The organism is Candidatus Borkfalkia ceftriaxoniphila, assembly GCF_004134775.1.
GTDB classification, from domain to species: domain Bacteria; phylum Bacillota; class Clostridia; order Christensenellales; family Borkfalkiaceae; genus Borkfalkia; species Borkfalkia ceftriaxoniphila.
Genome location: NZ_SDOZ01000002.1, coordinates 57,672 through 519,044, shown reverse-complemented (window position 1 = coordinate 519,044; position 461,373 = coordinate 57,672). Strand labels below are relative to the sequence as shown.

The 461,373-nt window shown below is 51.9% G+C and carries 406 protein-coding genes, 16 tRNA genes, 1 other RNA gene, 6 pseudogenes and 1 riboswitch (2 of these 430 running past the window's edge); of the genes and pseudogenes, 337 read left to right on the top strand and 92 right to left on the bottom strand.

Features of this window, described 5'->3' with window-relative positions; translation table 11 throughout:
• The 28 genes from rplB to ESZ91_RS02440 form a co-directional block, all read left to right on the top strand.
• Positions 1-350, top strand: the 3' end of a protein-coding gene (rplB, locus tag ESZ91_RS02575) for a 50S ribosomal protein L2 (protein WP_129223827.1). 478 nt of this gene lie to the left of the window's left edge; 350 of the gene's 828 nt are visible here — the last part of the coding sequence; its start codon lies off the left edge, out of view; it ends in the stop codon at positions 348-350.
• Between the two features lie 14 nt (positions 351-364).
• On the top strand, positions 365-643 hold the full coding sequence (rpsS, locus tag ESZ91_RS02570; RefSeq protein ID WP_129223825.1) for a 30S ribosomal protein S19: 279 nt from the start codon (positions 365-367) through the stop codon (positions 641-643).
• 14 nt (positions 644-657) lie between these two features.
• Positions 658-1,047: a 50S ribosomal protein L22 gene (rplV, locus tag ESZ91_RS02565; RefSeq protein WP_129223823.1), complete on the top strand. Its 390-nt coding sequence runs from the start codon at positions 658-660 to the stop codon at positions 1,045-1,047.
• A 12-nt stretch (positions 1,048-1,059) separates the two neighbouring features.
• Positions 1,060-1,722 (top strand): 30S ribosomal protein S3, encoded by a 663-nt coding sequence (gene rpsC / locus ESZ91_RS02560; RefSeq protein ID WP_129223821.1) that lies wholly within the window; start codon positions 1,060-1,062, stop codon positions 1,720-1,722.
• Positions 1,722-2,195: a 50S ribosomal protein L16 gene (gene rplP, locus ESZ91_RS02555; RefSeq protein WP_129223819.1), complete on the top strand. Its 474-nt coding sequence runs from the start codon at positions 1,722-1,724 to the stop codon at positions 2,193-2,195. The genes rpsC and rplP overlap by 1 nt, the downstream gene beginning before the upstream one ends.
• Positions 2,195-2,395 (top strand): 50S ribosomal protein L29, encoded by a 201-nt coding sequence (gene rpmC / locus ESZ91_RS02550; RefSeq protein ID WP_129223817.1) that lies wholly within the window; start codon positions 2,195-2,197, stop codon positions 2,393-2,395. The genes rplP and rpmC overlap by 1 nt, the downstream gene beginning before the upstream one ends.
• Before the next feature lie 14 nt (positions 2,396-2,409).
• Positions 2,410-2,664 (top strand): 30S ribosomal protein S17, encoded by a 255-nt coding sequence (gene rpsQ, locus ESZ91_RS02545; protein ID WP_129223815.1) that lies wholly within the window; start codon positions 2,410-2,412, stop codon positions 2,662-2,664.
• A 22-nt stretch (positions 2,665-2,686) separates the two neighbouring features.
• Positions 2,687-3,055 (top strand): 50S ribosomal protein L14, encoded by a 369-nt coding sequence (rplN, locus tag ESZ91_RS02540; protein WP_129223813.1) that lies wholly within the window; start codon positions 2,687-2,689, stop codon positions 3,053-3,055.
• Between the two features lie 10 nt (positions 3,056-3,065).
• Entirely contained in the window at positions 3,066-3,497 is a 432-nt protein-coding gene (rplX, locus tag ESZ91_RS02535; RefSeq protein ID WP_129223811.1) for a 50S ribosomal protein L24, read from the top strand.
• A 19-nt stretch (positions 3,498-3,516) separates the two neighbouring features.
• Positions 3,517-4,074 (top strand): 50S ribosomal protein L5, encoded by a 558-nt coding sequence (gene rplE / locus ESZ91_RS02530; protein WP_129223809.1) that lies wholly within the window; start codon positions 3,517-3,519, stop codon positions 4,072-4,074.
• Between the two features lie 13 nt (positions 4,075-4,087).
• Positions 4,088-4,273: a type Z 30S ribosomal protein S14 gene (locus ESZ91_RS02525; protein ID WP_129223807.1), complete on the top strand. Its 186-nt coding sequence runs from the start codon at positions 4,088-4,090 to the stop codon at positions 4,271-4,273.
• A gap of 11 nt (positions 4,274-4,284) precedes the next feature.
• A complete protein-coding gene (gene rpsH, locus ESZ91_RS02520; RefSeq protein ID WP_129223805.1) occupies positions 4,285-4,677 on the top strand; it encodes a 30S ribosomal protein S8 in 393 nt (130 codons plus the stop codon).
• 12 nt (positions 4,678-4,689) lie between these two features.
• A complete protein-coding gene (gene rplF, locus ESZ91_RS02515) occupies positions 4,690-5,229 on the top strand; it encodes a 50S ribosomal protein L6 (RefSeq protein ID WP_129223803.1) in 540 nt (179 codons plus the stop codon).
• Positions 5,230-5,242: 13 nt separating this feature from the next.
• The gene (gene rplR, locus ESZ91_RS02510; RefSeq protein WP_129223801.1) at positions 5,243-5,611 is read left to right on the top strand and encodes a 50S ribosomal protein L18; all 369 of its coding nucleotides are present in this window, start codon (positions 5,243-5,245) and stop codon (positions 5,609-5,611) included.
• A gap of 16 nt (positions 5,612-5,627) precedes the next feature.
• Positions 5,628-6,149: a 30S ribosomal protein S5 gene (gene rpsE, locus ESZ91_RS02505; protein WP_129223799.1), complete on the top strand. Its 522-nt coding sequence runs from the start codon at positions 5,628-5,630 to the stop codon at positions 6,147-6,149.
• A gap of 13 nt (positions 6,150-6,162) precedes the next feature.
• Positions 6,163-6,342: a 50S ribosomal protein L30 gene (gene rpmD, locus ESZ91_RS02500; RefSeq protein WP_129223797.1), complete on the top strand. Its 180-nt coding sequence runs from the start codon at positions 6,163-6,165 to the stop codon at positions 6,340-6,342.
• A 9-nt stretch (positions 6,343-6,351) separates the two neighbouring features.
• Positions 6,352-6,798: a 50S ribosomal protein L15 gene (gene rplO, locus ESZ91_RS02495; protein WP_129223795.1), complete on the top strand. Its 447-nt coding sequence runs from the start codon at positions 6,352-6,354 to the stop codon at positions 6,796-6,798.
• Positions 6,799-6,875: 77 nt separating this feature from the next.
• Positions 6,876-8,189 carry a preprotein translocase subunit SecY gene (gene secY, locus ESZ91_RS02490; protein WP_129223793.1) on the top strand — a complete coding sequence of 438 codons (1,314 nt, stop codon included), beginning with the start codon at positions 6,876-6,878 and terminating at the stop codon, positions 8,187-8,189.
• A 62-nt stretch (positions 8,190-8,251) separates the two neighbouring features.
• Complete coding sequence (locus ESZ91_RS02485) at positions 8,252-8,872, top strand: adenylate kinase (RefSeq protein WP_129223792.1); 621 nt, start codon at positions 8,252-8,254, stop codon at positions 8,870-8,872.
• A gap of 12 nt (positions 8,873-8,884) precedes the next feature.
• Entirely contained in the window at positions 8,885-9,628 is a 744-nt protein-coding gene (gene map, locus ESZ91_RS02480; protein WP_129223791.1) for a type I methionyl aminopeptidase, read from the top strand.
• A 22-nt stretch (positions 9,629-9,650) separates the two neighbouring features.
• Positions 9,651-9,935, top strand: coding sequence for a KOW domain-containing RNA-binding protein (locus tag ESZ91_RS02475; RefSeq protein ID WP_129223789.1), 285 nt, complete (start codon positions 9,651-9,653; stop codon positions 9,933-9,935).
• A gap of 13 nt (positions 9,936-9,948) precedes the next feature.
• A complete protein-coding gene (infA, locus tag ESZ91_RS02470) occupies positions 9,949-10,170 on the top strand; it encodes a translation initiation factor IF-1 (RefSeq protein ID WP_129223787.1) in 222 nt (73 codons plus the stop codon).
• A gap of 67 nt (positions 10,171-10,237) precedes the next feature.
• Complete coding sequence (rpmJ, locus tag ESZ91_RS02465; protein ID WP_129223785.1) at positions 10,238-10,354, top strand: 50S ribosomal protein L36; 117 nt, start codon at positions 10,238-10,240, stop codon at positions 10,352-10,354.
• A gap of 115 nt (positions 10,355-10,469) precedes the next feature.
• Entirely contained in the window at positions 10,470-10,838 is a 369-nt protein-coding gene (gene rpsM / locus ESZ91_RS02460; RefSeq protein ID WP_129223783.1) for a 30S ribosomal protein S13, read from the top strand.
• Positions 10,839-10,857: 19 nt separating this feature from the next.
• Complete coding sequence (gene rpsK / locus ESZ91_RS02455; protein WP_129223781.1) at positions 10,858-11,259, top strand: 30S ribosomal protein S11; 402 nt, start codon at positions 10,858-10,860, stop codon at positions 11,257-11,259.
• Positions 11,260-11,275: 16 nt separating this feature from the next.
• On the top strand, positions 11,276-11,938 hold the full coding sequence (gene rpsD, locus ESZ91_RS02450; RefSeq protein WP_129223779.1) for a 30S ribosomal protein S4: 663 nt from the start codon (positions 11,276-11,278) through the stop codon (positions 11,936-11,938).
• 36 nt (positions 11,939-11,974) lie between these two features.
• Positions 11,975-12,931, top strand: coding sequence for a DNA-directed RNA polymerase subunit alpha (locus ESZ91_RS02445; protein WP_129223777.1), 957 nt, complete (start codon positions 11,975-11,977; stop codon positions 12,929-12,931).
• A 3-nt stretch (positions 12,932-12,934) separates the two neighbouring features.
• Entirely contained in the window at positions 12,935-13,462 is a 528-nt protein-coding gene (locus tag ESZ91_RS02440; protein WP_129223775.1) for a bL17 family ribosomal protein, read from the top strand.
• Between the two features lie 57 nt (positions 13,463-13,519).
• Here the strand turns inward: ESZ91_RS02440 and ESZ91_RS02435 are convergent, their stop codons facing one another.
• On the bottom strand, positions 13,520-14,746 hold the full coding sequence (locus tag ESZ91_RS02435; RefSeq protein WP_129223773.1) for a hypothetical protein: 1,227 nt from the start codon (positions 14,744-14,746) through the stop codon (positions 13,520-13,522).
• Positions 14,747-14,761: 15 nt separating this feature from the next.
• Complete coding sequence (locus ESZ91_RS02430) at positions 14,762-16,024, bottom strand: Sapep family Mn(2+)-dependent dipeptidase (RefSeq protein ID WP_129223771.1); 1,263 nt, start codon at positions 16,022-16,024, stop codon at positions 14,762-14,764.
• Between the two features lie 175 nt (positions 16,025-16,199).
• Between ESZ91_RS02430 and ESZ91_RS02425 the strand changes: the two genes are divergently transcribed.
• The 6 genes from ESZ91_RS02425 to ESZ91_RS11550 all read left to right on the top strand — a co-directional run bounded on the left by ESZ91_RS02425 (position 16,200) and on the right by ESZ91_RS11550 (position 21,308).
• Positions 16,200-16,922, top strand: a complete 723-nt coding sequence (locus ESZ91_RS02425; RefSeq protein WP_129223768.1) for a JAB domain-containing protein — start codon at positions 16,200-16,202, stop codon at positions 16,920-16,922.
• On the top strand, positions 16,919-18,361 hold the full coding sequence (gltX, locus tag ESZ91_RS02420; RefSeq protein WP_129223766.1) for a glutamate--tRNA ligase: 1,443 nt from the start codon (positions 16,919-16,921) through the stop codon (positions 18,359-18,361). The genes ESZ91_RS02425 and gltX overlap by 4 nt, the downstream gene beginning before the upstream one ends.
• Position 18,362: 1 nt before the next feature.
• A complete protein-coding gene (locus ESZ91_RS02415) occupies positions 18,363-19,622 on the top strand; it encodes a sensor histidine kinase (protein WP_129223764.1) in 1,260 nt (419 codons plus the stop codon).
• Positions 19,612-20,259: a response regulator transcription factor gene (locus ESZ91_RS02410; RefSeq protein ID WP_129223762.1), complete on the top strand. Its 648-nt coding sequence runs from the start codon at positions 19,612-19,614 to the stop codon at positions 20,257-20,259. Before ESZ91_RS02415 ends, ESZ91_RS02410 begins: the two co-directional genes overlap by 11 nt.
• Before the next feature lie 16 nt (positions 20,260-20,275).
• Positions 20,276-20,965, top strand: coding sequence for a leucine-rich repeat protein (locus ESZ91_RS02405; RefSeq protein WP_129223760.1), 690 nt, complete (start codon positions 20,276-20,278; stop codon positions 20,963-20,965).
• Positions 20,966-21,170: 205 nt separating this feature from the next.
• Complete coding sequence (locus tag ESZ91_RS11550) at positions 21,171-21,308, top strand: hypothetical protein (RefSeq protein ID WP_154071820.1); 138 nt, start codon at positions 21,171-21,173, stop codon at positions 21,306-21,308.
• Between the two features lie 219 nt (positions 21,309-21,527).
• Here ESZ91_RS11550 and rpsR read toward each other — a convergent pair whose 3' ends face one another.
• From rpsR to ESZ91_RS02370, 7 genes are all read right to left on the bottom strand, one after another.
• Positions 21,528-21,773 carry a 30S ribosomal protein S18 gene (rpsR, locus tag ESZ91_RS02400; protein ID WP_129223758.1) on the bottom strand — a complete coding sequence of 82 codons (246 nt, stop codon included), beginning with the start codon at positions 21,771-21,773 and terminating at the stop codon, positions 21,528-21,530.
• A 17-nt stretch (positions 21,774-21,790) separates the two neighbouring features.
• A complete protein-coding gene (locus tag ESZ91_RS02395) occupies positions 21,791-22,204 on the bottom strand; it encodes a single-stranded DNA-binding protein (RefSeq protein ID WP_236082710.1) in 414 nt (137 codons plus the stop codon).
• Positions 22,205-22,216: 12 nt separating this feature from the next.
• Positions 22,217-22,498, bottom strand: a complete 282-nt coding sequence (gene rpsF / locus ESZ91_RS02390; protein ID WP_129223754.1) for a 30S ribosomal protein S6 — start codon at positions 22,496-22,498, stop codon at positions 22,217-22,219.
• Positions 22,499-22,659: 161 nt separating this feature from the next.
• Positions 22,660-25,371, bottom strand: a complete 2,712-nt coding sequence (locus ESZ91_RS02385) for a hypothetical protein (RefSeq protein WP_129223752.1) — start codon at positions 25,369-25,371, stop codon at positions 22,660-22,662.
• Between the two features lie 14 nt (positions 25,372-25,385).
• The gene (locus ESZ91_RS02380) at positions 25,386-25,721 is read right to left on the bottom strand and encodes a hypothetical protein (protein ID WP_129223750.1); all 336 of its coding nucleotides are present in this window, start codon (positions 25,719-25,721) and stop codon (positions 25,386-25,388) included.
• 55 nt (positions 25,722-25,776) lie between these two features.
• On the bottom strand, positions 25,777-27,039 hold the full coding sequence (locus ESZ91_RS02375; RefSeq protein ID WP_129223748.1) for a DNA recombination protein RmuC: 1,263 nt from the start codon (positions 27,037-27,039) through the stop codon (positions 25,777-25,779).
• A 2-nt stretch (positions 27,040-27,041) separates the two neighbouring features.
• A complete protein-coding gene (locus ESZ91_RS02370) occupies positions 27,042-28,391 on the bottom strand; it encodes a CCA tRNA nucleotidyltransferase (protein WP_161971014.1) in 1,350 nt (449 codons plus the stop codon).
• A 98-nt stretch (positions 28,392-28,489) separates the two neighbouring features.
• Here ESZ91_RS02370 and ESZ91_RS02365 point away from each other — a divergent pair, with 98 nt between their 5' ends.
• From ESZ91_RS02365 to ESZ91_RS02350, 4 genes are all read left to right on the top strand, one after another.
• Positions 28,490-29,362, top strand: a complete 873-nt coding sequence (locus ESZ91_RS02365; RefSeq protein WP_129223744.1) for a diacylglycerol/lipid kinase family protein — start codon at positions 28,490-28,492, stop codon at positions 29,360-29,362.
• Positions 29,363-29,384: 22 nt separating this feature from the next.
• On the top strand, positions 29,385-29,765 hold the full coding sequence (locus ESZ91_RS02360; RefSeq protein WP_129223742.1) for a hypothetical protein: 381 nt from the start codon (positions 29,385-29,387) through the stop codon (positions 29,763-29,765).
• A gap of 80 nt (positions 29,766-29,845) precedes the next feature.
• Positions 29,846-31,369, top strand: coding sequence for a DUF1538 domain-containing protein (locus tag ESZ91_RS02355; RefSeq protein WP_129223740.1), 1,524 nt, complete (start codon positions 29,846-29,848; stop codon positions 31,367-31,369).
• Entirely contained in the window at positions 31,366-32,208 is an 843-nt protein-coding gene (locus tag ESZ91_RS02350; protein ID WP_129223738.1) for a P-II family nitrogen regulator, read from the top strand. The genes ESZ91_RS02355 and ESZ91_RS02350 overlap by 4 nt, the downstream gene beginning before the upstream one ends.
• Positions 32,209-32,284: 76 nt before the next feature.
• On the opposite strand, the gene ESZ91_RS11870 is transcribed toward ESZ91_RS02350, so the two are convergent.
• The 8 genes from ESZ91_RS11870 to leuC all read right to left on the bottom strand — a co-directional run bounded on the left by ESZ91_RS11870 (position 32,285) and on the right by leuC (position 37,781).
• Complete coding sequence (locus ESZ91_RS11870; RefSeq protein ID WP_129223736.1) at positions 32,285-32,485, bottom strand: helix-turn-helix domain-containing protein; 201 nt, start codon at positions 32,483-32,485, stop codon at positions 32,285-32,287.
• A 189-nt stretch (positions 32,486-32,674) separates the two neighbouring features.
• Entirely contained in the window at positions 32,675-32,875 is a 201-nt protein-coding gene (locus tag ESZ91_RS02340; RefSeq protein WP_129223734.1) for a helix-turn-helix domain-containing protein, read from the bottom strand.
• Positions 32,876-33,133: 258 nt separating this feature from the next.
• The gene (locus ESZ91_RS02335) at positions 33,134-33,469 is read right to left on the bottom strand and encodes a cell division protein SepF (protein WP_129223732.1); all 336 of its coding nucleotides are present in this window, start codon (positions 33,467-33,469) and stop codon (positions 33,134-33,136) included.
• Positions 33,470-33,491: 22 nt separating this feature from the next.
• Positions 33,492-34,163: a YggS family pyridoxal phosphate-dependent enzyme gene (locus ESZ91_RS02330; protein ID WP_129223730.1), complete on the bottom strand. Its 672-nt coding sequence runs from the start codon at positions 34,161-34,163 to the stop codon at positions 33,492-33,494.
• Between the two features lie 67 nt (positions 34,164-34,230).
• Complete coding sequence (gene leuB / locus ESZ91_RS02325; RefSeq protein ID WP_129223728.1) at positions 34,231-35,313, bottom strand: 3-isopropylmalate dehydrogenase; 1,083 nt, start codon at positions 35,311-35,313, stop codon at positions 34,231-34,233.
• An 18-nt stretch (positions 35,314-35,331) separates the two neighbouring features.
• Positions 35,332-35,970 carry a hypothetical protein gene (locus ESZ91_RS02320; RefSeq protein ID WP_129223726.1) on the bottom strand — a complete coding sequence of 213 codons (639 nt, stop codon included), beginning with the start codon at positions 35,968-35,970 and terminating at the stop codon, positions 35,332-35,334.
• Positions 35,971-36,014: 44 nt separating this feature from the next.
• On the bottom strand, positions 36,015-36,500 hold the full coding sequence (leuD, locus tag ESZ91_RS02315) for a 3-isopropylmalate dehydratase small subunit (protein ID WP_129223724.1): 486 nt from the start codon (positions 36,498-36,500) through the stop codon (positions 36,015-36,017).
• An 18-nt stretch (positions 36,501-36,518) separates the two neighbouring features.
• Complete coding sequence (leuC, locus tag ESZ91_RS02310; protein ID WP_129223722.1) at positions 36,519-37,781, bottom strand: 3-isopropylmalate dehydratase large subunit; 1,263 nt, start codon at positions 37,779-37,781, stop codon at positions 36,519-36,521.
• Positions 37,782-37,916: 135 nt separating this feature from the next.
• On the opposite strand from leuC, the gene ESZ91_RS02305 reads away from it, so the two are divergent.
• The 3 genes from ESZ91_RS02305 (at position 37,917) to ESZ91_RS02295 (ending at position 43,268) form a co-directional block, all read left to right on the top strand.
• Entirely contained in the window at positions 37,917-38,789 is an 873-nt protein-coding gene (locus ESZ91_RS02305) for a LysR family transcriptional regulator (protein ID WP_129223720.1), read from the top strand.
• Between the two features lie 128 nt (positions 38,790-38,917).
• The gene (locus tag ESZ91_RS02300) at positions 38,918-40,120 is read left to right on the top strand and encodes a nucleotide sugar dehydrogenase (RefSeq protein WP_129223718.1); all 1,203 of its coding nucleotides are present in this window, start codon (positions 38,918-38,920) and stop codon (positions 40,118-40,120) included.
• Positions 40,107-43,268, top strand: coding sequence for a glycosyltransferase (locus ESZ91_RS02295; RefSeq protein ID WP_129223715.1), 3,162 nt, complete (start codon positions 40,107-40,109; stop codon positions 43,266-43,268). The genes ESZ91_RS02300 and ESZ91_RS02295 overlap by 14 nt, the downstream gene beginning before the upstream one ends.
• Before the next feature lie 32 nt (positions 43,269-43,300).
• On the opposite strand, the gene ESZ91_RS02290 is transcribed toward ESZ91_RS02295, so the two are convergent.
• The 5 genes from ESZ91_RS02290 to ilvB are packed head-to-tail and all read right to left on the bottom strand — an operon-like array spanning position 43,301 to position 50,518.
• Positions 43,301-45,052, bottom strand: coding sequence for a glycosyltransferase (locus tag ESZ91_RS02290; RefSeq protein WP_129223713.1), 1,752 nt, complete (start codon positions 45,050-45,052; stop codon positions 43,301-43,303).
• Between the two features lie 21 nt (positions 45,053-45,073).
• Positions 45,074-46,642 carry a citramalate synthase gene (gene cimA, locus ESZ91_RS02285; protein WP_129223711.1) on the bottom strand — a complete coding sequence of 523 codons (1,569 nt, stop codon included), beginning with the start codon at positions 46,640-46,642 and terminating at the stop codon, positions 45,074-45,076.
• 16 nt (positions 46,643-46,658) lie between these two features.
• Entirely contained in the window at positions 46,659-48,326 is a 1,668-nt protein-coding gene (gene ilvD / locus ESZ91_RS02280; protein ID WP_129223709.1) for a dihydroxy-acid dehydratase, read from the bottom strand.
• 16 nt (positions 48,327-48,342) lie between these two features.
• On the bottom strand, positions 48,343-48,858 hold the full coding sequence (gene ilvN / locus ESZ91_RS02275; RefSeq protein ID WP_129223708.1) for an acetolactate synthase small subunit: 516 nt from the start codon (positions 48,856-48,858) through the stop codon (positions 48,343-48,345).
• A gap of 4 nt (positions 48,859-48,862) precedes the next feature.
• Positions 48,863-50,518, bottom strand: coding sequence for a biosynthetic-type acetolactate synthase large subunit (gene ilvB / locus ESZ91_RS02270; RefSeq protein WP_161971013.1), 1,656 nt, complete (start codon positions 50,516-50,518; stop codon positions 48,863-48,865).
• A gap of 205 nt (positions 50,519-50,723) precedes the next feature.
• Between ilvB and ESZ91_RS02265 the strand changes: the two genes are divergently transcribed.
• The 5 genes from ESZ91_RS02265 to ESZ91_RS02245 all read left to right on the top strand — a co-directional run bounded on the left by ESZ91_RS02265 (position 50,724) and on the right by ESZ91_RS02245 (position 53,826).
• Positions 50,724-50,800 (top strand) — tRNA-Met (locus ESZ91_RS02265).
• A 12-nt stretch (positions 50,801-50,812) separates the two neighbouring features.
• Positions 50,813-50,890: transfer RNA gene (locus ESZ91_RS02260), tRNA-Met, on the top strand.
• A gap of 38 nt (positions 50,891-50,928) precedes the next feature.
• Positions 50,929-51,003, top strand: a tRNA-Glu gene (locus tag ESZ91_RS02255).
• Between the two features lie 265 nt (positions 51,004-51,268).
• Positions 51,269-51,922: an SGNH/GDSL hydrolase family protein gene (locus ESZ91_RS02250; protein WP_129223704.1), complete on the top strand. Its 654-nt coding sequence runs from the start codon at positions 51,269-51,271 to the stop codon at positions 51,920-51,922.
• A complete protein-coding gene (locus ESZ91_RS02245; protein ID WP_129223702.1) occupies positions 51,919-53,826 on the top strand; it encodes a type 1 glutamine amidotransferase family protein in 1,908 nt (635 codons plus the stop codon). The genes ESZ91_RS02250 and ESZ91_RS02245 overlap by 4 nt, the downstream gene beginning before the upstream one ends.
• Here ESZ91_RS02245 and ESZ91_RS02240 read toward each other — a convergent pair.
• Positions 53,823-54,740, bottom strand: a complete 918-nt coding sequence (locus ESZ91_RS02240) for an AraC family transcriptional regulator (RefSeq protein WP_161971012.1) — start codon at positions 54,738-54,740, stop codon at positions 53,823-53,825. The genes ESZ91_RS02245 and ESZ91_RS02240 overlap by 4 nt on opposite strands.
• A 112-nt stretch (positions 54,741-54,852) precedes the next feature.
• Between ESZ91_RS02240 and ESZ91_RS02235 the strand changes: the two genes are divergently transcribed.
• From ESZ91_RS02235 to ESZ91_RS02155, 17 genes are all read left to right on the top strand, one after another.
• A complete protein-coding gene (locus tag ESZ91_RS02235; RefSeq protein ID WP_129223698.1) occupies positions 54,853-55,695 on the top strand; it encodes a carbohydrate ABC transporter permease in 843 nt (280 codons plus the stop codon).
• Positions 55,692-57,107: a hypothetical protein gene (locus tag ESZ91_RS02230; RefSeq protein ID WP_129223696.1), complete on the top strand. Its 1,416-nt coding sequence runs from the start codon at positions 55,692-55,694 to the stop codon at positions 57,105-57,107. The genes ESZ91_RS02235 and ESZ91_RS02230 overlap by 4 nt, the downstream gene beginning before the upstream one ends.
• Before the next feature lie 9 nt (positions 57,108-57,116).
• Positions 57,117-58,433, top strand: coding sequence for a hypothetical protein (locus ESZ91_RS02225; protein ID WP_129223694.1), 1,317 nt, complete (start codon positions 57,117-57,119; stop codon positions 58,431-58,433).
• On the top strand, positions 58,430-59,848 hold the full coding sequence (locus ESZ91_RS02220) for an ABC transporter substrate-binding protein (RefSeq protein WP_129223692.1): 1,419 nt from the start codon (positions 58,430-58,432) through the stop codon (positions 59,846-59,848). The genes ESZ91_RS02225 and ESZ91_RS02220 overlap by 4 nt, the downstream gene beginning before the upstream one ends.
• 25 nt (positions 59,849-59,873) lie before the next feature.
• On the top strand, positions 59,874-60,872 hold the full coding sequence (locus ESZ91_RS02215) for a carbohydrate ABC transporter permease (RefSeq protein WP_129223690.1): 999 nt from the start codon (positions 59,874-59,876) through the stop codon (positions 60,870-60,872).
• A gap of 20 nt (positions 60,873-60,892) precedes the next feature.
• Positions 60,893-63,343 carry an Ig-like domain-containing protein gene (locus ESZ91_RS02210; protein WP_129223688.1) on the top strand — a complete coding sequence of 817 codons (2,451 nt, stop codon included), beginning with the start codon at positions 60,893-60,895 and terminating at the stop codon, positions 63,341-63,343.
• A gap of 28 nt (positions 63,344-63,371) precedes the next feature.
• Complete coding sequence (locus ESZ91_RS02205; protein ID WP_129223686.1) at positions 63,372-64,907, top strand: ADP-ribosylglycohydrolase family protein; 1,536 nt, start codon at positions 63,372-63,374, stop codon at positions 64,905-64,907.
• A 37-nt stretch (positions 64,908-64,944) separates the two neighbouring features.
• Complete coding sequence (locus tag ESZ91_RS02200; protein ID WP_129223684.1) at positions 64,945-66,405, top strand: hypothetical protein; 1,461 nt, start codon at positions 64,945-64,947, stop codon at positions 66,403-66,405.
• A 49-nt stretch (positions 66,406-66,454) separates the two neighbouring features.
• The gene (locus ESZ91_RS02195; RefSeq protein ID WP_161971011.1) at positions 66,455-67,882 is read left to right on the top strand and encodes a glycosyl hydrolase family 28 protein; all 1,428 of its coding nucleotides are present in this window, start codon (positions 66,455-66,457) and stop codon (positions 67,880-67,882) included.
• 2 nt (positions 67,883-67,884) lie between these two features.
• Entirely contained in the window at positions 67,885-68,778 is an 894-nt protein-coding gene (locus tag ESZ91_RS02190) for a hypothetical protein (protein ID WP_129223680.1), read from the top strand.
• A gap of 9 nt (positions 68,779-68,787) precedes the next feature.
• A complete protein-coding gene (locus ESZ91_RS02185; protein ID WP_129223678.1) occupies positions 68,788-70,791 on the top strand; it encodes a hypothetical protein in 2,004 nt (667 codons plus the stop codon).
• Positions 70,792-70,869: 78 nt separating this feature from the next.
• On the top strand, positions 70,870-71,892 hold the full coding sequence (locus ESZ91_RS02180; protein WP_129223676.1) for a LacI family DNA-binding transcriptional regulator: 1,023 nt from the start codon (positions 70,870-70,872) through the stop codon (positions 71,890-71,892).
• Complete coding sequence (gene rbsK / locus ESZ91_RS02175) at positions 71,889-72,785, top strand: ribokinase (RefSeq protein WP_129223674.1); 897 nt, start codon at positions 71,889-71,891, stop codon at positions 72,783-72,785. The genes ESZ91_RS02180 and rbsK overlap by 4 nt, the downstream gene beginning before the upstream one ends.
• 64 nt (positions 72,786-72,849) lie before the next feature.
• On the top strand, positions 72,850-73,791 hold the full coding sequence (locus ESZ91_RS02170; RefSeq protein ID WP_129223672.1) for an AEC family transporter: 942 nt from the start codon (positions 72,850-72,852) through the stop codon (positions 73,789-73,791).
• 276 nt (positions 73,792-74,067) lie between these two features.
• Entirely contained in the window at positions 74,068-74,343 is a 276-nt protein-coding gene (locus ESZ91_RS02165; protein ID WP_129223670.1) for an ArsR/SmtB family transcription factor, read from the top strand.
• 272 nt (positions 74,344-74,615) lie between these two features.
• Positions 74,616-75,584: a permease gene (locus ESZ91_RS02160; protein ID WP_129226229.1), complete on the top strand. Its 969-nt coding sequence runs from the start codon at positions 74,616-74,618 to the stop codon at positions 75,582-75,584.
• Between the two features lie 18 nt (positions 75,585-75,602).
• On the top strand, positions 75,603-75,842 hold the full coding sequence (locus tag ESZ91_RS02155) for a thioredoxin family protein (RefSeq protein WP_129223668.1): 240 nt from the start codon (positions 75,603-75,605) through the stop codon (positions 75,840-75,842).
• A gap of 457 nt (positions 75,843-76,299) precedes the next feature.
• On the opposite strand, the gene mgtE is transcribed toward ESZ91_RS02155, so the two are convergent.
• The gene (mgtE, locus tag ESZ91_RS02145; RefSeq protein ID WP_161971010.1) at positions 76,300-78,000 is read right to left on the bottom strand and encodes a magnesium transporter; all 1,701 of its coding nucleotides are present in this window, start codon (positions 77,998-78,000) and stop codon (positions 76,300-76,302) included.
• Positions 78,001-78,140: 140 nt separating this feature from the next.
• Between mgtE and ESZ91_RS02140 the strand changes: the two genes are divergently transcribed.
• The 6 genes from ESZ91_RS02140 to ESZ91_RS02115 all read left to right on the top strand — a co-directional run bounded on the left by ESZ91_RS02140 (position 78,141) and on the right by ESZ91_RS02115 (position 83,102).
• Positions 78,141-79,325 carry a pyridoxal phosphate-dependent aminotransferase gene (locus tag ESZ91_RS02140; protein WP_129223662.1) on the top strand — a complete coding sequence of 395 codons (1,185 nt, stop codon included), beginning with the start codon at positions 78,141-78,143 and terminating at the stop codon, positions 79,323-79,325.
• 10 nt (positions 79,326-79,335) lie between these two features.
• Complete coding sequence (locus tag ESZ91_RS02135) at positions 79,336-80,022, top strand: polysaccharide deacetylase family protein (protein WP_129223660.1); 687 nt, start codon at positions 79,336-79,338, stop codon at positions 80,020-80,022.
• Between the two features lie 9 nt (positions 80,023-80,031).
• On the top strand, positions 80,032-81,273 hold the full coding sequence (locus ESZ91_RS02130; RefSeq protein WP_129223658.1) for a Gfo/Idh/MocA family protein: 1,242 nt from the start codon (positions 80,032-80,034) through the stop codon (positions 81,271-81,273).
• 121 nt (positions 81,274-81,394) lie between these two features.
• On the top strand, positions 81,395-81,622 hold the full coding sequence (locus ESZ91_RS02125; RefSeq protein WP_129223656.1) for an AbrB/MazE/SpoVT family DNA-binding domain-containing protein: 228 nt from the start codon (positions 81,395-81,397) through the stop codon (positions 81,620-81,622).
• On the top strand, positions 81,619-82,470 hold the full coding sequence (locus ESZ91_RS02120) for an ABC transporter ATP-binding protein (protein WP_129223654.1): 852 nt from the start codon (positions 81,619-81,621) through the stop codon (positions 82,468-82,470). The genes ESZ91_RS02125 and ESZ91_RS02120 overlap by 4 nt, the downstream gene beginning before the upstream one ends.
• Entirely contained in the window at positions 82,455-83,102 is a 648-nt protein-coding gene (locus tag ESZ91_RS02115) for an ABC-2 transporter permease (protein ID WP_129223652.1), read from the top strand. The genes ESZ91_RS02120 and ESZ91_RS02115 overlap by 16 nt, the downstream gene beginning before the upstream one ends.
• A 34-nt stretch (positions 83,103-83,136) precedes the next feature.
• Here ESZ91_RS02115 and ESZ91_RS02110 read toward each other — a convergent pair whose 3' ends face one another.
• Positions 83,137-83,427 (bottom strand): hypothetical protein, encoded by a 291-nt coding sequence (locus tag ESZ91_RS02110; protein WP_129223650.1) that lies wholly within the window; start codon positions 83,425-83,427, stop codon positions 83,137-83,139.
• An 85-nt stretch (positions 83,428-83,512) separates the two neighbouring features.
• On the opposite strand from ESZ91_RS02110, the gene ESZ91_RS02105 reads away from it, so the two are divergent.
• From ESZ91_RS02105 to ESZ91_RS02070, 8 genes are all read left to right on the top strand, one after another.
• Positions 83,513-83,746 carry a helix-turn-helix domain-containing protein gene (locus ESZ91_RS02105; protein WP_161971009.1) on the top strand — a complete coding sequence of 78 codons (234 nt, stop codon included), beginning with the start codon at positions 83,513-83,515 and terminating at the stop codon, positions 83,744-83,746.
• A 161-nt stretch (positions 83,747-83,907) separates the two neighbouring features.
• Positions 83,908-84,156, top strand: coding sequence for a (2Fe-2S) ferredoxin domain-containing protein (locus ESZ91_RS02100; protein WP_129223646.1), 249 nt, complete (start codon positions 83,908-83,910; stop codon positions 84,154-84,156).
• A gap of 10 nt (positions 84,157-84,166) precedes the next feature.
• Positions 84,167-85,867, top strand: a complete 1,701-nt coding sequence (locus ESZ91_RS02095) for a [Fe-Fe] hydrogenase large subunit C-terminal domain-containing protein (RefSeq protein ID WP_129223644.1) — start codon at positions 84,167-84,169, stop codon at positions 85,865-85,867.
• Positions 85,867-87,027 (top strand): SpoIIE family protein phosphatase, encoded by a 1,161-nt coding sequence (locus ESZ91_RS02090; protein WP_129223642.1) that lies wholly within the window; start codon positions 85,867-85,869, stop codon positions 87,025-87,027. Before ESZ91_RS02095 ends, ESZ91_RS02090 begins: the two co-directional genes overlap by 1 nt.
• A gap of 12 nt (positions 87,028-87,039) precedes the next feature.
• Positions 87,040-88,479, top strand: a complete 1,440-nt coding sequence (locus tag ESZ91_RS02085; protein ID WP_129223639.1) for a monomeric [FeFe] hydrogenase — start codon at positions 87,040-87,042, stop codon at positions 88,477-88,479.
• Positions 88,480-88,529: 50 nt separating this feature from the next.
• The gene (locus ESZ91_RS02080; RefSeq protein WP_129223637.1) at positions 88,530-90,257 is read left to right on the top strand and encodes an ABC transporter ATP-binding protein; all 1,728 of its coding nucleotides are present in this window, start codon (positions 88,530-88,532) and stop codon (positions 90,255-90,257) included.
• A 99-nt stretch (positions 90,258-90,356) separates the two neighbouring features.
• The gene (locus ESZ91_RS02075; protein WP_129223635.1) at positions 90,357-91,841 is read left to right on the top strand and encodes a DUF1846 domain-containing protein; all 1,485 of its coding nucleotides are present in this window, start codon (positions 90,357-90,359) and stop codon (positions 91,839-91,841) included.
• Positions 91,842-91,918: 77 nt separating this feature from the next.
• Positions 91,919-92,446: a hypothetical protein gene (locus ESZ91_RS02070; protein ID WP_129223633.1), complete on the top strand. Its 528-nt coding sequence runs from the start codon at positions 91,919-91,921 to the stop codon at positions 92,444-92,446.
• Positions 92,447-92,489: 43 nt separating this feature from the next.
• On the opposite strand, the gene ESZ91_RS02065 is transcribed toward ESZ91_RS02070, so the two are convergent.
• Positions 92,490-93,347 carry a TrmH family RNA methyltransferase gene (locus tag ESZ91_RS02065; protein ID WP_161971008.1) on the bottom strand — a complete coding sequence of 286 codons (858 nt, stop codon included), beginning with the start codon at positions 93,345-93,347 and terminating at the stop codon, positions 92,490-92,492.
• A 117-nt stretch (positions 93,348-93,464) separates the two neighbouring features.
• Here ESZ91_RS02065 and ESZ91_RS02060 point away from each other — a divergent pair, with 117 nt between their 5' ends.
• The gene (locus ESZ91_RS02060; protein WP_161971007.1) at positions 93,465-94,679 is read left to right on the top strand and encodes an MFS transporter; all 1,215 of its coding nucleotides are present in this window, start codon (positions 93,465-93,467) and stop codon (positions 94,677-94,679) included.
• Here the strand turns inward: ESZ91_RS02060 and ESZ91_RS02055 are convergent.
• Positions 94,654-95,559, bottom strand: coding sequence for a TIGR01212 family radical SAM protein (locus ESZ91_RS02055; RefSeq protein ID WP_129223627.1), 906 nt, complete (start codon positions 95,557-95,559; stop codon positions 94,654-94,656). The genes ESZ91_RS02060 and ESZ91_RS02055 overlap by 26 nt on opposite strands.
• Positions 95,559-97,259, bottom strand: a complete 1,701-nt coding sequence (locus ESZ91_RS02050; protein WP_129223625.1) for an Rqc2 family fibronectin-binding protein — start codon at positions 97,257-97,259, stop codon at positions 95,559-95,561. The genes ESZ91_RS02055 and ESZ91_RS02050 overlap by 1 nt, the downstream gene beginning before the upstream one ends.
• A 183-nt stretch (positions 97,260-97,442) precedes the next feature.
• Here ESZ91_RS02050 and tig point away from each other — a divergent pair, with 183 nt between their 5' ends.
• From tig to gltA, 5 genes are all read left to right on the top strand, one after another.
• On the top strand, positions 97,443-98,915 hold the full coding sequence (gene tig / locus ESZ91_RS02045; RefSeq protein ID WP_161971006.1) for a trigger factor: 1,473 nt from the start codon (positions 97,443-97,445) through the stop codon (positions 98,913-98,915).
• A 58-nt stretch (positions 98,916-98,973) separates the two neighbouring features.
• A complete protein-coding gene (gene clpP / locus ESZ91_RS02040; protein ID WP_129226227.1) occupies positions 98,974-99,555 on the top strand; it encodes an ATP-dependent Clp endopeptidase proteolytic subunit ClpP in 582 nt (193 codons plus the stop codon).
• A 124-nt stretch (positions 99,556-99,679) separates the two neighbouring features.
• Positions 99,680-100,897 (top strand): ATP-dependent Clp protease ATP-binding subunit ClpX, encoded by a 1,218-nt coding sequence (gene clpX, locus ESZ91_RS02035; RefSeq protein ID WP_129223621.1) that lies wholly within the window; start codon positions 99,680-99,682, stop codon positions 100,895-100,897.
• A gap of 162 nt (positions 100,898-101,059) precedes the next feature.
• Complete coding sequence (locus ESZ91_RS02030; RefSeq protein WP_129223619.1) at positions 101,060-101,902, top strand: sulfide/dihydroorotate dehydrogenase-like FAD/NAD-binding protein; 843 nt, start codon at positions 101,060-101,062, stop codon at positions 101,900-101,902.
• Between the two features lies 1 nt (position 101,903).
• Complete coding sequence (gene gltA, locus ESZ91_RS02025) at positions 101,904-103,295, top strand: NADPH-dependent glutamate synthase (RefSeq protein WP_129223617.1); 1,392 nt, start codon at positions 101,904-101,906, stop codon at positions 103,293-103,295.
• 32 nt (positions 103,296-103,327) lie between these two features.
• Here the strand turns inward: gltA and ESZ91_RS02020 are convergent, their stop codons facing one another.
• A complete protein-coding gene (locus ESZ91_RS02020) occupies positions 103,328-103,549 on the bottom strand; it encodes a helix-turn-helix domain-containing protein (protein ID WP_129223615.1) in 222 nt (73 codons plus the stop codon).
• Between the two features lie 228 nt (positions 103,550-103,777).
• Between ESZ91_RS02020 and lon the strand changes: the two genes are divergently transcribed.
• The 19 genes from lon (at position 103,778) to ESZ91_RS01925 (ending at position 123,194) form a co-directional block, all read left to right on the top strand.
• Positions 103,778-106,099 carry an endopeptidase La gene (gene lon, locus ESZ91_RS02015; RefSeq protein ID WP_129223613.1) on the top strand — a complete coding sequence of 774 codons (2,322 nt, stop codon included), beginning with the start codon at positions 103,778-103,780 and terminating at the stop codon, positions 106,097-106,099.
• Positions 106,096-106,704 (top strand): ribosome biogenesis GTP-binding protein YihA/YsxC, encoded by a 609-nt coding sequence (yihA, locus tag ESZ91_RS02010; protein ID WP_129223611.1) that lies wholly within the window; start codon positions 106,096-106,098, stop codon positions 106,702-106,704. Before lon ends, yihA begins: the two co-directional genes overlap by 4 nt.
• A 6-nt stretch (positions 106,705-106,710) precedes the next feature.
• Entirely contained in the window at positions 106,711-107,832 is a 1,122-nt protein-coding gene (locus tag ESZ91_RS02005; protein WP_129223609.1) for an acyltransferase family protein, read from the top strand.
• Between the two features lie 69 nt (positions 107,833-107,901).
• Positions 107,902-108,708 carry a sugar transferase gene (locus ESZ91_RS02000; RefSeq protein ID WP_129223607.1) on the top strand — a complete coding sequence of 269 codons (807 nt, stop codon included), beginning with the start codon at positions 107,902-107,904 and terminating at the stop codon, positions 108,706-108,708.
• A gap of 114 nt (positions 108,709-108,822) precedes the next feature.
• Positions 108,823-109,965, top strand: coding sequence for a hypothetical protein (locus ESZ91_RS01995; RefSeq protein ID WP_129223605.1), 1,143 nt, complete (start codon positions 108,823-108,825; stop codon positions 109,963-109,965).
• Between the two features lie 15 nt (positions 109,966-109,980).
• A complete protein-coding gene (locus ESZ91_RS01990; RefSeq protein ID WP_129223603.1) occupies positions 109,981-111,303 on the top strand; it encodes a replication-associated recombination protein A in 1,323 nt (440 codons plus the stop codon).
• A gap of 79 nt (positions 111,304-111,382) precedes the next feature.
• Positions 111,383-111,628 carry a sporulation transcriptional regulator SpoIIID gene (locus ESZ91_RS01985; protein WP_236082707.1) on the top strand — a complete coding sequence of 82 codons (246 nt, stop codon included), beginning with the start codon at positions 111,383-111,385 and terminating at the stop codon, positions 111,626-111,628.
• Positions 111,629-111,811: 183 nt separating this feature from the next.
• Positions 111,812-114,745: an acyl-CoA dehydratase activase gene (locus ESZ91_RS01980; RefSeq protein WP_129223599.1), complete on the top strand. Its 2,934-nt coding sequence runs from the start codon at positions 111,812-111,814 to the stop codon at positions 114,743-114,745.
• On the top strand, positions 114,742-116,025 hold the full coding sequence (locus ESZ91_RS11805) for a 2-hydroxyacyl-CoA dehydratase (protein WP_201270838.1): 1,284 nt from the start codon (positions 114,742-114,744) through the stop codon (positions 116,023-116,025). Before ESZ91_RS01980 ends, ESZ91_RS11805 begins: the two co-directional genes overlap by 4 nt.
• 54 nt (positions 116,026-116,079) lie before the next feature.
• On the top strand, positions 116,080-116,772 hold the full coding sequence (locus ESZ91_RS01970; RefSeq protein WP_129223597.1) for an N-acetylmuramoyl-L-alanine amidase: 693 nt from the start codon (positions 116,080-116,082) through the stop codon (positions 116,770-116,772).
• A gap of 119 nt (positions 116,773-116,891) precedes the next feature.
• Complete coding sequence (locus tag ESZ91_RS01965; protein WP_201270837.1) at positions 116,892-117,299, top strand: Mini-ribonuclease 3; 408 nt, start codon at positions 116,892-116,894, stop codon at positions 117,297-117,299.
• Complete coding sequence (rlmB, locus tag ESZ91_RS01960; protein WP_129223595.1) at positions 117,283-118,008, top strand: 23S rRNA (guanosine(2251)-2'-O)-methyltransferase RlmB; 726 nt, start codon at positions 117,283-117,285, stop codon at positions 118,006-118,008. Before ESZ91_RS01965 ends, rlmB begins: the two co-directional genes overlap by 17 nt.
• A complete protein-coding gene (locus tag ESZ91_RS01955; RefSeq protein ID WP_129223593.1) occupies positions 117,990-118,553 on the top strand; it encodes a sigma-70 family RNA polymerase sigma factor in 564 nt (187 codons plus the stop codon). Before rlmB ends, ESZ91_RS01955 begins: the two co-directional genes overlap by 19 nt.
• 1 nt (position 118,554) lies before the next feature.
• The gene (gene dnaX, locus ESZ91_RS01950; RefSeq protein WP_129223591.1) at positions 118,555-120,195 is read left to right on the top strand and encodes a DNA polymerase III subunit gamma/tau; all 1,641 of its coding nucleotides are present in this window, start codon (positions 118,555-118,557) and stop codon (positions 120,193-120,195) included.
• Between the two features lie 24 nt (positions 120,196-120,219).
• Positions 120,220-120,558: a YbaB/EbfC family nucleoid-associated protein gene (locus ESZ91_RS01945; protein WP_129223589.1), complete on the top strand. Its 339-nt coding sequence runs from the start codon at positions 120,220-120,222 to the stop codon at positions 120,556-120,558.
• Positions 120,559-120,561: 3 nt separating this feature from the next.
• Positions 120,562-121,155 carry a recombination mediator RecR gene (gene recR / locus ESZ91_RS01940; RefSeq protein ID WP_129223587.1) on the top strand — a complete coding sequence of 198 codons (594 nt, stop codon included), beginning with the start codon at positions 120,562-120,564 and terminating at the stop codon, positions 121,153-121,155.
• A complete protein-coding gene (locus tag ESZ91_RS01935) occupies positions 121,152-121,694 on the top strand; it encodes a putative immunity protein (RefSeq protein ID WP_129223585.1) in 543 nt (180 codons plus the stop codon). The genes recR and ESZ91_RS01935 overlap by 4 nt, the downstream gene beginning before the upstream one ends.
• 56 nt (positions 121,695-121,750) lie before the next feature.
• Positions 121,751-122,725: an NAD(P)H-dependent glycerol-3-phosphate dehydrogenase gene (locus ESZ91_RS01930; protein WP_129226221.1), complete on the top strand. Its 975-nt coding sequence runs from the start codon at positions 121,751-121,753 to the stop codon at positions 122,723-122,725.
• A 1-nt stretch (position 122,726) separates the two neighbouring features.
• Entirely contained in the window at positions 122,727-123,194 is a 468-nt protein-coding gene (locus tag ESZ91_RS01925) for an LURP-one-related/scramblase family protein (protein ID WP_129223583.1), read from the top strand.
• 4 nt (positions 123,195-123,198) lie between these two features.
• Here the strand turns inward: ESZ91_RS01925 and ESZ91_RS01920 are convergent, their stop codons facing one another.
• The 3 genes from ESZ91_RS01920 to ESZ91_RS01910 all read right to left on the bottom strand — a co-directional run bounded on the left by ESZ91_RS01920 (position 123,199) and on the right by ESZ91_RS01910 (position 125,773).
• Entirely contained in the window at positions 123,199-123,384 is a 186-nt protein-coding gene (locus ESZ91_RS01920) for a thermostable hemolysin delta-VPH (RefSeq protein WP_129223581.1), read from the bottom strand.
• Positions 123,385-123,453: 69 nt separating this feature from the next.
• Positions 123,454-124,833: a glycine--tRNA ligase gene (locus tag ESZ91_RS01915; protein WP_129223579.1), complete on the bottom strand. Its 1,380-nt coding sequence runs from the start codon at positions 124,831-124,833 to the stop codon at positions 123,454-123,456.
• A gap of 76 nt (positions 124,834-124,909) precedes the next feature.
• Complete coding sequence (locus ESZ91_RS01910) at positions 124,910-125,773, bottom strand: phosphatase PAP2 family protein (protein ID WP_129223577.1); 864 nt, start codon at positions 125,771-125,773, stop codon at positions 124,910-124,912.
• 99 nt (positions 125,774-125,872) lie between these two features.
• Here ESZ91_RS01910 and ESZ91_RS01905 point away from each other — a divergent pair, with 99 nt between their 5' ends.
• The 6 genes from ESZ91_RS01905 (at position 125,873) to ESZ91_RS01880 (ending at position 131,992) form a co-directional block, all read left to right on the top strand.
• Positions 125,873-126,181 (top strand): hypothetical protein, encoded by a 309-nt coding sequence (locus tag ESZ91_RS01905; RefSeq protein ID WP_129223575.1) that lies wholly within the window; start codon positions 125,873-125,875, stop codon positions 126,179-126,181.
• 57 nt (positions 126,182-126,238) lie between these two features.
• Positions 126,239-126,322, top strand: a riboswitch (ZMP/ZTP riboswitch).
• A gap of 41 nt (positions 126,323-126,363) precedes the next feature.
• The gene (locus ESZ91_RS01900) at positions 126,364-126,738 is read left to right on the top strand and encodes a DUF3795 domain-containing protein (RefSeq protein WP_129223573.1); all 375 of its coding nucleotides are present in this window, start codon (positions 126,364-126,366) and stop codon (positions 126,736-126,738) included.
• 27 nt (positions 126,739-126,765) lie between these two features.
• Complete coding sequence (locus ESZ91_RS01895) at positions 126,766-128,415, top strand: formate--tetrahydrofolate ligase (RefSeq protein WP_129223571.1); 1,650 nt, start codon at positions 126,766-126,768, stop codon at positions 128,413-128,415.
• A gap of 154 nt (positions 128,416-128,569) precedes the next feature.
• Positions 128,570-130,198 carry a glutamine--tRNA ligase/YqeY domain fusion protein gene (locus ESZ91_RS01890; RefSeq protein WP_129223568.1) on the top strand — a complete coding sequence of 543 codons (1,629 nt, stop codon included), beginning with the start codon at positions 128,570-128,572 and terminating at the stop codon, positions 130,196-130,198.
• Between the two features lie 88 nt (positions 130,199-130,286).
• Positions 130,287-131,372 (top strand): hypothetical protein, encoded by a 1,086-nt coding sequence (locus ESZ91_RS01885; protein ID WP_129223566.1) that lies wholly within the window; start codon positions 130,287-130,289, stop codon positions 131,370-131,372.
• 29 nt (positions 131,373-131,401) lie between these two features.
• On the top strand, positions 131,402-131,992 hold the full coding sequence (locus ESZ91_RS01880; RefSeq protein ID WP_129223564.1) for a CvpA family protein: 591 nt from the start codon (positions 131,402-131,404) through the stop codon (positions 131,990-131,992).
• 48 nt (positions 131,993-132,040) lie between these two features.
• On the opposite strand, the gene ESZ91_RS01875 is transcribed toward ESZ91_RS01880, so the two are convergent.
• Complete coding sequence (locus ESZ91_RS01875) at positions 132,041-132,478, bottom strand: helix-turn-helix transcriptional regulator (RefSeq protein ID WP_161971005.1); 438 nt, start codon at positions 132,476-132,478, stop codon at positions 132,041-132,043.
• Between the two features lie 228 nt (positions 132,479-132,706).
• Here ESZ91_RS01875 and ESZ91_RS01870 point away from each other — a divergent pair, with 228 nt between their 5' ends.
• The 18 genes from ESZ91_RS01870 to ssrA all read left to right on the top strand — a co-directional run bounded on the left by ESZ91_RS01870 (position 132,707) and on the right by ssrA (position 150,079).
• The gene (locus ESZ91_RS01870; RefSeq protein WP_129223560.1) at positions 132,707-133,306 is read left to right on the top strand and encodes a rubrerythrin family protein; all 600 of its coding nucleotides are present in this window, start codon (positions 132,707-132,709) and stop codon (positions 133,304-133,306) included.
• An 11-nt stretch (positions 133,307-133,317) separates the two neighbouring features.
• The gene (locus tag ESZ91_RS01865; protein ID WP_129223558.1) at positions 133,318-133,581 is read left to right on the top strand and encodes a hypothetical protein; all 264 of its coding nucleotides are present in this window, start codon (positions 133,318-133,320) and stop codon (positions 133,579-133,581) included.
• Between the two features lie 236 nt (positions 133,582-133,817).
• Positions 133,818-134,345, top strand: coding sequence for an RNA polymerase sigma factor (locus tag ESZ91_RS01860; protein ID WP_129223556.1), 528 nt, complete (start codon positions 133,818-133,820; stop codon positions 134,343-134,345).
• A complete protein-coding gene (locus ESZ91_RS01855; protein WP_129223554.1) occupies positions 134,342-135,397 on the top strand; it encodes a hypothetical protein in 1,056 nt (351 codons plus the stop codon). Before ESZ91_RS01860 ends, ESZ91_RS01855 begins: the two co-directional genes overlap by 4 nt.
• 95 nt (positions 135,398-135,492) lie before the next feature.
• Positions 135,493-136,407 (top strand): hypothetical protein, encoded by a 915-nt coding sequence (locus ESZ91_RS01850; protein ID WP_129223552.1) that lies wholly within the window; start codon positions 135,493-135,495, stop codon positions 136,405-136,407.
• 371 nt (positions 136,408-136,778) lie between these two features.
• Positions 136,779-137,276 carry a tRNA (uridine(34)/cytosine(34)/5-carboxymethylaminomethyluridine(34)-2'-O)-methyltransferase TrmL gene (gene trmL / locus ESZ91_RS01845; protein ID WP_129223549.1) on the top strand — a complete coding sequence of 166 codons (498 nt, stop codon included), beginning with the start codon at positions 136,779-136,781 and terminating at the stop codon, positions 137,274-137,276.
• A gap of 32 nt (positions 137,277-137,308) precedes the next feature.
• Positions 137,309-139,030 carry a Na/Pi cotransporter family protein gene (locus ESZ91_RS01840; protein ID WP_129223547.1) on the top strand — a complete coding sequence of 574 codons (1,722 nt, stop codon included), beginning with the start codon at positions 137,309-137,311 and terminating at the stop codon, positions 139,028-139,030.
• 114 nt (positions 139,031-139,144) lie between these two features.
• Positions 139,145-140,461, top strand: a complete 1,317-nt coding sequence (locus ESZ91_RS01835; protein ID WP_129223545.1) for a phosphoglycerate kinase — start codon at positions 139,145-139,147, stop codon at positions 140,459-140,461.
• A 63-nt stretch (positions 140,462-140,524) separates the two neighbouring features.
• Complete coding sequence (locus ESZ91_RS01830; RefSeq protein ID WP_129223543.1) at positions 140,525-141,238, top strand: hypothetical protein; 714 nt, start codon at positions 140,525-140,527, stop codon at positions 141,236-141,238.
• On the top strand, positions 141,238-141,984 hold the full coding sequence (gene tpiA, locus ESZ91_RS01825) for a triose-phosphate isomerase (RefSeq protein ID WP_129223541.1): 747 nt from the start codon (positions 141,238-141,240) through the stop codon (positions 141,982-141,984). Before ESZ91_RS01830 ends, tpiA begins: the two co-directional genes overlap by 1 nt.
• A 129-nt stretch (positions 141,985-142,113) precedes the next feature.
• Complete coding sequence (gene gpmI, locus ESZ91_RS01820) at positions 142,114-143,649, top strand: 2,3-bisphosphoglycerate-independent phosphoglycerate mutase (RefSeq protein WP_129223538.1); 1,536 nt, start codon at positions 142,114-142,116, stop codon at positions 143,647-143,649.
• A gap of 1 nt (position 143,650) precedes the next feature.
• Positions 143,651-144,361, top strand: coding sequence for a transglutaminase-like domain-containing protein (locus tag ESZ91_RS01815; RefSeq protein ID WP_129223536.1), 711 nt, complete (start codon positions 143,651-143,653; stop codon positions 144,359-144,361).
• A gap of 127 nt (positions 144,362-144,488) precedes the next feature.
• Positions 144,489-144,815 (top strand): preprotein translocase subunit SecG, encoded by a 327-nt coding sequence (secG, locus tag ESZ91_RS01810; RefSeq protein ID WP_129223534.1) that lies wholly within the window; start codon positions 144,489-144,491, stop codon positions 144,813-144,815.
• A 72-nt stretch (positions 144,816-144,887) separates the two neighbouring features.
• Complete coding sequence (rnr, locus tag ESZ91_RS01805) at positions 144,888-146,963, top strand: ribonuclease R (protein WP_129223532.1); 2,076 nt, start codon at positions 144,888-144,890, stop codon at positions 146,961-146,963.
• A 24-nt stretch (positions 146,964-146,987) separates the two neighbouring features.
• The gene (gene smpB / locus ESZ91_RS01800; protein WP_129223530.1) at positions 146,988-147,440 is read left to right on the top strand and encodes an SsrA-binding protein SmpB; all 453 of its coding nucleotides are present in this window, start codon (positions 146,988-146,990) and stop codon (positions 147,438-147,440) included.
• 22 nt (positions 147,441-147,462) lie between these two features.
• On the top strand, positions 147,463-148,734 hold the full coding sequence (locus ESZ91_RS01795; protein ID WP_129223528.1) for an O-acetylhomoserine aminocarboxypropyltransferase/cysteine synthase family protein: 1,272 nt from the start codon (positions 147,463-147,465) through the stop codon (positions 148,732-148,734).
• A 20-nt stretch (positions 148,735-148,754) separates the two neighbouring features.
• Positions 148,755-149,660: a homoserine O-succinyltransferase gene (locus tag ESZ91_RS01790; protein WP_129223526.1), complete on the top strand. Its 906-nt coding sequence runs from the start codon at positions 148,755-148,757 to the stop codon at positions 149,658-149,660.
• 68 nt (positions 149,661-149,728) lie between these two features.
• Positions 149,729-150,079, top strand: a transfer-messenger RNA (tmRNA) gene (gene ssrA, locus ESZ91_RS01785).
• A gap of 337 nt (positions 150,080-150,416) precedes the next feature.
• Here the strand turns inward: ssrA and ESZ91_RS01780 are convergent.
• From ESZ91_RS01780 to ESZ91_RS11865, 5 genes are all read right to left on the bottom strand, one after another.
• Entirely contained in the window at positions 150,417-151,289 is an 873-nt protein-coding gene (locus ESZ91_RS01780) for a recombinase zinc beta ribbon domain-containing protein (RefSeq protein ID WP_129223524.1), read from the bottom strand.
• Complete coding sequence (locus ESZ91_RS01775) at positions 151,267-151,920, bottom strand: recombinase family protein (RefSeq protein WP_129223522.1); 654 nt, start codon at positions 151,918-151,920, stop codon at positions 151,267-151,269. The genes ESZ91_RS01780 and ESZ91_RS01775 overlap by 23 nt, the downstream gene beginning before the upstream one ends.
• Before the next feature lie 153 nt (positions 151,921-152,073).
• Positions 152,074-152,241 (bottom strand): hypothetical protein, encoded by a 168-nt coding sequence (locus ESZ91_RS11545; protein ID WP_154071819.1) that lies wholly within the window; start codon positions 152,239-152,241, stop codon positions 152,074-152,076.
• 612 nt (positions 152,242-152,853) lie between these two features.
• Positions 152,854-153,105 carry a hypothetical protein gene (locus ESZ91_RS01770; RefSeq protein WP_129223520.1) on the bottom strand — a complete coding sequence of 84 codons (252 nt, stop codon included), beginning with the start codon at positions 153,103-153,105 and terminating at the stop codon, positions 152,854-152,856.
• 40 nt (positions 153,106-153,145) lie between these two features.
• Positions 153,146-153,334, bottom strand: a complete 189-nt coding sequence (locus ESZ91_RS11865) for a helix-turn-helix domain-containing protein (RefSeq protein ID WP_129223518.1) — start codon at positions 153,332-153,334, stop codon at positions 153,146-153,148.
• A 177-nt stretch (positions 153,335-153,511) separates the two neighbouring features.
• Between ESZ91_RS11865 and ESZ91_RS01760 the strand changes: the two genes are divergently transcribed.
• The 4 genes from ESZ91_RS01760 to ESZ91_RS01745 all read left to right on the top strand — a co-directional run bounded on the left by ESZ91_RS01760 (position 153,512) and on the right by ESZ91_RS01745 (position 156,542).
• A complete protein-coding gene (locus ESZ91_RS01760) occupies positions 153,512-153,745 on the top strand; it encodes a helix-turn-helix domain-containing protein (RefSeq protein WP_129223516.1) in 234 nt (77 codons plus the stop codon).
• Between the two features lie 141 nt (positions 153,746-153,886).
• The gene (locus ESZ91_RS01755; protein ID WP_129223514.1) at positions 153,887-154,120 is read left to right on the top strand and encodes a helix-turn-helix domain-containing protein; all 234 of its coding nucleotides are present in this window, start codon (positions 153,887-153,889) and stop codon (positions 154,118-154,120) included.
• A gap of 334 nt (positions 154,121-154,454) precedes the next feature.
• Positions 154,455-154,697, top strand: coding sequence for a helix-turn-helix domain-containing protein (locus ESZ91_RS01750; RefSeq protein WP_129223512.1), 243 nt, complete (start codon positions 154,455-154,457; stop codon positions 154,695-154,697).
• Between the two features lie 162 nt (positions 154,698-154,859).
• The gene (locus ESZ91_RS01745; protein WP_129223509.1) at positions 154,860-156,542 is read left to right on the top strand and encodes a hypothetical protein; all 1,683 of its coding nucleotides are present in this window, start codon (positions 154,860-154,862) and stop codon (positions 156,540-156,542) included.
• Between the two features lie 46 nt (positions 156,543-156,588).
• On the opposite strand, the gene ESZ91_RS01740 is transcribed toward ESZ91_RS01745, so the two are convergent.
• Entirely contained in the window at positions 156,589-157,437 is an 849-nt protein-coding gene (locus ESZ91_RS01740; protein ID WP_129223507.1) for a helix-turn-helix domain-containing protein, read from the bottom strand.
• A gap of 274 nt (positions 157,438-157,711) precedes the next feature.
• On the opposite strand from ESZ91_RS01740, the gene ESZ91_RS01735 reads away from it, so the two are divergent.
• The 6 genes from ESZ91_RS01735 (at position 157,712) to ESZ91_RS01710 (ending at position 169,494) form a co-directional block, all read left to right on the top strand.
• On the top strand, positions 157,712-159,028 hold the full coding sequence (locus tag ESZ91_RS01735) for an ABC transporter substrate-binding protein (protein WP_161971004.1): 1,317 nt from the start codon (positions 157,712-157,714) through the stop codon (positions 159,026-159,028).
• Between the two features lie 195 nt (positions 159,029-159,223).
• Positions 159,224-160,081 carry a carbohydrate ABC transporter permease gene (locus tag ESZ91_RS01730; protein ID WP_161971003.1) on the top strand — a complete coding sequence of 286 codons (858 nt, stop codon included), beginning with the start codon at positions 159,224-159,226 and terminating at the stop codon, positions 160,079-160,081.
• 121 nt (positions 160,082-160,202) lie between these two features.
• The gene (locus ESZ91_RS01725; RefSeq protein WP_161971002.1) at positions 160,203-160,961 is read left to right on the top strand and encodes a carbohydrate ABC transporter permease; all 759 of its coding nucleotides are present in this window, start codon (positions 160,203-160,205) and stop codon (positions 160,959-160,961) included.
• Between the two features lie 18 nt (positions 160,962-160,979).
• Entirely contained in the window at positions 160,980-162,878 is a 1,899-nt protein-coding gene (locus ESZ91_RS01720) for an ADP-ribosylglycohydrolase family protein (RefSeq protein WP_129223499.1), read from the top strand.
• Between the two features lie 13 nt (positions 162,879-162,891).
• Positions 162,892-164,511, top strand: a complete 1,620-nt coding sequence (locus ESZ91_RS01715) for a hypothetical protein (protein ID WP_129223497.1) — start codon at positions 162,892-162,894, stop codon at positions 164,509-164,511.
• Between the two features lie 15 nt (positions 164,512-164,526).
• Positions 164,527-169,494, top strand: a complete 4,968-nt coding sequence (locus ESZ91_RS01710) for a family 16 glycoside hydrolase (RefSeq protein WP_129223495.1) — start codon at positions 164,527-164,529, stop codon at positions 169,492-169,494.
• 142 nt (positions 169,495-169,636) lie between these two features.
• Here ESZ91_RS01710 and ESZ91_RS01705 read toward each other — a convergent pair whose 3' ends face one another.
• The 4 genes from ESZ91_RS01705 to ESZ91_RS01690 all read right to left on the bottom strand — a co-directional run bounded on the left by ESZ91_RS01705 (position 169,637) and on the right by ESZ91_RS01690 (position 171,455).
• Positions 169,637-169,882 carry a helix-turn-helix domain-containing protein gene (locus tag ESZ91_RS01705; RefSeq protein WP_129223492.1) on the bottom strand — a complete coding sequence of 82 codons (246 nt, stop codon included), beginning with the start codon at positions 169,880-169,882 and terminating at the stop codon, positions 169,637-169,639.
• A 208-nt stretch (positions 169,883-170,090) separates the two neighbouring features.
• Entirely contained in the window at positions 170,091-170,282 is a 192-nt protein-coding gene (locus ESZ91_RS01700; RefSeq protein WP_129223490.1) for a zinc-ribbon domain-containing protein, read from the bottom strand.
• A gap of 140 nt (positions 170,283-170,422) precedes the next feature.
• Positions 170,423-170,740 carry an AzlD domain-containing protein gene (locus tag ESZ91_RS01695; RefSeq protein WP_161971001.1) on the bottom strand — a complete coding sequence of 106 codons (318 nt, stop codon included), beginning with the start codon at positions 170,738-170,740 and terminating at the stop codon, positions 170,423-170,425.
• A complete protein-coding gene (locus tag ESZ91_RS01690; protein WP_129223486.1) occupies positions 170,730-171,455 on the bottom strand; it encodes an AzlC family ABC transporter permease in 726 nt (241 codons plus the stop codon). The genes ESZ91_RS01695 and ESZ91_RS01690 overlap by 11 nt, the downstream gene beginning before the upstream one ends.
• A 149-nt stretch (positions 171,456-171,604) precedes the next feature.
• On the opposite strand from ESZ91_RS01690, the gene ESZ91_RS01685 reads away from it, so the two are divergent.
• The 37 genes from ESZ91_RS01685 to ESZ91_RS01505 all read left to right on the top strand — a co-directional run bounded on the left by ESZ91_RS01685 (position 171,605) and on the right by ESZ91_RS01505 (position 224,611).
• On the top strand, positions 171,605-172,516 hold the full coding sequence (locus tag ESZ91_RS01685; protein ID WP_129223484.1) for a helix-turn-helix transcriptional regulator: 912 nt from the start codon (positions 171,605-171,607) through the stop codon (positions 172,514-172,516).
• Positions 172,503-173,012: a GyrI-like domain-containing protein gene (locus tag ESZ91_RS01680; protein ID WP_129223482.1), complete on the top strand. Its 510-nt coding sequence runs from the start codon at positions 172,503-172,505 to the stop codon at positions 173,010-173,012. The genes ESZ91_RS01685 and ESZ91_RS01680 overlap by 14 nt, the downstream gene beginning before the upstream one ends.
• Positions 172,988-173,305 (top strand): TfoX/Sxy family protein, encoded by a 318-nt coding sequence (locus ESZ91_RS01675; protein ID WP_129223480.1) that lies wholly within the window; start codon positions 172,988-172,990, stop codon positions 173,303-173,305. The genes ESZ91_RS01680 and ESZ91_RS01675 overlap by 25 nt, the downstream gene beginning before the upstream one ends.
• Before the next feature lie 2 nt (positions 173,306-173,307).
• A complete protein-coding gene (locus ESZ91_RS01670; protein ID WP_129223478.1) occupies positions 173,308-173,934 on the top strand; it encodes a GyrI-like domain-containing protein in 627 nt (208 codons plus the stop codon).
• Positions 173,931-174,389 carry a VOC family protein gene (locus ESZ91_RS01665; protein ID WP_129223476.1) on the top strand — a complete coding sequence of 153 codons (459 nt, stop codon included), beginning with the start codon at positions 173,931-173,933 and terminating at the stop codon, positions 174,387-174,389. The genes ESZ91_RS01670 and ESZ91_RS01665 overlap by 4 nt, the downstream gene beginning before the upstream one ends.
• Positions 174,390-174,527: 138 nt before the next feature.
• A complete protein-coding gene (locus ESZ91_RS01660) occupies positions 174,528-175,574 on the top strand; it encodes a LacI family DNA-binding transcriptional regulator (RefSeq protein WP_129223474.1) in 1,047 nt (348 codons plus the stop codon).
• Positions 175,571-176,701 carry a serine hydrolase domain-containing protein gene (locus ESZ91_RS01655; RefSeq protein ID WP_129223472.1) on the top strand — a complete coding sequence of 377 codons (1,131 nt, stop codon included), beginning with the start codon at positions 175,571-175,573 and terminating at the stop codon, positions 176,699-176,701. The genes ESZ91_RS01660 and ESZ91_RS01655 overlap by 4 nt, the downstream gene beginning before the upstream one ends.
• A 368-nt stretch (positions 176,702-177,069) precedes the next feature.
• On the top strand, positions 177,070-179,643 hold the full coding sequence (locus tag ESZ91_RS01650) for a leucine-rich repeat domain-containing protein (RefSeq protein ID WP_129223470.1): 2,574 nt from the start codon (positions 177,070-177,072) through the stop codon (positions 179,641-179,643).
• 3 nt (positions 179,644-179,646) lie between these two features.
• The gene (locus tag ESZ91_RS01645; protein WP_129223468.1) at positions 179,647-181,464 is read left to right on the top strand and encodes a DUF4091 domain-containing protein; all 1,818 of its coding nucleotides are present in this window, start codon (positions 179,647-179,649) and stop codon (positions 181,462-181,464) included.
• A gap of 15 nt (positions 181,465-181,479) precedes the next feature.
• Positions 181,480-183,237, top strand: a complete 1,758-nt coding sequence (locus ESZ91_RS01640) for an extracellular solute-binding protein (protein ID WP_129223466.1) — start codon at positions 181,480-181,482, stop codon at positions 183,235-183,237.
• A 13-nt stretch (positions 183,238-183,250) separates the two neighbouring features.
• On the top strand, positions 183,251-185,407 hold the full coding sequence (locus ESZ91_RS01635) for a carbohydrate ABC transporter permease (protein WP_129223464.1): 2,157 nt from the start codon (positions 183,251-183,253) through the stop codon (positions 185,405-185,407).
• Position 185,408: 1 nt separating this feature from the next.
• Positions 185,409-186,263 (top strand): carbohydrate ABC transporter permease, encoded by an 855-nt coding sequence (locus ESZ91_RS01630; RefSeq protein WP_129223462.1) that lies wholly within the window; start codon positions 185,409-185,411, stop codon positions 186,261-186,263.
• A gap of 19 nt (positions 186,264-186,282) precedes the next feature.
• A complete protein-coding gene (locus ESZ91_RS01625; protein WP_129223460.1) occupies positions 186,283-187,437 on the top strand; it encodes an InlB B-repeat-containing protein in 1,155 nt (384 codons plus the stop codon).
• Between the two features lies 1 nt (position 187,438).
• Complete coding sequence (locus ESZ91_RS01620) at positions 187,439-188,683, top strand: SGNH/GDSL hydrolase family protein (protein ID WP_129223458.1); 1,245 nt, start codon at positions 187,439-187,441, stop codon at positions 188,681-188,683.
• Between the two features lie 18 nt (positions 188,684-188,701).
• Complete coding sequence (locus ESZ91_RS01615; protein WP_129223456.1) at positions 188,702-190,057, top strand: hypothetical protein; 1,356 nt, start codon at positions 188,702-188,704, stop codon at positions 190,055-190,057.
• Positions 190,058-190,072: 15 nt separating this feature from the next.
• Complete coding sequence (locus ESZ91_RS01610) at positions 190,073-191,572, top strand: ABC transporter substrate-binding protein (protein ID WP_129223454.1); 1,500 nt, start codon at positions 190,073-190,075, stop codon at positions 191,570-191,572.
• Positions 191,569-192,546 (top strand): carbohydrate ABC transporter permease, encoded by a 978-nt coding sequence (locus ESZ91_RS01605; protein ID WP_129223452.1) that lies wholly within the window; start codon positions 191,569-191,571, stop codon positions 192,544-192,546. The genes ESZ91_RS01610 and ESZ91_RS01605 overlap by 4 nt, the downstream gene beginning before the upstream one ends.
• Positions 192,543-193,451: a carbohydrate ABC transporter permease gene (locus ESZ91_RS01600; protein WP_129223450.1), complete on the top strand. Its 909-nt coding sequence runs from the start codon at positions 192,543-192,545 to the stop codon at positions 193,449-193,451. The genes ESZ91_RS01605 and ESZ91_RS01600 overlap by 4 nt, the downstream gene beginning before the upstream one ends.
• Positions 193,452-193,460: 9 nt before the next feature.
• Complete coding sequence (locus tag ESZ91_RS01595; protein WP_129223448.1) at positions 193,461-194,975, top strand: hypothetical protein; 1,515 nt, start codon at positions 193,461-193,463, stop codon at positions 194,973-194,975.
• Positions 194,976-194,991: 16 nt separating this feature from the next.
• Positions 194,992-197,391: a glucosidase family protein gene (locus ESZ91_RS01590; protein ID WP_129223446.1), complete on the top strand. Its 2,400-nt coding sequence runs from the start codon at positions 194,992-194,994 to the stop codon at positions 197,389-197,391.
• A 3-nt stretch (positions 197,392-197,394) separates the two neighbouring features.
• A complete protein-coding gene (locus tag ESZ91_RS01585) occupies positions 197,395-198,192 on the top strand; it encodes a ComEC/Rec2 family competence protein (RefSeq protein WP_129223444.1) in 798 nt (265 codons plus the stop codon).
• Positions 198,193-198,213: 21 nt separating this feature from the next.
• The gene (locus ESZ91_RS01580; RefSeq protein ID WP_129223442.1) at positions 198,214-199,272 is read left to right on the top strand and encodes a LacI family DNA-binding transcriptional regulator; all 1,059 of its coding nucleotides are present in this window, start codon (positions 198,214-198,216) and stop codon (positions 199,270-199,272) included.
• 86 nt (positions 199,273-199,358) lie between these two features.
• Complete coding sequence (locus ESZ91_RS01575; RefSeq protein ID WP_129223439.1) at positions 199,359-200,366, top strand: ketopantoate reductase family protein; 1,008 nt, start codon at positions 199,359-199,361, stop codon at positions 200,364-200,366.
• 225 nt (positions 200,367-200,591) lie between these two features.
• On the top strand, positions 200,592-207,023 hold the full coding sequence (locus ESZ91_RS01570; RefSeq protein WP_129223437.1) for a phosphodiester glycosidase family protein: 6,432 nt from the start codon (positions 200,592-200,594) through the stop codon (positions 207,021-207,023).
• Between the two features lie 2 nt (positions 207,024-207,025).
• Positions 207,026-207,619, top strand: a complete 594-nt coding sequence (locus ESZ91_RS01565) for a hypothetical protein (protein ID WP_129223435.1) — start codon at positions 207,026-207,028, stop codon at positions 207,617-207,619.
• 31 nt (positions 207,620-207,650) lie between these two features.
• Entirely contained in the window at positions 207,651-210,686 is a 3,036-nt protein-coding gene (locus tag ESZ91_RS01560) for an HAD-IA family hydrolase (protein ID WP_129223433.1), read from the top strand.
• Positions 210,686-212,281 carry a LicD family protein gene (locus ESZ91_RS01555; protein ID WP_129223430.1) on the top strand — a complete coding sequence of 532 codons (1,596 nt, stop codon included), beginning with the start codon at positions 210,686-210,688 and terminating at the stop codon, positions 212,279-212,281. Before ESZ91_RS01560 ends, ESZ91_RS01555 begins: the two co-directional genes overlap by 1 nt.
• Before the next feature lie 49 nt (positions 212,282-212,330).
• Positions 212,331-215,258, top strand: a complete 2,928-nt coding sequence (locus tag ESZ91_RS01550) for a glycosyltransferase (protein WP_129223428.1) — start codon at positions 212,331-212,333, stop codon at positions 215,256-215,258.
• Positions 215,259-215,269: 11 nt separating this feature from the next.
• The gene (locus ESZ91_RS01545) at positions 215,270-216,511 is read left to right on the top strand and encodes a tyrosine-protein phosphatase (protein ID WP_129223426.1); all 1,242 of its coding nucleotides are present in this window, start codon (positions 215,270-215,272) and stop codon (positions 216,509-216,511) included.
• Positions 216,512-216,659: 148 nt separating this feature from the next.
• On the top strand, positions 216,660-217,205 hold the full coding sequence (locus ESZ91_RS01540) for a stage V sporulation T C-terminal domain-containing protein (RefSeq protein ID WP_129223424.1): 546 nt from the start codon (positions 216,660-216,662) through the stop codon (positions 217,203-217,205).
• Positions 217,206-217,235: 30 nt separating this feature from the next.
• Entirely contained in the window at positions 217,236-218,777 is a 1,542-nt protein-coding gene (locus ESZ91_RS01535) for a putative polysaccharide biosynthesis protein (protein WP_129223422.1), read from the top strand.
• Positions 218,749-220,173 (top strand): nucleoside triphosphate pyrophosphohydrolase, encoded by a 1,425-nt coding sequence (mazG, locus tag ESZ91_RS01530; RefSeq protein WP_129223420.1) that lies wholly within the window; start codon positions 218,749-218,751, stop codon positions 220,171-220,173. The genes ESZ91_RS01535 and mazG overlap by 29 nt, the downstream gene beginning before the upstream one ends.
• Positions 220,154-221,095 carry a tRNA dihydrouridine synthase gene (locus ESZ91_RS01525; RefSeq protein WP_129223418.1) on the top strand — a complete coding sequence of 314 codons (942 nt, stop codon included), beginning with the start codon at positions 220,154-220,156 and terminating at the stop codon, positions 221,093-221,095. Before mazG ends, ESZ91_RS01525 begins: the two co-directional genes overlap by 20 nt.
• An 84-nt stretch (positions 221,096-221,179) precedes the next feature.
• Positions 221,180-222,124: a heparan-alpha-glucosaminide N-acetyltransferase domain-containing protein gene (locus ESZ91_RS01520; protein WP_161971000.1), complete on the top strand. Its 945-nt coding sequence runs from the start codon at positions 221,180-221,182 to the stop codon at positions 222,122-222,124.
• A 9-nt stretch (positions 222,125-222,133) separates the two neighbouring features.
• Positions 222,134-223,741, top strand: coding sequence for a class I adenylate-forming enzyme family protein (locus ESZ91_RS01515; RefSeq protein ID WP_129223414.1), 1,608 nt, complete (start codon positions 222,134-222,136; stop codon positions 223,739-223,741).
• Positions 223,742-223,861: 120 nt separating this feature from the next.
• Positions 223,862-224,233 (top strand): zinc-ribbon domain-containing protein, encoded by a 372-nt coding sequence (locus ESZ91_RS01510; protein ID WP_129223412.1) that lies wholly within the window; start codon positions 223,862-223,864, stop codon positions 224,231-224,233.
• 27 nt (positions 224,234-224,260) lie between these two features.
• Complete coding sequence (locus ESZ91_RS01505) at positions 224,261-224,611, top strand: zinc ribbon domain-containing protein (RefSeq protein ID WP_129223410.1); 351 nt, start codon at positions 224,261-224,263, stop codon at positions 224,609-224,611.
• A 38-nt stretch (positions 224,612-224,649) separates the two neighbouring features.
• Here ESZ91_RS01505 and ESZ91_RS01500 read toward each other — a convergent pair whose 3' ends face one another.
• Genes ESZ91_RS01500 through ESZ91_RS01490 form a run of 3 tightly spaced genes read right to left on the bottom strand, consistent with a single transcriptional unit; the run spans position 224,650 to position 227,182 of the window.
• Positions 224,650-225,192 (bottom strand): DUF2284 domain-containing protein, encoded by a 543-nt coding sequence (locus ESZ91_RS01500; RefSeq protein WP_129223408.1) that lies wholly within the window; start codon positions 225,190-225,192, stop codon positions 224,650-224,652.
• Between the two features lies 1 nt (position 225,193).
• On the bottom strand, positions 225,194-225,838 hold the full coding sequence (locus ESZ91_RS01495) for a potassium channel family protein (protein ID WP_129223405.1): 645 nt from the start codon (positions 225,836-225,838) through the stop codon (positions 225,194-225,196).
• Positions 225,839-225,856: 18 nt separating this feature from the next.
• The gene (locus tag ESZ91_RS01490; RefSeq protein ID WP_129223402.1) at positions 225,857-227,182 is read right to left on the bottom strand and encodes a TrkH family potassium uptake protein; all 1,326 of its coding nucleotides are present in this window, start codon (positions 227,180-227,182) and stop codon (positions 225,857-225,859) included.
• 136 nt (positions 227,183-227,318) lie between these two features.
• On the opposite strand from ESZ91_RS01490, the gene ESZ91_RS01485 reads away from it, so the two are divergent.
• The 11 genes from ESZ91_RS01485 (at position 227,319) to lysS (ending at position 243,563) form a co-directional block, all read left to right on the top strand.
• Complete coding sequence (locus ESZ91_RS01485; protein WP_129223400.1) at positions 227,319-227,993, top strand: carbon-nitrogen hydrolase family protein; 675 nt, start codon at positions 227,319-227,321, stop codon at positions 227,991-227,993.
• A 71-nt stretch (positions 227,994-228,064) separates the two neighbouring features.
• Positions 228,065-228,787, top strand: a complete 723-nt coding sequence (locus tag ESZ91_RS01480) for a CBS domain-containing protein (protein ID WP_161970999.1) — start codon at positions 228,065-228,067, stop codon at positions 228,785-228,787.
• Positions 228,788-229,131: 344 nt separating this feature from the next.
• A complete protein-coding gene (gene ileS / locus ESZ91_RS01475) occupies positions 229,132-232,254 on the top strand; it encodes an isoleucine--tRNA ligase (RefSeq protein ID WP_129223396.1) in 3,123 nt (1,040 codons plus the stop codon).
• An 85-nt stretch (positions 232,255-232,339) separates the two neighbouring features.
• Positions 232,340-234,244, top strand: coding sequence for an LTA synthase family protein (locus tag ESZ91_RS01470; protein ID WP_129223394.1), 1,905 nt, complete (start codon positions 232,340-232,342; stop codon positions 234,242-234,244).
• A gap of 451 nt (positions 234,245-234,695) precedes the next feature.
• Positions 234,696-235,553 (top strand): class I SAM-dependent methyltransferase, encoded by an 858-nt coding sequence (locus ESZ91_RS01465; protein WP_129223392.1) that lies wholly within the window; start codon positions 234,696-234,698, stop codon positions 235,551-235,553.
• A complete protein-coding gene (locus tag ESZ91_RS01460; protein ID WP_129223390.1) occupies positions 235,546-236,241 on the top strand; it encodes an RluA family pseudouridine synthase in 696 nt (231 codons plus the stop codon). Before ESZ91_RS01465 ends, ESZ91_RS01460 begins: the two co-directional genes overlap by 8 nt.
• 163 nt (positions 236,242-236,404) lie before the next feature.
• A complete protein-coding gene (locus tag ESZ91_RS01455) occupies positions 236,405-238,525 on the top strand; it encodes a hypothetical protein (RefSeq protein WP_129223388.1) in 2,121 nt (706 codons plus the stop codon).
• A gap of 85 nt (positions 238,526-238,610) precedes the next feature.
• Positions 238,611-238,844, top strand: coding sequence for a FeoA family protein (locus ESZ91_RS01450; RefSeq protein ID WP_129223386.1), 234 nt, complete (start codon positions 238,611-238,613; stop codon positions 238,842-238,844).
• Entirely contained in the window at positions 238,844-240,706 is a 1,863-nt protein-coding gene (locus tag ESZ91_RS01445) for a ferrous iron transporter B (RefSeq protein ID WP_129223384.1), read from the top strand. The genes ESZ91_RS01450 and ESZ91_RS01445 overlap by 1 nt, the downstream gene beginning before the upstream one ends.
• A complete protein-coding gene (locus ESZ91_RS01440; RefSeq protein WP_129223382.1) occupies positions 240,654-241,505 on the top strand; it encodes an RluA family pseudouridine synthase in 852 nt (283 codons plus the stop codon). Before ESZ91_RS01445 ends, ESZ91_RS01440 begins: the two co-directional genes overlap by 53 nt.
• 36 nt (positions 241,506-241,541) lie before the next feature.
• Positions 241,542-243,563, top strand: coding sequence for a lysine--tRNA ligase (gene lysS / locus ESZ91_RS01435; protein ID WP_129223380.1), 2,022 nt, complete (start codon positions 241,542-241,544; stop codon positions 243,561-243,563).
• Between the two features lie 41 nt (positions 243,564-243,604).
• Here lysS and ESZ91_RS01430 read toward each other — a convergent pair whose 3' ends face one another.
• Both ESZ91_RS01430 and ESZ91_RS01425 read right to left on the bottom strand, forming a co-directional pair.
• Positions 243,605-246,607 (bottom strand): UvrD-helicase domain-containing protein, encoded by a 3,003-nt coding sequence (locus tag ESZ91_RS01430; protein WP_129223378.1) that lies wholly within the window; start codon positions 246,605-246,607, stop codon positions 243,605-243,607.
• Between the two features lie 15 nt (positions 246,608-246,622).
• The gene (locus tag ESZ91_RS01425) at positions 246,623-247,099 is read right to left on the bottom strand and encodes a GNAT family N-acetyltransferase (RefSeq protein ID WP_201270834.1); all 477 of its coding nucleotides are present in this window, start codon (positions 247,097-247,099) and stop codon (positions 246,623-246,625) included.
• A 208-nt stretch (positions 247,100-247,307) separates the two neighbouring features.
• Here ESZ91_RS01425 and ESZ91_RS11910 point away from each other — a divergent pair.
• The 7 genes and pseudogenes from ESZ91_RS11910 to ESZ91_RS01390 form a co-directional block, all read left to right on the top strand.
• Positions 247,308-247,808: pseudogene (locus ESZ91_RS11910) on the top strand (collagen-like protein); the annotation flags it as partial.
• Positions 247,809-248,409: 601 nt separating this feature from the next.
• Positions 248,410-248,652, top strand: coding sequence for an acyl carrier protein (locus ESZ91_RS01415; RefSeq protein ID WP_161970998.1), 243 nt, complete (start codon positions 248,410-248,412; stop codon positions 248,650-248,652).
• The gene (locus ESZ91_RS01410; protein ID WP_129223369.1) at positions 248,649-250,091 is read left to right on the top strand and encodes a class I adenylate-forming enzyme family protein; all 1,443 of its coding nucleotides are present in this window, start codon (positions 248,649-248,651) and stop codon (positions 250,089-250,091) included. The genes ESZ91_RS01415 and ESZ91_RS01410 overlap by 4 nt, the downstream gene beginning before the upstream one ends.
• Before the next feature lie 2 nt (positions 250,092-250,093).
• Positions 250,094-250,960 carry a hypothetical protein gene (locus ESZ91_RS01405; protein WP_129223367.1) on the top strand — a complete coding sequence of 289 codons (867 nt, stop codon included), beginning with the start codon at positions 250,094-250,096 and terminating at the stop codon, positions 250,958-250,960.
• A gap of 130 nt (positions 250,961-251,090) precedes the next feature.
• Positions 251,091-251,912, top strand: a complete 822-nt coding sequence (gene ku / locus ESZ91_RS01400; RefSeq protein WP_129223365.1) for a non-homologous end joining protein Ku — start codon at positions 251,091-251,093, stop codon at positions 251,910-251,912.
• 84 nt (positions 251,913-251,996) lie between these two features.
• Positions 251,997-252,470 carry a hypothetical protein gene (locus ESZ91_RS01395; RefSeq protein WP_129223363.1) on the top strand — a complete coding sequence of 158 codons (474 nt, stop codon included), beginning with the start codon at positions 251,997-251,999 and terminating at the stop codon, positions 252,468-252,470.
• Between the two features lie 112 nt (positions 252,471-252,582).
• A complete protein-coding gene (locus ESZ91_RS01390) occupies positions 252,583-254,658 on the top strand; it encodes a glycoside hydrolase family 36 protein (RefSeq protein WP_129223361.1) in 2,076 nt (691 codons plus the stop codon).
• Between the two features lie 18 nt (positions 254,659-254,676).
• Here the strand turns inward: ESZ91_RS01390 and ESZ91_RS01385 are convergent, their stop codons facing one another.
• Positions 254,677-255,555, bottom strand: a complete 879-nt coding sequence (locus ESZ91_RS01385) for an AraC family transcriptional regulator (RefSeq protein WP_129223359.1) — start codon at positions 255,553-255,555, stop codon at positions 254,677-254,679.
• Positions 255,556-255,680: 125 nt separating this feature from the next.
• Here ESZ91_RS01385 and ESZ91_RS01380 point away from each other — a divergent pair, with 125 nt between their 5' ends.
• On the top strand, positions 255,681-257,159 hold the full coding sequence (locus tag ESZ91_RS01380) for an L-fucose/L-arabinose isomerase family protein (protein ID WP_129223357.1): 1,479 nt from the start codon (positions 255,681-255,683) through the stop codon (positions 257,157-257,159).
• A gap of 41 nt (positions 257,160-257,200) precedes the next feature.
• Here the strand turns inward: ESZ91_RS01380 and ESZ91_RS01375 are convergent, their stop codons facing one another.
• The 4 genes from ESZ91_RS01375 to ESZ91_RS01360 all read right to left on the bottom strand — a co-directional run bounded on the left by ESZ91_RS01375 (position 257,201) and on the right by ESZ91_RS01360 (position 259,216).
• Positions 257,201-257,794: a TetR/AcrR family transcriptional regulator gene (locus ESZ91_RS01375; RefSeq protein WP_129223355.1), complete on the bottom strand. Its 594-nt coding sequence runs from the start codon at positions 257,792-257,794 to the stop codon at positions 257,201-257,203.
• Positions 257,795-257,816: 22 nt separating this feature from the next.
• Positions 257,817-258,170 carry a dihydropteridine reductase gene (locus ESZ91_RS01370; protein WP_129223353.1) on the bottom strand — a complete coding sequence of 118 codons (354 nt, stop codon included), beginning with the start codon at positions 258,168-258,170 and terminating at the stop codon, positions 257,817-257,819.
• Between the two features lie 293 nt (positions 258,171-258,463).
• Positions 258,464-258,554, bottom strand: a tRNA-Ser gene (locus tag ESZ91_RS01365).
• Between the two features lie 158 nt (positions 258,555-258,712).
• Positions 258,713-259,216, bottom strand: coding sequence for a 4'-phosphopantetheinyl transferase family protein (locus ESZ91_RS01360; RefSeq protein ID WP_129223351.1), 504 nt, complete (start codon positions 259,214-259,216; stop codon positions 258,713-258,715).
• A gap of 47 nt (positions 259,217-259,263) precedes the next feature.
• Here ESZ91_RS01360 and ESZ91_RS01355 point away from each other — a divergent pair, with 47 nt between their 5' ends.
• Both ESZ91_RS01355 and ESZ91_RS01350 read left to right on the top strand, forming a co-directional pair.
• Positions 259,264-259,725, top strand: a complete 462-nt coding sequence (locus ESZ91_RS01355) for a C-GCAxxG-C-C family protein (protein WP_129223349.1) — start codon at positions 259,264-259,266, stop codon at positions 259,723-259,725.
• A 59-nt stretch (positions 259,726-259,784) separates the two neighbouring features.
• A complete protein-coding gene (locus ESZ91_RS01350; RefSeq protein WP_129223347.1) occupies positions 259,785-260,294 on the top strand; it encodes a ferritin-like domain-containing protein in 510 nt (169 codons plus the stop codon).
• 16 nt (positions 260,295-260,310) lie between these two features.
• On the opposite strand, the gene ESZ91_RS01345 is transcribed toward ESZ91_RS01350, so the two are convergent.
• On the bottom strand, positions 260,311-261,048 hold the full coding sequence (locus ESZ91_RS01345; protein ID WP_129223345.1) for a TIGR03915 family putative DNA repair protein: 738 nt from the start codon (positions 261,046-261,048) through the stop codon (positions 260,311-260,313).
• On the bottom strand, positions 261,045-262,301 hold the full coding sequence (locus ESZ91_RS01340) for a putative DNA modification/repair radical SAM protein (RefSeq protein WP_129223343.1): 1,257 nt from the start codon (positions 262,299-262,301) through the stop codon (positions 261,045-261,047). The genes ESZ91_RS01345 and ESZ91_RS01340 overlap by 4 nt, the downstream gene beginning before the upstream one ends.
• 182 nt (positions 262,302-262,483) lie before the next feature.
• On the opposite strand from ESZ91_RS01340, the gene ESZ91_RS01335 reads away from it, so the two are divergent.
• From ESZ91_RS01335 to ESZ91_RS01235, 21 genes are all read left to right on the top strand, one after another.
• The gene (locus ESZ91_RS01335) at positions 262,484-263,155 is read left to right on the top strand and encodes a response regulator transcription factor (RefSeq protein ID WP_129223341.1); all 672 of its coding nucleotides are present in this window, start codon (positions 262,484-262,486) and stop codon (positions 263,153-263,155) included.
• Positions 263,152-264,591, top strand: coding sequence for a sensor histidine kinase (locus ESZ91_RS01330; RefSeq protein WP_129223339.1), 1,440 nt, complete (start codon positions 263,152-263,154; stop codon positions 264,589-264,591). The genes ESZ91_RS01335 and ESZ91_RS01330 overlap by 4 nt, the downstream gene beginning before the upstream one ends.
• 76 nt (positions 264,592-264,667) lie before the next feature.
• Positions 264,668-265,255 (top strand): RdgB/HAM1 family non-canonical purine NTP pyrophosphatase, encoded by a 588-nt coding sequence (gene rdgB / locus ESZ91_RS01325; RefSeq protein WP_129223336.1) that lies wholly within the window; start codon positions 264,668-264,670, stop codon positions 265,253-265,255.
• Positions 265,252-265,731 carry a YfcE family phosphodiesterase gene (locus tag ESZ91_RS01320; protein ID WP_161970997.1) on the top strand — a complete coding sequence of 160 codons (480 nt, stop codon included), beginning with the start codon at positions 265,252-265,254 and terminating at the stop codon, positions 265,729-265,731. The genes rdgB and ESZ91_RS01320 overlap by 4 nt, the downstream gene beginning before the upstream one ends.
• Before the next feature lie 104 nt (positions 265,732-265,835).
• Positions 265,836-265,909 (top strand) — tRNA-Gly (locus tag ESZ91_RS01315).
• Positions 265,910-265,940: 31 nt separating this feature from the next.
• A tRNA-Arg gene (locus ESZ91_RS01310) sits at positions 265,941-266,017 on the top strand.
• A 9-nt stretch (positions 266,018-266,026) separates the two neighbouring features.
• A tRNA-His gene (locus ESZ91_RS01305) sits at positions 266,027-266,103 on the top strand.
• A gap of 11 nt (positions 266,104-266,114) precedes the next feature.
• A tRNA-Gln gene (locus ESZ91_RS01300) sits at positions 266,115-266,189 on the top strand.
• A 21-nt stretch (positions 266,190-266,210) separates the two neighbouring features.
• Positions 266,211-266,286 (top strand) — tRNA-Lys (locus ESZ91_RS01295).
• A 3-nt stretch (positions 266,287-266,289) separates the two neighbouring features.
• Positions 266,290-266,365: transfer RNA gene (locus ESZ91_RS01290), tRNA-Lys, on the top strand.
• Between the two features lie 352 nt (positions 266,366-266,717).
• Positions 266,718-268,676 (top strand): InlB B-repeat-containing protein, encoded by a 1,959-nt coding sequence (locus tag ESZ91_RS01285; protein WP_161970996.1) that lies wholly within the window; start codon positions 266,718-266,720, stop codon positions 268,674-268,676.
• Positions 268,673-270,670 carry a glycosyl hydrolase family 28 protein gene (locus ESZ91_RS01280; protein WP_129223330.1) on the top strand — a complete coding sequence of 666 codons (1,998 nt, stop codon included), beginning with the start codon at positions 268,673-268,675 and terminating at the stop codon, positions 270,668-270,670. Before ESZ91_RS01285 ends, ESZ91_RS01280 begins: the two co-directional genes overlap by 4 nt.
• Positions 270,671-270,779: 109 nt before the next feature.
• Complete coding sequence (locus ESZ91_RS01275) at positions 270,780-272,171, top strand: ABC transporter substrate-binding protein (protein WP_129223328.1); 1,392 nt, start codon at positions 270,780-270,782, stop codon at positions 272,169-272,171.
• A gap of 13 nt (positions 272,172-272,184) precedes the next feature.
• Positions 272,185-273,093, top strand: a complete 909-nt coding sequence (locus tag ESZ91_RS01270; RefSeq protein WP_129223326.1) for a carbohydrate ABC transporter permease — start codon at positions 272,185-272,187, stop codon at positions 273,091-273,093.
• Complete coding sequence (locus tag ESZ91_RS01265) at positions 273,086-273,967, top strand: carbohydrate ABC transporter permease (protein ID WP_129223324.1); 882 nt, start codon at positions 273,086-273,088, stop codon at positions 273,965-273,967. Before ESZ91_RS01270 ends, ESZ91_RS01265 begins: the two co-directional genes overlap by 8 nt.
• A 23-nt stretch (positions 273,968-273,990) precedes the next feature.
• Positions 273,991-275,490: an ADP-ribosylglycohydrolase family protein gene (locus ESZ91_RS01260; RefSeq protein WP_129223322.1), complete on the top strand. Its 1,500-nt coding sequence runs from the start codon at positions 273,991-273,993 to the stop codon at positions 275,488-275,490.
• Position 275,491: 1 nt separating this feature from the next.
• Positions 275,492-277,741 (top strand): glycoside hydrolase family 65 protein, encoded by a 2,250-nt coding sequence (locus tag ESZ91_RS01255; protein WP_129223320.1) that lies wholly within the window; start codon positions 275,492-275,494, stop codon positions 277,739-277,741.
• Entirely contained in the window at positions 277,738-278,745 is a 1,008-nt protein-coding gene (locus ESZ91_RS01250; protein WP_129223318.1) for a LacI family DNA-binding transcriptional regulator, read from the top strand. Before ESZ91_RS01255 ends, ESZ91_RS01250 begins: the two co-directional genes overlap by 4 nt.
• Before the next feature lie 27 nt (positions 278,746-278,772).
• On the top strand, positions 278,773-279,804 hold the full coding sequence (locus tag ESZ91_RS01245; RefSeq protein ID WP_129223316.1) for a uroporphyrinogen decarboxylase family protein: 1,032 nt from the start codon (positions 278,773-278,775) through the stop codon (positions 279,802-279,804).
• Positions 279,805-279,823: 19 nt separating this feature from the next.
• A complete protein-coding gene (locus ESZ91_RS01240; protein ID WP_129223314.1) occupies positions 279,824-280,945 on the top strand; it encodes a uroporphyrinogen decarboxylase family protein in 1,122 nt (373 codons plus the stop codon).
• Between the two features lie 22 nt (positions 280,946-280,967).
• On the top strand, positions 280,968-281,639 hold the full coding sequence (locus ESZ91_RS01235) for an SGNH/GDSL hydrolase family protein (RefSeq protein ID WP_129223312.1): 672 nt from the start codon (positions 280,968-280,970) through the stop codon (positions 281,637-281,639).
• Between the two features lie 49 nt (positions 281,640-281,688).
• Here ESZ91_RS01235 and ESZ91_RS01230 read toward each other — a convergent pair whose 3' ends face one another.
• Positions 281,689-281,877 (bottom strand): helix-turn-helix domain-containing protein, encoded by a 189-nt coding sequence (locus ESZ91_RS01230; RefSeq protein WP_129223310.1) that lies wholly within the window; start codon positions 281,875-281,877, stop codon positions 281,689-281,691.
• 90 nt (positions 281,878-281,967) lie between these two features.
• Between ESZ91_RS01230 and ESZ91_RS01225 the strand changes: the two genes are divergently transcribed.
• Complete coding sequence (locus tag ESZ91_RS01225) at positions 281,968-283,278, top strand: glycosyl hydrolase (RefSeq protein WP_161970995.1); 1,311 nt, start codon at positions 281,968-281,970, stop codon at positions 283,276-283,278.
• Positions 283,279-283,332: 54 nt separating this feature from the next.
• Here ESZ91_RS01225 and ESZ91_RS01220 read toward each other — a convergent pair whose 3' ends face one another.
• Positions 283,333-284,232, bottom strand: coding sequence for a LysR family transcriptional regulator (locus ESZ91_RS01220; RefSeq protein ID WP_161970994.1), 900 nt, complete (start codon positions 284,230-284,232; stop codon positions 283,333-283,335).
• Between the two features lie 128 nt (positions 284,233-284,360).
• Here ESZ91_RS01220 and ESZ91_RS01215 point away from each other — a divergent pair, with 128 nt between their 5' ends.
• From ESZ91_RS01215 to ESZ91_RS01200, 4 genes are all read left to right on the top strand, one after another.
• The gene (locus ESZ91_RS01215) at positions 284,361-285,536 is read left to right on the top strand and encodes an NAD(P)-dependent malic enzyme (protein WP_129223304.1); all 1,176 of its coding nucleotides are present in this window, start codon (positions 284,361-284,363) and stop codon (positions 285,534-285,536) included.
• Between the two features lie 81 nt (positions 285,537-285,617).
• Complete coding sequence (locus ESZ91_RS01210) at positions 285,618-286,799, top strand: DUF4886 domain-containing protein (protein ID WP_129223302.1); 1,182 nt, start codon at positions 285,618-285,620, stop codon at positions 286,797-286,799.
• A gap of 43 nt (positions 286,800-286,842) precedes the next feature.
• Complete coding sequence (locus tag ESZ91_RS01205) at positions 286,843-288,042, top strand: InlB B-repeat-containing protein (protein ID WP_129223300.1); 1,200 nt, start codon at positions 286,843-286,845, stop codon at positions 288,040-288,042.
• A gap of 10 nt (positions 288,043-288,052) precedes the next feature.
• A complete protein-coding gene (locus ESZ91_RS01200) occupies positions 288,053-290,509 on the top strand; it encodes an alpha/beta hydrolase family protein (RefSeq protein WP_129223298.1) in 2,457 nt (818 codons plus the stop codon).
• A 51-nt stretch (positions 290,510-290,560) separates the two neighbouring features.
• Here the strand turns inward: ESZ91_RS01200 and ESZ91_RS01195 are convergent, their stop codons facing one another.
• Complete coding sequence (locus tag ESZ91_RS01195) at positions 290,561-291,142, bottom strand: DUF1989 domain-containing protein (RefSeq protein ID WP_129223296.1); 582 nt, start codon at positions 291,140-291,142, stop codon at positions 290,561-290,563.
• Between the two features lie 348 nt (positions 291,143-291,490).
• Between ESZ91_RS01195 and ESZ91_RS01190 the strand changes: the two genes are divergently transcribed.
• Genes ESZ91_RS01190 through ESZ91_RS01160 form a run of 7 tightly spaced genes read left to right on the top strand, consistent with a single transcriptional unit; the run spans position 291,491 to position 302,548 of the window.
• Positions 291,491-294,835, top strand: coding sequence for a hypothetical protein (locus ESZ91_RS01190; RefSeq protein ID WP_129223294.1), 3,345 nt, complete (start codon positions 291,491-291,493; stop codon positions 294,833-294,835).
• Entirely contained in the window at positions 294,832-297,222 is a 2,391-nt protein-coding gene (locus ESZ91_RS01185; RefSeq protein WP_129223292.1) for a hypothetical protein, read from the top strand. The genes ESZ91_RS01190 and ESZ91_RS01185 overlap by 4 nt, the downstream gene beginning before the upstream one ends.
• A 60-nt stretch (positions 297,223-297,282) precedes the next feature.
• A complete protein-coding gene (locus tag ESZ91_RS01180; RefSeq protein ID WP_161970993.1) occupies positions 297,283-298,662 on the top strand; it encodes an ABC transporter substrate-binding protein in 1,380 nt (459 codons plus the stop codon).
• Between the two features lie 8 nt (positions 298,663-298,670).
• Positions 298,671-299,588 carry a carbohydrate ABC transporter permease gene (locus ESZ91_RS01175; protein WP_129223287.1) on the top strand — a complete coding sequence of 306 codons (918 nt, stop codon included), beginning with the start codon at positions 298,671-298,673 and terminating at the stop codon, positions 299,586-299,588.
• Between the two features lies 1 nt (position 299,589).
• A complete protein-coding gene (locus ESZ91_RS01170) occupies positions 299,590-300,447 on the top strand; it encodes a carbohydrate ABC transporter permease (RefSeq protein ID WP_129223285.1) in 858 nt (285 codons plus the stop codon).
• Positions 300,448-300,450: 3 nt separating this feature from the next.
• A complete protein-coding gene (locus tag ESZ91_RS01165) occupies positions 300,451-301,494 on the top strand; it encodes a LacI family DNA-binding transcriptional regulator (protein WP_129223283.1) in 1,044 nt (347 codons plus the stop codon).
• A gap of 1 nt (position 301,495) precedes the next feature.
• Positions 301,496-302,548 carry a uroporphyrinogen decarboxylase family protein gene (locus ESZ91_RS01160; RefSeq protein ID WP_129223281.1) on the top strand — a complete coding sequence of 351 codons (1,053 nt, stop codon included), beginning with the start codon at positions 301,496-301,498 and terminating at the stop codon, positions 302,546-302,548.
• Between the two features lie 31 nt (positions 302,549-302,579).
• Here ESZ91_RS01160 and ESZ91_RS01155 read toward each other — a convergent pair whose 3' ends face one another.
• Positions 302,580-303,350: an EFR1 family ferrodoxin gene (locus tag ESZ91_RS01155; protein ID WP_129223279.1), complete on the bottom strand. Its 771-nt coding sequence runs from the start codon at positions 303,348-303,350 to the stop codon at positions 302,580-302,582.
• Positions 303,351-303,528: 178 nt separating this feature from the next.
• On the opposite strand from ESZ91_RS01155, the gene ESZ91_RS01150 reads away from it, so the two are divergent.
• From ESZ91_RS01150 to ESZ91_RS01045, 22 genes are all read left to right on the top strand, one after another.
• Positions 303,529-304,557, top strand: coding sequence for a LacI family DNA-binding transcriptional regulator (locus tag ESZ91_RS01150; protein ID WP_161970992.1), 1,029 nt, complete (start codon positions 303,529-303,531; stop codon positions 304,555-304,557).
• A 111-nt stretch (positions 304,558-304,668) separates the two neighbouring features.
• A complete protein-coding gene (locus ESZ91_RS01145) occupies positions 304,669-306,048 on the top strand; it encodes an ABC transporter substrate-binding protein (protein ID WP_161970991.1) in 1,380 nt (459 codons plus the stop codon).
• Positions 306,049-306,053: 5 nt separating this feature from the next.
• Positions 306,054-306,980: a carbohydrate ABC transporter permease gene (locus ESZ91_RS01140; RefSeq protein WP_129223273.1), complete on the top strand. Its 927-nt coding sequence runs from the start codon at positions 306,054-306,056 to the stop codon at positions 306,978-306,980.
• A 1-nt stretch (position 306,981) separates the two neighbouring features.
• Complete coding sequence (locus ESZ91_RS01135; RefSeq protein WP_161970990.1) at positions 306,982-307,866, top strand: carbohydrate ABC transporter permease; 885 nt, start codon at positions 306,982-306,984, stop codon at positions 307,864-307,866.
• 13 nt (positions 307,867-307,879) lie between these two features.
• Positions 307,880-309,724 carry a hypothetical protein gene (locus ESZ91_RS01130; RefSeq protein ID WP_129223269.1) on the top strand — a complete coding sequence of 615 codons (1,845 nt, stop codon included), beginning with the start codon at positions 307,880-307,882 and terminating at the stop codon, positions 309,722-309,724.
• A 29-nt stretch (positions 309,725-309,753) separates the two neighbouring features.
• Positions 309,754-311,757 carry a hypothetical protein gene (locus tag ESZ91_RS01125; RefSeq protein WP_129223267.1) on the top strand — a complete coding sequence of 668 codons (2,004 nt, stop codon included), beginning with the start codon at positions 309,754-309,756 and terminating at the stop codon, positions 311,755-311,757.
• Between the two features lie 16 nt (positions 311,758-311,773).
• Positions 311,774-313,846 (top strand): hypothetical protein, encoded by a 2,073-nt coding sequence (locus ESZ91_RS01120; RefSeq protein ID WP_129223265.1) that lies wholly within the window; start codon positions 311,774-311,776, stop codon positions 313,844-313,846.
• 59 nt (positions 313,847-313,905) lie between these two features.
• Complete coding sequence (locus ESZ91_RS01115) at positions 313,906-315,951, top strand: Ig-like domain-containing protein (protein WP_129223263.1); 2,046 nt, start codon at positions 313,906-313,908, stop codon at positions 315,949-315,951.
• A 196-nt stretch (positions 315,952-316,147) separates the two neighbouring features.
• The gene (locus ESZ91_RS01110) at positions 316,148-317,566 is read left to right on the top strand and encodes an NAD(P)/FAD-dependent oxidoreductase (protein ID WP_129223261.1); all 1,419 of its coding nucleotides are present in this window, start codon (positions 316,148-316,150) and stop codon (positions 317,564-317,566) included.
• The gene (locus tag ESZ91_RS01105; RefSeq protein ID WP_129223259.1) at positions 317,563-318,804 is read left to right on the top strand and encodes an NAD(P)/FAD-dependent oxidoreductase; all 1,242 of its coding nucleotides are present in this window, start codon (positions 317,563-317,565) and stop codon (positions 318,802-318,804) included. The genes ESZ91_RS01110 and ESZ91_RS01105 overlap by 4 nt, the downstream gene beginning before the upstream one ends.
• 1 nt (position 318,805) lies before the next feature.
• Complete coding sequence (locus ESZ91_RS01100; RefSeq protein ID WP_129223257.1) at positions 318,806-319,165, top strand: DUF1667 domain-containing protein; 360 nt, start codon at positions 318,806-318,808, stop codon at positions 319,163-319,165.
• Positions 319,166-319,247: 82 nt separating this feature from the next.
• The gene (locus ESZ91_RS01095) at positions 319,248-320,771 is read left to right on the top strand and encodes a glycoside hydrolase family protein (RefSeq protein WP_129223255.1); all 1,524 of its coding nucleotides are present in this window, start codon (positions 319,248-319,250) and stop codon (positions 320,769-320,771) included.
• 44 nt (positions 320,772-320,815) lie between these two features.
• Positions 320,816-322,072, top strand: a complete 1,257-nt coding sequence (gene hisS / locus ESZ91_RS01090; RefSeq protein ID WP_129223253.1) for a histidine--tRNA ligase — start codon at positions 320,816-320,818, stop codon at positions 322,070-322,072.
• A 181-nt stretch (positions 322,073-322,253) separates the two neighbouring features.
• Positions 322,254-322,562 carry a hypothetical protein gene (locus ESZ91_RS01085; protein ID WP_129223251.1) on the top strand — a complete coding sequence of 103 codons (309 nt, stop codon included), beginning with the start codon at positions 322,254-322,256 and terminating at the stop codon, positions 322,560-322,562.
• On the top strand, positions 322,562-324,523 hold the full coding sequence (locus ESZ91_RS01080) for a V-type ATP synthase subunit I (RefSeq protein ID WP_129223249.1): 1,962 nt from the start codon (positions 322,562-322,564) through the stop codon (positions 324,521-324,523). The genes ESZ91_RS01085 and ESZ91_RS01080 overlap by 1 nt, the downstream gene beginning before the upstream one ends.
• A 21-nt stretch (positions 324,524-324,544) precedes the next feature.
• Complete coding sequence (locus tag ESZ91_RS01075) at positions 324,545-324,991, top strand: V-type ATP synthase subunit K (protein WP_129223247.1); 447 nt, start codon at positions 324,545-324,547, stop codon at positions 324,989-324,991.
• A gap of 9 nt (positions 324,992-325,000) precedes the next feature.
• Positions 325,001-325,594 carry a V-type ATP synthase subunit E gene (locus ESZ91_RS01070; RefSeq protein WP_129223245.1) on the top strand — a complete coding sequence of 198 codons (594 nt, stop codon included), beginning with the start codon at positions 325,001-325,003 and terminating at the stop codon, positions 325,592-325,594.
• Between the two features lie 3 nt (positions 325,595-325,597).
• Positions 325,598-326,578 (top strand): V0D/AC39 family V-type ATPase subunit, encoded by a 981-nt coding sequence (locus ESZ91_RS01065; protein WP_129223243.1) that lies wholly within the window; start codon positions 325,598-325,600, stop codon positions 326,576-326,578.
• Positions 326,568-326,903: a V-type ATP synthase subunit F gene (locus ESZ91_RS01060; RefSeq protein WP_161970989.1), complete on the top strand. Its 336-nt coding sequence runs from the start codon at positions 326,568-326,570 to the stop codon at positions 326,901-326,903. The genes ESZ91_RS01065 and ESZ91_RS01060 overlap by 11 nt, the downstream gene beginning before the upstream one ends.
• Positions 326,900-328,660, top strand: coding sequence for a V-type ATP synthase subunit A (locus tag ESZ91_RS01055; protein ID WP_129223239.1), 1,761 nt, complete (start codon positions 326,900-326,902; stop codon positions 328,658-328,660). Before ESZ91_RS01060 ends, ESZ91_RS01055 begins: the two co-directional genes overlap by 4 nt.
• Positions 328,653-330,023 carry a V-type ATP synthase subunit B gene (locus ESZ91_RS01050; protein WP_129223237.1) on the top strand — a complete coding sequence of 457 codons (1,371 nt, stop codon included), beginning with the start codon at positions 328,653-328,655 and terminating at the stop codon, positions 330,021-330,023. Before ESZ91_RS01055 ends, ESZ91_RS01050 begins: the two co-directional genes overlap by 8 nt.
• A gap of 4 nt (positions 330,024-330,027) precedes the next feature.
• Complete coding sequence (locus ESZ91_RS01045) at positions 330,028-330,672, top strand: V-type ATP synthase subunit D (protein ID WP_129223235.1); 645 nt, start codon at positions 330,028-330,030, stop codon at positions 330,670-330,672.
• A 265-nt stretch (positions 330,673-330,937) separates the two neighbouring features.
• Here the strand turns inward: ESZ91_RS01045 and ESZ91_RS01040 are convergent, their stop codons facing one another.
• Positions 330,938-331,933, bottom strand: coding sequence for a DDE-type integrase/transposase/recombinase (locus tag ESZ91_RS01040; RefSeq protein ID WP_201270833.1), 996 nt, complete (start codon positions 331,931-331,933; stop codon positions 330,938-330,940).
• A gap of 192 nt (positions 331,934-332,125) precedes the next feature.
• Here ESZ91_RS01040 and ESZ91_RS01035 point away from each other — a divergent pair, with 192 nt between their 5' ends.
• A complete protein-coding gene (locus tag ESZ91_RS01035; protein WP_129223233.1) occupies positions 332,126-332,821 on the top strand; it encodes a hypothetical protein in 696 nt (231 codons plus the stop codon).
• A gap of 320 nt (positions 332,822-333,141) precedes the next feature.
• Here ESZ91_RS01035 and ESZ91_RS01030 read toward each other — a convergent pair whose 3' ends face one another.
• The 20 genes from ESZ91_RS01030 to ESZ91_RS00940 all read right to left on the bottom strand — a co-directional run bounded on the left by ESZ91_RS01030 (position 333,142) and on the right by ESZ91_RS00940 (position 347,435).
• Positions 333,142-334,077, bottom strand: a complete 936-nt coding sequence (locus ESZ91_RS01030) for a rolling circle replication-associated protein (protein WP_129223231.1) — start codon at positions 334,075-334,077, stop codon at positions 333,142-333,144.
• A 62-nt stretch (positions 334,078-334,139) separates the two neighbouring features.
• Positions 334,140-334,421 carry a hypothetical protein gene (locus ESZ91_RS01025; RefSeq protein WP_129223229.1) on the bottom strand — a complete coding sequence of 94 codons (282 nt, stop codon included), beginning with the start codon at positions 334,419-334,421 and terminating at the stop codon, positions 334,140-334,142.
• Entirely contained in the window at positions 334,384-335,391 is a 1,008-nt protein-coding gene (locus ESZ91_RS01020) for a radical SAM protein (protein WP_201270832.1), read from the bottom strand. Before ESZ91_RS01020 ends, ESZ91_RS01025 begins: the two co-directional genes overlap by 38 nt.
• Before the next feature lie 7 nt (positions 335,392-335,398).
• The gene (locus tag ESZ91_RS01015; protein WP_129223227.1) at positions 335,399-337,672 is read right to left on the bottom strand and encodes a hypothetical protein; all 2,274 of its coding nucleotides are present in this window, start codon (positions 337,670-337,672) and stop codon (positions 335,399-335,401) included.
• Complete coding sequence (locus ESZ91_RS01010) at positions 337,653-337,847, bottom strand: hypothetical protein (RefSeq protein WP_129223225.1); 195 nt, start codon at positions 337,845-337,847, stop codon at positions 337,653-337,655. The genes ESZ91_RS01015 and ESZ91_RS01010 overlap by 20 nt, the downstream gene beginning before the upstream one ends.
• A 75-nt stretch (positions 337,848-337,922) precedes the next feature.
• Positions 337,923-338,246 (bottom strand): hypothetical protein, encoded by a 324-nt coding sequence (locus ESZ91_RS01005; RefSeq protein ID WP_129223223.1) that lies wholly within the window; start codon positions 338,244-338,246, stop codon positions 337,923-337,925.
• Between the two features lie 165 nt (positions 338,247-338,411).
• Positions 338,412-338,858: a hypothetical protein gene (locus ESZ91_RS01000; protein ID WP_129223221.1), complete on the bottom strand. Its 447-nt coding sequence runs from the start codon at positions 338,856-338,858 to the stop codon at positions 338,412-338,414.
• Positions 338,839-339,063: a hypothetical protein gene (locus ESZ91_RS00995; protein ID WP_129223219.1), complete on the bottom strand. Its 225-nt coding sequence runs from the start codon at positions 339,061-339,063 to the stop codon at positions 338,839-338,841. Before ESZ91_RS00995 ends, ESZ91_RS01000 begins: the two co-directional genes overlap by 20 nt.
• A 116-nt stretch (positions 339,064-339,179) precedes the next feature.
• A complete protein-coding gene (locus ESZ91_RS00990; protein WP_129223217.1) occupies positions 339,180-340,688 on the bottom strand; it encodes a hypothetical protein in 1,509 nt (502 codons plus the stop codon).
• Between the two features lie 10 nt (positions 340,689-340,698).
• Positions 340,699-341,280: a hypothetical protein gene (locus ESZ91_RS00985; protein WP_129223215.1), complete on the bottom strand. Its 582-nt coding sequence runs from the start codon at positions 341,278-341,280 to the stop codon at positions 340,699-340,701.
• A gap of 11 nt (positions 341,281-341,291) precedes the next feature.
• A complete protein-coding gene (locus ESZ91_RS00980; protein ID WP_129223213.1) occupies positions 341,292-342,401 on the bottom strand; it encodes a hypothetical protein in 1,110 nt (369 codons plus the stop codon).
• Between the two features lie 28 nt (positions 342,402-342,429).
• Positions 342,430-343,485 carry a hypothetical protein gene (locus ESZ91_RS00975; RefSeq protein WP_129223211.1) on the bottom strand — a complete coding sequence of 352 codons (1,056 nt, stop codon included), beginning with the start codon at positions 343,483-343,485 and terminating at the stop codon, positions 342,430-342,432.
• A gap of 17 nt (positions 343,486-343,502) precedes the next feature.
• The gene (locus ESZ91_RS00970) at positions 343,503-344,627 is read right to left on the bottom strand and encodes a hypothetical protein (protein ID WP_129223209.1); all 1,125 of its coding nucleotides are present in this window, start codon (positions 344,625-344,627) and stop codon (positions 343,503-343,505) included.
• Between the two features lie 17 nt (positions 344,628-344,644).
• Positions 344,645-345,124, bottom strand: coding sequence for a hypothetical protein (locus ESZ91_RS00965; protein WP_129223207.1), 480 nt, complete (start codon positions 345,122-345,124; stop codon positions 344,645-344,647).
• Positions 345,125-345,154: 30 nt separating this feature from the next.
• Positions 345,155-345,376, bottom strand: a complete 222-nt coding sequence (locus ESZ91_RS00960) for a DUF5348 domain-containing protein (RefSeq protein WP_129223205.1) — start codon at positions 345,374-345,376, stop codon at positions 345,155-345,157.
• A 3-nt stretch (positions 345,377-345,379) separates the two neighbouring features.
• On the bottom strand, positions 345,380-345,553 hold the full coding sequence (locus tag ESZ91_RS11540; RefSeq protein ID WP_154071818.1) for a hypothetical protein: 174 nt from the start codon (positions 345,551-345,553) through the stop codon (positions 345,380-345,382).
• A 5-nt stretch (positions 345,554-345,558) separates the two neighbouring features.
• Positions 345,559-345,834, bottom strand: coding sequence for a hypothetical protein (locus ESZ91_RS00955; protein WP_129223203.1), 276 nt, complete (start codon positions 345,832-345,834; stop codon positions 345,559-345,561).
• A 2-nt stretch (positions 345,835-345,836) separates the two neighbouring features.
• On the bottom strand, positions 345,837-346,049 hold the full coding sequence (locus ESZ91_RS00950; RefSeq protein WP_129223201.1) for a hypothetical protein: 213 nt from the start codon (positions 346,047-346,049) through the stop codon (positions 345,837-345,839).
• 5 nt (positions 346,050-346,054) lie between these two features.
• Positions 346,055-346,762: a hypothetical protein gene (locus ESZ91_RS00945; RefSeq protein WP_129223199.1), complete on the bottom strand. Its 708-nt coding sequence runs from the start codon at positions 346,760-346,762 to the stop codon at positions 346,055-346,057.
• Between the two features lie 73 nt (positions 346,763-346,835).
• Entirely contained in the window at positions 346,836-347,435 is a 600-nt protein-coding gene (locus ESZ91_RS00940) for a hypothetical protein (protein ID WP_129223197.1), read from the bottom strand.
• A 311-nt stretch (positions 347,436-347,746) separates the two neighbouring features.
• On the opposite strand from ESZ91_RS00940, the gene ESZ91_RS00935 reads away from it, so the two are divergent.
• The 8 genes from ESZ91_RS00935 to ESZ91_RS00900 all read left to right on the top strand — a co-directional run bounded on the left by ESZ91_RS00935 (position 347,747) and on the right by ESZ91_RS00900 (position 359,569).
• A complete protein-coding gene (locus ESZ91_RS00935; protein WP_129223195.1) occupies positions 347,747-348,700 on the top strand; it encodes a ribose-phosphate diphosphokinase in 954 nt (317 codons plus the stop codon).
• A gap of 58 nt (positions 348,701-348,758) precedes the next feature.
• Positions 348,759-349,325 carry an aminoacyl-tRNA hydrolase gene (gene pth, locus ESZ91_RS00930; protein WP_129223193.1) on the top strand — a complete coding sequence of 189 codons (567 nt, stop codon included), beginning with the start codon at positions 348,759-348,761 and terminating at the stop codon, positions 349,323-349,325.
• A 72-nt stretch (positions 349,326-349,397) separates the two neighbouring features.
• A complete protein-coding gene (gene mfd, locus ESZ91_RS00925) occupies positions 349,398-352,820 on the top strand; it encodes a transcription-repair coupling factor (RefSeq protein WP_129223191.1) in 3,423 nt (1,140 codons plus the stop codon).
• Positions 352,821-352,941: 121 nt separating this feature from the next.
• Positions 352,942-355,104 (top strand): peptidylprolyl isomerase, encoded by a 2,163-nt coding sequence (locus ESZ91_RS00920; protein WP_129223189.1) that lies wholly within the window; start codon positions 352,942-352,944, stop codon positions 355,102-355,104.
• An 82-nt stretch (positions 355,105-355,186) separates the two neighbouring features.
• Positions 355,187-355,261: transfer RNA gene (locus ESZ91_RS00915), tRNA-Gly, on the top strand.
• A gap of 158 nt (positions 355,262-355,419) precedes the next feature.
• The gene (locus ESZ91_RS00910) at positions 355,420-355,851 is read left to right on the top strand and encodes a MarR family winged helix-turn-helix transcriptional regulator (protein WP_161970988.1); all 432 of its coding nucleotides are present in this window, start codon (positions 355,420-355,422) and stop codon (positions 355,849-355,851) included.
• 87 nt (positions 355,852-355,938) lie between these two features.
• On the top strand, positions 355,939-357,684 hold the full coding sequence (locus ESZ91_RS00905; protein WP_129223185.1) for an ABC transporter ATP-binding protein: 1,746 nt from the start codon (positions 355,939-355,941) through the stop codon (positions 357,682-357,684).
• Positions 357,677-359,569 (top strand): ABC transporter ATP-binding protein, encoded by a 1,893-nt coding sequence (locus tag ESZ91_RS00900; protein WP_129223183.1) that lies wholly within the window; start codon positions 357,677-357,679, stop codon positions 359,567-359,569. The genes ESZ91_RS00905 and ESZ91_RS00900 overlap by 8 nt, the downstream gene beginning before the upstream one ends.
• 138 nt (positions 359,570-359,707) lie before the next feature.
• On the opposite strand, the gene ESZ91_RS00895 is transcribed toward ESZ91_RS00900, so the two are convergent.
• Entirely contained in the window at positions 359,708-360,274 is a 567-nt protein-coding gene (locus ESZ91_RS00895; RefSeq protein ID WP_129223181.1) for a 6-carboxytetrahydropterin synthase, read from the bottom strand.
• A gap of 258 nt (positions 360,275-360,532) precedes the next feature.
• Between ESZ91_RS00895 and ESZ91_RS11860 the strand changes: the two are divergent.
• A pseudogene (locus ESZ91_RS11860) lies at positions 360,533-360,781 on the top strand (hybrid sensor histidine kinase/response regulator); the annotation flags it as partial.
• Between the two features lie 132 nt (positions 360,782-360,913).
• Positions 360,914-361,564 carry a putative ABC transporter permease gene (locus ESZ91_RS00885; RefSeq protein ID WP_129223179.1) on the top strand — a complete coding sequence of 217 codons (651 nt, stop codon included), beginning with the start codon at positions 360,914-360,916 and terminating at the stop codon, positions 361,562-361,564.
• Positions 361,565-361,575: 11 nt separating this feature from the next.
• On the opposite strand, the gene aspS is transcribed toward ESZ91_RS00885, so the two are convergent.
• A complete protein-coding gene (aspS, locus tag ESZ91_RS00880) occupies positions 361,576-363,327 on the bottom strand; it encodes an aspartate--tRNA ligase (RefSeq protein WP_129223177.1) in 1,752 nt (583 codons plus the stop codon).
• 204 nt (positions 363,328-363,531) lie between these two features.
• On the opposite strand from aspS, the gene ESZ91_RS00875 reads away from it, so the two are divergent.
• The 20 genes from ESZ91_RS00875 to ESZ91_RS00780 all read left to right on the top strand — a co-directional run bounded on the left by ESZ91_RS00875 (position 363,532) and on the right by ESZ91_RS00780 (position 382,155).
• On the top strand, positions 363,532-364,353 hold the full coding sequence (locus ESZ91_RS00875) for a prephenate dehydrogenase (protein ID WP_129223175.1): 822 nt from the start codon (positions 363,532-363,534) through the stop codon (positions 364,351-364,353).
• 152 nt (positions 364,354-364,505) lie between these two features.
• Complete coding sequence (locus tag ESZ91_RS00870; protein WP_161970987.1) at positions 364,506-364,877, top strand: DUF1934 domain-containing protein; 372 nt, start codon at positions 364,506-364,508, stop codon at positions 364,875-364,877.
• Positions 364,878-365,002: 125 nt separating this feature from the next.
• On the top strand, positions 365,003-366,430 hold the full coding sequence (locus ESZ91_RS00865; protein ID WP_161970986.1) for a hypothetical protein: 1,428 nt from the start codon (positions 365,003-365,005) through the stop codon (positions 366,428-366,430).
• Between the two features lie 21 nt (positions 366,431-366,451).
• Positions 366,452-367,405 carry an ROK family protein gene (locus ESZ91_RS00860; protein WP_129223169.1) on the top strand — a complete coding sequence of 318 codons (954 nt, stop codon included), beginning with the start codon at positions 366,452-366,454 and terminating at the stop codon, positions 367,403-367,405.
• Between the two features lie 7 nt (positions 367,406-367,412).
• On the top strand, positions 367,413-368,189 hold the full coding sequence (locus ESZ91_RS00855) for a patatin-like phospholipase family protein (protein WP_161970985.1): 777 nt from the start codon (positions 367,413-367,415) through the stop codon (positions 368,187-368,189).
• Positions 368,190-368,192: 3 nt separating this feature from the next.
• The gene (locus ESZ91_RS00850) at positions 368,193-369,317 is read left to right on the top strand and encodes a ComEC/Rec2 family competence protein (RefSeq protein WP_129223165.1); all 1,125 of its coding nucleotides are present in this window, start codon (positions 368,193-368,195) and stop codon (positions 369,315-369,317) included.
• Positions 369,318-370,448 (top strand): chorismate synthase, encoded by a 1,131-nt coding sequence (aroC, locus tag ESZ91_RS00845; protein WP_129223163.1) that lies wholly within the window; start codon positions 369,318-369,320, stop codon positions 370,446-370,448.
• Positions 370,449-370,459: 11 nt separating this feature from the next.
• The gene (gene aroB / locus ESZ91_RS00840; protein WP_161970984.1) at positions 370,460-371,512 is read left to right on the top strand and encodes a 3-dehydroquinate synthase; all 1,053 of its coding nucleotides are present in this window, start codon (positions 370,460-370,462) and stop codon (positions 371,510-371,512) included.
• Positions 371,509-372,762 (top strand): 3-phosphoshikimate 1-carboxyvinyltransferase, encoded by a 1,254-nt coding sequence (aroA, locus tag ESZ91_RS00835; protein ID WP_129223159.1) that lies wholly within the window; start codon positions 371,509-371,511, stop codon positions 372,760-372,762. The genes aroB and aroA overlap by 4 nt, the downstream gene beginning before the upstream one ends.
• A gap of 11 nt (positions 372,763-372,773) precedes the next feature.
• Positions 372,774-373,574, top strand: coding sequence for a shikimate dehydrogenase family protein (locus ESZ91_RS00830; protein WP_161970983.1), 801 nt, complete (start codon positions 372,774-372,776; stop codon positions 373,572-373,574).
• On the top strand, positions 373,571-373,987 hold the full coding sequence (aroQ, locus tag ESZ91_RS00825; RefSeq protein ID WP_129223154.1) for a type II 3-dehydroquinate dehydratase: 417 nt from the start codon (positions 373,571-373,573) through the stop codon (positions 373,985-373,987). Before ESZ91_RS00830 ends, aroQ begins: the two co-directional genes overlap by 4 nt.
• Positions 373,984-374,502: a shikimate kinase gene (locus ESZ91_RS00820; RefSeq protein WP_161970982.1), complete on the top strand. Its 519-nt coding sequence runs from the start codon at positions 373,984-373,986 to the stop codon at positions 374,500-374,502. The genes aroQ and ESZ91_RS00820 overlap by 4 nt, the downstream gene beginning before the upstream one ends.
• Positions 374,499-375,212, top strand: coding sequence for an elongation factor P 5-aminopentanone reductase (gene ymfI / locus ESZ91_RS00815; protein WP_129223150.1), 714 nt, complete (start codon positions 374,499-374,501; stop codon positions 375,210-375,212). The genes ESZ91_RS00820 and ymfI overlap by 4 nt, the downstream gene beginning before the upstream one ends.
• A gap of 113 nt (positions 375,213-375,325) precedes the next feature.
• Positions 375,326-376,363, top strand: coding sequence for a deoxyguanosinetriphosphate triphosphohydrolase (locus ESZ91_RS00810; protein WP_129223148.1), 1,038 nt, complete (start codon positions 375,326-375,328; stop codon positions 376,361-376,363).
• Positions 376,363-378,138, top strand: coding sequence for a DNA primase (gene dnaG, locus ESZ91_RS00805; protein WP_129223146.1), 1,776 nt, complete (start codon positions 376,363-376,365; stop codon positions 378,136-378,138). The genes ESZ91_RS00810 and dnaG overlap by 1 nt, the downstream gene beginning before the upstream one ends.
• Positions 378,139-378,163: 25 nt before the next feature.
• Complete coding sequence (gene rpoD / locus ESZ91_RS00800; RefSeq protein WP_129223144.1) at positions 378,164-379,219, top strand: RNA polymerase sigma factor RpoD; 1,056 nt, start codon at positions 378,164-378,166, stop codon at positions 379,217-379,219.
• A 1-nt stretch (position 379,220) separates the two neighbouring features.
• A complete protein-coding gene (locus tag ESZ91_RS00795) occupies positions 379,221-379,889 on the top strand; it encodes a tRNA (adenine(22)-N(1))-methyltransferase (protein WP_129223142.1) in 669 nt (222 codons plus the stop codon).
• On the top strand, positions 379,867-380,652 hold the full coding sequence (locus ESZ91_RS00790) for a Nif3-like dinuclear metal center hexameric protein (protein WP_129223140.1): 786 nt from the start codon (positions 379,867-379,869) through the stop codon (positions 380,650-380,652). The genes ESZ91_RS00795 and ESZ91_RS00790 overlap by 23 nt, the downstream gene beginning before the upstream one ends.
• Before the next feature lie 16 nt (positions 380,653-380,668).
• The gene (locus tag ESZ91_RS00785; protein WP_129223138.1) at positions 380,669-381,370 is read left to right on the top strand and encodes a zinc ribbon domain-containing protein; all 702 of its coding nucleotides are present in this window, start codon (positions 380,669-380,671) and stop codon (positions 381,368-381,370) included.
• A gap of 83 nt (positions 381,371-381,453) precedes the next feature.
• Complete coding sequence (locus ESZ91_RS00780; RefSeq protein WP_129223136.1) at positions 381,454-382,155, top strand: DUF421 domain-containing protein; 702 nt, start codon at positions 381,454-381,456, stop codon at positions 382,153-382,155.
• Positions 382,156-382,262: 107 nt separating this feature from the next.
• Here ESZ91_RS00780 and ESZ91_RS00775 read toward each other — a convergent pair whose 3' ends face one another.
• From ESZ91_RS00775 to ESZ91_RS00745, 7 genes are all read right to left on the bottom strand, one after another.
• Entirely contained in the window at positions 382,263-382,946 is a 684-nt protein-coding gene (locus ESZ91_RS00775) for a leucine-rich repeat domain-containing protein (RefSeq protein WP_129223134.1), read from the bottom strand.
• On the bottom strand, positions 382,853-383,725 hold the full coding sequence (locus ESZ91_RS00770; protein ID WP_129223132.1) for an InlB B-repeat-containing protein: 873 nt from the start codon (positions 383,723-383,725) through the stop codon (positions 382,853-382,855). Before ESZ91_RS00770 ends, ESZ91_RS00775 begins: the two co-directional genes overlap by 94 nt.
• A 248-nt stretch (positions 383,726-383,973) precedes the next feature.
• Positions 383,974-384,058 (bottom strand) — tRNA-Tyr (locus tag ESZ91_RS00765).
• A gap of 7 nt (positions 384,059-384,065) precedes the next feature.
• Positions 384,066-384,141 (bottom strand) — tRNA-Thr (locus ESZ91_RS00760).
• Positions 384,142-384,148: 7 nt separating this feature from the next.
• Positions 384,149-384,224: transfer RNA gene (locus tag ESZ91_RS00755), tRNA-Phe, on the bottom strand.
• A gap of 57 nt (positions 384,225-384,281) precedes the next feature.
• Positions 384,282-384,358, bottom strand: a tRNA-Asp gene (locus ESZ91_RS00750).
• An 11-nt stretch (positions 384,359-384,369) separates the two neighbouring features.
• A tRNA-Ile gene (locus ESZ91_RS00745) sits at positions 384,370-384,446 on the bottom strand.
• Between the two features lie 201 nt (positions 384,447-384,647).
• Here ESZ91_RS00745 and ESZ91_RS00740 point away from each other — a divergent pair.
• The 4 genes from ESZ91_RS00740 (at position 384,648) to ESZ91_RS00725 (ending at position 386,723) form a co-directional block, all read left to right on the top strand.
• The gene (locus ESZ91_RS00740) at positions 384,648-384,956 is read left to right on the top strand and encodes an STAS domain-containing protein (RefSeq protein ID WP_129223130.1); all 309 of its coding nucleotides are present in this window, start codon (positions 384,648-384,650) and stop codon (positions 384,954-384,956) included.
• Between the two features lie 13 nt (positions 384,957-384,969).
• Entirely contained in the window at positions 384,970-385,422 is a 453-nt protein-coding gene (spoIIAB, locus tag ESZ91_RS00735) for an anti-sigma F factor (RefSeq protein ID WP_129223128.1), read from the top strand.
• Positions 385,412-386,137, top strand: coding sequence for a SigB/SigF/SigG family RNA polymerase sigma factor (locus ESZ91_RS00730; RefSeq protein WP_161970981.1), 726 nt, complete (start codon positions 385,412-385,414; stop codon positions 386,135-386,137). Before spoIIAB ends, ESZ91_RS00730 begins: the two co-directional genes overlap by 11 nt.
• A gap of 133 nt (positions 386,138-386,270) precedes the next feature.
• A complete protein-coding gene (locus ESZ91_RS00725) occupies positions 386,271-386,723 on the top strand; it encodes a SpoVA/SpoVAEb family sporulation membrane protein (protein WP_129223124.1) in 453 nt (150 codons plus the stop codon).
• Between the two features lie 46 nt (positions 386,724-386,769).
• On the opposite strand, the gene ESZ91_RS00720 is transcribed toward ESZ91_RS00725, so the two are convergent.
• On the bottom strand, positions 386,770-388,176 hold the full coding sequence (locus tag ESZ91_RS00720; RefSeq protein ID WP_129223122.1) for an amidophosphoribosyltransferase: 1,407 nt from the start codon (positions 388,174-388,176) through the stop codon (positions 386,770-386,772).
• A 130-nt stretch (positions 388,177-388,306) separates the two neighbouring features.
• Between ESZ91_RS00720 and spoVAD the strand changes: the two genes are divergently transcribed.
• The 27 genes from spoVAD to acpP all read left to right on the top strand — a co-directional run bounded on the left by spoVAD (position 388,307) and on the right by acpP (position 427,902).
• Positions 388,307-389,302, top strand: coding sequence for a stage V sporulation protein AD (gene spoVAD / locus ESZ91_RS00715; RefSeq protein WP_129223120.1), 996 nt, complete (start codon positions 388,307-388,309; stop codon positions 389,300-389,302).
• Between the two features lie 5 nt (positions 389,303-389,307).
• On the top strand, positions 389,308-389,688 hold the full coding sequence (locus ESZ91_RS00710; RefSeq protein WP_201270830.1) for a SpoVA/SpoVAEb family sporulation membrane protein: 381 nt from the start codon (positions 389,308-389,310) through the stop codon (positions 389,686-389,688).
• Positions 389,689-389,868: 180 nt separating this feature from the next.
• On the top strand, positions 389,869-390,933 hold the full coding sequence (locus ESZ91_RS00705) for a LacI family DNA-binding transcriptional regulator (protein ID WP_129223118.1): 1,065 nt from the start codon (positions 389,869-389,871) through the stop codon (positions 390,931-390,933).
• Entirely contained in the window at positions 390,930-393,386 is a 2,457-nt protein-coding gene (locus ESZ91_RS00700; RefSeq protein WP_129223116.1) for a glycoside hydrolase family 38 N-terminal domain-containing protein, read from the top strand. The genes ESZ91_RS00705 and ESZ91_RS00700 overlap by 4 nt, the downstream gene beginning before the upstream one ends.
• 113 nt (positions 393,387-393,499) lie before the next feature.
• A complete protein-coding gene (locus ESZ91_RS00695; protein WP_129223114.1) occupies positions 393,500-394,735 on the top strand; it encodes an SGNH/GDSL hydrolase family protein in 1,236 nt (411 codons plus the stop codon).
• A 7-nt stretch (positions 394,736-394,742) separates the two neighbouring features.
• The gene (locus tag ESZ91_RS00690) at positions 394,743-397,718 is read left to right on the top strand and encodes a glycosyl hydrolase (RefSeq protein ID WP_129223112.1); all 2,976 of its coding nucleotides are present in this window, start codon (positions 394,743-394,745) and stop codon (positions 397,716-397,718) included.
• A gap of 17 nt (positions 397,719-397,735) precedes the next feature.
• Positions 397,736-399,256 carry an ABC transporter substrate-binding protein gene (locus ESZ91_RS00685; protein ID WP_129223110.1) on the top strand — a complete coding sequence of 507 codons (1,521 nt, stop codon included), beginning with the start codon at positions 397,736-397,738 and terminating at the stop codon, positions 399,254-399,256.
• A gap of 17 nt (positions 399,257-399,273) precedes the next feature.
• A complete protein-coding gene (locus ESZ91_RS00680) occupies positions 399,274-400,158 on the top strand; it encodes a carbohydrate ABC transporter permease (protein WP_129223108.1) in 885 nt (294 codons plus the stop codon).
• Positions 400,158-401,045 (top strand): carbohydrate ABC transporter permease, encoded by an 888-nt coding sequence (locus ESZ91_RS00675; protein WP_129223106.1) that lies wholly within the window; start codon positions 400,158-400,160, stop codon positions 401,043-401,045. Before ESZ91_RS00680 ends, ESZ91_RS00675 begins: the two co-directional genes overlap by 1 nt.
• Positions 401,046-401,060: 15 nt before the next feature.
• The gene (locus ESZ91_RS00670; protein WP_129223104.1) at positions 401,061-402,089 is read left to right on the top strand and encodes a hypothetical protein; all 1,029 of its coding nucleotides are present in this window, start codon (positions 401,061-401,063) and stop codon (positions 402,087-402,089) included.
• A 54-nt stretch (positions 402,090-402,143) separates the two neighbouring features.
• A complete protein-coding gene (locus tag ESZ91_RS00665; RefSeq protein WP_129223102.1) occupies positions 402,144-403,091 on the top strand; it encodes a hypothetical protein in 948 nt (315 codons plus the stop codon).
• A gap of 17 nt (positions 403,092-403,108) precedes the next feature.
• Positions 403,109-406,477 (top strand): bacterial Ig-like domain-containing protein, encoded by a 3,369-nt coding sequence (locus ESZ91_RS00660; RefSeq protein WP_161970980.1) that lies wholly within the window; start codon positions 403,109-403,111, stop codon positions 406,475-406,477.
• Between the two features lie 57 nt (positions 406,478-406,534).
• Positions 406,535-410,017, top strand: coding sequence for a coiled-coil domain-containing protein (locus tag ESZ91_RS00655; protein WP_129223098.1), 3,483 nt, complete (start codon positions 406,535-406,537; stop codon positions 410,015-410,017).
• A 5-nt stretch (positions 410,018-410,022) separates the two neighbouring features.
• The gene (locus ESZ91_RS00650; RefSeq protein WP_161970979.1) at positions 410,023-411,246 is read left to right on the top strand and encodes an alpha/beta hydrolase family protein; all 1,224 of its coding nucleotides are present in this window, start codon (positions 410,023-410,025) and stop codon (positions 411,244-411,246) included.
• 21 nt (positions 411,247-411,267) lie between these two features.
• The gene (locus tag ESZ91_RS00645; protein WP_129223094.1) at positions 411,268-412,365 is read left to right on the top strand and encodes a uroporphyrinogen decarboxylase family protein; all 1,098 of its coding nucleotides are present in this window, start codon (positions 411,268-411,270) and stop codon (positions 412,363-412,365) included.
• 76 nt (positions 412,366-412,441) lie between these two features.
• Positions 412,442-413,122, top strand: a complete 681-nt coding sequence (yunB, locus tag ESZ91_RS00640; RefSeq protein WP_129223092.1) for a sporulation protein YunB — start codon at positions 412,442-412,444, stop codon at positions 413,120-413,122.
• A gap of 314 nt (positions 413,123-413,436) precedes the next feature.
• Positions 413,437-414,459: a phenylalanine--tRNA ligase subunit alpha gene (gene pheS / locus ESZ91_RS00635; protein WP_129223090.1), complete on the top strand. Its 1,023-nt coding sequence runs from the start codon at positions 413,437-413,439 to the stop codon at positions 414,457-414,459.
• Positions 414,460-414,473: 14 nt separating this feature from the next.
• Complete coding sequence (gene pheT / locus ESZ91_RS00630; RefSeq protein ID WP_129223088.1) at positions 414,474-416,861, top strand: phenylalanine--tRNA ligase subunit beta; 2,388 nt, start codon at positions 414,474-414,476, stop codon at positions 416,859-416,861.
• 80 nt (positions 416,862-416,941) lie between these two features.
• On the top strand, positions 416,942-419,197 hold the full coding sequence (locus tag ESZ91_RS00625) for a peptidase U32 family protein (RefSeq protein WP_129223086.1): 2,256 nt from the start codon (positions 416,942-416,944) through the stop codon (positions 419,195-419,197).
• A gap of 7 nt (positions 419,198-419,204) precedes the next feature.
• Entirely contained in the window at positions 419,205-421,577 is a 2,373-nt protein-coding gene (locus tag ESZ91_RS00620; RefSeq protein WP_129223084.1) for an endonuclease MutS2, read from the top strand.
• Positions 421,578-421,638: 61 nt separating this feature from the next.
• Positions 421,639-421,986: a polyketide cyclase gene (locus ESZ91_RS00615; RefSeq protein ID WP_129223082.1), complete on the top strand. Its 348-nt coding sequence runs from the start codon at positions 421,639-421,641 to the stop codon at positions 421,984-421,986.
• Between the two features lie 90 nt (positions 421,987-422,076).
• The gene (locus ESZ91_RS00610) at positions 422,077-422,796 is read left to right on the top strand and encodes a polysaccharide deacetylase family protein (protein ID WP_129223080.1); all 720 of its coding nucleotides are present in this window, start codon (positions 422,077-422,079) and stop codon (positions 422,794-422,796) included.
• 32 nt (positions 422,797-422,828) lie between these two features.
• Positions 422,829-424,073 carry a M16 family metallopeptidase gene (locus ESZ91_RS00605; protein ID WP_129223078.1) on the top strand — a complete coding sequence of 415 codons (1,245 nt, stop codon included), beginning with the start codon at positions 422,829-422,831 and terminating at the stop codon, positions 424,071-424,073.
• A gap of 66 nt (positions 424,074-424,139) precedes the next feature.
• Positions 424,140-424,646 (top strand): DNA-deoxyinosine glycosylase, encoded by a 507-nt coding sequence (locus tag ESZ91_RS00600; protein ID WP_129223076.1) that lies wholly within the window; start codon positions 424,140-424,142, stop codon positions 424,644-424,646.
• Positions 424,633-425,328, top strand: coding sequence for a DNA alkylation repair protein (locus ESZ91_RS00595; RefSeq protein WP_129223074.1), 696 nt, complete (start codon positions 424,633-424,635; stop codon positions 425,326-425,328). The genes ESZ91_RS00600 and ESZ91_RS00595 overlap by 14 nt, the downstream gene beginning before the upstream one ends.
• 115 nt (positions 425,329-425,443) lie before the next feature.
• Positions 425,444-427,612 (top strand): Tex family protein, encoded by a 2,169-nt coding sequence (locus ESZ91_RS00590; RefSeq protein WP_129223072.1) that lies wholly within the window; start codon positions 425,444-425,446, stop codon positions 427,610-427,612.
• Between the two features lie 65 nt (positions 427,613-427,677).
• Positions 427,678-427,902: an acyl carrier protein gene (gene acpP, locus ESZ91_RS00585; RefSeq protein ID WP_129223070.1), complete on the top strand. Its 225-nt coding sequence runs from the start codon at positions 427,678-427,680 to the stop codon at positions 427,900-427,902.
• 91 nt (positions 427,903-427,993) lie between these two features.
• Here the strand turns inward: acpP and ESZ91_RS00580 are convergent, their stop codons facing one another.
• Positions 427,994-428,731 (bottom strand): glycerophosphodiester phosphodiesterase family protein, encoded by a 738-nt coding sequence (locus ESZ91_RS00580; RefSeq protein WP_129223068.1) that lies wholly within the window; start codon positions 428,729-428,731, stop codon positions 427,994-427,996.
• Positions 428,732-428,856: 125 nt separating this feature from the next.
• On the opposite strand from ESZ91_RS00580, the gene lepA reads away from it, so the two are divergent.
• The 3 genes from lepA to hemW are packed head-to-tail and all read left to right on the top strand — an operon-like array spanning position 428,857 to position 432,126.
• Positions 428,857-430,662, top strand: coding sequence for a translation elongation factor 4 (gene lepA, locus ESZ91_RS00575; RefSeq protein ID WP_129223066.1), 1,806 nt, complete (start codon positions 428,857-428,859; stop codon positions 430,660-430,662).
• A 15-nt stretch (positions 430,663-430,677) separates the two neighbouring features.
• Positions 430,678-430,995, top strand: a complete 318-nt coding sequence (locus ESZ91_RS00570) for an MGMT family protein (RefSeq protein WP_129223064.1) — start codon at positions 430,678-430,680, stop codon at positions 430,993-430,995.
• Between the two features lie 12 nt (positions 430,996-431,007).
• Positions 431,008-432,126, top strand: a complete 1,119-nt coding sequence (gene hemW / locus ESZ91_RS00565) for a radical SAM family heme chaperone HemW (RefSeq protein ID WP_129223062.1) — start codon at positions 431,008-431,010, stop codon at positions 432,124-432,126.
• Between the two features lie 32 nt (positions 432,127-432,158).
• Here the strand turns inward: hemW and ESZ91_RS00560 are convergent, their stop codons facing one another.
• Positions 432,159-432,836: a hypothetical protein gene (locus ESZ91_RS00560; protein WP_129223060.1), complete on the bottom strand. Its 678-nt coding sequence runs from the start codon at positions 432,834-432,836 to the stop codon at positions 432,159-432,161.
• A 215-nt stretch (positions 432,837-433,051) separates the two neighbouring features.
• Between ESZ91_RS00560 and ESZ91_RS00555 the strand changes: the two genes are divergently transcribed.
• The 23 genes and pseudogenes from ESZ91_RS00555 to ESZ91_RS00455 form a co-directional block, all read left to right on the top strand.
• Positions 433,052-433,639 carry a hypothetical protein gene (locus tag ESZ91_RS00555; RefSeq protein ID WP_129223059.1) on the top strand — a complete coding sequence of 196 codons (588 nt, stop codon included), beginning with the start codon at positions 433,052-433,054 and terminating at the stop codon, positions 433,637-433,639.
• Between the two features lie 48 nt (positions 433,640-433,687).
• A complete protein-coding gene (gene guaB / locus ESZ91_RS00550; protein ID WP_129223057.1) occupies positions 433,688-435,145 on the top strand; it encodes an IMP dehydrogenase in 1,458 nt (485 codons plus the stop codon).
• Between the two features lie 73 nt (positions 435,146-435,218).
• Positions 435,219-436,751 carry a glutamine-hydrolyzing GMP synthase gene (guaA, locus tag ESZ91_RS00545; RefSeq protein ID WP_129223055.1) on the top strand — a complete coding sequence of 511 codons (1,533 nt, stop codon included), beginning with the start codon at positions 435,219-435,221 and terminating at the stop codon, positions 436,749-436,751.
• 2 nt (positions 436,752-436,753) lie between these two features.
• Entirely contained in the window at positions 436,754-437,164 is a 411-nt protein-coding gene (locus tag ESZ91_RS00540) for a pyridoxamine 5'-phosphate oxidase family protein (protein ID WP_201270829.1), read from the top strand.
• 176 nt (positions 437,165-437,340) lie between these two features.
• Positions 437,341-438,564: an argininosuccinate synthase gene (locus tag ESZ91_RS00535; protein WP_129223053.1), complete on the top strand. Its 1,224-nt coding sequence runs from the start codon at positions 437,341-437,343 to the stop codon at positions 438,562-438,564.
• 65 nt (positions 438,565-438,629) lie between these two features.
• Complete coding sequence (gene argC, locus ESZ91_RS00530) at positions 438,630-439,568, top strand: N-acetyl-gamma-glutamyl-phosphate reductase (protein ID WP_129223051.1); 939 nt, start codon at positions 438,630-438,632, stop codon at positions 439,566-439,568.
• Between the two features lie 27 nt (positions 439,569-439,595).
• Complete coding sequence (gene argJ / locus ESZ91_RS00525) at positions 439,596-440,810, top strand: bifunctional glutamate N-acetyltransferase/amino-acid acetyltransferase ArgJ (RefSeq protein WP_129223049.1); 1,215 nt, start codon at positions 439,596-439,598, stop codon at positions 440,808-440,810.
• A 12-nt stretch (positions 440,811-440,822) separates the two neighbouring features.
• Positions 440,823-441,692: an acetylglutamate kinase gene (gene argB / locus ESZ91_RS00520; RefSeq protein WP_129223047.1), complete on the top strand. Its 870-nt coding sequence runs from the start codon at positions 440,823-440,825 to the stop codon at positions 441,690-441,692.
• A gap of 119 nt (positions 441,693-441,811) precedes the next feature.
• Positions 441,812-442,978, top strand: coding sequence for an acetylornithine/succinylornithine family transaminase (locus ESZ91_RS00515; protein WP_129223045.1), 1,167 nt, complete (start codon positions 441,812-441,814; stop codon positions 442,976-442,978).
• The gene (argF, locus tag ESZ91_RS00510; protein ID WP_129223043.1) at positions 442,975-443,877 is read left to right on the top strand and encodes an ornithine carbamoyltransferase; all 903 of its coding nucleotides are present in this window, start codon (positions 442,975-442,977) and stop codon (positions 443,875-443,877) included. Before ESZ91_RS00515 ends, argF begins: the two co-directional genes overlap by 4 nt.
• 22 nt (positions 443,878-443,899) lie before the next feature.
• Entirely contained in the window at positions 443,900-444,979 is a 1,080-nt protein-coding gene (locus ESZ91_RS00505) for a carbamoyl phosphate synthase small subunit (protein ID WP_129223042.1), read from the top strand.
• Complete coding sequence (gene carB, locus ESZ91_RS00500) at positions 444,972-449,018, top strand: carbamoyl-phosphate synthase large subunit (protein ID WP_129223040.1); 4,047 nt, start codon at positions 444,972-444,974, stop codon at positions 449,016-449,018. The genes ESZ91_RS00505 and carB overlap by 8 nt, the downstream gene beginning before the upstream one ends.
• Positions 449,019-449,033: 15 nt before the next feature.
• Positions 449,034-449,636 carry a hypothetical protein gene (locus ESZ91_RS00495; RefSeq protein WP_129223038.1) on the top strand — a complete coding sequence of 201 codons (603 nt, stop codon included), beginning with the start codon at positions 449,034-449,036 and terminating at the stop codon, positions 449,634-449,636.
• On the top strand, positions 449,633-450,754 hold the full coding sequence (locus tag ESZ91_RS00490) for a cysteine desulfurase family protein (protein WP_129223036.1): 1,122 nt from the start codon (positions 449,633-449,635) through the stop codon (positions 450,752-450,754). Before ESZ91_RS00495 ends, ESZ91_RS00490 begins: the two co-directional genes overlap by 4 nt.
• Before the next feature lie 3 nt (positions 450,755-450,757).
• Positions 450,758-451,912, top strand: coding sequence for a tRNA uracil 4-sulfurtransferase ThiI (gene thiI, locus ESZ91_RS00485; RefSeq protein WP_129223034.1), 1,155 nt, complete (start codon positions 450,758-450,760; stop codon positions 451,910-451,912).
• A 186-nt stretch (positions 451,913-452,098) separates the two neighbouring features.
• Complete coding sequence (locus tag ESZ91_RS00480) at positions 452,099-453,289, top strand: coenzyme F420-0:L-glutamate ligase (RefSeq protein ID WP_129223032.1); 1,191 nt, start codon at positions 452,099-452,101, stop codon at positions 453,287-453,289.
• A gap of 9 nt (positions 453,290-453,298) precedes the next feature.
• Positions 453,299-453,497, top strand: a pseudogene (locus ESZ91_RS11855) (glutamine-hydrolyzing GMP synthase); the annotation flags it as partial.
• 107 nt (positions 453,498-453,604) lie between these two features.
• Positions 453,605-454,597: pseudogene (gene guaA / locus ESZ91_RS00475) on the top strand (glutamine-hydrolyzing GMP synthase); the annotation flags it as partial.
• Between the two features lie 58 nt (positions 454,598-454,655).
• Positions 454,656-455,171: pseudogene (locus ESZ91_RS11850) on the top strand (GrpB family protein); the annotation flags it as partial.
• Between the two features lie 60 nt (positions 455,172-455,231).
• Positions 455,232-455,693: pseudogene (locus ESZ91_RS11845) on the top strand (GNAT family N-acetyltransferase); the annotation flags it as partial.
• A gap of 200 nt (positions 455,694-455,893) precedes the next feature.
• Positions 455,894-458,278: a helicase domain-containing protein gene (locus ESZ91_RS00465; protein WP_161970978.1), complete on the top strand. Its 2,385-nt coding sequence runs from the start codon at positions 455,894-455,896 to the stop codon at positions 458,276-458,278.
• A 3-nt stretch (positions 458,279-458,281) separates the two neighbouring features.
• Positions 458,282-458,968, top strand: a complete 687-nt coding sequence (locus ESZ91_RS00460) for a YjjG family noncanonical pyrimidine nucleotidase (protein WP_129223024.1) — start codon at positions 458,282-458,284, stop codon at positions 458,966-458,968.
• A 136-nt stretch (positions 458,969-459,104) separates the two neighbouring features.
• A protein-coding gene (locus ESZ91_RS00455; RefSeq protein WP_129223022.1) for a DUF4011 domain-containing protein crosses the window boundary here: on the top strand, positions 459,105-461,373 show its beginning. The gene runs 3,407 nt beyond the window's last position; only the first 2,269 of its 5,676 coding nucleotides appear in the window; it begins with the start codon at positions 459,105-459,107; its stop codon lies beyond the right edge, outside the window.

Genomic DNA, 461,373 nt, shown 5'->3' with positions numbered 1-461,373 from the left:
TCTCCGCGCAGTTGATGGCGAAAGAGGGCGCCTACGCGACCTTGAAAATGCCCAGCGGCGAAATGAGATTGGTTTCCATCCGCTGCCGCGCGACCATCGGGCAGGTGGGCAACGTCGAGCACGAGATCGTGCGCGTCGGAAAAGCGGGCAAGACCAGACATATGGGCATCAAACCTACCGTGAGAGGCTCCGTCATGAACCCGAACGATCACCCGCACGGCGGCGGCGAGGGCAAAAGCCCCGTGGGACGTCCCGGCCCCGTTACGCCTTGGGGTAAACCCGCTCTCGGCTATAAGACGAGAAAGAAAAAGAATGTCAACGATAAGTTCATTCTGAAAAGGATCAATTAGGAGGAATATCGAAAATGAGCAGAAGCGTTAAGAAAGGCCCTTACGTTGAAAGCCGTCTTCTGGGTAGAATAGAAGCGCTCAACGCGGCGAACGAGAAAAAGGTTTTGAAAACATGGTCCAGGGCATCTACGATATTCCCGCAGATGGTAGGGCATACCATAGCCGTGCACGACGGCAAAAAGCACGTCCCCGTCTATATTACCGAAGACATGGTGGGCTGCAAACTCGGCGAGTTTGCCCCGACCAGAACCTTTAAGGGGCATGCCGGTGCGAAGACGACCGGTAAGAAGTAAGGAGGCACAACCAAATGGCAACCAATACACGTGAAAAGACCAAGAGAATCGCGGAAAACAAGGACAAACGTCCCTATGCGACCGCAAGACATATCCGTATGTCGCCTTACAAGGTAAGAAGAGCTCTCGCCTTGATCCGCGGCAAGAGCGTGAACGAGGCCGTGGCGCTTTTGGAGTACGCGACCGTCATTTCCGCCGAACCCGTGAAAAAAGTCGTGCTGTCCGCCGCGGCGAACGCCGAACACAATTTCGGCATGGACAGGGGCGATCTGATCGTGGCGGAGGCTTATGCCGACCAGGGGCCCACTTTAAAGAGAATGAACCCCGTTTCCAAGGGCAGGGCGCACGCCATACTCAAAAGAACCAGCCATATCACGGTTGTGCTTGACGTAAAGAGTAAGTAAGGAGAATTCGGAATGGGACAAAAAGTTAATCCGCACGGTTTGAGAGTCGGCGTCATCAAAGGTTGGGATACTTCATGGTATGCCGATAAGAAGGATTTCGGCAAATATCTCAAAGAAGATTACGAGATCCGTAAATTCATTAAAAACAAATATTACAGCGCTGCGATCAGCAAGATCCTCATCGAGAGGGCTGCCAACCGCATCGTCGTCACCGTTTTCACGGGCAGGCCCGGCGTTCTGATCGGAAAAGCCGGCTCCGAGATCGAAGTGATCAAAAAGGATCTTTCCAAGATCACGGACGGCAAAAATATCGTCATCAACGTGACCGAGGTCAGAAAACCCGATTCCGACGCGCAACTCGTCGCGGAAGGCGTCGCGCAGCAGTTGGAAAAGAGAATGTCTTTCAGAAGAGCGATGAAACAGGCCATCGGCCGCGCCATGCGTTCGGGCGTGAAGGGCGTTAAAATGATGGTCAGCGGCAGATTGGACGGCGCCGAGATCGCGCGTTGCGAGCAGTATCACGAAGGGTCCATTCCCTTGCAGACGCTGCGCGCCGACATCGATTACGGTTTTGCGGAAGCGCACACCACCTTCGGCGCCATCGGCGTCAAGGTCTGGATCTACAAGGGCGAAATCCTCAAAGCCGTGAAGGCGAACGAAGGAGGCGAGGCATAATGTTAATCCCGAAGAGAGTGAAAAGAAGAAGACAGCACCGCATCAAGGTGTGCGGTAAGGCCCACAAGGGCAATAAAGTCGCGTACGGCGAATTCGGGCTGGTCGCGGAAGAAGGTTCCAGGATCACTTCCCGTCAGATCGAAGCCGCGCGTATCGCAATGACCAGATTCATCAAGCGCGGCGGACAGGTATGGATCGATATCTTCCCGCACCAGCCGATCACGCGCCATCCCGCCGAGTCCCGTATGGGTTCCGGTAAAGGCGCCGTAGAATACTGGGTCGCCGTGGTGAAACCCGGCAGAGTGCTCTTCGAAATGGCGGGCGTTCCCGAGGACGTGGCGAGAGAAGCCATGCGCCTTGCGGGACATAAACTCCCCATTAAGACGAAATTTATGGTCAAGGGCCAAGTCAATCCCGTGACGGGGGAGATGCCCGAAGGCGAAGAAATTATTAAGGAAGGCGGTGAAGGTTAATGAAAGGAAAAGAACTTCACAACATGACGAACGAAGAACTCAGTTCCAAACTCGGCGAACTGAAAAGCGAACTTTTCAACCTTCGTTTCCGTCACGCATCGGGTCAACTTGACAATCCTATGACGATCGCATCCGTCAAAAAGGACATCGCGAGGGTGAATACCGTCATTCGCGAGAGAGAATTACAGTCGAAGGGTTAAAAAGGGTCGTAATCATGGAAAGAAATTTAAGAAAAGAAAGAGTCGGGCTCGTAGTGTCCGACAAGATGGATAAGACGGTCGTCGTTGCCATCGTCGATAAAAGAAAACATCCTCTCTATAAAAAGACCATTACCACCACGAAAAAGGTGAAAGCCCACGACGAAGCGAACGATTGCGGCGTCGGCGACAAGGTCAGGATCGTAGAGACGAGAAAACTCAGTAAAGACAAATGCTGGAGAGTTGCCGAAATCATCGAGAAGGCGAAGTAATAATATAAGGAGATAAAGCCAAATGATACAACCACAGACAAGGCTTAAAGCGGCAGACAATTCGGGTGCCAAAGAGCTGATGTGCATCAGGGTTTTGGGCGGATCGTTTCGAAAGAGCGGCAACATCGGCGACGTCGTCATCGCAAGCGTGAAAACGGCAGTTCCCGGCGGCGCCGTCAAAAAGGGCGAAGTCGTCAAAGCGGTCATCGTCAGAACCAGCAAAGGCATCAGAAGAGCGGACGGTACGTACATCAGATTCGATGACAACGCCGCCGTTATCATAGACAATCAGAAACAGCCGAGAGGGACCCGTATCTTCGGACCCATCGCGCGGGAATTGAGAGAGAAAGACTATATGAGAATCATCTCCCTCGCTCCCGAAGTGCTGTAAGGAGGACATCATGAACGTAAAATTAAACGATAACGTACTGGTGATCGCCGGCAAGGATAAGGGCAAGATCGGCAAGGTCGTTTCCACTTCTCCCAAAGCGGGCAGAGTTACGGTGCAGGGCGTGAACCTCCAGAAAAAGCATAAAAAGGCGAGAAAAGCCACGGAAGTGAGTTCCATTGTCGAGAGAGAGGGCGCCATCGACGTTTCCAACGTGATGGTCGTCTGCGATAAGTGCGGCAAGGCGACGCGCGTGAAGCACACCATGCTCGAAGTGGACGGAAAAATGAAAAAAGTCAGAGTGTGCAAGTGCGGCTCCGTGCTCGACAAGACGTATAAAAAGCAGGCGAAAGCAGCCGCCAAGACCGAGGAAGCTCCCAAGAAGAGAACCAGAAAGAGAACCGCCAAGAAAGAAGAGACGGTTTCCGAAGAGAACAAGGATTGAGGAGCGGAGGATAACGTAAATGGCAGAAAAAGTTTATAAGAACAGAGTCAAGGAGAACTACGAAAAAGAAGTAGTGCCTTATCTTGTCAAAAAGTTCAACTATAAAAATGTGAACGAAGTTCCCAAACTCGTGAAAATCGTCATCAATTCGGGCCTCGGCGACGTGAAAGACAACGCGAAGAGCGTTCAACTCGCGCATGACGAACTGAAAACCATCGCGGGACAGAAACCCGTGATCACCAAGGCGACAAAATCGGTTGCGAACTTCAAGGTCAGAGAGGGCATGAACATCGGTTTGAAAGTCACGCTCCGTTCCGACAGAATGTACGAGTTCTACGATAAATTCGTTTCCATCGCGCTCCCCAGAGTGAGAGATTTCCGCGGCGTGAATCCGAACTCCTTCGACGGCAGAGGCAACTATGCCTGCGGCGTCAAAGAGCAGCTCATCTTCCCCGAGATCTCCTACGATCAGGTAGAAAAGATCCGCGGGTTCGATATCTGCTTCGTGACGACCGCCAAGACGGACGAAGAGGCGAGAGAACTTCTCGGGGCAATGGGTATGCCCTTCAAGAAATAAGGAGAACGAGAACATGGCTAAAAAATCAATGATCAACAAACAGCAGAGAACGCCCAAATTCTCTTCGCGCGCATATACGAGATGCAGCATCTGCGGCCGTCCCCACGCGGTACTCCGCAAGTATGGGATCTGCCGTATATGTTTCCGCAATTTAGCGTACAAGGGTCAGATCCCCGGCGTTAAAAAGGCGAGCTGGTAAGGAGGCACATCATGACAGATCCGATTGCAGATATGCTCACAAGAATCAGAAACGCGCTCACCGCGAAACACGAAACGGTGGAAATGCCCGGCTCCAACATGAAGCGGGCGATCGCGGACATCCTTCTCAAAGAGGGATACGTGAAAGACGTAAAATACGTAGACGATAACCTTTCGGGGAAAATCGTCATCACTTTGAAATACAGCGAGGGCAACAAGTCGGTCATTTCGGGCCTTAAAAGGGTATCCAAACCCGGCCTGAGACATTATTCCGGCGCGGAAAAAATGCCCAAAGTGTTGGGAGGCTTAGGAACCGCTATCGTTTCCACTTCCAAGGGAATCATGACAGATAAGCAGGCGAAGGCTGCCAACGTGGGCGGCGAAGTGCTCTGCTTCATCTGGTAAGGAGGCAGGCTTATGTCGAGAGTAGGAAGAGCTCCCGTAGCGATTCCCGCGGGCGTCACGGTCGAAGTCAAGGATAACGTCCTCGCCGTCAAGGGCCCCAAGGGCGCGCTCACGCAGGAAATCGATCCCAAAATTACCGTCAGCATCGAGGCAGGTCACGCGACCGTTTCGAGAGCGGACGACAGCAAAGAACTGAGAGCGAAACACGGTTTGTACAGAGCGCTGTTGCAGAATATGGTCAACGGCGTGACGGCGGGCTACACCAAGGGGCTCGTCATCAACGGCGTCGGCTACAAAGTTGCCAAACAGGGCAATAAAGTCGTGCTCAACGTCGGGTATTCGCATCCCATCGAGTTTGCGGAAGTCGAGGGCATCAAACTGGATTGCCCTACCCAGACCGAGATCACCGTTTCGGGTATCGATAAGGTGAAAGTAGGTCAGATCGCCGCGAATATCAGGGCTATCAGAGAGCCCGAGCCTTACCACGGCTACGGAATCCGCTATAAGGACGAAGTGATCGAACGTAAGGAAGGAAAGACGGCGGGCAAGTAAAGGAGCGTAAAATATGATTTCTAAATTAGATAAAAACGCAGACAGACTGCAAAGACACGCGCGTGTCCGTAAAAAGGTGTTCGGTACTTCCGAACGTCCTCGGTTCAACGTATACAGAAGTCTGAATCACATTTACGTTCAGGTGATCGACGACGTAAAGGGCGTAACGCTGATCAGCGCGTCTACCATGGAAAAGGCTGTGAAAGAGCAGATCAAAGACATGAACAAGACGGACGCCGCCAAAGTCGTAGGCATGACCGCCGCAAAAAAGGCGTTGGAAGCGGGCGTTTCCGAAGTCGTTTTCGACAGGGGCGGATACATCTACACGGGACGCGTGAAGAGTGTTGCCGACGGCGCCAGAGAAGCCGGACTTAAATTCTGATTAGGAGTACAGTTAAATGGCAAGAGATAATAACAGACCTCAGAGAAGACAGGAAGAGAACGACGGGCTGATCAAAAAACTCATTCAAGTCAACCGCGTTACCAAAGTCGTAAAGGGCGGAAGAAATATGCGTTTCGCGGCGTTGGTCGTTGTCGGCGACGGCAAAGGCAAAGTCGGCGTGGGCTCGGGAAAAGCGAACGAAGTTCCCGAAGCCATCGAAAAGGCGACCGCGCAGGCGAAAAGAAACATGATCGCCGTTCCCATGGTCGCTGCGAGCATTCCTCACGAAGTGCTGGGCAAGTTCGGCAGGGGCGCCGTTTACATGATGCCTGCCGCCGAAGGTACCGGCGTGATCGCGGGCGGCCCCGTCCGCGCCGTCATGGAAGCCTGCGGGATCAAAGACATCCGTACGAAATCTCACGGCACGCAGAACCCCATCAACTGCGTCAAGGCTACCATCGCGGGCCTTGCGGATCTGAAAACGGTCGAGCAGATCGCCGCGCTCCGCGGCAAGACGCCCGAAGAGATCCTGGGTTAAGGAGGTATTTTTCATGGCACAAGTGAAAGTTACATTGGTAAAGAGCACCATCGGCAGCACCGAAAGCGTGAAAGGCACGATCGCGGCGCTGGGGCTCAAAAAAATACGTTCCTTTAAAATACACGAGAACACCCCCGCTTTTCAGGGACAGATCAAAAAAGTGGCGCATCTCGTGAAAGTCGAAGAAGTGTAAGGAGTCATTATGAGAATAGATACGATACAACCCGCAATCGGTTCCAATACCCCCGCAAAGAGATTGGGCAGAGGTATCGGATCCGGCTTGGGCAAGACGAGCGGCAAGGGACATAAAGGTCAGTGGGCGCGTTCGGGCGGCGGCGTAAGGCCCGGCTTCGAAGGCGGTCAGACCCCCATCCACAGAAGACTTCCCAAACGCGGCTTCAATAACCGGTTTAAAAAAGAATACGTGATCATCAACCTCGGCGCGCTCGCGTCGGTAGAGGCAGGCACCGTCGTCGATTACGAATACGTAATGGCGAACAAACTCGCCAAACAGGTGAAAGATAACTGCGGTCTCAAAGTTCTCGGTTCGGGCGAACTCGGCGCGGCGATCACCGTGAAAGCGGCTAAATTCTCCGCCTCCGCAAAGGAAGCGATCGAGAAGGCGGGCGGTAAGGCGGAAACCCTTTGATCTTCTGCGCCCCGCGGGCGCGGAAACGGTAGCCTTACCACGATTAAGGCTTTGATACCCAAATTAGGGAGGACAAGATGTTCGAAACTTTAAAAAACGCTTTTAAAGTAAAAGAAATCAGAAAAAAGATCTTCATCACCTTGCTGATTTTGCTCGTTTACCGAATCGGCTGCTACATTCCCGTTCCGGGACTGGACAGCGCTCTTTTTTCCGACGCGGTCACGAACAATAACTTTTTGAATCTTATGAACAGCGTCACGGGCGGCGCGCTTTCCAGCGGTACGCTCTTCGCGCTCGGCATCGGGCCGTACATCAACGCGTCCATTATCATGCAGTTGCTCTGCGTGGGTATCCCCGCGCTCGAACGGCTGTCCAAACAGGGCGAAGACGGCAAGAAAAAGATTTCCCAATATACCCGTTACCTCACGCTGCTTCTGGCTATCGTGCAGGCTATCGGCATCATCATCAACTTCGGCTCGCAGCAGAACGCGATCAAAAGCGAATACTTCTTCGATCAGCAATGGCTCGCCTACGTCTTTATGGTCATCGTCTACACGGCGGGCGCGTCGATCACGATGTGGCTGGGCGAGCGCATCACCGAATACGGCGTCGGCAACGGTATCTCCATGATCATCTTCATCGGTATCGTTTCTTCGGCAGGCACCGCGATCATCAATAAAGTTTCCAGTGCATTCGGCGCGACGTTCGATTTCGACCCCATTTTGCAGGTCATCATTTTCTGCGCCCTCACGGTCATCATCTTCACGCTCATCGTCACGGTAGATCTGGCGGAACGCCGTATCCCCGTGCAGTACGCGAAGCAGGTCAAGGGCCGTAAAATGTACGGCGGCCAGTCCACGGTCATCCCCATCAAGATCTCGGGAAGCGGCGTTATGCCCCTCATCTTCGCGTTCGCGATCATTTCCTTCCCCGACCTCATCATGGGCTTGTTCTGGCCCGACAGCGGCTCCTATAAGTGGTATCAGGCGAACATCAGCGGTTCGGGCGGCACGCTCAGTTGGCTGTACGTCATCATTCTTTGCCTGCTCATATTCGCGTTTTCCTTCTTCTATGCGCAGTTGCAATTCAATCCCGAAGACATTTCCAAGAGCATCCAGCAAAACGGCGGGTTCATCCCTGGCATCCGTCCCGGAAAACCGACTGCGGACTATCTGAAAAAGATATCCAACCGCATCACGTTATTCGGCGCGATCTTCCTTTCGCTGGTCGCTTTCGTACCCTCGTTCGTCGTCAGTTTCTTTGCGAGCCAGGACCTCGTAAACGTATTCTCAACGACAGGTATCCTCATCGTGGTATCCGTCGCGCTGGAATTCGACAAACAACTGCAATCGCAGTTGATGATGAAGAACTACAAAGGGTTCTTGAAGTAAAATATGACTTTCCGCACGCGGACAGCGCCGCGTGCGGGACTTAAATTCCATTCGGAGGCGGTATGAACATCATTCTTCTCGGCGCACCCGGCGCGGGAAAGGGCACACAGGCTACGAAAATTTCGGAAAAATACCGTTTGCCCCACATTTCCACGGGGGATATCTTCCGTGATAACATCAAAAGGCAGACGCCCGTAGGTCTTCTCGCGAAATCCTATACGGACAACGGTAAACTCGTCCCCGATGAGGTGACGTGCGAGATCGTAAAGGGCAGGCTGGAAGCGGACGACTGTAAAAACGGATATCTTCTGGACGGATTTCCCCGCAATCTCTTTCAGGCGGAAACGCTGGAAAGTTTCTCCAAAGCGGACGCAGTGCTGAATATCGACGTCGATCTGTCCCTTCTGATGGCGCGTCTGTGCGGCAGGCGCGTCTGCAAGGATTGCGGCGAAAGTTACCACGTGGATTTTCTCGGCGGCAAGACGGTTTGCGAACGCTGCGGCGGCGAACTGTATCAGAGAAAGGACGACAACGAGGAAACGGTGGGCAATCGTCTGAAAGTGTACAGCGAACAGACCGCGCCGCTCATCGCGTATTATTCCGAGCGGAACGTTCTTTTGAATATCGACGGCGTCGGCGCCATCGACGAAGTTTTCGCCAGAATCGTCGCCGCGCTGAAATAAGCGGTAACGGTCATGATTTTCGTCAAAACGGAACAAGAGATCGATCTGATGCGCGAACCCTGCCGCATCATGCGCGACGCGCTCGATTATCTGGGAAACCAACTGAAAGCGGGCATGACGACGGCGGATGTGAACGCGCTCGCGGACGACTATATCCGCTCGCGGGGCGCGATCCCTTCGTGCCTCGGGTACTGCGGCTATCCCGCGTCCGTCTGCGTTTCCGTCAACGAACAGGTCGTGCACGGCATTCCCGGGGAGCGGATCATCCGCGACGGGGATATCGTCAGTCTCGATTTCTGCGCGTATAAAAACGGATATCACGCCGACGCTGCGCGTACCTTTCTGGTCGGCGACGTCAGCGAGGAAAAGCGCCGTCTGGTCCGCGTGACCGAAGAGTGTTTTTTCAAGGCGGTCGAAAACCTGAAAGCGGGCACGCCGCTCTACGATATCGGCGCGGCGGTGCAAAAGCACGCCGAGTCCAACGGATATTCGGTGGTGCGCGCGCTCGTAGGACACGGGATCGGCAAAGAAATGCACGAAGATCCGGCCGTTCCCAATTTCGGGAAAGCGGGCACGGGCGTACGGTTAAAGGCGGGCACGGTGCTCTGCATCGAACCCATGATCAACATGGGCGGCTATCAGGTGGATTTTCTTTCCGACGGCTGGACGGTGGAAACGCGCGACAAACAGCCTTCGGCACACTACGAAAACACGGTAGTGATCCGGGAGGACGGCGTGGAGATTCTCACGTTATAGCCGGACAAACGGGAGAACGCACATGAAAGTAAAAGACCCTGTCATAGGCGGAGCGGCCGAGAGCCTTTCCGGCAGAGACAAGGGGAGACTGTATATCATCGTCGCGGCGGAAGGCGAAAGGCTTTCTTTGGCGGACGGGAAATACAGGAAACTATCCAACCCCAAACATAAAAACAGCAAGCACGTCAGGCTGATGCCGTTCTTTTTCCCCGAGATCGTAAAGAGAGCGGGCGAAGGCAAGGATGCGAACAGCGAGATCAGAGCCGCGCTCAAACGATTGAAAACGGGCGGCGAAAACAATATTTAGCGGAGGGAATATTATGTCCAAAGACGACGTAATCGAAGCCGAGGGCAAAATCGTGGAAGCACTTCCGAACGCAACGTTCAAAGTACAACTTTCCAACGGTCACATTATCACGGCGTATATTTCGGGAAAACTTCGTATGAACTACATCCGTATCATCGAAGGCGACACCGTAAAGCTGGAAATGAGCCCGTACGATCTGACCAAAGGCAGGATCACCTGGCGCAGTAAATCGTAAAAGCACCCGTTTGCGGGCCGTAAAAACAGCAAATTTCCAATTTTAAATAATCATCGGAGGAACGAAAATGAAAGTAAGACCGTCAGTGAAGCCTATGTGCGACAAATGCAAAGTTATCAAGAGAAACGGCAAAGTTATGGTTATTTGTTCCAAGAACAAGAGCCACAAACAAAGACAAGGCTAACACGAAAACAATCTCGGGTGCGGCAGGCGTCATTCCACGCCGTATGCGCGCGCCGGAATGAAATATATACGAAAAATTCGAAACATTACAAAATCAAACGGAGGTCAAACGACATATGGCACGTATTGCCGGTGTAGATTTACCCAGAGAGAAGCGGGTTGAAATCGGACTTACCTATATATACGGTATAGGTTTAACTACGTCGCATCAGATCCTCGAGGCTACGGGCATCAATCCCGACACGAGAGTGAAAGATCTTGATGAAAACGACGTCTCGAAACTGAGAGAATATATCGACCATAATTTAAGAGTGGAGGGCGAACTTCGCGGAGAAGTGAACCTGAATATCAAAAGACTGATGGAGATCGGCTGCTATCGCGGAATCCGCCACAGAAAGGGATTGCCCGTGAGAGGCCAGAGTTCCAAGAGAAACGCGAGAACGAGGAAAGGTCCCCGTCGTACCGTTGCGAAGAAGAAGAAATAATCGAAGGAGGACAACATAAATGGCAGCAGCTACGAAAAAAGCTACGGCAACCAGAAGGCGCAAAGAGCTTAAAAAAGTTGATAAAGGTCAAGTTCACATCCAGTCCTCGTTCAACAATACTTTGGTTACCATTACCGATATGAGCGGCAACGCGATCTCCTGGTCGAGCGCGGGTAGCCTCGGTTTCAAAGGTTCCAGAAAGGGTACCCCGTTTGCGGCGCAGCAGGCGAGCGAAACGGCGGCGAAAGCGGCAAAAGAACACGGCCTTCGCAGCGTCGAAGTTTTCGTGAAGGGCCCCGGCGCAGGCAGAGAATCCGCCATCCGCGCGCTGAGCGCATGCGATCTGGAAATCACCATGATCACCGACGTTTCTCCCATCCCTCACAACGGATGCAGACCTCCCAAACGCCGCAGAGTATAAAAAAGGAGAAAAATAAATGGCAACGTACAGAGAAGCGAAATGTAAACTTTGCAGAAGAGAAGGCGCCGCTCTTTACTTAAAGGGCGAGAGATGCTATTCTTCCAAATGTCCTTTTGTGCAGGCCACGGGCGACAAACTGCCCGGCAGTCATAAGAGAAGGAGTTCGTTTGCCCCCGGACAGCACGGTCAGGGCAGAAAGAAAGTCTCCGAATACGGCTTGCAACTTCGCGAAAAGCAGAAGACCAAGAGAATTTACGGCGTGCAGGAAGGACAGTTCAGACAATATTACGAGACCGCGGACCGCATGAAGGGCATTACCGGTGAAAACATGCTCTCCCTGTTGGAGCGCCGCCTCGACAACGTTATTTACAGAATGGGCATCGGCGCGAGCCGTGCGCAGGCAAGACAGTTGGTCAACCACGCTCATTTTTCGGTGAACGGCAGAACGGTGAATATCCCGTCTTATATCGTGAAAGCGGGCGACGTGATTGCCGTGAAAGAAAACAGAAAAAACACCAAATATTTCGAGCAAATCAAGACCATGAAAGTCGGCAATATGCCCAAATGGTTGGAATTTGACCCCGAAAAACTGGAAGGAAAGATTTTAGCGCTCCCCGTCAGGGAGGACATCGACAGCCAGATTGCCGAGCATATGATTGTCGAGCTGTATTCCAAGTAATCGGAATACCCTTAATTTTTAGGAGGTAAAATTCCCATGATCGAAATGGATATGCCCAAAATCGAGGTGGAGGAAAACGAAGAGAAGAGCTATGCGAAAATCGTCGTCGAACCCCTCGAAAAGGGTTTCGGTCTTACGATAGGCAACTGCCTGAGAAGGATACTCCTTTCGGCGCTGCCCGGTGCGGCAGTGCAAGGAATCCGGTTTTTCCCCGACGGGCTGGTCAAACACGAGTTTTCCGCCATCCCCGGCATCCGCGAAGACGTCACGGAAATCATTCTGAACTTAAAGACGCTCGCCATCAAAACGGCGGTAACGGAAAAAGATTATCTGAAAGTTCTGCACGTCTGCAAAGAGGGTCCCGCCGTCATTACGGGCGCGGACATCGAGCAGGACGCGGAAGTCGAGATCATCAATAAAGACCAATACATCTGTACGGTGGACGAGGGCGCAAAACTCGATATGGAAGTGACCGTCGGCAGAGGCAGAGGTTACAAGGGCGCAGGCTCCAACAAGAACCAGGTCATCGGTTATATTCCCGTAGATTCCATCTATACCCCCGTCAAAAAGGTAAACTATAACGTCGAGAGCACCCGCGTGGGGCAGAGTATCGACTACGATCGGTTGGTTATGGAAGTCTGGACGAACGGCGCGTTTTCCGCGAAGGAGATCGTTTCGCTCGCCGCCAAGATCATGCAGGACCACATCTGCCTGTTCGTCAATTTGAGCGATTCCATCAAGGGTATGGATATCCTCGTCAAGAACGAAGACGATAAGCAGCAGCAAGTCCTCGCGATGGCGATCGAAGATATGGACTTGTCCGTACGTTCGTACAACTGCCTGAAGAGAGCCAACATTCACACAGTAGAAGATTTAACCAGAAAGACCGAGGAAGAGATGCTGAAAGTCCGCAACCTCGGAAGGAAATCCTTGGACGAAGTCATTCTCAAACTGGAATCTTACGGTCTTTCATTAGAAAAAAAGGAGGATTAAGTTATGCCGGGAAAAATGGGCAGAACGACCGAGCAGAGAATGGCGATCTTGAGAAACCAAGCGTCCAACCTTCTCTGGTACGGTAAAATAGAAACGACGAAAGCGCGCGCGAAAGAGTTGCGTTCTTACGTTGAAAAGATCATCACCGACGCCATCAATACCTATGACGACGTGATCGAAACCAAACAGACCAAACTCGTCAAAGAGACGAAGGGCAAAAAGACCACGGAAAAAGAAGTGGAGATCACCGTAGTGAAGGACGGCCCGAAGAAACTCGCTGCGCGCCGCAAGATCATGAGCAAATTGTACGATTTGCAGGAGATTAAGGGCTTTAACGAGAGCAAGTCCGCGTACAAAGCGAGAACGGAAGAGATCGCGCATCCGCTCGTGGAAAAACTCTTCAACGAGATCGCTCCCAAATATGCGCAGCGCAACGACGAAAAGAATTGCGCGGGCGGTTATACCCGCATCATGACGCTCGGCGAACGCCGCGGCGATGCGGCCGAAGTCGCCATCATCGAACTCGTATAATTTTTTCGTATATACAAAAAAGCCGACCTTATAAAGGTCGGCTTTTTGTCTTTCTTTCTATTTTCTGTCGGTGCAGTAATCGTATATCACGCGCACGAACACGCTCTGCGAGCGATCGGGGTCGAGCGCGTTTTTATATTCCTCGAAAGGCGAGTTGAGGCTCTCCGCAAAATTTTTCTGCACGGCTTCGGGCAGGGCGAATATATTTTTTATGCGCCAGAGCGAACTTAAGTTTGCGATCGTCTGTTCGTCCTTTTTTTCAAAGGCGCCGAGCGCCTGCGAATATTCGCGGGCGAGCCATTCGGGCGCGTATTTTTTCAGCAAGGTTTCCGTTTCCGTATGCGGGAGGGGCAAACGGAAAAATCCTTCGTATCCACACGGTCCGTCGGAGAATTCTTCCGGTTCGTTGAGTTTTTCCGACAGGCGCACGATGCTGAGCAGCAGCGAATCTTCGTCGGACAGTGAAAACATGACGTTTTTTTCGTGCAGGAAATTGCCGCAGAGGGAGTAGAGGTCGGGGAATTCGGGATCGCTTCCCGAAGATACGAGTACGTCCCTGTCTTCTCTCGCCAGTTCCGCGAAAACTTTTCTGTGTCTTTCCACGCTTCCGAGAATATAGGGCACGGTGGATACGGGACGGACACAGCGCGCGTCCGCGCTTTGAAAGACGATGCGCGCCTCTCCCGAAGTACATTCCAGATCGTATTCGTACAGCCCGTCCGCGCGGCGGTACAGTTCACGGTCGAGAAATTGCACGACATCCGCAGGGCGGAGATCGGCGTGAAATTCCGCAACGCCGCAAAACCGCAGTTCGATGTCGCCCGCGCTCTTTTTGATCGTCAAAAGCACCTCGTCTTTGGCAAAAGAGGGCTGCGCCATGTCGTCGTCGTGATAGTCTTCGAACAGGGCGCGGTCTTTCAGCGCGGGAAAATCCCGATAGTTTTCGCCATCGAAAGGGAGAAGCCCCTCGGCCGCGATCGCCTCATCCAGCTTTTGTCGCATAGCTCGCTTTTCGGCAGCGATCGCTTCGAAAATCTCTTCGTCGATTTTGCAGCGTCGGATAAAGCCGTGCGGCGTATAAAAATAGCGCGCGATCTCGGGAGAAAAACTTTTGCGGATGAGCGATTTGTTTTCCTTCAAAATGTGCTTTACTTCTTTCCGCCAGTATTTTTTCATTTCCGCGTCCGAATTTCGCGCGGAAAAATTCTGAAACGCATCGTTCTCACCGATGAAATAAAAAACGGAAAGGGCTTGCAGCGCGTCACGGCGCATCCATTTTTGCATAGATTTCTCCATTGGCTATTTGGTCAGTTCTTCGACGGCGCGGCGATACAGGTTTAAAAGAAAGGTCACGTGCGGGATCGAGATATATTCGTCTTTCTGGTGAATGGTCACGGGTTCTCCGCACAACTGCGGGCCGAATCCCGCGCCGCATTCGAGCGCGCGCGCGTAGGTGCCTCCGCCGATGGCGATGGGTTCGGCGCGTTCGCCCGTCGCTTCGTTGTATACGCGCTGCAAAGTCTGAATCAGAAAACTGTCTTTGGGATTGAACAGCGCGCGCTGGTGGTGGATCTCTTCATAGCGCACGCCCGTCTTATCGAGAACGTCCAGAACCGCCTGCAAGGGCAGGGTGGAAGGGTATCGGATATCCGCGCATACGCTTAATATACCGTCGCCGTAGTTTGCAACGTCGGGCGACATGGTCAGCCGTCCCGTTTCGTCGGAAAAGTTTTTCAGCCCGAATTTGTCCTCGAACAGAATTTCGTGGGCGCGCCGCATATCTTCATTGGTGCGCGCGAAATAGGCGAAGAGCGGTTCCAGCGCGTTTTTCCCCTTTTCGGGCGTGGAACCGTGCGCGGATACGCCGCGGGATACGAGCAAGCCGTCCTCGACGCGCAAGGAATAGCGCTCCGCGCCCTCCGTTTTGTCGCATTGGGCGAACGCCTCGTCGCACACCATATTGACGCCTTTGCCGCCGTACAGGGCGGTAAAGGGTGCGTTTTCCACGGGAAAATAAAATTTAACGTGCAGAATGCCTTTTTCCGCATAGATGACGGGAAAATCGGCGTCGGGCGTAAACCCGACTTTGGGCATCTCGGCGCACTGTTTGTAGTGGTCGATACAGCCCCAGCCGCATTCTTCGTTGCAGCCCACAATGAGTTTGATCGTCTTTCGGGGCTGAAAGCCTTCGTCTTTGAGCGCTTTGAGCGCATACAGGCAGACGACGGCAGGGCCTTTGTCGTCCATTGCGCCGCGGCCGTACAGTTTGCCGTTTTCGATCTCGCCGCCGAACGGCGCGTGCGTCCAGCCGCTGCCTGCGGGCACTACGTCGAGGTGGGCGAGGATGGCGAAAGGTTCCCCTTCGCCGAAAAGTACTTCTCCCACGTAATTGTCGTAATTGCGCGTTTCAAAGCCCATCGCCGCCGCGCACGACAAAAAGGCTTGCAGGGCGCGGGCTGCGCCTTTGCCGAAGGGCATGCCCTCTTCGGCGGGCTGATTGGTGCTGTCTATGCGGATCAGTTCCTGTATGGTTTTTACGGTATCGTTCAGATATTTTTCCATATAACGTCCTTATCTGTTCGCGGCGGGGATTATTTGCGAATTTTTTTGATTTTGCCGCTAAAATAATTATACTCTTTTTTTAAAATATGGTAAAATGATATCGACGGAATTTTTAATGTTTTTCCATCATTTATGGGCGTAAACCCGAAAAAATATACGAGGAACGGGGGAAAAGATGCACGAAGGACACAGACAGCGCCTATACGACAAATTCAGCCGCGACACGAAAGCGCTGTCCGATCACGAGATCCTCGAACTCATGTTGTTTCCCTTGTTGCCGCGCGTCAATACCAATGCGATCGCGCACGATCTTTTAAGCGCTTTCGGCGATCTGAACGGCGTGCTCGGCGCAACCGAAAAACAACTTTGCACCGTGCGCGGCATCGGATCTTCCGCCGCGCGCAGTCTTGCCGTCATCGGCGAGGCGTTCCGCCGTCAAGGCGGCGTTGTGCGAAAAAAGCCGAAGATCATGGGGCTGCACGACGTGAAAGAGATCGTCCGCGAATTGTTCGAGGACTGCGACACGGAAAAAGTGGAAATGCTGCTGTTGAACGCTTCCCGCCGTCTGATGCTCGTCAAGACCGTCACCGACTATAAGATCGACAGCGTCGGCATACCGCCGATGGAAATAGCCGAAACGCTCGTATCCGTCAAGCCGCGCAGCGTGATCTTCGCGCACAATCACCCGAGCGGCAGCGCACAGCCTTCTTTGGAAGACGATCGGGCTACGGGCATGTTGTCGGCGCTGCTGAGTATGCACAACGTAAGTTTGTTCGATCATATCATCTACGCGAAAGGCGAAATTTTCAGTTATTTCATGCAGACCAATATGAAAGAAATCTACGAAGAGTTTAAATTTGAAAATTTGATCAAAAATAAGGACATCCGAAAATTATGAAAAAAGTCAGAACCAGATTCGCGCCCTCACCCACGGGCTATATGCACATCGGCAATTTGCGGACCGCGCTGTACGGCTACCTGTACGCGATGAAAGAGGGGGGCGATTTTATTCTCCGCCTCGAAGATACGGACAGCAAGCGCTACGTCGATGGCGCCGTGCAGATCATTTACGATACCTTGAAAGACGCGGGTATCCGCTATGCGGAAGGACCCGACGTGGGCGGGGATTTCGGTCCCTATATCCAGAGCGAGCGCGGCGCGATCTACCGCGCGTATGCGGAAAAACTCGTCGAACTCGGCGGCGCGTATTATTGTTTCTGCGATAAGGAGCGCATCGATTCTCTGAAAGACGAAAACGGGATCGGGCGATACGACAAGCATTGCCTGCATCTTTCCAAGGAAGAAATACGGGAAAAACTCGCCGCGGGCGTGCCTTACGTCATCCGCCAGAACATTCCCGAGAGCGGCACGGGCAGTTATACCGACCTCGTGTACGGCGAAGTTTCGGTGGATTTCAAGGACATCGAGGACGGCGTGCTTTTAAAGAGCGACGGCATGCCCACCTACAATTTCGCGAACGTGGTGGACGATCATCTCATGGGCATCACGCACGTCATCCGCGGCAGCGAGTATCTCTCTTCCACGCCCAAATATAATCTGATGTACGACGCGTTCGGCTGGGAGCGCCCCGCGTATATCCATCTGCCGCCTATCATGAAGAACAGCCACGAAAAACTTTCCAAGCGCAACGGCGACGCGAGTTATCAGGACCTCGTGGACAAGGGATACGTGAAAGAGGCGATCGTCAACTATATCGCGCTCTTGGGCTGGAGTCCCAAATCCAACGTGGAAAAGATGACGCTGCGCGAACTGGAAGAAAATTTTTCGCTCGCGGGCATCAATAAATCGCCCTCCATCTTCGACGAACCCAAACTCCGCTGGCTCTCGGGCGAATATATCAAGGCGATGACGGACGAAGAGTTTTTGTCCCTCTCAGAGCCTTTTTTGCAAAAGTCCAAGGCGTACGGCAAGTACGACAGTCTGAAACTCGCGCACATTTTAAAGACGCGGACCGAAGTGATGAGCGATATACCCTCCAAAATCGATTTTATCGAGGAATTCGGTCCTTTCGACAGCGCGCTGTATTTCAATAAAAAGATGAAATCCGACGAGAATATCGCGCGTGAAGTCTTGCCCGACGCGCTGGAAAAACTGTCCTCGCTGGAAACGTTCGAAAACGCGGCGATCTACGCGGCGCTGTGCGATCTTGCCGCTGCGCGCGGCATGAAAAACGGACAGGTGCTCTGGTGCGTGCGTGTGGCGCTCACGGGGCGGGAAAATACGCCCGGCGGCGCGAGCGAAATGGCGGAGATCCTGGGCAAAGAGCGCTCGCTCGAACGCATTTCAAAAGCGCTGGGTTTTCTGGGCGGAAAGTGAGATGACGTTAAAGGACCTGAAAACGGATAAGAGCGTCATCCGCATCTTGCAGTTCATCATTCTGATCTTGCTCGTCGTCACGTGCATCACGGTGGCGCTCGCGAACATGGACGGCGCGCTCTTTCTTCTGACGCTGCCGACCGCGGTCGTACTCGTCGTCGTGATGGCGATCCAGACATTGTTCGTGCGCGATTTCTACAAAAAAATCCCTTTTTATGTGCTCGACTCTATTCTGCTGGTGCTTTTGACGCTGTTCGCCACCTGGCGCAAACCGCCGCAGACCTCGACTTCGTACCTCTATCTCGTGTACGCGCTCGTTCTCTCCGAATATTACCTGTCCAGCCCCACGCTGCGCGACAATATCATCATGTTTGCCGTCAACATCGGCGTATATACCATCGAATACGCGGTAGTGGCGCTCGTCAGCAATACGCTGGAATCGGCGTTTGCCACTTCTTCGCAGTATTTTACCGACCTCATTATTCTCATACTGCACTTTATCATGTTCAGTTTCGCCATGACGGTGTACCGAAAGAACAAACTCATCGAAAAGAGCATGGAAGAACTGGAAGAGAGCAAAAACGAACTTTTGCGCGCCTACGATAAGTTGGAGGAAGCGACGCTCTTAGAAGAGCGCAACCGCATTTCCAAGGATATCCACGACACTGCGGGGCATTCGCTGACGACGGTGATCATGCAGACGGAAGCGGCAAAACTGATGTTGGACAAAAACCCCGAGGAGGCGAAAAAGCGCATCGTCGCCGCCAACGTGCAGGCGAAAAATTGTCTGGAAGAACTGCGCCTTTCCGTGCACCTTCTTTCGGGGCGGCGCGAAAACGTTTCTTTCAAGGAATATCTGGAAAGCATCGTGGGGGAAACGACCAACGGCACCGACGTGACCATCCGCAGCAAGATAGACGACGTTTCCATGACCGAGGACGCAGAGCGGTTTGTGGGGAATCTCCTTCGCGAGGGCATTTCCAACGGCCTCAGACACGGACGGAGCACGGCTTTCTTTTTCGAACTTAAAGACATGGGGAATTTTGTGGAAATTTTGCTCTCCGACAACGGCTGCGGCGCTGATCTGCATACCTTTAAAGAGGGGTTCGGGCTGTCCGCCATGCGCAATAAAGCGGAAAAACTGGGCGGCATGATCAATTTCGTGTCGGAAGCGGGCGAAGGGTTCGAGATCAACGTGAGCCTTCCGGGGGCGTTGAAGACGGGTGCGAAAGAGGAAAAGGAGAAAACCGATGAAAATTAAAGTGATGATCGTGGACGATCAGGTGATCTTGTCCGAAGGCATCAAGACGGTGCTTGCGACCGACGAAGAACTCGACGTCATCGCCGTGGCGTCGGACGGGGTAGAGGCGCTCGAAAAGATGGAAAAAGAAGTGCCAGACGTGGTGCTTCTGGATATCCGCATGCCCAACATGAACGGCGTCGTCACCACGGGCGAGATCAAAAAACGTTATCCCGGAGTAAAAGTGATCATGCTCACCACCTTTGACGACAGCGATTATATATTAAGTGCCATCGCGGGCGGCGCGAGCGGATACCTTCTGAAAGATATTTCGGCGGATTCGCTGATAAGCGCCGTAAAGAACGCCTACGCGGGCGATACCATTCTCCCCGCAAAGATAGCCAAGAAGATCACCGACGCGGCTAAAATGGTCACTTCCGACCGCGAAATACGCTTAAAGAAGGAATATAATCTCTCCGATAGGGAAGTGGAGATCGCCATCATGATCTACGAGGGGTTCAACAACCGTCAGATCGCCTCGGCACTGAATTTGTCCGAGGGTACGGCGCGCAATTATATCAGCGCCATTTACCTGAAAGTGGGCGGCGAGAACAGGAGCGACGCGATCGTCAAGATGAAAAAGACCCTGGGCGGCTGATCGGGGGGCGAAGAATATGGAAAAAAAGACGCAACTCGTGTGCGAAACGTGCGGCGCGAATTTAAAAATTTCCGAAGGCGGCGGCAGAGCGGTCTGCCCGTACTGCGGTAAGATCTACGATCTCGGACAAAAGACGGAAAAGGGCAAAGGCATTTACACGGTGCTCTCCTCTTTACAGCAACGCGTCGGCATCGTGGCGTCCAATTACGGCTTTGCCGAGGGGCGCGCCGCGTCCGATTCTTTCGAAAGCGACGGCGCGGAAGAAGAGCGCGCTTTGCTTGCGGGCGCAACGGTCAGGGACGGCGTTCTCGTGCGCTATCGCGCCCGCAATTCGGGCGAAGCCGCCCGCGTGCCCGACGAGGTGAAGATCGTCGCAAAGAAAGCCGCGTATAAAGATGCGCTCGTCGGCAGGGTGTCGTTTGCCCCCGAAGTGGCGACGATCGGCAAAAAAGCCTTTTCGTGCTGTCCGCAACTCGTGCGCGTGCGGCTTGAAGGCGTAAATACGCTCTGCTCTAAGGCATTCGCAAATTGTGCGGCGCTCAGAGAAGTCACGATCGCGCGGTTTATCCCGAAAGTTGGAAGGAAAGTCTTTGCGGGCTGTAAAAAGTTGACTCGCGTGATCCTGCCCCGCAGCATGGAGGGGCAGATTTCCCGCCTGTTCGGGCGTTTCGCCAAAATCCGCATAGAATTTGTTTACATAGACTGAAATATCGTGATGCATTTTTGTTTGTTTTGACGAAGAATGGGAGATAATGGATCTCCGCGAGAAGTTTTCGACAAAAAGGGACAAAACAAGAGTTTATCAAACATTAATAGACAGTGCCAAACGGAAATTTTGTTATATAATAAATGCATGGATGAAAACATTGACGTCCAAATCAACCGACAAAATTTCAAGGAGGTACATAACAATGAAATTGAATGAATTTGTCGATTACTTAAAGGTTTTGTTCGAAGACGAATTTGTTGCAAAAATCGAAAAGAATGAAACAGACTTGCTCCTTACATTTCTTGACGGAAAGCAGGTAAAGGTCAGCGTTTCCGAATAGGTCGCTGTAACGCACTGAACGGCGCCCCCCAGGCATTGCCTGCGGGGGCGTTTTGTTTTCTGCCGCCGCTTTGCATATGCTTTGCGGCGCATACGGGCACGATTCTGCACCGAAAACGGCGGATTTATCATTACGTGCGTTTCGATTCATGTGTGTGCCCGTTCACAGGACGTAAAAAGCCCCGTATCCGAAGATACGGGGCTTTCACTATTTGTGTTTTTACTCGCCTTTGAAGGGGAGAAGGGCTACGATGCGCGCTCTTTTGATGGCATTGGAGAGTTCTCTCTGATGCATGGCGCAGACGCCGCTCATTCTTCTGGGAAGGATCTTGCCGCCCTCGGTCACATATTTTTTCAGGCGGTTCACGTCCTTATAATCGATCACCTCGACCTTTTCCGCACAGAAAGCGCAAACTTTCCTGCGCGCAGGCTTTCTCATAGGCTTTTTTACGGTCTTCTCTTCCATAATAACTCCTTAATTCATTAAAACGGGATATCCGAATCGTCGTCGAACGCTTGCAGGGTGGGTTTTTTCTTGGGAGCGGGCGCGGAAAAATCCGAACCGCCGTCGGAATCCGCGTTTCTCGCAGATAAAAACTCCACTTCGTCCGCAACAACGTCAACCGCGGTGCGTTTCTGTCCCTGGCTGTCCTCGTAGTTGCGGATCTGAATACTGCCCGCAACCGCTACTTTGCTTCCCTTTTTGGTAAACTTCGCGATGTTTTCCGCCTGACCGCGCCATGCCGTCACGTTAAAAAAGTCGGTCTGTCTCTCCGCGTCGGCGGAAGAGAATCTGCGGTTGACCGCAATGGCGAAACGGCAAACGCTGATGCCGCTCGCGGTTTCCGAAAGTTCGGGGTCGCGCGTCAAATTACCAATTAAAAAAACTTTGTTCATGATTTTCTCCGATCAGTTCGCTTTCGTGATCATTCTTCTCAATACGCCGTCCGTAATGCCGCAGACTCTGTCCAGTTCTTTGATGGAAGAACCGTCAGCCTCGAACGTCATCAGAACGTAGAAAGCGTCGCTCTTGTAATCGATAGGGTAAGCCAGTTTCTTTACGCCCCACTTATCGGTGGAAAGAACCTTGCCGCCAAGGCTGGCGACGAGCCCTTCAAATTTGGCGATCAACGCTTCTCTCGCGTCTTCCGCGATCGAGGAGTCGATCAGATAGAGCATTTCGTATTTCATGTTTTCACCTCCCGGTCTTATTCGGCATATCTGAAAAAGATATGCAAGGTTTGCGCACTTTGTGCATTTAATATTATACTTCTTTTCGGCTTGTCCGTCAACTTTATTTGCCGTTTTTTCAAAAAAGAGCGCGGAAATTTCTTTCCGCGCTCATATTTTAATTACGGCAGCATTTTGAGGGCGTCCACGATTACGTTGATCGCGTCCCCGATGGTGAGTTCTCCCAGCGTCGTTTCTATATGCGTGGGCGAGATGATCGCGGGAATGCGCGTACCGAAAATGTCCGCGCCGCTTGCCGAATTCACTTTGATGAGTCCGTCCGCATTCAGATCTTTGAGTTTCGTGTTGTTCACGTTATAACTCACGTTGGCGACGAGCGATCCGATGTTGTTGACCGTGCAGATCATTTCCATTCCGTCTTTATCCGTGAGCAGGTATTTCCATACGCCGACGGCCTTGCCGTGGGTGTACAGAGTCTTATCCGCGTCATCGGCGGAAACCGTATATTTGCCCGTTTTGATATCGTACGTCGTTTCCACGCGCTTAAAGGCTGAATTGTCGTAATCGAAATAGTAGAGGTTGGCAAAGTCGTAGCCGCCGTCGTTTACAGCGAATTTGAACTTCGAATAGAGCACGGATGTTTTAAATTCCGCCTTGATCGAAAGTTCCGCGGGCACAAGTTGTATTTCCGCAAGTTCTTCCTGCGCGTCGAGGTAGTAGAGCACGGCGTGCGTGTACACACCGTTCTGCGTTTCAGCAAGCACGTATTTGCCGTTCGTATCGCGGTAATAGTAGTTTGTGTTTGCGGCGCCGACGGGCAGTTTCCAGCCTGTCGTTTCAGTCGCAAGTACGTATTCGCCGTCTTTATATGCGTACAGAGGAATATTTTCGTAGCCGCTGATATAGTTGGTTCCGTCGTAGCCGATCGGATAGCGCGCGTACACCGCGTCCGCGTCGTGTCTGGAAGGATCGTACGGCTGATATCTGCCGTCTTCCCATACGAACAGTTGATCGTTCGGATATTTTGAGAAATCTTCGTTTTCGCTCAGTTTATGGTATTCGTAAATGTCGTTTGCAAACAGGTCCTGCACGGCGAGGCTGCCGATAGAGGAGGCGAGCGTATTGATGGTGCAGTCTTTGAGCGCGTACAAAATGGTGTTGCTCTCTTCGATTTCGCCGAGCATATCTTCGAGCGTCAGCGCGTCGATCGCCTCGGAGAAACCGCCAAGCGTCACGTTTTTCAGCGCTTTCAAAATTTGCGGCGAATCTTCGGTCACGGCGATGACGTCGCCCAGTTTGAGCGAATTGATCTTATCCGCCTTGCCGAAATCGTCGATCGACCAGTCCTGTATCGCCTGCATGAGCGAATGGGAATTTTCATCGATCTCGACGATGTTGCCGATCTTGATGGTGTCGATGGAGTTCATGACTTCGGTAATGGTTTTGGGTTCGTTGACGGGTACGATCTGATTGTCCGCGCCCACCGTATAATCGATCCCTTTTTCGCCGTAGGCGAGGTACAGTAAAATGGAACTGCTCGAACCGTCGAGTTTGAGTACGGAGGCAAGTTGAATGTTCTGCATGGCGTCCTGCATGGATTCGGACATATAGCCGAGGGGGACGTCGGTGATTTCTTTTAAAATGTCGTTCGTAAGCGAAATGCCGAAGTATTCGCCCACTTTGTTGAGGGTGAGCGTATTGACGTCGAGCGCGCCCGAGAGCGCCGTGATGCCGTAATTGACGGGAAGGGAACCGATGCCGTCCGTCTTGACAAAGAGAAGATTGTTTCGAACGATCTCTTCGGTCGGCTCCGTGACCTCGTCGTAAACGTCCGTTTCCGCGAACAGGTGCACGTTTTCGAACTGCGTTAAAATTTCAAAGCCGCCGCTGCCCGAAACGGGATTGCCGCCCTCGTCCGTTTTGGTGGCGAGCACGTATCCGTCACCCTGTTCGGCGTACAGCAGGCGATAGGCGTAGGCGGAGGGAACGGCATACACAGTGCGGCTTCCGCCGTCTGTCAAAGTAAGTTTCGTATATTCGCCGTCGGGGCCGTTCTTGAAAAATAACTGATCGGTCAGGAACGTATACGTTTCGCCGTCGGCCGCATCGATGAGTTTGCTATCCCGTTCGAGTTTGGTATAGCGATAGGTTTCGCCCGAATCCCCCTGCACGACGTCGCGTGCGTAGATGAATTTGCCGTCCTTTTTGAGGTATCCGTTTTCGTCCGTGACAACGCCCGAAAGAGAATAGAGGGACGTGATTTTTTCTTCGGTAACCCGCTCGTATTTCGAACTCCTGGTATAATAGGTATAGTCGCCGAGGGCGATCGCCTTGTCGATGGTGTGCGTTTCGTTGTCGTTGACGGCGGTGTATACCCATACTTCCTTATCCTGCCCGCCGCCCGTGATGAGGGGCATATCGGGCAAGGCGAAATTCATCGTTTCCGAAAGGGAATCGAGCGTAGATGTGATGATGACGACGTCCATGAGGTTGGACGTAAGTTGATTGATCGGCGTCTTATAGAGCGCGTCCCGATCGAGCGTGACGATGCCGTTCTGATTGACGTTGTCGAGCACCTCGTCGATCTTGTCGCCGGCGGCAGGGGAAATCTGGGCGACTTTTTCCAAAGTGATGTCGCCGTTTGCCAAACTCTGTAATTCTTTGACCAGACCTTCGATGGTGTTTTGCGCGTATTCGTCCGAGAGCCAGTTGTCGGTTTCCTGCGGCAGCAGCCCGAGAAGCGAACCTACCTTGACGTTTTTATACACGTAAAACCCGCCACCGACCAGCCCGCCGAGTGTGAGCAATATGCCGATGAAAATTCCCAACAGACAGGATAAAAATTTACCCGGAATGACGTTTGCCTTGACCATATCTTTTCCTCCTTTTATTTTTGGCGGTAAACGGCGAAAACGCATTTTCCGTTTACCTCGTATTCGCCCGCTTGTTCTATTTCAAACGCTTCGCCGCAGCGGAAATCCATTTCGCCGCGCGCCCACTTAAAGTGCCCCTCGCCCTCGCGCACGAGCAGAACGTCGCGCGTTTTTGTAAAGAGTTTAAAGCGTCTGGGAGAGGACGCGTACACGATCCCGTCTCCCTGAAAAATATTCGCGCCCTGCACTTTTGTTTCCGAAAAGGGCGCGTTCGTTTCGTTCAGCGCAAAAAGCCGCTGTATGATCTGTTCTTCTTCCGCGGTCGCCGCGGTGATCTTGCGTATTTTCATATCTATATTATATTATAAAACGTCTGCGAATGCAATCTATTGCATAGAGTAAATTTCAGGTAACTTCGTTCTCGCCGCCGTCGGGCTCGTCGTCGCCGTCGCCTAACAGCAGATCTGCGCGCGACGGGGAGATCTCCGCCACGTTTTTCAGTTTTCTTTCTATGGTGCGCGTCTTTTTGGCGGCGCTCTCGATGGTGTCCTGCGCCTCTTGTAATTTTTTCTGCGTCTTTTCCAGTATTTTGACGAAGTTTCCGAATTCGTGCTTGAACGCGGACAGCAGTTCCCACAATTCGCCCGAACGCTTTTCGATGGCGGCGGTCTTGTAACCGATCTGTAAAGTGGTCAGAAGCGCGCCGAAGTTTGTGGGGCCGCACGCCATGATGCGGCGCGAGGCGAAATACTCGCTCAGCCCGGGTATTTTCAGCGTTTCGGCGTACAGCCCTTCCAGCGGCAGGAACATGATGGCGAAGTCCGCGGTGAGCGGCGGCAGAATATACTTTTTCGCGATAGTGTCCGCCTGCAATTTGAGGGCGCGTTCCAGATTTTTCAGCGCCTTGTCCGCCGCTTCCTTGTTCATGGCGTCGCCCGCGTCGATGAGCCTTTGATATTCCTCGACGGGGAATTTGCTGTCTACGGGCAGATACACCGTTTCGTCCTCGCGGGAAGGGAGGAGCACGGCGAATTCCACCACGGCGTTGTCGAGGGGATTGATGCGCACGTTGGCGCGGTATTGGTTGGGGGAAAGCATCTGTTCCAACAGCGCCGAAAGTTGCACTTCGCCCCAGGTGCCGCGCAGTTTTACGTTCGTGAATACTTTCTTGATATCCGAAACGCTGCCCGCCAGCTGCTGCACTTCCCCGATGCCCTTGTACACCGCTTCCAGCCGTTCGTTAATGAGCGAATAGGATTTGTTCAGGCGGTTTTCCAGCGTGGAGGAGAGTTTTTCGTCCACCGTCTGGCGTATCTGTTCCAGATTTTTGGCGTTCTGCTCGCTCATGTATTTGATCTCGCCCGCGAGCGTGCGCGAAATGTCGTTCAGGCGCTGTTCGGTCAGGCGGTTCAGTTCGTCCATTTTCGCCTGCATGCCCGCCAGTTGCGCGCTCTGGTTTTTCGCCGAATATTCGGCGAAGCCCTGCATATTCTGCGCGTTGTTTTCGGTGAGGTACCCGATCTTATCCAGTTTCTGTTCGAGTCTGTACGTGTCGTCCGAAGTGCCCCCGCGCGTCGGAAAAAGTTTTATTTTATTGTAAATGACGATCGCCACGATCAGCGTGAGCGCGCTCACCGCGACGGCGATCGCCGAAAATATTTCCGCCATGACTATATTTCTCCCGTTTCTTCCAGCCGTTTTACCTCTTGCAAGAGATAATTGCGCCGATTGAGCGCGGGATTTTTGGCGCACTGCAAAAGAAGCGCGTGCAAAATTCTGCCGATATTTCTGTCCTCGATTTCTCCGACGAGGTCTTTGCCGCAGATATTCAGTTCTTTCAGCGTAAACGGCGCGCGCGCCGCTTTCATTTTATCGTAAATTTCAGTCCAGCGCCGCACGGTGGGGCATACGTGCAGATCGTCCTTGCAACCCGAGTAATCCGCCTGTTTGACGAGCAAAATGCGCGGATAAAGCGCAAAATTTTCCACGATAAAGGCGCGTATCTTGCTCTCCTTGGTCTGATTATTGAGATCGTACATATGCGTGCGCGTCAATGCGACCGTATCTTCGATGACTTTGTTCGGCGCTTTCAGTCTGGTAAGAATTTCTTCCGCGATGCGCGCGCCCTCGATCTCGTGCCGGTGATAGTTGCCGAAATTCCGATAACAGTAGGGTTTTCCCACGTCGTGTAAAAGGGCGGCGAGCCGTATGCGCCGATCCGCATATTTCACGGTGCGAAGCGTATGTTCCAAAACGTCGTGGTCGTGGAAATCGGCGCGCTGGGGCATGCCGTCGCCGAGGGCGAGTTCGGGCAGGATATATCTGAGTACGTCCGTCGACTGCAAAACTTTCAGCCCGTTATATTGCGCGTAGGGTATGCCGTACTTTTCGTCGGCGTGCAGAATGAGCATGAGTTCGGAAAAGACGCGTTCCACGGAAATTTTGCCGATGAGCGCGGCGTTGAACTTTGCGCCGAACAGGGTCGGAAAGTCGGGCGTGAAACCCAGTTGCGCCGCCTGACGCGCCAGACGCATCAGTCTGAGGCCGTCTTCGGAAAATACTTCGTCCGCCTCTCTCGTGGTGGAAATGATTTTATCGCGGATATCGCGGATACCGCCCAGCGGATCGACGAATTCGCCGCGGGCGATCTCGTAATACACCGCGTTGCATTTAAAATCCCGCCGTTTCGCATCCGTTTCGATATCGTCAGTGAATACGACGTCGCAGGGCGCGTGCTCGCCGCGGCGGTACTTGTCCGAGCGGAAGGATGTGAATTCGATCTTCACTCCCTCTTTGGATACGTTCACGGTGCCCGTGTGCTTATATACGCTCTGCACCGTGAACCCGCATTTGCACGCCGCTTTTTCGAACGTTTCGGCGGAAACGGGCGCGGCGAGGTCCCAGTCTGCGGCGCATTTTAAGCCCGCGAGGCAGTCGCGCACGGCGCCGCCCGTCACGTACAGCGGGAACGGGCATCCCTGTGCCAGAATTTGGATTTGTTCGGGAATGAGTTCTTTCATAAAATCATTATAACATCTTTGCAAAAAAATTGCAAATCGGCGCGGTTTCATGTTATAATGAAAATATAAAACGTCATGGAACGAGGTACTTCGGAAAAATGCTGAATATCATTCTCAACCCCGTATCGAACGGCGGAAAAGTGCGCCGCGCTTTCCATAAGGTGCAGGAAAAATTGCTATCCCTCAAAACGGAATTCCGCGTATTCGAAACAGAGCGCGAAAAACAGGCGATCCATCTCGCGCACGAACTCACGAGCGAAGGGCCGTGCGACCTTCTCGCCATTGGCGGCGACGGCACTTTGAACGAAGTAATCAACGGGTTTTCCAATTTCGAAAACTGCCGTCTGGGGCTCATTCCCGCGGGTACGGGCAACGATTTTGCCGTGTGCGCGGGCATTCCGCTCGATCCGCTCAAAGCGCTCGACCTCGTTTTGAACGGCGAGGCGAAGTACACCGATTATATGCAACTGGACGGAGGCGTGCGCGGCATCAACATCATCGGCACGGGCATCGACGTGGAAATTTTGCAGCGTTGCCGCCGCTCGAAAATATTGCGCGGCAAACTGCAATATATTTTCAGCCTCGTCATTTCGCTCTTCAAATTTAAAAATTACAGCGTTCGCACCGAATGCAACGGGCAGGAGCACCGCTATCAGTCGCTCATTGCGTGCGTCGGCAACGGCACCACGCTGGGCGGCGGGATCCGTATGTGTCCCGCGGCGGAAATAGACGACGGGCTTTTGGATTTCGTTGTGGTGGACGACGTCAGGCGCCGCCAGATCCCCGGCGCGTTCCTCAAACTGATGAAGGGTAAGATCCTCGAACAGAAATTTACCCGTTTCGAGCGCTGCGAGCGCGCAATCGTGGTTCCCGAAAACAAATTTACCATGAACGTAGACGGGGAATTGTACGACGATCTCGAATTCAAAGTGGAGATCGTGAAAAATAAATTAAAAATGTTCCGCCCGTAAGCGGGACGGAAAAGGAGAGAATATGAATAAAAACCAAATTGCAGACGCTCTGAAAGAGGGCGGGTATCTCGATCACAACAACGCCTTTTTAGAGGGTTATCTCGGCGCGAAACCGAAATCGTTTTTCGGTATGTTCAAGGACGTAGGCTATTCGATCTCGAGGCAAATCGTCCTCTCTTACGCGGACGGCGCGCTCTGCATCGTAAAATTCAAGAAAAAGCAAATCGTTTCGGTCGCGAAATTTAAATTGGAGGACGTGATCGCCTATTCGACGCAAGAGGACGGTCCTTCGAAAATCATGAATATTTACGCCTCCGTCGAAGGGAAAAAGAATGATTACTATTTTAAAACCATGCAGGATATCGGCGCGATGGACCGCCTGATCGTCGCGGGGAGAAAGTAAACCATGGTTAAATCATTGACAGGAAATGCGTTTATGTGATATAATAAACCGTACCCATTTTATAAAAACGGAGAACCGCCATGACCAACGCGCTGAAAGACAAGATATTCGAATCGCTGACTTCCATTTTGCCCATCGCGCTCATCGTGATGGGGCTGAGCATCATTTTAACGCCGCTGGAAACGGGCACTTTCGTCCTGTTTATCGTCGGCGTGTTTTTGCTCATCGTGGGGCTGGGCAGTTTTATGCTCGGCGCGGATATGTCCATGCTGGTCATCGGCGAAAAGATCGGCTCGACCATCACCCATTCGCGCAAGATCTGGCTCATCGCGCTCATTTCCTTTGTCATCGGCATCATCGTCACGATCGCAGAGCCCGATCTGCAGATCCTCGCCAATCAGGTGTCCGCTGTCAATAACTATCTGTTCATCGTCACCGTAGCGGTGGGAGTGGGGCTGTTTCTGATGATCGCGATGCTGCGCATCGTCTTCCGCGTGCGGCTCAATATTCTGCTCATCGTCTTTTACACGCTCGCGTTTATTCTCTGTATCGCCTTCGTGCCTAAAGATTTCTGGGCGGTGTCGTTCGATTCGGGCGGCGTGACGACCGGCCCGATGACCGTGCCGTTCATCATGGCGCTCGGCGTGGGCGTCGCTTCCATCCGCGGCGATAAGCACGGGCAGGACGATTCCTTCGGTCTGGTCGCGCTTTCCAGTATCGGCCCCGTCATCGCCGTTCTGATTTTGGGGATCACCTTTCACGTTTCGGGATTGGAATACGATATGAACGCGCTGCACGTGGGCGCGGTTTCCGACACGCAGGGCGTTTTCATGCAATATATGCACGGGTTTGCCGACTACGCCAAAGAAGTGGGCATCGCGCTTTCGCCCATTCTCGCGTTTTTCGTGCTTTTTCAGATCGTATCGCGTTCCTTTCATAAAAAACAATTGTTCAAGATCGGTTTCGGGTTTATATATACCTTTGTCGGATTGGTGCTCTTTCTGACGGGCGCGAACGTCGGATTTATGCCCGTCGGCAGAGAGATCGGCGAGGCGCTCGCGGGGCTGTACGGCGGTTGGCTGCTCATTCCCGTCGGAATGCTCATCGGTTATTTCGTGGTGGCGGCGGAGCCCGCCGTGCACGTTCTCAATAAGCAGGTCGAGCGCATGAGCGCGGGCGGGATCACTTCCGCCGCAATGAAAAAGGGCTTATGTATCGGCGTTTCGATTTCTTTGGGGCTGGCGATGCTACGCATCATCACGGGAATCAATATCATGTGGATCCTGATCCCGGGCTACGTCATTGCGCTCGTTCTCACGTTCTTCACGCCCGCGCTGTTTACGGGTATCGCGTTCGACTCGGGCGGCGTGGCGAGCGGCGCGATGGTTTCATCCTTCGTGCTTCCCATGGCGATCGGCGCTTGCAACGTGTTGCAGGGAACGGGGGACATCATGACGCTCGCGTTCGGCTGCGTCGCGTTCGTCGCGCTCACGCCGCTGATCAGCATTCAGATCCTGGGCATTCACTATAAGCACAAGACGTACCGTATCAAGCGCAATTTCCTGCACGTGGAAGACAAGATTTTGGAATACGAGGTGGAATGATGGCGGAACAGGATATCACGATCGTAAAAAATGCGGAAACGCCGTTCGGGGCGGTCAAAGCGGTTTTGCAAAAGGGGACGGCGGTCAAGCGGATCCGCAAAAACGCGGAGCCCGTCCGCACGGAGCGGCCGAGCAGGCCAAAACTTCTGATCTCCGTATTGAATCCCGACGACGACGAGAAAATGGCGCAGATCCTCAACGAATATTCCGTATCGCTCAATTACGCGTTCGCGGGCACGGGTACGGCGCGCTCGAACGTACTCGATTATCTGGGTATCGATATTCTGGAGAAGTCGGTGATGTTTTCGCTCATTCCCGAATGCGACGAAGATCTCATTTTGGGACAGATCCAGAAAAAGATGGCGCTCTATCTGGTGGGGCGGGGCATATCCTTTACCTTGCCTTTATCGGGCATCTCCGAGATAGTGGCGAAAGGCATCGCCTCTTCGGAAAAGACAATAGACGGGAGTAAAATTATGAAAGACGAAAACAGGAAATACGATCTGATCGTCGTCGAAGTCGAGGCGGGCTACGTGGAAGAAGTGATGGAAGTAGCGCGCACGGCGGGCGCGGCGGGCGGCACCATCGTGCGCGCGCGTTCGGTGGGCAATTCCAAAGCGGAACAGTTTATCGGCATATCCCTGCAAAAGGAATCGGAAATACTACTGATTTTGTCCAATCGGGAAAGCAAGCAAGCCATCATGCAGGCGATCTCGGAAAAGGCGGGACTGAAAACGGATGCGGGCGGCATCATATTTTCTCTCCCCGTGGATAAGACGGTCGGCATCGGCGCTTCGGGCAGCGCGACCGACGCGCTGGAGGCGGACGATAAAAAATAAAAAAAATTTGTCCGCACTATATAAACAATCCGAATGTTGAAATTGTTGGAAAAAAAGCCGTTCCTATGGAACGGCTTTAATAATCTTTGAGACCTAAAAGGTAATCGGCGGATATATCGAAAGTTTTACAAACCCGAACGATAAAATCCGTGCTTAAATCGAGTTGCTCTCTTTCGTATCTGCTGATATTTCTTTGCGAAGTTTCGAACATTTTTGCAAATTCGCTTTGCGAAAGTCCTTTTTCGGTTCTTATAATTTTTAATCTATCACCATACATAACTATAATTTACCCCAAAATAGAGTAAATTACTTAACTTAGACTAAAATAGTCTATATAATGTATGCAACATAAGATATTCTTATGTACTCCCCATTTTCCAAAAGAGAAAGGAGCCGCCGATCAAGGCTGCTCCTTTCTTTATAAAAATAAGGTCAAACAAAAAAAGCCATTCCTTTCGGAACGGCTTTAATAATCTGTTCTGCCCAAAAGATAGTCGGCGGTCACGCCGAAATAATCGCAGACTTTCAAGATAAAATTTGTGCTCAGATCGATCTGTTCCCGTTCATAGCGGCTGATCGCCTGCTGATCGGTATTGAGAATCTTCGCCAACTGCTTTTGCGTTAAATTTTTATTTTCCCTCAATTCCCGCAATCTTTCGCCATACATACTTCTATTTTACGCAAAAATTGCGTAAAATACTTGACGAACGCAATAATTGTGTTATATAATGACGATATAACATATAGATTCGTTATATGTTCCTTAATTTCAGTTGGAAGGGGCGGCGCAAATTTTGCGCCGCCCCTTTCGCAAGGCATGGAAAAAGCACGGACCCTCAGCAAATAGGACCCGCGCTTTTCCGGTTAAAGTTTTATTATCCTGCATCAGTTTCCTCGTCGGAAACTGTGTAAATTGAATACCTGTTTATCGGGCGTTCACGCCGTCGGGGGTGAATATGTACATATCCTTTTCCAACTCCGCCATGCCGCCGCCTAGCGCGTAGATCGCGCCGCTTAAAATATCCGTCACCCGCAGTGCCGTCGCCTGGTTCAGTTCGTTCACGTACACGATGACCGTCAGTCTGTCTTTCATGCGGTCGATGATCTCTTCGATGTCCTCGAACGAACGGGGCTTTCTGATCTGCATGGGCCTGGCGCCGTCGCCTCCCTTGTCCTCGGGGCGGGGGAGCGGTTCCGTCCGTAGCGGCCGCTTGGGCGCGCCGTCTTCCTTTTCAGTTTTAAAAAAATCGAAAAGTCCCATAGTGTTTCCCGTTATACGGCCCTTATTTCAGATTATATGCGCGGGGCCCGAAAATATGCGTGCCCAGCCGCACCATGTTGCTGCCGCATTCCACGCACAGCCGATAATCGCCGCTCATGCCCATCGAGAGCACGCGCACGTTTTCGTCCCGTGCTTTTATTGTATCATAAATTTCGCGCATACACAAGCATAATGAACGCAAATATTTTTCATCTTCGCTGATCGGCAGCATCGCCATGAATCCGCAGATGCGCAGATTCGGATATTTTATCGCCCTTTCGTATGCTTCTTTTGCCGAATCGATGGAAAAACCGCTCTTGGAAAGTTCGTTTCCCAAATTGATCTCCAACAGGCAATTTGCCGTCCAGCCCGCTTTTTCGCTGCGCTTTTGCAATTCGTCCGCAAGTTCGAAACGGTCGAGCGAGTGTATAAGGTCGGTTTTTCCGATGAGATATTTTACTTTGTTCGTCTGCAAATGCCCGATGAAATGCCGCGCAGCGCCGTGCACGAGATCGTACTTTTCCGTAAATTCCTGCACGCGGTTCTCGCCGATATCGGTGACGCCCGCGGAGATCGCCTCGTTGATCTCTTCGGGCGTGCGCGTCTTTGTCGCCGCCACCAGCGTCACTTTTTCGCCGTAGGGGTTCCCCGTGGAAAGTTCGGACAAAATATTTTTTACGTTTTCGGAAATCATGAAAAAACCTCCAAAAAGACCCGTACCTGCAATTTCTTGGGGTACGGGTCTTATTATAATCCATTCGTTAAATTCTGTCAACGATAAGTTTGGTCATCTCGCTGCCTTTGACGAGCGTTTTGCCTTCGCTGAAAATATCCGCGGTGCGGTAGCCTTCGTCCAACACCTTGTTGACCGCCTGTTCGACGGCTTCCGCTTCCTTACCCAAATCGAAACTGTCGCGCAGCATCATCGCCGCCGAAAGAATGGTCGCGATGGGGTTGGCGAGGTCTTTGCCCGCAATGTCGGGCGCGCTGCCGTGAATGGGTTCGTACAGCCCGCGCTTGGTCGCGCCGAGCGAAGAAGAGGCGAGCATACCGATGCTGCCCGTGATCATCGCCGCTTCGTCGGAGAGGATATCGCCGAAAATGTTGGAAGTCACCACCACGTCGAACTGGGCGGGATTCTTGACCAACTGCATCGCCGCGTTGTCCACGAGCATATCCGTCACTTCCACGTCGGGATAATCTTTCGCCACGGTATGCACGATCTCGCGCCACAAACGGGAAGATTCCAGAACGTTCGCCTTGTCGATGGAAATGACCTTTTTCTTACGTTTCTGAGCGAGTTCGAAAGCGATCTTCGCGATGCGCGTGATCTCTTCCACGTTATATTTTTCCGTATCGTAGGCGTATTCGCCGCCCTCGCTTTGGCCTCTGCCGCGCTCGCCGAAATAGATGCCGCCCGTCAGTTCGCGCACGACCACCAAATCGATGCCCTTTGCCGCGATATCCGCGCGTAAGGGGCAGGCGCCCGCCAGCGCGGGGAAGAGTTTTGCGGGGCGCAGGTTGGAATACAATCCCAGCGCCGCGCGGATCTTCAAGAGCCCCGCCTCCGGGCGGAGATGCCCGGGAAGGTTATTGATGCGTGGATCGCCCACCGCGCCGCCTACCGCGCCGAGAAGGACGCTGTCGGATGCAAGACAGCGGTCGATCGTGTACTGCGGAAGGGGTTCGCCCGTCTCTTCGATGGCGCAAACGCCCATCAGAAGGTGTTCGAATTCAAATTCGTGTCCGTATTTTTCGCCGATCTTTTTTAAAACGGCGATCGCGCCGTCGGTGATTTCGGGGCCGATGCCGTCGCCCGCCAGAACTGCAATATGTTTTTTCATGTTAAAACCTCGGATATGTTATTTGTTTTGTGTTTTTTCAAAAAGAATGATCTCATTTTGATTGAGCCGCACAGTATTCCAGTCGAAATAGGGCTTGAAAGCGTCGTAAATGCGTTTATCCAGCACGATTTTCTTGCGGTACAGCGAAAGTACGTCGACGGGCGCAAAGTCCTGATAATCGATGCAATCTCCCAAAGCGTCGCTGAGTTGCTCTTCCTGTTCGTATAATTTTTCCGCTTCGCTGTCGGATACCTGGTCGATCAGGTCGTTTAATGCGGCTTCGAGTTCGGCGTACTGTTTCACGGGTTCGGCGCCGCAGGGATAATACTCCAAATAAGCGGTGGGAAACGGCGTTTTTTTGTCCGCCGGCATGGCTTGCATGATCATGACGGTAGGGTATCTGTCATCCTTGCCCGCCGTTGAAAATCTGAAAGCCTTTTTTCTTCCGCGCACGATACCGAGAACCGCAAACAAAACGACGACAGCCGTTATGACGGGAAAGGCAATGACGCTGTATAAGGGAAAGTCGGCGAAAGAAAAGTAGGCTATAAGACTATAGACAGAAAGCGCCAGACATACTATAAAAGCGGGAATACTCCTGACCGTATCTTTATATACGGCTTTGTCGCGCGGTTTGGTGCGCAGTTTGTTTATCATAATCTCTCCCCCTGACGGCGCGCGTACCGTGCGCGTCGCATGATTTATTTACTCTGAATGGATTTGATCAGGCCGCCTTTGTCGATGATGTTCTGAATAAAGTCGGGGAAAGGCTCCGCCTGAAAGGTCTTGCCCGTCGTCACGTTTTCGATGAGGCCCTTGGCAAGGTCGCAGGAAACCACGTCGCCCGCCTTGATGTTCGCCACCGCCTCGGGACATTCCAGAATGGGCAGCCCGATATTGATGGAATTGCGGTAGAAGATGCGCGCGAAAGAATTGGCGATGACCAGCGAAATGCCGCTCGCTTTGATGGCGATGGGCGCGTGCTCGCGCGAGGAGCCGCAGCCGAAATTGTCTTCCGCCACCATAATGTCGCCCTGTTTTACGTTTTTAACGAATTCTTTATCGATATCTTCCATGCAGTGCGAGGCGAGTTCCGCCTCGGAAGTGGTGTTTAAATAACGCGCGGGAATGATAACGTCCGTATCGACGTCGTTGCCATACTTGAAAACCGTGCCCTGTACTTTCATATTTTCAACCTCCGATGATTATTTCACTTGATCGGGCGTAGCAATTTTGCCCGCGATCGCGCTCGCCGCCGCAACGTAAGGGGAAGCGAGATAGACTTCGCTGTCCACGTGCCCCATGCGTCCCACGAAATTGCGGTTGGTCGTCGCCACGGCGCGTTCTCCCGCCGCCAGAATGCCCATGTGACCGCCCAGGCAGGGCCCGCAGGTAGGGGTGGAGACCACCGCGCCCGCGTCTACGAACACGTCGAACAGTCCCTCGTGCATCGCCTGTTTCCAGATAGTGTTGGTCGCGGGGATCACGATGCAGCGCACGCCCTTGGCGACGCGCTTGCCCTTCAGAATATCCGCCGCGATGCGCAAATCGGAAATATGGCCGTTCGTGCAACTGCCGATGACGACCTGGTCGATCTTCACGTCGCCCCATTCCTCGGGCGTACGGGTGTTTTCGGGCAGGTGCGGGAACGCAACGGTAGGTTTCAGCGCGGAGAGGTCTACTTCGATCGTGCGCTCGTATTCCGCGTCGGCGTCCGCCTCGAATACGCGGATCTCGCGCTTGAATCTGCCGTTTAGATATTCGCGCGTCGTATCGTCCACGGGGAAGATGCCGTTCTTCGCGCCCGCTTCGATCGCCATGTTGCAGATGGTGAAACGGTCGTCGATGGTCAAATATTGAATGCCGTCGCCGACGAATTCCATCGACTTATACAGCGCGCCGTCCACGCCGATGAGTCCGATGATATGCAGAATGATATCCTTGCCGCAAATATATTTCGCGGGTTTGTTTTTCAAAACGAATTTGATCGCGGAGGGGACTTTGAACCAGCACATATTGCTCATCATGCCCGCCGCCATATCGGTGGAACCCACGCCCGTGGAAAATGCGCCGAGCGCGCCGTACGTGCAGGTGTGGCTGTCCGCGCCGATGACGAGATCGCCCGCGCCCACCAGTCCTTTTTCGGGGAGAAGCGCGTGCTCGATGCCCATTTCGCCCACGTCGAAAAAGTTTTCTATGCCGTACTGATTGGCGAAATTGCGCACGGTCTTGACTTGTTCCGCCGCCTTGATGTCTTTATTGGGGGTAAAGTGGTCCATTACCATGCTCACGCGGTCGCGGCATTTCACGCAGGAAAAGCCCGCCTTGCCGAATTCTTTTACCGCAACGGGCGAGGTGATGTCGTTGCCGAGAACCATGTCCAGTTCCGCATTGATCAGTTGTCCCGCCTTCACGCTGTCAAGCCCTGCGTGATAGGCGAGAATTTTTTGTGACATTGTCATTCCCATGATCGATTACGCTCCTTTTGATCGTTTGTTTTTCTTGCTTTATTATAGCACATATGATATAATTTGTAAACGATTTATAAAATAGATAATTTTAATCGGTTTCATCGAAAAAACGAATGACACGGAGGAGAGAAGATGACGAGCGACGGATTGAAGACATTTATCATGCTTTCCAAACTGAAAAACTTTACGCGCACCGCGGAAAGAATGTTCGTGGCGCAGTCGACGGTCACCAACCGCATCTTCGAACTGGAAAAGGAGATCGGCAAAAAACTGTTCGTGCGGCGCGCGGGCGGCGTGGAACTGACCGAAGAGGGGAGCGTGTTTTTAAACTACGCCGTGCGCATGACGGAACTGGAAGAGTCGTTCATACAGGAAGTCAATTCTTCGGCGAAATACAAAAAAACGCTGAAGATCGGCGCCATCAACGCGGTATACGAGAGCGCGCTCTATCCGGTCATCAGCAATTTTATCCGCAAGCGCAAAGATATTTCCACCAAAGTGATGCTGGGGCATTCGCTGGACATGTTGCAGATGCTGCAGGATAAGATCATCGACGTCGCCTTTTCCTACGTGCCCTTAAAAAAGGCGGGCTTTGCCTGCGAGGAGTTTTATTCCGACCGTCTGGCGCTCTTCGCTTCGCCGCGCATCAACGAATATAAAAACGGCATCCGCAAGGCGGAACTTGCGAATCTCGACTATCTCTTATGCAATTTCGCCTACGGCGACGTGGGCGTATTTATTTTATCGCTGTTTCCGCCGCGGCACGCGTTCGGGTTCGAGATCGACAACAGCGGCAAACTGATCCACTATCTGACGGACGGGTTCGGGTATAGTTTTCTGCCCTGCCGCCTCGCCGAGAGCGAGTTGCAAGCGGGGCTTTTGGAAGAAGTCCGTCTCATCGATTTCGCTACCCCCGCCATTGTCACTTATTGTTCCTATTCGAAGACCAACGCCGCCGCCTGCGAGTTTTTGCAGACGATGAAAGAGGATTCTCAGCCAAATTGACGACAGAGTACGAAATCGGTTTTAAATTTTGTTGCAATGTGGTATAATTTTAAGGCTTTTCAGGAAATAACATACAATCATCATATTTGTTCAGTAAAATATACTTAATTACTTTGTAGGGAAAAAACATGAAAATAGCAATCGCAGGGATCGGATACGTAGGATTATCCAATGCGGTACTCTTGGCGCAGCGTCATGAGGTGACTGCCGTCGACGTATCGCAGGAACGCGTAGATGCGATCAACGCCAAAAGATCGCCTATCGCGGACAAAGACATCGAGGAATATCTCGTCCGAAAGCCCCTTCGTCTTACTGCGACGAAGGACGGCGCGATGGCATATCGCGCCGCGGAATTCGTCCTGATCGCCACGCCCACCAATTACGATCCTCAAACCAATTATTTCGATACTTCTTCGGTTGAAAGCGTGATCGGAGAAGTCCGCGCCGTCAATCGGGAGGCTGTCATCGTCGTGAAATCCACGGTGCCGGTGGGCTATACGAACGGGCTGAAAGAGCAGTTGTCCGATAAAAATATTCTTTTTTCTCCCGAATTTTTGCGCGAAGGCAGAGCATTGTACGATAATCTGTATCCGTCGCGTATCATCGTCGGAACAGACAAGCGCGACGCGCGCCTGACGCGGAAGGCAAAAGAATTTGCCGAACTTCTCCGCGGGAGCGCGCTGAAAGAGGACGTGCCCGTACTGATCATGAACAGTACCGAGGCAGAGGCGGTAAAACTTTTCGCCAATACCTATCTCGCGCTGCGCGTTTCTTATTTCAACGAACTGGACACGTACGCCGAACTGCACGGGCTGAACACGAAAGAGATCATCGACGGAGTGAGTTTAGATCCCCGTATCGGAACGCATTACAACAACCCTTCCTTCGGATACGGCGGCTATTGTCTGCCCAAAGATACCAAACAGTTGCTGGCGAATTACCGCGAAGTGCCCGAGAATCTGATCCGCGCGATCGTCGATTCTAACCGCACGCGGAAAGATTTCGTAGCGGAACGCATTTTGAAAAAGGCGGGATATCCCGAGAATCGAGACGCCGTCGTGGGAATATACCGCCTGACCATGAAGTCGAATTCCGACAATTACAGGCAAAGTTCGATCCAGGGCGTAATGAAACGGTTAAAAGCGAAAGGGATTCGCGTTATCGTCTACGAGCCGACCTATCGGGAAGACAATTTTTTCAACAGTCCCGTGATTTCCGATCTTGAACAGTTCAAACGCCTTGCCGACGTGATCGTTGCCAACCGTCTGGACGAGCCCCTTTCCGACGTAAAAGAAAAAGTTTATACCCGAGATTTATATGGAAGAGATTAAAACATATCAGGATTCAAAAAACATGAACGAAAGACGCCCCAAAGTATCGGTCATCATGCCGATGTACAATCAGGAAAAATATATTGCGGAATGTTTGACCAGCGTAATTCGTCAGTCGCTGAAAGATATCGAGATCATCGTTGTAAACGACGGCTCGACCGACTCTTCCTTAAAGATCGTACAAAAGATAAAGGGAGACGATCCGCGCGTCATTATAATCGATAAAAAGAATTCGGGATACGGACATTCTCTCAACGTCGGCGTTGACGCGGCAAAGGGGGAATATATCGGAATCGTTGAAACGGACGATTATATTCTTCCCGAAATGTATGAGACTCTTTACAGAGTCGCCCGCGCGAAAAATGCTGAAATCGTCAAAACGGATTTTTGTCGTTTTTCTTCCGAATCGGGGTTCGTTTCCCGTACAGAAGTCCGATTGTCGGAACAAAAAAAATATTATCATCGCGTAATCTGCCCGTTCAAAGAAAAAGAAGTGTTTCGTTTTCCGATGAATACGTGGAGCGGTATTTACCGCCGCGATTTTTTATTGAGAAATCAGATCCGTCATAACGAAACGCCGGGGGCGTCCTTTCAGGATAACGGCTTTTGGTTTCAGACCTTTTGCCTCGCAAAATCGGTTGTCTTTTTAGATTCGATTTTTTATATGAACCGTCGCGACAACCCCAATTCTTCGGTTTATGACAGCAATAAAGTTTACTGCGTCAGTGAAGAATATAAATACATTGACCGGTTTTTAAAAGGAAACTTATCGCTCCGCAAAGAAATAATCGGATATTATTGGCTGAAAAAGTTTCATAATTACGTATTTACGTTAAACCGCATCGCTTATATGTTTAAACTGGAATTTGCGGAATACATGCAGAAAGAATTTATAAGAGGAAAAGAAACAAAAGAAATCGATTTTAAAATATTCAATGATACGGAAAGAGAATGCGTGCGGTTATTGATGCGTGAACCGCGGGCTTTTTTGCAAAAATTGAATTATATTATCTCCGATCAACCGGGTATCAGCGTAGTTTTGGTAAAAACGAACCATATGTTCCTCGATACATTTAAAAGCATTGCAAACCAAAAGTACGGAAATTTACAGATTTTTTGTATAGGAGATGTATTTACCGCCGCAGAAAAAGAATATTTGCAAAAGGACGACCGCACCGTTATCATGGAATCAAAAGATTCAATGCCTGCATTGCTCAATCAGGTTTTGCAGCAAATAACGGGAAAATATTTGCATATCGTTCCTTCCGGCGCGATTTTGAACGCTTGCTTATATTCTTCGGCAATGGAATGTTTTGATTCAAACGATATAGATATTTATGTGTTCGGTGCAAACATACAACTTAGTTGCGGAAACGTTGCTTATGACGTATTCGATTATAATAAAAACTTTATCGGAGAGGGGATTGTTTTCAATCATCAGGATGCCGCAGTAATATACGGATGCGGAATTTCTTTGAACAATAAAATTTTATCTGTGCAGCAGATTTATGAAAACAAATTAGAATTTAAAGACTATCGTGATAACGGCGACAGCCTGTCGTTTGTGGTAGAGTATCTGTTGCGTTGTCGGAATATTTATTTCGAAAAAAATAATTGCCTGTGCCTGAATCCGCTAAACAGCCAAAATATTGATTTTTGTTCGAGATTGGAAGAATACAGATACTTGAATTCTTTGCATATTACCGGACAAGGCAAAATCGGGGTATTAAACGTAATCGCAGAGGATTTGGTTCAAATCATCCGTGAAAACGGTACAGAGGCTTTTGCGCGTCGGGAAGATATTATACGTTTATTGAATTTGAGCAATTATACGAGGGAAGATTTTTTTAACGGATATATCTATGATTTTCTCTTAAAATTTGCCTATGCTGATTCGGCGGAGATATCAGAGGACTGTGATCTCACGAAAGATTATAACTCGCAAAAATATCTGTATTACGGTTTGATTTCAGCCGGCGAGTGGCAACGTTTTTGGCTGCAGAAGAACGGGTTGGGAAATGATCGCTTCGATGACGATTTAAATTCTATTCGTAATTCCTGGTCCTATAAGGTCGGGCGTATAATTACTTATTTTCCCCGCAAAGCGCGAGGGCTTGTCCGCAAATTCAAAAAATACGTAAAGAATACAATAGCAAAAAAATCAGTAAAATATGATGCCAAAGGACTTTTGAAATTACAAAACGCTCAGCCGTTGGTAAGCGTAGTAATGCCGTTATATAATGTTTCGGCATTCTTAAAAGAGTGTTTGAACAGTTTGCTGCATCAAACATATCAAAATCTTGAAATTATTTGCGTGGACGACGGCTCTTCCGATAATACTTATGAAATCGTGGAGCATTATCAAAAAGAACATAAGAATATCTTCTTGTATCGTCAAAATCATTTATATGCAGGTGTGGCGAGAAACACGGGATTTGCCCATGCGAAAGGAAAGTATACAATTTTCCTCGATGCGGACGATGTTTTTGAACCTGATTTAATTCGATCTCTTTTAATTCGTTCAGAAGGGACGGGGGCGGATATTTCCGTCTGCGCGTGCCGCGGGTTTGACGATAAGACAAAAAAATATATCGATATGAATTGGAGCATTCATAAAGATTGTTTACCGTTACAAACCGTATTCAGCGGAAAAAAACTCGGCGACTATGTCTGTTGGGCATTTATGGGTTGGGCATGGGATAAATTATATCGTACTGATTTCATAAGAAAACACGCGCTGAAATTTCAGGACGTACGCAGCACCAACGATGCGTATTTTGTGTTTACATCCATTGCCTTAGCAAAAAGAATTACTTATGTGGATAAAATTTTAGTGAATCAAAGAAAAAACAACAGCGAGTCAATTTCTTCCTCGCGTGAAAAATCCTGGAATAATTGTCTTTTGGCAGCGGATAAAATATATGAAGATTGGAATGCGAAGGGAATATATCAAAGATATGAAAGATCGTTTTGTAATTGGTTCGTTCAATTCATCGGTTGGCATTATAAAACGTTGAATGAAGACTGTAAAGGTAAACTTGCGGGAGAACTTTTGAAATATGTTGAAAAATATCGCTTATTAAATCGAAATGAAAAATTTTACTATTTAGAGCAAGATTTCAAACAATTTATAGATATTATGGAATAAAGAAGAGCAAGGTCATTGACCTTGCTCTTTCTTTATATTTCAAATTTACGATTCCATTCTTCCAAGGAACAGGTTTCCGGATAATGTTTTTGATATTCTGCTTTTAATTTGCGATATTTAAAAAGTATTCGAAAATACATGCCGAAGATTTGGCGGCGGATTTTTCGGCGGCGTTTTGAATCAAATTCACAAATGTAGCCCTGCTCTCGGTTCGTGTCGTAATGTATAGATGTTTTTTTCAGAAAAAGAGGCCTTGCCCTCGTAGAATTTGCGTCTACGACAATGGGTTTTTTTCGAAATAAAAAAGAAGGCATAAAATTTTCGATCGTCAGGATAGCTTTTCTGAAAATATTCCGCTTCGGATTTTTGACCTTTACTTTTTCTAATCCTTCGGCAATATCGACATGGAATCTTTGTTCAAGTTCTGCTTTATCGTAAAATTGCGGTTGATAATTCATGATTTCCCGATTCAGTTTTTCCATGTCTTGCTCGATCAAGAATTGATAACCGCTGAAAAAATCCTGATACGCCTTTATGATCAGTTCGGCACAAAAGTAACGTTTGAGCGCTAACTGAATGAAAGAAGAGTAAAGGAATTTTAAACTTTGTTTAAAACTCCCGATCTTAAAGCGAAGTGTGGATAATATCAACTCATTGCGTTTGAGGTAATAATCCATAACAGGATTGTATTTTAAAGTAAAATCCTGATGCCAGATGGCAATCCCGCTCAATAATATCAAGTGTTCTATGGCGCGCATGCCGTACTCGATATCGTCTGCTTTTATAAACAGGGGGAGAGGCAGACTGTATTTTGCAACTGTCTGTACCGGCATACATGTATACCACCAGCCTGTATAATTCGGCTGCGGAGGGTCCTCATTCAGCAATAAACTTTCCGCTTGTGTCATATCGAGATGGGAATTGCGCGGCTTATAATTCAGCCCCGTAAAATATCCTCCGAATTCATGCTGCTCGGTAGGTCTGTCCAAATACATCATCGGACTGCCGATCGTAGCGTATTTGTACTCATCGGAAAGCGCCCGCAACAAATAAGCGGTGCGTTTGAGCGTTTCGAATTCGAAATGGATATCATCGTCCATCAGCAGAAAATGCGTGAACGAAGGATCTTTGCACACTTCGGTGATCCCGCGGGTGAACCCGCCCGAGCCGCCGAGATTCTTGTTGGGTACGACGGTATAATATTCGTTTTCGGGAAGTTCCAGCGTTTTCGCATTGTCGATGACAAAAACGTGCAGAATATTTCCCCATTCGGGTTCTGCGGCAATACCCGCCAAAAGGCGCTTTAAATTGTTTTTTACGAACGTTTCGCGCTTATAGGTGCAGATGACCAGCCCGATTTTTACGGGATTGTCGTTGTTTGTATCCGCAAGATAACTGCCGCCCGTAAGTTCCGCCTCGCTCTCCGCGGTCAGCGTAAAATATAGATAACCCTTATCGGGGAGTTCGGAAATATCCAGCCGCACCGTATAAGAATCGGTAAATTTCACCGTTTGCAGCGGCAGGGTATTCCCGGACTGCGTTCTGCAAAAAAATTCCGCGAGAAAACTTCCCGTTCCCTCGAAACGGACGTCCGCGTTTTGAATCCCGCAGTATTTTCTGTATTTCGCATAGGAAAACAGATTGAAATACGTTTCGAAAGACGCTGTTTCTCCCGCTTGAAAGCGAAGGCTTTTCCGCTCCGCGTCGTATGCCGCGCCGCCCTGATAAAAGAGTTTTTCTGTGCCTTCCAGTTCGCAGCCGAAGAGTAAATTAAATAATTTCATTCTAAATCCTTAAACATATTTTTACATTCTTTTCATCAAAGCGTAATCGATAGAGTCGGTGAGCGCGATCCAACTGGCCTCGATGATATCTTCGGAAACACCGACCGTCGTCCAACTGTCCGTGCTGTTGACCGTGGTTATGAGTACGCGGACTTTCGCCGCGGTGGCTTTGTCGGAATTGAGCACGCGCACCTTGTAATCGACGAGCGCCGTGCCTGCGATCTCAGGATAGAATTCCGTTAAAGCGGAGCGCAGGGCGAGGTCCATTGCGTGCACGGGGCCTTCGCCGTCGGAGGCGGCGATGCGCGTGACGCCGTTGACGCGGATCTTGACGACCGCGGTCGCGACTTTTCCCTCGATGGCGGGCTGTTCGTTGATGATTTTATAGTTGATCAATTCGAACGAAGGCGTATAATGTCCCAGAATGCGCGAAACGCGCAGGATAAAACTCGCTTCCGCCGCTTCGAACTGGTAGCCCTGCACGGCAAGATTTTTCAACTCTTCCGCAATGATTGCCATTTCTCTGCCGTTTTTATCCACTTTCGGGAAATAATTTTTGATTTTATCGTAGATTGCGCTCTTTCCCGAGATCTCCGAAAGCAAAAACCGCCGTTTGTTGCCGATGACAGCGGGATCGACGTGCTCGAACGAGTTAGCGCATTTTAAAACGCCGTCCGCGTGCATGCCCGCCTTGTGCGCGAAGGCGTTCATGCCGATATACGGTTCGTTCTGCGGCACGGCGATGTTCGCCGTTTCCGCAATGGTCATGGCGCATTCGTAGATCTTTTGCATATTTTCCGCGGGCAGGCACAAATACCCGCATTTGAGTTGTAAATTGCAGATGATGGTCGATAGGTTCGCGTTGCCGCAGCGTTCGCCGAATCCCAGAAAAGTACCCTGTATATGCCGCGCGCCCGCGCAGACTGCCGCCACCGAATCGGCTACCGCCAGCCCGCCGTCGTTATGGCAGTGGATGCCCACGACGAGCGAGGGGAACTTTTCCGCCACTACGCGCACGATCGTTTCCGCCTCGTCGGGGAACAGCCCGCCGTTGGTGTCGCACAGGCTCAGTATGCACGCGCCGCCCGCCGCCGCGCTTTCCAGTGCGGACAAAGCGTAGGCGGGGTCGGCTTTATAGCCGTCGAAAAAGTGTTCGGCGTCGAATATGACTTTTTTGCCGTGTTCCGTGAGGAAACGCACGCTTTCTTCTATCATGCAAAGATTCTCGTCGGGCGTCGCCTTGATGACTTCCGTGACGTGCAGAATGTGGCTCTTGCCGAAGATCGCAACATATTCTGTGTTCGCGGCGAGCAGGGATTTTAAATTGCTGTCCTCCTCGCAGGAAATGTTTTTGCGGCGGGTGGAGCCGAACGCCACCAATTTGGAGCGTTTGAGTTTCAACGCCTGCACCCGCTGAAAAAATTGCATTTCCGCGGGATTGGAATAGGGGTTTCCCGCCTCGATGAAATCGACGCCCAACTCGTCCAGCGTTTCGATGACTTTCAGTTTGTCTTCGACCGAAAAGGAAATGTTCGCGCTCTGCGCGCCGTCGCGCAGGGTGGAATCGAATATCTGTAGTTTCGTGTTCATCTGCCCTCCTTTATCTTCACTTTTTGAAGACTGCGCCGCGGCTCGCAGAGGACACCTGCGCGCGGTAGCGCTTTAAATACCCCGTCACGGGCTTTTCGAGAGGACGGAAGGCTGCGAGCCTGCGCTCGATCTCCTTTTCGTCCACGCGAAGGTCTAAACGGTTATTTTCGATATCGATATCGATGATGTCACCCTCTTCGACGACGCCGATGACGCCGCCCGCCGCCGCCTCGGGGCACACGTGCCCGATCGCCGCGCCGCGCGTCGCGCCGGAAAAGCGCCCGTCGGTGATGAGCGCGACGTCCGCGCCCAGTCCCGCGCCGACGATGGCGGAAGTGGGGGAGAGCATTTCGCGCATTCCGGGGCCGCCCATCGGGCCTTCGTAGCGGATGACCACCACGTCGCCCTTGACGATCTTGCCCGTAGAGATGGCTTCCATCGCCGCCTCTTCGCTGTCGAATACGCGCGCGGGGCCGCTGTGTCTGAGCATTTTTTTATCCACGGCGCTCTTTTTCACGACCGCGCCTTCACGGGCGAGATTGCCTTTCAGGATGGCTAAACCGCCCTTGGCGGAATAGGGGGTGTCCATGGGGCGTATGATATTTTTATCCAGAACTTCGGCATTCTTCACGCGCTCCGCCTGCGTCACGCCGCTCGCCGTCAGGGCGTCGCCTTCGAACAGCCCCGCGTCGATCAGTTGTTTGATTACCGCGGAAATGCCGCCCGCCTCGTTCAGATCTTCGATGTAATCTTTGCCCGCGGGCGCGAGTTTGCATATATTGGGCACTTTCGAGCCCATTTCGTTCATGATATCAAGGGAAAAATCTTCCTCGCTCATGCCCACTTCGTTGGCGAGCGCCAGAAGGTGCAGTACGCTGTTGGAGGAGGCGCCGATTGCCATATCCACCGCGAGCGCGTTCCTGACCGCCTTGGGAGTAATGATGTCGGAAGGGCGGATATTTTCCCTGACGAGGTGCATGACCGCCTCGCCCGTGCATTTCGCGAGCGCGAGACGCGCGCTGTAAACCATGGGGATCGTGCCGTTGCCGGGCAGGGAAATGCCCAGCGCTTCGGTCAGACAGTTGAGGCTGTTCGCGGTGAACATACCCGAGCACGAGCCGCAGGTGGGGCAGGCGGAACATTCGAACCTTCCGAGTTCGTCCTCGTCGATCCTGCCCGCGTTATAGGCGCCCACCGCCTCGAACATGGAGGAGAGGGAAAGCCGCTCGCCGTGCATTTTGCCCGCGAGCATGGGGCCGCCCGAAACGAATACGGCGGGAATATCCAGCCGCACCGCCGCCATGAGCATGCCGGGTATGATCTTGTCGCAGTTTCCCACGAACACCAGGCCGGAAAATGCGTGCGCGCGCGCGAGGATCTCCGCGCTGTCGGCGATGATTTCGCGGGAGGGGAGAGAATAGCGCATTCCCTCGTGCCCCATGGCGATGCCGTCGCACACGCCGATGGAGGGAACGACGACGGGCTTGCCGCCCGCGGCAATGACGCCCTCTTTCACGGCCTCGGCGATCCGGTCCAGGTGCATATGACCGGGAATGATCTCGCTCTGCGCCGAAATAATGCCGATAATGGGCTTTTTCATCTCGTTATCCGTCCAACCGAGCGCCTTGAACAAAGAGCGCTGAGAGGACATTGCCGTGCCTTCCGCAAAAATATTGTTTTTCATTTTATATACCTCTGATTCAGATTAAATCGTTATAGTCGTTCAGGTCTTTGATACACACGCCGCCGCGGCTCAATGCTGTCACGCCCGTGCGCGCCATTTCCATGATGCCGTAAGGCTCGATCACGCGGATAAAGCCGTCTATCTTGTTCGGCTCGCCCGTGATCTCCAGGATCATGCTCGCGGGGGACAGGTCGACGACTTTCGCCTTGTAAACTTCTTTGATCTCTATAATTTCCGAACGCTTTTCGGGACTCGCCTTCACTTTTACCAGGCAAAGTTCGCGGAATATACAGGATTTTTCGTCCGCATACGTAATTTTTTTGATATCGATGAGTTTGTCCAACTGCTTGACCATCTGCGTGAGCATGTATTCGTCGCCGTCCAGTTCGATGGTGATGCGCGAAAAGTTTTCGTCCTCCGTCGAGCAGGCGGATATGGAATGGATATTATAACCGCGGCGCGCGAACAATCCGCTCACCCGCGTGAGAACGCCGCTCTTGTTGGCGGCCAGCGCCATGATCGTATACGTCATTTTTTTACTCTCCCATCTCGGTGATGATGCTGTCGAAGGATTTTCCCGGGGCGATCATCGGCAATACTTTGTCGTCGATGCCGATCTTGCAGTCGATGAGCACGGGCCCGTTCTCCGCGAGCGCCGCCCTGAGGACAGGCTCTATATCTTTTTCCGCAGCGATCGTCATGCCCTTCGCGCCGAAGGCTTCCGCCAGTTTGCAGTAATCGGTTTTGCGGTTCAGAGTCGTCTGCGAATAGCGCTTGCCGTAAAAGAGCGTCTGCCACTGGCGCACCATGCCGAGCGTGTTGTTGTCCATCAATAAAATGATCAAAGGAAGGTTTTGCGAAACCGCGGTGCACAGTTCGTTCAGATTCATGTGAAAACTGCCGTCGCCCGTCACGAGAAACGTGCGTTTTCCCGAAGCGACGCAGGCGCCAATGGCGGCGCCCAACCCGTATCCCATCGTTCCGAGACCGCCGCTGGTCACGAACGTGCGCGGCTTTTCGAATCCGTAGAATTGCGCCGTCCACATCTGGTGCTGCCCGACGTCCGTCGCGACGGGCGTGTCGGGCGGCGTCAGTCTGCATGCCGTCTGCAATATCTTGCGGGCGAACAGGGGAGAAAGGTTGTCCTTTTCGTCGCGTTTTTTGACCTGTATCGCCTCGTTCAGCCAGTCTTTGCGTTCGGCTTGCGGCAAAAGGGGAAGGATCGTCTTTAATATTTCGTTCACGTCCGCCATTACGGAAATGTCGGTCTCCACGTTTTTGTCGATCTCCGCGGCGTCGATATCGAACTGCACGATCGTCTTTTGTTCGCGGAACTTTTTGCGGTCGCCCGCCACGCGGTCTGAAAAGCGCATGCCCAGCGCGATCACGGTGTCCGCACACAAAAACGCCTGCGCGGCCGCGTTGGTGCCGTGCATGCCGAGCATTCCCAAAAATTCGGGCGCCGAAGCGGGATACGCGCCCAGCCCCATCAGCGTGGAAACGACGGGCGCCTGCAATTTCTTGGCGAAAGCGCATATGTTTTCGCCCGCATTCGAGCCGATCGCGCCGCCACCGAGTATGATAAGAGGGCGTTTCGCGTTCGCAATCGCCTCCGCAGCCTGCCGCACGCTTTCGGGTTCCACCTTTTTGGGCTCATAACGTACGGGTTCGGCGGGCGTAAATTCGCACAGTTCCGTCTGCAAATTTTTGGGCACGTCGATGAGAACGGGGCCTTTTCTTCCCGAGTTTGAGATAAAGAACGCCTCTCGGATGGTCGGCGCGAGATCGCGCACGTCCTTGACGATATAGTTATGTTTGGTCACGGGCATGGTAATGCCCGCGATGTCCACTTCCTGAAAACTGTCGCGCCCCAGATTTGCGAGAGTGACGTTGCCCGTAATGGCGACGAGGGGGATGCTGTCCATGTACGCGGTGGCGATGCCCGTCACGAGATTGGTCGCGCCCGGACCCGAAGTTGCGAGGCACACGCCCACCTTTCCGCTGACGCGCGCGTAGCCGTCCGCGGCGTGCGAGGCGCCCTGTTCGTGCGCAGTCAGAACGTGGCGGATACTGCCGTCCCTATACAGAGCGTCGTAAATATCCAGAACGCAGCCTCCGGGATATCCGAAAATGGTGTCGACGTTCTGTTCCTTCAAACAGCGTATGATAATATCCGCTCCGCTCAATTTCATGACAAAAAACTCCCGTAATTGTTTGACTATCATTATATATACAAAAAATATTGTAATAAAAAACGGCGGAAGTGTCAAGTGTTTTGTTTTCCATGCGAAAAAGGGCGGCAAGTGAAAAAAATATTTTGAAAGTTCATCTAAAACAGTTGACAAAAGAGGGCGTATAAGATAAAATAAGAAAGCATCTTTTAAGAGATGGCAATATCGCGGGGTGGAGCAGTTCGGTAGCTCGTCGGGCTCATAACCCGAAGGTCGTAGGTTCGAATCCTGCCCCCGCAACCAATTTTTTGTTATGGCGGCGTAGCTTAGCCCGGTTATAGCGATCGGTTCATACCCGATAGGTCGTAGGTTCGAATCCCACCGCCGCTACCAAAGACAATTTTATTCCGCATTTCTTGCGGTTTTTATTCGGCCCCGTGGTCAAGCGGTTAAGACATCGCCCTTTCACGGCGGTAACACGAGTTCGATTCTCGTCGGGGTCACCAAACAAATATTTTCTCGGAAAGCCGCTCTTACAGAGCGGCTTTTTTTCATACATCAAAATATTTTAAATGAAGCACGTGGGACAGGGCCGTAATCGCGGCTACGATAGAGGACGAAACATAAATTTCATATCGCTTTTCAGGCGGACAAGGAATTCCTTGCCCGCCTTTTTTGGAATAATTGTACAACAAATTGAAGTGATTTAACTATAATTTTGTCAAATCGCATGATACTCTATATACAAACTCGTGAAGGAATCGATCAGTTATGAAAGAAAATTCTGTCTGTTCAAAAGGACAAGTGCCCGAAAACGAACATATTACGTTTTTGGGAAACGGAAAGCGTAAAGTACTGATTTTCGGCAATTCCATAACCCGCCACGGACGTGCGCCCGCTCTGGGTTGGTTTTCTGACTGCGGAATGGCGGCGTCGTGCGCGGAAAAAGATTATGTGCATCTGCTGTACGATGCAATGCACGATGTCCGTTTTTGCATCGTACAGGCAGCGGATTTCGAACGGGAGTTTTTGAGGGTACCGTCGTCTTTCGCCGAATTTCGCGCGGTAAAAGATTTTGGACCCGATCTCATCGTCGGCAGGTTGGGGGAAAACGTATCATCCGAACGCGTACAAAAAGGCAAATTTACACAAACTTATAAAAGACTGCTCGATTATTGCCGCCGCAAAGATACGAAATTGATTTTGACGACTTGTTTTTGGGAAAGTCCCGTGGTGGACGACGAGATCCGCGCATTGGCGAAGTCGGAAGGCTGTGCGTTGGCGGAATTGAACGATCTGGGCGCGCGCGACGAGATGAAGGCTTGCGGTCTGTTTTCGCATACGGGCGTCGCCGCGCATCCCGGCGACAGGGGAATGCGGGAGATCGCCGAACGAATTTTACGGGCCATGGAGAAATCGCAATGAGAAAGAGGATCAATACCCTGAACGCCTCGCTGCTTTTGAACGGCGTGAGTTACGGCGAACACGTCATGAATCCCGGAATGGTGGTCGAAGACGTCGAAAAACTTGTCCGCAACTGCTCGAATACCTTTATCGTGCGCTGTCAGCCCGACAGACCCATGACGGACGAAACGTACTGTGCGCTGGCGAAGTTCGCGAAAGAAAAAAATCTGTATTTCGGATTTTTATATGCCTACCAATTCCCGCCCAAAGGGAAAAGAAGCCATTTGAACGCGGCTTTGGTGCAAAAATTAGATGAACTCGCTGGCGATCTGTTCCTCGGAGAATTTTTTGGCGAGGCGGGCAGCGACAAAGCGGCGAAGGACAAGGGCTATTACGTAGAAGGCAGCGAAGTGATCGCCCTGCAAATGCCCCCGCAAGATTTTAACGATATGCTCGCGGCAAAAGAAAATTTTGTGCGGTTTATTCGAAGTATGACTGCATACGACGATGAGATCGGATTGAAAAAGACGTTTTTAGTAGAGGCGACCGCGCTTTCGCGCTACGAGATGGAGGGCGGAATACGCACTCCGATTCTGGAAGTGTTGCCGGGGAATCCCGAAAATCTGATCCCTTTTACGCGCGGCGCGGCGATCGGCTACGGCCGTGAAAACTGGGGCGGATTTATCGCCAACGAATGGTACGGAGGCTACCGTCACGAGGACGAACTCAAACGCGCACGGCTGGAACTGACCTATAAATATCTGTATTTGTCGGGCGCCAACCTTACGTTTTTGGAAAGCGGGAATCACGAGATCAAATCGTTCGGCTACGATCTGGACGAAAACAGCGATCTATGCCGCTCCTATCGCGCGGCGGCGGAAAACTTCGAAAATTTTATCGAAAACAATCCCCGTCCGCCCTGCGGTCCGCTTGCAAAAGTCGCCTTTCTTGCGGGAAATGCAGACGGATACACGGATTTTATGGGCGGCAGCAGTTGGTGCCAGTTCGGACGCGAAACGTGGGGCAACGGCGACGCCGAAAAGAGTTGGGATATTTTATCCGAAATATTCCGCTGCCGCGATTGGCACGATCCGTCGGCATTTGCCGTTGACGGGCTCGATCTGAATAATGCGCCCGCATACGGGACGTACGACGTCATTCCCGTGGAAAGTCCCTTGCGCGTTCTCGCGGGGTACGATTATCTGCTGTTTGCGGGCTGGAACACAATGACGGAAGAGTTATACGCAAAGTTGACGGAATACGTGCGCGGCGGCGGCGTATTGTTTGCTTGCGCGGCGCATCTGAATGAAAATCCCGTCCGCGGCGGCGCTGCGAGATATATTTGCGGCGGCGATTGGAGCGAACTGTTCGGCTGCAAGGCGGGCGAAACGTTGCGCATCAACAGCGGCGTAAAATTCGGGAAAGACAGTTTTGTGAAAAATCTTCGCTATCCCGGCACGAGCAATCTGTGGTGCGACGCGAATTACGCCGCGGGCTTTGCCGATTACGTCCGCGTGACGCTGTGCGGCGGTACGGCGCGCTGCGTCTTTTCCGACAGTTTTCAACCTCCCGCCGAGCCGCATATCCCCGTTGTCGTCGAGCACAGTCTCGGCAAAGGCACGTCGATCTTTCTGACCGCGCAAAACTATCCCGGCGCGCCCGCCGTGATGCCCTTGTACAGACAGATCGTGAAAGCGATTTTGGCGGCTTCGCATGCCGATGCGGATATCCGCGTGACGGGCAGCGACCGCGTCCGCTTCTCTCTCTTTTACGACGACGTCACAGGCGAAGAAAAACTGTATCTTCTGAACACCTCATATGCAGCCAAAAACGAAGTTACGCTGCATATTGCGGGCGGGAGACAGCAGTTTTGGCTATCGCCGTTGGAACTGAAAACGGTGGAGTTGAAAAAAAAACGCCGTTAAAATCGGGTCAGAATCGTCTGCCGATAGTTTCGCGGCGTCGTGCCGCGGTATTTGCTGAAAACGCGGATAAAATGCGAGCAATCAAAAAATCCGCATGCCTGCGCCACGTCGGTAACGGAAAGATTGGCGTTTTTTAAAAGTTCGCAAGCCTTTTTGATGCGTATTTCCGCCAGATACTCGGTGGGAGTGGTCTTGCAGATGGCTGTAAAGCGCCTTAAATAGGTGGAACGCGACATATTTGCCTTGCGCGCCAGATCGTCGATGGAAATTTTTTCGGAAAATTCTTTGCGCATATATTCGATGGTCTTGACGATCGACAGCGCGTCGGGCTGGGTGGTGTCCGGCAATTGCATGCGGTAATCTGTGTCGATCAGCCGCGACAGAGTGCAGATGAGCAGAATGGCGCGCATTTCGAAAATGAGGTTGCTCTCCTCGCTCTCCTCCTGCTGTAAATCATAGAGAATATTTTCCATTTCGGGACGGAGCCTTGCAAGTTGTTCCTCCGTTAAATGTAAAAAAATACTCTCGTCGTAGTTTTTGCGGATATACGGCTCGATTTCGAAGAGCGTATGATAGCCAGAGAACTTTTCCAACTCGTCCGAATATTTTTCCAACACATAGTGGGGTAAGAGCAGATGAAAAATGTTCAGATCGTTTTCCGACCAGTAACCGTGACGGTTTTTCGGCGGTATGGCGAACACGTCGCCGGGTTTTGCCAGACACAGATTGTCCTCGATATAGTGCACGCCGTTGCCCTCGACGACGATGTTGATCTCGTAAAAATTGTGCGAGTGCATGTTGATGGGATAATCATCTTTGTGATAGTACGCCTTGCGGATGCTGGTATTGTCGGGCAGACGCTCTTCCAGTCGGAAGGTTTCCGTAGTATGGTTCGGAAGTTTCTTCGGATACATGTTTAACCTCGCATTTGAAACGTTTATACAATATAATGGTTTATTGATGCTATAATCATACCACATTCTTATGATAAAATCAAGATGAAAATTCAAAGATGAAGGGAAGAAAATGAAAGAAAGCAAAGCTGTAAAAATATTTCTCTGGGTATCCTTTGCGATGTTCATGTTATACATTCTTTCGCTGACGATACCGCTGTATTACATGATCCTCAATTCATTCAAGACAAACGGGGATTACGTGGACAATCGGTGGGGGCTTCCCTCAGTGTTTACGCTGCAAAGTTTCGCGAAAGCGTTTACCATGCGCGCGGGAGAAACGACGCTTCCCATGATGCTATTGAATTCCGTGCTTTTGAGCGTGGGGGCGACGGTCATCAGCGTCACTTCCATATCGGTGACGGCGTATACGCTGGCGCGGTTCCGCTTTACGGGCAGAAATCTTCTCGTGGTCGTCGCCATCTCAGCGATGGCGTTTCCCTCGCTGGGCGGCGGAGCCGCTACCTACAAACTGATGGTCAATCTCGGTCTCGTGAACACTTGGGGCATCCTGCTCATGTTCGGCGGGCCGTTCGGGTTTTCTTTTCTGATCATGTACGCCTATTTCAAGGGCGTATCCAAAACGTACGCGGAGGCGGCGCGGCTGGACGGCGCGGGAGAATTCCTGATCTTTTTCAGGATCATCCTTCCGATGACGAAGGCGGCCCTGGGCGTGATCATCTTTATGGGCATCGTCGGGTCATGGAACGATTATTACACGCCGTACATGTATCTGCCCGAAATGAAAACGCTGGCGACGGGATTGCAGGCGTTTTCGATCACCGCCTCCACGACGGGCGCGTACACGCAGATGTTCGCCGCCATGATCATCGGGACGGCGCCCATGGTGATCTTATTTGTCTGTATGCACAAGACCATCATCAACAATACGGTAACAGGGGGATTGAAAGGATGAAAAAGATCGTTCGCGGGCTGTGTCTTTTATTGACGGTTTCGCTCGTGCTGCCCGTTGCGGCGTGCGGAAAATTTCAGGCGGATTCGAAGGACGTGCCCATATATCCCGATGCGGAGCCTTTCCGCTTTGTTGCGTATATGTCGCCGCCGCCCGCCAATTCGGGGTCGGGAGAATTTGCCACCAATCCCGATTATATGACGTTGGAGCATTATCGGAACATGGCGGACTGCGGATTCAACTATACGACGGGTATGTACGAGAATACGAAAGAACTGTACCTAAAAGGCATGGATCTCGCCGAACAGGTCGGCATGAAATACTACGTCCGCGATTACAGTTTCGCAGACGGCTGTATCGAAGGGATCATTGCCGCGGCGAATTCCGAGCAAGAGGCGCAGACGATGCTGGAAGCGCAGAAGGAAAGTATCAAGGCGCGTTTCGACGAGTATTCGCAGCATGAAAGTTTTGCCGGAGTCCTCGCCGTGGACGAACCCTCGACAAAGCGCTACGACGCGATCGCGGTGATGAACAAATGGTACCGCGAAAATTTTCCCGATACCGAATTTCAGGTCAATCTTCTGCCGACTTACGCTTCGGCATCGCAACTGTTCGGGACGAACGCCAGCGATAAAAAATACGGCGAAGATTACGTAAAATATTTCAACGAACATGTGGATCCCTCCGTCTTGAGTTACGACCATTACGCCCTTTCCAAAGAAGGCACGGTCAACAGACTCAGCGCGACGTATCTGCAAAATCTGGAATACTTTGCTAACGAGGCGGCGCGGACGGATAAAGACTTTTACGTTTTTCTGCTGACGCTGGGCCACTGGAATTACCGCACGATGGAATACTACCGCGACATCGCGTGGCAGGTGTATACGGCGATGGCATACGGCGCCGTGGGCGCACAGACGTTCACCTACTGGACGAATTTGAGCAACGGCGCGAGCGAGAAGATCACGGGCGCGCTCGTCGACAGGGACGGCACGAAACTTCCCGCCTGGTATGCCATGCAGGAAGTCACGAAAGAAGTGAACGCCTTTGAAAACGTCTATATGAATTTCGATTGGCAGGGGACTCTGCCCGTCGTCGCGGACAAATATGAGAGCAATCCCATGGTGGATATGATGCTAACGCCCCTGACAGAACACGACCGTATCGCGTCCGTTTCCACGACGGGCGACGCGATCATCGGCGCTTTCAAAGATAAAGAGGGGCGTGACGGATTTCTTCTTTCCAACATAACCGACCCTGCCGATAACACAAAGGCGGCCGTCACGGTTAAATTCAACGACGCGAAAAAAGTCGTCGTCTATAAAAAAGGGCGCACGCTCGTCTGTCCTCTCAGTAAAGGGAAAGCAACCTTCGAACTCGGCTCTGGAGAGGGCTGGTTCGTAATACCCGTATAAGGAGCAAACATGAACGAAGGTAAATTACTTTTTGTCGCGTATCTTTCGCCGCCGCCCGCCAAAGTCGGAAACGGGGAATTTGCCGACAATCCGAATTATATCGACGAAAAAAATTATCGCACCATGATCGACTGCGGTTTCGACCGCGCGATCGGACTCTTCGAAAATCAGGTGCCTCACTATATCGCGGGTATGCGCGCCGCCGAAAAAGTCGGCATGGATTATCTGGTGCGCGATCAGTTTCAAGACGGCTCGATCGAGGGGATCATCGACGATCTGCAAAGATCGGGCAAGTCTTGCGAACGGCTTTTGCGGGAAAAGGAGCGCGCGATCTGCGATCGTTTCGACGAATATGCGAAATATCCTGCATTTTCGGGCATTCTCGCATCCGACGAGCCGCCCGCTTCGAAATTCACTGCGATCCGCACCGTGCAGGATTGGTTTTGCGGGCGCTATCCCGGAAAAGAGTTTATCGTCAATCTTCTGCCCACGTACGCCAACGCGGAACAACTTTCGGGCGATGAGGGAATAGAAAATTTCGATTACGAAAAAGACTATGTGAATGCTTTTATCGATATTGTTGATCCGCAGATCCTCAGTTACGACCATTACGCGCTCATCTATGACAAAAAAAACGACGAGAACGTGATGCGTGCGGATTATCTGCGCAATCTGGAAATTTTTGCGGAATGTTCCAGAAGGACGGGTAAGCCTTTCTATAATTTCATGCTCACCATCGGGCACCTCTTTTATAGGACCGTCCGCGCATACGAGGATATCGCCTGGCAGGTCTATACCTCTCTCGCTTACGGATGCACGGGAATGCAGACGTTCACTTACTGGACGCTTCTGAGCAACGGCGAAGCGGAAAATATCACGAGCGCGCTCGTCCTCCGCGACGGCGGCAAGACGCAGGCATGGTATTCCATGCGGCAAGTGATTTCAGAAGTGCGCGCGTTCGAGAAGGAATTTTTGAAATATCGTTGGTGCGGCGCGATGGTTGCGGGAGGGCCCGATGCGAATTTCGGACAACTGCAGCATACGCTCTCCGCGCATCCCGCGATCGCGGGACTGAAAGCGGACGCCCCCTGCGTCGTCGGCATTTTCGAAAGAGAAGGAACGTACGCGCTGTTGATCGCGAACTTCACCGACCCGATCGAAAAGCGGAACGTGCGGGTTTCGGCAAAGATGAACGCCGACGGGACAACGGTGTATTACCGAGGAAAACGGCAAAAGTCTGCTTCGACGATTTCTTTGGAACTGGAAAGCGGCGCGGGCGCGTTCGTGCTGCTCGAATATTTGTCTGATAAGGAGAACGATCTATGAAAAAAATCTGGAAAATGCTCGTGCCGGTGCTCGCGCTGTGTATGTTCCTGCCTATGGCGGCGTGCAAAAAGGACGATGAAACGGCGGGTAAGACCGTCGTAAAAGTAGCCTTTTATGCGGCGGGTTTCGGCACCTCCTGGATGGAGGACGCCAAGGCGAGATACGAGGCGGAACATTCCGACGTGTATCTCAAATTGGAGGGGGATCCTTACATCGAAGAGACCGTAAAGCAACGCCTCGATACCAAAAACGCCAACCTTGCCGACGATCTTTGCGTGTTCGGCGGCGGGTATTACCGTTATATGGTCAGAAACGATTTGTTAAAAGATCTTACGTCTTTCTATGACGAAACCGTCGAGGGCGAGGACACGGTGGACGATCTTGTCAACCAACAACTCAAAAATTACTTTACCGTCAACGGGAAAGTATACGGAATACCCTGGCAGGACAACGCGATGAGTTTTGTGTATAACGCGAATATGTTCGATCAGTACGGCTGGGAAATTCCCGAAACGATGGATCAGTTTTTCAGACTGTGCGAAAAGATCCGCGACGATACGGACGGAAAAGTCAATCCGCTCACCTATTGCGGAGCGGCGAATCAGGGCTATTTCCCCGGGGTCATGGAAAACTGGCTGGCGCAGTACGAAGGCACGCAGGCGATGTACGATTTTCTGGACTGCGAAAACGCCGAAGTATATCAGGCGCAGGAGTCCGGAAGGACGAAAGTATATCAGACAGTTGCCAAGATCATTCACGGCACCGATTCCAAGGGCCGCCGCTATGTAGACGGCAAGTCGAGAGGTTATACCCACCTCGACGCGCAGGCGGAGATCTTGAAGGGGAATTCCGCCATGGTCGTTTCAGGTCCCTGGATGCAGATAGAAATGAGCGAATATCTCGTGGATTATCCGGGGTTCCGCATGGGGATCATGCCCACCCCGCATATCAATGGGGACGCAAGGGATAAAAACGGCAACGATTCCCGGTACGTGCGCACTTCCAGCACGGGCGTGATGGTCGTGCCCAAACTTGCCAAAAATGCGGACATTGCGCTGGATTTCATGAAATTTATGCTGACGCAGACAAGTCTGGAACGGTTTGTCGAAACGACGGACGGCCTGACGCGTCCCTTTACTCTGAAAAATCCCGAAAATTGCGATTTCGGCAGCAATTATTTTGCCAGTACCGTGTTCGATCTTCTCTCCGAAAAACCAGAACGTATGATCTATACGGTCAGCACGTCCGATATCTGGCTCGCGGGAGAATCGTCCATGTGGATGTGCAACGACGGCGCACCCGTCACGGCTCTGGCAAGTCTGACATACGAACAGGCGATGAGCGAAGCCGCCGAACTTGCCAAGGAAGATTATCGGGTAGTCAAGGACAAATGGAACAGTTGGCAGGTCGGCTGAAATACAAAAGCGACGGGGGCGGAAAATGGCTTTGAAAAATATTCTTGGCGGCGTAAAAAATAAGATCAAACAGCATTATGAAAAGAGCGGGCTCTTAGAGCATTCGAGCGTAAAGATCAAAAATCCCTGGAAGATCAAACTCTTTATTTTCTGTATGCTCGCGCTGCCCATCGCGCAGTTTCTCGTATTTACGGTCTATATCAACATCGACGGCATACTGATGACTTTCCAGAACGTAGATTTTTCCACCAACGAAGAAAAATTCGTGGGGTTTGGAAACTTCGCTAAGTTTTTCCGCAATTTCACGGCGGTCAACCGCGATAATTTTATAAAGTCTATTTGGAATTCGTTCGGCTACTGGCCCGTCACGTTTCTGATCGCCATTCCCTTGCAGTTGCTTTCGGCGTACATTCTGTATAAAAAAGTACCCGCGTCGGGATTTATCATCGTCATGATCTTTTTGCCGAACCTGATCCCGCCCGCGGTGCTTGCACAGTCGTTTTCCGAAATGCTCTCCATCCGCGAGGGCCCGCTCAACTCGATCCTGATGCACATTTTCGGCTATACGAGCGAAACGGTCCCCATCTGGCTCAGAGACGAAAAATTCGCCATGCCCATTCTGTATATGTACAGCGTCTGGGTCGGCATCGGTTACAACGCCGTTTTGATGTGGGGGGCCATGACGCGCGTGCCTGCGGAGATCGTCGAATCGGCGCATCTGGACGGCATCGGCTTTGTCGGGGAATTTTTCCATATCACACTGCCTATCATGTGGCCCACGCTGTCCATGATCTTGATGACGAGCGTCGGCATTCCGTTTTCCGTCTATATGCATTCCCTGCTCTTGACAAACGGGGGACAGGCGGGCACGGGTACGCTGGGGCTGATGGCGATCCAGACGCTGCGCTCGGGCGATATGTATTATTCCGCCACCATCAGCGTGATCTTGTCGATGGTATCCATTCCGCTCATGCTGCTGGCGAGAAAAGTGCTCAACCGCATCTACGAAGATGTGGAAGTATAACAAATTATTCGGAGGAAAAGATGAAAAAAAGAAGGATTATGCTGATCTTGGCGCTTTCGCTCGTATTCGCCCTGTCGGGCGCGGGCATCGTCTCCTTTGCGGCGGAAACGCCCGAGGACGGAGCGCTTTCCATGGCCACCGTTTTACAGACGAAAGAGGGATTCCGCGAAAACGGCACCGCGCAGGTACGCACGAAAAAAGCGCTCGCAGGTGAATATTCGGTCACATATAACGTTTCCGGCGTCACGCCCGGCAACGGCTGGATCGCGCAGCAGTATATCGGCATCGACGATGCGGGCAGTTTTCTGCAAATTAATCTATTCGTAGATTCCGCCGTCACGGTGAATAAGGTCGGCGGCGAATCGGCGGGCGCGCTCGTCATTTACGACGCCACAACCGATCAGCCGATGGCAAATCCACGTTCGCTGGAATTGGGCGGGGATTGGTTTACGGGCGCAAATTACATTTTTAAATACGAGATCACGAAAACGCGGCTGCATTTCTATTTTGGCCTCGCGTCCAAGATCGTAGAGGGGACGGACGCGCCCGTCAGCCGCGGCTATGTGCTTCTCGATGACAAAACGTACGGCGAATATACCGACGGGATCGCCTCTTTCGCGCCTTATGCGGCGGACAGGAGCGGTTTTTCGATGACTGTCAATTCGATTTCGGTCAAAGGCGAACAGGCAAACCTCGATATGACGTCTATGGAAAAAGACGCCGAACGCGAAAACGTGATAGCCAACCAAGACGCGGAACTTTTTCTCGCGGACAAATTCGAAAACCGCTCCTCTGCGCAGACGGATTTTGCAAAGGGCGGCACGTTCTCCAAAAAATGGGTGAGCGAATTGCCCGTATCCACGGACGGATTGCCGAACGACGCGGACGTGTTCACGAGTTCGTTTGAGATCGCGCTCACGACCTCCGCGGGAAATTATATCCCGAGCGGACTGCAATTCGGATTTGCGTTCGGTATGCCCGAAAAGACGGCTACTCCCGCAACGGAGGGCGTGACTGCGATTTGCGGGAAACTTCCCATGGCGGGTCTGGATCTTTCCGTAGGGAACGGCACGGACGCGATCGTCCATGAAACGACCATCGGCGACGCGAGCAAAATATTTTCCGCGAACGACGGCGGCATAGGCAGGCTGTACGTTTCCCTGATAGGGAAAAAGGACGGCTCGCTCAAAGTAACGTATAAAACGGATCACCCGAGCGACGCAGATGCGACGTTCGAATATACGGGCATCGGTTTCTACGGTTTTATAACCTTTTTCGTGACGGCGGACGATGTCGCCATCGCAGGCGAGAGCACGGGGGGAAGTATAGCGTTTCAAAACATTTTGCTGCCTTCGGCGCAGAAGGTAGACGCTGAAAGCGTTTCGCTTTCAGATGAGAGCGCTTCCGTCAGAATCGGCGAGAGCAAACAGCTCACCGCCACCGTGAAGCCCGACAATACCACGATCAAAACGCTTACATGGACTTCCTCGGACGAAACCGTCGCTACCGTCGACGAAAACGGACTTGTGACCGGGAAAAAGAGCGGCAGTACCGTCGTCACCGCGACGACGGAGAACGGCTTGAAAGCCTCTTGCAACATTCTCGTTCCCGTCGAGGCGGAAACGGTGACGCTCGACAAGACGAGCGCGGTGATAGGCGTCGGCGCGCAGTTGCAACTGAACGCGACCGTTTCCCCCGAGAATACGACCGATAAAAACGTCGTCTGGGCTTCTTCCGATCCGTCCGTCGCCACAGTGGACGAAAACGGTTTGGTGAAGGCGATCGCCAAGGGCGAGGCGAAGATCACTGCCTCCTCATCCAACGGCAAGAGTGCGGAGTGTGCCGTTACCGTGTCGGTACCCGTATCGGGCGTAACGCTGTCGGAGACGGAAAAAACGCTTGACGCGGGCGATTCCTTTCAGTTGACGGCGACGATCTTGCCTGCCGACGCGGGAAACAAGAGCGTTTCGTGGAGTTCGTCTGCGGATAACGTGGCGGAGGTGGACGAAAACGGCACCGTCACCGCCAAGGCGGCGGGCACCGCCGTGATCACCGTATTGACAGCCGATGGATATAAAGAGGCGACTTGCACCGTAACGGTCAAAGCGCCCGTCGTACCCGTCACGGGGATCTCTTTGAACAAAGACGCATTGACGCTGGACGTCGGCGGAACGGAAACGCTGAAAGCGAGCCTTTCTCCCGAAACGGCGACAAACAAGGGCGTCAAGTGGACATCTTCGGACGAATCGATTGTAAAAGTAAGCGACAAAGGCGTCGTCACCGCCGTCAAGGCGGGCACGGCCTCAATCACGGTAACCAGCGAGGACGGATCGTTCAGCGCGACTTGCGCGGTCACGGTGAATGGGACCGAAAAGGGCGGGTGCGGTTCCACAGTCGCGGGCGTTTCCACGATTTTCGGACTCGCCGCTGCGGGGATAGCCGTACTGTTATTCAGAAAAAAAGCAAAATAATCAGCATTTAACGGAGCAACGGACTGACATGATCATTCAATTCAACGATTACAAAGACAAGGTTTTGGGCTGCCTGTACGGCAAAAATATCGGCGGAACGCTGGGCGCGCCTTTCGAATGTTACCGCGGCGTGCACGACGTGAATTTTTACACGCAGGATACCTCCAAACCCATACCCAACGACGACGTGGACCTGCAACTCGTCTGGCTGCGTGCGGTGGAAATGGAGGGAAAAAAACTCGACGCGCAGGTGCTTGCCGAATACTGGAGCACATATATTTCGGCGAGCCTCGCCGAGTACGGCACGGGCAAAAATAATTTCCGCATGGGCATTCGGCCCCCTCTTTCGGGGCATTTGAGAAACCGCAACCGCGACAGCAACGGGGCGTGGATCCGTACGGAAATATGGGCATGTCTTGCGGCGGGTCATCCCGACGTGGCGGCGCGTTTCGCCCTGGAAGACGCCATGGTCGATCACAGCGGCGAGGGCGTGTATTCCGCGGTGTTTCTCGCGGCGATGCAGTCCGCGGCGTTCGTTGAATCGGATACCATGAAACTCATTGAGATCGGTTTATCCTATATTCCCGAAGATTGCGGCATCACGAAGGGCGTCCGCACCGTGATCGAATGTTACGGCAAGGGGATGGACTGGAAACAGGCGAGAAAGGTGCTATTCCGGACCGTACCCGGAAGTTTCGGCATGATGGGGGGCTATTTCGAAGGGCAGACGCCCGAAGAGGACGTCCCTGTCGGTGAAAACGGCTACGATGCGCCCAGCAACGTCGGAATCATTATTCTTGGGCTTTTGTACGGCGAGGGCGATTTCGCCCGCTCCATCTGTCTCGCCACCGATTGCGGTGAGGATACCGACTGCACGGCGGGCACGCTCGCGGCGCTTCTGGGAATCGTTTTGGGAAAGAAAAAGTTACCCGAAAAATGGGTCAAAGGCTGTTCCGATGAAATTTCGACCTGGTGTCTGCGCATCGACGCGGCGCTCAGGCTTCCCAAAACGGTCACGGAGTTCGCCGAACGCATCATCCGCCAGACGCCCGTCATGCTCAACGAGTACTGCGACGTGACGGCAAAGGGAGGCTTTACCATCGAGAGCGCCGCAAAACTGCACAGAAACGGCGACGTCGTCGCACCGTACTGGAATACTTTCGAAAAACTTCTCGGCGACGTTCCCCGCGCCACGCGCGATCGATTTACGCTGTACGACGTGGTCGTCGAGTACGATGAGAATTTCGTGTCGCTCAAAGAAGGAAAAGAAAAGACGCTGTCGCTGCGCTTTATCAATAAACTCTTCGACCCGCAGTACCTCACCGTGCGGTTTCTGGATTTTCCCGCCGAATTCGTCATGGAAGGCGGCACGGAACATTGCGTGGGGATCGAGCATCTGCACGGCAGTTTCAACGAGAGCCGCCTTGAGATCCGTTTCACGCCGCAGTCGTTGCTGCGCGGCCGTTACGATCTGGTCATGGAGATCAGGAGCGAGGGCCGCATGACGAGGAATTATGTTCCCATGACTTTTATTAACGGCAACTGTCTGGAAATCGCCAAATAAAATACATACTTCATCAAGAGCAAAAGGGGAGGATCACATGTCAAAAACATTCATGGGCAGGGCGCTGTTAGCCTTGCTCGCGGCGATCGCCGCATCGTTTTTTCTGGCTCCCGTCGGGGCGCGGGCGGATTCCGGCAAGTACGTCAACTATGTCTTACAGGACGCGATGTCTGAGTACAACGCGGGCAACTGGTCGCTTTATCAGGAAAAATATCTCACGCCGACCGATCCGCCCGCGTTCGCGGATCCGATCTCGTTTTCCGCGGGGTTAAATATCTCCAACGATTTTACGGTCAGAGGGGACGCGTACGAAGGGGCGCGCGCCGTATCCAACGTGCGCTTTAGTAAAGATCCCGCCCGCGCGGATCGGGAAAATTACACTCTGTTCGACACCTCTTTCGTCGTCTATCAGAACAACAAAGACAACCGCGCGAAGGACGTGGAGTTCGGCGCTTTACTGGGACTTCCCGAAAAGAACGCATCTAAAAACGAGTGCGTATACTTCATGCTCGACAGTTTTCGCTTTTTCCTCTACGACCACGGCGAAGCGGCGGAACCTGTCTACCTCACCGAAACGCGGGACAACGCGCTCGCCGGCTATATCGAATACGATTTTAAACTGGAAGTACGGCTCGTCGCAACTTCCGCGGGCGAACTGATCGTCTATCTCGGGTTTCCCGACGGCAAGGACGTGAATGTTGCGTATTGCAAGTACGAAGGGCTGGATTTTAGCGGTTATGTCGGTTATACGGCGACTTCGCACGTCGCGGAAAAGACGGGATTTTCCGTCAATTTCGACAGTATCAAGTTAAGCGGGGGCACTATTGCGGACTATAATTTTACCGTCCTTTCTGCGAGCGTCGATCCCGCGCCTCTGAAAACCGCGGTCGTTTCCGATAAACCCATTGCCTTAGCCGCGGATATCGTCACTTCTCCCAACCTGCCCGAATATCACCGCGCTGTGTTCCGCGTAATGAAGGGCGATGCAGAGATCAAAAACGGCAATCTCCTGTATGTGAACGGCGGCGACGAGATCGTCCTGCGCGCGTCCTCCTTTTACGATCCGGAAATTTATCAGGAGATCCCGTTTAAAGCGACCGAACTTGCCGTTTCTTCCGTCGCTTTCACAAATTCTTTCGAAGGGATGACCGTGTATACGCAGCCGTTCCGTCTGATCGCCGAAGTGAAATCCAATTCATATGTGCCCGAACACAATTCGGTGGTTTTCGAAGTCGTGAGCGGAAATGCGGAGATCTTTTGCGAAAAATATTTAAAGATCACGGGAGCGGGTACAGTCATTCTCCGCGCGACGTCCGCATATCTGGACGACGCGTTCGCGACGATCGCTTTTCAGGTGACCGATCCCGATCGAAACTACGTTCCCCGCGAAGGCGGGGAACCTTCCTGCCAAAGCAATCTTGCCGCGCCGTCCGCGGCGGCGGCCTTAACGGCGATTGCGGCGGCCGCGCTGCTCGTCTGCAAAAAGAAAAAAGCATAAATCGATCCCTCCGCTGCTTATGCGGAGGGATCGTTCGGGAGAAATTCAAATGGATCGAGAAATATCCGAATTGCATCGCGTCTTTATCGACGGCGAAAGTTGCGCCGTACATGCGTGCAGGGTGTCCGCTCTGCCCTTTAACGTGTGGTGGCAGGGACGTCAGCGTCCCCTGGAGCAGACGGAAGAAGCGTCGTTCGTCGCTTTTCCCTTTTCGGGAGATGCGGAAATGCGCGTTTGCGTCAAAAAACCTTTTCAAAATGCCGTCGTGCGGCCGCTATCCGCGAACGTCCGCGTGCGGAAGGAAAACGGCTGCGCGGTCTTTACGATCGCGAGAGCGGGGCAATACGTGCTCGAAACGGACGGAGAGCACAACGCCCTGCATATTTTCGCCGACCGCGCGGAAAATTTCGCGAAATACGGCGAACCGACGCTCGTATTCGGCGCGGGGGAGCACCGCGTCGGCAAGATCGAGTTAAAAAGTCACGACCGCGTATTTATGCACAGGGACGCGATCGTGCACGGAAGTTTTTACGCTAAAGGCGCAACGGATATCCGTATTTTCGGCAACGGCATCGTGGACGGCGGCTGGGAAACGCGCAAGAGTATGCACTGTTACGAAAATTACACGAACGGCTGCGCCAAGTTTTACGAATGTACGGATATTACGCTCGACGGCGTGGTCTTCCGCGATTCCGCCATCTGGGTCGTCAATCTGTTCGACTGCGAAGACGTGTCTTTAAAAAACATAAAACTCGTCGGGCATTATAAGTACAACACCGACGGCGTGGATATCGTAAATAGCCGACGCGTCATCATTTCCGACTGCTTTATCCGTTCTTTCGACGACGCGATCACCTTGAAAGGGATCTTGCAGTACAAGGACAAATGCGTGGAAGATATCCGCGTGGAAAACACAATTTGCTGGTGCGGCTGGGGGCGGACGCTGGAGATCGGATTGGAAACGGTCGCCCCCGCCTATCGGCGCATTTCCTTTACCGACTGCGATCTGATCCATAATTCCGCCGTTGCGCTGGATATCCAGGCGGGCGATTTTGCGGAAATTTCCGATGTGACGTTTGAAAATGTGCGCGTGGAATATCAGAGCGATTCCTTGCCCGAAGTGATCCACAATCCACCCGAAAAGCAATACGACGGGTTTGGAAAGCGCCATGTGCCTATGCTCTTTTGTGCGGAAAATTCGGAATACTTTATCAACGACGAAAATTATTTTTGGTATGACGATCTGCTTAAAAAAGAGAGAAAGGGCAGGGCGGGCAGCCTGAAAAACGTGAGCCTTATCGGCGTGCGAGCCGTAGGGGACGCGGGCGGCGATTTGCCCGCGCTGCGCGTTCAATTCAAGGCTCCCTTTACGGGCGAAGAAATTCTCGTATCCGATCTCGTTGTTTTCGGGAAAAAAGTCGGGAAAGAGGACTGCAATGTGGAGGGAACGCACGCGCATCTGCTGCGCTTTATCTAAGTATGGGCTTTTTATGGATCTCTTTGGCGGCGCTTGCCGTAGGCGGGCAGTTTTCGCTGTCCAAAGTTTATAAAAACAAACTTCCTTCCTCCAATTACGGCGATCTGTTTTACAATTTCGCCATGGGGCTGTTTTCCGCAATGCTCTTTGCCGTTGTCTGTCTGGGAAAGGTGGGATTTACCGCCTTTTCTTTTTGGCTCGCGGCGGGCGTGGCGCTCTGTTCCACGCTCTATACCCTGTGCGGGCTGAAAGCCGTCACGTACGGAAAACTTGCGGTCTTTACGGCGTTTCTGATGTTGGGCGGCATGATCTTTCCCACCGTGTACGGCGTATTGTTTTTAAAGGAACAGATGTCCGCCTTCAAAATCGCGGGCGTCGTCCTTCTGATCGCCTCCATGATTTTTTCCGCCACCGAAAAGACGGAGGAAAAAAAGAACACGGCTGTTTTTTACATATTGTGTCTGATCGCGTTCGTCAGCAACGGTTTTGTGAGTATATTTTCCAAAGCGCACCAGATCGGCGAGGGCGCCTTGAATACGTTTCAATTTTCTTTCTGGCAATCGGCGATCATCGCCGTCGTCGTCGGCGTCCTTCTCGCGGTGAACGTTCTTTGCAACCGAAAAAAAGAAGGATATTCTCTGCTTATCCGAAAGAGCGTAAGTGCCAAAAGTTTGGGATTGATCGCGCTTACGACCGTCATCATGCGCGCGGGAAGCGTGCTTTTGCTGCTCGCCGCCAAAACGGTGCCCGCGTCGTATCTGTATCCCGCTACGACGGGCATTTCCATATTCGTCGCGGCGATCATGGGCAGGCTGTTTTTCAAGGAAAAAATCTCGAAAATCAATTTCGTTTGCATCCTCGCGGATATCGTCGCCGTCGTCCTCATGGTATTTTAAGGAGAAACTATGGAAAAGTGGTTTTGGATCGAATTGATCGGTTTTGACAATCAAAAGAGCGATTTTGCAACGGGCGAATTTTTGTCCCGTCTTCCGCAAAAGCCCGACGGCGTTTCCCTGCTGATCTCTTCCGTCGATTTCGTCAATTTGCATGATGCGAAAACGTTTCGCGAAAGGGAACTTTCGCCTATGTGCTGTTCGTACGAGGCGCACCCCTGTAACGAGGAGCGCGCGCGGCAGAAGTGGACGGGGAAACAACTCAAAGGGCTCGTGCATACGCTGCGATCGTACGGCGTGCGCGTTTTTCTATCCTTTTTTAATTTGTTTTGTTATCCTGACGACGAGGGCAATGAAGTCGTCGAACCCTTTTGCGCGGCGCATCCCGAACTTTGGGAACATCGGCGCGACGGCAGTTTGAACCGCTCGCTGCATATGCTGAAACGCTTTCCCGACGGGCGGTACTATCAGGATTTTCTGGCAAAAAAATTGGTCGAAGTTTTATGCGATTACGGGTTCGACGGGGTCCAACTTGCCGACGGCATTTCCTCCGCGCGGCTCACCGTGCAGAACGGCGACTATTCCGACGATATGATCGGGCAATATTTGTACAAGGGCGATCTTCCCGAAAATATTTTGCGCGCGGGGGAAAAAGAGCGCGCAGATTTTATATTCCGCGAACGTCTGTCGGAATGGCTCGCGTTTCTTTCGGAGCGGTGGGGCGAATTTTATAATGTGATCCTGCGCGCGGTGAAAGGCGCGGGAAAAGCGGTCTTTTTCAACAGTTGCTGGACGCGCGAACCTTTCGAGGCGTACTACCGCTACGGGCTCGATTACCGCAAGATCGATCTGTCGCAGTCGGACGGATGTATGGTGGAAGAGGTTTCCGCGTGCATGTCCGTCTACGGCGAAGCCGATCAGGGCGGTTTTGCAAACTCTCTCGCCGATCGGGCGAAATGGCATTACGAATTTTGGGCGATGCAGCTTCTGCTGAAAAAATGTATGCCCGATCTGCCTCTTTTCGATCTATCGTCGCTCAAAGACACCAACGAACAATGGGACGTATTGCGCGACGCGCCGACCGAATATGCGCGGGCGGTCTACCGCAATTCTTCGCTGGCGATCTGGAATCGCGGCGCCTTTGTTCCCACGCTTTCGGGCGCTTTTTTTTGCCTTTCGGACGGCATCGGGCGTGAGGAATGGGATAAGATCTTTACGCTATGGAAGCGGGCGGAACTCGGCGAAGGCTTTGCGCCGCTCGGCTGTCTTTGCGTTTGCGAAACGGCGGCGTTGGAAAAAGAACTCGGATATTTTTTAAAGACGCGCAATTATCCCGCGCATAAGATGCTTTCGGAACTTCTCTTTTACGGCGCGCCGATAGCTGGCGCCGCGCAGCCGCGCGAAGCGCGGAGTTTCGGCGGACCTTTGCTTTTGCTGTATCCCGAATTTTATTCGGATACGGATAGAAATGCGCTGTTATTCCGTACGGACGCGCCCGTCTTTACGCTCGGTGGCGCGCTGATCGAAGGTCGGGAAGCCGATTTCATATACAGGCATCGAGGCGAACGGGGCGAAAGCGTATTTGCGGCGTACAATACGGGCCGTAAAAAACAAGGGACTCTCTTTGCGCCCGCAAAAAAAGCTGTATCCCCCGATTTTTCCGAAGAGCGTCAAGGCGCGCTCTGGACGAAAATGTTGTCGTTCGCCCGTTACGACGACAGATTTTTCAGGCGCGTCTGCCAAACGCTCGTCGCAGCCTGCAAACTCCCGTATGCCGCGAGCGAAAAGAGCCGCGTGACCGTTGCGATCGTGAAGACGGAGGAAGGGAATTACCGCGTCTATGCGGATAACCGCGCTTACTTTTACGCGCTGCCGCGCATAGAATGCCGCCGACAGATCGTTTCCGCGCGCTCCGTCACCAAGTACGGAGGCTTCCGTATCCCCGTTCGCGGCTCGCAAATGACCCTGCGCATTCCCAATCGCGGCATGGAGGTGGTGGAAACGGAATTTTCGTAAATGACCTTCTCTTTCCTTGACCGTTTGAAATCGTTATGATATAATATCTTTACTAAAACGTTTTAGTCAGGAGAAAAGATGGGAAAGAAAGTGACCATCCGTGAAGTGGCGGCGGAATGCGGGCTGTCCGTTTCGGCCGTTTCGCAGGTGCTCAACGGCAAAGAGATCGGCATTCCGCAAAAGACGAAAGAAAAGGTGCGGGCGGCGGCGGAAAAACTGCGCTATTGTCCCAACTCGGCGGCGCGAAGCCTCGTCACCAGCCGTTCGGATACCGTGGGCGTACTGGTGCCCGATATTTCCAACGCGTTTTTCGGGGAAGCGTTCAAAGAAATTCAGCGCAGAATGGGCGAAGAGGGGTTCGACGTGCTGCTGTGCAGCGGCGACGGCACGGCGAAACAGGACGAGCGCTTTTTGAGGCTGTTCGCCGCGCGCGGTGCGGACGGGCTGATCGTCGCACCCGCCGCGGAAACGCTGGAAGAAAAAAACGCCGAAAAGTTCGCCGCGTTGTTGGAGGAGATTAGGATCCCGTACGTCTATTTGGACCGCTATCCCGCACTACCGTGCGTGCGCGTGTCGGCGGATCATCGGGCGGGCGGATACGCGGCGGCGCGATGCCTGTTGAAAAACGGGCATACGAAGATCGGCTGTATCGCGGGGCCTGCGGCGCTCGTCGGCGCGCGGCTGCGGCTGGAAGGCTTTTGCGACGCGCTCGCGGAAGCGGGGATAAGACCGCTCGCGATAAACGCGCCATTTACGGCGGAAGGGGGCGAACGCGCGGCGAAAGCGCTGTTCGGCAGGGGCCTGACCGCGCTGTTCGCCTCCGATGATCTGCAAGCGTACGGCGCCATGCGCGCGGCTGCGGAAACGGGCGTCCGGATCCCAGACGACGTGTCGCTCGTCGGGTACGACGATCTGCAATTTTCCGCCCTCGCGAACCCGCCGCTGACCACGATATCCCAACCCGTAAAAGATATGGCAGCCGCGGCTGCGGAACTTTTGCTCCGACGGATGCGCGGGGAAGATGCCGAGAACCCGCCACTATTTGTGCCGCGCCTTATCGAGCGGCAAACGGTAAAAAATCTGAAAGAGGAGATCGAATGAAAAAAGTATTTATCGTCGGCAGTATCAATATGGATCTGGTCATCGCTTCCGACCGCCTGCCATTGATGGGCGAAACCATTCACGGGCGGGATTTCTTTACCAATCCCGGCGGCAAGGGCGCCAATCAGGCGGTCGCGGTGCAAAAATCGGGCGGCGACGCGCGCTTTTGCGCCTGCGTCGGCAACGACGATTTCGGGGATATCCTTATCGGAGGGCTCAAAGCCTGCGGCGTAGATACGCGCTTCGTTACGCGGGAGGACGCCCCCAGCGGCGTGGCGGTCATCACCGTCGTGGACGGCGACAACTGTATTGTGCTCGGCGCGGGCGCCAACGCGCATATGGATATTTCCAAGGCGGAGCAGTGCCTTCGCGAGGCGGAGGCAGGAGATATCTTGCTCGTGCAACTGGAAATCGACAGCGATGCGGTGCTGTTTGCCCTGCGGCGCGCCAAGGAGAAGGGCATGACGACCATTCTCAATCCCGCGCCCGCCAAGGGGTTCCGCGCGGAGTTTCTGCCGTACGTCGATTATCTCGTGCCCAACGAGACGGAAACGGCGGAACTGAGCGGCAGAGAAAATTTCGAAGAGGCCGTAGACGCGCTTTGCGGCAAGGTGAAAACGCTCATCGTCACGCTGGGCGGGCAGGGCTGCCTGTACTGTAAAAGCGGGGAACGGATACGGATCCCCTGTCCCAAAGTGCGCGCCGTGGATACCACCGCCGCGGGGGATACATTCTGCGGCGCGCTCGCCGCGCGGCTGAGCGCCGGGGAGGACGAACGCGCGGCTGTTTCGTACGCGCTCGCCGCCGCGTCGCTCGCGGTGACGAAACAGGGCGCGCAACAATCCATACCGTTCGAGCGGAAAGTGCGGGAATTTTTGGAAAAGCGTTTATAAAGCGTTGACAGCGCGCAAAGAAACGCTTAAAATATGCGATGAATAACCGACAAAGGCATTTTGAATGGATTTTTTATCGACGTTTCTCATCGTACTATTGGTCATTGCGCTGGCGGTGCCAGGGTTCGCGCTCAAAAAGGCGAAACTTCTGCCCGACGGCGCGTCCAACGCGCTGGCGGTGCTTTTATTGTATGTGGCGCAGCCTTTTCTGATGGTGTCCTCGCTTTTAAACAAGACGTTCACGACGTCGCTGCTGCCCGATTTTGCGGCGGTCGCCCTGTTCGCGGTAGTGTTGCAGCTGATGCTGTACTTTCTCTCCAAATTATTTTTCGTAAAAGTCAAAGAGGAGCCGACGCGCCGCATCTGCGTCGCGTCTTCTTATCTCGGCAACGTGGGGTTTATGGGGATCCCCGTCATGAAGGCGCTGTTTCCCTCCGACGATACCATTATTTTATATACGGTCATTTTCAATATCGTCTTTAACGCCATGACCTGGACGCTCGCCGTGTACGCCATCACGGGCGACAAGAGCAAAATAAAGCCTGTCAAAATTCTGCTGAACCCGCCCACGATTGCGACCGTTCTGGCTCTGCCGTTCTTTTTCTGCAACGTGTCCGTGCCCGACAACGTGCTCACGACCATCGGCTATCTCGGCGATATGACGCTGCCGCTTTCCATGGTCATTCTCGGCATACGCCTTGCGGATATCAAATTCACGCGCCTGTTCACGAGCGCTCCCGTGTACGGCGTCGCTCTCGTCAAACTCGTCGTAAGCCCTTTGGCGGCTCTCGGCGTCATGCTGCTCGTGCGCCTCTTGATTCCCGTCGAAACGACCGTGATCGTTGCGCTGTTCATCATTTTCGCCATGCCGTCCGCTTCGTCCGCGCTCAATTTTGCGGAAATGTACGGCGGCGACTGTGACACCGCGGCAAAAGCAACGCTTACGAACACGCTCCTGTGCGTGCTGACCATCCCGATACTTTCTCTTCTGATACCGTTGTTATAAAAAAAGAGTCTCGTTTGCCTTAATACCCATAATCCCCTCAATACTATGGGAAAAATCTCTCCTTTTGTAGGGGTGTTTCCGAAAATTTTTTACCCTACACTTATATTGGAAAGTTACCTCTCAAAAGTTTGACGTTATATGGAATTTTTTGAAAATTTATTTTGAAGCATCGGTATTCGATCCCGAATTTTGTCCGTAAAAATATTTATAATAATTAGTTGACAAAACGCTTTTTAATGCATATAATATAGATAGTTGTCTATGCGAGGTGAACATATGGAATATGTCGAAATACTGAAAGCATTGGGAGAAAGCACAAGACTTAAAATTTTCGAAATGTTGCAAAACGGGCAACTTTGCGCCTGTAAAATATTGGAGCAACTCCACATTACGCAGCCGACACTTTCTCATCATATGAAAATACTTTGCGATTGCGGGCTTGTAAAAGCAGAAAAAGATTGGAAATGGACATATTACTCTATCGATTGTGAAAAATTGCAAGGGTTGATTTTGTTTTTGAATCATACAAAGTGTATGCAAACGAAAAAATAGTGCGAGTAAAAATCGCATATATTTTTTGTTCATCAAATAGATAAATATCAATGTTATGGGAGGCTTATATGAAAGACAAAAAGGTTGATAAAACAGAAAACAATGCTTTGCAGCCGACCGAGAAAAAGTCTTGGTACAACAAGCATAAAGTCTTATTGATCTTTCTCGGAATCCTTGTTGCAATCGGTCTGGCTGTCGGTATTGCAGCCATTGTTGACGGAGTCAATGGCATTACTGTATTCGGTGATTTTATTACCAAACAGATATTAGGTATGCAATGGCTGAACACGCTGATCGGAAAGGCTTTTACGGGTATGTTCGGTGCGGAGTTTATGGCAACGCATTGGGGCAGTGCGATACAGTTCTTTATTTACGATACCATTAAGATAATTATTTTGCTTTGCTTACTTATCTTTCTTATATCGTATATTCAAAGTTATTTCCCGCCCGAAAGAACAAAGAAAATACTGGGAAAATTTCACGGTGTTGGAGCAAATATCGTGGGTGCTTTGCTCGGAACAGTGACGCCGTTTTGCAGTTGTTCGTCCATTCCCATTTTTATGGGCTTTACGAGAGCAGGACTATCCGGCGGCGTCACATTCAGTTTTTTGATTTCAAGTCCGCTTGTGGATTTGGGGGCTTTCATCTTATTGGCAAGCGTGTTTGGTTTTCCGATAGCGATTGCCTATGTCGTTGTCGGACTTGTGCTTGCTGTGGTGGGCGGAACGATCATTGAAACAACAGGTGTCGGTAAAAATGTTCGGGAATTTATTCTTGAAGGAGAAATAGCCGAAATTGAGGGCACCGAACTGACAAAAAAAGATAGATTGATTTATGCCAAAGACCAGATGCTCGGCACATTGAAAAAAGTATGGATATACATTTTAATCGGTGTCGGAATAGGGGCAACGATTCATAATTTCATACCTACCGAATGGATACAGGCGGTAGTCGGCGAAGATAAATGGTATAGTGTACTTGTAGCAAGCGTTGTCGGCGTACCGATGTATGCCGATATATTCGGAACCATCCCTGTGGCAGAGGCGCTTTTCGCAAAAGGAGTCGGAGTCGGAACCATCCTTGCGTTTATGATGAGCGTAACAGCGCTGTCTTTGCCGTCAATGATTATGTTGTCAAAGGCGGTAAAACCGAAATTGTTATTTTGGTTTATCTTGATTGTAGTGATAGGAATTATCGCTATCGGCTACATCTTTAATGCATTGAATTTCTTATTTATATAATTTAGGAGGATAACAAAAATGAAAATCGTAACACTTGGCAACTGCTGTAAAAAATCACAGAAGAATCACGAAAACGCTGTAATCGCCGCAAAAAACTGCGGCATTACAGAACCTGTTGAAAGCATTGGCGATATGTCTGAAATTATGAAGTACGGCGTAATGGCTACCCCCGGACTTGTAATGGATGGCAAAGTCGTGGCTGCCGGACGAATGCTTTCAGTGGAGCAAATTGAAAAACTTATCAAAGACAGGCAGTAATATGAGTTGTCCTAACGTAAATGAATGTATTTGCCCAAAGGTTAGTTGCCCGAATCACGGACAGTGCCGCAAATGCGTTATGAAACATAGAGTCACAGATAGTTTGCCATATTGCCTGTTTCCTGATAATGACGGGGATAAGTCAAATGAAAATCATTATAGAGTACTAAAAAAGAGATTTGAAGAAAATTAGCAGAAAAGGAGCGGGTATGGACGCGCAAGAGAAAAGCAAAGAATACTGTCGTTCGCTGTGAGAACTGTCATCAACGGATTATCGTGGAAATAGAGGGCGGAAAAACATCGGCAAGACCGTTACACAACGAAAAAACACCATAAGAAAAAAACAGGACTTGAATAAACTTCAAATCCTGTTTTTGTTTGACTCACTGAAAGGGTTTTGTTTAATTTTCTTTTTCCCTATGGGAACTGCGCTTTGCCGAGGCTCTTTTTAATTTGTTTACACGGTGCCGAGCCCGAACAGACCCAGCGTCACGCCGCAGAAAATGAGGAGGGACAAAACGTCCGTAAAGGTCGTGATAAAGGGATTTGCGAATACCGCGGGGTCGATCTTCAAAGTTTTTGCCAAGATGGGAATGCAGCAGCCCACGATCTTCGCCACGATGACGCCGAACATGATCGCCACGCCCACGGCGGCGGAGTAGAGCAGGGTATAGGGATAGCCGAAGATGAAACGGTCGATGAGTTGCAATTTTGCAAAGCACACAAAGCCGACGGAAACGGAAACGAGGAGCGATACGCGTATCTCTTTCCAGATGACGCTCAAGATATCGCGCGGCCGTATTTCGTCGAGCGCCATGCCGCGGATGACCGTGACGGACGCCTGGCTGCCCGCGTTGCCGCCCGTACCCATGATCATGGGCACGCACGCCACCAACAGGGTGGAAAGCATGGCTTCGTAGGTATTCAGGATAAGCCCCGTGAACGTGGCGCTGATCATTAAGATCAACAGCCAGGGAATGCGGTGCAGATAGATGCGGAATACGCCCGTTTCCAGATAGGGTTTGTCGGACGGCGTGACCGCGTTGATGAAGGATATATCTTCCGTCGCCTCTTCGGTAATGACGTCGAGCGCGTCGTCTACGGTGACGATGCCTACGAGCAGGTTTTCCTGATCGACGACGGGAATGGACAAAAGATCGTATTTGGAAAGCGTGTTCGCAACGTCTTCCTTGTCGGTCAGGGTATCCGCGTACACGAAATTGTCCTGCATGAAATCTTCCACGCGCTCGTTGTACGAATGCAGGAGCAGATCTTTCACCGTCACGATGCCCAAAAGTTTTTTCTGATTGTCGGTCACGTAGCAGGTATAGATGGTCTCCTTGTCGATCGCCTGCGCGCGGATCTTTTCAAAACACTGCTGCACGGTCATGTCCTGCCGAAGGGAAATGCACTCGGTGGTCATGATGCTGCCCGCGCTGTCCTTGGGATATTTTAAAATTTCGTTGATGGATTTTCTCGTTTCGCTGTCCGCCTGCATCAGAATGCGTTTGACGACGTTTGCGGGCATCTCCTCGATCAGATCTACGGTATCGTCGACGAACAGATCTTCTAAGATGAGTTTCAATTCGTGGTCGGAAAACGAGCGGATCAAAAGTTCCTGCTGTGTGCTGTTCATTTCCACGAACGTTTCCGCCGCCAGTTCTTTGGGCAGCAGACGGAAGATGAGCGGGAGTTTTTCTTCGTCGATCTCGGCAAAGATCTCCGCGATGTCCATCGGTTTGAGTTCGGATAAGAGCGGCTTGAGTTGTACGAATTTTTTATATTCCAAAAAATTCAAGATTTCTACGATCTTGTCGTTTCGCTGTTCGGGATCGGCTTTCAAAAGAACTTCCTGCACGACGTCGAGGGGCATGCTTTCCAAAAGTTCTTCGGGCTTTTCGTCGAGGATCTCTTCGGTGACTTCCTGCATTTCTATGTCGCTGAAATGTTCCAGCAGCATTTTCTGCGTTTCCTGCTTTAAAAGCACGAACACGTCCGCCGCGAGTTCTTTGTCCAGACAGTCGAAAAGTTTCGCAAGGTGATCCTCGTCCAGAGTTTCCAAAACTTTTGCAAGTTCTTCCTTTGTGGCATTGTCTATCAATGCCTGCAGATCCTCGTAGCGCTCGTCGTCGAGAAAGGAGAGTATTTTTTCTTTCAAGGCAGTCACCTCCCGTTTGATTGATTCTTTGTAAAGTATATGTTTTTTTTCGGGATTTGTCAAGCGCGCCCGCGATAAACTTGATAGGCGGCGCGTTTTGTGTTACAATACAGATAAAATAAAAGAAAACAAGGTGCAATATGAATCAGAGAATGTATCAGTTAGGCAGCAAGCGCTCCGTCATCCGCGAAATTTTCGAATTCGGGAAAACGCGCGCGCAGGAGATCGGCGCCGAAAACGTATATGATTTCAGTTTGGGCAATCCCAGCGTGGAGCCGCCCGCCTGCGTAAAGGATACGCTTTTAAAACTCATCGAAGAGCCGGACCAGACTGCGCTGCACGGCTATACCTCCGCGCAGGGCGATCTTTTTGTGCGCCGCGCGATCGCCTCCCATATCCGCGGGAATTACGATGAAAACGCGGACGAGAATTACATTTATATGACGGTCGGCGCGGCTGCGTCGCTGACGATCACGCTTTCCGCTCTGTGCGAGGAAGGGGACGAAGTGGTCACGTTCGCGCCGTATTTCACCGAATACAAGGTCTTTGCCGAAACGGCGGGCGCGCGCCTTGTGGCGGTAGAGAGCGATCCCGATACTTTCCAGATAGATTTTGAAAAACTGGAAGCGGTGCTCGGCAAAAACACCCGCGCCGTGCTCGTCAACTCGCCCAACAACCCGAGCGGTGTCGTGTATAACAGGGAAACGGTCGCGCGCCTTGCGGAAACGCTCGAAAAGGCGTCGGAAAAATTCGGGCATACGATCTACCTCGTTTCCGACGAGCCGTACCGCGAACTGGTGTACGGCGGCGTGGAAGTTCCCTATATCACGAAATTCTATACTCCCTCCATTGTATGCTATTCGTACTCCAAATCGCTCTCCCTTCCCGGCGAGCGCATCGGATATATTTATGTCAACCCGAAAACGGAGGGGGCGAAAGAATTATACCTCGCCGTCTGCGGCGCGGGCAGGGCGCTCGGTTACGTGTGCGCGCCCTCGCTTTTTCAAAAACTCGTCGCCCGCTGCGTCGGCAAAACGTCCGACGTGTCCGTCTATCGGAAAAACCGCGATACGCTCTTAAATCACCTTACGAAATGCGGCTTTTCCTGCGTGCGGCCCGACGGCGCGTTTTATCTGTTCATGAAAACGCCCGAACCCGACGCATCCGCCTTCTGCGAACGCGCGAAGAAATACGATCTGCTGCTCGTTCCCGGCGACGATTTCGGCTGTAAGGGCTACGTGCGCATCGCTTACTGCGTGTCGCCCGATATGATCGCGCGCGCTCTGCCCGCGTTCGAAAAACTTGCGAAAGAATATTCGCTGTAAGGGGGCAACCATGAAAATATTTACGCTCAGTTTCGACGACGGCGTGACGCAGGATCGGCGCTTTATCGGATTATTGAAAAAATACGGACTGACCTGCACGTTCAACGTCAATTCCGCGCTTCTGGGTACGGAGGGCGAAGTGATCACGGGTAAAAATCAGTCGCGCGTTCCGCACAACAAGGTAGAAGCGTGCGAAGTCGCGTCGCTGTACGACGGGTTCGAGGTCGCGGTGCACACGCGCACGCATCCCATGCTCACGGGGCTTTCCGACGCGGACATCCTCGAACAGGTCGTGGGCGATTCGGTCACGCTTTCCTCGCTCGCAGGGTATCCCGTGCTCGGCATGGCGTATCCGGGCGGGCATCCGAATTACGACCGTCTCGTCGTCGATCTGCTGCGCAAATATACCAAGATCCGCTATGCGCGCACCATAGTCGATACGTACGCGCTGGAGTTTCCTTCGGATTTTCTCTTGTGGAATCCCTCGGCGCATATCCTCGACGGCCGCGCGGACGGACTGATCGACGAATTCTGCGCGGCGCAGGGCGACAGTTTGTTATATCTGTGGGGGCATACCTACGAAATGGACGTTGACGACGGCTGGGAACGCGCCGAACGCGTGCTTTCCCGCCTCGCAAACATAAAAGACGCGGTCTGCATGACGAATATGCAGGTATGGGAATATGCCCATAAATAAGGAGTGAAAATGAAGAAAGTAAAGATCGGCGTTTTGGGCGGGTTCCGCGGCAAGACGATGATGAACTACGCGGTGAAATCCGACGACTGCGAGATCGCGGCTGTATGCGATTTCAGTCCCGAAGTACTCGCGCACCTCAAGGAATATTTTGCGGAGAACAACTATAAGACTTCGTTTTACAGCGATTTCGACGCGTTTTTGGAAAGCGGCGTCGAGGCGGTCGTGCTCGCCAATTACGCCAACGAACACGCGCCTTTCGCGATCAGATGTCTGAAACGCGGCTTGCACGTACTTAGCGAGGTTTTGCCCGTACAGACTTTAAAAGAGGCGGCGGAACTGTGCGACGCTGTGGAAGAGAGCGGCAAAGTGTACCATTATGCGGAAAATTACTGCTTTTCGCTGGCGGCGCGGGAGATGACAAAACTGTACGGCGAGGGCAAACTCGGCGAGTTTCAGTATGCGGAAGGGGAATATCTGCACAACTGCGAGGGCGGTTGGGGCGAACTGACGCACGGCAGCCGCCGCCATTGGCGCAACACCATGGACGCTTTCTATTACAGCACCCATTCTTTCGGTCCCATCCTGCACGCGACGCGCCTGCGCCCCGTGCGCGTGACGGGTTTTGAAGTTCCCTACAACGAAAAAACTTCGCGCATGGGCTGCGCGGCGACGCCGTTCGCCGTCGAAATGGTCACGCTGGAAAACGGCGGCATCGTCAAGAGTCTGCACGGCATCGCGCCCGCCCGCAATTCGGTCTGGTACTGTATGTACGGCAGCAAAGGCAAGATCGAAAGCGGCCGCGAGGGGCTGGGCAAGGGCACGGCGGAAGTTTCGATCAGTCTTGACGACGTGTGCGGCGAGGAATACAAGACGTACGTCCCCACCGACGAATTGACCGAACTTGCCGAAACGTACGGCCACGGCGGCAGCGATATGTTCACCATGCGCAATTTTATCCGCGCGATCAACAACCTTTCCAATGACGGGATCGGCGTGTACGAGGCGCTCGATATGCACTTTGTGGGGCATTTCGCGCACCTTTCCTCCATCCGCGGCGGCATTCCCGTGGAGATCCCCGATTTCCGCGACCGCGCCGTGCGCGATCAATTCCGCGCCGACGATACGAGCGTGATGAAAGCGGACAACGATTTTACGAAAAATCCCGTCAGCTGCTATCCCACGCCCGACTATCCCGAATCGCTGTACGCCGCACAGCGCGCCGAGATCGAACGCAAAAAGAAAGAGTCGTAAAGTTTCATTCACAAAAATATATGAAGGGAAATTGCCCGAACGCTTGACAATTTCCTTTTTTTATGATAGTATAGTAAGAAAAGTAGGAAAATTCTTACTATTCAAACGGAGGTCAAGGCAAATGACGGGACCTTTTCCCGAAGGAAAGTTTATGGCGACCATCAAGATCGGACCTAAAGGGCAGATCGTGATCCCCAAAGAGGCGCGGGATATGTTTTCGCTTAAAGAGGGGGATATGCTGCTGTTTTTGGCGGACAAGGGGCAGGGCATCGCCATGCAGCCCTTCGAATACGCCGAGACGTTCTGGCAGAACGTCTACAACCTGAAAAAAGACGGGGAGAAAAAATGAAAGCGCTCTGCGTGGAGAAATTATGCAAGGAATATCCCTCTTTCCGCTTGCATGACGTAAGTTTTTCGGTGGAAGAGGGGCGCATCGTCGGGCTGATCGGACGCAACGGCGCGGGCAAAAGCACCACGATGAAAGGGCTCTTGCGCTTTATCCGCACCGACGGAGGGCGCGTGCTCTTTTTCGGTAAGGATATCGCGCGGCATGAGCGCGAGATCAAGGAACAGATCGGCTACGTGGCGGGCGGTTTTTCCTATTATCCTCTGAAAAAACTGCGTTCGATCGGCAAATGCGCCGCCCGCTTTTATAAGGGCTGGAACGCCGATGCATACAAAAATTATCTCCGCGCGTTCGGGCTGGACGAGGACAAAAAGCCCTCCGAACTGTCCGACGGCATGAAAGTCAAATATTTCATCGCCCTCGCCCTGTCACACGGCGCGAAACTTTTGATCATGGACGAACCTACGAGCGGGCTGGATCCGCTTTCGCGCGAAGAATTTTGCGATCTGATCTTAAAAGTCGTCAAAGAAGAGGGCGTGTCCGTGCTGTTTTCCACGCATATCACTTCCGATCTGATGCGCGTGGCGGACGATATCGTGTATATTGCCGACGGCGAGGTGCTCGCCGCGGGGGCGATTGGGGAACTTTTGGCAAAATACGAAGTCGCTTGTTTTGCCGAAATGCCGAAGGAGCAAGTCGTCGGATTGAAAGAAGTCAAAAACGGATACGAAGGGCTGATCGCCGCGGGCGCGCCCTCTGACTGCGCGGCGCGCCGCCCCGCCGATCTCGACGCGCTGATGATCCATCTGGAAACCGCGCGCAAAAAGGAGAAAGAATGTCCGCACTCTTAAAAAAAGAATTTTCGCTCGCCCTGCACCCTGCATCCGCGCTGTTCGTGTTTTTTGCGGCGATGGTGTTTATTCCCAACTATCCTTATGAAGTCATGTTTTTCTTTTCGGGGCTTTCGGCGTTCTTCATCTGCCTGACGGGGCGCGAAAACAAAGATCTGCCTTTTTCCTGCGTTTTGCCCGTCGAAAAGCGCGACGTAGCCGCCGCGCGCGTGCTCTTCTGCATGATATTGCAATTGGCGCAAATCGTTTTGTGCGTGCCCTTCATCGCGATCAAGAGCGCGTGGATCAATATGCCGAATCTGGCGGGCATGGAGGCGAACGCCGCTTTTCTCGGGTTCGGGCTCATGATGCTCGGCGGTTTCAACCTGATCTTTTTCCCGCTCTATTTCAAAAACCCGAATAAAGTGGGTAAGCCGTTCGCGTTCGGTGCGGTGTTCATTTTCCTCGCCGTCGCCGCAGTCACCGTGTGCTGCCAGATCGCGCCTCTGTTCAAGGACGTGCTCGACACGCGCGACCCGTTGCATTTCGGCGCGAAAGCCGTCGTTTTCGCGATTGGCGCGGCGGTTTACGCCGCCGCTTCGTTCCTCTCCGTAAAACTCTCGCAAAGAAATTTTGAAAAGGCGGACTTATAATCATAGGGGGATATCGCTTGAAAAGGCGCGGAATTTATTCCGCGCCTTGTTCGTCGTCCTTTAAGATCATCGCGATACTCTCTATTTGTTTCGCCATATTCCGCAAAGTGCGCTCGATGGCTTCTTTCCGTTCCCGTTCGCGTATTTCTATCGGTTCCCAATGCTCGCAGACGATATTATATTTTTTCCGTTTGTCCCGCGCTTTCGCGAGAGGATTCGTGCAGTGCCCGCAAAACACCTTAGTAAAATAAGTGTTGCTTTTGGCGTAATGCTGTAAATAATATCGGCAGTTTTCGCAATTTTGTTCGGTTTTGTTATTTTTCATGATAAAAATCTCCTGTGTAACAATTATAACCGTAATTTTTACGGTTGTCAAGACTTTCACGTATATTTTACGGTATAATGATGCCATGGATATTTTTACAACAAAACTCAAAGATGCTCGAAAGTTAAGCGGGAAAACTCAAAAACAACTTGCGGAAGCAATCGGCACAACCGATGATAGTATTTATTCGTGGGAAAGGGGACGAAGTCAACCTTCAATCGAATATCTTCGGGCATTATGTCGAGTTCTTGAGGTAACGGCAGATTATTTAATCGGCTTAGAGGATGAGGACGACACGGGAACAAAAATCAATCAATGAAAGACGCGGCTGCCGCCGCGTCTTTCATTTTGCCATATTTCGGGCGGGGCGGAAGAAGGGAAAAGCATTGACAAAAGGGGCGGTTTCGGGATATAATAATGACGGTATCTATGCGGGCGCGTCCCGCTTTCAAAAGAAATAATCGAAAGGGGTTTTACGTTATGGTCGTGAAAGTATGCGTGGGCAGTTCCTGCCATTTGAGAGGGTCTTACGACGTGATCGAGGAATTCAAACGCCTCGTCAAAAAATACGGCGTGGAGGACGAAGTGGATCTGCAGGCGACTTTCTGCGTCGGGAACTGCATGAACGGCGTCAGCGTCATTTCCGACGGCGTTTTAGTGCATAATGCCAATAAGGACAACGCGGAGGAACTGTTTCTGACCGAAGTCGTGTCGCGCCTCAAAAAATAGGAGAAAAAGTATGTACGGGTATCTCGATTTCAAAAACGCGCGCTGCAAGGACTGCTACAAATGTCTGCGCGAATGCCCCGTCAAGGCGATCAAGGTCGTAGACCATCAGGCAAAAATCATAGAGAGCCGCTGTATCCTTTGCGGGCGCTGTACCGAAGTATGCCCGCAGAACGCCAAGAGCGTGCATACCGAACGCGCGGAGGTCGAAGCGCTCTTAAAAAAGGGCAAAGTCATCGCCAGCGTGGCGCCTTCCTTTGTTTCTTCCTTCAACTTACAGGAATTTTCGGTGATGAAACTCGCGCTCAAAAAGTTAGGCTTTTTCGACGCGGAAGAAACTTCCGTCGGCGCGCGCGAAGTCACGTATCAGTATAAAAAACTGCTCGAAGGCGGCAAATTCAAAAACTTTATCACTTCCTGCTGTCCTGCGGTCAACAGCATGATCGAATTGTACTATCCCGAGGCGCTTTGCTATCTCGCGCCCGTCGATTCGCCCATGGTCGCGCACGCGAAAATGCTCAAAAAGCGCTTTCCCGATGCGGACATCGTCTTTATAGGGCCGTGCATCGCCAAAAAGAAAGAGGCGAAACACAGCGGCGTGGTGGACGGCGTGCTTACGTTCGAAGATCTGAACGCTATGTTCGAAACCGCGGACATAGACCTTGCGACGCTCGCCCGTCTGCCCGAATTTTGCGGCGGCGGCGCCAACCGCGCCAAATTTTATCCCATCAGCCGCGGCGTCATCAAATCGTTCGAGCACTATATCGACGGCTACGAATTCGTGGCTGTGGACGGCGCGAAAAAATGCGCCGAAGTTCTGGAAAATATCGAGAGCCTTTCGGGTATGTTCATCGAAATGAATTCCTGCGAATCGGCGTGCGTCAACGGTCCGTGTTCGCTGGGGCTGAAAGCGGGCGCGATCAAAGCCAACGCGGATATCCGCCGATACGTGCAAAAAGATATTTCCGCGCGCGTTTCCGAAGAGTTCGTGCCCTCGGATCTCGACTTCACGCACGTGCATACGAGGCGGAAGAGCGAAGATTTTATTCCCACCCAGCGGGAAATTACCGAAATTCTCGAAAAAACGGGCAAATTCAAGCCCGAAGATATGCTCAACTGCGGCGCCTGCGGCTACGATACCTGTTACGAAAAGGCGTGGGCGGTCGCCAACGGCTACGCCAATATCGAAATGTGCGTGCCCTTCATGCGCGAACGCGCCGAGAGCATGTCCTACGAGATCATACAGACCAGCCCCAACGGCATCGTGCTTTTGGACAACGATCTCAACGTCGTGCAGATCAACGCCAAGGCGAAAGAACTTTTGGGCATCAGGGAATACGACGTCAAGGGGCAGGGCATATTTCATTATTTCAACCCCACCGATTTCGTGCTCGCGCAGAACGACAACAGGAATCTCTACAACAAAAAAGTCTATCTCGAAAAGACGGACGCCTACATCGAACTGACCATCATCGTTCTCAAAGATAAACAGGGCACGTACGCGGTAATGAAAGATATTACGGCGGAAACGAACGCCGCGAAACATCTCGACAAGGTGAAGATGGAAACGCTGACCACCACCGACGAGGTCATCAAAAAGCAGATGCGCGTGGCGCAGGAGATCGCGTCGCTCCTCGGCGAGACGACCGCCGAGACCAAGGTGGCGCTTTTAAAACTCAAAAAGACTTTACAGGAAAATACGGAGGAAAAGTAATGGCTCTGTGTCTGGAAACAGGGTACACTTCCCTCAATAAAACGAGCGAGGAACTGTGCGGCGACCGCGTGGAGTGCGCCGTCTGCGGCGACTACACCACGCTGGTTCTGGCGGACGGGCTGGGAAGCGGCGTCAAGGCGAATATCCTCTCCACGCTCACCTCCAAGATCCTGTGCACTATGGTCAGCAACGACGTGGAGATCGAGGACTGCGTGGAGACCATACTGCAATCTTTGCCCGTATGCAAGGTGCGCGGCGTCGCCTATTCCACGTTTTCGGTCATTCACGTCAACGGCAAAGGCGAGGGGGTGCTGTTCGAATTCGACAATCCGCAGGCGATCCTCATCCGCGGCGAAAAGTGTTCCGATTTGCCGCGCGAGGCGATGAACATTCTCGGCAAGACCGTCTATAAAAGCCCGCTCGCCCTTCAAAAGGACGACGTGATCGTGGTGATGAGCGACGGGGTGATCCACGCGGGCATCGGCATGACGCTCAATCTCGGCTGGCAGCGCCCCGAGGTCAAAGACTTTCTCGACAGAACGGTGAAAAAGGGCATGAGCGCGCGCGCCGTCGCCTGTCTTTTGGCGGGCGTGTGCAACGACTTGTATCTGGATAAGCCGGGCGACGATACGACGGTGGCTGCGGTGCGCATTCGCGAGGCGCTCAACGTGAATATCATGGTCGGCCCGCCCGTGGACAAGGAAAAAGACGATTTTTATATCGCCCGCTTTTTGTCGGGCGAAGGGAAAAAGGTGGTCTGCGGCGGCACGAGTTCGCAGATCGTGGCGCGCCATTTAAAGACGGAAGTGCGCGCGAGTTTCGATTTTCCCGACAAGGACGTTCCGCCCATCGGCTATATCGAGGGCATCGACCTCACCACCGAGGGCGTTCTCACTCTGCGCAGGCTCTTGGAACTTTCGGAAAAATACCTGTCGGTCAGCGATCTGACGCCCAAGAGGTATTCCAAAAAGGACGGCGCGTCGCTCTTGGCGAACGTGCTGTTCGAAGAGGCGACGAGCGTGCATTTTTTCGTGGGGCAGAGCATCAACGCGGCGCATCAGGGGCTGCCCATCGACATCACCATGAAGTTGAAATTGGTAGAGTCGCTCGCCGCAAACCTGAAAAAAATGGGAAAAACCGTGGCGGTCGATTATGATTGAGGAGTTAAGAATATGAGAATTTTCGATACGAGCGTACAAAAACTCAAATATCTGGTTTTAAAGGCGCTCATCAAAAACGAATACGAACATTGTTACGATAACGTCTACATAGATATCCCCAAAGAGATCTCTCCGGGACCCAAGGCGGAAATGCGCTGTTGTATCTATAAGGAGCGCGCCATCGTGCAGGAACGTATCAAACTGGCGCTCGGCGGCAATAAAAACAATCCCAACGTGGTGGAAGTCATCGACATCGCCTGCGACGAATGTCCCATCGGGGGCGTGTTCGTCACGCCGTCCTGCCGCGGCTGTATCGTACACCGCTGTAAGGAGGCTTGCCCGAAGGACGCCATTCAGATCATCGACAGAAAGGCGGTCATCGACAAGAGCAAGTGCATCGAATGCGGGAAATGCACGCAGGCGTGCCCGTACAGCGCCATCATCGCGCAAAAGCGGCCGTGCGTCACTTCCTGCAAGGTCAAGGCGATCAACGTGGACGAAAACAAAAAGGCGCGCATCGACAACGACAAGTGCATTTCCTGCGGCGCGTGCGTCTATCAATGCCCCTTCGGCGCCATCGTCGATAAATCCATGATCATGGAGTCCATCGACATTCTGAAAAAATCCGAAAACAACCGAAAATACAACGTGTACGCGGTCATCGCGCCCTCCATCGTCAGCCAGTTCAAATACGCCAAAATAGAGCAGGTCGTCACGGGCATCCGCAAACTCGGTTTCCACCAGGTGGTCGAAGCGGCGCTCGGCGCGGACATCACGCTGTACCACGAGGCGCGGGAATGGAAGGAAAAGGGCGTTCTGACGACCTCGTGCTGTCCGTCGTTCGTACTGTTCGTGGAGAAAAATTTCCCCGATCTGAAAAAATACGTATCGAGTTCGGTTTCGCCCATGGTGGAGACCGCCATGCTCATCAAGCGCACCGACCCGACGGGAAAAGTCATTTTTATCGGGCCTTGCGCCAGCAAAAAACTCGAATACAAACAGGAAAAGACCAAGGGCGCGATCGACAGCGTTCTGTCCTTTGAGGAGTTGCAGGCGTTTCTGGACGCGCGCGACATCGAAGTGGGCGCGCTCGAGGAGACCGCGCTGGACAACGCCTCTTTCTACGGCCGTATCTTCGCCAAGAGCGGCGGCATTGCGCAGGGCGTAGCCGACGTTGCGGCGGGCATGGGCGTCGAGGGCATCAAGCCCGTTGCCATGAACGGCATCGACGAATGCCGCGCGAATCTCCTGAAACTGAAAATGGGCCGCGCGGCGGAAAACTTTTTCGAGGGAATGGCGTGCGACGGCGGGTGCCTGAACGGCGCGCTCTGTCTCAATCACGGTCCGAAAAACGTGGTGGACGTCGATAAATACGGCGCGTCCGCCAAGGAAAAGGATATCGAAAATTCCGTCAAACTGTATAAACTGAGTTTGAAGGAAGAAGAAAACTGAAATCAGCAGGGGGACGCCGCAAGCGTCCCCTCGCTTTACGGTGGGAGTATATGATCTCTAAATTTTTCGCGTATTTCAAACCGCATAAAAAATTATTTATCATCGATCTTGTCAGTTCGTTCCTCATTGCGGTGTGCAATCTCTTTTATCCCTTTGTCACGCGCGTGATCATCAACGATTTCGTGCCGAACAAACTTTTAACGCTCATGCTCGTATGGGGCGGGGCGCTCCTTTTGGTGTACGCCGTCAAGGCAGCGCTCACTTTTATCGTCAATTACTGGGGGCACGTCCTCGGCGTGCGCATCCAGGCGGATATGCGCCGTAAACTTTTCCGCCACGTGGAAACGCTGCCTTTTTCCTTTTTCGACGAAAACAGGACGGGCACCATCATGTCGCGCATCGTCAACGACCTGTTCGAAGTGTCGGAACTGTGTCACCACGGCCCCGAGGATACGCTCATGTCGGTCATCAGCATCGTGGGAGCGATCGTCATGCTGGCGCTCATCAACGGCTGGCTGGCGCTCATCGTGGTTGTGTTCGTGCCGCTGATGGTGCTGTTCGCCGTCAAAATGCGGGGGCGCATGCTCGACGCCTTCGAAAAGAGCCGCGAAAAGATCGCGGAAGTCAACGCGAGCATCGAATCTTCCGTTTCGGGCATCCGCGTTTCCAAAGCGTACACCGCGAGCCGCAAAGAGGACGAAAAGTTCGATAAGAGTAACGAGGAGTTCAAAGCCGCCCGTACCGCCGCCTACAAGAACATGGGCATTTTCCAGAGCGGTATGAGCCTGTTCAACGATATTCTATACCTTGTCGCCATCGTGGGCGGCGGCGTGCTGTTCTATTTCGGCATCGTCGAAAACCCGGGCGATTACGCGGCTTTCATTCTCTACGTCACCATGCTCTTGACGCCCATCCGCACGCTCGTCAATCTGTTCGAGCAGATCACCGACGGGCTGGCGGGTTTCAAGCGCTTTCAAAACATTTTAGACAAAGAGCCCGAAAGCGAGCCCGAGCATCCCGTGGAAGTATCTCTTCTGCGCGGCGATATCTGTTTCGAACACGTGGATTTTGCCTATAAGGACAGCGAGAACCGCGAAAATCACGTGCTGGAAGATCTGTCTTTCACCATCGATGAAGGCAAAACGGTGGCGCTGGTCGGCTCTTCCGGCGGCGGCAAGACGACCATCTGCCATCTCATTCCCCGCTTTTACGAACTGGACGGCGGCAGAATCACCGTGGGCGGCATCGATATCCGCGACGTCAGGCGCGAAACGCTGCGAAAGAGCATCGGCATCGTCGCGCAGGACGTGTTCCTGTACGGCGGCACCATCCGCGACAACATCGCCTACGGCGATCTGGACGCGGGCGACGAGGATATCGTGCGCGCGGCGAAACTCGCCAATATCCACGAATTCATCGAAACGCTGCCCGACGGCTACGATACGCAGGTCGGGGAGCGCGGCGTCAAACTTTCGGGCGGGCAGAAACAGCGCGTTTCCATCGCACGCGCCTTTTTGAAGAATCCGCCGATTCTCATCCTCGACGAGGCGACGAGCGCGCTCGACAACGTGACGGAAATGCAGATACAGGATTCTCTGGAAAAACTTTCCGAAGGGAGAACGTGCATCGTGGTAGCGCACCGCCTTTCCACCGTGCAAAACGCCGACGAGATCATCGTCCTTTCCGAGGGGAAGATCCGAGAGCGCGGCACGCACGCGCAGCTTTTGGCGCAAGGCGGGGAGTACGCCGCCCTGTACTATAAAACGTTCCGCTCTTAAAGGAGTTTGAAAAACGTCGGGGAAAAATGCGTTCTTCGTTTGCAAATTCGCGCGGACTATGATAGAATATACAAGATGATATTTATTTGAGGTTTGCAGATGAAAAAGGGCTTCGACAACGAGTTATACGTAAAATTGCAAAGTGAGAAGATTTTGGAACGCATTCAGAAGTTCGGAGGCAAACTCTATCTGGAATTCGGGGGCAAACTTTTCGACGATCTGCACGCTTACCGCGTGATGCCCGGATTCGAGATGGACGCGAAGTGCAAGATCTTATTGCAGCTCAAAGACCAGTCGGAGATCATTTTCGTCATCAGCGCGGCGGATATCGAACGCAACAAAATACGCGCCGACTTCGGCATTCCTTACGGGGCGGACGTTTTAAGGTTAGTGGATAAGATCCGCGCGTTGGGGCTTTTGATCAACAGCATCGTCGTCACCCAATACACAAACCAGCCCGCCGCGGACAACTTTATCAACAAACTGCACCGCCACGGCATCAAGACGTATATCCATCACAAGACCAAGGGCTATCCCACGCAGGTGGACGTCATCGTCTCCGACGAGGGCTACGGCGCCAACCCTTATATCGAAACCACGCGCCCGCTCGTCGTCGTCACCGCGCCGGGGCCGGGGAGCGGCAAACTCGCCACCTGTCTTTCGCAGTTGTATCACGAATACAAGCGCGGCGTCAGGGCGGGTTATGCAAAATTCGAAACCTTTCCCGTATGGAGCCTTCCCTTGCGCCACCCCGTCAACGTGGCGTACGAGGCGGCGACGGCGGATCTCGGGGATATCAATATGATCGATCCCTATCATCTGGAAACGTACGGCGTGACCACCGTCAATTACAACCGCGACGTGGAATGTTTCCCCATCGTGCGCTCCATTCTGACCAAGATCACGGGCGACGAAAATCTGTACTGTTCGCCGACCGATATGGGCGTCAACATGGCGGGATTCGCCGTCTGCGACGACGAAGTGACCAGAAGAGCGGCGCGGCAGGAGATCATCCGCCGCTACTACAAGGCGGCGTGCGACTATAAGAGCGGCAATTCCGACGAGGCCGCGTTGCAGCGCATCCAACTTCTGATGAACGAAAACAAAATTTCCGTGGACGAACGCACCATCGTGCGGGCGGCTCTGGAAAAGGCGGAAAAGTGCAATTCGCACGCGGTCGCCATTCAACTGGAAGACGGCAGGATCGTGACGGGCAAATCGAGCAAACTGATGAGCGCGTGTTCGGGCGCGGTTTTAAACGCGGTCAAACTTTTATCAGATTTGAGCGACGATATCCTTCTTCTTTCGCCCATCGTGCTCGCGCCCATCATCACCCTCAAAAAAGAAGTTTTGCGCGAGGATAAAATAAAACTCAACCTTTCCGACGTTTTGACGGCGCTGAGCATCTGCGCGGCGACCAATCCCGTCGTGGAAAAGGCGATGGATAAACTCAAAGCGTTGAAAGACTGCGAGGCGCACAGTTCTTGCATTCTGCCCGAAGGCGATCTTTCGGTCATGCGCAAACTCGGCGTCAACGTCACCTGCGAACCCGAATTCGGCACGAAAGATCTTTACGGCTTTTAAATTTTGCGGGGAAATTTGGTTTTCTCCCGTTTATGTTTTTCGGGAATGGCAATCATTTCCGACAGGGAGGAGTAATCTTGAATAATATCGATTCCATAACTTTGATCGTGGCGGTCGCGCTCGCAGCCGTCGGGCTCCTTTTGGGGTTCGGCCGTTCCTTACGTTTCTTTACGAAGGGCATCTTCGGCATTCTCTTATCCGTCTTTCTCGTATTTACGTTCGGCGGCATGATAAAAGGCATTCCCGCGGTGGGCGAACTCATCGTGAAAGGGGACGAATATTTCGCGGGGCTTTGGAGTTTTCTCGGCTATCTGCATCTGGGCAACGTCATTTACTACGTGGCGCTCTTTTTCGTGGTGCAGATCGTGCGCGTCGTCGTCGTGCGCTGCGTGGGCGGCGTATTCGAACTCGATAACGTCGTCATGCGCTTTTTGAACCGCCTTTTAGGCGCCGTGTTCACCGTGGCGGCTGTGCTTCTTCTGCTGCTTTTGGTGTTCGCCGTATTCAAACATTTCGAAACGAGCGAATTTATGGTAGACTTTCTGGAAAAAATCAAAAACACCTTTCTGTTTACGCTGTATCAGCACAACCCCGTGGTCATCTGATTATGCAAAAACAAAAAGCCGAGCGGATTTCGCTCGGCTTTTTTTATGTTCTCGCATTCAATTTGTTTTTGATGGAGGCCTCGTAAGCGAGCACGGTGGCGGCTACGCCCACGTTCAAAGAATCGCAACTGCCCAGCATGGGAATGGCGATCATCTTGTATTCGCCCTCGTACCATTCGCGCGAAATGCCGTAGCGCTCGCTGCCCATCACCAGCGCGCATTTTACGCCGAACGGTTCTTCGTAATAATTGCGCTCCGCGCGCGTGTCGGCGAGATAGACGATCACGCGGTGCGCTTTGAGCCAGGCGCGGCACTCTTCCACCGTTTCGAATTCGAACGTGGGAACGGACAATATCGCGCCCTGGCTGCCCTTGATGAGTTTGGGGTGGGTGAGCCTTGCCTTGCGGTTGCAGATAAACACGGCGTCCAGCCCCGCGCCGTCCGCCATGCGCAGCATCGTGCCCACGTTGCCGGGGATCTCGATGCCGTCCAGAACGAGTATGACCGCGTTTTTCGGGGGCGAGAAGTCGGAAAGTTCGAAACGGGGCAGCCTGCAAAGCGCCATCAGTCCGTCGGGCTGGCCGCGTTCGGAAATTTTTTCATACGTCTTTTCCGAAACGGTGTACAGTCCGCCCGCGCGCGCGGCGAGCCGTTTTACGAGTTCGGCGGCCTCCGCGGTGCGGATATGCGCGGGGCAGAGCACCAGCGATTCGACGGGCGCGGCGAATTTTTCGCACATCTTCAAGATCCAGATGCCCTCCGCCACAAACAGTTTCTGCGGGTTGGGTTTGGAATTGGATAATATTCCCTTGATTTGTTTGATCTTGGGATTCTGCTCGCCGACGGGCAGAAAATTTTTCTCTTCTAAAAAGGCAGAAAGTTCCGTATTCATGCCTTTCATAGTATCACACGAAGGTTCGGTTGTCAAGGTTCTTCGCTCGGAAATTCGGCTCGGTGGCAGGAAAAACGCGCCGCGCATACAATGGTATCGAGTGAATTTAGGAGCGTAGAAAACGAGATGAACAAAGGAAAATTCTCCCGCACGGCGCGCGCTTGCTATGCGGGTATCGTCAATCAGGCAATCATTACCAACGTTACGGCGCTTTTATTCGTATCGTTTATCGAATTATATAACTTTTCATACATAAAACTCGGTATGCTGACGGCGGTCAATTTTGCCGCACAGATGTGCGCGGACTTTCTTCTGATCTTCCTCATCGACAGAGTTTCTTTCCGGAAACTTGCGGTGTTTTCCTGCACGCTGAGTTTTGCGGGACTGCTGTTTTACGGCTGCGTGCCCTTTTTGTTTTCGGAGAAGGGGCTTTTTACGGGCATCGTCTGCGCGACGACGGTGTTCGCCTTTGCGGGCGGTATGTCCGAAGTGGTGCTCTCCAATATCGCAGACAATATACCCCGCCTCGAAAATTCGGTCTCTATCTGCCTGTTAAAGACGGTGTATGCCTGGGCGCAGGTGGGGCTGGTCGCCGTGTGCGCCGTGTTTCTGACGGTCTTCGGCTCAGAGAGTTGGAATTACCTCATGTTCGGGTTCGCCCTGATCCCGCTCGGCGCCGCCGTTCTGGTCGGAGGCGCGGCCGTCGTTAAAAAGAGCGGGATATCCAAACCGAAATCTTCCTTTCATCTGTTTTACATATTGGCGCTGGTGGCGATCTTTTTGGGGTACGGTTCGGAGATCGCCGCCAATCAATGGATATCCGTATTCGCGACCGCCGCGCTCGGCGTGGGCGGGGAGTGGAGCGAGTTCGTCGGCATGGGGCTGTTCGCCGTCTGCCTCGGCGTGGGCGGGCTCACATATGTCGCGATCTCCAAACGAAAGGAACATTTCCCTCTTCCCGTGCTCATCTTTGCCGCGCTGTCCACCTGCGCGCTGTTCTTGCTCTCCTCCGTGACGGAAAACGTGATTTTCGCGCTCGTCACATCCGTCTGCTGCGGACTGTTCGTGGGCGTGCTCTCGCCGGGCATCATGACCGTGGCGAGCGAAAATATGCCCTCGGCGGGCGCGTGGATGATCGCCTCGCTCGCGGTCTGCGCCGATCTGGGCGCGGCGGCTCTGCCCTCCGCCGCGGGAAGCATCGCGGAATTGACGGGCATACGCACGGCTTATCTCACCATGTCCGTCGCGCCTTTCCTGTGTGCCGCCGTGCTCTTTGTCATGCACCGCATGAACAAAAAAAACGCGTCGGTAAACTTTACTGACACGTTTTTCCCTGTATGACGTTCCGCCTCTCGAATTCCGCCCGTATCGCGTTCAGCACCCGCTTTTTGTCCGCCGACCAGGCGGGCGCGACGAGCAGGCGCCTGGGCGCGTCGCCCGTTAAACGGTGCACCACGATCTCGGGCGGCAGCGCCTCCACCATGCGGCACAGAACGCCGATATATTCATCGGCCGACAGTACGGAAAATTCTCCGCGTTCATACATTTTCTGCAACTCTGTGCCCGCGAGCACGTGCAGCAGTTGCAATTTGATGCCGCGCGCGCCGCTTCTTCCCACGTAGCGCACGGTTTCTTCCATCATTTCGGCGCTTTCGCGGGGAAGCCCCAAAATGACGTGCGTCACCACCTCCGCGCCGATCCCGTTCAGATCTTTCACCGCTCTTTCGTACACGGAAAGCGGATAGCCGCGGCGGATCAGCCGCGCGCTCTCTTCATGGATTGTCTGTAAGCCCAGTTCCACGAACAGGGGCTTTTTCTTTCGCAGCCTTTCCAGCACGTCCAATACGTCGCCGCCCAGACAGTCGGGGCGCGTCGCCACGGAGACCGCCTCGATTTCGGGAAGATCCGCCACGGGAAAGAACAGCGCTTCCAGCCTCTCCGCGGGCGCGTAAGTGTTGGTATAACTTTGAAAATAGGCGATGAACTTTTCCGCGTCCGTCTTCGCGCGTATCCTCGCCTTGGCGCGTTCGATCTGCGTTTGCAGATCGCCGCAGTCCTTTTCAGAAAATTCTCCCGCGCCGCCCGCGCAGAAAATGCAGCCGCCCGTTCCGAGCGTGCCGTCGCGGTTGGGACAAGTCATGCCCGCGTCCAGCGCCAGTTTATAAACTTTTCCGCCGAAACGTTCTTTCATGTACGAATTGAAAGAATGGTACCGCTCCATCAGCGCGCTCCCGTCTGTCTGTCTGCGTGTCGGTCGGGCGTGACGAGCATGGTGGAAAAATTCGTGTACACGACGAATCCCGCCCGCGATTTCGAAGGCTTTTTTACGAATTTGCGCTCGCAAAAGTCCACGGGGATCTTATCGCCCGCCTTGGCGTCGGAAAAATACGCGCATACCTCGGCGGCGAACAGTTTCACGCCGTCGGGCACTTCTTTCCGCCCGCTCTTGACGATGACGTGCGAACTGTGGTATTTCTGGGTGTGGAACCAGAGATCTTCGGGCGCGGATTCTTTCAAAAGGCGGTCGTTCTGCACGTTGTTGCGCCCCGCGAAGATCGTAAACCCTTCGAACGAGAAAGTGCGGAAGGGCGCCTCCTTGGGGGGCTTTTTTTTGCCTTTTTCCGCTTTGATCAGCCCGTATTCTTTCAGTTCTTCCTCGATCTCCACAAGGTCGGTGCACGTTTCCGCGCGGGCGAGGGAGGAAAGGGCGCTGAAAATGTAATCCAGTTCGCTCTCCGTTTCCGCGCGTTGCGGAGCCACGGCTGCGAGCGTGCGTTTCTGTTTGTTGTATTTCTTATAATATTTCTGCGCGTTCTGCGCGGGCGAGAGCGTCTTGTCGAGCGGTATTTTCACGAGCGGACAGTTTTCGTCGGTGTAGTCTAAAAGTTCGCAGCCCTCAGCGCCTTTTTTCAAAGCGTACAGATTGGCGGTCAGAAGTTCTCCGAACACGCGGTTTTTCTCGATATTGGCGCATTCTCTTTCCCTGTCGACGAGCAACGCCAGTTTTTTTTCTTCCTTTTTGCGCCGCGCGTTCAAAAGGCTTTCCAGTTTACGGCGCTTTTCGGTAAAGTCGCGCGCCGTTTCCTTGTCCGTATAAAAGGCGTCCTGCGCGGCGTTTACGCTGTCAAAGGGAATCCCGCCCGCATAGCGCGCGTGAAAATCGACGAACGCGCCGTCCCGCGTTTGGATCGCGGGTGAAACCTCTTCGGAAAAGATAAAATCGTGTACGTGCTGCGCGAACGATTTCGCGCCCGCGCCGTCGAAAGGGGGCGCGGGGTCGGAAATATGCGCCGATTCGCAGATGAGCGCGGCGGTGGAGTAGGCGAGCCCGCCCACCGATTCGAACAAAAAGCGCTCGAGATCGCCCCCGCCGAACGCGGAAAAGAGCGCTTCGAGCGCCTGTATATCGCGCGCGTCCGCTTTGTCCTGCGGTTCGGGAAAGAGATATCTCGCGCCGGGGAACAGGGTGCGTTTGAAATTTTCCTGGACCGAAGAAACTTTCAGCGCACCCGAGATCACGCCGTTTTCGGTAAGGATCAGGTTGGAGTATTTGCCCATGATCTCGGCGTACAGCACGCGCCGCGCGCGGGAAAATTCGCCCGTACAGTCAAAGGTAAAGGCGAGAATGCGTTCGAAAGCGATCTGTTCCACGCTTACGAGCACGCCTCCCAAAAGGTGCTTTCTGAGCAGCATGCAGAAATTGGGCGCGGCGGCGGGCGCGCTTCTGGCGGCGTCGGAGAGCGCGGCGCGGGCGTACGAGGCGTTGGTGTTGAGCAAAAGTTTTTGCGTGCGGCCGCCCGCGTACAGAAGCATATCTATCTCGTCGCGCGAGGGCTGAATGATTTTATTGACCTTGCCGCCCGAAAGCGCGGCGCAAAGTTCGCGCGCAACGTGGCGCAGGGTATAGGCGTCCTGGGGCATTTCAAAAACCTCCCGATCCCGTCAAAGGATCTCTTCCTATTATAATCCAAAACGCAAAATTTGTAAATCGTTTGAAAAATGCGAAAATATGCGGATTCAGGGCAAAAACGCTTTTCAAACGGGAAAGATTGTGCTAAAATGTTGTATCGAGTAAAAAAGTATTTTTTTGTCAGGAGAAAGGTTATGAAATACAAAGCACAGGCTTCCGAAAAAAGCACCGTGACCATTAAGATCACATTCAGCAAAGAAGAATGGGAGCAGGCGAATCAGAAAGCATATATGCAGACGAGAGGCAGATATGCCGTCAACGGTTTCAGAAAGGGCAAAGCCCCCAAACACGTCATCGAACTCAATTACGGTAAGGGCGTTTTTTACGAAGACGCGCTCAATAACCTGTATTCCGAGCATTACTATAACATCCTCGACAAGGAGGCGGAAAACTTTACCGCCGTCGGCCAGCCCGAGTTGTCCGTGGAGAAGATCGACGAGGACGGCGCCGTGCTCGTTGCGGTCGCGCCCGTCAAGCCCGACGTGAAATTGGGCGACTACAAGGGTATAAAGATCGAAAAAGTTGAGTATAATGTAACCGATGCCGACGTGGATGCGGAACTTAAAAAGTTACAGGAAAGAAACGCCCGCACGGTGAACGTAGAGGGCCGCGCGGCGGAAAACGGCGACAGCGTTATCATCGATTTTTCGGGCAGCGTGGACGGCGTCAAATTCGAAGGCGGCACGGCGGAGCGCCATACGCTCGTTCTCGGCAGCCATTCCTTCATCGAAGGATTCGAAGAGCAGGTCGTGGGCATGAATATCGGCGAGGAGAAGGATATCAACGTCACTTTCCCCGAAGATTATCAGGCGGAAGAACTCAAAGGCAAGGCCGCCGTGTTCGCGGTCAAACTGCACGAGATCAAAAAAGAAGAACTTCCCGAAGTTAACGACGAGTTCGTCAAGGACGCGGCGGGCGCGGAGAGCGTCGAGGCTTATAAGAAAGAAACGCGCGAGCGCCTGGAAAAGGAAGCCAAGTCTAAGGGCGACGCGGAGACGGAAAACAACATCGTCAAGGCGATCACCGATAAGGCCGAGGCGGAAATTCCCCAGGTCATGATCGAAAACCAGGTAGACATGATGGTGCGCAACGCAGAATACCGCCTTTCCATGCAGTACGGCGGGCTGAAACTCGAAGATTACCTCAAATACATGGGCACCGATATGGAAGCGTTCCGCAAGGGCTACGAGGCGCAGGCTGCCGACACCGTAAAGAGCCAGTTGGTCATCGATAAGATCATCCGCCAGGAGAACATCAAGGCGGACGACGCGGAAGTGGACGCAAAACTCGAAGAGTACGCGAAAGCGACGGGCAAAACGCTCGAAGAGTACAAAAAGGACGTGGACGCTTCGCAGAGGGAATACATTGCGAACGACATCACCATCAATAAATTGTTCGAGTTTTTGAAAGCGAACAACGAAATGACGGGCAAAGCGGCGAAGAAGAGCGCGGCGAAAAAGCCCGCCGCAAAGAGCGCGGCAGGGGAAGAAAAGCCCGCCGCCAAGAAACCCGCCGCCAAAAAGACGGCAAAGAGCGAAGACGGCGAGAAAAAACCCGCGGCAAAAAAGCCCGCGGCGAAAAAGAGCGCCGAAAGCGATAAAGAATAACCCGCAACTCCGGATTTACGGTACGGCGGGCAAATAAGGAGGACATATGGACGAAAGAATGAATTTGATCCCCATGGTCGTGGAGCAGTCCAGCCGCGGGGAGCGTTCGTACGATATTTATTCCCGCCTTTTGGAAGATAGGATCATCTTCCTTTCGGGCGAGATCAACGACGGGATGGCGAACACCATCGTGGCGCAACTTATCTATCTCGAAGCGAAAGATCTGGGCAAGGATATCAGCCTGTACATCAACAGTCCGGGCGGCAGCGTGTCCGCGGGGCTTGCGATCTACGACACCATGCAGTATATCAAATGCGACGTGAGCACCATCTGCATCGGGCTCGCGGCGAGCATGGGGGCGTTTTTGCTTTCCAGCGGCGCCAAGGGCAAGCGTTTCGCGCTGCCCAACAGCGAGATCATGATCCATCAGCCGCTCGGCGGCGCGCAGGGACAGGCGAGCGACATTAAGATCCAGGCGGAGCATATTTTAAAAATTCGCGATAAGATGAACCGTATCCTTTCCGAAAATACGGGCAAGACCATTCAGGAGATCGAGCGCGACACCGACCGCGATAATTACCTTTCCGCGGACGAAGCGCAAAAATACGGCCTTATCGACAAAGTTTTCTATAAAAGATAAGATCCTTCGGGTTTGAATCTTGCTGGAAAAGTGAATACAAAAACAAAACTTCGCTGTGCAATAAGAGAATGTCCGTTCGAATTTTGCGCGGCGAAATTTTTAAAATCAGTTTACGGAGTAAAAAATGAAAGACGAAGAACAATTTTGTTCCTTTTGCGGCAAGCCGAAAACACTGACAAAATGTTTGATATCCGGTCCCAACGGCATCAATATCTGCGACGAGTGCGTAGAGATCTGCCGCGAACAGTTGCTCGACGCGGAGGAGAAACCGCAGGACGAGGTAGCGCTGAAAAAACCTTCGGAGATCAAAGCCGAACTGGATAAATACATTGTCGGACAGGATAAAGCGAAAAAAGTGCTTTCGGTGGCCGTGTACAACCACTATAAACGCATCAACAATCTGAAAAAAGAGGACGACGTGGAGATCGAAAAGAGCAACATTCTGCTGCTCGGGCCCACGGGCTGCGGCAAAACGCTTTTGGCGCGTACGCTCGCCCGCATCCTCAACGTTCCCTTCGCCACCACGGACGCCACCACGCTTACGGAGGCGGGCTACGTCGGCGAGGACGTGGAAAATATCCTTCTGAAACTCATTCAGAACGCCGATTACGACATCGAAAAGGCGCAGCGCGGCATTATCTATATCGACGAGATCGACAAGATCGCGAGAAAGAGCGAAAACGTTTCCATCACCCGCGATGTATCGGGCGAGGGCGTGCAGCAGGCGCTTTTGAAGATCATCGAGAGCACGATCGCCAGCGTGCCCCCGCAGGGCGGACGCAAACACCCGCAGCAGGAGTGCATGCGCATCGATACCACCAACATTCTCTTCATCTGCGGCGGGGCGTTCGTTGGGCTGGATAAGATCGTGCAGCGCCGCAAGGACGACACCTCCCTCGGTTTCGGTTCCAACGTGAAAAAGAGCGGCGAGGAAATGGATTATGAACTTCTGGACGACGTCAAGCCGCAGGATCTGACGAAATTCGGCCTGATCCCCGAATTCGTCGGGCGTATCCCCATCGTGGTGAGTTTACAGCCCCTCGACGAAGGCGCGCTCGTCAAGATCCTCACCGAGCCGAAAAACGCCATCATCAAGCAATACCAGAAACTCATCGGCATGGACGGCGTCAAACTCTCCTTCGACGAGGACGCGGTGAGCGAGATCGCCAACACCGCCATCCGCTTAAAGACGGGCGCGAGGGGACTTCGCACCATCATCGAAAATCTGATGACCGACGTCATGTACGACATTCCCTCCAACGACAGCATCGAGGAAGTCAAGATCACGCGCGACTGCGTGCTCGGGAAATCCAAGCCCGCCATCGTGAAAAAGAGCGCTTGACGATACAAACGGCACCGAAATATACGGCGCCGTTTTTTTATGGCGGCGATAAGAAAAACTTATACGCCTTTTTGTCGAAACGCGGCGCGAAACGCTTGCCTTGTCCGTAAAAACCATTTATAATTTGTGTGAAACAAAGTACCCTGTATGAGGCATAAACGTATGTATAAGATCATTCGAAAAAAAGAACTCAATCCAACCGTCACGCTCATGGAAGTGGAGGCGCCGTTCGTCGCGAGAAAAGCCGAACCGGGGCAGTTCATCATTTTGCGCGTGGATGAAGAGGGGGAGCGCATCCCCCTGACCATCGCGGACTATAACCGCGAGAAAGGGACGATCACCATTATATTCCAGATTGTCGGCGGCACGACCGAGCGGCTCAACCGCCTCGGCGAGGGCGATTGCATTCAGGATTTCGTGGGACCCTTGGGCACCGCGTCGCACGTGGAGGGACTTAAAAAAGTCGCCGTCATCGGCGGCGGCGTCGGCTGCGCCATCGCCTATCCCGTGGCGAAAAAACTGCACGAACTGGGTGCGGTCGTGCACAGCATCGTCGGTTTCCGCAATCGGGATTTAGTCATTCTGGAAAAGGAGTTCAGATCCGTTTCCGACGTCTATAAGATGATGACCGACGACGGCTCTTACGGCGAAAAAGGACTCGTCACCGACGCCTTGAAAGCGCTCATCGAAAGCGGCGAACAGTATGACGAGGTCATCGCCATCGGGCCCGTCGTCATGATGAAATTCGTTTCCCTGCTCACCAAACAGTACGATATCAAAACGGTCGTCAGCATGAACCCCATCATGATCGACGGCACGGGTATGTGCGGCGGCTGCCGTCTGACTGTGGGCGGCAAGACCAAATTCGCCTGCGTGGACGGTCCCGATTTCGACGGTCACGAGGTGGATTTCGACGAAATGATGAAGCGCGCCACGGTGTATAAAGAATTCGAGTTGCACGAGCGAGAAAAAGCCTGCAACCTCTTTTCCAAGGAGGTGAAATGATATGCCCAATATGTCTTTGAAAAAAAACGAAATGCCCGCGCAGGCACCCGACGTGCGCAATAAAAACTTCAAGGAAGTGGCGCTCGGCTACACTGCCGAAACCGCCGTGGACGAGGCCAAGCGTTGCCTGAACTGCAAACACAAGCCTTGCGTCGGCGGCTGCCCCGTCAAGATACATATTCCCGATTTCATCGCGAAAGTCGCGGAAGGAAAATTCGAAGAAGCGTATCAGATCATCCAAAAGTCCAGTTCTCTGCCCGCCGTGTGCGGGCGCGTCTGCCCGCAGGAAACGCAGTGTGAGCAGAAATGCGTGCGCGGCGTCAAGGGCGAACCCGTCGCCATCGGGCGGCTGGAACGGTTCGTCGCCGACTGGCACAACGAACATTCGTGCGATCTGCCCGTCAAGGCGCAGCCGAACGGACATAAAGTCGCCGTCGTCGGCTCGGGCCCCGCGGGGCTGACCTGCGCGGGCGATCTCGCCAAACGCGGCTACGACGTCACCGTGTTCGAGGCGCTGCACCTCGCGGGCGGCGTGCTCGTGTACGGGATCCCCGAATTCCGTCTGCCCAAAGCCATCGTGCAGAAAGAGATCGACAATCTGAACGCGCTGGGCGTCAAAGTGGAGACCAACATGGTCATCGGCAAGGTGCTCTCCGTCGACGAACTGATGGACGAGTTCGCTTTCGAGGCGGTATTCATCGGCTCGGGCGCGGGATTGCCGCGTTTCATGAACATTCCCGGCGAAAATCTCAAAGACGTTTATTCCGCAAACGAGTTTCTGACGCGCGTGAATCTGATGAAAGCGTATAAAGAGGACGCGAGAACGCCCATCGCGCACGCGAAAAAGGTCGCGGTCGTGGGCGGCGGCAACGTCGCGATGGACGCGGCGCGCTGCGCAAAGAGGCTGGGCGCGGAAGAAGTGACCATCGTCTACCGCCGCAGCGAGGCGGAACTTCCCGCGAGAAGGGAAGAGGTGGAGCACGCCAAGGAAGAGGGCATCTCCTTTAAACTTCTGACCAATCCCGTGCGCATCTTAGAGGGCGAAAACGGCTTTGTGGGCGGCATGGAATGCGTGGAAATGGAATTGGGCGAACCCGACGCATCGGGGCGCAGAAGTCCCGTCGTCAAGGAAAATTCCGAGTTCACGATGGACGTGGACTGCGTGATCATGGCGATCGGAACTTCTCCCAACCCGCTCATCAAATCCACGACGAAGGGACTGGAAACGCAGCGTTGGGGCGGGATCATTGCCGACGAAAACGGGCAGACCTCGCGCGAAGGCGTATTCGCGGGCGGCGACGCGGTAACGGGCGCCGCAACGGTCATTCTCGCCATGGGCGCGGGCAAAACCGCCGCCGAAGCGATCGACGAATATATTAAAAATAAAAAGTAAATAGATAAAGAGGCTCGGAGTTTTCGCGCCTCTTATTTGATTTTTAAAATTTTATCGGAAGATATATTCAATACAGTGCAAAGCGTGAAAAACCGCTTTAAATTCGGCAATCTGTCCTCGGTCATATAACCTTTTAAGGTCGAAAGAGAAATATTTGTCCGTATCGAAATCTCTTGTAAAGTATAATTGCTGTATTCGATTGTTTCTCTGAGCCTGGACTGAATCAGTTTAAATTCAATACTGTTTTTATTCATATCGTGATCTCCTTTCAAAAAGTATAATCTAAATAATTCAAATAATATTATTTCAGACTTTATAGTAGTTACAAATTATAAAAAGCGCGAAAAGTTCTTTTCGCGCTTTCGCTTTGCTATGTACTTGTAAAAATCACAAATATGTGTTATACTATGTATATTCGAATAATCGGGGCAGTGTCCCCAAAACGATATGATTTTTCCCGAAAGCGGAAAAAAGGATGAAATATGGCTAAAACAAAGAAAAAAAGCGTTTATCCCATGGTCGCGCTCCGCGGCAAGGTGGTTTTCCCCGATACGGTTTCCAGTTTCGATGTGGGCAGACTCGTCTCGCTCACGGCGGTTTCGCGCGCCTCCGAACAGCAGAACATGACGCTCTTCGTGTGCGCCCAGCGCGACATGACCAAGGACGATATCAAGCCCGAGGACGTGTATACCGTCGGCACCGTCGTCACCATCCGTCAAATCGCAAAACTCGCCTCCAATAATCTCCGCGTCAACGTGGAGGGTACGTTCCGCGCCAAGGCGGAAGAAGTGTATGAAGAGGACGGCTGTTTCTACGCGCTCGTTTCCGAACTTCCCGCCGTCCACGGCGACGAAATGCTCGAAGAGGCATATTTCCGCACCGCGCAGGACGTGATGAAGGACATTCAGTCGGGCGATGCGCGCTTTCCCAAAGAGGGCGTGGCGCTTCTGGAAAAAATCAACGATGCGGACGTGTATATCAACAACGCAATGACCTATCTGCACGTAAAAAACGAGGTCAAACAGCAGATATTGGAGATCGTCAACGTAGTGGACCGCCTGAAAACGTTCGAGCGGTGTTTAAACGACGAGTTAGAGATCGCCAAACTCGAAAAGAAGATCAGTTCCATGGTGCGCCAGAGCATCGACAAGAACCAGAAAGAATATTTTCTCCGCGAGCAACTCAAAGCCATTCACACCGAATTGGGGGACGACGAGAACGAAAAGGAAGAACTGACCAAAGCGATCACGGACAAGCATATGCCCGCCGAGATCGAGGAAAAGGCGCTCAAAGAGATCGCGCGCATGGATAAAATGCCGCCTTCGTCGCCCGAATTTACCGTCATCCGCACCTATCTCGACTGGCTGTGCGACCTTCCCTGGACGGAAGAGACCAAGGATACCGAAAGTCTGACCGACGCCAAAAAAATTCTCGACGAAGACCATTACGGTCTGGAAAAAGTCAAGACGCGCATCACCGAATATCTTGCCGTGTTGCAGTTGACAAAGAGCATGAACGCGCCCATTCTTTGCTTTGTGGGGCCTCCGGGCGTGGGCAAAACGTCCATCGCGCGCTCGGTCGCGCGGGCGCTCGGCCGAAAATTCGTGCGCATGAGCCTGGGCGGAGTCAAGGACGAGGCGGAGATCCGCGGTCACCGCAGGACGTACGTGGGCGCGATGCCGGGGCGCATCATCTACGCGATGAAGTCGGTCGGCAGTATCAATCCCGTATTCCTTTTGGACGAGATCGATAAAATTTCCAGCGATATGCGCGGCGATCCCGCCAGCGCGCTGTTGGAAGTCTTGGATCCCGAGCAGAACGCGACGTTCCGCGACAGGTTTTTGGAAGTTCCCTACGACCTTTCCAAAGTGCTTTTCATCACCACTGCGAACAGCGTGGATACCATTCCCGCGCCGCTTCTGGACAGAATGGAATTGATCGAACTGAACGGCTACACGCTGGAAGAGAAAAAAGAGATTGCAAAACGCTATCTCGTACCCAAAAAACGCACCGAAAACGGTTTGCACGACGGAATTTTCGAGATCGAGGACGACGCGATCGTCACGCTCATCGAAAATTATACCATGGAGGCGGGCGTCCGCAACCTCGAACGGCAGATCGGTTCCATCTGCCGTAAGATCGCGGTCAATTACGCGGAAGACCGCAATATCGGCAAACAGACGATCACCTCCGCGAGAGTGGAAGAATTGTTGGGCGCCAAGCGCTATTTAAGCGATCTGCGCAAATTAGACGATAACGAAGTGGGCGCCGCGACGGGGCTCGCCTGGACGAGCGTGGGCGGTACGACGCTCACCATCGAAGTTTCCGCCATGCCCGGAAAGGGCGATATCCAACTGACGGGCAAACTGGGCGACGTGATGAAAGAGAGCGCCCGCGCCGCAATCAGTTATATCCGCGCGCACGCCGATAAGTACGGCATCGCGCCCGACGCGTTCAGCACCACCGATATACACATTCACGTGCCCGAGGGCGCCACGCCCAAGGACGGGCCGAGCGCAGGCATCACCATGGCGACGGCGATCCTTTCGGCGTTCACCGCCAAACCCGTCCGCAAGGACGTGGCGATGACGGGCGAGATCACGCTGCGCGGCAAAGTTCTGCCCATCGGCGGGCTCAAAGAAAAGGTGCTCGCGGCGCACCGCATCGGCATACAGAACGTCATCATTCCGCAGGAAAACGAAAAGGACGTGGACGAAATACCCGAAAGCGTGCGTAAAGATATGCACTTTATTCCCGCTACCGAAGTGGATACGGTATTTTCCAGCGCGATCGTGGGCCTATGATACTCATAAAAGACGCGAAATTCGTCGTTTCCGCGGCGGATAAAAAGGGATTTTTAAAACCCGATAAGCCCATGATCGCCGTATGCGGCAAATCCAACGTGGGCAAGAGTTCGTTCATCAACATGCTCGCGAACAAAAACAAGTTGGCGCGCACCTCGGGCGACCCGGGGCGCACGCGGCTGGTGAATTATTTTGATTTCGGCGAGTTTTTGCTGGCGGATCTTCCCGGATACGGCTTTGCGCGCGTATCCAAGGCGGAAAAGGATAAGTGGGGCAAAATGCTCGACGACTTTTTTGCGGAAAAAGAGAACATTGCGCACGTGTTCGCGCTCGCAGACATCCGCCACGATCCGACGCGCGACGATCTGACCATGATCGACTATCTCTATTACGAGCGCATACCGTTCACCGTCGTCGCGACCAAGAGCGACAAACTTGCCAAGACGCGCGTGAAAGACGCCGTGCGCAGGATCGCCGCCGCCTTCAAGACGGGCGAAGGCAACGTCCTGCCCGTTTCCGCCGTCACGAAAAAGGGCAAAGACGAAGTCTTGTCCTTGATCGAAAAAATTTGTACCTTGGAAACAGAGACGGAAGAGGAATTGTAAGATTCGATGTGTGAGAGTATAGTTGAAAAAAATTCGGAAATAAACGTTAATTCGGATACTGCGCATTCAGAGAAACCGAAAAGGAACGCGGCTATTGAAATCTGCCGTATCGTTTGCATTGTTATGGTCGTTTTCAACCATACGTTTAACCAATTTTATCATGCGCCCGGCACCGCTGGTATATTTGCCCGTTATGTGAATTTGCTCAACGTCTGCGCTGTGGGTACATTCTTCATAATTACGGGGTTTTATCTCTTTCAGGGCCATTTCAATTATAAACAGCGGTTAAAAAAACTGTTGTTTGAAATCTTGCTCCCCGCGCTTTGCGTTTTAATCGTATTGCTTACATATAAGACGGTGCGCGGGTGTGTTCAGGGTAAAGGAGCGTTTTTCGATTCTTTGCGCACTGAATTTTTTGCGCTGGGTAAAAATTTACTTTCTTGGAAATTCAGCGGAGAATACGGCTATCTGTGGTTCATCTTGGCATACACCGAGATGATCGTGTTTTATCCCGTCTACTATCTTTTGTGCAAAGATGAGAAAATTTCCAACGCGGCGCGCCGACTTCTCATGGTTTTTTGTTTCATGAGAATTTTATTGGAAGATTTTACCCGTATCGCGCATCTTGATTTCCCGATACGCACTTTTTCATTGATAGGAGCGTATCAATTGTTTCTCTTATTGGGGTTTGAATTAAAACTATTGTACGATAAGGGAAAACTTTCCAAACGTTTCTGTCTCAAATCGGGATTGGTTCTTTATTTTTTCGGCGTAATTCTTGCCGCCCTATATATTTTGCTGGAGAAGCATGTTTTTCATGGTTTTACGGAAAATTGGTATCATTTAAATTGCCATACTTCTATTCTGTCTGCGGCAGGGTTATTTCTCGTGTTTTTGGGGATCGAAGTCAAGGGCTCGCGTTTCGTCTATTTATTGGGAAGATCGGTATTTTATGTTTATCTTGTTCAAACTCCGATACATATTATCCTGAAAGATCTGCAATTAAACGCTAATTTATTCCCGCATATCGGTTTGTTGAGTTTCATCGTCATAGCACTGCTCTGCATTCTGGTTAGTTTTGCGATCGGCACGGCGATAGTTGCCGTCAGAAGAATCGCTAAATCTTAATAAAACGCTTGTAAAACGGCGCGCGTTATGCTACAATGAAATATCGAATTTGTTGAGAGGCACAATTTTATGTCCAATTTGTTAAGCGATTCCTCTGCGCCTTTTTTAAGCCAGCCTTGGGGACTTGCTCTGTTTATTATCATCGATATCGCCGTGCTGGTGCTTATACTGGCGCTCAATTATAAATGGTGTTGCAAACGTATCTTAGATATCCTGTTTTCCTTTTTGGGTCTCGCCGTGCTGTTTCCTTTCTTTTTTGTGTTCTGGATCGTTCAGTTCGTCTATAACAAAAAGACAAAAGCGTATCCTTCTCTTTTCGTGAAAAAGTATTTTATCGGCAAAAAGGAAAAGTTTTCGTATAAAACGGAATTCGTCTGCGAAGATGCCGACGGCAACGTAACGAATCTCGGAAAGGCCATGCGCGCCTGTAAGATCGCCTATTATCCCTATCTTGCGGATATTTTTTGCGGCAGGCTCAGTTTTATCGGCCCCGTGCCGATGCGCGCCGCAGACAGCCTTGCCGTGAAAGGCGAGGCGCGCGTGCGGTTTGCCGTGCGGGCTGGGCTTTTAAGTTCGCTCGAAAAGTACGGCGGCGAGGCGCTCACTTATGCGGATATGTTCGAAGAGGACGCCGAATACGTGTCTTCCCGTTCGCTTTTCAAAGATTTTTCTTATTTTTTCCTTTATCTGATCGCGAAGATCCGCGGCGACAGGAAGAACAGGTTGGGAGAATGCGCCCAAAAAACTTACGTGCGGTCTTTGTCGGATGCGGGAGAGATCACCGAGGAAGAGGCGCAGGATCTCGAAAAACGGGGCGAGGAAAAATTGCGCCAAACGCTGTCCTTCCGCGAAGAGAAGGCGAAATATCAGAGATGATCGTAAGCGGAAACCGCGAAAGCGCGGTTTCCGCTTTTTCGTATTTTTCGGAAATCTTGACAATCTTAACAAAAAAGCATATAATAATTGCAAACAAAACGAAGGTAGGATCATATGCGCAGAGATAATCTTGATTTGTTCGGCGAAGAATTCGCGGCCGCGGCGCCCGCAAGGGCGGAAAACAGGACCGAAAACGGTGAGGTGGAAAACGAAACTGCCGTGACGAAGTGCCCCTCCTGCGGCGCCAATATGGTTTACGATTCCGAGAAAAAGAAACTGCACTGTATCCACTGCGGCACGGTCAGGGACATCGACGCCAAGAGCAGCGAAGAGCAGGATTTCGAGCGTTTGCTCGCCGAAAACAATACGTGGGGGCGCGAAACGCACGTTTTTCGCTGTGAAAACTGCGGGGCGAGAGAAGTGCTCGATATCAACGAGATCGCCAAAACCTGTCCTTTTTGCGGTACGAGCAATATCGTAAAGACAGACGAACTTTCGGGTTTGAAACCCAACGCCGTCGTTCCCTTTCAGATCGGAAAAGATGAGGCGGGCAGCCGCGTCAGGAAATGGATCCGCAAGCGCGCGTTCGCGCCCGGCAAATTCCGTAAAAGCGCCCGTCCCGAAGAAATCAAGGGCGTCTATACGCCCGCGTTTTCTTTCGATACGGCGACGGAATCCGAATACCGCGCCGTACTGGGAAAATATTACTATACGACGCGCCGTGTGAACGGGCGCACGGTTTCGCAAAGGCATATCCGATATTTCACCGTCAGCGGGCATTATTCGATGGCGTTCGACGACGTTTTGGTGCAGGCGTCCGCGAATATAGACCAGCAATCGCTCGACAGGCTGCAGCCTTTCGACACCAACAACAGCAAGGAATACACAAAAGAATACCTGAGCGGTTTTACCGCCACGCAATATTCCAAGAGCGGCCTCTCCTGTTGGGACGAGGCGAAAGGCGTCATCCGAAACCGCTTGAAATCCGCTATTTTAGGGCAATATACATACGACGTCGTATCCTCGTTCGACATTTCCACGCAATGCTTTCATATCACGTATAAATATATTCTGCTGCCCGTATACGTGGGGCACTGCAACTGGCATTCCAAACTCTATAATTTTTTCGTGAGCGGCTTTAACGGCAAAGTCACGGGAAAAGCGCCTGTTTCGGCGCTCAAAGTGAGCGGGCTCGTCCTTCTCGGCATCGGAGTGCTCGTGGGGTTGTATTTTCTGTATCGGGCGTTCGGCGGGTAACGTGGAGTTTTATCTATGGAACAACAGACCTTTTTTATGAGTGAGACCGATCTTCCTCTTGCGGCGCGGCTGCGGCCGCGCACGCTGGAAGAATTCGCGGGGCAGAAGCATCTTCTCGGCGAAGGAAAAATTTTGCGCCGCCTGATCGAGGGCGACAAGATCGGCTCGATGATCTTCTGGGGGCCGCCCGGCGTGGGCAAGACTACGCTCGCGCGCATCATCGCCAATCGGACCAAGGCGAAATTCATCGATTTTTCCGCAGTCACGAGCGGCATTAAAGAAATAAAAACGGTCATGGAACAGGCGGAAAAAAACCGCCGTTTCGGCGAAAAGACGATCTTATTCGTGGACGAGATCCATAGATTCAACAAGGCGCAGCAGGACGCGTTTCTGCCCTATGTGGAAAAGGGAAGCATCATCCTCATCGGCGCTACGACGGAAAATCCCTCCTTTGAAGTCAACGGGGCGCTTTTATCGCGATGTAAAGTGTTCGTTTTGCAAACGCTGAAAACCGAAGAACTGTGCGAACTTCTCCGCAATGCGGTTTCCGACGAACGAGGATTCGGCAGACAGAAAATCGAAATTTCCGACGACGTCATCGAAACGATCGCGAATTTTGCCAACGGGGATGCGCGCAGCGCGCTTTCAACTCTGGAAATGGCTGTGTTGAACGGAGAGACCGAAGGCGATACCGTGCGCGTCACGCGGGAAACGGTGGAGCAATGCACTTCGAAAAAGTCGCTGTTGTACGACAAGACGGGCGAAGAACATTACAATCTCATATCCGCGCTGCATAAATCCATGCGCAATTCCGATCCCGACGCCGCCGTATACTGGCTGGCGCGCATGCTGGAAGCGGGGGAAGACCCGTTGTACGTCGCCCGCCGCGTCACGCGGTTCGCAAGCGAGGACGTGGGGCTTGCCGATCCCAAAGCCCTGGAGATCGCCGTGGCGGCGTTTCAGGCGTGCCATAGGATCGGCATGCCCGAATGCTGCGTGCATTTAACGCAGGCGGTCGTCTATCTTTCCATGGCGCCCAAGTCCAACGCGCTGTACACGGCGTACGAGAGCGCGAAAAAGGACGCGCTGACCATGCTCGCCGAACCAGTGCCGCTCATCATCCGCAACGCGCCCACGCGGCTCATGAAAGAGTTGAATTACGGAAAAGGATACCGCTACGCGCACGATTACGAAGAAAAACTGACGGACATGCAGTGCCTTCCCGATTCTTTGAAAGATAAAGAATATTACCGCCCCACAGAAGAGGGGATGGAAAGCAAATACAAAGCGCGCCTCGACGAGATCAAAGCGTGGAAGCGTGAAATGCGAAAAGAGTAAATATGTCATAATCATCCATAATTCGACATAGAATGTACCATCGCTGAATTTTCGGGGGTGGCAGAACTTGTGGGATTATATGATTAAACGCGCTTTGATGAGCGCGGAATATATTCTGGAAACGGGCGCGACCGTGCGCGACTGCGCCGAACGCTTCGGAACGAGCAAATCTACGGTGCACAAAGACGTGTCCGAGCGGTTGCAGGAGATCGACTTCGAACTCTATTGCAAGGTTCGGGAGGTTTTGGATAAAAACCTGCGCGAACGGCATATCCGCGGCGGAAACGCGACCAAAAAAAAGTACGAAAAGAACGATAGATCGTAAATGCGACTGATCTGAAATACGGCGAAGAGGCGGAGCGGTAAAATTTACCGCTCCGCATTTCTGCATTTTTGCTTGTGCTTTTGTTCATTTTGTCTTGAAATCATTGAGTTTTTTGTGCGATTGTGATATAATGTAATATCATTAAATCACAAAAACCGTCTTTCGGGGCGAAAAGGACATATTATGGCAAAATTGATGGGGATCGACGTCGGCTCCACCACCGTCAAGGTGGCTCTGCTCGGCGAAGACCGCGAAATATTATATACGAGTTACGAACGCCACTTCTCGAAAGTCAAGGAGTGCGTGCTTTCGCGCCTTGCCGCCGTGCGGGAAAAATTCGGCGGTGACGTCAAAGTGAGCATCACGGGCTCTGCGGGGCTTGGGCTCGCGCAGAGGAGCGGCGTTTCTTTCGTACAGGAAGTACAGGCGGCGTTTACCGCCATCCGCAAATATTATCCCGATGCGGACGCGGCCGTGGAACTCGGCGGCGAGGACGCGAAGATCATCTTCGTCACGGGCGGTACCGAACAGCGCATGAACGGCAGTTGCGCGGGCGGCACGGGCGCCTTCATCGACCAGATGGCGACGCTTTTGAACCTCGAAGTCGGCGAAATGGACGAGTTGTCCCTGCGCGCGGAAAAGGTGTACCCCATCGCCTCGCGCTGCGGCGTGTTCGCGAAATCCGACATACAGCCCCTTCTCAATCAGGGCGCGAAGAAAGAGGATATCGCCGCCTCCATTTTTCAGGCGGTCGTAGACCAGACCGTATCGGGTTTGGCGCAGGGCAGGCGCATCAAGGGCAAAGTTCTCTTTTTAGGCGGCCCGCTCTACTTTATCAAGGGGCTCAGAAAAGCCTTTCAGACCACGTTGCATCTCGACGACGAGCACGCCGTGTTTCCCGACAACGCGCCCTGTTTCATGTCCGTCGGCGCGGCGCTCTATTCCGAAAGCGTGGACGCGCAGGATATCGGAACGATCATCCGCAAGATCGAGAGCGTAAAGATGAGCGACGAGATCGTAACGGGCGAACCGCTGTTTGCCGACCGCGAAGAATACGACGAATTCGTCGCGCGCCACAAGCAGAGCGATCTTCAATTCTGCGATATCAAGACCTATACGGGCGACGCGTATCTCGGCATAGACAGCGGTTCCACGACCACGAAACTCATGCTGATCACGCCCGACTGCAAAATTTTATACTCGCATTACCAGTCCAACAACGGACAGCCGCTCGACATCGTCCTGGAACGCTTGCGCGAGATCTACGATCTGTCGGGCGGACATGTGCGCATATGCGGCTGCGCGGTCACGGGCTACGGCGAGGATATGATGAAAGCGGCTTTAAAGGCGGATTTCGGCATCGTGGAAACGGTGGCGCATTTCAAGGCCGCCGTGTTTTTCAATCCCGACGTCGATTTCATCATCGATATCGGCGGACAGGATATCAAATGTTTCAAGATCAAAAACCGCGCCATCGACGGCATCATGCTCAACGAGGCGTGTTCTTCGGGCTGCGGTTCCTTTATCCAGACGTTCGCCAAAGCCATGGGCATGGAGATAGACGAGTTTTCCAAACTCGGCCTGTTTTCCAAAAAGCCCGTCGAACTCGGCTCGCGCTGCACGGTGTTCATGAACAGTTCGGTCAAGCAGGCGCAGAAAGAGGGCGCGAGCGTGGAGGATATCTCCGCGGGCCTTTCGATGTCCATCGTCAAAAACGCCATTTATAAAGTCATCCGCGCCAAAACGCCCGACGAACTCGGGCAAAACATTCTGGTGCAGGGCGGCACTTTCTTAAACGACGCGGTGCTCCGTTCCTTTGAAAAGGAAACGGGCAAGAACGTCGTGCGCCCCGGCATCGCGGGGCTGATGGGCGCGTTCGGCGCGGCGCTGTACGCAAAAGAAAACGTGACGGGCGTGAGCACGGTCATCACCGAAGCCGAACTCAAAAATTTTTCTTACGTCTCTAAGAGCCGTATGTGCGGCGGGTGCACGTCCAACTGCAACGTGAACGTCATCCGTTTTTCCGACGGCCGCAAATTCATTTCGGGCAACAAGTGCGAAAAGGGCGCGGGGCTCAAACCCCATTCGGACGAACTGGATATCTATCATTTCAAATACGAGCGCCTGCTTGCCTCCGTGACAGGCGAAGGGAGCAAAAAGCGCGGCCGCGTGGGGATCCCGCTGGGACTGGGCTTTTACGAACAGTTGCCCCTGTGGGCGGGATTTTTCGAAACGTGCGGATTCGAAGTGGTGCTCAGCGAAAAATCGTCGCGCGATCTGTACTTCAAGGGGCAGCACACCGTGGCGAGCGATACCGCCTGCTATCCCGCAAAACTCATTCACGGGCATATAGAAAGCCTTCTCGACAAGAACGTCGATTTTATCTTCTATCCCTGCGAGAGTTACAATCTGGACGAATACGATTCGACCAATCACTACAATTGCCCCGTGGTGGCGTATTATCCCGAACTTTTAAAGGCGAACAACGAGCGGCTGAACGGCGAAAACTTTGTCATGCCCTATATCGACCCGAACATGAGAAAGAGCACGGTCAAAACGCTGAAAAGCGCGCTCAAAAAATATAAACTGAGCAAAGCGCTCGTTTCCCGCGGGCTGGACGAAGGGTTTAAACGCCTTGCCGCCTATTATACCGCGATCGAGGAAAAGGGCAGCGAGATCATCTACAAGGCGCGGCGCGAGGGCAAAGCGCTCATCGTGCTGGCGGGGCGCCCTTATCATATCGATCCCGAGATCAATCACGGCATCGGAAAACTGCTGACGTCGCTCGATATGGCGGTGCTCTCCGAGGACAGCGTGTTCCAGAGGGGGGACCTCGTGAAAGTGAACGTTCTGAATCAATGGACGTACCACGCCCGCCTGTACCGCGCGGCGGAATACGTGACCAAGCACGACGATATCAACCTCGTGCAACTCGTTTCTTTCGGCTGCGGCATCGACGCGATCACCACCGACGAGGTGCGCTCGATCCTCGAAAGCCGCGGGAAACTGTACACGCAGATCAAGATCGACGAGATCAACAACCTGGGTGTGGTGAAGATACGCCTTCGGAGCATGCTCGCCGCGATCGAAGAACAAAAACGGAATCAAAATCAATGAAAGACGACAAAATGCGGGAAGCGGTGGATTTCACCGAAGACTTCCCCAAATTCAACAAAAACATGAAGGGCACGCACAAAATTCTCATTCCCGATATGCTGCCCGTACATTTCGGTATCATCGTGGAGATCCTCCGCGCCGACGGCTGGGATATCGAACTATTGCGCAACGACACCCGCGCCGTCATCGACGAGGGGCTCAAACACGTGCATAACGACACGTGCTATCCCGCCCTGTGCGTGACGGGGCAATTCATCGACGCCTTGAAGAGCGGCAAGTACGACGTGGAGCATACGGCGGTGATGATCACTCAATCGGGCGGCGGCTGCCGCGCTTCCAATTATATCCCGCTCATCAGAAAGGCGCTCAAAGCGGAATTTCCCAAAGTGCCCGTCGTGTCCCTCAATTTTGCGGGACTGGAAAAGGACAGCGGGTTTCCCGTCGATTTAAAGACGCTTTTAAAGTTGGCGTTCGCCATCTTTTACGGCGATTCTCTGATGTCCCTCTATAACCAGACCAAGCCGTACGAGGCGGCGGAGGGCGAAAGCGACAAGGCGAGGGAGGACTGCGTTAAACTCATTCTGGACGCGTTCGCGTCGGGAAAATACCGCCGCTATAAGCGCATCCATGCCGCCATGTTCGAGCGTTTTTCCAAAGTGGAGCGGGACAGGCAAGCGAAAGTGAAAGTCGGCATCGTGGGAGAAATTTACGTAAAGTATTCGCCGCTCGGCAATTCGCATCTCGAGGACTTTCTCCTTTCCGAAGGGTGCGAGCCGGTCGTGCCCGCCCTGATGGATTTCGTCATGTACTGCGCCGTGAACAACATCAACGACGAAAAGTATTACGGGCACAAGAAGCGCGGCACCATTCTTTTTAAGATCGTGTATCGGTACCTGCACCGTATCCAGAAAAAAATCATTCGGCAGGCGAGGGCGGCGGGCTACGAGCCGCTGCACGATTTCGAGCATTTGCGCCGCTGCGCGGATAAAGTCATCAACCAGGGCGTGAAGATGGGCGAAGGCTGGCTGATCCCCGCGGAGATGGCGGCGCTCGCGGAAACGGGCACGGACAATATCGTGTGCGCGCAGCCGTTCGGCTGCCTGCCCAACCACATCGCGGGCAAGGGCACCATCCGTACCCTCAAACAGATGTACGAATACGAAAACATCGTCGCCGTCGATTACGACCCGTCGGCGACCAAAGTCAATCAGGAAAACCGCATCAAACTGATGCTCGCCACCGCCCGCGAAAACCTCGCCGCGCAGAGCGAAAAAAAATAGTCATGCTTTTCCCGCTTTCCGAATACAATAACTGTATCGGAGGCGGGTCTTTTTATGTTTGTCATACACAAAAAACACATCATTTTCGTCAGTCTGCTTTTGGCGGTCCTTTTGTGCGGGTGCGTGCTTTTGACGGCGCTTTCCACTTCGGCGGTGTCCACGAACGGCATGACGATCGTGCTCGACGCGGGGCACGGCGGGATCGACGGCGGCGTTACGGGCGTCAATTCCAAAGTCAAGGAGAGCGAGATCAATCTTTCCATCGTCCGTCTTCTGGAAACGCAACTCGCGGGCGCGGGATTTAAAGTGGTGCTCACCAGAAAGTCGGAGGGCGGACTGTACGCTCCCACCGATAAAAACAAGAAAAAGAGCGACATGAAAAAGCGCAAGGAGATCATCGAGGCGGCGGAGCCCGTGGCGGTGGTTTCCGTGCATCAGAATAAATTTCCCTTGTCGTCGCGAAAGGGCGGGCAGGTCTTTTTCCGAAACGACAGCGCGCAGGGGAAGGCGCTCGCCGCATCTATTCAGGAAGAATTCAACGCGCTCTCGGGCGGCGGGCTTTCGGCGCTGAAAGGCGATTATTATATCCTCAACTGCACCGATTATCCCTCCGTCATCGCGGAATGCGGTTTTTTGTCCAATCCCGAAGAGGACGCGCTTCTAAACACGCAGGAATACCAAAAAAAGGTAGCGTACGCCCTCTATAAAGGCATCGTCGCTTTCATCGCGCACAACGTCGCGGGTTGAAACGAGGATCATATCTTATATAGAAAATAAAAGCGAAGCCGAAAGGCTTCTCTTTCTTTTTTCCACCCTTTCGATTTTATTGAATTTTGCGCCGCGGTGTGGTATAATGAAAGGGTATTATGGTAAAATTCAACGAAGTAATGGAAGAGGAAAAGGCGCGCAGGCTCAATCCCGTCGTGCTCGCGTTCATCGGGGACGCCGCCTATTCGCTCTATATACGCGAAAAACTGGTGTTTGCGAGCGATTACAAGACGGGAACGCTGCAAAAACTCTCTTCGGCGAGCGTATCCGCCAAAGGGCAGGCGGCGCTTCTCAAAAATATCGAAGCAAAATTCACCGACACGGAGCGGGAAATCTTTCTGCGCGGCCGCAACGCCAAAAAACCGACCAAGAGCAAGAACGCGACCGTCGCCGAGTACAATCTCTCCACGGGGTTCGAGGCGGTCGTCGGCTATCTGTATCTCACGGGCGCGTACGCGCGGCTGGACGATCTTCTTTCGGAGGAACAAGATGAAGTACGAGGGTAAAAACGCCGTTCTGGAACTTTTAAAGACGGACAAGACGATCGACAAAATACTCCTCCGCAAAAACGCGCAGGACGCGTTGGGCCGCATTTTCGCGGAGGCGCGCGCAAAGGGCGTCCGCGTGCAGTTCGCCGACGAAAAGGCGCTCGATCGGGAGAGCGAAACGGGGCGGCACCAGGGCGTCATCGCCTACGCCACCGATTTCGTCTATGCGGACTTTGACGAACTTCTCGCCCCCGCGGATACGCCGCGGCTGGTTATCGTCTGCGACGGCATTGAGGACGTGCACAATCTCGGCAGTATCCTCCGCGTGGCGGAGTGCGTCGGCGCATCGGGCGTCGTCATTCCCAAAAACAAGAGCGCGCAGGTCAACGAGAGCGTCATGCGCATTTCCGAGGGCGCGGCGAATCATATCAAGATCGTGCGCGTGCCGGGCGTCAACTACGCCGTGGACGAACTGAAAAAGAACGGCTACTGGGTCTATGCGCTCGAAGCCGCGGGCGAAGATATTTACGCTTCCGACCTGACGGGCGACGTCGCCCTCGTCATCGGCGGCGAGGACAGCGGCGTGGGCGCGCTCACGCAAAAGAAGTGCGATAAACTCGTATCGCTGCCCATGTTCGGAAAAATAAATTCCCTCAACGCTTCCGTCGCCCTCGGCGTCGCTGCGTACGAGGTCGTAAGGCAGAGAAAATGTCCGACGAAGAACTGATCCGCCTCGCGCAGTCGGGGGACGCGACCGCGACCGAAACACTGTTGCAGCGCTATAAAAACGCGGTCAAGAGCGTGGCGCGCAGTTTCTTTCTGGAAGGCGGCGAAACGGAAGACCTCATTCAGGAAGGCATGTGCGGTCTGTACACCGCCGTGCAGAACTTCCGCCCGGGCAAAATGAGTTTTAAAAACTTCGCGTTTCTGTGCATTTACCGCCGCATCGTCAGCGCTGTCAGGAGCGCGACGCGGCAAAAGCACGACCCTTTGAACAAGTCCGTTTCCCTGACCGACAACTTTACCGAGGAACGCATCATTTCCGATCTCGATCCCGAGGAGATGCTCATCGGCAACGAATCGCGCAAAGAGTTGATGGAGAGCATGAAAACATACCTTTCGGACGGCGAAATGGAATGTATCCGCCTGTATATCGAGGGGCACAGCCTGACGGAGATCGCCTCGCGCACGGGACGGAGCGAAAAGAGCGCGGACAACGCGGTGCAGCGCGCCAAGAAAAAAATTGCGAAAAAACTGGAAGAGGAGCGTTGAAATGGCATATCTTGCCCTTTACAGGACTTTCCGCCCGACCCGTTTAAACGAATTGGTGCGGCAGGAACATATCGTCAAAATTCTGACGAATCAGATAGAAACGGGGCGCGTGGGTCACGCGTACCTCTTTTGCGGGCCGCGCGGCACGGGAAAGACGAGCACCGCCAAAATTTTCGCGCGTGCCATCAACTGCGAGCATCCCGTAGGCGGTTCGCCCTGCGGCGAGTGCGAAGCGTGCAAGGCGCTCGCCGACCCTTCCAATCTCGACGTCACCGAGATCGACGCCGCCTCCAACAACGGAGTGAACGAGATGCGCGACTTGCGGGAAAAGGTGCAGTATCCGCCCGTTTCCTGCCGCTATAAAGTCTATATCGTCGACGAAGTGCATATGCTCTCCGATTCGGCGTTCAACGCCCTCTTAAAGACGCTGGAAGAGCCGCCAAAGCACGCGGTCTTTATCCTCGCCACCACCGAGCCGCACAAACTGCCCGCCACCATTCTCTCCCGCTGTATGCGTTTCGACTTCAAACTCATTCCGCAGAGCGATCTCGAGGAGCACCTCAAAAACGTGCTGCGCGCCGTCGGCAAGGAATACGAGGAAGAGGCGGTCGCGGCGATCGCGCGCGCGGGCGCGGGGAGCGTGCGCGACAGTTTGTCGGTTGCCGATATGTGCATATCGTACAGCAAGGGCAAACTGACCTATGCGGACGTGAATGAGGTCTTGGGCAGCGCCGATTTCTATGAAATTGCCAAACTCGGCGGCGCGCTCTTGCACGGCGACGCGGGCGAGGCGCTCACGCTTGCCGAACAGGTTATTTCCGCGGGCAAGGGCGTGGGCGTTCTGGCGAAAGATATTCTGGTGTTCTTAAACAACGTTTCCATTGCCAAAGCGTGCAAGAACGCCAATTCCATACTCAATTTTCCCAAGGAGATGTTCGATCAGATCGTAGAGATCGCGGAGGACTGCGAGGGAAAGCGCGTTTTGCGCTGCTGCGAGATCTTTGCGTCTTTGGAAAACGAACTGAAATATTCCTCGTCGCCGCGCATTCTTTTGGAAACGGCGATCGTCAAGGCGGGCATGCCCGAAACGGATAACGACGTATCCGCATTGGAAAGCAGGATCGCGGCGCTGGAAGCAAAACTGAAAAATCTCTCCGCGCTCCCGCGCACGGAAATTTCCGCGCCGTCCGCAGCGCCGAAAGTGCGGCTCGAAGTCATCGAGGAAGAATCGCCCTCGTTCGATACGCCCTTTACGGCGGAAGAGCCGCCCGCAGACCTCTTTTCCGCGAGAAAACCTGCGGCGGAGAGCGTCAACGCGTTGGCGGAAGACAAGCGGAAAAACGCTTTCGGCTACTTCATGCGCACGCTGCGCACGTCCTCGCGCAACGGCGTGCTGTTCACCATGTGTCAGGATCTCGAACACGCGTTTGAGGGGGATAAATTCGTGCTCACGGCAAAAAACGAAGTCATTTACCGTTCGTTGAGCCGCGAACAGCACCGCAAGACCATCGGTGAAGCGTTGGAAAAGATCGGCATTACCGATTTCGATATCCGTATGCAGGGGCAGAAAATCGACGGTTTCGAAGAGGACGTCGCGCGCCTGAAAAGCGCGTTTCCAAACACCGATATAGAAGAAAGATAAAAATTTGCGAAATAGGAGAATCATATGGCAGGATTTAAAGGCGGCATGGGCGGCGGTAACATGCAAAATCTCATGAAACAGGCGCAGAAAATGCAGGAGCAGATGCAGGAAATGCAAAAGGCTCTGGACGATTGGGAGATCGTGGGCACGAGCGGCGGCGAGGCGGTCGTCGTGTACATGAACGCGAAAAAGATCATCGACGGCATCGAGATCGATCCGAAAGCCGTCGATCCCGAAGACGTGGAAATGCTCGAAGATCTCGTCATGGCGGCGATCATGGACGGCTATAAAAAGGCGGACGCCGTTTACGAAGAAAAAATGGGCCCGTTCGCGGGTATGGGCGGCATGGGAGGACTTCTGTAATCCATGCAGGTTTTTATCGAGCCGATCGGAAGGCTCATCAACGAATTTTCCAAACTTCCCGGCGTGGGAAAAAAGAGCGCGCAGCGCTACGCCTATAAGATCATCGGCATGACCGAGAGCGAGGCGCAGGAGTTTGCCGCCGCCATTCTCAACGTCAAAAAAAAGGTGAAATACTGCAAGATCTGCGGCAATTTCACCGAAGAAGAAGTTTGCGACATCTGTAAAGAGCGCGACGGCAAAATCATCTGCGTCGTCAAGGAGCCGAAAGACGTCATCGCGTTGGAAAAACTGCGCGAATTTAAGGGCGTGTATCACGTGCTGCACGGCGTCATCAACCCCATGGAGGGCATCGGCCCCAATGACATCCGCCTGCGCGAACTTCTGGCGCGCGTGGGCGAGGGGGGCGTGGAAGAGGTCATTCTCGCCACCAATCCCGACGTGGAAGGGGACGCGACCGCGCTTTATATCGCCAAAATTTTAAAGCCTCTGGGCGTGAAAGTCACCCGCCTCGCGCACGGTATTCCCATCGGTTCGGAGATCGAATACACCGACGACGTCACGCTGTCGCGCGCGTTCATCGAGCGCAAAGAAGTATGATTACGAATGATTGGAAGGCGGAAGCCGCGGCCCGCCTGCAACGCAAAAATAGAATTTTGTTTTCGCCCAAAGACGCGTTTTTGAGAGGACTTGCAAGACGTTGCGCCGAACAGACGCATAAGACTGTCGTGCTGTGGGCATTCAGTTTTTCCGAAGAGATCGTAGAGGATCTCAAACGGATTTATCCGCTCGAAACGCGCCCGCAGGAAACTTTGGAGGCGGCGCGTTTATGGGCGGCAGGAAAGATCAAAATGCCTCGCGCCAAAGCGGCGATTCTCGCTTGTCACGCTTTGGCGAATGAGCAGAATGCGGAAGGCGGGGCGTTTTGCCATGCCCTGGGGCAGGCATGTTCTACGGTGCATACCGCGGGGCATGCGATGGGACTGTGCGTATATGAATTGACCGCGCTTATACATAAGTACGGTTTGGATCATTGTGATGCCGCGATAGAAGATCGTCGGCGCGCGTATGAGGAGCGTTTGCTGCATTTCCGCAACGCGGACTGCGAAGACGCGGAATGGGCGAATTTTCTGAAATAATGTATTTTTCTTATGCGCCGGAGCGCTTAAGAAATGAATGAGAGGTATTGATCATGCTGAAAATTTCCGTTCTGGGCTGCGGCCGCTGGGGGTCGTTCATTGCCTGGTATCTGGCGAGCAAAAAGGGCTACGACGTCTATTCCTGGGGGCCGGAAGAGGATTATTCCTATCAGGTCTTGAAGTCGACGGGCAAAAACGAGTACGTCGCTCTCGATCCCCGCATCACGCTCACCTGCGATCTGGAACAGGCGGTCGGTCACGCGGATATCGTCATCATTTCCATCAGTTCGCAGGGCGTGCGCGGCTTTATCGACAAGATAAAAGCATTCAACGTGTCGGATAAGACCTTTGTGCTCTGCATGAAGGGCATCGAGGTGGAAACGGGCGAACGGCTTTCGGAGATCCTCGTCGAAAAAGGCATTTCCAAAGATAAGATCGCGGTTTGGGTAGGCCCGGGACACATTCAGGATTTCACGGCGGGCATTCCCAACTGCATGGTCATCGACAGCCATAACGTGGAATTGAAAAAGTTTCTCGCCGACAACTTCAAGAGCGATCTCATCCGCTTTTATTACGGAAACGATATCGTCGGTACGGAGATCGGCGCGGCGGCGAAGAACGTGATGGGCATTGCCGCGGGCGTTCTCGACGGCGGCGGCGTTTCCACGCTGAAAGGCCCTCTGATGTCGCGCGGCGCGCGCGAGGTGGCGCGGCTCATCAAGGCGATGGGCGGAAACGAACTTTCCGCGTACGGGCTCGCGCATCTGGGCGATTACGAAACGACGCTCTTTTCCCGCCATTCTCACAACCGTATGTACGGCGAGATGCTCGTCAAGGGTGAAAAGTTTCAGAAACTCGCCGAGGGCGTCATGACCGCCGCGGCGATGAAAAAACTGGGCGAAAAATACAATGTGGAACTCCCCATTACCGATGCGGTGTACGAGGTGTGTTTCCACGATAAAGCGATGGACGGTTCCTGCATGGACATGATCTTGAAATTGTTCTCGCGGGATACGAAATTCGAGTTTTGATATGAAATTATTATTCAAGCAGCGCTTTTTTTCCTGGTTCGACAGTTACGACGTTTACTACGAAGACGGGACCGTGGCGTATACGGTAAAGGGCGAACTTTCCTGGGGGCATTGCCTGCGCATTTACGATTCGCGGGGTGCTTGCGTCGGCACGGTGCAGGAAAAAGTTTTGACCTTTCTGCCCAAGTTCGAAATGTACGAGGGCGAGCGATATGTGGGCATGGTCTGCCGTAAATGGTCGTTTCTGCGGCCCAAATATCGTATCGAGTGCTGCGGCTGGAACGTCGAAGGGGATTTTTTGCAGTGGGATTATACGCTCGTCGGTACTTCGGGCGTCGTCGCGCGCGTATGGAAAGAGATCTTGAACTGGACGGATACTTACGTGCTCGACGTCGCGGATCCCGCCGACGCGCTCCGCGTTCTCATGTTCACGCTCGCCGTGGACGCGGAAAAGTGTTCGAAAAACTGATGCTTTATTTTTTTTCGAGCAGCGGAAGATATTCGTTCCAGCGGTATTCGCGGATGGGCATGGGCTTTTCGTTATCGAAATAGAGCACCAGCGCGGGCCGTATCCTGCCCCACTTGTCCACGAAATCGTAGTGCACGAGGTGACCTTCCGAGATCAGCCGTTTTGCCTTGGCGTGATAATTGAAATACATAGTTTCAGTATGCCGCAATCATAACAAAAAACGCGCGGAGCATTTCGCTCCGCGCGTTTTATTTATAAATTAAATTTCCATGCTCTTTTCAATGAAAGCGGCAAGTTCGCCTATATCCATGCGGATCTGCGACATGGTATCGCGGTCGCGCACGGTAACGGTGTTGTTATCCAGCGTTTCGAAATCGATGGTGATGCAGTAGGGTGTGCCGATCTCGTCCTGACGGCGGTAGCGCTTGCCGATAGAACCCGCCTCGTCGTAGGTGATCATGAACTTTTTGGAAAGTTGTTTCGCAACCTCCTTCGCCTTTTCCGAAAGGTTTTTCTGCAAGGGCAAGATCGCCGCCTTGTACGCCGCCACGGCGGGATGGAAGTGCATGACCACGCGCGTGTCGCCGCCTTCCAGCGTCTCCTCGTCGTACGCCTCGCAGAGGACGGCGAGCATCAGGCGGTCTGCGCCGATGGAGTATTCCACGACGTAAGGGATATACTTTTCGTTGGTGACAGGGTCGAGATAGAACATATTCCTGCCCGAAAATTCCTGATGGCGGGAAAGATCGTAATTCGTGCGGTTATGAATGCCGTTGAGTTCCTGCCAGCCGATGGGGAAAAGGTATTGGATATCGCACGCCGATTTCGCGTAGTGCGCCAGTTTGTCGTGGTCTTTGTAGCGGAGGTGCTCTCTTTCGAAACCGAGGCAGAGCAAAAATTCCAGTGCCTTTTTCTTGTATTCCTCGTAAAATTCGGTGTCCGTGCCCTCTTTGCAGAACCACTGGTGTTCCATCTGTTCGAACTCGATGGTGCGGAAAATGAAATTTCCGGGCGTGATCTCGTTGCGGAACGCTTTGCCGATCTGCGCGATGCCGAAGGGCACCTTGGCGCGCGTGGTGCGCTGCACGTTCAGAAAGTTGACGAATTCGCCCTGCGCGGTCTCGGGGCGCAGATAGATTTTATTCTGGCTCTCGTCGGTCACGCCGCGCGAGGTCTCGAACATCAGATTAAAGGTGCGTATGGGCGTCCAGTTGTGCTTGCCGCAGTTGGGGCAAGCCACCTTGTGCTCGGCAATGTACGCCTCCATCTCCTCGTTGGATAAAACGTCGGGATTGACTTTTCCCTTAGAATGGTTTTCGATGAGGTTATCCGCGCGGAAACGCGCCTTGCATTCCTTGCAGTCCATTTTGGGGTCGGTGAAGGACGAGGTGTGCCCGCTCGCCTCCCATACGCGCGAATTCATCAGGATCGCCGCGTCCACGCCGAAAGAATTGTCGCTTTCCTGCACGAATTTTTTCCACCAGGCGCGCTTGACGTTATTCTTGATCTCCACGCCTACGGGACCGTAATCCCAGGTGTTTCCCATTCCGCCGTAAATTTCGCTGCCCGGGAAAATGATGCCCCGCGCCTTGCAGAGATTTACGATCTTATCCATTGTCGCCGCTGTTTTATCAGACATGATAGATTCCTCGTTCTCTTTTCGTTTTTATAATAATTTTACTTTTTTATACGTATAAAGTCAAGTAAAAAGTCGTTTACAGGCGAAGTTTCACGATGAGAAGCGGCGTGACCGTCAGCGCGAAAAAGATCGCCGCGAAATACTGCGCGAAAGTCGACCAGTTGCCGTCGGGCAGAAAGCGGTACAGCAAAAGAAAGGGGACCGCCGCCGCGATGATCGCGATCGCCAGCCGCAGAATGCGTTTCCACCATTTGTTTGCGTCCGCAAAGCAGAAAAATTTCTCTTCGATCAAAAGCCCGATCGCTGCGGCGAGGGTGATGGCGGAGATCTTGAACATGGATTCCGTCATCGTGCGGGCGATAAAGAGAAAGGGCAGCGTAAGAAGGGCGAAAGCGAAAAACACCCACAGCCTTTTTTTGTAGAAGCCCGCATAGACCGTCTGCCAGATGATCGCGAACAGCACGCCGATGGCAAAGCCCGACAGCACGTCGGTGGGATAGTGCACTCCTAAATATAGCCGCGAAAACATGACGCCCAGCACCGCGATTATGGAAAATACGATGACGCCCGGGCGGCGGAACGTGAGCGCGAGGTTACCGAAAAAGGACGCGCTCGCGCACGAATGCCCGCTCGGGCAGGACATATCGATATCCAGATCGTTTGTGGAAACGAAGGGCGTATCCACGTCCACCTTATCCACCACGCCCGCGGCATAGGGACGGGTGCGGCGGATGGCGCTTTTCAGCCCCGTGCAGAAAGCGCTTGCCGAAAGAATGGTCACGAGCATTTTTTCGCCAAGGCTCTTATTGATGCAGAAAAATACGACGGCGATGATGGCGGTGATGAAAATTTCTTCGCCCAGCATCGTCCACGCCGCGAACACAATGTCCAGAAACTGGTTGCGTATGCCTTCCAGCGCCTGTAATATCGCTTGATCCATGTTGCCTCCGAATGCGGATTTTTCGTTTAGTATATCATAATTTCCAAAAAAAGCCTACTGTTTTTTGCGTTACCGTCAGATTTATGGTATAATGAGGGTATGATATCCGTTCGTTTTTTTCTGAAAGAGGGCTACCCCGTTTCCTGCGAACTCAAAGACGGGGAAAACGTGTTTTTCGGCGGCGTCACCGCGCAGGGAGAATTTTTCTGCGAAAAGGGAGTCCCTTATCCCGAAATGATGCTGCGCGCGCTCGTCAACAAATGTATGGACGGGCGTATTCCCGTGCTCTTTGCCAGGGACGAATGGGGCGTAGATCTTGCGCGGTTCGGCTTTGAAAGGGAGGGAGGAAAATATGCGTGCCCGCGCGAGCGGCTGCGCCTGCCGCACGATTGCGAAAAAGCGCCGTAAATTTTTTGCAAACTCTTGCATTGTCGGGAAAAGTATGGTACAATAAAAAAAATTGAAAGAGCGTTCGGCGACTGACGGATTACATAGATCTCTATGGGGAAGCCGAAATTGCGTTTCGTGTCGACCGTCTGGGCAAAAAACGAATGTTTTGCTCGGGCTTTTTTTATTTTACGGAGGGAATTATGAAACGTGAAATGGGACTCGCGCGCTGCGGGCTCGCCTGCTGCCTATGCGCGCAAAACGACGTGTGCGGCGGCTGCGGCGAAGGGGACGCGCCCGAAAAGTCCTGGTGCGAAAACCGCCGTTGCAGCATCGAAAAAAATATCGCGCGCTGCGCCGACTGCGAAACGCTTTGCAAAAAGGGAATGTTTGAAAAGGCGAAACCCTACGCTTTCACGCTGTTTTTAAAGAGATACGGGGAAGAAGAACTTTTAAATTGTCTGGAAAGGAACGAACAAAACGGCATCGTCTACCATCGTGACGGCATTATCGGCGATTACGACGGGTTCGGTGACGCGGAAGCGGTCATTGCGTTTATAAAGACCGGCAAAAGATAAAAAAGACTATTTTCGGAGGTTTTTGATATGTTGAGCGATATCGAGATCGCGGAGAACTGTGCCTTGCGCGACATCGCGGACGTGGCGGCGGAACTGGGCATAGCGCCGCAAAATTTAGAATCATACGGCCGCTTTAAGGCAAAGATCGGCGGCGACTTTTCCGCGCGCAAAGCCAAACTCGTTTTGGTGACCGCCATCAATCCCACCGCCTCGGGCGAGGGAAAGACCACCGTTTCCATCGGCCTTGCCGACGGTATGCGCAAACTCGGCAAAAAAGTCTGCCTGGCGCTCAGGGAACCTTCGCTCGGACCCGTGTTCGGCATTAAGGGCGGCGCGGCGGGCGGCGGCTACGCGCAGATCGTGCCCATGGAGGATATCAACCTGCACTTTACGGGTGATCTGCACGCCATCACGGCGGCGAACAATCTTTTGTGCGCGGTATTGGACAATCATATCTTCCGCGGCAACGAACTGGATATCGACCCCGAAAAAATTTATTTCCGCCGCTGTCTGGACATGAACGACCGCGCCTTGCGCAACGTGACGGTGGGGCGCGGCGGCGAGGGCGTCGAGCGGGAAGAACACTTCGAGATCACCGCGGCGTGCGAGGTGATGGCGATCTTATGCCTCGCGACTTCGCTTTCCGATCTGAAACGCCGTCTGGGCAATATCATCGTCGGCGAAAACCGCAGGGGCGAATATGTGTACGCGCGCGATTTAAAAGCGGAGGGCGCCATGTGCACGCTCTTGAAGGACGCGATCAAACCCAACCTCGTGCAGACGCTCGAAGGCACGCCCGCCATCGTGCACGGCGGACCGTTCGCAAACATCGCGCACGGCTGCAACAGCATTCAGGCGACCTACGCGGCGATGAGTCTTGCCGACTACGTCGTCACCGAGGCGGGATTCGGCGCGGATCTCGGCGCGGAAAAATTTCTCGATACCAAGTGCCGCATCGCGGGCATCGAGCCCGACTGCGTGGTAGTGGTCGCCACCGTCAAGGCGCTCAAACTGCACGGCGGCGCGGACAAAACGACGCTTTCCGAGGAAAATCTCGAAGCGCTGGAAGCGGGCATGCCCAACCTCGTCAAGCATATCGAAAATATCAAGAACGTCTATAAAAAGCCCGTCGTGGTCGCGATGAACCGCTTTGCGAGCGATACGCAGGCGGAGATCGACCTTGTCATGCGCATGACCGAATACGCGGGCGCGCAGGCGGTATTTACCGACGTGTTTTTACAGGGCGGCGAAGGCGGCAAAGAACTTGCCGCGGCAGTCGTCAAGGCGGCGAACCAGCCCAGCCGCCTCGCCTATTCGTACGACCTTCGCGACGGCGTCGTGAAAAAGATCGACGATATCGTAAAGAACGTCTACGGCGGCGACGGCGCGGAATTTTCCGAACTTGCCCTCCGTAAGATAGAGGATATCGAAAAGCGCGGCTATAAAGAACTGCCCGTCATCATCGCAAAGACGCAGTATTCTCTTTCCGATAACGCAAAACTTTTGGCACGCCCGCAGGGTTTTACCGTACACGTGCGCGACGTAATATTAAAGGGCGGCGCGGAATTCATCGTGGCGGTCGCGGGCAATATCATGCTGATGCCCGGGCTCGGCAAACATCCCGCCGCGGAACGCATCGACATCGACGAGGCGGGCAAGATCAGCGGCTTGTCGTAAAAATCGGCTATGCGGGGAACGCTTTTTGCATTCCCCGCATATTTTTTTAAGAAGAGCGTAAATTCTCCGCAAAAACTTTTGCAATTATCGGGTTTTTAGAGTAAAATAGAGGTGTAATTCTAAAATTTACGGCAATAAATACGGAGAAGAACTTATGATCGAAGCGACGAATTTTATCGAACAGATTATCAACGAGGATATAGACGCGGGAAAAGTCACCGCGATCCAGACGCGCTTTCCCCCCGAACCCAACGGCTATCTGCATATCGGGCACGCCAAGAGCATGTTCGTCAATTTCGGGATCGCCCAAAAATACGGCGGCAAATGCAACCTCTTTTTCGACGACACCAACCCGTCCAAAGAAAAGACGGAATTTGTGGACGCCATCCGCGGCGATATCCGCTGGATGGGCTACGAATGGGCGAAAGAGTGCTACGCTTCCGACTTCTTCGACGTCATCTACGATTGCGCGGCGCGCCTGATCAAAGAAGGCAAAGCGTTCGTCTGCGACCTTTCCGCGGAAGAGATCAAAAATCTGCGCGGCACGTTGACCGAACCGGGCAAAGAGAGCCCGTACCGAAACCGTTCCGCGGAGGAAAATTTGCGCCTCTTTACGGAAATGAGAGAGGGAAAATACGCCGACGGCGAAAAATGCCTGCGAGCCAAGATCGACATGAGTTCGCCCAATCTGAATATGCGCGATCCCGTCATCTACCGCATCCTGCACGCGACGCATCACCGCACGGGCGATGCGTGGTGCGTCTATCCCATGTACGACTTCGCGCACCCCATCTGCGACTATCTGCAGGGCGTCACGCATTCTCTCTGTACCCTCGAATTCGAAGACCACCGCCCGCTGTACGACTGGGTGGGCGTTTCCCTCGGATTCTCCCCCAAGCCCCGCCAGATCGAATTTGCGCGGCTGAACGTCACCAATACCGTGATGAGCAAGCGCTATCTGAAAAAACTGGTGGAGGAAAACCTCGTGCACGGCTGGGACGACGCGCGTATGCCTACCATCACGGGCCTTCGCAACCGCGGTATCCCCGCCGAGGCGATCCGCGATTTCTGCTCGCGCGTGGGCGTCGCGAAAGCCAATTCCGAGTGCGAATATTCCTATTTCGAGGCGTGCGTGCGCGAATATCTCAACGCCAACGCCGAGCGCGCCATGGCGGTGTTTTCGCCTTTGAAACTCACGATCACCAATTACGAGGGATCGGAAGAAGTGGATTTCGAGATCAATCAGACCAAAGAGGGCGCGGGCGTCCGCAAAGTAAAATTTTCCAAAAATCTCTATATCGAAAGTTCGGACTTTTCGCTCGACCCGCCGCCCAAATATTTCCGCCTGAAAAAAGAGGGCTACGTGCGCCTGAAAAACGCCTATATCGTGCGCTGCGACGACGTTTTGTTGGACGAAAACGGCAACGCGAAGGAAGTTTTGTGCACGTATATCCCCGAAAGCCGCAGCGGCAGCGATACGAGCGGCATCAAGGTAAAGGGCGTCATTCATTGGGTGGATGCGGAAACGGCGGCGGACGTGACCGTGAAACAGTATCAGAGCCTTTTGCGCGATGCGGACTATGCGGGACAGGATTTCAACGAGCGTTTCAACGCGGAGAGCGAAAAGATTTTTACCGCCAAAGCGGAGCCCTATCTCGCGGAGGCAAAGGAGGGAACGCCTTTCCAGTTGATGCGTACGGGATACTATAAAAAGAGCGAAGAAAACGGAGCGGCGGTACTCTCGGAGATCGTTTCTCTGAAGGATAATTTTAACAAGAAGTAGGCCGCGCGAATTGAAAAATGCGATTGACATTTGAGCGGTTAGCAGTTATAATAAGAATACAGTAAAAAAATATTTAAGGGTGGTCATCGTGAAAATCTGTAAGAATTGCGGCCGCGAATCCGAGGAAGGGAAGATACGGTGTCCTTTCTGCGGATACCTGTTCGAGGATGAAATGGACAGCGTGCTGCGGGAAATGAGTTTAAATCTGAATAGTTTTAAAGAGGAACTTACGGCGCCCAAGCCGCAGCAGACGGGCATAAGCGCGCCCGCGCAGCCTTCGGTTTCCGCCGCCGCGTCCGCGGATCCCGTGCTGGCGGCTGCATATGCCGTGCGCGAGACGCCGAGTCCCGCCGCTTATCCCGCAAGGATCTCCTATCCCGCGCCGCAAAGCGCGGCAGAGCCGGAAGATCTGAAACTGGAAGTCGCCAACCTGAAAGGGCAACTGACCGCCATGCAGGGCGAGTTGGGCCGCCTGAGTATGCAGCGCGGCGTGCAAATGCAGCAAAATCCCGTTTCGTATCAACCTATACCCGCGCCCGCGCAGCCCGTGTATTTCGCAAATACATACGGTTACCCTGCGCCCGTTCCCGCCGAAGGCGTCTATTCGCAGATCCCCGAAGCGAAAGATCCCGCTGCGCCCGCGTATGCGAACGCGGGTAAAGACAAAGCGGATTCCGCGCGCAGCAAGAGGCGCATCGTTCTGGCGGTGTTTACGACCCTTTTTCTGGCGGCGAGCATCGCGTCTTTCTTTTTGAATTGGATCAAGTTCGAAGCGTTCGAAGGTTTTACGGGTTTCGAAGCGATAAACCACGTGTTCGGGATCAAGGGCGGCGAGCCGTTTGAAGCGTATCTGAATATCATCCGCGCCCACGAATTTGCGGGCAGCGCGATGATCGCGAAACTGTGTCTGAATTTTTGCTTTTATGTCGTAAAATACGGCGTCGTCGTATATGCGGCGCTGTTGGTATTAAGTTTGCCCATACTGTTCAGTCTGGGCGGACGCATCCGTTTCAAGGCGTGGCACGCGTTTTTTGCATGGACGTCCGCGCTCGCGGCTGTACTTTTGTTTGCGGTTTTCTGCTGGGTAAGCGGCTTTTCGGCGATGACTTTGTTTTTCCTCGGCGGCGCCGCGGCGAACGTATTGAGGGGATTCTTTCTTTTGTTCTATAAATAAACGGCGTTTTGTCGTTTGCGAGGGTGTACATGAGTATCATTATTGACGTAATTTTATGTTTGCTTGCGGTTCTGGTCTTTTTCCTCGGATACCGCAAAGGTTTTTTGCAGAAGGCATGGTGGCTGGTCGATCTGGTCGTCATCATTCTGTTGTTCATGATGCTCTCTCCGACGATTTTAAAATGGATCGAAGCGAATACCGCGTGGAAAAATTCTCTCGTTGACTGGATTGGTTCGTTTACCGGCAGCGTGCCGCAGATCCAGCCCGAGTCGGTGGCATACTTTATTTTAAAAGCGGGCATCTGTCTGGCTTTGGGGATCGTGGTCGTCATTATCATGCTGATCGTGAAATTCCTTTTGAAAAAACTGATCACTTTGAAAGTTTTCGAGATCATCGACAAGATTCTGGGCGGGGTATATTCGGTCGCGGTCATGACGCTGATCCTGTTGGTCATAGGCGGCGTTCTGGGTACGTTCGTGAATTTTGCGCCTATCCAAAGTCTGAGCGACACTTTTTCGCAGACATATATGGCGAAATACCTGTTCGGCGAAAACCTGCTGCAAGGATTTTTCGACAAATACCTGCCGTTCGGCACCTGGATCGCGGGTATCGTAAAATAAAATCAAACAGAAAGCCCCCGACGCGTCTGCGTCGGGGGCTTTTTAGGTTCAGTACTTTTTGCCGATCAGATAATCGAGGGAACAGCCGAAATATTTGGCGATTTGAATGACGTTTTCCAGTTTTGGCTGTTTGCCTTTTCTCCATTTTGAAATTGCGGATTCGCCGAAACTGCATTCTTTGGCGACGGCGTAACAACTGACGCGGTTCTTTTTCCGCAATAAATCGAATTTTTCGAGAAAGGGCAGATCGTTGGCGTCGTTGTTCGGTTTCGGGGAATCGGACAACCCGAACAGAAAGTCGAGCGAAACGCGCAAATAATTCGCAATTTTGTTCGCGCTTTCCGTATCGGGATAACCATTATGTTGCAACCAATTTGCAACAGATTGTCCGCTCACGCCGACTGCTTTGGAAAACTGATATACGGTGGTGTTTTCCTTTATGATAAAGTCTTCAATATTTTCATTGAAAATTATAAAGTGATCCATATCCAAATATCTCCCTGAAATAATTATTCTACTTCGGGACAGTATTCGCATAACGACTAATAATGGGACAGTAATAATCAATATTCAGGAGTTTTTATTTATGGATTTGAAGGATATGCATATGCGCGGGCTCTTGCGTTGCGGGCTTTATCGGTAAAAATTTCCTCGTTTTTGCGGGTATTTCGCGCAAATTTCGGCACATACTGTTTTGCGTAAGGAGGATACACCATGGAGTTTCAAAATTCACAGACATTTATCAATCTTGCCCGTTCCTTTGCGGGGGAAAGTCAGGCGGGAATGCGCTATCAGTTGATCGCAAAACAGGCGACCGCAGAAGGCTATGCCGTTTTGGCGGATAATATTCGCACCATTGCGAAAAACGAAACGTACCACGCGAAAACTTTTTTCAATACGATCCTTCAAAATGCGGGAAGTATCGATAACGTGGATTTACAGAACGCAGGTTATCCGTTTCACTTCGGAACTTTGGAAGAAAATTTAAAATTTGCTGCCGAGGACGAACGTGCGGAGTTTGAAGAAATTTATGCTGCGTTTGCGAACGTTGCCAAAGAAGAAGGTTTTCCCGACGTGGCGGCTATCTACAATATGGTCGTCGGCGTCGAAAAGGAACACAATATTATTTTCAAATATTTACACGAAGCGTTCAAAACGAATACTCTCTATAAATCCGAAAAACCCACTCTCTGGATCTGCAGCGAATGCGGTTATCGGGTCACGAGTAAAGAAGCCTGGCACATTTGTCCCTTGTGTAAGGCAAGCCAAGGTTACGTTGAGATACACTTACCGTTTGAAAAAAATAATATTTAAGGAGAGAAAAAATGAGAAACAGTCAGAATTCCAACGCGAAATCTGCTTCCGAGCAGTCTAAAGCGAAGGCTACGTCCGGACAACAGTCCAAAGCGAAAGCGATGAACAGCACGCAGTCTAAGGAAACTTCGAACACCCAGTCCAAGGCGAACAGCCAGTCCAAAGCGAAAGCGACTGCGGGCCAGAGCAGCGCAAAAGCGCAGCAGTCCGGCGCGAAGAACAGCAAGAGCGCTTCGAACAAATCGACGGGAGCCACCAAATCTTGCGGAAGATAAAAAACCAAAAGAAAAGTTCCGAAATCATGCGTTCACCGTATGACGTGAACGGAAGTTATACAGGCAACCCTACGAACGGCGAAAAACCGATTCAGGACGCGGATGACCTGTAAAGAAAAGGGGAAGGCAAATCGCTTTCCCCTTTTTTTGTTGACAAATACCGCTGCTTTTGTTATGCTCTTTTTAAAAAGAGCCAACAATTTCGGCGTTTCGATTGTTGTATTTACGGAAGGAATATGAAAAATGCTAAATTAGAGCGGAAGATAGCCGAACTGCGCGCGGGCGATCAGCGCGCGTTCGACTACATATACGAACAGACGAACCGCTCGGTCTATTTCGCAATTTTATACATCGTGCGCGACAAGATGTACGCCGAAGATCTGTTGCAGGAAACGTTCGTGAAAGCCGTGCGTTCACTCGATTCCTATACGCCCGACACGAATTTTCCCGCGTGGCTTATGCGAATCGGCAAAAATCTCGCGCTCAACCATATCAAGAGGGCGTCCCGCGAGATCTGCACCGATTTCGATACCGAATCGTACCGATACGGTTCAAAGGAGATGGAGATCCCGTTCGTCTTCGAGGCGGCAGCAAAAATTTTAGCCGAGGACGAATACCAGATACTCATGCTCTGTCAGGTTGCGGGCTACAAGCGCCGCGAAGTATCGGAAATGCTGCGCCTGCCCGTCGGCACCGTCACATGGAAAAATAACGAAGCGCTCAAAAAACTCAAAGCATTTCTCGTAAAGGAGGGCGGTTTATGAAAAAAGATTTAAAAAAACTTTTATCCGCGCAAGCGCAGAATATCCTGCCCGACGAGCGCGTCAAAGAAAACATCAAGAGCGAACTGGGCTGCTCGGACGGCGAACGCGCCTATGCGCACGGAGGCACGGAATCCAAAGGGAAAAAGAATATTCTGGTTATATCCGTCGCCGTCTTGATGGCGCTGACGCTCTGCCTCTGCATACTGCTCCCCGTCTTTTTGAAGGGCACAGGGACGCCCGGGGGAGGTGGGAAATTCAATCAGATCGAAACTACGGAAGATTTTTACGCGTACGGCGCCGCGTCCGTCGGCTCGCTGCTTTCGGCGTCGTCGGAAACGCGGACGCTGCGCTCTTACAGACCGAGCGATGAGGAAATGGAAACGGTCGGGCGTTATATGGCGTTGGTGGAAGGGCTGTTGGGCGACGGAAATTTCGAATACAGCGAGAGCGCGTCATCCGACGGCGAATACGCATATTCGATGACGGTCAGATATCGGGACCTTTTGGGCAGAGAAATTTGCTATGAAATGCGCTATGATCGTTTGTTGTCCGATCAAAAAGGAGAATTCGCCATTGCGGGCGTGCTTCTCGTCGGACAGAACGAGTATCCCGTAGAGGGAAGTTATCAAATAGAGAGCGAAGACGGAGAAACGGAAAGCGAACTTTGGTTCCGCGCTTATACGGACGATGCCGGGAAGTCTTATATCGAAGTCATGCAGGAATCCGAGGAAGAGACGGAGGACGGCGAGACCGAGCGCGAACAAAAGTACGTGTACGACGTTTACGAAAATGGTCGCCGCGTCGAGCGCACGGTCGTGGAATACGAGAGCGAAGAGGGCGAACTGGAACTGAAAATGGTCGTACAGAACCGGGCAGGCAGGGACGAACTTCGCTTCGAACAGGAAAAGAAAGGCGAATTGAAAGTGCGCGGGCAGATGAACGGCAAAAAAACGGAATTCACCGTGCAGATCCGCCTGCGTGAGGACGGCACGACCTATTACCGTTATATCTTTGAAGACGCTTCCGACGATGAGGAAGAGGACGAAGATTAAAAAAATTAAAATATTTTTGAAAACTTCCAACAAATCTCCTTTTTGCATTGTTTTATAAGAGTAAAACGAAAAAATCAAAAAGGAGATTTATGATTATGAAAAAGGCAATCCTCACGTTGGCGATCGCAGCGGCGTTGATTCTGACGCTCGGGCTGAGCGCCTGCAAAACGGACGGAAGACAGGCGGAGGGCGGCAAGTTCGACGAACTGACGACCGCCCGCGAAGTGTACGGGTTCAGCGCGGCATCGGCGGGCACGCTCGTTTCCGCCATGAACGGCGGCGCGGCGCAGGCTTCTTTGAAAGCCATGTCCGAAGTGACCGATCAGGAAACCGTCGACACGCTCAATCGGTACATGATGCTGGTCGAAAGCATGCTGGGCGACGGTTCGTTCGGCATCGTCGCGGGCGAATCCGACCGCGCGGAATACGCCGTGAAAGAAACGGTCACGTACCGCGACCTGTTGGGCACCCCCGTCGAATACGTTTTGTATTACAACGAAACGGATGTGACGGACGAAGACAAAGACGCGCACGAAACGGAAATCGAAAAGGATTTCGATATCGAGGGCGTGATGGTCATCGACGGCGCGGATTATGCGATCAAGGGCGAGAAAGAAACGGAGAGCGAAGAGGGGGAAAGCGAGAGCGAATGTAAATTCACGGTAACGCTCAACGAAACCAAACGTCTTGTCGTCAAACAGGAAACGGAGACCGAGGAAGGCGAAACGGAGACCGAATTCGTGTATTCCACATACGAAAACGGCGAACAGACCGAGAGAAGTACGTTCAAATACGAGAAAGAAGACGGCGAGACCGAACTTGAATTCACTCTCTTGAAAGACGGAAATATGCAGATATTCGCTTTTGAGGAAGAGAACGGCGCCATCGAAGTCAAAATCGGCGGCAAGGGCGGGGCGAAAAAATACACCGTGCGCATCGTCGAGGACGAAAACGGTTCGTATTACGAATATGAAAGCGCGAACGGCAAGATCGACAAAGACCGCGACTGAGCGGTATAAAAGGAAAGCGGAAACGCTTTTCTTTTTTTGTAAAACAGAAGAACAGCACGCCTTGCGACGTGCTGTTCTCCTAAAACAAATGAGAAAAAATATGGGTAGTGAGTGTAATCTGATTGAGTGGTTCGGAAAACAAATAAGGCTTGCGGAGCAAGCCGTTTGTTTTGAACAAACTTTGTTTTCTTTACACATATAGTATAACCGATGGCATTTGAAAAGTCAAGTTTTTTTAAGCGATTTTTTCCGCGTCGGGAAAAATGACGAACGTTCTGCGATTTGCTTGCCAAATCGGCGCGTATCGGGTAAAATAAATAGGAGAGTTGTCGAATCATGCGGGCGGCTCTTTTCAAAAGGAGTGAAAGTCCATGTTTCATGTCGTTTTGGTGGAACCCGAAATTCCGCAGAACACGGGCAACATCGTGCGGACCTGCGCCGCTACGGGCTGCAAACTGCATCTCGTCCGGCCGTTCGGTTTTGAAATATCCGATAAATATTTAAAGCGGGCGGGTCTGGATTACTGGCATCTCGTAGATATTTCCTATTACGACTGCATCGAAGAGTTGTTCGATCAATACCCCGCCTCCCGCTTCTGGTTTTTCTCGACGAAAGCAAAGAAAACGCACAGCGACGCAAGTTACCGCGAAGGCGATTTCCTCGTTTTCGGAAAGGAGACGCGCGGGCTTCCCGAAGAGTTGCTGAAAGAGCGCTACGACGAGGCTGTGCGCATTCCCATGATCGGGGAGGCGCGCTCTCTGAATCTTTCCAATTCGGTCGCCGTCGCCGTGTACGAGGCGTGGCGGCAGGTCGGGTTTACGGCATCGGAAAAGCAGGGGCATCTGCACCGCCTTTCTTTGGACGATTGAATACGTATTTTATACGACAGGGATAAAGGCGAATGGTACTGACGATAATCACACAGTTGTTACTTGTTATAGGCGGCATCACCGTATTCATGATCGGGATGAAAACGATGGGTTCCAATCTCGAACGCGCGGCGGGTTCGAGCATGCGCACCATGCTCGCCAAGGTCTCCAACAACCGCTTTGCGGGCGTGGGGATCGGCGCGGCGGTCACCGCCATCATCAACAGTTCTTCCGCAACCACGGTCATGATCGTAGGGTTCGTGAACGTCGGGCTGATGAGCCTGACGCAGGCGGGCGCCATCATCATGGGCGCCAACATCGGCACTACCATTTCCGCGCAGATCATGTCGTTGCAGAGCATAAACATCAACATGGCGGCGGTCTTTTCCGCCGTCGCCGCCACGGGACTCGTGATCAATATGACGGGAAAAAGCGGCCGTTCCAAACAGATCGGCAATATTCTGATCGGTATCGGTTTTATCTTTATCGGCTTACAGTTCATGAGTGACGCCGTGAAAGTGCTCACCGCCGACGAGGTCATCGCGCCCAAACTCGACGCGCTGTTTTTATCCATCGGCAATCCGTTCCTGCTCTTTCTCATCGGCGTGGTGCTTACGGGGCTCTTGCAGAGTTCCGCGGCGATCACGGGTATTTTGATCGCGCTTGCGGGCAGCGGGCTTATTACGATAGAACAGGCCATGTTCATCACCATGGGCAGCAATATCGGTACCTGCGCGACGTCGCTGATCGCCAGTATGGGAACAAGCACCAACGCGAGAAGGGCAGCTGTCATCCATCTTTTATTCAACGTATTGGGCTGCGCCGTTTTCTTCATTTTGATGCTGGCGTTCCAAAAATACGTCGTCGAGGGCATTATTTTCGTGAGCGGCGGGAGCGTCGAACGTCAGATCGCGAACTTTCATACGCTGTTCAATCTTCTGACCACGCTGGTTCTGCTCCCGTTTTTGAAACCGCTCGTCAAATTGGCGCAAGTCATCGTGCCTGAGCGCAAAAAAATGCAGAAACAGGGCGATTTCAAATATCTCGACGAGCGTATTTTGCAGACGCCCGCCATCGCGGTGGCGCAGTTGAGAAAGGAGATCGTCATTATGATGGATCTTTCTTATCTCAATTTCCGCCGCGCGATGAAGATGATCTGCGGGGGCGATCTTTCCGAAAGGGATGAGAGCGCCGAAACGGAAAAGCGTATCAACCAATACAATACCGAACTCACCGCCTATTGCGTGCGCGTATCGTCGTGCGAATTGTCCGCGCACGACGAGTTCGTCATCGGTTCCTATTATCACGTGATCAGCGACAGCGAGCGTATCGGCGACTACGCAAAACATATCGTGGAGTATGCCGAAGAACTGGGCGGCGACGAGGACGCCTTTACCGCCGCTGCCGTCGAAGAGATCAAGGATCTTTACGAGAAGATCGACGAACTCTACCAAATGGTGCGCAAGACCTTCGACGAGCGCGACATCACCATGTTCGAAAAGATAAACGATCTGAAAGTTTCCATCGCGATTTTGAAAAACGCCGACTGCGACGCGCATATCGAGCGGCTCAACCGCGGCGAATGCACGCCCGCCCGCGGCGCCATCTTCCTGCAACTTTTGGGCAATATGGAACGCGTTTCCGGGCACATGAAGAATATTTCCAATTCCGTCATGAAGAGCAGCGCCCGCTATCAGAAATTATTGAAAACGCAGGGCTCGGCGGAAAACGCCGACGCTTCCGTCACACAGTGAATCCACCGCGCCGCAGGGCGCGGTTTTATTCTTTTCATGCGGCGTATTTTATTGACAAAAATGCAAAAAAAAGGTATCATGATAGACGGAAAACAAAATCAAGGAGATAGCACAATGAACAAAAAGTCTGTTACCGACGTAGACGTAAAAGGCAAAAGAGTTCTCGTCCGCTGCGATTTCAACGTTCCCATGAAGGACGGAAAGATCACCGACGAAAACCGTATTATCGGCGCGCTGCCCACGGTCAAATATCTGATGGAGCACGGCGCGAAAGTGGTTCTTTGCTCGCACATGGGCAAGCCGCACAATATCTTCAACGATTGCGTCAAACTCAACAAGAAAGAGAAAAAGGCGGTGGAGGCCCTCCCCGAAGCGGAGCGCGCCGCCGCGACCGCCGAATATATCGAAAAGGCGAAGAAGAACGACGCCGTCAAACTGACGCTCAGACCTGTCGCCGCGCGCCTCAACGAACTTCTGGACGGTAAGGTCGCTTTTGCGGCGGACGTCGTCGGACCCGATGCCGAGGCGAAAGTCAAGGCGCTCAAAGAGGGCGAGTGCGTGCTTTTGGAAAATCTGCGTTTTTACGCGGAAGAAGAGGGGAAAGACCTTGAATTCTGCAAAAAACTCGCGTCCTACTGCGATATTTACGTGAACGACGCGTTCGGGACTGCGCATCGCTCGCACGCTTCGACCGCAGCCATCGTCGAATACGGTCTGGTCAAGACCGCGGTCTGCGGCTTCCTCATCGAAAAGGAACTCACCGTCATGGCGGACAGCCTGGAACACCCCGTGCGCCCCTTCGTAGCGATCTTAGGCGGCGCGAAAGTGGCGGATAAACTCAACGTCATCTCCAATCTTCTGAATAAATGCGATACGCTCATCATCGGCGGCGGCATGGCGTACACTTTCCTCAAAGCGCAGGGCTACGAGGTCGGTAAATCTCTGGTGGACGACGAAAAACTCGGCTACTGCAAGGATATGATCGAAAAGGCGAAAGAAACGGGCAAGAGGCTCGTCCTTCCCGTGGACTGCGTGATCGCCGCGTCTTTCCCCAATCCCATCGACGCGCCCATCGAAGTCAAAACGGTGAAAGTGAGCGAGATCCCCGCGGATATGGAAGGGCTTGACATCGGCGAAGAGTCCTCCAAACTGTTTGCGGACATCGTCAAGGACGCCAAGACGGTCATCTGGAACGGCCCCATGGGCGTGTTCGAAAATCCCGTGCTCGCCAAAGGCACGATCGCGGTCGCGAAGGCGTTGGCGGCGGCGAAGGACGCCACGACCATCATCGGCGGCGGAGACAGCGCGGCTGCGGTGCAGCAACTCGGATTTGCCGATCAGATGACGCACATTTCCACGGGCGGCGGCGCTTCTCTGGAACTGTTCGAAGGCAAAGTTCTTCCCGGAATTGCCTGCCTGAACGATAAATAATCAAAGTGAACGGGGGCAGGCGGATTGCCTGCCCCGAAATTTATTCGTGAAATAGGGGCTGCCATGACCGAAAAAAACGATTCGCTGCTATATAAGATCACGCACCGCGTGATTTTGCCCGTATATCTGTTTCTTTCGCTGGGCAGCATCTTCACGATCGCCGTCACCATGTCGATCGACGAAGAAAAGTATACGTATCTTACGATCGGGCTGACCGCGCTCTTTTTCGTTGCGACGGCGGCATTTTTGATTTGTCTCCGCCCGCTCAGGAAACGGCAGGCGCGCCTCGATTTACGGGAGAGCGGTTTATTGCAGCCTGTTTCCGTACGAGAGCGGTACGAGTTTACAGCCAAACGCAGCGGCGCCGATCTTCCGAGATTGGTCGAGCAAAAAACGCGGTGCTGGAATTATTCGCCGACGGTGCAAATCGTAATGACTGCCGAGGGCGTCGAGATCGAGGGCCGTTTTCCGTATCGGAAGGACGGATTGTACGACGTTCATTACTTTTGGCGGGATACCCGCATCTGGTTGCAGAGTTATTCCCGGCGCATGCGCGCAGCGTTGCGTCTGTATATCTCGTTTACGGACGATAAAAACCTGTTTTTATATCTGCCCGTCGACGCGGAGACCGTCGGAATGATCGAAAGTTTTCATTTGACGGTGCAGAACCGCGGGCTTTACGACTTTTTGCTATTGCGGCCCGAAGAGGCGTTTTATCAGATCATTACTTACGGAACGATTAAAAAAACCGATAAATTTTTGAAGGAGAAGAAATAATGCGCAAACCTATCATTGCAGGAAACTGGAAGATGAACAACACCGCGGCGGAGGGCGTCAAACTCATCGAGGCGCTCAAAGGCCTCGTCAAAGACGCGAACTGCGACGTGGTCGCCTGCGTTCCCTTTACCGACATTCCCGCCGTCAGCGAGGCTGTGAAAGGCACCAACATTCACCTCGGCGCACAGAACGTGCACTTTGCGGAAAAAGGCGCCTTCACGGGCGAGATCTCCGCTTCCATGCTCAAAGAGTACGGCGTGGAATACGTCATCATCGGACACAGCGAACGCCGTCAGTATTTCGGCGAAACGGATGAAACGGTCAACAAGAGAATGCACGCGGCGCTCGCGGTGGGGCTCGTGCCCATCGTGTGCGTGGGCGAAAGTCTCGAAGAGCGCGAGACGGGCAAGACCGAACAGGTTTTGAAAGTGCAGGTCGAAGAGGGGCTGAAAGGGCTGGACGACGTTTCCAAAATCGTCATCGCGTACGAACCCATCTGGGCGATCGGCACGGGCAAGACGGCGACCGCAGAACAGGCGAACGAGACCATCGGCTTTATCCGCAAAACGTGCGGCGAAGTGTTCTGCCCCAAATGCGCGGAAAAAGTGCGTATACAGTACGGCGGCTCCATGAACGCCAAAAACTGCAAGGAACTGATGGCGATGCCCGAGATCGACGGCGGACTCATCGGCGGCGCTTCCCTCAAAGCGGAAGACTTTTCGATCATCGTAAACTTCGACAAATAATGAAAAGGCCCGACGAACGTCGGGCTTTTTTTCGCGTTTAAAAAATTTGACGGGGCGCCGCCGCAAACTTGCCAAAAAGCGCGCTTTGCGGTATAATGATAGGGAAAGAAAGTTTATAGAGGTAAAAAAATGAAAAAACCTTATGCGATCATCATCATGGACGGCTACGGACTCAGCGGCGAAAAAAACGGCAACGCCATCGCCATGGAGGGCAGCCCCAACGTTGAAAAATATCGGCGCGAATATCCCTCGGGCGAACTCGGCGCGAGCGGAATGAGCGTCGGTCTCCCGGACGGGCAGATGGGCAATTCCGAAGTGGGGCACCTCAACATGGGCGCGGGGCGCATCGTCTATCAGGAACTGACCAAGATCACCAAAGAGATCGGGGACGGCGGCTTTTTCAAAAACGAAGCGCTGCTCGGCGCGATGGAAAACGCAAAGAAAAATCATAAAAAACTGCACGTCTGGGGACTTTTGTCCGACGGCGGCGTGCACAGCCACAACACGCACCTGTACGCTCTTTTGAAGATGTGCAAGGAAAACGGGCTGGACAATGCCTACGTGCATTGCTTTATGGACGGCAGGGACGTTTCCCCCACGTCCGGCTCGGGCTTTTTGCGTGATCTGCAGGCGGAAATGGACAAACTCGCGTTCGGTGAGATCGCCTCGGTCTGCGGCCGCTATTATGCGATGGACCGCGACAACCGCTGGGAGCGCGTGGCGAAAGCCTACGATATGCTCACCCTCGGCAACGGCATCCACGCGGAGTACGCGGCGGACGCGGTGGAGGCGAGTTATAAAAACGAGGTGACGGACGAATTTATTCTCCCCACCAACGTTGTCAGGGGCGGCAGGCCCGTGGCGCTCGTGGAAGAGGGCGACAGCATCATATTCTTTAATTTCCGCCCCGACCGCGCAAGGGAGATCACCCGCGCCTTCTCGCAGGAAGATTTTAATGGTTTCGAGCGCAAGACGGGCTATCTGAAACCGTATTACGTGTGCTTTACGCAATACGACGCGACGTTCAAAGACGTGCGCGTCGCGTTCAAACCGCAGAGCCTCGACAACACGCTCGGCGAATATCTCTCGAAAAAGGGCCTGACGCAACTGCGCATCGCGGAAACGGAAAAATACGCGCACGTCACTTTTTTCTTCAACGGCGGCGTGGAGGCGCCCAACGCGGGCGAGGAGCGCGCGCTCGTTCCTTCCCCCAAGGTGGCGACCTACGATCTGCAGCCCGAAATGAGCGCTTTCGAAGTGACGGATCGGGCGATAAAAGAACTTTCCTCGGGGAAATTCGACGTGATGATCCTCAACTTTGCCAACTGCGACATGGTAGGGCACACGGGCGTGATTTCCGCAGCGGAAAAGGCGGTGGAAACGGTGGATATCTGCGTGGACAAAGTATTGCGTCAGATTTTGAAAATGGGCGGCGGAGCGCTGCTCACCGCCGATCACGGCAACGCGGACAAAATGATCGCGGAGGACGGCTCGCCGTTTACCGCGCACACGACCAACCCCGTTCCCGTAGTCTTGGTGTGCGACAGGCTGAAAGATAAGAAACTGCGCGAAGGCGGCGTGCTTGCCGATCTCGCGCCCACCTTTCTGGATATGATGGGACTGGAAAAACCCGCCGAAATGACGGGCAAGACCCTTATTATGTAATATGCGCGCAGAACTTTTGGAATTTTTGCGCGAAACGCCCCTTTTGGACTATTCCGCAAAACCCATCGAAAAACTCATCGAAAACCGCGGGTGGAAAATGCTCGACGAGTTTCAGCGCATCCGTGAGATCTATGATTTCGTACGCAACGAGATCCTGTTCGGTTATAACGTCCGCGACGATCTTCCCGCGTCCCGCGTGCTTTCGGACGGGTACGGCCAATGCAATACAAAGGGCACCCTGTTTATGGCGCTGCTGCGCGCCGACGGGATTCCCTGCCGTCTGCACGGGTTTACCATCGACAAGAAATTGCAGAAGGGCGCCATGACGGGGATTGTCTACGAAAAGGCGCCCCGCGAGATCTTGCACAGTTGGGTGGAGGTCTGTTTCGGCGGCAAATGGACGGAGTTGGAAGCGTTCATCCTCGATGAAAAATACCTCGGCAGCCTGCAAAAGAAATTCCCCGACGCGGGAGCGTTCTGCGGCTACGGCGCGGCGGTGAAAGATCTTCAAAACCCCGCCGTCGAATGGGCGGGCGAGGGCACCTATATCCAGAGCGAAGGGATCGTGCGCGATCTGGGGATCTATTCTTCCCCGGACGAGTTTTATCGTGCGCACGGGCAGGATCTGTCGGGCGCGGCGGCGTTTTTTTACCGGCATGTCGGCAGGCGTCTGATGAACGCCAACGTAAAGAGGATCCGACGGCGCGGATAAGATACGATTTACGCCATTTTTTTCCGAAAAATTTCGGAACGGCTGTAAAAAGAGTTGATAAATACCGCGGAGTATGGTATAATATCCAAGCATTTAATGTAAAGAAAAACTTTGGAGTGATATACGGATGTCGAAAATGATGTCGATGATGGGTTATCTGCTTGCGCCTTTGGCAAACGATAGCGTCTATACCTTATACAGAATAATTTGTCTTGTTTTATTGCTTTTAATGCTCGTCTGCGCGGTGTTCGCGGTGGTTGTGATCTTGTTCCAGCCGGGCAACTCCACGGGAATCGACGCATTGGGCGGTTCCAGCGAAACGTTTTTCGGCAAAAATAAGTCCAAATCTTTCGAGAGCAAAATGAAGAAATGGACAGTCATCTCCCTGATCGCGCTCGCGGTCATGGCGATCGTCTTCTTTATCTTGCAGTTGGACGGCATTTGGGGCGTTTAGGATCAAAAAAACGACAGGACGGCTATTTTGTGTAAGTAGCCGTCTTTTTTATTGGCATTTTCAGGAGAATTTATGACCGCTGCACAGCAGATAGAAGAAAAATTCGCTTCGGGCGAATTCACATACAAGACGGCGCGCGAGATCGCGCGGCTTTTGGGCGTCACGCAAAAGAGCGAGCGTGAGGCGGTAAACCGCGTCCTTCGTTCTCTCGAAGAGGAGGGCGCGATCGTCCGCGACGAGAAAAACCGCTACGTTCTGCCCGCGGCGCTCGGACTGTACAAAGGCGTGCTGCGCGGCAACGAGCGCGGCTTTGCCTTTCTGGTGCGCGAAGAGGGCGATCTGTTCATTCCGCACCGCTCCCTGCACGGCGCCATGCACGGCGACACCGTGTTCGCCCGCTGCGTGGGCGGCGAGCGCGGGGACGAGGGAGAAGTTTACAGCATTGTAAGCCGCGGCTATTCCGAGATCGTGGGTACCTATTTCAAGGAAAAGAAGGGCGGGTACGTACAGCCCGACGAGCGGCGTTTTTTTAACGACGTGCGCGTGGCGGGCTCGAAAGTGCGCGCGTACAGCGGCGAAAAGGTTCTGATCAAAATTCTGAATTATCCCGAGGGCGGCGAACCCGTGGGCGAAATTACCGAGGTTTTGGGGCAAAGCGGCGATCTTTCCTGCGAGGAGGACGCCATCATCCGTTCGAAAAATTTGGCGGAAGAATTCCCCCATAAAGTGCTCGCCGAGGCAAAGCGCGTTTCCGCGGAAAAGGTCGAAGTCGGCGGGCGGCGGGATTTCCGCGACCGCCTGATCATCACCATCGACGGCGACGATTCGCGCGATTTCGACGACGCGGTGGAAGTCTGGCGCGAAGGGAAATACTATCGCCTCGGCGTGCATATCGCGGACGTCACGCACTACGTCAGCCGCGGCCGTGCGCTGGATACCGAGGCTTACAAGCGCGGCACGAGCGTCTATTTCCCCGACAGGGTGCTCCCCATGCTGCCCGAGGAACTTTCCAACGGCATCTGTTCTTTGAACGAGGGGGAAGACCGCTGCACGCTCTCTTGTCTGATGAAGATCGACGAAAAGGGCAAAGTCAAAGACAGCGAGATCGTGACGGGCGTGATCCGCTCTTCCGCGCGCATGACTTATAAAAACGTGGCGGCAATTTTGGAAGGCGATCGGGAACTGTCGGAAAAATATGAATTTCTGCTCCCCATGCTCGAAGAAATGCGGCAACTCGCCGAGATCCTCATGAAAAAGCGCAAATCGCGCGGCAGTATCGACCTCGACGTGAAAGAGGCTGCCGTCACGGTGCAGGACGGCGCCGTTTCGGTGAAAGAGTACGAGCGCACGGTCGCGCATAAGATCATCGAAGAATTTATGATCCTCGCAAACGAAACCGTGGCGGAATTTATGGAACGGTTCGAAATGCCTTTCATCTACCGCGTGCACGAAAAGCCGAGCGAGGAAAAGGCGGAATCTTTCAAGGCGTACCTTTCCGAACTGGGCGTCAAAGCGAATTTTCACGCCGACAACGTCCGCCCGGGCGAATACGGCAAAATTCTGGATAAACTGGAAGGCGGTCCGCTCTTTCACGTGGTCAACCGCGTGATGCTGCGTTCCATGTCCAAGGCGCGGTACAGCGCCGAAAACAGCGGGCATTTCGGGTTGGCTTCCTCTTGTTACTGCCATTTTACTTCGCCCATACGCCGCTATCCCGACCTGTTGGTGCACAGGCTCGTCAAAATGGTCTTGGACGGGCGCGCGGCGGAGGCGGCGGATACCTTTTCGCGGTTCGTGTACGGCGCGGCGCTTTCCTGTTCGGAGAGCGAAAGGCGGGCGGACGAGGCCGAGCGCGACGTGGACGAACTATATAAGACCTGGTATATGCGCGAACATCTCGGCGAAACCTTTTCCGCCGTCGTTTCGGGCGTGACCTCGTTCGGGGTGTTCGCGGAACTTCCCAACACCATCGAGGGGCTTATCCGCATCGAAAATCTGCCCAAGGACGATTACGTGTTCGTGGAACAGCGCTTTTTGCTCAGAGGGCTTTCCCATTCCTTTAAAATCGGCGATCCCATTCAGATCAAAGTTGCCGCCGCGGATATCGGGACGCGCAAATGCGAATTTGTTCTTGCCGACGAGAACTGAACGTGCTATAATAGAGAGTGTATCATGAAAATCATATCCGTTAATAAATCGGCGTCCTTCGAGTATTTCATCGAGGACAGGTATGAGGCGGGCGTCGTTCTGGAAGGCAGCGAGGTCAAGTCGCTGCGCAAAAACAACTGCAATTTATCCGATTCGTTCTGCTTTATCAGGAACGGGGAAGTGCTGTTAAAGAATATGCACATCGCCGTGTACGACAAGAGCGGCGCGTTCAACACGCGCGAATCGCGGCGCGACCGAAAACTTTTGCTGCACAAGGAAGAGATCGCCAAAATTTCCGGCAAAGTCAACGAAAAGGGCTATACGCTCGTGCCGCTGAAAATTTATTTTTCGCAGGCGCTCGTCAAGGTGGAAGTGGGGCTTTGCCGCGGCAAGCACACGTTTGATAAGAAAAAATCGTTGCAGGAAAAGGATCTCGTCCGCGAAAAAGAGCGGCAAATCAAAGAATATCTGAAATAATTTTTTACGCGAGGTAAAATTTATGAGTTATAAAATCGATACGCTCTGCGTGCAGAGCGGTTACAAGCCGAAAACGGGCGAATCGCGCATCCCGCCCGTCGTACAGAGCACGACCTACGTTTACGAAAAGACGCAGGATATGGCGGATCTGTTCGATTTGAAGAGCGACGGCTATTTTTATACCCGCCTTGCCAATCCCACCGTGGCGGCGTTCGAGGGAAAAGTGGCGGCTTTGGAAGGTGGCGTCGCCGCCATCGGCTGCGCCTCGGGCATGTCCGCGACCACGCTCGCGGCATTCACCGTATGCGGCGCGGGCGACAACATCGTTTCGTCCTCCGCGATCTACGGCGGCACTTTCAACCTCTTTGCCGTCACGCTGCCCAAACTCGGCATCGAATGCCGCTTTTTCGACGTGGACGCGCCCGCCGAAGAGATCGAAAAACTCATCGACGATAAGACGAAAATGATTTTCGCCGAAACGGTCGCCAATCCATCCATCAAGGTGCTCGATTTCGGGAAAATTGCGGGAATCGCCGAAAAATACGGCGTTTTGTTCTTTGTGGACAACACGCTCGCCACGCCCGCGCTCTGCCGTCCTTTCGAATTCGGCGCGAATATCGTGATCCATTCCTCTTCCAAGTATCTCGACGGGCACGCGGCGGCGCTCGGCGGCGTCATCGTGGACGGCGGGAATTTCGGTTTTAAGGGAAATCCCCGCTACGTTTCGTTCAACGAACCCGACGAGAGTTATCACGGTCTGGTCTACGCCGATCTGCCCGCGGCACCCTTTGCGAACAAATGCCGCGCCCAGTTGGTGCGCGACATGGGTGCGATCATGAGCCCGCAGAATGCGTTTATCAGTTTTTTGGGCTGCGACACGCTGGCGCTGCGCATGGAGCGCCATTCGTCGAACGCGGCAAAAGTTGCGAAATTCCTTTCCGAAAGCGACAAGATCGACTGGGTGCTGCATCCCTCGCTGGAAAATAACAAATACCATGCGCTCGCGCGGAAATATCTGCCGGACGGGCAGGGGGGCATGCTGAGTTTCGGCGTCAAAGGCAACGTGAAGGATGCCGCGAAATTTATGGAAGCGCTCAGACTGGTCACGCAGGAAACGCACGTGGCGGATACCAGAAGTTGCGTTTTGCACCCCGCCTCGACCACGCACAGGCAACTTTCCAAAGAGGAACTCGCCGCGGCTGGCGTTCCCGAAAATCTCATCCGTCTGTCCGTCGGAATCGAAAATCCCGACGACATCATCGAAGATCTGAAACAGGCTCTGCAAAAAATTTAAACAAAGGAGGCCGCATAAACATGCCTATCGTCATTCCGCAGGATATCCCCGCTTATTCAGCTCTGATACGTGAAAATATTTTCGTCATGCACGACGAACGCGCGTTCAAGCAGGATATCCGTCCTCTTGAAATCGCTATTCTGAATCTCATGCCCACGAAAGTGGAAACGGAAACGCAGTTTATGCGCCTTTTGTCCAATTCGCCTTTGCAGGTCAACGTCACGCTCCTGTACACCGATACCTATAAGAGTAAAAATACCGCCGCGGCACATCTCGACCGCTTTTACAAAAAATTCGACGACATCCGAAACAAACATTTCGACGGCATGATCGTCACGGGCGCGCCCGTGGAAACGCTGCCGTTCGAAGAAGTTCTTTATTGGGAAGAGTTGAAACAAATTTTCGATTTCGCCGACAAAAACGTGACGAGCACCATTTTCATCTGCTGGGGCGCGCAGGCGGCGCTGTATCATTATTACGGCATCGACAAGGAACTGCTGCCCGAAAAACTGTTCGGGATCTTTCCGCACAAAAAAGTTTTGGAACAGCACGATCCGCTCTTGAAGGGCATAGACGACGTGTTTTATATCCCGCATTCCCGCCACACCACCGTGGATATCGAAAAGGTGAGAAAGGAGAAGGATCTCGTTATTTTAAGCGAATCGGAAAATACGGGGCTGTCCATCGCGAAATCCAGAGATAATAAAAAGATCTTCCTTACGGGGCACATGGAATACGACCGCGACACGCTCAAAAACGAATATGAGCGCGATTTGAAACGCGGCCTGCCTATCAAGCCGCCCGTCAATTATTTCGCGGATATAGAGCGCCGCAAGGTCAACGTCACCTGGACGAGCGCAGCCAACTTATTCTATACCAACTGGCTCAACTACTACGTCTATCAGGTCACGCCCTTTCAATTTTAAAAAGTTGCATTTTTCACGGAAACGTAGTATAATAGTATTGTAAAGAAGCGGCGGTTTCGCCGCGCCATGGGGATGAACTGGTTTCGATTGCTTGTGGCGTTCATTGTAAGCATACCGAAGGATTCGGCTTCGTTAAAACGATACCTTTAAATTTAAACGCAGACAATAATCGTCTCGCTTACGCTGCTTAATTAGCGTATGTTCTCCGCTTGTTTCCTGTCGGCAGGCGGCGGGCATCATTTTCAGACAGGGAACGGCTGTACGCGTTTTGACCGTGACGCGTGCGCTGTATTCAGCGGTCCACGGCCGCGCGCGTCTGTTTGCCTTTCACGCGCGGCAAGGGTCAAAGACAAACTAAGTATGTAGAAAGCGTGAATAAAACAGGTAAGACGCGGGTTCAAATCCCGCCATCTCCACCACGTTTAACCTAAATTGAACATCTCAAAAAGGTGTTTGGTTTAGGTTTTTTCTTTTGCCGCGGAAAGCCGTTTAATCGCGTTTAAGGCTCGAAATCGGCAATTTACGGCGCACAATGCTTTCGGTCGAGTAAATCTCCGTAACGGTGAGCGGCGGCGGTTTATGCCGCGAAAGGCTCTTGACGCGAGTCGGAGCGTGTTAGGCTGTTTCCGCCGAAGGCAAACCAAAACCCCGTACCCTGTTTAGGGTGCGGGGTTGCATGGTTTCGCCCGTATTTGCCCTCAAACACGCTCCGAGAGAGGCTCGCGTCAAGAGCACCGTGGAATAAATAGCCGCCGCTTATACGGTCAAGATCACTCGTATCGCGCGCATTGCGGGTGTAGGTTTATTCTGTATGATATAAGGCATGAAAGCAATTTCATCGTAAAAAGAAAAGCCCTGACTGTTTCCGTCGGGGCTTGTTTGTATAGGGCTATTATAGTAAACTATCATTTTGTCGTTATACAATACGATTTGCTTTATAAGCAGGTTTATCAGCATTTGCGGCTCTTTCAGTAAAGCCTGTTCGTAATATTTCCGTATCTTATCTTCGGATAGGGTTATCTTTGTTTTGCTCTGTTCTATCAATATATTTCTTTCGAGTTCCGTGAGTTTGTTTTCGAGTTCGTGCAAACGCTTATTTGTCGTAGCGGAGATAATACCCTGTTCGATAGCGGACATCAAGTTGTTCAATGCCGTTTCCGTCTGACGCTTTTCCGAAAGCAATGTTTTGAGTATCGGGCTTTCTTTGTTCTGCATTTCCTGTATCTGCATAAGCCCGTCAACGACCTTGTTCATTGTATCGGGCTTGGAGAGTTCGCGCAGGATAGTTTCAAGTACAAAGTTTTCCAAAAACTCTTTGCGTAATGCCGTTTTTTCACAACCGTTGCGATACTTTTTTCTGCCGTGGCATTTGTAGTAGTGTATCACTTCACCGTTTGAGGAAGTACCGCTTTCCGCGCTTATCGGGTGTCCGCAATATCCGCATTTCAGTTTATGGCGCAATAGGTATGTTACCTGTACGCTCCTTTTGCCGTACTTGTTCTTTTGTACTTTTGCCCGTACTTTATCGAAAATTTCAATCGGTACGATTTGCGGATAGATATTGTCGTATTCTTCGCCTTTATTGCGGTAAATGCCGAGATACTTTTCATTTTTCAGTATATGGTACACGGTATTGGGCGCAAACNCGCTCCGTCAAGGCTTTGATAATCGTAGGCACATACACGCCGAGGGCATATTGCGAAAATATGTAACGGACAATATCGGCTTTTTCGGCATCATCAACGATTTTGCGGGCAACCACTTTGTACCCGTAAGGCACGCCCCCGCCGCAGTAAAAGCCTTTCTTACGGCTCTCGTTCAACCCGCGCAATATCTTTTGGGAGAGTTCTTCGGAATAATATTCGGCAAGCCCGATATACATATTTTCAAGTAAAATGCCGTCAAGGTTCTTGGTGCCGTCTATATTTTCCGAGGTGCGTTGCGTAGCGGAAATAAGCGTTTTACGGTTCTTTTTCAAGCGTTGTTTATTGACGGCTATCTCAATGGAATTTCTGCCGAAACGGTCGATTGCATATACAAGCACGATTTCCCACGTTACGGGCTTTTCGCTGTCGGACAATAACTTTTGAAATGCGGCGCGTTGGTCGTTCTTGCCTGTCATGGCGCGGTCGATATAGGTATCGACGATTTGTAAATCGTTGTCTTGTGCATACTTTTTGCAAACGTCTAATTGCCCTTCGATAGACTGCTCGGTCTGGCTTGCGCTGGAATAGCGTGCATAGATAACTGCTGATTTCATGATACATAACTCCTTTGAATTGTTTTTTGTCTTTCGACGGAAACGGACGAAACGGAAACGCAAAGTCTTTCCCTTATCTGTCCGTGTGTTGTCTTTCCGTCAAGGGTTGCCGCAGGCAATGTATTTTACCCTTGACGGAAAGGGTGTTTTCGTTTACGCTCCGACGGACGAAAGACAAAAAGGATTGTTTTCCATTTCTTCTTTGCTCAATTCTTTTATTTCTGCCAATACCGCGGAGAAAAAGGCATTTGTTTCGCAATCTGATAAAGGCGCTATATACAAGTCATTCCCCGCGATATAAGTTAAATCCTGTCGTTTCATATTCTTTCCCTGTCCGTAAAATCTTTATGGACAGATTATATCAAAAACGAATTCAAATTGGTACGGACTGTTCCCGTACAAAAACCATTATCAATCGGATTGTTTTCATTAAATATCGTTTTTTTTCGTACTCTTCCCGCAGATATACGGTTGGGGAAAAGAGAAAAGCCCTCGGACAAAATTCCGAGGGCTTTCAAAAGACTTTTATTCCTTTACTTGTATAAAAGACAAGCGCACGTATTACTGCCATTTGCGAAAAAAAGGGGGGAACAGCAGAATAAAAAAGTATGCGCGACGGTATGCGCGGGAGTGACCGCCGAGCGGTTTAGCGGCGCCACCCCGCGCCGCCGCGCTTTTTTTGTGCGTTCCGCTGTTGCGTTGTTGCTTTGTTTGGGGCGCGTGCTTGTCTTAGGCGCCCGCGAGCGCAGCGAGCGGGTGACGAGGCGGCTCTGCCGCCTCGTCAGCGTAGCCGCCGTACTTGTATCAAGACAAGCACGCGTCCCATCGTCACTTACCTACCTTATCTCGGACTTTTCCCGCGATTTCCGTTTGCTGTGAACATGAAAAAAAAGACGCTCGAAAGCGTCTTTTTCAGTACTGATTTTTATTAAATTATTTGAACCGAAATTCATTATTTGGGGTTATGATTTCCTGTATATCCGTTCCTCGGAATGTCAAGTACCATACTGTATAACGTTCATATTCGTTTCTGTTTTCCATTAAAAAATGTATTTCAAATTTTTTGTCTGTGCGGTACAACTCGGCGGCAATCACCATGCTCCAACCGCTGTTGGGGATATCCGCGTTCCATGCAAACAGTTTTTCTTCCTCCCTTTCGAGTATTTCTCCGTTTTTGATAAGCAATTTATCGCCGTTGTCAAACAGTAAATAGATATCTTCGTTTTCAAAAATGATATCTGTTAAAAAAAATTCCGTGTATTCGCTTACCCCGAGCCTTTTTGTCTTTTGCAAGTTGATGTAGTGTGTGTATCTCTACCGAGGTTTGTTTAGCCGCTAAAATTTTATAAATTGTAGATTGTGATAAGTTGCATTTTTCACATATATCGGTTATGGCAATGTTTTTTGCTTGCATTAAATTTTTAAACGTTCCGCCACGGCTTGTGCTGTTGTCATTAAGTTTCTCTCCTAAAATTATTTAGTAGATTTAAAAATTTAATAAAACGTTGATTCTGGTAAACGTTATTTTGTGTTGTTTGATATATACTACTATTATAAACGTTCATTGTGATGAACGTCGGAGGTAAAAAAAATGAAATTGATTGAATGTATTGGTAAAAGAATTGATAACTTATTAAAAGAGCGCGGATTGACTCAATATGAGTTATCAGAAAGAGGGGGCATTCCAAGGTCGACAATAAATGTAATTATCGGAGCAAAACGTAAGACTACACAAATAGATACAATATATCAAATAGCGGATACATTGGGTATATCTCTTAAACAATTTTTTGACGATAATTTATTTGATAATATTAGCGATTGATTACTTTGCAGTTGATGTTGCATATATTATAACGCACAAAAATATATCGGTCAAGCAATATAGTTGGTGTGCCAATATATTTTAAAAATAGTATCGTGTATAATAGCATTATATTGATATAGCAATATAATGGAGATTACTATGAAATTAGTTGACGCAGTTTATAAAAGAATAGTAGAATTAGCCAATAAAAATGATAAAAGCATTTATAAAGTAGCGAAAGACGGAAACGTTCCATATTCAACCATTGCAACAATGACAAGAAGTAATACAGTAAAACTATCAACGCTTTATGCTGTGTGCGACGGATTAGAAGTAACTTTGCAAGATTTTTTCAACTCACCGCTTTTTGATAAAAATAATATTTTGAATTAAATCCTATATATAAAAAGAGGTCTCAAGACCTCTTTTCTGTTTGGATAATAAATCACGTTCAATTTACGATATAGGCACTCCACCAAATCCGAAAACCACAATATATAGTGTTTGTTGTTTATTTTAACACTATATATTGTGGTATTTTTGTTTTGAAAAAAGTTTATCCTCATTATCACAGGGGTGTGACGCCTAATCTCTGAGCGATGATATAGTTTTTAAAAAATTGCAAGCAAAAATTATCTCTTGGTAAAAATTGACAAAATAAGGTCATATGCCCAAATACGGACATAGTAAAATATAACAAACATAACTAAAGAGGAGGTTATATTTTATGGAGCCGTATGAAGCGCTTTTTGAGCGAATTAAGGAATTGATGAAAAAGGAAGGACTTACTAAATATAAACACTCAATGCAGAGCGGGTTGCCTCACTCTACCGTCTCGAACATTATGAAAGGAAGGACGAAAAGTGCAGGTTTTTTAAGTATCGTAAATATCTGCCGAGGACTGAATATTTCTGTTATTGAATTTTTTCAATCGGAATTATTTACCACCGAAAACCTTTCTGATGATTGAACTTGGGCAAAGAAAAGCCGTTTATGCTTTTCGATTTGGATACTAATAAAAGATGATACGCGGTTTTAGGGAAATTGATCTAAAATAATTAAAAACTTGGAAAGAAATCCTATTGTTTTCAGCAGTTTTAAATGGTATTATAAAATTAGGAGGCATTGAGAAATGGCTAAAAAATATAACTACTGTACAATGATAGGTAATCCTGTGTATTACAGCGAAGAATTTCGGGATTACAGTCCGAAGACGATTGAAAAACTGAAAGATTACGGAGTGGATACCGTATTGATCAATATAGCGTGGTCCCGACCGTTTATCGATGCTGTTACGTTGGAGCATCTTTCCGTATCCAAAGAATTTCCTTTGTTTAGCGACCCAGAAACGGTTGCCGAAAACAGCGCGAACATAATTCGGCGTGTGAAAAACGTACACAAATGCGGGCTGCGCGCCATCGGTTTGTTTGGTTTGCCGATCTATGTTGATTATTCTAAGTTGCCGAAAGAATATTCGGTTTTAAAAGGCGCGACGGACAGTACGGTCAGCGCAGATAACGTAACGTGTATCTTGTCGGAACATACTTCGGCTTATTACAAAGATCTGATAAAGCAGGTGATCGAAAAAACCGATATCGACGGCATGTTGGTATACAGTTATGACGAATTGGCAGAAGTATGCGATGAGGATTCAGACTGCCCCCGTTGCAAGGGGATCCCGCTGGAACAGCGTTTACCCGGATTTCTAAACGAGATCAATGCATTTTGCAAACAGATCAAGCCATCTTTCGAAATGTGGTGGGAACCTTGGGAACTTTCCGCCTCTCAGGTGTATCTGTGTTTGGAAAGTCTTGACCGCGATATCGCCGTTTCGTGTCATTCGACCATTTATGAAGTCTATTTTTCCAATCTTCCTGATATTTGGTTGCGCAACATGGGCATGATATGCGAGCGGCAAAACCGGAAATTTATCGTGGAGATGTTCATTTCGGGCAGCGGAGAAGATTTGGGACCCATCGGTGGATATCCATGTCCGCGGCTTGTGTATGAACAGATAAAGTCGTTGGAGTTGGTGAAGGGCGTTACAGGCATGAAAGAGTATTTCGGAACTGCCGTACCGTTTATGTCTGTCAATGAAAAAATGACAAAATTGTTGTTGAGGGATGAAAGCGACGATTACGACATTTGCATTAATTCCATAGCTGAGGATATCGTCAAACTGGAAGACGATCGAAAAAAACTGATCGAAGCATGGGAATATGCGTCGCAAGCACTGTTGATGACGCCGTGGGATATCAGTTGGGTATTCCGATTTTCCAACTTGCAGCCGTATGATCCTGCATATTGGGGGAAAGTTCCTTTCTTTATTGCAATGCAGACGCCGTGGCATACGCCTTCATGGCAGGCGAATCGGCGTTCGTATTACCAGATCGTAAAAGATACAAAACTTTTGACCGAGCATATGAAGCGCGATTTTGATAAACGCATAGCGTTGGCGCTTTCATACGCGCAAAGAGCCTTGGAGTTATTCGGGCAGTTAGATAAATTGGATAACGGCGAAATAGCAATGCAAAAAAATGCTGTAACGTATTTTTATTTGATTCTGTCATCGCGCCGCAATTATATGAATCTTTGCGACCTGTTGGAGAAATATTCTCTTGGCGAAGCAAATGCGGACAAGATCCGCGCGTTGTTAGTACGGGATAAAATCAATGCTGAAAAGTTTATAGAATTTAACGAAAAGCAAAATGTAGAACACTATTTTCCGACGGCTAAATCCCGCGAAGGGCTCGCATTGCTGAAAAAAATACTGGAAGATAAACCGGAAAATATAAAAAAATATTTTAAGTTTTAAGATTTCAAGAGCCTTTGCCGATTTTGTCGGCAAAGGCTCTTGAAATCTATCTATTTCTCATGTTTGCGGGCGTCACGCCGTAGGCACTTTTAAAGGCCGCATAAAATGATTTCGTATCATTGAATCCCGCTTTTTCCATAACGCCGCTGATGGAAAGATCTGTGTTTTCTAGCAGTTGTTTTGCGTAGTCAAGGCGTTTTTGGCGAATAAAGGTAGAAAGGGGAATGCCTGTTTTGGATTTAAATAATTTTCGGAAATATTGCGGACTGTAAAACGTACGTTTGGCAAGTTCTTCGAGATTCAAATCGTTCTGAAAGGATTTTTCTCGGAGATAATTTAAAACTTTTTGCGATATTTCGGTATCCGAGGTGGGATCATAAAAATAAGCGCGGAATATTTTAACCAATAAAATTTCTAAATATCCTTTTAAAAGGTTCTGATAGCCCGCCTTTCTCGCTTGAAACTCTTGCTGCATCTCTTCGAATATATGTTGGAATTCCTGCGCATCGTTTTGCAGTTCGATATCGGAGAGTTCTTTTGTGTTATAATGCAATGATTCCGACGAAATCAAAACTTTCAGAATATCCGTCGTGTCCACCATATCGATGAGCGAAGTGCTGATGACGGAAGGAAAGAACAAAACGTTGATCCATTCAAACGCCTCGGAAGGGTTTGCGGGGAGTAAATTATGTTCACTTTTGGGCGTAATTAAAAAGAGGTTTCCTTGTTTGATGGTATGATGGTTGTTATTGATAACATGATATCCGTTCCCCTTGGTGATAAATGTAATCTCAAAAAAATCATGGCTGTGCTTTTTCAGTTCGGGTTTCCATACCGAAGCGATCACCGCTATTTTTTCATCGTCCTTAAAGAATTCGCTGTTTAATGCTTTCATAGTTATAGTATACTTTTATAGACCGCAAAATTAAGCCGTATTTCGGCATGATTAAGCGGTTTTTTTTCGAAAAATTACTTGCTTTTCGAATATCAAATAAAGTATAGATATTTTGAATCAAGAAAAGGATCGATTTATATTGTTTTCGGCGCAGTTTTGGGTGCAATAAGGATAATTAGGTTCAGATTTCCTAATTAAAAGGACTTTTTTCCTATTGAAAGTTGATAGTGTACATATTATAATGCAATTATCAATAATCAACGGAGGGTTGAAAATGAAAAAGATCATATCAATATTTCTTGCGTTGGCATCAATACTAGCGCTGCTTGCTTTTACGGCATGCGGCTCAGATAAAGATGGCGGTGGAAAAACAGAAATTGAATATCCGGATTTGGTGCAAAGCGAATATGCCGGCACGGAAATTGAATTTATGCATTTTTGGCAGGATGCCGACAAAGCCATTCAAGATATGGCAAAATATTTTTCGGAGGGCACGGGAATCAAGGTAACGGTAACGCTTTCTCCTGTTTCTACTCATCTTACGAGTTTGAATACAAAAATGCAGACCAATACCATGCCCGCACTTTATACCATGTGGCCTGGAGCAACTATGCCCGAATACGTCAATTCGGGATGGGTAATGGATTTGACCGATTACAAAGGCGAATGGATGGAGCGCATGAATAAGGATGCCTACGCTTCGTGCGTCACGAACGATAAACTCTATATTGCTCCTGTCAATATGGCGTTTATGGGTATAGCGTACAACAAAACTATTTTTAAGCGCAACAATGTTGAGCCCCCCAAAAATATGGCTGATTTCGAGCGTATCATGGACGTTTTGAAAACGGATACGAATCTATCCTATCCCATGATCTGGGGCAATGACTGTTCCGCCAATATGATTTACCTCATGGCTTTAAGTTCTCTGTATCAGAAAACTCCCGATTTCGATGCAAAGGTTTCGGCCGGCCAGATGAATTTCAAAAACGATACGATGGTCGAAATTTACGAAAAACTGTTCATCGATTGGGCAGAAAAAGGATATTACAATGCAGAAACCTGCGGCACGATCGACCGCATGAGTAAAGCGGCTGCGCAGTTTGTTCTCGGAAAAACGGCGATGATGCGTTTGGGCGGTTGGGATCTCGCCGTTATCGACGAATTGATCGAAGAGAGCGGCGGTTCTTTGGATTACGGAATGTTCCCGATCCCCGGTGCTGATAACGATGGTTCGGTTCTTGCTGCCGCGGGCGAAGCGGTTGCCGTAAACGCAAAACTTTCCGAAAAAGAAAAAGGCGCCGCTTTGGAATTTCTGGATTTCTTTTTGCATCCTGCCGTAAACGGTGAAGTGTGCGGAATCATCAACAGTTTATCTCCTTATTCCGGAGTAGAGGTAGAAGCCAAAGATTGCATTACTGAACTGGGCACTTATTTGGATGATACTTCCAGGGGGTGGACAACATGGCCGCTCGACGTGCAGAATAAAATGGGCGAATGTTTGGATATCGTCAGCGAAAAAGGCGGGAAAGATGCAAAAATGAAGGTTTTGAATGAGCACCTTGATTATTTAGCGAGCTTGTGGAAATAAGAAGAAACGATCGGGCGGCGAAATATCATTTCGTCGCCCATTTTGGAGGTAAGCATGGCAAAAGAGATCACTGTTGCATCCGAGTGCGAGACAAGTATAGATTCTCGAAAAAAAAGCGATAGACGAAAAAAATGGGATAAATTTATCCGAAAAGACAAAATCGTGTTCAATGATAAATTTGCACAGGCAGTTTTTTTGCTTCCTGCCATACTCGTTTTTTCAGTGTTTACGGTTTATCCCGCCTTTACGTCGCTGTATTATTCGTTTACGGACTGGACGGGTATCGGGACCAATTATAATTTTGTCGGATTTGCAAATTATGCCGAAATGTTTCGGGATAAAAATTTGTTCCAAACGCTTCCCGTAACTTTTTATTATGCCGCATTAAATGCAGTTACGCTGTTGTTTGTGGCTTTTTTTATCGCGCTGATGTTAAATCGGCAAAGCATATTTACGGGTTTTATGCGCGTGTGTTTCTTTATTCCGATGTTGGTTTCTCCCTTGATCGTAGGATTCGTTTTCAAAGAGTTTTATGCGCCGACCGTCGGTGACGAAACGGGTTCGCTGAATAAAATTTTAATGCAGATAGGATTAGGATTTTTATCGACGAACTGGCTGGGAAACGAATATACGGCAATGATCGTCATCGTCTTGACCGGAGTATGGTATCAGGTCGGACAAACGGCATTGATTTACCTGGCAACGATGCAGGGCATTTCCGCAGAATATTATGAAGCGGCAACGCTCGACGGGGCAGGCTATTGGAAACGTACTTATCACATCACCTGGAAACTGATGGGCCCCGCTCTGATGGTCAATACGATCTTGTTGCTGATAAACAGTTTAAAACAATATGATATGATTGCTTTGCTTACAAACGGCGGGCCGGGCACATCTACAAAGGTGATCAACTTGGCGATCGTAGAACTATCGATCGCTTCGCAAAAGGTTGGTTTGGGGTGCGCCATGTCTATGGTCGTAACGGCGTTTACTTTTGTATTGGTATCGGTTACGCAAAAACTTTTATCGAGGAGGGCGACCGCACATGACTGAGAAAACGTTGCCGACGAGCATTGAAACGAAAAAGAAATTTTTTACAAAAAAAAGAATTTGTTCGATACTGATTACTTTATTTTGCTTATGTATGGCAGTTTTCATGCTCTTCCCGATGTATATGATCTACATAAACTCGTTTAAAAATTTTTTCCAGTTTATAATAGATCCTTTGTCGCTTCCAAAACCTTGGACGCTGAAAAATTATGAATATGCGGTCGAGAGTTTCAATTATTTTCGTCTGTTGCTCAATAATCTGGTTTTCGAAAGCGTTTCGCTGTTTTTTATCGTATTGTTGGGTGCGATGGCGGGTTATACGATCGCGCGCAGACCGAGCCGGTTCAAACGGATCATCTATATTTATATCGTAATGGGCATTACGTTGCCTACGTACACTGCTCTGTATCCGCAGATCAGGCTGATTTCCGATCTCGGGCTGACGGATACCTATGCCGGCGTGATCGTGTTGTACGTTGCCGCAGGTATGCCGATGAGCATCTTTTTATTCAACGGTCATTTCGGAGGCGCTTCTTCGGAATTGGAAGACGCGGCGAAAATTGACGGGTGTTCATATTATAGGCAGTTTTTCAGTATCTTTTTTCCGCTTTCAATCGCAACGTGCGCAACGCTCGTACTCGTGCAGGCCGTCAGTATCTGGAACGATACTACGTTTACTCCGTTAGTCATTTCCAAGGATTCGGCAAAATGGTCGTTGATGACGCAGTTGAATACCGCTATGGGCAGGATGATCGGGCAGGGAACGCGATGGGAAAGACTGTATGCCATTGCGGCGCTGTGTATGCTGCCGATGATCGTGCTGTTCTTTTTTGTCAATCGCTTTCTGATCCAAGGCGTTGCGGAGGGAGCGGTAAAAGGTTAGGAGAATACGAAATTTTGTATGTTTGAAATAGATTATAAAGAATATCTCGATAAGGTCTATGGCTGTTATCTCGGCGTGAGTATCGGAGGATTGGTCGGCGCGCCCTATGAGGGCGCGAAAGAAATCATCGACGTGCCGATCGATCTTTCGGGCATCGATCAGATGCTGTTTAACGACGACCTCGATTTACAAGTGCTGTTTTTTCAAGCGGTCGAAAAATTCGGAGTGCGGTTCAATGCGAATATGCTGGCGAATTTGTTTTTGAAGTGCTGCCCTTATTCGCCTGGCGAATATGCGATTTTTAAGAAAAATTATGCACGGGGGATTCTTCCCCCGATTTCAGGTACGTTTAACAATGAGTTTTATCATGAAGGAATGGGCTGTTGTATCCGCGGCGAACTTTGGGGTTGTCTGTTCCCAAACGATCCGCTGACGGCGAAAAAATATGCTTATTTCGACGGCTGCATGGATCACGCCAACGAATCGATTTATTCGGAATATTTTGTCGCTTCGCTCATCGCTTACAGTTTTGTTTATTCGGATATCGACAGGATCATTCGGTTGGCTACGGAGCAGGTGCCGCAGGAAAGCAAGTTCCGCCTTATGCTGGAAACGGTATCTTCTTGGTGTGACGAAACGTCACATCCTGATGCGCTGCGCGAAAAAATTATCCGGGAGTTCGGTCATCCGGACTGTACAAATGTGTTCCAGAATCTCGCATTTATCGTTGCGGGGCTAAAAATGTACTTTAACGATTTTGAAACATTGATCGAAAAGACGGTGCGCCTCGGTTTCGATACAGACTGTACGGGCGGTATCGTCGCGGCGGTATGGGGCGCCGTGCACGGCGCTTCGGCTTTGCAGAAAAAGTATGGGATAGATGAGGTCAAACTTGTTTTGGGGGTAAATTGCCCCGATTACAGCGGCAAGGTTTCGAAGTTTGCGGAGGCGGTCGCGCAAAAAGGCGCATCTTTTAACGACGAAGACCGCAGCGGCGTTAAAATCGTAAATGCGCCCTTGCCTCACGAAATTTGTAAGCAAAGCGTTTTATACGAACTCGTCGATTACGATCCCGTATTAGAATTCGATACGATGAAAACGGTAAAGATACGGGCGGATGTTCCCGAGGGAAGAACGGGCGAATTTTTTTATGAAAATGACCGTTTGAAAACCGTGTTCTTTTCCACGGAAAAGGAGGGGGACGGATACTTGCTTACCTTGGGAGTTTTGCTTGAAAAGGCGCCGCAAACGCCGGCTGATCTTTGCGGGAAAATAGTTTTTGAAACCGCTGACGGAATCGACGAAGACGATTGTATTCCGTTGGGGTTTGCTCCGCCCGTGATCTTTGAGGTATCGGCGCCGATATTCGATACGTTCGAGCACATTGTTTTTGAAAAGGGAAAAAATTATTACGGACATTTTGCAGGGGAGCAAGACGAAAACAAGCGTTTTGACCGCATCCGCGATTACCATTTGAATTATAAGATTCCGCTGCAAGATGAACGGGATTTTGCCTTACGCATTTCGCGGGGAGAACCGTTTTCCAATCAAAAGGTGATTGTGTATACGGATAAATTGTATTCCGAACGATTGACGGGATACCGCGGGCCGTGTTTGCTGTATCTTCGCCGAAAATTATACTTCGGGAACGATTGCATCTGTGCGATTTGGTGCGGCTGCGAAGGGCGCGCGGAAGTTTGGCTCAACGGCGAAAAATTGGCGGAAAATCACCAAAATACCTTTTTCACTTATGAAAATTTACATATCAATCGTGCGAAAATGAAGTGCGGCGAAAATGATCTCGTCATAAAATTATGGCGCGAAACAGGCAAAGAATGCTTTTCCTGCAATATTTTGAACGAAGGCGGGGTAATGGATTTTCCCGAACACGTTTTAAATTTTAAACAAATCAATTAAGGAGAAAAATGTTATGACGGCATTTAAGTATGTGGGAGGAATGGTGGGAAATCCTGATTTGCCTGCCGTAGAGTGGAGCGATGAGCAAATGCAGACCCTCAAAGACATGGGTATGAATTTTGCGCAGTTGAATATAGCCTGGAACGGGCGCCCGGGGAATGAACCTTTGAATCTGGATCATATGGACGACGAGATGATCAAGGTGTTTCAGTACCGCGTGGCGCAGTTGAAAAAATTCGGAATGAAGGGAATGCCGCATTTCGGGATGCCCAGAATGTTGATGTCTAAGCACGACGGAAACATTACGCCGTATATGACGCCCGCGTGCATACTCGAAGACGAAACCATGCGCAATAACTGGGCGATGATGGAAAAACTGATGCGTGCCTGTCCAGAGATCGACGATTTTATGTTCTATACGTACGATCAGCACGCCTGGCTATGCAGCGAGTTTGGCAGTTGTCCCAACTGCGCAGGTATTCCGTTGGACGAAAGACTGCCCGATTTTATCAACGCTTTTAAAAGAAAAATGGCGGAAGTCAACCCGAACTGTATTTTCTGGTGGCAGCCTTGGGAACTTTCGCTGGGACAGATCGCGGAGGTTTTGTATAAGATCGAACCGAACAATTTCGGCTTGATGATCAACACTGCCGGAAGCGAATCGTATTTTAACAATCTGGATAACTATTGGGTGCGCGGCATAGGCGCGATCGCCGAAGAACGAAATATTCCGATCATCGGAGAAATTCAATCCGCGGGGTCCGGTGTCGCGGGCGTCCCGTTGCAGCGCGTAGCCTGTCCCACGCTGGTTAAGCGTCAAATCGATATCGTAAAAAAACTTCCCACGTTCGTTGGCATCAAAGAACATTACGGCTATGCGTTTGAAAAATATTCCTCGAATATGATCTTTTTGACTGAATATCTGAAAGATCCCGAGGCGGATACCGATACGCTTCTGCGCCGTACGGCGTTGCATTACGGTAAGAACTGCGCGGAAGAACTGGTTTCGGCGTGGAAAATCGCCGAAACGGCAACGGATTTTATTCCTTTTGAATTTGTGTATCTGTATTCGAATATTTGCGGATATTCTCCCAAACACGATTTTAACGTGCCCATGGTGCAAGGCGTTCACGCCGATACCCCCGCATGGGAGAGCGACCGCAGAGCCTTCTTTTTGATTACGCATGATATCAGTTACCACCCGTGGGCGCTGGAAAATGCTGCGCTCAAATTTAAACAGGCGGCAAACCGTTTTGAAAAGATGGTGGATCTGATGAACAAGGCGTTGGCAAAAGCCGAGTATAGAATGACCGATCTGAAAGAGACGATCGAAGATATGGACCGCGTTATGCGTGCTTGCTACGGTCAGTATTATTACTTTAAAGAGAGCCTTGCGGCATACGATGCGCGCGTAGCTGTTTTTCAAGGCAATACGGAAAAGATCGAAAGGGCTTTAAAACGGTTCGACGATCTGATGCGGGGCGATATCCGCAATCAAAAAGAAGATGCGGTTATTGTAGAAAAATACCGCGAATTCAAAGAGGATTATAAAAAATTCTTTGAGGAAAATTATAAGCAGGAAGAACGTCTTTGGGCTACCTCTTATATTGAAAAAATCGATCAGAGATATTAAGTCTGGGAGGAGAAAATGATGCGTAAGCATATGCTGAAAAAGAGTGCAATGCTGATTATCAGTTTGGTTTTGGCTTTCTGTTTTTTGACCGCAGCGGCAGCGTGCGGCGGGGATAAGAAAAAAGATCCCCCCGACAATTCCGTGAAAGAAGAGGCGGGGCAAGTCGAAATCGTGAAAAAAGACTGGAAGGGCACGGAAGGATTTTGGGAGATCACAGACAATGTTTTTTACCAGAAACAAGATAAAGCAGCGGGGCGGCTGGTTTATCAAAAGCAGGTGGATCAGGATTACATAACGTTTAAAGCGCAGGTAAAACTGATGACTGCCGACGCTTCCGCGGGAATCGAATTCCGTTCCCAAAAAGAAGTTGAAACTTCGGATGCTTCGTTAACTACTTTTTCGCTCTCCGTCGCCGATGGCGCCGTGATGAAATTTCCGAGCGGCTCAGACCGCTACGGAAAGGGCAAAAAAAATATAAAAGCAGAGATCGGAAAATGGTACTCGCTGGAAATCATTTTAAACGGAACCGACGTTTCGTATTACGTAGACAGCACGTTGGTAGAACAGCGCACAGATTGTGCGATCAAAAAAGGCAACAAATATTTTGCTTTGCTCGCCCGGGGTGCCGATACGCGCATTAAAAACGTGCAGTTCGAAATGTTCACGCCCAATAATCTTTCGTGGGAAGAACTGTTGAACCGTTCCGACCTTGTAAAACAGGGGTACGACCGTTTTAGCGCAGCGCATTTCGAGTATCCCTATGTCGGGTTCGGAAGAACTTCTCTGCTTGTCAGCCCTTACGGATTTATGACGCCCAAAGCGGAGAGACCTTCCTATATAGGCAGCAATTACCGCGACGATCCGCAGTTTATCTACGACCTGTGGTGGGACGATACGATCAAGGTGGATCCGTTTACTTTTTCGGGCGGATATAACGTGGGCGGCGAGTTGGTCGAGGGAGATATGCTCGACGACGATACCTGCACATATAAACAGGCGGTTGACATCGACAGCGGCGTGCTTACGACCGATCTCACGTTGTCGGTGGGCGGCGAGTATATCAGATCCTCGCGAGAAATGATCGTAAATGAAGACGGAACGGTGATTTATCGGATCACGAACGGAGGACAAAAACAGTTTATGTTTAACCTGACCGTCCGCGATTCCGTATTCGGCGGGTTAGAATATCAGGTTCAAAAAGACGGGTATCTCGCCAAATGCAATTTGCGCAAGGATACTGAAAATAAGGCGTACGTACAGGTAAAAGCCGTGAGCGATGCGGGCTTTACGGTGCAAAACGACGGTACGATTCTGTTTAATGCTACCGACCAGCCCATATATATTTACATTGCGCCCGAATCGGATCTGACGTTCGAAGAAAATCACGATCCGAGCGCGAACGCTGCGGCGATTGCGGAGAAGGCGGTCAAAGCAGGATTCGACGCTGCGGTTCAGAACGCCAAGGATTGGTATGAAGCGTTTTATGATGCCGGCAGAGTTTCGATTCCCGATCTCGGCATGGCAAAATGGTATGTAAGGTCGCTATATTATCACGCCGTTTCCATGGCGGGAACGCGTGTTCCGCCCGGATGTTATTCGAACAATGTTGCGGGATTCTTCGGCGGACCTTGCCCCGAATTCGACCTTTCTCTATCGCAGTATATGCTGATGATGACCAATCATACGGACCTGGCGCAGACTACAATCGATTGGTACGCGAATACGCGGGATACATTGCGCGCCAATGCCGAAAGCGGATATGCCGACAAGACGGGGCATTCGCACGAAGCGGTTACGGGCGGATACCTGATCCCCTGGATCGCGGGATGGGACGGTTCTCCCACGCGCGGTCCCGAGGTCGGGCACGAGCAGGGTTGGGTAAGTATGTTTGCCGGTGCAAACGTGGCCGGTTTCATTTTAAACCAGGCGGAATATTTGGATACGGACAGGACGCTTGCCAAAGATATCATGCTTGGGCAACTCCGTATGATGATGTCGTTCTTTAAAAAGATAGACGGCATTTGGGTGCATGAAGGCGTTTGGGCAGGCGGCGATAATTATTCTGCAGGCAGTTTTTCCGAGTCGATGGCGGCGGTGTATTCGTTGATCACGATCAGCGATCTGCGCGAAGAGTATCCCGAATTATTTACAGGTGCCGAAAACGCAGAGATCGACGAGTGGCTCAAACGGCTTCCCGATATGCCTCCCTATAACGATCAGTTTACTGTGACGTACGATCCGGATAAGGCAATGTATACGATTGGGCATACAACGGCAAAAATCCCCGAAATGATCACTGAGGGTACGGGTTATGTCGGCGGTCCGACCAATAACGTGTATTTTTGGTACCACCTCTTGCCTTATAACGATCCCAATCTGGCGGGAACGCTCGTTTCGATTGCCGAAAGCGGACAATTCGATTATCATTTTAACACGGGTTGGTCCGCTACCGTTGCGGCGCGCGCGGGGCTGTCGGATTTCGCGTATGAGTTTACCAGATATATGCTGCGGCCGAGTTCTCTCTACGATGATTGGTATTTTACCGAGAACGTAAACGATTCGGAGGATTTTAAACGCTCTCCCGAACTCGGTTCGCACGGTTCTTACGTTATGGCGATCAGCGCCATGATGTTCGACGGGGAAACGGACGAGTATATAAAAACTTTCCCGGCAATTCCCAGAAAGTGGCAGGCGATCGGGGTGGATTTCGACCGTATGCTGGCAAAGGGGAAAATCGAGGTTTCGGGTAAGTTCACGAATCAGCAAACAAGCGTTACGCTGAACAACCTTTCGGGACAAGAAGCGATCCGCGACGTTTACGTCAGGGTACAGGAAGGCAGCGGCGCTGCGAGGTATAACGGGAACGAATATGAGATCGTCGATGGCTGCATGGCATTGATACCCGATGTACGTATTCCCGCGGGAGAATCGGTCACGCTTACGGTCGAAGGCATCGAAAAGGACGTAGAAATAGAAGAGTTTAAAGGCTTATCGCCTGTGGCGCAGAGCGATCGGGTCCGTACGGAAAATGTTCCGTTCAGTTGGACGGCGGCGGATCATGCTTGTTCATACCGTTTGGTCGTTTCGAAATATTCCGATCTGAGCACGCCGCTGTTCGATAAGAACGTCGGGCTCACAACGCTTTATTATCCGCTGGATACTGAGGAACAGATCGATCTCAGCGAAGGAACGAAATATTATTGGTCTGTATACGCCGTTCACGGCAGCAGCGAACGTCAGATGTCGCAGAAAGTACTGTCGTTTACAACGAAAGGCGGGGGCGCAGAGCCTGTGGATCCGTTACCCGACGGGACTACGATCGAAGTCTTCGGTAAAACCTGGGGCGTAAATCAGTATGCGGCTGCGGTCGATGACGGCATTCAGGTTACGAGCATTGTCGGATATCAGGAAAATAATCCTACGGGCGCATATTTTGAAACAGACAAGGATTTTATCGTCACCGTCTCTGTTGAAATGGGTAAACTCGGCAAAGCGGGCATCGAAATTCTGTCCAACGGAAGTTATCAGTTCGTGCGTACGGAAGACGGGCGAATTTCAAGTTACGGAAGTCTCGCCGGCGGAGGGATGTCGCCCGACGACGGGCCGGAAGTCACCGGAAAAGTTACATACCGTTTGAGTCGGTTAAACGGCGTGGTCAGTACCTATTACAAACTTGAAGGTGAAAACGACTTTACGAAAATTATGGAAGGAGAACTTCCCTCGGCGCTGAACGGTCAAAATATCCGCGTTTATTTATGTGCGATTTCTTCATATTACGATCAAAGTACGCAGGTCATGGCAAAATTTACCGATTATACAGAAGAGTTTTTCGAAGCGGGCGAGCCTTCGGAGCCGGGTGAAGAGATTCCCGAGGGCGAAATCGTTGCCGCAGGTCAGACGGTTTCGGTAAACGGTATTACGTTGACTGCCTCGGAAGGCGCTAATATCGTAAAAGGGCAAAACGGGGAAGCGGAAAGCGTTATCGTAAACAGTATAGAGGGCAGGAACGATGCCGACCCTACGGGCTTTTACTTCAACATATCGCAAAACTTTGAGTTTACTGCAAAATTCCGTACCGACGGTTTGGGAAAGAGCGGATTGATGTTACAGGATCCCGCAGGGAAATATATGTTTATCCGTTCGGAAAACGGTACGATTTCCAGTTACGGCAGTATGCAAGACGGTTGCGGGAGCGGCAATGCGGGGAATATAGATGGCTGGATCTATTTCAGACTTGCGATGGAAAACGGAGTTTTGTATACCGCGTATTCAGCAGACGGTCAAACGTTTACAAAAGTCGTCAATGATATTAAACTGTCTTACAATGCCGATACCGTATTCAAATTTTGGCTGTTCGCTTCGCAAGACGGTGCGGGCGGGGCGGTAAAGGCTGCACAGTTTACAGAACTTTCGTTGATTCAGACGCCGTATGAACAACCGGAAACAGGTATACCCTCGGGAAGTACGGTTGATGTATTCGGGAGGCAATTTACGTCGACGAGTGAAATCATAAAAACAGAGAACGGGTACAGGATCGCGGGTGCGGGGCTGCCCGATAACGCGCCTGCGGGAATGTACACTGTTTTGAACGGGGATTTTGTTCTCGAAGCAAAACTGAACATTCACCTTGACGGAGCGACTGCCGGACTGACGTTTCTGACCGAAAAAAACAATTATATGTTTGTCCGCTCGACAGGTGACTATAAACTGGAAAGTTACGGCAATCTGAATACGGGCGCAAGCGGCGTCGGCGGTACGGAAATCGGGTATACAGGCGGTGAAATCACATTAAAAATCGTAAGAAGCGGCAATACGGTTACGACGTATTATAAGTTAGGGGAAAAAGAGTTTAAACAATTCAGCGCGCTTGTGATCGACGAACAATACATAGGCGACAGCGATTCGCTGAAAGTATATTTTGCAGTCAACGGCGGCGGGATCAGTTCTTCAATGGAGATCTCCGAATGTAAAATAACACAGTGATATAACGTTCAATAAAATCCCCCTTATGATTAATATAAGGGGGATTTTTGCTGAAAAAATCATGTCGGTATTGCTTTACATAACCTGTTGGGCAGTCCATATTGATTACTTTTTTAACGGCAATGGTGATTTTTATTTCAGATCAATCGTCGTCAGAAATATTTTCCAGATCGAACAGTGCGGAATCGTAGAATTCCCGATAATTCATATTGAATGCGCGGCAGATGTTCAGAATGGTTTTACTTCGGGGATCCTTGGTCTTGCATGATAAGAGCACAGAGATCGTGGGGTGCGGAACGCCGCTCATTTTCGAAAGTTTGTAGAGGTTGACGCGGTTTTCTTTCATGAGTTGTTTGATGCGCGTTGCATATGCCTGACTTAATTCCATAGAAGATTTCTCCTTTTTTATGGATATACTACTATGTTATCCAATTTACATATGTAAAAATACTAACAAACGCGCAAATTTTTTCGGAACATTCGGGAATCGTTGTAAGAGCGGTTTTTTCAGTTTAAAATAAAAGGAGGTTTCCGTTCGGAAACCTCCTTTTTTAGAAAATTAAAAAGCAGATTCGTATGAATCCGCTTTTTTGTTCTTAGTAACGGTCTGAACCGTACGGTTTTCTGCCGTAGCCGCCGTTGTTGCGCTGAGCCTTGCGGGCTTTTCTGCAATCGGGGCATCTTACAGGTTCGTTGTCAAAGCCTTTTTCTTTATAAAAAGCTTGCTCGGCTTCGGTAAAGATAAAATCATTTCCGCAATCCTTGCATTTGATTGTCTTGTCTGCCATACAAAAAGCATCCTCCTTTTAAAATTTCATATGGGTAAGTGCTTTTTTTGTGACAAACATTGTTCAGACAAATATGCAATTCCTATATGCTAAAATTTTAACATAAATCTTAAGAAAAGTAAACTATTTTTCGGAAAAATTTATAAAAAATTTAAAATCAGTTCCACGAGATAGACGGAAGCGATGCTCGCGAGGGAAACGACGAGCAAACTTCGCTTAAAAAAGGCGAGGATGAGCGCAACGATCGCGCCGACAATGCCCGAAACGAGAAAACTCGTGGAAAAAAAGATGCCGGGAAACACCATGACCGCCAGCACGCTGTACGGAATATAGTAGAGAAACGATTGAACGAACCGATTTCGTATCTTTTTTCTGAGCAGCACCATGCTCACGACGCGGCAGGCATAGGTGACGAGCGCCATCACGAGGCAGCCGAGCAGCATACTTTTAAGCGTCATCGTCTTTCTCCTTCGGCTCGCTCGTTTCGGGCTCGGCATGCGGGAACAGGAGCGATACGACTGCCGTGCAGACGACGGAGCAGAGAATGATCGTCCAACCCGACGGCACGCGGTTCAGATACGGAATGAAATAAAACGCGCAACTCGCTGCGACGGATAAGAGCACGAGAAAAAGGATGCTCTTGTTTTCCCTTGCGGGCGGTACGATGATCGCGACGAACATAGCGGAGAGCGCGATGCCGAACGCGCTCATCAGCGCGTCGGAAAAGATGTCTCCAAGCGCGGCGCCGAGCACGGTTCCCGAAACCCAACCGAAATAAGAGCAGGCGATAAGCCCCGAAAGATAGGGGAAAGTGAGTTTGTTCGGTTGGCGCACCGCCACGGCAAAGTTTTCGTCGGTCACGCCGAACGCCACGACGAGCCTCTGCCAAAGCGGAAACCCTTCGCCCATTTTCTGGGAAAGGGACAAAGACATTACCGTATAACGGATATTGATGATGAGCATGGTCGTGAACAGTTCCAATATGCCCGCGCCCGCCGCGATCAGGTCTGTGCCCGCCGCCTGCCCCGTGCCCGTAAAGTTGGTCAGCGATACGAGAATGGGAAACCACAGCGGAAAGCCGTGCTCCCTTGCGAGCACGCCGTAGGCGAATGCGACCGAAACATATCCGAGCGCGATGGGGATCCCGTCCTTGACGCCGCGCATGAATTTCATAAATTTGCCTCTTTGTATGTAATATCTTACAAATTATAGCATAACCGCGGAAAAAACGCGACAAAAATCGCGCCCCGCGGCGAAAATTTGTTTTCCGATTGTAAAAACGCGGCCATTATGGTATAATTTACCGAAGAAGGAGTAAAGGTATGAAGACGGATCGGCTCTTGGGCATTCTGACGGTGCTTTTGCGGCAAGACAAAACGACGGCGAGAGAACTCGCCGAAAAGTTCGAAGTATCCAAACGCACCATCGTGCGGGACGTGCAGGCGCTGTGTCTCGCGGGTTTCCCCGTCTTGACCGAACAGGGCGCGGGCGGCGGCATATCGCTGATGGAGGGTTTCACGCTCGACAGGACGCTCCTGACCGCCAAAGAACTGCGCGCCGTGCTGACGGGGCTGAAAAGTTTGGACAGCGTGAGCGGCGACAACAAGTACAGGACGCTCATGCAGAAACTGGGCGCTTCCGCGCCCGAAACGCTCGCCGCGGGGGAGCACGTTCTCATCGATCTCTCTTCCTATTATAAACAGTCGCTCGCGCCCAAAATTTCTCTCTTGCAGGCGGCGATGGAAAATTCGTATCGGGTGCGCTTTTCCTATTTAAACCGCGGCGGGGAGAGCGAACGCGTTGTCGAGCCGTATTATCTTATCTTTCAGTGGTCTTCCTGGTATCTCTACGCCTATTGCGAAGCGCGGCAAGGATACCGTTTGTTTAAACTCAACCGCATGGACGCACTCACTCTTCTCCCCGAACGGTTCGAGCCGCGCGCGCCCGCGCCGCCCGATCTGAGCGCGGAGCGCGTATTCCCGACCGCGATCGAGGCGGAAGTGCTCTTCGATGCGTCGGCGGCTTGGCGGCTATGCGAGGAATTCGGCCGCAAAAGTTTTACCGTGCGGGAGGACGGCAGATTGTACTTCCGTTTCGGATTCGCGGATGCGGAGAACCTGTTCACATGGCTTTTGAGCTTCGGCGCCGCGGCGACGCTTTGCGAGCCGAAAGCGCTCCGCAATGAGTTTTTGCGGTTCGTTTCGGGCATTTTGCGAAATTATGAGGAAAGATGACATACAGTTGTCATCTTTGCCGTGCTATAATAAGCGCATGAAGTACGAAATCATACGGACGGAAACGATGCGGCTCGTCGGATTTGCCGCACGCACCAACAACGGCGCGCCCGACTGCGGCGCGGTCATCGGCTCTCTGTGGCAAAAATATTTTAAGGCATTCGGCTATGCGCGAGCCTCTTACTGCGTCTATACCGACTATGCGGGCGACGAAACGGACGATTACACCGCCTTTGTGGGCTGCGAGGGCGATGCCTTGCCCTCGGGCGGGCGCGCTGTGGAAATTCCCGCGGGGCTGTACGTCGCCTTTTCGCTCGCTTGCACAACGGAGAACGCGCCGCGCGCCGTGGCGCAGTTCTGGCAAAAACTTTGGACGGGCGGATTGCCCCGCGCCTTCGTCGCGGATTTCGAAGAGTACGGCGCAGAAGGCGTGCGCGTGTTTATCCGCGTGAATGAGGAGGATCTCGAAACATGGCGACAAACGATCGGGTCATAAAACAGATTTGCGAGGCGTTCGCGCCCGCGGGCGTCACCTGCAAAAAAATGTTCGGCGAGTACGGTTTGTTCGTCGACGGCAAGGTTTTTGCGCTGGTCTGCGACGATACGCTGTTCGTAAAGCCCACGCCGAGCGCGCAAATGATGCTTGAAGGCGCGCGATGCGCCCCGCCGTATGCGGGCGCGAAGCCCATGCCCGTTCTCGACGATTGGTCAAACAGCGGCTTTCTGTGCGAACTCGTTGCAGCCGTGAAAGACGAACTTCCCGCGCCCAAAAATAGAAAAAGGAGTTGAAAATGGCGTTCGATTATAAAAAGGAATATAAAGATCTGTATATGCCCAAATGTGCGCCCGTGCAGGCGGACGTGCCCGCAATGGGGTATTTCTGCGTGAGGGGAAAAGGAAATCCGAACACGTGCGAAGATTATAAAGCGGCGCTGGAAATACTTTACGGCCTGTCGTTCACGGTCAAAATGAGCAAGATGAGCGGCGACACGCCCGCGGGCTATTTTGAATACGTGGTGCCGCCCCTGGAAGGATTCTGGTGGATGGAAGAGGACGGAGATCCTGCCGATAAAGATAAATATTGCTGGCTTTCGATGATCCGCCAGCCCGAATTCGTGGACGGGAACGTGTTTGCTTGGGCGAAAGAGCGCCTTTTTGCAAAAAAACCGCAGTTGGATCTGTCGAAAGCGGAATTCCGCGTTATCCGCGAGGGACTTTGCGTGCAGGCGATGCACCTCGGAAGTTACGACGACGAACCCGCTACATTTGCGCGCATCGACGCCTACATTCGCGAAAACGGCTTGGAGCGCGCGGGAAGGTATCATCACGAGATCTATCTGGGCGATCCGCGCAAAACCGCGCCCGAAAAACTGCGCACGGTATTGCGGGTGCCCGTACGCAGAAAGGAGATTCTATGAAACTGAAAAGTATGCTGTTGGCGGTGCGCGATTTGCAGGCTTCCGTCGCCTTTTATAAAGAGGTGTTCGGGCTGCGCGTCGTCGCCGATTTCGGCGCAAACGTGACGCTGACGGGCGGGCTCAGCCTGCAAACTCTGGATACGTGGGAAGCGTTCATCGGCAAAAAGCAAGTCGTTTTCGGCGGCAACGACGCGGAAGTGTACTTCGAGGAGGATGATTTCGACGCGTTTTTGAAAAAATTGGAAGGGGCCGAAGTCCGCTACGTGCATCCACCGCTAGAACAGTCCTGGGGACAGCGCACCGTGCGCCTGTACGATCCCGACGGGCATGTTTTGGAGATCGGGGAAAATATGCGCGCCGTCTGCCGCCGCTTTGTACAACAGGGGATGAGCGCGGAGCAGATCGCCGTCCGCATGGACATTCCAGTAAAAGACGTGCGCGCGCTGCTGCGCTGAAAAATTCCTGCCGCTCCGAAAACGGGGCGGTATTTTTTACGTAAAATAAGTTGGCAAAGCCGCCGTTTTGTGGTAAACTGAAAGAAAAACAACCGGTAACCCTTTTGAAAGTTACAAACAGTTACGGATGAGGCGGGTATGGAAAAGAAACAGAAACAAAGACAAAAAGTACGCAGAGAAGACGTAGCCAAAGAGGCGGGGGTATCTTCCGCCGCCGTTTCCTATGTCTTAAACGGCACCAAGCGTCTTTCGCCCGAGGTGGAAGAGCGCGTTCTCGAAACGGCAAAGCGGCTCAATTATCTGCCCAACCGCATCGCGCAGTCGCTTGCGGGCAGTAAGTCGCACACGCTCGCGTTCATGACGGCGGATATCACAAACGTCTATCAACTCGACGTCATCAAGGGCATGCAGGAAGCAGCGCTCAAAAACGACTATATCGTGTATATATTCGATGCGTTCGGGAACGTCGATCGGTATATCAACCATCTCATCACGCGCAGGGTGGACGGTATTTTCGTTTCCGCCGCGCCCGATTTTTTATCGGACGAACTCCTTTGCGAACTTCGCGACGCGGGAATAAAAGTACTTGCGGATTTTTCGCGCAGCACTTATCTTCCCGACGTTTCCTATATCATGTCGGATATGTACGACGGCTTTATGCAGGCGGTCGCCTATTTAAAGGAACTGGGACACAGGAATATCGGGTATTTAAGCGCGTTCGACGAGTCGTGCTATTACGACGTGCGCCTGCCCGCGTTCAAGATCGCCATGCGAAAACTTTTGGACGCGGGCGTGCCCGCCATCGAATACGGCGGCTGGCCGTATACCACCTCGGAGGAACTGGGCGGCAGACTCATGGAGCGCATGATGGACGAACACCCCGAAGTGACCGCGGTCATTGCGACGAACGATCTGATGGCGATCGGCGCGATGAAGGCTGCCAAAAACCGCAATAAGCGCGTGCCCGAAGATTATTCGGTCATCGGCGTGGATAATATCGGAAAGAGCCGGCAGTGCGAACCGCCGCTCACCACGCTCGATCAGAGCGGCAAGGCGTACGGCGCGCGCATTTTCCAAATATTATACGACAACATCATGCAGGATACTACGGGCAAATACATCGAGCCCATGCGCCTTTTAAAGCGCGGCTCGACGGCGCCCGTTTCTGACGGAGGCAGGAAATGAACGGATTTCAAGGCATACGGGATTTTATGCGCGAAATGGTGGAAAGCGGCAAAATTTCGGGTTGCGCAGCCGCGGTTTACCGCCGCGGGGAATGTCTGTTCCGCGAATTCGTCGGATACGGCGACGCGAAAAAAACGATGCCTCTCGGCAAAGACAGCGCTTTCCGCCTCGCCTCGATGACCAAGCCCGTCACTGCGGCGGCGGCGCTCGTCTGCCGCCAGAGGGGGCTTCTGCGGCTGGATGCGCCCTTATGCGAATATCTGCCCGAATTTTCGCGGATGTTTCTCGCCCGAAAGACGGAAAACGGCTTTGAGCGAGGAGAGGCGGCGAAAACACCCGTGACGCTTTTGCACCTTCTGACGCATTCTTCGGGGCTCGGCTCGGGTCCTGCGGGCGATTTTCAGTACTCCTCTGTCAAACCGCGGGAAGGGGATACGCTCGCCTCAACGGTAAATCGTTACGCGGGCGTGTGGCTGGATTTCGAGCCCGGATCCGCGCAGATGTACAGTCCCGTGCTCGGGCTGGATACGGTGGCGCGCGTCGTCGAGATCGTATCGGGCGAGCCTTACGGCGATTTCGTGCAGAAAAATATTTTTGCGCCCCTGCATATGGATCATACTTCCTATCGTCTGGAAGATTTCGAAAAGAAAAATATCGTTCTTTCCTGTGCCTGTCACGACGGCGTGCTCGAAGATTTCGAAACGCTTCACAATTTCGATGATTTTCCCGCAGGTTACACGGGCGGCGGCGCGGGATTGCTGTCTACGTTGGACGACTACTCGAAATTCGCCGAAATGCTGCGCCGCGGCACAGCGGGCGGCGGCGAAATTTTGACGAAAGAGAGCGTCGGTCTGATGAAAAAACCCTGGCTGGACGATACGATCGAAGGGATGTGCGACATTTTCAACTGGGGGCTCGGCGTACGCGCCCTGCGCGCGCAGAGCGAAGCGCAGCCGCTTTCAAAGGGTTCGTTCGGTTGGAGCGGCGCCTACGGACCGCATTTTTGGGTAGATCCCGAAAAACAGGTTTCGGCGGTCTACATGCACAACTCCCTGACCTACGGCGGCGCGGGCGCGCCGCACACGCTCCGCTTTGAAAAAGAGGTCATGAAAGCGCTCGAAAAATAAAGAAATCATTGAATTGTCCGCTGACCGCCCGCATAGGGAACGTTCCCTATGCGGGCGGTCTTTTTATTACAAAATTTTCACAAATTATTTTTTCATAACGTATTGACAAAGGCTCTTTCTCATGATATACTTTGGGTAAGTTATACGTGTAAACGAAAAATAAAAATTATTAAGTTACCGTAGTAACCAAATATTTCCTTTTTAAATTAGGGTACCCTAATTTTTTCTTGTGCCATTGGCACAAGAAAAAATTAGGGTACCCTAATTTTTTCTTGTGCCATTGGCACAAGAAAAAACATTTTAACGGTTTCTCGGGCGGCGCGGTTTCCGTGCGGCTTGGAATAATAAAAAGTAAGGAGTAAAGGAAAGTGAAAAGAGTTCTGGCTTTGATTCTGACTATGGTCGTCGGCTTGGGCTTACTGACTGCCTGTGCGCCCGATCAGGACACGTGCGATCATAACTGGTCGGAATGGACGGTCGTGACGGAAGCGACGTGCACGGTGGACGGATCGGAAAAGCGGACTTGCAGTATCTGCAAAAAGGAAGAGACCCGTCCTATTACTGCGGCGCATCAATGGGGCGAATGGAAGATTGTCGAGCCGGCAACGCATGAAACGCCCGGACTGAAAGAGCGCGAGTGCTCCGTCGACCATGAAAAGCAGCAGGAAGAAATTCCCGCGTACGGCGGCGAGCATGAGTATAAGTTGGATAAAATCATCGAAGGCGACTGCGTTACCAAAACCGTCTACGAGTACAAATGTTCCGTTTGCGGCGATATCAGGAAAGAAGAGGGCAACATCGTTCCCGATAAGCACGTCGGGACAAAATACGACTGCGGTCTCCACTGCGAATTCTGCGGAAAAGATATGGACCATGCCGCGACGACTTGCGGCGTGGAAGGGCATTTTAAATGCGACGGGCTGGATCATACCCAGTGCGCCATCGAAAAGGCCTCCAACATGAAACTCACCGCCATCGACGATGGTAAAGCGTGGCGTCTCGACGGCTTTACCTCCGCGGGGGACAGGACGGAAGTATTCGTGCCCGCCTTTGTAGACAATAAACCTGTCACGGAGATCGGAGCCATGGCCTTTGAAGGGTATCTGGATGCCGGCGACGATGAATCTGTCATCGATTGGCTGGATATGGTCACCTATATTTACATACCCGATACCGTCAAGACGTTGGGTGAATATTTCGCTTATGATATGGACGCTTTGGAAACCGTGCGCCTGCCCAAATCTGTCGAGAACTGGGAACAGCATACTTTCTTTGCCGTACCCTCTTTAAAGACCTTGAATATTCCCCGCGGCACGACTTCTTTGAAAGGAAACGTCGGTTCGCCTTCTTCGGATACGGAATATGCTTTGGAAAGCATTACTCTTCCCGTTACGTTTGCCGATCTGAACTGTTTGAAAAATTTCTTCCTGAACAGCAAAGTTTCGGCGATCAACTACGAGGGGAGCGAGGAATCCTGGGCGGCTCTGCTTGCGAAAGTGACGGATTCTGAGTACAAAGGGAAACTGGAAGAAATAACGCCCGTTTATAATTATAATTACAATACCCTGTACGCCGCGGAAACTGCCGATATGCAGGTGCGCCTGGCCGGTTTCGCGTTCGAAGCCGTGGAAGGCGGCTACGCGATCACGGGCTGCACGGGTACGGTTACGGACACCCTGACCATTCCCGCCACGCTGCTCGGTAAACCTGTCGTGGCATTGGCGAACGACGCGCTCAGCGGTGAACCTTATGGAAACGACGAAGAGGGGACAAACTCCAATCCTCTGAGCAAGGTAAAAACGATCGTGTTCGAGGCGAAACTTACAAGTATCGGCGATTATAACTTCTACGGAATGGACGCATTGACCGAAGTCGTATTGCCCGCAACGGTGACGTACGTCGGTTCGCAGTGCTTCTATAACTGTAAGAATTTGACCAAAGTCGTTATCCCCGACGGAGCGACGGTAGATATGAGCCGCGCGCCCTTCGCAAATTGCCCCGCGCTGGTCGAAATCGAATTGCCCGCCACGCTTAAAAATCAGAGTGCGGAAGGTGCGTTTGCCAATGCCAACGAGGCTTTGGCGATCACCTTTGGAGGAAATTCCAATCTTTGGTATTATTTGACGAGCGCGGCGTCTGCCAATCTTGCAAAAGCGACAATGACGTATAACGGCGGAAAGACCATCGAGCAAGACGGCAACGGCACCGAATTTATCTTAAATGACGACGGCGAATCTTATACCTTGGTCGGCTTCTACGATACGGTCAAAGCGGGCGAACCTTTGGCGCCTGTCGGGGCGTATACGGTTCCTACCGAGTTTAACGGAAAGCCGATAACGGGTATCGGTGCAGCGGTATTCAATGCCAAAGCATATGCAAACGAAGAGATCGCTACCTGGATGAAGACGATGGTCGCGCTGATCATCGGCGTGATGACGCCGAACGCTGCCGGTGCTTTCGATTATTCCGATAATAACGTGAAGAATATCGGTAGTCACAATTTTGTTGCGATGGAAAGCGTTGCGCAACTTCGCGTTCCCACCGAAATCGACGATACCGTTATGGTAGGCTGCTATATCGATATCATCGGGGCAAACTTCATTCGCGTTCCCCGCGGTGTGGAAACCATGACCGATTGTTTCCAGTGGTCCAATGCATTCTTTAACGGCGTGGCTGCAAGATGGCTCGTGTTGCCTTCTTCGATAAAAGAGTTTAACGGCAACAGTTGGACGGGTAAAGCAAACGGATTCGGCGTAGTTATGGATTGCGCAAATGCCGATGCGGGCGCTGAATTTGAAAAAGTAATTGATGCAAGCCATTGTACGCGCAGCGATTGGGAGGGAGCGGTCGTTCCGTTCTTCAAAACGTTCTCCGGAGCAAGCTTGGTCGTGGGTGAAGGCGGTGCTTTCAATTATGATTTATTCTTGACTCTCGGATTCTAACACATGATCATCGTTCAAAGGGGGAAGGTGCTTTTCAAGAGGCGTCTTCCCTCCTCGATGAACGGAAATTTCGGAAAAAAGTGTATGAAGATCAAAAAGATATTTTCTCTCATGACGGCATTTTTGTGCTTGTTCGCGCTCGTCGCGTGCGGAGAAAAAGAGGTTCCGCCCTCGCCGCCGCCCGAAGATAGTTTCGAACAGTACAGGGAAATCCCCGTCGATTATACCAAGATCGACGCAACGTACGAAGACAGCGCGCTCAACTTGTGGTTCTCGCACGCCTTTTCCAAAACGGCGAAAGGCGATACCCATTCTACGGGGCGCGATACGTATAAAATCTATATGGGCAAAAACGAAAAGGAAAATTGCCAGTTCTTTTTGAGCGCCGCCACGGAAAAATCCTTTTCGCTCGCGGCGAGCGATTTCCGTTCGGAAAAGGGCGACATCGTTCCCGTTTCCCTCTTCTATCAGTATTATTTTACCATGCCTTTCGAAAACATGGAGCAAGAGGTGCCCGACGCGATCCCTCCCGTCAAAGAGGGCGCAACGTTTACCTTAAACGCCAACGAATCTGTCGGATTCGTATTGCAGGCGAAAACTTCCGCGGATACGCCCGCGGGCGAATATACCGCGACGCTCGAAGTATTCGACGGGGCGGGGCGCCAGATCAAGACCGCCAAAGTATTTCTGCACGTGTGGGATTTCGTCCTATCGGACGACACCGTCTGCCGCACGGCAATGTGGATCGACAAAAATACTTTGATGGGGCACGATTATAAGACGCTCTACGATTATCTGTTGGATAACCGCGTCAACGCTTACGATCTTCCCTATGCGCTCGACGATCCGCGCGTGGACGAATATCTCGACGATCCGCGCGTCAACGCTTTCAATATTTTAGGATTCAAGTTCAATAAAGAATCGGGCAAGGGCGACGAACAGATCAAATCCGCCATGCGCGCGGCGTATACCAAACTTTCCGTGAAAGAGGAATGGAACGAAAAGGGCTACTTTTATCTGGTGGACGAACCTAACCCGAGCGAGATTCAGAAACTGGGGTGGATCAAAATGTACGGCGAGTGGCTGGAAGAGTGCTACCCCGGTTACCGCCAACTCTCTCCCTTTTTCACAGATCAGTGGTACGACACCGCAAAGACGCAGGACTGGATCGAGTTTTTGCGTCCCTATATCAATATCTGGGTTCCCAAGACCTACGCTTACACGACGCTGCGCGAATACGGACAGATCGTGGGCGGGAAATGCCTGTATAAAGAGGGGCAGGAAGCGGAACTCGACGCGAAATTCGGCAGTTATCCGAAACGCATTCAAAACATGGTCGAACAGGACGGCGACGAGGCGTGGTGGTACGTGACTTCCCAACCCACCGATCCCTATATCACGCTGAACACGACCGAACCCGGCGTGGCGTACCGCATTCTGTTCTGGCAGCAAAAACTGAACGGCGTGAGCGGTTTTCTGTATTGGAGCGTCAATTACTGGTCGGGCGACGGCTGGAACAACCGCGAAGGCGAGTGGACGGAGGGCAGCAAGACCTACGGCAACGGACAACTCATCTATCCGGGCGCGAAAGTGGGCGAAAGCGGTCCCGTCGGATCTCTGCGCCTCGAATCGGTGCGCGACGGCATCGAGGATTATCAGGTATTTACCATGCTGGAAAAACTCGTCGGTAAGGAAAAAGTAAACGAACTGATCCGCCGCACGACCACTCACGCGGCGGTCTGGGAGCGCGACGAAGATCATTTTGCGGGCGAGCGCGTGATTTTGGGAAATTATCTCGAAGCACTCTCGTCGAAAGCATAAAAGGAGAAAGATACAATGAAAAAATGGATTGCGTTTACAATGGCTCTCGCAATGTCGCTCACGCTCGTCGGCTGCGGCGGCAACGGCGGCGGCAATACGACGGACGAGCGCATCATGCACATTGACGGGCTTGCGGACGATCTGTATCCCAACCTGGAACGCATGGACGCGTCGGGCGACAACAACTTTGCGGGTTCCGTCGACGTGGATATCGTGTTCGGCAAGACCAAACCCGGCTGGGAAGCGGTGGAAAAAGCCTACGAAAAAATTCAGACGGGTGTGGACGTGCGCCTCAACGCCCATTCGGACGGCACCTATCTCAACGACGTGACCAACGCCGTGAACAACGCCAATACCGATTGGGATATCTTTCAGGGCAACCGCGTTTCCAACGTGAGCAGCGCGGCGATCAACCTTTCCTCGCAGTTGTTCGACGAAAATCACTATGCGGGAAAGGAGATAGACGATCCCGACGTAGAGGAGGGCGCATCCAAAATGTGGCAGAGCGTGCTCTCGACCGACGCGTACATCACCGATAAGTCGGGAAGCAACACCGCCTGTTATATCATGAACAGCGAATCTCTCTCCACCGCCTGGTTCGTCAACGAAACGGCGTTCAAAGCGGCGGTGGAAAATGGCTATAAAAACGAGGACGGAAAAGCGGAAATGCCCGTTACCTGGGACGATCTGGTCAATCTTTGCGCCGCTTTGAAAGAAGCGGGTTACACAAATCCCCTGGGCCTTGCGGGCGACAGCGCGTCCGTCAACGAATCGCAGTTTGCCTGGCTGTTCCGCGTCTACGGCGACCAATATTACCGCGATCTGTATCCGAATATCAACGTACAGGAAGGGGACGCGATCTATACGGATTCCAATTTGGAATTCGCTTTCGATCTCGAAGATCCGCAGCCCGAATCCAATCAGGGTTACAATCCCAGTCACACGCGGTTCTGGAATTCCCTCCTCGACGAAAACAACGAATACAATCAGGGGAAAAACATATCCTACGTGGGCGCGAACAGCGATAAATTCGCTTGTTTTCTGGATAATCTCTATAAAATACGCGACTATCTGCCCGACAATTTCACGACCGTGAAATTCGAAGAAGTGCGCGATTCTTTCATGAGCGCGACCGGAAAATCGTCGCCCGTCGTTCTTCTCGATTACACGGGGTTCGGGCTGACGTTCGGGACAGAATCGCGCGGGTTCGACATCGATTTCTTCGATTATCCGTGCATGACTTGCGATCACGAGGAAAAGCACGTGACGACCGATTTCGTGCGCGACGTGGGCGGCAACGGCGGATACCTTTCCGTGCTGCGCCATAAGAGCGACGCCATGCAGGAAAAAATGAATATTGACTTTTTGAAATTCTTTATGTCGCCGTACGGCCAGTCCATTTACTACAACGCCTTGCAGGGCAACAAGATCGCGCCCGACGGACTGTCCACCGTGCTCGATTTCGCCATTCCCGAAACTTGGAAACAGTTTTTCGAGAGCGATAAGATACAGTTCAACGGGCTGTGCGACGTGAACTGGTACAACAACAACTTTATTTATCACGTAAACGGGCAGAGCGACAGCCGCGAAGCGCACGTGAACGTGGTGCATAAGTTATACAAGACGGGAAAATACGATTCGGCGGCGGATGCGATCGCGGATTTCCAGAAGACCTGGGACGAAGCGGTGCGCGCGGGATACAATAAACTGTGCGAAGGCATGAATTGGAGCAAAGAACTTTGGAAAAAGCCCGGTACCAGCCCGATCGTCTGACGGAGGACTCGCAATGAAATGCAATAAAAAGGCATTCGTGACCATGCTCGTTTCCGCAATTTTAGCGCTCGCGCTCTTACTGACGGGCGGGATCCTTCTTTCGCGCATGCCGCACAACAGCGTCGTCGCGTCGGCGGAGGGCACCACGGTCACGAAGATCGCGCGTTCGTACACCGACGACGGTTGGTATTACGGCGACAGCGCGGGCAATCTCGTCAAACTCAGCGAAGAGGGCGAAAAACTGGCGGAAACGGTCATAACCGAGGGGCAGGGCATTCGTTCCGTTGCCTCCGATCCCAAACTGGACGGGTTGCTGGTGCTCGACGAAGCATACGATCTTTTTTGGGTGAAAGACAAGGGGAACTCGCTGGAAAAGCAATTCATCCGCGCTTTTCCCGGGGGATATCTCTCCCTTGCCGTGGACGACGATTTCGTGTATTTCGCCGTGCCTGCCTCCCGTTACACCCGTTTTGCCAAATACGATAAAAACGATCTGGCGGGCGAGCCCGTCGCGCGCGGACAAATGTACACATGCGTCAAGCAGGGCGCAAAATATTCCTTTCAGCCCGTCGTTTCCGGAACGGTGGTGGGAATGTACGCGGACGAAGACCATCTCTTTGTCGTCACGGGCGAGGGGCAGTACCACCGCATCGCAAAAGATTTTTCTTTGAACGATTTTCCCTTTCTCTCTGCGGACGAGTTAAAGGATCTGAACGCCGAAATTGCGGGCGACGGCACCGTGACGCTCGACGCGGGTTCGTACGACGCGGCGAAATACCGCACGGCGCGCAAACAACTGGCGGCGAAATCCGTATCGTACGACGAGGCGAACGCCCGTTTTTACGTGGCGAGCGCGGACGCGGAATTTGCGGCGCTGGACAAAAGTTTCAACGAAATAGAAGGGTATTCCCATAAACTTCCCAATACGCCCGCGACGGGCGCGATGGCGTTCCACCGCGAGAGCGGCACCGTATATATCGCCTATAATAATATTTCTTCGGTGACCGCGATCGATACGAACGCGGGGCGCGTCTTGTATCAGGCGGACGTGGCGTTCTATATTACGAATATGGCAGTGCCCTCGGGAGGCAACCGCCTACTGGTCATCTGTTCGGGGAGCAACCGCGACAATCCCGATTACAAGGAACTCTATTCCGCGGATATCCACACGTTGAGCCGAAAGGGGACGATGAACACGTTGGGCATTTTGAGCCTCGTGTTCGGCGCACTGGCGCTCGCCGTCGCAATTTTTGCCGCGTTGGCGGCGTTCAGGAAAGGGTATGCGGAGCGCTGCGTCGTAACGCTCAAAGGCATGGCGCGCAACTGGGTCACGTACCTGATCATTCTCGGGTCGCTCGCCATGCTGATATTGTTCTGCTACTATCCGGGCATTTCCTCCATGCTGATGTCGTTCTTCGACTATACGCGGGATAATCCGACGATGCACTTCAACAATTTCGAAAATTATATCGAAATATTCACGAACTCGGATAATCTTCTTGCCTTTCGGAATATGCTCATATTCCTTGTGTCGGATATCGTCATCGCGCTCGTGCCGCCCGTCGTCTTTGCGTTCTGCCTGTCGCTGATGCGCAACAAATCGTACGGCACTTTCGCGCGGATCGTGCTCTTTCTGCCCTCCGTGCTTCCGGGTATCGCGACGCTGCTCATCTGGACGCGCGGCATCTACGGGGTGGACGGCGTGCTCAATCTCGTATATAAGATTTTTGCGGGGGAAGACGCCTCGTCCATTCTGTTTTTACAGGATTACGGCATCCCGTCGCTGATCATGATGGGTTTCCCGTTCGTGGGTTCCTATCTCATCTTCTACGGCGCGCTGATGAACGTCCCGTCCTCCTATTACGAGGCTGCGGAGTTAGACGGCTGTCCGCTCTTGAAGCGGATGGCGATGATCGACCTTCCTATGATCTCTTCGCAGATCAAATACGTGTTCATTCTCGCGTTCATTCAATCCGTGCAGAATTTCGGGCGCGTTCTGATGACGACTGACGGGCAGTTCGGGACGAATATCCCCATCGTGCTCATGTACAAAAAATTGCAGGCAGGCGATTACGGGCTTTCTTCGGCATACGCCACGCTGATGTTCCTGGTGCTCATCGTCGCCACCGTGTTCAATATGAAAATAAAGACCGAGGAGTGTGATATTTGACATGAAACGTGCCAGAATCAAACAATCCGACCGCCTCGGCGTGCAGATCTTCGTCGTGACGTGGGTCACGCTCTCCATCGTTTTCAGTTTCGTTCCGCTGTACGTGACGATCCTGAACAGTTTAAAACCGCACTCGGCGATCGCGGCGAATATCTTTTCCTTTGCGATCTCTTTTTCCGCGATCAGGGATAATTTTACGCTTGCGTTCAACAGCATCTGGCGCCCCATGCTCAACAGTATTTTCGTGGCGTTCGTGGGGGCGTTTCTCAATATGATGCTGGGCGCGGTGATGGCGTATATCTTCTCGCGCAAGCAATTTTTCGGCCGCGAATTTCTGTTCAAGGTATATATCATCATTTTGCTGGTACCTTCGGTCATGGGAATGCCCGTGCTGCTCGACTTTATCACCAAAGCCAATCTGATGAACAGTTATTTCGCCATCTGGCTGCCCGTTATCGGCGGCGGTCAGGCGGGGGCGCTGTTCCTGTTTCGCACGTTTTTCGTGCAGCAGCCCGCCTCTATCTTCGAAAGCGCCAAAATGGACGGCGCCAACGACGTCAAAATATTCATCTATCTCGTACTGCCGCTCGCGCTCCCCATACTTCTTTTGAACTTTGTGGGTACGTTCTCGGCGCAGTACAACGACTACCTGTGGCCCGGCCTCGTCATTTCCTCGGCGGATAAAAAGACGCTGATGCCCGTCATTCAGTCCACGGTAGAACTTTTGGAATCCATGCAGCGGCGCGGCGCGCAGTACGCGATGTACGTCGTCTGTTCCATCCCTCTGGTCATTACGACCTCTCTCAGTTTAAAGCATTTCCAGAGCGGCGATTTCGCTTCGGGAATGAAATTGTAATTTTTCAACGGAGGTTTCTATGAAAAAATTCAAATATGCTTTGATCTTCGCGGTCACTGCGATCCTCGCCGCCTCGTGCGTTCTGATGTGCGCCTGCGGGCCGAAAGAAGGCGCGCTCGTAGACGGCAAAGCGGTGGTGAAATTCGATCCCAATCTCGAAAGCACGGGCTTTTTCGAAGAGGACGTGACAACGGTGCCCGACCAGGCGGTGGAACCGGGCAAGGTCATCGTCAATAAACCCCTCGTCGTCAAGGGCTCGCCCGTCAACCCGCAGAACCTCGGCTTCCGCTGCTGGTGCGTGGATAAAGAGGGCACGACGCCCTGGAATTTCAAAGATCCCGTCACCAAGAGCATGACGCTCTATGCCAAATGGGAGGCGCGCTATGAAGTCAATTATTACGACGGCGCGACTTTGCTGCACAAAGCCAACGTTTTCCCGGGAGAAAAGGCGGAAAGAAGAGATTCCGACGTTGTCTGGAAAAAGATACTCGGTTGGTATACCGACGCCGCGATGACGAAAGAGTATGATTTCGGCGCCTCCGTCAATGCAAACCTCAATCTCTACGTCAAGACGCAGCCCGGTCTGTTCCTCTCTCCAGCCAATATTAAAACGAACGCATTGTTGGGATTCGGCGATATAAAGTATAAAGATCCCAACGACGAGTCGACAGTCAACGTCGTCGGCGAGGGCGAAGACGCCTACGCGGATATTCATTTCGCGCGCTGCCAGAACACCTCGTATATGTATTTCAACGGACTCGGGATGTGGCTGCGCGATCAGACGGACGAAACAAACCGCTTTGCCGATTATATGACCATCACCTATAAAAATCTGGGACCCTCCACGCATATCCTTTTCTACTACGTAGTGGATTATTTACAGGAGGACGGCTCCTTCATCCACTCGGGAGAGGGCGGCTGGAAGACGCGCGTTTTGATACCCATCGAAACGAATATGGATGAGGACGGCGAATGGGCGACGGTGAGCGTCAATCTCGTCGAAGAGACCATGGTGAACGGCGTTTCCGAATGGGGCACTGCGGACGTTCTTATGGTGCCTTGCTGGATGGTCGCGAAAGAAAACCCGTCTACGGGTAAATTCGAAGGCTGGTACGCCGATAACGACGTCTTGATCCGCGGGATCGAATTTACGGCGGTGCCGACGGAAGACTGACATGAAACGCTTGATCACGATCTTACTGAGCAGTATTTTGTTATTTTCTCTGGTCGGGTGCCTGGAGACGGAAACGCCTCCTCCTACGCCCCCGACGCCTCCCGACAACACATTGGAGGACAACAGCGGCATGGTAGACAGCAGATACGATCTTAAAACTTACCTGTATCCCTTGTGGGAGGGCACCACCGTTTATAACGAAACGGTATGGTTTACCGTCGACAACGTCGCGCCTCTCCTGTATACGCCCGATGAAATTTTATCCGTAAAGTCGTACGACTTAACGACGATTTATACCGAGGGCGTGGATTACGTGCTGGACGGCGGCTCGCTCGTACTTACCGATAACAGCCGTATTCCCTTTATGAGCCTGAACGAATATTTCCCCACGACGCCTACGATGATCGCGCTGCCCCGCGGCGACGGCACATACTGGTACGCGGTGGAAGGGCCCGATATCAGCAACAGGCAGGTCGTCGTTACCTATACGCGCAGTGCGCGCAAGCATTGGACCATGCCTCTCGACGAGAGTGCGAAATTCCCCAAAACGATGGAAAAACTTTCTAGCGGCGCGCCGATCAAGGTGCTGTTCTACGGCGATTCCATCACCGTGGGCGCAAATTCCAGCGAATTTCTGGGGATCGCGCCGCACGCGGAGTCGTACGCGAATATGGTGAAATCTTACATCGAAGCGCGCTTCCCCGACGCAAACATGACCTTTCACAATACGGCCGTCGGCGGAACGGATTCCAACTGGGGTATCGGCAAAAGCGCGGGCAACGCCGCCATCGACAACATCGAGGCCGCCGAGGGCGACCATTTCCAAAAGCGCGTTTTAAATGAAAATCCCGACCTTCTCTTCATCGCCTACGGCATGAACGACCAGGATTATTCTCCCGACTCGCGTTTCGAAGACAACATCGACGAAATGATCAGAAAGGTACGCGCGCAGAACCCGGATGTGGAGATCATGCTCATATCGGGTATGATTGCAAATCCCGATACGCCTTTTCACAATAAGGATTACGATGCGTATCAGGAATCTTTGGCGGCGATCTCGGACCGTTACGAAAACGTGGGGCTCGCCACGACGCTGAATACCGTGCGTTCCGTGTACAATAACGGCAAACGGTTCCAGGACTGCACGGCGAACAACGTGAATCATCCCAACGACTTTATGATGCGCCTGTATGCGCAGACGGTGCTGTATTCTCTGTTCGGCGCCGATTATATCGACCATATCTAAACGGAGGGAAGGGGATATATGAGTATGATACGCAAAGCGGCGGCGACGTTCGCCGCGCTGGCGCTCTCGGCGGGGCTAGTGTTCGGCTCGGCGCTTTGGGGCGCGGCCGCCTCGCAGGTGGAAGTCACGTACAAGGTACCTTTCTTTCAGGATATCGTCAAAAAAGTACAGGCGGATACCGTGCCCGAAGAACTGTTCATAACCGACGTGCGCGGCGAAATGTTCGGCATGCCAGACCACGCGCTGGTCGCCGACGGGCTGTCCGTGACGTGGTACAAGGACGCCTCGTATACCCAACCTTACGGCTTTGACGAGGCGCTGAGCGCCGACCTTACGCTGTACGGGAAGATCGGCGAAAGTTCGCGCAACTTCCTCTCCAACGGTTTCGGCTGGGACGTGCGTTCGGGCAAGATATACGACGGCGACGCCATCAACGACAATTATATTACATCCAACGAATACACGAGCCCTTCGTTCACCGACGAAGAGACGGGCGCTGCTTCCTTCGCGTTTTCGGGCATCAAGTATTCGGTGTACGGGAGGGGACTGGACGTAACGAAACCCTTTACCGTGGATCTCGACTTTACGAACGTAGTCGCGGACAACACGACCGCCTGGTTTCTGTATTCGCTGTTCCCCGCGCTGACTTTGGCGCAGGCGGGCGTGCAGGGACCGTGGGCGAACGCGGGCGCGGGCAGCGTGGTTATGTTCAATCTGGGCAACGGCGGCGCGCCGCAGCCTATCACGAAGGGCATGGATCTGGTGGGATACCGCTCTTCTACCGAAACGAGTTTCACCAATAACGGCGCGGACTTCAAGGCGCTGTTCGCAAACGGTAACCGCGTTTCGCTGGTCACGGAGATCACCGACGAGGGCACGACCTTCTCTTCGGGCGGCAAAGTGGTGGCGAATTCTCCCGCCAAACGCACGGATTTCCCCTCGGGATACGCCTATATCAGTTTGGCGAGCAACGGTTCTCCCGCGCAGAGCATCGATTTCGACGTGAAAGTTTCGCAGGAAGCGGGCAATCTGACCGCAAGCGCCGATTCGCACGCAAAGATCGGCGAACTCAAAGTGAACGAAATGTCGGTCACCCTTTCCGTCACCGTAGACGAAGGGTACGAGATCGAAAGCGTCACGGCAGACGGCATATCCGTCGCGTTCGTAAAATTGTACGGCAAAGAAAACGAGTACGCGCTCGACGTGCCCGTATGGGGCAAGGACGCGGAACTGAAAGTCAACACGAAAAAAGAGGGAGGAGAACCTGCCTCCTCGGGCTGCGGCTCGAATATCGGCACGGGTGCGGGAATCGCGGCGCTTTCCGTTGCCGCGCTGTTTGCGGCGGCTGTGTGTATCCGCAGCAAGACGAAATAACAAGAGGTGTTTACTATGAAAAAAATTATCGGACTGATTTTGTCGGCGGTGATGTGCCTGACGATGCTGTTCGCGGCGGGCTGCGGACTGATCGAAAAGGAAACGACGGACGACGAAGAGAAAGCGGAGATCATGAAACTTCTCGAAGACGTAGATCTGAATATCGACAGCAGTTATCAGGGCACGCTGAAAATTCTCTATCAGAACATTCCTTCTGAAACGAAAGTCATCAACGCGCTTTTGGACGCTTTCTCCAAGGAATATCCCAACATCAAGATCGTGCGCCAGCCGACGGTGGAATCCAACTATCTTTCTCTTCTCCCCACCCAGCACAACACCGCGTACCGCACCAAGGACTTTTCGGCGATGCCCGACGTTCTTTGGACGACCAACGAAGTGTTTGCGGGATGGATCGAAAAGGATATGCTGATGCCCGTCAACTACTTCGATGAAAAGGATACGAATTTTTCCGCGCAGGACACCTTTGTGGAAACCATGCTGCAAGACAGCACGCTCGGCACGAAACTGTATATGTTCCCGCGCGATTACGACCAGATCGTCATGTACTATAACCGCAAACTTTTGAAACTTGCGGGCGTTTCGGAAGACCGCATTCCCGCCGACCGCGCCTTGACGCACGACGAGTTCGACAAACTTCTGCGCGATATCCGCGCGGGGTTTGAAGGCATGGAGGGCAAAAATCCCGAAAACAACCGCGATTACGCGCAGGTGCGCTCGCTCGACGCCATCTGGGCGTGGGGCTCGCTGTGCTGGCCCACGCTCAAATCATTCGGCGGCAGTGTGATCGCCGAGGACGGTTCGGTGAAGTTCAATACCGAAGAAAACATCGCGGCGGCGACGTATCTCCGCGAACTCGTGAAAGACGAACTCACGTTCGGCTCGGGTTCCACCAAGCACGCCAACTTCATCAATCAACTGACGGCGCTCTGTTTCGAAACGCGCGCGGTGCTCACGGACCTGATCGACCGCACCGTGGACGGCGTGCCCGGGATCCTTCCCGAAGATCTCGGCGTGGCTCCCATGCCCAATCTCGGCAAGGAAGAGAATTACGCCATCGGCGCGGGCTGCAGCGGCTATTCCATGTACCGCTATGCGGAAAATCCCACGGAGGCGTGGGCGTTTCTCAAATTCATGGCGAGCGAAAAGGGACAGAATGCCTTCTGCTCCACGGGCAACGGCATTCCCTCCAATAAAAATATGCTCTTTGCCGAAAACGCCGTCTGGCGCAATCTGACGGGCGAAGAATTCAAGGATCTCAAAAATTTCAATCACGACGCTTTTGTGTATAAGTGGGATACCGCGGCGTGCACGTTGCAGGATTTCAAACTGCGCATCGACGTGATCGCCGCGCGCGAACCCGTTTCCAAAAAGATGACCGAGGTCATGGAAAACTGTCTGCGCAGCAAGGATTCTACCTATAAAGAAGATATCAAGACCGCCTTTAAGCGCGGCGAGGCGAATATTTACAATACCATCGAGGGCTATCGGACATGAAATTAAATTCGGCAGCAAGCGCGGATACCGCCGCGGCGCTGGCAAGAAAGCGCAGCAGGATGCGCGTTTTGAAAAAAAATCTGGTCAGCTATTCTTTTTTGCTGCCCGTCATCATCGGCATACTCGTCTTTACGCTGTATCCGATCTGTATGTCCTTTTTATACGCGCTCTCCAATTTCAACGGCACCAAGATCACGCAGATGGGGCTGTTCAACTTTCAAAAGATCTTCACGTTCGGCGTGACGGGCTGGGGGGACAGGGTGTTCGGTTCTCTGGGCATCACTTTCGTCTACGTCGTATGCAATCTCACGCTATCGCTCGTTCTGTCCTACGTTCTAGCCCTCTTTTTGCAGAGGGCGATCGCGGGCATGCGCATCATCCGCGTCCTTTGTTATCTTCCCTGCCTGATCCCCGGCATCGCGGCGGGATTTATCTGGACGGACGCCTTTGCGGCGAACCTCGCGGATCCCACGATGAACGGATTGTTCAACACATGGCTGATGAAACTGGGCATGGAGCCGCTCACCTTTTTCACGGACGCCAAGACCGCGCTGCCCACCCTTATCGTCACGGGGCTTTGGGGCGTGGGAGGCGGCATGATCATGTGGCTGGCGGCGTTCGGCAACATTTCGCCCGACCTGTACGAGGCGGCGAAGATCGACGGCGCGGGCTATTTCAGGCGCCTGTTCGCCATCACCGTGCCCATGTCTACGCCCATTCTGTTTTATAACGCGGTCACTTCGATGATCGGGGGATTGCAGGTATTCGGCACGTACGCCAACTACGGCACGGGCGTGGACGACAGCCTGAATTTTATCGCCATACGCATCTACGTGACGGCGTTTCAGGACAGTTTCCCCGGCAACTACGGGCTGGCGTGCGCGATGGCGTGGATCCTGTTCTTTATCATCGGCGCGCTGACGCTCGTCATGTTCAAGACGGGCGGGTGGATCCAATACGGAGAAGATTCATGACGAAAGAAAACATTTTGACGGGAGAAATTCCGCAAAGCGAAGCGGCGCAAAAAAGCAAAAAACGCGCGAACCGCAGGAAATATGTTTATCTTACGGTGAAATACGCCGTGGCGGCGATCCTGATCGTATTCTTTATGTTCCCGTATCTGTTCATGATCAACAAGAGCCTCATGTCCGCGCAGGAATTGCAGGCGGGGAACACGCACTTTTTTCCGCAGCATTTCACCGTTTCCAACTATACCATCGTAAAAGATTTCTGGCATAATATCCTCAACACCCTGCAAGTGGTGCTCATCAACGGATTTTTCGCGCCTTTCACCGCTTGCTTTTGCGCCTTTCCGTTCGCGCGGCACAACTTCAAGGGCAAAAAATTTATGTTCGCGTTCGTCATGTCCACCGTCCTTTTGCCGACGGCGGTCCTGATGATCCCGCAATATTTTCTCTATTCGCAGATGAAACTCATCGGCAAACTCTCCTCGCAGTGGATCGGCGCGTTCTGGGGCGGCGGCGCGCTCAATATTTTTCTGGTCATCCAGTTCATGCGCTCGATCCCCAAGGACGTGGACAACGCCGCCCGCATCGACGGCGCGAACGAATATCAGATCTTTTTTCTCATCGTGTTCCCCCTGTGCTTCAACGTCTTTTTGTATATGGCGATCGGCATGGTCATGGGGCTTTGGATGGACTTTCAGGGGCCGCTTCTGTATCTGGGCAATGCCGAGGATCAATACACGGTGGGGCTTGCTTTCTACTACTTTTATACCAGCAATTCCAACGTGACGGCGAATTTGCAGAATAAACTGATGGCGATGTGCGTCGTCATGTCCCTCGTGCCCATGGCGCTGTTTCTCATCTTCCAGAAACAGATGATCGGCGGCATCAAGATCGGCGGCATCAAAGGTTAAGGAGAAATCATGAAAACCAAAAAAATACTGAGTTTCGCCCTGGCGATGCTCATGGGCGTTCCGCTCTTTGCGGGTTGCGAAAAGCAGGATACCCCGCCCGAGCCGTCGGTGACCTTTACCGACGTGTGGACGGAAGGCGTTTCCAAGACCTTTTCTGCGGGCGAGAGTTACACCGTGCGTTTCGACGCGGCGTTCGGCGGGCAGAATTATATCAAACTGGAATATACGTCCGCCTGCGGATTGGACGCGACCATGCATTTTACGGGCGAGGGCGGCAAAAAGTACAGCGAGCGCTTTTTCCTCTCTAAAGACGATACCGAGTTTCGGCAGATCCTCGATTATTATCATGAAAATAATTTCGATAAGACGCTTGAATCCATCGATTTCAAGTGCGTGCATCAAAGCGGCGCGTTCGAACTGAAAAAAGTTTCCGCCGCCGTGCATCCCATCGACTTTTCCAAAGTCAATTTCTATGCGCCCGATTATACCGAAGAGAACATGCAGTTATACATTCAAGGCAAGACGGTGAAACTGGGCGTCAATCTGAAACTGGGCGGCGCGATCGATTATCTTTCTTCCGTCAATCAGGGCGTCGCACTCTATTCGGATATGGGCAACGTGTACGTGGGGCAGAGCGCCAAAGACAAAATGTACGTCGAGGACGACGTCAATCTCATCAACGCGCACGATACGGGGCGGCTCGTGCAGCAGTCCTTTTACGGCACGAAAGGGGATTCGCTCGACGAGCCGCAGGACGATTACGAGTGCGGGCTTTTCGATCACGACGGCAATCCCGCGACGCCCGACGTCGCATGGCCGTATAACCCCGTACAGGGCGGCGATATGTATCAGAATCTGAGCCAACTCGTCGACGTGCAGTTTACGGATACGCGCATCTATATCAAAGTGCGCCCCATGGACTGGGCGAAATCGGGCAGTATCACGCCTTTCTATATGGAGGATGTCTACGAGATTTTAGAAGACCCGCTCTACGGCGAATACGTTTCCGTCACGAACAAGAGCACGGATTTTTCGGGTTACGTGCACGACAACGTGCGCGACCAGGAACTGCCCGCTTTCTACGGCATCACGCCGCTCGGCAAACTTGCCGCCTATAAGGGCGGCGAACCCTGGACGGACAAGAGCATCTCCTATGACGACAATTTAGGCTTCTGGTCGCCGGGCACTTCCGCCAACCGTTTCCGCGCTACGGAAAACTGGATCGCCTGGCTCAACGAGGACGACTGGGGCATCGGTCTTTACGTGCCCGACGTGGAACATATGCTCGTGGGACGTAACGAATATACCGTCGATATGTCGAATATCGGCGTGGATCCTTCGGGCGCGGTTTCGTGCACGTATACCGCGCCGCTCGGAAAATTCTCCATGCCGACGTACGATTCATTTACCTATCGTTACTATCTCAAACTCGACAACGTCACTTATTCCCGAGCGCTCTTTCAGTCTCTGAGAGAAAACGGCGCCGAGAACGGCGATATCAAAAAACTCGAAGGCCGCGCGTAAAAAAACAGAGGTGCGTATGAAATTATTTTCCAAGATTTTGCCCGTGGCGCTCTGCGGGGCGCTGCTGCTTGCCGCAGTCGGCTGCGGCGGCGGGGAAAAATATCAGCCTTACGATTACGAGGTAAAACATGCCTCCGGCGACAATGTGCTGCGTTTTTACAGTTCGGACAACGGGCTGGACGCCTTTTTGAACGACTATTTCGAGCGGCATATGCGCTATAACGAGCGCCGCATCCACGCCTTTCCCGTCGGCGCGGGGCAGCCCGTATGGAAGGAATGGGAGTCCATGATCGGCAGTTTCTGGGACGCATCGCCCGCCAACCTCACCGAGCATTACGCGACGAATCGCTGGGTGCGCGACTGGCTCACGTTCGATTATATGTCTTTGCAGGACAGACAGGGGTATATTTCCACCTCCACGGGAATTACCTCGTCCGACTGGGGGCAGGGCTGGGCGTTCCCTTCGTACAGACACAACAACATGGGCGGTTTCGGCGAAGAGTTCACCGACGGCATTGACGGTTGGCAAGGGGAGAGCGGCACGAACGTTTCCCACTTTACGCAGAAAGCGGAAGGCAGCGAATCCGCGGACGGTACCGAAGGCTATCTTGCCGCCGAGACCGCAGCATCGGCATCGGAGATCTGCGTGGTATCGCCGCTCATTCGGGGCGGCAAGGGCACCAACGCTTTCTACTCGCCTTTCCTGCATTTTTCCTGGAAATACGAACTGACGCAGGGCGAACCCTCCGACCTCGACGATCTGTACGTGTATTTCCAGACCAAGGACGACGCAAACTGGTCGGACGACAAATGCGTGCGCTTTTCCGAATACGCCACCGTGGCGAAGGACTTTTCGCAGACGGAAAACGTATGGCAGGGCACTTTCCTCAATATGTATCTCAACGAAAAGTGGGGGCGCGACAGCCTGCACGAGAACATGGTCACGCGCCTGAAATTCGTGCTGCGCGCCAAAGAGGGGAAAAAGGTGCAGGGCAAACTGCTCTACAACTTTATCCGCTCGGATTTCGACGACCGTATGTCGGATAACTGCGGGCAGTATATCTCCGCGGCGAAACACTATCTTTCCTATACGCAGGATACCGAACTTTTAAAGACGGTCTTGCCCAACGCGCGCCGCGCGCTGCAATTCTATCTGACCTGTCTGAACGGCGAACAGAACGGTATTATCGACAACAGTTATCTCGTGGGTCATTTCAATTGCGGCACGCCCGCCACGGGCATCGGCATCAGCGACGGGTTCTGGGATGCGATCTCGTTCCCCAACGCCAATCTGTATTCCAATCTTTCTTACCATCAGGCGCTCGAAGGTATGCTGTTTTTAGAGCAGATGGCTGAGGAATATGACGTAGAATCGCCCGCCGTCACCGTGCTCGGCAAGGACATGAAGACGGTCGTTCCCTATCAAGAAACGATTTCTTCTCTCCGTGAGAAACTCGAACGCTGCGAAAACGTCATGCGCGAAAAATTCTGGGACGACGAAAAGGGCCGTTTTTTTGCGGGATATTACGATACGCAGGACGGCACGGGCGTCACGACGGAGAAAATGGACTACGGCTTTCTGATGTTCAACTTGCAGGCGGTCACGGACGGTATCGCCACTCCCGCGCAGGCGGAACGTATTTTAAGTTGGGTATCGGGCGAGCGCGAGATCGCGGGCGATACCTCCAAGGGCGACGATATCTATAAGTTTTTGTTCGCGCCGCGTTTTTCCACCAAAAACAACGCGTCCGACAGCGTCTGGGCGGTCGGGCAGGCGGATTCGTGGGAGTGCGGCGTGCGCAACGGCGGCGCCGTGATGCAGACCAGTTATTACGACGTGGTCGCGCGCAGTCTTGTGGGCGGCGCGGACGACGCGTTTTCGCGGCTCAAAGGCATCGAAAGTTTCTACACCGCGGTGCGCAGATCGGGCGGCGAGGGCACGGGCTTCTACCGCAAATATTTCGAAAATTTAGGCATCGGGATGCAGGGCAACTACGATGCGGACGGCGACGGCGTGGCGGACGGCGACAGCGAGGGGCCCGTGGGCATCGACTGCGAATTTTTGGAAGCGGCGCTCATGTTCGTCTCCGTTCCCGACGCGTTTTTCGGGCTGGAACCGAATTACGACGGCACGCTCGCCGTACAGCCGCGCATGCCCGCCTCGCTCGATTACTGGAGAATGGAAAACCTCTTGTTCGGCGGCGTTTCCTACGATCTGTCCATCGGAAAATATTTCGTGCAGTTGTCTAACGTACAGCAGTCGTCTTCGCTCTCTATGGAAGTGCGGCTCGCCAAACCTTCGTTTAAATTCAAAGTGTTCTACAACGGCGCACAGGCGCAGTATAAGGAAGAAAACGGCAGTATCGTCGTCAAAGTTCCCTTTGAGAACGGGAAAGTAGAGATCAAAGGAGTATAAGCCATGTTCAACGGCGACAAATTGTATATGCTCCCCTCGGTGACGCCCCTGCAATGTATGGGGTTCGTGCTCGCGGGGAAGGGCGACGTGCTCGCCGTAGACGGCGGCACCGCGGCGGAGACCGACCAACTCGAAAACCTTTTGTTATCGCTGGGCGGCAAGGTGACTTGCTGGCTTTTGACGCACGCGCATTTCGATCATATCGAGGCGCTCATCGGCGTTCTCGAACGCGGAAACGTAGAGATCGGGCGCATATGTTATCAATTTCCCGATTCAGAATATATCGAGCGTGTGGAACGGCAGGAAAACCGCACGGCGCGAGCGGCGGATCTGGAAAATGCGATCGCGCGGCGGGGCGTTCCCGTCGTCCGCCCGCAAAAAGGACAGTGGCTGGAAACGGGGCATTTCCGCGTTTTGCCCCTTTCCGACGGCAGCGCCGTGGGCGAAAGCCTCAATCCTTCGAGCGTCGTCTACCGCGTGGAAACGAGCGGAGAAAGCGTGCTCTTTCTGGGCGATATGGACTGGCGCGCGGAAGAAAAAATATTGCGGGAATTTCCCGAAGAGTTGCGCTGCCGCGTCGTGCAGATGGCGCATCACGGTCAGCAGGGCGTGACCGAAAAATTTTACAGACATATCTCGCCGCAGGTATGCCTGTGGCCGACGCCCGAATGGCTGTGGAACAACGATATCGGCGCGGGCTTTGATACAGGTCCGTATAAAACGCTGGAAACGCGCGGCTGGATGGAAAAGATGAATACGGTAAATTATCATTTCGAAAACACGGTCACCGTCATCGAATAGAGAATCGTTAAGGAGGTCAGTATGCCTAAAAGAATATCCGATCCGAAAAAGCGTGTCAAGAGAGAGGACGTGGCAGTGGAGGCGGGCGTTTCAACGGCAACGGTTTCGTACGTGCTCAACAGGACCAAACGGCTTTCGCCGGAAGTGGAACAAAGGGTACTGGAAACCGCAGCGCGCCTGAATTACATACCCAACCGTATCGCGCAGTCGCTCGCGCGCAACAAAACCAACGCGCTCGCGCTCATCACGGCGGATATCACCAACGTCTATCAACTCGACGTCATCAAGGGTTTGCAGGCGGAAGCGCTCAAAAACGACTATATCGTCTACATTTTCGACGCATTCGGCGACGTTTCCAAATATATCAAACACCTGATCTCCACCCGCGTGGACGGCATATTCGTCTCCGCCGCGCCCGACTTTTTGTCGGACGAGCAACTGTGCGAACTGCGCGACGCGGATATCAAGGTGCTCACCGACTTTTCGCGCAGCACCTATCTTCCCGACGTTTCCTATATCATGTCGGATATGTACGACGGGTTTTTGCAGGCGGTCGAGTACCTCAAATCTTTGGGACACACGCGCATCGGCTATCTGAGCGCGTTCGACGATTCCTGCTATTACGATACGCGTCTGAGCGCTTTCCGTACCGCGATGCGCCGCGCGTTCAATAACAGCGTGCCCTGTATCGAGTACGGCAGTTGGCCCTATTCCTCCTCGGAAGAACTGGGCGGGCGGCTGATGGAGCAGATGCTGGAAAAGCATCCCGACGTCACGGCGGTCATCGCCACCAACGATCTGATGGCGATCGGGGCGATGAAAGCGGCGCAGGATATGGGACTGGACGTCCCCGGAAAAATTTCCGTCATCGGCGTGGATAATATCGATAAGAGCAGCGTGTGCGATCCGCCTCTGACGACTTTGGATCAGTGCGGCAAAGAATACGGCAAAAAGATCTTCCACGTACTGCACGAAAACATATGCGAACAGACTTCGGGCAAGTACGTCATTCCCATGCGGCTGATCCGCAGGGGATCTACGGGCCCCGCCTTTTCCGAGCAACTCGAAAAGATTATGTGATAAAAAGAAGAGCCGAAAATTCGGCTCTCTTTTTGTTTGCGCACCTTGTTGCGATGTGGTATAATGAAAGAAAAAACGAGGTGGATATGAAAGTTGCAATTTACGGCGCGGGTGCAATGGGTACCGTACTCGGCGCTTATATCGCGAAGGCGGGCGTCGATATCGATCTGATCAACCGCAACGAAAAGCACGTGGCGGCGCTTAAGGAAAAAGGCGCGCATATCATCGGAACGGTCGATTTTACGCAGAAAGTCAACGCCTTGCTCCCGTCGGAAATGTCTGAAAAATACGACATCATCCTGCTGATGACCAAACAGCGCTATAACGGCGAGATCGTCGCGTTTTTAAAAGATTATTTAAAGGAGGACGGCGCGCTCTGCACATGCCAGAACGGGCTGCCCGAATTCAAGATCGCGGAAATGATCGGCGCGGAAAGGACGCTCGGCTGCGCCATCGCCTGGGGCGCGACTTTTCACGGGGAAGGCGTGTCGGAACTCACTTCCGCGCCCGACGCTTTGACCTTTTCCCTCGGGGCGTTCGGCAAGGGGAATCATTTGCAGGACGTCAAAGACCTATTGGAAAAGATGGGCGAAGTGATCGTGGAAGAAAACTTTATCGGCGCGCGCTGGTCGAAACTTCTGATCAACAGCGCGTTTTCGGGGCTTTCCACGGTCACGGGCGCGACTTTCGGCGATATTTCCAAAAAGAAAGAATCGAGAAAAGTCGCCCAGAGGATCATGAAAGAGTGTATCGACGTAGCAAAGGCGGCGGATATCCGTATCGAACCTGTGCAGGGGCATAAGATCGACAAGTTATTCGACTATCGGGGCGCTTTTAAAAAGGCGATCTCCTTTGCGCTGATCCCCGTAGCCATGAAAAAGCACGGCAAACTCATTTCCAGCATGTTGCAGGATCTGCGCCACGGCAAGAAGTGCGAGATCGATTTTATCAACGGCGTCGTCTGCGAATTCGGCAGAAAATACAACGTTCCCACGCCTTTCAACGACAAGACCGTCGAGATCGTACACGCTATCGAAGAGGGCGAATTCCCCATCGATTTTGCCAACATAAAACTTTACAAAGAACTGTTTTGACGATGAAGAGCGCAACCCTGTGGGATGCGCTCTTTTAAATATTGTCAGGATTTGGTTTATGAGTTGACAATTTTTAGGATAAATGATAGAATAAAGTCGAATTTGCATTTCGCAATGTGTGCGTTAATGCGATCCATAAACATAATTATTCGTTTAGGGGGCGCCCCCTAAAATTTTTGCCTTAAGGCAAAAATTTATTTCTTTAAGAGCATAGGAGGATAAATAATGGTAGTAAAAGGCAAACGCGTCTGGTTCGCATCGCTTATAACGGCGTGTATCGCGTCGTTTGCGCTGATGTTCGTATTTTGGAATGCGGCGTCTGCGTATGCGGGAGGAAGATGGGAAGTTTCCAGCACGAAAAAACTTATTTCCCCCGGCGTGACGGAGAATTATGTGGTCACGAACGATTCGACGAATTCCGACCAGGTGATCGGGTATGCGGTCACGGTCGACCTTTCCAAAAACACGCTGATGGTGGGTTATAAGGACTACAATCCCTCGAAATGGGGATTGCAGACTGTTCGCGATCAGGCGAAAGCTATGGAAAAGACAACGGGCGTCACCGTCGTGGCGGCGGTCAACGGGGACTTTTTCAATATGTCTACGGGCGAGCCTACGGGCGCTCTCGTGATGAACGGCGTGCAGTATCACGGCACGGAAAGAGAATCTTTGTGGTTCGGCATTACCAAGGACAATCAGCCCCTGATCGGTTCGGGCGCCGTTCCCGAAAATATAAAGGAAGCCATCGGTGCGAACGTAACTTTGATCGAGGGCGGTCAAGTCACCGCGGGGCTGGACGCCGCGACCAAACAGCCGAGAACTGCTGTCGGCATCGACGCGAACGGGAAAGTCGTCGTGATCGTGGCGGACGGCAGACAAGCGGCTTCGTCGGGCTACACGCTCTCGGAACTTGCGGATGAAATGTTGCGCTTGGGTTGCGTGGACGCGGTCAATCTCGACGGCGGCGGCTCTACGACCTACGCGGCGCGCTATGCGGGCGAATCGGCTCTGACGGTCGCAAACAGTCCGAGCGACGGCGTCGAGCGCCTCGTTTCCTCATCCTTGATGATCGTCACCCAGGCGGAGGCCTCGGGTGTTTTTGGCGAGGCCGTTTTAAACCCGAATAACGATGTATATACGCCCGGTTCCGAAATACAGTTTCAGGCGAAAGCGGTCGATACGAACGGATTTGCTATGGAGATGCCCGCAAATGTTACCTGGCGCCTCACTCCGGAGTCCGAAGCCTTGGGTACGATTGACGCAAACGGTCTGTTTATTGCGAACGACGGAATCGAAGGCACGGTCGGCGTCGAACTTGTCTATGAAGAAAAGGTCGTCGGCACTACTTCTGTCGAAATTTACTATCCTGATACCTTGAAATTCGGTAGCAACGAACTTTCTCTCGGTTTCGGCGCGGAGAGCGATCTGGGCTTGCACGCGTTACATAATCACCGCGAAGTGATCATAAAAGACGGCGATCTGGCTTGGACGATCGGCGTCAGCGATAATGAACAGTATCCCGAGATCGGCACGATGCGCGGCAATACCTTTGTCGCCAGTGAAGACGCGACCAATTCTACCGCGATCGTTTCGGTCGCGGTAGCGGACAGGAAGGAAATATCTGCGTCGATATCCGTTACGGTGGGGCAACTGCCGACCGTTGTCTGGGATTTCGAGGACCATATCGACGAAACGACCGGACAGACGATTCCCGCAGAAGAATATTACAATGTCAACGCCGAAGGAAGCCTGTTTCAAACCTTTCATTACAACAACGGCAGCGAGAGCGCCGAAATTGTACATATTTCCAGCGGCGAACCCGTGCGGATGGGAAGTTATTCCCTTCGCATGAATTATGACTTTACCAAAGTGACTATTACCGAAGGCGCCTGTTTCGGTATGACCGAGGAGTACAAGATTCCCGGGAAACCCACTGCGCTCGGCGTTTGGGTGTATGTGCCTGAAAATACGCCGAATTTCTGGTTCCGCGCTTATATTAACAATTATAAATCCGACGGCACGTTGATCAAATCGGCAAACGTCGTAAATTTTACCGCGCAGAGCCAGAAGGAGGCCGATAACTTCGGTATACCGTATTATGAGGGCACGATTCCTGCGGGCTGGCATTATTTCGAGGCGCCGCTCGCCACGTTTGACGGGACGCAACTCGTTCCTTTCAGCGGAGATTATTACACGTTGATGGCGGGGCAAACTTTCCGTCTGATGTACGTGCCGAGCATCCCTATGGGGCAGCCGACCAAGGGTTATGTATATTACGATAATTTCCAGTTCGTTTACGGTTCAAATACCAACGACTTGAACGCGCCCGTCATCGAGAACGTTTCCGTTAACGGGCAGGCTTTATCCGACGGCATGACGATCGCAGAATCCTCGTTCAGTATTCAGGCCTCGTATTATGAGCTGGAAGAAAAATATGCTTCCGGCGTGAATACGGACAATCTGCACGTCTATGTGGACGGAAAGCAACTGAAACTTTTAAGCGGGTCGGAAACGGAACTGAATACGGAAAATATCACTTTGCCGGACGGAACGCACCGCATCGAAGTTTCTGTATTCGATAATTTCCAGAATGAAAGCAGAAAAAGTTTCATGATTACCGTCGCGGCTGACACGGTCTATGATACGGTGTTTTTGGCGCCGCAATCCGACGCGCCTACGCTGAATCGATATTACGGATTCGACGTGATCGCCACGAACATGGAAAAAACGAGCACGGTCACATTCGAAATGAAACTCGGGCTCGGATTGACACTGGTTGCGCAGCCGGGAGAGTTTGACGTCTTTACCGTGGAATGCGTGCAGAAAAGTGCGATCAATAACACGTATGAAGTAAAAATTTCCCGAACGGGTCAGGCACTTTCCGGTACGGGTACCGTTGCGCAACTGAAAATTCTTATGGAAAAATCGCTCGTGCAGGGATCCGTCTTTTCTTACAGCCTGCTTTCGGGCAGCGTCGCATTCGACGAGTTTTATCAGGAAGACATAACCAATACGTTCATTCTGCAGTCCGACCAACAGGAAGTGGAAGCTTATTACGAAATTTCCGCCGACACGATGATCGTAGGAAGCGAGGGCGGATATATTTACGTAACGCATGGCGGCCTTCCCGCGCAAGGCGTTTCAGTCTATTTGGATGGCGTCGTATTGCCCGGCATAACCGATGCGGAAGGTAAAATATTTACGGATCGATTTGTTTCCGAAGCCTGCATTAAAAATATTCAGGCGGAGGATTCACAGGGCAACGTTTCCTTTTCGTTGAAAGTATACGGCGTGTTGCCGTGCGGCGATGACGCTTCGTCCGCGCCCATGTTCATCGCCTCGAAAGCGAGCGTCGATTCGCAGACCTCCCATAATATCGGCTGGATGTCCAATCCTCTCTTTGCAGACAAGGCCGCGCAGGTCAAATATGCTCTGAAATCGGAATACGACGCAAAAGGCGAGGCCTCATTTGCCGTATTCGAGGGGGAAAGCACGATCGTGGAACTCAGCGCAAGCCGAAACGCTGCGGAAAATTACGCCGTTCTTTTCAACGAGGCGCGACTTACGGGCCTTCAAAAGGATGCCGATTACGTATATATCGTCGGCAACGGAACCGTGTGGTCGGAGATCCATAGTTTCTCCACAAAACGAAACGGCACCGATACAAACTTTTTTGTGATGGGCGATACGCAGTTGGAAGATAAGGTATTGCTCGATCATCTCGCGCAGGCGATCCGGCAGGACGGCGTTTCTTATGATTTCGGTATTCAAACGGGCGACTTTGTGGATAATACGAATTCCTATTCCATGTGGTCGGAGATCATGGGCGCGTTTTCCGAGTATTTCGGGAATACCGATATGATCCAGGTTCTCGGCAATCACGAGTTTTACGGGGATAACGACGGTTCGATCGCCTCCACATTCCACATGCTTCCCGATACCGATTGGTATTCCGTAATGTATGGCAACACTTACGTTGCGGTCGTGAATTATTCGGTCACGAACAATGTGAACGAAATGGCGAAAATTTTCGCGGAAGTCGCCGCCGACGCAAAACAGAGCAAAGCCGTTTGGAAAGTTTTAACGCTCCATCAGCCTCCTTATTATACAAACTCGGCAGGCGGGAACGAATATGTAAATCAGATTGTTCCGCAATATGTAGACGAAGGCGGTTTCGATGTCGTGTTCTCCGGTCACGACCATGCTTACGCGCGCACGAAACCCATGAAAGGCGGCATTGTAGACGAGAGCGGCGCAGTCTATATCGTCAGCGGCGCTGTCAGCGATAAGGGCTATGAGCCTGTAAACAACCCGTCTTTCAATTTTGAGACGCTGATAGCAGCCGGCCCCGAAATCGGCGGATATACGGCTGTGTATATTTCGGTGCAGGCCACAGAAAATACGTTTACGATCCAGGCGTACGACGTGGTGAACGGTTCCGCGGTCATGATCGATTCGTACACCATCGGCAAGGACGACGAGTGTACCGCCAACGGCCATACATTTATTTATAAAAGCGGCTATCTCGGATGCGATCTTTGCGGTTTCAGTATCGATCCCGTTGCGAATAGTTACAGCGGAATGGTCATCGATTCCGTTACGGGACGCCGTATGATGTTTGATAAAGGAAATGTATACACGGGCTGGTTCTATTACGGAACGGATCTTTTATACTTTGGAGAAGACGGGGTCGCCGCACAGGGAGAAATTACGCTCACAGATGAGAACCTCGGCGATTTTACGTATATTTTCGATAACGGTAAAGTAGTCGGGGGCGAAACGAAGTGGTACGGCAATAAATATTACGTGAACGGAAATTATGTTACAGGCTGGCTGGAATTAAACGGTAGTTATTATTATCTTTGGACGGGCGGACATTATGACGCGAATTTCTATCCCTATGAATTGGGCGAAAAAGTGCGCGGCGGTTTAAAACGCGTAACCGTCAATATGGGCAATTACGATATTCCCGTATATTTCTATTTTGACGATTCGGGAAAACTTCTGGGACCTGTCAACGACGAAGCGGGCGAAATGATTCCCGGCAACTTTTATTACAGAGATAATATAGATACATATTCCTACATGATCATTTATACAGATCAACAAGGTAAAATTTTAGGGGATTTCTACGAAAACGGCTGGTTGACAGCAAACGGTACCGGTAATCCCGATGCCGAAGGCAACAGATATTATATTCGTTGGGATTGGTTGACGACGGGAGAACAAGTGATCGGCGGCGTGAAATATCGTTTTGCCCAAAATTCAGGAGATCCTATTTCCCAAGGGAACGGGGTATTGCAGGGCAGATATTATCATGTACGATTCAATCAAGACGACGCTTCGTATACAGTAAAAGAAATTTTTGAAAATAGTACGGTTACCCCCGAGGAAGCGAAAGTAAAAGATGGCAACAGTATCAAATATTACGAATTTCTGGGGTGGTACAGCAAGGGAAAACTTTTTGATTTTTCCACGCCCGTCACTTCCGATATTACGTTGACCGCGACCTATTCCAGAAAATATGTAAGAATTTACGGAGACATGGTATGGGCTCTCGAAAAATTGCAGGAGGCGGACTCTGCCGGGAATTTTGATCAGATCAAGAAATCTATTCACACGGCGGAACAAATTTATGTACAACTGACTGCGGAACAGATTTCAGATTGCCAAAAGGAAGGAATGTCTTTCGCATTATATGAACAAATGAAAGCGAACCTTTTTGAGGTCAGCTTCACGAATAACGGAATTGTTTTCAAGTCGTCGGAATTGTATAAAGGCGAAACGATCGAAATTCCCGCGGGTCCTGAAAAGAGTGGAAACAGTATCTATACTTACGAATTCATCGGTTGGTACAACGGTGAAAACAAACTTGAAACAGGTACGGCGGTTACGGAAAATACGGTATTTGAAGCGAGGTATCGGAAAGTATATGCGGAGTGTTACGACGAACTGAAAGCGGCATTGGATACGCTGATAGCGTCGCAAAGCAAATCGCCCGAAGAACAAAAAATCGCGTTATATGCCGCGACCGAAGCATACGAGAAAATGTCTCAGACGCAAAGAGACGAAGCCCAAGCGGAAGGCTTGGACTATGCCCTCTATAAAGAAATGTTGGATAACCTTTTCCAAGTGAAATTTTCTTTTGAAGGCGAGATCGTAGGTGTTTTGGAGGTATATAGAGGAGAATCGATCGAGGCGCCCGCCGCACCCGAGAAACAAGGCAATAGCATAAAATCTTATGTTTTTTCGGGGTGGTATCACGAAGAAGAAAAATTCGACTCGACGAAAATCGTTGCGGATACGACTTTTAACGCACGGTTTGAAATGGTGTATTCGGAAAAGTATAATCAGATGATCGAAGCGCTTTTACAACTTTCTGCGTTCGAGGAGGGTACGTATACACAGAAATACGAGGCATTGAGCGCCGTAAACGCTCTCTATAAGGATTTTAGCGAATCGGAGATCAATGATGCGCAGGAAGAGGGGATGAGTTTTGAACTGTATCGACAAATGCTTGCCGATTACAATGCGCTAGTCGACAGCGGCAAGGAAGATATGGAAAGCGCTGAAAGCGTGGCAAATACTTTTTTAACGATTTCGGCTGCATTATTAGCTATGGCATCGCTCGCGTACGTATTTGGTTTCAGGAGATAAAAATGATGAAAAAGAAATTTTTACTTCTTTTAGCGGCTGTTTTACTCGGAGTATCTTTTGTATTTGTTTCTGTCGGATGTGCAGATGTGCATGTAGAGAATAAAGATAAGAATTTTTTACAGGTTTCGCAATCATATCAAAAAGTTTCATCCTCGAAAAAAATCGTAAAATCAGTACAGGTATGCAGAGACGATTTGGTTTTAAACAGTGTCGTGGAGTCGTATGTTTCTGTCGAAGAAGGATACTCGTTGACAATCAAGACGGTTACTTTAAATCCTATCGGTGAGGGGAGCGGCATGTACGAAGAAACTACTTCAGATCCGCGCTCCGTATCCAGGGACGAAATATCTTTCGGATCGCTGTTGGAGTATACTTGTTATTCGGAACTCGATTATTCAGAAGCGGATCAAAGTTTGATCATGAATGCTAAAATAAAGAAAGAATTTTTCGGACGGTTAAATATAACCGATGACAAAATTCAAGGGGACATAGCCGTGCGTATATCCGTTGAAGACGGTAAGTTCGTTTCCATGTCTTACGAATATCTTTCTTCCAACGGAAACGACGTCGCAATCTCTTTTCAATATGGTTATTGAAAAGTCTATCTTATCTGAGTGAGAGGAAACTATGGAGCGGAATAAGTTGTTATCGGTAATTATTCCCGTGTATAATACGGAAAAATGGTTGAAAAGGTGTCTTGACAGCATACTTGCCCAAAGTTATCGGAATCTGGAAGTGATCTGCGTGAATGATGCCAGTCCCGATGGTTGTTCCGCTATACTCGAGAAATACGCCGCGGGTGACAGTCGGATCAAAATAATAAATCATGAGAAAAATCGGGGGCTGTTTGCTGCCCGGATGACGGGTATCAAACAAGCGAAAGGGGCGTATATCGCTTTTGTCGACAGCGACGACTTTATTTCCTGCGATTGGTTTTATCCTTTGATCCGTAAAGCGGTCAACGAAAACGCGGATATGGTATTGGGGAATACGGTCAATATCGACGAAAGCGGTCAAATGACGTATTATAACAATTACCGCAGATTCAACAGCGATAAACAATCTGTTATTGCTCCCGAATTGTTACGAGTTTTTTTCAAACAACACGGAGAGTGCTTTATCTGGCATACTGTCTGGAATAAAGTTTATTCGAAAAAAATGATCGAACGCTGTCTGCCTTATTTGGAAAAGATGAGCGAACCGCTGATCATGGGGGAGGATATCGCTTTTTCATCGGTATTTTACGCGTTTTCCGATAAACTGGCTTTCTGCGATAATGATTGTTATTTTTATTACAGGCATAGCGAAGCATCTACGAGCGTACGATTGCCCCGCGAAAAAATCATTAAAAATCTCGAAGATATTATTCGGGTTTTCGATTTTGTAGAAAATTTTCTCAAAGAGATCGAGGAGTATCGGCTGTTTGAAGAAGATTTTGCCGCTTTTAAAGAACAATATCGCATAATATGGTCCGGGAATATTGCTGCGGCGGGTTTGCAGAATGACGGTTCCGTAAAAAATTTGTTCGCGAAAGGTTTCGGTAGCGGTTCTTATCGAATGCCTTCCGCCCACAGTTTTTATTTTTATGAAATCTCGACTGCCTGGGATGATCGGCTGGAACAGATGAAACAGCATATTTTAACGTCGCGCGCGGAATATATCAGTTTCGATATTTTCGATACGCTGATCGTCCGTCCGTTATGGTCTCCTGACGATTTATTACGTTTTGTTGCCGAAGAATGTGCTGAGAATTTCTGTATCCCCGAAAATTTTCGTGAGATGCGGCGAATTGCCGAAGAAGATTGCAGGAAAATACATAAGGCTGCCGATCGTAATTGCGAGGATGTGACTCTGGCGGAAATTTACGATTATTTGACCGAAACCTTCAAAATCGAAACAGAATTGGCGAGCAGGCTGATGGCTAAGGAAAACGAATTGGAGATCAAATTCAGTTCGGCGCGCCGCTGCGGGGCGGAACTTTACGATTTGGCGTTGCGTGCAGGTAAAAAGGTCGTATTCATTTCCGATATGTATTTGAGCGAAGAAGTGGTAGCCGCCGTCCTCAACAAGAACGGATATCAAGTTTATGAACGGATCTTTGTCTCTTCCGAATACAAAAAGCTGAAGGCGACGGGAGCTTTATTTAAATCGGTGCTGAATTCCTTGCATATTTCCCCGAATAATATCGTACATATCGGAGATAATAAAAATTCGGATATCGAAAAAGCAAACGCGAACGGAATCGAAGCATTATGGATTCCCAAAGCGATCGACGTATTCACGAATAAATTTTCCGATTTTTATACGGGAGATTCATTTAAAGAAATTTATTGCGGCAACAATCAAAAAATAGACAGCAAGGGAGTCATCGAACAATTGCCTCTCCGTTGTATGTTTTCCGTTGTTGCCAACCATATGTTTGATAATCCCTTTCGTCCGTTCAATTCCCGTACGCTCTACAATGCGGACGCCTATTATATAGGATATATGGCGCTCGGAATGCATATCTTCGGCCTTGCAAAGTGGATCTATGATAAAGCGCTGGCTGAAAGATATGAAACAGTTCATTTCCTGGCAAGGGACGGATACGTCGTAAAACAGGCCTTTGATATCATTGCCGCGGCAATGGAAAAAAAGAATGGTATTCGCATAAACAGTTCATATTTTTATGCTACCAGAGAAGCCTTATATCCGTTTATGATCCGCAGCCGCGAGGATGTTTTTAAACTTGTAGGCATTACGGATTATAAATGTCATACGCCCGCGGAAATCTTAAACTGGTTTCGTAAAATTTGCAAAGAAATTTCGGTGGAAGACGTTTCGGAGTATCGCAAGCACGGAATCGATTTGGACCGACCTTTCGAAACAATCAATGACTTTATCGGTTTTTTGAGCGCCATGTCGGAAATTTCGCTCGATCTGAACAAGGCGGGCGCTTATCAAAACGACATTTCAAAAAAAATGCAAACGATTTTCGCGGGAAACTGCGCTACCTTTGACATCGGATACAGCGGAAGATTGCAATCGATTCTGTCCGAACTGGCGCAAAAACCCATCGATGTGTTTTACGTGCACGGCAATGGTTACGAAACGACGGCGCTCGCGGAAAAAAACGGGTTTAAAGTCCATTGCTTTTATGATTTTTCCCCGACTGTCTCCGCGATTTTACGTGAAACTTTCATATCGGATTCATCGCCTTCATGTATCGGATATTCTTTGAAAGATAATTCGCTGTCCTTTGAATTCGATGAAATGAAAGACGCGTATTCCGAGACGTATGCTATCCGCGAAATGCATAGAGGCGCGGTGAACTTTTGTAAGGATCTTACGGCTCTGTATGCCGATTATCTGCATTTATTTACGTGCCGTCCGCAGGATATCTCCGCGGCGTTTGAAAATTTTATTCTGAACGCCACTCCTTTGGATTGCCAGACGTTTAATAGTACTTGTATAACAGATAAAATGTACAGCGGGTATGTAAAGAAAAGTTTCCTCGAAACTTTGTTCTGGACGAGAGATAATATTGCATCCGACAGGATCGTATATATCGACAGAACGTTTCGGGCGAAATCGAAACTCGGTCGCGCCCTGTTTTATTTTTTGTTTGATAATAAAACTTTCCGGAAAAAAATCAAAGCGCGACTGAAACATCAGGATAAGTGATGGAAAATTTATATAGAGGACTCATCGATTTGGAAGAGTATTCGATTTCGATCGACGACGTCGTGAAATTATATGTATATACGGACATATTGAAAATCGCCAGAATCCCCATACATTGTCAAAGGCATTTTGAAATCAATAATAAATTGGTGCGCGAATATGTTTTTCGCTTTCAAGAGCAGGAAATCGTAAAAAACAGCCGATGGGTAGACCCGAAAGATTTTGATGAAGACGGGTTGATGATCCTGGGGAACATGCCGTCCTTGCAAAAAGTTTCCGACAGCCGAATAGAAATCGCGCTCGCGGACAGCAATGATAATCAGATCTTTTTCCTGATGAACGATTCGCTGCTGTACGATTGTTCGCTTTTCGACGATGAACTTTGCAAAAACCTCGTGATTTTTATGCTTACGGTCAAGACCGCGATTGAATCGCGCGTGCTTTTTTGCGCCTTTTATACTAAAGACGTTCAAACGAAAGAAAAATTACGGGTAGTAACCGACACGGTGGAATTTGGCGACGCAAACTTAAATTTGTATTTTCAAAGCATCAATGTTTTTCAATACAGGATTTTACAATCGTCCGACTATGCCAAACATTTTTTTAAAAACAAACAAATCTTAAAAGGTTACATCGCGTCTCTTGCCGATTATCCAGTAACTACGCACGGTTTGGATATCATCAATCGGCGCGCGATCGATCTTTTCAACGAATTGTTTCAAGGGAACGAAAACGCAACGCTCGAAGACCGTAAATTCTTTTTTAGGGGAGTTGATAAGGCGACCGGACCCGTTGCATATACACAGCGGGGAAGCGACTTTTTATTGACGAAACTGAAAAAACTTTGTCAGCGATTGCATATCGACTATTGGCTGTATTACGGGACGCTGTTGGGGGCAAAACGGCATAACGCTTTTATTCCCTGGGACGACGACATCGATATCGGCGTCATGCGTGAAGACCTGCATAAAATAATCAGGTATTTGCAAAACGACGGCAATTTCAGTATAGATATATTGTACAATACGGAATGGGGGGATCGGGTCTATAAATTCCGCTTTAAAAACAGCGATCTGCCCGCCTATGTGGATATATTCCCCTTTGATTATTGTCAGGGAGATAGTTCGGTTATCTGGGAATCTTTCAAGGGTTTAAAGCACGACTTGGTTACCGATTTCAGAAAATTGCAGGAGGAACTGGGTTGCGGCTATCATGTCTGTTTTAAAATTCCCGAAAACCATTTGGTTAAAATCAATAATTTGTTCGACAAATACCGTAAAATCGCTTATAAAAAAATTCATCTGAGCGAAAAAAAGACCGATAAAATCGTTTACGGTTTTGACAACGTCTTTTTATTCGACTGGCAGCAAGTCTTTTCGTTGAGCGAAATAACTCCGTTTTCGCTGGAAAATTTCAACGGAACGGAGCATCCTGTTTTTTGCAACGCCGAAGAAGTTCTTATTCGAAATTACGTTGCGCCATATACATTGCCGAACGATATCGTATCGCACAGGCATACCGCGAGAATGTCAGCTGAAACGCAACAAAAAATGTCCGAATTGATGTCGGCTTTGCAAAATTACGAGTTCGTATAGTACATGAAACAAATGGGGATAAATGAAATCAAGCGGTAAGGAGATGTAAATGTCTTGGGTAAAAAAAGTTTGTGTGATCGTGAAATGTCGCCGCTCGGTCAAGGATATAAAAATGACTTTGAAAAGTCTGTTTGCGCAGTTCGATCAGAATTTTCAAGTCATATGTCTTGTCGATCAAAAATATAAAACTGCAAAGAGGTTTTTACAAAAAGCGGCGGCGAAAACAAATCGAATCGAAATACTTTCGATCACCACCTCGCTAAATATCGGAAAAAGGCTGACTGAGGTCTGCGGGAAGGCGAAAGGAGAATATTGTTTATTTGTCAACAGCGGGGATACCGTAACGCAAAATTGGATAGGCGGATTGGTCGATCAGGCTTTGCGAACCGATTCGGATTTGGTTTTCGGGGACTTAAGGCAATTCCGTAAAGGCAAAAGCGCATCGTATTACAATCTGGATCCCGTGCGCGTTCAAGATATCGATTGCGATGGCAATGCCTTGCTCGACGAGTTTATGAAATTGCACGGTTTATGTTCTTCGTATCATTCTTTTTGGAATAAACTGATCCGCCTTGATTTATGGGAACTTTGCCGAAAGGATTTTGATTTCGAATCGGAATATGCTTGGAAAAAATGCGCCGCGTCCGATTTGGCTTTTTCCGTTTCGCTGTTTTGTAACGCCAAACACGCAGCAAATTTACATGGACAGTATTATTACGAGAATGTGCGGCAAGGGAAGAAAGACCATGACTTCGGTCAGACTTTCGGCATTGTGCGCGAAATTTTAAACAGGCATCGCCTTTTAGACCGATACAGTGAGGACGTATCGCTGATGTTGGGAAATTGCGTTTCGGCGGAAGAATCCGATTCAGCGGTTGGCTGGTTTCGTTCGATCCAGACGCAGGAAAAATCGGGCGACGACGCTTATAAAAATCTGTTGCGGAAAATTTATTCCGGACAATATAAGATCATAAGTTTCAATATATTCGATACTCTCGTCGTCCGTCCATTTGTTCCGCCTTCGGATATCTTTACATTGTTGAACGTCCCTTTTCAACGTATGTTTGAATTGAATTCGTTTGCCGATTTTTCCGAACAGCGGAGATCTGCCGAAGAGTTTTGCCGTATATCTTACGGTAAAACCAAATTCGTTAATTTAAACGATATTTATGATGCTCTGGCGCGTAATTACGGTTACGACAGGGAAAAATTACAAACGATTCAAGCGCTCGAACTGGAAAACGAGATCAGCTTCGGCTATCCGAGGAAATTTCTCGTCGAATTGTTCGAACTGGCCAAAAAAACAGGTAAAAAGATCGTGCTTGCAAGCGAATCTTATCTTCCCCGCGAATGTATCGAAAAAATATTGCGTCGATGCGGTATTTCGGGATACGACCGCCTATTCCTTTCGCATGAACTCGATCCGGACGCGTTCCCCGATAAATTTGCCGCGATACTGGATTTTTATAAAAGCAGCGGTATTCGGGCAAATCAGATCCTACATATCGGCGACGACGCCTGTTTTGATATCGAATTATCGGAAAAGGCGGGAATTTCTTCGTTTCATTGCCCGTCTACCATTGAACTGTTTCAAGGGAGAAATCCTTCCGTGTATACGGGGAACTCTTTTGCGAAAATTTATAAAACCGCCGACCGTTATACGGATATGGAGCAAGTATATCGCGGCTGTACGGGACTGCGTTGCGTCAATGCGGTCATTGCAAATAAACTATTCGACAATCCGTTTCAAAGTTTTCATGAGCACAGCGATCTGAACGGAGATCCGCGCCTGATCGGATATTACTTGTTGGGAACGCATATTTTCGCCGTTGCAAGGTGGCTGATCGGTAAAGTGCGCAATAAGGGTATCCGAAAAGTACATTTTGCCGCGCGGGACGGGTATTTGATACAAAAGGCATACGATATTTTAGCGCAGGACGCGGACGGCGTTCCCGAAAGCAATTATATTCGCGTTTCCAGAAAGGCATTCGCGATTGCAGATATAAAAAATGTAAGCGATATGCAATCGCTTGCCGAAAAAACGAATATCGGCAAGCAGTCTCCGGATTCTATATTTGCGATGTTTCAACCTGTTTTGACGGATAACTCCCGAAAAAAATATGAAAACTTTCGTTGCTCGAACAAAAATTTCTGTCAGACTGCTTTCGGAAATCGGGAGACGTTCGCGCGCTATATCGTAAAGTTTTACGACGAATACTTGTCCGACGCCGACTTTGATTCCTATCATACGCTGCTTTCGCAATATTTTCAAAATATTATTGCGGAACAAGACGTCATTTTCGATATCGGCTATTCGGGGCGGATAGAATCGGCCCTTCAACAATTATTGGGGTTTCAGATCAAATCTTATTATATCCATACGAATAATGATTCCGTTTACCGAAGGCAGGCGTTCACCCCCTTTGAAAACGAAACTTTCTATCATTATAAACCCAATGTAACGGGCGTGATTCGCGAGCATTTTTTGTCGGAGATGTGTCCCTCGACTGTCGGCTATATGGAAAAAAGCGGCGGCTTGCAGTTGATAGACGAGGAGTATCATATCGATGAGATCACTTGGTTTGCTACGAAGACCATGCAGGAAAGCGCATTGGAATTCGTTTCCGATTTAAAAAATATATTCGGAACGTCGGTTTTGGAATTATATTGCAGGAACGAGGATCTATCCAAACCGTTTGAATATTATCTGCATTATTCACGTGATTTTGACAGACGGATGTTTGCAAAGTTGGAATGTGAGGACGACTTGGGCGAGGGACACAGCCTCGGCGGGTTAAAGATCTGGAACGATACGCTCGAAAAGATATATCAGAGCGGCGGACATGAGATAGACAACGGGAACGGTGTTCCCAAAGAGATCCGCAATACGCCTCGGTGGAAACGCGCTCTGTATTTTTTCATTTTCGAGCCGAAAGTTTTTTGGGAAAAATTGAAGAACAACATCGGTAAAAAATAACGAGGGAATCGATGAAAAATAAAATATTTTCTTTGCTCCTGACCTTGTTTTTATTTTGGGGGGCGGTCGGTTGTTCTGCGGGAACAGCGGCAACCGAGGAAAAAGGGAACGAGAATAAAAATCCCGAAGATATTGAAGAGGCTGTCGCGGATATAAGGTTGGAAACGATATTTAACGGCAGCGAGATCGATCTGTGCGCTCCGGAACTGCGGACGTTTTTAGACGAGCAGGACGAAATCAAACAATGTTCTTTTTTATTGGAACATGAAGGAAAAAATTACGATTATCAGGAGCCCGAATTTTTTTGGTCAGGAGAAAAAGATGAAAGTTTTGCAGTTTATTTTTCAGAAACGAGAGACTTTTCGGACGCACGTGAAATCATAACCGACAGGAATTATTTTCGGGCGGATATCCTGCAACCGAACAAAACGTATTATTGGAAAGTGCGGGGAATGGACAGCGGATTAAGTTCCGAGATCGATTGTTTCGATACGAAAGACGCGCCGTCCCGCATTTTATCCGTCGACGGACTGAAAAACGTGCGCGATGCGGGCGGATGGCGTACCGATTCGGGTAAATCCGTCCGATACGGCATGATTTATCGCGGAAGTCAGATGAACGGCTATAATCAAGGCGCGCGGCTGACGGAAAGGGGACGCGATACGATGATCCGCGATTTAAAAATAAAATCCGAAGTCGATCTGCGAAGACCCGACCGCGATGACGGAGGACAAACCGAGTGCGCCATCGATGGATCGTATCCCTATTTAAAAGCACCGTTTCATCCTTATACCTGTATATTCCCGCAATTTAAAACCAGTGAGAGAGGATATGATCTTCGTGTTCCGCAATCATTTCAACAAATATTCGAATTTTTGGCAGACCGGAAAAATTATCCCGTCTATCTGCATTGCAATGCGGGCGCAGACAGAACGGGTACGATCTTATTCCTGCTGAACGGTTTGCTCGGGGTATCGTATGAAGATCTGACAAAGGATTTCGAGATTACGTCTTTTTCCGTCATGGGCAAACGATGGCGCGCCGATTTGAACGGGAACATTCCCGTAGAAGAGGGTGTGATGCAGGACGACGAACATAATTATGTCGCATGGGAGAAAATGTACGGGATGATGATGCAATATTATCAGACTGAAAGCGGCAAATTATCCGACGCAATATCGGAATATCTTGTGCAAGTGTGCAATGTGTCCGTAGAAACGCAAGAAGCCGTCAAAGATATTTTGCTGTCGTAAGAATTACAAGAAGCATAGAGGATTCTATGCTTCTTTTTTACTGTAAAAATTAAATCATAAAATTAGGATAAAAAGGGAATAAGCGGAAAAAAGTTACGCATACTTTGGTTATGATCGCTCGGGTTTCGAGCGGTAAGTGGAGGAAGAAATGAAAGCTACGGGAATAGTGAGAAGAATAGACGAATTGGGCAGGGTGGTCATCCCCAAAGAGATCCGCCGCACTCTTCGTATCCGCGAGGGAGACCCGCTCGAAATATTTACGGACAGGGATGAGCTGATGCTCAAAAAATACTCTCCCATCGCCACGCTGGAACGGTTTTCCGAAGGTTCGGCAAAATCGCTCAACGATCTGAGCGGGTATCTCGCCGTGATCTGCGACACCGACGAGGTGTTGTACGCGTCGGGCGAGGGCAGAAAGGAGATCAACCGCAAACCCCTCTCAGCCGCGATCGAAAAGATCCTGAAAGACAGGCGCAGTTATCTCGCCAACGCGAGCGAGGGCGGCGACGTCGTCCCTTTGACGAGCGGCGAAGACGTGCCCCTCACGGCGCAGGTCATCGTGCCGATCGTGTCGGGCGGCGACTGTCTCGGCGCGGTGGCGCTTTTATCGTCCGAAGAGGGCGCGAAAATCGAAAGCGGCGCGGTCAAACTCTGCCAACTCACCGCCAACATTCTGGCAAATCAGTTCGATTGAACGAAGGCGCCGCGTTTCGGTGCCTTACATATGAACGGACAAAGTTTTTTAAAGGGAGCGATCATCATATCCGTAGGCGGCTTTATCGCCAAACTTTTAGGCGCGATCTATCGCATCCCGCTCACGAATGTGCTCGGCGGGGAGGGAATGGGCATCTATCAGATGGTCTATCCGCTCTATTGCCTTTTACTGACGGTGTCCGCCACGGGCATCCCTTCGGGCTTGGCCCGCGAAATTTCGCACGCCCGTGCGCGGGGAGACGAATCCCGCGTGCGCGGCGTTTTTTTACGCTCGCTCGCTCTGTTTTCCGCGCTCGGGCTCATCGGCTTTGCCGCGATGCTCGTCCTCGCCCCGATCATGAGCCGCGTGCAAAGCGAACCGACCGCGCAGGCTTCCTACGTGATGCTCGCGCCCAGCGTATTTTTCGTTTCCGTCATCTCCTGTTTCCGCGGATACTATCAGGGCAAAAGCAACTTTACGCCCACCGCCGTTTCGGAAATTTTGGAACAGGCGGTCAAAGTGGGGCTCGGGCTCTACTTTGCCTACCGCTACCGCGGCGACGTGCAGACGGCGGTTTCTTATACCCTGTTCGCCGTGACTTTGAGCGAGATCGCGGCGCTTCTTTTTATGATCGCCTATCATTTTATCGCGGTAAAGCAGCCGCATAAGCCGCTTTACCGTCCGATCTCTTCCGACGTGAAAAATACGGCTCTTCTGAAAGTGACCGTGCCCGTCACGATCGCGGCGTCCATTTTGCCCCTTTCGAATATTTTGGATAGTATTCTCATCGTCCGTATGCTCTCCCGCTATGCGAATAACGCCACGTCGCTCTACGGCATTTATGCGGGCGGCGCGAACACTGTAATCAATCTCCCCGTTTCCGTCTGTTACGGCCTTGCGGCGGCAATCATTCCCACGATCGCCGCCATGTACGCCGTCGGCAACGTACAGGGCGCGGAAAAACGCGCGGCGTTCGCGCTCAAATGCACCTTTTTTATCTCGGTGCCGAGCGCCGCGTTTCTTTTGGTGTACGCGGAACCTACGGCGCACTTTATCTTCCGTTCCATCGGCGGCGCGGAAGGGGAGGCGATGGTGCGGCTCATCCGTTATATGGCGGTCTCGGCTATCTTTTTATCGTGCGTGCAGACGCTCGCCGCCTGTCTGACGGGTAAGGGAAAGCCGAAAATTTCCGCGATCGCCATGGGCATCGCGGTCGCCGTCAAACTCGGGCTGGAATTCTGGCTCCTTCGCTACGAAAAAATTTCCATTCTCGGCGCGGCGATTTCGTCGGGGGCGTGTTATTTGGTTGCGCTCTCCATCGATTTGTACTATATTATAAGGGATAAGAAAAATTTAGGCAAAGTTTTACTCGATTTTATCCGCATCGCTTGCATTTCGGCCGCCGCCGTGGGCGCGGCGTTCCCGCTTCGGCATATGGGCGCGCTGCCTATTCTGGGCGTCTGCGCGGGCGTTTATCTCGCGCTTACGATTTTGACGGGCGTTTTCTCGCGGGACGAATTGAGTATCTTTCAAAGGAGAAAACATGGTAAGTATCGTCGGTCTGGGAATTGACCCCTCCGATCTGACGGAGGGTGCGAAGCAAGAACTTCTGAGTGGTAAAAAAATCATCGTCAGGGCGGAGCGCTTCGCCGCCGCCGTGCGCGCGCTCGGCGTTTCGTTCGAAACGCTCGACTGCGTATACGAAAGTTCGCGCAATTTCGATTCTCTCCATAAAAATCTCGCCGCGCGCGTTCTCGGCGCGGCAAAGGAACGCGACGTCGTCTACTGCGTGCCCGGCAGCGTGGAAGAGGATATTTCCGCGCAGATCGTCCTAAAAAAGAGCCGCGGCGCAGCGGTGTTCGACAGCGTTTCCAAAAGCGCGGACGCCTTCCGCCGCGCGAAGATATTTTCCTGCAACCGCGCGGCATATTCGGCGTACGATCTTGAAAAGTACATACGCGCCGTTTTGCCGCTCTGCGTGTACGATATCGACTGCGACCTCGTCGCGGGCGACGTGAAACTGAAACTTTGCGATATGCTCGGGGACGAAACGCCTTGCTTTTTCGTGAAAAACGGAAAAGTGAAAAAAATTAAATTGTACGAACTGGACAGGCAAAAAGAATACGACGAGACAACCGCGCTCGTGGTGGACGATACGCCGCTGCTTAAAAAAAAGCGCTTTGATTTTTACGATCTGTGCGAGGTGATGCGCCGTCTGCGCGCGCCGGGCGGCTGTCCGTGGGACCGCGCCCAAACGCACGAGAGCATCCGCAAGAATATGGTGGAAGAGGCGTACGAACTGGTGGACGCCATCGACAGCAAGGACGACGGCAAGATCGTCGAAGAGGCGGGCGACGTCTTGATGCAGGCGGTCTTTCACGCGCAACTCGGCGAGGACAGGGGCGCGTTCGACTGCGCGGACGTCACGAGCGGCGTGTGCGAAAAACTCATTTTCCGCCATTCGCATATTTTCGGGGGCGACAACGCGAAGAACGCGGACGACGCGCTCTCGGTGTGGGAGCGCAACAAGCGCGCCGAAAAGGGGCAAAAGACGACGGGCGACAGCGTGGCGGACGTACCCGCGGGCTTTCCCGCGCTGCTGCGCGCCCAGAAAGTGGGCAAGCGCGCATCGAAAGCGGGCTACGATTTCAAAGATATCGAAGAGGCCGCCGAAAAAATCGGCGAAGAACTTTCAGAACTCCTGCAGGCGGTGAAAGAGGGCGACGCCGCACATATTTCCGAGGAGACGGGCGATTTGCTGTTTTCCGCGGTCAACGTGGGGCGGCTCGCGGGCGCGGACTGCGAAGAAAGCCTGCACGAGAGCACGAAAAAATTCGTCGCGCGGTTTTTAAAGACGGAGAGCCTCATTTTACAGGACGGAAAAGAGATGCAAAACCTCGCGCCCGAGGAACTTTGGGCGTATTACGAGCGGGCAAAGGAACAAATCGATGCAGATCCGTCCCGTTAAAATAGGTGATATCACCGTACCGAACAATCTGTTTGCGGCGCCTTTGGCGGGGTATACGGATTTCGCGTTCCGAAAACTTTGCTATCGTTTCGGCGCGGGACTGTGCTTTACCGAAATGGTGAGCGCCAAGGGGCTGAAATACAACAATGAGGGGACGCGCGCGCTCCTTTATAAGGCGCCCGAAGAAAAAAACACGGCGGCGCAACTGTTCGGCAGCGATCCCGAGATCCTGCGCGCGGCGTGCGAGAGCGAGACGCTCGCGCCGTTTGAGATCATCGACCTGAACATGGGTTGTCCCGTTCCGAAAATTTATAAAAACGGCGAAGGGAGCGCGCTTTTAAACGATCTGCCGCGCGCCGAGAAAATCATTTCCGCCTGTAAAAAGAGCGGGAAAACGATCACCGTAAAATTCCGTATCGGCGTGGACGAAAAGCATATCGTCGGCACGGAATTCGCGAAAATGTGCGAGGCGGCGGGCGCGGACCTCGTTACCGTGCACGGCCGCACGCGCGACAAATATTACGCGGGCGAGCCGGACTTTGCCGAGATCGCGCGCGTAAAGCAAAGCGTGCGTATTCCCGTGATCGCCAACGGCGGCGTTTTTTGCAGGGCGGACGCCGAGCGCATGATCGAAAAAACGGGCGCGGACGGGGTGATGCTCGCACGCGCGATCCTGTACGATCCGCATGTCTTTGCCGAGATCCGCGGCGAGAGCGAAACGTGGGATATCCGCGCCGCCATTCTACAACAGATCGAAGATATGCTGCCCGTCTGCGGCGAAAAATTTACGGTGGTGCAGATGCGCAAAATGGCTTCTTTTTACATAAAGGGGCGTCGGAACTGCGCGCAGTATAAAAACCGCTTATTCGCCGCGGACAACCTTTCCGCTCTCCGCGCGCTAATAGATGAAATTTTCGCATAGTGCGCTTCGCCAAACTTTTCACAGAGTTGTTGACAAAAACGGGGAAATCATGTACACTGAACGCATATGTTTTTAGAGGGCGCTGTGCGCGACAACCGAATAAAAGCGGATGATTTCGGGGCGGGGATCGCGCGCTTTACGAAAAAGCGCAAAGAGCGGTTCTGGGAACTGGATTTTTTGCGCGGACTTTGCGTCGTTTTGATGGTGTTCGATCACTTCATGTTCAATATGATGGACGTTCTGCCCGTCGTGAATGAATTTTTCGGAACCACGCTGGGGCGCGAACTGTCCAAATATGCCCTCGTTTATTGGAAGGGCGATTTCCGCAACACCGTGCGTTTTTTCGTCATCTGTACGTTTTTCGTTCTGTGCGGCATCAGTTGCACGCTGTCCAAAAGCAATTTCAAGCGCGGATTTCTGCTCGCGTTGTGCGCGCTCGGCATCACGGGCGTGACGGGCGTGATCGAAAGTTATTACGAAGGATTTATCGTGAGATTCGGCGTTCTGCACATGCTCGCCGCCGCCGTTCTCATGTATGCGGTCGTCGATCTGCTCGCGCGGCTGGCGCTTTTGCCCGTGAAAGGGGCAAAAGCGAAAAAGATAGCCGAGACTGCGCTCGGCTATCTCCCTGCCTTAACGGGATTCGTACTGCTTTGCGTCTATCTCACCTGCTACGGAACGTTTTCATGCAAAGAGGGGTATCCGTTTTTCTATTCGACGGTGATGCCCTCGTCGGATAAAAATCAATCGGCGGTTTGGGCGATCTTCGTTTACGTCAAGCATTATCAATTCGATTCGGCGGATTATTTCCCGATCTTGCCCTGGGCCACGATGGTCTTGCTCGGCAGCGCGATTGGCCGCGCTGTCTATCACACTCCCGCAAAATACGCTTTCCGCCCGCTGGACGGAAGTTGGAACAACGGCGTCTGTTTTTTGGGACGCCACACCGCGATCATTTACCTTTCCCATATGGTCGTGATCCCCGTTATCACCATCCTTGCGGTGGCACTCTATTCTCTGTTCGTTTGAGGTGGCATTTTGTTTGAACGCGAAATTACTCCCGCGCTTTCCATGTACCAGGCGGCGCGCCTGAATCTGTCGGGCAGTACCATCCGCACGGCGATCTCCTTTTACGGGAACCGCATTTCTTTCGATCAAGTATTCGTACTCATCGATGCGCTTGCGGAAAGTTTTTCCGCGCGTTTTCATATCGGAAAAGGGGATACGATCACGCTTTGCATGCCCAATTCTCCCTCCGCGCTGCTCGCCTTTTACGCGGCGAACAAATTGGGCGCGGCGGTCAATCTTGTGCATCCCTACATCCCGCCCGAAAAATTGTCGGAGAGCGCCAAAAAGACGGACAGCAAACTCATCGTCGTATACGATGCCTATCCCCATGCGGGCGAGGAAAAACCCGCTTTCGGCGTGCCCGTTCTTGAAAGCGACTGCGGTTGGTTCATGGGTGCGGCGGCAAGGGCGTATTACCGCATGACCAATAAAAAACTCGGCTGGGGCGAAAAACTGGAAAAACTGCTGAAAAAGAAGCGGGGCCCTTCGCTCCCTTCGGTCAACTTCGCGCAAGCCGAGCCGGCAGTCTATCTCGCGAGCGGCGGCACCACGGGCGAGCCGAAGATCATCGTCCACAACAATTATACGTTCAATCTTCTGTGTTCCAAGGCGCAGGAGTTTTTGAGCGAACCGCTGGAAAATTACGTTTCGCTCTACAACGTTCTGCCCATTTTTCACGGGTTCGGACTATGCATCAATATGCATATGTGCATGATCATGCGCAGGACGAACATCATGTGTATCAAGTTCGACGCGAAGCGCTGCGCGCGGCAGATCCAAAAGGAGCGGGCGAACATTCTGACGGGCGTTCCCACCATGTATTTGAAATTGATGGGAGAAAAAACTTTCACGGGCGGCGACCTTTCTTCCATTAAGGACGTGTTCGTCGGCGGCGACAGCGCGCCGCGCGCGCTCATCGAAAAGTTTGACGAAGTCTTAAAACGCGGCAACAGCAACGCGCATATGTACGAGGGGTACGGGCTGACGGAAACGGTGACTGTTTGTCTCGTCAACACGCGCGAGCATAACCGCCCCGGCTCGATCGGCTATCCGCTTTCCGACACGCGCGTATGTATCGTGAAGAATGGCAAAAAACTGCCCGCGGGCGAGGTGGGGGAAATTTATATCCGCACGCCGCTGTTTATGCAGGGATACTTGGGGAACGGCGAACAGCCTTTCGAGCGCCTTGAAGGCGAGACCTGGCTGAAAACGGGAGATTACGGATATCTGGACGAGGACGGTTTTCTCTATTTCAAACAGCGCATCAAGAACATGATCAAGGTGAGCGGCGTGCCCGTGTATCCCTCGGAGATCGAGAGCGTGGCGCTTTTATGCCCGAAAGTGAAAAAGGCGTGCGCCGTGGGCGTTTCGGACACGGTGAAGGGGCAGGTCGTAAAACTTTACGTCGAAAGCGCGGACGGGGATTCGCTGAAAGAAGAGTTGCTTTCGCTGTGCCGTGCGAAACTCATCGCCTACGCGGTGCCGAAATTCATCGAGGTGCGCGATCGCCTGCCCGTCAATCTGATCGGCAAGATCGACAGAAAATCTTTGGAAGAGGAAAATCCGAAAAATACTTGACACAACGCGCATCCTATTGTAAAATGAAATAAACAACGAAATATGTCGAACAAAAACGGGTACCCGTTTTTGTTTTCCCGTCGGGAAAACAAAAAATCGGTTCACGGAAAAAGGAGCGTCATGTTCTGTAAATATTGCGGAAAACAAATCGACGACGAAGGGGGCAGTTTCTGCCCGTACTGCGGTAAACATTTGCTGGAAAATTGCCCGCCCGCCGGCAGTCCGGCGCAACCGCCGCCTTATCCCGCGCCCCGTTACAATCTGCAGGATCTGCCGAACGGGGGCTGGACGGTGCTGGGATTCTTTTTCCCGCTCGTGGGATTTATCCTCTACCTCGTATGGCAGACGACTTTTCCGATCCGTTCGAAACTGTGCGGCAAGGGCGCGCTCATCGGCGTCATTGCGGAAGTTGTTCTCGTCGTACTGTACATAATCGTTATTTTCGTGATAATAGCGGCTGCCTCGGCATCTTATCGGTACGGTCAGCCGTAATATAATTTAATCGGGAGGATATAAAAAATGTTTTGTAAAAAATGCGGAAAAGAGATCGGCGACAACGAGACCTACTGCACCTACTGCGGCGCGCCGCAGAACGACGTCCCGCCTCAGCAGGCGCCGCCCGCGTATTCCGCGAATGCGCCGGTAGACGGCAGCAGTTTCGGATGGGCGTTTTTAGGATTTTTAATCCCGCTTGTCGGTCTGATCCTGTTCCTGGTGTGGAAGGACACCCTGCCCCTCCGCTCCAAATCGTGCGGCAAAGGCGCGCTCGTCGGCGTGATCCTGTACGTAATTTTCATCATCATCTCCGTCGCCATAGGCGCCTGCGCGGCGGCGAGCGCGTACGACTATTACGCGGCCGTATTGCTTTAACGAAAAAAGAGCCTTTCGCAAAGCGCGAAAGGCTCTTTTTATTTCAACAGATAGCAACTCGTAAAGGCGATGGTCTGTTTACCGTAGTTGTAGGGGAGGGAAGACAACTCGCATACGCGGCTGACCCACAGCCCGTAGGCTTCCATGGAAGAATACGAATCTTCGGGAAAGCGGCAGGGCGCGTCGGGATATGTACACTGTTTGCAGCGCGCGCAGGTGCCCGCGCCCATGGCGAGAATATCGTCGTATTTTCCTTTCAGTATACGCATCATGGAAATAAAACTCGCCGCGTGTTTTTTGGAAGTTTCTTCGATGGTTTCGAAATCGAAATCGTCCTCCATCTTGCCGACCGTCTGCACCAGCATGCCGAAAGAATACTTTTTGGCGCGCTCTGTCGCCTCCTCGATGCTGCCGCACGCAGGCGGACAGCGCCAGTTGCGTCCGTAGGCGCTGCACTTGTCCGCGCGGCACATATCGCGCACTTCGGGCATAAAGACCACGGCTTTGAGGTTGAGTTCGCCCGCCGCGGTAAAACCTTCCCGCAAAGCGAGTTTTTTCAGTTCTTCTGCGTCGTATCGCATATCAATGTACCATTTTGTCGATGTCTGCGCGCTTGCACATGACGATGAGACGCTCCGATGCGTTGAACACGTAATCCGCGGAAGGCAGGGGCGTTAAGTTGCTGCCGCGCTTGATCGCGAGGATATTGAGGTTGTATTTCGCGCGCACGCCCTTGTCGCGGATGGTTTTGCCCGCCCAACTTTTGGGCGTGGGGATCTCGAAGATCGCATATTCGGGCGTGAGTTGAATGTAGTCGAAAATGTTGTTCGCGCTGTACTTGACCGCCAGACGCTCCGCCATTTCCTTTTCGGCGTATACCACGTTGTCCGCGCCGTTTTTGAGCAGGAATTTTGCCTGTATTTCCGTGCAGGCGCGGCTCAGAACGTATTTTGCGCCCAATTCCTTTAACAGCGACGTCGTTTCCAGAGAGGATTGAAAATTTTCGCCCACGGACACGACGCAAAGGTCGAAGTTATCCACGCCGATGGATTCGAGAACGCTTTCTTTCGTCGCGTCGCCGATCTGCGCGGTGGTGACGAAGGGGAGGATCTCATTGACTTTCTCTTCGTCGGTGTCCAGCGCCATGACGTGGTTGCCGAGCGCCGTGAATTTTTTTGCCATATAGGTGCCGAATCTGCCCAGCCCTATAATCAGAACGGATTTCATAAAACCTCCAGAATTTTATCAGCCGATGCGTACCGCTTCGTGCGGCAATTCCGCCGTGGGCGCGCTCACGTCTTTGAACATGAGCATAAACGTCAAACAACCCACGCGGCCGAGATACATTAAAAGCGCCAGGATCATCTGCGAAGCCACGTGCAGATCGGGCGTGATGCCGAGGGAAAGTCCCACGGTGCCGATCGCGGAAAATACTTCGAATATCACGTCGGTAAAGCCCGCCCAGCCGTCGATGAGCATAATGGCGAGCACGCCCGTCGCCGCAATGCAGAGAAACAGCGTGATAAAGCGGGAAGCGTGGCGGCAACTGTCCTCGTCCAGCCTTCTGCCGAAACATTGCACCGACTTTTTACGCTTGACGAGCGAAAACATGGACAAGATCAGCGTCGCGAACGTCGTCGTCTTGATTCCGCCCGCGGTGGAGCCCGAGGAGCCGCCGATGAACATCAAAAGGATCGTGATGGCGATGGTGCTGCCTCGCAGCGACGTGAGCGGCAGCGTATTGAATCCCGCCGTGCGCGGGCTTACGGCGAGAAACAGCGAGGTAAGCACTCGCTCGCCGCCCCAGGGCACGCTGTTTTCCGAACATAAGATAATAAGGAAAGGCACTACGATGAGAATTGCAGTAGTGGTCAAAACCAATTTCGTGTGCAGAGAATATTTTTTGAAATGCAGTTTGTTCTGGCATAGATCGCGCCAGACGAAAAAGCCGATGCCGCCGACGATAATGAGCGCGGAAACGGTCAAAGTGACGATGGGATCCGCCGAATATCGCGTGAGGGAGGAGAAAGGTTCGTTGATCCCCATCAGATCGAAGCCCGCATTGCAGAAAGCGGAGACGGAAGTGAATACGGAGATATAGATCCCCATGCCCCAGCCGTAATCGGGGATAAAACGGAACGAGAGCAGAAAGGCGCCCGCGCCCTCGAAGATGAGGGTGCCGATGAGGATCATCGACGAAAGCCCGACGAGCCCGCCTACGGTGGGGGCGTTGACCGATTCCTGCATGAACGTGCGCGCCTGAATGCCGATCTTCTTGCCGCCGATCTTCCAGATACCGAACACCAGCGTCATAAAGCCGATGCCGCCCGTCTGAATCAATAACAGAATGACGATCTGCCCGAACATCGTCCAATGTTCGAAAGTATCGTAGACAATGAGGCCCGTCACGCACGTCGCCGAAGTGGCGGTGAACAGCGCGTCCGAAAAGGAGGTGGACAGGCCGTCCTTCGTAGAAAAAGGCAGGACCAAGAGGACAGCGCCCAAAAAGATGATGCCGATATACACCAGCGCCAGCAGTCGGACGGGGGTCAAACGGATTTTCCGTTGCATATAAACTCCTTGTATCAACTATACGCCCTGTATTATACCACGATTATTTTTAAATTGCAAAAGAAAAGCGGGCGCGCGATTTTCTTTTTCACAAAAACCGTCGCCGTCCCGTATCATGAATAGGGCGGAGGTTTCTATGAAAATACATTTTGTGACCGAGGGAAGTCTCAACGGCTTTTGGGATAAAACGGAGGGTATCGATTGCGACGTGATCGTTTTCGGCTTCAACGGGCTGGAAAACGTCTATTACGAACGCGAATTGGACGGGGAAACGGGCAAACTGGAAGATCTGGCGATCATGAGCCGCGAACTTTCCGCGGTGGTTGTGAGCGGCTGTTATACATATTCGTGCAACCGCAAGCGCAAGAGCGCGGCGATCGCGGACAAGGGGCGCATTTTAGGCGTTTCCGATATGCTGTGCAATCTGGACGACGGCGAATTTACGAGCGGCGCGCATCTCCGCGTATACGAGACTTCCGCGGGTCGCATCGGGCTCGTCATCGGCGAGGACTTGTTTTTTCCCGAAGTCGTCAAGACTCTTTCCGACTGCGACGCGGATATCGCGATCTGCCTGTACGAGGAGAACGTGGACTTTTTGCCGCAGGTCCTGATGCGCGCGTTCGCCTTTTGCTACGGGCTGGATATCTGCCTGTGCGGCGCCGGGATCGCGCAGGTCGCCTCGACGGGCGGGGAACTTTCCCTCTCCTCCCCCGCGCCCGAATGCGACGCGGAGATCGACTGCAAGCGCGAATATCATCTTATAGGGCTCAGAAAGCGCGGATTGCGCCGCGAGATCAAGGACAGTTTCTGAAAAAACAACGCGAGCGGTTTGAAAAAACTGCAAAATGTGATATACTGAAAGAAAAGAACGAGGGGGAAGGTATGAACGATACGACCAACGCCAGGCGTTTTATCAACAGTTACAACAAGATCGACAGTAAAATGCGCGCCCTGTACAATTTCAAACCGTCGCAGTCCTTTTCGGACATGGTAAGGCGCAGCGCGCAGGAAAATTCCGTCATACGCAAATTCGAAGACGAACTGATGGACTATGCGCGCCTTCGGAACGCCATCGTGCACCAGAGCATGGACGGGGAGATCATCGCCGTACCCTGCGATTCGGTGGTGGAAAAAATAGAGTACATCGAAAAACTTTTGTATGCGCCGCCCACCATCGGCGAGACCATGCCCGACAAGCGCATCGTCAGCGTGGACGAACAGATGTCCGTCAAACAGGTGCTCCTTCTCGTCGCGCGCACCAATTATTCCAATCTGCCCGTCTACGGCGGCAAGGTGATGGCGGGCATCGTCAATAACCGCCGTCTCGTGCACGAGATCGGCAAGGTCATCGACAACGGACGGGATGTGGACGCCTTTCTTTCCGAAACGCCCGTGGGCGATATCCTGAAAGAGAGCGATCTTTTGACCTATTATAAATATCTCTCCAAGGCGGACAGCCTGCAAAAGGTTTTGGACGCGTTCGAGGAAAATAAAAAACTGTTGGCGGTCGTGGTGAGCGAGCACGGGATCAAAGGCGAGCGCATCGTCAACTTTATCACGGCGGCGGATCTGACGAACGTGCATAAAATTTTAGAAGAATACTGAGGGGATTTTTTCCGCGCGCAAAAATTTATGCAAGAGCGGCGTTTTCGCTTTACAAAACCGCGGAAAATTGATAAAATAAACCTCGGAATCGACAAAGGCGCTAAAAAAGGACAGTCCGTACCCGAAATATTTCCCAAAGAGAGCCGCGCACGGTGAAAAGCGGCGGAAAGAACGGGCGGCGGTATCACCTTATCAGTCGGCGGGCGAAATGCTGAAAAGTAGCCTTGCTCGCGGTTTTTCTCTCCGCGTTATCAAAAGAGGCGTTTGACAGAATGTTTTTGGTGGTATCAGCCCTTTATTTTTTCCGAAAATAAAGGGCTTTTTTGATTTCAAGAGGTGATCGTATGTATAAGAAAGTAGACACCACGATGAATTTCGTGGAAAGAGAAAAAGAGATCGTCGAATTCTGGAAACAGAACGGCATCTTCGAAAAGAGCGTGGACCGGAACGAAAAGGGAGAAGAATTTTCCTTTTACGACGGCCCGCCCACGGCCAACGGCAAGCCGCATATCGGGCATATCCTGACGCGCGTGATGAAAGACATCGTGCCGCGCTATCAGACCATGAAGGGCAAGCACGTGCTCCGCAAAGCGGGCTGGGATACGCACGGCCTGCCCGTCGAACTGGAAGTAGAAAAACTTCTCGGCATGGACGGCAAGCAGGACATAGAAAAGTACGGCATCGAACCTTTCATCAAAAAATGCAAGGAGAGCGTGTGGAAATACAAGGGCGAATGGGAAAAGATGTCCGAACGCGTGGGTTACTGGGCGGACATGGACAACCCTTACGTCACCTACGACGATAAATATATCGAAAGCGTATGGTGGGCGCTCAAAGAAATCTGGAAAAAGGGCCTTTTGTACAAGGGGCACAAGATCGTTCCCTATTGCCCGCGCTGCGGCACGGCGCTCTCTTCGCACGAGGTCGCGCAGGGGTATAAAGACGTCAAGGAAACGTCCGTGTTCGTGCGCTTCCGCATAAAAGGCGAAGAAAACCGCTATTTCCTCGCATGGACGACCACGCCCTGGACGCTTCCCTCCAACGTGGCGCTCTGCGTCAATCCCGAAGAGGACTACGCGGAAATTTTGGCGGAGGACGGCGCGCGCTATATCCTCGCCGAGGCGCTCGTTCCGACCCTTTTTGAAAATTATCAGACGCTTTCCGTCAAAAAGGGCAAAGAATACGAATATACGGAATACGAGCCGCTCTTCGACTACGCGCTCGGCTCGTTCCGCGAAAAGGCGTACTACGTCGTGTGCGACGGCTACGTGACCTTGACCGACGGCTCGGGCATCGTGCACATCGCGCCCGCGTTCGGCGAGGACGACTACCGCGTGGGCAGAAAATACGAACTTCCCGTCGTCAACCTCGTGGACGAGCGCGGCTGTTTTGTGCCCGCCGCAAAAGACCTTGCGGGCGTGTTCGTAAAGAAAGGGGATAAAACCGTCATCGCCATGCTCAAAGACAAGGGACTCCTCTTTAAGGAAATGGTATACGAGCACAGTTATCCCCATTGCTGGCGCTGCGACACGCCGCTCCTGTATTATGCGCGCGAAAGTTGGTTCATCAAAGTGACCGCGGTCAAAGACGAACTCATCGCCGCGAACAACTCCGTGCATTGGATGCCCGAAACCATCAAATCGGGGCGCATGGGCAACTTTTTGGAAAACGTCATCGACTGGGGGCTTTCCCGCGACCGTTACTGGGGCACGCCTCTCCCTGTCTGGGTATGCAAAAAGTGCGGCAAGGTGCACGTGATCGGCAGCAAAGAGGAACTCAAAAAACTTTGCGGACTTTCGGGCGACGTGGAACTGCACCGCCCGTATATCGACGGCTGTACTTTCCCCTGCGAATGCGGCGGCGTCATGGAGCGCACGCCCGAGGTCATCGACTGCTGGTTCGATTCGGGCTCCATGCCCTTCGCGCAGTATCATTACCCCTTCGAAAACAAAGAAGTGTTCGAAAAGACTTTCCCCGCCGACTTCATCAGCGAGGCGGTCGACCAGACGCGCGGCTGGTTCTATACGCTGCTCGTCATTTCCACCATTCTTTTCGGCAAAGCGCCCTTTAAAAACTGTATCGTTTTAGGGCACGTCAACGATAAAAACGGCGTGAAAATGTCCAAGCATAAGGGCAACGTCGTAGATCCGTGGAGCGTTCTGGATAAGCAGGGCGCCGACGCCGTGCGTTGGTATTTCTATACTTCCAGCGCGCCCTGGCTGCCTTCCCGCTTTTACGAGGAGGCCGTGTCCGAAGCGCAGAGAAAATACATGGGCACGCTCTGGAACACCTACGCCTTTTTCGTGCTCTATGCCGAGATCGACGGGTACGATCCGAGCAAATACGATCTGACAACCTGCGCTTTGAGCGTCATGGACCGCTGGATCCTGTCCAAACTCAACACTTTGATCGCGCGGGTGGATAAGGGGCTCGCCGCATACGAGATCACCGACTGCGCGCGCGCCTTGCAGGATTTTTGCGACGTGCTCTCCAACTGGTACGTGCGCCGCGGCCGCGAGCGCTACTGGGGCAAGGAGATGACGAAGGACAAGGCGGCGGCTTACACGACGCTGTACACCGTTTTGGTGACGCTGGCAAAACTGACGGCGCCCTTTACTCCCTTTATCGCCGAACAGATGTACCAAAATCTCGTGCCCGCGTTCTATCCGGAAGCGGAAAAATCCGTGCACATGTGCGCATTCCCGCAAAGCGACTTATCGTTCGTGGACGAAAAACTCGAACGCGGCATGGACGAAGTGCTCGACGTCGTCGTACTGGGCAGGGCGGCGCGTAACGCGGGCAATCTCAAAAACCGTCAGCCGCTCGCGGAAATGGTCGTCGTAGCCGAAGGGCGCGAAAAACTTTCCGACGAACTCAAAGGCATCGTTTTAGACGAACTCAATATCAAAAAATATAAAGAGGCGGAGGACGCGGGCGCGTTCATCACGTACCGTCTGAAACCGCAACTCAAAACGCTCGGCCCCAAATACGGGGCGAAACTGGGCGCCATCCGCGCGTTTTTGCAAAATTGCGACGGCGCGAAAGTCGTGGCGGCGGTCAAGGAAGGCAGTTTCAAAACCGTTCTGGACGGCACGGAAGTGGAACTGACCGCGGAAGATCTTCTCATCTCCACCGAGAGCGCGGAAGGATACGTGTCCGCAAGCGAGGGGGGCGTGACCGTCGCGCTGGATACGGCGCTCACGAAAGAACTCGTCGAAGAGGGCGTTGAACGCGAACTGATCTCGAAAATTCAGACCATGCGCAAAGACGCGGGCTTTGAAGTGACCGACCGCATCCGCGTCTTTTACAGAGCGGACGGAAACGTCGCGGCGGTCTTGAAGAGCCGCGGCGGCGCCATTGCCAAAATCGTTCTTGCGGACGAACTTTGCGAAGGCGAGGCGGAAGGGTTTACCAAAGAATGGGAATTGAACGGCGCAAAGGCGGCGATTACCGTCGTGAAAGTATAAACTTAATGATTTTTTAACAAATTATTTATAGATTGTTCAAGCGGGCAGCCTATAATGAACGTAAAAAATCCGACGGGTGAATTCATTGAAAGTTTTTTTTAAACACAACTTCATATTTGTACCGTTCGTGCTTTTAGCGGCGCTTCTGGAAATGTACGCGCTGCTCTTTACCGATAACGGCATTCTCATACACGCGCCCTGGTTTTCGCTTGCCTTGCTCGCCGTCATCGTGTCGCTTACCGCGATGGTGCGCTCCTATGCCTGGCGCGTTGCGATCCTTTCTTTCGTGCTCGTTGCGATCCTGAGCGTGGACGCGGGCTTTATCCTGCTGTTCGACATCAACGGCACGGCATTCGATTATTCGCTTTTGTATCAGGCGGCGGACGGTCTGGGCATGATGGAAGGGCAACTCGTCAACTTCGGATTTCTCGTGCCCGGCGCGATCGCCGTGGCGGGGTTTTTACTCTACGGCGTGTTCAACGCCGTCAAACTCAAAGACGTGAAGATCGAAAAAAATCCGCGCCTCCGCATCGTGTGCTGTTCGCTCGCGGGCGTTCTGCTCGTGTCCGCGCTCGCGGTGCCCAACGTGCTCAATTTCGTGAACACCACCTCCGACAGTTATTACGCCGATCTCCTGTACGATAACGACAACGAATATAAAAAATACGGCGTGACGGGCGACGTTTTATATCAGTTCGTCACGGGGCCGTTTCTCACTTCGCCCAAGGTGGCGACTTGGCAGGACAGTTCGGAGTTTTATTTTCGGAACAAGACGGAAAACGGCGAATTGTTCGGCGTGAGCGCGGGCAACAACGTCGTGATGATCCTCGCGGAGTCGATGGAGTGGTTTCCCGTCACCAATTATCCCGGGCTGGCGCAGTACCTGTATCCCAACATTTCGCGGCTGACGGAGGAGAGTATCGTCTGCCAAAACCATTATTCGCGCGAAAAGACGGATATATCCGAGGCGCAGTCGCTTTTGGGCAATTACCCCTCGCGCGGCTTTGTCTGTAACAATTACAAGGATAACGCGTATCCTTTTTCGCTCCCCAACCTTTACAGGGAGACGAACGAGGGCGCGAAAATCAATTCTTTCCACAACAACGAGGCGACTTTCTATAACCGCAGCGAACTGCATGAATCGTTGGGCTTCGACCATCTGTACGGCATCGAGGAGATGGAAGGATACGGCGTGACAAATTATCAGGAACTGTTGGAAGAGCGCAATCTCGATTCCGAGATGATGGACAAAATGAAGGACGAAATGTTCCCCGCGGACGGCAACTTCTTTTCGTACATAATCAGTTATACCACCCACGGCGGTTACTACGATGTACGCTCCTCTCTCGAAGAAAAGGGATATTACGACAGGCTGGACAAATACAACGTCTATCCCGAGACCGACAACAAATACGACAATTATCTTCGCACCTATGCGGCGGCGCTGATGGACTTTGACGCGGCGATCGGCATTATGCTGGACGATCTCGAAGCGAAAGATCTGCTGGATTCGACGACCATCGTCATTTATTCCGACCATAACGCCTACTACGACCGCCTGAGTTATCGCGGCAAGGGGCTCGTCGATATGCAGAGCGAAATTTTCCACGTGCCCATGTTCATCTACGATACGAAGGCGAAAACGGCGCTCGAAACTGCGGGGAAGGGCAAGGATATCGAAAAATTCACGACTACGGCGGATATCTTGCCCACGGTCCTGACGCTTCTGGGCATTCCCTATTACTCCAACCTGTATTTCGGGCACAACGTGTTTTCCGATCGGGAGAGCGTGATATTCTCGCGTGCGTACGGATGTTTCATCACCGAGGATTTCGTCGGCTATTCCCTCAATTCCGTCGTCTATAAGGGAAACGGATTTTCCGAAGCGGATTTAGTGACGCGCGCGAGCGAACATCTCGAAAAACTGAAATATATCGACGCGCTGTATTTTAAAGATTACTTTGCCGAACACGAATTTCCGAAAGTTTGAATTTTGCCGCGGCTTTGCAAAAGACGCGGCTTTTACTTTACAAATTACGGGAAAATGTTTTATAATACAAGCGCGAAAACTTGCTTGCAAGGAATTTCGCGCGAAGTATTGCAACATAAAAGCGGTTTTGCCACAGGCAAAACGAAGGTGTCGGAAGACACCGCCCAAAAGTTTACTTTTGGGGTGGTTTTATGTTATAATACCCGGAAAACTTGCTTGCAAGGGATTTCGCGCGAAGTATTGCAACATAAAAGCGGTTTTGCCACAGGCAAAACGAAGGTGTCGGAAGACACCGCCCAAAAGTTTACTTTTGGGGTGGTTTTATGTTATAATACCCGGAAAACTTGCTTGCAAGGGATTTCGCGCGAAGTATTGCAACATGGAATGTTATAATACATGGGAACGGCAGAGTATTTCAACAGAAAATGACAAATCGACCGCAGGAGTTTATATGAGAATCGCGGAAAACTGGAAGGATTATTCCATCCTCGCCACGGGCGACGGATACAAACTGGAACGCTGGAAAGATATCTATCTTCTCCGTCCCGATCCGCAGGCCATCTGGCAGGCGCAGAGCGACCTTTTTTCCTTTCCCAAACTTAACGCCGTGTATCGCCGCAGCGATCGGGGCGGCGGCTTTTGGGAAACGCGAAAAGCCTTCCCGGAAGAGTGGAACGTGTCCTACCGCGATCTCACTTTTAAGATCAAGCCCATGGGCTTCAAGCATACGGGGCTGTTTCCCGAACAGGCGGTCAACTGGGATCTGATGTCGTCGCTCATTCAAAAGGCGGGCCGTCCCGTACGCGTGCTCAATCTCTTCGCCTATACGGGCGGGGCGACGGTCGCGTGCGCCAAGGCGGGCGCGGAAGTCACGCACGTGGACGCGGCCCGCGGCATGGTTGAGCGCGCGGGCGAAAACGCGCGGCTCTCGGGCATTGCTTCGGGGATCCGCTATATCGTCGACGACTGCAAAAAGTTCGTGCAAAGAGAGATCCGCCGCGGCAACAGATACGACGCGGTCATCATGGATCCGCCCTCCTACGGCAGGGGACCGAACGGCGAAATGTGGAAGATCGAGAGCGAGTTGTTTCCCTTCGTCGGATTGTGCAGTCAGATACTGTCGGACGATCCGCTCTTTTTTCTCATCAACAGTTATACCACGGGTTTGCAGCCCATGGTGCTCAAAAATATTTTAACGCTCAATCTCAAACGCTTTTCGGGCAAAACGGAGGCTTACGAGGTGGGCATTGCTACGGAGGAGGGCATTCCTCTTCCCTGCGGCGCGGGAGGAATTTACATCCATGGATAAAGATCTCAATATACTTTACGAAGATAACCACGTCATCGTCGTCTTAAAGCCCCAGGGCGTTCCCTCGTGCGGCGACGAGAGCGGCGACGACAGCCTTCTGGAAATGGTGCGACGCTATCTCAAAGTCACGTACGATAAGCCCGGCAACGTGTACGTGGGGCTCGTACACAGGCTGGACAGGCCCACGGGCGGCGTGATGGTGTTCGCCAAGACCAGTAAGGCGGCGGCGCGGCTGTCCGCGCAGATGAAAGAGGGCGATTTCGAGAAAAAATATCTCGCGGTGCTCGTCGGGACTCCGAAAGAGAGCAGCGCGACCGTGGTCAACTATCTCAAAAAAAATCCCCTCAACAATATGGTATATATCTGCACGCAGACGGAAGAGGGGGCGAAACTCGCCTCGCTGGACTACCGCGTGCTGGAAGATAAAATCAAAATTTCCCTTGTCGAAGTCAAACTGCACACGGGGCGCACGCATCAGATCCGCGTGCAGATGGCGGGGCTTTCCCATCCCGTGTTCGGCGATATGCGCTACGGCGGAGAGACTGCCCGAAAGGGCAATCTGGCGCTGTGGGCGTATTCGCTTTCCTTTACCCATCCCGTTACCAAAGAGCGCATGAAATTTATGGCGCAGCCCCCCGAGGACGGACCATGGAAGTATTTCGATACCGAAAAACCGTTGAAATTGTGAGGGTTTTGATAAATCGTTTAAAATGCGCTAAATTTTTGGCAAAAGCGGAAAAATGCGTTTGACAAAAGATCGTTTTGCGTGTAAAATAGACAGGTACAGTCATACAATGCAGTACTCGGCCGAGGTTCGGCCTTACGACAATAAATTGCGATGGGAGCATAGAATGAAGAGACATACTGTTAAATTGTTCAGCTTGATAACGGGATTGGCGTTGAGCCTTGCCGCGTTTTTCGCCGTCACCGTGTTTTCGGCATCGGCGGAGAGTTATTCGGCGGTCAATATATTCACCACCTCGGTCGGCGCGAGTTACGACAATACGGAGACGAACAAAAACGTGACCTACCAGATGGGCGAACAGTCCACCGTTTCATACCGTAAAAATCTTGCGCTCAAATGGTATGAAAGAGCCGAGGGCGAAACGGTCGGCACGGCGAAATATTTCACCGCCACGATCGCTTTCGACGGCGAAAATTTCAGCAAATTCAGCATGAAACTCGAAGCCGCCCAGCACACCATGAATAAAGAGGAAAAGAGCGAAAACACGCTCACTTTCGAAGCGGATAACGGCGCTTATACCGCCTACGTCAACGATCAAAAGGAAGCGGGTGTTTCCGTTACCGCGCAGAACGGCGAATTCGTGATCGCTCTGACCGAAGCCGCGATCGATGATAAACCCGCGCTCGACGGCACCACGGGCGAGTTTTACGTGACCGTCAACGGCAAGTACGCGGGCACCTTTACCAATATCGGATCCAATTACGCGGAATACAGTTCTTCCTCGCTCACCCCGCTCACTTTCTCGCTCGACGAGATGAAAGAGGGCGGCGCGGACAAGCAGAGAGTGGAGATCCGCAAACTCAACAATCAGAGCATGGCGCTCGATAAAGATAGCGGCAAGATCGAAGACGACGCGGCGCCCATCTTCGTTCTCAACGACGAAGTGAAAGTTTTGAAACTCGGCGATACGCTGGATTTCGATTATAAGAATATCGACGTTCTGGACAGTTCCGTTTCCACCGAATTCTATTCGTTCGTGTTCAAGGGCACGGATACCGACAAAGACCCCGACGAGACCGCCGAGGACGAGACGGACAAGGGGCTCTATTACGAGAAATCCGACACGCTTTCCAAAGTCGTGTTCATGGAGAACGATCTGTACAACGGCACGGACAACGCCTACGTCAGCGTAGCGTTCCGCCTTTCCGACGGCGACAACCATGCGTTCTACTATCTCGAAGATTATGCGCTTTCCGCCAAAGTCGATGGCAGTACCAAAGAATACGTGCGGGTGAGCAAGAAAGTCGATTCCCGCCCCGATTATATTGAGGAGAATGTTGGCGCATACCAGACAGCCGTGAGCGAAGCCGCGCGCAAGGACGGCAAGAGCATTCAGATAGGTACGGGCGCGTATTATTATCTCCCTTCGCTGCGCTCTTTGATTTCCGACGCGGATTGCGGTTACACCGAACTCACGTTCGACGTTTATTACAAAAACCAGACCACGGAGAGCGGCTCGGCGACGGGACTTTCCTATAACGAACTCAAATTCGAGATCGCGACCGCGGGCAAATATGAATTTAAAGTCGTTGCCAAAAACAAATTCGGCAACGTTATGCAGTATGAGAAGGACGGCAAGACCTACAACGTTACGAGCAGCAACGTGTGGGACGTGGAAGAAATCCCTTCCTTCACGTTCGACGTGTACAACAACGGGCCTTCCATCGAAGAGAGCGAGATCAACGATCTCGGGTACATCGACGTGACCTTTACCTTCCCCGCTTTCGAGATCGTCGGGCTTTCGGGATACAGCAGCGAATACAAACTCTTCCGTCTGGACGGCGACAGTTCGTCGCTGACGCTGGACGAAGTCAATTCCGATCCCTCGAAATATACGTGGAAAGAGATCGAAGAATACGATTCCGATAAGGAAGAAGACGAAGGGGACAACGTCTACGAATGGAGGCCTTCTTCCCGCAGTTTCATTCCGCAGGAAAAGGGATTCTACATGATCACCGTCAAAGTTGTGGACAGCGACCGTATGTCCGCGGAATCGCACCAGGTGGTCAACGTCACTTCCGAAGTAGACACCGTGCACGGCGAAACGTACTGGCTGCGCGACAACGTGCTCTCCGTCGTATTCATGGCGATCGGCGGCCTGTGCCTGATCGGAATCATCGTCCTTCTCGTCATCAAACCCAAGGAAGAGTCGGAAGTCGTTTCCGTGAAAAAGGCGCGCAAGGAAGAACTGAAAGAAAAGAGAGAAAACCGCAACAAAAAGCAGTAATGATCTTGCTTATAAAGCCCGACGAAAGAAATTTCGTCGGGCTTTTTTTGTTCTGTTCGGCGGGGCGCGTTCATAAGATAGTAGCATGAACGTGACTGATCTGAAAAAGGGCGAAGAGGCAAAAGTTCTGGGGCTGGAACTTTCCGCCGACCTTCGCGAACGGCTGAAAATGCTCAACGTATATGCTGGCGCGGGCGTGCGTCTCGTCAAGGTAGCGCCGTTCGGCGCGGGGTATCTTCTGTCCGCTGGCAGTATCCGCCTCGCGGTGGGCAAGAGCATCGCACGAAATATCTTTGTCGAGCGGGAGGAACAAAAGTAATGCGCATCATTTTAGCGGGAAATCCCAACTGCGGCAAGACGACGCTCTTCAACGCGCTCACGCGCTCCAACGCGAAGACGGGCAACTGGCACGGCGTGACGGTGGGCGAGCGCTGCAAAAAGACGCGCATCGCGGGACAGGAGGCGACGGTGTGCGACCTTCCCGGCATCTATTCGCTTTTGACGCATTCGCTCGAAGAGCGCGTCAGCAAGCGCGCCATCGAAGAAGAGGAATACGACCTCGTGGTGGCGGTCGCCGACGCGGTGACGCTTACGCGCTCAATAAAACTCCCTCTGGAAATTGCGGCGCGCGGCAAAAAGACGATACTCGTCGTCACCATGGCAGACCTTTTAAAAAAGCGCGGCGGCTATCTCGACGCGGAAAAATTGTCCGCGCGCCTGGGTATTCCCGTCGTTACGGCGGACGCGCGCTCCAAACGGGACATCCGCCGCTTGCAGCAGAAGATCGCCGAAACTTGCGGCAAAGAAACGCCCGCCTTTTCGCCCGTGCGCGAAGAAGAGGCGTTGGAAGGCGTGTATTCGGCGGGCAGCGAAAAGAGCGGCATCGCCGATTTCGTCCTGTATAATCCCGTCACCGCATACGCTTTATTCGCGCTCATCATGCTGAGCGTGTTTTTTCTGGCGTTCGGAAATCATATGCCTGGCGTATTTTTAAAGGACAAGACGGAATATTTGATCGGCGACGTGCTGGGCGGCGGCGCGGTTTCGCTCTTAGAGCGCGTCGGCGCGCATCCCGCGATCCTGTCGCTCGTTAAGGACGCGCTGTTCGGCGGCGCGGCGATGCTTTTATCTTTCGTACCGCAGATCGTCATCGTGCAGGCGGCGCTCATCGTTTTGGAAGAGAGCGGCTATTTGGCGTCGCTCGCATTCATGACCGACGGCATTTTTTCCAAAGTAGGGCTTTCGGGCAGGGCGGCATTCTCCATACTGATGGGGTTCGGTTGCAGCGCCGCGGCGATTTTGACGACGCGCGGGCTGGAAGACAAAAAGATACAAAAACGCACAGTGCTCATTTTGCCGTACATCTCTTGCAGCGCGAAAATGCCCGTCTATCTGACGCTGATCTCCGCCTTTTTTACGCACAAATTCCGCGCGCTGTGCGCCATCTACTTTGCGGGCGTGCTCTTTTCGCTGTTCGCCGCGCTGCTGTTAAAGAAAATTTACGGCGGCGAAACCGAATTCGTGCTGGAGATCCCGCACTTGCAGCCGCCCCGTCTTTCCCTGCTTTTGAAATCGTTGCTATTTTACGTAAAACAGTTTATAATGAAAATAGCGACCGTCGTCACCGCCTTTCTCATCGTCATGTGGTTTTTGCTCTCGTTCGACTTCACCTTTCATTTCGTGGGGCAGGGTAGCGAAACGTGTATACTGCGCTATCTGTGCGAGGGGCTGAAATTTTTATTTTATCCCATGGGTATCTTCGATTGGCGCGTGGCGCTCTCCGCCGTTTCGGGGCTTGTCGCCAAAGAGAGCGTGGCGGGCATGCTCGGCATGTTCTACGGTACGGATCTTTCCGCCGCTATGACGCCTGCGGCGGCGCTGGCGTTCATCGTGTTTATCATGACCTGTTCGCCCTGCGTGTCCGCGATCGCCGCCACGGCGCGCGAATTCGGAAAGAGGGCCGCTATCAAATACGCGCTCGCACAGACGGGCATCGCCTTTCTGGCGGCCTATCTCACCTATTTTATGCTCGCCTACGGCACCTTTGCCGTGTGGCTCGTTCCCGTCGTCGCGGTAGCAGTCCTGTTTTTTACGGGACGCAAAAAGCGCGGGAAAAAGAGGAAGAAACTTGAAAAAATTCACGGTAAACGAAAAACAAACTCTGAAAACCTTCACGGATAACGTCTATCCGCAGGGCTCGTTCGCTTTCCCGCGGCTGCTCCGCGCGCGGGATATCCGCGTCAACGGAAAGAAAACGGGCGAAAATATTTTGCTCAGAGAGGGCGACGAAGTCGTTTATTATACTACCCTGCGCGAAGAATCCGTTCCCGCGTATGAAACCGTTTACGAGGACGAAAACGTGCTCGTTGCGGACAAATACGCGGGCGTCAATTCCGAGGCGCTGTACTTTGCGCTGTCGCAAAAGGGCGAAACGTATTTTATCCACAGGCTGGACAGAAACACGGCGGGGCTGATGATATTCGCCAAAAACAAGCGGGCGGAAGCCGAACTTTTGCGGGCGTTCCGCGAGCGGCGCGTGCAGAAAATTTATCTCGCGCTGTGTTTCGGCAAGTTTGCAAAGGGTGTAGATATGCTTTGCGGCTATCTGGTCAAAGACGAAAAGGCGGCGCGCGTGCGCGTCTATTCCAAACCGAGGGAGGGGGCGGAAAAGATCGAAACGGAATACCGCGTTTTAAACGGCGACGGCGAACTTTCCATGGTGGAGATCGTCCTGCACAGCGGAAAGACGCATCAGATACGTGCGCACATGGCGTTTATCGGGCACCCCGTCGCGGGGGATGAAAAGTACGGCGACGAGGCGCGCAACAAAAAATACGGGGTGAAGCGCCAACTGTTGGTGGCTAAGACTTTGCGGCTGCAAACGAAAGGGGCGCTCGCCTATTTAAACGGGCAAAGTTTTTCCTCGCGGTTCGTGCCGGAATTGAAAAACAGTTGCCCGAATGCTCCAAAAATGATATAATAGGCTCAATATTATCGTGAGACAAGGAGCTTTACAATGTATTGGGCAGATAAAATTGCGGAAGAGATCATCAAACGGAATCCCGAAAAGGAGGAGTACGTCTGCGCGGCGGGCATTTCGCCCTCGGGTTCCATTCATATCGGAAATTTCAGAGATATCGCCACGAGTTATTTCGTGGTGCGCGCGCTGCAAAAGAAAGGGCGCAAAGCCAAACTTCTCTTTTCCTGGGATAACTTCGACAGGTTCCGCAAAGTGCCCGCCAACGTGGCGGCGGTCGTGGGGAAAAACGCCTACGACAAATACATCGGCATGCCCTACGTGGATATTCCCGACCCCTTCGGCGTTGAAAAAAATTACGCGGAGCATTTCCAGAAAGAGTTTTTAAACTCTTTCAAAGCTTTCGGCATCGAAATGTGTTTCCGCTCGCAGGCGGACGAATACCGCGGCGGCAAGTACGCGGAGCAGATCGTGTTTGCCCTGCGTCACCGCAAGGAGATATTCTCCGTTCTGGACAAGCACCGCACGCAGGACTCCACCGAAGAGGAAAAGGAAAATTATTATCCCGTCAATATCTATTGCCCCCATTGCGGCAGGGATACCACCAAAGTCGTTTCCTTGTCCGAGGACTGCACCAAGGCGCATTTTACTTGCGAGTGCGGCTATGAGGGCGATTTCGACTTTACCAAGGATTTCAACTGCAAACTGCCCTGGAAGGTAGACTGGCCCATGCGCTGGATGCACGAGGGCGTGGATTTCGAGCCGGGCGGCAAGGATCACGCCTCGAAAAACGGTTCCTACGACACCGCAAAGGATGTTTCCAAGGGGATCTTCGGCTACCGCGCGCCTCTCTTTCAGGGATACGAATTCATTGGTATCAAGGGCAATATCAACGTCGGCAAAATGTCGGGGTCCAGCGGCCTCAACATGACGCCCGAATTTCTTTTGAAACTTTATCAGCCCGAAGTCATTTTGTGGCTGTATTCCAAGACCGAACCCCTCAAAGCCTTCGATTTCTGTCTGAGCGATGAAATATTGCGCCAGTATTTCGAGTTCGATAAGTGCTATACGGCGTACAAGAACGGCACCGCGAATGAAACCGTCGCCCGCATCATGGAAAACTGCGAAGTGGCGGGCCGCAAGATCGATACCGTTCCCATGACGCAACTCGTAGAACTCGGCAGCGTGGTGGACTTCAATCCCGACCTGATGGAGGCGCTCTTTACCAAAATCGGCACGCCGTATAAAAAAGAGGAATTCGCGGAGCGTTTCGCCATCGCCAGATTCTGGCTGAAAACGTGCGCGCCCGAAAACGAATACATCATCAATTCCAAGCGCAACTGGAAGTATTACCGCGATCTCGACGAGAGCGAGCGCGCGGAGATCAAGATGCTGCACGATTACCTTTCAAAGGGCGGCTATACGCTCGATTCCGTGCGCGACGAATTGTACGCTATTCCCAAGCGTGTATTCCCCGACGCGGCGGAGGATATGGACAGGCTCAAAGGCCTGCAAAGCGCGTTTTTCAGGCACGTGTACAATCTGATGATCTCCCGCGATAAGGGTCCGCGCCTGTATCTGTATCTGTTTGCGGTAGAGGCGCAGCGCTATCTGAAACTGTTCGACTTTTCCCTGCCCGAATCGGAAGATCCCGACGCGGCGGAAGAGGTGGTTGCCGAAGAAGAAAAGTGCGAGTCTGTCGAAGAGAAATACGTGCAGGCGCCTTCGCCCGTCAAGCCGCAGATCCAATTGGACGACTTTGCGAAACTCGATCTGCGCGTGTGCAAGGTGCTTTCCTGCAAGGCGATGCGCAAGGCGAACAAGTTGTATAAGATCGTCGTGCACGACGGCATGGGCGAGCGGACCATCGTGTCTTCGCTCGCAGACGATTACACGCCCGACGAACTCGTCGGCAGGCAGATCGTCGTGCTCGTCAACCTCGCCCCGCATAAATTCGCGAACGAAATGTCGGAAGGCATGCTGCTCGCCGCCGTCAATGAGGACGGTACGAGTAAAGTTCTCACCGCCGAAGGCGCCGAAATAGGCTCCGACGTGCATTAAAAAAAAGGAACGGTAAATACCGTTCCTTTTTATTTGCAAAATTAAAACATGGAAAGTTGCTGATATTGGGGGCGTTCGACGGCTTGTTCTTTTTTCAGGGAGGCGGGAAGTTCAGGGAGGAACAAAGAATGCGGAGCGCGGCAGGTGAGGATCAGCTCTTCGCTCGCCCGCGTGAGCCCTACGTAAAAGAGACGGCGCTCTTCTTCGATATCCGTTCCCTCGGCCGTTTCCAGCGGCAGCGCTTTTTCTGTCAGCCCCGAGAGGAACACGACGGGAAATTCCAGTCCCTTTGCGCCGTGCAGCGTCGTTAATCGCACCGCGCCCGCGGCGGCGTTTCCCTCGGTTACGAGCACGTCGCCCTCTCTTCCCAAAAACGTCGCGTCGAGGAATTCGCGCATATCCGCATAGTGCGCGGCGGCGACGAGCGATTCGAACGCGGCGGAAGAAAGGTGCATCCGTTCGCGCCAGAGCGCGAGCACTTTGCGCGGTCTGCCTTTGATATGGGGCAGGAACGCATTTGTAAGCGCTTCCATATTTTCCGCACCGACGAATTCCGCTGCGCGCGCCAAAGTTTTTTCATTCGGGGATAACAGAGAAGCGAAGAACGCGAGCGTGCCGCTCACTTCGGGCGCCTCTAAAAAATCCGTCTTTGCAGAGGAAACGCAGGGGATATCGTCGTGACGCAGACAGCGCTCGATGGCGTTTAACTGCCGATGTGTGCGCGCGAGCACGGCGATCTCTCCGAACGAACGCAATTTTTCCTCGCGGCCTTTGCCGAGCATATCCAGCCCGCCCGTCATCTTCGCGATTTCTTTGGCGATGAATATTCCCTCGGACAGTTCGGACGCGCATTCGACGAGCCGCACGGGCGCGCCCGATCTCAGCATGGGCGTAAGGGCGCGTTCGCCCGCGTTGTGCGAGATCACGTGCATGGCGCAGGAGAGCACTTCTGGCGTGGAGCGGTAGTTTTCTTTGAGCCGAACGACCTCCGCATCGGGGTAATCACCCAAGAGACGCGAAAAACAGTTTGACGCCGCGCCGCGGAAAGAATAGATCGCCTGATCGGGATCGCCGATGGCGAAAAGATTGCCGTTCGTGCCCATCCAGCGGCGTATCAACTCGTATTGGGCAGGGTTGATATCCTGAAATTCGTCCACGTGCAGATAGCGGAACTGCTTTCCCGCAAAGTCGCGTTCGAGCGCCTTTGCGATGAGGTCGTCGAAGTCGAGCGCGCCCGCTTCGGCAAGATAAGCATTATACGCCGCGATCACCTGTGCGAATTCGGTGGTTTTGCCGTTTTTATGCGCGGAAACAAGATTGATAAATTTCTGCGGGGTGAGTTTCAAGCCGAATTCCTTGACGACTTTTTCAGAAGTTTTCAGCAAAAAAGCGCGGTCGGCGAGCGTGTATTCGTCCTTTAAATAAGAATAACAGATAGAATGGAACGTGCCCACGGTGATTTTGTCCGCGGCCCTTTTGATTTTTGCCGAAAGCCTCTCCCGCATTTCCGCGGCGGCGCGTACCGTAAACGTTACGGCGGTGATCTCTTCGGGTCTGACTCCGCGCTCCACCAGCCGCGCGATCCGCTCCACCAACGTAAAGGTCTTGCCTGTCCCGGGGCCCGCAATGACTGCGATGACGCGCGCTTTGCCTGTCGCTGCCGATAACTGCTCGGCGTTTATGGATTTCGGTCTTGTCGCCTCGTCGAGGATCTCTTGCTCCTGCCGTACGTTTTTTTGTACGGTCGGCTCGCATTCGGTCACTGCAAGGGGGATCTCGTCCAAAAAGGAGAGTTGCCCGCTGGAATTTTTCAGTTCGTCGGGCGTGAACAGTCCGATCTTGCCGTATTCGCCGTCGAAACCCGCCGTCTTGATGACGCGGCCCTCGCGCAGTCTTTTGACGCCTTCGGCAATGCGCTCGCCGCCCGACGTTTTGATATCGGAAAGAGTGCGAAGTCTTAGGATATCCGCCTCCGTGCCCAGATCTTTCAAAAGTTTGCGATATACGCGGTCGGTCTTGTCGCCGCCCGCGGAGATTCCCAGTGACGCGGAGATCACTTCGGGCAGGGGAAGGAGATGTTCGAAGGGGACCGCCCTTTCGGGAAGGTAGTCCTCCCCGCGCACGGCGAGTTGTTCCAGTCGGTTCAGCACGCCGATCGTGATCTTTTTGCCGCAGATCGGGCAACGTCCGCCTAAGTCGCGCGTTTGTTGCGGCGTCAATCGCAGATTGCAGTTGCGGTGCCCGTCCAGATGATATTTTCCCTCTTCGGGAAAAAATTCGATGGTTCCCGCAAAACCTTCGCCCGTATCCAGCGCGCGTTTGAGCGCGGGATAAGAGATTTCCGTATCGAGCAGATTGCATTCTCTGCCTAATTTCGAGGGGGAGTGCGCGTCGGAATTGGATATCATGGTATAGCCGTCGAGCATCGCCACGCGGCGGTTCATCAGCGGGTCGGAAGAAAGCCCCGTTTCCAAGGCGCGGATGTGCGGGGAGAGGTCGCCGAAACATTCTTCTATCGTATCGAATCCCGAAAAAGCGCCGAACAGCGAAAAGTGCGGCGTCCAGATGTGCGCGGGGATAAAAACCGCGTCGGGGCAGACGTCCAGCGTGATCGCCAGAAGATCTTTGGAAGAAAGCCCCAAAATCGGGCGCCCGTCCGAATGAATGTTGCCGATCGCCTCCAATTTCAAAGCGAGCCGTTCCGCGGCGTCGAGCGAGGGGAGCAGGATGACGTTATGTACTTTCCGCACTTTTCCATCCTGCTTGTAAATGCAACTGATCTCGCCCGAGATCACAAAGCGCGGCGAAACGGAAAAATCGCAGAAATCCGCAAGGCGCAAGTTTTCTTTGAGCCGATACAGTCCCTCTTCGGCGGGGATCAGGGCGTTTTCCATCTCCTCCCGCCAGGCGGGATGGGTAAAATCGCCCGTGCCCACGAGCGAAATGCCCTTGCGTCGCGCCCACAGATCGAGATTGGGAAGATCTCCGTTTTTGCTCGTCGCGCGCGAATACTTGGAATGAATGTGCAGATCGGCTATGTACATAGTTTTCTCCTGAAATTAATATCGTGTGTTTCGTTTATTCCGCAGGCTTGAAAACGGAACAAAGTGCGCCCCGTCGTGCTCGCCGATGATTTTTTCCATCCATACGACGTCGTACCACTGTCCGAATTTAAAGCCGCATCGTTCGAATTTTCCCGCAAAACGATACCCCATCGCGCGGTGAAAATCGACGCTGGCGCGGGTGAGAGTGCCGTCCTCGGCTTCCCTGTACGCGATGCAAGCGTAGAGGTTGGTCACGAATTGTCGTTTTAAAATATTTTCCATAGACTCGTAAAGTTTTCTCCCCACGACCCCGCGGCGACAGTCTTCTTTCACATAGACGGACGTTTCGGCGGCGCGGGCATAAGCGGGGCGCGCATACAGTTTTTCGGCGTAGGCGTAACCCGCAATTTCGTTCCCCGATTCGGCGACGAGCCAAGGATGATCGGCCGTCTTTTGTACGTAAGGCGCATACAGCGCGCGGATTTTTTCCAAATCCGCTGTCGCGGATGTAGATTTCGTTTTGCATAAATTCATTATACCAATTTTTGGGAATAGTGTCAATGGCGAAATAAAAACAGCCGAACAAAAGTTCGGCTGTTTTTGTATTTCGTGCCGTTCACGTCGGGAGGCTTGGCAAAAATTTATGTAAAATCATATATTATAAGGGATAATATCCCCTGTTACCAAGGAGGAATAAAAAATGTTTGATTATGATAGCAGAAACGGTTGTATGAACGTCCGGCCGAATTTTGGCTGTGCGGATAATTGCGGTTGCGGCTGCGCGGGCGTCGTCGTGGGGCAGAGGGGAAAAACGGGGCCGCAGGGTCCCGCCGGAAGAACGGGCGCGACGGGGCCTACGGGGCCGACAGGACCTTCCGAAACCATCGCGATCCGCAATACCGTCACTGCGGAGCCGGGAACTGCCGCCGCGGTCGTCGACGTGACGGGCGGCCCCAACCACGTTTTAGATTTTGTCATTCCCAGAGGCGCCACAGGAGCGACGGGAGCAACGGGCCCCACAGGAGCAACGGGAGTGACGGGCGCGACGGGCGCGACAGGAGCAACAGGAGCAACAGGAGCAACAGGAGCAACAGGAGCGACGGGAGTTACGGGAGCCACAGGAGCGACGGGAGTTACGGGAGCCACAGGAGCCACAGGCGCGACGGGCGCGGACGGACAGAGAGGGCCGATTGCCGCGACAATTCCTTTCAGCCTTTCTAACGTAAACAGTTCGGGTGCCCAAATTTCGACAGACGCGCAGGGGAACCCGCAGCAGGTAACCTTTGCGGGGTTCGGGGGCGACAGCGGTTACGGCCTATATTTACAGCCGGGCGAATGGGCGTCCGGCTCCATTACCATTACGGAAAGCACTGCGTATCCGAGTTCTTTTGTCATGCCCTTCGACGGCACTCTGCGGAATATCTACGCGTTGTTTGCAAACCGCCAGCAGTTAAATCTGGAGGAGGGCGTGACCATGCGTCCCTTCGTCTGCATCGCCGTCAGCAACAGCAACGCGCTGGTCTTTAACGTATTGCAAAATACGATCGTTTACGGCGAACCTTACGTCGGCGGTTCGTCGATTCCCAAATACAGCGTCCGCAAAGGCTCGTTGACGGGCCTCGACGTTTCGCTGCCTGCAGGAACGCTTGTGACCATCGTCGGCGGGTGGCAGGGCGAAAGCGAGGGGGCAGAGCAGTCCACGCAGATCTCTTTCAGCGGCGGTCTGTTCATCGAATAATGCAGGAGGAGGGAATGCGTCCGACCGCATTCCCTTCGGATTTTATATTTCAAGGAGGTCGACTGTGTCGATACGGGAAAAGATCATTCAAAAAATCGACGAAAAAAAATACGGAGACTTTGCGGTTACCGACGAAACGGATCTTTATCGGGATCTTCGTTTCGATTCGCTCTCCTTTATCTGTCTTATCACGGAGATCGAGGATCTCTACGATATCCGTTTCGGCATGACGGAAATGGACGCGTGTCTGCGTGTTGGCAAGTTCATTGAACTTGCCGAACAAAAAGTCGGGGAGCGCCGCGCATGATCAGAAATTTACTCATCGACCGCACAAACTGGTCGGGCGCCGCGATTTTGGGCGAAACATCCTGCACCTACCGCGATCTTGCGCGGCAGGCGCTTGCGATTTCGGAAATACTGGCGGAAAAAGACGATAAGAACGTCGCGATATTTCTGCCCGACGGAGAGCGTTTCGTTGCCGCGCTGTTCGGAGTATTCATGGCGGGAAAAGTTGCTTTTCCCCTCAATGCGGGCATGACCGCGCACGAAATTCTGCCGCTTTTGGCGCAGGCAGACGTGCATACTGTGATTACGGATAAAAAGCACGGCTCCATGTTCGGAAATTTTTCCGCCGTGCTCATGGAGGAGATCGTACAAACGGAATGGAACGGGCCGCTCTATCCCGTGCGCGAAGCACCCGCTCCGCAGAAAACGCTGCTGCTTTTGGCAACGTCGGGCACGACGGGGCGCGCGAAACTCGTCGAGATCAGCGAAATGAATCTCGATTACTGCGTGCATTCGTATATCGACAAAATGGATTACGGAAAGTACGAGACGGGCAAGATACGTTACCTCATCGCAACGCCGTACTCTTCCGTTTACGGCCTGCTCATTCTTACCGTGTGCCTCGTCAAATCCTTTCCCGTCGTAACGATGTCGGGCGGTTTTTCGCTGCCGCGCTTTTATCAGACCGTGCAGGACTATAAAGTTACGCATAGCGAAGGCGGCACGATGACGGGGATTCTGATGGAGCAGACGGCGGGCCGTCCCGTACCGTACGACGTTTCGTCCCTGCGCTATTTGGGGTTGGCGGGCAGCAAGATCGAGGAAGACGTACTGAAACGGCTGGCGGCGGCGTATCCGCGCATGGAGTTCTGGACGGGGTACGGCATGACGGAGGCATCGCCGCTCATCGCCAAACCCTATAAGGTCATGGACGCGCGAAAACTCGCCTCCGTCGGGACGGCGCTTCCCGGGGAAGAAATCCAAATCTTTGCGGACGGCGTTCTGACTGCCCGTCCGCACGTGATGGGAGAGATCGTCGTTAAAGGACCGAACGTGATGCTCGGTTACTATCGAAACGAGGAAGCGACGCGCGAGATCGTGCATGGCGGACGGCTGTACACGGGCGATATCGGCTATCTCGACGAAGAGGGGTATCTCTATATCTGCGGACGCGTCAAAAACGTGATCATCGTGCGCGGGTTCAACGTGTATCCCGAAGAAGTGGAATCTTGTCTGCGGTCCAGCGGACTCGTCAGAGAGTGCGTCGTTTACGGCGAGAACGCGAAAGGGGAGAGCGAGAACGTATGCGCGGACGTGGTCGCACGCAATGAAAGCGTCCGCGCGGAAACGCTGCGAGCCTATTGCGCCGAACATCTTTCCGCGTATAAAGTGCCGCAAAAAATTTCGCTCGTCGAAACACTCGAAAGGACGGCGACGGGCAAGGTCAAAAGGGGAAAATAAATTTGGAACTGTTCGATTTTCAGGGGTTGAACTGCTATTCGAACTGCATCGTGAGCGCGGCGCACCGTTTGAAAGTAAATTGGGCGAACGCCTTTGTCTCCATGTGGTCGGAAACGGATTTTCGGTACGATCCCGTACGCAAGACGTATCTGTCGCGGCGCATGATCGACGATCTCGCGCGGTCGGGCGCGCAGATGCGCATATATCTGTGCGCTTCGCCGCAAGACGCGGAGGAGGCGTTTTCGCACGTCGAAGAGGGCGAAGTGTTTCTCGTCGGCATGGACGCCTTCGACCTGTCGTGGGCGCCTCTGTACAACTTGATGCACGGCCCGCACTATTTCCTTGCGCAAAAGCGCGCGGAGGGCGAATTTCCGTGTTTCGATCCGACCTATTCTTTGCAAGGCGTTTCAATCTCGCAAAAAATCGTCCTCGAGCGCGCTTTCGATATCACGCGGCTGCGCAAAATTCCGCCTGCGCCCGATGATTCATGTCCGAAAGAGTGCGTGCGGCGCGAATGCCGCGCCGCCTTGAAGAGTCATCCGATTTTATTGCAGGCGTTCGGGCATCGTATCGAAGAATGCGCGGTGCGGGACGGGGAACGGGCGGCGCTTGCCGCGAGATATGCCGACGCTCTTATTTCCAACCGATATCTTTTCCGATATTACCTCGAAAAGCACCGGTTGATCGGCGCGCTCGATTTGTTTTCCGATAAAAAATTTTACGCAAAATGGACGGCGGTTAAAAACGGATTTTATAAAGTTTCCGTTTCCGCCGCGAAAGAATCGCTCCTTTTCGAACTCGGCGAGCGAGTCGAGAGCCTGCTCGGCAGAGAAATGCGCGCGGCCCGGAAATTTTCCGAGAACGTATAAGAAAAATTTTTAAACTTTTTTTGTCGAAGCGGTTGAGCCTCGGCTACGCTCGATCAAAATTCGCTCGCGCTCTCTGCGGAAAATAAATAGAATCGGAAAAATAAGTCATACTATTTTCGGGAGGAAAAGTATGGCTTATTCTTATAAGGGGAGCATCAGTTTCGGGTTGGTGTATATTCCCGTTACCTTGCACAGCACCATCAAAAACAACGATATAGGTTTCAACATGATCGACAAAAAGACCATGTCGCGCGTGAAATACAAAAAGACCTGCGCCGACTGCGACGGGCGCGAAGTCAGACAGGAAGATATTGTCAAGGGCTACGAGTACGAAGAAGGTAAATACGTGCTCTTCGACGAAAAAGATTTCGAAAAACTGAAATCGAAAAAGGACAAAAACATCACCATCGAGCAGTTCGTAAACCTTGCCGAAATAGACCCGCTGTATTTCGACAAACCCTACTACGTTGCGCCCACGGGCGCGGAAAAGGCGTTTGCCGTGCTTTTATCCGCCATGGAAGAGGAAGGAAAGGCCGCCGTCGCCAAGACTGTTTTGGGCACGAAAGAAACGCTCATCGCGATCCGCGCCAAAGACGGGCAGATGCTCCTGAATACGCTGTTTTTTGCGGAGGAAGTGACGAAAAACCCCGCGAAAGAGATCAAAAACGAGGCGAGCGAGGCGGAGATCAGGATGGCGAAGACCATCATCGAGAGCATGACGGGCAAGTTCGAGCCCGAAAAATATAAGGACGAATACCGCGAAAAGGTGCTCGCCGCCATCGAACAGAAAATTTCGGGCAAGGAGATCAACTCGCCCAGGGAAAGAAGCGAGGGCAAAGTCATCGACCTGATGGACGCATTGCAAAAGAGCCTCCTTGCGGTGAAAAAGCCCGCGGCGAAAAAAGCGGCGCCTGTCAAAAAAACTCCGCCCAAAAAGAACAAAGCGCTGTAAACGATTAAAAATTCCGATATATTCTCCAAAACGGTTGAAAGCGCCGCAAGATTGTGTTAAAATAAAGCAAAAGGGAGATGCGACATGAAAAAATCTAAAATCTTTTGCCTGGCGGCAGTCGCCGTCCTGCTGTTTACTTTGGCTGCATGCGGCGGCTATACTTCCAAAATTTACGACAACGCGCAAAAATGGATCAAAAAAGACGTGTTGGAGAGCAACATGACGAAAGCGCCCGACGCGGAAGACTCCGACTTGCCGAAAGAGATCTGCCGTCTGATCGACAGTCGGGAAAAAAGCGACGAGTACTTTTCGGATCTGCCCGTAGACGTCGATTTTTCCAAAGAAAAGATGATCCTGTACTTTTATACCAGTCAATATATGGGGCGCAGTTATAAGATCAATAAAATGGACGAAATGGGAAACACGCTGTATCTCTACATCAAACCCGAACATAAAGACGTCGGGTCGGGCGACGCCTCCGTTCCCGCGCAGCGGTGCCTGCTCGTCGTCACGAATAAAACGAACGTAAAAAACGTGAACGTCGTCCTCGAAGAATAAAGGCAAAAAGAGTTGAACCGCGGTTCAACTCTTTTTAATTTTTAAACGCCGCTTGACAGGCCGTCGCTTGTATGTTAAAATTTGTAAGATTTCATTCGAGGAGAAATTTCATATGCAGTATCTGAAGAGCGGCTCGCTGTTTGCGGAAAAGGACGAAGAGGGGCGGTTCGTATACATAGGCACAAAGCCGGATCACGCGCCGTTGCCCGCATACTGTCGGGAACAGCCGTTCGCAATCGATTACGCGATCAACGAGCGCGGCGAGGAGATCTACGGCGCGGGAGAAAATTTTTCCCTGAGGGAGAGTTCCGAAAAGATTTCCGTCTATACGTCGCAGGACGAACGGGCGGAAGTGAAAGTATTGCAGAAGATCTATCGCGGCGTACTTTCGCAAAAGGTGACCCTCACCAATCGCAGCGGCGGGAAACTCTGTTTAAAACAGTTGTATAATCAATTCGGCGGCATTGCGACCGACTGCATATCCGACAATTATCTTACGCGCGCGGAGATCGGCGTCGTGCGCGGCGAGTGGGGCGGCGAAGGTCAGTTGCATTGGGAAAGTCCCGAAACGCTCGGACTGTTCCGCGCGACGGGTCACAATACCCGCTGTACGGGCGAAATTTGTTCCCCCGCCTCGTACACCACGCGAAAATATTCCCCGCTCGTATTTTTCCGCGATATAAAGACGGGCTGCGTCTGGGCGGTACAGCATCTCCCCGAGGGGCCGTACTGCATGGAGATCGGTCTCACGGACGCGGAACGCGTCGAGGGCAGCGCCTATAAAATAGCCTGCGGCGCGGGCAGCAGCGAAAAGCACGGCTTTCGGCTGTATCTCGCGCCCCGAAAAAGTTATACCTGCGCCGAAACGCTGATCACCTGCGCGCCGTCTTTGGAGGGCGCGATCGAAAATCTCAATGCTTACCGACGCCGTTATCTGAAAAAACATCCACGCGCGCCGCTCATGTTCAACGATTATATGAACAGCCTTTGGTGCAACCTGCGCGAAGATAATTGCCTGTCCCTCCTCGGCGCCGCCCAAGCCGCGGGCGCGGAAGGGTATTGTTTTGACGACGGTTGGTACCGCGCCGCCGACGTGAACGGAAGCACGCATCTGGGCGACTGGATCCCCTGCGACGAGCGGTTCGGCTCGCGCACCTTCGCCGAGATGATAGAGGAGATACGAAACCGCGGCATGATCGCGGGGCTTTGGACGGAGTTGGAAGTGTGCAGTCCGTTGTCCGACGCCGCAAATTTCCCCAAATCGTACTTTCTCACCAACGAGGGCGAGCGCATTTTCCGCTGCGGAAGATATTATTTCAATTTTGCCAATAAACAAGTGCGGGAATATCTCATGGGTCGCCTCCGCCGCATTTATGCAATGGGTATCCGCTATATCAAGAACGACTACAACGGACATCCCGGCTGCGGCGTAGACTGGAAGGGCGCGTCGCCATACGCGGGGTTGGAACAGCACTGCCGCGCGGTGCAGTCGTTTTACCGCGCCGTGCGCAAAGAATTTCCCGATCTGATTTTGGAAAACTGCGCGTCGGGCGCCATGCGTGCGGACGGGCACATGATGGAAAATTTCGATACGCAGAGCATTTCCGACTGCGAGGAATACGACAAGATGCCCTCTATTATCAACGGCGCCGAACTGTGTCTTCTGCCCGAGCAGATCTCGGTGTGGGCGTATCCCTATCCGCGCGTATTCTGGGAAATGAACGGGGACGAATATCTCACGCCTGCGTATATCTCGGAAAGGAGCGACGGCGAAGAAACGATTTTCAATATGATAAACGGCATGATGGGCAATATGCTCCTGTCGGGCAAGATCGACGTCGCGGACGAGGAAAATTTTCAACTCATACGCCGCGGCGTGGCGCTGTTGAAGGAATGGCGGCCGTTCGTGGACAATGCTTCGCCGATCTACCCGCTCGGCTGCGCGCGGCTTACCGACAGAAATTCCTTTGTCGCCCACGGTCTGAAAAGGGGAAAAACGGTCCTTCTCGCCGTATGGCGGCGCGAAGGGCAGGAGTCTCGCGTATTCGTGCCGCTCGGCAAAATCACCGCCGTGCGCGAACTGTACCCCTGCCGCGATCGCATTACGGAAAAGAGCGGAGACGGGATTTTCGTGACCCTGCCCAAACGCAATCAAGCGGTTTTGCTGGAAGTGACCGTGCGCTCCTGACGGCCTTGCGCGCAACATTTACGCTCTGAGATTTTGCCATTTTTTCCGAAATGCAAGGGGAGTCGTGTGTTCGTATCTTTTGAAAAGCGCGATAAAATATTCGGTGTTTTCGTAGCCGAGCATTTCGGAAATTTCCGAAACCGACCGATCCGAAAATCGCAAAATTTCTTTTGCGTAGGAGATCCGTTTGGTGGTAACGTATTCTTTAAATCCGATGCCGAAATATTTTTTAAAATCGCGGCATAGCGCATATTTATTCCGTCCGAACGATTTTGCAAGCCGTTCCAGCGAAATCGTTTGGCAGAACCGCCGATCGATCTCGCCGCGCAGTTTCAGCATATGTTCGGGAACCGTATTGGGCGAAAAGGCAGCAGGCGTTCCCGAAAGCAGCAATTCCGAAAGCAGTTCGGACAACAGCCGGAAAGATAATATGTCGCTCTGGGGCGAGGGGCGGCGGTTGATTTCGTTGAGCCGCGTCATGATATTTACGCATTCTTCGGAACGGATTTTTGTGGCGACGCCCTCATTTTGCGCGGAGAAGTAATTGAAAAATCCACGCGCGTCGGCGCCGTAAAAATGCACCCATAAAAAATCCCAGTTTTCTTTCGACTGCGCAAAATATTTATGCCGCGGTTTACAGTCGATGAAAAATACGTCGCCTTTCTTTAAGCAATACCGACGATTCTGGTATTCCAGCGCGCCTTCGCCCGATAAAGTCAAGAGTATCAAAAAGGAGTGCAGTCCCTCTCTTTCGGTAAAATACGGCTGAAACGTGGAGAATTTTCCCGTTTCCTGCACGTAGAAAAGAAAATTTTTCAATTCGTTCGAGGGCGTTACAAACAGTCGCTCCGATTCTTCGGTCCAACTGCAATTCAAATTTTCGAGGATCTGATTCATAATCGAATTATAGCAAAGAAAAAATTAGTTGTCAATAAAACTATATTTTTAATCAAATTCCCGCCTTGAAATCATGCCGCGATCGTGCTATAATACGTTCAAAACGATCGAACAGGGAGGGCTTTATGAAAGCAAGAGTCGGTATATATTCGGTGGGATTGGAAACTTACTGGAGTCAGTTTGCGGGCTTTTTCGAGCGGGTGCAATTCTATAACAAATTCATCGCGGAAAAGATGAGTAAGATGGGCGCGGAAGTTTATAATTTCGGTGTCGTCGACAGCGAAGCGAAGGCGCGCGCCTGCGGCGAATATTTCAACGCCCAAAACGTGGATATCATCTTTCTGCATTGCGCGACCTACGCAACGAGCGCTGCCATCGTGCCCGTGCATAAGATTTGCAAGGCAAAGACGATTCTATTGAATTTGCAGCCGTGCCGTCACGTCGCGTATGAAACTACAACGACGGGCGAGTGGCTGGCGCATTGCAACGCCTGCGTCGTGCCCGAGATCTGCAACGCGTTCAACCGCTGCGGCCTGCAATATGAGGTGATCAGCGGATTATTGGGGCTGCCTGAAACGCCGAAAATTTCTTTGACGGACGAGAATACGGAAAATTCGCCCGAAGCGATCCGCGCATGGAAGGAGATCGGGCAGTGGATCGCTGCGGCCGGCGCGGTCCGCACTTTACAAAATACGCGTTTCGGCTTTTTGGGGAACACTTATTCGGGAATGCTGGATATGTACAGCGATTTCACCATGCTGACGGGGCAATTGGGATTGCACGTGGAAGTGCTGGAAATGTGCGATCTGAAAAGTTGTTACGATACGGTGACCGACGGCGACGTGCGCGGAATGACGGACAAGATTCGAGATTTTTTCCGCATTACGGGAGATTCTCCCTCCGAGCCGTTGGCGCGAAAGCCTTCCGCGGAACAACTCGAATGGTCTGCGAAAGTGGCGGCTGCACAGGAAAAACTGGTAAAGAAATTCAATTTGGGTGCGCTCGTGTATTATTACCACGGCGCGGAAGGAACGGAATACGAAACGCTGCAAAAGGGCTTTATCGTAGGTTTTTCCCTGTTGACTGCCGCGGGCGTGCCGTGCGCGGGCGAAGGAGATTTAAAGACGGCGATCGCCATGAAGATCTGCGACACGCTCGGCGTCGGCGGCAGTTTTTGCGAGATCGTTACGACCGATTACGATGACGGCACGATCCTGTTGGGGCACGACGGACCATTCCATATACAGATCGCGGAAGGGAAACCCATTTTGCGCGAAATGGGGTTGTATCACGGAAAACGCGGCGCGGGTATTTCCGTAGAGGCGAAGGTGCGCCGCGGCGACGTGACGAATCTGGGACTGACGCAGACGGGTGACGGGAAATTAAAACTCATCATCAGCGAAGGCGTTTCTACGGACGGGAAGATCATGACGATCGGAAATACGCAGACGCCCGTACGCTTTCCGACGGATCCCGATACGTACATGGAAACCTGGTTTGCCGAAGCGCCCACGCATCATTTCGCGATGTCCGTCGGCAAAAACGCGGCTCTTTTCGAAAAAGTAGCCAAACTGTTGGATGTTCAGTATATAGTTCTTTCATAAAAAAGCGGTGCGGCGTATTTACGCCGCACCGCTTTTTAAAATTATTTAATTTTGCTATCATGCAGAGAGAGCCGTACGATGAGGTTGGCAACCTGTTCTGCGGGCATTTCGCAATCGGTTTTGACCCATTCGCGCAGAACCGCCGCGATGCCGTTAACATAGTAGGCAGCATAAAAAGGTCGTTCTTCTTTTGGGACCGCAAAGCGCTTCATGATCGGCTCGAATACATGGCGGTACATTTTTTTGACCGTACTGCCTGCATTCAGCGCGTACGGCTGGCGGAATGCCGCGCGCATCACGTGTTTGTTTTCGAAAACAAAATTTAAATAGGGGAGAAGATAATCGTTTGTCAGAAAAATCAGTTCGGAAAGCGGGCTTTCATCGATTTTTGATATGATCTCGGGAGTTTGCCCTTCGAAATACGAAAGAAATGTTTGATTCAGACGCTCTAAACTTTCGGCAAGCAGGTCATCCATCTTTTCGTAATGCAAATAAAACGTAGAACGATTCACGCCCGCCTTTTTGCAGACCTCTTTTACGGTGATATACTCGTAGTCTTTGTGTTCAAGAAGGCGCATCAATGCTTCGTCCATCAGATTTGCGGTATTGAAATATTTGCTCTCCGCCTTGTTCATACCTTCTCCTTTGACGAGCACGTCAGTCTTCGCTGATTTCTTTTGCCAGTGCGATTACGTCGGCTGCGTATTTTTGTTTTCCTTTTTCCAATATTTTTTTGTACAGCGGATAATTTACGGAAGCCCCTGCAATGCCGACTAAGCCGAGTACGATGCCGAACGCCGTCATCGCGACCGAGCCGCTTCCGATGACCTGCATCGAAAGGCACATGCCGATGCCCAAAATTAGTGCCGAAACGATGCCGAAAGTATAGGAAAATATTTTTGAGGGGCGCTTCGCCTTGGCGTCCAGTTTTTTCAGCGACAGTACCTTAGAAGTTGCCTTCGCCGCATACTCGTTTGCGATGGATTCCGCATAAATTTTGTCTGTGTTCAAGATTTTTACCTCCTTTTGATTACGGTAACATTGTAACACGTCGTTGCCTGATTTTGAACGACAAAGAAGGGATAATGTGTTGATTTAAGGGCAATTATATAAAAATTACGATATAAAAACTTGGAATGCAATTTGATACGATAAAAAATCAAGGTGACGAATTTGTTAACAGCATCAGTAAAAAGGATAAATCGGATAATCACGATGACAAGTTAATGCGCGATAATGTGAAATATTGTCATCACATTGGAAAATGAAAAGAACCTAAGCCGAGATCCGACTTAGGTTCTTGTTGGCGCAGAGAGAGGGATTTGAACCCTCGGTACCCTTACGAGGTACACACGATTTCCAGTCGTGCGCCTTAGGCCGCTCAGCCATCTCTGCAAAACTACCATATTATTTTATAGTGTTTTACAGTTTTTGTCAACGGTTTTTAAGGGCGCATTCAAGAAAATTATTTATAATGGGCAGTTTGTCATATGTGCGCGCGGATGAATCGCCGTCAGAGAAATTTCCGGGCTGAAACAGGGGGGAGAACGAAATTATATTTTTCGGATATTTAATTTGGAATAATGACCGCAGACGGCGAGCGTGTAGTTCCCGATCTTAAAGCAGAGAACGGGAAGTTCCTGCAAATTGCCGCAATAGTGGATCTTTCCTTTGCAGTATTCCACGCGCCGCCAATCGGAGGCGAGCGTTAAGCCGAGATATTTGATATACGCCTCGCGCGCGGTCCAGTGCTCGTAAAAATCGCCCGTGCAATGGATCTCGCGCTTTTCCCGCTCGGAAAATTTGGAAAGTACGGCAGGGCGCGCCTTGCCGTCCAGACATTCGCAGTCCAGGCCGACCTGACGTTTTCCTACGGCGAGCGCCAAAAGCCCCTTGCTGTGCGTGGCGTTGAAGAAAACTTTGTCGCCTTTTATGTAGGGCTTGCCGTTAATCGATTTACAAATTTCCGCATTTGGTATATTATAATACTTGTGAAGAATTTGCTTGATAAATTGTTCCGTGTCCGTTTGTTCAAACGTATAAAAAATATCTACCATATCTGTATTATATCATAAATCGCATAAAAATCAAGGAGTTTTTGAAAATGAGCAGAGCTGACTTGGCAAAGTCCAACTTCATGAAAGGGTACAATTGTTCGCAGGCGGTTTTGTTGGCGTTTGCCGACCTTGCGCATCTCGACGAAGAAACGGCGCTGAAAATTTCCTCATCGTTCGGCGGCGGCATGGGCCGCATGCGCGAAGTGTGCGGTACCGTGAGCGGCATCTTTATGGCGGCGGGCATGATCTTTTACGATGCGGGCGCGCCCGCGGCGAAAGAAAAGAGCAATCAGTACGCGATCGTGCAGGAACTGGCGCGGCGCTTTAAAGAGAAAAACGGCAGTATCATCTGCCGCGAACTTTTGTCGGGCGTCCATACCGATTCCACGCCCGTAGCCGAAGCGAGGACGGAAGGCTACTATAAAAAGCGTCCGTGCGCGGATCTTTGCTACGACGCCGCCGAGATCCTGGAAGATTATCTCCGCGAACGGAGCGTCATCGGCGAATAATTTCACACCCTCCGTCTCTTGTCGCATATACTGATAAAAAGCGATTCGGGAGGTTACAGGTGTCAGGTTTACAAGTGGATCTGCCTTATCCGAGCACGACGGATTTTATGCGCGACGAGTGCAGCGTGCGCATCATTTCCCCCGCCTATGCGGGCGGCGCGAGCGAGATGACGGCGATTTTACAATATATTTATCATGCGGTGCATTTCGACTGTGCGGGAAACAAAAAATTCGCACGTATATTGCGGGATATCGCGATCACGGAAATGCATCATTTGGATATGCTGGCGGAAATGTTCTGCGCGATGGGCGTGAGCCCGGTTTACAGCGCGTGTCCGCCGTGCTTTTGCGATTTTTATTCGACGCGCAACGTCAGTTATTCCTGCACGCCGCAGCGCATGATCATGGACGACATCAACGGGGAGCGCGAGGCGATCCGCGATTACGAGAGGATGCTCTGCAAACTGAAAAACGAGCAGGCGGGCGCGGTGATCTCCCGCATCATTCTGGACGAACAACTGCATTTGGAAACATTGAAACGTATGCTCGACGAACTCGTGAATTGCTGAAAGAAAAGCGGTAGAATTACCGCTTTTTTGTTTTTTCGGGCATATATTTCCAATATCGCACGGGCATATATCCCTTCATCTGTTTTTCGTGCGGGCGTTCGGCAATGTTCACCGATTCGTAATATTGGATCCAGAGCGCCTGAAAAGCTTCCTCATAATCGGATAACTCAACGCTGACTTCGTCGTCCGTCCGTACGAGAACGCAGTCTTTTTGATTATAAAGCGCGGCGAGATTCCGTTTGGTATCGTGAATGATAAACGGCTGGTTTTTCAAGCGCGCGGTAAAGTGGGGGACGAGCAACTCCAAAATATCGTTGTCCGATTCGAAGGGGGCGTAAAAGACGCCGTTTTTTCCCTCCATAAAGCGTAGGAACCCCGACATCAGGTGGATCTCGCCGCGCACCTTTCGCACCGATTCCATGGCGGCAATGACGGCGGGCTCGGATAAGCGGTCGCGCGCGGGCGCTTTGAGGCGCACGATGCGCCTAAGATATTCGAGCGCGATCTGCTCTTTCCGCGCGTCTCCCCGCCGAAGAATCAGATCCAGTTCCTCTTCGGCGTGTTTGTCGAACCGGCGCAGTTTTTTCAGTACCCGTTCCGCTTTTTCCTCGTCCGTCCGCACTTCGACGACGTTGCTGTCGAAAGCGAGTTGTACGTTTTTCTGCGAGGTGACGGTGCAGTTTTCGTCCGCATAGGCAGAAAAAACCGCGGTATAAAAACATTGCGGGGAACCGTCTACGAGATAAATGTTCATAATTGCCCCGTCAGCGCGCTTAAAGTTAGTTCGGGCGTGGAAAACATGGACAATTGCTCGTATTTCTCGCTCTTTTCTTCGAGCATGAGCATGGTACGCACGTTGGAAATATTTTCGCTGCCGTAAAACTTGCCCTTGCAGGTGATAAAATGCCTTGCGCGTTTCAAAACGATGCGCATTTTGGCGAGCATCTCGAAATCCAGAGCATTGTATTTGCGCGCTTTCATGATCTTATAGGCGCCGATATTGCCGATGCCAGGCACGCGCAGCAGCATTTCCAGCGGCGCCGTGTTGACTTCCACGGGAAATAACTGCATATTTTTGAGCGCCCAGGCGCATTTCGGATCGTATTCTTCGGGCAGATTTTCGCCGTCGCCCGCGATCTCGCCCGCGTCGAACCCGTAAAAACGCATGAGCCAGTCCGCCTGATACAGTCTGTGTTCGCGGAGCAGCCCCGCGCTTTTCGCGGGCAGGAGAGAGTGCGCCACCACGGGAATATAGGAGGAATAGTACACGCGCTTCAAGGAGAATTTACGGTACATCGCCTCGCTGAGTTTTAAAATTTGGCCGTCCGATTCGGGCGAGGCGCCCACGATCATCTGCGTCGTCTGCCCCGCGGGCAGAAATTTTTGGCGCTTGCCCTTTTCTTCGTTCGCCTCCCGTTTTTCCAGCGCGAGTTGTCGCATGGGCAGAAGTACGCTCTCCTTGTTCTTTTGCGGCGCCAGAAGTTTCAGGCTTTTTTCCGACGGTAATTCCACGTTATAACTCATGCGGTCGGCGTACATCGCCGCGCGCGAGGTGAGCAAGCGGTCGGCGTGGGGAATGCCTTTGAGATGGATATAGCCGTTGAAATGGTAGACTTCGCGCAGTTTGACGACCGTTTCCAGCATTTTTTCCATGGTCGCGTCGGGCGAGCCGTCCACGGCGGAGGAGAGGAACAGTCCCTCTATATAATTTCTTTTGTAAAAACTGATGACGAGTTCGCAGATCTCGTCGGGCGTGGCAGAGGCGCGCGGCACATCCGCCTCCGCGCGGTTGGGACAGTACAGGCAGTTGTACGCGCAGCGGTTGCTCAAAAGGATCTTCATTAGCGAGATACAGCGCCCGTCGGGCGTGAAAGAATGGCAGATGCCGCACGCCGCCGCATTGCCCATGCCGTCCTTCGTGTTCTGCCGCCGCGAGCCCGAAGAAGAGCACGATACGTCGTACTTGGCGCTTTCCGTTAAAATTTTCAGTCTTTCTATATCGATCATATCACAAAAACCCGAACAAATGTTTATATTTTGATTATAGTACGCCAAAAGGTAAAAGTCAAATGATTTCCGAAAAAATTTTACTTTTTCACTTGTTTTTCATCGCCTTATGGTTGTATAATAATATTGGGCGTTTATAATGAACCGACAGCCTGCAAAGGCAAATTACGGAGGATAGGAAAATGCGAGTTTTGATTGTGGACGACGAGGCGATGATACGCAACGTTTTGAAAGAATATGTGGAATTCGAGGGCAACGAGGCTTTCGAGGCGTCCGACGGGATGCAGGCGGTAAAGTTGTGCAAGGAAAACGATTACGACATTATTTTGATGGACGTGATGATGCCCATGCTCGACGGGTTTTCGGCGGTCAAGGAAATTCACAAGAACAAGGATATCCCCGTCATCATGCTCTCCGCTCGCGGGGAGGAATACGATAAACTGTTCGGGTTCGAAATGGGCGCGGACGATTACGTGACCAAGCCTTTTTCGCCCAAAGAGGTGATGGCGCGCATCGCGGCGGTCACCAAGCGGCACAAGGCGGGCGCGGCGGGGCAAAAGAGAGAGATCGAAAAATTCGAAGGGCTGGAGATCGACATGAAGGGCCGCAACGTATATGTGGACGGACAGAAACTCGAACTGACGCCAAAAGAATACGAGCTTTTGTTTTATCTCGTAAAAAACAAGGGCATCGCGCTCTCGCGCGAAAAACTGTTGTCCGACGTGTGGGGCTTCGATTTTTACGGCGACGACCGCACGGTGGACACGCATATCAAAATGCTGCGCAGCAATTTGAAAGAATACAGAAAATTTATCGTTACTTTGCGGGGACTGGGTTATAAATTCGAGGCATGAGGCAACATCGGCGTTTCAAAAGCATTAATTTCATATTGTGGGTCAGTTTTCTCGCGTTTGCTGCGTTCATACTCATCTTGACCTGGGTTTTCCAGATCACGCTTTTGCGTACGTTTTTAACCGTACAGGTCAAGGACGAGTTGGAATCTTTCGGGAGAGAGATCTATCAGACGCTGGAAAGAATGTCGCCGCAGTCCTCGCAGGTGATCGACGGCTATATCCTCTCCAAAGAAAACGATAACCGCGCCACGGATATTTTTATCCTGAATTTGGAGGACGGGGGAAAACTGCACCCTTCTTCCGAGGACGGGCAGTTGGTCACGGGCGTCGCTTCCGATCAGTTCGAAAAGGTCAAGGAAAAACTGGCGGACAGTCCCTATGGGGACAGCGTCATCGTCCAGATTTCCGGCTCCTCCTACGTCTATGCCGCCAAAATGGCGATGATGACGGCGGGATCGCCCGAAGTGACGGACGTCTGTCTGTATATCAGTTATTCCACCGTTCTCGCGGATAAGACCGTGGGCAATATGCAGTTGCAACTCGTGCTCATTTCGCTCATCGTCATTTTTGTCGCCCTGATCATTTCTGGATTGTTGTCGATGGAACTTACCAAACCTATTTCTCAGATTTCCCGCGCCGCCAAGCGCATGGCGACGGGCGATTATTCGGTGGATTTCCAGGCGCAGTATTCCTATGCGGAAATGAACGCGCTCGCGGAAACGCTCAACTACGCGAAAGAGGAGATCAGCCGCGCCGACGAGTTGCAAAAGGAAGTGCTCGCCAACGTGACGCACGATTTAAAGACGCCGCTCACCATGATCAAGGCATATGCCTCGATGATACAGGAGATCTCAGGCGACAACCCCGAAAAGCGCGAAAAACACACGCAGGTCATCATCGACGAAACCGACAGGCTCACCGCGCTCGTCAATGATATCCTCAAAATGTCCAAGATCCGTTCGGGCATGGACACGCTGAAAACGGAAGAGTTCAACTTATCGGAATTCATTCATACCGTTCTCGAACGCTTTGAATTTCTCACGGAAACGCAAGGGTACACGATCGTGCGCGACATAGACGACGAACTGTACACCCGCGCCGACAAGGATAAGATCGAGCAGGTCGTGTACAATCTCATCGGCAACGCCGTCAACTATACGGGCGACGACAAAAAGATCACCGTTTCCCTCCACAGAAAAAACGAAAAGATCCGCTTTTCCGTCACGGATACGGGCAAAGGCATTCCTCCCGAGGAATGTTCCACCATCTGGGAGCGCTATTACAGTTCGGCGGAAACGCATAAACGGCCCATCAAGGGTACGGGGCTGGGGCTCTCCATCGTAAAGACCATTCTCGTGAAACACGGGTTCGGGTTCGGCGTGGACAGCGAAGTGGGCAAGGGCAGTACGTTTTTCGTCGATTTCCCCGATTTATAAAAGAAGGGCGTACGCCCTTCTTTTTCTTGGTAATAAACGCTTGAAAAAAAGAGCGGGAAATGTTACAATACTGTTTATGGAAACCATTGTTGCAGCAAGCGGAAACAAAGCGAAGATCCGCGAAATTCAAGAAATTTTTCAGGGCTTTACCGTGATTCCCATGCAGGAAGCGGGCTTTTTGGGGGACATCGAGGAAAACGGTTCCACCTTTACGGAAAACGCGCTCATCAAGGCGCGCGCGGTCAGCGAAAAATTGGGCTGTATCGCACTTGCGGACGACAGCGGTCTGTGCATGTACGCGTTGCGCGGCGCGCCCGGCATTTACAGCGCGCGGTTTTGCGGCAGGCACGGCGACGATAAGGCGAACAACCGTCTGCTGCTCGAAAAACTGTCCGACGAGACCGACCGCCGCGGCTATTTCGAAAGCGCGGTCGCCATTTGTTTTCCCGACGGGCGCACGCTCACCGCGTCCGGCCGTACTTTCGGCGTCATTTTACCCGAAGAACATGGTGAGAACGGATTCGGTTACGATCCGCTGTTTTTCAGCACCGAGATCGATAAATGTTTCGGGATCGCGAGCGCAGAGGAAAAAAACGCTGTTTCTCACCGAGGCAGGGCTCTGCGCGCCTTGGCGGAAAAGATGCGGGCCGAAGGGATTTTATGAAAACGGTGGTCGTGATCTCCGATACGCATCGGAACGTCGCGCCGCTTTCGCAGATTTCTCAAGTCCTGTCTGAATGCGACATCATTGTGCATCTCGGGGATATGGCGTCCGACGCGCGCGAACTGATGCGCACGTATCCCGAAAAGACGTACGTTTTGGCGGGCAACAACGACTTTTTCGGCGGCGCGGACGAAGTTGTGATCGACGTGGAGGGACGCCGTATATTTGCCTGTCACGGGCACAGATACGGCGTAAAAAGCGGTACGGAAAGACTTGTCGCAGCGGCGAAAACCAAACTGTGCGACATTGCGCTCTACGGTCATACGCACGAGGCTGAAACGAGGGAAGAGAACGGCGTACTTTTGATCAATCCCGGCTGTATGACGCGGTATTCTTATAAAAAGAGTTATTGTTATCTCGTTGTCGAAAAAACGAAAGCGGTCGCGACGCTTGTCGAAATTCCCGAACGGGGATAGGTTTCGGCGGTGAGAAAATATTATTGGAAAAATCTGAAAACAGAATGAAAAATGTTTGACAAGAAACCCGCATTTTGGTATAATCCTATATGCGTTGTGCAGATGCGGGTGTAGTTCAATGGTAGAATTCCAGCCTTCCAAGCTGGTTGCGTGGGTCCGATTCCCATCACCCGCTCCAAATACACAAGAGAGATAAGAGCGTCATGTATGCGCCTGTAGCTCAGTTGGATAGAGCAATGGCCTTCTAAGCCATGTGTCAGGAGTTCGAATCTCTTCAGGCGCGCCAAATTTTATGGCGGGTGTAGCTCAGTTGGTTAGAGCGCCAGATTGTGGCCCTGGAGGTCGTGGGTTCGATTCCCTTCGCCCGCCCCATAAAATTTCATTGGGGTATAGCCAAGCGGTAAGGCACCGGATTTTGATTCCGGCATTCGTAAGTTCGAATCTTGCTACCCCAGCCATTTTTGCAAACAAGTTATTACGGTCCATTAGCTCAGCTGGCAGAGCACGTGACTTTTAATCACGGTGTCCCGCGTTCGAATCGCGGATGGATCACCATACGCACCTTTAGCTCAGTTGGTAGAGCAACTGACTCTTAATCAGTGGGTCCCCGGTTCGAGCCCGTGAAGGTGCACCAAAAGCGTTCAAGAGTAAGTTTTGGACGCTTTTTTTTCTTTTAAAGCGGGTTTGTCTAGGTTATTTGCATGTCAAATAAGTGTCAAACGCTGCTTTTATTTTGTCTGAATTTTATTTTACATCTACGCTTTGTTCGTCCAGCCGTCAAAAATTTTATTATCTTTTTTTGAATACCCCCTTGACAAACTGAATTTTTATGGTACAATAACAGCATATTGCGACCCGTGTCGCAATATGTCAACAAGTGCAAGGAAGTTATTCGGCGCACTCTCTTTTTCATCATTATGCGACACGTGTCGCTATGCTTAAAAAAATTCGGCAAATTGCCGAAAAATATAGATGGAGGAGGAAACATGAAAAAATTAGGTGTTGTTTTATTGGCGGTCGCTTTGGCATTTGGTGTGATGGGAGGGGGCGTGTCTTATTTGTCGGCAGAGGATTCGGCAGAAAAAGTTCCCGGGGATTTTACTTCTGCGGCAAATCTGTTTGTGGAAACAGACGATTTACTGGATTCATATGCCGTCGATGCAGAAAGCGTTTCGAACAGGCCGTATCCCGCCGATTGGGGGATGAAATTCGGCAAAACGAATGAAGGGGAATACACCTGCATGAACAACGAAAGGCAGGAAAGAGCAAACCAAGCCCATACGGCTGTGTATCTGCCGATGAGCCGCAGCGTTGCCGGCACAGCCGCCTACTATGTGTCTGCGGATATCACCGTGGGCAGCAGAGCGGATTGGGGCGGTCTCGGCATCGTGATCGGCGAGGGAACGGACGACGCGAAGTCCCCCGTCGGTATCTGGTACTGCGTGGATGATCCGAAGTTGGTGCTTGCGTCGGGCGGAAATGAATTTGCGGCGTTTTTCGGTACGGAACAGGAAGACGGTTCGGTCGATCCGGGCGTTGCGTTTGCCGTCGGGGACACGTTCACCCTTTCTGCGGTCGTGGACGGGCAGAAAATTTCCGTATACGTTGACGGAAATAAGATCGGCGCCGCCTATACGCTCGGCGAAGACAGCGGATTTATTCCTAAGATCGGGGCGGAGTTGAAAAATTATAACGGACGTTATACGAATTTTGTTTTTAAAACTCTCGAAGCGGAACCCGAAGTCACCCTTGCCGAATTTGAGCAGGCTGACAATCTTTTCGTGGATTCGGCAGGGTTGGCGGATACTTATGAATTCGATAAAAATATGAATGTAGTAGGGGCATATCCTTCCGATTACGGAATGAAATTCGGCAAGACGAGCGGCGGTTATTATACGCGCGTCAACAATAAGATGCAGGATTTCTGTACTTCGGGGGCGCATACGGCTTCCTATCTCGCAACGAGCAAAGATATCGGCAATGTGGAAACTTATTGCGTATCCGCTGAAATTACGATAGGAGACAGAGCCGATTGGGGCGGGCTCGGCATCGTGATCGGAAAAGGCACGACGGAAAGAGAATTCCCCGTCGGCGTCTGGTACTGCGTGGATGCGCCCGGACTCTTTTTAGCCGCGGACGGAAACGAATTTGCCAATGCGTTCGGTTTGGGGCAGAGCAACGCTCTCGTCGTCGGGGATACCTTTACCCTTGCCGCAGTCGTGGACGGACAAAAAGTTTCCGTTTATATCGACGGGGAAAAGATCGGCGATACATATACGATCGCGACGGAATTCACGCCCGCGATCGGCGCCGAGGTAAAGCAGTATTACAGCAAGTACAGGGACTTTACTTTCAAAACTCTGGATACGGGATTACAGGCAGCCGAATATACCGTCACCTGTATTTCAGGGGCGGTGGAGATCGGAACGATCGGATATACCTACGGTGAAGGCGTCGCGCTTGCGCCCATCGAAAGAAAGGGCTATCAGTTTATGGGATGGCATCTCTTCCCCGATCTCAGCGATCCTGTGATTGAAAGCATCGATGCGGCGATCGGCGGAAATATAACCGTATATTGCGAATATAAGATCGCGAATTATTCGATCGCCTATTACGACGGCGAGACCAAGATAGAAAACGACAAACTAGTCAAATCGTACACGATGCAGCAATACGTACAGTTGCCGGGCGCGGAAGACATGGAGAAGGAAGGGTATACCTTTGAAGGTTGGTACACCGCCGCCGATTTCAGCGGAAACGCCGTCACCGCGATAGAGATGGGCTCAACGGGCGATAAAGTTTTCTATGCAAAGTACACGAAGGTCGGAGGAACGTCGTCCGGCGGTTGCGGCGGCTCGGTGATCGGCGTATCTTCTGTTTTCGCGTTGGCTGCTCTCGGTGCCGCGGCTGTCATGCTCAAACGTAAAAAGGCGGGCGGAAGATGAAACGGGCGATATTGACCATTCTCAGTATTTTTCTGATGTTTTCAATCATAGGTTGCGCGCCGGATACGGAAAAAGGACAGGGGGATACGCTGGATGCCATCGATGCCGAGGTCGATACGTGGGAGGCACCCGAAGCCTTCGGCAGAAACGATCGTTATAAAGTCGAGGTATCTGAAGACGGGGAATCCTGGCGGGAGATCGCGGTCTATAACGTAAAAAACGGACACCAGAAGGGAGATCCGCTCATAACGCAGGGAGGAGCCGTGTACTTCGGTGAACCGTATACCGCATCGCTTGCCGTCTTTGATTTTACGGGTACGGCAGGCATACGCGTCACGTATAACGGCGGGGCGTTGGCGGAAAAGGGTTACGTGATCAGCCCGGCGTCCTACAACATAAAGAGCATACAGGAGGGAAATACGGTCACTTTCACGCTGACGCAGAATGCGGAAAGCCCGAGAAAAGTGGTATTTCGTCCTGCGGACGAGTGGGAGGCGGAAACGCTGCACATCATGACGAATGTCCCCGAGGACGAATACGCCGCAGAACAAACTGCGGAAAACGTATATGTCGTCGAAGAAGGGCAGGAAGTCCCCCGTATGCTGCCCGAGGGCAAAGATACTTATTATTTCAAGAAAGGTATCCACACGCTTCCGGGCGGCTATTGGGTGGATATCGATCTCGGTTCCGAACGGCAGGTCGCGAGTTTCGACCTTCTGACGCCTCCCAGACAATCGTTTGTTCTGCCCGGCGGAGTATGTTTCGAAATTCAGGCGAAAACCGGAGAAAACGAGGCGTGGAAACGTGTTTACGAATCTTCGGGCGAGGCGGCTGAAAATAATTTTAACCTTACGGGCATTCCGTTAAACGTCAGCGCGCGTTATTTCCGCCTGATCCTGAACGGAAATTACAACGTCGCGCCCGTCGGGGACGACAGATATGTGCACGCCGTCCATATTCAGGAATTTACGCTGTACGATGCGGATGGCAACAACGTTTCGCTGAACAAGGCGACGGCGGGTTCGGCGAGCGACTTTTCGGTCGTGACCGACGGCGCGCGCGGGGCGAATTACGGGTACGCGTATGCGGGCGAAACTTTCAGCGCGCAGAGCGGTTATACCTATTATTTCGAAAAGGGTTCGGTCGTCAAGGGCGCGTTCATTTCCGAAAATACGGAAAACGTGACGCTCTGCGGCAGAGGGATCCTTGACAGCGGCGGCCTGCTTTCCACGCATGAACTTTCGGAGGGCAGAAACGGTTCCGTTCATTTCGAATATTGCAAAGACGTCGTCGTGGAAGGTATTACCGTCATGCACGCTCCGATGTGGATGCTGGTGATCAATCACAGCGAAAACGTGCTGGTGGACGGCGTGAACCTGTTCGGCTACTGCACGAATGCGGACGGTATCCATTTCAGCGCGTCGAAAAACGCCGTGGCGACAGGGTGCTTTATCCGTACGACGGACGACCTTTTCGTCGCATACCATTACGGAGATGCGGACGGACTCACGTTTAAAAACAGCGTGCTTTGGAGCGACGGCGGGCGCGTACTCCTGCTCGGTTTGGATACCAGGGGAGATATACGCAACGTCACGATGGAAAACTGCGACGTGATCACCTATCAGAACGTATGGAGTTTACAGGAATCGGGCGGCTTTGCGCAGATCATCGCCACGGGCGGAAATACGATCGAGAACGTGACGATCAAAGACGTGCGCATAGATGCGGTACGCTTTCCCGTCATCGCGCAGTTTTTACAGATACGTACGGGTAACGATGCGTTCGGGTCGGGGTTTATCAAAAGTATTTCGCTCGAAAATGTTTCGTTTGCCGGCGAATGTAAGCCGAAATCCTTGATCTCCGTCGTGATTCCCGGCGGTTCGATTACAGGCGTATCTATGAAAAACGTTTCCGTTCACGGCGTTGCCGTCACCGACGGCAATATCGCGGAGTATTTCAACGTCGATCCCGGCATCGGGATACGATTCGGATAAACAGCGTATGGTGCCCGGGGCGCAGGGAGCATAATATTGTGTTCCCTGCCCTTACGGGCGGATCCGTCGGCGGAAAATGCCGAACGTTTGAAAATTCAGGAGGAAGTTTATGAAAAAAATTTTGGCGCTGCTGTTCGGCGCCCTGTTGGCCTGTTGCTTTATGTTTGCCGGATGTGATCAGACTGAGATCGGCGATGAACCGATCGACGGCCTCGATCCGAATACGGAAGTCAAAATTTCGTTTATGCATATGTGGAGCGAACATTCCGCGGCGATCCAAAGCATTATCGACGGGTTTGAAAAAAAGTATCCGAATATAACCGTGGAAATTTCGATCACGCCGTATGACCAGATCGAACAGGTGCTGCAAGCAGCCTTTATCAGCGGAAAACTGCCGAACGTGTACATATTTTACACTCACTATATGAACCCGCTGGTGTCCGCATCCGACGGCGTGATGGCGGGAACGCTCAACAATCTGCACGATGAGATCGTCGATTCGTTCATTCAGCCCGATGCGTGGGAAATGGGGAACATCAACGGAAATTATTATTCTGTGCCGTTCCGCGCGACGGGGGAACTGGTTTTTTATAATAAGACGCTCTTTGAGGAAAAAGGTTGGGAAAAACCTGATACGTTCGAGGAATTTGAACAACTTATGGACAAAATATACGCCGACGGCGATTATATTCCTTTGGCTGCGGGCGGACAGGACGACCAGATCACGTATCTCATCAACGCCATGTCGCTGTTCCTTTCCGTCTTGGACGGCAGCGTCGACGAACCCGGATATCAGGTCGGCCGCCTGGAACCGGACGAGGATATTTCGGATGCGGTAGCGGTGTACGAAAAGGTGCGCGATTGGTACAAACAGGAATATTTCGGCAGGGGAGCGATCGCTGTTTCAAGTTCGGGCGCCATCAAGCAGTTTACTTCGCGCAATGCCGCCATGGTATTCGCGAACGTCAATAATCTGGGCGACATCACTTCGATCATGCCGAACGATCAGATCGACGCGTTCGCGATTCCCGCGCCCGAAGTGATTTCCGATGAAGTCAAATATGTATTCGGCGGGTACGACGGCATTTCGTACAGCCCCGTTGCGAGCAAGGATGAAATGGCGGCTTCGCTCATGCTGATCCGCTATCTGGTCAGCGACGAAGTGCAGCAGATTCTTGCCGACAGAACGCAGTCCATTATCGTGAACAAGAATGTAGAATATCACGACGCCACCTATGCGGCGTTTGCGGAAGAATACAAATATGTCGGAGCGTACGCCACCGGTATCGATTATATGACGGGCGATCATTCGGCGGGCAATAACACCATTATGTCTGCTTACATTGCGGGAACCTCCGGTCTGACAGCCGCAGAAACGATCAAACTTTTGAACGATAACGTGTATATGGATATGCAGGATACGCTGATCAACGATCCCCCTGTCGATTGGTACCCCCGTCAAAATCCCAAGAAAGATTTTGATCGGAGTTGGTTGAATTGATCGAGGGGAAAAGATGGTTAATGTAAGATCCATTCAGCGTCAGGCAAACATAGTCGGCTGGCTTTTGATGATCCCTACCGTCGTCGGGATCGCTCTGTTCATCCTGTATCCCGTCGTATTCTCCCTGATCATGAGTTTTACGAACTGGAAATTCGTATTTTACAACGTCCGCTTTATCGGTGGGGGCAACTATGCGTGGCTGTTCAGCGCGGCGGGATCGCAATTCTGGGTATCCGTATGGACGAGTATCAAATTTACCTTTATATCCACGTCGATCCAGACGGTCTTGGGCTTTTTTCTCGCTTATACGCTGTACAATATGAATCCCAAGGCGCAGGCGATCTATAAAGTACTCATCTATATTCCCGTGCTGCTGCCTGCGGCCGTCGTAAGCGTAATGTGGACGTTTTTCTTCGAGCCGAACGTAGGTTTGATAGACGTATTGCTTACGAATATGGGATTCAAAAACCTGCCGCTTTGGCTGGCGGATGAAAATATCGCCCTCGGGTCCGTGATATTCGTCAATACCTGGCAATATCTGGGCGTGACGACGATCATCTATTTTATCGCGATGAACGCCATTTCGCGCGACGTGCTCGAAGGCGCCACGATCGACGGCGCGGGAAAGTGGATGATTCTGTGGCGGTTTATCCTGCCGCTTTCGTGGAGTTCCACCTCAGTGAATCTGTTGCTCTCCATCATGGGCGGATTAAAATCTTTCGACTTGTTTTACCTGTTTACGAACGGGACGGGCGATCACGGGCTCTATGTGGTCGGGCTGTATATATGGCGTACCGCGTACAAATTCAAAACGTTTTGCCGCGCAGTCACGATGTCCATTATTTTGTCCGTCATTATCGCTGCGATCAGCCTGTCTTTAAACTGGCTGCTCGGCAAAACGGAGGATAAGATCGATGCGTGAAAATGGTATGGCGCAGGCAGTAAGACAGCAGAGCAGGACGGTCCGCAAAGTTAAAAAATATACGGGGACCGCGGTTACGTGGACGATCATGCTATTGCTCACAGTTTTGGTACTGTATCCGCTGCTGTTCGTGTTTTCCACTTCTTTTAAAACGTACGGGGAATTTTTGGAGAGTCCTTTTTCCATCTCGTTCGCGCATCCGGAAAACTATGCGCAGGCGTGGATAGACGGCAATTTTTCGACGTATTTTTTAAATTCGGTGCTCGTAACGGGCGTTACGGTCGTCGCCAAGGTCTTTATGAGCGGCCTTGTGGCATACTGCGTCGCGGTATTGAAGATCAAGGGCTGGAAAATCGTCATGGCGGTCATTATGTCCACGATGTTTTTTACGGGCGAGATCACGGGGATCCCCACGTTCCTGCTGGCAAGAGAATTGCACCTGCTCGATACGATATGGGCGTTGATCGTGCCCGGCTTATTGGGCCCGGCGGGGCTGGGCGCTCTTTTGGGTATGGGGTACGCAAAGAAAATTCCCAAAGAACTGCATGAAGCGGCGCTTCTGGACGGGGCGGGCATTTTCGGGATCTTCTGGTATATCGATCTGGTCTTAATGATCCCGATGCTGACGTTCGTCGCGATTCAGACTTTTACGGCGACCTGGAGTGATTTTTTCTGGCCGTTGATCACAATTACGACCAACGAAAGCGCAAAGACGCTGCCGTTGGGATTGATCAATTTCCAGTCTCAAAACAATTCAAACTACGGTGTTCTGTGCGCGGGGCTGTGCATTATGACGGTTCCCATTATTCTGCTGTATAGTTTCCTTTCAAAATATTTTATCGAAGGGGTCGCGGCAGGAGCGGTCAAAGGTTAAATAAATATAAGGCGGTAAAAATAATGATCGTAAATGAAAAAAGTATTCAAAACAAAGTTTTAGGCTGTTGGTTCGGCAAAAATATCGGAGGTACCTTGGGCGCGCCGTTCGAGTGGCGGCGCCAGATCAACCATGTGACGGATTATACGCAGGATCTGGGAGGGAAGGCGCTTCCGAATGACGACTTGGATATTCAGTTGCTTTGGCTGATCGCCCTGGAAGAACGCAAACTGAACGTTGACACGCGCGATCTGGCTTATTATTTCAGTATTTTCGTCACGCCGCACTGGGGGGAATACGGTACGGCGAAGACGAACATGAAACTCGGTATGGAGTCTCCTTTCTGCGGCCTGGAAAATAACGCTTACCGGCACAGTTGCGGCAGTTATATCCGCAGCGAGATCTGGGCGTGCATCGCCGCCGGAACGCCCGAACTTGCCGTCCGTTACATGATGGCGGATTCCGCCATCGATCACGGCGGAAATACCGAGGGTACGTATGCGGCTGTGATGGTCGCCGCCATGGAGGCGGCGGCGTTCGTGGAGAGCGACGTAAACAAACTGATCGAGATCGGCTTAAGCTATATTCCCGAAGGGTGCGACGTTGCGGCGGTAACGCGGCTGGTACAGGATTGTTACCGCAGCGGAAAATCGTATCTGGAAGCGCGCGACGAGGTTCTTCGGCTCTATCGCGGCGCTCCGTTCAGTTATGACGACGGGAAAAAGATCGTCGTGCTCTGTGACGAGCGGGATCGGGAAATGGGGTTTGCCGACGGCGTCAAGGGCTACGACGTGGTAGACAATTTCGGGATCATCATGATCGGTCTTTTGTACGGGCAGGGGGATTTCGGAAACACTTTGTGTTATGCGGTCAACTGCGGCGAGGATACCGACTGTACCGCGGCGACGCTCGGCTCGATGCTGGGCATTATTTACGGGGCGGAAAAGATACCCGAAAAGTGGTTGCGGCCCATTGGTTCTCAGATCTCGACTTTGTGCTTAAATCACGGGGAGATCGAAGGAATGGTGCCGAAGACCGTGGAGGAACTGACCGAGAGGACGATGCGGCTTATGCGCATGAGCGACGCGCTGAACGACTTGAATCTGGGAACTACGCCCGTTACGGACCTGATATGTCCTCCGTTGCTGAGGAATAAATTATACGCCCGCGCGGACTGCGCCGTATACGATTTCAAGTTTTTTGAGATAGCGGTAAGTTATCCGGATGGTATTTATCTGAAAGGAAACAGCGGTAAAGTGCGTATCCGCGTAGAAAATAAATTCCGCGTCACGGAAAACGTCGCCTATCGCTGGTTTGCGGAAGAGGGGTTTGCGACCGATTATGCGGAGGGATACGTGTATTTGTCCCGGAATACGTACGGCGACCCGTCGTGCGAAATGGACTTTACGTTCAGCACGGAGGGGAATCCCAAACTGAAAAACAGATTCGTTTTCCAACTGACCGCCGAGGGGCGCGCCTCCGCGATGACGGTTCCCGTTTTATTTTTGAAAGGAAGAGAATAAAATGCGCGATATGCGGTATGTTTTGACCGAGGAAAAATACGATATGGCAAAAGAGCGGCATCACGCCACTCTTTTTGCCACCGGCAACGGATATATGGGTGTACGCGGCAGTTTCGAGGAATACTCTACGCTCGGCGTACAGGGGCTGTACGTGCGCGGCATTTTAGATGAGATCACGGAAATATGCACTCCCGTTCCCGACGATTACTATATGAAGAAGTATTACTTCAACGAAGAGCGGCTGAAAGATTTCGAAAAGACGGAATGCGGCGTCAATCTTGCGGATATCTTGACCGTGCGTATCGCCATCGGCGGAGAACTTTTTCAGATGCACGAGGGCACTGTTTTATCTTATCGCAGGGAACTGGACTTTCGGACGGGCACGCTCGTACGCCGAGTACGTTGGAAAAATGCGTCGGGAGATATCACGGATTTACGCTTCGAACGCTTTGCTTCCTATGCCGACGAGCACTTCTATTGTCAGAAAGTAACGGTAACGCCCGTCAATCACGGAAAACAAATAGAAATAAGCAGCGGTATGGATCTTCGCGCGAAGACGAACGGGCAGCGCGTCACGAAAATTCTTTCGCAGTCGGTACGGGGACAGAGTATCCGCGCGGAGATCGAAAGCGGAAACCGTTACGCTTTTGCCTGCGCTTTTGCCGTTGAAAATACGTTGACGGGAAATTATACGGCTGAAAAAGCAGACGAACAGGGGATACTCTGCGTAAAATACAGCGGCAGCGGAAAGTGTGTGCTGGAAAAAATCACCTGTGTCGTCACTTCGCGCGATACCTGTCAGCCGCTCGGCGCGTGGATAGAGCGTCGCCTGCGGGAAACGCCGGGTACGTATGACGCAAAATACAAAGTCCATCTTTCCGCCTATCGCCCCGCGTTTGAAAGAGGCAACGCGGAAATAGAAGGCGACGACGAAATGGCGCGGGCTGCCGCGTTTTCCTGCTGGCAAACGCTCATCTCCGCGTGTAAAGCCGACAGCGTCCACGGCGTCGGGGCAAAAGGGCTCACAGGCGAACAATACCACCAGTACGTCTGGTGGGACAGTGAGATCTATCAGATGCCGTACTTTATTTATACCGCACCGCAGATTGCGCGGCATTTGCTGGAATATCGGTATAAAACTCTGGCGCAGGCGCGAAAAAATGCCGAAAATGCCGGTTTCCGCGGGGCAAGGTACGCGTTCTGTTCGGGCGTTACGGGAGAAGAGTGCGTCTGGTCTTTCTGCAATCATCCGTTTATGCAGGATCACATCTCGGCCGACGTCGCGTTTTCCGTCCTGAATTACGATGCCGCGACGGGCGATCGTGATTTTATGGAAAAATACGGATACGAGATCTTGTTCGCTTGTCTGGAATATTGGCTGAGCCGAGTCGTAAAAACAGAGCGCGGCTTTGAAATTCTGCGCGTGACGGGAACGGACGAACACCATCCGTTCGTGAATAACGACGCGTACACGAATTATATGGTCCGATATATCGCCGATCGGGGGTGCCGTATCTTGCGGGAACGGGCAGACTCCTTTGATTTCGGGAAGATCGGCGCGGGCGGCGATCTTGCGCGCAAATTGGAGAAGCTCAGCGATGAGATCTATCTTCCCGTCGACGAAAACGGTATGATACCGCAATTCGACGGTTATTTCGGATTGCTGCGGGATTCGGAAACGACAAAATACGTGCAGGGCTCCCAGATGAAACATAAGGGCTATCATCAAAGCCAGTTTATCAAGCAGCCTGACGTCGTCATGCTCTATACATACAACAATGTGGACATGGACGAGAAATATTACGCGCGGAATTTCGATTATTACGAAAAGATGTGCGAATGCAGTTCTTCCCTTTCGTACGCGCCGCATGCGATCGCCAGCATCGATAACGACAGGCTGCTGTCTTTTTACGAATATCTGAAAAAGACTGCGGAGATTGATCTGAAAAATCTGCACGGCGGATCGGAAGACGGGATACACAGCGGGTGCGCCGCAGGGGTATGGTATTCCGTGTTCCGTGGGATATTCGGATGCGTGTGCGGGGAGGACGGGATACGCCTTTGTCCCAAACGGCTGCCTTGGTGGAAGAGCGTGCGGCTGAGGTTTTTTTACAAAAGCGGCTTGATTAAAATGGAAATATGTGGTAATATTATATCGATATCGAAGTTGAGCGGGCCTCCCGCACAGATATCAATATACGGTAAGGAATATTTGCTGAAAAAAGGCAAATTACAGGTTGAGATTCGATGAACGGTATAAAAGTGACCAGAGAAATGGTCGCGCAACGCGCCGGTGTCTGTAAACAGACTGTTTCATGCTATCTGAATAAGACGAGGGGAGTGTCCAAGGAAAGCGCGGATAAGATCGAGGCTGCCATAGGAGAACTGAATTATGTTCCGAATATGGTAGCCAGAGGACTTTCGCAAAAAAAGACGATGTCGCTTGCGATCATCTGCGATGATTTGGGAAACCCGAATTACAGTGAGATCATCAGCGGCGTAGAACGGGCAGCAAAGGCGAAAAATTATTCCGTTTTGATTTTCGATATCGCGATGGACGGCGATTCCGTAGCGAAACAGATCATCGCGAGACGGGTCGACGGCGTGATCCTCTTGACCTTTAAAGAAAAGTTGGGCGAAAAAAATATATGCGATCTCGATAATCACGACGTCAAACTGGTGATAACCCACAGTGCGGGAGAGATTTCGGATAAATATATGCAACTCGAACCCGATTATACCAGTGGTATGGAAGAAACGCTGCTCGCATTGCGTGAGCGCGGACATAAAGATATCGTCATGCTGTCCTGTTTCGGACTTGACGATAAATATGACAGGCGATTGAAGATCTTTGCCGACTGTTATCAAAAGATCTTCGGCCGTTCGGCAAAATATTTGATCGACGATGCGAACGGCGGGGCGTCGCTTGAAACGGGGCGTCGCCTGGCGGAACGGCTGTGCAATGAAAATTTGGCCGCGAGCGCTATTTTGACGACGAATGACTTGATGGCGATCGGCGCCGTCAAATATTTTAATCAGACGGGGCTGATCGACCGTATCTCCGTCGTCGGGTTCGACGATATGGCGTTCAACGAATATATCTCGCCGTCGCTTTCGTCGATCGGGTACGATAAGATCGAATACGGAAAAAAATTGGTGGAACTTTTTCTTGCAAGCAGCGGCGGAGCGGAAGCCCGTACGGAATACGTAAAGACAAAGTTGTTTATGAGGGAAAGCATCCGCCGCGTGAAGTAGTCGAACCTTCACGGTATCAGGAGGAAAATGAAAATGGATACGGCGGTCAGAGAACCGGATTTTGATAATATTTTGCGGGTTTTACAGCGCAAAGAACCGAATAGACCTACGCTTTTCGAGTTTTATCTCGACAACGAGATCAGCGAAAGGCTGACGGGGCAAAAGGCTAAGTCTTTGTGGGATTGTTCTTGGAATTACGAAATGATCATACCTGCCATGAAAAAGGTGGGGTACGATTATGCGACGATGCATGCGTCCGACTTTGGGTTTCCCGTGGTGCGCCCGCAGGGGCGCACTGTTTCCATGAGCCACGGAGTGATTACGGACGAGGAGAGTTTTCAGGCATATCCGTTTCTCGATCCGGACGCTTGCGACACGGGTCGTTTGGCGGAGGTCGAAAAGGTGTTACCGCAGGGAATGAAAGTGATCGTGTTCGGACCGAGCGGGGTTTTGGAAAACGTCATTTCTTTGGTCGGGTACGAAAATCTGTGCTTTATGCTCTATGACGATCCGGAACTCGTCGGACGTATATTCGCAGCGGTCGGGGATCGGCTCGTCCGATATTACGAAAGGTGCCTTCGCTACGATTGTGTGGGCGCGATCATATCCAATGACGACTGGGGATTCAACAGCGGGACGATGCTCTCCGAAGAAGATATGAGAAAATATGTGTTTCCCTATCATAAAAAGATCGTGGAGATCGCCCATAAAAACGGCAGACCCGCAATCCTGCATTCCTGCGGAAATCTGGAACGGGTCATGGACGACATCATCGACGGTATGCGATATGACGGAAAGCATTCTTATGAAGATAAGATCTTGCCGGTCGAGGATGCCTTTGCGCGATTCGGCGGACGGATCGCCGTTCTGGGCGGTGTAGATCTGGATTTCGTGTGCCGCCGCCCGCCGGAAGAGGTCGGCGAACGCAGCAGAAAACTGATCGAGCGTACAAAGTGCAAAGGCTATGCGCTGGGTACGGGTAACAGTATTCCGAATTACGTTCCCCCCGAAAATTTCAAAGCCATGATCCGCGCGGCGAATCCCGGATTTACCTTCTGACGGAAAAAATGGGAGCGCAATGATGAGAGATTGCATACGAAAAAAATTGGATTTGATCCATCAACTTTATCCCTCGGAGCGTATCGCCGCGTCGAAGAGGCGTTGGGAATCCGTTTGGGATAAGGACAAGAGGGCGGACAGGCGCCCTTTTGTATACTATCCGCCTCTGTTTGACGCATACAATGCTCTGCATACGGCAAAAGAGCGGCTGCTTGCGAGCCTTGACGAAATCATTATACGCGGACAGGTGGGCGATGACTTTATACCTTCCATATTCTGCGGTTGCAGACAATCCACCATACCGAATATGTTCGGCGCGAAGGAAGTCGTTCGGGGCGGGGACGCCACCTGCGATAAAATACTATTTTCTCCAAAGGATATCGACCGTTTGGAATGCGGAAAAATAACCGACGGCACCGTCGCGAAAATGTGGCTGGATATGCAAAGTTATATCATTGACGAAACAGAAGGTGAAATTCCGGTACACGTCGTCGATATGCAGGGGCCGTTCGACGTTGCTGGGCAGATGTTCGGTTACGATAATCTGTTTGTTTGCGCATATGAAGAGCCGTCGCGCTACGATAAGTTAATGTCGCTGATCTCCGATGCTTTTATCTGTTTTTGGAAAGCGCAACAGAAAACTTGCGGTGAACTGTTCATAGGAACGCATCTTTTCGCATGGGATTACGTACCGCAAAATACGGGTGCGAGTATGTCGATAGACAGCCTTGTTATGGTTTCTCCCGAATTTTATCAAGGGTATTATCGGAAATATATCGAAAAGATGGCGGATGAATTCGGCGGATTGGTCATCCATTCCTGCGGCGATTTCCGCCACGTCGTTCCCGATCTGATGCGGACAAAGGGCCTGAAGGCTATGAATGCTTCGCAGTTGTCCCTCCGTCAACTGGTCGAGGCGGGCATGACTGCGGATACGGTCGGTATTCTTACTTTGCCGCTAGAAGGGTTGGAAGATCTGGCCGACGTGATACGGCACACAAATATGCGCGTCAATCCTACTTTTATCGGAAACTGGTCTGTTTTCGGGGCGGATGTGCCTCCCGTGGAAGAATGGACTTCCGAACAGAAATACTGCCTGAAAGAGATAGACGATCGCATCGTGCGGACGCTAGGATCTTAACGTTTTTAAATGAGGTTCGATCATGCATAGTATTGAAGAAAATACGGTCAAAGCGGAAAACCAAGTGCAGGAAAATGAAAATATTTTTTTTCTCGGGAATCGAGAGGGAAAGATCCGAATCGCGGTTTTAGGCAATTCTATTACCCGTCACGGGCCGTCTCCCGAGATCGGGTGGTTCGGATTGTACGGAATGGCTGCTAGCAGCGAAGATAAGGATTATGTGCATCTGCTCGGAACATCCTTAAAATGCGAGGGGCTGGATTACTGCCTTATGGTAAATCAGATCGCGGAATGGGAGCGTACTTTTGTGCAGTTCGATTTGGCAAAACTGAATCCGATACGGGATTTTTCCGCAAATATAATTCTTTTCCGTTTCGGGGAAAACGTGGACTGCAGGTGCGAAAAAAAACAGTTTTACAATTGTTTGCGGCAGATGACAGAATATATCGCGCCAAATGATGCGGCGCTGGTGTTTACGACGTGTTTCTGGAAAAATCCCGTCGTTGACGAGTGCATACGGGAACTTTCGGTATCGAAAGGAGGAAAACTGATCGAACTCGGCGATCTGGGGGACGATGCGTCGATGAAGGCGGGCGGTCTGTTCAGCCACAGCGGCGTCGCGGCGCATCCGGGCGACAGAGGAATGCGGGTCATTGCGGACAGAATTTACGAAACTGTCCGAAGTTGTCTGTAAAATATGAAAGCCGGCCACCGAAGCATTGCTTCGGTGGCCGGCTTTTTACTTATCTGAATTTTTTGCGAAATTCGTTCGGGGTGCTGTTGTTGTATTTTTTGAATAATTTGTAAAAATTATGGACGCTGTCGTACCCTGTCGCCGCCGCGATCTCCGAAATACTGAGGGTTGTGGAGCAGAGAAGTTCCTGCGCCTTTTCACGCAATATCACGAGGATATCGCGGACGGGATCATTCACTTATTTTCCGCCGAAAAGGGGGATTATTCCTTTCGCGTAAAATATTATTCGGCGCTGAACCGCCTATATACGCATAATTTTTACGAGAGATTGTATCGGTGGTGCGACGAGCACGGCTGCATGCTTACGGGCCACAGTGTGGAAGAAACGCTGCTCTCCACGCAGATGCTCGGCTGCGCGGGCTGTTCGCCCTCCTATGCTTACGAACACATTCCCGGGATTGATAATCTTACAAAATATAACGTTTCGAAACTAATGGCGCGGCAGGTCGGCTCGGTGGCGGGACAACTCGGCAAAAAACAGGTGCTCACCGAATCTTTCGGCTGCTGCGGATATGACACGACGCCGCGGGAGTTGAAGGCGATCGCCGAAAAACAATACGTGCACGGCGTAAATCTCTTATGCCATCACCTCTTTGCGTACAGTCTTTCGGGGCAGGGCAAGACCGATCATCCTCCCTGTTTCAGCAGGCACATGCCCTGGTGGGAGCATTTCGGTGGCTTCAATCGCTATTTCGCGCGTCTGGGGTGGCTTTTGGCGAATTCCCGCACGCAGACGAACTGTCTGGTCGTCAACCCCATGGCAAGCGTTTATCTCACGTATGAACGGTCGAGGGAAGCGGATTGCCGTAAAACGGACGAATCGTTTGCCCGTCTGCAAGAAAAACTCAACCGATACGGCATTCTTTATGATATTGCCGATGAACAGATCATGGCGGAGCACGGAAAGATTGCGGGAAATTCGCTTCGGATCGGGCTTCGGGATTATACGTATGTCGTCGTACCCGCCTGCGAAACGCTTTCGCCCTCGACGAAACGTATCCTGCGGCAATATCTGCAAGCGGGCGGGCGCGTTTATTCCGAATCGGAAATCCAAATGACCGACGGCGTGCCCGATGACTGGGGTTTTTTAAAGAGCAATGCGGATCTTGCGGAAATCGCCGCGGCGGGCGCCGTGGCCGTGGAAACGGACGGAAAGGCGGAATATACGTACCGCGTCGGACACGGATTCGAATTTCTGTATATCGTCAACGTAGAGCGTGAGCCCGCGCATATCCGCGTGCCCCGGGGATTCGCCCGCGCCGACCTTCTTTCGTTGAAGACGTATCGTCATCCGCGCGAATTCGAATTGCAGGGCGGGGAAAGTATCCTTTTGCTGCCCGGTACGGGCGAGCGGGTTCCCCGTTTCAAAGAAGAGCGGGAGATCGCTTCCGAATTTCGGTTCGCCGGCGCGCAGGACAACGCGCTCGTGCTGGATACCGTACGCCTCCGTGAAGGCGTTTTTCCCGTCCATTTTACCATGCGAGGGCTTTGGGATCACGGAAATTGCGCTATGTACGATCCCGCATACCGTTTAAGACCTTTTGGTGCGGAACATGTTCGGATCGCTTTTGAAAATTAAAAAGAACACCGATTGAAAAATCGGTGTTCTTTCGTTTTGAAACGTTTACTGGTTTTATTCTTTTTCGTCGGGAATTTTCTGTATTTCTCTGATCAGTTCTTCCGAGGCGGTAGACTGGGGATAACAGGGGTTGTACAGCATACAGATATAGCGCGCGGGCAGTTCTTCTGTAAGCGGTATGCGGAACACTTCGCCGCGTCCGACGGCGTCTTCCGCCATTGCCTCGGGAACAAAGCCCAGTCCGAGGTTATGCTGTATCATCGGCACGAGCAGATCGGCGCCGTCCGCCTCCGCGTCGGGCGTAATGATAAGGTTCCTTTCGGCAAACCTGTCGTCGATGAACTTCCGAAGTTGCATGCCGTGGCGCAGGCACACGAACGGATAGCGGATCAGATCCTGCACGGAGAGCGTCTTTCCGCGCAGATCGTCGAAATCCTTTCCCGCGATAAGAATATCGTGGAACTTTTTGATCCTCGATATCTTAAACGCGCCCGAGGCATTGAACGGTGTGGAAACGAAAGCGAGGTGAACCAGCCCGTTTTTCAGTTTTTCGAGCGTACCGTTGTTCGAGCCCGTCAGAATTTTCAGCCGCACGTTCGGATATCGGGAGTGGAACAGATCGAGCGCGTCGAACAAAAAGACGTGCAGACTCGTGACCGACGCGCCGATATAGATCGTGCCCGTTTCCCCGACGGCGCAGCGGCGGATCTCGTCCTCGCCCCGTTCCAGTTGGTTATAGGCGATGCTTACGTAGTCGAACAGAGTTTTGCCTTCCTGCGTGAAATCCATGCCTGCCTGACTGCGCACGAACAGTTTGCATTCGAGTTCGTTTTCCAGTTTTTGAATGATGCGCGTCACGGCGGGCTGGCTTGAATACAGCATCTGCGCGGCTTTCGTGATGCTCTTGTATTTCCCTACGTAATAAAAAATTTTATAATATTCGTAATTGATCATGTCCATTCTCGGCCATAATATTTGAGTATGGCAGTAATGCTTTATTATCATTTTACATTATAGCATTTTGGGTTTATAATGTAAAGCGAGAAAGGTAAGATAATTTTTATTTAATATAAGGAGATACCATGAATTACAGAGAAGAGTCGTTGAAAAAACATGCCGAATGGAGAGGCAAGATCGAGACCGTCGTGCGCGTTCCCGTCGAGAGCCGCGAAGACCTCTCGCTCGCATACACGCCCGGCGTTGCCGAGCCTTGTATGGCGATTCATGACGACGTCGAAAAGAGTTTCGATTTAACGCGCCGCTGGAATACCGTTCCGGTGATCACGGACGGCACCGCCGTTCTGGGGCTCGGCGATATCGGTCCCGAAGCGGGTATGCCCGTCATGGAAGGCAAATGCGCCCTGTTCAAGGCGTACGGCGGCGTGGATGCGTTCCCCATCTGCCTGAGGACCAAAGATACCGAAGAGATCATCCGCACCATCGAACTGATCGCGGGTTCTTTCGGCGGCATCAATCTGGAAGATATTTCCGCGCCCCGTTGTTTCGAGATCGAACGGCGTTTGAAAGAGGATCTGGATATTCCCGTATTTCATGACGACCAGCACGGCACAGCCATCGTGACCGCAGCCGCGCTCATGAACGCTTTAAAACTTGCGGACAAGAAGATAGAGGAGATCCGCGTGGTCATCAACGGTGCGGGCGCCGCGGGCATCGCGATCGCGCGTTTCCTTTTGGCGTTCGGCGTACAAGAGATCGTCATGTGCGGAAGACGCGGCATCATCTGCGAGGGCGACACGAGCGTCAACCCCGCGCAGCAGGAGATCGCGAAGATCACCAACCGCGGCAAAAAGCAGGGCACGCTTGCGGACGCGATGAAGGGCGCGGACGTGTTCGTCGGCGTATCTGTCGCCAACTGCGTGAGCAAAGAGATGGTCGCATCCATGGCGGAACGCTCCATTTTGTTCCCCTGCGCCAACCCCGTACCCGAGATCAATCCCGCCGACGCGAAGGAAGCGGGCGCATATATCGTGGGAACGGGTTCTTCCGAATATCCCAACCAGATCAATAACGTGCTCGTGTTCCCCGGGCTGTTCCGCGGCGCGCTGGACGTGCGGGCGACGACCGTGAATATCGAAATGATGAAAGCGGCGGCGCGCGGCATTGCGGCGTGCGTGGGGAGCGATAAACTTTCCCGCGAGTATATACTTCCGCCTGCGTTCGACCGCAGCGTGCACGAATCGGTCGCGAAAGCAGTGGCAGAGGCGGCTGTCGCATCGGGCGTCGCAAAAATCAAATAGTTTTTTATCGGGATAAAAAAAGTCAGGGCAAGAGAAATCTTGCCCTGACAGGAACCATTCATGGAATACAGGAGGAATGGGATGAGAAAGTTTTCGACATATGCGGTCGCCGTTCTCTTAATGATCACCGTTGTCGCCGCGTTGTTGTTGACGAGCGCCTGTTCAAAGGAAGAAGAGTTCCCCTCATGGAATCTGACGGCAGACGGCAGTGTGACCGCGCGCTTTTCGGATAACGGCAAACACGGCTTTATTTTGACCGTGGAGGGCAATGGAGCGATTCCCGATTACGCCTCAGCGAAAGAGGCTCCCTGGTATTACAGATCGGGCAGAGTCACCTCAATCGCGATCGAAGAGGGGATCACCGCCGTCGGCGACAACGCTTTTGCCGAATGTGCGGTCGGATCGGTCGTTTTGCCCAGGAGCATGGTTTCCGTCGGGGAAAAGTCTTTTCCGCAGGACGCGCAGGTATGCGCATATTCGCAGGTGAACGCGAAAGACGGCAGAAAGGTTTTTCTGTATTCGGAAACGAAACCGCAGACCGACGGGGAATACTGGCGCTTTAAAAACGGCGTTGCCGTCGTATGGGAAACGATCCGCGTGCTGTTTATCGGCAACAGTTTCACATATTACAGCGACATTCCCTCTCTGTTCGGACAGATCGCCGAGGGCGCCGGCGAGATGGTGGAAGTGGATTCCGTGACGAACGGCAGTTGGACGCTCACAAAATTTGCAGACGAAACGGATGAATACGGTAAGCAGGTATCCGACAAACTAAATGCGACGGACGAATACGACGTCGTCGTGCTGCAAGAACAGAGTACCCGCCCGCTGACGAATTACAGCGCGTTCGAATCTGCGGTGCGCGCTTTGAAAGCGAAGATCAAGGGCACGCAGGAAAACTGCGAGATCTATCTGTATTCCACCTGGGGCTATGCCGAGGCTGCCGAAACCAGAAAGGAAACCATTCCCGAACTGGAAGCGGAGATCCGCAAGGCCTATGAAAAGGCGGCGGGAGAATTGAATCTGCAGGTCTGCCAGGTCGGCAAGGCGTTCAGCACCGTCTATACCGAATATCCCGATATCAATCTTTATTTCGGTGATAACAAGCATCCTTCCTACGTCGGGGCGTATCTTTCCGCGTGCGTGCACGCCGCAACCATTCTCGGATGCGACGTGAGAGAGACGACCTTTGACGGAACGTTGGAATCCGACACCGCGGCGCTTTTACGGGGCGTCGCCTATGAAACGGTGTTCGGGGCTTGAAATATTTATAAATAAAAAACTTCTTAAATAAAAAGGAGGAAAGATGAAAAAGAGATGGCTCGCGATTCTGATCGCGATAGCAACGTGTTTAGCGGTATTATCCGGTTGTTCGTTCGTCAAAGTTTTTGAGAAAGACGTGCAGGTCGTGCTCAGAAACGGCGAGGAATATGTCGGTACATATACCGTCAACATTTTCAACAACGCCGTCGTCCCCGAACCTACGAAAGCGGGATACAAGTTTGCCGGCTGGTCGCCCAAAGAGGATTGGACGGAAGGTACGGACAGCGAAGACCTGCTTTCGGAAAATACGGGACTCATCCGCTATGACGACGTAAAGGATTACGTCGCGGGCGAAAATCAGAGCGTCACGCTCTATGCCGCATATACGGCGATCCCCAAGAGAGATCTCGTGATCGCGTGGTACAATAAGGAAACCACTTCCGGTATCAATCAGGCGACCATGGATGAATTCAAGACGGCACTGTTCGAATTTTTGACGAGCAAAGGATATAAACCCGATACCATGTCTATCGACATCCGCGGTTACGAGGGCGACGTCGGTACCAGTTGCGGCGCGATCATGAAGGACGGCGACGTCGATATTATGGTCGGCTGGGCAAATTCGAACAATCTGACGAACACGGGCGGCATGACCGAAGGGGTCGACTTCCTCGAAAACATCGGCAATATCAAGATCGGCAGCAAAGAGCGCTATATCGCCAGAAAGACGGATACCGAACTTTGCAATCTCGTGTACGACTGGATCCACGTCACGTATTCGACCGTTCCCGTAGAACCCGAACCCGATCCGGAACCCGATCCCGGTCCTACGGAACCCGTGTTGGTCATCGCGTGGTACAATTTGCCCGAAACGTCGGGATTGACGCAGGCTATTATGGATAATTTTTTAAATGCTTTGAAAACCTATCTGGCGGAAAATAATCAAACGCTCAAAGACGGTGAGATCCTTATCCGCGGATATATCGGAGATGTCAAAGAGTCCTGTACAAAGGTAAGAGAAGACAAGGACGTCGATATCATGATGGGGTGGGCGAGCAGCAAAAATTTAGCGGATAAGGCTAATTTCGTCGAGGGTGTCGATTATATTACCAACACCACAGGGATCGAAATGGGCGGCAAAAGCCGTGGTTGCGTGAAAGTTACGGATGAAGAGATCGTGAACCTTGTCTATGACTGGATCATCTCGGGCGGCGCGAAAGACGCGCTCGCGCCTGTTGTATAGGAGGGGCGATATGTATTTAAAGAAAAAATTGATGAAAGCGGCGTCGATATGCAGTTACGTCTGTTCGGCCATCTGGTTCGTCGCTGCCGCGAGCGCGTTCGCACTTTCCGACTATACTTACTGGCTGTTCCTGATCTTTGCGCTTTTAAGTCTGTACGGCGGCTTTGCCGTCACTTCGATCCGCGAAAAGATGACGGGCGTGATTTTGGAAAAGAAACAAAATACGCTGTATCTGATTTGCTGGATCTTAAGTATCGTGGCGCTGCCTTCGTTCATTCTGAACGCGATCGCTTATTTCCGCAAGACAGAGGACGAATTGGTGGTCATACGCCAAAACGTCGCGCAGAAAGAGGAGCCTGCGCCCGAGCGGGAACCTGAGAAAAAGAAACCTTTCTATAAGACGAAATGTTTCGTGACCATGTGCGTCGCGTTCCTGTTGGTGTTCGTGTGCAGTTTCTCGGCAATGATTTTCGAAACGTCGGGTTTTTCCGTCAAGGTTTCCGATTTCACGCTGACGAAAGAAATGACCGAAACCTATAACGAGGGCAAGATCCACGGCAAAGCCTATACGATGGAAAACGATACGACGTATTCCGTCACGATGTACGTGCCTTCGAACGCGACGGAAGAAAATCCCGCGGCGACGGTGTTCGTCGTTCCCGGGTTCACCCGTACCAAAGCGACCATGGCGCAGTATTGCATCGAACTTTCCCGCCGCGGCGCCGTCGTATTCAGCCTCGATCCGGGCGGTCAGGGCGGTACCACGGAAACTTCCACGGCTGGTGCGAACGGCGTGGAATATCTCGTGCAGTACGTCTACAATAACACCGACGATTTCAAGTTCTGCGATAAGTCGCGTTTCGGCGCGGTCGGCCATTCGGCGGGCGGCGGCAACGTCTGCACGCTGGCGGCGGATTTCGCGGGCGACAGTTACAGCGAAAGCATCATCAAATCTGTGTACATTTCCGGCTATATCAAGGCCTCGTCCGCAAACAAGTATAAAAATCTGAACTGCAACGCGGCGCTTTCTTACGCCTATTACGACGAGGGAAGTTTCCGTTACCAGACGGATTCCTCCGCGCTGGAAGTCATCATGCTCCGCTTTATCAACGAAGTGGGCGGCACAAAGAACGATTACAAGGAAGTTGCGCTCGATTACGGTTACGGCGATATGTCTGCGGGCACTTACCGCATCATTCATCGCGAGAAGATCAATCATTGCTTTGAGATGTACGACAAGACGAGTATCGCAAACACGCTTTCTTTCTTCGACGAAACGCTCGGCATGGAATCGGGCACCGATCCTTACAGCCAGATCTGGTTCGGAAAAGAGGTGTCCAACGGGCTCGCGCTCGCGGCGGCGTTTACGTTCGTCATCGCGCTGTGCGCGGTGCTGATGGGCGTTCCTTTCTTTGCGACCATCAAGAACGGCAAAAAAGCGAAGGCGTGCGTCGCGGAAGGCCCCGCTGCCGATGCCTGCACCGCGGAGATCGCGGCAGGGGAAGCCGTCGCCGACGCCTCTGAAATCGGTGCGGAAAAACCGACCGACGCGCCGCCCGATGCGGCAGTCGCCGCCGTGCAGAAACCGAAGACTTTCGCACATAAGGTCGTATTCTGGACGACGATGATCTTAACGGCGATCATCGCCTGCCTCGACTATATCCCGCTTGCGAATTTGTCCATCGAGATCTTCCCCACGGGTAATTCTTCGAGCGTGTTTACCTACGTATTCCCCGCGCGCATGATCAACGCGATCCTCTTGTGGGCGGTCATCAACGGTGCGATCGGGCTTGTGCTGTATTACGGTACGACGTTGGTCGAAAATCTGTACGAGAAACTCCGCGCCAAAGCGAAAGGAACGACGCCCGTCTACGATTGGGCGAAACTCGAACCCGTCAAGATCCACGGCGAAAAATGGCACGGCGTATTGTTCAACGTGTTGAAAATGCTTCTCTTGTGCGTCATTTTGTTCTGCTCGTTCTATTTCCTCGTACAGTTGTGCTACTGGATCTTCCATCAGGATTTCCGCTTTATGCTGATCTCCGCCGCGCCGCTCAACGCGCGTATGTTCGTGACGGCGCTCGAATATATCCCGCTGATCCTGCTCTTCTATGTTTCCAACGCGATCCGCGTCAACGGAAGCATCGGACGCGAAGGCTGGAAGGAGTGGAAAGTCCTGCTAGTGGGCGCGCTCGCGAACAGCATCGGGCTTGCGTTTATCCTGGTCATCAACTATGTCTGTTTCTTCATGACGGGCGCGCCGTTCTACGGCTACTGGGGCAACGGCACAGAGGTCTGGCTATATGTGAATATGGTGTTCAGCCTTGTCGTCATGATGTTCATACTGCCCATCTTCAACCGTATCTTCTATAAACTTACGGGCAGCGTCTGGGTAGGGGCGATCGTTTGCTGTTCCATCTTCATCATGATGACGATCAGCGCATCCGTTTCCTACATTCCGATGTAACTTGCATAAAAAATGCCGCGGCGCACGAATCGTGCGCCGCGGTTTTTTATTTCAATCTTCTACGATGATTTTTACGGGCGTGCATTTTCCGCCGTTGCAGTCGCTTTCGGACACGCTGCACGCGGCTACGCCCAGACGCAAGTTCATCCGCGCCTTTAAAACGATTGTATCGCCTGGTTTGGAAAGGGGACGCGCAACGGTTATCGAACCGTCGCCGTTGATTTTTGTGTGCATGAATAAATTCAGCGGATGAACGATCGTGCGGCGTTCGTTCAAAGCGCGGTTTATGTTATCCAGACAGTTCGGATGCCCGTTTCCGTTTTGATAAAAGAAATCGTACATTTCTTTGCGGCAGCAGGGGTGTAAAAGATCGTGTTCCCCGACGTCGTCGGAGAGGATCTGAAACATGGGGCGATAGAGATTGGAATAAACGAGATCCCCGACGTGAAGGCGCAGCGACTCGTTGCAGTCGATCGTGACGCCCGTCGATAAAAATTCGCTCGTATCTTTTGCCGATACGGCAAAAAAATCAACGACCTGTCCTCCCTCGAGGTCGACGACGGTTATGCGCTGCTCCTCCGTCACGTCAATACATTTTCCGCTGCAAGCATCTATCATCCATTCTCGTTTCATGTTCTGCCTCCGTTTTTTTATCTATTATATCACAAAAATCGTTTTTTGAAAAATTTTTAAATTCCATCTTGACAATCATTTATTTTGTGATATAATAAAACTATACTTTTACTAATCGGCTGAAAAAGTGCTTTTTACAAGGTCTGCAATGCAAATTGCAGACCTTTTTTCTATGTTGGTAAAAGTATAGTTTTTTAGAACGGACCGCTGAGGTTTTTATTTTTTCAATCGGTTTGCAACTCGTGTTGCAATATTTTTTACTATGAATCACAACACGAGTTGTGAAAAGGTTTCGGTTACAGCGGCGAGGAGCCGTACTGTGATAAAAAAATGAAAAGAGGAGAATGTATGAGAAAACTCAAAGCGTTATTGCTGTGCATTCTTGCCGCCGTTACGGTTGCAAGCACGGTCTGCGCGTTTGCCGCCGAAACAGAACCGGCGCCGCTGCAAGTTGTTTCGGTTTCGCCGATCGTTTACAGCGACAATATGGACGGAACGCCGCAGGGGGAAAGCGGTCACACCGCCGAGATCGGCATACGTTTCAACCGATCGCTGGGCGATAAAATGTATAATTACGTGAACGCGCGCTTGAAAGCGCTGGGCGCGGGCTTTTTAACTCCCGTCGGCGCCGCCTCCGTAGAGGAGACGGCGGAGTTACAGGATAAACTCGGGGATTTCGTCAACGATTATATCAAGTTGAACGGAAAGACGCTCCGCAATGCGTTCGCGGAGATGTCCGCGACGGTCACGGACCTTCCCGAACCTTATTTTGCTGTACATATGGACGAAGATCGTCAGGGCATCCGCTTGTATTTAGACAACCGCATCGCTTATAACGCGGACTATCTGAAACAGACGATCGTGACCGAGGCGGGCAGCGCGACCGTGCGGACTGCCGCAGACGGCAACGTGCTCACCGTGCGCGCGGGTTTTCGGAGCGGATACACAAACGCCGCGGTGACGAAGGACGTATCCTTTGCCTATGACGCCGAAGTGAAAGAATGGAAGAGCGTCGCCACGCCCGTATATGCTACGGTAGACAATCAGCATGCGGTCAACGGATTGAAAAGTTTGCTTGCCGTGGATTTCGACACGGAACTTACCACGCAGACGGGGCTGAACCACGATCTGCCTTTCCTCAACCAATTCATTTTCATAGACGGTTTGCCGATGAACGAGTACGGCGCGGCTAAAGGAACGGATATCCGCGTCAATCAGATCGCGCCGCACAGTTTCAATCTCTGGCAGTTCGATGCGGGTACGCCGAACGCAAAAGATTTTCCCGCGGGTACGCGCATTCTCTTTAGAAAAGGCTTGCAATTCGTCGGTGAAGACGGCGTAAATCCCGTTCCCGATCTGACGCTCGCGGAAAATACTATGTTCGTTTTAGGCGACGTCTGGTCGCAGGAGATCGTCGCGGACGGGCTGTCCGTCGTCGGGTTCGGGGCGCTGACCGAAGAGGAAAAAGCTTTTTCGTTCGAGATAAATTTTTCCGCCGATATCACCGATAGTAAAATAAACGTCGCGGAAGATCTCGGTTGGGTAAAAGAGGGCGTTAAGATCAATTCCAAAACCATCGCCGAATGGAATGCAGAGCAAAAACTCGTCACGATCGTTGCGGAAAAGAGCGCGCTGTATATTACGGCGGACCGCTCCGTGTGGTCTTTGGACAATGCCGACTTCGTCGAGGTGTGCGACGCCTTTGTATCGGGGGTGGGGATCGAGATCGTGAGCGGCTATTCCAAATTTTATAATCAGACGATCGGCGAATGGCTGGACGAGGCGGTGACAGCCGAACTGAACGGGGAGACCGTCAAAATAGAAACGATCAGCGCTTTTACCGTGCAGTCGGGCAACCCGTGCTTTACGGTCACGTTCGACAAGCCGATCTCCTATAAATATCTGCCGCATTATAACGGCGATATTTCCTGGCATCAGGCGGGCGGAACTGCGGCTTTGGGCGTAAACGATCTGGATATTCTGAAAATGAAGGTACAGCCCGCGCACGAGGGGCTTTTGAAAGGCGTTTCCATCAACGGAAAGACGATCGAACAGATCATGGCGGGCGCTTCCGAAGGCCAAGATCGGAACGTAGTCGTCATGGTGCACTATAACCAGGACCTGACCTCTATGATGTTTTCCTGGCAGGCGGCGTACAGTGATCAGGTCATCGATTACACGCAGGACGTCGTTCTGACCATTGACAGAAGTATTTTCGTCACGCCCAACGGCGGCAGGCTTGCCGAGGACGTGAAACTGACCTATAAAAACGAATTTACGGGCTGGTATGCGGACGGTGAAATTCCCGAATGGAAAAATACCCGCGTGGAAAAACTGGATTATCTCCTCTATATGGAAAACGTCGACAGTTACGCCATTCAGGTGCATTTCAAAGCGCCCGCGTCCAATACGGAAATGCAGAACGTGCAGGATATGGACTTTATCCGCAACGGGTTCAAACTGAACGGATTCACGATAGGGGAGATCATGGCGGGTGCCAAGGACGCGGACGGCAACGCGGTCGCAGATCCCGTCACCGCGCATTTACTGCCCCCGACGGGCGTGCCCGGCACGGGCAAGATCGTCGTCCATTTCTTTATCAGCGCGAAGATAACCGAGGCGACGGGCGGCATCAAGGACAAGGGCAACACCTTGGAGATCGTCGGAGGCACTAAACTTCCGAGCGTGACGAAAGTCAGCCGCGATTATAAATTTGTATATGAGAACGGCGGCTGGGCGGAAGAGGTGGACACGAGCGGCATCGAATGGGAAGAACTTCATCTTGTGAGCGTTTCCAAGCCTGTTCTGTCCTCCGACGAAAACGTCATGTTCACGCTCGCATTCGATAAAAATATCACGTACAAGGAACTGTTGCACATCAACGGGGACGTGAGTTGGCTGCTTGCCGTGAGCGAGCAGGATTCTGCGCCCTTCCGCTATACCGCGGAAGAGTTGAACGTGCTGAGCGCCTACGGTATTCTTTCCTCGCTCAAAGAAAAGATACTTTTCAACGGGCAGTCGATTGCCGAACTGATGGAAAAGGAGCAAAACGCCGCATACCGACCCGTCACCGTGATGGTGCACGTCGGGCAGAGCGGCGAAATGAACACCATTAATATCGCGTTTGCGGGCAAATCGTTTGACGCAGAAGGGAACTCGGTGGACGGTGCGAACAAAATCGGCGACTTGAACGCGGAATTTACCTTTACCGTCAAAGCGGGATTCCGCACGACGTTGCTCGGCGAAGTCGCAAAGGACGAAACGTTCCGCTACAATCCTGCCGCGGGCGTCTTTGTCAAAGAGGCGGAAGACGGCGCGTTGAGCGGCGACACGACGATCAACGGCGTGTACTACAACGGGTATAAGATCGAAAAGAACGGTACGCTCGTTTTAAAAGACACGGAAAAACTCGACGCGAAACTCTTTACCGTTCTGCTCGGCGATCCCACGTCTGTGTTCGAAGTCGTGGGCGGGGATGCGCTGAAAGAGGGCGACAACGCCGTCGTCATCCGCGTGACTTCCACGGACGGCACCGTCGGGGAATTCGCCTTTACCGTAACGGTGCAGGCGGCGGAAAAAGGCTCGTGCGGTTCGACGCTGGGCGGCGCAAGTCTTATCGGGGCGTGCGCGCTGCTGATCGCGGCCTCGCTGCTCTTGCGAAAAAAACAAAGAAAGGGAGGAATGGTGAAATGAAACGGATCACAGCGGCGCTTCTGGGCGCGGTCATGTGCCTCGCCGTCTTCGGCGGGTGTGCGGCAAAGACCGAAGAATACGCCTATCAAAAGCAATCGGATACCATGCTGCGCTTTTCCAGCAGCGACGAATCGCTCGACGATTTTCTCAACGACTATCTGCACCGCCACCTGCGTTACGACGAGTATCGCATCGGCGATCTCTCGCTCGGCTCTTCGGTCATGTTCAATAAAGAGTGGGAGGCGATGAGCCTGTTCTTCTTCGATTCGACTTCCGCGGCCGTGCCAGACGACCGCGTGGCGATGATGGAAAATTTCCTGTACAATATCCCCGTGGATAAATTCGGCTACACTTGGCAGGCATTCGACAATTTACAGCCGTCTACGGGAGAGCCGACGACTTATTTCGGGCAGGGCTGGCCTTTCCCCGATTACACGCAGAGCAAGGGCGGCTCCAACGGCTGGGAATTCAACGGCTCTACCTCGCAGGGCTGGACGGCGGAAACCGACGGCAGGGAAACTGCCGACATTTCCGTGGCGGGCGGGCTTTTGACCGCGCAGGCGGAGGATACGCGTACGCTCGCATTCGTATCCCCGCAGGACAATATTTCCTCCTTCCACGCGCCTTTCTTAGAGGTGGATATCAGGCTTCTGGACGTGGACGCGTTCGGCAAGGATTCGCACATCGACGGGATCAACGTTTACTGGAAGACCGATCCCGACGACGAATGGTCTGCGGATAAAATGGTCGCGAAAGATTTTGCCACGCTGCCCGTAAACATATCCAGTTCCTTTTCCCAGCAGTTGTATTTCCCCATGTGGCTGCATCCCGAATGGGGCACGGATAAAAATATCCGCCAGTTGAAAATAGAACTGGTGGCGAAAGACGGCGAAACGTTCACGGGCCCGCAGAGCGTCAATTTCGTGCGCTGCAATTACGATACCCGACACAGCAATAACTCAACGCTCCTGTTAGACGCGGGCAAACTGCATTACGAATACACGGGCGACGAAAAAGTGCTTGCCGACAATCTCAACCGCTATCGCAGTACGACGCAGTTTTTGATCACACATCTGGGCGGCGCGTCGGGACTCATCGATCAGTCGTATTTCCGCGGGCACGAGGGCTCGCCGCAGGGCGTTGGAACGAGCATCGGCAACGGCTACTGGGATATTCTTTCAACGCCTAAGATCTCGTTTTACAGCAACGTCTATTTTTATAAGGCGATCCGCGCGATGGCGTATCTGGAAAAAGCCGCGGAAGATTTGCAACTTGAAATTGCAAAACCCACCGTTGTGAACGCGGACGGCTCGGGCACCGTCGCCTATGAGCAGACTTCCGAAAGCCTCAGCGCTCTTTTGAAAAAGATCAAGGAAAAACTGTGCGAGAGCGTGGATTTCGGTGCCAAAACGGGATTTTACGATGAAGAAAAAGGGCGTTTTATCGAGGGCTTCAACGCCGACGGCGATGCGGTGGATTACGGCTTTATCATGTTCAATCTCGAAGCGGTGGCGGAAGGCATCGCAACGCCCGAACAGGCGGAGCAGGTCATGAGTTGGGTCAACGGCGACAGGATCGTGCAAGCGGATATCCAAAAGAACGAACAGGATTATGCCGCGGGCAAAAAGGGTACGGCGGTCAACGAGGACGGCAGCCTTTCCATCGACGGGACGCTCGGCATTTACGACTTTGAATTCGCGCCCCGTTCCACGACGGTCAAAAACTACAATCAGTACGTCTGGGCGTGGGGCGGTACCAACGAGTTCGGCGGGCAGGTGCAGGACGGCGGCGCGATCATGTACGTTTCCTATTACGATATCATGAGCCGCATCAAGACGCGCGGCGCGGACGATGGATTCGCGCGGCTGAAAGAGATCCAGAAGTGGTATGAAAAAGTACAGGCGTGCGCAAAGCGCTACGGCGTGGGCACCGACCTTCCCAACGATCAGTTTTACCGCGTCTATTACGGCGAGTTGGACATTGCCATGCAGGGCGGCGGGCCCGCGGGCGGCATCGGGCTGGATACCGAGTTTTTAGAGGCGGCGCTGCTGTACGCGACCGTGCCTTACGGCTTTTTCGGTTTGCAGAGCGCCGAACGCGATACGTTGGAAATATCTCCCGAACTTCCTTCTTCTCTCTCCTATTGGAAGATGGAAAATCTCGCTTTTCACCAGGTGGTTTACGATCTCACCATCGGGAAAGATTTCGCGCAGATCGACTATGTGCGCGGCGCGACGGACGGTCTATCCGTCAACGTGAATCTGCAAAAGCCCGATAAAAAATTCAAAGTTCTCGTCGACGGGAAAACGACCGATTGTTATACGGTCAGCGGCAACGTCGTGAAGGTCAACGTTCCTTTCCGCGCGTGCAAAATTCAAATCGTATAGAGGATAAATATGAAAAAATTATTTTCGGTTTTGTTATTATGTGTTATAATAGTGATGGGTATGTTCGGATTTGCCGGCTGCGGCGACCCGTTCAACGATGACGAACTCGGGCGCGACGAGGTGGAAAACAAAGTGACCATCCGTTTCGGCTATCTTGCGGAGGAAAAAGACCTCGCCGTCGTCATTAAAAGGGAGTTCGAAAAACAGAACGATACCATCAATCTGAAAATGGAGCCTATTTCGGGCGACTGGAAATCCGCCATGAACCAGTACGTGGCGAAACCTTCGAATTTTCCCGATATCGTATGGGTGCCAAGCGACCAGCATTCCTCGTATTCCAAGGGCGGAGCGTTCGTCGATCTGAGGCCTTTGATGGAAGCGGACGAAGCGACCGCGCCTTCGCTGTATTACGATTCGATGATCGAAACCACGCACTATTCCGCAACGGACGAGGGAATCTGGTACGCGCCGCGCGATTACAACAAGCCTGTCACCTATATCAATAAAAAAATGTTTGCGGCGGCGGGCGTGGAGATACCTGCGCAAAAAGACTGGAACTACGAAAAGTTTTTGGAAGTGTGCGCAAAACTCAGAAAAGCAATGGATGAAAACGGGCGAGGGTCCGAAAATTTCGACGCGGAAAAGTTCGCCGTGGGCATCGAGCCAAACTCCTTCCCCGTGGAAAGCGAAATGTGGTGGAATCCCGTCTATCACAGCGCGATCGAAAGTTTCGGCGGTTCGCTGATCGATACGGATTTGTCGGGGCGCGACGCGATCACGGTGGACAGCGACAAGACTGTCGCCGCCTACCGCAAGATTTACAGCGAAATGTTCGTCAACGATTACAGTTTCGGCCCGCAGGACGGAACGGCGAGTACGGCGTTTCTGTCGAGCAAAGCCGCCATGTGGTTCAGCGTGCGTCCAAAACTCCCCACTATTTTAAAGAGGGATATCGACGTGGATTTTCTCCCGCTTCCCTTTGATAAGATCGGGGCGGGCAACAGCGGTTACGCCATTACTTACGTCGCCAAAGACCGCCTTTCCGACAAGGGCGGAAATACCAAAAACAACGAACAACTCGCATGGGAAGTCATCAAATGGCTGATCACCGAACCCGGACAGCAGGTGTTGGGGCGTTCGGGCGCGGGCATTCCTGTCCTGAAATCCATGAAAGACAGCGGCGATTGGATCACGGAAAACGATCCGACCCTCAATCATCAGGCGTTTACCGCGTACGAGGAGCGGGATATCGGGCTGAACGTGTTCAATATCTACGATCCCGATAATCACAAAGTCATGTTCGACACCATGACGCTCGTCATGACCAAAGCCATTTCCGACAACAGTTGGGAAAAGAAGGGCGATACTTATGAAATGAGTGCGGGCTTCGTCAACGATCTGAAAGCATATAAAGAGGCCATGCTGGCCAAAGCGGAGTAGAAGCCGCTATGTCCAAGGTCAGAACTTTCCGTAAAGGCAAGGCGCTGGATATATTTACTTCGTATCTCTTCGTCTTGCCCGTAATACTCGGAATCCTGTTGTTTACGCTCGTTCCGATGATGACGTCGCTCTATTACAGTTTTACCGATTACAACCCGACGCTCGTGAACGCAAAGCCCGCGTTCGTCGGCATTCAGAACTTTGCCGACGCGTTCGGCAAAAACTGGAAAGCGGTCGGCAACAGCCTTTTCGTCACCATATCCTACACGATCATCACTGTGCCGCTCAATCTGGTGCTTTCCTTTGCGATCGCCATGCTGCTCAATCAGAAGTTGAAGGGCATGCGCGTCTTTCGCACGATCTACTATATTCCCGTCATCATTCCCGCAGTCGCGTCGGGACTGTTGTGGAACGATATCACAAAGGTGAACGGGGGCATGTTCAACGTCATTCTCACGGAGTTTTTGAAACTTCCCCCGTATCAGTTCTATAACTCGGCGGAAACCGTCCTGCCGTCGCTCATTTTTATGAGTTTATTCGGCATGGGCGGGGGCATGGTCTTGTGGATCGCGCAATTGAAAGGCATTCCCGAAAGTCTATACGAAGCCGCAAGTTTAGACGGCGCGAATTTCTTTGTCCGCACCTTCCGCATCACTTTGCCCATGTGCACGCCCATGATCTTTTACAATCTCATTATGGGCATTATCGGCGGTCTGCAGATCTTCACGCAGGTATTACTGCTTCGAAATCCCAATAATTCCGAGGCGCTCAACTTTTTCGTGCTGCATATTTACGACAACGCGATGGGCAATAATATGATGGGGTACGCCTCCGCGCTCTCCTGGATCCTGTTCGTCATCATCGCGGCGATCACGGCGGTGACTTTCAAAACCTCCAAATGGGTCTATTACGGGGAGGTCGCATAATATGGTAACGCATGCACATTCTCCCGCCGCGCGGTTCTTTACTTCGTTTGCAAAATACGCGTTTCTGATCGTGTTGGGGCTGTTCTTCCTGTTTCCGCTCTTCGCTATGCTCTCGCGCAGCCTCATGACCGACCAGGAGATCATCCGTATGTCCCTGCTTTGGTCGAAATCTCCTTCTTTTGATGCGTACGGAAGGGTATTCAACCTCAAATCCGTCTATTGGATCTTCAATACCGTACTCATCGCCGTCGTCAACATCGTCGGCATCACGCTCTCCTCGTCGCTCTGCGCCTACGGTTTTTCCAAATTGAAATTTCCCGGGAGGGAAGTCGTTTTCTCCGTCACGCTCGCGACGATGATGCTTCCCTCGATCACCATGCAGATCCCGCTGTATATCATTTTTTCCGATTTCGGCTGGATCGGCACGTGGTATCCGATGATGCTGCCCGGGTTTTTCGGCGGCGGCGCGGTGAATATCTTTCTCATGCGTCAGTTCATGCGCGGCATTCCCGACCAACTCGGCGAGGCTGCGAAGATCGACGGCGCGAATAAATTCCGTATCTATTGGCAGATCGTCATGCCGCTGTGCCTGCCCATTATCGCTTTTACGATGGTGAATACCTTTCTGGGCACGTGGAACGACTTCATGAATCCGCTGTTATACCTGGGCAGCCGCGAAAGGCTCTATACCATTTCGCTCGGTCTGTACATGGATTTTATGATGAGCGGTGCGAATAATCCGCTCGCGAACGTGCAGATGGCAGGCGGTATCATCATGCTGATCCCCTGCGCCGTACTGTTCTTCTGTTTCCAGAAATTATTGATAGAAGGCGTCACGCTGAGCGGCATCAAAGGATAAAAAATGGAAAAAACGATTGATAAATCCAACAAACCCAACCGAGCATTGGTCGCGGAGCGCGCGGGAGTCAGCATTGCCACCGTTTCCTGCGTGCTCAACAACACGCGCACGTTCAGCCCCGAAACGAGGGAAAAAGTGCTCGCCGCCGTCAAAGAGTTGAAATACGTTCCCGATATGGCGGCGCGCAGCATGAAGACGAATCAGTCGTACCAATTCGCCGTAATTATCAACGATATATCCAATCCCATGTTTCTGCAACTCGTCAGCGAACTGGAAAAGCAAGGCATCAAGCACAATTATTTTCTCAACATCTGCGGCGGCTATGCCGATTTCGAAGTGTACGTCAACCAACTCATCGCGCGTCGCATCGACGGCGTGTTTCTCGCGGTGAAACTCAATAAACTGGATTCGAAACTTCTGGATAAACTTGTAGACAACGGCGTGCGCATCGTGTCGGGCGGCGGAAAGGATTACAATAATTATCGGACGGACGTCACCTACGTCAACATCGATATGAAAGGGGGACTCGACAGCCATTTTCGCCTGCTCAAATCGCTCGGACATAAAAAGGCGGCATACCTCTCCGCCTTTCCCGCTGACGATATGGACGACGGCCGCGTGCGCCTGTTTTGCGAATTGTCCGAAAAGTATTTCGGGGAAAAGAAGCCGTTTGTTTTCAGCAAAGATACATTTATCGATACGAATATCGAAAACGGTTACCGCATGGGGCAGGAAATGCTGCAACGGCTGGACGGCTACACCGCGGTGATCGCCACCAACGATCTGATGGCGATGGGGTTTATCAAGGCTATGCGCGACAACGGGCTGCATTGCCCCGAAGATATTTCTGTTTTGGGCATCGATAACAACGCGCTCTCCGCGGTGTTCGAGCCTTCGATCACGACCTTCGGCCCCGATTATACCGAATACGCCAAGGCAATTTTCGATCTGCTTTTCGAAAAGAACGCGGACAGCGGGGAGCATACCGTCGGCATCAAACATTATGTGCGCGAAAGCACGGGCGTAGCGCGTCAAAGGAGCAAATAGAATGGGTTTCCGTAAAGATTTTCTCGATTGCCTTTCGGGCTTGACGCCTGAAAAGCCGCCTCTGACCGAATATATGATGTTCTGGCCCGAATGCGACGCGCTCTATCTGCCGCACATGAACGGGAAATCTTACGCGGAATATTTCGGCCTGGGCAGTTTTTTGTCGGTGCCGTGTGATTTCAACCCGTATCCGCTCTATGAAGAGGAGATACTCTCGCAAAACGGGCGGTTCGTTACCAAGCGCGACGCGCTGGGGATCACCTGCACTCTCGAAAAAGATTCCAGCGCGATGCCGCACTATATCGAATTTCCGATCAAAGACAGGAACAGTTTTCTGCGTTATGCCGAGCGCCTGGATGCGAATGACGCCGCGCGGTTTGCGCATCTTCCGGGATTCTGGCGGCGCGCGGGAACGTACGACTGCCCGACACAGATGATTTCCCGCGGCATTTTCGCCTTCCTGCGCGACTTTATCAAGTTCGAAGACCTCATGATTTTGTTCTGCGACGAACCCGACCTGATTGCGGAAATGACCGCTTTTCACGGGGATTTTCTCATTGCTCTGTGGGGAAAAGCGCTCTCGTTCGGCGTGCCCGATCTCGTCTATTTCGGTGAAGATATGGCGTATAAAAACGGGCCGATGGTCAGCCCCGCAATGGTCAGGGAGTTTATTTTTCCGCAATGGAAACGCGTCATCGATATGTTGAAGCGCCGCGGCGTACGGCATATCGTTTTCGACAGCGACGGCAACGTTATGCCCGTACTCGATATGGTAGCGGAAGCGGGTTTTACCTGTATTCTGCCTTTGGAGCGGGCGGCGGGAATGGACGGAGAGACCGTGCGCGAACGCTATCCCACGCTGGGTATGATCGGCGGCGTCGATAAACTGAATCTTGCAAAGGGCGGCGACGCGCTGCGAAAGGAAGCGCAGAAAGCCGCGCGGCTGTATCGGGCGGGACGCTATATCCCGTCCTGCGACCACAGCGTTCCGCCCATCGTATCCTTTGAAAATTATTGTAAATATCTGGAATATCTGAAAGAAGAATTGAAATGAAAACGGGCGCCTCCCGACGAGGCGCCCGTTTTCATTTCGAAGGACCTTTGTATTGCGGTTGAGAAAACTCTTTTCCGAATAAGCGGATTGCTTGTTTCGGACAGAGGTTCACGCAGCGGTAACAGAGTGCGCAATCCGATTGGGGTACGGCTTTTCCGTTTTCGATGCGGATATTATGAATGGGACAGCGGTCCGCGCATAACCCGCAGCCGACGCATTTCTGCGCGTCGATTTGCAGGCTGCTCTTTTTTTCGTTTTCGCCTTTCCGCCACCATTTCCGCTGGCATACATAGCCTACGGAATGGGAGAGGGGATTGAACCCGCGCCGAAATTTTTTGCCCTTTAAAATACGGCCGGCGAAACATTGCGCCTTTTTTTCCGCTCTTTCGAGGGTATCTTTGAGTTCGGCGCCGTTGCGGATCTTAAACATCGCGCAATCGGAAAGATTGTTCGGCATATTGAAATGCTCCGCAAAAGATACTTTTGCGCCTGTTTTTTCGAGGAGTCGCCCTAAACTCGCCGCACCGTCGCCCGAAAACTTATATTGCGTTGCAATGACGATACATTCCTGTCCGCGTATCTTTTGCGCGTTGTTCAAAACGAATCGGACCATCGGTTTGGGCGGGGAAGAACCGTAAACGGGAAAGGCGAATAATAAGAGATCGGCAGAAGAGACGCTTACCGTTTTCGTAACGTCGAACGTTTCGGTATCATATCTGTCTTGTAAATACCCGCAAAGTTTTTCGGTCACGTATCGTGTGTTTCCGGTACCCGTGAAATAATAGGCTTTCAGTTTCTCCATCCGTATCCTCCGTTTCTATACTCTTTATTATATGCGCCCTTTCGCAAAATTTCTAAACCTACGTATCGCAATTAAAAATTTTTCGAAAATTTTTAAAAGACCTATTGACAAACGGAAAATGTTACAGTATAATGAAACTGTAATTTGACGCGCGTCAAAAATGTATAGAGGGATGAATATGGACTTGAAATCGGAAAAAAACGTGACCAGATCGGACATCGCGAGGGCTGCGGGCGTTTCCGTTGGTACGGTTTCGAACGTGCTCAACAACACGGCTGTCGTAAAGGAAGATCTCAGGCAAAAAGTTTTAAAGACCGTAAAAGAACTCCATTACGTGCAGAATTATACGGCAAAGAGTCTCGCGTCAAAAAACAATCATCATATCGGCGTGGCTGTCTATGAAATGTCCAATCCTTATCACGTGGAAGTCGTGCGGGGGATCGAAGAATACGCAACGCAGAACGGCTATATCGTTTCCATATTTATGCTGGACAATAATATGGATAAAAAACTCGACGCGGTCTGTCAGAGGAAGTTGAGCGGTCTGGTCAATTTTATGACCAACGAATATCCCGCCACGTTTTTGGACATTCTGAGAAAGCAGGGAACTTTGCTGGTAAATTTCGGAACGGAACAGGGCATACGCGCCTATGTGGACTATGCCGACGCCATCAAGGAATACTGCCGCACGCTGTATACATTGGGACATCGCGACATCGGATATTTGTATTACGGCGACCGTCCCCGTTTTCTTGCGGATAACCGCGGCCGTGCTTTTTACGAGGCGCGAAAGGAATTGGGGCTGACGGAAAACGACGATTATATTTTATTCGGCAATAATTCGTCGGAAAATTCCGAAGTGCTCGGTTACGAGAGCGTCAAACGGCTGATGCGCGCGCATCCCGAGGTCACCGCCCTGTTTTGCACGAACGACATGGCAGCGGTGGGGGCGATGCGAGGATTGCGGGAAATGGGGCTGCGCGTTCCCGAGGACGTTTCCGTCATCGGCTGCGACGATATCTGGCTTGCGGAATTTTTCTCGCCGTCTTTGAGCAGCATTTCGCACGACAAGCGGGAAATGGGAAGAAGGATCGCCAAAGCCATTATCGACAGTATCCGCGAAAAGACGATTTCGGAAGACGTCATTTGGTTTCAGGCAAAGGCCGTCATGCGCGATTCTTTGGGAAAAGCGAGAAATTTAAAATAAAAAAATATTTTCTATATAAAAAAGGGTACCCTTTTTTACGTTTTACCTAGGTAAAACGTAATCCAAATTACAAGATATGCGCATATGCGCAAAAAAATAACGGAGGACATTATGAAGTCGAAATTTACAGGATTGATTCTTGCGGTCGTATTGCTGTTCGGCTCGGTCGGATTGGTCGGTTGCCGTCCCGGCGGCTCAAGCACCGTCGATGAGTACACGCCGAATCTGGACGTGGATTACGAGATCACCGAAACTCTGAAAGTCGGTATTACGGCCGACGCGCGCGAAAAGGAACTCATCGAAGGGCTGATCGAAGGGTTCAACGAAATTTTTCCGAATGTCACCATTCAGCCTGAGGTCATTCAGGGGACCAACTACACGTCCGCGCTTTCCAGTTATTATCAGGCGGATCTGAAAAATCCCGGAACGATGCCCGATATTTTATGGATGAGTTCGGCGGAAAGTTTTCCTCTGATCGAAGAAAAACTGTTTCTGAATCTCGATCCCTACATAAACGCGGAACTCGAGCGGGACAGTGAATTTTTAGATGCTTTTTATCCCGAAATGTGGAAACTCGGCCAGCAGAATTTCGACGGAGCGCAGTATCTGATTCCGAGAAGCGCCGACCGCGTCGTAACGCATATCAATAAGGGCATTTTCAAGGCTGCGAACGTCGATATGTCCAAGGTCAAAAACGGCTGGACCTGGCAGGATTTTCTCGATACGTGCGAGACGATCCGCAAATATTTCGACGAGAACGGAATGACGGGTCAATACGTCATCGACGCGTATATCAACTGGGAAGCGGTCATGTATCCCATTTTCCTCTCCAACGGATGCAGCGTGTTCGACGAGAACAACCAACTCGTCGTGAACAGCGAAGAGGGGCGCGCCGCTCTCAACATGATGAACGAACTGGTCGAAAAGAGATACGTCGCGCCGCTCAATTCTTCGGCGCAGGCGAACTACGAGGGCGGACAGGGCGCCATGATGTTCCATTCCGCGCCCGCCTCTAAATTTTATAATCTTTTGGGGGAAGATTACGATCTCGTGACTTTCCCGCTCATCGGAGATCAGCCCAAGATCGGCACGGGCGTGCCCGGCTACTGCATCTATAACAAGACGCAGAAACGCGACCTTGCCTGGCAGTTTTTGAAATACATGGTGTCCGAGGACGGACAGAACGCTTTCGCCAAGGCGGGCGCGACCAATCCGCCCATCCGCAAGGATATGGCGGATCCCAAGACCAATCTTTGGGGACAGGGCGTCAACGGGGAATATAAAGACCTCAATATGGAGGCGTACACCTACAAGGTGGAATACAATCAGCCGACGGATTTCTTTTTGGGCTTTGCGCCGAAAAAGCAGACCGAACTGATCGGCAATCTTTCGGATCTCGTCACGAACTATCTTGCAAGGCCCGGCATGGGGCTGGAAGCGGCGCTCGCGCGGTTCGACGAGGAGATCAAAGCGACCATCAATAAGAGATAGCATACATGAAAGAAAAAAACAGCGCTGCCGTGAAATTAGGCAAGCAAGTCAAACAGGTGCTGCGCACCAATTATTCGGGATGGTTATTCACGTTGCCGCTGACGATCGGCATTCTTGTCTTTACCATCTATCCGATGATACAATCGCTCTATTACAGTTTTTTCGATTTTTCGGGGTTCAACACCTTCGAATTCGCGGGCTGGGGCAACTATGAACAGATCTTTAAGATCGATACCGAATTTTACAAAGTTCTGTCCAACACCGTGCTGTACGCGGTCATCAGCGTGCCGCTCATGCTGGTGCTTTCTTACTTCGTCGCGCTTCTGGTCAATATGCAGGTGAAGGGCGTCACCGTATTCCGCGTGTTTTACTATCTTCCCTGCATGATCCCCGGCGTCGTGTCGAGCGTCATCTGGAAAGACATCATGTCCGATACGGGCGCGCTCAATACCATTTTAAGCCTTTTCAACATTCCGCCCAATCCCTTTTTCTCGGCGGCGAGCACATCCATGTTCGCTGTCATCGTCATGGGGCTTTGGGGCGTAGGCGGGGGCATGGTCCTGTGGATCGCCGCGTTTAAAAATATTCCGACCGCGCTGTACGAGGCTGCGAAGATCGACGGCGCGGGCGCGATGCGCAGGCTCGTTTCCATCACCATACCCATGAGCACTTCCATGATCTTCTACAATCTCGTGACGGGCATCATCGGCAGTCTGCAGATCAATTCCACGATGATCTTCGCGCCGCAGGGCGGCAAGGGTATGGAAGGTTCCATCTATTTTTATGCCGTTAAAATTTACAAAGAAGCGTTCGAATATTATTCGCTGGGGTATGCCTGCGCGCTCGCATGGGTACTGTTTATCATCATCGCGGCGCTGACCGCCGTCGTGTTCAAGACGAGCAAGTGGGTGTATTACGGGGAGGATGCCTGACATGGAACATACGAAGAACTCTCCGAATCTTACGAATTTCCGCAACACGCGCGCGGCGCGGGGCTTGACGCGCACGCTGCAATATGCCGTTCTGATCATTTTGGCGATCGTATTGGTGTTTCCCTATTTCTATATGTTTATCAGAAGTTTCATGACGTCCGATCAGGTAAAACTGTATCCCGTGGAATTCTGGCCCGCGCCTTTTTCGGTGCAGGGGTGGAGCATGTTCTTCGAAGGCGATTACATCAAGGCGTTTCTGCGCACCGTGCTCATCGTCGGGATCAACGTGATCGTCGTGCCGTGTTCGGCGTCGTTGGTGGCGTACGGATTCGCAAAGATCAAATTTCTCGGCAGCGGGCTCTTGTTCGCGGTCATGCTTGCGACCATGATGATCCCCGGCGTGGTCACGCAGATCCCGCTCTACGTCATGTACACCAATCTCGGCTGGACGAACACCATACTTCCCTTCGTGATCCCGAACTTTTTCGGCGGCGGCGCGATCTACATTTTTCTGATACGCCAGTTCATGAAGGGCATTCCCAACGAAATGGACAACGCGGCGCGGCTGGACGGCGCGAATCTCTTTCAAAGATATCTCCTGATCACCGTGCCGCTGTGTATTCCCGTGCTCATCTTCGTCATGGTCAGCGTATTCAACGCCTACTGGGGCGATTTCTACGGCCCGCTCCTGTACATGAATCAGGAGGGCAAGGAAACGCTCGCCTTTAAGATCTACCAGGACGTGACAGTGCAGAACGTGACCAAGGACAAGGAAAATCTCAGAATGGCTTCGGGCGTGTTTATGTCCATATTGCCGATGATCTTCTTTATTCTCTTCCAGAAACAGCTCATCGAAGGCGTCGCCGTAGACGGGCTGAAAGGCTGAAAAGGTGCAATTTATGAAAAAGATCGCATTCATCTGTTTATCTTTCCTGCTCACCGCGGCGTTCGCCCTTTCGGCGGCGGGCTGCGGCAAAGAAAACTCGATCGATACGCTGGGCGATATTTCCGATCAGCAGTTCACTCTTCTCAATACCGTCGCGACCGACGCGCTCGGCAGAAAGACCGAACGCTCTTCGGGTCAAAAGACCGATAAAGACCGCTACGTCGGCATGTTCTATTTCAACTGGATGGGCGCGCATCACAGGGGCGTGTACGACGTGACCAAACTGTTGGAGGAAAATCCCGACGCGCTCTGGGATCCGTACAATACGACGGACAGTCCCGTAAACGCCTATCACGTGTGGGGGGAGCCGCTGTTCGGCTACTATAATTCGAGCGACCCGTGGGTCGTCGACCGCCACGTGGAAATGCTGACCATGCTCGGCGTGGATTTCCTCGTATTCGACGCGACCAACGCCGTTTTGTATCACTCTTCCTATCAACAAGTCTTAAAAACGCTCGATAAATATCAGAAACAGGGGTGGGACGTTCCCAAAGTGGTTTGGTTCACCAACAGTTCGAGCAAGCAGACCGCATGGCAGATCTACGATACGTACTATACCGAGCCCGCCGCGGGCGAGGAAAACGATTCCTACTACCCCGATCTGTGGTTCAGCCCTGAAGGAAAGCCAATGATCATCGGCGATAAATGGAATTTTTCCTTCGAGGGCGAGGACGCGGAACGCGACCAATGGCTCATCAACGAATATTTCGATTTCCGTCAGGCGCAGTGGCCCGACAAAAATCCGCAGGAAAATTCTTTCCCCTGGATCGAGTTCGAGTATCCGCAATACGATCACAACGGCATCGTTTCCGTTTCCGTCGCACAGCACACTTCTTCCAAAATGAGCAACGAAGATTTCGGAAACCGCGGCAGAGGATTCGACATGGATACCATGAAAAACGATTCTTCGCGCATGCGGGAAGGGCTCAATTATCAGTCGCAGTGGCAGACGGTATTCGATATGGAAAGCGCGGGCAAAGACGTAGACATCGCGTTTGTGACGGGCTGGAACGAATGGACGATGATCAAATTTGCGGAAAAGGTTTCCGCGACCGAACAGAAAGTGTATTTCGTGGACGCGTTCAACGAGGAATATTCCCGCGACATCGAGCCCATGAAAGGCGGCTACGGCGATAATTTCTATTTGCAGACGCTTAAGAATATACGCGCCTACAAGTACGAAGAAGATAAAAATTACCGCCAGAAATTCGCGGCGAAATCGCTCGATTCGTTCGGCGAATGGGAAGGGCTGTACACGTATAAGGATTTCGCGGGGGACGCCATGGTGCGCGACTACCGCGGCATCGTCGATACGCCCGAATACCACTATACGGATACGAGCGCCCGCAACGACATTACGGATATTCAGATCGCCAACGATTCGGAATATCTGTATCTGAAAATTTCGACGCTCGCGCCCGTCACTTCTTACGAGCAGGGCGACGAAAGTTGGATGAATATCCTGCTCGGCACGGGAAACGAAAAGAACAAGACCTTTGAAGGATACGATTTCGTCGTCAACCGTCATCCCTCGTCGGACGGCACGACTTCGGTGGAAAAGAGCACGGGCGGCTATGCGTTTTCCGAGGCGGGAAAAGCGGAATACCGCGTTTCGGGCAACCAGATCATCGTCAAAGTGCCTCTGAAAGCGCTGGGGCTGAAAGATTCCAAGTCCCTTTCTCTCAAAGTAAAGGTGACCGACCATATCTCGAATCCGCAGGATATCATGGATTACTATGTTTCGGGCGACAGCGCGCCCATCGGCAGGCTCAGTTACGATTACGCTTCGAAAAAGTGAGAGTCATTCTATAAGGAAAGGAGGTTCAGATGAGAAAATTCATAAAGATCATCAGTCTGCTGCTGTGCTTTTGCATGGTTTCGGCTTTCGGGTTCGGATGCAGTCCCAAAGGCAGCGGCGGCACAAAGGAGGAAACGTTGGACGATAACAAGTTTGATACGGACGGGGAGTTGCAGGCCTCCGTCCTCTCCCCGCAGGATACCGTCAATCTTGTCTGCTCGACGGACGATTACGGCCGCACGGTCGATCTGATCGACGGCATGAAAGAGGATAAGGACAGGTATGTGGGAATGTGGTACGTGCTCTGGTTCGGGCAGCACGGCGGCCAGCAGGGCGGGACCTACGACATTACCAAACTTTTGAACGACGATCCCGATTCCCTCTGGAATACGGCGTACAACGAAGTCAGCCCTCCCGGTCAGTACCACTATTGGGGCGAGCCTTATTACGGCTACTACAATTCGCGCGACCCCTGGGTCATCCGCCGTCACATGGAGTTGTTCTGCTATGCGGGCATCGATTTCCTCGTGTTCGACGCGACCAACGGTTTCGATTATCTCGACGTGGTCGCGGATATCCTTCCCATAATGGAGGATATGCGCACGCAGGGCTGGCCCGTACCGAAATTTATGTTTTACTGCAACAGCCAGTCCAAGGACGTCATCAAAATTTTATACGAGGGCTACGGCGACAAGGCGCCCGACAACGCGAGCGAACTGAAAAAGAACGGCATTTACAAGGACGAAAAGTACAAGGAATTGTGGTTCTGTCCCAACGGGAAACCGCTCATCGCCGCGGTGACGGATCCGACAAACCCTTCGGCGGGCATGGTGAACGGCACGAACGATCTCCACCGCGTCACCGATCCCGATATGCTCGAATTCTTCGAATTCAAGGAATCGCAGTGGCCGACCAGCCAAAATTACGAGAACGGCTGGCCCTGGATCGACTGGACGCGCCCCCAGCACGTGTACGGCGCAGGCGAAGAAACGGTGATGAACGTATCCACGGGACAGCACAACCGCCTTCCCTTCTCCGACGCGGTCCTCGCAGACAAGACGTATAAGGGCGAGGAACTGATGGATACCATGTGGGGCAGGGGCTATACGACCGAGGACGGACCCGACCACAGCGACGAGGCTGTCCGCAGCGGCAAAAATTTCGAAGAGCAGTGGCAGAATGCGATCAACGCAGACCCCAAATATACGTTCGTGACGGGCTGGAACGAATGGTGCGCCCTCAAATCCATCGGGCAGCCCGGCAACGGGGAGTATTTCACGGCGGGCAACTACAACCGTCCCTATTTCGTGGATACTTTCAACGAAGAGTTTTCCCGCGATGTGGAAATGGTGAAGAACGGCTACGGCGACAACGCCTTTTTGCAGTTGATGCGCAACGTGCGCAATTATAAGGGCAACAAGGTAACGGAACTTCCTTACGGATCGGTCAAGAGCATCGATATCGAAAAGGGGCTTACCCAGTGGAACGCGGTTTCCAGCGTGTATTTCGACCTTACGGGCGAGACCAACCGCAATTTCATCAACATATCGGGCACGGAAACGTACGTGGATAATTCGCTCATCAACGACATTTCCCAGGTGCGCGTTTCGTCCGATGCGAATTACGTGTATTTCCTCGTCGAAACGACGGAGGACATGAAGATCGATTTAACCAAGAAAAATTCCATGACACTGCTCATCGACGTGGAGGGCGTAAACGAAAACTCTTTCAAAGGATTCGATTATATCGTCGGCCGCACGAAAAACGAAAAGGGCGTCGCTTCGGTGGAAAAGTACAATTGTTCGCCCGACGGCAAAGTGGAATATCAAGCGGAAAAATCGGGCTTATATACGTATAACGGCAAATATATGCAATTTCGCATTCCCCGCGCGGCGCTGGGGATCCAAGGAGAATTCCGCATCAACTTCAAAGTCGCGGATAACGTCACCCAACCGGAAAATATCGAAAGTTATTATACGAGCGGCGACGTCGCGCCCGTCGGCAGGCTGAAATACGCCTATCGCGGCAAATAACAGTTCGGAGGAATCTATGAAAAGAAAATTGTTACTGACGATTTTATCCGTCGTCCTTCTCGTATCCTGCCTGACGGGGCTCGCCCTGTCGGCGTACGCCGCAGAGCCCGATTGGAGCGGCGACGGCGTGACTGTCGCTGCGGGCGAACTGGGCGGCACGCTCGTCACCAACGCGACGGGCGAAGAACACGGCGTCACGTACGCGCAGGAGGTGGATTTCGTCAAAGGCGCGAAAGTATCCGTCGCCTTTATGGACGAATCGTATTTCCCTCTGCACGTGGAAAACAACGAACCGACGGCGTTTTTAAACGACACCGATTATCTGAAGTTCACCGCTTTGCAGAACGGCAAGGGCGTGGAAGTCAAGGTGTACGCCATGTACGCGAACAACGACGGGCGCGCGATCGCCAAGGCGAAAATGCTCGTTGAAGTGACCTATCTCGACGGCGAAAAGCGCGACTATGCGGAATCGTTCGAAACCTACGTCAACGTACATTCGCAGATCCATTCCATGCAGATCCGCAAGGAAGGAGACTTTTTATACGTATCGTTCGACGATCTGACGGCTGTGCCCGTGGCTAAGTACGCGTCGCTGGATCTTTCCGCCGCAACGCTGACCGTTTCTTCCAAAAACGCCGCGTCGTCGCACAAATACGAGATCATCGGCGTGTCCGACAAAGATCTGACTTCCTTTATCTACCATGACGAATGGGGCACGCTGGGCGCAACGAAAGTGACGGAAAATGCGGACGGCACGACCGTCTACGACATCAAGGACGGCAGAATGGGGCAGTATAACGGCTCCGAGGCGCGCGTGCGCGAAAATCTCGTCAACGTGAAGGGATTCGACGTGACCAAACCCATCGTGATCGAAGCGCAGTACGAGATCGTCAACACCATGGCGGTCTGGTGGGCGATCGCTCTCGGCGAGACGCCCTACGGCAATCTCGACAGAATGGTGTATTATCTGGAACAGGACGGGGAGCACGCGCGCGGCGATCTGAAAAAATCGTACGGCTCGAACAATATGAACTCGGATTACGGCGTCATGTTCCAGACGGTTTCGGGCATGGCGCAGCCGCAGATCGAACAGAACACCGTCGCTTACGTCACGAGAGCGGGCGCGGGCGGCTATAAGGACAGGAGCAACCTCGATACCATCGTCATCGAGATCGGGGAAGAGGGCACGAAATGGACGTATAACAATACCGTTCTTTTCGAGAGTATCCAGCCCAAGCGCTCGGATTTCAAGAGCGGCAAGGTATATCCGTATTTCCACTTTATCGGTACGCCCGCCAATCCCAATAAGGAAAACAAGGTCGTCGTCAAGGGCGTCAACGCGCCTAAGATCACCGATGCGGAAAACAGTTATTCCTATCTCGTCGGCAGCAGCGATCCTGTCGTCGTCGGACTGGAAAATTACGAAAATGCGAACGGCGCGCTCGCGCTCTATTACGACGGCGCGTGCACGCAGGCGGTCGACGCCTCGCAGTACGAATATGACGCTGCGGAGAAAAAACTGACGGTGAAATCGGGCGCGTTCGCCTCTTTCTCTGCGGGTCAGAACACGTTGTTCGCCAAAAACGACGGAGGGAGCGAGCAGATTAATATACTCGTCCGCGACGCGGGCGAGGCGACCGTACCTCCCGAAGTGGAAAAAGAAACCTATTATTACAAGAAAGGCGATACCGCCGATCTGGAGATCAAAGTGGATATCCACAACGGAACGTTCCAGAAAGTGAACGGCGGCGGGCTCTCTTCCTCGCGCTACACCTTCGTTGCGCCCGAAGGGGATTCGACGGTCGGCACGATCGTGATTTCAGGCGAAAAGTTTTTGAGCGGTAAAGATTACGGCGAACTGAAATTCACCGTCTATACCGTCGATATTTACGGGGAAACGTACACCGACGTGTTTTACGTCAATATCGTGGATAAACTTCCCGACGAGGGCGGCAAACCCGACGACGGGGACGGCGATCAAGGGAACGGCGGCGGAAAGGGCTGCGGCGGCGTAGCCGCAGCGATCTCGCTCCCCGCGGCGGCGCTCGCGATTGCAGGCGCGGCGTTCGCACTGCGTCGCAAAAAATAACTGTGTAAAATGCGCCCGTTTCCGGACGGGCGCAAAATAAATAATCATCAGGAGGAAATATGAAAGGATTCAAAAAAGTTCTGCTTGCCGCGCTTGCGGTCATGCTCGTTCTGTCGATGAGTTTTGCAGCCGTCTTTGCCGCGGAAAGCGAACAAAAGACGTTCGTTGCAACGGCAAACGGTAAAGAAGGCGGCTCCCAGTTATCCGTGACCTTTTCCATCGAAGGGTTATCGGCAAACTGCCAGCGCGCGGATAAGGTGACGGGGATCGGCGATCATATCAAAGTCAACGGTGTATTGGTCAGCGAGGCCGAGGAAAGCGATCCCGCGTCGCAGGTACAGATCCATCAGCGCTCCAATATGTTCTGGATCTATACTTCGGGTTATCAATTCAAGAAAGGAGATACGGTGGAATTCCTCGCCGGCATGGGATTTGTAAAGGCGGGCGAGGGCGACGCTGTGTGCGTGGCGGATTCTCCCAAGATCGACGCTACCCTCGCGGAAGATTACAAGGTCATCATGGCTCTTGACGGCAACTGGGCGGTCCTGCCTGCCGACGGCGCGATCAAGATCAGCGGTCTGGAACCGCTCGTCGCGATCGAGGAAAACCTCAAAGATTATGCTTCCAAACAACTCACTTTAAAGTTTGAAAGTTTGTTCTCGGGCGACGTTCTGAACGATCTGCAAAAGGATGCGGACGTTGCGGGCAAAATCAAATTCGGCGGCAAGACGGTCACGGAGATCAACGCCGCGAATACGCTGGAAAATAAACTTTCTCAGCCCGTCGACGCGATCCGCATCGATTCTACGGGCAGCGCGCTCGTCTTTACCATCGACGACCGTGCCGAAGTGAACGGCGAAGAAGTGCTTGCGGATCTTACGACTTTCTCCGCCGACGTGATGACGACGCCCTCGGGTCTGGAACTCAAAGAGGCGTATACCCGCACCTACTATGCGACGTACGATTACTGGGTCACGACCGTCAGCCCCGTCATTCCCGCAGAGGGCGATAAGGTCTTGCATTTCAAGACGCTCGGCAACGACTGGAGCATCGGCGGCGACGCGACGAACAAGAGCATCACGTTTGAATTTTATGAAGATATCTGCGACGAGACCAACGCGGGCGCGGGCAACGCGAATTTCTACGCCAGCCTGCCCAGATGGATTTTGAGCAATGCGACGGGCAGAACGGTGGAGAGCGTGGATAAAGCGGTGTCCTCGGGCGCGTATGAGGCGGCTCTCACCAAAATTTTGGTAGACGGACAGGATATCCGCACCATTCAGGCGGGCATCGAGGGCGACGCGGCAAAATCGACCGCCGTCATGCTGCACTACAACAAAAACAAAGCGCAAATCTATATTCCCGCAGGGCTGATCGCGCTCGATGAGGATCACGTCATCACCATCAAGGCGGGCATGGTATTCCCCACGGGCTATTACGTGGAACAGGATATGGTGTTCACTTACAGCGCGGCGACGCAGAAACTGTCCACGACGTCTGTGACGGATATTACGTTGAACAAGACCGAAGGCACGCTCGCCGTCGGGGATACGGAAACGCTGGTCGCGACGATCGCGCCCGCAGGCGCGACCAATAGAATGGTCGAATGGTCTTCCTCCGACGAAAGCGTCGCCACCGTAGACGAAAACGGGAAAGTGACCGCTCTCAAAGCGGGCACGGCGACCATCACCGCGAAGGCGCTCGACGGCGACAAGACTGCGACGTTTACGTTGACCGTCAAAGAGGCCGCGACGTCCGTCACGCTCAATAAGACGGCGATTGAACTTTCCGTCGGCGCGAGCGAAACGCTGACCGCCACGATCGCGCCGTCGGGCGCGGATGACGCGGTCGAATGGACGACTTCCGACGAAAGCGTCGCTACCGTAGATGAAAACGGAAAAGTGACCGCCGTGAAAGCGGGCACCGCTACGATCACGGTCACGACCAAAAACGGAAAGACCGCAACGTGCACGGTCACCGTCAAGGCGGAGGAAAAGGAAGAACCTGCGTCGGGCGGATGCGGTTCCGCCGTCGCCGCGACGGCGTCCGCATTGGGCGCGCTCCTCGTGGCGGGAGCAATCGTCGTTCTCTTCCGCAAAAAATAATTGATTTTTTGATCCCCGCGCGAATCGTGCGGGGATTTTTTTCGGCAATTTTTAAAAATACATTGACAAATGCGGCAAAGCAAGGTATAATCGAGGAGAAATCAATACAGGCGGAGATATGGAGAAGCCGACAAAACGGAGACAAACACAAGTTTGTCCGTTTTGTCGGCTCTTTTTATTCCGATAGGAGAACGAAATGGTGGACGTGGCGATCATCGGCGGCGGCGTCATCGGCGCATTCTGCGCGCGGGAACTGCGGAAATATGCGATTTCCGTTGCCGTTTTAGAGGGCGCGGAGGACGTGGCAGCGGGCGCGAGCAAGGCAAACAGCGGCATCGTGCACGCGGGGTACGACGCGGAAAACGGCACGCTGAAAGCGAAGTTCAACGTGGCAGGAAACAAACTGATGCCCAAGGTGTGCGAAGAATTGGGCGTCGGCTATCGTAACAACGGCTCGCTCGTGCTCGCGGAACGGGATCGGGTCGGCGTCTTGTCCCAACTCAAAGAGCGCGGCGAAAAGAACGGCGTAAAGGGGCTGGAAGTCATCGGCCGCGCGCGGGCGCTCGCTCTCGAACCGCATTTGGGCGACGGCGTCGCCGCGGCGCTGTACGCGCCGACGGGCGGGATCGTCTGTCCCTTTCAGCTGACGATCGCCGCGATGGGCAACGCGATGGACAACGGAGCGTCCCTTTACTGCGGTTTCGAAGTCGCCGCGGCGGAAAAAACAGACGGCGGCTGGTCGCTCGTCTCTTCCGATCATAAGCGCGTGGAGGCGCGGTGCGTCGTCAACTGCGCGGGGCTGAACGCGGCGAAAGTCGCGGCGATGTTCGGCGATGATTCCTTTCGCATCGGGGCGAGAAAGGGCGAATACATATTATTGGATAAGATCGCGCCGCCATTCGTGCGGCATACGGTGTTCGCCGTGCCGACGGCGGCGGGCAAGGGCGTTCTCGTCACGCCCACGACGGACGGAAACGTGCTTATTGGACCGACCTCGGCGGAGGGGGAATTCGATACGTCCGTCCGCCGCAACGGGTTCGATGAAATCACGAAAAAGGCATCGTCTATGCTGAAAAACATTCCTTTCGGGGAAACGATCTCGTCGTTCGCGGGCGTGCGCGCGTACAGCGACAGGCACGATTTTATCATAGAGGAGAGCGACGAAACGGAAAACCTTATCAACGTAGCGGGCATCGAATCGCCGGGGCTTACTTCCGCGCCCGCGATCGGCGAATATGTCGCGGCATTGTGCGCGGAAAAATTCCATGCAAGGCGCAACGAAAATTTCGATCCGATGCGGCAAAGAAACCGTTTCAAAGATCTTTCCGCAGAAGAAAAAAACGAGATCATCGCGCGGCGTCCCGATTACGGAAAAGTCGTGTGCCGCTGCGAAAACGTGACGCTGGGCGAAATTTTGGACGCGCTCAGACAAAACCCGCCCGCACGCACGCTGGACGGCGTGAAATTCCGCACGCGCGCGGGTATGGGACGGTGCCAGGGCGGATTCTGCCAGCCATCCGTATTCAATACGCTCATGCAAGAATACGGATACCGCGCGCAAGAGATCACGAAAAAGGGCAAAAATTCCTTCGTGATCACGGGAGGAGAATTATGAAACGGGATCTGGTGATCATCGGCGGCGGCCCCGCGGGACTTGCGGCGGCGGTCGCGGCGTACGACGCGGGCGTAAAAGACGTTCTCGTTCTGGAACGCGAAGAAGAGGCGGGCGGCGTTCTGAAACAGTGTATCCACAACGGGTTCGGGCTGACGCGCTTTCGGGAGAACATGACGGGGCCCGAATACGCACAGCGTTTTCTGGACGAGGCGCGGGCGCGGAATATCGAGATACTGACGGGCGCATTCGTCGTCGACCTCTCTTCCGAGAAAACCGTCACGTATATGAACGGAAAGGGCGTTTTCACCGTGCGGGCGGGGGCTGTGATCCTCGCCATGGGCTGCCGCGAACGCAGCAAGGGCGCCTTGAACATCGCGGGCACGCGCCCCGCGGGGCTGTTCAGCGCGGGCACCGCGCAAAAGTTCGTCAATATTTACGGATTGCTGCCCGGGAAACGCGTCCTGATCCTCGGCTCGGGGGACATAGGTCTCATCATGGCGCGCAGGCTCACGCTCGAAGGCGCGGAAGTGCTCGGCGTTGTCGAGATCATGCCCTGTTCGAGCGGACTCAAACGCAACATCGCGCAGTGCCTCGACGATTTCGGGATCCCGCTGTATTTGCGGCATACCGTCGTGGAGATCGAGGGCGACGATCGCGTGAGCGGCGCGCTCGTCGCCGAAGTGGACGAAAACAGGCTTCCGATCGCGGGCACGGAGATCCGTTTCGACTGCGACACCATTCTTTTTTCCGTGGGGCTGATCCCCGAAAACGAACTGACGAAAAAGGCGGGCATCTCCCTGCACGCGGGGACGCGCGGCGCGCTCGTGGACAGCGACCGCGAGACCGAGATCGAGGGAATATTCGCCTGCGGCAACGTGCTGCACGTGCACGATCTGGTCGATTTCGTATCCGAAGAGGCGGAGATCGCGGGCAGAGCGGCTGCGAAATATCTTTTGGGCGGGCATACGCAAAAAAGTTACGTGCCGACGCGTGCGGGCGAAAACGTTTCATACGTCCTGCCGCAAAAATTATGCCGCGGCGAAAAAGACGCGCAGAAGTTGTATTTCCGCGTGCGTTCGGCGTTCCCGAATGCCAAAATTATCGTGCGCGCGGGGGATACGGTGAAAGAATTCCGCCGCATCGCCGTGGCGCCGGGAGAAATGGAGCACGTTTCGCTGCCGCCCGCGCTCTTCGACGGCGCGGAGAATGTGGAAATTTCCGTGGTAAGGGAGGGTTGACATGGGAAAAGATTTTGTCTGTATCGAATGTCCGCGCGGCTGCGCTCTGCACGTGGAGGGGGAGAACGGCGCGTGGAGCGTTTCGGGAAATTTCTGTCCCAAGGGCAAGGCGTACGCGCTTTCGGAAATGATCTCGCCGCGGCGCACGGTTACGAGCACCGTGCGGGCAAAGTTCGGGCGCGTGCCCGTCAAGACCGACCGCGAAGTGTTGAAATCGAATATTTTTCTCGTCATGGAAAAAATCCGCGCCGCCTACGTGGATTCCGACACGGAGATCGGGACGGTGATCCTTGCCGACGTGGACGGGGAGGGGACGAACGTCGTCGCCGCAAAACCTTACCGAGTGGCAGGGGAAAATTGATTTTACACATTGATCCAAAATGTGGTTTTTTTCCGAAACTTATGTTATAATCAAAGGCATATCATAAATAAAGGAAAAAGCGATGATACGGTTTCAGGGAGAATTGGGAAGAAGACTGCGGCTGAACGCGGCGAGAGTGGGCGAGCCGCTGTACTGCGCGCCAAACGTGTTCCGCCCCGCGGAGTACGACTGGCACGGCGATTTCGAGGGCAGAACTTTGCTCGCGCTCGTTTCTTTATGGAAGGCGACGGGAACCGAACCCGCTTCGCTGCGCGCATTGGCGGACGGGCTGGACGGACATTGCAACCGCGACGGCTATTTCGGTCCTCTGTTCGACGGCAAAGTCGCGCTCGAACAGCAACTTTCGGGCAACAGTTGGTATCTTCGCGGGCTCACCGAATACTATAAGGCGACCAAAGACGAAAAGTCGCTTTGCCGTATTCGCACGATCGCGCGCAACTATCTGGCAAAACTCACCGAGTTTTTCGAACGCTATCCCATTGAAAGAGAAAAAAGCGAAGAGGGGGGCGTGTTCGGTCATACGCTCGACGTTTTAAACGGTTGGAAACTTTCTTCCGACACGGGCTGCGCCTTCATCGCGATGGACGGTATTTCAGCCGTCTACGAAATTACGCGCGACGCGGCGCTCAGAGAACTTCTGAACGTCATGCTGCGCCGCTTTCTTGAAATCGACAAACTCGCCCTGCGCACGCAGACGCACGCTTCTCTTTCGGCGGCGCGCGGCATTCTGCGTCTGTATGAATGTACGAAAGACGATCGCTGTTTACAACAGGCTGTCCGCGAATTCGGATTTTACAGAGAACAGGGCATGACGCTCACCTACGCCAACTTTAATTGGTACGGAAGGGAAGATACCTGGACGGAGCCTTGCGCCATCGTCGATTCGCTCATACTCGCTCTGAAACTGCACGCCTGCACGGGCAAGGATGAATATCTCGCCTGCGCCTACCGCGTTTATTATAACGCGCTGCGCATGAGCCAGCGCGGCAACGGCGGCGCGGGGTGCGACCTCTGCGCGACAAAGGATTTCCCTTTTGTAAAACCCTATAACGATACGTTCGAGGCGTATCTTTGCTGTACGCTCCGCCTGTCCGAGGGGCTTTATGAACTCGGCTCGCATTTCGTGCGCGAAGAGCGGGACGCCGTACGCGTTCTCTTTTACGACGATTTTGAATACATTTCCGATAACGCGCGTATCCGCGTTGCGGGCGATCTCTTTTATAAACGGGAGATCGCGCTCGAAGAGGTGGAAACGGGCGGGCGCAAATTATATCTGTATCTGCCTTCGTATGTGCAGAATATCCGCGCCGAGGGCGTGCGGATCACGCGCGAGGGCGATTGGGCGCTCGCGGAGGGAACGGGCAAACTTTCCTTCGAGATCGACGTACATACGGAAAACGGTCTGTACTTTTACGGCGATCTTCTGCTCGTCGAGCCCTGCGGGGCAACGCAAGAATGCGTCCGCTGTACCGTAGACGGCAAAACGCTGACGAACGTGCCCGATTTTTCGCGGCTGTCCGAAAAAGAGGCGCGGAGCGTCTGTTGCCGTATCCCCGTTTTATTTGACAAAAATTCCCCGATATGATATATTGAATATCAATGATTGGTTAAACGACGGAGTGAACGAAAATGAGTTTTGTCAAGACGCCCGTGCGCGGAATGCCCGAACAGACGCCGCGCGACATGGAGTTACGCGAATACGCGCTGGGTAAGATCAAGAGCACCTATAAAAAATACGGCTTTACGCAGATAGAAACGCCTGCCGTCGAGCATATCGAAAATCTGACGAGCAAGCAGGGCGGCGAAAACGAACAGTTGATCTTCAAAATTTTAAAACGCGGCGAAAAATTGCAGAAGTCGGAAAATTTCGACGATCTGTGCGACTGCGGATTAAGATACGATCTGACTGTTCCGCTGGCGCGCTTTTACGCGAATAACAGCAACGATCTTCCAAACCCTTTCAAGGCTCTGCAAACAGGGCCCGTCTGGCGCGCGGACAGTCCGCAAAAAGGGCGCTACCGCCAGTTTACGCAGTGCGATATCGATATTTTGGGCGACGCCACCAACCTCGCCGAAATGGAATTGATCACCGCTACCGCGAATATGCTCTACGAATTGGGGCTGGGCGGCAGCAAGGTGCGCGTCAACGACAGAAGGATTTTAAAAGCCATGGCGTCGTTTTGCGGTTTCCCCGAAGAAAAGCACAGCGTCATTTTCATCATTTTGGATAAATACGATAAGATCGGGTTGGAGGGTGTCAAAAAGTCCCTTCTGGAACTCGGACTGGAAGAGAGCGGCGTGGAGTCGTACTGCAAATTCTTCAACGGCAGCACGGACCTTTTTTCCTGCCGCGATTATTTCAGGGACGAATGGGCAAACGTCGTGCCCGAAAACGTCATCTCCAATCTCGAAGACATCATCGCGACTTCGCGCGATATCCTTTCGGGCAAAGGACAGGTCGTATTCGATCCCACGCTGGTGCGCGGTATGTCCTATTACACGGGCCCGATCTTCGAAATAGAACTTTCCTCGTATAAACTGTCCGTCGCGGGCGGCGGCAGGTACGACGAAATGATCGGAAAATACAGCGGCGGCAGCACGCCCGCCTGCGGTTTTTCCATCGGGTTCGAACGTATCATAGATATCATGAAGAACAACGAAACGCCGATCGGAGCGGGCGATGAAGAAAAGATCGCCTATCTCATCACGCGCGAAGCGCCCCTCGAAAAAAAGAGGGAAGTTTTGCAGAAAGCGGCGGCGTTGCGGGAGGCGGGCGTTTGCGTGCTCGTTTCCATGCGCAATAAGAATTTTTACGCGCAGAAGGACAAACTTCGCCTGTACGGCTACACGAAATTCGTGGACGTTTATCCCGATACGCGGCTATAAACAGGCGCGTCTTCGGGCGCGCTTTTTTTCGTCTCTCGGTTGACAAAGGTTAAAAGCGGGCGTATAATATTTGCATATACGGATTTTTTCGGCGCGTGTCGGAAAAATTCGCAGGGAGTCGGAATTTTTGCGGAAAACCGAAACAACATAAGTATGTCGGAAAGTCGAAAGGAGAAGCGGTATGAACGAGATCATCGCGTCCATATTGGACGCGGAACAAAAGGCGGAAGAAATCGTGGCGAAAGCGGCAAGCGATTGCAGACGCATCTCTTTGGAGGGCGCCGAGCGCGCGGCAAAGGTCAAAGAGGACGCGATCGCCCTTTTGGCTGCCGAACGTGAACAGAGCGAAAAAGACGCCGAACGCAGGGCGCAGGCGGCATACGACAGCCTTGCCGCGGAAGGCGGCGCGGCGGCGCAGGCGCTCAAAAGCCGCAGCCGTACGCGGGTGGATCCGGCCGCGGACGCGGTGCTTCGGAGGTTATTCGGCTGATGTCTGTCGTAAAAATGTCAAAATTCTCGCTGACGGGACTTGCCTCGGAAAAGGACGCGCTGCTCGATGCACTGCATAGAACGCAGCGGGTGGAACTGAGCGATTGGGAAGAAGAAAACGCCCCTTCATCGGAATTGCAGTCGCGCGTTTCGCGGGTGCGAAAGGGCATCGCCTTCGTATCCGACCGCATCGCGGAGAGCAAAAAACAGGAATATTTCCCCGAAAATACCGAGGGGCTCAAGGACGATATCTTGCTTTCCTACGACGATTTCATGCAGATTTCGGGGCGCGAAGCGGAACTTACCGCGGCGATGGAAAAAGCCGAAACGTTGGAGAAAGAACTGTCCGCGCTCCGCGCCGAACGCGTAAAGGCGAAAAACCTCATCGAACAACTCTCGGCTTACCGCGAAGTGAACGAGCGCTTTTCGGATTTTTCCGACACGAAATGCACGCGCTGTTTTTTCGGACTGATCGACGAGGCGGCGATCCCGAAACTGGAAGAAAATCTGGCGGAATCGCCCGCAGCGCTCACGATCTATTCGCGCGGCAAGCCTTCCGCCGTATGCGTTGTGGCGCATAACGACTGTGCGGAAGAAATAGCGGCCCTTTTGAACGGATTGTCCTTTTCCAAATGCGCGTTTACCTTTCCGGAAACCGCCGCGGAAAAGATAGAAGAACTCGCGGCGCAGACGAAGAGTTTCGACGCGCGGGAAGAGGCGCTCAAATCGGACGCCTGCGCGCTCGCGCCTTACTTGAAAGACTGGAAGATCTTTTCCGACTATTTATCCTTGCAGTTGGAAAAAGCGGAGGCGTACGACAGTTTTTTCAAGACGGCGAGCACCTTTACCCTGCACGGCTACGTGCCCCGGGAGGAATGCGATTTCGTGCGCGCGGCAATCGATGCGGTCACGCCCGCCGCGGTGACGGAATTTACCGAACCGACCGAGGAAGATACGCCGCCAACGCTTTTGAAAAACCGCGGGCCCGCGAAAAGCGCGGAATTCGTCACAAATATGTATTCCGCGCCCGACTACCGCGAATACGATCCCAACGGCGTCGTGTTCTGGTTCTTTATGATTTTTTTCGGGCTGATCATGGCGGATATCGGCTACGGTATTTTACTCTTTGCGGGCGGGTTTTTGCTGTCTGCGAGGCTGAAAATCGACAACGGTTTTAAAAAACTGACGAAGATAATGATGTACGGCGGGCTGTTCACCATCGTATTCGGCGCTTTGTTCGGCTCGCTTTTCGGCTTTTCTCTCTACACCTTTCTGCCCGATCCCTCGTCGGGCAACCGTACGGACGTTCTGACGATACTTTTGGGCTGCCTTGCGCTGGGGCTGTTCCAGATCACGGTCGGGTACGCGCTCAAAGCGGTCAACGACCTGCGCGACGGGCGTGTCCTCGACGCGCTGTGCGATGCGTTTACCTGGATCCTGTTCAACGTCGGTCTGTTTTTCGCGGTGTTCAATTTCCTCACGGAGTATTTCGAGATCCCCGTTGCAGATAACGTGCACGCCTTTTTCGAAACGATGACGCTGCCTGGCGTCGTGATGCTGGGCGTAGGGCTTTTGGGCGCGATGCTCACCGCGGGGCGCAAGGAAAAAATATTGGGCAAGTTTACGAAAGGGTTCGGCGCGCTGTACGGCGTCATCAACCTCTTGTCCGACGTTTTGAGTTATGCCCGTCTGTTCGGGCTCATGCTCTCGGGCATGATCATCGCCCAGCAGTTCAACGGCATCGGGCTCGACCTCATCGCGGGCGGCGCGATCGGGTACGTCTTCGGACCTTTGGTCATGCTCGTGGGGCACGCGTTCAATATCGCTATGGGCGTTCTGGGCGCGTATATTCACGATTGCAGGCTGCAATATATCGAATTCTTTTCCAAGTTTTATACGGGCGAGGGCAAATTATTTACGCCCATCGGCTCCCGTGTGCAATATATCCATATCCAACAGTAAACTATCGGAGGTAACAAAATTATGAGCGGTGAAGCGATTGCAATTTTAGGATTGGCGATCTGCGCGGGGCTGTGCGGCGTAGGTTCCGCCGTCGGCCTGTACAAGACGGGCAGCGCGGCTGCGGGCGTGCTCGCGGAGGACGCGAAAAAGTTCAGCAAGGTGATGATCCTTGTCCTTTTGCCCGCGACGCAGGGCATCTACGGCTTTGTCATGGCGCTGGTCGGACAGGGCGCTGTGACTGCGGGCATGAGCGTCGGAAGCGGCTGGCTGGTATTCGCGTCCGTCATGCCTTTGGCGATTACGGGGCTCGTTTCCGCGATCTTTCAGGGCAAAGCGGCGACCAGTTGTATCTATGCGGTGGCGAAGGACGAAAAACTGTCGGGTAAACTGATCATGTTCCCCGCGATGGTCGAAACTTACGCCATTTTCGGGTTGGTCATCTCGCTTCTCTTTACGTTGGCGGCATAAGGTGGCGCTATGGAAGGAAAAGCGGCCATGATCTCCCGCATCCTCGAAGATGCGGAGAAAAAAGCGAGTGAAATGCGCGCGGCGGCGGAGGCGGAACAGGCAACGCGGATCAGCGCCGCGCAGAAATGGGCGGAAGAACTTTTGACGTCTTCCCGCAAAGCGCTCGCGGACGAGGCGGACGCAACCGTGGAGCGACGGGAAACCGTCGCGCGGCTGGACGGACGCAAAAAGGTGCTCGGCGCCAAGCGAGAACTTATCGACGAGGTATTCGCCCGCGCGCTTGAAAAGGCGCAAAATTTCCCCAAGGCGCGCTACGCCGAGATCGTATCCCGCCTTTTGGAAGAGAACGCCGAGGAGGGCGATACCGTCGTATTGTCCCGTTTCGCGCCGCTCAGTCAAAGCGAAACCGAGGCGTTGCCCGTCTTTCGCGCGCGCAAACTGCGTTTCGGCGGCGCAGACGGCGCATTCGCGGGCGGACTGTTTCTTTCCAACGAAACGTGCGATAAGGATCTTTCTTTCGAGGCGCTCATCGCCGCCGACCGCGTTTCGCTGGAATCCGACGTCGTGGAAATTTTATTTTCCGACGGGCGCAAAACGGAGTAAAGAATGACGAACGCTATCTTTGCCAACGCGCGGGCGTCTGCGCTGCAAGCGTCGCTTCTGGGCGCGGATCGGCTCAACCGAATGGTAGACTGCGCCTCGGGGGACGACGCGCTGAAAATACTGTCGGAAGTGAATTTCGGGAACGGCGTTACCGTTGCATCCGCGCTTGAAGCCGACCTTCTCATCGAGGCGGAAGAGCGGCGTTATACCGCGTTCGTGCGCGAAACGGCGCCGAGCGAGGCGCTGTGCCGTTATCTTCTGGCGGAATACGATTACCACAACGCCGAAGCGATCGTGCGGAGCAAGTATCTGAAAACAGACTGCGCGCCCATGCTGGGCGCGGACGGGTTTTACCGCGCCGATAAAATGCGGGACAATATTTATGCGGATAAATACGATCTTTTCCCCGCGCCGCTTTCCGCGGCGTGCAGGGAGGCGGACGCGCTTTTCCTTTCGGGGCAGGCGAACGGGCAGAATATCGCGATCCTGTTCCGCCGTGCGCTGTATGCCGACCGCGCGGCTTTGAGCAAAAAGGAAAAGACGCTCGGTAAGATCAACCGCCGAAAAGCGGACGCGGCGAATATCGCCGTGGCGCTCCGCGCGCGGAACTTTGCGAAGACGATGAAAATGCGCGTCGAAGGCGGCTCTTTGACGGACGAAAATTTGCGCGTTCTGGCGGAGGAGACGCCCGAAAAGATACGCGAAAACAGCCGTTTTTCGGCTTTGGGCAAACTGATCGGCGCCGCGCTCGATGATTTTGCCGAGGGAAGACCGCTCGTCGGGTTCGAGCGGCTCGCGGACGGCGCCGCGCTCTCCTCTTTGAAAAAAGAGCGATACGAAGCGGAGGGCGTACAGCCTTTCGTCCGCTATTGTTTTTATAAACAAGCGGAACTTTCCAACGTGCGCATCATCTTGTCGGGGCTGAACAATCAGATCGAAAAAAATGCCGTTAGGGCGAGGATCAGGGAAACGTATGAAGGGTAAAACGGCGATCATCGGGGACGGGGACAGCATTCTGGTTTTTAAGGCGATCGGCATGGACGCGTACAGCGCGGCATCGCCCGAGAAAGCGCGGGAATTGCTGCATACCCTTTCCAAAGAATATCAGATCATCTACGTCACGGACGTTTTGGCAAAAGAGATCGACGATACGATCTCGCGTTTTGTGGAAAGCCCGTATCCAGTCGTGATCCCCGTTCCGTCCATGAACGGGAGCAACGGCTACGGATTCGAAATATTAAAGAGGGAGACCGAGCGCGCGTTGGGGATAGATATCCTTTCGCAAGAGGAGAAGAAGAACGAGCAATGAAAGGAAAGATCATTAAAGTATCGGGCCCGCTGATCGTGGCGGAAAACATGGCGGACAGCAAGATGTACGACGTCGTGCGCGTCAGCGAAAAGAAACTGATCGGCGAGATCATCGAACTGCGCGGCGATCAGGCGTCCATTCAGGTCTATGAAGAAACTTCGGGCTTAGGTCCCGGGGAAGAAGTGGAGAGCACGGGCGCGCCGCTGTCGGTGGAACTCGCGCCGGGCGTCATCGGCGAAATTTTCGACGGGATACAAAGGCCTTTGGAACGCATTTTTGAATCGTACGGCGACCGCATCACCCGCGGCATTTCCATGACCAATCTCGATCACGAGAAGATCTGGCGGTTCGAGCCGTGCGTAGAGGCCGGCGACGAAGTGCAAAGCGGCGATTTTTTGGGTACCGTACAGGAAACGTCCATCGTCGCGCATAAGATCATGGTGCCTTACGGCGTGCAGGGTAAGATCGTCAGAATCGAAAAAGGCGATTTCAATATTACCGAGACGATCGCCGTCGTTTCTACCGAAAAGGGCGAGCGCGAGATCTGTATGCTGCAACGCTGGCCCGTCAGAAAGGGGCGGCCTTACCGCGAAAAAATGACGCCCGATATGCCCATGATCACGGGGCAGCGCGTCATAGACACGCTCTTTCCCATCGCCAAGGGCGGCGTCGCCGCCGTCCCCGGGCCGTTCGGCAGCGGCAAGACGGTGGTGCAGCATCAGTTGGCGAAATGGGCGGACGCGGATATCATCGTCTATATCGGATGCGGCGAGCGCGGCAACGAGATGACTGACGTTCTCAACGAGTTTCCCGCCCTCAAAGATCCCAAAACGGGCGAGCCGCTGATGAAACGCACGGTCCTCATCGCGAATACTTCCGATATGCCCGTGGCGGCGCGCGAGGCGTCCATTTATACGGGCATCACCATCGCGGAATATTTCCGCGATATGGGCATGAACGTCGCCATCATGGCGGATTCGACTTCCCGCTGGGCGGAGGCTCTGCGCGAAATGAGCGGAAGATTGGAGGAGATGCCCGGCGAGGAGGGCTATCCCGCCTATCTTTCCAGCCGTCTGGCGGAATTTTACGAGCGCGCGGGCATCGTCCGCACGCTGGGAAAAGACGGGCGCGTCGGCTCGGTCACGGCGATCGGCGCGGTCTCGCCCGCGGGCGGCGATCTTTCCGAACCCGTGTCGCAGGCGACGCTGCGCATCGTTAAGGTCTTTTGGGGGCTTTCGGCGAATCTCGCCTATAAGCGCCACTTCCCTGCCATCGACTGGCTGGTGAGTTACTCTCTGTACGCCGACCGACTGTCTGACTGGTATACATTGCACGCGTCCAACGATTTCATCAAACTGCGCGCGTTCGCCATGCACGTATTGCAGGAAGAGGCGGAACTCGACGAGATCGTGCGCCTCATCGGCGCGGACTCGCTCTCGGGACGCGACCGCATGACCATGGAAACGGCGAAGATCATCCGCGAAGACTTTCTCCATCAGAACGCCTTTCACGAAACGGATACCTATACTTCCATCGCCAAACAGTGTAAAATGCTGCGGCTCATCTATGATTTCAACCGCTTGGGGCTGGAAGCCGTGGAAAAGGGCGCGCGCCTCGACGACGTTCTGGAACTTCCCGTCCGCGAAAAGATCGGCCGCGCGAAATACATCGAGGAAAAGGATCTTGCCCGTTTCGACGAGATATCCAAAGAAATGAACGAAGCCATGCACGGGCTCGGCGGAGGGGAACATGTTTAAAGAGTACAAGACCATCAAAGAAGTCGTCGGGCCTCTCCTTCTGGTGGAGGGCGTCGAGGGCGTGAAGTACAACGAACTCGTGGAGATCGTGCAAAAGGACGGCGAAGTCCGTCACGGAAAAGTGCTGGAAGTGCACCGCGACAAGGCGCTCGTGCAGTTGTTCGAAAGTTCGCAGGGCTTGCAGATCTCAACCAGCCGCGCCAAATTTCTGGGGCGCAGCCTGGAACTTTCCGTTTCCGAAGATATGCTCGGCCGCGTGTTCGACGGCATGGGGCGCCCGCGCGACGGGAGCGCGCCCGTCATTGCAGATAAGCGCATGGACGTGAACGGGGAACCGCTCAATCCCGCGGCGCGCGATTATCCCAACGAGTTTATCCAGACGGGCGTTTCCGCCATCGACGGACTGAATACGCTCGTGCGCGGACAGAAACTGCCCGTGTTCAGCATGAGCGGTCTGCCGCACGCAGAATTTGCGGCGCAGATCGCGCGGCAGGCTCGCGTGCTGAAAGGCGACGAAAAATTCGCCGTCGTGTTCGCCGCCATCGGCATCACGTACGAAGAGGCAGAATATTTCGTGCAGGATTTCAAAAAGACGGGCGCGATCTCGCGCACGGTGCTCTTTACCAATCTTGCCAACGATCCCGCCATCGAGCGTATCGCCACGCCGCGCATGGCGCTCACCGCGGCGGAATACCTCGCTTACGAACTGGGGATGCACGTTCTCGTCATTCTCACCGATATCACCAACTACTGCGAGGCGCTGCGCGAAGTTTCGGCGGCGCGCAAGGAAGTGCCGGGGCGGCGCGGCTACCCGGGGTATCTGTATACCGACCTCGCCTCGCTCTATGAGCGCGCGGGGCGCATCCGCGGCAAACAAGGCTCCATTACGCAGATCCCCATTCTCACCATGCCCGAGGACGACAAGACGCACCCCATTCCCGATCTTACGGGCTATATCACCGAGGGGCAGATCATCTTGTCGCGCGAACTGTATAAAAAGGGCGTGAACCCGCCCGTCGACGTGCTGCCTTCCCTCTCCCGTTTAAAGGATAAGGGCATCGGCGCGGGCAAGACGCGCGAAGACCACGCGGACACGATGAACCAACTGTTTTCGGCGTATGCGCGCGGCAAGGAAGCGAAGGAACTTTCCGCGATCTTGGGCGAGGCGGTCCTCTCCAAGATCGACAAGTTGTACGCGGATTTTGCCGAAAAGTTCGAAAAAGAATATGTTTCGCAAGGTTTTTCTGCCAACCGTTCCATCGAAGAAACGCTTGATCTCGGGTGGAAACTTTTGAGCGGGCTGCCGAAATCGGAACTCAAACGCATCAAAGAACAATATATCGAAAAGTACTATCGGGAGTAAAATTTTGGCAAGGCTCAATAAAAATCCCACGCGCATGGAGTTGAAGAAACTGAAAGCACGGCTCAAAACGGCGCAGCGCGGACACAAGTTATTGAAAGACAAGACCGACGAAATGGTGCGGCGCTTTTCCGTGCTCGCGCGCGAGATCAAAAAACTTCGCGCCGAAACGGAAGGGGACGTCGTGCGCGTTCTGAAACAGTTTTCGCTGGCGCGCGGACTGATGCCCAAAAAGGACATCGAACTTTTGTTTTCCATGCCCTCCGTTTCCGTCGAGCCCGGGTGCGGCCTCGGCAACTTCATGAATCTGGAAGTGCCGAAGATCGTTCTGGAAGAGCGCAAAGACGCATCTTCTCCGCTGCCTTATTCCTATGTGGACGTCACCAGCGAGGCGGACTACGCCGTGGAACTTGCCGGCGAAGTACTCGATAAACTCGTGCGGCTCGCGGAACAGGAAAAGATCCTGCGCATGCTCGCCGTGGAGATCGAACGGAGCAAGCGGCGCGTCAACGCGCTGGAGTACGTGCTCATTCCCGATCTGGAGGAAACCATCCGCTATATTTCCATGAAACTGGAAGAAAACGAGCGCGCGGGGTTGACGCGGTTGATGAAAGTCAAGGATATGATCGAGGCAAAGAACGCAAATCAATAACAAAAAGAGGCCGTTTTGATCAACGGTCTCTTTTTTCGACATTTTCTCATATGCTGATTTGTCAATGACTTTTTAATAATTTCTACAAAATTTTTTAATAATACCGTCCTTATGCTTCAATAATCCCGTCCTTGCGAGGGAGCGGAGCGACCGAGCGACGGCAAAAGAGGGCAAGCCCCGCAGGGTTTACCCTCTTTTTCTATTCTCCGTGTACGCCGAAAAAGCCGTCTGTTCGGCGGCTTGTCAGTTTCATTCGTTCGGATTACTATTCAATTACGCCCCAATCGAGCAGGAGTAATTCCCGTCGCTTTTCTTTCGGCGTGAGCCACTTCCTTTTTCCGTCCTTGCTTTTGAGTACGCTCATCGGGATATTGTTCGACCGCCGCAGGTACGCTTTCATCTGCGTTTTCAAATCATCAAAGGAATGAAACCGCAAGTACTTGTAAAAGCGTTCGTTGTCCGAGCGGTGGGAGCGTTCGACTTTTCCGTTATGCCGGGGCGTTCGCGGCTTTATCGTTTTATGCTCAATGCCTTGTTCCTCGCAGAACTTGTCAAAGGTATGCTGCCGCCCGCCTTTCACTTTCTGTGTAAACGTAAATTCCGAACCGTTGTCCGTCTGTATGATTTGCGGCTTATAGCCGAAAAACAAAATCGCCCGCCGTATGCAATCGACCGAGTTATCCGCTATCTGTTCCCGATAGGGATATATAAACCGCTCGCGCGTGGTTTCGTCTATCACGGTATATTGATAAAAATGCTCATCTTCGAGTACGGAACTTGCCGCGCACTCTTTCGGAACGTGCTTTACGTCAAATTGCCATTTTACGCCGATATGTTCGGGCGTATCATACGGCTTCGGCTTGTACGGTATGTACTTCCGCTTATGCTCGTAAAAACCGCAGCGCCGCAAATAGCGGTAGAGCGTTGCGGGGTTACGCTTATATGCGTAATGCAGCCGCAGTTTCCCGTACAACTCATTCAGCCCTATATTCGGGTTACGACGAACTAAGTCGGCGATATGCTTTTTCTCCTCGTCCGTCTGCGCGTTCGGATGCATAGTGTGCGGACGGTGGGAACCGTTCGCAAGGCTTTCCAACGTGCCGTCGTATTTCCGTTTCCAACGATAGACCGTCTGAACGGTGCAGTGGTATCTGTGTGCAACGAAACGCACGTTTGAACGCTGTAACAGCTTCAATGCCTTTTCCTTTTCTTTCGGGGAATACGGATAATTCCACCGCCTTATTAAACTTCTTTCGTTCATTGTTTTTTCCTCCTTCATGTAATGTATATCACCCCTGCGGGGAGCTTTTGAGCCGATAAAAGGAAAGGTTTTCTGCTTTTATCGCCGCGCGATCTGTTGCGATATCACAACAAGAAATTTAAACTATAAATATTGACAAAATACTGCTCATATTATAAAATATAATCATCATAAAAGAAAGAAGGTAATCGCATGAAAAACGAAAATTCAACTTGTCCGATTTGTGGCAATCCCACAAGCATATGGTACGGCAATGCTCGCAAAGACAAGCTGTGCAGGGAACACGCACAACAAATGAAAGAAGGAATAATCGAGCAATGCCCAAACTGCGGCAAATGGCATACAACAGGTAAACCCTGTGAATGTAAAAGTAAAGCTATTAGATATTCCGAAAATGTGAACAATTCGGAATTAACTTGTATAATCTGTGGAGAGCCTTCCAACGGCAAACATTTTTGTCGTTCCTGTTATGCCAAATACAAGGATCGCTCCGTCGATATACGAATTACACATTGTACAGAAACAGAAATTCTTGACGAATATGGTAATTTAATTTATACCTGCGACGACGGAAGAAAAGTTAGAAGCAGAGCAGAAGCAATTATTTGTAGCTGGCTATATAATAACAAAATTCGCATTAAATACGAAGAACCCGTCTATTATCGCGATGAAGAAAGCGGGGAAACAAAAACTTTACACCCTGATTTTTTCTTACCCGATTACGAATTATATATAGAATATAACGAATTAAGTAACCCGAAGTACCTAAAAAGCAAGGAATATACTCAAAAAATATATGACAAACTCGGCTTAAAAGTACTTATCATGACAGATAAAGATTTACAGGACGTAGCCGCTTGCCTTAAACCTCGGCTTTTTGTACGTTAATCTTCCTAAAAGAGCATTGCGCGCCCCCTTGTCTATACGAGCGCCGCGCTCCGCGCGGCGGACAAGGGGGCGCGCAAAAACGCACGAATAAAACACCCGAAACGACCGAAACAGCCGCCGTTTTTCCACCGAAAAAGGCGGTTTCCGCGCTATACCGCTTCGGAAAACCGCCTTATTCTTTCGGGGTTCGGCACCGAAAAGCGATTTACGCGGGCGTTTTTCCCTTGTCATTCACTTTTCGGCAACGCAAAATTGCGCCGTATGCTGTTCCATAGGCGCAAGACTTCGTTTCTTATTCGTGCTATATTATCGCAGCGTTGCTACGCCGCTATCGGCTCTCGCTGCCGCGTAAGCGGGTATATATCCCGTTTCCATTCGATTACATTATCGAACAGCACTTGCCGGCAAGCATTGTCGTTTTCAAACGCCGCCGCAAACACGCTTTCGTCGAGCCGTTTTTCGATTTCCGTGGGTATGCCACGGCTGTATATAACACGTTCCCCCGTCTTGCGCAAATATTTCAGCAGATAGCCAACCGCTTCGCCGCTTTTCATTTCCATAACGTTTAACTCCTCAAAATCGTTTCTTCCGAACTTCCGCTCGAAAAAACTGTTGGAAAAAGTTTCTTCCAACTTTCCCGTTTTCATGCTGTAATCTCTCTTTTTCGTAAGCACTCCGACCATTTCCCCTCGCGGGATATATACTAAAAAATGATAGTGCAGGCGGTTTGTTTTCTCCCCGCGTTCGGGTACGCCCATAAACCGCCAGCCACGCCGCGTTGCCAGATTTGCAAGGCATTTCCGCAGCTTCCTTTTGAATGTTTCTTCCGTGTGCTTCCGATTGCTGTATGTAAATGTAACGAAAAAATTCCACTTGTTCAGATACGCTTTTCTGCGGAACCGCTTTTCCCGCTGCCAAGCGTTCCGCTCTTTCCGTTCCACGTTCTCGCGGACATACTTTTCCAAATCGGGGTAATACGGAAAATAATCTTCCAACCCCGTCAAAATAAACGGTACCAACTTCGCGGTGCGTGTCTCGATAGATTTATCCTTTTCGTCCAACACGCTGCGCACGCCGACCTTATAAAATTCGTCGAAAAGCACGTCTATTTCCGTCTGCGGGCGTTTCTTGTATTTTCGTGCTATGCCTTTTACTTGCGGGCGGGCTATGTAATGACTGCCGTCGCTGTATATCTTATATGTCTTATTAAAAGGACAATCGTTGCCATAATAGGGCTGTAATGCCGTTGCCTCCATGTTTTACCTCGTTAAAATTATTTTTGCTGCCGGAAAAGGCCTTTACTGCCCCGTCCGGCGTTTTATTTATTACCCCTGCAGGGGGCTTGTTTGCTACTAAAGGAAAGGTTTTTCTTTCGCTCGTTGGCTTTGTCGCGATAACCGCACAGCAAACCTTTGGAAAATTGCTGTCCCTCGCGCGCCCGTACCTTTGCCACGTTCACAAGGGCTTGTGAAAGCATTTTGCCTTCCTCATCTTGTTTCGGATAATCGCGATATAAATTTACGCCCATACAATACCCCGAAGCAAACAAGCCTTTCCGTTTTTTATTGTATTGATATTTTTCTTCTACCGTCCGTTTCATTTTTTATCGCTCCATTAAAATATAAATCTTTTATCCTTTTACCGTCGCTACGCGGAATATAATTCATAAACGAAGTAGTGCGGTATAAAATACGATTATTCGCCCATCGTTGCAGATCGCGCAATATTTGCGGGGCTGTCGTTTTACGGTATATCCGCACATCGGGCAAAAAGCCGATTTCCTGCACTTTACGGACACGGTATAAATCTTCGTCTACCGTCGTATTAAAGTTCGTCAGAATATATACGCTGTCCTTATCATTTATTTTATTGTATCTGCGATAAATATTCAGCCCGCGTAAAATCGCCGCTTCATTTTTCATAAAATCAAAAGCAAAATGAACAACAGACTTTTTAACTTTTGCCAATGCCCGCGCGACATCTTCCGTTATAAATCGAGCGTCAAGCCCTTGGGTAAAATCAACATATGCTTTGCTGTCTGCAAGCTGTTCGAGCAACTCTATTCTGTCTTTGTAGGCAAGAATATTTGCGTCGAGCAGTACGATTTCTTTCTGTCCTCTCCAAAACTCGGAAAGGTCGGCAACCTTTTTACTGCACATTCCCTCTTTCTTTGAAACAATACAAAAATCACAGTTATTGCAGCAACCTCGCGTAAGAAAACCGAACGCTTTTCCTTTCGTGAGTTCGGGATAGAGCGAATAATCAGGATAAATGTGTTCTATCTCATCGGGCAAATTCGGGTCGCGGTCTTTGTGGTAAACTTCTTTTCCGTTCTCGACCGTAATCGCAAACCCTGTACCCCCGAAAACAATTTCGTCCGCCTGTAAGCAATAATCGGACATTTGCGAAAACTCGTCGCCAAACACTTTTGAAACATAGATTTTATCGTAGTGTTTAAGCGGAAGCACAAATTCCACATTATCACCCTGCGCTTTATGCCACGCGGATATTTTCATAAGAGGCAAATTCGGAAAATTACGGCTATCAACATCAAACAATCCTATATCCATAATTACTTTATTTCCTTTGTAACCCTATAATATCGCTTTTGTCATAACCGAAAGAAAAGGTTTCGGGAACGGCGGTCGGCACGATCGCGTTCGGCTGCGGCTCGGCCGCCTGCTCGTTCTGCACGTTTACCTTGTTCAAATCGTCTTGGAAAAAGCTATGCTGCATTTGCAGTTCTTCCCACGTCGCGCGTGTATCGACGTATTCGGGCAAATCGTCCAACCCGACGGCGTTCTGCTCCGCCCGCTTCTCAAAGATACCCGAAAGGCAATCCGTAGAATAGCGGTTCGCATAAACCTTTTTCGGCATTTTGTACCATTTCCGCGCGAGCTGTTCGCCGTCCTGCTTTCCGTTCTCCACCGTCAGAGCCAACACCCCGCAGCCGAACGTGTTGCGCACGCCCGTATCGTGCCGCTGCATAGCCGCCGTTATGCTTTTCAGCAAGTACAATAAAAGCGAGTTGTCCGCGCGGTTATAACGGTAACGGACATATAAATTTGCGAACTTATTGAACACCCAGCCGAACAACGTATCGAACACCCAAAACGGGGAATAAAAGGGCAGTACGGGAACAATATCGCTTTGCGCCTCGATAGTAACGACTTCGCCGAGTTCCCGCACGTCGCCGCCCAGACTTCCGAAACGCTGCAAGTCTGCAACGACTTTAACGAACACGCGGTTTGCAATCACGCAAGCGTGCCGCGACATTTTCAAAAGCACGTTGAACAGGTCGTTTTTTTGGTTGCACTCGTCCGTGTTCCGCTTGACCTCTTGCAATTCGGGCGTATTCTTCCGTTCCTTGTCTATCTCCGTTATCACATACACACCGAACCCGAAAGCGTTTCTGTTCGGGTTGTTTTGCAAAAGTATCTTGCCGAGCCGCAGCATATCAAAATCGAGTATATGCGCATGGCGGGAATAACTGTCCTGCAATCGGCTGTCGCGGTCGAAAAAGTCCGTGTTCCACAGCGGAAAATTGCCTATATCCGAAAACAGGTTGTCCGTCCGTATCGAATAATTCGCCAAAAGCATAGACGATTGCACGGTATAGATAAAATACGCGCAAGCGAAATCTTCCGCGACCTGCCATACGTCCGACACCTTTAATTTATCGTCATACGTTAAGCCGTACCGCTCGTAATCGTAATTGAACAGTTTTTCGCGGCAAGGCGTTTTCTGCCAACGGCGCAGTTTCTTTTTCAGCCACGCCTTGCAGGACGGAACGGAAAAAACAGCGTGATATTCGATAGCACGTTTCAGTTCGTTTTCGAGGTTACACCACGGGAAAAACGGAAACTTCATATCGCTTTCGAGGATAATTTCAAACGCTTGGTCGCGGAGCTGCACCTCGGCGGATAACGCCATATCGGTTATAAACGCCGTCTTGCCCGCGCCCATCACGCCGCCGACAATCGTTACAACGCCGCGTTCGTTCAGAAAACCGCGGTTGCGCCGCTCGTTGTGCCGCAGCCGTTTATATCCCTTTTTTCGGGCTGCAATGCCGAGAGCAACCACGGCACCGACCAGCCACACCCACAGCGGAAAGAACGTCAAGCCCGTCCATAGGTCAAGAATGAGTTTATATACCTGCCGATAGATATTCGCAAAATCAAACGAAACGACGAAATATAAATAAAAGGCGATAAACTCCAAAACAATGGCAAACGCATTGAAGTAGAACAGCCACAGCGCAAGCCATATCTTCCAATAAACACCGCGGTCGCGGACAAAGACGAAAAAGGAAAGCAACCACGCTTTGGCGGGGCGGTAAGTTACGGAAGATATGCGTTTGAATATCCGCAGCGGCACGCTGTCGCGGTCATAATCGTTGTTTTGCGTTTTCAATATTCGGCGGCAGAGAAGATATACAAGCAAGAGGAACGGAACGACGAGCAGCAGGACTTTCGACAGTATCAAAAGCAGATTGCCGAGAAAGGCAAGGTATGAAAAGAAGTTTTCGCCGCTTGCCCATACCTGCCAATATTCCGACCATTTCACCGTAAAGCCCTGCCACTCGTCGGGGATAGGAATTGACGGAGAGGACGGCGTAGAACCGCCCCAATCGAAAAAAGGTATCTTCGGGAACTCGTTCACGGTAGGCGTGATATTGTGCGGTATTTGAAACAGTTCGCAAAAGTAATACGCTGCCGATAAACCAAAATCGCGCCCGCCCTCAATAACGCGACCGACCGCGCCGAAAAACTCGAACACGCCCAAAGCAACAAAGCCGAGCGTGATTACTATGCAAACGATATGACGGTAATCAACGCGCAGCCGTTTCATTGTCTTTTACCTTACGCCAACCCGCTTTATATGCCGCGCGGGCAATGGACACGCTCATTGTCATGGACATTTCCCAATCGTCGCGCAGCATTGCTGCCAACTCGTATATTTTCGCTTCCTGTTCCGCTATGTATTTCTCAAAACCTTTCTCAAACTTCTTTCCGCTTTTGCTCATATCTGAACCCCCGTATAAATAAAATATCCGACCACCGCCGCAACGACGATAAAAAGCAATATCTTCAATACCCGCTTAAAGGTTTTCATTGTCATCACCTTTCGCTATGTAGCTCGCGCAGTCGGTGCAGTCGATATTTTCCAACGGTTCGCCGTCCAAGCCGCAAACCTTGTCGCTTTCGTTGCAATGCTTGCAGCGATCGCAAAGCCTTTCCGCTTTGCGGTCGTAGGTATATTCGGGAAACACGCTTTCGCGCCGTTCTCTGTCAAGCAGCAGTTCCATACGCCGCAGCCGATAATTCAGTTCGCTTTCATGCTTTCCGTCCAATACTCCGTTTACCGCGCTTATCGCTATATCAATGCAGAACAGTACAATTAAAATCGTAATCAGAACTTCCATTTGTTTTCACCTCTAAAAATCGTTTGACAAATCAACGGCGTTGCCGTATAATAAGCATATAGAAAGTGTTTGGCTCGGTGTCAGCGGTTTGCCGCTCTCGTCCTTGTAGCCCCCACGGAATGAGGCTTAATTGCTCGTGGCACTTTCTATTTTTTTGCCCTGCAATCACTTGCGGGGCTTTTTCTTTTGCCTTTGCCTATATTTTGTTTTACCGCCCGTTACAGGCACATTTTCCCGCGGGAAAATTTCAAACATTTTCTTTATACGCTTTTTATCAAATTCCACAGGTTCAAATTCTTTTGTTTCATTATGCAATGCAGACCGTTTGCCGACAAACACTTCCGGATAAGCATAGGAACGGTTTTCCCCGAACTTTTTTCCCTGCTCTTTGTTTTTCCGCCGCTCGGCAGGGCTTACGTTATCCAACATAGGAACGGTACGAACTTTTTTATTATCCAAATCAACCTCGTCAGAGTGCGTAAACGTGATATACTCTATATCGTCGCTTCCGATACCTTTCCGCCGATATGTAGCAGGATGAGCAGCGTGTGGATAACGCTTTGTTTGTGCCCAACCTGTTGAACGTTTCCGATTATTCTTTTTCTTTGCCATGCTTACCTCGTAAAAAATCATTATAAGCCGATAACACGCCGACACCAACCCCACGGGAAAAAGCACGGCTATTATCCTGCGACTGCATTTGCAATAATTCGTTTTTATCGCCGTCTAAACAACGTTGAAATAACTTTTTACCCCAAACAACGCCGTGTTCATACGAAATGCGTTGCGCGTTGTTATACTTTAATTTTACATTCATAAATAAAATCCTTTAAATGCCGAAAGGGGCTTTCCCGCCCCGATCGGCATTTTCTTTTATCACCCCTTACGGGGAACAACACCCCTGCGGGGAGCTTTCGCTAATAAAGAAAGAATTTACTTTCTGTCTTTATTCGCTTTCGTTGGAATATTTTTGCCCGTTGCCTTTTTCGTGGTTTTATATACCGCTTTCGGTTGCGGTGCTTGTACTTTGGGCGGGCTTTGTCCTATGCCTTTGGGCTTTTTCTTTGCCGCTTTGCTTGTTCCTTTAAATATCGCGGCAATCAATTTGAACGGAAAAAGGATTATCCATACAATCAACTTTGCTATGTAAGGAAGTATCGGCATAAGGATTACAAGCAATAAAATTAAAGCAAGTATGCCAAGTATCCATTTACCCATTTTGCTCAATCCGACTTCGATCTGTTCGTCGTTTACAGGGTCGCGGTCGCCCGTCTGTTTGTTATCAATCGTACCGAGATTATAGGTAATGCCGTCCGTTTCAAACTTTAACCGCAAAATTGTTACATCGCCCACCAGCGTCGTAGTTTCACTTCGCGCATTCACTCCATGCCAAGTTTCATACGCTGTTTCGACAAAACGCAAAACCCATTGTTTGCTCTTTAAAGCGGCTTTGCCCTCTTCGGTTATCTTATTTGCAACTTTTACGTCAATAAGCGCACCCGAGTATACGTTTTGGAGTTTATTATTTTCCGCAATGAATTTTTCGACCGTCTGTATTCTGTCCCATTCATATGTAGGGGCAAACCAGCCACCGCCCGTATGTTCGACTTTTTGCGTATAATCAAGGGACGAATATTTATCTTGCTTTTCTCCGAACTCCTCTTCGGGAATTTGCCCGATAAGAGAATACTTATATTTTTGCGTGGTATAATAAACGTCCGCTTCCAAAAGCCTGTCGATATCGCGGTCGGTATTAAAAGCGACAAAATGACTGTCACACGATGAGGGAAACCATTCGAAACCGTTCGAATATCTTACAAAACCGACAAACTTATCCGTTATTTCGATCGTTTCGATATCCAGGACGCGGCAAAACGGCTCGCCGTTCACCACTGCAAAACAGTACTCTTTTGCGACCTTGTAATCAACTTCCGTAATCTCGTTGCCGTGGTCTGCTCCCTCGTCAATCGTTTTATCGAACGGACGGTATATCGTAGTTATCGTGTAGTACCGCGTATCCGCCGTGCTGACCGTGAACCCCTCGACACGGTATTTATAAAAAACACCGCTTGAATTGAGCAAAGTCAACTTATAATTGCGAATGTTAGATATGTCGTTTCGTGGTTTCAACGAAATATTGATGGAAGAGGCGCAAAGGTTTTTCGCCTGTCCGCTCGGCTGGTACACGTAAACAAACAATTCCTTGCCCGTGCTTTCGGCTATTTGAATGACCTGCAAAGAGTAATCGTTTGATTTTGTCGGGTACAGCGTCGTAGTAAAATTTTCGTCTTTGCACAAATCTTCTAAAACGCCCGTATAAGCGGCATTATCCGCATAGGTTACGGGGGGAATCAGACCGCCAAAATAAATTGCAAAACACAATACCGCAAGGATAAACAACGCTGAAAATCTTATTAAATTTTCCTTTAACGCTTTTCGCATTGTTCACCTCTTAAAATATAATTGACGGGGTATCTAACGTAATTACCATTTCGAACTTAAACGGGAGTACCACGGATTCCTTATCCATTGTGACAGTAATGAGAAAATAATCCAACATTCCCAATTCTTCCGTCAATTCGATTTCGTCGCCGTATTGTTTTTCAACGGCTTTTTGCACCGTCATGCCATTAGGAATTGTAACGGTAAAACCCTCCGCGCTTTTCTGCACTTCGAATATATCCGTATAATCGTTTTTTTCTTGCGTCGTACTATAAAATTGATAGTATTTACCGTCGAGTATAAAGCCAAAATCATTCGCAGGATTTGCCGTGATTTTTACCGTAAAGTCGACGGTTTTACCTGTTATCGATTTTACGGTAAATGAGCATTTCTGATTCGGAGATATCCATATATTGGAATTTTCCGTATTGTTATAATACTTTTGCCCGCCGTATTCCACATAATAATTTAAACCTTGCTCTTTAATCGCAAACTGTACAACTATACCCGCAACGCCGAGCAAAAGCAATACGACCAAAAGCCACGTTATAATTTTTACCATTCCATTTTTTACGCCGTTTGCTTTACTCATGTTTCACCGCCTTAAAATATGATTGCCGAATTATCTAAATCAATATTTGTAACGGTTGAAGTATTTGTATAGCCCGTTACAACAATTAAACTCAAATTCGTATAGGTACTATATTTACCCGTAAAGGTAACTTTTACAGTCCACAACTTTCCGACAGTAATATTGCTGAATAAACCTATAAGTTCCGCCGTTGTCTTGTCTTTTAAATATTCCGAACCTTGTCGGGTTTCAAAATAAAACTCTCTAAACTTTGAAAACAACGCTTTGTTGAATAAAATACTATCAGAAGAAATGTCATAACTGTCACCGTCATAGCCGGGACCATATGTCACCAACCTATCATTCAAAGTAAATGTATTTTCTGCGCCTGTCGTTTGCTCGCGGGTAAGTTCGACCTTATATTCAAAATCATCAGCCAATGAATAAACAGAGGATTTTGTACACGTTGCACTTACCGCACCGCCCATGCCCGTACCCGCAGGATTAAGTTCCCAAGTCACATTTGTTTGTCCACCTAAATTTATATTTAAATTACCGAACTTAACAACAGCGTTTTCTATTCTTTGCGCATAATCCACAGTACAACTTGCCGTAATCTCGGGCTTATCTTGCGAGGTTGCCGTAATTATGACTTGTTCCGCAAAGGCTTGCAAACAACTAACCGTTATTATTTTACTACCCGCAAGATCTTCGCCCGACTTCGTAAAAGTCACGTAGTCGGACAAGGTTTTACCCGTCGCCCACTCACTTTCAGGATTTTTAAAAGCATACGACCAGTCAATACCCGTGTTTTCGCCCTCGTTATTCGGGGACACGGTTGCAGTCAGCGTATAAGCCGTTTCAGCAAGAGGGGAAACGCCGTTTTCCGCATATTCGGATTTCGGAATACTTACGCTTTTGACCGTTATTCCGTTGCCCGTGCTTTCGCTAATAACCGCGCCGCCGTTCTCTTCGGGTAGGGGCTGTTCTTCTTTTTTGTCAAACCAACCGTAGGGATTCCAATTCTTGAAACCCTGCGTTATAGCCGCTGTAACAGCGACCGCCAACATGAGGACGGCAAGCAAGGTTGCAAACCATTTTATGCCGTCGCTCTTTTTATGTTTTTGTAATTCGTTTTTCATTTTTACCTTACCTTTTTTGTTTTGCTTTTTACATTGAATATAAAAGCGTAGGATCTATTGTTATATAAAAGCATGGTTCTGCCGTATCAAAATCCGTCGCGTCTAAAAGCGGGAAATATACGCGGTAAACAGGCATACCAAAATTTTTCATTGCGTTTATGATTTGTTCTTTACGCACGTTGTATTGAGGAAACACGGACAGAAACCAAGGCTTATTCAATAACGGGGGCAGTTCTTTATCTGTCGGATTAAACTCCATATTGAAATATGAATCTGCTTGGTCGCTAAAACCGAATTGCGAAAATTCGGAAATAAACTCACCGTTCGCTTGAAATAAAACCCTGTCAATCGCTTGCTTTTCGCAAGATAATGTAAATACTTCCGAATATTCACAATTTACGTTTAAACCCCATGCGCCTACATAATCCGGATTGACCTTAAAGGCTTGCGTTTCGGTTTTCGGCTCGCTTGAATATTTAGTCGGATAATACAAACGGATTCCGTCGGGCATAGTGCCGTTTTTAATTTCCATTGAAACGCCAAGCAGTTTTTGACGATAGTCCACCATACACGTTGCTTTCGCAAGGGGATTTTTTGTCGATACAACATTGATTGCTATTTGTTCCGCAAAGGCGTTTAAACATGATATCGTTACCGTCAAATTATCGTCGCTAATGGGAGTTAGCGTTATGTAATCGGAAACATTTTTCCCTTGCGCCCACGCGCTTGAATCGTTCACAAACGATATAGACCAATCCACGGACTTGTTGTCCGTATCTTCGGGTAAAACATTTGCGCGCAAGGTTACGCTTTGAATATCGGAAGAGGACGCATACGCGCGATTGAATATCAATCGTGACTGCATGGGATAAATCTTATCCCTGTCTAACGGATTGCCCGCGCCGTCCTCTGCGGCTACGTAGGTGCTTTCTGTCGCTTGCGGCGGGGATTGAAAAATTAAATACTCATAGCCGAACAATACTCCCACGCCCAAAGTAACGATAAACAATATCGCCGCGAATATTAAACTTGTAATTTTGTATTGTTCGGGGGCGGGTTTTCCACCCCCGTTTGCCGTTTTCATTCGCCACCGCCTTTTGCTTAAATAATCAAATCCGTATCGTCAAGAATAATTTCCGTAGGGATAATTTCAAGAGAATCCGCCATAAAATGAATCGGAACGTGTTTCGTGTAATTCGTATATTTACCCTTGATACCAAAATTGAAATAGAATAAACCCGAATCCAGATTTTCACCGAGCCAACGGCTATAAAGATTCAGCGAATCGAAAGTGTCTTTAACCGAGGCGCTATCAGAAACAACGAAGGCTCCAGACAGATAGTTTTCTACAAGTCCAATTCCAACAGAACCCGCCGTAAAAAATTCATCGCCCGTTGCCGTTTTTGCGGTTGCAAATACTTCCGTGTTTACATCAACAGATAAGGTAACCGAAAAAGTATCTTCTATCGTGAAATCCGTATAAGTAAAAGAATATGTATCTTCTCCACCGAATTCAAAATACAATGAAAACGGACACGTTACGGAATTTGCAAAAGCGTCAACAGTCATTGATTTTTCACCGCCAGACAAATCCACGGACGCAGAAGTAACCCGTTTTGCAAAATCAACCGAACAACCGACGATCATTGAACCGAGAGCGCTTTCAAATTCAGACGCTTTGTATATTTCTTCTATCGACATTCCATAAAACTTATCGGAGAGCCACGTCAATCCTGCGAGAATTTCTATCTGTTCACCGAAAGGTTGCAAACATTTTACCGTTGCCACGCTACTGCCTTCCGATTGCGGCGTAACAGTTACATAATCAGTAACTGTTTTTCCCGTCGCCCATGCGCTTTCAGGATTTTTAAAGATTGCTACCCAAGTAATTCTTTTATCTTCGGCATCATCGGGTTTCACGGTGGCGTGCAAGGTAACGCTGTCATAGGCACTTTCACCGTCCAAAGCCGCGACCGAGCGGAATGTCATTTGTTTGGGCATTTCATGGACTTCGCCGCCGTTCATCTCGTTGCCGCTTTCGTCGGTCACGGGCCCGCCGCCGTTCTCTGTCGTTTGCTCTTTTTTATCATCAGGCTTAAACTTATCCCAACTCTTAAAACCGTCCGAAAGAAACCCGACCAATGCCGCCGTTCCCGCTATTACAAGCACAAGCAGAACGGCAAGAATACTGTTCCACACTTTGCTTGAATTGTTTTTATATGCCATTTTCTTTTACCTCGTTTTTACCTGTTCACCGTGACCGTTACTTGCCCCGCATAGCCGAGGACTTCCGTCAAATCAACTTTGCCGTCATCGTCTGCGGTGGGAGTAATGACGATTTTCGCTGTTTCCGCATTTTCGGGAATTGCGCTTCCGTCAAAGTCTTTGGAAAGGCTTTCCGTTTTCGATATAAATTCATCTTTTGCGCCGTAGAAGTACAAAGTGTACGTTACCGTCGCGTCGTCCGCGATTTCGACTTTCAGTCCGTCCGTTGTGACTGCATTGCGCGTTACAATGGAAGTATCGCCGTCCGTCTTTTCGCCGCTATCGCCGAGTGTACCGATTATGTACTGTTCCGCGCCGATTTCCGTTACCGTCGTTTGTCTGTCCAACTTCACGAACAGCGTTACCGTAGTAGCGACAAGTCCGATGATGAGCAGAAACACGATAACCCATTTCACCATATCCGACGCTTTATGTTTGCTTAATGCCGATTTTGCCATTTTCCTTTTCACCTCTTAAAATTATTTTTTCTACCCTCGTTCGGGTATTCTTGCTTCCAAACCGTCCAACTTCAAGCCGCGTAAACCGACTGCGTAATAATCTGTTCCGTCATGTTCGATATGCGTTTTTACCCAACTCCCGCAGATTTTTATTTCTACGGGACTGCCGCTTGTCAATTCCGTCCATTCGTCCAATGCGAAACGCTTGCATTCGTTTTTATACAACGGCTTTCCTGTTTTCGAATTATCCATTTGTTACCTGCCTTTACGCTGTTCTTTTTGGCTGCGCTTATATTCGGCGTTTATCTTGTCCGCGCCGTCTTTCAACTGCTTTGCGCGCCGTAAACTGAACAAAGCGCTTTCTTTCGCTTTTGCCGCCATTTCATACGCGGTATCTACGTCGCTTTTTGTGATTTTGCGCCTTGCCATTACTTTTACCTCTTGCCAATAGAACTGCCGTCAAGCCGCGCTTTCAAGCCGTTGCGATAACCGTAATAAACAACCGCGTCCGATTTTGTCATATGCCCCCGTTCACGCTTTATTTCGGCACTAATTGCGCGAAAATTATTTTCCGCGTGAGGGTCATTGTATCCGTCAAGCCAATGCCGCGAATAATAACGCTGATTATCAGACACCGCCGAACTCGACGCGCGTTTTTTGTGATAATTTACACGTTCCGCAACCGAATATTTTCTTCGCTTCTTTGCCACTTTTATACCTCGCTAAAAATTTTTTGTTTGATTTCCCTGTACGTTTCTTTCGTTGCGACCAAGGAAAATTTTTCTTTCGGACCGCAACAACAAAAACTTTCCGTTTCAATCAATGCACAACCGTTTTCAAGTTCCGCTATCGAACGTATGCCTTGCAGAGGAAGTAAAAATCTGATGCCGTCATGAAAATCTGTCACTTCGATAAAATTTTTCATTTCGTTCACCCCGCAAAAGATTTCAATATCGGGGGAAGCCCGGCGAACTCGTCGAACGGTTCTTCATCGGCGGCAGGGTTACGCAAGTTCTCGATTTCCTGCAACAGCATTTCCCGTTCCGCTTCCAAATCGATTATCTTGTCGCAAAGCTCCCGCTTTGTCCATTTCTCGAAACGGAGATACTTTTCTTCCTGCGGCGGTTCTTCCGCTTCCGGCGTTTCCTCGTCGTTCTGTTGCGACGTCGCAACAAGACTTTTCTTATACTCCCGTATCCGCTTTATCGTCCAATCGGGCTTTATCGGCTTGCGTTGTTCGGACGTTAGGGGCAGCAGTTCGCAAAGCTGCGAATAACTATATGGCTCCCATTCCTTTTTGAAACCGCGCAGCCCCTCGCCGAACTCGTCCACGATATTCATGTAACGGCTTACCTGCGTTTTGTCCAAGCCGAACTCGTCGTAACAATACGCGAAAAAACATTCCGCGCTGCAATTATCGACCATACACGAAACACCTAACTTTTCACGGTCAAACGTCAACCGATATAAATTGCTCGAATATAGGTCAATTAAATGAACGCCGAGCCAAAAGAAGTTTGTTTTACTTGTTTCCAAATCTTCACGGACTTTTGCGGCGTAACTTTTCAATGCGTTCCATTCTTCCAAACCCTCGGCGCCGTAACGTCCCATAGACCGCTTTGCCTTAAAATCAATCATATCTCACCTCGTAAAACAAAACGGGGCTGTTTCATTCAGTTTTCCCCGATTGAAACAACCCCGATATTTCCTTTTATGCTTTCGCGCCCGTCTGCGCCGCTGTTGCTTCACGTTCAGCCACAAACCGCAGATAGCGGATATAGTTTTCCAATATTGCCCGATCGCTCGGTCTGCGCGTTGTCAGAGGGAAAGTCCACTCGAAACCGTCCTTTTCCACGACCGCTGAATACGTCCAATACTTTGTTACCTTGCCCGTATTCTCGTCGAAACGCTCCGCTTCTTCCGCTCGGAAAAGAACTTTCTTTACGCCGCCGTCGAACAGCTGTTCCAACATTTGATAACCCGCGACGTCCTTATCGCCCCGAACTTTCAACCCGACTTCCGCGACCTGTCCGCAGAATACGGCCGGGAGTACATATTCCCAATATTTCTTGCCGTCCGATTTGTTGGTATACGGCCTACGGTAGATATACAGTGCGGGCAGTTCTGCTTTCGTTTTCTTTTCCGTTGCTTCTTCCGTGTCGTTTCCGTTCAAACCCTTCTCGAAAGCTGCTTCCGCTACACTTACTACCGTTTCCGTCCGTTCGTCCTGCTTTGCCGCTTCAATCCCGTTCACGTTCATCTCTTCGGCTTTCTGTTCGTTCTCAACTACATTCTGTTCTGTTCTTGCCATTTTGCTGCTGTTTCTCCTTTGCGTATGGCCGCCGCCAAATAAAAATAACGTGTTAAAAGTGGATAACCCCTTTCGGGTTCCAACTTTTAACACGTCAATTATAATAAAACAGGCGAAAGCGCGTGCAAAACGTTTGACTATTCCCGAGAAATTTTCTACAATAGATAAAGCAAGGTCCGTACGCCGTTCGAGGTAAATCGATCGGCGCGTCGGGCGCAGTAGCGGCGTTTTATATGCCGTTTGTTTTACCGATTGCAAGCCCGACGGAACGTTTCGGGCGACACAAAGCGACTGTATTATTGGAGGTACACATGATAACTCACGGCAACGAGATCAAACTTTTCGCCGGCAATTCCAACCGCCCTCTGGCGGAGGCGATCGCCAAAAAGTTGAACACGGAACTGGGCGGCATCGACGTAGGCCAGTTCAGCGACGGCGAAATCAGCGTGCACATCGACGAAACGGTGCGCGGAAGGGATTTGTTCATCATCCAGTCCACGTCCGCTCCCGTCAACGATAACCTGATGGAACTTTTGATCATGATCGACGCGGCGAGAAGGGCAAGCGCGGGGCGTATCACCGCCGTCATCCCTTATTTCGGATATGCGCGTCAGGACAGAAAAGCGCGTTCGCGCGATCCCATTACGGCGAAACTCGTAGCCGACCTCATCACCGCCGCGGGCGCCGACAGGGTGCTCACCATGGACCTGCACGCGGCGCAGATACAGGGCTTTTTCAATATTCCGCTCGATCATCTGCTGGGAGGGCCCACCCTTTACAGTTATTTTAAATCCAAAAAGATCGTGGACGAAAACTTCGTCGTCGTATCGCCCGATATCGGCAGCGTGTCGCGTGCGAGAAACGTGGCGTCCAAACTCAACTGCCCGATGGCGATCATCGACAAGCGCCGTCCCAAGGCGAACGTCATGGAGGTCATGAACATCATCGGCGACATCGACGGCAAAAAGTGCCTGATGGTCGACGACATGATCGATACCGCGGGTACCATCTGCCAGGGCGCGCAGGCGCTCGCCGACCACGGCGCGAAAGAAGTGTACGCCTGCTGCACGCACGCGGTTTTAAGCGGTCCCGCCATCGAACGGCTCGCCGCCTCGCCCATCAAGGAACTGGCGATTTTAAACACCATCGATCTTCCCCCCGAAAAGATGCTGGATAAATTCAAGGTGATCTCCGTCGCGGATATCTTTGCCGCGGCGATCGAAAACGTATATCTTGACAAACCCATGTCCAAGATCTACGACTGACATAGAATTTCCGAAAAACCGCTTTTGGGCGGTTTTTTTTGGATAAGAGGACGAAATTATGTATTTAATCGTGGGACTCGGCAACCCCGAGGCCAAGTACGAAACCACCTTTCACAATATGGGCTTTCTCGCCGTGGGCGATGCTGCGGAAAAACTGGGCGTGAAATTCAAAAAAAAGGAATGCGAAGCGTCGGTGGCGGAGGCGTTCATCGGCGGAGAAAAAGTCGTTCTCGCCCGTCCCGTCACCTATATGAACGCCAGCGGGCGGGCGGTCAAACAACTCGTTTCCAAATACAAGATACCTTTGGAAAACCTCATCGTCGTCTATGACGATTACGATCTTCCGAAAGGGCATATCCGCATCCGCGCGAGCGGCAGCGCCGGTACCCATAACGGTATGCGCAGCATCATCGGCGAGTTGGGCACGGGCGAATTCGCGCGCGTGCGCGTGGGGATACGGGACGAAGAAGTCGATATCCCCATCATCCATTACGTTCTGTCCAACGTGCGAAAAGAGGATTATCCCCTGTTCGCGAAGGCGTGCTCGAACGCGGCGGAGGCCTGCATTGCGTTTGCCTCGGGCAAGGGCATCGAGCAGGTCATGAGCGAATATAACGGCAAATAAAACAAGACCCTGCAAACGTATTTTCCGCGGCGCGTACCTCGTGCCGCGGCGCTTGGGGTTACGGGAGTTTTTATGATACGCAATTTTTTCACGGCAGAACAACTGGGTCCTGCTTACAGCGAACTGAAAAATGATCTCCGCCTCGGCACGCCGACGGCGGTGTACGGCGTATCCGCTCCCCACAAGTGCCTGATCGCGCCGCTTTCGTGGGAAGGGCGGCTCGTCTACATAACCGACAACGCGCTCAGCGCCGCCTCCTGCGCCGCGCAGATCGCGGGATTTACGGGCGAAGAGCCCGCGCTGTTAACGGCAAAGGACGAGGTCCTTTTGTATAAGGACGCCGTTTCCAAGGACGCGCTGTTCAAGCGCATCAACGCCCTGTACAAGATCCAAAACGGCGCGCGCGTCGTCGTATGCGATATCGAGAGCCTGCTGCAACTCTTTCCCCGCCGCCTCGAATCGCTCGCGTTGGTCGTGGGGGAAGAAGTCGATTTTTCTTCCCTGCCCGAAAAACTCGTGAAGATGGGTTATACCCGTGCCGCGGCGGTGGAGAGTAAGGGAACGTTCGCTCTGCGCGGCGATATTCTGGATATTTTTCCCGTCAATGCGGAAAATCCCGCCCGCGTGGATTTTTTCGGGGACGGCGTGGAAAAGATAAAACCTTACAATTTCGTCACGGGCGAACGGCTCGCGCAGGCCGAATTTCTCGATATCGTCGCCGCGACCGACGTCACGATAAACGAAGGGGAAATTTCCGAGATCAAAGACGTTCTTTTCGACGAATTGTCGCGGATCCGCGACGCGCGCGCGTATGAACGGGCGCAGACCATCGTGGGGGAACTGTGCGCCAAACTCGAAGCGGGCGCGTCCTTCGCGGGCGCCTCTTTTTTCCTGCCTCTGCTCGCCTGCGGCGTGGATTTTTTCAATTTTCTGGGCGGCGACGCTCTCTTTGTGTATGACGAGAGCAAACTCGTATACGATAAGTTGGAGGCGATATACAAGGAGCACGAGGAGCGGTTGGCAAATCTGATGCTGGGCGGCGAGGCGTTTTCTTTTTCGCGCTATCAACTCGCGGATAAACAGGATTTTCTGGCGGAACTTGCCGCGCGGCGCTCGCTCGCGTTGCAGACGTTCGCTTCCCGCAGTTACTTTTTCGAGCCGCTGAAAACGTATAACTTTCATTCCTCGCCCGTGGGCAGATATCTCAACGGGTTCGTCAATCTCGTCACGGATCTGAAAAGTTGGCGCGCCGACGGTTACCGCGTCATGCTCTATTGCGGCAATTCCTCCCGCGCGCAGAAAATGCGCGAAATGCTGTCCGACGAGTATATCGACGCTTCCGTTCTGCCCGAAAAATTGTCCGCGTTCAAGGGTGTCGCAGTGCTGCAATCGGAACTCGGGCACGGGCTCATTCTGCACGAGAACAAACTCGTCGTCATCGGGACGGGCGATCTGTACACGAAATCGCCCGTATCCAAGCGCATCCGCAGAAAGAGAAACGATCTGTTTACCTCGCCCGAGATCGGCGATTACGCCGTGCATGAAACGCACGGCGTGGGCAAGATCGTCGGTACGAAAAAGATCGAAACGACGGACGGCACAAAGGAATACATCGCCCTCGAATACCGCGGGGGGGACGTTCTGTACGTGCCCGTCGAGCAGATGGACATTCTCTCCAAATATATGGGCGAGGACAGCCCGTCTTTGAGCAAGATCGGCGGCGCGGAGTTCGAACGCGTCAAACAGCGCGTCAAAGCGTCGCTCAAAGCGATGGCGTTCGATCTGAAACAGTTGTACGCCGAGCGCTCGGAAAAGCACGGATTCGTGTTCTCTCCTTATCCCGAGATGATGGAAGAGTTCGAAAACGCTTTCGAGTTCGAAGAAACGCCCGATCAACTCGCCTCCGCGGAGGAGATCAAGGCGGATATGTGTTCGCCCAAGGTGATGGACCGCCTTCTGTGCGGCGACGTCGGATACGGCAAGACGGAAGTCGCTTTCCGCGCGGCGTATCTTTGTATCCTCAACGGCAAGCAGGCGGCGCTCATGTGTCCGAACACCATCTTGTGCCAACAGCATTTCGAAAACGCCGTCAGGCGCTTTTCGCCCTTCGGCGTAAACGTGGAAGTGCTCAATCGTTTCAAGAGCCCCGCCGAGCAGGATAAGGTGCTCGCCCGCGTCAAAAACGGGGAGGTAGACCTTCTCATCGGCACACACCGCCTGCTCTCGAACGACGTAAAATTCAAAGACCTCGGGCTTCTCATTCTCGACGAGGAACAACGCTTTGGCGTAGAGCATAAAGAAAAGATCAAAAACATGAAGAACGACGTGGACTGCCTGACCATGACGGCGACGCCCATTCCGCGCACGCTGCATATGTCGCTCTCCGGCATCCGCGATATTTCCACCATCGAAACGCCGCCTACGACGCGGCTGCCCGTCCAGACGTACGTGGTGGAGGAAACGGAAACGCTCATCCGCGACGCGTGCCTTCGGGAACTCGCCCGCGGCGGGCAGGTGTTCATTCTTTATAACCGCGTGGAAACGATCTTTTCCTTTGCCGCCAAAATCAAGGAGATCGTGCCCGAAGGCAAGATCACCGTTGCGCACGGGCGCATGGACAGGGAGGTTTTGGAAAACGGCATCCTCAAATTTTACGAAGGGGAGAGCAATATCCTCATTTCCACGACCATCATCGAAAACGGCATCGACCTTCCCAAAGCCAACACGCTCATCGTCATCGATAGCGACAGGCTGGGCATTTCCCAACTCTATCAATTGCGCGGCAGGGTGGGGCGCGGCGCGCTCCTGGCGCACGCGTATTTCACGTTCAAGCCCGAAAAGGTCATGACGGAAAAGGCGGGCGAGCGGCTGAAAGCGATCATGGAATTTACCGAACTCGGTTCGGGCTTTAAGATCGCCATGCGCGATCTGGAGATCCGCGGCGCGGGCAATGTTCTGGGACGCGAGCAGCACGGGCATATGGACAAAGTGGGCTACGAGTTGTACGCAAAACTTTTGAAGGAGGAGATGACGGGCGTCGAACAGACGGTGGCGGAACTGGATATCAAGGCGGACGCCTATATTCCCGAAAAGTACATCGAGGCGAGCGCCTCGCGGCTGGATTGCTACAAGCAGATCGCGGAGATCCGCGGCGTGGAGGATTACAAACGCGTCTGCCTTTCCATCGAGGAAAATTACGGAAAACTGCCCAAAGAGGTGCTCAATCTTTTAATTATAGCCGTGCTGAAATCGTACGCGGCGAAACTGAATATCCGCAAGATCGCCGTCAGCAGCGCGGGGGGCGAGATCGTCCTGCCCTCGGTGCAAACGCTCGCGGACGGTAAGTTTTCCGCCGCGCTGGACGCGTTTGCGGGAAAGGTGCGCCTCGATATGTCCAAAAATCCCGCGGTCCTGTTCCGCCCCGAAAGCGACGCGCAGAAACTCATGCTTTCCATGACGAAATTCTTGAAATCCGCCGCGGGCACGGCGCTTTGAAACGCAAAATATCGTAAATGACAAAATTTTAACGAGTTTTTCATCAAATACGATTGCTTTTCATCTCAAAATAATATATAATTGTTTATATTGCGATTTAACGGAATTCGGAGTAGATTCTATGAAGAAAAAACTGATCAAAATTTTAACTTTAATCTTGGTGACGGCGTTTGCGCTGGGTTGTTTTGCGGGGTGTCGTATCATTACGACCGATAACCGCAAGGACATGGAGCAAGTGGTCGCCGAGGTGAATATCGGCAAGGACAAGACCGCGCTGAAGGACACGTTTGAAAGCGTATTTTTCGGAGAGGATTTTAACCTCACCGACGAGGACGTGGATAAAATCGTGACTACCGCGGAAGTTTCCAAACTCGATCTCGTTTCCTATTTCATCAATTACGGATACAGCATGTTGCAGTCGGGACAAGCGTCCTCCTATGCAGACGTATTCGAAACGCTGATGAATTCGCTGACCAGCCGTAAAATGATGTTGCAATTCGCGACTTTGTACTACCTCAACGCGGGCAAAGTAGTCGTCGATGCGGACAGCGTTCCCGATGATGATAAAGAGGGCGCGGTCATCACGGACGGAACCATCGAGATCGTTTCCGACATCAGTGTAGAAGGCTATCTCAAAGCGGCGGACAAGAGCGAAAACGACGCGCTGAGATATCTCATTTCCGATAACAATTACAATTATGCGCTGTACGGTTTGCGCCAGAGCGTGAACAACGCGCTCGATTCTTACGAAAAGGCGATCATCAAAAACGAAGACGACAGTTCTTCCTCTTCGGAAACGGACAGAGCCATCCCTACGGGCGCCGATACGGAAGAAACGAATTCCTATCCCAAGAACGCTGAGGGCAACGTCGACTATCAGATCTATACGGGCTACAACACCGCGGACGAATGCGGCGAATACGAGAAAGTGGAGGGTTCCACCGTCGTAACCCGTAAAAAAGCCTATAATAAATTCATCAAAGCGCTGGAAAACAACTACATGCTCGGCGAAGAGGACGATATCACCGACGTTGAAAAACTTCCTTACTTCGCCACCGAAATGAAGAATCAACTCGAACAGATGATCATCAACAACTTCAGCGATACGCTGCAGATCTCCATGACGAGCGCGATCGAGGAAGAAAATCTCGGCAAAAAATATAACGAAATCGTCAACGGACAGAAATCTATTTTCACGAGCGTGAGCGATTACACGACTGCGCTCGACAGCGTATCCGACGACACGTTCATTTTGTATTCCCCGCAGAGCGGATTCGGGTTCGTGTACAACACTCTGCTCCCGTTCAGCGCGGGACAGTCCGACGCGCTTGCCGACTACAATAACAGACTTTCCAACAATGTAATCAATCAGTCCGAATATTATTATTACAGAAATCAACTCTTATCCGAGGTGGAGGCGACCGATCAGCGCGCTTCCTGGTTCAACGGCGCAACCGATTACAGTTATCAGGCGACTGGCGAAAATTATTTCGGAAATTCCGATTATCTCTTCTTTGAAGACAATGCGGGCAAGATCGATAAATACGATTCTTACTACGCTTACAACGGAAAAGTTACCAAAAACGACGACGATACCTACACGCTCGAACCCAACCCCATTACCATCGACGGTTTCATCACTGAAATGCAGGGTTATTTGGATTTTGTGCTCGGAAAAACCGGCAGCGTGACGGGTAGCAAGACTGCCGATTTCTACAAAGAACAGAATTATTATAAGACGGAAAACGGCAATCAGGTCATCGACTATTCAAAACTCGTCTACTATAAGGGCAAGGTGAACGGCGTATCGGAGGTTTCCAAAGACAATTATTTTGTGAAGGACACCGTCGCCTATAAAGCGCTCTCCGCAATGAATGCTTTGCAGTTCGCTTACACGACCGATACCGCGATCCTCAATAAATATCTCGGCTATTCCGTAGCGGGCAAGGGCAATTCCACCAGTTACGTGAAAGAGTTCGAATACGCGGCGCAGACTGCTTTGCAGGAAGGGGCGGGTGCCATCAGCATCGTCGCGACCGATTACGGCTGGCACGTTATTTACGTGACGTACGTCTTCGGCGAGGGCAACACCTATCAGGATTTCAACTTTGCCGACCGAAACAAAGAGGGCACGTTCTCGTATCAGTTCTACAATGCTTATAAGAACGTCATCGCCGACGATTACGCGACGACCAAACAGAGCGAGGTGACGACCATTCTCCAAGACAGTTCCGTCACCGTATACAAAAACCGCTACAAAGATCTGAGCAATCTCGATCAGTAACAAAAAAATAAAAAGCGCCGAAATTTCGGCGCTTTTTTGATTGCCAAAAATAAAAAAATGTTATATAATAATTACGCTGAATGCGGGAGTCGCCTAATGGTATGGCGTCAGCTTCCCAAGCTGATTCCCGCGGGTTCGATTCCCGTCTCCCGCTCCAAAAAAAATCGGTTAAACATTTGTTTTGACCGATTTTTTGTTGTTTTTAAGGCGTTTTAAAACCTTGCCCCAATTTTATTGCTTAAACACTTGACAGGAAGCATGACAAAGAAGTATAATAGTTGTATATCAAACAATTTGGCGTCGAATGGAGATGAAATGAAAAAATTGATCGGGGCGGAAGTCAAGTCGCTGCAAAATATGGTATCGCGGCATATCGAAAATAAAGAAAAGGAGATGGGGAAAGACCGCGTGTCCGCACCGAATTTATTCATACTGAAATTTTTACAAGAAAATGAAGGGAAAGAGGTATTCCAGCGCGATCTGGAAGAGGTTTTGGAAACGACGAAATCGACTTGTTCAAAGGTCATTTCGACGATGGAAAGCAAGGGATTTCTGAAACGCGAATCGGTAGCGGACGCCCGTTTCAATAAGATATCTCTGACGCCGCTGGGCAGAGAAATCGTAAAGACCGCGGACGTGCATATGGAAGAATTCGAGTCGAAATTGAAAAGAGGATTGACCGACGAGCAATTGGAAACCTTTTTTTATTGTATTGAAACGATGAAAAGAAATATTTCGCAAAAATAAATTTTACCGTCCCGAAAGGGGCGGAAAAAAACGGCCATATTGTTTGATATAAAACTATTTGACGTAAAACTAATTTAGGAGGAGAAAATGAATACGGTAAAATATTTGCTGCGTTCTCTGCGGGAAAATAAAAAAGCCGCGGTACTGAGCATGAGTTTCGTAACTTTGGAAGTCGTCTGTGAATGCATACTGCCCTTCGTCTTGGCAAAACTGATAGACAGCAGCGGCGTGGAGTGGAAAAGTTTATTGCTGTACGGCGGCATACTTGCGGCGCTTGCCGGGGTATTGCTCGCGTCGGGAATATTATCGGGAAAGTTCTGCGCGCGGGCGGCTGCGGGATTTTGCGCGAATCTGCGTGAAGATATGTTCGGAAAAGTACAAAATTATTCCTTTTCCAACATTGACAGATTTTCCGCTTCGGGATTGGTGACGCGTATGACTACGGATATAACGAATATTCAGAACGCGTTCAGCATGATCATCCGAATTGCGGTACGCGTTCCCCTGATGATGGTGTTTTCGGTCGTGATGGCGTTTGCGGTAAGCCCGTCGCTGGCATGGATATTCGTTGCGTGTATCCCCGTGCTCGGCGGGATCATAGTCCTGATTTTATTGAAATCTTTCCCGTATATGACGCGGGTATTTAAGAAATACGACAGACTGAACGCATCGGTGCATGAGAACGTAAAGGGCATCCGCGTCGTCAAGACCTATGTGCGCGAAGAGTATGAAAATGTTAAATTTGCGCGCGCGGCGGACGACGTATGCAACGATTTTGTTCGCGGCGAAAAAATTATCGCATGGAACACGCCCGCCGTAAACCTATTTATGTACGCCTGTTACATCGTTATTTCCGTGCTCGGCGCTTACGTCATCGCGGGGCGGCTGCCTTGGGGCAGTCTGACTACGGGCGAACTTTCTTCCCTGATATCCTACGGCATCAATATTCTGTCCGCACTCATGATGCTGAGCATGATCATCGTTATCATATCCATGTCAGCGGCGTCCGCACAACGGATCGCGGAAGTTTTGCGGGAAGAGAGCGCGATCATAACGCCCGAAAAACCGATCACGGAAATCGAAGACGGCACGATCGATTTTGAAAACGTATATTTTGGTTATTCGGGCGAGGGAAACTATATCCTCGAAAATATCGGGCTGCAAATCCGGTCGGGGGAAACGCTGGGCATCATCGGCGGTACGGGTTCGGGCAAGACTTCTCTCGTCAATCTCATATCACGACTATACGACGCAGCCGCTGGCTGCGTGAAAGTGGGCGGGATCGACGTAAGGGAATACGATTCCGCAAGCCTGCGCCGTAGCGTGGCGGTGGTGTTGCAGAAAAATGTGTTGTTTTCGGGCACGATCAGGGAGAACCTGCAATGGGGCGACGCGGCGGCTTCGGAGCAAGAGATGCAAAGGGCCTGCGAGATCGCGCAGGCGGACGGATATATCCGATCTTTTCCCGAAGGGTACGACACTTATCTCGAAGAAGGCGGCGTTAATCTTTCGGGCGGACAGAAACAGCGTCTGTGCATTGCGCGCGCTCTGCTGCGGAAACCGAAAGTTCTGATCCTGGACGACTCGACCAGTGCGGTCGATACGAAGACGGAGGCGCTGATACGCAGGGGACTGAAAAACTATCTTCCCGAAACGACCAAAATCATTATCGCGCAGAGGATCTCGTCCATACAGGAAGCGGATAAGATACTCGTACTCGAAAAGGGAAGGATAGACGGCGTCGGTACGCATGCAGAACTTATGAAAAGCAATGCGATCTATCGGGAAATATACGAAACGCAGAACGGAACGGGAGGCGGCGGCAATGCGTAAAAAATCGAATTCGGAAATGAAGAGACTGATCGCGTACATATTCGGGCACAATAAACGGGAAATGCCGCTCGTCATCGTCTGCTTGTTTTTTGCCGCGGTTGCGTCGTCCGCATCGGGAGTATTTCTTTTTCTTATCATCGAAAACGTGATTACGCCCGCGATATCAGATGGTTTTTCTTCGGTTTCGTCCGTACTGAACGCGCTGATCGCAGCAATGGTCGTCGTGTACGGCGTCGGTGTTTCAGCCTCCTGGATATACGCGCGGATCATGGCGAAAGTGGGGCAGCGAACGCTCAACAGATTGCGGAAGGATATGTTCGCCCGAATGGAAACGCTTCCGATTTCGTATTTCGACCGAAACAAGCACGGCGACATTATGTCCCACTATACAAACGATATCGACGCGATAAGGCAGTTTATCTCGCAGAGTATGGTGCAGATCATTAACACTGCTTTTACGCTGTTCATACTTACGATCGCAATGCTCTGTATTTCGGTGTGGCTGACGTTCGCGGTATATTTTTGCGCGGCGGCAATGCTCTTGGTCATCAAAAAGATCGGCGGAAAATCGGCGGAAAGTTTCGTCGGACAGCAGCAGAGTACGGCGAAACTCGAAGGTTTTATCGAAGAGATCATGAACGGTGAAAAAGTCGTAAAGGTATTTACGCACGAGAGGGAAACGATCGCGGATTTCAAACGGCTGAACGGCAGGGTGAAAGAGGATTCGGGCAGGGCGAACGAATACGGAAACATCGTCATGCCCGCGCTGAGCGGGATCGGGAATTATATGTATGTGCTTCTGGCGATCCTCGGAGGCGTGATATTGCTGATACCGGGTGCGAAGAACCTTACCTTGACGGGTATGTCGGCGATGTCGGCGGCGGTCGTAGTGTCTTTTCTTTCCATGTCGCGGCAGTTCGGACAGTCCGTGGCGCAGGTATCACAGCAGACTTCCATGTGCGCAATGGCGTTTGCGGGTGCGGGTCGCGTATTTACGCTGATCGATGAAACGCCGGAAACCGACGAGGGATACGTAACGCTCGTGAATGCCAAATTTTCCGCAGACGGCGCGCTCGAAGAATGCCGAGAAAAGACGGGAATGTGGGCATGGAAACATCCGCACGGCGACGGTACCGTTACGCTGACGGAACTCAAAGGCAATATAGTGCTCGATCACGTTGATTTTCGGTATGACGAATCGCATACGGTACTGCGGGACGTCTGCATCACGGCGAAAGCAGGCGAGAAAATTGCGTTTGTCGGTGCGACGGGCGCAGGGAAAACTACGATTACGAATCTTATCAACCGATTTTACGATATAGCGGACGGCAAAATACGGTATGACGGCATCAATATCAATAAGATCGGAAAAGCGGATTTGCGCAGATCGCTGACCGTCGTACTGCAGGATACCAACCTGTTTACGGGCACGGTGATGGAGAACATACGATACGGCCGACTTGACGCGACGGACGAAGAAATTTACGCGGCGGCCAAGACGGCGAACGCCTACGATTTTATCATGAAATTGCCCGACGGATTTAAAACGATGTTGTCGTCGGACGGCGCGAACCTGTCGCAGGGACAACGGCAACTGATATCCATTGCGCGCGCGGCGGTCGCCGATACGCCCGTTCTGATACTCGACGAGGCGACGTCGTCCATCGACACGCGCACGGAAAAGATCGTACAGGCGGGGACGGACAGGCTGATGGAAGGAAGAACGGTATTTGTCATCGCACACCGCCTTTCGACAATCTGTTCCAGCGATAAGATCATTGTACTCGATGGCGGTAAGGTCGTCGAGGAAGGCTCGCACGAAGAATTGCTTTCGAAAAAAGGTCAGTATTATCAACTCTACACCGGAGCCTTTGAATTGGAATAAGACGAATTTGAAACGCAGCCGGATAAAGTTAAAAAGCGGGAACTTGCAATCAAGTTCCCGCTTTTTATAATTATTCGATTCACGGTTAAAATAAAACAACCATCCGTATTCCCCTGAGGCGGATGGGTATTCTTTTCATTATCTTTTTTTATAGCCGCATTTGGGGCAAACGCCGTTTTCGTTCAGGGCAATTCCGCAAAGAGGGCAGCGGTCTATACTTTTATCGGGGGTAAACTCTTCGGAAGCGCCGTTTACGCCGCTGGTAAAGGTGATTTTCGCGATGTTGAGTTTATCTTTTAACAGTTCGTAAACCATTTTGATCATGCCCTCGACGGTCATGGTTTCTTTTGTGACGACCAGCCGGCATTCGGGATACGCCGTGGCAAGCGCGGTCTTGAACGCAGGGCCTTTTTGCTTGTTGGTCGGCGCGCCGCCGCGGATACCTTGCTCGTCGTAAACTTTGAGAACGGCGGGAAGCAGAGGATCGTCTTCTCTCAAAATGAGAGCGTGATCGAAGTTTTGCAGAACTTCCCAAGCGGTTTTATAGATCTCGTTGCAAGGGAACACCATGTTCACTCCGTTTTCGATCGTATCCGCAACCTCGATCGTCAAAATGCCCGTGTGTCCGTGCAAATACTGTGCTTCGCCTTTAAAGCCATAGAATCTGTGCGCGTATTGCAGTTGTATTGTCGTAAAACTTTTCATGAATTTTCTCCTGTATTTTTATATTTACGGAAAGGGGGAATTTCCGCGGGAATCATATTTATCACGATTTAATCCTTAATAATATTTATTCTTAATTAAGATTATATCATACTATTTTGGTTTTGTCAATATTTGGATGGAAACTAAAATATAATTTCTTGCGAAGGCACGTACGCTGCAAAAATGATCGTGTTGGGACGGGCATAAATCGGCGCCCGTAAATCAGCCCGACTGAAAGGCTGTTTTTTGGGAAAAGAAAAAGATGACGTGATCGGGCGAAAATGCTATGAGGTGATACAGGGCAGAGATTCTCCCTGCCCTTTTTGCCAATCGGTTTTTAACGGAAGATAAGTTTTACGAATGGGAATACAACACGATATGTACAGTACCGAATACAAATTGGCGAAAAAAGACATCGAGCGTGAAAATCTGCTGCGCACGATTCCCAGCGGGTTTGCCCGTCTGGACGCCCGCAAGAACGGTAAAGTGATTTGGTACGGCGCAGGTGGAACTGCATTCGAAATTCCGCTATCTTCACCCCGAAGATTGACCAAAGACCGCGAAGAACAATTCCGCATATCATATTTGCGTATAAATTAGTTATTGACGCGCAATAATTTTTATGCTATACTAAATCAAATGGTAAATCGCTCTGACCCCGCGGGCAGGCTCGAAAGTCCCGCACTCCAATTTATAAGCCGCTATTTTCTGCTCGCTTCGGCGGTGGCGTTTTTCGGCTGGCTGTTCGAAACGATGAGTTTTGTGATCTTGTGGGAACCGCAGGATCGGGGTATGCTCACGCTCCCGTTCTGCTATCTCTACGGCTCTATCGTCGTGGTGATCTGGTTTGCGCTCGGCACGCCTTTTGCGGGGAATATGGGGAAACTGTATCAAAAATGCAGGGGAGAAACGCCCTCCCTCGTCCGCAGGATCGGCGCAGCCGCGCTGTCGGTGGCGGTCTATTTTGTCGCGGTCACGGTTCTTTCCACTTTATTAGAACTGATCGTGGGGTTGATTTTTATGAAAGGGCTAGGTATACCGCTCTGGAGTTATAAAAATTTCGACCATACGTTCATGGACATCATATGTCTGGATTTTTCGCTTTTATGGGGCGTGCTGATCACCGTAGGTATGTGCACGCTCTGGCCGTTCCTGCAATTTCTGGAACGTAAACTTTCTCCGAAAGCGCGCGCCGTGGCCGCCATCGTGCTCGCGGTGCTCGTCGTCTGCGACTTCGCGTTCAACGTAACTTACTTTGCGGTTACGGGTTTGCATTTCGATCTGTATTAAAAAAGCAAGCGTTACGCTTGCTTTTCTTGTTTGATCCGGATATGCACGTCGTCCAACTGTTTTTCCGAAACTTCGGCGGGCGCGTTCATCATCAAATCTTTTGCGTTTTTATTCATGGGGAAGGGTATGATCTCGCGGATATTGGGTTCGTCCAGCAAGATCATCACCATGCGGTCGACGCCCGGGGCGATTCCCGCGTGCGGGGGCGCGCCGAACGAGAATGCGTGATACAGCGCGGGGAATTTGGCGATGACGTCCTCTTTCGTGAGGCCCACCATGTCGAACGCTTTGAGCATGATCTCGGGGGAGTGGTTACGCACCGCGCCCGAAGAAAGTTCTATGCCGTTGCATACGAGATCGTATTGGTATGCGAGGATTTCCAGCGGGTTCTGCTTTTCCAGCGCTTCCATGCCGCCCTGGGGCATGGAGAAGGGGTTGTGGCAGAATTCCAACTGTCCGCTCTCTTCGCCGATCTCGTACATGGGGAAGTCCACGATCCAACAGAACTCGTACTTGTTTTTTTCCGATAAAGACTCGATCGCGTTGCCCAGCATATTGCGCATTACGCCCGCGGGTTTATAGACGGCATTGCCGTTCTCCGCTACCATAAAAACGGCGCTGCCATTCGCGAGATGCAGTTTTTCGATGAATTCGTCCTTGCGGGGCGCCAGAAATTTCGCGACGCCGCCCGTCAGTTCGCCGTTGTCCAGTTTGCACCAGAACATTTTGCTTCCTGTGTTTTTTTCGAAATCCGCGGCGAGAGTGTCGATGAACTTTCTCGTTTTATCGAATACGGGCACGACGATCGCTTTGATCGTCTTTCCTTCGAAGGGGGCAAACCCGACGTCGTTGAAATCCGTCAGATCCTCTAACACCGCTTTGATGCGCAGATCGGGTTTGTCCGAACCGTACTTTTCCAGCGCCTCGCGGTAGGATATCCGACGGAAAGGGCCTTTTGCGGCGGGATACTTTCCGAATTTCGAAAAGATGGGGGGCAATACTTCTTCCAGAACCGCGAAAATGTCCTCCTGCGTCGCAAACGCCATTTCCATATCCAGTTGATAGAATTCGCCGGGGGAACGGTCTGCGCGCGCGTCCTCGTCGCGGAAACAGGGCGCGATCTGGAAATAGCGGTCGAAGCCCGAAGCCATCAAAAGTTGTTTGAACTGCTGGGGCGCCTGCGGCAGCGCGTAAAATTTCCCCGGATAGATACGGCTGGGCACGAGATAATCGCGCGCGCCTTCGGGCGAAGAGCAGGTTAGAATGGGTGTTGTGATCTCGATAAAGCCCTGCTCGGTCATGGCCGCTCTGAGCGCCGCCACGATCTTCGAGCGCATGATGATTTTATTTTTGACTTTGGGATTGCGCAGATCTAAAAAGCGGTAGGAAAGCCGCATGTCCTCGGAAACCTCCAGCGACTTTTCGATCTCGAATGGAAGATTTTCCGTGCAAAGCCCGAGCACTTCCACGCTGTCGGGCACGACTTCGATCTTGCCCGTGGGGATGTTGGGATTGACGCTGCTGCGCAGGCGCACCGTGCCTTCGACCGCGAGCGTGCTCTCTCTCTTGACTGCGCGCACCTTCTGCAAGGTTTCGGCGTCCTCGACGACCACCTGGGTAATTCCGTAAAAATCCCGCAGTACGAGAAACGCGAGACTGTTGCTTACTTCGCGCAGATTTTGCATCCAACCGACGATGCGCACGCGTTCGCCCGCGTTTTTCTCGTTCAACTCGTTGCAGTTATGTGTTCTGGACTGAACCATGTCGTTCTAACCTCTCCAAAATGTTCTTATTCTTCAATATTTTAGCACAAAGTAAAATAAAAGTCGAGTGAAAAGCGCGCCTTCGCTTTCCGAATTCAATAAATTCTCTTGACAGAAACGGGGTGGCTGTTATATAATAATGTAAATCAATGTGGAGGGGTTTTGTCGTGCGGCAAACCCCTTTTTTCGTAAAAGAGGTGTCGCATGAATATCATGATAGCGGGATTGGGGCTCATCGGCGGTTCGATGACGCTCGCCCTCAAAACCGCGGGCATACAATCGGACGGGTTCGACAGGGAAGACGTGCTTTCCTATGCCTTGCAGGAAAATATGATCGCGCGCGCCGCGCGCGATTTTATGGAGTATGACGTCGTATTCGTTGCGCTCCCGCCCAAGGCGGCCGTGCGTTTTCTTACGGAAAATTCCTTCAAAAAAGGTGCCGTCGTCGCGGACGTATGCGGCGTGAAAGGCGCGATCGAGCGCGCCGTTTCAGATAAACCGCGCGATTACCGCTACGTAGGCTGTCACCCGATGGCGGGAAAAGAAGTATCTGGCATCCGCAATGCGGACGCCTCGCTTTTTCGCGGCGCGAGCATGATCCTCGTCGAAAACGATCGGACGGATCCGGCCGCTGCGGAAACGATCGCCGCGCTCAGCGTTTCTATGGGATTCGGCCGCGTCATCCGCTGCGACAGCGATTATCACGACGCGAAGATCGCCTACACCTCGCAACTCGCGCATATCGTGAGCAACGCGTACGTCAAGAGCCCGACGGCGGATGGCTACCGCGGCTATACGGGCGGTTCCTTTCAGGACATGACGCGCATCGCGGGCGTGGACGAAAAACTGTGGACGGATCTGTTTTCCGCCAACCGCGAAAAAATACTTTACGAACTGCGCCTGCTCATTTCCGAATTGGGAGAGTACGAGCGCGCTCTCTCGGCGGGGGACGATAAGGCACTGGAAGCGCTCCTTCGGGCGGGAAGATTAAAAAAAGAGGAATTAGATAGACAGAAAAGGCTATAAAGTCTTTTTATCCGACACAAATGTAAAAAATCGTTAAAATATTTACAAATGTAGTTTTATGTGTTATAATGGAATAAATTGAAATTCGGGATACCGGATTTTGCACGGTAAAAACAAGGATGAATGATAACAGAATGAAGAGAGTGCGCGTTATGCTGGAGACGCGATCGGACGGCGGCGGAGAAACGCTGGACGGAAAAGGCGGATACGAGTTTCGTAAATCGGGTAGCCGCCTGTATTTCACAGCGGATGGCGCCTCTTTCGAATTGCTTACGGGCAATGATTTGAGAATCGTGCGAAAGGGAGAGGTTTCCTATGAGTTGCGCTTTTGCGTCGGCGAACCGACAGAGTGTTTCATCGAGACGCCCTACGGAAATATTCATGCGGCTGTTCGAACGGACAGTATGCAAATAAATTGTTCGCCCTCGCATGCCGAAATTAATGTCGAATACACCCTTGGGATCGGAGGGGGAAGTTCGGCACATTCGATGCGTTTCGCGGTCCTCCCGTATTTCAATAAATAACCATCGGGAGAAAGAGGTATGAAGTTGTACTATTTGGGACATTCTTGCAGTGAGTCGGAATTTGTCCCGCGCGGACAAGACGAAATCCGCAGAAACCGGTATATCGTGATAGAGGGGCAATGGCTATGAGTAAGAATCCGTTGGAAAAATATGCGAAACTGTACGATTATCTGAAAAACTTTTCCGTCTATGAGGAGCGGAACATCGCGCGCGAGATCGGCGTGCCTTCCCCGACCACAAAGACGAAAAACGAAAACATCGATTATATCGTCAATATCTGCGCGGGACTGAAAGAACCCTCGCCCAGAAGCAATAAGGGCGCGCCCACGAAATCGCTGTTGGTCGATAAAAAATGGCTGGAAGACATCCGCTCTCTCACCGACCAGATCCGCGAAAAGGAAACGTACCGCGAATCCGATTCGGACGAAAGGATCCACGTGAGCGACAGCGGCCATACCTTGCGTTTCGGCTACGGTTCCGATCTCGCGTCGGGCTATCTCGACAGCGATCCCGCGTCGGGTAAATTCTGTCTCGTCTACAATCGCAAGGGCTCTATTTTTTCGGACATCAGCGTCCCCAAAAACCTCGTCGCGCTGCACGATCTTCGCCGCGGCGATAAAGTGAGCGGATATCTGCGGGACAATGCGGACGGCGGCGAACTCGCGCAGGTGGAAAGCGTCAATTCGCTTTTGCCCGAGGAAGTGCGTTCCCGTCGGCGGTTCGAAGAATTTACGCCCTGTTTTGCGAACGAGATCGTCCGTTTAGGCAAAAAAGAGCCGCCGCTTCGCGCTCTGGATATTTTAAGCCCGCTCGGCAAAGGGCAGCGCGTCCTCATATCGGGGCCCGCTTCCTCGGGCAAGAGTTATCTCATAAAACAGATGGTATCTTCGCTCACGCAAGGCGACGCGAATCTCGACGTCATCGTGCTGCTGCTCGCCGCGCGGCCCGAAGAAGTGACGGCGTTCCGCAAGATCGTCCGTCACGGAGAACTTTTGTTTACGGCATTCGATATGCCGGAAAGGGTACAGATGCAGGTTGCGACGCTCGCTTTCGAGCACGCCAAGCGCCAGTCTGAATACGGCCGCGACGTCATTTTATTCGTGGACGGCATGACCGACCTCGTGAACGCTTTCTCCGAGCGTGCTCGTACCAACGAAAACGGCGAGCGGTGGTTTTCTTCCGTGGAAGCCAAGCGTTTTTATGCGCTTGCGCGCAATTTCGAGGAAAACGGTTCTCTGACGATCGTCGCCTCCATGCGTACGGACGAAGAGGATGCCCGCATACAGAATATTTATAAGGAACTGAAAAGCGCCGCGAATAAGGAACTGCGCCTTTCGCTCTCCCTTCGGGAAAAAAGGATATTTCCGCCCGTCGATTTCGCAAGATCGCGCTCGTATAACGATGACGCGTTGCTTTCGGAAGCGGAGTTGGACTGTATGGCGCGCGTTAAAAAATCGCTCGTTGACGACGGTGCGCTCGCGGAGTTTTACCGTACGCTCGCGGAAACGGACGACGATCAGGAATTCCTGCTGCGTTTCGCCGCGCAGGAATAAAACCGATTCGAGGGATTTGTTATGACTGACTGGTACATGGGGTTCGATCTGGGCGGCATGAGCGCCAAGGCGGGGCTGTTCGATCAAAAGGGGCAATGCCTTTATAAATGTACGGCCGCGACTTCCAAGGACGACGGATATGTGACGGTCGTTACGAAATTGTATCAATTAGCCAAAGAGACGCTCGCTGCGGCGGGCGCCTCTTTGGAACGTTTAAAGGGCGTAGGGCTCGCCTCTCCGGGCGTGATAGACGGGAACGGCGGGGTAGTGATCCGTTGGAGCAATTACGGCTGGACGGATAAACCGATCGGCAGGGATCTCGCCCAACGCCTGAGCGCTCCCGTCCGTCTTGTAAACGACGCCAACGCGGCGGCGTTGGGCGAAGCGAAGTTCGGCGCGTCCAAAAAATATACAGACAGCATGTTCCTCACCCTCGGCACGGGCGTGGGCTCGGGCATTATTTCGGGCGGCAAACTCATGGAAAACTGCGGCGGCGCAGAGGCCGGACATATGGTCATCGAGGCGGGCGGCGTGCCGTGTCCCTGCGGCAGGCGCGGATGTTTCGAACAGTACGCCTCGGCTACCGCGCTCATTCGCGATACGAAAAAAGCCATGTTTGAGCACAAAGACAGCGTCATGTGGGAACTCGTGGACGGCGATCCCGATAAAGTGGACGGACGCACCGCCTTTTCCGCCGCGAAAGCGGACGATCCCGCAGGCGCGAAAGTCGTCAAAAATTATATTTCCTATCTGGGCGAGGGCATCGCGAATCTGGTAAATTTGCTGCGTCCGCAGGCGGTCATTATCGGCGGCGGGATCTGCAACGAGGGCGAATATCTTTTACAGCCGCTGAGAAGATGGGTGGGCGAACGCATTTATGTGGACGGCGAGACCATTCCGCTCGTCATCGCCCGCGCAAAACTGGGCAACGACGCGGGGATCTACGGCGCGGCGGCGCTCGCCATGGGACGATAAAGACAGCATGATGTTTACGAAAAAGAAGAAAAAAATCGGCCTCGCGCTGGGAAGCGGCGGGGCGAAAGGTATGGCGCATCTGGGAGTTTTGCGCGCGTTCGAAGAAGAGGGGATCTCTTTCGACGTCGTGGCGGGCACTTCCATCGGCAGTATCGTGGGAGCCATGTATGCGCGGGGGTATTCCTCCACGGATACCATGGAACTCGTGAAAAGACTGGATTATAAAAACCTTGCCGTTTCCCTTTTGGTCGGCGGTAGTTTTGCACCCGTTCGGCGGCTCTTGTCCGATTCGCTGGGCACGGAAGCGTTCGACGAGTTGAAACTTCCGTTCGCGGCGGTCGCAACCGACGTTTCCCAAGGTGCGGAAGTCGTTCTTCGCGGCGGGAACCTCATCGATTCGCTGATGGCGTCGAGCGCCATGCCACCCTTTTTCCGCGCGGTGGAGATCGACGGCACGCCGCTGGCGGACGGCGCGTTTTTCAACGCCGTGCCCGGCGATGTCGTAAGGGAAATGGGCGCGGATATCGTCGTCGGCGTAGGGCTTTCGGAATATTCCGAGGACAAGCCGTCGCGTTTTATGACCGCGGGCGGGCAGATCGTGCCCGTCCGGCAAAAAGGTTTCGCGGCCTGCGATATTCTTTTAACGCCCGCGCTGGAAGGCTATGCCGCCACGGATATTCTGCGCAAGGATAATATGTACGATCTGGGCTACGAATGCGCGCGCTCACGCATGGAAGAGGTGCGCTCCCTTTTGAAAAACGCGAAAGCGGCGAAGGCGAGATAGCGTATGAAAGGAGAGAAAACAAAAGAAAAAAAGCGTAAAAAGCGCATCGCCGCAATCGCCGTTGCGGGCGCGGTCGCTGTCATGGTACTCGTACTCGCGCTCGTCAACGCCTTTGTATTTCCTCTGCGTTATCTCTCCGTTTTATTTTCACTTCCCGAAGTCGAGGCGCGCGCCGAGCGCGAACTTGCCCTTCACTTTATCGACGTGGGGCAGGGCGACGCCGCCTTGATCGAATTTCCCGACGGGAAAACATTGCTTATCGACGGAGGCGGAGAAGATAGCGACGCGCTTTTGCGCTATCTCCGCGCGCTCAAAATCGATACGCTCGATTACCTGTTGCTCACGCATCCCGATTCCGACCACTGCGGCGGCCTAAGCGACGTTTTGGAACTGTTCGGCGCGAAACATATTTATATGCCTTATTGCCCCGATGAAACGATCAACGCATCTTACGCCGCGTTTACGTCAGCGGTCAGAAAAGCCGCCCGCAAGGGTACGGCAGTGCATATCTCGCAGACCTTTTCCGCCATCGTTTCGGAAGATGTAGAATGTTTCTATTATGCCATGATCTTATTGCCGCTGCCGTACGAATCGGAAAACAGCGCCTATCGCGCGCTTGTGAACGAGAATTCCGACAGCGCTGCCAACGACGCGTCCGCAGTCGTTTATCTCGAATACGCGGGCGTACGCTTTCTGTTTACGGGCGATATCGGCGAAAACGTGGAAAACGGGCTTGTCAGGGATTACGGCATTTTCGGAGACGAATTGTTCGCCAGGACCGTGCAGGTCGGCGGGCGCAGCATCGAACTGCGCCCGGATATTGCGGATATAGACGTCTTGAAAGTATCGCACCACGGCAGCGCATCTTCCACGTCGGCAGAGTTTGCCCGACTCGTTTCGCCGCGCTTTGCGCTCATCGGTGTCGGGGCGGGAAATCTGTACGGACACCCGTCGCCGTCAGTGATCGAACGGTTAAAGTCAGCCGATCAGACATGCGAGGTCTATCGGACGGACGAGGCGGGCAACATTGTCCTCCGCGTCGGCGAAGAGGGGAAACTGTCGCCGCATCTGCAAAAATCTTTCAAATTGGAAATTTACCGTAAAAAATCTTTTTCGGAGTATATATAGATGATCAAACTGACAACAAGCGGAGAATCGCACGGGCGCGCGCTCGTCGCCATTCTCGAAGGACTGCCTTCCAATCTCGAAATCGATGCGGAAGAGATCAACGCCTGGCTCGCCCTTCGGCAGAGCGGCTACGGCAGGGGCGCGCGCCAGAAGATCGAAACGGACAAAGCGGAGATCCTGTCGGGCGTGCGCGATCGCCGTACGTTGGGCAGCCCCGTCTGCCTGATGGTGGAAAACAAGGATTACCGCAACTGGGAAGAGTATATGTCGCCTTACGGTGCCGACGTGACAAAGCGCAGACTCACGCAGGTACGCCCGGGCCACGCCGACCTTTCGGGGCTTTTGAAGTACGACCATACCGACGCGCGTAATATTTTAGAACGCGCCTCGGCGCGGGAAACTGCCGTACGCGTTGCGGCGGGGAGCGTCGCGAGAATGTACCTGCGCGCGCTCGGCATTGAAGTGCGCGGCTACGTCAAGAGCGTGGAATCGGTGTGCGATGAAAAGCATTATGCGTTCGAGGATCTGGAAAAAATCCATGAAAACGAACTGTTTATGCCTGACAAAGTACTATGTGAACGCGCCAAAACGCGCATCGACGAGATAAAAGAGGCGAAAGACACCGCGGGCGGCATTGTGGAAATTCGCGTGCGCGGCGTCAAGAGCGGGTTCGGCAGTTGCATGACTTACGCAGATAAACTGGACGCGCACCTGTGCGGCGCTTTGATGAGCATACAGGCGATCAAGGGCGTGGAAGTGGGCATGGGATTCGAATGCGCCCGTCTGCCCGGTTCCAAAGTGCACGACGAAATTTTCTGGAAAGACGGAAAATTTTCGCGCGCGACCAACCGTGCGGGCGGGATCGAGGGCGGTATGTCCAACGGGGAAGAGATCATTTTGCGCGCCGCGATGAAACCCATTCCCACGCTCATGCGCGGGCTGAATACCGTGGAATTTGAAAGCAAACAGGCGTGCCGCGCGGCGACCGAACGAAGCGACGTTGCGGCGATCTGCGCGTTGGAAGTCATTGCGGAGAGCGTCGTATGTTTCGCGCTCGCGCAGAAGATTTCCGAACGGCTGGGCGGCGATCATATGCGCGAAGTGCAGGAGCGTTACGCGCGCCTGCCGTAAGAGGGAAGAGTATGCAGAAGATACGAATTCACACGAAATCGCGCCCCGGCATCGTATATTGCGGCGAGGGCGCATTCGAACAGGGCTATGAAGAGACGCTTGCAGGCAAAGAATTATTCGTCGTGACCGACTCCAACGTGGCGCGGCTGTATGCGGATCTCATTGAAAAATATTTCGGCAGTGCGCACGTATGCGTCGTGCCCGCGGGCGAGAAAAACAAAAACCATAAAACGCTCTTTTCCATTTTAGACGAAATGGTCCGCGCCCGTTGCCATAGAAAAACCGTGCTCGTCGCGTTCGGCGGCGGCGTGGTCGGCGACGTGGGCGGCTTTGCCGCTTCCCTCTATATGCGCGGCACCCGCCTCGTACAGATCCCTACGACGCTTTTGGCGCAGGTGGACAGTTCCGTAGGCGGCAAGACCGCCATTGATTACAGGGGATATAAAAATATCGTCGGGAGTTTTTATCAGCCCGAACAGGTCCTCTGCGATCCGAGGTTTCTGACGACGCTGCCCAAACGCGAGATACGCTGCGGGTTGGGCGAGATCGTAAAGACCGCCGCGCTCGATGCGGAAATTTTTGATATTTTGCAAGGCGCGACAGATTTCGGGCTGCGCTTTCTGGAAAAACTCGTTCCGCTGTGCGTCCGTTTTAAGGCGGGCGTCGTGGAGAGGGACGAACGGGAAACCGCGGGGCTCAGACAATGCCTGAATTTGGGGCATACCACGGCGCACGCGCTCGAACTCGATTACGGCCGCCGCTCGCACGGCGAATACGTGCTCGTCGGCACGGCGTTCGAAACCAAGATCGCGCTGGCGGAAGGCGTCTGTAAACGGGAATACGCGGAACGGATCTTAAAGATCGTTTCCCGCGCATTGCCGAAGATGCCGCGTTTTCCCGATATCGGGAGCGCGGCGGAAAACGCGCTTTTGGATAAAAAGAATTCCGGACAGGAAAAAATATCCCTCGTCGTACCCAAAGCGCGGGGCGAATATGCGGAAATATCGCTGCCGCTTCCGACGTATGCGGAATACTTAAAGAAAATCGAAGGGGGCTTGCTATGAACATAGAGCCCGCCGAAAAGATCTCGGGGATCGCGGAAATCCCCGGAGATAAATCCATCACCCACCGCGCGGTCATGTTCAACGCCGCGGCGGAGGGGAAAGCGAAGATCACGCGCGCGCTCGTCGGAGAGGATTGCCTTTCCACGGTTTCGTGCATGAAGGCGCTCGGCGCGAAGATCGAGCGGGAGGGCGAAACCATTACCGTCGAAGGCTCGCCCGAATTTAAAAATAACGCGCTGTGCGATTGCGGCAACAGCGGCACGACTATGCGCCTCTTATGCGGCTTGATCGCGGGCAAGGGCGTGCGCGCCACGCTTACGGGCGATGCGTCGCTGTCCACGCGTCCCATGCGCCGCGTTGCCGAGCCGCTCGCGCTGTTGGGGGCAAACGTCCGCACGACGGACGGTACCGCGCCTCTGATTGTCGAACCTGCGCCCCTGCACGGCTGCATTGTGGAAACCGGAGTCGCCAGCGCGCAGGTCAAGAGCGCGATTTTGCTTGCGGGGCTGGGCGCGTCGGGAGAAACGATCGTCCGCGAACCCGAAAAGTCGCGCGATCACAGCGAACGCCTGCTGTCCGCGATGGGAGCGGATATTTTCGTTCATCAAAACGCCGTACGCATCCGAAAGAGCCGTTTGCATTGCGTGGACGTGGACGTTCCCGCGGATATTTCCAGCGCCGCGTATTTTCTGGCGCTGGGCGCGCTGAAAGGGGAGATCGTCTGTCCCCGCGTCGGCGTCAATCCCACGCGCACGGGTATCCTGACGGCGTTCGACAGACTGGGCGTCATATATACTCTGCAAAACGAACGGCTCGTCTGCGGCGAACCCGTGGCGGATATCGTCGTGAAAAAGTCCGCAATGCGCGCCATCACGCTTTCGAAAGAGATCATGCCCGCGCTCATCGACGAAATCCCCGTCATCGCGCTTCTGTGCGCCTTTGCCGAGGGCGAAAGCGTCATTTCGGGCGCGCAGGAACTCAAAGTAAAGGAGAGCGACCGCATCGCGACCACCGCGGAGATGATCGCCGCGCTCGGCGGCGATATCCGCGCGACGGACGACGGTTTCGTGATCCGGGGCAAAAGCAAATTACAGGGCGGAAAAGTCCGCTCTTACGGAGATCACCGCATCGCCATGACTGCCGCAATCGGTCTGGCCGCGAGCGAAAACGGCGGTGCGATCGAGGGCGCGGAATGCGTCAATATTTCCTTTCCCGATTTTTATCGCAGACTTGCGGGACTTGGAAACTGAAGGAGGAGTTTATGCTGAAACTTGCGGTTGTGGGAAAAGACGTATCCAAATCAGAAAGCGGAAAAATGCACGCCTTTATTTTACGCGGCATGGGGAGCGATTGCGAATACGAACATATTTCCGTCGCGGCGGAAAAATTCGACGCGCTTGCGGAAAAACTGCTCGCAGAAAAAGATGCGTTCAACGTGACCATTCCCTATAAACTTTCCGTCATTCCTCATCTGAATTCTCTGGAAGGGGACGCGAAAATTTTCGGAGCGGTGAACACGGTCAAGGACAGGATCGGGTACAACACCGACGGCGCGGGCTTTATGCTCATGCTGCAAAATAACGGGATAGAAACGTCGGGACGGAGATTTCTCGTGCTCGGCGCGGGCGGCGCCGGGCGTAGCGTCGTCAAAAAACTCGCGGACGCGGGTGCGCACGTATTTCTGTACGATATGAACGTACAGAATGCCGAAATCGTCGCAACGGAATTCGGAAATATCCGGCCGCTCACGTCGTTACAGCCTGCGCAGTACGACGTGATCGTTAACGCCACGGGCGTGGGCATGCACAAGAGCGAGGGCGTTTCGCCCGTCGGCGCGGAATTTCTCTCGCGCTGCAATCTTGCCTGCGACCTCATCTACTGCCCGAAAAAGAGCGAGTTTCTGCGCATTGCGGAAGGGCTCGGCAAAAAGATCCTAAACGGCGAGGGAATGCTGTTTTATCAGGCGTATTATGCCGACTGTATTTACCTCGGAAAGGACGCCGATTCGGACGAAGCGAAAACGCTGTTTGAACGCTATCAACGCGAAAAGGAGAACGCATGAAATTATTATTTCTCAACGGAGTCAATCTCAATCTGACGGGGCGCCGCGAAAAGGGCGTGTACGGCGCGGAAACGCTGGACGATATCAACGCGCAGATTCGATCGTACGTAAACGCGCGCGGCGCGGAATGTGAGTTTTATCAGAGCAACATAGAGGGCGAGATCTGCGCAAAACTGCACGCGACGGATGCGGACGGCGTGATTCTGAACGCGGGCGCGTTCACCCATTACAGTTATGCCATCCGCGACGCGATCGCGGGCATATCCGTGCCCGTCGTCGAGGTGCATATGTCCAACGTGCACGCGCGGGAAGAGTTCCGCCATACTTCCGTGCTCAGCGAGGTATGCCGCGGCTGTATTCTCGGATTCGGAAAAAACAGTTATATTTTAGCGGCGGAGAGTTTTTTGTTATGAATGTGATCCTGTGCGGCATGATGGGGGCGGGCAAAACGTGCGTCGGCATTAAACTTTCCGAACTGACGGGCATGCGCTGGTACGACACGGACGAAATGGTCGTGGGAAAATACGGCAAGATCGCGGATATTTTCGAATATTACGGAGAGCCGCATTTCCGCACGCTAGAAACGGAAATGGTCAGACAAGTCGCCGCCGAAAACGACTGCGTCGTTTCCACGGGGGGCGGGTGCCTTCTGCGTCCCGAAAACGCCTATGCGTTCAAAGAGAGCGGCAAAATAGTCTTTCTCAGGACGAGCGCGGACACGGTGTTCCGCCGCGTCGGGCATACGGGCGCAGACAGACCGCTCTTAAAGGGCGCGGCGTTTGAAAAGATCAACGATCTTTTGCGCGCGCGAACGCCCGTCTATGAAGGCTGCGCCGATTTCATCGTCGATACCGACGACAAGACGGTCGAAGAGATCGCCCTTTGCATCATGAAAGAATTTTCCCTCCCGCAAAGGGGGCAGAAATGAGCACGGCGCTCGTTACGGGCGGCTCGCGCGGCATCGGAAGGGCTGTCGCGGTACGGTTCGCCCAAGCGGGTTACGACGTGGCGTTCTGTTATTCGAAGGACGAAAAAGGCGCGCGGGAAACGGCAGATCTGATCCGCGCGGCGGGAAAAGAACCGCTCGTCTACCGCGCCGACGTTTCCGACGAAAAGAGCGTGCGCGAGATGATGGAGAGCGTCTTTTCTCTGGAAATTTTAGTCAATAACGCGGGAGTCGCGCTCTATAAGGAAATTGCCGAAACGACGCTCGAAGAATGGAAAGATCTTTTTTCCGTCAACGTCGAAGGTGCGTTTCTCTGTACCCGCTATGCCGCCGAAAAGATGAAAAAAAGGGGCGGGGGCAGCATCGTGAACGTCGCCTCCGTATGGGGCGAAACGGGCGGCAGTTGCGAGGCGGCGTATTCCGCGTCCAAAGCGGCTCTGATCGGTTTTACCAAAGCCGCGGCAAAGGAACTCGCGCCCTGCGGTATCCGCGTCAACTGCGTGTCCGCGGGGATCGTGCATACGGACATGAACGCGCATCTCAATCGGGACGAGTTGGAAGATTTTCTATCGCAAATACCCGTCAAACGGATGGGAACGTGCGAAGAAATTGCCGAAAGCGTCCTATTTCTGGCTCAAAGCCGCTATATCACGGGCGAGATCCTGCGCGTGAACGGCGGATTGCTCGTATAAATAAAAAATATCAAAAAAATCCTTGCCGAAAAAGGATTTTTTTTCTTTGTGTCGAATTTATAATAAGGAAGGGTAAAAGGCACTTTTTTTGTTTTCAAAAGAAAGGGGAATCTATGCATAAAAATTTCGGCGTCAAAGAACGCACTTATCGGATGGAAGAAATGTTTTTCTCCCCGTTCGCGCAGAAATCCGCCCAAAGCCGCGGCAGGGCGCGGGAAGAAGATGCCTGCGATATGCGCACCGACTTCCAACGCGACCGCGACCGTATCATTTATTCCAAAGCCTTTCTGCGCCTGAAAAACAAGACGCAGGTCTTTTTTTCGCCCGAAGGCGACCATTTCCGCACGCGGCTCACGCACACCATCGACGTTTCGCAGATCGCGCGCTCCATTTCGCGCAGCCTCGCGCTCAACGAAGATCTGACCGAGGCGATCGCGCTCGGGCACGATCTCGGGCATACACCTTTCGGTCACGCGGGCGAGCGCGTTTTAAACAGCCTCAACCCTGCGGGCTTTTCCCATAACGAGCAGTCGCTCCGCGTGGTGGACGTGCTGGAAAAGGAAGGGGCGGGGCTCAATCTCACCTATGAGGTGCGCGACGGCATCGTGAACCACAAAAAGAGCGGCACGCCCGCCACTTTGGAAGGAAAGGCCGTTTCTCTCGCCGACCGCATCGCTTACGTCAATCACGACATTGAGGACGCGATCCGCGCGGGGCTTTTAAAAGCGGATGAACTCCCGGAAAGGGAGATCGCCGTGCTCGGCAATTCTTCGCGCGAGCGCATCAATACGATGATCACTTCCATCTACGAAAACAGCGTAGGGAAAAACCGTGTCATAATGGGCGAATGCGAGGCGGAAGCGTTGGAAAATCTGCGCGCTTTCATGTTCGACAGAGTGTATATCACGCCGCTTTCCATGAAAGAGGAGGAGCGCGCGAAACGCATGCTCTCGGGCATGTACGAATATTTTTTAAAAAACAGGGACAAGCTCCCCGCTTTTTATCGGGAGTTGTCGGAAAAATATCCGTTGGAACAGGTGATCTGCGATTATCTTTCTTCCATGACGGATAAATTCGCGATCGCGGTGTTCAATTATCTGTACGTGCCGCGTTCGTGGGCTTTAAGAGCGGAGGATATCGAAGAGATTTAATGTCGAAAGGATTGAGTCCCGAATTTTTACGGGAATTGAAAAGTAAGATCGATCTGGTCGAGTTGATCGGAAGTTACGTGCCCGTCGATAAAAAAGGCGGAAATTACTGGGCGCGCTGTCCTTTTCATCATGAAAAAACGCCCTCTTTTTCCATCAACGCCGCCGAACAGTTCTATCATTGTTTCGGTTGCGGCGTCAGCGGCGATGCGATCACGTTCGTGCGGGAGATCGAATCGGTGGACTTTATGGACGCCGTCAAGATCTTATGCGAACAAGCGCACATGCAACTTCCCGAAATGAATTTCGAAACGGAAAAGACGGTCGAGCAAAAGAAAAAACGCGACGAAATGTTAAAGATCATGCGCTCGGCCGCCCGTTTTTATCTCAAAAACCTCAATTCAGGGCGGGCGGACGCGCACGTGCAATACATTCTCGACCGCAAACTTTCCGCTTCCACCATCCGGAAATTCGGTCTGGGCGCGTCGCTGAATTTCGGCGATCTTCCCGAATATCTACTCGACAGCGGCTTTTCGCGCGAAAATATTCTCGACAGCGGCGCCGTCATCGAATCGGAAAAAAAACACCGTTTGGTGGACGCGCAGGGCGGTCGGCTCATCTTTCCCATCATCAACGCCATGGACGACGTCATCGCGTTCGGCGGCCGCGTTCTTGAAAAGACGGATTTCGCCAAATACAAAAATACGCGGGAGACCGCTCTGTTCGACAAGAGCAAAAATCTGTATAACATCAACCTTTTGAAAAAGGAAAAGAAAGCGACGGGCATCCGCGACATCATCATGGTGGAAGGGTATATGGATACCATTTCTCTCTATCAGGCGGGGTTTACCAACGTCGTCGCGAGCATGGGCACGTCGCTCACAAAGGATCAGGCGCGTCTGTGCAAACGCTACACCGACAACGTCTATATCTGTTACGACGGCGACGGCGCGGGGCAGAAAGGCGCCGTCCGCGGGTTGGAGATCATGAGGGACGAGCAGGTCAACGTGCGCGTCGTGCCGCTTCCCGAGGGATTGGATCCCGACGACGTCATAAAAAAATACGGCAACGAGGGCTATCAGAAGTGCCTTGACAGGGCGATGCCTCTCATCGATTTCAAACTGAGCCTTTTGAGCGGACAGTACGACGTTAACAAAACCGAAGAAAAACGCGCATACATCGCGGCGGCGCTCAAAGTGATCGCCGAGGCTGAGAGCGCGAGCGTCAAGGAAGATCTTTTGAAAATCGTGCGCGACAAGACGGGCACGACCTACGAGGCGCTCAAACGCGATCTGGAAAACGCGCCCGCGCAGCCGAGGAGCGAAACGCGCATCGAGCGCAAACTGGACGACGGCTCCGACCGCGTCGTGAAAGCATGCAGATTCATTCTCGCTTCCGTATTATTCCATGCGAAATATGCAAAGAATTTCGACATTTCGAGTGTCAGTTTTGACAATATTGTGCATAATAGGATAGCCGACTATATCAAAAATCAGCAGAATAAGGGCGAAACGGTGCGTGCGAGCGCGCTTTTTGAAATATTTGACGAAAATACGCCCGAACTTTCGGAGATTCTCGATCTGAGCATGGGCGACAATCTGGAAGGCGACGGCGCTGCGAAATATTTCGAGGACAGCCTGAAAATTCTGGAACGTGATCAGATCGAACGCGATTTAAAGGAACTGAGCGCCGTGTGCGACGCGGAAACCGACATCGCGCGGAAGAAAGAATACACAAGACAAATTTTGCAACTTACGATCAAACTGAAAAACTTTTAACATAAGCGGAGGATAAAATACTTACATGGCCGTATCCGAACAAAAATTAAACGAGATACTGAAAACGCTCATCGACGAATACCGTCGCAAGGGGAGCATCCCCACCGACGTTTTGTTCGACGTGCTGGAAAAAATAGACACCAGCGCCGACCAATTCGACTACGTCTACAAGGCGATCGGCGAGGCGGGCATTCAGATCGTGGACGAGGACGAACGCGACAGAGAACTTTTCGAACAGGCTCTCAAAGATATCGGGCTGGACGATCCCGTCAAAATGTATCTCAAAGATATCGGCAGAGTGCCGCTTTTATCTCCCGAGGAGGAGATCACGCTCGCGCAGCGTATGCAGGACGGCGACGAAGCGGCGAAAAAGCGTCTGAGCGAGGCCAACCTCCGACTGGTCGTTTCCATCGCGAAACGCTACGTGGGTAGGGGAATGCTCTTTCTCGATCTCATTCAGGAAGGCAATCTCGGGCTCATGAAAGCGGTGGAAAAATTCGATTATCAGAAGGGCTTTAAATTTTCCACCTACGCAACCTGGTGGATCCGCCAGGCCATTACCCGCGCCATCGCGGACCAGGCGCGCACCATCCGAATCCCCGTGCATATGGTCGAAACCATCAACCGCCTGACGCGCGCGTCGCGTATTCTGTTGCAGCAACTCGGCCGCGAGCCTACGCCCGCGGAGATCGCGAAAGAGTTGAACCTTCCCGAAGATAAGGTGCGCGAGATCCAGAAGATCGCGCAGGATCCCGTTTCTCTGGAAACGCCCATCGGCGAGGAAGAGGACAGCCATCTCGGCGATTTCATCGAGGACGACCGCGCGACCACGCCCAGCGATTCCGTGGCGTTCACCATGCTGAAAGAACAACTTTTGGGCGTGCTGGACACGCTCACCCCGCGCGAAGAAAAAGTGCTCCGCCTGCGCTACGGCATCGACGACGGCAAGCCCCGCACTTTGGAAGAGGTGGGCAAGGAATTCAACGTCACCCGCGAACGCATCCGCCAGATCGAGGCGAAAGCGCTTCGGAAACTGCGCCATCCCAGCCGCAGTAAAAAACTCAAAGATTTTCTCGATTAAGATGAAATATACCAAGCGGCTCTCCACGCTCTTTTCCGAACTCGAAAAATGCGAAAAATTTGCCGACGTCGGCTGCGATCACGGCTATTGCGCCGAATTTATGCTCGAAAGAGATCTGTGCGCGCACGCCGTTGTTTCCGACGTCAGCGCCGAAAGCCTGAAAAAAGCGCAGGTGCTGCTGGCAAATTACGCCGCGGCGGGCAAGGTGACTTCCGTCTGTTGCGACGGACTGGAAAAAATTCCGCGCGACTGCGATCTCGTTCTGATCGCGGGCATGGGCGGCGAGGAGATCGTAACGATTCTCAAAAACGGGTTTCTGCCCCGAAAACTTTTATTGCAGCCCATGAAAAATACGCGTAAGGTGCGCGAATATCTCTTGTCGCAGGGTATGGAAATGATCGCCGATTACACCTTTGCGGACGGCAAATTCTACGACTTGATCAAGGCGGAACAAACGGGCCGCGCGAGCGCATATTCCGAGAAAGAATTGGAGTTCGGGCGGGATAATCTATTGCGCCCCTCTGCCGATTTTCTTGAAAAACTGCGGACGGAGATCGAAAAAAAGAAAAAATATCTGCTTTCGCCCGTGGACGGGCAGGCGAGAGAAGAAATTACTCTTTCGCTGGAACGTTTGGAGGAGATAAACCGTGAAACTCGAAAATATATATAATATTCTGAACGCCGAAATTCCGCACGCGCTCAGCGACCGATACGTCGCCGCGTACGGCGGACACGACAACAGCGGCATTTTACTGAATACGGGCGAAGAGATCGAACGCGCCGTCTTTTCCCTCGATCTGTCCCGTGCGGCGATCGAACGCGCCGTTGTGCGCGGCGCGAAACTGATCGTCACCCATCATCCCGCGATCTACTATCCCGTATCGGAACTTTCCATCGCGGACGCAATGGGGAAAAAACTCCTCGATTGCGCTAAAAACGGCATATCCGTCGTCGCCATGCACCTCAACGCGGACTGCGCGCCGCGCGGCGTCGATTATTATCTCGCGCAGGCGGCAGGGGCGAGCGATGAAGAAAACGTGCCCGTGCAACCCGTCGAAGGGGGCGGCTACGGCAGAGTGTTCACTATTGCGGATATTACGGCAAAGGAACTCGCAAACACATTGCGGCAAACGCTCGGCGCCGAGCGCTTATGGGTTTTCGGCGGCGAACAAAAAATCGGCCGCGCAGCATCGTTTTGCGGCGCGGGCGTGGACGGCGATACGATAAAAATAGCGAAAGAACGCGGCGCGCAGGCGCTCATATCCGCCGATATCAAGCATAATTACATATGCGAAGCGCTGGACTTGGGAATGAATGTAATCGAACTCACGCATTACGCGAGCGAGAATTACGGTTTTCATAAAATATATCAAAATCTGAAAGATAAATTGGGCGTTGCGAGCGAGTATTGCGACGACGGATTTATGCTTTGAATAAGGAGATTGGATCATGATAATACAGGATTTATTGCGGTATCAGGAAACGGACGGCAAATTGAGAACGATTGAACAGGAGATCGCGGCGTCCGATGAAAGGAAAAAATATATGACGGCGCGCAAATTTTTGGAAAAAGCGCCCGAAAAACTCGAAGCGCTTGACGCAAAAGCCGCGGAACTCAAACATATTTTCGAATTGTTGACGGATAAGTACGCGGAGATCGCGGATACCATCAAAGACTACGAAAATCTCGACGAAATGGTGGAGCAGGGCGCGGAAGTTTCTTTTTATAAAAAGAACGCCTCGCAGATCATGGACAGTTTGAAAGCGCTCAAAGCGGAAATTTCCAAATTGTCGTCCCGCATCGAAGCGGCGAAAACGGAATTTGCGGCCGCCAAAAAACAGACCATCGCCATGCAGAAACAGTACAAGGAATACAGGGAAAAGTATCTCGAAGTCAAGAATGCCCGCGCGGACGAGATCAGCGCTATCGAAGCGGAATTGAATAAACTTTCCAAAAGCATTCCCGCGGAAACCATGGCAAAATACAATCTCAAACGCAAGGAGAAATTATTCCCCGTCGTCTGCGAAGTGCAGGGCAACCGTTGTCCGCAGTGCGGTATGGAACTTTCCATCGCGGAAATTTCCCAATTATCCGACGGAAAATTCGTCGAATGCGACAGTTGCCGGAGAGTTTTGTTTACAAAAAAATAGATCGGAAGAGGACGGAAATACCGTCCTCTTTTTTATGTATAAAAAATTCCGATTGATGAAAACTGTTAGAAAAAGGAGTTTTTATGTTATTCGGAATCCATCCCCTCGGCTGGGTGTTCATCAACTCATTCGTGGCATTTATTTACTTGTTTATCATCTCTAAAATTCTGGGCAAAAAGCAGATCGCTCAGTTGGAATTCATCGACTATACGGTGGGCATCTCTTTGGGCTCCATTGCCGCCGAAATGTCCTTCGATTCCGATACACCGTTCTATTACTATCTGATCGCAATGACTATCTTTTTCCTTTTGGCGCTGCTCGTGGCGATCGTCGGACGCAAGACCACTTTCTTCAAGCGTATATTAAAGGGCAAGCCTTCCACGCTCATCTACGAGGGAAAGATCGATTATAAACAGTTGAGCAAGAACAAGATCGACGTCAACGATCTTCTCTCTATGCTCCGCGAGAAAAATTATTTCGACGTGCGCGACGTGGCGTACGCGATCTTCGAACCGAGCGGAGAACTGTCAGTCCTTCCCAAGGGCAACCAGAAACCCGTCGTCATCGAAGACATCGACAAAGAGGCCGTCCAGCCCGCTTCACTGAGTAACGTTCTCATCGTCGACGGAGTCGTTTCCAAGTCGGGCTTGAGCGAACTCGGCAAAGACGTCAAATGGCTGTTCGAGCGGCTTGATATCCGCAGCAGGTACAAACTGAACGATATCATCTACGCCTCCTACGATTCGGAAAGCGATTCGTTCGACGTTCATTATAAAGATCGGTAAGGTATTATACAAAAAAGACGACACACGATCGTGTGTCGTCTTTTTTGCGGTGGAGAGGTAGTAATCTAAAACGAATTACAAAATAACTATTGCTCAAGTTATATCATTTAATGCTCGGCAAGATAATGTATTGTAAGATTATCACAGCCTGAAAATGCGTATATTCCAACTGTAACCTTATTATGAAAATACACTTCCTCTAAAGTTTTACAGTTTATAAAGGCATAATTGTTTACTTTTGTTACAGAAACATACCCACCTATAGCGGACATGTAATTGCCATAGTCGTCCAAAACATACAAATTTTCCGAATAATATATTGGGTTTGAATATTCATTTGAGAAACTTAAATTGAACCAATTTTCGAAATAATTATTATAGTAAACTTTATCAAGATTTACACAGTTATAAAAAGCACAATAACGAATATTTCTTACAGACTTTCCCAAAAAAATTTCCGTCAGATTTGAACACCCATTAAAAGCGAACTCTCCAATAAAGGTTAAATTGTTTTGTAGTGCTACTATCTCAATGTAATCATTTTCTTCGAATGCGTAATCCGCTATTTCTGTTACAGGTTTTTCATTTATAAAGTCTGGCACAATGACTTCTTTTTCAGCACCAATATATTCAATGATTATAATATCTATATCGGTCTCTGAATATATGTAATTAAAATCCCATTTAGCATATACAGTTATTGAATCTGTTTTGCTATATGGCGAAAGTGAAACACCTTTTTCATCTGATATGCACACTTCATCTTCCCCATTATTTGCAAACCATCCCAAAAAGGTATACCCTTGACGCGTTGTATGATGAGTTGATATTCGCTGTCAAATGTCACTTCGTCATAAGTTCTATTATCACTATAAGAACCACCCTCATAATTGTAATAAACTTTATATGTATTTGCTTCCCATTCTGCATTGACTTCTATATTGTCAGTGATAGGACATGACAAGTCATAATCCCAACCGATAAATGAATACCCTTCTTTTTGAGGCGCATTGGGAGTGGGGCACAACTGATTTTCTTCAACATATTTGTTCTCAATTATTGTACCGCCGAACGTGTCAAAAGTTATCGTATATACAGGATGTCTTCTTACATTTAATGTATATAAACGTGAACTTTCGCTGATTTCAGATGTAACCAGCAAATAGACATAATTATCGCCAACGGATAATTGTATTGTATTTGTCGTTATAGGCAATAAGCCATAAATATCAAGACTTAACTCCCAAGTAGAGTCAGGATTAACTTTAACTAATTCATTAAAAGTAAAAACCTCTTGAGAATTGGGAACAGAAATATATCCATTTTCATTATCAAAGGAAAACCCTTCAATAATTACCGATAAATCATCAATACTAGGCTCATCCGTATCGGATGTATCCGTATCAGGTTCTTCAGTGATAGGATCATCTGTGCCAGGTTCATCTGTACTGGGGGCTATATGAGAGGTATCGCCACTTGTTTTTTTGTTGCTATTGCAAGCAACCATAATGCTAACACAGGCAACACATAGAATTATACTTAATATGAGAACTATTGTCTTTTTTAACATAATCTTTTCTACCTGTTCCTACACATATTAGTATTATTATAGCAAAAATCAAGCGTATTTTCAAGTAAAAGCATATACCAAAACTAAAAATGGTACTATGGCGGGTGCTTGAATAAACGAACGCGCCGCTGCGCGGCGCGTGTTAAAGTATTTCATTTTATCGATGAATTGAGGGAAGAGGAGTGAATTTATAATAAATCACTTTATTGCAAAAAAACGAACACCTTTCGGGTGTCCGTTTTTTTAAGTGGTGGGAAGAGGTAGATTCGAACTACCGAAGTCGAAGACGTCAGATTTACAGTCTGATCCATTTGGCCGCTCTGGAATCTTCCCATATCGATGGAGCTGGTGATTGGAATCGAACCCACAACCTGCTGATTACAAATCAGCTGCTCTGCCAGTTGAGCTACACCAGCACGTTGTTGGTGCCTCGGGGCGGAATCGAACCACCGACACAGGGATTTTCAGTCCCTTGCTCTACCGACTGAGCTACCGAGGCATTTAAAAGCTTGCCTAACAGCCGATATATGCTATCAAACAAGCCCCTTAAAAAAAGTGGCGACCCGGAACGGGATCGAACCGTCGACCTCTAGCGTGACAGGCTAGCGTTCTAACCAGCTGAACTACCGGGCCGTATTTAAGGATGGTGGGCCTTCACGGACTCGAACCGCGGACCAATCGGTTATGAGCCGACCGCTCTAACCAACTGAGCTAAAGGCCCTTAAATACGGGTTGCGTTATCTCAATCACAACGCTTAGATATTATATGACATATAGAAAAAAATGTCAACTGTTTGTCTGCCGAAAAATTCAAAAAATTCCGAGTTTTTTTTCGACAAAAAAAAGTACGATTTTTTCTAATCTCGTAAAATGCGCGCGGCGCAGGGTGATATGATGATTAAAAACTTTCGGAGCGCTGTGTATGAACATTTCTTCTCAAAAGCAGGGCGCAGATCTATACATATACCTTTCGGGAGAACTGGACGAATACAACGCCTCTCTCGTTCGGGATAAAGTGGACGCGCTGATCGATGCAAATATTTCTTCGGAACGGGTTATCGTCAATCTCGCCGGCGTCAAATTTATGGATTCCACGGGCATCGGATTTCTGATAGGCCGATACAAAAAGTTGAAACGCTGTTCCACGCCCATGTATATTCAGGAACCAAATTTAAACGCGGATAAAATTCTCAATATCAGCGGCATATATTCCCTGATCCCCAAACTATAAAGGAGTCACGAACATGAAAAATCATATGAAACTTGAATTTTTATCCGTTTCCGAAAACGAACCTTTTGCCCGCAATACCATCGCCGCATTCTGCCTTTCGCTCAATCCCACGCTCGACGAACTTTCCGATATCAAGACCGCCGTCAGCGAGGCGGTGACCAACTGTATCGTTCACGCGTACAAAGGGGGAACGGGCACCGTCACCATCGAATGCGAAACGGACGGAAACGCCCTACATATTCAAATAACCGACAACGGCAAGGGGATCGAGGACGTGCCGCGCGCGCTCGAACCCTTTTATACCACACTGTCGGATGAGGAGCGTTCGGGAATGGGATTTACGATCATGCAGACGTTTATGAACGATTTTCGCGTACAGTCGAAAAAAGGTACGGGAACCACCGTTTTTATGTCCAAGTATTTCAACCGTAATGACGGGACGGATGAACTCGCCGATGCTGAGTGACGAAAAGACGCTCGAATATATACGTGCGGCGAAAGAGGGCGACTCTTTTGCCAAAGAAGAACTGATCACGCACAATACTTCGCTTATCAAGAGTATCGTCAAGCGTTATCTGAATAAGGGTGTCGACTACGACGATCTGTTTCAACTTGCGAGCATGGGGCTTTTGAAGGCGATCACGGGCTTCGACGAGAGTTACGGCGTCAAATTTTCAACCTATGCCGTGCCGATGATCGCGGGCGAGATCAAGCGTTTCATGCGCGACGACGGCTCGATCAAAGTATCCCGCGCGATCAAATTCGCGGCAAAAAACATGAACCGCTATATCGAGGATTTTTCCGCAGCGCACGGCAGGGCGCCTACCGTCAAAGAAATATCCAAGGAATTCGGCGTGGAAGAGAGCGAGGTCGTATTCACGCTCGGTTCCACGCGCATGCCGCTTTCCATCTACGATCAGAACGACTATAAGGACGAAAAATCGCGCGAACTTCTCGATAAACTGCCCGCCGTGGACAATCAGGAAGAGATGGTGGAAAAAATGCAGTTGAAAACCGCTTTGGAAAAACTTCCCGAGCGCGAGAAAAAGATCATCATGCTGCGGTATTTCCGCGATATGACGCAGAGCGAGGTCGCCGAAGTGATCGGCGTTTCGCAGGTGCAGATCTCGCGGATCGAAAACAAAATCGTAAGCGACATGAAAAAACAACTCAGTTGTTGAATATTTTTCCAATAAGATCCTCAAACTGTGAGTATGAAGAAACGAGCGCAGATTGCCGATGCTGCGGCAATGAAAGGGCGGGACGAGCGCGAGAGCTGTTTCCCCGACTTTATACACACGGAGGATAAAAACAATGCAGAAAAGTGAACTGAAACCCAATCAGAATTATCTCGAATACGTCAAGTCTTTTGCGGCTCCTACCCAGCATTTCAAGACGTGTTACCGCGCCTTTATCGTGGGCGGGGGGATCTGCTGTTTCGGTCAGTTTCTCCGCTTTATGTTCGAATACTGGGCGGGATTGCAGGGCGATGAACTTGCGGGCACCGTTTCCATCGTTCTCATCTTCTGCGGCGCGCTCTTGACCGGCCTGGGCGTGTACGACCGTATCGGGAAAAACGCGGGCGCGGGTTCGATCGTGCCCATTACGGGGTTTGCCAACAGCGTGGCATCTCCCGCTTTGGAATTCAAAACGGAAGGCTATATCTACGGACTTGCCGCGAAAATGTTCGTCGTGGCGGGCCCCATCATCGTTTTCGGCGTTCTTTCGGGCTCGATCGTCGGCATTATCTATTATTTTATCGGGTAAACGAAACCCCGCGGCCTTATGGGCGGCGGGGTTTTTATTTTAAAAATCAGTCTTTGCCGTTCCAGCAGTGTGTGCAGAATTTGCAGGCGGGAAGTCCCGTGGATGCGAGCATATCGTCGAGGCGATGATATTTCAGCGAATCGAATTTCAGTTCGCGGCGGATGGATTCGACCATCGTTTCGTATTCCGCGGAATCGGGGTTTGTGTAAGCGGAAACTCTTTCTTCGTTGTTTTCGCCTTCCAGTTCGGCGATCTTGCGCCGCGCGATCAGCTCGAGCGATGAGGAGGAGCGGGAAAAATTCAGATAGGGGCAGCCGTACAAAAGCGGCGGGCAGGCGAGGCGGATATGCACTTCTTTCGCGCCGTTATGATAGAGAAAATCTGTGATGCCGCGGATCTGCGTCCCGCGTACCAGCGAATCGTCGATGAGAACGAGTTTTTTGCCGCGGATCATGTCGTCGATGGGAATGAGTTTCATATGCGCGATCAGATCGCGTCTGCTCTGATTCTGCGGCATAAAGGAGCGCGGCCAGGTATGCGTATATTTGACGAAGGGGCGCGCCAAGGGCAGTTTGGAACGGTTCGCGTAGCCGATCGCGTGCGGCGTTCCCGAATCGGGCAGCCCCGCGACACTGTCCGCGACGATCGCGTCGTCGCGCCGCGCCAGCATATCGCCGCAGTTATAACGCATTTTTTCCACGTTCAGCCCCTCGTAGGAAGAGGCGGGATAGCCGTAATAGACCCATAAGAAAGTACAGATCTTCGTGGTGCCGCAGGGCGGGGCGATGACCTCGACGCCCTCCGCCGTGAGAAAGTCGATCTCGCCGGGGCCGAGTTCGCGATCGTGCGTATAGCCGAGATTGAGATAGGAGAAAGATTCGAACGCGACGCAGTGCGCGTTCGCCTTTTTTCCGAGCGCGACGGGCGTTCTTCCCATCTTATCTCGCGCGGCGTAAATGCCTTCGGGAACTAAAATGAGAATGGACATCGAACCTTCGATAACGCTCTGCGCATAGCGGATGCCTTCCGCGATGGTCGCTTTGCGGTTAATGAGCGCAGCCGTCAGTTCGGTCGCGTTGATGCTGCCGCCGCTCATTTCAAGAAAATGCGTCGCGCCTTCCGCGAACGCCTGTTTGACGAGTTGTTCGATATTGTTGATGCGCCCCACTGTCACGATGGCGAAATTGCCGAGATGCGAACGAACCAATAGGGGCTGCGGCTCGTTGTCGGATATACAGCCGATGCCCGCGTTTCCCTTCATTTCCTCGAAATCCCGTTCGAATTTGGTACGGAAGGGAGAGTTCTCGATATTGTGAATGGCGCGGTTAAACGCCCCGTTGCCGTAAACGGCCAAGCCGCCGCGCCTCGTGCCGAGGTGCGAATGGTAATCCGTTCCGAAAAACAAATCGAATACGCAATCTTTTTTGGATACTACGCCGAAAAATCCGCTCAATGTGTGTGCCTCCGAATGTATGGTTTGTAAATGGAATTAGATTATATCACAAATGCGCGGAAAAGTCAGCCAAACGGAATAAAAAAATCGAAGATACAAAAACTAACTAAAAACAGAAGGGTAGGTTGCAATGCAGGGTCATACCATTTATTTTGATAACAGACCGAAGATCATCGCCACGGCGACGGTCGCGGGACCGAAGGAAACGGAAGGGATCGTGGGTAAATACGTAGATCTTCCGCTCAATAACGATATGTTCAACGAAGAGACGTACGAAAAAGCGGAGCGCAAAATGCTCGCCTATGCCATCGAAAAGAGCATACAGAACGCCAATCTCGCCAAGGAAAAAGTCGATCTTTTGATTTCGGGGGATTTGCTGAACCAGATCATTTCGGCAAGTTTCGCGGCGCGTCAGTTCGGCATTCCCTTTCTGGGCGTGTACAGCGCCTGCTCTACGATGAGCGAGGCGTTCGCGCTGAGCGCTTCCATGGTCAACGCGGGATACGCGGATACGGTCGTCGCCGCGACGGGCAGTCATTTTTCTTCGGCGGAGCGGCAGTACCGCTATCCTTTGGAATTGGGCTGTACGCGTCCCCCGCAGTCGCAGTGGACGGTAACGGGAGCGGGAAGCGCGGTCATTTCAAATAAAGGCGAAGGCGTTTCCATCACTGCCGCCACTTTCGGGAAGGTCGTGGATTTCGGCGTGACCGACGTCAACAATATGGGCGCCGCGATGGCGCCCGCCGCGGCGGACAGCCTTCTCACGCATTTTAAAGATACGGGGCTTGCGCCCGAAGATTACGATCTGATCTTGACGGGCGACCTCGGGGCGCTGGGCAGCCGTATCCTCAAAGATCTGATGTGGGAAAAGGGCGTGGATATTTCCGCCAATCACGTGGACTGCGGCGAGGTCATTTATAAAGTGATCGAAGACGAGTTCCAGGGAGGCAGCGGCGCGGGTTGCAGCGCAGTCGTCTTTAATTCTTATATATATGATAAAATGATGCGACGGGGCGAGATCAAAAAAGTGCTGTTTGCGGCGACAGGCGCGCTTTTATCCACGACGTCCTCGCAGCAGGGGGATTCCATTCCTTGTATCAGTCACGCGGTCGTATTGGAGAGGTAATTACAATGAATCAATATCTGGAAATCATACTCATGTTTGTCAAAGCGTTTCTCGTAGGGGGCGCGATCTGTCTGATCGCGCAGGTGATCATCAATTTCACCAAACTGACCGCGGGGAAGATTTTAGTGTACTTCATGCTGGCGGGCGTGGTTTTGCAGGCGCTCGGGCTGTATCAGTATCTCGTGGATTTCGCGGGCGCGGGCGCGACCGTCCCCATTTCGGGCTTCGGTTATCTGCTGGCGAACGGCGCCATCCGCGGCGCGCAGAAAGGTCTGTTTTACGCGGTCACGGGTTCGCTCGCGGCGGCGAGCGCGGGCGTCACTGCAGCGGTCGTCTTCGCGTTTATCTTTGCGCTCATCTTCAAATCGCACAGCAAAAAGAACTGATTACAGATCGGCGGGGAAACCCGCCGATTTTTTTGTGACGACAATATGACCAAAAAATTTTTTCATGAATTTTCAAAACAGGTATTGACAAGACGCATATGCGGTGCTATAATGAAATCAATGTTAGCGTTAACATATCATAAAACAGCGTATTTTTATTGTTTTTAGTGGAGAATAGCAGTGGTCAATATCAAAGACGTGGCAAAAAAGGCGGGCGTTTCGATGATGACGGTTTCCAGAGTCATCAACGACAACGGCGCGGTCAGCGCCGAAACCCGCAAAAAAGTAGAGCAGGCGGTCAAAGATCTGGATTACATTCCCAATCAGATCGCCAAAAGCCTGGTCAACGCTTCGTCCCGAACGGTCGGGGTCCTGTTTTCAAACATTTTTAACCCCGTCTATTCGAGCATTATTTCCGGTATCGAGAGCCGCGCGCACGAGAGCGGATACAATATCATCATCAGCAACGCGACCGATTATCAATCGTCCGTGCAGGCGCTCAATATGCTGGTCAGCAAGATGATTGACGGTCTGATCATTCTTCCCGTCGAGCCCAAGGGAATGAATAACGGACTTTCGTCCAAACATGCTTTGGGAGAAATGTGGCAGTTTTACGAGGATTTGAAAAATCTGCTCGCCCGCAGGAATCTGCCTTGCGTGGTCATTGACATCGATATCAACAGCGATCTGGTCGAATACGTCTGCCACGATTATACAAAGGCGGCGCGCATAGGCATTCAATATTTGATCGGCGCGGGTTTCCGCAAGATTTTTCAGATCAACAGCGAACTCAAAGAGGGACTGTGGAAAGACAGACAGGACGTTTATGAAAAGGAAATGCGTGCAGCGGGACTTGAATCGGAGATCCGCGTAGAATATTGCGCCAATTCGACCGAGGACTCGTTTGATCTGGTGCGGCGGCTTTTGGAAAACGGAGACGTTCCCGAGGCATTTTACTGCGCCAACGATATTCTGGCGATCGGCGCCATGCAGGCGATCCATTCCTGTTCCATGAGCATCCCCAAAGATATTTCCGTCATGGGCAACGACGGGATATATGTGGGGGAAATGATCATCCCCGCGTTGACGACCGTGGATATCGACAGTCTGAAAGTGGGGGAGCGGGCGATGGAAGCGTGTCACAATTTTATCGAGGGAAGAAGAACAAAACATAAAATATTGATCGAACCGCGCCTTCTGCGGCGCAAATCGGTAACGGAAAAAACGCAAGGAAATATTGTATGAAGAAATTGCATCTTTTGAGCAACGCGCATCTCGATCCTGTCTGGCAATGGCGCTGGCAGGAGGGCGTGGGCGCGGCGATCACCACTTTTTCCGCCGCGGCGGATTTCTGCGAAGAATTCGAGAATTACATATTCTGCCATAACGAGGCGATCCTGTATCGGTGGATCGAAGAAAACGATCCAGCGTTGTTTTGCCGTATTCAAAAACTGGTGGCGGAAGGCAAGTGGCACATTATGGGCGGTTGGTATTTGCAGCCCGACTGTAATATGCCGTCGGGAGAAAGTCTGATACGCCAGATTCAAACGGGACTGGAATATTTCCGTGAAAAATTCCCGACCTTTCAGAAACCCGAAGTCGCGATCAATTTCGACAGTTTCGGGCATACGAGAGGTTTGGTGCAGATTTTGCAGGACGCGGGATACCGCGGTTACGTCTGTATGCGTCCCGAATCTGCGGACGGCGACCGCAATCAGATATGGAAAGGGTTTGCGAACAGCAGCGTCATCGTCTATCGCGTCTTTGCCGCATATAACACACTCTTGGGGCAGGTAGATAAAAAACTCGAACCTTTTCTGGCTCGTTTCGGCGATATGGATGAAGGGCTGTTCCTGTGGGGAGTAGGAAATCACGGGGGCGGGCCATCCCGAAAAGATTATCAGATCATCGAAGAACTGAAAAAGAAATATCCGCAGACGGAGATCGTCCATTCTACGCCGGAAGCGTATTGGCGGGAGATCGAGAAAAAGAGAGACGGTTTTGCCGACGCGGGGGATCTGAACCACGTAAATATGGGGTGCTATACCTCGATGATCCGCATCAAGCAACTGCATCAGCGTCTGGAAAACGAATTGGCGCGCGCGGAAAAAATGGCTGCGCATGCTGCAATGTTCGGCGCGAAGTTCGATGATTCCGCATTTCGCCGCGCCGAAGAAGATCTGATGTTCTGCGAATTTCACGATATACTGCCCGGCTCTTGTATTCAGAGCGCGGAGGAAGACGCGATCGTGCACCTTTCGCACGGCATTGCGGAAGCGGAGAAAATACAACTGAAAGCGTTTTTCGCACTGTCGGGCGGGCAGCCCAAGGCGGAAAGCGGAGAATATCCGATCCTCGTCTACAACCCGCATCCTTTCGCGGTGCGGCGCGACGTCGAATGCGAATTCATGCTCGCCGACCAGAATTGGAGCGAAGAAGAGTTTTACGACGTAAGCGTGCATTGCAACGGAGAAAAAATTCCCTGTCAGTTGGAAAAAGAGAGCAGCAATCTGCCCTTGGATTGGCGCAAAAAAGTTGTTTTTTCCATCGAAATGCAGCCTTTTTCCATGAACCGTGTGCGCGTGTTTACGCAGCGTAAGCCCGTTCGGCCTCGAATGCTCGGTGATATTTCAGACGATCTGCTCTTTGACAACGGCGAACTTCGCGTCCGTATTTCTGCAAAGACGGGACTCGTCGAATCGATCGAGGCGGGCGGGAAGCAATATCTGGAAGAATCGTTTTCTTTACAGGTGATCGAAAACTACTGCGATCCCTGGGGCTTTCATTACGACGACTATCAGAAAGACCTCGGGGCGTTCAGATTGCTGAACGAGCAGGAATCCGCCGCGTTTGCTGCTGTGGCAAAGGAACGTCTTTCACCTGTGCGCGTGATCGAGGACGGCGAGGTACGCACCGTCGCGGAATCGCTTTTCGGATATCGGAGCAGCCGCGCAGCGGTTCGGTATATCCTGCCTAAAAAGGGGACTGTCGTGCGGGTACAGATCGACTTGTATAACAACGAAAAGGATATCAAACTCAAAATGCGCGTGCGGACAGCGCTCAAAGACGCTTGTCTGAAAGGCCGCACTGCCTTTGGTATGAATGTGTTGCCGCAGTCGGGCGGAGAAGTGGTCGCGCAGGATTACGTCGTCACCGCCGACGCGGAAAGGGCTGTTTCGGCCATTCATTTCGGCACGTACGGATTAAGCACCCGCGAAAACGAATTGAATTTTACGCTATTGAACAGTTCCGCTTATTGCGCGCATCCCATCGACGATCGCGTCATTATGATGACCGACCGTTTCGGAGCCCGTATCGACCAGGGCGAGCGTCATTTCGAATTCGAATTGAATTTTTCGTCTGCCGAGTCGCGTTGGGGACAGATCGAAAAGGAAAGCCAGATCGCGCACCAGCAGCCCTATGCGATCAGCTATTTTCCTACGGGCAACGGAAAGACTTGCGGCGGCATGATTCAAATTTCGGAGCCGTCCGTAGCGTTGACCGCGTGCAGACCTTCGCGGAATAAGGACGCGCTCCTGATCCGTCTGTACAATTCTCTCGATCGGGAAAACGAAACGGACGTGATCCTCGTAGCGGACGGAGCCCGTAAAACCGTATCGTTTTTGCCGTATCAGTTCAAAAGTTTTCTGATCCGAGACGGTAAATGGATCGCTTGCAATTGTCTGGAAGAAGAATGATAATTTTTTCAGGTCTTTGTTAGCGTTAACATTATAAAAATGGGTACCCATTTTTTGTGCGGCGCGCGCCGCACAAAAATCTAACTAACAGTAAAAAAAAGGCGAGGTAAGCGATGAAAAAATTTTTTGCGGTAATTTTGTCGATGCTGTTGACTGCGGCGACATGTGCGGGATGCGCGCCGAAAGAACAAAAAAAATACGGCGAGGAAGAAATGAGAACTCCGTTTTGGACGCAGGATACCATGTACAACGAATCTGTCCTTTTAACGCGGGGCAAGGACGAGCGTCTCGCGCAGGGAAATCTGGCTTTCGAGCCGAAAGGGCGCGTGAAAATCACCGATCCTCTCATGCAGATAGTTTATGAAGAAGGGAAAGATTTCACGATGGAAGGCAGGACGATCCGCGCGACGGAAAATACTTCCATGCCATGGCTGGAAGAAAAAGTGCTTTTCGGCATCGATATGCCCGAAGGTAAAGGGCTTTCGACACAGCCCGTATCCGAGGCAGGCGCGGCGAAAGGATACGAAAGCGTTCTCTATACCGAAAGCGCCTTTTTGATTGAAAATCAGGTGCTTGTCACATACGATTACGACCGCCGAGAATTCGATTCAAAAGTCATACCCGCCTATCAGGGCGAAAAACTTCCGAATACCTTGCAAAAACTGCAAAACAAGGAAACGGTGGATATCATCGCTTTCGGCGACAGTATTTCCACGGGCTGCAATTCGACGGGCGGAGGTCTGCAATCTGTGTATGACGATACCTATCCAGGCAATTCCGTTTATCTGCCTTTCGACCGCGCGCCGTACACGCCTACGTTCCCCGAAATGTTTGCGAGCGGTCTGGCTGCACATTACGGTGCGGAAACTACGATATTCGGCGCGGCGATGGGCGGGCAGACGAGCGACTGGGGAGCGAAAAATGCCGCGCGCCGTGTCGTCAATCCCGATATGGGATACGATCCCGACCTCGTCACCATAACGTTCGGCATGAACGACGCTACTTTGAGCGTGCCCTTGGATACGTTTGAAGAGAATATGTTGAAGATCATCGACGACATCCGCGCCGCTTCCTCGAAACAGGTGGAATTCATTCTTATCGGCACTATGCTCGCCAATCCCGACGCTGTACAATGCACGAATCAGGAGGCGTATTGGCCGATCCTGCAAAAGGTTGCGGATGCACGGGAGGGCGTCGCAGCGGTGGACATGGGCGGTATGCACGCGTTCTTTTTACAGCACAAAAATTTTCAGGATATGATCGCGAACAATATCAATCATCCCAACGATTTTTTGATCCGTATGTACGCGATGAATTTACTGGCAACTTTGATCGACTATCAAGCGTAAAGGAATTATGGAAAACAAAAACTTTAAACCGACTGTATTTTGGGCATGGAACGGCGAGATGGAGGATTCGCAGATTTGTTCTCAGATCAGCGAATTTGCCGAGGCGGGCATCGGAGGGCTGCACCTGCACGCCCGCGCGGGTCTGCGCATCGAATATCTCGGGGATGCGTGGCTGCACGCTTACCGTACGGCGATCGAGGCTTGCAAACGATACGGCGTCGACGTATGGATATATGACGAACAGGGCTGGCCGAGCGGTTTCGCTGGCGGAAAAGTCAACGCTTCGGGACAGGATTTTCTTTTGAAATATCTCAGTCTCTCCCGCCTATCGGATAAATCGAAATCCGACCGCCTTCTCGCCGCATACCGAAAGACGGAGCAGGGATATCAAAGAACGGCGCAAATCGAAAACGCCGATCTGTATATATATTTTGAAGTGCAGGAACATTATGTAGATCTGCTCAATCCTGCCGTCACGCAGGAATTCATCCGTTGCACGCATGAAGTATACAAAAAACATTTCGGGCAGGAGTTCGGGAAAACGATCAAGGGCGTATTTACCGACGAACCGCAGATCCACGTTTCCTCCCGCGCATGGAGCGTAGAACTCCCCGCGCTCTATCGCGAGCGCTACGGGGAAGACGTGCTGGACGGCCTTTACCTTCTTTTCGAGGAACAAGGCGAAGCATATCAGACGTTTCGCTACCGCTATTACTCGCTCGTCCGCGAAATGTTCGTGCAAAACTATACCGTGCAGATCGGCGAATGGTGCGAACAAAACGGTCTGATCTTGACGGGGCATTTTGCGGGAGAAGAGGGGCTTTGCGTGCAGGTCGCGTCCAATACGGGCGTTATGCCGCATTACGAGTTCATGCGTCAGCCGGGTATCGACCATCTGGGAAGGCGGCTCAATCCGCTGCTGTTATTGAAACAGGTGCAGAGCGTGGCGGCACAACTGGAAAAAAAGCGGATCCTTTCGGAAACGTATGCCTGTACGGGCAACGGCGTGAGTTTTCGAGATCTGGCGTGGATCTGGAATTATCAGGCGGCGTTCGGCGTCAATATGCCCTGTATGTCCATTTCCATGTACCGTCTCGGCGGCGTCAGAAAGCGCGATTATCCCGTCTTTCTCTCTCCGCAGCAGCCATGGTGGCAAGAGTTTGCGCCTTTCAACCGTTATTTAAAAAATACTTCCGAATTCGTTTCAGAAGGCATCTATCGGGCGGACGTGCTGTTGATCTCCGCGACCGACAGCGCGCTGGAAGAGCCGATCTGTTCCGTGAAACAAAAAAATCAATCCGCGCGGTATCGGAGGCTGGCGGAAGATCTCGTTTATTTGCAGATTCCCTATGATATCGGAGACGAAACGATTTTGAAAAGGCATGCGGCAGTGCGGGGCGATTCGCTGATCGTAGGCGCGTGCAGTTACGGCGTCGTCGTTCTTCCCGAACTGGACAATATAGAACTTTCGACCGTCGAACTTTTGGAAAGGTTTTCGAACGCGGGCGGAAAGATCGTCTGCATGACGCGGCTGCCGTCGCGCGTGGAGGGAAAGATTGACGAAGAAAGTCTTGCCCGCCTTCGATCTCTCGGCATCGAGATCATTCAGCAGCGGCGGGGGATCATCGAAAAATATTTTGCAAGACAATCGTTTCAAAGAAAGATCTGGTTCTGCGACGAGAGCGGAAAAACTACCGACGCGCTCATATGCAATTTCCGCGAAACGCAGGAAGGAAAAAACGTCGTCGCATTCAACCCCTCCGCCGCTACGCGTGTGAAAGGTATGCTTTGCGCAAAGGGGTACGGGCAGTTTTATCGGTTCGACGCGGTTTCCGGTAAAGAGAGCGAACTTTCCACGCGCTGGTCGCAGGGATTCAGTTATACCGAATGCGAAATTGCGGCAAAGGACGCCCTGTATTGCCGTTTCAGAAAAAACGCCGCGCCCGTCGCTTTCGATATACGGGAAGAATGCGCGAAAGACGTGGATTTTCACCTTGTGCATATCGAAGACAATCATTGTACGCTCGATTTCGGCAGATACAGATTGAACGGCGAAGATTATTCCCCCCGTATGCCCCTCGTGAAAATGCTCGATGAAATGTACGGGCGGGCAGAGACTTACGGCAAGGAATGCAAGATTTCCGTGGAATACACTTTCGAATGCGAAGAAACGCCGTCGCGCCTGTTTTTGGCTGCGGAAAGCGAGCATGCGCAGGAAATCATGGTCAACGGAAAAAAGTTGCCCTGCGAAACGGCGGAACGTTTTTTGGATCGGGATTTCAGAAAATACGACATCGCGCCCTATGTGCGGGAAGGAATCAATACGATCGTTCTCGTCTTTACCATTCGTCCGCTGCGGCTCGGGTTCGATTTGAAAACGGCGCACGACGCGATCCGAAATAAATTCAGCTATCCCGTCGAAGCGGAAAGCGTCTATCTCATCGGTGATTTTTCCGTTCAGCCGAAAGGCGCGGTCACGGAAAATATTTCGTATATCCGTACGGAAGACGGTTTTCGCCTGACGCGGCAAAAACCTTTGCCCTCGCGGGGCGATCTGACGTCCTGCGGGCGATGGTTTTACGCCGGCAATGCCGAATATGAATTTTCTTTTGAAAAAGAGGCGGGTAAAACTTTTCTGCGGATGGAAAAATACGCGGGCGCGGCTGCCGCCGTGCAGGTAAACGGCAAAAAAGCGGGCTTGGTCTTTTTGCCCGACGATATGATGGAACTGACGCCGTATCTCGGCGAGGGCAAGAATACCGTCAGAATCATTTTGCTCGGAACGCTTAGGAACCTGCTGGGTCCGCATCATCACTTCAAGGGAGAGCCCGAATACACGGGTGTGCATACGTTCACGGGCGAATACGGAAACGGCGCGATAGAGGATCTGTCCGGTGAAGAAGCGCCGGACGCCGTTTGGACGGATTCCTATAATTTCATTCCGTTCGGGATCTACCGAATGAAACTGATACATCAAAAATAATCAATCGGAGGAAAACAATGAAAAAGTATCTGGCAGCCTTTTTAGGCATCACGCTTGTTTGCAGCGCGCTTTTCGTCGGCTGCGGCAAAAGCGGCAAGACGGAGATCGTCATCGACGGCGGCGGCGTTGCGGGGAACTACAACAGTTCTATCAACATGACTCCTTCGGCGGCAAATCCCAATCCCTACAACTATCTCGAACAACTCGCCAATGAGTGGAACGAATCGAGCAAATTCAGTTCGCAGTACTCCGTCAAGATCAACCGCAATTCCATCAACGGCAACCGCGATTCCATACTGAGTTACGTTTCGACGGGTTCGGGTCCCGACATTCTGTACCAGACGGGCACGACCATCGCCGAGGATATGGACAAGAATTACTTCGTGGACGTGACCGACTATCTGAGCGAACCCAATCCGTATGTGAAGGGGAACGAAAAGTGGTCGGATCTCTATGATGCGCAGGAACTGGAAGCCTCCCGTGCGCCCAACGGCAATTTCTATTCCATCGGGATCGACCGCAACGTGGCGGGCATTATGTACAACAAGGATATTTTCGAGCGCGCGGGCATCACCGAGCCTATTCTTACATACGGAGATCTGATCGCTGCCATGGATAAGATCGCCGAGCGCTGTCCCGACGTGATGCCCTTTTCCCTCGTCGACAATTGGTACGACATCGTTCTGGAAAGCGGGCTGTACGGCAGTCAGATCGAAAAATACGACGTGATCCGTAAAAACGGGATCGTAGATTCCGAAGAACTCAGCCGCGCATCTTCTCTCGATCTGTACAAGATCATGAACGGCAATAATCTGGACGCGCGTTACGAAGCGTATCTGAATTTGATGAACCTTCTCCGCAGCGATAAATATATGGATACGAATTCCATCGGCAATACTTCCGTCACCGAATTCATGAACGGAAAGATCGCCATGGTTTCCTGTCTCGGCAAAAGCATGGTGCAGGTCCAGCGGCAGAATAAGATCAACGTGGGCGCTATGGGCTACCCCGTTCTGACGCAGAAGGACGTGGACGACTATGCGGGCGTAGACGGCATCAAGATCGACGAGCGCGGCGTCCGCCGCGGCATTTCGGGTATCGGTACGGGCTGGTGGATCAGCAGCGCCGCGGTAAAAAAGGGAACCGTGGACGCTTGCGTCGATTTCCTGCAATTTATCACCGCGCCTGAAAATAACGTTCCCATGGTCAATAAATTGGGCTATGCCATACCTTTGGATACCGACGCTGCCGTCGAATCCTCGGATATGAACGTACTCTTTTCCGAGATGATCAATCAGTTCAACGAGGATGTGGAAAACGACTTTTTCGAGTTCCACGTATTCAATTCCTGGGGGATCATGGGCTTTGACTGTTGGAGCAATTTCGTGACGCAGAGCACCAATCTCTTTAACGGCGCGGACATTCTTACTGTCGCAAAGTCTATCAATAAACAGTTTTTGTCTTCAAGGGATAATTTGATCGAGCAGAACAAAAAGAGCGGAGCGTGGAACGTGGACGGTTGGGCGGATCTGGCCTGACGTGGAGAGCGTAACTTATGAAAACCTATCGTAAGAGCGATCTGTTCGGCTACGTGTGGATGTTGCCCGCATTCGCGCTCATCTGTATTTTCAGCATTTATCCCGCGGCTTCCGCGCTGATTCATTCGTTTACCAACTGGGATCTGATAAGTGCGAGTTGGACGGGCGTGGATAATTTCGCGCGGCTGTTCAAAGACAATATTTTTTGGAAATCGTGCGAGAATTTAATCATTCTGATGGTGACGGGACTGATATTCGGAAACGTAGCGGCGCTGTCGCTGGCGGAACTTCTCCACAAACTCAAAAGCGAAAAATGCAGCAACGTCTATCGTTTTTTATTCATTCTTCCCGCGCTCGTTCCCGGCATGGTCAATATGCTCATCTGGACGAAGATCGTGTTCAGCCCCTTTTCAAACGGTCTGATGAATTCCATTTTAGCGAATTTCGGTATGGATACGCAAGGGTGGTATATGCAGGAAAACCAGGCGCTTCTGTCCATGATACTGACGGGTTTTCCCTGGGTTTCGGGTACATCCTTTCTCATCTATCTCGCGGGACTCAACAACATTCCCGACTCCGTGTACGAGGCTCTGGATCTGGACGGCGCGGGCACCTGGAAACGCATTTTCTTCATCGACCTTCCGCTGTTGAAGAGTCAGATCAAATATTTCGTGATGCTCGGCATCATCGGCGGCATGCAAAGTTTTTCCATGCAGTTGGTGTTTACTTCGGGCGGGCCCAATTACGCGACGACCGTTCCCGGCTACTATATGTACGAAAAAGCGTTTTTCAGCGGCGAGTTCGGATATGCGGCGGCGATCGGCTTTTTCCTGTTTTTGATCACGCTCATCATTACGGTCATCAACAATAAATTTATGAAATCGACGGAGGAAATTGCCTGATGGACTCTGTTTTAACTGTCGTAAACGACGATTTGCGCGCAAACCGCCACTCGAAACGGTTGGCGGCTGTCAAGCAGGGGATCGCGCATCTGTGCATTCTCATATTGCTTTTCTTCGTCGTCGTGCCCATTTATTTTCTGATCGTGAAGAGTTTAAAATCTCCGGAGCAGGAAACGATGCATCCGTTTTCCGTTTCTTTCCCGCTCATTTGGGAAAATTACAGCCTTGCCTGGCTCTTTGTAAAGGACTATATTCTCAATACCGTCGTGATAGCCCTTTGTCAGACGTTCGGCGTTCTGCTTGTATGTTCATGCGCCTCCTATGCCTTTGTGCGTTACAAATTTCCCTTTAAAAACGTACTGTTTATCATCATTTTATCTTTTATGATGGTGCCCGGGATCCTGACACTCATACCGCAGTACCAGATGGTATTGAACGTATTCAATCTCAAAAACAGTTATTTCGGCGTGATCCTGCCCGCGATCGCGGGCGCGGTACCCATGGGGATATTTCTGCTCAACACGTTTTTTTCGGGCTTGCCAAAAGATCTGTTCGAGGCTGCGGAACTTGACGGCGCGTCGAAATTTCGTCAATACCTGATCGTGGCGCTGCCGCTCTCCGTCCCCATTTTGGCGACGCTCGGCATCATGCAGTTGCTTTCCGCCTGGAACGATCTTTTGTGGCCGCAATTGATTTTGCAGGACGAGCGCATGCACACCATCACCATCGGCCTTGCGCCGTTTACCGAATCGTACTACAACGATTTTCTCAGTTTAGGCGTGCCTTTTGCAGGCTACGTCATCGTCAGTATTCCGCTTTTGGTCATCTTTTTCTTTGCGTCCAAACAATTTATCCGCGGTCTGACCAGCGGTGCGTTCAAAATGTAATAAGGAGGAATTTCAATGCATAAAGCAATGAGATCGCTTGTGATCTGTCTTGCCTCGCTCTTTTGTTTTCTCGCCTTCGCGAGCGGCTGCGATGCGGGCAAAACGACGAAATTGAAGGGGGAAGAGGTCGTCCTCGATCGTAACATGGAAAACGGCGTCGGCGTTTTGGGCAAGGTTTCCATCGAAGATCTCGGAAACGTCACCTACAATTTCCGATACATGAATACCGTACCCGAAAACGCGGTGAGCATGTGGCGGCTGGGGCAGTGGGGCACGGAATTCGGGCTTGCGGATACGGGAAAGGAATCCAAAGAGGGCGACGATTACATTCTGAAAGACAATACCAAGGAATTTATCGTCAATCCGAAAACGGGACGATACAGCCTGAACTGCGACACGACGGATGAATACGAGAAATACAATGGCGTCAAACCGTACGGCGCCGACTGGCTGCATCTGATCACCATTCAGAATCTGGCGGATATTTCGCGCGTTGCGGAAATGAAAAATATCTACGCGGATTTCGAGTTTTCCATCGACTATTGCGAAAACCTCATGGGCGGCAAACTCGACCTCGGGCTGCATACCGCGCTTTTCCAATGGGTATTCGTGGTGAAAAACGACAATCCCGACTCACCCGATTACAATCAATATTTCTGGTTAAACATTCCCTATTACGACGGGCGCAGCCTTGTCACAGACGAGTGGAAATCGTTTAAAGAGGACGCTTTTCTCGATTACGGAAAAGAGGATAAATCCAATACTTATATTTATACGGCGGGAAGCGAGGGGTATCTGCCAAAGGGCGGCGTCGAAGTCGGCGAAAAATACCATATCACTATCGATTTAGTGCCCTATGTGGAACGCGCTCTCGAAAAAATTCAAAATCATGAGGGTAACCTTTCGAGCGATTATCCGCTCCTCGTCAATACGACGGTGGACGATCTGCGTATCAACCAGTTTTACATCGGCTGGGAAGTACCCGGCACATTCTCTTGCGGGGCGACCATTTACAAAAACAGTATTTTATACAATAAGAAATAGGTTTTGCCGTAGGGCGATGCCCGAAAACCGAAAAATGAAAAAGGAGATTTTTAGATGAGGAAACTTGCGGCGGTGCTCTTGTCTGTGTGTTTATGTATGCTTATGGGATGTTCACCGAAAACGCCTCCCGTATCGGGAGAAACCGAATTGATCCCCGATCTCGCGTTCAACGAGGGTTTCGTACTGACGGGGTTTGACAGCCGTCCCGAATTCAATCAGCGCCATATCGGCGAGATCGATTACGGGCTGGAAAATCTCGACCCCGTCTGGAGGATCGGCCAGTGGGGCTGTCTGAAAAATCTGGTAAACGCCGAATATTCGCAAAATTCGGGCGTAGACGTTTTCGAGGACGGAAGCAAAGTTTTGAAAGTTAACCGCAAAACGGGCGCTTACAGCCTGTATTGCAATGCCGAAACGGACGGCGTTTATGCAAACGGCGTGCGCAAGGAGAACGAGCCGTGGATCCATTTCATTCTCGAGATCCCGCAGTTCCCCGTTTTTACGAAACTGAAAGATCTGGACTATCTCACTTTTTATCTGGAATTTCAACTTACGAAAGGGGTGAATCAATGCGGAGCGGATTACGATCCGTCCCTTCATTCTTCCATGTTTTTATGGTATATCACCGTTTCGGACCTCACGGATACTTCCGAATATTTTTGGTTCGGACTTCCCATTTACGATAACCGCCACGCCTTTTCACCCGAATTTGCGCAGCAGGACGGCGGCAAAGAGGATTCTACCTCTTCCTTTATCTATAATCCCGCGGCGGATACGTTTCTCGATATTCCCGTCGTGGAGGGAACGCCGAATCTTTTGAACCGCGATATGCTGCCGACCATTCAATATGCGTTCAAACTCGCGCAGGAACGCGGTTTTATGAAAAATACGAAGTATGAAAATCTCGGCATTACGAGCATGTATATCGGATGGGAACTCCCCGGAACGTTCGACGTGGGGATGGACGTGCAGAATATGCGCTTGCTTGCGGGAAAGAAATAATATCGAAAGGAGAAAAGATGAGTAAAACGAAAATTACATTGATGAGTCTGATCCTGGCGCTCGCCCTGTTGATCGGTATCGGCTGTATCCCTCTCTTTACGGACGCAGCCGAAACGGAAAGCAAGATCGAAAACAGCGATTTTTATCAACTCGGTACAGGGGTGAGCGCCGTACCTTCCGAAAAAAGTACGGAAACGGACGTGATCTTGCCTTATTCCGGGGAGGGGCATCTGTTTTTCGGAGAGAGCGCGGAAAAAGCCTATCCCGTCGATATGGCGGTATTCAGTTGGAATATCAGGATATCGCAATTGGCAGTGGGGCAGTCTTTCGCGGTTTCCTTCGTAAAGGATACTACGAAAAAGCCTTTCGAGGGCGCAGAGGGCGTTTCTTTCGTGTTTACCTGTCAGAACGAGGGTACTCTGCTGTCATACATCGTGGACGCGGCGGACGGCGGACTCATTCAGGAAATGGTAGATACGCAGTCCATGTGGGCTTATAAGAAAGACGGTTCGTTCGAAGAGTATCCCAAGGTGGAAGGACAGGAAAACTATTCGCGCGGCATGGTCGGCAGACTGATCACCGATAACGTGGTCGGCGCGAGCGTCACGCTCGCAAACATCGTGGACGGCGCCAGTTTCGGCGGCACGACCAACCGCCCCGTGATCTCCAAAGGGAATAGCCTCGGCACCACCATACCCGGCGAAATTTTTACGGCCAGGGATATGAATATCAAAGAAACGATCCTCGTCCTGTCGGCGGGCGGGATCGACGGCATCGGCGATGAGTCCGACGCTCCTTTGAAATTTACCGTCGATACCCCCTCGGACAAAGCGACGAAACAGTATCTTTCTTCCCCCGCGCGGACGCAGATCGTCAACCGCCTCAACGACTATGTGTTCGACAGCGAAGAGGCTTTGGCGGGCACGCTTTCGCAGGCGGATTACGCCGCCTTGACGAGCGGGCTGGCGGAAACGGATCTCTCCGCGCTCCGCGTGCGCGACCGTTTCAATCAGGGAAAGGTCAAAGAGCGGATAGAGGCGACTTTACGGCTTCTGGAAGATAAAATGGCATATGTGGCGGATTCGGTCAAGGTGTACAGCAAAGCGCTGGACGCGCTGAAAGATCTGCATTCCGTCGACGAGCAAAAAATTTCCGGGGCGGAAAGCGCGCGGTCGGTTTACAACGAATATGCGGCGTATGTGAAATATCTGAGCGGCGAACAGTTACAGGAGGTGCAGGCGCTCGTGGACGCGCTAGACGAAACCCTCTTGCTCCGCGGGGTCGCGCATTTGCAGATCGTCGATTTCGAAACTGCCGTCGCAGCGTTCGCCGATCCCGTGTCGGATACGTCCGCCGATCTGATCTATGCGGCGGAACAAGCGCGCGCGGGCATCGACTTCGACGCGATCTCCCAACTGAAAAGCGAAGACAGGTCTGCCTTCGAAAAACGGATTGCCGCTTGCGACGAGATGGTGGAGGAGGCGCGCCTGCTCAATGCGTTCGACGTGGAAAATTATAAAATAGATCTTTATCGCTCCGCGATCGGCGCGCTGGGCGCGAGTCTGAACGTAGAGGAGTTTTTGAGCGTGGTGCAGTCCCGTCCCGTTTTGCGGCTGGATGACGTCATGCCTTCGGATACGGAAATATTGAATACGTCTTTGCGCGACGCGGACGCGTTGTTCGGCAAAGAGATCGTGCGCGTTCTCGACGCATGGCATACGGCTTACAGCGAAAAAACGTATGCTCTTCGGGAACTCGGTTCTCTGACGCAGGCGAAGATCGACGCCGCGAAAGCCGCCGCATACGATACCGATGCAATGAATACGCTGCAAGACATCGCCGCAAAGATCTCGTGCGATATTTCCTCTTCCGTCGCGCAACTTACGGAATGCGACCGCACGGTGCGGGCGGCGGAAGTCCGTTTGCTTCTCGTCCGCTATCATGAACTTGCCTCTGCGCCGATCGGCGATCTGGCATCTTTGAACGAGGCGTACGAGGCGTATTTACTGGCGGCGGAATCGGATCTCGGCGACCTTTCACAAGAAGAACGCGCCGCTTACGACGCGTTGTACTCCGAAACCAACGAAGCATACGGCGATGCGGCCCGCAGTTTGATCGAACCGCTGTTAAAAGCGTTTGAAACGGCTGTCGCCGCGGAAAATATTCACGAATCCGCAGCCATTGCCGAAGCAAAAGCGGCACGCGCGGCGGTTCCTTCGCTGGATTATTATATCATCGCCGCCGACCGCGAACAGGCGCAGGCGCGCTTTGACGCAGCGGATAAAATCCTGCTGTCGCAAACGCTGTATTACGCCTATGCGACGGGCACGAGTTGGACTTTGAGCGAAACGGATCAGGGATTGAAACTTTCCAACACCCTTACAAAGGATGACGTATGTGACGGACTCGCCGTTATCGAAGACCCGCTTCAGATTGACGGTTTCGATTTTGCATTTGAATTCACCGAGATCGGCCGAATCTGGAAGGGCGAAGATCCCGTGGGCAGCGGCAAAAATCCGCAGAGCATTCTGGTCATGAACATCATGCGCGAGGCGGGCAAGAATAAGGACGAAACGCAGGGTTTCTCCGTTTATTTCTACTGCAACCAACTCGATGAGTTGGAAGTATACGTTTACGGAGCCTCGAACAGTACGGGGGAAGTCATGCTTGCGAACGGCAAGGTAAGCGGCTGCGGCTTTACCGCGGACCCTTACGATCCTTACACCGTGCGCATACGGATCGAAAAAGGAACGACGAGTTATCGGCTGTACGTAAATTCTTTGCAGTTGAACGTTTATTATCGCGATATCGTCAACCCCGATGAGGACAGGGCTTCTCATATTCCCGAATTCGAAGTAGGATCGGAGATCGGCGCGGATATTTTCAAGGACGGAAACGCTTACGTAACTTTCGTCATCTTCGCAAATTCTTTGACCTCCGATGAAGAAAGACAGTCCGCGATCACCATTCGCATGATCGGTGATAAAACGTTCGGCGATTATGTGCCGCCCGTCTATACCGTTTCCGTGGATCTCGTTTCGGGTCCCGCGAAAACCGTCTACGAAAAGGGCGAAACTTTTGACAAAACGGGCATTAAAATGATTGCGACGCTTTCCGACGGTACGACGAAAGAAATCGCTCTCGACGAGATCAAGGTCCTCGGTTTCACTTCTACCTCGAAAGGGAAAAAGAACGTGACGCTGAGTTATACCGACGATACCGGTGTGACGCTGAATAAAGTCATTCAGGTGGAAATCGTGGAGGCCGAAGAAAACGGCGGCGATTCGGGCTGCGGCGGCACGGTTTCCGCAGCAAGTTTCGGCGCGGCCGCGCTTATGCTTGCGGCTTGCGGCGTCATATTGGCGAAGAAAAGGAAAAAATCTTAGGATAAATGTTTCAGAGGGCTTTTCGCCCTCTGAAACAAAACATAAGGAGGAAAGAAAATGATTCAAAAAAAGGTCAGGCTTATGCTGGCGGCTCTCTTGGCTGTCGTCATGGCGTTGTGTCTTTGGGGATTCACCGCGCAAGCCTTCGCCGCAGAGAGCGTCGACCCTCGCGCGCCGTTTTATAACAATCCGTATACGCCCGATTGCAGCACAGTCGTGAAAAACGAGGACGGAAGTTTTTCCGTGACGCAAAATTACGGCGGCGGCAACGCACGCCTGTTTTACGGCGACTACACGAGCGGCGGAGCCGAAAACGCGTATTTTATGGATTTGACCGATGCGACGATCTCGCTTTCCGTCGACGAGTTGGCCGCAGGCGTGGGCGCGGAGATCTATTTCGTCAGTTACGTTGCGAACGGATCCTATCCCATGCAGGGAGCCGGGCAGGGATTTTCGCTTCGGCTTACGGACGACGGAAGCAACAATACCGGGTTCGTCCCCGTCGTGCATACCTATTCGATGAACAGTGCGTTTATTAACAAAGCCTACGAGGGCAATCAATATCTGGTCTACAACAACGCTTCTCCCCGCACTTCTTATCTGGGGAAAGAACTGAAAATCCACATTTTCACCGAAGGCGACGTTTTGAACGTGCACGCCGATTGGGTGCGCGATGACGTCAATGCGGAAACGGCGTACGATTTCCGCGCGCAGATCCCCTTGGCGGAACTACCCGCGGAAGGGGGAACGCCCTTCGATTACAAAAATGCGCAGTTCGGCATATCCAACAACGGCGGCAACGATACATTGAAATTGAATGTCAAAGACATTTCCGACGCCAAAAACGACGCTTATTATCAGACGTACGGAGGGAAATACAAAAATTCGATCGCGTACACGCAAAAGTACGCCGAGGCAGTCGCAAATTTTTCCAAAAACGCGACGACCGCGCAGCAGGTCAAGGATTTCTATTCCGCGAAAATGAACTTTGAGGGCATGAATGCGAACGGCTTGCGCAAAAACGACGCATACGAATATCAGCAGGCGGTTGCGCTCTCCACGGAAGGGTTTGCGGAGGCGTCGCTTGCCGTCAAAGATAAGGTGTTTGCAAATTACGACGCGGAGAGCGGGATTACCGATAAAGAGGATGCGATCGCCGTTTTTGCCTTCTATGCGGAATTTTCCGATCAGTTGAGCGAATACGCCGCGGCCGCGGAACATATCCGCGCTGTGCTCGCGCAGGAAGATATGGGACAGAAAGCCGTTGAAACGAAAATTTCCGAACTTACCGCAAAATATGCGGGCGGTGAGATCAAACGCGAGAATTATTATGCGGCGCTCGACGAATATCGGGCGGTCGTCAAACAGTACGACGCGCTCTCCGCGTTCGTGCGCGCGCTGGTCGGAAATTACGATGCTTTGCAAGAGTGGGCGGATTCCTCTCTTGCGGAAATGAAGGATCTGTATTATTCTACCGCGGGAAGTTACTTCACCAATGAATGGGGCGTACGCGGAGAAGAGGACGAAAAGACGATATCCAAGAGTTATGCGGCGGCGCTGCGTGCGGACGACGGCAGTACAAAACTGATCCTTTCTGACGACACGGCTCTGCGTCTCGTCTACGGCACGGATATCGCGGAGGGAACGTGGAGCGACTACGCCGTGGATCTTTCCGATTTCGAGATGACTTTTTCCGTCGATAAAATTGCGGAAAGCGGCCGTTTTGCCGTGAATTTCGTATCCGAGCGCTCTGCTCTTCCTTTCGGCGAAGAGACCGATCCCGGACTGAGCATCATGTTCAGAATGGGATTCGGCGGCGGCAACACGATAGGCGTTGCGCTGACCGAAACCAAGGGCGGCGTATATCCCAATAAGAACACTGCACCCGATCATCCAGGGTTCGAAGGTCTGGACGAATGGGGCGGATTCGGTATTTTGTCCAATCCCTCCGGCGTTCTCGGCAAAAATATTACTTTGAAACTGCAAAAAGCGGAAGAGGGCGTTTCCTTAACGCTCGCGCTCGAAGGCGGAAATACGGTTTCCGTCGGATTGTCTGCGCAATACCTCGGATATCTCTTCCGTACGGACGACGGAAACGTCGACACGTCGAAACTCGTACTGAACTTTACGACGGGCGAAGGAATGACTTCATTTAACGGCGGACAGGACATGGAACTGACCGTGAAGACGATTAAAGACGAATATTTCCGCAACGTCAACTCGCTCTATGCGCAGTTTGACAGTTACAAAAAACTGACGGAATCTCTTTCCGTAAAAGAAAGTCTTACGTTCAACGAGATATCCGCTTACAATGCCGAAAAGCAGTCTATCGACGCGCTCTCCAAAGATCTTCGAACGCACGAAGCGGCGAAATATGCGGAAATGAGCGCGACGCTGGACGCTTCGAAACTTGCCGCTGTCGACGCCCTTGCCGCAGCGTATATGAGATCTTCTCTTGAAAGTTTGAAAAACGTCACCGTCGAAAACGTTGCGGAAACGGAAACGAAATTCGCCGCGCTTTTCACTCAATGGGAAAAGTTTTCCGCTGCGCAAAAGGCTCTTTACGATACGTTCGACGCCGATGCCGACGCGATACGCGCCGATATCGCGGGCTGTAAAACGGCAAAATCGCTGACAGAGGAGATATCCGCGCTCATCGCGCAAGACCCGCTGCCGACCAATATTGAAACCTTGCGTGCAAATTATGCGGCGTTGCGGGAAAAATACGATGCGCTCGCAGCCGAGTATCGGGAACACATTGCGAACCGCGAACAGTTCCTGGCTTACGGAGAAGCGCTTAACGCATACGACCCCGCACAGTTTGTTTCCAACGCCATCGAAAAATTGTTCACCGATTTTGAAACGATCACAAGTTCCAATAAAGCGGCTGCCAAAGCCGCGGTACAGTCGGTCAAAGACGCGTACGAAGTGCTGACCGATGCGGAAAAAGAAGCGGTAACTAACTTTGCGAAGATCGCGCGGTTCGAAGAAATGATCGCCGCTTTCGAACAGGAACAAATAGATTTCGCCAAGGCATCCGCTTTTGATAAAAACGCGAAGAGCAAGACCGAATTTTTCGCAACGATCGATGAGGAAAACCGCTCTGCCGCGATTGAAGCAGTGGAAAGTTTAAAGGCGGATTACGAAAAACTGACCGACGCGCAGAAGGCGCTCGTTAAAAATTACGCGCTCGTAGAGGCGTTGGAAAACAGCGTAAAGGCATTCGATGAGGATGCGGCGGCTTCTGCCGCGGCGCAGGCGGTAATTGATCAGATCAACGCGATCGGCGAGATTACGGACACGAAAGAATGCAAGGCGAAGATCGACGCGGCGAGAACCTCATACGACGCGCTCGACGGCGCGGCAAAAGCGAAAGTCACCAATCTTTCCGTACTTGAAAAGGCGGAAAAAGATTATGCGGCTTTTGCCGAGGCGGAGGAGAATAAAGGCTGCGGAAGCGCAATATATGCGGGCAGCGCGCTTTCCCTCGTCGTACTGGTTTGCGCGGCTGTCGCAATCGTCCGCAAAAAGGTACGGTAATGAAAATGAAAAAACTGGTTTTTTTGATAGCGATGATCATGTTGTGCAGTATTGGTTTTGCCGGTTGCGGCGGAAAAACGTCCGAATCGGATTCTTTATGGGATTTCGAGGCGTTGGAAAAGCAGACGCCCGAAACGGAGGATGCAGGATATACCTATGCGGGAAATGAAAATATCAAGGGCATCTATTTCGAAGGCGCGGAATATAACGGGGAAGCAACGAAAATATTCGCGTTTGTCGGTGTTCCGGAAACGGAAAAGCCGACAAACGGCTATCCCGCGATGGTGCTTGTGCACGGCGGACTTGGGCAGGCGTACGGTGATTGGGTAAAACTTTGGACGGACCGCGGCTACGTTGCCATCGCGCTGTCCGTCGACGCGAACATGACCGACAGCGCAAACAAAGCCTCTTTGAACGAACGCGGCGGTCCGCGTATCTCCATTACGCCCGCGGATATGAAAAATCCCGCAAATTCCTGGGAATATATCAGCGTGGCGAATATCATTGCGTGCCATAATATTCTGCGTTCCATGGATTCCGTGGATAAAACTAACGTGGGCATCACAGGTATTTCCTGGGGATCGTATCTCACCTGCATTACGGTCGGCGTGGATACGCGCTTTAAATTCGGCATTCCCGTTTACGGGGCAGGGTATAATCACGAGGACGTGACGGGCGAACTGGCGGGCGTCTTTCAGATGGACGACGAATCGCTCGCGATTTACCGCGAGCGGTTCGATCCTTCCGTGTATATGAAACATTGCAAAATACCTATGTTCTGGCTCGCGGGTGCGAACGACCACGCGTTTTCGCTGGCTTGTAATCAGAAATGCGCCGATTTGAACCAAGGCCGCAATACTTATTCCTGGCGAGGGAAACTGACGCACGGACAACAGCCCGGCGACGGCAGCGGACTTCACGAAATATTCGTATTTGCCGACGAAATGACAAAGTCGGAAAAAGGGCTTTTGCGGGTGAGCGAGGGCGAAGTCCAAAGCGGCGGGATAAGCCTGCGCGTGGAAAACGTTGGGGCGGCAAAAGCGGATTTTTATTGGTCTTCCTATCCGCTCGAATACTGGCACGACGCCATGAACGTATGGGAGCGAGAGAGTGTCGCCATAGACGGCGATACTTTGCGCACAGCCGTGCCGCAGACCGCCGTGTTCGGGTTTGTCGAAATCACCGACGAAAACGGAAATATCGTATCTTCCCGTCTGTTTACTTTTTAACAGCAGGAAAAAGGAGTTTTTATGAACGGACGAGAGCGCTTTTTAACGGCTTTGAAAAATCAAAAGCCCGATCGGCTTCCCTGTCAGGTGCACAGTTGGATGACGTACTATCTCGATACTTACTTAAACGGCATGGATTCTTATCAGGCATACGATTATTTCGGAATGGATCCCGTGATCTATGCCTTTCCGCATTTGATCTTCGACGAAAAATCTCTTAAAAACTGGGCGTATGAATATCGGTCGCTCGGAAAAGATAAGGACGGCGTAGAATCTTTCATTCAAATATATCATACCCCCAAGGGCGATCTGACAATCAAGGGCGCGCGCAATCGTTTCACCTCGTGGGAAACCGAATCTATGATCAAAAACGAGGACGATTTCGAACTGTTCAAAGAATTTTACCCCGTTCCCGTTTCTGCCGATTGGAGCCCGATCATCGAGGCGAAAAATAAGATAGGCGATAAAGGGATCGTGCGTACGTGGTGCCACGCATACGGTCAGCCTGGTACCTGGCAGAGCCTTACCTGTCTGATCGGTACGGAAAACACTATATATAAGGCGATGGATGAACCCGATTGGGTGCATTACGCGCTGAAAACGATCAGCGATAAGGCGGTCGCGTCGATTGAAAACATGGGTAAGATCCCCGCCGACCTCGTTGAAAACGGCGGGGGCGCGGCATCGAGTACCGTCATCAGTCCCGCCATGCACGAAGAGTTTTGTCTTCCTTACGACAGAATACGTCACGAGGCGCTGCACCGCCAGGGAACGCTTGTCGTCTATCATCTTTGCGGCGGAGTGATGCCTCTTTTGGAACTCGTCAGGCAAAACGGGGCGGACGCGCTTGAAACCATGACGCCCTCTTCCATGGGCGGCGATTGCCGTATGGAAGAGGCTGCAAGGCGCATCGGGGATTCCGTCGCTTTTATCGGCGGGTTCGATCAGAACGAAGGATTTGAGCGCGGAAATCGGAAATTTATCCGCGAAGAGGTGAAACGGCTGTTTGCGGCGAAACCCGACGGCGGTTTTATTTGCAGTCCGTCCGATCATTTCTTTTTCGGAGATCCCGAAAATCTGAAAGAATTCGTCAAGGCTTGCAGGGAATGCGAATACTAAAAAAAGAGCGGCGCCTGAAACGCCGCTTTTTTCTCTTTGCGGCAAGTTTTCGATCGTGTGCGCATATATATAGGGTATGTCGGAATACTATACCAGAAAGTATAAACGAAAGGGCAGTAAAAAACGCCTTTGGATATTTCTCGGCGTGCTTTTGGCGATACTCATCTTTATAATCGTGTTCTTTCAAACGAACGTCAACCGCGTGCTCGTATCCGTGAGCGAGGCGACCGTACAGGCGATGACGACGACGGCTGTCAACGACGCCGTGTTTCAGACGATGGAAAATACGTCTTCTTACGAAGATCTCGTTTCCATCGAACGCAACAATGCGGGCGATATCGTGGCGATCACCTCCGATTCTTTAAAGATCAATTCGCTTGCGAGAAGGACTGCCTCCGTCGCGCAGAAAAACCTGTCCGAACTCAGCGCGGGCGGCGTGCGGATCCCGCTCGGCGCCTTTTCGGGAATAGAAATTTTGGCGGGCACGGGGCCACGCGTCAACGTAAAGATCGTGCCCATCGGCAACGTCCTTTGCAAGTTCTCTTCCAAGTTTACCTCTGCGGGCATCAATCAGACGCTGCACTCTATTTTCGTGGACGTGCAGACGAGCGTGAGCATCATTTTGCCGACGCGCACCGTGCAGGTGGGCGGGAGTTCGCAGGTACTCATCGCGGAGAGCGTGATCGTGGGAAAAGTACCCGACGTCTATCTCAACGGCAATATTTTCGGGGAAGGCTTCGATTTGGTGCCCGATTGATAGAATTGCAGAAAAAACGATTGACATTTTTGCTTTTTTTTAGTATGATTTCTATATATAAAAAAGGCAAAGACAAAGACAGATGCACCGCGGCTCTTTGCAAGAGAGGAAAACCCGTCGGCTGAAAAGTTTTCTCATGGAGAGGTGCAGTATTCACTTTCGAGCCGTTTCCGCGAACTCATAGTAACGGGAGCCGTGACCTTACGCGTTAAGTGGCAACGAGGCGGAATTTTTTCCGCGAACATAGGTGGTACAGCGTTTCTACGCCCTGTGACTTTCAGTCACGGGGCTTTTTTTATATCGGAGGAGATTTTATGAAAGAAAAAATCCAGCAGATCAGACAGCAGATCGAAGAGGGGCTCGCGTCCGTCAGCCTCAGAAAATCACTCTTTGAATTGAAGATGAAATTTTTGGGCAAGACGGGCGAGATCACCGCGCTCTTGAAGGGCATGCGCGATCTGCCGCCCGAAGAGCGCCCCGAAATGGGCAAGGTGATCAACAGCGCGCGCGAATGGGCGGAAGAGGCGTTTGCCGCGCGCGAGGAAGAGCTGAAAAAGGCGGAACTCGAAGACAAATACGCCAGCGAAAAGATCGACGTCACGATGCCCGCGGCGTTCTCCGCCTACGGCACCGAACATCCCATCAGCATGGTCAGGCGCGAACTCGTGGATATTTTCGCGGGCATGGGATTTGAAATTTTCGAAGGCCCCGAGATCGAAAAGGACTACTATAATTTTCAGGCGCTGAATATCCCCGCGGATCACCCCGCGCGCGATATGCAGGATACTTTCTTTATCACGGAAGAATTCCTTCTGCGCTCGCAGACCTCTTCGGGGCAGATCCGCGTCATGGAGAAAAAAGCGCCGCCCATCAAGGTGTTAAGCCCCGGCAGGGTGTACCGTTCGGACAGCGACGCGACGCATTCGCCCATGTTCCACCAGATGGAGGGGCTCGTCGTCGATAAAAATATCACTCTGTGCGATCTGAAAGGGCTGTTGGACGAATTCGCGCGCAAAATGTTCTCTTCGGAAACCAAGACGCGCCTTCGCCCTTCGTATTTCCCGTTCACCGAACCGAGCGTGGAAGTGGACGTGTCCTGCTGCGACTGTCACGGCAAGGGCTGCCGCCTCTGCAAGGGCACGGGCTGGATCGAAATTCTGGGCGCGGGCATCGTCAACCGCCGCGTGCTGGAAAACTGCGGCGTCGATCCCGACGTGTATTCGGGCCTTGCTTTCGGCATGGGCATCGAGCGAATCGCTATGATCAAATACGGCATCAACGACATCCGTCTGCTCTTTGAAAACGACGTGCGTTTCTTAAAACAGTTCAAGGATTGACGAGGAGGAGCAAAATGAAAGTACCTTTCAGTTGGTTAAAGGATTATGTGGATATCGATATTTCCGCCGAAGAGTTGCAGGAAAAACTGTTTTCCTGCGGGTTCGAGGTGGAAGAACTCATATACGTCGGCAAGGAGATCGACCGCTGCGTGGTCGGACTCATCAAATCTGTGGAAAAACATCCCGACGCGGACAAATTGAAAATTTGCAGGATCGATTGCGGCGAATACGGCGAAGATATTCAGATTGTGACGGGCGCGGATAACGTGGCGGCGGGCGATCTGGTACCCGTGGCGCTCGACGGCTCGTCTTTACACGGCGGCGTCAAGATCAAAAAAGGCAAACTGCGCGGCGTGGAATCGTGCGGTATGCTGTGTTCGGGCGAGGAACTCGGCATTACCGACGATTATTACCCGGGCGCGGAAGTGAACGGCATCCTCATCTTGCAGGAAGATATTCCCGTCGGTACGGATATCAAAGAAGTGGTGGGGATCGACGATTATATTTTCGATATTTCGGTGACGGCGAACCGTCCCGACTGCCAGAGCGTGTACGGTATCGCGCGCGAAGTCGCGGCCGTTCTCAAAAAGCCGTTGAAACCCGTGGAACTTACGTACGACGTGGAAACGTTCGCGACCAGCGGGCGCGTAATGGTCGAAGTCGCGGCGCCCGATCTGTGCCCGCGCTATATCGCGCATTACGTGCGCGATCTGAAAATCGAAAGTTCGCCCCTGTGGATGAAAAGGCGCTTGGCCCTGTGCGGGCTGCATTCCATCAATAACGTGGTAGACATTACGAATTTCGTCCTTTGGGAACTCGGACAGCCCATGCACGCCTTCGATCTGTCGCACGTGACGGGGAGTAAGATCGTCGTGCGTCGCGCCGCGACGGGCGAAAAGATCGTCACGCTCGACGAAAAGGAATTCGAACTCACGCCCGACAATCTGGTCATCAGCGACGGGGTGAAGCCCGTGGCTTTGGCGGGGATCATGGGCGGACTGAACAGCGGCATCAGCGACGACACCGCCGAAGTGCTGTTCGAATGCGCCAAATTCTTGCGCGACAACGTGCGCAGAACTTCGCGCGCGCTCGGGCAGAAGAGCGATTCTTCCGCGCGCTACGAAAAGGGCGTCGACGCCTACACGACGGGCATCGCCATCAACCGCGCTCTCAATTTGATCCAAACGCTCGGCTGCGGCAAGATCGCCTGCGACCGTTACGATATCGAGGCGTCGCATCCCGAACCTCTGACCATTCATACCAAACTCAGCAAGATCTGCGCGGTCCTGGGCATCGAAGTTCCCAAAAAAGAGATCGTCGATATTCTGACAAGGCTCAACTTCAACGTCCGCTGTCAGGGCGACGACGCGGATGTTACCTCGCCCGCATACCGCGAGGACATCGAGGATTATCCCGACCTTGCCGAAGAAGTCATCCGTATGTACGGCTACGAGCATATCGAATCGACTTTTCTGAAAAACGCGTCGGTCACCGACGGCGGTTACAGCGACGGGCAAAAGCGCGAATTGCGCGTCAAAAATCTCCTGCGCACGCAAGGCTATTCGGAAACGGTCAACTACTCCTTTATATCGCCTAAAGATTACGCCATGCTGAAAATATCGGAGCAGACGCAGCGAGCCATAAAAATCAAGAATCCCATCGGCGAGGATATGAGTCTCATGCGTACGACGTTGGCGCCGTCGCTCGTCAATACCGTCGTAAGGAATCTGCGCCGCGGAAACACGGCGGGGCGGCTCTTCGAACTTGCGAGCGTGTACCGCGCCGAATCTTTGCCGCTCACCGAAATGGCGAAAGAGGACAAGACGCTCTGTACGGCAGTGTTCGGCGAGAAAGAAACTTTCTTTACGGCAAAAGGCGTGTTCGAACTGATCGCCTCCGAATTCGGTCTGAAATTCGACTACGCGCCCGCCGATATCGCCTATCTGCATCCGGGAAAGAGCGCGGAGATCTTAGTCAACGGCAAAGCCGTCGGATATCTCGGAGAACTCGCTCCCGACGTTGCGGAGAGCCTCGTCGTCGAAACGAACGTATATGTGGGCGAACTGGATTATGCGGCGCTTTCCGAACTGCTCGGCGGCGCGATCAAATATAAACAGTTGCCGAAATTCCCCGAAGTCCAGCGCGATCTGGCGCTCGTCGCCGAGGAAAAACTGACCTGCGCCGAGATCGAAAAAGTGATTTTCGAGGCTTCGAAATATGTGACTGCGGTGAAACTTTTCGACGTGTACCGCGGCGCACAGGTAGGAGAAGGGAAAAAGAGTATGGCGTTCTCGCTGACTCTCACGCCTGCCGACAAGGCGATCAAGCCCGAAGACGCGGACGCGCAGATCAAAAGGATCTTGCGGGCGCTCTCCGAAAAATTGTCCGTGGAATTACGCTGAAAACACAAAACTTACGGCGCGCAATGAAAAATTGCGCGCTTTCTCTTTCCAAAAAACGAAAAACATGATACAATATCGGTATGTGTGAAATCCTTGCACCGGCAGGGGATGAAAAGTCGTTTTATGCGGCGATCGACGCGGGTGCGGACGCGGTCTATCTCGGTTTATCGAGTTTTTCCGCCCGTCAAAGCGCCGAAAATTTTTGCCCCGACAATTTAAAAAAATATATCGATCACGCGCATGCGCTGCACGTGCGCGTCTATGTGGCGATGAATACGCTCGTCAAGGACGTCGAAATGGAATCTTTTGTTTCCGCGCTCGTTGCGGCGCATAACAGCGGCGCGGATGCGATCATCATGCAGGATATTTTTCTGGGCAAACTGATCAAAGATCGCTATTCCGCAATCACGCTGCACCTTTCCACGCAGGCGGGCGTCTGCAATATATTCGGCGCGCGGCTCGCCAAGCGGTACGGCTTTTCGCGCGTTATTTTAGCGCGGGAAACGCCCTTGAAAGACGTGAAAGAGATCGCCTCGATGATCGAGACGGAAGTGTTCGTGCAGGGCGCGCTGTGCACCTGTTTCTCGGGCCAATGCTATATGTCCGCCCTGGCGGGGGGCAACAGCGGCAACCGCGGCGCCTGTAAACAGCCGTGCCGCCAAAAGTACAAAATCGACCGAGAGGGGTTCGATTCCTACGCCTATGCGCTCTCTCTTTCCGATCTGTGCGCGGCGGAAAATTTGAGCGCGCTCATCGAAGCGGGCGTATCTTCCTTTAAAATCGAAGGGCGTATGCGTTCGCCCGAATACGTGCGCGCCGCCGTGACCTATTATAAAGACGTTCTGTCGGAAAATTCGCCGCGCCTTCGGGAGGATTTTTCCCGCATGAAACGCGCGTTCAATCGCGGCGATTATACGAAGGGTTACTTGTACGGTCAGGCGAAAGACCTCCTTTCCCGCGACGTGCAAAATCATCTCGGGGAAAGGATCGGCGTGCTCCGCGCGCGGGGCAAAAGGCTCTTTGCCGAAACCTCGTTCGTTCCTCGGAAAGGGGATGGCTTCAAGGTCATCCGCGGCGGGAAAAACGAGGTCGGGGGCTTTGTCTATTCGGAAAATTTTCCGTGCGAAAAGAACGGGTTTTATCTCCCTTCTTCCGAACGTTTCCGCGAGGGAGACGCGCTGCACGTTACGAGCGATACCTCCCTCTGCGAGCAGGATTTTGGAGTGCGGAAACGAAAAATCCTGATCGATATCGAGGCGCGCTCAGGCGAAAAACTGCGCGTGACGGCAAAAGGGGACTTTGCTTCTTTTTCTCTCGAATCGGAATTTTGTGCCCAAATTGCGCTCAGTTCCTCGCTTTCGGAAAATGATGTCCGCGCTTGTTTTTCCAAAACCGACGCCTATCCTTTTTCAATTGATTTCGGCGCTGTGAATATCGGGGAAAACGTGTTTGTCGTCCGCTCGCAGTTAAACGCTTTTCGCCGCGCTTTTTATCAGGCGCTGTACGAATTGCTGACAAAACTGAAAAATCAAAAAATTCATTACGAGCCGCTTTCGGTCGGGGAAACAAAAGGGGGAGTGAAATCTTCTACGGCTGTTCTCGATACTTTTTTCGATGAAAAAGCCTATGCCGAATATCCTCCCGATATTTTCGTTTTGAAACCGAATAATTACAAAAATATCGACGATATCAAGCAAAATATAACTTATGCAAAGTACTATGTCACGCATATATTGCTGTATGTTCCTGCTTATACGCTGAACGACGATCTGATCGCGATACGAAATTGTGCGCCTTTATTTCAAGGGCTATACTGCGAAGGCGCGTTCGGGTTAGAACTCGGAAAAGAACTTGATTTGCCCGTCTTTGCGGGCACGGGTTTCAATATTTTCAACCGTGCCGACATATCCGTTTTAAAGAGCGAGGGCGTTGAGAATTTTTGCGTTTCAAAGGAAATTTCTTTGAAAGAAGCGGAAAATTTGTTTTGCCGCGGCGCGTTCTATGCTTTCGGGGGCAATGTAAAGGCGATGGATCTGGGGCACTGTCTTTTTTCCAAAACATGCAGGAATTGCGACAAGAAAAACTGCTATGTTCTGGCGGACGAGGCGGGGCGGGAATTCCCGCTCAGGCGCTATGAAAACAGCGTCTGCCGATTTGAATTATACAACTGTGCGCCCATGGTATGCGCAAAAGACGTACCGTCGAAATTATACGATTTCACGGCGCTTCCTTCCGCGAAAAAACGAGCGTATTTTCAATTTTGCGGCGATGAAAACGCGTTGAAAAACGCATTGGGTAAGTATACCGCGAACCCGTGGAGATCGGGCGTGCGATGAGGTGAATATGAACGAACGAATTTTGGAAAAATTGGAACTGAATAAAATTTTGAAGAGCGTTTCTTCCTTTGCCGTTTTGCAGAAAACGAAGAGTGAAATGCTTTCCATTCGTCCGCAGACAGAAGAGTGTGAGGCGGAATATCTTTTGAATCTCACGGCGGAAGCGGATCTTCTTTTGTACCGATACGGCGTGGGCAAGATCGAAGATTTCGGGGCTTTCACGGACGAATTGGAGCGCGCGCAAAAGGGTTCGGCGCTCTCGTGTAAAGAACTTCTGAGCGTGTGCGCGCTGCTTCGTTCCGCGCGCATCGCCTATAAGAGCGTGGCGTCTGTCTACGATGAAAAGATCGTATATATGCGCGAGATCGCCGACAGGATTTATTTCGACACGGCGCTGGAAGACGATATCCAAAATAAGATAGTTTCCGAAGACGAGGTGAGCGACTACGCAAGCGACGCTCTGTATACGATCCGCCGCTCGATCCGCAGCCTCAACGAAAAGATCCGCGCCAAACTGTCCGCGTATCTGACGGGCGGGGATTCCAAATATTTGCAGGACGGCGTCGTGACGATGCGTGACAACCGTTATGTTCTGCCTGTGCGCGCCGAGTATAAAAGCAAGATCAAGGGTTTCGTGCACGACCGTTCGCAGAGCGGTGCGACGTTTTTCATCGAGCCCGAATATGTTCTGGAACTCAATAACGAGTTGCGCACGCTGATGAGCGACGAAAAGGAAGAAGTCGAGCGCATTTTGTTGCAACTATCTAATCGCGTCGGCGCAATATACGAGAAATTGAAAGAAGATATAGACCGCCTTTCCGAACTCGATCGCTGCTACGCGAAAGCGGAATATTCCTATAAAAACAAATGCGTGCGGCCTCGGCTCAATGCCCGCGGCGTCATCGATATCGTCAAGGGGAGGCACCCTTTATTGGACGCAAAGACGGCGATCCCCGTCAGCGTTTCTCTGGGCGACAAGTACGACCTGCTTTTGATTTCCGGACCGAATACGGGCGGCAAGACGGTCACGCTCAAAATGTGCGGACTGTTCTGTTTGATGGCTTGCTGCGGGATATTTATTCCCGCCTCGGGCCCGAGTACGGTTGCGGTATTTGAAAATATTTTTTGCGATATCGGGGATTCCCAGAGTATCGAAGAAAATCTTTCCACTTTTTCGTCGCACGTGAAAAACGTGATCGAGATCACCGAAAATGCGGATAAAAATTCCCTCGTCCTTATCGACGAATTGGGCGGAGGCACGGATCCCGACGAAGGGCAGGCGATCGCCAAGGCGGTGATCTCCTATTTGCTGAGCCTCAAATGCAAAGGCATCATCACCACGCATTATTCATCTCTCAAAGAATTCGCCTATTCCACCGACGGGATTGAAAACGCGAGCATGGAATTCGACATGACAACCTTGCAGCCGCTGTACCGGATCAGCATCGGTCTGCCGGGAAGTTCCAACGCCATCGCCATTTCGCGGCGGCTGGGGCTCAAAGAGGAAATATTGTCTTCTGCGCTCGCCAATTTGTCGGAGGGGGCGCAGCGTTTCGAAAACATCGTGCGGCAGGCGGAACTTTCTCGCGTGGAGGCTGACGCCGAAAAACAAGAGGCGGAACGCTTGAAACGCGAATGGAGCGAAAAAGTGTCCGCGGTGGATGCGGAACGGGAAAAACTGAAAAAAGAGCGCGAAAAACTTTATCTCAACGCGAAAGTGGAGAGTCGGCGCATCATCAACGAAAAGACGGAAACGGCGGAAGAATTGCTGGCGGAAATCGAAAAGCTCGCCTCTTCCCGCAACGTATCCGATGCCGATCTCATCCGCGCGCGCACGTTGAAAAATAAGTTGGCGGATCAGGCGTATGCGAACGAGGCGGAGGAAACGGAAAAACCCCGCCTTGAAAAAGCGGATCTTTCTTCCCTGCGGGCGGGCGATACGGTATACGTCGGCGCGATGCAGTCTAAGGGCGAAATTCTCTCCGTGGACGCGAAGAAAAAACGCGCGGAGGTGCGTTGCGGAAATATGCGTCTGACGGTAAAAGCGGAAGAACTCTATCGGATATACGAGAAGAAACCGATCAAGGATAAAAAACAAAACGTGCAAGTCGTGCGCAAAGTAAGTGCGCCCGCGGCTGTGCAGTTGGAGATCAACCTGCTCGGTAAAACGGTCATGGAGGCGGTCGCCGAAGTGGACGCCTTTATCGACCGCGCCGTATTGACGGGATTGGAGGAAGTCAAGATCATACACGGCGTCGGTACGGGCAAACTCAAAGAGGGGATCCGCAATCATCTTCGCGGTCATAAAAACGTCGGGGAGTTTCGCTCGGGCGTCTACGGCGAGGGCGAGGCGGGCGTGACCATCGTCAAATTGAAGTAGAGGAAAAATGAAAGTTAAGCGCAGAGAAGTTTTTCAAAGTCACATTTCTGAGGTGTGGCGAGTGATTACCGATTTAAGCGATTGTGCCTGGCGCTCGGATATTTCCCGCATCGAGGTTTTTGAACAGGGAAATAAATTTACCGAAATTTCGACGGGCGGCGTGGAAACGCGGTTTATTGTCACGGATTTTCAGCCTGTTACCCGATATGCCTTTTCGATGGAAAATGAAAATTTCGTCGGGGACTGGACGGGTGAATTGAGCGAATCGGGAGGAAAGACGCTCGCCGTTTTTACCGAAAATATTCGGCCGAAACGTAAGATTCTCATTGTGCCCGCCTATTTCTATATGCGCTTGCAGCAAAAAACATATTTCCGTGATTTGAAACGCGCGCTGCATGAAACCGAATAGTTCATAATCCCGTCTTTTTCCGAATATAATTGAATGAGAAAAAACTTTTGTTTTTTTTGCAAACTATTTCGGAAAATGAGGTAAACTAATTTGGACGGCAAAAGCAAACTTGCGATCGTAACCAACGTTGCGCTCGCGCTGATCATATTAACGGTCGGCGCGGTGTGTTTCATCCCGCTGGGCATTTCCACGGCGGGCGGCAAGAGCGACGGCGTTTACTATAACGGGAATACCGACAGCGATATGATCTCGCTGATGTTCAACGTCTATCAGGGATCCGAATACGTGCTCGACATCATGGATTCGTTGGATGAGTACGGCGTGAAAGCGACTTTTTTCGTGGGCGGCTCCTGGGCGGACGACAATACCGAGGTTTTGCGTGAGATCGCGTCCCGCGGGCATGAACTGGGCAATCACGGCTACTTTCATAAAGACCACGACAAACTGAACGCGGCGGAAAACCGTCAGGAAATATATCTTTGCGGCGAACTGGTGCGGGCTTTGACCGACGCGCAGATTAAACTGTTCGCGCCGCCCTCGGGTGCCTACTCGCCGACTACGGTAGAAGTCGCAAAGGAATTGGGATATAAAGTCATTATGTGGTCGAAAGATACCATCGATTGGCGCGACCACGACGAACAACTCGTCTTCTCGCGCGCCACGCAAAAGGCGTCGGGAGGGGATCTCGTTTTGATGCATCCGACCAAACATACCGCCGCGGCGTTGCCCGCGGTGCTCGAATACTATAAAGAACATTCGCTGCACGCCGTGACCGTATCGGAAAATATCAGCGGTCTGGAAAAGGTTTAGCGGCAAAAATAATTATACATAACGGAGAAATTATGACGTATTACAAGAAATTCGACAGCGGACTAAGGCTCATCGTGAAGAAGATCGAGGGGCTGTGGTCGGTCAGTACGGGCATCATCGTGGGCACCGGCTCGACCTTTGAAACGGACGGCGAAAACGGAATATCGCACTTCATCGAACACATGATGTTCAAGGGGACGGATAAACGCACTGCGTTTGAGATCTCCGATGCGATGGACCGTATCGGCGCGCAGGTCAACGCCTTTACTTCCAAGGAGATCACCTGCTACTATTCCAAATCCACCTCGGACCATGCGGGGGAGGCTTTTGAAATTTTATCCGATTTCTTTTTGAATTCCGTCTTTCCCGAAGACGAGATGGAGCGCGAAAAAGGAGTTGTTCTCGAGGAAATTTCCATGACCGAAGACACGCCCGACGATCTGTGTTTCGATGTTCTCGCACAGGCGTTTTACGGCAATCGCGGCTACGGCAGGAGTATTTTAGGGCCGGCGAAAAACGTTTCGTCCTTTACCCGCGAAAATCTTTTGGAATATATTCAAAAGCGATATGCGCCCGAAAATATCGTAATTTCTTTTGCGGGAAATATAGACGAAAAATATGCTGAAGAACTTGTGGAAACCTATATCGAAAGCAAGATCCCCAAGCGCAAAAGAGAGGACCGCAAGCCCGAAATTTTCTATCCATCGCAGAGCCTTTTCAAGAAAAAAGATATCGAACAGGTGCATTTCGCGCTCGCGTTTCCCTCGTTTCGCCGCGACGATAAAATGCTCGACGCGGGAAATCTGATGAACTATGTTCTCGGCGGCGGCATGAGTTCGCGCCTGTTTCAGAAAGTGCGCGAGCAGTTGGGGTTGGCGTATTCCGTCTATTCGTATATTTCCGCCTATACCGAATGCGGTTCGCTGATCGTGTACGCGGGTGTAAATCCGCAGAGTGCGGAAAAGGCGTTCGCGGCGGTGCGCGGCGAGATCAGCCGCCTTTGCAAGGACGGTATTACCGAAGAGGAACTCGTGCGCGGCAGGGAACAGTTGAGGTCTTCCCTCATTCTGGGACAGGAGAGCACGGCTTCCCAGATGCTCGTGTACGGTAAACATCTTCTCTTTACAGATGAGATCTTCGACTTCGATGCCCGCGTTTCCGCCATCGATACGCTCACTCGGGACGACGTCGCCCGTGCCATCGATGTAAGTTTCCGCGAGGAAAAGATGGCTGCGGGGGCGGTCGGGAAGTTAGACAAGCCTTTCCTGCTTCATTAAATAAAAATGTAATACAGCGCCTAAAAAGGTGCTGTATTCTTTGTTTTAAAGGGTTTAGATAGTACTATGTCAGACATAATCGGCGGTTTTGAACCTGTTTATCAACCGAATGACAGCCGTCTTTTGATTTTGGGAAGTTTTCCTTCCGTGAAGAGCCGTAAGGTCGAGTTCTATTATGGAAACAAACAAAACCGATTCTGGAAAATGCTGTGCGGGTATTTTCGGAAAGATATTCCGACGGATACGGCGGGAAAAATTTCATTTTTATATGAACATAAGATCGCCTTGTGGGACGCGGTATCTTCCTGCGAGATAGAGGGTTCTTCCGACAGTAAGATCCGAAACTACGAGATCGCGGATATCGGGCGTTTGATCGGGCTTTGTCCGCTGCGGGCGATATTGTTGAACGGCACGACGGCGTATCGTATCTTTCTTGAAAAATATCAGAATGTATCGGTGCCGTATTTTTGTATGCCCTCGACCAGTCCCGCCAATACGCGGTATTCCGAAAGGGTTTGGTTTGAACGGCTTGACGAACTGTACAAAGGAGAAATAAAAAATGATCGCTTATGAAGAACTTTTAGAAAAATTGCGGGAAAACGCCGACGTGTCGTTTCGGGAATTTAACGCAAAGATCTGCGTGCTTTCGCTTGATCGCACGCTCGGCGTGCGGGTTCCTGCGCTTCGGAAAATATCGAAAGAATACGCTGCGCTCGGCAAAGATGAATTGGACATTCTTTGTCGTTTCCCCGACGATCTGTTTGAGGTGACTTTCGTCAAATGTCTTGCCGTCGCATACGCGAAACTGACCTTTGAAGAACTTTTGGAATATCTGGATATCGTTGTGCCGCGTATCGACAACTGGGCGATCTGCGATTGCTTCACTTCCACGTTGAAGAGTCTTCGAAAGCGGCGCGAAGAGTTTCTTTTTTATATCGAAAAATGCGTTAGCGACGAGCGGGAGTATGTGCAGCGTTTCGCGTACGTTTGTCTTCTCGACCATTATACGATACCCGAATATTTTGAAAAAGAATTCGCGTTCATGGAACGCGCGGACTGTTCCAAATATTACGTGCACATGGCAGTGGCGTGGCTGCTTGCGGAGATCCTCGTCAAGGGCTACGGCGAAGGTGTTAAATTTTTGCGGAGCAGCGCTCTTCCTGCAAAAACGCTGAATAAAGCCATTCAGAAAGCGCGTGAATCCTATCGTCTGACCGACGAACAAAAAAATTATCTTAAAACTTTGAAAAAATAATGCCAAGTTTGTAAAAGTATGATACAATAGAGTACGGAAATCCGCATGGGCGGGTTTGCATTCGTTCTTGCTTGGCAAGGGCAAACGTATAACAAATTTTTTCGACGGAGTTACTATGGACATCTTAAAGAAATTGACGGAAGAATTTCCCATACGCGAGGACAGGGCTCAGAACATTATTCAGTTGATCGACGAAGGGAATACCATTCCGTTCATTGCACGGTACAGAAAGGAAATGACCGGCAGTTGCGACGACCAGGTGTTGCGCGAATTCAACGACAGGCTGACGTATCTTCGCAATCTCGAACAGCGAAAAGCGGAAGTCGCCAAGTCGATCACGGAACAGGAAAAGATGACGGAGGAAATCCAAAAAGCGCTGGACGCCGCCGTGACGCTTACGGAGGTGGAGGATATCTACCGTCCTTATAAACAGAAGAAAAAGACTCGTGCGAGCGTTGCGATCGAGCGCGGGCTGCAACCCTTGGCGGATTTTATTCTCGCACAGGATCCGAATGCCGACGTGAAGGCCGAAGCGGAAAAATACATAGACGAAGATAAGGGCGTGCCGACGACGGACGCCGCCCTTGCAGGCGCAAAGGATATCATTGCGGAAATCGTTTCCGACGATGCGAACGTGCGCAAAAAGTTGCGCAATTTGTTTATGCGCAACGGCGAGATCGCTACCAAACTCGTCAATACGGATAAAGAAGATTCCAAGACCTACGAAATGTATGCCGATTACAGCGAGCCTGTGGCGGAGATCAAGAGTCACCGCGTTCTCGCTGTCAACCGCGGCGAAAAAGAGGGGTTTTTGAAAGTCAAACTTCTTTTAAACGACGAGATCGCCAAACGTATCGCGGGTGCGTCTTATCTGAAAAACGGCGGTTATTCCACGGAACTCGTCAAGGAGGCGGTAGACGACGGATACGATCGTTTGATTTTCCCTTCCATCGAGCGCGAGATCCGCGCTATGCTGACGGAAAGTGCGAGCGAGCAGGCGATCAAAATGTTCGAGATCAACCTGAAACCGCTCCTCATGCAGCCGCCTGTCAAAGATAAAGTAACGCTCGGACTCGATCCCGCGTACAGAACGGGCTGCAAGATCGCCGTGGTCGACGGCACGGGTAAAGTGCTCGATAAGACGGTCGTCTATCCCACGCCTCCGCAGAACAAAGTCGAAGAGGCGAAAAAGAAACTCAAAGAACTGATCAATAAATACGACGTGGACGTCATCTCTATCGGGAACGGTACGGCGTCCAAGGAAAGTGAAATTTTCGTCGCCGATCTTTTAAAAGAACTGGAAAAAGAGGTCAATTATATGGTCGTCAGCGAGGCGGGGGCGAGCGTCTATTCCGCGAGTCCGCTCGCGGCGGAAGAATTTCCCGATTTCGACGTTTCCGAACGAAGCGCGGTTTCCATCGCGCGCCGCTTGCAGGATCCGTTGGCGGAACTCATCAAGATCGATCCGAAATCCATCGGCGTGGGGCAATATCAGCACGATATGGACAAAAAGCGCCTGGACAGCGTATTGGCGGGCGTTTTGGAAGACTGCGTCAACAGCGTGGGTGTAGATTTAAACACCGCGAGCGTTTCTCTTTTGAAATACGTTGCGGGGCTGAATGCGGGGATCGCGAAAAATATCGTATCGTACCGCGAGGAGCACGGCAGGTTTTATTCCCGTAAAGAAATTCTGAAAGTTCCCAAACTGGGCGAAAAGGCGTTTACCCAGTGTGCGGGATTTTTGCGCATCACCGACGGCGAAAATATTCTCGATAATACAGCCGTCCACCCTGAATCTTACAAAGCGGCGGAAAAATTGCTGCAACTGTTCGGTTACAGTGAAGAGGACGTCAAAGCGCGCAATATTTCCGACCTTCCCGAAAAAGTAAAAAAGTACGGCGAGGAAAAGGCTGCCAAGGAAGTTGGGCTGGACGTGCCCACGCTCAAAGATATCGTGGCAGAGATCGTAAAACCCGGAAGGGATATCCGCGACGCGCTGCCCAAGCCTCAACTCCGCAAAGATATCATGGATATCAACGATCTGATGGCGGGTATGGAACTTACGGGCACGGTCCGCAACGTGGTTGATTTCGGCGTGTTCGTCGATATCGGCGTGCATCAGGACGGTCTCGTGCATATCAGCGAAATTACCGATAAATATATCAGGCATCCTTCCGAGGTCTTAAAGGTCGGGCAGACGGTCACCGTATGGGTAAAGGACGTGGACGTGAAAAAGAACCGTATCGGATTGACGATGAAACAGAAAAAAGCGGCAAACAAATAAAAGTTTCATTGACTTTTGCTGCGAATTTTAGTACAATGGAATAATAAATCGAGGAGGACAGGTGTATGTTTGAAAAGGTAAGAGATATGCTCGCGAAACAGTTGAATTTAAAACCCGAAGCCATTGCTTTGGAAAGCGACGTTGTAAAAGATCTCGGCGCGGATTCGCTCGACGTAGTGGAGTTGTTGATCTCTTTGGAAGACGATTACGGTATTTCCATTCCCGAAGACGATATCGTGAACGTCAAGACGGTCAAAGACATCGTAGACATGATCGAAAAATTACAATAAGGTAAAAAGGAAAGAAGAAGGGCGCGTATTCAAACGCGCCCTTTGTTTTTTAATAAACAAGCCATTTGCATAGTACTATGTGTAGCATAAATCATAGTTTTTCGGGGGTGATATACTCAAATATCACGTTATCGATCATGGGCTTGACGCGGAGATATTCCTCTTCGGTGCGCGCCGTCCAGCCGAGGAGCAAAGCGTTTTTTCTCCTCGCTTTGGAGAAAGGAAGATTTGCGATATTGAAACTGATAAAGTCGGGTTTGGTCAAAAAATGGAAAGGCATGTTTTTCAGCGCCCATTTCTGCACGGCGGGCATGCTCTCTTCTTTTAAGGGGATCGTCGCGAGTTGCCCGCGTAAGATCTGCGGGGCTTGCTTTTTCATCTGGTACACATATTTCGGCTGAAAGGATTGCAGTGCAAATTCGCCCTTGTAGTTTTTTAATGCCGCAAGCGTCGCTCTTACGAGATCTTTTCGCTCGGGTACGTTTTTCAGTTCGATGAGAAGGGGCGCTTTCCCTCCGACAAATTCGAGGAATTCCTCGAATACGGGAATTTTTTGCTGCGTGCCCTGTAAGTGCAGTTCGAGTAGTTCGTTTCTCGTTTTCGAGATGGCGGGGCCTTTCGCCTCTGTCGTCCTGTCCAGCGTGTCGTCGTGAAAGACGACGAGTTTTCCGTCTTTTGAAAAACGCACGTCCATTTCTATGGCGTAGTTTTTGTCGATCGCCGCCTGATAAGCGGCGTAGGAATTTTCCGGGATGCCTTTTTTTATATCGTGCAGGCCGCGGTGGGCGATCGGCGTCGTCCTTAAAAAACTGTTTTCGGGAATTCTCATAGGTTTACCTCCAAAAAGATAAAATTATTTTAGCACAAAGAGGAATGCTTTTGCAATTCGTTTGCTAAATTTTTCAATTTTTTATATAATGAAACGGTAACAGCAACGAAAAATCGGAGAGATCAATGGCAAAGCCCAATCAATTTATCAGAAATTTTTGTATCATCGCGCATATAGACCACGGCAAGAGTACCATCGCGGACCGCATCATGGAACTTACGGGACAGGTGTCGGAGCGCGACATGGAAGATCAACTGCTCGATTCCATGGATCTGGAACGGGAGCGCGGCATCACCATCAAACTCACGCCCGTGCGCATGTACTATACGGCGAAAGACGGGAACGAATACGAATTCAATCTGATCGATACGCCCGGGCATGTCGATTTCACCTACGAAGTTTCGCGCTCTCTCGCCGCTTGCGAGGGCGCGATTCTGGTAGTGGACGCCACGCAGGGGATCGAGGCGCAGACGCTCGCCAACGTCTATCTGGCGCTGGAACACGATCTGGAGATCGTTCCCGTCATCAATAAAATCGACCTTCCCTCCGCCGAACCCGAGGCGACCAAACGCGAGATCGAGGACGTGATCGGTTTGGACGCTTCCTACGCGCCGCTCGTTTCCGCGAAAGAGGGCACCAATATACAGGATATTCTGGAGCGTATCTGCGAACATATCCCCGCGCCCGACGGCGACACCGAAGCGCCGCTCAAAGCGCTCATATTCGACAGTTATTATGATAACTATAAGGGTGTCATTCTCTTCGTGCGCGTCAAGGACGGTTGCGTGAAGGTGGGCGATACCATCAAAACGTTCCGCTGCGACAAGATGTTCGACGTGACGGAGGTGGGCGTATTCAGTCCCAAACTGACGCCGAAAGAGAGTTTGCAGGCAGGAGAAGTCGGTTATATCGCGGCGAGTATCAAGAGCATTCTCGACGTGGCTGTGGGCGATACGGTAACGAATGCGAACGTGCCCGCCGAACAGCCTCTGCCCGGATATAAAAAGGTGCAGCCCGTCGTATTCTGCGGCATTTATCCTCTGGACGGCAGCAAATTCAACGACCTCAAGGAGGCGCTCCTGAAATTGCAACTCAACGACGCGGCGCTCATCTTCGAACCCGATACTTCCGTCGCGCTCGGATTCGGCTTCCGCTGCGGCTTTTTGGGACTCTTGCACATGGAGATCATTCAGGAGCGGATCGAGCGAGAGTTCAATCTGGAAATTATCACGACCGCGCCGAGCGTTTCCTATCTCGTGCATAAGACGGACGGCGAAGCGTTTTTCGTGGACAACCCGTCGCATCTTCCCGATCCTTCCGATATCGAATACATGGAAGAACCCATCGTCAAGGCGGAGATATACAGTCCGCCCGAATATATCGGTTCGATCATGGATCTTTGCCAGGAAAAGCGCGGCATCTTTAAGGACATGACCTATCTGGACGAAAAGCGCGTAAAACTTCTGTATTCATTGCCGCTCAACGAGATCATTTACGATTTTTTCGATAATATCAAATCGCGCACGCGCGGATACGCGAGTTTCGATTATGAAATTACGGGTTACGAGCGGAGCGATCTCGTCAAACTGGACATCATGCTCAACGGCGACGTATGCGACGCGCTCTCCATGATCGTGCATAAAGACCGCGCCTATCCTCGCGGCAGGGAATTGGCGGAAAATCTCAAGGACGCGATTCCGCGCCAACTGTTCGAGATTCCCATTCAGGCTGCGGTGGGCGGCAAGATCATCGCCCGCGAAACGGTCAAGGCGGTGCGCAAAGACGTGCTCGCCAAATGCTACGGCGGCGATATCACCCGCAAGAAAAAACTTCTCGAAAAACAGAAAGAGGGCAAAAAGCGCATGCGCAGCATCGGCTCGGTGGAAGTGCCTTCCGAAGTGTTTATGTCTATTCTCAAAACCAATAAATAAGTTGCGAAGGAAAAAATGGAAAGCGGTTTTTTTCAACAGGTCTATGAAATCGTGCAAAAGATCCCCGTCGGCTGCGTGGCGACGTACGGTCAGATCGCGCGCCTTTGCGGCAATCCCCGCGCTTCGCGCGCGGTGGGGTATGCGCTGCACGTCAATCCCTTGCCGGGGAAAATTCCCTGTCATCGCGTGGTCAACCGTTTCGGCGGGCTTGCGCCCGCGTTCGCGTTCGGCGGCGCGGACGTTCAGCGCAATCTGTTAACGGCGGAGGGCGTATCGTTTTCCGACGAATATACGGTCGCGCTCGACAAACATTTGTGGGACCCGTTCGGGTAAAAGGAAGGTATTATGGCAGGCATCTATATTCATATCCCGTTTTGTAAATCGAAATGCCGTTACTGCGATTTCACCTCGTATCCCTCCAAATTGGCGTTCGCGGACGCGTACATGGCTTGCGTCTATAAAGAAATGAAACTGCGAGCGAAAGATCTGTCGGACAAGTCCTTCGATACCGTCTATATCGGCGGGGGAACGCCTTCCGTCATCGACGGGAAATATATCGCGGGCTGCATGAATCAGATCCGAAAATTATACAAACTTTCCGCAAACGCGGAGATCACCGTAGAGATCAATCCCGGCACGCTCACGAAAGAAAAGGCGGAGGCATATAAACGCGCGGGGATCAACCGTTTTTCGATCGGACTGCAATCCTCGTCGGACGTTCTTTTGGAAGAGATCGGGCGCGCGCATAACGCGGCGCAGTATCTGGAAACGTGCGAAATGCTGGGCGACGCGAACAAGAGCGCGGATATCATGATCGGGCTGAAAGGGCAGACAGTTTCCGACGTGCTCGGATCCATTGATTTTGCGCTGCGCGGCGGCGTACGCCACGTTTCCGTGTATGCGCTGACGCCCGAGGACGGCACGCCCGTCTATTCCGACTATCTGAATGGAGAATTGCCCGACGGCGACGAAGTTGCCGCCATGTACGACGCGGCGCGAGGCTGTCTGAAAGAGCGCGGCTTTGCCCGTTATGAGGTGAGCAATTTTGCGGTCCCCGGTTTTGAAAGCAGGCACAATCTCAATTATTGGCGCCGCGGCGAATATATCGGGTTCGGCGTTTCGGCAAGTTCCTTTATGGGCGGCCGCCGTTTTACGAATACGCCCGATCTGGACGAGTACATCAAGTGTATCCTGACCGATTTTTACCCCGTCGTGGACAATGAAAAAATCGAAGGAGAAGATGCGAAATTCGAATACGTGATGCTCGCCCTGCGCACGGAAAAGGGACTTTCGGCGGAGGATTATTCCGCGGCTTTCGGCTCGGATTTCTTTAAAGATTTTTCCAAGCCGCTCGAAAGACAAAAAAACTATCTCGCGTTTGAGAACGGGTACGTCCGTATCCGCGAAGAATATTTATACGTGCAGAATACCGTCATCATCGATTTTCTGCAACAACAGCAATGAAAAAAAGGAGCGTTTACGCTCCTTTTTTTCTTTTAGTTTTCTCTGGTCGCCAAAATTTCGCCCGAATCGGCGTCTATCAGCATGGAATAGGTGTTGCCCGAGCGGTCGGAGATCGCGGCGTAATAAAAACATTCGCCGTCTTTATAGACGAGCCGTACATAAATTTCCCCCGCGAAAGTTCCGTTCTGCGATAAAGCCGAAATGCGGTCGGGTTCGGCTTTTTGGATAGACTTTAATATATCGCTTACGCCCAGCGTATTTTCGTTTTTTACGCTCTCGGCGACAAGTTTGACCTCGCTGTCTTTTCGGGACACCGTAAAGGTGATCTGCGTCTCTTTGGGACAGGCGATGGACTGCGAAAAGGTATAGATCTGCCGCACGCTTTCAAAGGACATTTCGCCGCCGTACTCTTTTCCCGCCAAAGTGAATTTGATATTGTATTCCTCGGAATTGTCGGGCGCCTGCAATTTGATCTCGAACAGGTCGGAAAGTTCGCCCACGATGCCGTCCGCGCAGTAGGGATATTCTTTCTGCGAATAACTCGCGGTGAGGGTAAATCCGTCCTGCTCGCAATAATAAATCTCCGTTCTTTTTTCCGAAACGTATTTGTCCAGACCGCTGTCCGTTTTGCAGCCGATGAAGGTAAAGAGCATGAGTCCCAGCAAGAGTGCGGGTACGATTTTCAATAAGATTTTTTTGCATTTTGTCATAAAATTCGGCTCCTGAATGAATTAGCGGACGCCGAACGGCGCCTCATATCCCTTATTCTATTTTTTTACTCTTCCGAAAATGATAAATTATGAAAATTCTGTTGATTTTTTTGCGCCCGTGTGGTAAAATAACACAAATATAATTCCGACGGAAGTGGTTTTCGGTCATTCTTTTTAAGAAACGCTTGCAAACGGAATTGTTCGGAGACGTCGATTTGGGAAAACTGATTGCAAAAACGGCACTCATAACGTTGGGCGGGCTCATCGCGCTCTGCCTGATTCTGTGGGGGATATTTTCGTGGCTGGCGCCCTCCGTCATGCTAACGATCACGGACGGTCTGGGCTTGGACGCCGCGAGCGCGCATTACAGCGTGTCCGTCTATCAAAAGACGGAAAAGATCGAAGATCTGTCGCGCGCCGTCGAAAAAAACTACGCCTGCGGAAAATATTCCGTCAGCGCGAAGTACGGCGAAAAACTTTTGGAGCGCGAAGATTTTTCCGCGTACTGCGAAGAGCAGGGCGGAAATTATCGCCAGATCGTTTCGGGTATTGCGGCGGTTTCACTCTACGAAACGGACGAGGGCGACAAGGCGCTGGAACTTGCCGAAAAGAACACTGCGGGGGAGTTTCAAAAATATAATTGCCTGGAACGGCTGTTGAACGCCGCTATGGAAAAGGCGGACAAGCCGTACGTGGAAAAGATCCGCGCGGCGGTCGCCGCGATCAAACTGGATTCCTCCGATACCGAGGGGGCGGCGCATCGTGACGAAGTGCTTGCCGTATGCGACGCGTTTTTAAAGTAAGGTTTTATTTTACGTTTCAGATACAGAAAAAGAATTAAGGAGATTGCTATGAGTAAAATTGTGCAAGAAGGGTTGACTTTTGACGACGTGTTGCTGATACCGTCCGCCTCCGACGTGCTGCCTTCGGAAGTGAAACTGGGTACGAAACTGACGGATGACATTTGTCTGAATATTCCGCTTTTATCCGCCGCGATGGATACGGTGACGGACAGCCGCCTTGCAATCGCCATCGCCAGAGAGGGCGGCATGGGAATTATTCATAAAAATATGTCCATTGAGGACCAGGCGTCGCAGGTCGATAAAGTCAAGAGGAGCGAGCACGGCGTCATTACCGATCCTTTCTTTTTAGAGCCTGAAAATCTCGTGAAAGAGGCGGTCGGGCTGATGAGCAAATACAAGATCAGCGGCGTTCCCATCACCAAAAACGGCAAACTGGTCGGTATTCTCACGAACCGCGATCTCCGTTTCGAAAGCAATTACGAACAGCCTATCGACAATGTGATGACCAAAAACAATCTCGTCACCGCGCCCGAAGGCACTTCCCTCGCCGAGGCGCAGAAGATCTTAGGCAAACACAGGATCGAAAAACTTCCCATCGTAGATAAAGACGGGTATCTGAAAGGGCTCATCACCATCAAGGATATCGAGAAGAGCATACAGTATCCCAATTCCGCGAGAGATAAAAACGGCCGCCTGCTCGTAGGCGCGGCAGTCGGCACCGCCTCGAATACCATGGAGCGCATCGAGGCGCTCATCGCCGCAAAAGTGGACGTCATCGCCATCGACACGGCGCACGGTCACAGCAAATACGTCATCGATTATGTAAAAAAGATCAAGGCGAAATTCCCGCAGATCACCCTGATCGCGGGCAACGTCGCGACCGCAGAGGCGACGCGCGCGCTCATCGAAGCGGGTGCCGATGTCGTGAAGGTGGGTATCGGCCCCGGTTCCATCTGCACCACGCGCGTGGTCGCGGGTATCGGTATGCCTCAGTTGACCGCCGTAATGAACTGTGCGGAAGAGGCCGATAAACTCGGCAAACGTATCATTGCGGACGGCGGCATCAAGTACAGCGGAGATATCGTCAAAGCGCTCGGCGCGGGCGCGTCCGCCGTAATGATCGGCAGTTTGTTTGCGGGTACGCTCGAAAGCCCCGGTGATATCGAGATCTACCAGGGCAGAAGTTTCAAAGTATACAGGGGCATGGGCTCCCTCGGCGCCATGGCCGCGGGCAGCAAGGACAGATATTTCCAGGAAAACGCGCAGAAATTCGTCCCCGAGGGCGTGGAAGGCAGGGTGCCTTACCGCGGCAGTTTGGCGGAGATCGTCTTTCAGATGCTCGGCGGCTTAAAATCGGGCATGGGATATTGCGGAATGCATACGGTCGAAGAATTGCGCAAGAACGCGCGGTTCGTCAAGATCACGAGTGCAAGCCTGATCGAAAGCCACCCGCACGATATTTCGATCACCAAAGAATCGCCCAATTACAGCCCCCGCGGTCTGTAAGGTTTATAAATTTTACACTTAAAATGTACCGCAATCTTTGCGGTACATTCTTCTATGAAAACGGAGACAACGTATGGAACATCAAAAAATACTCATCCTCGATTTCGGCGGACAATACAACCAACTCATCGCGCGCCGCGTGCGCGAACAAAACGTCTACTGCGACCTTTTGCCCTACGATATGACCGTGGAAAAGATTCGGGAATACGATCCGATCGGCATCATTTTCACGGGCGGGCCCAACAGCGTGTATGCCGATAACGCGCCCAACGTAAAAAAGGAAATTTTCGATTTAGGTATTCCCGTGCTCGGGATCTGCTACGGCTGCCAGCTTATCGCGTATAAATTGGGCGGCGTGGTCACGCACGCCAATACACGCGAATACGGCAAGAGCGAGATCGAATACGAAGAGAGTCCTCTCTTTGACGGCGTGGATAAAAACAACGTCTGCTGGATGAGCCATACCGATTACGTGAGCAAAGTGCCCGAAGGCTTTTCGGTAACGGCAACCACGAAAACCTGTCCCGCCGCGGGATTTGCCGACGAAAAAAGAAAAATATACGGGATCCAGTTCCATACCGAGGTGCATCACACCAGACAGGGCGAACGGATATTGCATAATTTTCTCTATTCGGTCTGCGGCGCGAAAGGGGATTGGACGATGTCCAATTTCGTTTCCGAACAGGTTGCGAATTTGCGCGAGAAGATCGGAGATAAAAAAGTTTTATGCGCCATGAGCGGCGGCGTGGACAGCGCAGTCGCGGCAACGCTCGTGCACAAAGCGGTGGGCGATCGGCTCGTGTGCGTGTTCGTCGACCACGGTCTTTTGCGCAAGGGGGAGGCGGACGAGGTCGTTTCCATTTTCCGCGACGGACTTGGAATGAATTTGATTAAATCGGACGCGGGCGAACGTTTTTTGAATAAACTTAAAGGCGTGAGCGATCCCGAAAAGAAGCGCAAGATCATCGGCGAAGAATTTATCAAAGTATTCGAAGGCGAGGCAAAGGCGATCGGCGCCGTGGATTTCTTGGTGCAGGGAACGATTTATCCCGACGTCATCGAGAGCGGCAAGGGCGCTTCCGCGGTCATCAAGAGTCACCACAACGTGGGAGGTCTGCCCTCCGTCGTAGATTTCAAAGAGATTTTGGAACCGCTCCGCGACCTTTTTAAGGACGAAGTGCGGAAAGTGGGTTCCGAACTCGGACTGCCCGATTCCGTCGTGCAGCGCCAGCCGTTCCCCGGGCCGGGACTCGCCGTGCGTATTATGGGAGAAGTCACCCCCGAACGGCTGAAAACCTTGCAGGACGCCGATTACATTTTGCGCGAGGAGATCGCCCGCGCAGGGCTTGAAAGAGAGATTTGGCAGTATTTTGCGGTCATCACCTCGACCGCGACCGTCGGCGTCATGGGCGATTCGAGAACGTATGAAAACGTGATCGCCCTGCGTGCGGTGACGAGCGTGGACGCCATGACGGCGGACTGGGCACGTATTCCGTACGACGTTCTGGAAAAAATCAGTACCCGCATCGTCAACGAAGTCGAGCATGCGAACCGCATTGTCTACGACATCACCAGCAAACCGCCCGCCACCATCGAATGGGAATAAAGATGGAAAATATAATGGGCAAAGTTTATGATTTTTTGCAAAAATGCGGTGTTTTCTATGTCTTGACGTTGAATGGCGGACGTCCTGAGGGCAGACCGTTTGGTGCGGTCATGGAGGCATATGGTAAATTGTTTTTTTCGACAGCCAAAACAAAACAAGTTTATAAACAATTGACGCATAATCCTATTATACAAATAATCGCTCTAAAACCGAATACAAGGGAGTGGATCCGAATCAATGGGGAAGCGATTGAATGTGAAGATATTATTCTGAAAGAAAAAATGTTGACAGAGTGTCCCTTTTTGAAAAAAAGATTTAATAGCGCTTGTTGTGAATTTTTTGCGTTGTTTGAAGTTTCTTTGCAAGATGCTTATATAAATATCGATAATGAATTTGTTAAAATCAATGAATAAAAAACTGGTTTTATATTTTTTATTCATAAAACACCGCATGAATATGCATAAATATAAATATTATACAAAATAATGTAAATAAATTTGTATATTTTCAAAAACAGGCGGTGCAATCGCTTGACTTATGACGGGGCAGATTGTATAATAATGCTACTATCACAAAGAAGGTAACGAACATGGAAAAGAAAGAGATCAAAAAAGTAGTTCTGGCGTATTCGGGCGGATTGGATACGTCCATCATCATTCCGTGGCTCAAAGAAAATTATAACAACTGCGAAGTGATCGCCGTTTCCGCCGACGTAGGGCAGGAGAGCGAATTGGAAGGACTCGAAGAAAAAGCGATCAAGACGGGCGCTTCCAAACTGTATATCGAAGATCTGCGCAAAGAGTTCATCGAAGACTATATTTATCCCACGATGAAAGCGGGCGCGATCTACGAAAACAAATATCTTTTGGGGACTTCGTTCGCGCGTCCCGTCATCGCAAAGCGTATCGTAGAGATCGCCAAAAAAGAGGGTGCGGACGCGATCTGCCACGGCTGCACGGGCAAGGGCAACGATCAGGTGCGTTTCGAGTTGACCATCAAGGCGTTCGCGCCCGAAATGACCATCATCGCGCCTTGGAGAACGTGGAACATCAAGAGCCGCGACGAGGAGATCGACTACGCCGAGGCGCACAATATTCCCTTGAAGATTACGAGGGAGACCAACTATTCCAAGGATAAAAACCTGTGGCACCTCTCGCACGAGGGCATGGATCTGGAAGATCCCGCCAACGAGCCCAAATACGACGAAATTCTGGAACTCGGCGTATCGCCCGAGAAGGCGCCCGATCAGGCGACCTATGTGACCGTTACTTTTGAAAAGGGCGTTCCCGTCAAGGTAGACGGACAAAAACTTTCTTCCGTAGAGATCATCGAAAAACTCAACAAGATCGGCGGCGCGAACGGCGTCGGCATCTGCGACATGGTGGAAAACCGCCTTGTCGGCATGAAGAGCCGCGGCGTGTACGAAACGCCCGGCGGCACGATACTCTATACCGCGCATGAAATTCTGGAAAGCATTTGCCTGGATAAGGATACCCAGCATTTCAAACAGCACGTTGCGATCAAGTTTGCCGACCTCGTTTATAACGGACAGTGGTTCACGCCTCTGCGCGAGGCTCTCTCCGCGTTCGTGGACAAGACGCAGGAAACGGTGAGCGGCGAAGTCAAGTTAAAGATTTACAAGGGCAACGTGATGAATGCGGGCGTCAGGAGCGAACATTCGCTGTACAGCGAGGACATCGCGACGTTCGGAGAGGACGACGTGTACGATCAGTACGATTCGCAGGGATTCATCAATCTGTACGGTCTGCCCATCAAAGTGAAAGCGCTTTTGGATCAGAAAAAATTGAAATAAAGTAAAAATTTGCGGCATTTGTCTTTGCAGGTGCCGCAATTTGCGGAAAAATGCGGGAGGATTGTATGTACAGCGTATTTATCGACGGGAAAGAGGGCACGACGGGTTTACAGATCTATGAGCGGCTGGGTAAGCGTTCGGATCTGAGACTGATCACGCTTTCCGAAGAACTCCGCAAGGACGCCGCCTCGCGCAAAGAATGTATAAATTCCGCGGATATCGTCTTTCTGTGCCTGCCCGACGCGGCTGCGAGGGAGGCTGTAACGCTTGCGGAAAGCGGGCGCGTCCGCATCATCGACGCCTCGACCGCGCATAGAACTTCGCCCGATTGGGCGTACGGTTTTCCCGAACTTTCCGAGGCGCACCGCGAAAAGATCGTTTCCTCGAAACGCGTAGCCGTTCCGGGCTGCCATGCGAGCGGGTTCATTTCGCTCGTGTATCCCCTGATCGCGGGCGGATTGGTTTCCCCCGATTATCCCTTCGTGTGCCATTCGGTAACGGGATACAGCGGCGGGGGAAAGAAGATGATCGCGCAGTACGAGAGCGAGCCGCGCGATACGCGTCTGGATAGCCCGCGGCAATACGCTTTGGGGCTTTCTCACAAACACCTTCCCGAAATGACGGCTGTATGCGGGCTTTCGCATAAGCCGATATTCAATCCGATCGTCGCCGACTATTACAGCGGCATGTGTGTAACCGTGCCGCTTTATACGGATTTAATGACTAAAAAAATGAGCGTTGAGCAGATAAAAACGTATTTTGCAGAGTACTATGCGAGACGTAATTTCATCAAAGTGATCGAAAAAGAAACGTTGGACGGAGGCTTTTTGTCCGCCAACGACCTGTGCGGCACAAACCGCATGGAAATATACGTGGACGGCAACGACGAACAGATCTTGCTCGCGTCCCGATTCGACAATCTCGGCAAGGGCGCTTCCGGCGCGGCGGTGCAGTGTATGAATCTGATGCTGGGGCTGGACGAAACCACGTCTTTGACCGAATAAGTTGCAAAAATTTCCGCGGAGGACATTATGAAAAAAATCAGCGGCGGCGTGTGCGCGCCCGCGGGCTTTCGTGCCAACGGCGTGCATTGCGGCATCCGGAAAAATAAAACCAAGCGCGACCTGTCTTTGATCGTAAGCGAAAAAAGAGCGAGCGCGGCGTGCGTGTATACCACGAATCTTGTCAAGGGCGCGCCCATCATTGTTACGAAATCGCACGTCGCGGACGGCTATGCGCAGGCGATCGTCTGCAACAGCGGCAACGCGAACACCTGCAATGCCGACGGCGTGGAGATCGCCGAGGCGATGTGCGCTCTCGTCGAAAAGAACACGGGCATCGCGGCGTCGGACGTAGTGGTCGCGTCCACGGGCGTCATCGGACAGCCGCTTTCCGTCGAGCCGATGGCTGAGGGTATGCCCGCGCTCGCTGCGGGCCTGAGCGAAGAGAACGGCAATCTCGCGGCGCAGGGCATTATGACGACGGATACCGTAGCCAAAGAGATCGCTTTTTCCTTTGACCTCGGAGGCGCGGAATGTCATATCGGCGCAATCGGCAAGGGCGTCGGCATGATCAATCCCAATATGGCGACTATGCTGATTTTCGTTACTACGGACGCGGCGATCTCGCCCGCCATGCTGCAAAAGGCGCTCTCCGCTGACGTGAAAGATACCTTCAATATGGTCAGCGTGGACGGCGATACTTCCACCAACGACATGGTGTGCGTGCTTGCCAACGGGCTTGCGGGCAATCCCGAAATCACCGAGACAGGCAAAGATTTTAACGCCTTCCGCCGCGCGCTCAATAAAGTGACGACCTATTTGTGTCGCTGCATCGCCAAGGACGGCGAGGGGGCGACCAAACTTCTCGAATGCAAAGTGACGGGCGCAAAAACCAAAAACGCCGCCAAACTTGTTGCGAAATCGGTGATAAAGTCCAGCCTGTTTAAGGCCGCCATGTTCGGCGCGGACGCCAACTGGGGGCGGGTGTTGTGCGCCGTCGGCTATTCGGGCGCGGACGTGGACGTTTCCAAAGTGGACGTTTCCTTCAAGAGCCGTTTCGGGCGCATTGACGTATGCAAAAACGGCAGCGGGATCGAGTTTTCCGAAGAGGAAGCCAAAAAAGTTCTCGGTGCGGACGAAATACAGATTTTAATAGAACTCAACGACAAAAGCGGAAAGGCGACCGCCTGGGGCTGCGACCTCACGTACGATTACGTGAAGATCAACGGGGATTACCGCACATAAAAGAGGAAAAAAATGGATAACAAATTCAACGACAAACAATTTCGGGCGCACGTGCTCGCGGAAGCCCTCCCGTATATTCAGGACTATACCCATAAGGTCATCGTCGTGAAATACGGCGGCAACGCCATGATCAACGACGAACTGAAAAATTCCGTCATGCGCGACATCGTGCTTTTGAACCTGATCGGCGTCAAAGTCGTGCTGGTGCACGGGGGCGGTCCCGAAATTTCCGAAATGCTCAAAAAGGTGGGCAAGGAATCGGTATTTATCGACGGACTGCGCTATACCGACGAAGAAACCGTGGAGATCGTGCGGATGGTGCTGGCGGGCAAGATCAATAAATCTCTCGTCAACCTCATCGAGCGCATCGGCGGCAAAGCCATCGGACTTTGCGGCATCGACGGGCATATGCTCAAATGCGAAACGGCGGATCCGAAACTCGGCTACGTCGGAAAAATTACCGAAGTGGATACCAAAATCATAACCGACAGTCTGGATGCCGGTTATATTCCCATTGTTTCTACCGTCGGCTACGACGACGAAGGCCATATTTATAACGTGAACGCGGATACGGCCGCCGCCGCTCTGGCGGGTGCTTTGGGGGCGGAAAGCCTGATTCTCATGACCGACACCAAAGGCGTTCTGCGCGACAAGGACGACGAGTCCAGCCTGATCGAAAAAATTTACGTGAGCGATATTCCCTCGCTCGTGAAACAGGGCGTGATCTCGGGCGGCATGATCCCCAAGATCGAGTGCTGCAAAGAGGCGATCCGCCGCGGCGTGCATAAAGTGTTTATTATCGACGGACGGGTGTCCCATTCCATTTTGGTTGAAATTTTGTCGGACAGCGGTATCGGCACCATGTTTATCAACGAAGACTGATTTGACGATCAGTCTTTTTTTTCGGCGCCGCAGCCGGGCGGAAATTTGTTAGACGAAACGCATTTCAAATATTTGATTAAAGAGCGCTTTTATGATAGAATAGATAAAATAGGTGTATTATGGATTTTCAGGATTTACAGCATCTCGACAAGCAATTTATCGCCAATACGTACAACCGTTTTCAGACGGACATCGCAGCGGGGAACGGGGCGAAACTCGTTTCCTCCGCGGGAAAAGAGTATATCGATTTTGCCAGCGGCATTGCCGTCAATACCTTCGGCGTCAACGACGAGGCGTGGAAACAGGCTGTCATCGGACAACTGAATAAGGTACAGCACGCCTGCAATCTCTATTATACGGAACCGCAGGCGAAACTCGCGCAACTTTTATGCGAAAAGACGGGCGCAAAAAAAGTTTTCTTTTCCAATTCGGGCGCCGAGGCGAACGAATGCGCAATCAAAGCGGCGAGAAAGTATTCCGAGGATAAATACGGCGCGGGCAGATACGAGATCGTCACGCTGAAAAATTCCTTTCACGGCAGGACGCTCGCCACGCTTTCCGCGACGGGACAGGACGCCATGCACAAACATTTCGCGCCTTTCGTTGCGGGATTTTCTTACGCCGATCCCACTTACGAAGGCGTGCGCGCAATGTGTTCCAAGCGCACCTGCGCCGTCATGATGGAACTCGTACAGGGCGAGAGCGGCGTCAACGTTCTGGATATCGAGGAGGTCGAAAAGATCGCGCTCTTCTGTAAAAAGAACGACATCCTTCTCATCATCGACGAAGTGCAGACGGGCAACGGCAGAACGGGCCGCCTGTACGCGTACGAACACTATAAAATAAAACCCGACGTCGTGACGACCGCAAAGGGACTTGCTGGCGGACTGCCGCTCGGCGCCACCATGTTTTTCGGCAAGACGGAAAACGTCTTTACTTACGGCGACCACGGCTCCACGTTCGGCGGCAATCCCGTCGCCTGCGCGGGCGCGCTCAGCATCCTTTCCCGTATCGATCAGGATCTTTTATTCGAGGTGCAGGGAAAGAGCGCGTATCTTTTCACCCATCTGGGACGCATCAGAAATGTTTTGAAAGTGACGGGGCTGGGATTGATGATCGGGCTTGAAACGAACAAGGACGCGAAAGCGCTCGCCGCGGCGTGTTTGGAGAGGGGGCTCATCGTCCTCACCGCGAAAAACAAACTGCGCTTGCTGCCGCCGCTCAATATTAAAAAAGACGAATTGGACTGCGGATTAAAAATTTTGAACGAGGTGATTTCCGAATGAAACATTTACTGAAACTAAAGGATCTGACGAGCGACGAGATCTTCGGCATTCTCAATCTTGCCGATCAACTCAAATACGAGCGCAAAAACAATGTCAAACATCCCTATCTCGAAGGGAAAAAACTGGGCATGATATTTCAGAAATCATCCACGAGGACGCGCGTCAGTTTCGAAGTGGGTATGTACGAACTGGGCGGCTACGCGCTGTTTCTTTCCGACCGCGATCTGCAGATCGGCAGAGGCGAGCCCATCAAGGATACCATCCGCGTGCTTTCGCGCTATCTCGACGGTATCATGATCCGCACTTTTGCGCAAAAAGACGTGGAAGATCTGGCAAAGTACGGTTCCATTCCCATCATCAACGGGCTCACCGATTACTGCCATCCATGCCAGGTGCTCGCAGACCTCATGACCATCCGCGAATACAAGGGCAGTTTCAAGGGGCTCAAAATGTGTTTTGTGGGCGACGGGAACAATATGGCGAATTCACTGATCGTCGGCTGCATCAAGACGGGCATGGAGATCGCGATCGCCTGTCCCGACGACTACCGCCCCGACGCGGATCTCATCTGTTGGGCTAGGGAAAACGGCAAGATCACCGTGACCTCCGATTTAAAGGCGGCCGCGGAGGGGGCGGACGTGTTGTACACGGACGTATGGGCGTCCATGGGGCAGGAAGGAGAAAAGGCGGCGCGCGAAAAAATATTCCGCGGCTATTGCATCGACGATACGCTCATGAAACTTGCGGAAAAGGATGCTATGGTGCTGCACTGTCTCCCCGCGCACAGAGGGGAAGAGATCACGGAAGAAGTATTCGAGGCGCACGCCGATGAAATTTTCGACGAGGCGGAAAACAGACTGCACGCGCAGAAAGCCGTGCTCTGCAAATTGCTGAAATAAATTCGATATAAGGAAGTCATCAATGAAGGAAGAAAAAGTTTATTTGACGTTACAAAACGGACGGGTGTTCGAAGGGAAACGCTTCGGAGCCAAGGGCGACGTGGTCGGGGAACTGGTATTCACGACGGGCATGACGGGATATATCGAAACGCTGACCGATCCCAGTTATTACGGGCAGATCGTCATTCAGACGTTTCCGCTCATCGGGAATTACGGCGTGATCAGCAAGGACAGGGAGAGCAAAAAGCCGTATCTCACCGCCTACGTGGTGCGTGAGCATTGCGGGCAGCCCTCCAATTTCCGCTGCGAAGAAAAACTCGACGAGTTTCTGACCCGAAACAACGTGGTGGGCGTGTACGGCGTAGACACGCGCGAACTCACTAAAACGGTGCGCGAGGCGGGCGTCATGAACGCGGTCATCTCTTCCCGCCCCGTAACGGATCTCGGCGAAGTGCAGAAATACGCCATACGCGACGCGGTGAAGACCTGCTCCCGTCAGGGCATCAAATATTACGGGGAGGAGAGCGCGAAACGGCGCGTCGTGCTTTGGGATTTCGGCGCAAAGGAAAATATCGTGCGCGAACTCGTGCGGCGCGATAATTACGTCATCCGCGTTTCGTCCGATACCACCGCCGAAGAGATTCTGGCTTTGAGACCCGACGGCGTAATGCTGACGAACGGCCCCGGCGATCCTGCGGAAAATACGGAGATCATTCGGGAAATTCAAAAACTTGCGGGTAAAATTCCCGTGTTCGGAATTTGTTTAGGACATCAACTTTTTGCGCTCGCTATGGGCGGCAAAACGCGCAAAATGAAGTACGGCCACCGCGGCGCCAATCAGCCCGTCAAGGAACTGAGAACGGGCACGGTGTACATTTCCAGCCAGAACCACGGCTACGAAGTGATCGCCGAATCCATACAGGGCAAAGGCGATCTGAGTTTTATCAACGTAAACGACAATACCTGCGAGGGGATAGAGTACCCCGATCTGAACGCGTTCACCGTGCAGTTTCATCCCGAAGCGTGCGCGGGACCTTTGGACGCCTCGGACTTGTTTGATAAATTTATGAATGTGATGGACGGAGGAAAAATCAATGCCTAAAAGAAGCGATATAAAGAAAGTTCTGGTCATCGGCTCCGGCCCCATCGTTATCGGACAAGCCGCGGAATTCGACTATGCGGGCGCGCAGGCGTGCCGCGTGCTCAAAGACGCGGGCGTGAACGTTGTGCTTTGCAACTCCAACCCCGCGACTATCATGACGGACAAGGCGCTCGCCGACGAAATTTACCTCGAACCTCTGACGCTCGAATCCATCAAGCGCATCATCATCAAGGAGCGGCCCGACAGCATTCTCGCCTCATTGGGCGGACAGACGGGACTGACCATCGGCTGTCAGTTGGCGAAGGAAGGCTTTCTGGACGAGTGGGGCGTCAAACTCATCGGAACGAAAGTGGACGCGATCGACCGCGCCGAGGACAGGGAATTGTTCAAAGAGACCATGCAGAAGATCGGCCAGCCCTGCGTTCCCTCGGATATCGCGTACACAGTTGAAGAATGTCTTGCGGTCGCGGATAAGATCGGCTATCCCGTCATCGTCCGTCCCGCGTTCACGCTCGGCGGCGCGGGCGGCGGCGTGGCGTACAACGAGGAAGAACTCCGCAGTATTTCGCACAACGGGCTGATGCTTTCGCCGATCACGCAGGTTCTTGTCGAAAAGTATATTTACGGCTGGAAGGAAATCGAGTTCGAGGTGCTGCGCGACAGCCACGGCAACGTGCTCACCGTCTGTTCGATGGAAAATTTTGATCCCGTGGGCATCCACACGGGCGACTCCATCGTCATCGCGCCTGCGGTCACTCTTTCGGATAAAGAATATCAGATGCTCCGCAGCGCGTCTTTGAAGATCATCACCGAACTGAAGATCGAGGGCGGCTGCAACTGCCAGTTCGCGCTCAATCCCGATTCTTTCGAATATTCCGTCATCGAAGTCAATCCCCGCGTGTCGCGCTCTTCCGCGCTCGCAAGTAAGGCGACGGGCTATCCCATCGCGAAAGTGGCGACCAAGATCGCGCTCGGCTACACGCTCGACGAGATCAAAAACGATGTGACGGGCAAGACGTACGCCTGTTTCGAACCCGCCATCGACTACGTGGTCGTCAAACTTCCCAAATGGCCGTTCGATAAATTCTTATACGCCAAGCGCGAGTTGGGCACCCGCATGAAGGCGACGGGCGAAGTGATGTCCATCGGCACGAGTTTCGAAATGGCGATCATGAAGGCCGTGCGCGGCGCGGAAATTTCTCTTTCGTCGCTCAATCTCAATAAATACGCGGGCAAAAATATCCGCGAGGAACTTTCCAAACTTTCCGACGAGCGTCTGTTTACCGTATTCGAAGCGCTCAAACAGGGCGTTTCGGTGGACGAGATTTTCGACATCACAAAAATCGACCGCTGGTTCCTCCATAAACTGAAAAATCTGGTCGATTACGAAAAGCGGCTCAAAACCGAAAAACTCACGCGCGCGTTATACGACGAGGGCAAGTTGTTGGGGTATCCCGATCAGGAACTTGAAAAACTGTCCGGGCAGAAAATTCCTTATCACCGCCGCGCCGTCTATAAAATGGTGGATACCTGCGCCGCAGAATTCGCCGCGCAGACGCCTTATTTCTATTCCACCTATGACGAGCAGTCTCACGACGAGGCGACGCCCTTTGTCAAAAAGAGCACGAAAAAGCGCATTATCGTCATCGGGTCGGGTCCCATTCGTATCGGACAGGGCATCGAATTCGACTATTCCTCGGTGCATTGCGTCTGGACGCTGAAAAAATTAGGTTACGAAGTCATCATCATCAACAACAACCCTGAAACGGTTTCCACTGATTTCGACACGGCGGACAGGTTGTATTTCGAGCCGCTCACGCCCGAAGACGTGCAGAACGTCATCGACAAGGAAAAACCGTACGGCGTCGTCATCACTTTCGGCGGGCAGACGGCGATCAAATTGTGCAATTATCTCGACAGTCACGGCGTGAGGATTCTCGGCACCTCCGCGGACAGCGTGGATATGGCGGAGGACAGGGAGCGTTTCGACGAACTTTTGGAGCGTTTCGGCATTTCCCGCCCGAAGGGACTCACCGTCATGACCAAGGAAGAGGCGCTCGCCGCCGCGGATAAACTGGGCTATCCCGTTCTTTTGCGCCCTTCGTATGTTATCGGCGGTCAGAACATGACCATCGCCTTTACCGAGAGCGATATCCGCCGCTATATGGATGTGATCTTGCAGCAGCATATCGAAAATCCCGTGCTGTGCGACAAATATCTGATGGGGCAGGAACTGGAAGTGGACGTCATCAGCGACGGCGCGGATGTGCTCATTCCCGGTATCATGCAGCATATCGAGCGCGCGGGCGTACACAGCGGAGATTCCATTGCGGTCTATCCGCCGTACAACCTCAGCGACATTATGCTGGAAAAGATTATCGAGTGCTCCACCCAACTCGCGCTCTCGTTAAAAACGAAAGGGCTTATAAATATTCAGTTCCTCGTCTATAATAACGAACTGTACGTCATCGAAGTCAATCCCCGCGCCTCGCGTACCATTCCGTATATCAGCAAAGTGACGGGCGTGCCCATGGTGGAACTCGCCACCAAGATCATGGTCGGCTCCAAACTCAAAAAACTGGGCTACGGCACGGGACTGTACAAAAATTCTCCCTACGTGGCGGTCAAAGTTCCCGTGTTCTCCTTTGAAAAACTGAACGACGTGAATTCGCAGTTGGGACCCGAAATGAAATCGACGGGCGAAGTGCTCGGCATCGGCAAGAATATCGAAGAAGCGCTCTTCAAGGGGCTGGTTTCGGCGGGCTTCAAATTGTGCCATCCCACCAAACAAAATCCCGTCGGCGTCTATTTCACCGTCAACGACCAGGATAAATTCGAAATACTCGGCCTTGCCAAAAAGTTCAGCGACCTCGGGCTCAATATCTACGCCACCGCGGGCACGGCGGATACCATCCGCACCCTCGGCATCGAAGTGACGACCGTCGATCGTCTCTCCTCGGGCGACGAAGTATTGAAACTCATGGACGAGGGAAAAGTGGATTATATCGTCTATACGGGCAAGACGGATATGGATTCCATCGACGATTATATCCGCCTGCATCACCACGCCATCCTTTTGGGCATCACCACGCTTACGTCGCTGGATACCGCCAACGCGCTCGCGGACATCATCGCCAGCCGTTTCAACGAAAATAATACTGAACTGGTGGACATTAACGCGCTGCGCACCGAAAAGACGAAGATCAAGTTCGTCAAAATGCAGAGTTGCGGCAACGATTATATTTTCTTCGACAATATGGACGGAAAGATCACCTGTCCCGAATCGCTCGCCATCAATTTTGTAGACCGCCACTTCGGCGTCGGCGGCGACGGCATCGCGCTCATCGAGAGATCCGACGTTGCGGACGCGAAAATGCGTATCTTCAACAAGGACGGCAGCGAGGGGCGCATGGCGGGGAATTCCATCCGCTGCGTCGCAAAATACCTGTTCGATAACGGTATGGTCAAGGGTAAAAATATTACCATCGAAACGCTCAGCGGCGTGAAAGAACTCTCGTTGTTTACGTTTAACGGGAAAGTGAGTTCGGTCAGCGTCGAAATGGGCAAAGCGGTTCTGGACGGCAGGAACATTCCTTCCACGCTGGACGGCGAGTCCGTCGTAGACCGCGCGATCACTGTCGGCGGCAAAAATTATAACGTTACGCTCGTCAACGTGGGCAACCCGCACTGCGTGGTGTTCTGCGATAAAGTGGACGCGGTGGACGTTCCCAATGTGGGACCGCTCTTCGAATACAGCGAGTATTTCCCCGAACGCGTCAATACCGAATTTGTCAGGGTCGTCAACGACACCACGCTGAAAATGCGCGTGTGGGAGCGCGGCAACGGCGAAACGCTCGCGTGCGGCACGGGCGCGGCGGCGGCGGTCGTCGCGGCGGTTTTGAACGGTTATTGCCGCCCCGATACCGACGTGACCGTGAAAGTGCGCGGCGGCGATCTGTTCGTGCGATACACTTCGGACGGCATGGTCACGCTGACGGGCGGCGTCAAACAGGTGTTCGAAGGCTATATCGAATTTTAATGAGCGGAGTATATCATGCAAGAAGTTTTTTATGAAGAGAGCGTAAGCACGCATAACGAAAAGAGCGCCAAAAACAAATATACTTTGTTTACGGTGTTTATGGTTTTGGCGTTTGTTTCGGCTGTTTTATGCTTTCTCAACGTCATGTTTTCGCCCACGCAGGATGACGGAAAAGATTTTACCATGGCGATCATCGTCAATCTCGTGATCTGGATCGTCTTTACCGTGCTGTTTATCGCCGCGGGCATATTCTTTTCGATGAAGCGCCACGCCTTTTATCTGAGTTACGATTATACCTTCGTTTCGGGCGAACTGCGCATTTGCAAGGTCATTCATAACCGCAAGCGCAAACTGCAATACCGCCTTTCGGGCGACCGCATCATCAAGATCGGAAGGGTAGGCAGCGAATCCTACAAAAAACTGAAATTTACGCCCGATATCAAGGAAGTGATCTTGACGCCCAACAACGTCGCCGAAGAGGATAAGGAATTTTTCTATTTTCAGACGCAGACGGACGCGGGCAAACGGCTTCTGATTCTGGAGTGCCGCATCCAACTGATCACGCAGATCGTGCGCTATATGCGGAAAAATATATTGGAAACGGAATTCAACAAATGATCTATCTGGATAACGCCGCGACCGCGCGCCCCGATATCGGGGCGGCGGAATCGGCAATGCGCTATTTAAAAGAAGATTTTTTCAACCCTTCGTCAATGGTCCGCGAAGGGTTTGAAATTCATAAAGAGATGGACAAGGCGCGCGCGTCTTTGCTTTCGCACGTAGCGCGGAGCGAAACGCACGAACTCGTCTTTACCTCCTGCGGTTCGGAGTCGGATAATCAGGCGCTTTTTTCCGCGGGACGGCGCGGCAACGTCGTCATAACCGAGGGCGAGCATGCCGCCGTATTTGCCGCCGCGGCGGAACTTGCGCGGCGGGGGATCGAAGTGCGCCGCGCGCGCCTCAACGGGAACGGCAGCGTGGACGTAAACGATCTTCTGAAAAAAGTCGACCGCAAAACTTCGCTGGTTTCGGTCATTCACGTCAATAACGAAACGGGCGCGGTCAACGATATCGACGAGATTTCGCGTGCGGTCAAAGAGATCAACGCCGCTGCGGTCTTTCACAGCGACGGCGTGCAGGCGTTCGGCAAACTTTTGTACCGTTTGGGCGAAAATATCGATCTGTATTCCGTGAGCGCGCACAAGATCGGCGGCGTGCGCGGCATCGCCGCGCTGATACGCAAAAAGAAGTGCGTGCTGCATCCTTATATTTTCGGTGGGGGGCAGGAAAAGGGGCTGCGAAGCGGCACGGAAAATACCTTCGGCATCGCGCAGTTCGCTTTGGCGGCCGCCGCGAAATACGCGCGTTTGCAAGAAAATTACAGGCATGCCGAAGAACTTTCCTCCTGTGTAAAAAACAGTCTGGACAAGCAGATTTTTAAAATTATATCCACGGGAAACTGTTCGCCGTATATCGTCAGCGCGTCGGCGCGGGGGCTGCGCGGCGAAGTATTGCTGCACATGCTCGACGATAAGGGCGTCGTAGTCGGGACGGGTTCGGCGTGTTCCTCCAAAACGCGTTTCAGCCGCGTAATCCTTGCGACGGGCGCGGACGAGCCGACGGCGGACGGGATCTTACGCATTTCTTTCAGCGCGGAAACGACGATGGAAGAAACAGAGCGCGCGGCGGAGATCATCAACGGCTGTGCGCGTGAATTATACGAAAAGACGAGATAAATAATGGATAAAGTCATCATCATCCGCTACTGCGAGATATACTTAAAAGGAAAAAACCGCGGCTATTTCGAAAAGGTGTTCATGAACAACCTCGAAAAGTCGCTTTCGGGCATCCGTCACGAGATCAGGAAACCGAGCGGCCGTTACGTCGTCGAAAATTTTGACGCGCAGGATATCGGGCGCATACTCGAACGCCTGCAATGCGTGTTCGGCGTACATTCGATCAGCGTCGCCTATAAAGTGCCCGCGGAACTTTCCGCCATCGAAGAGGCGGCTCTCTTCGTCGCGCCCAAAAACGGCACCTTCAAGGTGGAGAGTAACCGCGCGGATAAAAGATTTCCTCTCAATTCCATGCAATTAAACGCGCATATCGGCGGCAAGATACTGGAAGCCGTTCCATCTTTGGAAGTGGACGTGCACGCGCCCGAAAAGACCGTTCATATCGACGTCAGAGAAAACGGAACGGCGCTCGTGTTCAGCGATCTTCAAAAGGGCGCGGGCGGCATGCCCGTAGGTACGGCGGGACGCGGACTTTTGCTCATTTCGGGCGGCATCGACAGTCCCGTGGCGGGGTACATGATCGCCAAACGCGGCATGAACGTGGATTGTCTGCATTTTCACAGTTATCCCTATACCAACTTGCAGGCGAAAGAAAAAGTGGTGGAGTTGACGCGCATCCTCGGGCGCTACGCCGCAGGCGTCACGCTGTATACGGTGAGCGTCACGCATATTCAGGAAGAGATACACAAACATTGTCCCGAAGATATGATGATCACGCTCGTGCGACGCTTTATGATGCGCATTGCCGAACGGCTTGCGAAACAGATCGGCGCGCAGTGCCTCATTACGGGCGAAAGCCTGGGACAGGTCGCGAGCCAGACGATCGAGGGCATGACTTCTTCCAACGCGGTCGTAAAGGATATGCCCGTACTGCGCCCGCTCGTCGGATTCGACAAGACGGAGATCGTCGATCGTTCCAAGGCGATGGGCGCGTTTGAAACGTCCATTCTGCCGTATGAGGACTGCTGCACGGTCTTTCTTCCCAAACACCCGCTCATTCGCCCCAAATCGGAACAGGTCGAAGCGCAGGAAAACAAACTCGGCGTGGAAGCGCTCATCGAAGAGGCGCTTTCGACGCTGGAAATCATTCGTCTTTGATCGTAAGCGGACGGCATTGCCGTCCGCTCTCTGTTTTCCGCAAAAAAAATCGAGAAATCCGCGTCGAGCATTTTACAAAGGGGCAAAGATTGTGATATAATAATAAACGGATTTTTATCGGTTTGCGCCCGTATCCTGCGGGCAGCGGCTTACATACCCACAGATATTCTATGAGGAGAGTTGATTATGGAACGTAAAGTAGGAACGGTTTCGCGCGGAATCCGTTGCCCCATCATAAGGGAAGGGGACGATCTTGCAAAGATCGTGGTTGACAGCGTTTTGGAGGCTGCCGAAAGCGAAGGCTTTTCCCTCCGCGACAGGGACGTGATCTCTGTCACCGAATCCGTCGTGGCGCGCGCGCAGGGCAATTACGCCTCTACGGAGGATATCGCCGCGGACGTGCGTTCGAAACTGGGCGGCGGTACGATCGGCGTTATTTTCCCCATTCTTTCCCGCAACCGTTTTGCGATTTGTCTGAAAGGCATCGCAAAGGGCGCAAAGAAGATCGTTCTCATGCTCAGTTATCCCAGCGACGAAGTGGGCAACGAACTCGTGACCTGGGATCAACTCGACAATGCGGGCGTCAACCCGTACAGCGACGTTCTGACTCTGGAAAAATACAGGACGCTGTTCGGTGAAAACAAGCATCCCTTTACGGGCATCGATTACGTCGCCTATTACAGCGATCTGATCCGCGAAGCGGGCGCCGAGGTGGAAGTGATCTTCGCCAACAATCCCCGCGCGGTCCTGCAATATACGAAAAACGTGCTTACCTGCGACATTCATACCCGCGCGAGGACAAAGCGTATCCTCAAAGCGGCGGGCGCAAACGTCGTGTGCGGCATGGACGATATTTTAAACGCGCCCGTGAACGGCAGCGGCTGCAACGAGCGTTTCGGGCTTTTGGGCTCCAACAAGTCCACCGAGGACAAGATCAAACTGTTCCCGCGCGATTGCACCGATCTCGTGTACGAGATCCAAAAGAGCGTTCTGAACCGTACAGGCAAGCACGTCGAAGTGATGGTGTACGGTGACGGCGCGTTCAAAGATCCCGTGGGAAAGATTTGGGAACTTGCCGACCCTTGCGTTTCGGTGGCGAATACCGACGGACTGGAAGGAACGCCCAACGAGATCAAACTCAAATACCTTGCCGACAACGATTTCAAAGATCTTTCGGGCGAGGCGCTCAAAGACGCTATTTCCGAGAGGATCCGCGAAAAGGAAGATAATCTCGTGGGAAATATGGCGTCGCAGGGAACCACGCCGCGAAGGCTGACCGACCTCATAGGCTCGCTGTGCGATCTGACGAGCGGTTCGGGGGATAAGGGCACGCCTATTATTCTAATCCAGGGCTATTTCGATAATTTTACCGACTGAGGAAACAAAATGAAACAGGACATGATCGTAGTATTGGATATGGGCAGCACGCGCAACACGGACGTTGCGCGCGCGATCCGCTCGCTCGGCGTTTACAGCGAGATCTGCAATTTCGACGTAACGGCTGACGAACTCAACGCGATGCCCAACGTGCGCGGCGTCGTCGCCAACGGCGGCCCGAACGACGTCGTAGACGGTAAAAAGATCGCTTTGAGCGAAGAAGTGAAAAAGAGCGGACTGCCCGTCTACACTTTCGATTACGCGGAAAACGGAAGAATGAACAAAATGCCCGAAAGCGATCAAGAGATCGCCGAGGCGCTCCGTTCGTTCGTGTTCGACACCTGCAAAGCCGCCGCAAACTGGAATATGGAAAATTTCATCGCCGACCAGGTGGAATTGATGCGCCGTCGGATCGGGGATAAAAAGGTTTTGCTCGCCTTGTCGGGCGGCGTGGATTCGTCGGTCGTCGCGGCGCTCCTTTTAAAGGCGGTGGGCGAACAGTTGACCTGCGTGCACGTCAACCACGGGCTTTTGAGAAAGGGCGAACCCGAACAGGTCGTCAAGGTGTTCAAGGACGAGATGAAAGCCAATCTCGTTTACGTGGATGCTACCGACCGCTTTTTAAATAAATTGGCGGGCGTTGCGGATCCCGAACAGAAGCGCAAGATCATCGGCGCGGAGTTCATCCGCGTGTTCGAGGAAGAGGCGCGCAAACTCGACGGCATTGAATTTCTGGCGCAGGGCACCATCTATCCCGATATCGTAGAGAGCGGTACGAAGACCGCGAAAATGGTCAAGAGCCACCACAATGTGGGCGGGCTTCCCGAAGATTTACAATTTGCATTGGTAGAGCCTTTGAAAATGCTCTTCAAGGACGAAGTGCGCGCCTGCGGCGTGGCGCTCGGCCTGCCCGACGCGATGGTCTACCGTCAGCCGTTTCCCGGCCCCGGGTTGGGCGTTCGCTGTCTGGGCGCGATCACCCGCGACCGTTTGGAGGCGCTGCGCGAATCGGATGCGATCTTGCGCGAAGAATTCGCCGCGAACGGTCTGGAAGGAAAAGTCTGGCAATATTTCACCGTCGTTCCCGATTTCAAGTCGGTTGGCGTGCGCGACAACGCGCGCTGCTACGATTGGCCCGTGATCATCCGCGCGGTCAATACGGTAGACGCGATGACCGCCGAAGTGCCCGAAATCCCGTTCGCAATCCTGCGTAAGATCACCGACCGCATTCTTTCGGAAGTAAAGGGGATCAACCGCGTCTGTTTTGATCTTTCGCCCAAGCCTACGGCGACCATCGAATGGGAATAAAAGAATATCGGACCGCCGCAAAATTTGCGGCGGTTTTTAGTTTGGGAGGAAAATTTTCATGCCACAGCAAGTCCGCGTCGTCGCTTACGACGCGCGTTGGGCGGATGAATTCCGCAAAGAGAGCGAAAAAATAAAAGAAATACTCGGCGGCGAATGCGTCGCCGTGCACCATATCGGCAGTACCGCCGTCGAAGGATTGCAGGCAAAACCGATCGTCGATATCATGCCCGTCGTGAAAGATATCGGAAAGATCGACGCATTGTATCCCGAATTCGAGGCGCTCGGCTACGAGTGTATGGGCGAATTCGGCATTGCGGGCAGGCGATATTTTCGGAAAGGCGGCGACGAGCGCACGCATCAGGTACATATTTTCGAAGAAAGCAACCGCGCGGATATCGGACGCCATCTTGCCGTCCGCAATTATCTGCGCACGCACGAGGAGGAACGGCGCGCTTACGGCGAACTCAAAGAAACGCTCGCGCGGAAATTTCCGCGGGATATCGAAAAATACTGCGACGGAAAAGAGCGGTTCGTGCGCGCTTTGGAACAACGCGCGCTTTCCTGGAGTAAATCCGAACTCGGATTTTCGCTCGCGAAACCCTCCGTTTCGTTTGCGAAAGAACTCTGCAAACACGCGGATAATCCCGCGATCGCCGCGAATCTGCGCGATCTGTTTCCCAATCCCTACACCTTGCGCGACGCGGAAGGTTTTATGAAATTTTGCGAGGCGGAAGAGGGAAAATCGCAGTTTGTGCGCATCATCGTCGTCGATGAAAAGCCCGTCGGCTGCCTCTCTGCGACGTTCGGGCAGGACGTTTCGCGCCGCGACGCGGAGATCGGATATTGGCTGAGCGAAAATTATTGGGGGCATAATATCATGCCGCGCGCGTTGAACAGGCTTGCCGAAGAGGTGTTTTCCGAAACGGATATCGTGCGCTTGCACGCCGTTCCGTTTGCCTTTAACAAGGCGTCCTGCCGCGTGCTTGAAAAGAGCGGTTTCGCTTTGGAAGGGCGGCTGAAAAGCAGCGTATTCAAGAAAGGAAATTTGTACGATTCCCTGCTTTACGCGAGAATAAAAGAGCATTTTTGCGAATAAAATAGAGAAACGGGCGCATCCGAAATGATAAACAAAAAGAGCGGATGTGTCTGTTTTTTTATATAAACCGTGTAGCAAAAGTCACGATACATAAAAAAACGGTGAATAATTTTCGAAAACTATTTATTTTTACCCCGATGTGTGTTATACTAACACAGTATAACGGCAAGCAATGGAGCGGTCGGCGTTTAGAGGAATTTATGGATCTTACCTTTACGGAAATGAAGAACTTAATAAAGAGCCAAAAGCAGCCCGACAAGCAGTTTTATCTCGATCTTCTCGACGAAGATAAACAGCGGGAGTATGAAGACACGCGCGTCAGAGCGGTCATGACTTTGCTGAAAGCGGATTATATCAATCCCTTGAAGATCAAGATCAAAAACGACCGTGACGAGGCGGAGGCGATCAAAGCCGAACAGGACTTTTCCGCTGAAAATTATCAAAAGATCATCGCCATCAACGCGCACATCCGCGAACTGAAAGAACAGATCGAAGGCTACAAGGGCTTTTTCACCGAGCCGTATTTCGCCCGCATGGACGTCTATGACGATCAGGAGGGTTACAACAGTTATTATATCGGCAAGCGCGGGGACGTCAATCTGGAGATCGTGGACTGGCGCGCGCCGCTCGCCCGAAAATATTATCAGAAGAGCCAGATCAATTTTTCCATCAACGAATACTTCTACAAACTGATCTTGCGGCGGGCTCTTCGCACCGCGAACGGAAAACTCGTCGATTTCAAAAACGAATATCTGAGCCTTCGGGACTATCTGACCAAAGAGGAGATCGCGGGGCGCGACGAAGAGATCATTTTCGATCCATTCCTAAAAGAGATTTTAAAGACGAGGAAAGAGCAGTCGGAAATTTCCGATATCATCGAAACCATTCAGGAAAAGCAATACGATATCATCACCAAGCCCGAGCGCGACAACTTTATTTTGCAAGGCTGCGCCGGAAGCGGCAAGACGATGATCATGCTGCACCGCCTCAGTTATCTCATGTACAACAACGAGAAACTGCGGCCGCGCGACGTGCTCGTCATCACGCCTTCCGATTCTTTCAACGATTTCATTGACGAACTGGCGACCATTCTGGAACTGGAAAAGGTAAAAACCAAGACCATCGACGAATACTTTATCCAACTTTTGCAAAACGCGGGCATCGACATTGCGGACAAGATAGATCATAACGCGAAACTGCCTATAAAATATCTCGAATACGTCTATTCCGAAAAGTTTTTGTCGGACGTGGAAGGCAGGCTTTCCAAAATGTACGACGGCATCGTAGGTATGTTCGTCAGCGAAGAGTGTACTTCCGTCATCGACAACGTAGCGGCGGGGTGCCGCGAACAGGACGAAATTTTCACGCACGTGAAAAACGCGAGCCTGCGTGTGCGCCGCGCGGTGCTCGGCGAGATCAAGGAAAAACCCGAGGGCGGGCTGTATTATACCAAACCTTTCCGCGAACTGATGAACGCGGTGACGGCCGTCGAAGAATTCCTGCGCGTCGACTTAAAGAGCGAAAAAATCAAAAATTACAGTTATTTTTACAACCGTATCCTCACGTTCTATCGCTCCGCGCACGTCATTTACCGTTCGTCGGGCAAGATCGTCGACGCGGCGCTTACCGACCTTGCGACGCTGAAAGACCTCGTGGGCAGGGAGATCACCGATTTAAAGCGTTATAAAATTTTCAAAAACGGCGCGGAAGTGGAGACGTACGCGGACAGGATAGCCCGCCGCGGCGAACTTTTAAAAGAGATCGCCAAAACCGAAGAGCGTATACGCGAGATCGGCGATCGGTTCGGCGGCGTCTGCGAACTGTTCGAAACGCTCAAAGGCAACGCGAATTTCGTCGCCATCGGCAAATGCGAAACGACGCTCGAACTTTCGCGCATGCTCTATAAAGATATCGTAAAAAAGGCAAAAAAGAAATTCGGTATCGGCAAGGGCATGTTCAAGAGCGACGCCTATCTTTTGTGCCTCGTGTTATCCCTTTTGGGTAAACAACTCGAACCGCATTTCGGTCTGGTATTCATCGACGAGGGACAGGATATTTCCTCCAACGAATATAAACTGTTGAAAATGATCAATAAGGAGGCCGCTTTCAACGTGTACGGCGATCTCGCGCAGAACGTGACGGGATTCCGCGGCTTGCAGTCGTGGGATGAGATCGGCATTCGGGACGTATATTACCTCAATCAGAATTACAGGAACACCAATCAGATCGTAGAATACGTCGCCGAGCGGCTCGGACTCAATATGCAGCCGATCGGCTTCGACGGACTGCCCGTGACTGCCATCGGTATCCGCGGCGTGAGCGGCTTTTTCAAGGATAAAAAGGGCTTGAAAGCGGTCATCGTTTCCGAGGCGGTGGCGGAACGGCTGTGCCGCAAAAGTTATAACGTGCTTTCCGAAACGGGTCGTATCTCCAAATCGAAAATCAACTTTATGACCGTCTACGAATCCAAGGGACTGGAATTTACCTCGGTCGCCGTGGCGGACGAGGGCATGACCTTAAACGAAAAATATATCGCTTACACCCGCGCTCTGAAAGAGTTGGCTGTGATCGAACTGAAAGACTGACCTATGCGTTATCATTATTTTTTACTCGATGCGGACGAAACGGTTTTCGACTTTATCGCCTCTTCGAAAGAGAGTTTGCGATACGCGCTTGCACAGTTCTCGCTCCCGTATTCCGATGAAATTTATTCGCTCTTTAAAAAACACAACGATGCCGTATGGCGCGAATACGAGCGCGGCGCGCTCACGAAAGCGCAACTGCGCGTCAAGCGTTTCGAGTGTTTTTTTGCCGAACAGGGCGTTATTGCGGACGCCGCATCGGTGGACAAGATATATTTCGACAAACTTTGTACGACGGGTTATCTGTTGGACGGCGCCGACGCATTTCTTTCCGGACTGAAAGAACGCGGCGAAATATACATGATCACCAACGGCACGACCGCCGCGCAGGAAGGCAGGATCGGCGCGAGCGGCATCGGCAAATATCTGGACGGCGTGTTCATTTCCGACGAACTGGGCGTTGCCAAGCCGCACAGAGAATTTTTCGATCAGGTATTTTCCGCGGTCCGAAAAGATAAAAAGCGGTGCGTCGTGATCGGCGATTCGCTCTCTTCCGATATTCTGGGGGCGAACAACGCGGGGGTAGACAGCATCTGGTATAATCCGAAAGGGCAGAAAGAGGAGAGTTTCGCCCGTCCGACGTTTACGGCGGGCGGCTACGAAGATATTTTGAGGATCATAGATAAAAGTTAAAGAAAGACCGCTTTACCGCGGTCTTTTTCCGTATACGGCGGAAAAATAAAGTCAATAATATTTTGACGCAATACCTTGCCATAAATCGGCAATTATAGTATAATATTGATAATGAAACTTAGTGGACGGAAACAGTATGGCAAGTAAGAAATCGGCTAAAAATACTTTGAAAGAGGCGGTTACGCTCTCGTATAAACTGCAACGTTTTGTCAGTTACGCGGACTTTTTCAACCGCGTGCCGCTGTTTATTTCTTTGCAGGTTTCCAATCAGAGTTCGGAAACGATCGACGATATCGACGTCGTGATCGAAAACGCTTCGGGGCTTTTATTGCCGTTTTCGAAACATCTGGAACATTTACCTTTCGAAAGCACGGTAGAGATCGCGACGGAGGACGTTCTTTCGCCGCTGTATCTGACGGAGATTTCCGAAATCACCGTGCAGCCCGTTACCATAAAAGCGCTCAGCGGCGCTACGGTCATCGTGGAGGAGCGCGCGGAAGTGACCGTGCTGCCCTTCGATTATTGGAGCGGCCGCAGCGGCAACGCCGAACTTTTATCCTGTTTTTCCCGCCCGAAGATCGCAGACTGTCTGCGCGTCCTTTCCGAGGCGCAGGAACAGTTGAAAAAATGGGGTATCGCCTGCGAATGGCGCGGCTATGCCGAGGGCGATAAGAATAAGATCCGCCAGATCGCGGCCGCCATATTTTCCGTTTTAAAGAAAAATTCCATCGAAAAATCCGCGGCGGAATTTCAGTACGAAGATCCGATGCCCGTCGGGGATATCACCAAAATTTTGAAAACGCGCGTCGGGACCTCGTTCGAGTTGACGTTGTTTATCGTATCCTGTCTGGAATGTGCCAATCTGCACCCCGTTATCGTGGTCGGGGAAAAGAGCGTCAGTTGCGGCGTGTGGCTGTACGATAACTGCTTTTTGGACAGCGTGAGCGACGACACGGTGCTTATGCAAAAGTACATTTCGGGCGGCATCAACAATATCAGCGGCTTTGACGTGGAGGACGTGTTTTCCGGGCGCAACGTCAATTTTACCGCTTCCGAAAAGCATTTCGCGCAAAAACTCGACGGCGGATATTTCGATACGGTCATCGACGTAAAGCGCTGCCGCCTCGCCCGCATTTATTCTCTGCCTTTGAAGGTAAAGGGCATCAAGGGTTACGAACTTCTGGGCGACGATGAAACGAATATCGAAGCGGCGCCGCAGAACCTTGCAGGCATCAAAAAATTGAGCGTGGACGGCAAGGCGACCAAAAACAAACAGTGGGAACGCCGTCTGCTCGATCTTTCCCTCAAAAATTCTCTGCTCAATTTCAAACCCGATAAAAACTGCCTGCACATAGTGAGTTCGGATATCAACGCCACATTCGGCGGGCTTTCCTCGCACAGCGAATACGCCGTTCTGGAAAAACCGACGGACGGCCGCGGCATGATAGACGATCTGTCGTTTTTCGGTTCCGCGTCCCGCCTTTCCGCACTGTCCGCGCTTTTGGAAGTGGAACTGAAAAATAAACGTATCCGCACCTATTCTTCCAAGGACGAGGTGAACGACGTCATGCGCTACCTCATCAAAAAGGCAAAAACAGCCGAAGAGGAGGCGGGCGCGAACGTCATCTATCTCGCATTCGGTTTTCTGAAATGGTACGAAAACGGCGTGGGAGAGCCGAAATACGCGCCCCTGATCCTTTGCCCCGCGAAGATCGAAAAGAGCAAGGGCGGCAAGGGCTATTCCGTACGCTTTACCGACGACGAAATGCAGGTCAATACGACGCTTTTGGAATTTTTGCTGCGCGAATATAAGATCGATATCCGCGGGCTGGACAATATCGCGTCGGGCATTCAGATCTCTGAGATCATCGCCATGGTGAAAATGGAGATCCTCAACATGAAAAACTGGGACGTCGTGGAGGAAGTGTATCTCGCCAATTTTTCCTTCGCGCGCTATGCCATGTGGAACGACGTCCGAAAAAACATCGATAAATTCCGCAAAAACCCGATGGTGAAATCCCTCTTGAACAACCGTCTGGAGATCACCAATAACGTGTTCGAGGACAAGGCGGAGGACGAATATCCCGCCGCCGAGGTGCTCTCGCCGATGGTGGCGGACAGTTCGCAGTTTTCCGCGATCGCGGAGGCGATCAACGGCGCGAGTTTCGTGTTGCACGGGCCGCCCGGAACGGGAAAATCGCAGACGATCACCAATATCATCGCGAACTGCCTCAATAAGGGCAAACGCGTGCTGTTCGTCGCGGAAAAACAGGCGGCGCTCTCCGTCGTCAAAAAGCGTCTGGACGGCATCGGATTGGGCGATTTCTGTCTGGAACTGCATTCCAATAAAGTGGATAAGAGCGTCGTTCTGCACAATCTCGAAACCACGCTCGATTTAAAGTGCG

Bases quoted from the DNA above. Each gene is read 5' to 3' on its own strand.
- ESZ91_RS01355 (WP_129223349.1), top strand. From the start codon at position 259,264: ATGAGCAGAGCTGACTTGGCAAAGTCCAACTTCATGAAAGGGTACAAT.
- ESZ91_RS02430 (WP_129223771.1), bottom strand. From the start codon at position 16,024: ATGGAAAAATATCTGAACGATACCGTAAAAACCATACAGGAACTGATC.
- ESZ91_RS02110 (WP_129223650.1), bottom strand. From the start codon at position 83,427: ATGAAAAATAACAAAACCGAACAAAATTGCGAAAACTGCCGATATTAT.
- guaA (WP_129223055.1), top strand. From the start codon at position 435,219: ATGGAACATCAAAAAATACTCATCCTCGATTTCGGCGGACAATACAAC.
- ESZ91_RS00710 (WP_201270830.1), top strand. From the start codon at position 389,308: ATGAATCAATATCTGGAAATCATACTCATGTTTGTCAAAGCGTTTCTC.
- ESZ91_RS01450 (WP_129223386.1), top strand. From the start codon at position 238,611: ATGAACGTGACTGATCTGAAAAAGGGCGAAGAGGCAAAAGTTCTGGGG.
- ESZ91_RS00660 (WP_161970980.1), top strand. From the start codon at position 403,109: ATGAGTAAAACGAAAATTACATTGATGAGTCTGATCCTGGCGCTCGCC.
- ESZ91_RS01410 (WP_129223369.1), top strand. From the start codon at position 248,649: ATGATCAGAAATTTACTCATCGACCGCACAAACTGGTCGGGCGCCGCG.
- ESZ91_RS01500 (WP_129223408.1), bottom strand. From the start codon at position 225,192: ATGCGATACGACGCAGAAGAACTGAAAAAACTCGCTTTGCGGGAAGGT.
- ESZ91_RS01210 (WP_129223302.1), top strand. From the start codon at position 285,618: ATGAGAAAGTTTTCGACATATGCGGTCGCCGTTCTCTTAATGATCACC.
- ESZ91_RS01790 (WP_129223526.1), top strand. From the start codon at position 148,755: ATGCCTATCGTCATTCCGCAGGATATCCCCGCTTATTCAGCTCTGATA.
- gltA (WP_129223617.1), top strand. From the start codon at position 101,904: ATGCCCAATATGTCTTTGAAAAAAAACGAAATGCCCGCGCAGGCACCC.
- ESZ91_RS01270 (WP_129223326.1), top strand. From the start codon at position 272,185: ATGGTTAATGTAAGATCCATTCAGCGTCAGGCAAACATAGTCGGCTGG.
- ESZ91_RS01080 (WP_129223249.1), top strand. From the start codon at position 322,562: ATGTCTGTCGTAAAAATGTCAAAATTCTCGCTGACGGGACTTGCCTCG.
- ESZ91_RS01875 (WP_161971005.1), bottom strand. From the start codon at position 132,478: ATGGATCACTTTATAATTTTCAATGAAAATATTGAAGACTTTATCATA.
- ESZ91_RS00785 (WP_129223138.1), top strand. From the start codon at position 380,669: ATGATAATACAGGATTTATTGCGGTATCAGGAAACGGACGGCAAATTG.
- ESZ91_RS01605 (WP_129223452.1), top strand. From the start codon at position 191,569: ATGAAATTAAATTCGGCAGCAAGCGCGGATACCGCCGCGGCGCTGGCA.
- ESZ91_RS02090 (WP_129223642.1), top strand. From the start codon at position 85,867: ATGGCTCTGTGTCTGGAAACAGGGTACACTTCCCTCAATAAAACGAGC.
- ESZ91_RS02395 (WP_236082710.1), bottom strand. From the start codon at position 22,204: ATGAACAAAGTTTTTTTAATTGGTAATTTGACGCGCGACCCCGAACTT.
- rnr (WP_129223532.1), top strand. From the start codon at position 144,888: ATGACCGCTGCACAGCAGATAGAAGAAAAATTCGCTTCGGGCGAATTC.
- ESZ91_RS01535 (WP_129223422.1), top strand. From the start codon at position 217,236: ATGAACGGACAAAGTTTTTTAAAGGGAGCGATCATCATATCCGTAGGC.
- ESZ91_RS02425 (WP_129223768.1), top strand. From the start codon at position 16,200: ATGCACGAAGGACACAGACAGCGCCTATACGACAAATTCAGCCGCGAC.
- gltX (WP_129223766.1), top strand. From the start codon at position 16,919: ATGAAAAAAGTCAGAACCAGATTCGCGCCCTCACCCACGGGCTATATG.
- ESZ91_RS02235 (WP_129223698.1), top strand. From the start codon at position 54,853: ATGAAAGAAAGCAAAGCTGTAAAAATATTTCTCTGGGTATCCTTTGCG.
- ESZ91_RS01495 (WP_129223405.1), bottom strand. From the start codon at position 225,838: ATGAAATCCGTTCTGATTATAGGGCTGGGCAGATTCGGCACCTATATG.
- ESZ91_RS01545 (WP_129223426.1), top strand. From the start codon at position 215,270: ATGAAAAATAAAATATTTTCTTTGCTCCTGACCTTGTTTTTATTTTGG.
- ESZ91_RS01040 (WP_201270833.1), bottom strand. From the start codon at position 331,933: ATGAACGAAAGAAGTTTAATAAGGCGGTGGAATTATCCGTATTCCCCG.
- ESZ91_RS01740 (WP_129223507.1), bottom strand. From the start codon at position 157,437: ATGAAAGCATTAAACAGCGAATTCTTTAAGGACGATGAAAAAATAGCG.
- ESZ91_RS00770 (WP_129223132.1), bottom strand. From the start codon at position 383,725: ATGTTAAAAAAGACAATAGTTCTCATATTAAGTATAATTCTATGTGTT.
- ESZ91_RS01390 (WP_129223361.1), top strand. From the start codon at position 252,583: ATGCAGTATCTGAAGAGCGGCTCGCTGTTTGCGGAAAAGGACGAAGAG.
- ESZ91_RS01895 (WP_129223571.1), top strand. From the start codon at position 126,766: ATGTTGAGCGATATCGAGATCGCGGAGAACTGTGCCTTGCGCGACATC.
- ESZ91_RS02060 (WP_161971007.1), top strand. From the start codon at position 93,465: ATGAACAAAGGAAAATTCTCCCGCACGGCGCGCGCTTGCTATGCGGGT.
- ESZ91_RS01980 (WP_129223599.1), top strand. From the start codon at position 111,812: ATGGCAAAATTGATGGGGATCGACGTCGGCTCCACCACCGTCAAGGTG.
- ESZ91_RS01380 (WP_129223357.1), top strand. From the start codon at position 255,681: ATGAAAGCAAGAGTCGGTATATATTCGGTGGGATTGGAAACTTACTGG.
- rpsM (WP_129223783.1), top strand. From the start codon at position 10,470: ATGGCACGTATTGCCGGTGTAGATTTACCCAGAGAGAAGCGGGTTGAA.
- ESZ91_RS00985 (WP_129223215.1), bottom strand. From the start codon at position 341,280: ATGAGTAAAGCAAACGGCGTAAAAAATGGAATGGTAAAAATTATAACG.
- ESZ91_RS00580 (WP_129223068.1), bottom strand. From the start codon at position 428,731: ATGAGAATTCCCGAAAACAGTTTTTTAAGGACGACGCCGATCGCCCAC.
- rbsK (WP_129223674.1), top strand. From the start codon at position 71,889: ATGAAAAAAGTATTTATCGTCGGCAGTATCAATATGGATCTGGTCATC.
- ESZ91_RS01630 (WP_129223462.1), top strand. From the start codon at position 185,409: ATGAAACGTGCCAGAATCAAACAATCCGACCGCCTCGGCGTGCAGATC.
- ESZ91_RS01910 (WP_129223577.1), bottom strand. From the start codon at position 125,773: ATGGATCAAGCGATATTACAGGCGCTGGAAGGCATACGCAACCAGTTT.
- ESZ91_RS01335 (WP_129223341.1), top strand. From the start codon at position 262,484: ATGCGAGTTTTGATTGTGGACGACGAGGCGATGATACGCAACGTTTTG.
- ESZ91_RS02320 (WP_129223726.1), bottom strand. From the start codon at position 35,970: ATGATAAACAAACTGCGCACCAAACCGCGCGACAAAGCCGTATATAAA.
- smpB (WP_129223530.1), top strand. From the start codon at position 146,988: ATGAAAATCATATCCGTTAATAAATCGGCGTCCTTCGAGTATTTCATC.
- ESZ91_RS00675 (WP_129223106.1), top strand. From the start codon at position 400,158: ATGGACTCTGTTTTAACTGTCGTAAACGACGATTTGCGCGCAAACCGC.
- ESZ91_RS00945 (WP_129223199.1), bottom strand. From the start codon at position 346,762: ATGATTGATTTTAAGGCAAAGCGGTCTATGGGACGTTACGGCGCCGAG.
- gpmI (WP_129223538.1), top strand. From the start codon at position 142,114: ATGAAAAAACCTTATGCGATCATCATCATGGACGGCTACGGACTCAGC.
- ESZ91_RS01430 (WP_129223378.1), bottom strand. From the start codon at position 246,607: ATGTACATAGCCGATCTGCACATTCATTCCAAGTATTCGCGCGCGACG.
- ESZ91_RS01670 (WP_129223478.1), top strand. From the start codon at position 173,308: ATGGCGTTCGATTATAAAAAGGAATATAAAGATCTGTATATGCCCAAA.
- ESZ91_RS01445 (WP_129223384.1), top strand. From the start codon at position 238,844: ATGCGCATCATTTTAGCGGGAAATCCCAACTGCGGCAAGACGACGCTC.
- ESZ91_RS01030 (WP_129223231.1), bottom strand. From the start codon at position 334,077: ATGGAGGCAACGGCATTACAGCCCTATTATGGCAACGATTGTCCTTTT.
- ESZ91_RS02195 (WP_161971011.1), top strand. From the start codon at position 66,455: ATGGATCGAGAAATATCCGAATTGCATCGCGTCTTTATCGACGGCGAA.
- yunB (WP_129223092.1), top strand. From the start codon at position 412,442: ATGTCGGAATACTATACCAGAAAGTATAAACGAAAGGGCAGTAAAAAA.
- ESZ91_RS00495 (WP_129223038.1), top strand. From the start codon at position 449,034: ATGCAAGAAGTTTTTTATGAAGAGAGCGTAAGCACGCATAACGAAAAG.
- leuD (WP_129223724.1), bottom strand. From the start codon at position 36,500: ATGAAAGTACAGGGCACGGTTTTCAAGTATGGCAACGACGTCGATACG.
- ESZ91_RS00900 (WP_129223183.1), top strand. From the start codon at position 357,677: ATGCGTAAAAAATCGAATTCGGAAATGAAGAGACTGATCGCGTACATA.
- ESZ91_RS00875 (WP_129223175.1), top strand. From the start codon at position 363,532: ATGAATATCATGATAGCGGGATTGGGGCTCATCGGCGGTTCGATGACG.
- ESZ91_RS00645 (WP_129223094.1), top strand. From the start codon at position 411,268: ATGAACGGACGAGAGCGCTTTTTAACGGCTTTGAAAAATCAAAAGCCC.
- ESZ91_RS01190 (WP_129223294.1), top strand. From the start codon at position 291,491: ATGAGAAAACTCAAAGCGTTATTGCTGTGCATTCTTGCCGCCGTTACG.
- ESZ91_RS00850 (WP_129223165.1), top strand. From the start codon at position 368,193: ATGAAAGGAGAGAAAACAAAAGAAAAAAAGCGTAAAAAGCGCATCGCC.
- ESZ91_RS02340 (WP_129223734.1), bottom strand. From the start codon at position 32,875: ATGTATGGCGAAAGATTGCGGGAATTGAGGGAAAATAAAAATTTAACG.
- ESZ91_RS01830 (WP_129223543.1), top strand. From the start codon at position 140,525: ATGACCGAAAAAAACGATTCGCTGCTATATAAGATCACGCACCGCGTG.
- ESZ91_RS01065 (WP_129223243.1), top strand. From the start codon at position 325,598: ATGACGAACGCTATCTTTGCCAACGCGCGGGCGTCTGCGCTGCAAGCG.
- carB (WP_129223040.1), top strand. From the start codon at position 444,972: ATGCCTAAAAGAAGCGATATAAAGAAAGTTCTGGTCATCGGCTCCGGC.
- ESZ91_RS01205 (WP_129223300.1), top strand. From the start codon at position 286,843: ATGAAAAAGAGATGGCTCGCGATTCTGATCGCGATAGCAACGTGTTTA.
- ESZ91_RS00940 (WP_129223197.1), bottom strand. From the start codon at position 347,435: ATGGCAAGAACAGAACAGAATGTAGTTGAGAACGAACAGAAAGCCGAA.
- ESZ91_RS01645 (WP_129223468.1), top strand. From the start codon at position 179,647: ATGATCATCGTTCAAAGGGGGAAGGTGCTTTTCAAGAGGCGTCTTCCC.
- ESZ91_RS02075 (WP_129223635.1), top strand. From the start codon at position 90,357: ATGAAAAAGGGCTTCGACAACGAGTTATACGTAAAATTGCAAAGTGAG.
- ESZ91_RS02140 (WP_129223662.1), top strand. From the start codon at position 78,141: ATGAATCAGAGAATGTATCAGTTAGGCAGCAAGCGCTCCGTCATCCGC.
- ESZ91_RS01970 (WP_129223597.1), top strand. From the start codon at position 116,080: ATGTTTGTCATACACAAAAAACACATCATTTTCGTCAGTCTGCTTTTG.
- ESZ91_RS01690 (WP_129223486.1), bottom strand. From the start codon at position 171,455: ATGAAATTCATGCGCGGCGTCAAGGACGGGATCCCCATCGCGCTCGGA.
- ymfI (WP_129223150.1), top strand. From the start codon at position 374,499: ATGAGCACGGCGCTCGTTACGGGCGGCTCGCGCGGCATCGGAAGGGCT.
- ESZ91_RS01600 (WP_129223450.1), top strand. From the start codon at position 192,543: ATGACGAAAGAAAACATTTTGACGGGAGAAATTCCGCAAAGCGAAGCG.
- secY (WP_129223793.1), top strand. From the start codon at position 6,876: ATGTTCGAAACTTTAAAAAACGCTTTTAAAGTAAAAGAAATCAGAAAA.
- ESZ91_RS01050 (WP_129223237.1), top strand. From the start codon at position 328,653: ATGTTTAAAGAGTACAAGACCATCAAAGAAGTCGTCGGGCCTCTCCTT.
- ESZ91_RS01965 (WP_201270837.1), top strand. From the start codon at position 116,892: ATGGTAAAATTCAACGAAGTAATGGAAGAGGAAAAGGCGCGCAGGCTC.
- ESZ91_RS02475 (WP_129223789.1), top strand. From the start codon at position 9,651: ATGAAAGTAAAAGACCCTGTCATAGGCGGAGCGGCCGAGAGCCTTTCC.
- ESZ91_RS00990 (WP_129223217.1), bottom strand. From the start codon at position 340,688: ATGCGAAAAGCGTTAAAGGAAAATTTAATAAGATTTTCAGCGTTGTTT.
- ESZ91_RS02330 (WP_129223730.1), bottom strand. From the start codon at position 34,163: ATGATTTCCGAAAACGTAAAAAATATTTTGTCCGAACTTTCCACGGGG.
- ESZ91_RS00460 (WP_129223024.1), top strand. From the start codon at position 458,282: ATGCGTTATCATTATTTTTTACTCGATGCGGACGAAACGGTTTTCGAC.
- leuC (WP_129223722.1), bottom strand. From the start codon at position 37,781: ATGGGAATGACAATGTCACAAAAAATTCTCGCCTATCACGCAGGGCTT.
- ESZ91_RS01385 (WP_129223359.1), bottom strand. From the start codon at position 255,555: ATGAATCAGATCCTCGAAAATTTGAATTGCAGTTGGACCGAAGAATCG.
- ESZ91_RS01595 (WP_129223448.1), top strand. From the start codon at position 193,461: ATGAAAACCAAAAAAATACTGAGTTTCGCCCTGGCGATGCTCATGGGC.
- ESZ91_RS01215 (WP_129223304.1), top strand. From the start codon at position 284,361: ATGAATTACAGAGAAGAGTCGTTGAAAAAACATGCCGAATGGAGAGGC.
- ESZ91_RS01250 (WP_129223318.1), top strand. From the start codon at position 277,738: ATGAACGGTATAAAAGTGACCAGAGAAATGGTCGCGCAACGCGCCGGT.
- ESZ91_RS02385 (WP_129223752.1), bottom strand. From the start codon at position 25,371: ATGGTCAAGGCAAACGTCATTCCGGGTAAATTTTTATCCTGTCTGTTG.
- ESZ91_RS00960 (WP_129223205.1), bottom strand. From the start codon at position 345,376: ATGGATAATTCGAAAACAGGAAAGCCGTTGTATAAAAACGAATGCAAG.
- ESZ91_RS01870 (WP_129223560.1), top strand. From the start codon at position 132,707: ATGGAGTTTCAAAATTCACAGACATTTATCAATCTTGCCCGTTCCTTT.
- ESZ91_RS01635 (WP_129223464.1), top strand. From the start codon at position 183,251: ATGAAATGCAATAAAAAGGCATTCGTGACCATGCTCGTTTCCGCAATT.
- ilvB (WP_161971013.1), bottom strand. From the start codon at position 50,518: ATGAAATTGAGCGGAGCGGATATTATCATACGCTGTTTGAAGGAACAG.
- acpP (WP_129223070.1), top strand. From the start codon at position 427,678: ATGTTTGAAAAGGTAAGAGATATGCTCGCGAAACAGTTGAATTTAAAA.
- rplR (WP_129223801.1), top strand. From the start codon at position 5,243: ATGATTTCTAAATTAGATAAAAACGCAGACAGACTGCAAAGACACGCG.
- ESZ91_RS01395 (WP_129223363.1), top strand. From the start codon at position 251,997: ATGAAAAAATCTAAAATCTTTTGCCTGGCGGCAGTCGCCGTCCTGCTG.
- ESZ91_RS00795 (WP_129223142.1), top strand. From the start codon at position 379,221: ATGAAATATACCAAGCGGCTCTCCACGCTCTTTTCCGAACTCGAAAAA.
- ESZ91_RS01735 (WP_161971004.1), top strand. From the start codon at position 157,712: ATGAAAAAGATCATATCAATATTTCTTGCGTTGGCATCAATACTAGCG.
- ESZ91_RS02050 (WP_129223625.1), bottom strand. From the start codon at position 97,259: ATGCCCCAGGACGCCTATACCCTGCGCCACGTTGCGCGCGAACTTTGC.
- aroC (WP_129223163.1), top strand. From the start codon at position 369,318: ATGATCAAACTGACAACAAGCGGAGAATCGCACGGGCGCGCGCTCGTC.
- ilvN (WP_129223708.1), bottom strand. From the start codon at position 48,858: ATGACGTATACGATCATGGCGCTGGCCGCCAACAAGAGCGGCGTTCTC.
- ESZ91_RS01285 (WP_161970996.1), top strand. From the start codon at position 266,718: ATGAAAAAATTAGGTGTTGTTTTATTGGCGGTCGCTTTGGCATTTGGT.
- rplE (WP_129223809.1), top strand. From the start codon at position 3,517: ATGGCAGAAAAAGTTTATAAGAACAGAGTCAAGGAGAACTACGAAAAA.
- rplF (WP_129223803.1), top strand. From the start codon at position 4,690: ATGTCGAGAGTAGGAAGAGCTCCCGTAGCGATTCCCGCGGGCGTCACG.
- hemW (WP_129223062.1), top strand. From the start codon at position 431,008: ATGGCAGGCATCTATATTCATATCCCGTTTTGTAAATCGAAATGCCGT.
- ESZ91_RS01855 (WP_129223554.1), top strand. From the start codon at position 134,342: ATGAAAAAAGATTTAAAAAAACTTTTATCCGCGCAAGCGCAGAATATC.
- ESZ91_RS02290 (WP_129223713.1), bottom strand. From the start codon at position 45,052: ATGAAATTATTTAATTTACTCTTCGGCTGCGAACTGGAAGGCACAGAA.
- leuB (WP_129223728.1), bottom strand. From the start codon at position 35,313: ATGAAAAAACATATTGCAGTTCTGGCGGGCGACGGCATCGGCCCCGAA.
- rplV (WP_129223823.1), top strand. From the start codon at position 658: ATGGCAACCAATACACGTGAAAAGACCAAGAGAATCGCGGAAAACAAG.
- ESZ91_RS02205 (WP_129223686.1), top strand. From the start codon at position 63,372: ATGATCATTCAATTCAACGATTACAAAGACAAGGTTTTGGGCTGCCTG.
- ESZ91_RS01560 (WP_129223433.1), top strand. From the start codon at position 207,651: ATGGAGCGGAATAAGTTGTTATCGGTAATTATTCCCGTGTATAATACG.
- ESZ91_RS02020 (WP_129223615.1), bottom strand. From the start codon at position 103,549: ATGAATAAAAACAGTATTGAATTTAAACTGATTCAGTCCAGGCTCAGA.
- ESZ91_RS01915 (WP_129223579.1), bottom strand. From the start codon at position 124,833: ATGTCTGATAAAACAGCGGCGACAATGGATAAGATCGTAAATCTCTGC.
- ESZ91_RS01880 (WP_129223564.1), top strand. From the start codon at position 131,402: ATGAGTATCATTATTGACGTAATTTTATGTTTGCTTGCGGTTCTGGTC.
- ESZ91_RS01575 (WP_129223439.1), top strand. From the start codon at position 199,359: ATGAAAGTTGCAATTTACGGCGCGGGTGCAATGGGTACCGTACTCGGC.
- ESZ91_RS01680 (WP_129223482.1), top strand. From the start codon at position 172,503: ATGAGGAAAGATGACATACAGTTGTCATCTTTGCCGTGCTATAATAAG.
- ESZ91_RS02165 (WP_129223670.1), top strand. From the start codon at position 74,068: ATGGAATATGTCGAAATACTGAAAGCATTGGGAGAAAGCACAAGACTT.
- ESZ91_RS01675 (WP_129223480.1), top strand. From the start codon at position 172,988: ATGGCGACAAACGATCGGGTCATAAAACAGATTTGCGAGGCGTTCGCG.
- ESZ91_RS00820 (WP_161970982.1), top strand. From the start codon at position 373,984: ATGAATGTGATCCTGTGCGGCATGATGGGGGCGGGCAAAACGTGCGTC.
- ESZ91_RS00515 (WP_129223045.1), top strand. From the start codon at position 441,812: ATGGATTTTCAGGATTTACAGCATCTCGACAAGCAATTTATCGCCAAT.
- ESZ91_RS01125 (WP_129223267.1), top strand. From the start codon at position 309,754: ATGAGAAAATTCATAAAGATCATCAGTCTGCTGCTGTGCTTTTGCATG.
- ESZ91_RS02055 (WP_129223627.1), bottom strand. From the start codon at position 95,559: ATGGAGCGGTACCATTCTTTCAATTCGTACATGAAAGAACGTTTCGGC.
- ESZ91_RS01655 (WP_129223472.1), top strand. From the start codon at position 175,571: ATGAACGGATTTCAAGGCATACGGGATTTTATGCGCGAAATGGTGGAA.
- ESZ91_RS01160 (WP_129223281.1), top strand. From the start codon at position 301,496: ATGGGTTTCCGTAAAGATTTTCTCGATTGCCTTTCGGGCTTGACGCCT.
- ESZ91_RS01345 (WP_129223345.1), bottom strand. From the start codon at position 261,048: ATGAACATTTATCTCGTAGACGGTTCCCCGCAATGTTTTTATACCGCG.
- ESZ91_RS00920 (WP_129223189.1), top strand. From the start codon at position 352,942: ATGAAGAAAAAACTGATCAAAATTTTAACTTTAATCTTGGTGACGGCG.
- spoIIAB (WP_129223128.1), top strand. From the start codon at position 384,970: ATGAAAAATCATATGAAACTTGAATTTTTATCCGTTTCCGAAAACGAA.
- rpmC (WP_129223817.1), top strand. From the start codon at position 2,195: ATGAAAGGAAAAGAACTTCACAACATGACGAACGAAGAACTCAGTTCC.
- dnaX (WP_129223591.1), top strand. From the start codon at position 118,555: ATGGCATATCTTGCCCTTTACAGGACTTTCCGCCCGACCCGTTTAAAC.
- rplN (WP_129223813.1), top strand. From the start codon at position 2,687: ATGATACAACCACAGACAAGGCTTAAAGCGGCAGACAATTCGGGTGCC.
- ESZ91_RS01010 (WP_129223225.1), bottom strand. From the start codon at position 337,847: ATGAGCAAAAGCGGAAAGAAGTTTGAGAAAGGTTTTGAGAAATACATA.
- ESZ91_RS01760 (WP_129223516.1), top strand. From the start codon at position 153,512: ATGAAATTGATTGAATGTATTGGTAAAAGAATTGATAACTTATTAAAA.
- ESZ91_RS01140 (WP_129223273.1), top strand. From the start codon at position 306,054: ATGAAAGAAAAAAACAGCGCTGCCGTGAAATTAGGCAAGCAAGTCAAA.
- ESZ91_RS02405 (WP_129223760.1), top strand. From the start codon at position 20,276: ATGGAAAAAAAGACGCAACTCGTGTGCGAAACGTGCGGCGCGAATTTA.
- ESZ91_RS00860 (WP_129223169.1), top strand. From the start codon at position 366,452: ATGACTGACTGGTACATGGGGTTCGATCTGGGCGGCATGAGCGCCAAG.
- aroQ (WP_129223154.1), top strand. From the start codon at position 373,571: ATGAAATTATTATTTCTCAACGGAGTCAATCTCAATCTGACGGGGCGC.
- ESZ91_RS01745 (WP_129223509.1), top strand. From the start codon at position 154,860: ATGGCTAAAAAATATAACTACTGTACAATGATAGGTAATCCTGTGTAT.
- ESZ91_RS00595 (WP_129223074.1), top strand. From the start codon at position 424,633: ATGATCGCTTATGAAGAACTTTTAGAAAAATTGCGGGAAAACGCCGAC.
- ku (WP_129223365.1), top strand. From the start codon at position 251,091: ATGGCTTATTCTTATAAGGGGAGCATCAGTTTCGGGTTGGTGTATATT.
- ESZ91_RS00780 (WP_129223136.1), top strand. From the start codon at position 381,454: ATGTTATTCGGAATCCATCCCCTCGGCTGGGTGTTCATCAACTCATTC.
- ESZ91_RS01100 (WP_129223257.1), top strand. From the start codon at position 318,806: ATGGGAAAAGATTTTGTCTGTATCGAATGTCCGCGCGGCTGCGCTCTG.
- ESZ91_RS02305 (WP_129223720.1), top strand. From the start codon at position 37,917: ATGACGAGCGACGGATTGAAGACATTTATCATGCTTTCCAAACTGAAA.
- ESZ91_RS01710 (WP_129223495.1), top strand. From the start codon at position 164,527: ATGATGCGTAAGCATATGCTGAAAAAGAGTGCAATGCTGATTATCAGT.
- rlmB (WP_129223595.1), top strand. From the start codon at position 117,283: ATGAAGTACGAGGGTAAAAACGCCGTTCTGGAACTTTTAAAGACGGAC.
- ESZ91_RS00740 (WP_129223130.1), top strand. From the start codon at position 384,648: ATGAACATTTCTTCTCAAAAGCAGGGCGCAGATCTATACATATACCTT.
- ESZ91_RS01245 (WP_129223316.1), top strand. From the start codon at position 278,773: ATGAAAATGGATACGGCGGTCAGAGAACCGGATTTTGATAATATTTTG.
- ESZ91_RS00665 (WP_129223102.1), top strand. From the start codon at position 402,144: ATGAGGAAACTTGCGGCGGTGCTCTTGTCTGTGTGTTTATGTATGCTT.
- secG (WP_129223534.1), top strand. From the start codon at position 144,489: ATGTCGAAAATGATGTCGATGATGGGTTATCTGCTTGCGCCTTTGGCA.
- ESZ91_RS00730 (WP_161970981.1), top strand. From the start codon at position 385,412: ATGCTGAGTGACGAAAAGACGCTCGAATATATACGTGCGGCGAAAGAG.
- ESZ91_RS02085 (WP_129223639.1), top strand. From the start codon at position 87,040: ATGAGAATTTTCGATACGAGCGTACAAAAACTCAAATATCTGGTTTTA.
- recR (WP_129223587.1), top strand. From the start codon at position 120,562: ATGCAGGTTTTTATCGAGCCGATCGGAAGGCTCATCAACGAATTTTCC.
- ESZ91_RS01815 (WP_129223536.1), top strand. From the start codon at position 143,651: ATGCGCGCAGAACTTTTGGAATTTTTGCGCGAAACGCCCCTTTTGGAC.
- ESZ91_RS01200 (WP_129223298.1), top strand. From the start codon at position 288,053: ATGTATTTAAAGAAAAAATTGATGAAAGCGGCGTCGATATGCAGTTAC.
- ESZ91_RS00670 (WP_129223104.1), top strand. From the start codon at position 401,061: ATGCATAAAGCAATGAGATCGCTTGTGATCTGTCTTGCCTCGCTCTTT.
- ESZ91_RS02170 (WP_129223672.1), top strand. From the start codon at position 72,850: ATGGATTTTTTATCGACGTTTCTCATCGTACTATTGGTCATTGCGCTG.
- ESZ91_RS01330 (WP_129223339.1), top strand. From the start codon at position 263,152: ATGAGGCAACATCGGCGTTTCAAAAGCATTAATTTCATATTGTGGGTC.
- ESZ91_RS01550 (WP_129223428.1), top strand. From the start codon at position 212,331: ATGTCTTGGGTAAAAAAAGTTTGTGTGATCGTGAAATGTCGCCGCTCG.
- ESZ91_RS00590 (WP_129223072.1), top strand. From the start codon at position 425,444: ATGGACATCTTAAAGAAATTGACGGAAGAATTTCCCATACGCGAGGAC.
- mazG (WP_129223420.1), top strand. From the start codon at position 218,749: ATGGTAAGTATCGTCGGTCTGGGAATTGACCCCTCCGATCTGACGGAG.
- ESZ91_RS01265 (WP_129223324.1), top strand. From the start codon at position 273,086: ATGCGTGAAAATGGTATGGCGCAGGCAGTAAGACAGCAGAGCAGGACG.
- ESZ91_RS01585 (WP_129223444.1), top strand. From the start codon at position 197,395: ATGTTCAACGGCGACAAATTGTATATGCTCCCCTCGGTGACGCCCCTG.
- ESZ91_RS01275 (WP_129223328.1), top strand. From the start codon at position 270,780: ATGAAAAAAATTTTGGCGCTGCTGTTCGGCGCCCTGTTGGCCTGTTGC.
- ESZ91_RS02135 (WP_129223660.1), top strand. From the start codon at position 79,336: ATGAAAATATTTACGCTCAGTTTCGACGACGGCGTGACGCAGGATCGG.
- ESZ91_RS01580 (WP_129223442.1), top strand. From the start codon at position 198,214: ATGCCTAAAAGAATATCCGATCCGAAAAAGCGTGTCAAGAGAGAGGAC.
- ESZ91_RS01025 (WP_129223229.1), bottom strand. From the start codon at position 334,421: ATGAAACGGACGGTAGAAGAAAAATATCAATACAATAAAAAACGGAAA.
- ESZ91_RS01135 (WP_161970990.1), top strand. From the start codon at position 306,982: ATGGAACATACGAAGAACTCTCCGAATCTTACGAATTTCCGCAACACG.
- ESZ91_RS01375 (WP_129223355.1), bottom strand. From the start codon at position 257,794: ATGAACAAGGCGGAGAGCAAATATTTCAATACCGCAAATCTGATGGAC.
- ESZ91_RS00995 (WP_129223219.1), bottom strand. From the start codon at position 339,063: ATGAATGTAAAATTAAAGTATAACAACGCGCAACGCATTTCGTATGAA.
- ESZ91_RS01920 (WP_129223581.1), bottom strand. From the start codon at position 123,384: ATGTATTTCAATTATCACGCCAAGGCAAAACGGCTGATCTCGGAAGGT.
- ESZ91_RS01695 (WP_161971001.1), bottom strand. From the start codon at position 170,740: ATGACGCTTAAAAGTATGCTGCTCGGCTGCCTCGTGATGGCGCTCGTC.
- ESZ91_RS02100 (WP_129223646.1), top strand. From the start codon at position 83,908: ATGGTCGTGAAAGTATGCGTGGGCAGTTCCTGCCATTTGAGAGGGTCT.
- rplP (WP_129223819.1), top strand. From the start codon at position 1,722: ATGTTAATCCCGAAGAGAGTGAAAAGAAGAAGACAGCACCGCATCAAG.
- pheS (WP_129223090.1), top strand. From the start codon at position 413,437: ATGAAAGAAAAAATCCAGCAGATCAGACAGCAGATCGAAGAGGGGCTC.
- ileS (WP_129223396.1), top strand. From the start codon at position 229,132: ATGTATAAGAAAGTAGACACCACGATGAATTTCGTGGAAAGAGAAAAA.
- ESZ91_RS02445 (WP_129223777.1), top strand. From the start codon at position 11,975: ATGATCGAAATGGATATGCCCAAAATCGAGGTGGAGGAAAACGAAGAG.
- ESZ91_RS01660 (WP_129223474.1), top strand. From the start codon at position 174,528: ATGGAAAAGAAACAGAAACAAAGACAAAAAGTACGCAGAGAAGACGTA.
- ESZ91_RS00725 (WP_129223124.1), top strand. From the start codon at position 386,271: ATGCAGAAAAGTGAACTGAAACCCAATCAGAATTATCTCGAATACGTC.
- ESZ91_RS01150 (WP_161970992.1), top strand. From the start codon at position 303,529: ATGGACTTGAAATCGGAAAAAAACGTGACCAGATCGGACATCGCGAGG.
- ESZ91_RS02210 (WP_129223688.1), top strand. From the start codon at position 60,893: ATGAAAAAAAGAAGGATTATGCTGATCTTGGCGCTTTCGCTCGTATTC.
- ESZ91_RS02080 (WP_129223637.1), top strand. From the start codon at position 88,530: ATGATCTCTAAATTTTTCGCGTATTTCAAACCGCATAAAAAATTATTT.
- ESZ91_RS02115 (WP_129223652.1), top strand. From the start codon at position 82,455: ATGTCCGCACTCTTAAAAAAAGAATTTTCGCTCGCCCTGCACCCTGCA.
- rpsS (WP_129223825.1), top strand. From the start codon at position 365: ATGAGCAGAAGCGTTAAGAAAGGCCCTTACGTTGAAAGCCGTCTTCTG.
- ESZ91_RS02300 (WP_129223718.1), top strand. From the start codon at position 38,918: ATGAAAATAGCAATCGCAGGGATCGGATACGTAGGATTATCCAATGCG.
- rpsE (WP_129223799.1), top strand. From the start codon at position 5,628: ATGGCAAGAGATAATAACAGACCTCAGAGAAGACAGGAAGAGAACGAC.
- ESZ91_RS00625 (WP_129223086.1), top strand. From the start codon at position 416,942: ATGTGTGAAATCCTTGCACCGGCAGGGGATGAAAAGTCGTTTTATGCG.
- ESZ91_RS02375 (WP_129223748.1), bottom strand. From the start codon at position 27,039: ATGGCGGAAATATTTTCGGCGATCGCCGTCGCGGTGAGCGCGCTCACG.
- ESZ91_RS01890 (WP_129223568.1), top strand. From the start codon at position 128,570: ATGATCGAAGCGACGAATTTTATCGAACAGATTATCAACGAGGATATA.
- ESZ91_RS02335 (WP_129223732.1), bottom strand. From the start codon at position 33,469: ATGGGACTTTTCGATTTTTTTAAAACTGAAAAGGAAGACGGCGCGCCC.
- ESZ91_RS01035 (WP_129223233.1), top strand. From the start codon at position 332,126: ATGAAAAACGAAAATTCAACTTGTCCGATTTGTGGCAATCCCACAAGC.
- ESZ91_RS11545 (WP_154071819.1), bottom strand. From the start codon at position 152,241: ATGAAACGACAGGATTTAACTTATATCGCGGGGAATGACTTGTATATA.
- ESZ91_RS00680 (WP_129223108.1), top strand. From the start codon at position 399,274: ATGAAAACCTATCGTAAGAGCGATCTGTTCGGCTACGTGTGGATGTTG.
- aroB (WP_161970984.1), top strand. From the start codon at position 370,460: ATGCAGAAGATACGAATTCACACGAAATCGCGCCCCGGCATCGTATAT.
- rpsF (WP_129223754.1), bottom strand. From the start codon at position 22,498: ATGAAATACGAAATGCTCTATCTGATCGACTCCTCGATCGCGGAAGAC.
- ESZ91_RS01625 (WP_129223460.1), top strand. From the start codon at position 186,283: ATGAAAAAATTCAAATATGCTTTGATCTTCGCGGTCACTGCGATCCTC.
- ESZ91_RS01260 (WP_129223322.1), top strand. From the start codon at position 273,991: ATGATCGTAAATGAAAAAAGTATTCAAAACAAAGTTTTAGGCTGTTGG.
- ESZ91_RS02005 (WP_129223609.1), top strand. From the start codon at position 106,711: ATGTGTGAGAGTATAGTTGAAAAAAATTCGGAAATAAACGTTAATTCG.
- ESZ91_RS01555 (WP_129223430.1), top strand. From the start codon at position 210,686: ATGGAAAATTTATATAGAGGACTCATCGATTTGGAAGAGTATTCGATT.
- ESZ91_RS00600 (WP_129223076.1), top strand. From the start codon at position 424,140: ATGTCAGACATAATCGGCGGTTTTGAACCTGTTTATCAACCGAATGAC.
- clpX (WP_129223621.1), top strand. From the start codon at position 99,680: ATGAAAGACGAAGAACAATTTTGTTCCTTTTGCGGCAAGCCGAAAACA.
- ESZ91_RS01590 (WP_129223446.1), top strand. From the start codon at position 194,992: ATGAAATTATTTTCCAAGATTTTGCCCGTGGCGCTCTGCGGGGCGCTG.
- ESZ91_RS01490 (WP_129223402.1), bottom strand. From the start codon at position 227,182: ATGCAACGGAAAATCCGTTTGACCCCCGTCCGACTGCTGGCGCTGGTG.
- ESZ91_RS01195 (WP_129223296.1), bottom strand. From the start codon at position 291,142: ATGAAACGAGAATGGATGATAGATGCTTGCAGCGGAAAATGTATTGAC.
- ESZ91_RS01795 (WP_129223528.1), top strand. From the start codon at position 147,463: ATGAGTTATAAAATCGATACGCTCTGCGTGCAGAGCGGTTACAAGCCG.
- hisS (WP_129223253.1), top strand. From the start codon at position 320,816: ATGAGTTTTGTCAAGACGCCCGTGCGCGGAATGCCCGAACAGACGCCG.
- ESZ91_RS01565 (WP_129223435.1), top strand. From the start codon at position 207,026: ATGATGAAAAAGAAATTTTTACTTCTTTTAGCGGCTGTTTTACTCGGA.
- ESZ91_RS01360 (WP_129223351.1), bottom strand. From the start codon at position 259,216: ATGGTAGATATTTTTTATACGTTTGAACAAACGGACACGGAACAATTT.
- ESZ91_RS00655 (WP_129223098.1), top strand. From the start codon at position 406,535: ATGATTCAAAAAAAGGTCAGGCTTATGCTGGCGGCTCTCTTGGCTGTC.
- ESZ91_RS01835 (WP_129223545.1), top strand. From the start codon at position 139,145: ATGAACAAAAAGTCTGTTACCGACGTAGACGTAAAAGGCAAAAGAGTT.
- ESZ91_RS01865 (WP_129223558.1), top strand. From the start codon at position 133,318: ATGAGAAACAGTCAGAATTCCAACGCGAAATCTGCTTCCGAGCAGTCT.
- ESZ91_RS02355 (WP_129223740.1), top strand. From the start codon at position 29,846: ATGACCAACGCGCTGAAAGACAAGATATTCGAATCGCTGACTTCCATT.
- ESZ91_RS02185 (WP_129223678.1), top strand. From the start codon at position 68,788: ATGGAAAAGTGGTTTTGGATCGAATTGATCGGTTTTGACAATCAAAAG.
- thiI (WP_129223034.1), top strand. From the start codon at position 450,758: ATGGATAAAGTCATCATCATCCGCTACTGCGAGATATACTTAAAAGGA.
- ESZ91_RS02410 (WP_129223762.1), top strand. From the start codon at position 19,612: ATGAAAATTAAAGTGATGATCGTGGACGATCAGGTGATCTTGTCCGAA.
- ESZ91_RS02000 (WP_129223607.1), top strand. From the start codon at position 107,902: ATGTCCAATTTGTTAAGCGATTCCTCTGCGCCTTTTTTAAGCCAGCCT.
- ESZ91_RS00480 (WP_129223032.1), top strand. From the start codon at position 452,099: ATGGAACGTAAAGTAGGAACGGTTTCGCGCGGAATCCGTTGCCCCATC.
- ESZ91_RS01510 (WP_129223412.1), top strand. From the start codon at position 223,862: ATGTTCTGTAAATATTGCGGAAAACAAATCGACGACGAAGGGGGCAGT.
- ESZ91_RS00855 (WP_161970985.1), top strand. From the start codon at position 367,413: ATGATGTTTACGAAAAAGAAGAAAAAAATCGGCCTCGCGCTGGGAAGC.
- rpsR (WP_129223758.1), bottom strand. From the start codon at position 21,773: ATGGAAGAGAAGACCGTAAAAAAGCCTATGAGAAAGCCTGCGCGCAGG.
- ESZ91_RS01570 (WP_129223437.1), top strand. From the start codon at position 200,592: ATGGTAGTAAAAGGCAAACGCGTCTGGTTCGCATCGCTTATAACGGCG.
- ESZ91_RS00895 (WP_129223181.1), bottom strand. From the start codon at position 360,274: ATGAAAAGTTTTACGACAATACAACTGCAATACGCGCACAGATTCTAT.
- ESZ91_RS02105 (WP_161971009.1), top strand. From the start codon at position 83,513: ATGGATATTTTTACAACAAAACTCAAAGATGCTCGAAAGTTAAGCGGG.
- ESZ91_RS01110 (WP_129223261.1), top strand. From the start codon at position 316,148: ATGGTGGACGTGGCGATCATCGGCGGCGGCGTCATCGGCGCATTCTGC.
- ESZ91_RS01945 (WP_129223589.1), top strand. From the start codon at position 120,220: ATGGCAGGATTTAAAGGCGGCATGGGCGGCGGTAACATGCAAAATCTC.
- ESZ91_RS01085 (WP_129223251.1), top strand. From the start codon at position 322,254: ATGAACGAGATCATCGCGTCCATATTGGACGCGGAACAAAAGGCGGAA.
- ESZ91_RS01220 (WP_161970994.1), bottom strand. From the start codon at position 284,232: ATGATCAATTACGAATATTATAAAATTTTTTATTACGTAGGGAAATAC.
- ESZ91_RS00910 (WP_161970988.1), top strand. From the start codon at position 355,420: ATGAAAAAATTGATCGGGGCGGAAGTCAAGTCGCTGCAAAATATGGTA.
- ESZ91_RS00980 (WP_129223213.1), bottom strand. From the start codon at position 342,401: ATGAAAAACGAATTACAAAAACATAAAAAGAGCGACGGCATAAAATGG.
- ESZ91_RS00865 (WP_161970986.1), top strand. From the start codon at position 365,003: ATGAGTAAGAATCCGTTGGAAAAATATGCGAAACTGTACGATTATCTG.
- ESZ91_RS00905 (WP_129223185.1), top strand. From the start codon at position 355,939: ATGAATACGGTAAAATATTTGCTGCGTTCTCTGCGGGAAAATAAAAAA.
- ESZ91_RS01060 (WP_161970989.1), top strand. From the start codon at position 326,568: ATGAAGGGTAAAACGGCGATCATCGGGGACGGGGACAGCATTCTGGTT.
- spoVAD (WP_129223120.1), top strand. From the start codon at position 388,307: ATGCAGGGTCATACCATTTATTTTGATAACAGACCGAAGATCATCGCC.
- ESZ91_RS01705 (WP_129223492.1), bottom strand. From the start codon at position 169,882: ATGGAATTAAGTCAGGCATATGCAACGCGCATCAAACAACTCATGAAA.
- ESZ91_RS01280 (WP_129223330.1), top strand. From the start codon at position 268,673: ATGAAACGGGCGATATTGACCATTCTCAGTATTTTTCTGATGTTTTCA.
- ESZ91_RS01095 (WP_129223255.1), top strand. From the start codon at position 319,248: ATGATACGGTTTCAGGGAGAATTGGGAAGAAGACTGCGGCTGAACGCG.
- ESZ91_RS01665 (WP_129223476.1), top strand. From the start codon at position 173,931: ATGAAACTGAAAAGTATGCTGTTGGCGGTGCGCGATTTGCAGGCTTCC.
- ESZ91_RS02245 (WP_129223702.1), top strand. From the start codon at position 51,919: ATGAGAAAGAGGATCAATACCCTGAACGCCTCGCTGCTTTTGAACGGC.
- ESZ91_RS01000 (WP_129223221.1), bottom strand. From the start codon at position 338,858: ATGGCAAAGAAAAAGAATAATCGGAAACGTTCAACAGGTTGGGCACAA.
- ESZ91_RS00830 (WP_161970983.1), top strand. From the start codon at position 372,774: ATGCTGAAACTTGCGGTTGTGGGAAAAGACGTATCCAAATCAGAAAGC.
- ESZ91_RS01015 (WP_129223227.1), bottom strand. From the start codon at position 337,672: ATGAAACGGCTGCGCGTTGATTACCGTCATATCGTTTGCATAGTAATC.
- ESZ91_RS00700 (WP_129223116.1), top strand. From the start codon at position 390,930: ATGAAGAAATTGCATCTTTTGAGCAACGCGCATCTCGATCCTGTCTGG.
- ESZ91_RS02130 (WP_129223658.1), top strand. From the start codon at position 80,032: ATGAAGAAAGTAAAGATCGGCGTTTTGGGCGGGTTCCGCGGCAAGACG.
- ESZ91_RS02125 (WP_129223656.1), top strand. From the start codon at position 81,395: ATGACGGGACCTTTTCCCGAAGGAAAGTTTATGGCGACCATCAAGATC.
- ESZ91_RS01130 (WP_129223269.1), top strand. From the start codon at position 307,880: ATGAAAAAGATCGCATTCATCTGTTTATCTTTCCTGCTCACCGCGGCG.
- ESZ91_RS01485 (WP_129223400.1), top strand. From the start codon at position 227,319: ATGAAAATACATTTTGTGACCGAGGGAAGTCTCAACGGCTTTTGGGAT.
- rpsQ (WP_129223815.1), top strand. From the start codon at position 2,410: ATGGAAAGAAATTTAAGAAAAGAAAGAGTCGGGCTCGTAGTGTCCGAC.
- rpmJ (WP_129223785.1), top strand. From the start codon at position 10,238: ATGAAAGTAAGACCGTCAGTGAAGCCTATGTGCGACAAATGCAAAGTT.
- ESZ91_RS02415 (WP_129223764.1), top strand. From the start codon at position 18,363: ATGACGTTAAAGGACCTGAAAACGGATAAGAGCGTCATCCGCATCTTG.
- ESZ91_RS00465 (WP_161970978.1), top strand. From the start codon at position 455,894: ATGGATCTTACCTTTACGGAAATGAAGAACTTAATAAAGAGCCAAAAG.
- ESZ91_RS00885 (WP_129223179.1), top strand. From the start codon at position 360,914: ATGGTAAATCGCTCTGACCCCGCGGGCAGGCTCGAAAGTCCCGCACTC.
- ESZ91_RS01850 (WP_129223552.1), top strand. From the start codon at position 135,493: ATGAAAAAGGCAATCCTCACGTTGGCGATCGCAGCGGCGTTGATTCTG.
- ESZ91_RS00570 (WP_129223064.1), top strand. From the start codon at position 430,678: ATGGAAAGCGGTTTTTTTCAACAGGTCTATGAAATCGTGCAAAAGATC.
- ESZ91_RS02240 (WP_161971012.1), bottom strand. From the start codon at position 54,740: ATGTATCCGAAGAAACTTCCGAACCATACTACGGAAACCTTCCGACTG.
- ESZ91_RS00975 (WP_129223211.1), bottom strand. From the start codon at position 343,485: ATGAAAACGGCAAACGGGGGTGGAAAACCCGCCCCCGAACAATACAAA.
- lon (WP_129223613.1), top strand. From the start codon at position 103,778: ATGGCTAAAACAAAGAAAAAAAGCGTTTATCCCATGGTCGCGCTCCGC.
- ESZ91_RS02485 (WP_129223792.1), top strand. From the start codon at position 8,252: ATGAACATCATTCTTCTCGGCGCACCCGGCGCGGGAAAGGGCACACAG.
- ESZ91_RS11540 (WP_154071818.1), bottom strand. From the start codon at position 345,553: ATGGCAAGGCGCAAAATCACAAAAAGCGACGTAGATACCGCGTATGAA.
- ESZ91_RS01180 (WP_161970993.1), top strand. From the start codon at position 297,283: ATGTTCGGATTTGCCGGCTGCGGCGACCCGTTCAACGATGACGAACTC.
- ESZ91_RS00605 (WP_129223078.1), top strand. From the start codon at position 422,829: ATGACGTATTACAAGAAATTCGACAGCGGACTAAGGCTCATCGTGAAG.
- ESZ91_RS01640 (WP_129223466.1), top strand. From the start codon at position 181,480: ATGAAAAAATGGATTGCGTTTACAATGGCTCTCGCAATGTCGCTCACG.
- ESZ91_RS02160 (WP_129226229.1), top strand. From the start codon at position 74,616: ATGCAATGGCTGAACACGCTGATCGGAAAGGCTTTTACGGGTATGTTC.
- ESZ91_RS01120 (WP_129223265.1), top strand. From the start codon at position 311,774: ATGAAAAGAAAATTGTTACTGACGATTTTATCCGTCGTCCTTCTCGTA.
- ESZ91_RS01935 (WP_129223585.1), top strand. From the start codon at position 121,152: ATGATTACGAATGATTGGAAGGCGGAAGCCGCGGCCCGCCTGCAACGC.
- ESZ91_RS02215 (WP_129223690.1), top strand. From the start codon at position 59,874: ATGGCTTTGAAAAATATTCTTGGCGGCGTAAAAAATAAGATCAAACAG.
- mfd (WP_129223191.1), top strand. From the start codon at position 349,398: ATGATACGCAATTTTTTCACGGCAGAACAACTGGGTCCTGCTTACAGC.
- ESZ91_RS00935 (WP_129223195.1), top strand. From the start codon at position 347,747: ATGATAACTCACGGCAACGAGATCAAACTTTTCGCCGGCAATTCCAAC.
- ESZ91_RS00695 (WP_129223114.1), top strand. From the start codon at position 393,500: ATGAAAAAATTTTTTGCGGTAATTTTGTCGATGCTGTTGACTGCGGCG.
- ESZ91_RS00540 (WP_201270829.1), top strand. From the start codon at position 436,754: ATGGAAAATATAATGGGCAAAGTTTATGATTTTTTGCAAAAATGCGGT.
- ESZ91_RS01185 (WP_129223292.1), top strand. From the start codon at position 294,832: ATGAAACGGATCACAGCGGCGCTTCTGGGCGCGGTCATGTGCCTCGCC.
- ESZ91_RS00505 (WP_129223042.1), top strand. From the start codon at position 443,900: ATGAAGGAAGAAAAAGTTTATTTGACGTTACAAAACGGACGGGTGTTC.
- ESZ91_RS02295 (WP_129223715.1), top strand. From the start codon at position 40,107: ATGGAAGAGATTAAAACATATCAGGATTCAAAAAACATGAACGAAAGA.
- ESZ91_RS01540 (WP_129223424.1), top strand. From the start codon at position 216,660: ATGAAAGCTACGGGAATAGTGAGAAGAATAGACGAATTGGGCAGGGTG.
- ESZ91_RS02180 (WP_129223676.1), top strand. From the start codon at position 70,870: ATGGGAAAGAAAGTGACCATCCGTGAAGTGGCGGCGGAATGCGGGCTG.
- ESZ91_RS02370 (WP_161971014.1), bottom strand. From the start codon at position 28,391: ATGAAAGAACTCATTCCCGAACAAATCCAAATTCTGGCACAGGGATGC.
- ESZ91_RS11865 (WP_129223518.1), bottom strand. From the start codon at position 153,334: ATGCAAGCAAAAAACATTGCCATAACCGATATATGTGAAAAATGCAAC.
- rplX (WP_129223811.1), top strand. From the start codon at position 3,066: ATGAACGTAAAATTAAACGATAACGTACTGGTGATCGCCGGCAAGGAT.
- ESZ91_RS01320 (WP_161970997.1), top strand. From the start codon at position 265,252: ATGAAAACGGTGGTCGTGATCTCCGATACGCATCGGAACGTCGCGCCG.
- ESZ91_RS00810 (WP_129223148.1), top strand. From the start codon at position 375,326: ATGCATAAAAATTTCGGCGTCAAAGAACGCACTTATCGGATGGAAGAA.
- ESZ91_RS01925 (WP_129223583.1), top strand. From the start codon at position 122,727: ATGAAATTATTATTCAAGCAGCGCTTTTTTTCCTGGTTCGACAGTTAC.
- yihA (WP_129223611.1), top strand. From the start codon at position 106,096: ATGATACTCATAAAAGACGCGAAATTCGTCGTTTCCGCGGCGGATAAA.
- rdgB (WP_129223336.1), top strand. From the start codon at position 264,668: ATGGAAACCATTGTTGCAGCAAGCGGAAACAAAGCGAAGATCCGCGAA.
- ESZ91_RS00685 (WP_129223110.1), top strand. From the start codon at position 397,736: ATGAAAAAGTATCTGGCAGCCTTTTTAGGCATCACGCTTGTTTGCAGC.
- ESZ91_RS01460 (WP_129223390.1), top strand. From the start codon at position 235,546: ATGGATAAAGATCTCAATATACTTTACGAAGATAACCACGTCATCGTC.
- ESZ91_RS01505 (WP_129223410.1), top strand. From the start codon at position 224,261: ATGTTTTGTAAAAAATGCGGAAAAGAGATCGGCGACAACGAGACCTAC.
- ESZ91_RS02155 (WP_129223668.1), top strand. From the start codon at position 75,603: ATGAAAATCGTAACACTTGGCAACTGCTGTAAAAAATCACAGAAGAAT.
- ESZ91_RS11870 (WP_129223736.1), bottom strand. From the start codon at position 32,485: ATGTATGGTGATAGATTAAAAATTATAAGAACCGAAAAAGGACTTTCG.
- rpmD (WP_129223797.1), top strand. From the start codon at position 6,163: ATGGCACAAGTGAAAGTTACATTGGTAAAGAGCACCATCGGCAGCACC.
- ESZ91_RS01620 (WP_129223458.1), top strand. From the start codon at position 187,439: ATGAAACGCTTGATCACGATCTTACTGAGCAGTATTTTGTTATTTTCT.
- ESZ91_RS01235 (WP_129223312.1), top strand. From the start codon at position 280,968: ATGCATAGTATTGAAGAAAATACGGTCAAAGCGGAAAACCAAGTGCAG.
- ESZ91_RS01685 (WP_129223484.1), top strand. From the start codon at position 171,605: ATGAAGACGGATCGGCTCTTGGGCATTCTGACGGTGCTTTTGCGGCAA.
- ESZ91_RS11550 (WP_154071820.1), top strand. From the start codon at position 21,171: ATGAAATTGAATGAATTTGTCGATTACTTAAAGGTTTTGTTCGAAGAC.
- ESZ91_RS01055 (WP_129223239.1), top strand. From the start codon at position 326,900: ATGAAAGGAAAGATCATTAAAGTATCGGGCCCGCTGATCGTGGCGGAA.
- rpsC (WP_129223821.1), top strand. From the start codon at position 1,060: ATGGGACAAAAAGTTAATCCGCACGGTTTGAGAGTCGGCGTCATCAAA.
- ESZ91_RS01255 (WP_129223320.1), top strand. From the start codon at position 275,492: ATGCGCGATATGCGGTATGTTTTGACCGAGGAAAAATACGATATGGCA.
- ESZ91_RS01985 (WP_236082707.1), top strand. From the start codon at position 111,383: ATGATTAAACGCGCTTTGATGAGCGCGGAATATATTCTGGAAACGGGC.
- ESZ91_RS02360 (WP_129223742.1), top strand. From the start codon at position 29,385: ATGAATAAAAACCAAATTGCAGACGCTCTGAAAGAGGGCGGGTATCTC.
- rpoD (WP_129223144.1), top strand. From the start codon at position 378,164: ATGGCCGTATCCGAACAAAAATTAAACGAGATACTGAAAACGCTCATC.
- ESZ91_RS01860 (WP_129223556.1), top strand. From the start codon at position 133,818: ATGAAAAATGCTAAATTAGAGCGGAAGATAGCCGAACTGCGCGCGGGC.
- ESZ91_RS00650 (WP_161970979.1), top strand. From the start codon at position 410,023: ATGAAAAAACTGGTTTTTTTGATAGCGATGATCATGTTGTGCAGTATT.
- tig (WP_161971006.1), top strand. From the start codon at position 97,443: ATGAAATACAAAGCACAGGCTTCCGAAAAAAGCACCGTGACCATTAAG.
- infA (WP_129223787.1), top strand. From the start codon at position 9,949: ATGTCCAAAGACGACGTAATCGAAGCCGAGGGCAAAATCGTGGAAGCA.
- ESZ91_RS02440 (WP_129223775.1), top strand. From the start codon at position 12,935: ATGCCGGGAAAAATGGGCAGAACGACCGAGCAGAGAATGGCGATCTTG.
- ESZ91_RS01715 (WP_129223497.1), top strand. From the start codon at position 162,892: ATGACGGCATTTAAGTATGTGGGAGGAATGGTGGGAAATCCTGATTTG.
- ESZ91_RS01465 (WP_129223392.1), top strand. From the start codon at position 234,696: ATGAGAATCGCGGAAAACTGGAAGGATTATTCCATCCTCGCCACGGGC.
- ESZ91_RS02120 (WP_129223654.1), top strand. From the start codon at position 81,619: ATGAAAGCGCTCTGCGTGGAGAAATTATGCAAGGAATATCCCTCTTTC.
- map (WP_129223791.1), top strand. From the start codon at position 8,885: ATGATTTTCGTCAAAACGGAACAAGAGATCGATCTGATGCGCGAACCC.
- ilvD (WP_129223709.1), bottom strand. From the start codon at position 48,326: ATGAAAAACAATATTTTTGCGGAAGGCACGGCAATGTCCTCTCAGCGC.
- ESZ91_RS02435 (WP_129223773.1), bottom strand. From the start codon at position 14,746: ATGCAAAAATGGATGCGCCGTGACGCGCTGCAAGCCCTTTCCGTTTTT.
- ESZ91_RS02220 (WP_129223692.1), top strand. From the start codon at position 58,430: ATGAAAAAAATCTGGAAAATGCTCGTGCCGGTGCTCGCGCTGTGTATG.
- rplO (WP_129223795.1), top strand. From the start codon at position 6,352: ATGAGAATAGATACGATACAACCCGCAATCGGTTCCAATACCCCCGCA.
- ESZ91_RS01955 (WP_129223593.1), top strand. From the start codon at position 117,990: ATGTCCGACGAAGAACTGATCCGCCTCGCGCAGTCGGGGGACGCGACC.
- guaB (WP_129223057.1), top strand. From the start codon at position 433,688: ATGAGTAAAATTGTGCAAGAAGGGTTGACTTTTGACGACGTGTTGCTG.
- ESZ91_RS02250 (WP_129223704.1), top strand. From the start codon at position 51,269: ATGAAAGAAAATTCTGTCTGTTCAAAAGGACAAGTGCCCGAAAACGAA.
- clpP (WP_129226227.1), top strand. From the start codon at position 98,974: ATGAATTTGATCCCCATGGTCGTGGAGCAGTCCAGCCGCGGGGAGCGT.
- ESZ91_RS01240 (WP_129223314.1), top strand. From the start codon at position 279,824: ATGATGAGAGATTGCATACGAAAAAAATTGGATTTGATCCATCAACTT.
- ESZ91_RS01145 (WP_161970991.1), top strand. From the start codon at position 304,669: ATGAAGTCGAAATTTACAGGATTGATTCTTGCGGTCGTATTGCTGTTC.
- ESZ91_RS01995 (WP_129223605.1), top strand. From the start codon at position 108,823: ATGCGCAGAGATAATCTTGATTTGTTCGGCGAAGAATTCGCGGCCGCG.
- ESZ91_RS00490 (WP_129223036.1), top strand. From the start codon at position 449,633: ATGATCTATCTGGATAACGCCGCGACCGCGCGCCCCGATATCGGGGCG.
- ESZ91_RS01480 (WP_161970999.1), top strand. From the start codon at position 228,065: ATGAACGATACGACCAACGCCAGGCGTTTTATCAACAGTTACAACAAG.
- ESZ91_RS11805 (WP_201270838.1), top strand. From the start codon at position 114,742: ATGAAAGACGACAAAATGCGGGAAGCGGTGGATTTCACCGAAGACTTC.
- ESZ91_RS02065 (WP_161971008.1), bottom strand. From the start codon at position 93,347: ATGAAAGGCATGAATACGGAACTTTCTGCCTTTTTAGAAGAGAAAAAT.
- ESZ91_RS01175 (WP_129223287.1), top strand. From the start codon at position 298,671: ATGTCCAAGGTCAGAACTTTCCGTAAAGGCAAGGCGCTGGATATATTT.
- ESZ91_RS00970 (WP_129223209.1), bottom strand. From the start codon at position 344,627: ATGGCATATAAAAACAATTCAAGCAAAGTGTGGAACAGTATTCTTGCC.
- ESZ91_RS02380 (WP_129223750.1), bottom strand. From the start codon at position 25,721: ATGAAAATACGCAAGATCACCGCGGCGACCGCGGAAGAAGAACAGATC.
- ESZ91_RS02525 (WP_129223807.1), top strand. From the start codon at position 4,088: ATGGCTAAAAAATCAATGATCAACAAACAGCAGAGAACGCCCAAATTC.
- ESZ91_RS01165 (WP_129223283.1), top strand. From the start codon at position 300,451: ATGGAAAAAACGATTGATAAATCCAACAAACCCAACCGAGCATTGGTC.
- ESZ91_RS01115 (WP_129223263.1), top strand. From the start codon at position 313,906: ATGAAAGGATTCAAAAAAGTTCTGCTTGCCGCGCTTGCGGTCATGCTC.
- ESZ91_RS00620 (WP_129223084.1), top strand. From the start codon at position 419,205: ATGAACGAACGAATTTTGGAAAAATTGGAACTGAATAAAATTTTGAAG.
- ESZ91_RS01070 (WP_129223245.1), top strand. From the start codon at position 325,001: ATGGAAGGAAAAGCGGCCATGATCTCCCGCATCCTCGAAGATGCGGAG.
- pheT (WP_129223088.1), top strand. From the start codon at position 414,474: ATGAAAGTACCTTTCAGTTGGTTAAAGGATTATGTGGATATCGATATT.
- argB (WP_129223047.1), top strand. From the start codon at position 440,823: ATGGATAACAAATTCAACGACAAACAATTTCGGGCGCACGTGCTCGCG.
- trmL (WP_129223549.1), top strand. From the start codon at position 136,779: ATGTTTCATGTCGTTTTGGTGGAACCCGAAATTCCGCAGAACACGGGC.
- lysS (WP_129223380.1), top strand. From the start codon at position 241,542: ATGTATTGGGCAGATAAAATTGCGGAAGAGATCATCAAACGGAATCCC.
- argC (WP_129223051.1), top strand. From the start codon at position 438,630: ATGTACAGCGTATTTATCGACGGGAAAGAGGGCACGACGGGTTTACAG.
- aroA (WP_129223159.1), top strand. From the start codon at position 371,509: ATGAACATAGAGCCCGCCGAAAAGATCTCGGGGATCGCGGAAATCCCC.
- ESZ91_RS01020 (WP_201270832.1), bottom strand. From the start codon at position 335,391: ATGGATATAGGATTGTTTGATGTTGATAGCCGTAATTTTCCGAATTTG.
- ESZ91_RS01340 (WP_129223343.1), bottom strand. From the start codon at position 262,301: ATGATCGATATAGAAAGACTGAAAATTTTAACGGAAAGCGCCAAGTAC.
- ESZ91_RS00535 (WP_129223053.1), top strand. From the start codon at position 437,341: ATGGAAAAGAAAGAGATCAAAAAAGTAGTTCTGGCGTATTCGGGCGGA.
- ESZ91_RS01755 (WP_129223514.1), top strand. From the start codon at position 153,887: ATGAAATTAGTTGACGCAGTTTATAAAAGAATAGTAGAATTAGCCAAT.
- rpsK (WP_129223781.1), top strand. From the start codon at position 10,858: ATGGCAGCAGCTACGAAAAAAGCTACGGCAACCAGAAGGCGCAAAGAG.
- ESZ91_RS01075 (WP_129223247.1), top strand. From the start codon at position 324,545: ATGAGCGGTGAAGCGATTGCAATTTTAGGATTGGCGATCTGCGCGGGG.
- ESZ91_RS01990 (WP_129223603.1), top strand. From the start codon at position 109,981: ATGGAACAACAGACCTTTTTTATGAGTGAGACCGATCTTCCTCTTGCG.
- cimA (WP_129223711.1), bottom strand. From the start codon at position 46,642: ATGAACACGAAACTACAGATATTCGATTCCACCCTGCGCGACGGCGCG.
- ESZ91_RS02200 (WP_129223684.1), top strand. From the start codon at position 64,945: ATGTCAAAAACATTCATGGGCAGGGCGCTGTTAGCCTTGCTCGCGGCG.
- lepA (WP_129223066.1), top strand. From the start codon at position 428,857: ATGGCAAAGCCCAATCAATTTATCAGAAATTTTTGTATCATCGCGCAT.
- ESZ91_RS01155 (WP_129223279.1), bottom strand. From the start codon at position 303,350: ATGGAGAAACTGAAAGCCTATTATTTCACGGGTACCGGAAACACACGA.
- ESZ91_RS01610 (WP_129223454.1), top strand. From the start codon at position 190,073: ATGAAAAAAATTATCGGACTGATTTTGTCGGCGGTGATGTGCCTGACG.
- ESZ91_RS01005 (WP_129223223.1), bottom strand. From the start codon at position 338,246: ATGGAAGTTCTGATTACGATTTTAATTGTACTGTTCTGCATTGATATA.
- ESZ91_RS00690 (WP_129223112.1), top strand. From the start codon at position 394,743: ATGGAAAACAAAAACTTTAAACCGACTGTATTTTGGGCATGGAACGGC.
- ESZ91_RS02350 (WP_129223738.1), top strand. From the start codon at position 31,366: ATGATGGCGGAACAGGATATCACGATCGTAAAAAATGCGGAAACGCCG.
- ESZ91_RS02095 (WP_129223644.1), top strand. From the start codon at position 84,167: ATGTACGGGTATCTCGATTTCAAAAACGCGCGCTGCAAGGACTGCTAC.
- ESZ91_RS01700 (WP_129223490.1), bottom strand. From the start codon at position 170,282: ATGGCAGACAAGACAATCAAATGCAAGGATTGCGGAAATGATTTTATC.
- ESZ91_RS01900 (WP_129223573.1), top strand. From the start codon at position 126,364: ATGAAACGTGAAATGGGACTCGCGCGCTGCGGGCTCGCCTGCTGCCTA.
- ESZ91_RS00560 (WP_129223060.1), bottom strand. From the start codon at position 432,836: ATGACAAAATGCAAAAAAATCTTATTGAAAATCGTACCCGCACTCTTG.
- ESZ91_RS00870 (WP_161970987.1), top strand. From the start codon at position 364,506: ATGCTGGAGACGCGATCGGACGGCGGCGGAGAAACGCTGGACGGAAAA.
- ESZ91_RS01840 (WP_129223547.1), top strand. From the start codon at position 137,309: ATGGTACTGACGATAATCACACAGTTGTTACTTGTTATAGGCGGCATC.
- ESZ91_RS01525 (WP_129223418.1), top strand. From the start codon at position 220,154: ATGCAGATCCGTCCCGTTAAAATAGGTGATATCACCGTACCGAACAAT.
- ESZ91_RS01615 (WP_129223456.1), top strand. From the start codon at position 188,702: ATGAGTATGATACGCAAAGCGGCGGCGACGTTCGCCGCGCTGGCGCTC.
- argJ (WP_129223049.1), top strand. From the start codon at position 439,596: ATGAAAAAAATCAGCGGCGGCGTGTGCGCGCCCGCGGGCTTTCGTGCC.
- ESZ91_RS02030 (WP_129223619.1), top strand. From the start codon at position 101,060: ATGTATAAGATCATTCGAAAAAAAGAACTCAATCCAACCGTCACGCTC.
- pth (WP_129223193.1), top strand. From the start codon at position 348,759: ATGTATTTAATCGTGGGACTCGGCAACCCCGAGGCCAAGTACGAAACC.
- ESZ91_RS01720 (WP_129223499.1), top strand. From the start codon at position 160,980: ATGTTTGAAATAGATTATAAAGAATATCTCGATAAGGTCTATGGCTGT.
- ESZ91_RS00965 (WP_129223207.1), bottom strand. From the start codon at position 345,124: ATGGCAAAATCGGCATTAAGCAAACATAAAGCGTCGGATATGGTGAAA.
- ESZ91_RS02190 (WP_129223680.1), top strand. From the start codon at position 67,885: ATGGGCTTTTTATGGATCTCTTTGGCGGCGCTTGCCGTAGGCGGGCAG.
- aspS (WP_129223177.1), bottom strand. From the start codon at position 363,327: ATGGTTCAGTCCAGAACACATAACTGCAACGAGTTGAACGAGAAAAAC.
- tpiA (WP_129223541.1), top strand. From the start codon at position 141,238: ATGCGCAAACCTATCATTGCAGGAAACTGGAAGATGAACAACACCGCG.
- ESZ91_RS02365 (WP_129223744.1), top strand. From the start codon at position 28,490: ATGCTGAATATCATTCTCAACCCCGTATCGAACGGCGGAAAAGTGCGC.
- ESZ91_RS01750 (WP_129223512.1), top strand. From the start codon at position 154,455: ATGGAGCCGTATGAAGCGCTTTTTGAGCGAATTAAGGAATTGATGAAA.
- ESZ91_RS00950 (WP_129223201.1), bottom strand. From the start codon at position 346,049: ATGAAAAATTTTATCGAAGTGACAGATTTTCATGACGGCATCAGATTT.
- ESZ91_RS01905 (WP_129223575.1), top strand. From the start codon at position 125,873: ATGATATCCGTTCGTTTTTTTCTGAAAGAGGGCTACCCCGTTTCCTGC.
- ESZ91_RS01170 (WP_129223285.1), top strand. From the start codon at position 299,590: ATGGTAACGCATGCACATTCTCCCGCCGCGCGGTTCTTTACTTCGTTT.
- ESZ91_RS01725 (WP_161971002.1), top strand. From the start codon at position 160,203: ATGATCTACATAAACTCGTTTAAAAATTTTTTCCAGTTTATAATAGAT.
- ESZ91_RS02230 (WP_129223696.1), top strand. From the start codon at position 55,692: ATGAAAAAGATCGTTCGCGGGCTGTGTCTTTTATTGACGGTTTCGCTC.
- ESZ91_RS01455 (WP_129223388.1), top strand. From the start codon at position 236,405: ATGAAGAGACATACTGTTAAATTGTTCAGCTTGATAACGGGATTGGCG.
- ESZ91_RS01105 (WP_129223259.1), top strand. From the start codon at position 317,563: ATGAAACGGGATCTGGTGATCATCGGCGGCGGCCCCGCGGGACTTGCG.
- argF (WP_129223043.1), top strand. From the start codon at position 442,975: ATGAAACATTTACTGAAACTAAAGGATCTGACGAGCGACGAGATCTTC.
- ESZ91_RS02225 (WP_129223694.1), top strand. From the start codon at position 57,117: ATGAACGAAGGTAAATTACTTTTTGTCGCGTATCTTTCGCCGCCGCCC.
- rpsH (WP_129223805.1), top strand. From the start codon at position 4,285: ATGACAGATCCGATTGCAGATATGCTCACAAGAATCAGAAACGCGCTC.
- dnaG (WP_129223146.1), top strand. From the start codon at position 376,363: ATGTCGAAAGGATTGAGTCCCGAATTTTTACGGGAATTGAAAAGTAAG.
- rpsD (WP_129223779.1), top strand. From the start codon at position 11,276: ATGGCAACGTACAGAGAAGCGAAATGTAAACTTTGCAGAAGAGAAGGC.